This window comes from Sphingopyxis sp. (genome assembly GCF_040216815.1).
In the GTDB taxonomy this organism is placed as follows: Bacteria; Pseudomonadota; Alphaproteobacteria; order Sphingomonadales; family Sphingomonadaceae; genus Sphingopyxis.
Genome location: NZ_JAVJOJ010000001.1, coordinates 166834 through 531946 on the forward strand (window position 1 = coordinate 166834; position 365113 = coordinate 531946).

Consider the following 365113-nt stretch of genomic DNA (forward strand, 5'->3'; position numbering starts at 1 on the left):
GGTCGGCTCCGCCAAAAGCGATCATCGTCGGGCGCTGCACCGGCAGCTCGACCGTCTGGAGCAATTCGCCCGTCGGCGACAGGCGGACCACGCGCCAGCCGTCCCACAGCGCCGACCAATAGCATCCCTCGGCATCGACCGCAGCGCCATCGGGGCGGCCCTTCCCTTCTTCAAAGGCGTGAAACAGGCGTTTGCCGCCCAGCGTTCCCGTTGCGGGGTCGACGTCATAAGCGTCGATACGGTGCGTCGGCGTGTCGGCGTGATAGAAAATCCGCCCGTCGGGGCTGAACGCCGCACCGTTGCTCGTCATCAGCCCGCCAAAGATTTGGGTGAGCGTGCCGTCGGGGCCCAGCCGATACAGCGCCGCGTCGCGGCGGGACTTGTCGCTCGTCAGGCTGCCGACCCACAGCCGCCCCGCGGCATCGACGCGCCCGTCGTTGAAGCGCTGGTGCGGTTTATCGCCAAGCAGCGCGGGCCCGAAAGCGCGCGGCGCGGCGCCCCAGCGGTCGATCAGCGCGCAGCCGTTTTCGAGTGCGGCAACGAGCCCGCCCCCGGCACGCGGCGCGATGCAGCCCACCTGTTCGGCAAGGCCCATCAACTCGTCGCCGCCCGTCGCGGGATCGGTGCGGTGAATTTTGCGGCCCTCGATGTCGACCCAATAGAGGCGGGCTTCGGCGGCGTTCCAGACGGGCGATTCGCCGAGCAGCGCGCCGGCGTCGAGGAGCAGTTGAACCATGGCCGGCTCATAGCGCGGGGCGGCCGGGGTGCCCAGCGGCTGCAATGCTATTCTGCGAAAACCGCGAACAGGGGCGCTGCGGTGGGGCGCCGAACGTGCTTTGTGAATCCGTCATCCCGGCGAAGGCCGGGATGACGATAAGCGTAGCGGTTAATCCCGTGCGTGTTCGCTCGACGGCTCTTCGGCCGCCGCCTTCGCCTTTTCCTTCGGCTTTTCCTTCTCGAAAATCTTGATCAGTTCCTTTTTGCGCGCCTCGGACAAATCCTTCGCCGCCGCGGGAAACATCTCATCCTCCTCCTCGTCGATATGGTGGAGGTAACGATCCTTCATCGTGCGAAAGCGCGTCAGCCAACCGCTCGATGAAAAATCCATCTCGTATAATTCGGTCAGGAAATCCTCGATTTCCTTATGTTCAGCAACGCTGTGCTGCGCCTCGTCGCGAAGGTCGGGATCGGCGAGCATCGTCGCATAAAGCGACATTTCCTCCGATGCTGCGTGCGCCGTCACCTCGACGCGAAACGCCTCGAACAGTTTGCGGCGTTCTTCGCTGTCGCCCTGCGTCGCGTCGATACGATCGAGCAACTCGCGGTGGCGGTCGTGATCGGCCTTCAGCCGCGCGAAAATTGTGGTTTCGGTCATTATCGTCTCCGTCCGTTGGTCGGTCGAAGACAGAACGAAGCGCGGCCCGAGGGGTTCCGGCGTCAGGCCGCTTTCCAGTCCTCTGTGGTCGTGAATGTCGGCAGTGCGAGCGCACTCGTCGGCTGCGCTGCGGCTGCGATCAGATAGGGCGATACCCGGTGACGGGTGCATAGCCCGCCATTGCCGTCGCTCACCATCGTCTGTTCGAATTCGATCCCCTGCTGGTGTTTCGTTGATCGGCGCACCGTGGCCGTAACGAGCTGACCTTCGCCGAAATCAATCACGAAGCGGGTGCCGATCGGCACGTCCAGAATGCCTTCGATGAAGGCACCGGTAGCCGACAGGTTGCGAATGACGACGGCATAGCGATGATTGTCATGGATCGCCGTTACCTTGCGGAACATCGAAAAGCGGTCGTTGCGCTGGCGCGCGGGGCCCGAAGGCTTGATCGTCCACGACCCCGCCTCGCCATGGCGAACGACCTCGGCCGAGGGTACGGGCTTGCTGTAGATATAGCCCTGCACATGGCTGACGTTGAGTTTGCGAACGAGGGCGAGTTGGTCGAGCGATTCGATCCCTTCGGCTGTCGTTTCCATATCGAGCGCTTCCGCCAGCGCCACGATCGCCGCGATGATCGCACCGTTGCGCGACCCCGCTTCGGTCGCGCCGCGCACGAAGCTCTGGTCGATCTTGATCTTGTCGAACGGTGCCGACTGCAGATAGCCGAGCGACGAATAGCCGGTACCGAAATCGTCGAGCGCGAGCCGCACGCCAAGGTCCTTCAGCGCCTTGAACATCCGATTGGTTTCGGCCGTATCGCCAAGGAACACGCTTTCGGTAATCTCGAGCTCCAGCCGGTCCGGCGACAGCCCGCTCGCCGCGAGCGCCCTGGCGACGACTTTCGGCAACTCGGGATTCGCGAACTGGATCGGCGATACATTGACGGCGACGCGCATCTCGCCCGGCCAGCTTGCCGCATCCTCGCATGCCTTGAGCAACACCCATTCACCCAGCGGCCAGATGAGGTTCGTTTCCTCGGCGATCGGAACGAATAGCGCCGGCGAGATATGGCCCCTGTCGCGGTGGGTCCAGCGAATGAGCGCCTCGACCCCCGTTACGACATTCGATCCCGCGTTGACGACGGGTTGATAACCGATCGAAATCTCCCCGCGCGTCAGCGCATCGCGCAAATCTTCTTCGAGGACCCGGCGATCCTCGGCCGCCTGGTGCAGATCGCTCGAATAAAAAGCGAAGCGGCCGCGCCCGTTCCCCTTGGCTGCATAGAGCGCGAGGTCGGCATTGCGCACCAGATCGTCGCTGCTCTGTCCGTCGAAGGGCGCGATCGCCACGCCGACCGACGCGCCGATGATGCAGCGGCTGCCTTCGACCGAATAGGGTTGCGTCAGGCTGGCGATGATGTCCGCCGCCATTTCGCCCAATTCCCCGCGATCCTCGATATCGGGAAGGATGATCTGGAACTCGTCGCCGCCGAGGCGGCTGACCATTTCCTTGTCGCCCACAATCTTCAGCAACCGTTCGGCAACCTGTTTGAGCAGCGCATCACCGGCGGGATGGCCCAGCGTGTCGTTGACCTGCTTGAAACGGTCGAGGTCGAGCAGCATGATCGCGCACGGCCGCTGCTGCTGGGAAAAGGCCGCGAGCGTCGAGTCGAGCTTTTTGGAGATGTTGAAACGGTTGGCAAGACCGGTGAGCGAATCATAAAGGGCAAGGCGCGATGCATCCTCCGCCGACCGGCGCTGCGCTGTGATGTCGATCCCGCTGCCGCGATAGCCCGCAAAGCGGCCATTGGCATCGAGCTGCGGCCGCCCCGACACCGCCCACCAACGATCGTCCCCTTCAAAGGCGCCGCGCAATGGCAGGTCGTCGAACTTCGACTGGCGCGTCATCAGAAAGGGCAGGGTGCGTTGGCGTTCGTCATGGCTGTCTGCGGGCAGGAACAGTTCGACAAAGGGCGTACCGATCAGCGACGCCGCCGGACGCCCCATCATTTGCGCCACCGCATCGGTGATATAGGTGATCCGCCCCTCGGTGTCGGTCGACCAGAACCAGCCGCGGCCGCTTTCTTCATAATTTCGAAGGAGGAGCAACGCCTCGCGCGTTTGCATTTCCGCTGCGGCATCGGTCCCGGGCTTGCGTCTGCGCGTGCCGATCAAGCCGAAAAAGCCGCGCTGGCTCTCGTCGGCGCCATGCTCGGTTGGTTCGACGCATTCGATCCGCGATGGCATGTCCATCAAATTCAACTCTTTACCCTGTTCCCCACTGCGGCCGCTATGCCCGCAATCCCTTGCCAGAGAGTAAATATCTAAGTGTTTGTCCCGAAATGCGACGAACGAATAGGTCAAGTTTTGAACGGGTCGACTGTGCCGCCGGCGACAAGGCTCGCGGGGTTGCCGGCTCGGATCGCCGTACCGCATTAACCTTGTCCTAGAACAGAATGTTAAGGCTGTGGTCGCGATGGGAGCGCGCATGGCGATGACCGTTTATCTCAACGACACTCCGCGCGCCGCCGGCAAGGGTCGCGCATCGCGGCGCCAGCTGCGGCTGCCGCTCCACGGGTCAAAGGCGACCGGCACCGAAATCGAAGCGCTGGTCCACAATCTGTCTGCGACAGGGATGCTGGTCGAAAGCGAGGCGGCTTTCGACATCGGCGAGGTGATCGAAGTCAATCTGCCGCATAGCGGGAAAACCGCCGCAAAAATCATCTGGACGAGCGCGCGGCTTGCCGGATGCCAGTTCGAAATGCCGATCTCGCCTGCAACGCTGAGCGCGGCGCAGCTGCGCAGCGTCGTCGTCGAACCGGAGGGCCAGCCGATCGAAGCGGGCACTCCGGCTTCGATCGAGACCTTTGGCGGCCGACTTCAGCGGCTGCGCGTGGCGCGGGAATTAACGCAAGGTCAACTGGCAACCCAGCTCGGCGTCAGCGAGCCGTCGATCTCCGCCTGGGAGCTCGACAAAGCGCGGCCCAAGGCGGGCCGCATGGAAGCGCTGTCGGAAGCACTGGGCGTCGAGGTTTCCGAACTGCTAGGTTTCGACGGTTCCGAAACGCTCGGCACGCTTGTCGCCCGCGCCAAGCAGCAAATCGCGCGCGCCGCCGGCATCGGCGTCGATGGGGTACGGATCACAATCGAAATTTAAGGATCGAAAAGGGCTCGACCCCGACGCCGTGCGCTCCCCGACAGAGCGATGCGATCTACGCCGAACGGTCGCTGTGACGCGGCAAAAGCAGGCTGGCGTCGCCATAGCTGTAAAAACGATATTCGGCGGCTATCGCGTGCGCATAGGCTGCCTGCATCGTCTCCAATCCCATCAACGCGCTGACGAGCATGAAGAGCGTCGAGCGTGGCAGATGGAAATTCGTCATCAGCCCGTCGATCGCCCTGAAGCGATAGCCGGGGGTGATGAAGATCGACGTGTCGCCTGCAAAGGGTACGATGGCACCGTCTTCGCGGGCGGCGCTTTCGAGCAGGCGCAGGCTGGTCGTGCCGACCGCGATCACGCGGCCCCCTTCGGCGCGCACGGCGTTCAGCCGCGCCGCCGTCTCGGCTTCGATGCGCCCCCATTCGGCGTGCATGACATGATCGTCGGTATCGTCGGCCTTGACCGGAAGGAAAGTGCCCGCGCCGACATGAAGCGTCAGCGTCTCGGTCTTCACGCCGGCCGCGATGAGCGCTTCGATCAGGCCGGGGGTGAAGTGGAGCGCCGCCGTCGGCGCGGCCACCGCGCCGTCACGCTGTGCGAACATCGTCTGATAGTCGTCGCGATCGGCTTCGTCCGTCCCGCGCCTGCCCGCGATATAGGGCGGGAGCGGCATCGTGCCCGCGCGTTCGAGGAGCAGTTCGACGGGCTCGTCGCCTGCGAACGCGAGAATGAAGCTGCCGTCCGCGAGCCGCTCTTCGGCCAGCGCTTCGACCCCCGCACCGAAATCGATCGTTTCGCCGACCCGCAGCCGCTTGGCGTTACGCACGAACGCCTGCCAGCGGCGCAGGTCGACGCGCTTGTGCAAGGTCGCGCCGATTTTGGCGCCCTGCGCGCCCTCCTCGCCCCGGCCGCCTCGATGTCCTTCGAGCTGCGCCGGGATCACACGCGTGTCGTTGAAAACCAGGCAGTCGCCGGGACGCAGCCATTGCGGCAGGTCGCGTACACCGGCGTCGCTGATCTCGCGGCCTTCGACCACCAGCATCCGCGCCGCGTCGCGCGGGCGCGCGGGGCGGAGTGCGATGCGTTCGCTGGGAAGATCAAAGTCGAAGGCGTCTACGCGCATAAAGGTTCGCGCGCCTTCCCGCGGATTATTGCGCGATGGGCGCGTTGAGCTCGTCGACGCCGATCTCGGCGACGGGCGCGGCGGGCTGCGCTTCGGTCAGCATCGCAGCGGGCGGCATCGGCTTGTTGTCGGCCGCGACCGACACCTGCACCATGCGCGACATCACGGCCGGCGGCTCGCCTTTCTGGATTGCGTCGACATATTGCATCCCCGACACCACGCGGCCGAACGCCGTGTAACGGCGGTCGAGCGAAAAACGCGGCTGGAACATGATGAAGAACTGGCTGTTCGCGCTGTCCTCGCTCTGCGCGCGAGCCATCGACACGGTACCGCGCAGGTGCGGTACCGCGTTGAATTCGGCCTTGAGATCGGGCAGCTCCGACCCGCCCTGCCCAGTCGCGGTCGGGTCGCCGGTCTGCGCCATGAAGCCGTCGATCACGCGGTGGAACTTGACCCCGTCGTAAAAGCCCGCCCGCGCCAGCTGTTTCACGCGCGCGACATGGTTCGGGGCGACATTCGGATAGAGCTGGATCACCACCCGGCCGCCCGTCGAAAGGTCGAGATTGAGCATATATTCGGGCTGGTTCAGATATTGGTCGGGCGACATCGCCGGAGCGGCCGGCGTTTCGGCGGCAGTCGGTGTTTCGCTTGCCGTCGCCGCGGGAGCCGGCGGCGTTTCGACGGGTGCGGGCGCCGGGGTTTCGACCGGCGGTGTCGGCTCGCTCGCATCGGGGTTGGGCGATGGCGCGGGTGGCACTTCCTGCGCCACAGCCGCCGTCGCGAGACCGAACGCCATCGCCGTCAAAACCAAGGGGCGGAAGGAAGATTTCATGCTGGATCGGCCTCTGTATAACATTCCGGAATTGCGCCCCGTCGGGCGCCACTAGCGGGAAAAAGCTGAACGCTCAATGGATGGCGTCACGCCTCGCCTTGACGAAGCCCGCGCTCGGCGATGCGCGCGACGACCGCCTCGCGCACCGCCGGCGTCACAAATTTGTGGATCGCCCCGCCAAAGATGGCGATTTCCTTGACCAGCCGCGACGCGATCGGTTGCAAGCCCACGTCGGCCATCAGGAACACCGTTTCGATGCGGTCGTTCAATTGCTGATTCATCCCCGCCATCTGATATTCATATTCGAAGTCGGCGACGGCGCGCAGCCCGCGAACGATGACCGTGGCGCCTTCGCGTTCCGCAAAATCCATCAGCAGCGAGTTGAACCCGACGACCTGAATATCGCCCTCGATAGCCTCGACCTCGCGCTTCACCATCGCGATGCGTTCGTCATCGTCGAACATCGGCGATTTGGTGATGTTCGTCGTCACCCCGATGACCAGACGATCGACCAGCTTCGCCCCACGCCGGATGATGTCCATATGGCCGAGCGTGATCGGATCGAACGTCCCCGGATAAACCCCCACCCGCATTATCGGTCCCTTTCCACGACATAGCGCGCGATCGCGCGCAGCAGCGCGGCCTCGTCGCCAAAGCTGCCCAGATGGGCGATCGCCTGTTCGACGAGCAGCGTCGCCTGTTCGCGCGCGCGTTCGATCCCCATAAGGGTCACGAACGTCGCCTTGCCCGCGGCGTCGTCCTTGTGCAGCGCCTTGCCCGCCAGCGCCTCGTCCCCTTCGACATCCATGATGTCGTCGGCGATCTGAAAGGCGAGCCCGATGTCGCGCGCATATCCGCGCAGCGGCCGCCGTCCCTCGGCGGGGATGCGCGCCAGTATCGCGCCTGCCTCGACCGAAAAGGCGATCAGCGCGCCGGTCTTGAGCTGCTGGAGCCGCGTGACCGTGAGCAGGTCAAAATCGGCGGTTTCGGCGGCAAGGTCCATCATCTGCCCGCCCGCCATGCCCGCGGGACCGGCGGCGCGTGCGAGTTCGCAGCACAGTTCGGCCCGGACGAAAGGGTCGGCACTCGTCGCCGGATCGCACAGCCATTCAAAGGCGAGCGCGTGGAGCGAATCGCCCGCCAGCACGGCGGTCGCCTCGCCGAACGCCTTGTGCGTCGTCGGCTTGCCGCGGCGCATCTCGTCATCGTCCATGCACGGCAAATCGTCGTGGATCAGCGAATAGACATGCATCGCCTCGACCGCCGCGCCGACACGCAGCGTCAGCGACCGGTCGACATGGAACAGGTCGCCCGCGGCGCGAACCAGCAGCGGGCGCAGCCGTTTGCCCCCTGCGATCGCGGCATAGCGCATCGCTTCATAAAGCGGCCCGCGCGGATCGGCCGGGACGGCTAGCCATTTGCCGAACAAGGCATCGATCCCGTCGGCGACTTCGGCCTGCGTGGCGCGGAGCAAATCCGCACCGCGCGCCATATCGCCTCCGACCAACGCCACGCCCGTCAGCCCTCGCCAAAGCTTGTGGTTCCCGCCGGCCGGCCGTCGGCAGCCAGGCTGACCTGCTCGATCCGCGCCTGCGCGGCGGCGAGCCGTGCCTCGCAATGGCTGCGCAGCGCGTGACCGCGCTCATAAAGATTGACCGATTCTTCAAGGCTGACGTCCCCGCTTTCGAGCCGTCGGACGATCGTTTCCAGCTCGCCCATCGCGGCTTCGAACGACAGCGATGCGATGTCCGCCGGGGCGGCGGTGTCGGGGGTGTCCGTCATGCGCCTGCTTTGGCCCCTTCGCCCCCCCGTGGTCAAGTGCGGTCGGTCTGGATCTCGCCCGCCAACATCCCGAATGCGGCGCTTTTCTTTCGCTCCCCTCGGCGGGTCACTTCTTATCGCTTCCCGTCCGCGCAAATGCGGTTCCGCTTTTTGCAATTGCGCCGCGCGGGTGCGCGAGCCATGTTGCATTGCACAAGAAGAGAGGGGCTCGAAGGCAAGTTTTGTTACAGAAACAAGGACTTGCACCATGAAAAAGATCATTCTTCCCGCGCTCGGCCTGCTCGCGCTGGCACCTGCCACAGCCGTTGCCAAGGACGCCGAGGTCAAGCGTTTCCAGCACGACGGCGCAACCTACAGCTACACCGTCACCCAGGTCGGCGACACGCGCGTGATCACCGGCGTCGAGGAGCGCACCGGCAAGCCGTTCACGCTGCGTGTCGGCGAGCACCGCGTCCGCGGCACCGTGGGATCGCAGCAGGTGAGCTTTCCGCTCCGCGCTGTCGAGCCGCTGAAGGCCGACAAGACGACGCTCGCCTCGCGCTGAACCCCACTCCGACGGCAGACTCCTATCGCCCGAAAAGGCGATATGGGGTCTGTTCGTTTCGCGCCGGTGCGGCTAAAGGCGCGCCATGACTCAGCCAGCGCCCGCCATCACCCCCGAAATCGTCGCCGAACACGGCCTGTCTTCCGAAGAATATGACCGCGTTCTTGCCGCGCTCGGGCGCGAGCCGAACCTTGTCGAACTCGGCATTTTCTCGGTCATGTGGTCCGAGCATTGCAGCTATAAGAGCTCGCGCATCCATTTGAAGAAACTGCCGACCGAGGCGCCGTGGGTGATTTGCGGCCCCGGCGAGAATGCGGGCGTCATCGACATCGGCGAAGGGCCGGACGGCAAGAAGCTCGCCGCCATCTTCAAGATGGAGAGCCACAACCACCCGAGCTACATCGAACCCTATCAGGGGGCGGCAACCGGGGTCGGCGGCATTTTGCGCGACGTCTTCACCATGGGCGCGCGCCCCGTCGCGAATTTGAACGCGCTGCGCTTCGGCCGGCCCGACCATCCGAAGATGCGCCATCTGATTGCGGGCGTGGTCCACGGCATCGGCGGCTATGGCAATTGCGTCGGCGTGCCGACCGTCGGCGGCGAGGTCAATTTCCACAAGGCCTATGACGGCAATATCCTCGTCAATGCGATGACGGTCGGCGTGGCCGAGCAGGACAAGATTTTCTATTCGGCGGCGAGCGGCGTCGGCAATCCGATCGTCTATGTGGGTTCCAAGACCGGCCGCGACGGCATCCACGGCGCGACGATGGCGTCGGCCGACTTCGGCGAGGATGCCGAGGAAAAGCGCCCGACCGTCCAGGTCGGCGACCCCTTCACCGAAAAGCTGCTGATCGAGGCGTGCCTCGAGCTGATGGCGTCCGACGCGATCGTCGCGATCCAGGACATGGGCGCCGCGGGCCTGACCAGCTCGTCGGTCGAAATGGCGTCGAAGGGCGGCGTCGGCATCCACCTCAAGATGGACGATGTGCCGCAGCGCGAAACCGGCATGACCGCCTATGAGATGATGCTGTCCGAAAGCCAGGAACGCATGCTGATGGTGCTGAAGCCCGGCAAGGAAGAGTTTGCGAAAGCGATCTTCGAGAAATGGGAGCTCGACTTCGCGGTCATCGGCACGGTCACCGACACGGGACGCATGGTGCTGGAACATAAGGGCGAGATCGTCTGCGACATCCCGCTCGCTCCGCTCGCCGACGACGCGCCGCTCTATGACCGGCCGCATGTTCCGACGCCAAAGCAGGCCGACCTCGGCGACGTTCCCGAAACGGCCGACGTCGCCGCAGACCTCAAGACCTTGATGGGCACCCCCGACATCGCCAGCCGCCGCTGGATCTGGGAGCAATATGACAGCCAGGTCGGCGGCGACACGGTGCAGACGGGGGGCGACGCCGCGCTCGTCCGCATCCACGGCACGAACCGCGCGCTCGCGATGAGCACCGACTGCACCCCGCGCTATTGCTACGCCGATCCGTTCGAGGGCGGCAAGCAGGCGGTCGCCGAAACGTGGCGCAACATCAGCGCGGTCGGCGCGACCCCGCTCGCCATCACCAACTGCCTCAACTTCGCCAACCCGCAGCGTCCCGAGATCATGGGGCAGATCGTCGGCTGTCTCGACGGCATGGCCGAGGCGTGCCGCGCGCTCGACTATCCGATCGTTTCCGGCAACGTCAGCCTCTATAATGAATCGAAGGCGACCGGCGGCGGCAGCGCGATCCTGCCCACCCCTGCGATCGGCGGCGTCGGCGTGATCGACGATCTGTCCAAAGCGATCGGCATCGGTTTCAAGCGCACCGGCGACATCGTGCTCGCGGTCGGCGAGCGCATGGGCCACCTCGGCCAGTCGGCGTGGCTGCGCGAAATCCACGGGCGCGAGGAAGGCCCGCCCCCGCCGGTCGACCTCAAGGCCGAAAAGCGCACCGGCGACTTCATTCGGGCCAGCATCAATGCCGGCTGGATTACCGCCTGCCACGACGTCTCCGACGGCGGCGTCGCGGTCGCGCTCGCCGAAATGGCGCTGAAGTCGGACATCGGCGTCCTCGTCAGCGAAGAACAACCCTTCGGCATCGCCGAAAGCTTCTTCGGTGAGGATCAGGGCCTTTATCTCGTCACCGTCTGCGACACCTGCCTTGCCGACTTCCTCGACGCCGCGAACCGCGCGGACGTGCCGGTCGACCCGCTCGGCCGCACAATCAAGGACCGCATCGTCTTCGAACTGCCCGAGAGCGATCATCAGGTGACGCTGGCTGCGTTGCGCGACGCACATGAGACCTTCTTTCCCAAGCTGATGGGGGCCGACGCGGCGCTGGCGTAACAATCCCACCTTGTCATTCCGGCCCTTCGACTGCCTTGCAGGCGCTCAGGATAAACTTCCGCCCTTGGCAGGAGGCCGGAATCTCGCCGGTGTGGCATAACGCGACGATGAGATCCCGGCCTTCGCCGGGATGACGATATTGGTGGAGGTTACAAACTCATGAGCATCCATATCGGCGTCGGCGGCTGGACCTACGAACCGTGGCGCGGGACCTTTTACCCGCCGAAGCACCCGCAAAAGCGCGAACTTGAATATGCCGGCCAGCATCTGACCGGCATCGAGATCAACGGCACCTATTATGGCAGCCAGAAGCCCGAAAGCTTCGTGAACTGGGCCGCATCGGTGCCCGACGGCTTCAAGTTCAGCGTCAAGGCGTCGCGTTTCACGACCAATCGCAAGATATTGAAAGAAGGGAACGCGTCGATCGAAAAATTCCTGGGCCAAGGCCTGACCCGTCTCGGCGACCGGCTCGGGCCGATCCACTGGCAGTTCATGGCGACCAAAAAATTCGATCGCGACGATTTTGCGGGCTTCCTCGACCTGTTGCCCGACGCGCAGGACGGCCTCCCGCTACGCCACGCGATCGAGGTCCGCCACGAAAGTTTCCGCGATCAGGCGTTCATCGACCTGCTTCGCGAGCGGAACATGGCGGTGGTGTTCGCCGACAGCGACGAATTTCCCTGCATCGACGAACAGACCGCCGACTTCACCTATGCACGGCTCCAGCGGTCGCAGGAAGACATCGAAACCGGTTATGACGCCAAGGCGCTCGACGGCTGGGCAAAGCAGGCGCTCGACTGGGCCAGGGGCGACCGCGACGTCTTCCTCTTCTTCATATCGGGCGCGAAAGTTCGCAACCCCGCCGCCGCGCAGGCGCTGATCGCCAGGGTTCAGAACGAAGGCTGACGGATCAGGCCGCCTGCGCGAGCGGGATTTGCGTGCCCGCTGCCTCGGCCGCCTTATTGCCGAGCAGATCATAGGGGTCGATACCGTCGGCGCGCATCATCGTATGCACCCGTTTATAGGTCGCGGGCTCGGCGATTCCCAACCGCGCGCGCGCGGCGCCCAGCGGTTCGGCGAGCAGCGCCGCGATGTCCTGATGCGCGATCTGCTGCGCCGCGCGGCCGATACGCTGACCTTCGCGAACCGCGGCATAAATCGGATAGCGATTACCGAAGCCCTTGCGGATTTCGCGCGCGCCCGCCCAGGCGATGAACAGCGTCCCCCAGCTGGGCGTCTGGCTGTAGGAGAAAGCGAGCACGCATTGTTCGCCGAGCGCGTCGCGGCCATAGCCGGTGAGAATGTGGAACAGGTCGTGCGTATCGCGCAGCCGGTTGCCATAAAGTTCCATCATATCGTCATAGCGCGGCTGGCCGCGCCGGAATTTGTCGAATTCGTCGACCAGCCCCTGCGCGGTCAGCCCCTCGCGCTCCATGAAATCGACATAGGTGCGCCCGACGCTGCCCTCGGGCAGCTTGCGCAAGCTTTCATGGTCGTCGAGCATCGCGGGCAGATAGGGGCGCTCGGCGAGTTGCTTCCGTCCTTCGGGCGTCGCGAAAAAGGCCTCCGCCGCCTTCCCGAAACGCTTGTCGCGCAGCGCCTCGATGATGTGGAACACCTGCTCGGTGTCCTCCTTGTCGGCGATCAGCTTGCGGAAATGACGCCAGGCCTTGAGCGGGCGAAAGCCGCCATCGGTGCGATCGGGATGGGAGAGCGGGAAGCTGGTCATAGGAACCTCTTTGGCGAATCCTTCTAGGGTTCAGATAGCATTACTGACATAAATGTCAATAGTTGATGATAGCTGTGGCGTGGGGGACGTTTCGCCGATAGACCGTTGCGAATGAAACCGCACGCAACGACGCGCTATACGGCGCTTCCGTCCATGACCGACGCCGCGCGGATTGCTGCGGCCGAGGCGTTTCGCGATCATATAGCCGCGCGGCGTACGTGCCGGATGTTCAGCGATTCGCCGGTGCCGCGTGGGGTGATCGAAGCCGCCATCGCCGCCGCCGGAACCGCGCCGAGCGGGGCCAATCACCAGCCCTGGCATTTCGCCGCGGTTTCCTCCCCCGACATCAAGCACCGCATCCGTCTTGCCGCCGAAGCCGAAGAACGCGAATTTTACGCAAGCCGCGCCGGGCAGGAATGGCTGGAGGCGCTCGCGCCGCTCGGCACCGACGAGGACAAAGCGTTTCTCGACATCGCTCCGTGGCTGATCGTCGTATTCGGGCAGCGCCGCGGCGGCATCGAGCCCGGCGACACGCGGCAGAATTATTATGTCACCGAAAGCGTCGGCATCGCCTGCGGCCTGCTGCTCACCGCGCTGCATGGCGCGGGGCTCGCGACGCTGACCCATACGCCGTCACCGATGGGTTTCCTGCGCGAGATTTGCGGTCGCCCGGCCGATGAAAAGCCGGTGATGCTGATCGTCGCGGGACACCCCGCTCCCGATGCGACCGTGCCGCTATATGCGATGCGCAAAAAGCCGCTGGAACAAATCAGCAGCTGGCTTTGACATCGAGGGGGGTGAAGCGATGACAACAGCCGTACCGGCGCGCTATGAAGGCCTCGATGCGCTCCGCGGGATCGCGGTGATGGGCATATTGGCGATGAATATCCTCGCCTTCGGACTGCCTTTCCAAGCCTATGCCAACCCCGCCGCCGCCGCGCCGCCGGGCAGCGCCGATCTGGTGGGCTGGTTCATCAGCTTTGTCTTCATCGATGCCAAGATGCGCGGGGTATTTTCGATCCTCTTCGGCGCAAGCACGCTGCTCGTGATCGAGAGCGCGGCTGCGGCCGGCCGCAGCGCGGCTGGCGCGCATTATTCGCGCATGGTCTGGCTGGCGGTCTTCGGCCTCGCCCATTTCTATCTGATCTGGTTCGGCGACATCCTGTTCCTCTACGCGATATGCGGACTGCTGCTCTTCTTCTTCCGCAATCTTTCGGTGAAGGCGCTGATCCTCTGGGCCATTGCCTTCCTCGCCGTCGGCTTTCTGCTTTTCACATCGGGCTGGGCGACGATGGCGCTCGCCGAGGCGGGCCGGCTGCCGCCCGAAACGACCGCGGCGATGCGCGAAGGCATCGACCAGATGAACCGCGATATGGGCGCGGCATCCCCCGCCTATGCCGAGGAGGTTGCACATTATCTTGGCAGCTATGCCTCGATCGTCGCCGACCGCACGGGCGAGATGCTGGCATTTCCGTTCGTTTCGATCGGGCTCTTTATCTGGGAAACGATGGGGCTGATGCTGATCGGCATGGCGCTGTTCAAGACACATATGCTCACCGGCGCGTGGGAAAGCGCACGGTATCGTCGCTGGGCGGTCATCTGCTTCGCGATTGCCGTCCCGCCGCTCCTTCTCCTCGCCGCCTATCAATATAGCGCGGGCTTCAGCGGCGTCGCGGTGTTCGGGTCGGTGATCGCGCTGTCGGTGCCGTTCGACGTCGTCATGGCGATCGGCTGGGCGGCGCTGATGATGTGGCTGATCCGCACCCGGTTTTCGCCCGCGATCCGCGCGCGTCTCGCCGCGACGGGACGCATGGCCTTCACCAACTATCTGATGACCTCCATCGTGATGACGACGATCTTTTACGGCTATGGTCTTGCCCTGTTCGGCAGCGTGCCGCGGGTCGCGCTTTATCTGTTTTGCATCGGCATGTGGGCGGCGATGCTGCTTTGGTCAAAGCCGTGGCTCGAACGCTTCCAATATGGCCCGTTCGAATGGCTGTGGCGCAGCCTGTCGCGCTGGCAGATCCAGTCGATGAAAAGGGAGGGTCCGGGCTGAAACGCCCGGCCGGTCAATAACCGACGGCGCGGCCGAACCGCACGGGCCGCCTTTGAACAAGCGGATTGGCCTCGCGTTCGAGCGCAGCGAGCGTTTCTTCGAACAGTGGGCGGAGCGCAACGACGCGCGGCAGATATTCCTCGGGACTCGTCTGGCTTTCGACGCAGTGGCGCGCGAACATCTCGATGTCCTCGGCAAGTGCGCCCAGCCGTTCGCCGCCGAATTGGCGCGCCTCGCTTTTCAGCGTGTGCGCGGGCATCACGAGTCCGCGCGGATCGCGCGCGCGCATCGCCTCCTCGATCGCGGCGACCGACTTGATGCCGTCTTCGCGAAAATAGCCGAGAATGCGCACAAAAGCGGCGCCCAATTGGGTCCGCGTCGCGCGAAACTCATCCCAATCGACCAGGATCTCTTCCAATGCTTTAGTCCCTTGGTGTTCAAATCGGTCGTGGTCCCGCCCGTTCCATGCCGTAAAGTCGGTAAAAAAGACGTTACGAAAACGGCTTGGGCCGGGCCAAGCCGTCCCGTTTCGGGTCAGTGCCGGACGCGCCAGCGTCCTTCGCGCGCGTCCTTCCCCTCGTCCGTCACCGTCCAGCCATGCTCGGCCGCGAGCGCGGCGACCTCGCTGGCGGCGTTGGGATCGTCGGCGATCAACAGGACCTCGGCCGCATCGCGCATCGCGCGCGCGAGCCTGAGCGCCGGCCAGGGACAGCGCATCCCGCGCGCATCGACCAGCCGCGCCGCAGCCTCATTCGTCATAGGGGTTGCGCGAATTGCGGAAATTGAGCCGCACGGGAACCCCCTGAAACCCCAGTTCCTTGCGCATTCCGTTGACCAGATAACGCTCATAGCTTCCCGGCAGTGCGTCGGTGCGCGAACCAAAGACCACAAAGGTCGGCGGCCGGGTGCGCGCTTGCGTGATATAGCGCAGCTTGATCCGCTTCCCCCCCGGCGCGGGTGGCGGGTTCGACGTCACCGCGCCTTCGAACCAGCGGTTGAGCCTGGCGGTCGAGACGCGGTTCGTCCAGATCGCGCGCTGCTCGAAGGCGACGCGCACCAGCGTGTCGATCCCCTTGCCCGTCGCCCCCGAAATGCTGAGCACCGGCACGCCCTTGACCTGGCTGAGCCCGTCGTCGAGCGCGGCGCGGACGCCGTTGAACAGCGACGAGGGATCTTCGGCAATATCCCATTTGTTGAGCGCGACGATCAGCGCGCGGCCTTCCTGCAGCACCCGGTCGGCGATGCGCAGATCCTGCGCCTCCAGCCCCTTGGTCGCGTCGAGCAGCAGCACGACGACCTCGGCGAAATCGACGGCGTGCAAGGCGTCGGCGACCGATAGCTTCTCCAGCTTGTCCTGCACCTTGGCGCGCTTGCGCATCCCCGCGGTGTCGAACAGCTGGATCTCGTGGACCTCGCCGTCCTTTTCCCATTGCCAGTCGACGCGGATCGAATCGCGCGTGATCCCCGCCTCGGGGCCCGTGATCAGCCGATCCTCGCCGATCATGCGGTTGATCAGCGTCGACTTGCCGGCATTCGGACGGCCGACGATCGCAAGTTTCATCGGGCCGAGCGGCGCCTCATCCTCTTCATCGCCCTCGGCGGGCGGCGGCGGAACTTCGGCTTCCGCGGCGTCGAACCCCTCGACGATCGGGCGCAGCGCGTCGAACAGGTCGACGACGCCTTCGCCATGTTCGGCGCTGAGGGCGATCGGATTGTCGAACCCCAGCGAATAGGATTCCATCAGTCCGTTTTCGCCCTGCTTCCCCTCGGCCTTGTTGACGAGAAGGATGATCGGCGTGTCCTCGCTGCGCAGCCAGCGCGCGATTTCCTCGTCGAGCGGAGTGACCCCCGCCCGGCCGTCGATCATGAACAGCGCGGCGTCGGCCTCGCGCACCGCCTTTTCGGTCTGCACGCGCATCCGGCCGGGCAGGGTCGCCGCGTCATGATCCTCGAACCCCGCCGTGTCGACGATGCGAAATTCAAGGCCGAGAAGCTTTCCGTCGCCTTCGCGCCGGTCGCGCGTAACACCCGGCTGGTCGTCGACGAGCGCGAGGCGCTTGCCCACCAGCCGGTTGAACAGCGTCGATTTGCCCACATTGGGGCGCCCGACAATGGCGATCGTCGCGTGTCGCGACATCCGTTTTCTCCGCAAACAGGGGCATAGTCCCTATTTATTCGTCTTAGCGCCAGGCGGTGATCGTCCCATCGTCCGCGAGGATATAGAGGATGTTGTTCGCGACGATCGGCGGCTGCGACAGCGACGTCTTGAACTCGGTCGATGCCAGCAGCGACCCGTCGGTCGGCGAAAATTCGGCCAGCGTCCCTTCGCTGTTCACCGCGAGCAACCGTCCGCCGGCCAGAATCGGGCCCGTCCAGCGGATCGGGTCCTTCTTTTTCTTCTCGGTCTCGACGCGGAAACGCGCGAGCTGCTGAATCCAGCGAACCTTGCCGCTCGACCGCGCGACGCACAGCAATTTGCCGTCGTCGGTCATCGCATACACCCACTCGCCGACGACATAGGGGGTCGAAATACCGGCGATCGAGATTTCCCAGCTCCGCTGCCCGGTGACGAGTTCATAGCTCGCCATGCGCCCGCCCTGGCCCAGCGCAAAAACGCGGCCGCGGTCGATCACCGGATCGGCATCCACGTCGGTCAGCGTCGACACCGACAACGCCATCGAGGTCCGCGCAAGCGCATCTTCCCAAAGGTCGCGGCCATTTTCGTAACGATAGGCCTGAACCTCGCCCGACGAAAAGCCGGCGACGATCGTGCCCTGTCCCGCCGCGGGCGATGCCGCGCCGAACACGCTGCCCGCCTCCAGCGAGGCCGTCGCCTGCCACTGCACCGCGCCGTCGGCGGCGTTGAGCGCGAAAATCTGGTTGTCCTGACTGATCACATAGACGCCGCCGAACGCCACCGTCGGCGCGCCGCGCAGCGGCCCCGCGGGCCGCACCTTCCACAGCACCGAGCCGTCGGCGGCATTGATCGCAGCGACATCGCCGACGCCGCTGGTCGCATAGACGACGTTGCCATCGACGCTCGCGCCGCCGCCGAACAGCGAATCCCTGAAGTCCTTGCCCGTGCTGCCGATCGCGGCGCTCCACAGCTTCGCGCCGGTGTCGGCGGCGAAAGCGGAGACGACAGCGTCGGTATCGACGACGAACAGCCGGTTGTCGGCAACCACAGGCGACGAGGCAAGGCGCTGTTTGTTAGTGCTGCCCGCGATCCTCGCTTCCCAGAGCCTGGCCCGCGTCGCTCCGAGCGCCGGATGCCCCATCGATTTCGACGCATTGCCGCCTGATTGCGCCCAGGCGGCGTTCACCACCGGATCGGGCAGCACGACCGCGATCGCCGCGGTCGCGGGATCGACCTGGATGCTGTTGTCGTTCGACAGGATCGAGACGCGATTGCCCACCGTCGGTGTCTTGGGTCCGCCGTCGCCCTTGAGCACACCGCAACCCGCCAGCGGCAACGCCAGCAGCGCTGCATAAAGTCCGAAACGCGCGTTCCGCATATTAATTGGCTTCCTCAGTCTTTTGGGCGGCAGGCGCCGCCCCTTTCTGCTCGGCCGCCACGCTTTCGGCGGCGCGGTCGGCGACGGCATCGACGCCCAGCATCCCCGCCATCTGCACCGTTCGCGACTGCAATGATTGGGGGAGGTCGGGCAATTTGGCGATCCGTCCATAAAGCGCGCCCGCCCGGTCGAGCTGGCCAAGCCGGTAATGCGCCCCCGCCGACAATTCCGCGGCGCTGGCGAACCAGCTCGACGCGGGATCCTTCGCATCAACAAAGGGCTTCATCCGCGCGATCACCGCTTCGGGCTTCAGCGTGTCATATTCGAACGCCGTCTGACGGATCAGCGCAAGATCGCGCAGCGACTGATCGACCTCTGCATCGGCCACAATCTTTGCCATCAGCGCCGCCGCGGCTTTGAGATCGCCTGCCCCGGCCTTGATATTCGCTTGCTGCATCAGCGCCGCCGCGCGATAGGCCGGGCTGCCTTCGGCCGCGATCGCCTGCAATTCGCTCGCCGCGGCACGCGGCTGGTTGGCGCCGAGCTTGTCGAGCGCCGCGATCAGCTTTTCGCCCTCTTCGCCGCGCGCGGTATCCTGGTGATGGTCCCAGTAGAGATAGCCGCCAAAGGCGAGCAACAGCCCCAGCACGCCGCCGATGATCCAGCGGCCATAGCGCTGCATGACCGTGTCGAGCCGGTCCTTGCGGACGGCCTCGTCGACCTCCTGCAACAGCGCGGCGTCATTCGTCGGGCTCAGGGCCAATCAAACCTCCGTAAACTCAATAGCGGCGCGAGGCCGGCCCGCTTCCTTAACGATGGCACGGGGAAAGGCCAAGCGTTTCACTTGCCGGACACGCGGGGGCAATCAACCGGCGTAAATCTGATCCTCGGTCGGGAATGAACGGGACCTGACTTCGCCCGCATAATCCTGCACCGCGCCGCTGACCACGCTTGCCATGTCCTGATAACGCTTCACGAATTTGGGGACGCGTTCGAACATCCCCAGCATATCGTCGGTGACAAGCACCTGGCCGTCGCACTGCGCCGACGCGCCGATACCGATCGTCGGGCAGGCGACCTTGTTCGTGATCTCGATCGCAATCGATTCGAGCACGCCCTCGATGACGATCGAAAAGGCGCCGGCCTGCGCGACGGCGACCGCATCTTCGACGATCGAGCGCGCCTCCTCCTCGCTCTTGCCGCGGACGCCATAGCCGCCAAGGATGTTCACCGCCTGCGGCGTCAGGCCGACATGGCCCATCACCGGAATGCCGCGCTGGGTCAGAAACTCGATCGTCGGCGCAAGCACCTTGCCGCCCTCGACCTTCACCGCGGCGGCGCCGGTTTCCTTGAGCAGCCGCGCGGCATTGTCGAATGCCTGTTCGGGACTGCCCTCATAGCTGCCAAAGGGCATGTCGACGATCACCGCGGCATGATAGCTGCCGCGCACCACCGCCGCGCCGTGGAGCGCCATCATGTCCATCGTCACGCCGACCGTGTGCGGCAGACCGTAAATCACCTGCGCCAGCGAATCGCCGACGAGCAGCATGTCGCAATGCGGGTCGAGCAGCTGCGCCATGCGCACCGTATAGGCGGTCAGCATCACCAGCGGTTCGCCGCCCTTGCGCTGGCGGATGCGCGGCACGGTCAGCCGCTTCATCGGCTGCGGCGTCGGGTTCGCGCGGCTCGTGGAGGTGTCGAGGGTGAGCGTTTTGGGGAGCGTAGACATGGCGCCGGGGTTTAGCCGCTAAAATGGCCCGGCGAAAGCGCGAAAGCCCGTTTTTGCTGCACGCAGCCGGGAGCGCGGTCACGCGAAGCCGCCCATTCAACGCGCCGAACCCGCCCGTCGCGTCCGACCGGGCCTCAAAGCATGATCGCACACGGCGCGACCCGGTCAGCGCCCCGTCCGGGCCGCCACCGCCTCGCGCACATTGTCGCTGAACAGGCCGTCGATGCCGGTCGCCAGATAGGCGCCGATCTCCGCCGCCAGATCGCCATGTCCCGCGGGATTGACCCCGCCGCGATCGCCCAGCGGCAGGAAATAATTTTCGCGGCGGAACGTCCACGGATGAACCTTCAGCCCCGCTTCATGCGCATCGCGCACGAGGCTGGTCGGCGTGACGAGGCGGCCGAGGGTGCCGCGCGGGATCACCATCGCCTTGTTGGGCCCTATGCCGTCGGCGTAAGCAGCGATCATCTTCAGCCCCGATGGCGACGCCATGGCGGCATAGCCGGTGCCGGGCCGGTCGGCCGGACCGCCCTCGACGTCCATCAACTGGATCAGCGGCAGGTCGCTCCTGGCGCGCAGGTCGATCAGATTGCCGACCTCGAAGCTCTGGATGAACACCGGCGCGCTGCGGCCGCGATAGCCGAAGCGGTCCAGCATCGCGAGCAAAGGCGATTCGTGCGGCAGGCCGATCGACGCGAAATAACTCGGATGCTTGGTTTCGGGATAGACGCCGACCGGCTTTGCCCGCCCCCGGTTCGCCTCGGCAAGCAGCGTCAAAATCTCCTCGAAGGTCGGAATCTCGAACCGGCCGTCATAATCGGTGCCGCGCAGCCGCGGCAGCCGTTCGCGCGCGCGCAGCGTTTTCAGTTCGGCGAGCGTGAAATCCTCGGTGAACCAGCCTTCGACCTTTTTTCCATCGATCGTCTTCACCGCCTTGCGATCCGCAAACTCGCGGTGTTCCGCGACGTCGGTGGTCTCCGAAATCTCATTCTCGTGCCGCGCGACAAGGACGCCGTCCTTGGTCAGCACCAGGTCGGGCTCGATAAAATCGGCGCCCTGCTCGATCGCGAGCCGGTACGCGGCGATAGTATGTTCGGGGCGCTCGCCCGACGCGCCGCGGTGCGCGATGACGATAGGCGGCCGCCCGTCAAGCGTTGGCTGCGCCGTCACCGGATCAGCCGAACAGCCCGCGGGCAGCATGAAGGCGCCCAGCGCCGCGAGCCAGCGCTTCATCGCGCAAAGCGCGCGCGCCATTCGTCGGCGGAAAAGCCGACGCTGACCCTGTCGTCCTGCTCGACGACCGGGCGGCGGATCATGGCCGGCTGATCGAGCATCAGCGCCTTGGCCGAGGCGGCGTCGAGACCGGCCTTCGCGTCGTCGGGCAGCTTGCGAAAGGTGGTGCCCGCCTTGTTGAGCAATTTTTCCCAGCCGAGCACGTCGATCCAGCGCTGCAAAAGGCCGGGGTCGAGCCCGTCTTTCCGGAAATCATGGAAGCGATAGGCAATATCCTGGTCGTCGAGCCAGCGGCGCGCCTTTTTCACGGTATCGCAATTGGGGATGCCATAGAGAATCATCGTCATGGACGAACGATTAGCAGCCGCGCGTTGCAGATTCGAGGCTCAAGCGCCCGGAATCTATGCCGTCGGCGTGCGGTCCGCGATTCGCGTGTTGGCGCTCGCCAACTTGCCGCGCAGCGCGCGCGCAAAGCCTTCGTGCAGTTCGGCCGCGATATCGGGATTGGCGGCCAGATAGGCGCGAAGCGCCACTGCGGGCACGAACCACAGCCGGGCGTTGCTGCCGAGCACGACCGTGCCGGTCGCGTTCGATCCGTCGAGCACTGTCGCTTCACCGATCAACTCGCCCTCGGCCGATCGTCCGACCTCAACCCCGTCGCGCAAAATCGTCGCGCGGCCGTCGGCCAGATAGAAAAGGCTGGGCGCGGCCTGGTTCTCGCGGATCAGTACCTCGCCGCGCCTCGCCGAAATCCAGTGCCCCTGATCGATAAGACGGCGCGCGGCAACCGCGCTCAGCCGACGAAAATGGCGGCGGCGCAATTCCTCATCCTCGGGCGAGAAGCGCACCTTGGCGCCGCGCAGCCAGAGCCGCGCGAGAATGCCGATATTGACCGCGAGGATCGCGAGAACGAGTAGGCTGTAGCCGGGGTCCGAGGCGCGAAAGAGGGTAAGCGGCAGCGCGACGAGCGCAGCCGCGGCAAGGCCGATGCGTGCATAGTCGATGCGCACGACGAAACTTGTCGCCAGAAGGAGCAGCAATGCCCCGTAGAGGAACCACGCAGAGTCGAAACTCGCCATAGCCAATCGCTCGCATCCCGGCCCCGATAGAGACCCCTGGGTGTATGACGTTGCCGATAGCTCCGTGCCTTGCGCGCTCCGCCACCGCCCAAAGCCGCAATAAACTATCAGTTCCTGGTCCCGAAGAAAAGCATAGGTGCGCAAATGTCACGATAATGCTAATTATCCGCCTCGTCCGTGCTGCGAGCGTTGCACCGGGCGGGCATTCGCGCCATGGGGCGCATGATTCGACGATGAAATGACAGGCAAATGACGAAAAACTGGCAACCGCATAGCTGGCGCACGCACGAGGCCCGCCAGCTTCCCACCTATCGCGACGCCGATGCCCTCGCGGCCGCCGAGCGCGAGCTTGCGGACTATCCGCCGCTCGTCTTTGCAGGCGAAGCGCGCGCGCTGACGAGCGAGCTCGCCCGCGTTGCCGAGGGCAAGGCGTTCCTGCTCCAGGGCGGCGACTGCGCGGAGAGCTTTGCCGAATTTCATCCGAACAATATCCGCGACACCTTTCGCGTGCTGCTTCAGATGGCGGTCGTGCTCACCTTCGCCTCGAAGATGCCCGTGGTGAAGCTCGGCCGCATGGCGGGCCAGTTCGCCAAGCCGCGTTCGGCGGACATGGAGGAAGTGGACGGCGTTTCGCTGCCCAGCTACCGCGGCGATATCATCAACGACATCGCCTTCGAGGAGGCAGGGCGCGAACCCGACCCCGCGCGCATGGTCAAGGCGTATAACCAGTCGGCGGCGACGCTCAATCTGCTGCGTGCCTTTGCCGGCGGCGGCTATGCCAATCTGCACCAGGTCAACGCCTGGACGCACGACTTCATGGACCGCAGCCCCTGGGCCAAGAAATATCAGGAAACCGCGGCGCGGATTTCTGAAGCGCTCGCCTTTATGGAAGCGTGCGGTGTGACCCCCGAAACGGTACCGCAGATCAAGGGCACAAGCTTCTACACCAGCCACGAGGCGCTGCTGCTCCCCTATGAGCAGGCGCTCACCCGGCAGGACAGCCTGACCGGCGGCTGGTACGACACGTCGGGTCATTTCCTGTGGGTCGGCGACCGCACCCGCTTCGAAGGGTCGGCGCATATCGAATATCTGCGCGGCATCGGCAATCCCGTCGGGATGAAATGCGGCCCGAGCCTGGAGCCCGACGTGTTGCTGCGCCTGCTCGACACGCTCAACCCCAATCATGTCGCGGGCCGGATGACGCTGATCACCCGCTATGGCCACGACAAGATCGAGGCGCATCTGCCAAAGCTCGTGCGCGCGGTGAAAGAATCGGGGCATCCGGTCGTCTGGTCGTGCGACCCGATGCACGGCAACGTCATCAAGACCTCGACCGGCTACAAGACGCGGCCGTTCGAGCGTATCCTTGCCGAAGTGCGCGGCTTTTTCGCCGTCCACCGCGCCGAAGGGACGCATGGCGGCGGCATCCATATCGAAATGACCGGCCAGAATGTCACCGAATGCACCGGCGGCGCGATGGACGTGACCCAGATGGACCTCGCCGACCGCTATCACACGCACTGCGACCCGCGTTTGAACGCGGGGCAGTCGTTGGAGCTGGCCTTCCTGCTTGCCGAAATGCTCAATCAGGAAATGGCGGACCGGGCGAAACAGGCGGCTTAAAATAGGGACAGTCCCTATTTTAAGCCGCCCCCGCGAAGGCGGGGGCCTATCTCCGATCGTTTAATTCCGAAACACCCGGTGATGGGTCCCCGCCTTCGCGGGGACACACTGGCTTCTTTCTCGGCGCTACTTCTCGGTCCCGCGCCACCGCTTCGTATCGGCGAACGCCCGCCCCAGCGCGACGTGCAGGTCGGCGTCCTCCGCCGCGCCGCCGAGCGGGATCTTGTCGGAGAAATTGTCGGCCGCGCTGTGATAGTGGCTCGACAGAAACGCCTCGAGCAGCTTCATGTCCGAAAAGCTGCCGCCGACCATCAGCGACGTCACGCCCTTTGCGCCGAGCGCCCAGCCGTCCTGCCGCTGGATGAACGCATCGGCCTCGCCATCCTCGTCGAGCGTTCGGCCAAGCTTGGTCGCCACCTCGCGCACCACCGCGTCATAGGCGGGCTTGCCGCGCCCGATCGTCGCGACGGGCGTACCGCGCGGCGAGATCGCGATCGTATCGACGTTGAGCGCGACGGTGATGGCGCCGAGGGGCACGACCGGATGATCGGCGAACCAGCGCGCGCCGAGCAGCCCCTTTTCCTCGGCGGTTGTCGCGAGGAAATAGATGTCGCGATCGGGCCGCGCGCCCTTGCCCAGCCGCTTCGCGACCTCGATCAGCACCGCGATGCCGCTCGCATTGTCGACCGCGCCGTTGCAGATGCGGTCGGCTTCGCCCTCGGGTACGCAAAGGCCCAGATGGTCCCAGTGACCGAGAAAGAGCACCGCCTTGCCGTCGGGCCGGGCGCCGGGCAATTTGGCAACGACATTGTGGCTGGCAAAGGCGCGCACCGCCGACTGTGCGGTGAAATCCGCGGTCGCAGGCAGCGCCGCGCCCTTGTAACCCGGCGATTTCGCCGCCGCGCGCAGCGCAGCGCCATCCTGCCCCGCGGCTTTGAACAGCGCGTCGGCGGCGGCGCCCGACAGGAAACCGCTCACCGGCGCGCCGGCCTTGGCACCGGCGAGCCGCATCGCCTTGCTGCCGACGCTTTCGCGCAGCGCGTCCCACGGCACCGCGTCGGTGGCGATCACCAGCACAGCAGCAGCGCCCGCATCGGCGAGTAGCTGGCGCCGCTCGCGATAACGCGGCAATTTGTCGCCAAAGGGCGCGTTATCGAACAACATGATCGCCAGCTTGCCTCTGACGTCGGCATTGACGTGCCCCGCCCCGTCGACGCCATAGCCGACAAAGACCGCGGGCACCCCCGCCAGCGACACCGACGCATCGCGTCCGTTCAGCAGGATCCCGTCATCGGCCAGCGCGAAATCGCGCCCCCGCACCTTGAACTTCGCGGTGCCGTTCAGCGCCTCGGTCTCGACGAACGGCACCGGCTGGAGCCATGGCGTCGCGCTGCCCGGAACGGCTTCGAGCCCTGCCTTCGCCCATTCGCCGACGATATAGGCGATGGTGCGATCCTCGCCATCGCTGCCTGGTGCGCGTCCTTCAAACGCATCACCGGCAAGAATCCTCATATGCGCGGCGAGATCGGCCTCGGTGATGGGTGCATCGGCGGAGGCGGAAGCGGCGTGTGCAGACGCGGATGTTGTGACGAGCGCGGCGGCCGCGACGGCAGCGCGAAAGAAGATGGCTTTCATGGGCGCGCGGCATGACATTTCCGCCGCGGGCAGGCAAGGCGGTTCGTCGAACGACCAACGGCGGCCTGCCCCGCCCTATAGCGTCATCCCGACAAGCGCCACGATGACGGGTCAGCGCCAGGGGCCTTGGTGCGACCGGCGCCCATATGCCCATATCGCCCGCCTGTCGAAGCGTGCATTGCCAAGGACCGGGCGCGTCCCTAGATTTGCCGGATGACCGACAATATTGCGCCCACGCCCAACGATCCCGCAGGCCCATGGGCCATCCCCGTCCGCCGGCCGTTGCCGGGCGAGGATCGGCCGCGGCGTACCTCCAGCTTTCCCCGCAAGGTCTGGGGCCTGCTCGTCGGGATCAAGGATGCCTTGGCGCTGATATTCCTGCTGCTATTTTTCGTTGCCCTGTTCGGGCTGCTCGCGGGGCGGCCCAATGCGGGGCTGCCGGTGAGCAAGGGCGCGCTGCTCATCGAACTCGACGGCATCGTCAGCGAACAGCCCGCCGAGGTCGATCCCTTTGCGGCGCTGTCGGGCAGCGCCCAGATCAAGGAAACACGCACGCGCGATGTTGTGCGCGCCCTCGAAACCGCGGCTGAGGACCAGCGCGTCACCTCGGTCGTGCTCGATCTTGATCGTTTCCTTGGCGGCGGACAGGTCTCGCTCGCCGAAATTGGCGCCGCGATCGACAAGGTACGCGCGAAGAAAAAGCCGGTCCTCGCCTTTGCCACCGCTTACACGACCGACAGTTATCAGCTTGCCGCCCATGCAAGCGAGATCTGGGCCGACAATGTCGGCGGCGTCGCGATTGCCGGACCGGGCGGATCGCGCCTTTATTACAAGGGGTTGATGGATCGCCTGGGGGTCACGGCGCACATCTATCGTGTCGGAACCTTCAAGAGCGCCGTCGAACCTTTCCTGCGCAGCGACCAGTCGCCCGAAGCCAGAGCGGCCAACCTCGCCTATGCCGGCGTCCTGTGGGACAATTGGCTTGCCGATGTAAGGAAAGCGCGCCCGGCAGCCAAGCTCGACGCGTTCATCGCCGACACGCCCGGCGCCGTGCGCACGGCGGGCAATGATCTGTCGAAGGCTTCGCTCGATGCGGGGCTGGTCGACAAGCTAGGCAGCCGCATGGCGTTCAACCGCCGCGTTGCCGACATCAGCGGCGCCGCCGACGAAAGCAAGCCATGGGAATATAACGCCATCCCGCTCGAAAACTGGGTGGCATCCAATCCGCCCGAGCAAAAGGGCAGCGCGATTGCCGTCGTGCCGGTGGTGGGCGAGATCGTCGATGGCGAGGCGTCGACAGGCGTTGCCGGCGGCACGACGGTCGCCGAACATATCCTCGATGCCGCCACCGACAGCGGCGTGAAGGCGATCGTGCTGCGCGTCGATTCGCCCGGCGGGTCGGTGCTGGCATCGGAGGAAATCCGCCAGGCGCTACTCGCGGCCAAGGCGAAGAAGCTGCCGATCGTCGTTTCGATGGCGAATGTCGCGGCGTCGGGCGGCTATTGGATCGCCACCCCCGCCGACCGCATCTTTGCCGAGCCCGAAACGATCACCGGTTCGATCGGCGTGTTCGGCATCCTGCCGAGCTTCGACAAGGCGCTCGCCAAGATCGGCGTCAATGCCGACGGCATCGCGACGACCCCCTTATCGGGCCAACCCGATATTTTCGGCGGGGTGAACGACGAATTCAACGCGCTGGCGCAGGCGAGCGTCGAGGACGTCTATACGCGCTTTACCGGACTGGTCGCGAAAAGCCGCAAGCAGCCGATCGAAAAAATCCTGCCGATCGCCGAAGGGCGCGTGTGGGCGGGCGGCACCGCGCATCAGCTTGGCCTTGTCGACCAGTTCGGCGGCCTGCCCGACGCCCTCGCCGCGGCGGCGAAGCTCGCCAAGGTCGAGGGCGACTTCCACGCCAAATATTTCGAGGACGAACCCAGCGAATTTTCAAAAATGCTCGCGAGCTGGTCGGGCAGCGAAGAGGAAACCGCGGCGCTCCCGCGCGGCTGGTTCGGCATCGCGGCGATGAACCGCCAGCTTGCCGAGCGGCGGCTGGCACAGGATCTGACGCTGCTCGCGCAGGCCGGATCGATCCAGGCGGCCTGTCTCGACTGCCGCGCCTATCTGCCCGCCGCGCCGCGGCCGGGTCAGGCGGAGACAAGGGGTGTGCTTGGCACACTGGCGCTGCTGCTGAAGTAGACGCGGAACCAAAAAAAAGACCTTGTGTCCCCGCGAAGGCGGGGACCCATCTCCTGACGGTTCGAAATAGCACCGACGGGTGATGGGCCCCCGCCTTCGCGGGGGCACAGATAACGCCATGAAACTGCTATGCTGCGACGGCGACCTTACCGGCATGCTCCGCAATCGCATCGGCGAGCGTGTCGACGAGCGCGAGCGGCAGATCATGTCCCATGCCCGGAATGGTGAGCAGCCGCGCGCCCGCGATATGCGCGGCCGTATCGCGCCCGCCCGCCAGCGGAACGAGCGGATCGTCCTCGCCATGGATCACCAGCGTCGGCGCCTTGATGTCCTTCAGCATCGGCCGCCGGTCGCCGTCGGCGACGATCGCCGCCATCTGCCGCGCCAGGCCCGGCGGATACCAGCCGCGTTCGAAATCGCCGCGAACGCGGCGTTGCAGCCGTTCCTCGTCGGGTGGATAGCCGGGGCTGCCGATGACCCGCGCGGCGTTCACCGAATAGGCGATCAGCGCTTCCTTGTCGCCGCGCGCCGGCCGGTTGGCGAGTACGCGCATCGCTTCCTTCTGCGCGCGCGGCAGGCGCCGGTTGCCCGTCGTCGACATCACCGATGTCAGCGACAGCACGCGGTCGGGGTAACGCGCCGCAATATGCTGCGAAATCATCCCGCCCATCGACACGCCGACGACGTGGGCCCGGCCGATGCCCAGTTGGTCGAGCAGACCGACGCCGTCGGCCGCCATGTCGGCAAGGCTGTAGGCGGATCGCACCGGCAGGCCGATCGCCGCCTTGACGAGCAACCATTTGACGTTCGGCACCCCCGCCGCGTCGAAGCGCGTCGACAGGCCGACATCGCGGTTGTCGTACCGGATCGTGCGGAAGCCGCGATCGTTCAACGCGGCAACAAATTCGTCGGGCCACAGCGTCAATTGTCCGCCCAGCCCCATCACCAGCAAGATGGCAGGCGCATCCTTCGGCCCGCGGTCCTCATAGCTGATGTCGATGCCGTTCACGGCCGCCCGTTCTGTCTGCATGTCTATCCTTGGCTGACGCCCCGACCGGCGATCGGTGCTGACATGATTGTTCACAAGGCCAATCTGCCGCCAGGCGATCAATTAGGCAAGCCCAGGACTGGGGCTCTAGTCGCCCTCTCGCGATCCCCGATAGGCCGGAAGCGCAAGCGACCAGTGGATCGCCGCGCCGCGCAGCGCAAAGCCGGCGAGCGCGCCCGCCACCGCCGCCACGGGCGTACCCGCGCCGAGCCAGATCAACAGCAGGAACAGCCCCGACGCCAGCGCGGCCGCGGTCACATAGACTTCGGGGCGGACGATGATCGACGGTACACCCGCCAATATGTCGCGGATCGTCCCGCCGACGCAGCCGGTAATCACGCCCATCAACAGCGCGGGAACGGGCGGAACGCCCCATGCGAGCGCCTTTGCGGTGCCGAACACAGCATAGGCGGCGAGTCCCACCGCATCGGCCCATTCGAGCAATTGTCCCTGCCACCAGCGTTCGGGCGTCACCCATACGATCAGCGCGATCGCGATGCACACCGCCGCGATCGCGCCATCCTGCACCCAAAAGACCGGCGCGCCGATCAGCAGGTCGCGCACGCTGCCGCCGCCGACCCCGGTAACGAGCGCGAAAAAGGCCGCGGTCACGAGCGTCTGACGCAGGCGCACCGCCATCAGCGCGCCCGACAGGGCAAAGACGCCGATGCCGATCAGGTCGAGAAGCCGGACGATCAGCGCATTGTCGATCTCGACCAAGGGGGCGCCTATTTCGTCTGGGGGCGGACGCCGCCGATGATCGACAGCACGATCGCCGTCACCGCGCCGCGGATCGCGGGCTCGGCCTTGGGTGCGAAGAAGGGCGAATGGTTGGTCGGCGCCGGCTCGCCCTTCGACTTGAGCTCGGCAAGCACGGCGGGATCATAGCCGCCGACCCCGAAAAAGAGCGCGGGCATACCCGCTTCGACGAACTCCGAAAAATCCTCGCTCCCCGACATCGGCGCGCCGGTGGTCGGCGTGAACACCAACCCCTTGCCAAATACCGGCGCCAGCGTACGCGCCGCGGCCTCGGCCATCGTCTCGTCATTCGTCAGCACGCCGGTGCCGCTGAGATAGCGGATCGTCGGTTCGGGCGCGCGGCCCATCGCGGCCGCGGATCGGGCGACGCGCGCAACGCCGTCGCGGAGCAGCCCGCGCACGTCGGCCGAATGCGATCGAAGGTTGACCTTCACCTCGGCCTGGTCGGGAATGATATTGGGCGCACTGCCCGCATTGATCGCGCCGATGGTCAACACGCCGAACGCCGCCGGATCCTTTTCGCGGCTGATCACCACCTGCGTATCGGTGACGAAGCGCGCGGCGATGGGGATCGGGTCGATCGTCGCCGCGGGCATCGACCCGTGACCGCCACGGCCGTGAAAGGTGATCGAATAGCTGTCCGATGCCGACGATGACGCACCCGCCTTGATCGCGACCACGCCCGCCGGAAGATTGGTGACGTGCGCCGCAAAGCCGAAATCGGGCTTGGGAAAGCGGGTAAACAGTCCGTCGTCGAGCATCGCGCGCGCGCCGGTGAGCGTTTCCTCCGCGGGCTGGCCGATCAGCACGACCGTCCCCGCCCAGCTGTCGCGCATCGCGCTCAGCGCCTGCGCGACTCCGACCAGATAGGCGACATGCGTATCGTGACCGCACGCGTGCATCACGGGCACGTCCTTGCCCTCATAGGTCGCGCGCGCCTTGCTCGCCCAGGCGAGCCCCGTCTTTTCCTCCATCGGCAGCGCGTCCATGTCGGCGCGCACAAGGATCGTCGGACCTTCGCCGTTTTTCAGAATGCCGACGACACCGGTACCGCCGACCTTTTCGGTCACGGTGAATCCGGCATCGCGCAGATGTCGCGCCAACAGGCCCGCGGTCCGCACTTCCTGCATCCCGAGCTCGGGGTGCTGGTGCAGGTCCTTATAAAGCGCCTCAAGTGCCGGATAATTCTTCTCCAGCAGCGCGTCCAGCCGCGCCTGCGCCGCCCCCATGTCGGGCGCCGCCTGCGCGGTGGTCGCCGCTAGGGAGAGCGAAAGCGAAGCCGCCGCCCAGAGCCCGTGCTTCGCCATCCTATTCTCCCCCATTTTGTCTGTCAGATGTGGATCGGTTTGCCCGTCACCGCCATCGCGGCTTCCTTGATCGCTTCGCTGTGCGTCGGATGCGCGTGGCAGGTATAGGCGATGTCTTCGGAAGTCGCACCAAATTCCATCGCCTGCGCGGCCTGCGCGATCATCGTGCCCGCAACGCTCGCGATACACCAGACGCCGAGCACGCGGTCGGTCGTGGCGTCGGCGATCACCTTCACAAAACCGTCGGGCTCGTGGTTCGTCTTTGCGCGGCTGTTCGCCAGCATCGGGAATTTGCCGACCTTGACCTCGCCGCGTTCCTTCGCCTGTTCCTCGGTCAGCCCGACACCGGCGATTTCGGGCCAGGTATAGACGACCGACGGGATGACGTCGTGATTCACGATCCCCGTCTGCCCGGCGATATTTTCGGCGCAGGCGATGCCCTCATCCTCGGCCTTGTGCGCGAGCATCGGCCCCGGAACGACGTCGCCGATCGCCCAGATGCCGTCGACCGCGGTGCGGAAGTCGTGATCGATCTCGATCTGGCCGCGCTGGTTAACCTCCAGCCCCGCCTTGTCGAGCGCGAGGCCGTCGGTGTTGGGCTTGCGTCCGATCGACACGAGCACGACGTCGGACTCCAGCGTTTCCGCCTCGCCTCCCCCCGCGGGTTCGAGCGTCAGCACCGCCTTCTTGCCCTTCACCTCGGCCTTGGTAACTTTGGTTTTGAGCTTGAACTCGACCCCCTGCTTCTTGAAGATTTTGTTCGCCTCCTTGCGCACGTCGGCGTCCATGCCGGGCAGGATCTGGTCCAGAAACTCCACGCAGGTCACTTTGGCGCCCAGGCGGCGCCACACGCTGCCAAGCTCCAGCCCGATGACACCGCCGCCGATGACGACCATATGGCCCGGCACCTTCGCGAGTTCGAGCGCACCGGTCGAATCGACGATGATCTGCTTGTCGTTATCGACCTCCACTCCGGGGAGCGGCGTCACCGACGACCCCGTCGCGATGATGATGTTCCTGGCGCGATAGCTCTTGCCCGCGACCTCCACGCTGTCCTTCGAGGTGAACTGCGCATAGCCCTTCAACCAGTCGACATTGTTCTTCTTGAACAGGAACTCGATGCCGCCGGTCAGGCCCTTGACCGCATCCTTGCGCTGGCCGTGCATGGCGGGAAGGTCGAGCTCGGGCTTTACCTTGATACCCATCGCGGCCATCGCGCCGCCCGCCGCGGCCTCGAAATATTCGGACGCATGGAGCATCGCCTTCGACGGGATGCACCCGACGTTGAGGCAGGTGCCGCCCAGCGTCTCGCGCCCTTCGGCGCACGCGGTCTTGAGCCCCAGCTGCGCGGCGCGGATCGCCGCGACATAACCGCCGGGACCGGCACCGATGACAAGAACGTCGTAGTCGTAATCAGCCATGGTTCACTCCATTTGTGTTCCTGCGAACGCAGGAACCCAGGGCGTCAAAGCGATAGCCTGTCGAACCAATCCAGCCATTGCGGATTGTCACGTTCGATCAGTTCAACCTTCCACGCCCGCTTCCATTTCTTCATTTGCAGTTCGCGCTGACGCGCTTGCTGAATATCGTCAAACGCCTCGTACCAGACCAGTCGTGTGCAGCCATATTTCTTGCTAAAGCTGTCCGTCACTTCGTTGCGGTGCTGCCAAACCCGCTTCAGAAGATCGCTGGTCACGCCCAAATATGTCGTCCCGTTGCGGCCGCTGGCCATCAAGTAGACATATCCTGGTCTGATCATTCCATTCTCCGATATGGGGACCGAATGGCAGCCTGCCCCACCCTGGGCTCCTGCGTTCGCAGGAGCACATGGCCTTACAAATCAATCAGCAACCGCGTCGGATCCTCGATCGCTTCCTTGATCGTCTTCAAAAAGGTCACCGCCTCGCGGCCGTCGATCAGGCGGTGGTCATAGCTCAGCGCCAGATACATCATCGGACGCACGACGACCTCGCCATTCACGACGACGGGGCGATCCTCGATGCGGTGGAGACCAAGCACCGCCGACTGCGGCGGGTTGATGATCGGCGTCGACATCAGCGAACCGAAAACGCCGCCGTTCGAAATGGTGAAGGTGCCGCCGGTCATGTCGTCCATCGTCAGCGTGCCGTCCTTGGCGCGCTTGCCGAAATCGCCGATCGTCTTTTCGATGTCGGCAAAGCTCAGCGTCTCGGCATTGCGGATGACGGGCACGACGAGGCCGCTGGGCCCGCTGACCGCGACCGAGATGTCCATATAATTGTTATAGACGATCTCGTCGCCGTCGATGCGGCCGTTGACCGCCGGAATGTCCTTGAGCGCCAGACAGGCGGCCTTGGTGAAGAAGCCCATGAAGCCGAGGCGAACGCCGTGCTTCTTTTCAAAGAGATCCTTGTACCGCGCACGCGCCTCGATCACCGCGGACATGTCGACGTCGTTGAAGGTCGTCAGCATCGCCGCGGTGTCCTGCGCCGATTTCAGCCGCTTGGCGATCGTCTGGCGCAGGCGGGTCATCTTGACGCGCTCTTCCTGACGGCCCGGCGCGCCACTCGCGGCGGGGGCTGCCGCCGCCGCAGGTGCCGGAGCAGGCGACGTATCGGGCGCCGCATTCGCCGCGGCGAGCACATCTTCCTTGGTCAGTCGGCCGTCCTTGCCCGTGCCCTTGATCTTCGTCGGGTCCAGCCCGTGTTCGAGCACCAGGCGGCGTACCGCGGGCGACATGGTCGCAACGGTATCAACGCCTTCGCGCACCGCAGGTGCGGCCGCGGCGGGGACAGGCGCGGCCGTCTCGGCCTTCGCGGGAGCCGGCGTGGCCGCCGCGCCGCCCGCCTCGACCGTCGCGATCACTGCGCCGACATTGACCGTGTCACCGACCGCAGCGAGCTGCTGCCCCAGCACGCCGGCGACAGGCGACGGGACTTCGACGGCAACCTTGTCGGTTTCAAGGCTCGCGATCGGTTCGTCGAGCGCGACGGCTTCGCCGGGCTTTTTCAGCCATTCGCCGATCGTCGCTTCGGTAACGCTTTCACCCAGCGTTGGGACTTTGACTTCGGTGCTCATAGATGCGGTTCCTTAGGGAGATCAGGCTTTTTTCTTGGTGCGGCGGATTTCGGCGCGGACCGACAGGCCGAGCGCGTCGGCGACGAGCGCCGACTGTTCGGTCTGGTGGCGGCTCATCAGGCCGGTCGCGGGCGAGGCGGCGGCGGCGCGGCCGGCGTAGCGCGGACGCATATCCTTATGGCCCGCTGCGATCAGCGATTCCTCGATCAGCTCGCCCACAAAGAACCAAGCGCCGTTGTTGCGCGGTTCTTCCTGCGCCCAGACCACCTCCTCGAGCTTCGGCATCCGCTTCAGCCGAACCGCGAGCGCCTCGCCGGGGAAAGGATAGAGCTGCTCGATGCGGATCACCGTCGTGTCGGTCAGCCCCGCGGCATCGCGCGCTTCCATCAGGTCGTAACCGACCTTGCCCGAACACAGCACGACGCGCTTGATGTCCGTGTCGGCGGGCGGGGTGCGGTCCGACATGATGCGGCGGAAATGCGCCTCGCCGATAAAATCCGACCGCTGCGACACCGCCAGCTTGTGCCGCAGCAGCGACTTGGGCGTCATGATGATCAGCGGCTTGCGGAACGAGCGCAGCATCTGGCGACGCAGGACGTGAAAATAGTTCGACGGGGTCGAAATATTGCACACCTGGATATTGTCGCCCGCGCAGAGTTGCAGGAAGCGTTCGAGGCGCGCCGAGCTATGCTCGGGCCCCTGCCCTTCGTAACCGTGCGGCAGCAGCATCACGAGCCCGTTGGCGCGCAGCCACTTCGCTTCGCCCGCCGCGATGAACTGGTCGATCATGATCTGCGCGCCGTTGGCGAAATCGCCGAACTGCGCTTCCCAGAGCACCAGGCTCTTCGGATCGGCCATCGCATAGCCATATTCGAAACCGAGCACGCCATATTCGGACAGCGGGCTGTCGAGCACCTCGAACCGGCCGTGCGGCACGGTGGTCAGCGGGACATATTTTTCCTCGCTCTTCTGGTCGACCCAGACGGCGTGGCGTTGGCTGAACGTGCCGCGGCCCGAATCCTGGCCCGACAGGCGCACCTGATAACCTTCGCTGAGCAAGGTGCCAAAGGCCAGACTCTCCGCGGTCGCCCAGTCGAACACTTCGCCGTCATTCTTATCGGCGAACATTGCGGCGCGTCCGTCGATGACGCGGCGCAGTGTCTTGTGGACCTCGACATCGGCGGGAATCGTCGTGAGCGTGCGGCCGATCGAATCGAAAAGCTTTTCGGTCACGCCCGTCGCGATGTTGCGCCGCGCATTTTCGGGGTCGGTCGGGGCATATAGTCCCGACCAGCGCCCGGCGAACCAGTCCGCCTTGTTGGGCTTGTAGCTTTTCGCCGCCTCGAAATCGCTTTCGAGCCGCGCAACAAACTCGGCGCGGTGGGTGTCGGCCCAGCCGGCGTCGATCACGCCTTCGGCTTCCAGCTTCGCGGCGCACAGCTGCGACACTGGCGGATGCTTGCGAATGCGCTCGTACATCAGCGGCTGGGTGAACGACGGCTCGTCGCCTTCATTGTGGCCGAAGCGGCGATAGCACCACATGTCGATCACAACGTCGCGCTTGAACTGCTGGCGGAAGTCGATCGCCAGCTTGCACGCGAACGTCACCGCTTCGGGATCGTCGCCGTTGACGTGCAGGATCGGCGCCTGCACGCCCTTGGCGACATCCGACGGATAGGGTGACGATCTGGCAAATTGCGGGCTCGTCGTAAAACCGATCTGGTTATTGACGATGAAGTGGATGCAGCCGCCCGTATTGTACCCACGAATACCCGAGAAGCCGAGACATTCCCAGACGATCCCCTGCCCCGCGAACGCCGCGTCGCCGTGGATCAGCACGGGCAGCACCTGCCCATGTTCGACCAGATCGTCGCGCACGACCTGCTGCGCGCGTACCTTGCCGAGCACCACCGGATCGACCGCCTCGAGGTGCGAAGGGTTGGGCACCAGCGACATATGCACCGAAATGCCGTCGAATTCGCGGTCGGTCGACGTGCCGAGGTGATATTTGACGTCGCCCGATCCGCCGATGTCGTCGGGGTTGGCCGATCCGCCTGCGAACTCGTGGAAGATCACCTGATAGGGTTTCGCCATCACGTTCGCGAGCATGTTGAGCCGCCCGCGGTGCGCCATGCCGTACACGATTTCCTTGACGCCATATTGGCCGCCATATTTGATGATCGCTTCCATGGCGGGGATCATCGCTTCGCCGCCGTCGAGCCCGAAGCGCTTGGTGCCGACATATTTGCGCGCGAGGAACTTCTCCCACTCCTCGGCCTCGATCACCTTTTTGAGAATGGCCTGCTTGCCTTCCCTTGTGAATTCGACGCTCTTGTCGGCGCCCTCCATCCGTTCCTGCAGGAAACGCCGTTCCTCGACGTCGGAGATGTGCATATATTCAAGGCCGACATGGCCGCAATAATTGGCCTGCAGAATCGCGACGATCTCGCGCACCGTGCCCTTTTCCAGTCCCAGCGCGCCGCCGAGCCAGATCGGCCGATCGAGGTCGGCACCGACAAACCCGTGATATTCCGGCGTCAGGTCGGCGGGCAACTCGCGCTGGCTGAGCCCCAGCGGATCGAGCGTCGCGGCAAGGTGCCCGCGGACGCGATAGGTGCGGATCAGCATCATCGCGCGGATCGAATCATTCGCCGCGCGCTCGACCTCGGCATTCGAGAGCGGCGCGCCCGCCTTCGCCGACGCAGCCTTTACCGCAACCTGCATCTGCTGCGGGTCGAGCGCGGCGGTCATGTCGTCGCTGTCGATCAGCGGCCAATTCTTCGGCGCCCAGCTGGGACCAGCCTGCGGCTCGTCGATGTCGAAGCTTTGTCTCTCGAGGTTCATTTGTTTTTCCGCGGGGAGGAAGGAGTGGATTTTATATGGGGAGCGGGGACCCGCCGACAAAGAGCGCCGGCGGGCCGCCAGCTCAAACGCGCTCTTTCAGCACTTCGGCCAACGTCGTGCCGAGTTCCGACGGGCTTGCCGACACCTTGATGCCCGCAGCTTCCATCGCCGCGATCTTGCTTTCGGCGTCGCCCTTGCCGCCCGACACGATCGCGCCGGCGTGGCCCATCCGGCGGCCCGGAGGCGCGGTGCGGCCGGCGATGAAGCCCGCCATCGGCTTCTTGCGGCCGCGCTTCGCTTCGTCGATCAGGAACTGCGCCGCCTGTTCCTCGGCGTCGCCGCCGATTTCGCCGATCATGATGATCGACTTGGTTTCGTCGTCGGCGAGGAAGAGTTCGAGCACGTCGATGAAGTTGGTGCCGTTGACCGGGTCGCCGCCAATGCCGACCGCGGTGGTCTGGCCGAGCCCGACGTTCGAGGTCTGGAACACGGCTTCATAGGTCAGCGTGCCCGAGCGCGAGACGACGCCGACGCTGCCCTTCTTGAAGATGTTTCCGGGCATGATGCCGATCTTGCATTCGTCGGGGGTCAGCACGCCGGGGCAGTTCGGGCCGATCAGCCGCGACTTCGAACCGCTGAGGGCACGTTTCACCTTGACCATGTCGAGCACCGGAATGCCCTCGGTGATCGCAACGATCAGCTCGATCTCGGCATCGATCGCCTCGAGGATCGAATCGGCGGCGAACGGCGGCGGCACATAGATGACCGACGCGGTCGCGCCGGTCGCATGCTTCGCTTCCTCGACGGTGTTGAACATCGGCAGGCCGATGTGCGTCGTGCCGCCCTTGCCCGGCGTCACGCCGCCGACCATCTGCGTGCCATAGGCGAGCGCCTGTTCGGTGTGGAAGGTGCCGGTAGCGCCGGTCATCCCCTGCGTGATGACCTTGGTATTCTTGTCGATGAGGATGCTCATGGATTTCGTTCCGTTTCTCGTGCCCCTGCGAAGGCGGGGGCCCATCTCCAGATTTATCGGCCACCCGCCGCCTGACATTTCAAGGGCAGGTGATGGGCCCCTGCCTTCGCAGGGGCACAGATATTATGCGAGGCTGGGATCCAGATTCTTGCACGCGTCGAGCAGTTCCTTGACCGCATCGACCGAAACCTGCAGGCCCGCCTTGTCTTCGGCATCGAGTTCGATCTCGACGATCTTCTCAACGCCGTTCGCGCCGATCATCACCGGCACGCCGACATAGAGGCCATCGACGCCGTACTGGCCATCGACATAGGCCGCACAGGGCAGGATGCGCTTCTGGTCCCCCAGATAGGCTTCGGCCATCGCGATGCCCGAGGCCGCGGGGGCGTAGAAGGCAGAGCCGGTGCCGAGCAGCGCGACGATCTCGCCGCCGCCGCCGCGCGTGCGCTTGACGATGGCGTCGATCTTGTCCTGCGACGACAGGCCCATCTTGACCAGATCAGGAACGGGGATGCCGTTGACGGTCGAGTAGCGGACGACGGGGACCATCGTGTCACCATGGCCGCCGAGCACGAAGGTATTCACATCCTTCACCGACACGTCGAATTCGTCGGCGATGAAGTGGCTGAAGCGCGCCGAGTCGAGCACGCCGGCCATGCCGACGACCTTGTTGTGCGGGAGCCCCGAGAATTCGCGCAGCGCCCAGACCATCGCGTCGAGCGGGTTGGTGATGCAGATGACGAAGGCGTCGGGGGCATTCGCCTTGATGCCTTCGCCGACGGCCTTCATGACCTTCAGGTTGATACCGAGCAGGTCGTCGCGGCTCATGCCCGGCTTGCGCGCGACACCGGCGGTGACGATGATAACGTCGGCGCCCGCGATGTCCTTGTAATCGTTCGATCCGGTGATCTTCGCGTCAAAGCCCGCGATCGGGCCGACCTGCGACAGGTCGAGCGCCTTGCCCTGCGGCACACCTTCGACGACGTCGAACAGGACGACATCGCCCAGTTCCTTCTGCGCGGCGAGCAAAGCCAGCGTTCCGCCGATATTCCCGGCTCCGATCAAAGCGATCTTCTTGCGTCCCATGGCGCGCGGCACTCCCTTCCTGGCAAGCCCGGCAATTGGTTCACAGACCGGCGGGGGCACGGGCCAAAGCTCCGCGCCGGTCCCAAGACTGGCGCCGCCCTACGCCGATTCCGGAAGCGAAACAACCGCGAAAAACGCGATTTTCAGCCTTTTTTTGCTAATAGTTCGCAATATCTTTTATCCAGAGCAGCCCATGCCTGATTTGAATAGTCCCTCGCTATCGCCACTGGCGCATCATACTGCGACGGATTAACTTTCGCTTATAACCGCAATGTTAAGGACCGGGCGTGACGCGCGCGATCATCAGCTTCGACACCGAATTGTCGGCGGGCCTTTATCAGCAGGGCCTCGACGCGCGCGCCAATTTCGAAAGCTCGATTCTCGGCCGCTGCCGCGATGGCGATTTCGGCATCATCTTCCAGATGGACATGCTCGACCAATATGGGCTCAAGGGCGTGTTCTTCGTCGATCCTATGCCCGCGCTTGTTTACGGGCCGTCGGTCGTCCGCGACATCGTCGCTCCGATCGTCGCGCGCGGACACGAGGTCCAGCTTCACATCCACACCGAATGGCTTGCCTTTGCGCGTTTCAACCCGGTCGGGCGCCTTACCGGACGCAACATCGGCGATTTCCCGCTCGGCGCGCAGAAAAAGCTGATCGGGCTCGCTGCGGACATGCTGGTGCGCGCCGGCGCGCCCGATCCGGTCGCCTTTCGCGCGGGCAATTTCGGCGCCAACGACGATACGCTGCGCGCGCTCGCCGCGCTGGGTTTCGCTTATGACAGCAGTTTCAACGGGGCCCATATCGGCCACGGCTGCGACATCGTACTCGACCGCGACAATATCGGGATGCGGATGCACCACGGCGTGTGCGAGGTGCCGGTCAGCGGACTGATGGACCGCGCCGACAGCTTTCGCCCCGCACAGCTTTGCGCCATGTCCGAAGAGGAGATGCGCGATGCGCTGGATCATGCGGCCGACAGCGGCGCGATCCAATTCTCCGCCTTCAGCCACAGTTTCGAACTTTTGAGCCGCGACCGCGCGGTGGCCAACCGGCTGGCAATCGCACGCATGGAGGCATTGTGCCGGGCCGTCGCCGACGATCGCCGCGTGACAAGCGGGGGCTTCGTCGACCTGCCCGAGCCGCCGGCCCGGCCGGGAGCGATCGGATTGCCGGAACCGCGGCCGCTCCGCACGCTGCGCCGCACTGCCGAGCAGGCGGCGGGCCATCTCGCGCACGAGGTGCGCTATGTCCGCAGCCTCGCCTATGTCACCGCGAACACGTCACGCTGGGGGAAGATCGCCGGGGGCATCCTGCTGGCCATGGCCTAACGCCAGATAGTCGTCGGACTGCATTTCGGCGAGGCGGCTCGCCGTGCGCTCGAATTCGAACGCGCCGTCGCCCGCGACATAGAGCGCATCGGGCATCGCCGCGGCGCTGGCGAGCAGCTTGACCTTATATTCATAGAGCGCGTCGATCAGCGTCACGAAGCGCGCCGCCTCATTACGGTTTTCGGGCCCCATGCGCGGAATGCCGACGATGATCACCGTATGGAAATGCCGCGCGACCGCCAGATAGTCGGCGGCCCCCCGCGCCGCGCCGCATAGCCGCTTGAACGAAAAGACCGCGACGCCCTTCAGCGCCTTTGGCACATGCAGCACCCGCCCGCCGCCGACGTCGAGGTCGAGCGAGGGAACGTGCGCGCGATCCTCGGGCGGATAGTCGGTGAGGCGGAAAAAGGCGGCCGACAGCGCCGCGCTCGCCGCTTCGTCGGCGGGAACGAACCAGCGCGCGCCATCGCCCAGCCGATCGCGGCGGTAATCGGTCGGGCCGTTCAGCCCCATCACGTCGAGCCGCGCCTCGACGAGCGCGATGAAGGGCAGGAAATGCTCGCGGTTGAGCCCGTCCTTGTACAGATCCTTCGGCGGCCGGTTCGACGTCGCGATCATCGTCAGCCCGCGGTCGATCAGCGCGGTGAACAGGCGCGACAGGATCATCGCGTCGGCGCTGTTGTTGACGACCATCTCGTCGAAGGCGAGGCAGCGGACATTCTCCGCCAGCGCATCGGCGACAAGCGGAATCGGATCGCCGGTCTCGCTCTTGCGGACCTCGCGCATCCGCGCATGGACGTCGAGCATGAAGGCATGGAAATGGACGCGCTGCTTCCGCTCGATCGCGAGCTGGTCGTAGAACAGGTCCATCAGCATCGACTTGCCGCGCCCGACCGCGCCCCACAGATAGACGCCGCGCAGCGCCTCGGGCTTGCGACCCGCGAGGCGCCAGAGCAGGCTGCCACGCTTCGGCACGGCCTCGAGCTCCGCCTGCAAGCGGTCGAGCCGAACGGCGGCGGCGCGCTGTTCAGCGTCGGGACGCAACTCGCCCGCGGCGACGAGCGCGTCATAGGCCGCGAGCACGGTTGTCACCGCGCGCTGGCCTTGCGGATCGTCCCTGCGAAACTCAGCACGATATGGCTGTCGTCCTCGCCCTGCACGACCAGCCCGCGCAGGAAAATGAGCCGCCCCGTTTCGCGCACCAGCTCGACCACGGCATCGAGCGGTTCGCCGACCCGGCCCCCGCCCACGAACTGCGTCGACAGGTCGAGCGTCACCGAATGACCCGCATCGAGCGCTCCGAACTGATGCGACGCCGCGAACAGCGCGATGTCGACGAGCGCGAGCGTGACCGCGCCATGGACATTGTCGCCCAGATTGCTGTGCTTGCGTTCGGGGACCATGCGCACCCGCGCGCGCGGGCGGCCATCGGCGGTCGGCGATTCGACGCGCACCGTCAGCGGTTCGATAAAGGCGTTGAAGCGCGTCGGGTCTTTCAGATCCCAGCTGATCCAGCCGCCGTCGAGTTCCTCCGCGGTAAAATTCTCGCGGCGCTTCGGTTCCTCGATGCCGTCGTTCACATTTTGCCTTTCGCAACGGCAAAACGGCGCGGGCCGTCGCCGTCCGCAACCATCACACCTGCCGCTCGGCTTCCATCTTCTTGATCTCGGCGATCGCGCGAGCGGGGCTCAGCCCCTTGGGGCAGGCGTTGGCACAGTTCATGATCGTGTGGCAGCGATAGAGCCGGAAGGGATCTTCCAGCTCATCGAGCCGTTCGCCCGTCATCTCGTCGCGGCTGTCGGCGAGCCAGCGATACGCCTGGAGCAGGATCGCCGGGCCGAGGAACTTGTCGCTGTTCCACCAATAGCTCGGGCAGCTCGTCGAGCAGCAGGCGCAGAGGATGCACTCATAAAGGCCGTCGAGCTTTTCGCGCTCGGCGGGCGACTGCAGGCGCTCCTTGCCGCTCGGCGTCGTCGTCTTGGTCTTGAGCCAGGGTTCGATCGACGCATATTGCGCATAAAAATGGGTGAAGTCGGGGACCAGATCCTTGATCACGTCCATCGCCGGCAGCGGGGTGATCGTGATGTCGCCCTTCAGATCCTCGATCGCGGTGGTACAGGCGAGGCCGTTCTTGCCGTTCATGTTCATCGAACAGCTGCCGCAAATGCCTTCGCGGCACGACCGGCGGAAGGTCAGCGTCGAATCCTGCTCGCTCTTCATCTTGATGAGCGCGTCGAGCACCATCGGACCGCAAGTGTCGGTGTCGATCTCGAACGTGTCGAAATGCGGGTTCTGCCCCTTGTCGGGGTCATAGCGATAGACTTTGAATTTTTTGACGTGCGCGGCGCCTTCGGCCTTGTGGACCTTGCCGCCCTTTTGCGGGCGGCTGTTCTTGGGCAGGCGGAATTCGGCCATGTCGGGCTCCCATGATGCAGTCGCGGGTCCGACTAGACCCGATTGACGGCGCCGACAAGGGGGTGATGTACCGTCGGTGCGCGAAAGCCGCTGGCGGCACGCGGGCCGAGCCGCTAGGTGCCGCAAGGATGAGCGACAACGCCGACCATTCTGCCGTCACCAGCCGCAGCGTCGCGCGCGGGCTCGGCACGACGATGCTCGCGCGCTTGGGCGCGATCGTGGAAGTCGTTGCACAGCCGCTCTATGTCCTGATGTTCGGGCTCGCGGGCTATGGCCTTTATGCCGTGCTGTGGGCAGCGGTGAACCTCATCGAGAATATCTTCGACCTGGGCATGACCAGCGCGATGCAGCGCACCGTCCCGCAATCGGCGAGTGATGCCGAAGCGGCGGCGGCCCTCCGTACCGCGATGATCTTCGGCGTCGGGCCCTGCATCCTCGCCGCGGCGCTGATTTCGATGTTCGCGGCCGAGCTTGGCCCGCTCCTCAATGTCGCGGCCCGCGATCGCGAGCTGGTCGTTCCGGCGATCAGGATTTTTGTCTGGGCGCTGCCGCTCTGGGCCTTTGTCGAAATCGCGACTTCGGCGCTCCGCGCGCGGATGGTATTCGGCGCCGAAATCCGCTTGCGGATTGTCTGGGAACAATTGCTCCGCCTCTTGTTCGCCCTGCTGTTCTTTGCTGGCGGCCTCGGGCTGAAGGGGCTGTTTATCGCCCATCTTTGCTCGCTTGCCATCACCGCCGCCCTTTCGGTGCGCCTGCTTGCGCGCCAATATAGTTTCGCCGATCTGTGGCGCGGACCCTGGGCCGGCCCGGTCTCGCGCGATACATTCTGGGCGGGGCTGTCCATCCTGCCGTCGAACGTCATCACACGGCTGTTCGGCGACGCACCTGCCCTGATTCTCAACATGCTGCTCCCCGGCGCCGCGGGGGCTGCGGCGGCGGGCCTGTTCACGATCGCGCGCAAGCTGTCGAGCATCGTCCAGCTGGTGCGTATCGCCTTTACCTATGTGATGGCACCGCTCGCCGCGAGCGCCGAACGCCGCGACCGGCGGCAGGTTGCCGACATCTACGCTTATGCCACCCGGCTGATCGCGGCGATCGCGCTGCCGCTCGCGGCAGTGCTTGCGGCGGGAAGCGCGTCGCTGCTCAGCCTTTTCGGCGATCAGGCACAAACGGCGCAGGCAGCGCTGGTCATCCTGCTCTTCGCGCGCGCGGCCGAAGCGGTGCTCGGCATCGCGGCGCCGGTGCTTCAGGTGGTCGCCGCCTTCCGCCACCAGCTCACGGCCAGCGTTGTCGGCGTGGGCGTCGCCATCGCTGCCGGGTGGCTGCTGGTCGGTCCTGTCGATCCGCTGACGGGCGTGACGCTGGCGACGGCGATCGGGCTGGTCGTCATGGCGGCGATTCCCATGATTCAGCTTGCCGCCGTCGAGGGGCTCCATCCGTTCGATGCGCAATTTCCCGCGGTCGCGATGCGCGGCATGGGCCTGACGGTCGCCGTGGGCGGGGCGGCGCTGCTTGCCGATCTTCTCCCCGATCCCGTCGCGCTGCCCTTGCTCCTGATCATCGCCGTCGCGGCGATCTGGCTGGCGCTACGCTTTGCACTGCCGCTCGCCGATCGCGCTTCGCTTGGCAAGGCAGCGCGCCGCCTCCACCTGATCGGACCGGCCGACCGATGACCGACACCCCGCCCCGCGTCGCAATCTATGACCTCGACCGCACCGTGCTGCGCACCCCGACCTTCACCTTGTTCCTGCTGTGGGCGGCGTGGCGCGACGCGCCATGGCGCCTGCTTCTGCTTCCCCTTCTCGCGGTGCTGATGATCGGCCATGCGCTCCACCTTTATGGCCGCGACCGGTTCAAGCCCGCCGCGATCCGGCTGATGCTGGGCGCCGGCCTGTCAGCGGCCCGCGCCGAACGGCTCGCCGCGCGGTTCGCCGCCTGGCGCGTGCCGCGCGACGTACCGCCGGGCGCTGCCGCGCACATCGCGCGCGACCGAAGCGAAGGGTTCCTGCTTCTGATGGCGACGGCGGCGCCCGAATTTTATGCTCGCGCGATCGCTGACGCGCTTGGTTTCGACGCTATCGTCGCCTCGCGCCATCGCCGCGACGCCGCGGGCAACTGGTTGCCCGCGCTCGACGGACCCAATTGCTACGGCGACGAAAAGGCACGCCGCGTCGCCGAATGGCTCGCCGCCCACCAGTGCGACGGCGCGCATATCCGCGCCTATTCGGACCACGCCAGCGACGCACCGACCTTTGCATTGGCGCGCGAGGCGTGGCTTGTCGGGCGCGGCGACAAGGTCGTACGGCTTGCCGCAAAGCACGGCTGGCATGTCGCGGATTTCGAGGATGCCGCCGCAGGGGCGCCGACGAAGGTTCGGTGATGCGCATCCTCTTTCTGTTCATCGGCGAGCCGCATCATCTGTTCCACGCGCTGCCCATCGCCGCGGAAATGGCCGCGAAGGGTCAGGCGGTCGAAATTGCGGTGGCAAGCGCCGACCATCTGCCCGTCGCGCAGCAAGTCATGCTCGCCTATCCGGGCTTTGCGCCCAAGATCACTTTGCTGGGGCAGAAAGGGATCGCACGCTGGCTGCGCGCGCGCGGCCTGTTCCGCAATCCGCGCCTGCCGATCCTGCTCGACGCGCTGCCCTTTCTCCGCCGGTTCGACGCGATCGTCGTTCCAGAGCGGACGACGACAACGATCCGCCATTTCCTGCCGCGGCGGACGCAGCTCATCTTCACGCCACACGGCGCGGGCGATCGCGCGATCATGCTCGACCCGCGCGATCGGCATTTTCAGTTCGTGCTGGTCGCGGGTGAAAAGAGCAAGCAGCGCCTGCTGGATGCCGGAACGATCCGTCCAGGGCATTACGCCGTCAACGGCTATGTAAAGCTCGACCTGATGCGGCGGCTGCAGAATACGCGCGCGCCGCTTTTCGAGGATGATCGGCCGATCGTCCTTTACGCCCCGCATTTCCGGCGCGACCTGTCGTCGTGGGACCGGTTCGGGCGCAAGATTATCGACTGGTTCGCGGCGCAGGATCGCTACAACCTTGTCGTCGCACCGCATGTCCGCCTGTTCGCCGAAGCCAGCGAAGCCGAGCGCGCCGACGTCGAACAACTCGCGATTCCGGGCAGAATCCATATCGACCTCGGCTCCGAACGCCTCTTCGACATGAGCTATACCAGCGGCGCCGACCTCTATCTCGGCGACGTCAGCAGCCAAGTATATGAGTTTCTGGCGACGCCGCGACCGTGCATTTTTCTCAATGCACACAAGGTCGATTGGACGGGCGATCCCGATTATCTGTTCTGGACGCTGGGCGATGTCGTCGACGACCTCGTCGACCTGCCCGCCGCGATCGCGGCAGCCCCCGGCCGCCATGCCTGCTATGCCGAGGCGCAACGGGCGCGGCTTGCCGAATCGATCGGCGGCGACCCCGCGGGCGCGGCGGCGCGCGGCGCCGAAGCGATCCTGCGCTTTCTTGCAAAGGACGCGGAGCAGGATAAGAGCGGCGGATGACCGACGCCGTTTCCCTTCCCGCGCTGATCCCGATCGGCGACAATCCCACCCCGATCTGGGGCATGTCCAATGCCGAGCGTCTGCGCCGGCTGGCGCGCGCCGAAGGGCTGCCCGAAACGGCGGACGCGGGCGGCGCGCGGCTTTACGTCAATCTGGCCTATGTGTTCGATCCGGTATGGCTGCGGCATATCGTGACGCTGCCCGCTACGGTAGTGATGGACGGCGACGCGCTGGTGATGGCGCACCTTGTGGGCGGGATGACACCGGACGACATCGCGGCCCGGCGCGACGCACTGACCATCATCGATTATCGCGACAATCCGCAAATCTATAACCGCCAGCTGCGCAAGCTCGACTGCCCCTTCATTCAGCCGCTGACGCCACCAACGCGGCGCGCGATCGAACGGAAAAGCTATTTCGGTGCCTATAAGGGCGTGACCGATGCGCTCACCAAATATCTGTGGCCCGAAATCGCCTTATGGTTGACCCGCGGCGCGGCAAGCATCGGTATGACGCCGAATATGGTCACGGCGATCGGCGCGGCGCTTTGCCTCTATGCGACCTACCTCTTCGCCTATGGCCATTATTGGACGGGAATGCTCGCCGCCTTCATCTTCATGGTGCTCGACACCGTCGACGGAAAGCTTGCGCGCTGCACGATCACCTCGTCGAAATGGGGCAACATCGCCGATCACGGCGTCGACCTCATTCACCCGCCCTTCTGGTGGTATTTCTGGGGTGTCGGTCTCGGCGCCTGGGGCCTTGCCTTATCCGACCAGACCTTCCTGATCGTGATGATCGCCATCGTCGCGGGCTATGTGCTCCAACGCGTGATCGAGGGGATGTTCATCAAGGACTTCGGCATGGACGTCCATGTCTGGCGCCGGTTCGACAGCCAGTTTCGCCTGATCACGGCGCGGCGCAATCCCAATTTCGCGATCCTGTTTTTCGCGACCCTCGCCGGGCGCCCCGACATCGGACTGATCGCGGTAGCCTGGTGGACCGTCATCTCGCTGCTTGTCCATGCCGTGCAGCTGGTGCAGGCCTATGCCGCGCGCCGCGCGGGTAAACCCATCGTCAGCTGGATGGAAGACGCATGAACGCCACGATCGAAAAATTCGGCCATCCGGCGACGCTGGTTGCCGAATATCAGCATTGGGTCGTGCTCCTGCGTCCCGCGCAGCCGGTGCTTGGCGCGCTGGTGCTCGCCGCGAAATCGGATGCCACGGCGTTCGGCGCCCTGCCCGCCGAAGCGCACGCCGAGCTCAAGACCGTGACTGCGGCGATCGAGACCGCGCTCGGCAAGGCGGTCGGCTATGCAAAGATCAATTATCTGATGCTGATGATGGTCGACCCGCACGTCCATTTCCATGTCCTGCCGCGTTATGACGGCGAACGCAGCGGCGCGGGCGTGAGCATTGCCGATGCCGGCTGGCCGGGACCGCCCGACCTGGGGCAGGCGGTGAAGCTCGACGACGATCAAATCGCCGCGCTTGCGGACTGGCTAAGGCCCTATTTCGCGTAGCGGCCTTCTTCGGCCCATTTGGCGGTGAGCGCCTCGGCGGCTTCGACATCCTGCGGGAAGTCGACTTCCTGCCATTCCAGCCCTTCGATCGACACGGTGCCCACGCGGTTGCCCTTGGCGATGATGTCGATCGCGCGCAGGTACCAGCGTTCGACCCCGTCGGGCGTGCGCATCATCTGGTCGACCTGATTGCGAAAGATCGATGGGCCGTCGCCGGTAAAGGCGAGCATCCCGATCGATTCGGAATTGGTATCGGGAGGCAGGAGCCGCTTGCCGATCGCGTGCAGGCGCCCGTCGGCGTCGCGGTTCACCTTCATATCGTCGTCGTCATAATGTGATTTGACGTCGACGGTGACGGTGATCGGCTCCCTGGCCCCTTCGATCAGCCGCGCGACAATCTCGTCCGATACGATGGTGTCGCCGTTGAGGATGATGAAATCGCGGTCCATCTCCTCGCGCGCGATCCAGCAGGTACCCAGATTGTCGGCGACCTGGAAAAAGGGATTGAACAGCGTGCGGATGCGCGCACCCGTGTCGCGATAAAGCTGGAGCGCATGGTCCTCGACACGCTCGGTGCGAAATCCGGTGACGACGACGATGTCCTTGATCCCGTTCGCGACCAGCGCCGCGACCTGCCAGCTGATAAGGCTGCGGCCGCCCAGTTCGATCAGGCATTTGGGAATGTCGCGGGTCAGCGGCAACAGGCGCGAACCCTGCCCGGCCGACAGAATGATGGCTTTGGTAATGCTCATGGCCGCCGCCCTATAGCCGCTTCGTCCCGCGCGGCAAATATCCGCTCGATCAGATCGATGTCCGCGGGCTTGTCGGCGTCGATGCACGCCTCGGGCGCCGACATCGGCACCACCTTCGCGGCAAGGCCAAAGCGCCGCCCGGCGCGCGCGATCCCCTGATGGATGGTAAAGAGCCGCAGCAACGCCCCGATGAGCAGCCACGGCCCGAACGCGGCGATAATTTTCAGCCCCTTTTTGCGGTCGCGCTCGATCCGCCCCCAGAAGTCGAGCAGGGGCAGCACACGGCGCCCGCGCAGGCGAAACATATTCGCCCCCGACCACCAGCCGCTGCGGAATTTGAGCCAGGTGCGCCGCGATTCGGGATAGCGCGCCAGCAATATCGCGCGCTCGACCATGGCGACCGCGACGTCGCTGTCCTCGGCGCCGTGCAGAAACTCTTCGATCATCGCCGGGGTGAGCAGCACATTGTCCGCGGTGGTGACGAGCAGCGGATCGTCGCCGGGCGGCAGCGCCGCGACCAGCGAACTGCTGATCCCTTGTCCCGAATCCGAAAAATACAGATCGTCAAGGCCCGCCAGCCCCGCCTCGGCGGCCAGTTCGGCACTGTTCTGCGCCAGGATCGTGATCGACCCGACCAGCGGCGAGGCGCGGAGCGCGCGGACGACGTGCAGAAGCATCGCCTGCCCGGCGACCGGCAGCAAGGCCTTGGTCGATACGCCGCGCCCCGAAAGCAGCGGGTCGGGTCCGGGGCGGCTGCCCGCGAGGACGATCGCCGGAATCGCACCGCTCATGGCACCACTTTCGCTGCGGGAGCGATGCGCCGCGCCGTCGCGCCGCGCAGGAAGTCGGTCGCATCGTCGAGGACCGGCTGGCGGTTTTGAAAGGGCGCTGCCAGCGCCATCACTATGCCGCTATGGCCGATGTCGGGATAGATGCGGACCGTCGCCGATCCCCCCGCGCGCACGACAGCGGCGGCGAGATTCTGGCTGTTGCGCGGGCGCACCACATCATCCTCCTCGCCGCTCGCAAGCCACAATGGCGGTGCATCGCCGCGCGCGAAGCGGATCGGCTGCGTCCGCTCGATCGGCCGGACCTTGCCCATCGCCTTGTCGGCGCGGCCGCCTTTTTCCAGCGGCAGGAAATCATAGGGCCCGGCCAGTCCCGCAACGCCGCGGATGACGGCAGGATCGCTCTTCGCGGCGCGCAGCCATTGCGGGTCGAGCGCCAGCATGACGGCATTATAGGCGCCCGCCGAATGGCCCATCAGCGCGATGCGGTCGGGATCGCCGCCAAGCTTTGCGATATGCTCGTGCGTCCACGCGACCGCCGCGGCGCTGTCCTCCAGAAAGTCGGGCCAATGCGCTTTCGGCACCAGTCGGTAATCGGGGACGACGACGACAAATCCCTGCCGCGCGAGCGCGCGCCCCGCAAACCCATAATCCCCCCGCTCGCCGCTGTTCCAGCCGCCGCCATAGAAAAAAACGACGACCGGCAGCCGGTCGCCCTCGCGCAAACTTTCGGGCACCCATATGTCGAGCGACTGGCGCGGCCCACGGCCATAGGGCTGGTCGGCGATCAGCAGCCGCGCGCCGTCACCCTGCCCCAGCAGCCGGTCGGCCATGTTGAGCGACTTCGCGCCGCCCGCGACGATCATCTTGGCCCCGCCGCCGAACAGCAGCACGAGCAGCAGCACCACGAAGAGGATCTTGATCAATCGCCGTCCCTCGAAAAGCCGCACCGCCATCCCGCCGCGCCCTACAGGGCCGCGGGGCGCGTCACAAGCACGTAACAATCGGGCGGCGTGCGACCTTTTGCCCGCTCGCGCGTAGGAAAGGCCGATGTCGGCACGCTTTTCCCGCCCCGCGCTTGTCTGCAACAGCCAGAGCGGCAGCTACGATCCCGCGATCCGCAGCGCGATCGAGGCGGCGTGCCGCGCGCAAGGCGCACCGCTCGCGGCGACTTTTGCCCTGCCCGACGACGCCATCCCCAATGCCGCCGAGCTCGCGCGGCGCACCATCGACCTTTTGATCGTGTGGACCGGCGACGGCACAATCAACGCAGCGGCAAGTCGCGCAGCAGGCTGGGACGGCGCCATCCTGCCCCTGCCCGGCGGCACGCTCAACCTCTTGTCAAAGGCGCTGCACGGCGACCGCGACGCGCCCGATATATTGGTCGACGCGCTCGGCGGCAAAGCCCGCCGCGCGCGCATCCCGACGATCCGGACGACGGAGGGGGAGGCTTTCATCACGATCGTCGTCGGCCCTGCGACCCGCTGGGCCGGGGTTCGCGAAACGATGCGCCAGGACGGGCTGATCGAGGCAAGCCGCGCGGCGCCCGACGCCCTGGACGCGATGATGAACGCGCCCGGCGTGCGCGTCGCGGGCGACGGGCGGGACTGGCCCGCGATCATCCTGACGCCCACCGCACACGGCATCCGCGCCGACGGCATCGTGGCCGATCGTTCGGCCGACGTGCTGCGCCACGGCCTCGCCTGGCTCGGCGGCGACTTTCGCGATGGACCGACCGAAGAGCTATCAACCAGCGAAACGATCACCCTCGAAGGCGAAACACCGATCAGCCTCGAATATGACGGCGAGCTTCAGGAAACGGGATCGCCCGTGTGCTTTACCCTCGGCACAAGCGCGGTCGATTTCGTCGCGACCGCATGACCCGGCTTTTTCATGCCAGCGACCTGCACTTCGGACTCGAAGATCCCGCCGCGCTCGCCTGGTTCGGTGACTGCGTTCGCACCGAGCGGCCCGACGCGGTCCTGATCACCGGCGACCTGACCATGCGCGCGCGCACGCGCGAATTCGCCGCGGCGTGCGACTGGATCGAAACGCTGGACGTGCCCGTGACGGTGGAGGTCGGCAATCACGACCTGCCCTATTTCAATCCCATCGCGCGCTTCTTCTATCCCTATCGCCGGATCCGCCGTATCGCGCGGCTCGTCCGACGCGAGATCGACCTGCCGGGCCTCGCCATCGTGCCGCTGAAAACCACCGCGCGCGCGCAGTGGCGGCTCGACTGGTCGAAAGGCTGGGTGACGGGCAAGGCGCTCGCCCATACACTCGCCGCGATCGACGCGCTGCCGCGGGACGCAATGGTGCTCGTGACGGCGCATCATCCGCTTGTCGAGGCCGGGACGCGCGGGCGTGCGCTGACTCGCGGCGGCGAGCGTGCCCTCGCGGCGCTGGCGGGGCGCGGTGTCGCAGCGGTGCTCAGCGGCCATGTCCACGATGCCTTCGACCTTTCTAAAAACACCGTCCAGGGGCCGATCCGCATGATCGGCGCCGGAACGCTGTCGCAGCGCATCCGGTCGACCCCGCCCAGCTTCAACGAATTGCGCATCGCGGACGGCGAACTGTCGGTGCGCGTGCGCAACCTTGCAGCGGTGCCGACCGCCGACATGCAGATCGCCGACATCCCGCCCGACGCGATGCCGCCGCGCCAGCCCGGCGAACCCGTGGCGCGCGTCCACGCCGTACCGCCGGTCGATCCGCCGGCGCATTGACGCGCGCGCTCGCCCCGTTAGGTTGCAACAAAAAACGGGATGAGGGACGATGCTGACCAAGGGCGACGATTTTCCACTGCACCAGAGCGCCGAGCCGATCGCCTTTGCAGGCACCGACCGCAATTTTTACGACCGATATTTCTTCAACGGCTACGCTCCCGACGGATCGGTCTTTTTCGCGGCCGCCATGGGCTTTTATCCGCAACTGGGAATCGTCGATGCCGCCTTTTCGGTCATCGTCGACGGCGTCCAGCATATCCTGCGCACCAGCCGCCGGTCGGATGGCGAGCGGCTTGATCTGTCGGTCGGCCCGATTGAAATCGCGATCGACGCGCCGCTCGACATATTGACGCTGCGGATAGCGGCGAACGACGGGCTGCTTGCCGGCGAGCTGCGCTTTTCCGGCCGCCATTTTCCCATCCTCGAGCCGCGGTTCACGCGCCGCAACGGCACGCGCCTGTTCATGGATTATACGCGGATGACCCAGAACGGTCGCTGGTCGGGCTGGCTGTCGGTGGGTGGGCGGCGGATCGACATCGGCGATGGCTGGACGGGCACGCGCGACCGCAGCTGGGGCATCCGCCCCGTCGGCGCAAGCGAGCCACAGCCGCCACCGCAAGGCAATTTCGCGCAGTTCTTCTGGCTGTGGACGCCGTGCAACTTCGCCGACCGTTCGCTTTTCTTTCACAGCAACGACGATGCCGCGGGACAGCCGTGGAACCGCCGCGCGGTCATCGTGACCGATGCGGGCACCGAAACCCATTTTGACGCCGCGCGCTTTGCCGTCCGCTGGCAGACCGGAACGCGGCGGATCGCCAGCCTGTCGGCCGAGCTTGGGGGCCATCGGCGGCTGACCCTGACCCCCGAGGGGCCGGTCTTTGCCATGAGCGGGCTTGGCTATACGCATCCCGTGTTCGGCCACGGGTTCGATCACGGGCCAGAGGTCGTCGTCGCGCACGACGCACTCACCGCCGATGAACGCGGCTGGTCCAACCCGCTCGCGATGCACGTCCAGGCGCTTGTGGCGGCCGAGCTGGCCGATGGCGGGACGGTTCACCGCGGCATCGGCGTGCTCGAGCAACTGTTTGTCGGCGCGCACGCGCCGACGGGCCTTGCGGGATTGATGGACCCCGCCCGATGAGCTTTCCGACCGCGCCCGCCGCGATGACGCCCGATTGGCTGGGCGCCGTGCTCGGCCACCCCCGCGGCCTCAGGGCCTTTACCGCGACCAGCGTGGGCACGGGGCAGATGTGCGACAGCTTCCGCCTGACGCTCGACTGGACGGATGAGAGCAGCCGCCCTGCAAGCGTGATCGCCAAATGCCCGAGCCATGACCAGGCGAGCCGCGACGTCGCACGGCTCACCGGCACCTATGTCAAGGAAGTGAGCTGGTATCGCGAACTGGCGGCGGACAGCGGGGTCGCGGCACCGCACTGCTATCACGCCGAAATCGCGGCGGACGACGTCGATTTCATCCTGCTCCTCGCCGACCTTGCACCGGCGCGGCAGGGCGACCAGCTCGTCGGCATCGACGCCGCGCGGCTCGCTCCGTGCATCGACGCCGCGGCGGCGCTCCACGCGCTGCTCTGGAACGATCCGCGGCTCGACCAACTATCGTGGCTAGCGCGCGACAATGGCGATGTCGTGCGGGCCCTCTTTCCCCGGCTTTATGCGGGGTTTCGCGAACGCTATGCGGACCGGCTCGCGCCCGAGGTGCTCGACCTCGGCGCCGGGATCGTCCAGCGGCTCGACCGCTATCTGGCGCGCAACCCCGCGGCGCGCACGATCGTTCATGGCGACCTTCGCATCGACAACATCCTGTTCGCGCCCGATGGCGGCACATGCTGGCTTGTCGACTGGCAGACGCTCGGCCGCGGGAGCGGCGCGACCGATCTTGCCTATCTGGTCGGCACCGGCATCGCCGATCCCGCCGCGCGCGCGGCGGCCGACCGACCGGCCTTCGACCGATGGATCGCGGCGCTGCGCCGCCATGGCATCGACCCCGACACCGACGCGCTCTGGATCGATTATCGCGTCGGCGCGCTCAGCGGCTATTTCATGGCGGTCTTTGCCTCGATGAGCGTCGAGCGCACCCGCCGCGGCGACGAGATGTTCGCGTTGATGGCCGAACGCCCCGCACATCAGGCGCTCGCGCTCGGCAGCCTCGACCTGCTTTAACGGCTGATCGTTTCGATCGAGACGTCATCCCGGCGAAGGCCGGGACGACGATGCGAATGATCGAAAGCACAAAGAAAAAGGGGCGCTGCGGCGGCAGCGCCCCTTGTCGATCCTTTCCGGGCGAAACCCGCTTATTTGATGCGGATCGCGACGAATTGCGACGACGGCAGGCCGCGGCGCAGAACCTCCAGCATCACGGCATCGCGTCCGGCCTTCTTGGCATCGGCGACGACCTTGGCCAGCGCTTCGCTGCTTGTCACCGGCGTGCGATTCGCGCTCAGGATCGCATCGCCGCGGCGAAGACCCTTGCGGCCCGCATCGCTGCTGCCCGAAATCGCCCCGATCACAAGGCCTTTGGTCGACTGGTCGATGCCGACGGCGCGTGCGATCGCGGGCGTCAACGGCTGAACCGCCATACCAAGGCTGTTCTGGATCGTCTCGTCGGCGGCGCCCGACGGATCGTCGGGCATCGTCTGTTCTTCTTCGGGATCGAAATTGTCGCCCGCAAGCTGTTCTTCGGGCGGACGCGTGCCGACGACGGCATTGAGCGTCATCGTCCTGCCGTCGCGCACGATCTCGAGCGGGATGCGCGCGCCGGGCTTGGTGTTGGCGACGATGTAGGACAGGGTCTGCTGCGGCGTGACATCCTTGCCATTGACCTTCAGCACCACGTCGCCGCGCTTCAGCCCGGCCTTCTCGCCCGCCTCGCCCGATTCGACGCGCTGGACGAACTCGCCGCGGTCCTTGGGCAGGCCGAGCGCCGCTGCTATATCCTCTGTCACCGGAACGATGCTGATGCCCAGATAGCCGCGCTGCGGCCGTTCGCCCGCGCGCAGCGCGTCGATCACGGGGATCGCCGCTTCGGCCGGAATTGCGAAGTTGACGCCGATGTTCGCGCCGACCGGCGAAATCAGCATATTGTTGATGCCGACGACATTGCCCTGAAGGTCGAACAGGGGGCCGCCCGAATTGCCGCGGTTGATCGCGGTATCGGTCTGGATATAGCGGTCATAGGCGCCGCCCTGGCCGATGTTGCGCTGAACCGCCGAAATGATGCCGGCCGTCACCGTCGAACCAAGCCCCAGCGGGTTGCCGATCGCGACCACCCAGTCGCCGACGCGCGCCGGGCTGCCATCGGCGAATTTGACGAAGGGCAGGCCCGTTGCGTCGATCTTGAGCAGCGCAAGGTCCGACGCGGCGTCGCGGCCGACGATCTTTGCCTTATATTCGCGCTGGTTGGTCAGCGTGACGGTGACTTCATTAACCGCTTCACCGCGCGGGCCGCCCGAAATCACATGATTGTTGGTGACGATGTAACCGTCGGCGGAGATCAGAAAGCCCGAACCGCCGCCCTGCTGTTCCTGCGTGATCGGTTCGCGCGTGCCGGCAAAGGGATTGAGCCGTACGCCGAGCGTCACTTCCTGCTTGGTCGAGATATTGACGACCGCGGGCTGCAATTGTTCGACCAGATCGGCAAAGCTGTCGGGCGCACCTGACCGCGGGACAACGCGCGCCATTTCGCTGCGTTCATTCTGCGCCACCTGCGCGCCGACGGGCGATTGGGTGACGAGCGCCAGCGCCGTTCCGCCCATCAACAGCGCCGAAGTGATGCCATATACATAACGCACGATCGCAAATCCTCTTCTCATACGACTTTCAGGAAACGCATTAACCCCGGCGCCGCCTCTCTGGCGCCCCATGGCTTAACGCCGTTTGAACATGAACGATGCTTGACGGTCGGTTCATCGGTTACTGCCCCTTGCGGCGAACCGCAAGCGACAGCGTTTCGCGGTATCGGCACCTGCCCTTATTCGCCCAGCGGCATTCGGCCGGAAAAGTCCTGCTTTTCAAGGTTTAGGGGGAGGGCCTCCGTCATGGGCACGGAAGGTCGATCGCGGGCGAGGCCTCGCGCCCCGGCCTTCCGTCCGCAGACGGACTTCCCCCATCCACCGACGGAAAAGGAATGAAGAATGAGATATGCCCTATCGATCGCCGTTGCCCTTGCGGCATTTGCAACGCCCGCCCATGCGCAGGACCTGTCAGGCTTCCGCATCGAGGCGCGTGGCGGTTGGGACCAGCTGGGCGGCAAGGCGAGCATCCCCAATCCCGACTTTGACGAAGACGACGAAGACAGCGGCCCCGAATTTCTGAAGGCATCCGACAAGGATGGCGCGATCGGCTATGGCGTCGAACTCGGCTATGATGTGCAGATGGACGGCGGCCTTGTGATCGGCGCTTATGCGGGCGCCGAATTTTCCGACAGCCGCATCTGCGTCGAACTGATCGAGGACGACCTCGGCTGCGCCAGGCTGAAGCGCAATTTCACGCTCGGCGCACGCGCCGGCCTGCCGCTCGGCGAAACGTCGCTGCTCTATGTCAAGGGCGGCTATTCGCACGGCAAGCTTCGCACCGTCTACGATCCCGATGTCACCGACAATGACGATGACGAGCCCGGCGACATCTTTGAATTTTCAAAGAACCGCAGCGGCTTTCATGCGGGCGGCGGCGTCCAGCTCGGCCTGACCGAGAATGTCTATGCCAAGCTGGAATATGTTTACACCAAATATGGCAGCGGGTCGTATCGCATCGGCGACGATGATGAGGATCCGGCGCTCAAGGTACGGTCCGACCGGCACCAGCTTTTCGCGGGTATTGGTTTCCGCTTCTGACCCTGAAGCCGCGGGAGGGTGCCGGCCGGCCCCCTCCCGCATCGGCAGCGATCAGCCGCCGCTGAAGCGCTTCAGATATTCGTTGTCGGGCGACAGGATGATCGACGTTCCGCCCTGGTTGTTCTCGCCCAGGAAGGTCTGCCGATAGCTCTGCATCGCGCGGTAGAAATCGTAAAACTCCGGGTCCTTGCCAAAGCTTGCGGCATAGATGCGCGCCGCTTCGCCATCGGCGCTGCCGCGGATGATCTGCGCTTCCTTTTCGCCTTCGGCGCGGATCGAGATCGCCTCCTGCTGCCGCGCGGTGCGCATCCGGTTGTACGCCGCTTCGAGCGTTGCGCCTTCGGGCAGGTCGGCGCGCTTGATCCTGACGTCGATCACCTCGGCGCCATATTTCTGCGCCTCGCGGTTCAATGCGACCTGGATATTGTCCATCACCGCCCCGCGTTCGGGTGAAAGCAATGTCGCAAAGGTACGCTTGCCGAGTTCGTTGCGCAGCGACGAACCCAGAATTGTCGCAAGCTGTTGCTGCAACCGCTCCTCGGTACGGATCGCGGTGTACATGCGCACCGGGTTGGTGATGCGGAACCGCGCAAAGGCGTCGACCTGAAGCCGCTGCTGATCGGTCGAGAGCACCTGCTGGCGCTCCATGTTGATCCCCAGGATGCGCTTGTCGATCAGTTGCACCGTATCGGCAAAAGGCATGGTGAAGAGCAGCCCGGCGCCCGACCGGCCGAACTGTTCGCCCTCCTTATAGGCGTTTTTGGTGCCATAGACTTCACCGACGCGCAGCACGACCGCCTGCCGGTCCTCGGGCACGATCGACACCGTCATCGACAAAAGCACCAGCAGCGCGACAATGCCGACGAGCAGGCGAACGGGATTGCGGAAAAGCGAGGAGAACATCATTCGCCTCCCTTCGCCGCAGCTTCGGGCGCGCGCAGCCGTTTCTGCACTTCATTGAGCGGCAGATAGGGGGTCACCCCGCGTGCTTCGACGATCGTTTTGTCGACGTTCGACAACACGGCCTCCATCGTTTCATAATAAAGCCGCTGGCGGGTTACGCCCGGTGCCAGCCGATATTGTTCGTAAATCTGGTCGAACGCCGCGGTATCGCCGCGCGCACGTTCCAGCACCTGCTGCTCATAGGCACGGGCGCGGTTGATCGCCGATTCGCGTTCCTGCCGCGCCGCGGTGACTTCCTTGAACGCTTCGTCGACCTGGCTCGGCGGATCGGCCTGCCGGATCGCGATGCCCTGTATCGTCACGCCGGCGCGATATTCGTTGAGCAGCGCCTGCATCCGCTGTTGCACCTGCGCCTCGATCTCGACACGGCCGGGGCCGATCGCCTGGACGAGATCGAAATTGGCGACCGTCGCGCGCATCGCGCTTTCGGCGACTTCGCGGATCGTATCTTCGGGATTGGCGAGCTGGAAGAAAAACAGTTCGGGGCTGCGCACCGACCAGCGCACTTCATAGGCCAAATCGACGATGCTCTGGTCGCGCGTCAGCACGAAATTTTCATCGGTAGCGTTGGGCGACCCGACCGCCATCGTGCGGATCGCGCGGACGTCCTCCATGCGGATGCGCTCGATCGGCGCGGGCCAGGTGAATTTGACGCCGGGTCCGACCGTGCGCGCATAGCTGCCAAGCTGGGTGACGACGCCTTCCTTTTCGGGCGGCACGATGTGAAAGGAGGAAAAGAAGAGCCAGACCGCCAGAACGGCGATGATCGCCCATTTCCAGATCCGCCCCGAATCGGCGAGGTCGAAGCCGCCGCCGCCACCCGATCCGCCGCCGCCAAAACCGCCGCGTCCCTTGCGGAGCAGCTCGTCGAGTGCCGAGGGGCCGCGCGGCTTGCGCCCGCGATTGATGTCGATGGGATCGGGCGTGACCCAGGGGTTGCGTGGCCCCGGACGCTTGCCGTCGCCGCCACCCTTGCCACCGTCATCGCCGCCCTTGGGGCCATTGCCCCACGGGCTGTTGGCCATCAGGCTGATCGAGCCGAAAAATTGCCGCAATCCCCCAAGGGTGCGGCGTCCCATACTGCCTTCGCTCTTCTCGTTCATATCGCTTTTATAGGGGCGACGGACGCGATTAACAGGGGGTCCGCGCGAAAATGACTGGCAAAGCGCGTCGGCGTCCCTATTTCGCCGGGGATGACCGACACCGCTCCGTTCGCCAGCCTTGCCACCGACCTCAGCGGCGGGCGCACCTCCGGCCTCCGCTTTCTCGACGATCAGGGCACGCTTGCCATCGTGCTCGACGTCACCGGTATCGCCGCCGATGACCGCAAACCGCTCGAGGACAAGCTGCGCGCGGGCCTGCTCGAACAGCCGGGCGTGACCGCGGTGCGTATCGCCATGACCGCCGAGAAAAAGGCGATGACGATCATCGCCGTCGGCAGTGGCAAGGGCGGCGTCGGCAAATCGACCCTCGCCGCGAACCTTGCGGTCGCCATGCACCGGCTGGGCATCAAGGTCGGGCTGGTCGATGCCGACATCTATGGGCCTTCGCAACCAAGGCTGATGGACAGCGAGCATGTGAAGCCCGAGGCGCGCGGATCGAGGCTCGCCCCCGTCCAGAGCGCCTATGGCGTGCCGATGCTGTCGACCGGACAAATCGCCCAGCCGGGGCAGGCGATCGCTTGGCGCGGCCCGATGGCGGGGCGTGCGCTCGAACAACTCGTCGATGCGAGCTGGGGTGACATCGACACGCTGGTCGTCGACCTGCCCCCCGGCACCGGCGACGTCCAGCTGACGATGATCCAGAAGCACAAACCGGCGGGCGCGGTCATCGTCTCGACCCCGCAGGACCTGGCGCTGATGGACGCGGCGCGCGCGATCAGCCTGTTCGAGCAGGCGGGTGTGCCGATCATCGGGCTGGTCGAGAATATGGCGGGTTACGCCTGCCCGCATTGCGGCGAGGTCAGCGATCCGTTCGGCAGCGGCGGTGCCGAGGCGGCAGCAAAGGCGATGGAGCTCGATTTCCTCGGCCGCGTGCCCCTGTCGATGGGCATCCGCCTTGCCAGCGATGGCGGCGTTCCGCCCGCGGCGGGAACCGACCCCGCCGGCGAACCATTTCATGCAATAGCGGCCAAGGTCGCCGATTGGCTGAGCACAGGAAAGGGCAGATAATGGCGATCAACGACGAAGGCGAAATCCGCGAACTGCTTGGGCAACCGCGCCGCATTGCGGTGGTCGGCGCCTCGCCCAACCCTGCGCGTCCGTCGAACGGCGTCCTCGCCTTTCTGATGAGCCAGGGGCATGACGTGATCGCGGTCAATCCCGGCCACGCGGGCACGACGATCCACGGTGCGCCCGTCGTCGCGACGCTCGCCGATGTCGAACCGCCCGCCGAAATCGTCGATATTTTCCGCAACAGCGCCGACGCTGCCGCCGCGGTGGACGAAGCCATTGTTCATGGCGCAAAGGCGGTGTGGATGCAGATCGGCGTCGTCAACGAAGCCGCGGCAGAGCGAGCCGAAGCCGCGGGACTGATGGTGGTGATGGACCGCTGCCCCAAGGTCGAAGCGCCGCGGCTGGGGCTTTTGAAATGAAAGCGGCCTTCGCGGTCCTCGCGGTGGCGCTGCTCGCCGGATGCGCGACGACGGCGGCCGCGAACGATCCCCAAGACGCCTTTTTCGCCGCGCTCGCGGCGCGGTGCGGGCAGGCCTATGCGGGCCGCCTCGCGAGCGATCAGGAAGCCGATGCCGCGATGCGCGGCAAGGCGATGGTAATGCACGTCCGCCGCTGCACCCCCGACCGGATAGAAATCCCCTTTCATATCGAGGGGCTCGGCCCCGACGGCGGCTGGGACCGCTCGCGCACCTGGATCGTCACGCGCACGCCCGCCGGCCTCCGCCTGAAGCACGACCATCGCCATGCCGACGGCAGCGCGGACGAACTGACGATGTATGGCGGGGAAACCGCCGCCCCCGGCACCGCGAGCCGCCAGACCTTTCCCGTCGACGCCGAATCGATCGCGCTGTTCACCCGCACCGGGCGCAGCGTGTCGAACGGCAATATCTGGTCGATCGAAACGACCGGCGATGATTTCACCTATGGGTTGAACCGCGAAGGCCGCGATTTTCGCGTGACCTTCGATTACAGTCAGCCAGTCACCCCGCCACCGGCACCCTGGGGCTGGTAACGCCTCGTCGCCCCCACGAAGGCGGGGCCGCTGGAGACGTGGCGCAACACCGATAACTGCCCCCGCCTTCGCGGGGGCGACGATTGAGGCAAAAGCCTTTGCTCTCCGGACTCGCCCCGCTTATCACCGTCGGCGATGGCGGGCATTCGCGACACGGTTGGAAAACGCAAATCGCGGCTGCCGCAAGTCAGCCGCCGCGAGATGCTCGTCGGCGCGACCGCCGCCGGGGGCCTTGCGATCGCATGGGGTTTGTGGCCGCGCGACTACCAGCCCAACCTGACCGCCGCGCCGGGCGAACATATTTTCAACGCCTTTTTGAAGATCGGCGACGACGGGCATGTGAGCGCGATCGTGCCGCAGTGCGAAATGGGCCAGGGCGTGACCACCTTGCTGCCGCAGATCATGGCCGACGAACTGGGCGCCGACTGGCGCACGATCGCGGTCGAAAGCGCACCGATCAGCCCGCTCTACGCCAATACGCTGCTCGTCGACGAGGATAGCGCAGTGTTCACGCCGCGCACGGGCGTGCCCGATTTTGTCGCCGACGTGCGCGGATGGGTCCGCCGCGAATGGGCGGTGCGGAACGCGGTGATGCTGACCGCCAATTCCTCGTCGGTGCGTATGTTCGAGGAGCCGTGCCGCGCCGCCGCGGCGCAGGCGCGCGCGCTCTTGATGATGGCCGCGGCCGATCGCTGGGACGCCGACTGGCAGGAATGCGACACGCAGGACGGTTTCGTGCTCCACGGCAGCAAGCGGCTCCGCTTTGCCGAGGTTGCCGCCGCCGCCGCGACGCTCGAGCCGCCCGCCGAGCCCGTCTATCGCGCCTCGACCGCCGACCCGCTTTACGGCAAGGAACTGACGCGCCTCGACCTTCCCGCCAAGATCGACGGGTCGGCCAATTATGCCGCCGACATCCGCCTGCCCGACATGGTCTTTGCCGCGATCCGCCAGGGGCCGCTCGGCGCGACGCGGCTGAAAAGCATCGACCGCAAGGCGGGGCTTGCTTCACCGGGCCTGCTGCATGTCGTCACGCACGACCGCTGGGTCGCCACGGTTGCGCGCAACTGGTGGGCGGCGAACCGGGCGCTCGACCGCTTTGCTCCCGTCTTCGAGACCGAAGGTGTGCCGATTTCGACCGATCGTATCGACCAGGCGCTGAAAGCCGCGCTCAAGGCCGACGGCTATCGCATCCACCGCGAAGGCGACGTCGCCGAAGCGATGGAGGGACGAACGCGCATCGTCGCCGAATATGCCGTTGCCCCGGCGCTCCACGCCCCCATCGAAACGCGCAGCGCAACCGCCGCCCCCGACGGCAACGGGCTGCGGATCTGGGTCGCGACGCAGGCTCCGACGCAGTGCCGCGATGCGGTCGCGCGCGCGACCGGCCTCTCCCCCCATGCCGTCACACTGTTCCCGATGATGGCGGGCGGCTCGTTCGACGCCTGCCTCGATCACAGCGTCGCCGTGCAGGCCGCGATCATCGCACGTCAGGTAAAACGTCCGGTTCAGCTCGCCTGGTCGCGCGCCGAAGAGATCATGCGCCTGCCACCGCGCGCACCCGCGCGCGCCAGGCTCTCCGCGACGCTCAACGCTGCGGGCGGGATCGACGCGCTGGTGACGCGAATCGCCGTCCCTTCGACCAACCATGAAGTCCGCGCGCGGCTGTTCGACAATGTTTCCGCCGACACAGCGCAGCGCGCCGCCGCGGGGCGCGCCGATGCCGCGGCGGTCGAAGGCGCCGCGACGCGTTATTCCATCCCCCACCGCGCGGTCGATCATTGCCCCGCCGACATCGGCCTGCCGACGGGCCGCTGGCGCGGCAACGCCGACAGCTATACCGCCTTTTTCACCGAGTGCTTCGTCGACGAAATGGCGGCGCGCGCGGGATCGGACCCGCTATCCTATCGCATGGCGATGCTCGGCGACGCGCCGCTACTCGCGCGATGTCTGCTGACCGCGACCAGCCTCGGCGGCTGGGAGGGGGGCCTGCCGGGAAGCGCGCAGGGCCTTGCCTGCCATTCGATGCGCGGCAGCCATATCGCGCTGATGGCAACCGCCCGGCAAAGCGACAAGGGGCTGCAGGTCGAACAATTGGTTGCGGTCGTCGACGCGGGGCGCCTCGTCAATCCGGCGATCGCGCGCCAGCAGATCGAGGGCGGGCTGATCTTCGGCCTCGCCGCCGCCGTGGGCGCGACGACCGACTATGAAGACGGGCTCGCGACGGCGCGCAAACTCGGCCAGCTCGGCCTGCCGCGCCTGTCGCAGACCCCCCAGATTTTGATCGAACTGGTCGACAGCGACCGCGAACCCGGCGGCCTCGGCGAGATTGCGGCCCCCGTCGTTGCGCCCGCGATCGCCAATGCGATGTACGCCGCGACCGGGCGCCGCATCCGCCGCATCCCGTTGTCGGCGCACCCGCTATGACCCTTCCCAGCGATCATCCCGCCATCGCGGCGCCGCGCGTCGGCGTACTGCTCGTCAACCTTGGCACCCCCGACGCGCCCGAACCGCCCGCGGTGCGCCGCTATCTGGCTGAGTTTCTGTCGGACCGCCGCGTCGTCGAAATCCCGCCGATCCTGTGGCAGCCGATCCTGCGCGGCATCATTCTGAACACCCGGCCCAAGAAATCGGCGCACGCCTACGCGCAGATATGGACCGACCAAGGATCCCCGCTCGCCGCAATCACCCGCGCGCAAGCCGCCGCCTTGCAAATCGCGCTGGGCGACGCGGCGGAGGTCGCCCATGCGATGCGTTATGGCGAACCTGCAATCGGCCCCGCAATCGACGCGCTGGCCGCCGCGGGGTGCCGCCGCATCCTGATCGCGCCGCTCTATCCGCAATATTGCGCCGCGACGACCGCCACCGTCGTCGATGCCGCTACCGATCATCTGAAGACGCTGCGCTGGCAGCCCGCGCTGCGCTTCCTGCCACCCTATGCCGACGATCCCGCCTATCTGGACGCGCTCACGGCATCGGTCGAGGCAGGGCTCGCCGCGCTCGATTTCGTGCCCGACATATTGCTAGCCAGCTTTCACGGAATGCCCGAACGAACGCTGCACCTCGGCGATCCCTATCATTGTCAGTGCCAAAAGACGGCGCGGCTGCTGGGGGAGGCGCTGGGCCGCCCGGTCGAGGTCGCTTTCCAGTCGCGTTTCGGCCGCGCCAAATGGCTGGAGCCCGCAACCGATGCCCAGCTCGAAAAATTTGCCCAGGCAGGAAAAAGCGTCGCCGTGCTTGCCCCCGGCTTCGCCGCCGACTGCCTCGAAACCCTGGAAGAGCTGGCGATCCGCGGCAAGGAACAGTTCATGGCCGCGGGCGGCAGGAAATTTGCCTACCTCCCCTGCCTCAACGCCGATGCACCGGGCGTGGCGATGCTGGAGGCGCTCGTTCGCCGCGAACTCGCGGGCTGGATCTGATCGCGTCACTTACCAACTGTTTAGGACCATGGGGTAAATTGCTCCATCGTGGCGCCGATCCGGTGCGGCCGCGATCGCTTATGGAGTGACGCGATGACCGAAGTAGAGCTGGCCGCCGTGATGCTGACGGGGGCGCTGTTGCTGGGCATCCTGATCGCCTTTGCAATCTGGCGCGCGCGTCGGCCCGCCAAGCCGTCGCCGAGCGCGGCCCGCGTCGGCCGCCTGCCCAAACGCGCGCGCAAGGACCCCGAAATCGCCGAGGTCGAAATCGCGCCGGCACGGCTCGCGCGGATCAGCGGAAAGGCGCCGCTTGAACCCCCGCGCGACGGCTTGTTCGACGCCAAGTTCGAAGCCGATATTTCCGCGGCGCCAGCGGCCACTCCCGCAGTGGACGAGGTCGCGCTGGAAAGATGCGTGTCCGAAGCTGAAACCGCGGCGCAGGAAGCGGTAGCCGACGACGGCGCCGAAGCCGTCACGCTTTTCCTGGTCCCACAAATTCCGCTGCGCGACGCCGTTTCGACACGCAGCTGGCTCGGCGGCCGTCCGCGGCTGGCGAGCGGAGCAACATGGCCGCAGATCGACGGCCAGGCCGCCGATTTCCTTGCCCAGATCGACTGTTCCGGCCTGCCGCGCCAGATGTGGGACGGGCTGGGTCCGCGGCACGGCGCGCTGGCCTTTTTCATTCACCGCCACCGGCCGGATGTGCACGTTCTGCATGTCGGCGAACCCGCAGCGACGATCGCGCCCCCCTATGCGCTCAACGATGCCGAGGGATGGTTCGGCCCCTATGGCGGGATCGGCGAAGGCGATCTCGCGTCCTTTGCGGTGCGCGCTTTTCCGCAATGGCCCGTCGACCTTGTCGCGGCAGATGCGGTCGATGCCGATGCGCGCGAAGCCGATGGCACCAGTGATCGCCAGGCGACCGGCTACGACATCGCCGACCCGGCCTTCCATCCCTTCGATTGGGGAAGCCTCACGGCCATGGCCGCGATCCTCGAAGCGCGGCTCGATCGGCTCGTCACCGATCCTGCCGCCCCCGACGATGCCGATGCCGCGACCGTCGCGAGGCTCGAACGTTGCGCCGCGATCAACCGCGAAGCGCGTGCGCGCGCCCTGGAGATCGTCGCCATCATCCACGACAGCGCGGTGCTCGAGCCTTTTTCGGTGGGCGACGCGACCGCGGTGATGGCGGCGCTCCACGCGATCCAGTGGGCCGTGCCCATCGACAGCGCGCACCGCGCGGGCGGCGAACCGACCGCCGATCTGGCGACGCTGCCGCTGACCACGCATCGCGCCGACGCCGATCTTTGGGTCCATGACTATCGCACCATGTTATTCGATCGCGCCAAACACGCCTGGTGCGCGGACCCTGCCAACCTGTCGGGGCCGGCACGCGCCTATTTCGAGCCGCTGTGGCGCAATCTTGCCGCGCGCGAAATGGCGACCGTGGGCGGGATGTTCGACCAGGACCCGGTGCTCCTCGCGCTGCCGACCAGTGGGCTGATGAGCCGCCGCTTCGGCGACAGCCAAACGCTCGTCGTGACCATCGCGAGGGCAGCGCTCGCCATCGGCGACTTCACCAGCGCGCGGGCGCAGCTAGTCCGCTGAATAGCTTTGCGATTGACGTTCCGGTCAACTTGCGGCGCGCAGCAGTGCGCCCTAATCATCGATTCAAATCTGTGGGAGAGATGAATCGATGGCACGCATAGCAATCGTCACCGGCGGCAGCCGCGGGATCGGGGAAGCCATTTCGCTGAAGCTTCAGGAACAGGGCGTCACCGTCGTCGCCAACTATGCCGGCAATGACGAAAAGGCGCGCGCTTTTACCGAACGCACCGGCATCAGGGCCTATAAATGGGACGTCGGCGACCATCAGGCGTGCCTCGACGGCTGCGCACAGGTGGCGGCCGATGTCGGTCCGATCGACATCGTCGTCAACAATGCGGGGATCACCCGCGACGGCACGCTCGCGCGGATGAGCTATGCCGATTGGGACGATGTGATGCGCATCAACCTCGGCGGTTGCTTCAACATGGCGAAGGCCTGTTTCCCCGGCATGGTCGAGCGCGGCTGGGGCCGCATCGTCAACATCGGCTCGATCAACGGCCAGGCGGGCCAATATGGCCAGGTCAATTATGCCGCCGCCAAATCGGGCATCCACGGCTTTACCAAGGCGCTGGCGCAGGAAGGCGCGAAGAAGGGCGTAACGGTGAATGCGATCGCGCCGGGCTATATCGACACCGACATGGTTGCCGCCGTGCCGCCCCAGGTGCTCGAAAAAATCGTCGCGAAGATTCCGGTCGGGCGTCTGGGGCAGGCCGACGAAATCGCGCGCGGTGTCGCTTTCCTGTGCAGCGAGGATGCGGGATTCGTCACCGGATCGACGATGTCGATCAACGGCGGGCAGCATATGTACTGACGATGGCAGGCGTGTAACCAAGGCGTTCGCGCGGCGAACGACAAGGTTAGGCGCCGGTGCCGCAAAGCGGCAGCCATCGACACGGCCAGCGGGGCGGCGATCCCAAAAGATCGCCGAACCCGTCTGACGACAGGCGGCGGCTTTGCCGTCGCCAGTGGAGCCACGACCGATGACCCACCCCCTCCACCCCCCCGTCAAACGGTCGGTCACAATCGCCGGGCATCCCACCTCGATCAGCCTCGAACCCGTTTTTTGGGATGCGCTCGAGGCCGAGGCGGCGCGGCAGACGCTTCCCGTCAACGCGCTGGTCGCGCGGATCGACGTCGAACGGATGGAAGCGGACAATCCGCCCAACCTGACCTCGGCCATCCGCCAATGGTTGTGGACGCGCCGCGACGATCAGACGGCGGCGTAGACCGCCCGCGCGAATGCCGCCCCCTTATCGGGCGCATGATGAAGAAAAAGCGACGGCTCGATCAACTCAAGTTCCATCACATGCAGCCGCCCCGCGCCATCGCCGACCATATCGACGCGCGCATAGACGGGCGGAGCGGGCGCCGCCGCGAGCGCCATCGCCGCGAGCGCCCGTGCAGCGTCATTGGCTTCCCACGCGGTCTCGCGCCCGCCGAACTGTTCCTGAACGCGAAAATCGCCCGAGGCGGGGTGCTTGACGATCGCATGGCTATAACGGCCGCCAAAGAAAAAGAGCGAAAATTCGCCGGTAGCCAGCACGCCGGGCATCAGCGGCTGGACGAGCCGGCGCCGACCCAGCGCATCGGCGGGAATCGATCCGCCGGGCGCAATGCGATGCGTACCATCGGCGCCGCCCGAAATGGCGGGCTTTATGACAAGCTCGTCGGTGCCGAACGCCCTGCGCGCGTCGGCCAACGCCGCCGCATCGAGCGCCGCCACGTCGATCGTCGGCACGACCGCGACGCCCTTGTCCGCCAGATCGGCGAGATAGGCCTTGTCGCTGTTCCAACGCAGCACCGGCACCCGATTGACGACCGGCAACGCCTCCGCCTCCAGCCGGTCGAGCAGCGCGTACCAGGCCGAAACATTGCGCTGATAGCCCCAGGCAAAGAGCGGCAGAATCAGGTCGTGCCCCGCGAGATCGCCCGGATCGGTCCAAACGCGCTGATCGACCGACAAACCCGCCGCGGTCAGCGCCGCCGCCTTGCGTGCAAAGGCGGGCTGCCATCGATCCGCAAAACCGGCCGCAGGAACCAGGATCGCGACGCGGGGCTGGAACGGCATCTACCGCGCCAGCAGCCCGCGCGCCTGCCCCGCAATATGCGACAGCATCGCGCCATTGGGGTTGGGGATCATCCGTGCGCGATCGACGGTGGCACGGAACTGTTCCACCCGCGGTGCATGGTCGGCAAGCCATTTGGTCACCGCGGCGTCGAGGTCGCCCTGGGGCAATCCGCCAAGAAAACTGAGGCGCATCTGCTGAAAATCGCGCGCCAGGCTGTTGACGAGCAGGCGTTCCCACGGGTCGGCGGGGCTCATATGCGCCGCCAGCGTCTGCGCCCAGTCGAGCCCCAACGCCTCGCCCAGATGGGTAAAGGCGTGCGTCACCGCAACCTCGTCGTCGCCGCGGCGCTCGGCAAGGTCGACGATGCCGATGGCTCCGTCGGTCTTGAACAAGCGCACAACTGCGGCGGTCAGCGCCTCCGGCGCGCCGGCATCGAGCAACTGCTGCGTCAGCATCTCCCACTGACGTCGGACCGACGGGCTGAGCAGTGTGTCGACGCTTTCGTTGAGTCGATCGACGCCGGGTTCGAGCCGCGCGACCACCGGACCGGGGTGCGACAGCGATTGCGTCACGCGAAGCAGGTCCGCCATTTGCGACGCCATCGCGGCAGCCGCCTGCGAAAAGAGCGACAGCCGGATGCTCTCGTCGATCTTCGCGGTATCGAGCTCGCTCCAGATCGCAGGCATTCCCAGCAGCCGTTCGACCGCGACGAACGCCGCCGCAACGTCGCCCAGCGCACAGCCTTCCTCTTCGACCAGTTCGAACGGGTGGATGATGCCCATCCGGTTGACGATGCGGTTCGCTACCTTGGTCGCGATGATTTCGCGGCGCAACTGGTGGTCGGCGATCGCGCCCGCAAAATCGCGCTGCATCTCGGCAGGGAAGGCGGCGGCAAGGTCGCTGGCCAGCGCAGGGTCATCGGGCAGGTCGCTCGCCTCGATCGCGTCCTGCAAGGCCAGCTTTGCCGTCGACAGCAGCACCGCCAGTTCGGGACGCGTCAGCCCGCGTCCTTCGGCGGCGCGGCGGAGCAACTCGTCGTTCGCGGCAAGCCCTTCGACCTTGCGGTCGAGCCGGCCCGATCCCTCGAACGTCTCCATGACCCGCACCAGCGACGGCACGCCCGCCGACCCGCTCTTTTCGGCGATCGACAGCGCCAGCGCCTGTAGCCGGTTGTCTTCGAGCACCAGCGCGGCGACATCGTCGGTCATCCGCGCCAGCAGCGCGTCGCGATCCGCCTGGCTCAGACGCCCTTCGGCCATTTCGCGGTTCAGCGCGATCTTGATATTGACCTCGTTATCCGAACAATCGACGCCCGCGCTGTTGTCGATGAAGTCGGTGTTGATCCGCCCGCCCTTTGCCGAAAAAGCGATGCGCGCCGCCTGCGTGACGCCTAGGTTGGCGCCCTCGCCGACCGCGCGCACGCGCAGGTCCTCGGCATCGACGCGCAGCGCATCGTTCGCGGGATCGCCCACCTCGGCATTGTTCTGGCTCGCCGCCTTCACATAGGTGCCGATGCCCCCGAACCAGAGCAGGTCGACCGGCGCCTTCAGGATCGCCGAGATCAGCGAGCCGGGATCGATTTCGCTGACCGACAGGCCGAGCAGCGCCTGCACTTCGGGCGAAAGCGGAATGCTCTTCTGGCTGCGCGGAAAGACGCCGCCGCCCTTCGAGATCAGCTTCTTGTCATAATCGTCCCAGCTCGACCGCGGGAGCGCAAACATCCGCGCACGTTCCTTCCAGCTCTTCGCCGGATCGGGATCGGGGTCGAGGAAGATATGGCGGTGGTCGAACGCGGCGCACAATTTGATCGCCTTCGACAAAAGCATGCCGTTGCCGAACACGTCGCCCGACATGTCGCCGCAACCGACGACGCGGATCGTGTCGCTCTGCACGTCGATGCCCATTTCGGCGAAATGGCGCTGCACCGAAATCCACGCGCCCTTGGCCGTGATCCCCATCGCCTTGTGGTCATACCCCTTCGACCCGCCGCTCGCGAACGCGTCGCCCAGCCAGAAGCCGCGTTCCATCGCCAGGGCATTGGCGACGTCGGAGAAGGTGGCCGTGCCCTTGTCGGCGGCGACGACGAAATAGGGATCGTCGCCGTCGCGGATCACGACCCGGTCGGGATGTACGACCTTGCCCCCGACGAGATTGTCGGTGATCGACAAAAGCGAGCGGATGAAAATGCGATAGCATTCGGTCCCTTCGGCGAACCATGCGTCGCGGTCGATCGTCGGATCGGGCAGCGCCTTGGGATAGAAACCACCCTTTGCGCCGGTCGGCACGATGACCGCATTCTTGACGCGCTGCGCTTTCATCAGCCCCAGAATCTCGGTGCGGAAATCGTCGCGCCGATCGGACCAGCGCAGCCCGCCGCGCGCGACCGGGCCGGCGCGCAAATGCGTGCCTTCGACCCGCGGCGAATAAACCCAGACCTCGCGCCAGGGCAGCGGCTTGGGCAGGCCGGGGATTTGCGCGCTGTCGATCTTGAACGCCAGCGCCTCGGCGGCGGCAGGGGCAAAGGCGTTGGTCCGCAGCGTAGCGCCGATCACCGCATGGAACAGCCGCAGGATGCGATCCTCGTCGATCGATTTGATGGCAGCAAAGCCCGCCATGATCTCGGCCTCCAGCGCCTCGGCGCGGGCGGCGTCGCGGGCCTTGGGGTCGTGGAGCGCGCAGAAGCGGTCGATCAGCGCGGCGGTGAGCTTGGGCGCGTGGCGCAGCGCGCTCACCACCGTATCCATGCCATAGGCCGACCCGCCCTGGCGCAGATAGCGGAACCAGGCGCGCAGCCACACGATCGCGCCGGGGTCGGTCTGGTTGGTGAGCACCAGCTGGTTGAAGGCGTCATTCTCGGCGCGCCCTTCGAGCACCGCGGCAATCGCATTCTCGATCGTCTCGGCAAAAGGCATCAACGCCATCTCGTCGACATTGGCGGGCAGGCCCAGCGTGAAATCGTGGATGACGATCGGCGCGTCGTCGTCGCTGTCGCCGCCGGGGCCGCGCGTCGGGCCGAGCGCGGTCGGGATTTCCTCGAGCACCTGGAAACCGAAATGTTCGAGCGCGGGGACGACGTCGGAGAGCGCGAGCGGGCCCGCGGCGCTATAGACCTTCAGCCGCAGCCGATCATCGCCGTCGAGGCTCTTCTTCGCCAGGCGGACGCTGCGCAGGTTCTGGGCGTCCAGATCGCGCAGCCGCAAAATGTCGCGCGCCGCCTCTTCGGGGTTGTAAAGGTTGCGGTAATTGGGCGGAAAGGCGGCGGCGAACCGGCCCGCCAGCGCCGCCGCGCGGCCGGGGTCGCCGCGCCTGGCCAGCGCCGCCTCGACTTCGGGCTGCCAGCCGCGGACCATTTGTTCGAGCTGCGCGTTAAGCGCGTCGGTGTCGGGCACCACGCCCCCGCTGCGAAGGTCGAGCGTGTAGCGCAGCAGCGCCGCGCCGCCGTCCTCGAGCACCATCGTCCAGCCGATGACCCCCGCCTTCGCCTCGCGCACCAGCATCGCCTCGACCGCGATGCGCCGTCCGGTCGAAACCTCGTCGCGCGGCAACCAGACGAACGCGAACAAATGGCGGCCCAGCGCGCTGCGCACCGTGACCAGCTTGGGCCGCGGGCGGTCGGTGATCGACATCGACGTGAGCACCAATTCCTCGAGCGAAGCCGCATCGAACGCGATGAGCAGGTCGTGCGGCAGCGCGGTCAATGCGTGCGCGAGCGCCTTGCCCGCATGGCCCGCCGGATCGAATCCGAATTTGGCCATGAGCCCGTCGAGCTGGGCGCGCAGCACGGGCACCTTGGCGGGCGGGGTCGAGAGCGCCTGGCTGGTCCATAGTCCGGCGTGGATCGACAGCCGCTCGACCTTCTTCCCCTTCATTTCGGGAACGATGATGAGATCGAGCAACACGCGGCGGTGCACCGCCGACAAGCGGTTCGACTTGATCAGCAGCGGGGCCTGCCCGCCCCGGTCGAACCAGGCGAAAGCCGCGTCGAGCGCGGCGGGGGATAAAAGCTGGCTTTCGCCGCTCTCGCTGATCCCCAGCGGTTCGTGAATCCGGCCGTCGCGCGTGCGCCATTCGTGGCCCAGCTGGGTCATCGACCCGCCCTCGAACCAGCGCAGCAGCTCGGCGCCCTCGCCCTCGACGCGCATCGCCGCATCGGCAAGCATCGCCGCGCGCATGGCACGCCAGTCGCGGACCGCCGCACGCACGTCGCGCAGCGCCGCCTCGATCGCATCGAGCAGACGGCGGCGCGCACGCGCATCGCCCCTCTCAAGCTCGATATAAATCACCGATTCGCGCGTGTCGCCCGCGCCGGCTTCCTGCAAATGCCCCTTGGCATCGCGCTTCACCGCGACCACCGGATGCAGGATACGGTGAACGACCAGCCCCTGCGCCGTCACCACCTGCGACGTCGAATCGACAAGGAAGGGCATGTCGTCGTTGATGATCGCGAGCCGCATCCGGCGACCGGGACCATCGGCGGCAATGGGTTCGAGCAACAGCGATGGCGTTTCGGGTGCGCGTTCGAGCGCGGCGCGCGCGGCGAAACGGCTCGCTTCGGCGAGCGCGGCCTTGTCCATGTCGTCGCCCTCGCCGGGGAGCGCGCTGCCCTGCAGCGCGGTCAGATAGGCGGCGGCGATCTTTGCGGGGATTTTGACGGGGTCGGTGGGCGGCGTGTCCGTTTCCGGCGTGTCGGACATAGTCTTGGGCATAAGGTACAGCATCCCGAACCAAAATGGGGGATCCCAGCCGACGATCGGCGGGGGTCCGTTCGCTGCTGCCCCTATGCGCCTCGGCGACGCGCGGCTCAAGGCCTCGTTCGCGCTTTGCGCAAAATTATTTCAACTTTGGGGTCGTCTGTTACGCGGTCCAGGGAGGACCGAGACTTACGACGTGATCGCGACTGCCCGCTTCGCGAGTTTCGCGATCAGCGCCGAGTCTTCGGCCGCCTTGGCAACGATTCCGACATGTCCGCCCGGCATCGCCCGCGCGATCAGTACGACGAATTCGGCGTCGCCCGCGTCATGCTCCAGAATCACGGCCGGCTGCGCAGCGCGCAGCGCGTCGAGCCCGGCATCGGGCGCTTTGCCGGCCTTCTCGGACCTGCGCCGCGCGCGGACATCCCGGACCAGCCCTTTAAGACCGCCAGGATAAGTATCGAGATAGGCCGCGAGCGATCCGCGCGCGATTCCCTCTTCCTTTGCATGGCCCAGCGCACAGGCATATTCGGCGATCCGTGTCTTGTCATAGGCTGCGCCGAAAACCAGCTTCACCACGGGCGTCATCGGCGCGCGGTCCTGCTTCGCCAGCCCGGCATCGTCGAGCAGCGCGGCAAAGGCTTCGGGCTGCTCGTCGGCGGCGAGCGCAAAATCCCACGCCTTCCCCACTGCCTGATACAATGCGCTGCGGCTGCGGCTGTCGGCGGCGACCGCCTGCTCGGCGGTCGCGCGCGCCAGCGCCAGCCAGTCGGCGAGTTCGGCATCGGGGCCCGGATCCCCGGGCACGTCCGCCGCGCCAGCCGCTTCGTCGCCGAAAGCGGTAAAGCCCGGCGCGACATCGCCCCCGAAATCATGGTCAATGTGCAGCGAGTCGGGACCGTCGGCCCACACGGGAACCGGCGCGGTCAGCGGCGCAGCGCTGCGCAGTGCCTGTTCGACCGACAGCTGCAATTCCTCTTCCTGCTCGGCCGGCGCCGCTTCCTTCCAGTTGATCACCCCCATGATGAAATCGATCGTGTCGTCGTCGGACGAAAAGGGCAGCAGGATGCCGCGATACATGATCGTCACGCCGCGATCGCTCTCGAACTCGGCCTCGAAGCCGATCGGCGCGCGGTTGGCGATGATCTGAAGATAATGGTCGGTCAGCCGTGACAGCAGCGAACGTCCGGGAATCTGGCTGATATAATGGACATTCTCGTCGATCTGCGATTCTTCGCGCAAGCGGTCGCCCAGAAAGGCGATGCCCGGATTGTCGATGCCCTGTGTAAAATCCAGCAGCACCGAATGGGCCCCGAAATCGGCGCTGTCGAGATCGAGATCCTCGACCGAGGGATAGGCGCGGTCGGCGAGCAGCGAGGCCCAATAATTATAGGCGCGCACCTGCATCCGACGTTCATCGACGCCGACGGCCGCGGGCGCGTCGATCGCCCCGTCGTCCTGGCCGTGGCTGCCCGAAAGCAGGCCGCGCATGCTGTCCATCATTTATCCCCAGCCACAAATATCGGTAAATCTTATGCACCGGGACTGGTAAAAGGCGCGTAAACGATGGCGGTGGCGGCGGTGGAGCGGAGCGCCAGCTTCTCTCTACCTCGCCATCCCTCTCCCTGCCCCGTCATCCCGGCCTTCGCCGGGATGACGGTTCTTAGGGTCAGCTCTAACCCGACCAGCCGCCGGCCAGCGCGCGGAACAAGGCGATCTGGCGGCGCGAAATCTGCGCGTCCTGCGCCGCGAGCACCGCTTCGGTTTCGGCGAACGTCCGCTCGGCGTCGAGCCATTCGAGCGAATCCGACGCCCCCTCGACCCGCTTCGCGCGGACGATCCGTGCGGCGCGTTCGGCCTGGTCGCGCGCCGCGCGCAGCGCCTGTCGTTGTTCGAGCGACCGCGCGTAGGACGACAGCGCGGTTTCGGTCTCCTCGAGCGCGCGCAGCACTGCGCCGTCGAATGCGGCCAGCGACGCCTGGGCATCGGCCTCGGCCGCTGCGATTCGCGCACGCGCAGGTTCCTGGTTGGGGAAGGCCCAGTCGATGAGCGGCCCGAGCAGCCAGCGCAGCGGCCCGCCGCCGAATATGTCGCCAAAGCCGGAGCCGGTGGACCCCGCCGATCCGCCGAGCGTGATGCGCGGATACAGGTCCGCGGTCGCGACGCCGATGCGCGCGGTGTCGGCCGCCAGGCGGCGCTCGGCCGCGCGAATGTCGGGACGGCGCTTCAAAAGCGCCGCCCCATCACCGACCGGGATGGGATCGGCGATTTCGAGGCTGATGTTGCGGTCCGCTGCGACCGGGGGGAGCGCAGCGGGAGCGCGACCGGTCAGGGTCGCGAGGCGGAACAATGCCGCCTGCCGCTCGGCCTCGATAGAGGGAATGTCCGCCGCGCGCTGGTCGCGCAGCGTGGTGATGCGCGCCAGGTCAAGTCCGGTCGCCATGCCGACCTCCTTGCGCCGCTGGGTAAGCTTCACCTGCTGGTCGAGCAGTTCGACGATGCGCCGCGCGACGCCCAGCCGCGCCGCGCCCGATGCGGCGTCTGCGTACGCCTGGGTCGTGTCGGCGACGACGATCACGCGCACCGCATCGGCATTGGCTTCGGCCGCCCCGGCATCGCCGCGCGCCGCCTCGACCGAGCGGCTGACGCGGCCGAACAGGTCGACTTCGTAAGAAATGTCGAACCCGACGTCGACTGCCCAATCCTCGCGATCGGCGCCGGGCAGACGCTGGCCTTCGGGACTGCGGCCGTAATTGGCCCCAGCGCCGATCCCCGTCTGCGGCAGACGATCCGACCTTGCACCGCGCAGCGCCGCGCGCGCCCTGGCGATGTTCGCCACCGCGACGCGTACGTCGCTGTTGTTCGCGAGCGCATCGGCGACGAGCCCATCGAGCACCGGGTCGTCATAGAGGCGCCACCAGTCGGCGACGACCGGCGCGAGCGACACCGCAGGGCTGTTCGCCGAAACGAATGCGCCGGTCGCGGCGGGCGCCGACGCCGATTGCGGCGCCTTGTAATCGGGGCCCGCCGCGCAGGCAGCAAGCGCGAGCGCCGAAGCGGCAGCAACAAGATTGCGGAGCATCATGTTTCTTCTCCTGAAATTCGGTCGTCCAAAAGAGCCGCGTGCTCCCGCGAAGGCGGGAGCCCATCTCCGGCCGGTGAAAGTTTGAACCTCCCGGAGATGGGTCCCCGCCTTCGCGGGGACACACTGAAAGATACGAATGCGCCTTTCATCATTCCGCCGGCACGGGCAGCGCCGCGCCATGACCGCCCGGCCCGCGCTTGCGCGCAGCGAACCAGTCGCCGAGCGCGCGGCAGACGACATAGAAGGTCGGGGTGAAGACGAGCCCGAACGCCGTCACCCCGAGCATTCCGAAGAACACGGCGGTGCCCAGCGCCTGGCGCAGTTCCGCCCCCGCCCCGCTTGCGATGAGCAAGGGGACCGCGCCCAGGATGAAGGCAAAGCTCGTCATCAGGATCGGGCGCAGGCGGTCGCGCGCGGCGCGCACCGCGGCATCGACCGGCGACAACCCATCCTGTTCCTCCGCCTGCTTGGCGAATTCGACGATCAGGATCGCGTTTTTCGCCGCGAGCGCGATGAGCACGACGAGACCGATCTGCGTCAGCACATTATTGTCCATGCCGCGCAAATTCACGCCGATCATCGCCGCGAGCAGGCACATCGGCACGATCAGGATGATCGCGAGCGGCAGCACCAGGCTTTCATATTGCGCCGCGAGCACGAGGAAGACGAACAGCACCGCCAGCGCGAAGACGATCCCCGCCGTGTTCGCCGCCGCCTTCTGCTGGAAGGCGATGCCCGTCCATTCGGTGCCATAACCCGCGGGCAGCGTGTCCGCGGCGAGCTTTTCCATCGTCGTCAGCGATGCGCCCGACGAGGAACCCGGCGCGGTGTCGCCGTCGATCTCGACCGCCGGGAAAAGATTGTAGCGCGTGACGCGGTACGGCCCTGTGCGGTCCTCGAAGTTCGCGACCGACCCGATCGGTACCATCGCGCCCGAATCGGACCGCGTACGCAGGTTCGCGATGTCCGAAACGCGCTGGCGAAAGGGTGCATCGGCCTGCGCCGTGACGCGGTAGGTGCGGCCCAAAAGGTTGAAGTCGTTGACGAAGGCGGAGCCAAGATAGACTTGCAGCGCCTCGAACACCCGCTCGGGCGGAACGCCGAGCGCATTCGCCTTGGCGCGATCGATGTCGGCAAAGACGCGCGGGTTGGTCGGGTCGAAAAAGGTGAAGACATTGGCGAGCCCGGGGGTCTCGTTCGCCTTGCCGATCAGATTGTTCACCTCTGTCGCGAGCGCCGCATAGCCGTGGCCGCCGCGGTCCTGCACGACCATCCGGTAGCCGCCGGCGGAACCGATGCCCTGGATCAGCGGCGGCGGGATGACGACGATCTGTGCCTCGGTGATGTCGGCGGTCCGCTTCTGCGCCTCGGCCATGATGTCCTCGAACTTGACGCCGAGCTTCTTGCGCTCCTCGAAGGATTTCAGCGGGAAATAGGCGGCGGCGGAATTGGGGGCGAGCGTCTGCGACGGGCCGTCGAAACCCGCAAGCATCACCGATCCCAGCACGCCCTCGACGGGCAGCACGCGCGCCGCGACCTTTTGCAGCACTTCGTCGGTGCGCTCGACCGAAGCGCCCGAGGGCAGCTTGGCGACGACGAGGAAATAGCCCTGGTCCTGCGCGGGGATAAAGCCCGTCGGGGTGGCCCAGAACAGCCCCGCGGTCGCGGCGATAAGGCCCGCGTAAGTGATCATCATCTTCTTGGGCGCGCGGACCAGCCGTGCGGTCAGCCGCGCATAGCCATCGCTCATCCGTTCGAACGCGCGGTTGAACGCGTCGCCCGCGCGGCGCACCATCCGCATCCCCCTTCCCTCGTTCACCGGCGCCGAATGGCCGCGGAGCAGGATCGCCGCGAGCGCGGGCGACAGGGTGAGCGAGAGGATGAGCGAGATGATCGTCGCGGTCGAGATTGTCACCGCGAACTGCTGGTAAAAGGCGCCCGACAGCCCGGTGAGGAACAAGGTCGGCACGAACACCGCGCACAGCACGAGCACGATCGCGACGAGCGCGGCGGACACTTCGTCCATCGAGGTGCGCGCGGCCTCCAGCGCGCTCATGCCCTTTTCGAGATTGCGCTCGACATTTTCGACGACGACGATCGCATCGTCGACGACGATGCCGATGGCGAGCACCAGCCCGAAAAGCGACAGATTGTTGAGGCTGTAGCCGACCGCCGCAAGCACCGCGAAGGTGCCGATCAGCGACACCGGGATCGCGAGCACCGGAATGATCGCGGCGCGCCATTTCTGCAGGAAGACGAGGATCACGATCACCACCAGCACGACGGCTTCGAGCAGCGTATCCATCACCGCGTCGATCGACTGGGCGATAAATTCGGTGGGGTTATAGATGACCCGATATTCGAGGCCCTTGGGGAAATTCTTTGCCGAAGCCGCCATCTCGGCCTCGACCGCTTCGGCGGCCGCGAGCGCGTTCGACCCGGGGCGCTGGAACACCGCCATGATCACGGTCGGGTCGCCCGAGAGATAGGTATTGCTGTTGTAATCCGACGCGCCCAGCTCGACGCGCGCGACGTCCGACACGCGGACCTGCCGTCCGTCGGCATCGCTGCGGATGACGATATTGGCGAAATCCTTGGGGTCGGAAAGGCGGCCCTGCGTCTCGACATTGAGCTGGAAGTCGCTGCCGCCCGCATAGGGTGGCTGGCCGAGCGTGCCCGCGGCGACCTGCACATTCTCCCGCCGCAGCGCCGCGACAATCTCGCCCGCGGTGAGGTCGAGCGCGGCGGCCCGGCCGGGGTCGATCCACACGCGCATCGCATAGTCGCGGCTGCCGAACAGGCGCACGTCGCCGACGCCGTCGATGCGGGAGAGGCGGTCACGCAGCTGGGTCAGCGCATAGTTGGAGATATAGGCGCGATCGAGCGACTTGTCGGGCGAGACGAGGTTCACGACCATCAGAAAGTCGGGCGAGGTCTTGCGCGTCACGACGCCCAGACGCTGCACCGTTTCGGGCAGGCGCGGCGTCGCGATCGCGACGCGGTTCTGTACCAGCACCTGCGCGGCATCGAGGTCGGTGCCGATCTTGAACGTCACGGTGATCGTGACGACGCCGTCGCCGGTCGACTGGCTGCTCATATAGAGCATATTGTCGACGCCGTTGATTTCCTGTTCGATCGGTGCCGCCACCGTGTCGGCGACGGTTTCGGCCGACGCGCCTGGATAGGTGGCCGTCACCGTCACCGTCGGCGGGACGATGTCGGGATATTGCGACACGGGAAGGCCGATATAGGCGACCGCACCGACGATGGTGATGATGACGGCGATGACCGCGGCGAAAATCGGCCGGTCGATGAAAAAGCGGGATAGGCGCATGGGAGAGCCCCTGTCTGGAGATTTGGCCTTCGGTAGCGCGAGCACCTCCGTCATCCCGGCGAAGGCCGGGATCTCGACGTTAAAGATGGACGCACCGTGGAGATCCCGGCCTTCGCCGGGATGACGAGCGTAATTACCGTGCGAAGGTCGCCTGCGCCGACACCGGTTCGGTCGTCGCATCTGCCGCCGATTTCGGCGCGTCGGCGACGATCCTGCCCGCCTTGGTCTCGGCCTTGGTGCCCGGACGGGCGAACTGGTATCCGGTGATCACGACACGGTCGGTCGCTGTCAGACCCGATCGAATGACGCGAAGACCGTCGATTTCGGGGCCGATCTCCACCGGCCTTGCCGCAACCATGCCGTCCTTGCCCACGACATAGACGATCTTGCGCGCCTGGTCGGTCTGCACCGCGGCGGCGGGGACGAGCAGCGCGCGCGCCGTCCGGCCCGTCGACAGCCGCATGTTGCCGAACATGCCGGGGGTCAGGAACATGTCGGGATTGGCGAAGCGGCCGCGCGCGCGGATCGTGCCCGACCGCGGGTCGAGCCCGTTGTCGGTGAAGTCGAGCCGGCCCTTCCAGCGATAGTCATTCTCGTCCTGCAACCGGACTTCGACGTCGGCGCCTTTGTCGCCGCCTTCGCGCTTGGTTTTGAGGAACAGCGCCTCCGAACCCTGGAAGGTGAAATAAATGGGATCGAGCGCGTTGATTGTCGTCAGCAATGTGCCGCCGGCATCGCCGGCCGAGACGAGATTGCCGGCGTCGATCTGCCGGTCCGAGATGCGTCCGGAGAGCGGCGCGCGGACGGTGGTGAACTCGACGTCGAGCGCGCGCTGGGCGATACGCGCCTCCGCACCGGCGAGCGCCGCCGTCGCGGCACTGACGCGCGCGCGGAGCCGGTCGATCTCGCTCTGCGACACCGCCTCGACATCGACGAGTCGGCTCGCGCGTTCGAGTTCGAGCCTCGCCAGAGCCAGGTCGCTGCGCGCACTCGCCGCCGCCGCGCGCGCCTCGGCAAGCGCGGCGCGATAGGGGCGCGGATCGATGGTGAAGAGCGGCTGGCCCGCGCGGACGATCTGGCCGTCGGCAAAATGGATCGCGGTGATCGCGCCCGATACGCGCGGCCGCACCTCGACCGCCTTCGACGCTTCGAAGCGGCCGATATATTCGTCCCATAATGTCACATCGCGCGCGAGCGGTGCCGCGACGGTCAGCACCGGAGCGGGGGCGGCGGCCGCCTGCGGCGCGCCATCGCGGAGCAGCCACCAGGCACCCGCGACCAGCACCAGCAGCGCGCCGATCCACGCGGCGCGGCGGCTGCGTGCGGGGCGGAGCAAAGTCTTGAGTTCGCGGCGGACCCGCGCGTCGGCGGGGTCGAGCTTTTCGATCGGGGTGTGAACGGTCATCGCTATGCCCTCTTCTCTTCGTTCGGATCGGTCGCCGCGCGCAGGCACGCAGCAACCCGTCGCCGGAAGCGTCGCTTCCGCCGCGTCGTGATGTCGGTCCTCCTGTGCAGACGACCCTCTCGAAAGAGGATGGCCGCCCCATCCGGCGCCGCGCATCCACATGCACGCGCCGGGCCCTGTTTTCTTGCGGCCGAGCGCCATCGGCGCCCGGCCGGGTCGAGCCCGCTCCCGGGTCAAATTCATGCTGTCGTTGGATCCGGCCGCCGCATGATCCCGTCACGCGGCGACCGCTCCGGGGGAGAGTCCTATCTTTGTATACTGAGTGGTATATAAATCGCAGCGCGATGCGTCAAGCGCATTCTGTACCGGTCAGTAAAAATAATTCTTTCAGCGCCTTTAGCGAAGCAGCGCCGCCGGTTTTCGGGCGGATGGCCGGCGGGTCAGCGCCCCGGCCACAATTTGAGGCTGGTTTCGACCAGCCGTTCGAGTTCGGCGCGCGTCGCGCCCGCGCCCGCCTGCACCGACATGCCCTGATTCACCGCCATCAGAAAGGCCGCGAGGCCTTCAGGATCCGCATCCTCCGGAAAATCGCCTTCCTGCTTGGCGCGCTTCAGCCGTTCCAGCATCGCGCGCTTCGCCGCAGCGCCGCGTTCGAGCACGGCCTCGCGGATACATTCGGCCTCGGCACCGCAGGCGACCGAACTGATCACCCCCAGGCATCCGTTCGGATTCTCGGGGCAGCAATACATATCGAGCGCGCCGTACATCAGCCGTTCGGCGACGCCGCGCGCAGTCGGCGCGGCGAGCGCGGCCTGCATATAGTCGAGTTTTTCGCGCTCGTAGAGATCGAGCGCCTTGTTGAAAAGCGCCTCCTTGTTGCCGAAGGCGGCATAGAGGCTGGGCTTGGTTATCCCCATGGCTTCGGTCAGGTCCGCCATCGACGCACCTTCATAGCCTTTCGACCAGAAGACGCGCAGCGCCGCCGCGAGCGCCGCATCGACGCAAAATTCGCGCGGGCGCCCCTTGTGGGACCCGGAGTGCGAACCAGCGCTGGAGGCAGTTTCAACTTCCATAACGACTGGTATATAATTTAGCGCAGGAAAAATGTCCAGCAGTGTCGGATGACGCCCCAACCGGGCGCGCCGCCTAGCTTGATTCGGGAAAAGAAGTTGGAGGCCCGAGCCGGAATCGAACCGGCGTATACGGATTTGCAGTCCGCTGCGTCACCACTCCGCCATCGGGCCTCAGGCGCTTGAAATGCGTGGAGTGAGCGCCCCTAGCGGTTTCGTCCGGCACTGGCAATCCGATTGTTTCGCAATTGCTGGCACCAACGCGGGGGTTGGCGCTTCCGGCCCGCCGGGCTATGCGCGCGGCAGCGGGCGCTCAGGCTGTATTACTATTGCAATACAGCATGGCTTCGGGTAGAGCGGCCTGCAAAGGATCAAAGGCTCAGGGAATCGGAACAGGCTGATGGCGACCAAGTTTAGCGAAATCACCGCGGCGGAGATGCGCTCCGCCATGATCGACAGCCAATTGCGGACGAACGACGTCACCGATCCCGCGGTCGTCGCCGCCATGGCCGCGGTCGCGCGCGAGGCGCATGTGCCCGCCGCGCTCGCCAGCGTCGCCTATATGGACCGCGCGATCGCGCTGGGCGGGGGGCGGATGCTCAACCCCCCGCTCGTCACCGGCCGGATGCTCGTCGCCGCCGCCGTGCGGCCCGGAATGCGCGTGCTGCTGGTCGGGGGTGCGACGGGCTATACCGCTGCGCTGCTCGCGCAACTGGGCGCCGAAGTCCACGCGGTCGAAGAGGCCGAGGCGCTGATCGCCGCGGGCCAGGCCGCGACGAGTGGCGCGAACATCCGCTGGGTGCAGGCGCCGCTCGCCGCGGGCGCGCCCGACGCCGCGCCTTTCGACCGGATCATCATCGACGGCGCGATCGAAATCCTGCCCGACGCGCTCGCGGCGCAGCTCGCCGAGGGCGGCCGGTTGATCGCCGCCCGCCGCGAAGGTGCGGTGACGCGGCTCGTTCAGGGGGTGAAGACGGGCGGCGCGATCGCGCTGCGCAGCTTTGCCGACATGGACGTCGCGCCGCTGCCCGGCTTTGCCGCGCCCGCGGGCTTCCGCTTCTGAGCCGCCTTTCCCCTCCTTGTTGCAGGCTGACACGACGATGACCGATAGCGATAAAAGACAGTCCCCTCGTCGTGCCCGCTGGCTTGCCGGGCTGGCCGCAGGCGCGCTGATGCTGCCGATGGGGGCTGAGGCCGAAACGCTGCAGGGCGCGCTCGCCAAGGCGTATGAAAACAACCCGACGCTGACGGCGGCGCGCGCGGGCCAGCGCGCGAACGACGAAAATGTCCCGATCGAAAAAAGCTTCGGCCTGCCCGAAATCGGCACGCAGGCAAGCTATGAAGAAAATCTGATCATCCCCGGCAATAATTTCAGCTCGCCCGCGCGCTCGATTACGATGGGCGGACGGCTGAGCGTCCCGATCTATCAAGGCGGCGCGGTGCGCAATGCCGTGCGTGCGGCACAGCATCGCGTCGAGGCGGGACAGGCCAATCTTCGCGCGACCGAGGCGAGCGTCTTTTCGCAAGTCGTCGGCGCCTATATGGACGTGATCCGCGATCAGGCGATCGTCCAGCTCAATCAAAAGAATGTCGCGGTGTTGCGCACCAATTTGCAGGCGACGAGCGACCGGTTCGAGATCGGCGATCTTACCCGCACCGACGTCGCGCAGTCCGAAGCACGGCTCGCGCTGGCCGAGGGCGACCTGCGCACCGCCGAAGCCAATCTGATCGCCAGCCGCGAAGCCTATATCCGCCTCGTCGGCGAGGCGCCGGTCGACCTCGAAGCGCCGCCGGCGCTCCCCAATCTGCCCGCCACCGCCGAAGAGGCGGTTGCGATCGCGCTCGACAGCAACCCCGACATCGAGGCCGCGAACGAACAGGTCAACGCGTCGCGCGCCGACATCGGCACCGCCAAGTCGACGCGAGCGCCCAAAGTGTCGGCGATCCTGAGCGGCGGTTACAATAATTTCCTCGGTTCGCTGAACAGCGGCGTGCCAGGGGTCAGCGTGACGCAGGAAACGTCGAGCGCGGCCGCGGGGGTGGAGGTTTCGCTGCCGATCTTTACTGGCGGCCGCCGTTCGGCGCAGGTGCGGCAGGCGCAATCGCGCAACAGCCAGGCGATCGAACAATATGTAGAGGTCGAACGCGGCGTGATCGCGCAGACGCGCGGCGCCTATGCCGCGTGGCAGGCGAACGAACGGATCATCGCCGCGACGCGGCAGGCGGTCAGCGCAAATGCGCTTTCGCTGGAAGGCGTGCGCGCCGAAAACAGCGTCGGAACACGCTCGATTCTGGACATTCTGAACGCCGAACAAGAATATCTGAACACGCAGGTCCAGCTCGTTTCGGCGCAGCGCAACTCCTATGTCGCCGCCTTCTCGCTGCTCGCCGCGATGGGCAAGGCAGAGGCGCGCGACCTGGGCATCGAGGGCGGCGCGCTCTATGACCCCGAGGTCAATTACCGCCGCGTCAAGGGCCAGCTGTGGGACTGGGCCGACGATCCGAAGCCGCAACAGGTTGCGACCGGCACGCGCGCAGTCCCCGCCGCCGACGCCGCGGTTCCCGAAGGCCCGCCCGCGCCCGCGCCACAATAAGGCTTGGCAAAGACCGCGCCGGACCGGTAAGGAAAGCGTTAACCATCCGGTAATCGCGATGGTTTAGGGGGCTGGTATGGGCGATATGTCGCGGGAACCGTCGATGGAAGATATATTGTCGTCGATTCGGCGCGTGATCGCTCGCGACGAAACGCCGGGCGCAGTGCGCGAAATTCGCGTCCCCGAAGCCGACGATATTCTCGACCTGCAGGATGAGGAGGATCGGGTGGCCGCCGAGGAAGCACCCGAAGCCGCGGAAGAGCTTGTTTCGCAGGCGAGCGCCGACGCCGCGCGCCAATCGCTCGAGGCGCTGACCGCCGCGATCACGCCCGCAGTCGCCGCCGCGACGACCGCGGCCCCTGCCGCGACGGGCCGCACGATGGAAGACGTCGTGCTCGACGCGCTCCGTCCGATGCTGAAAGAATGGCTCGACGCCCATTTGCCCGCGCTGGTCGAGGCGATGGTGGCAAAGGAAATCAGCCGGATTACTGGCAAGCGGGGCTAGCCGCGTTCGGTCCAGCGGGTCGTTAGGCCGGTTGCAGCCGGAACACGACGTTCCGCCTTCCCTCACTTCGTCATTCCCGCGCAAGCGGGAACCCAGTGTGGGATCAGCCTACATACGCTCTGGGTCCCCGCTTTCGCGGGGATGACGAAGTTGGGTGTGTTCCCTCCCCACCCCCGTAATCCCTGCTACCCCGCCCAATCCTCCAGCAAATATCGTGCGATCGCCAGCGGAGGCGGCGCCATGAACGGCGCGCCCATGTCGCCCGCCAGCGCGGCGCGTACCTCGGCGCGGTCGACCCACATCGCCGCCTCGATCTCGGTCGTGTCGAGCGTCAGCGTGGGATCGGCCGCGACCGCGCGGCAACCGATCATCAGCGACGAGGGGAACGGCCACGGCTGGCTCGCCACATAGGTGACGTCCGACACGTGGATGCCCGCCTCCTCGAACAATTCGCGCGCAACCGCTTCCTCCAGCGATTCGCCGGGTTCGACAAAACCCGCGAGAGCGGAGAAAAAGCCCGGCGGAAAACCGCCCTGGCGGCCCACGAGCACGCGGCCGTCATGTTCGGCGAGCATGATCACCACCGGATCGACGCGCGGGAAATGTTCGGCGTTGCACGCTCCGCAGCGCCGCCCCCAGCCGCCGCGGAACAGCGCGGTCGGCGCGCCGCACACCGCGCAGAAATGGTGCCGCGCATGCCAGTCGACCAGGCTGCGCGCGCCCCCGTACAGCGCCGCTTCCTCTCCCGACAAGAGCGGCAGCAGCCGCATCACGGTGCGCGACCGCGCGTCGACGCGCGCGCCGGGTGCGGCCTCGCGCACAAAGCGCGGCGCGCCCGCATCGTCGATGCCGAGCAATATCGGCGCGCGCGCGTCGGCGGGGTCGAGCGGTTCCCACAGCAATCCGCCACCCTCGCCCGGCACGGGGTCGATGCCGTCCATGGCAAGGCAGGTCGCGCGCGGATCGTTGAGTGCCGCGGCGAAGGCCGCTGCATTGGTGCGAAGCTGGTCGGCGCGGTCGAGGCGCGCGCCGGTGAAACCAAGCGGCAGCGGCATCAGCGCGCAACATCCTTGAAGAAGGTCTCGCCAAACTTCGACTGGAAGGACACCGCGTCGGGCGGCATGATCTGCGTATAGCCCGCCGCGCGATAGCCGAGACCCCGGTGAACGAAACCGATCGTCCCCGCGGCGCCCGCCCAGCCGAAAATCCCCTCACCGCCCGGCGAGGTCGGCAACGACACGCGCCCGCCGGCGCCAAAACCTTCGCCGTCGATGAAGGTGCCCTTGCGATCGACACTGTCGTCGATCAGGTTCGACATCGCGAGCCGCGCGGTTTCGGGCTTCATCACACGCACGCCGCCCGTTTTGCCTTCGCCGAGCAGCATCGCAAGGAAGCGGTCGTAATCGCGCGCGCTCGACACCAGCCCGCCGCCACCGAACGGATAGGGCGGCGGGTCGAGATAGATCGAACTTCGCGCAGGATCGAAGGGGATGAGCGCGCCGCTGAACGGCGCATAATTGCTCGTGAAGCGCGGCACATCCTTCGCGGCGACCATGAATCCGGTGCTCGTCATGCCCAACGGATCGAACAGCCGCGCCTTCAGAAAGGCGTCGAACGCCTGGCCCGACACGACCTCGATCACGCGTCCCAGCAGGTCGAGGCTGATCGAATAGCTCCACTTCGTCCCCGGTTCGTAAACGAGCGGCAGTTCGGCCAGCCGGTCGGCCATGGCCGCGAGACTGGGTGCGGGGGTGACGGGAGCAAAGCCCGGAATCGGCAGGCGGCTTGCCTGTCCGCCGACAATGCCATTGTCGTCATAGGCCTTTTTGATCGGCCCCTTCTGGATGATATTATAGCCAAGGCCCGCGGTGTGGGTGAGCAATTGGCGCACCGTGATCGCCCCTTTTGCGGGGCGCACGTCGGTCAGCGAACCGTCGGGCGTGTTCTGGACCTTCATATCGGCAAAGGCGGGCAGGAAATCGGCGATCGGCTGGTCGAGCCGCATCCTTCCCTCCTCGACCAGCAGCATCGCGGCGATGCCCGTCACCGGCTTGGTCATCGAATAGAGACGCCAGATCGTGTCGGGGCCGACCGGCGTTGGCGCCCCGTTCGACTGGACCCCCGCACCGATGAACACCGGCGCCTCCTGCCCCTTTCCGATCGCGGCGAGCGTTCCCGTAAGCTCGCGGCGATCGACGAATCCTTTGATGAACGCGCTTGTCGCGGGATAGAGCGTACCCCCGTCGGCGCGCCAGGCCCACGCCGCGCGCGGCAACAGCGCCGCGCCGCCACCCAGCGCCATGCCGCCCATCAGCGCTCGGCGCGTCACCATCATGTTCATCCGCGTCTCTCCAGCATCTTGCCCACTAGTTTGCGATAGAGCGTCGGCAGACCCGCGGCGTCAAGCTCGGCAATCGGCCACCATTCGCCTTCCGCTGCGGCATCGGCGGTTTCGCATGGGGCATCGCGGCATATGAGGGCGAGCGTCAGGTCGAAATGCGTGAAGCCATGGTCGACGCTGACCAGCCCCGATTCGGCGGGAGGCAGATCGGTCCAGTCGCCGCCGGGCAGCGCGCGCATCCCGCCGAGCATCCCCCTGCCCGGCCGCCGCACCAACCAGATGGCACCATCGCGTTCGATCCAGTGTGCGATTCCGTGGCGGCGCGGTTTTGCCTTTTTGGGCGGCTTGACCGGCACTCGTTCGACGTCGGGCCGACCGCGCGCGCGGCAGTCGCTCGTGACGGGGCAGATGCCGCAGGCGGGCGAGCGCGGCGTGCAGATGGTCGCGCCAAGGTCCATCAGCGCCTGCGCAAAATCGCCCGGCCGGTCGGCGGGGACCAGCGGTTCGAGCGCGGCGCGAATCGCGCGCTTCGCCGCCGGGAGCGGCGTTTCGATCCACCGGTGACGCGCGATCACACGCTCGATATTGGCGTCGACGACCACCGCCGGACGGCCAAAGGCGATCGCCGCGACGGCCGCCGCGGTATAATCGCCGACCCCCGGCAGCACACGCAGCGCCGCCTCGCTATCGGGAAAACGCCCGCCATGATCGGCGACCACAGCCCGCGCGCAGGCGAGCAGGTTGCGCGCCCGCGCATAATAACCAAGCCCCGCCCACGCCGCCATCACCTCGGCGTCCTCGGCCGCCGCCAGATCGGCAACGGTCGGCCAGCGATCGGTAAAACGCGCGAAATAGCCCGCGACGGCGGCCACCGTCGTCTGCTGGAGCATCACCTCGGCCAGCCACACGCGATAGGGGTCGGGAACCTCCGCGCTCCCCGGCGCGATCCGCCACGGCAGCACACGCGCCGACCGGTCGTACCATGCGAGGATTCGGGTGGGAAAGCTCATATCGGGAGGCACTATAAGCCCCTCCCCTTCAGGAGTGTCAGGTCGGTCATGCCCCCGGCATGACCTAAACCGTCCGGGGGACGGTTTACCTGACACTGGGTTGGGGTGGGGTCCATCGGCCTTGCGCGAGGCCGATAGACCCCACCCGCTGCGACTGGGCAGCAAGCTGCCAAGTCTCGCTGCCCTCCCTTGAAGGCGAGGGGTGTTTCCGCGTTGGAAGTCTGGACGCTCACCCCCCGCCTATGGCATGGCACCCGGCATGACGAAAGCCACGGGAGACGGCACGCCCGCCAAAAAGGCGAAGGCGAAACGCGGGGCCAAGCCCGCCAAGCCCGCCCCGCGCGCCTATGAACGCCCGCGCGGCGGCGAGGCGCGCGCGATCTCCGACCTCGTCCCCGAAATCGGCCGCACCGCCTTTCGCAAATTCGGCTTCATCCAAAGCTCGGTGGTCAGCCGCTGGCGCGAGATCGTCGGCGACCGTCTGGCCGACGTCACCCAGCCCGCGATGATCCGCTTTCCCGCGGGACAAAAGGCGGGCGGCACGCTGCACCTCACGATCAGCGGCGCGCACGCGCCGATGCTTCAGCATGTCGCGCCCGACATCATCGCCGCGGTCAACCGCTTCTTCGGCTATGCCGCGATCGCCACCGTCCGCATGACGCACGGCCAGGTTATCCCGGCCGCACCCGTTCAGCCGCCAGCCATGCTGAAACCCGTACCCGCCGAACTGGGCGACAGCCTGCGCGACATCGGCGACCCCGAACTCAGGACCGTGCTCGAACGCATGGCCGCCGGGCTCGCGGCGCCGCCGCGGCTGCCCAAGATCAGCTAGGGTTCCTGCCATGACCGTCCTTCACGATAATCTGCTCGACCGCCGCTGCGCGATCGCTGCGCTGTCGGGCGCCGCACTGACGCTGATCGCCGCCGCGCCCGCCAGGCCCGCGGCCTGGTCGCGGACGGTGACGACCAGCCCGATCGGCGCCTATGTCGTTGGCAATCCCGCCGCGAAACTGCGCCTCGTCGAATATTTCAGCTACACCTGTCACGTCTGCGCCGACTTCGCGCGCGAGGCGTCAGCCCCGCTCAAGACGCAATATATCGACCGCGGGCTTGTCCTCTTCGAGTATCGCAACCTTGTCCGCGATCCGGTCGACATGACCGCGGCACTGCTCGCGCGCGCCGGTGGCCCCGGCGCCTTTGCCGGCAACCATCAGGCGATCTTCGCGGCCTTCCCCGCCTTCATCGCCAAGGTTCAAAAGGCGACCGACGCACAAAAGACAAGCTGGTTCGAAGGCAGCACGGCCCAGCGTGCGCGGCGCATTGCCGCCGATACCGGCCTTGCCGCGCTGATGCGCGCGCGCGGCTATTCCGAAGCGCAGCTCGACGCCGCGCTGGGCAGCGAGGTTGCGCAGGCCGAACTCACCGGCATGACGAATATCGGGCGCGGCGCCGATCGCGTCACTGGCACCCCCAGCTTTTTCCTCAACGGCCAGCGCGCCGATGCAATCGCGTGGCCCGCGCTCAAATCGAAACTCGACGCCGCGCTCAAGGCTGCGTAGAAACCCCGCATTCCCGACCTCGTGGAGATGAATATATGACCGCAACGCTTCGTATCGCCCTCCTGTCCTCGCTCGGCGCGCTCGCGCTTGCCGGCTGTGGCGGCGGCACCGCCGACCCGGCCAAGGAACAGGATGTCGTCGCCAAGGTCGCCCCGCCCGCGGGCAAAAGCTGGTCGCAGGTCGTCAGTGTCGATGGCGACGGCGTCGTCATGGGCAACCCCGATGCGCCGATCAAACTCGAAGAGTTCGGCGCCTTCACTTGCGGCCACTGCGCGCAGTTTGCCAAGGATTCGCACGAGGAGCTGAAGCGCGATTTCGTCGACACCGGCCGCGTGTCGTACAAGCTGACCCCCTTCATGCTCCACCCGGTCGACGCGATTGCGGGCGCGATCGTCAAATGCACCGGCACCGACCGCTTCTTCCCGCTCGCCGACGCGACCTTCCTCGAACATGAAGCCTTCATCGCCGGCGCGTCGAAACCGCAGCCGGGGATCGAGGCCGCGATGCAGCTCCCGCCGCAGCAGCGCTTCAACGCGCTCGCAAAGGGATGGGGCATCGATCAATTCTACCAGCAGCGCGGCGTCCCCGCCGCGACGATCGAACAATGCCTCGCCAAGGTCGAAAATGTCGAGGCGATCGAAAAGGGCACCAACGCGGGGGTCGAGAAATATCAGATCACCGGCACGCCTACCTTTGTCATCAACGGCCGGGTCGCCGAAGGCATCGCCTCCTGGGGTCCGCTACGCGACCGCCTGCGCACGATGGGCGCGCGTTAATCCCGCCCACCCCATCTCTTTCCTTTTCCGTCATCCCGGCCGACGCCGCGATGACGGAAAAGGCGTCGCGCCAAGCTGCTTTAGCCTTGTAACACGCCGCAGGCTCCCCACATCGCCCCCTATGGCGAAGCGGAGCCTTTACCAGCGATTGCGGTCGAATGCGCAGGTGCGCACAGCGCTGTTTGCGCTCGGTATATTGATGATGGTGGTCGGCGTCGTGATCGGGCCGTTGCCGGGCCCCGGTTTCCTGATCGTCTTTCCGCTGGGGCTGATGCTCTGCCTGCAGAACAGCGCGTGGGCGAAGCGCGCCTATGTACGCTTCAAATGGCGGCACCCGCGTTATGGCGCGTGGACCGACCGCGTGATGCGCCGGGTCAGCGCCGCGCGGCGGCGCGCGCGCGAAGCGCTGGACCGGGTAGATGGCGATTGACTTTGCGCCGACTCTTGCTTATCCGCGCCTCCAACGGTGGCCGCCCACGCTTGGCGGCCCTTTTCTGTTGCAGCATTTGACGAGATCTAGGGAAAACCGCGATGAAGCGCACCTATCAACCGAGCCGCCTCGTGCGCAAGCGCCGTCACGGCTTCCGCGCCCGCAAGGCCACCGTCGGCGGCCGCAAGGTCCTGGCCGCCCGCCGCGCCCGCGGCCGCAAGAAGCTGTCGGCCTAAGGACCGGCAGCGCGCTGGCGTGGCCGGTGCGAACGCTTAACAAACGCAGCGAATTTCTGGCCGCGAATCGCGGCCTTCGCTTTCCCATGCCCGGCTTTGTCCTGCTCGTCCGCCCGCGCGGCGACGGCGATGCGACGCCGGGTGTCGGCTATACGGTCAGCAAGAAGGTCGGCAACGCGGTCACGCGCAACCGTATGAAGCGGCGCTTTCGCGAACTCGCGCGCGCCGCGCTGCCCGAATCGGGGATCACGGGCGCCGACCATGTTCTGATCGGCCGCCCCGGCGCCAACGACATCGCTTTTGCCGAGCTGGGCGAACAGCTCGCGTCGGCGTTGCAGCGCGCAGCGAAGAAGCTGGCGTGATGAGAGCCGTGATGCCCTCTCATCGTCACCCCGGACTTGATCCGGGGTCCATTCCTCCATCGGTGTCATGGACCCCGGATCAAGCCTGTCCTCAGCGTCGTCGAAGGGTGCGGGATGACGAGGTAGGGAAAATCGCGAATAAAGTTCGGCCGTCTTCCGGGCCTGCCGCATGATCGCCCGCCTGCTCATCCTGATCGCGCGCGGCTGGCAGCTTGGGCCCTCGCGTATTCTGCCGCCGACGTGCCGCTATGCGCCATCGTGCAGCGAATATGCGATCGTCGCGCTTCGCCGCCATGGTGCGATCAAGGGTGGCTGGCTCGCGACAAAGCGGCTATTGCGCTGCCATCCTTGGGGCGGTCATGGCTACGACCCGGTGCCTTGATACCGCATTCCCCGACAATTTGAGACGAAGAGAGACGGAAAAAGCGTGGACGACAAGCGTAACCTGATCGCGGCAATCCTGTTGTCGGTGGCCATCCTGATCGGCTGGAATTTCGTCGCCGAACGGTTTTTCCCGACCCCCGACCAGCCCGACGTGACCAGGACGGTCGCCGGCGCCAATGGCGCGCCGTCCACCGCCCCGGCCGCGCAGGGCCAGCCGAGCGCGCTGCCCGCGCCCACGGCTGCCGCTCCCGCCGCCGCGCCCGCGCCCCAGGCGATTCGCCCGGTCGACGTCGTGCTCGCCGAAGGACAGCGCATTCCGATCGAGACCCCCGCGATCAGGGGGTCGATCAACCTTGTCGGCGCGCGGATCGACGACGTCACGCTCACCAAATATCGCCAGACGATCAAAAAGGATTCGCCCGCAGTGCGCCTGTTCGCGCCGGGCGGCACCCCCGCGGCCTATTTCGCGAGCCTCGGCTGGGCGGCACAGGGCGTCCAGGTTCCGGGCGCGAACAGCGTGTGGACCGCGACCGGCGCGAAGCTGACCCCGACCACCCCGGTGACGCTGAGCTGGGCGAACGGCACGGGCCAGAGTTTTCGCATCGAATATAGCATCGACGCCAATTATCTGATCACCGCCAAGCAGACGGTCGTGAACAGCGGCACCGCGCCGGTGTCGCTGAACAGCTTTGCGCTGATCGACCGCCTCGGCAAGCCGACCGACCCGCACGAGGTCGATAGCTGGACGATCCACGTCGGCCCGACGGGTTATCTCGACGGCAAGTCGGTGTTCGATGTCGATTATGACGATGTCGAGGAAGCGGCCAACCGCACCGTCCGCTACAATGCGGCGGGCTGGCTGGGCTTCACCGACAAATATTGGCTCGCGGCGATCGTTCCGGCGAAGGGCGAGCGGGTCACGGCGGCGATCAGTTCGCCGGCGGCGAACAATTACCAGACCCTGTTCGCGCGCGACTTTACGGCCGTGGCGCCGGGGCAGCAGCTGACAACCACGAGCCGCATCTTTGCCGGCGCCAAGGAAGTCGAAATCCTCGAAACCTATCAGAACGATCAGGGCATCACGCGCCTGTCGAACGCGATCGACTGGGGCTGGTTCGAATTTTTCGAAGTACCGATCTTCAAGCTTTTGCACTGGCTGTTCGAAAAGGTGGGCAATTTCGGCCTTGCGATCATGGCGCTGACGCTGATCATCCGTTTGCTCATGTTCCCGATCGCGAACAAGCAGTTCGCATCGATGGCGCAGATGCGCGTCGTGCAGCCGAAGATGAAGGCGCTGCAGGACCGTTACAAGGACGACAAGCCCAAGATGCAGCAGGAGCTGATGAAGCTCTACAAGGATGAAAAGATCAATCCGCTCGCGGGTTGTCTGCCGATCCTGATCCAGATCCCGATCTTCTATGCGCTGTACAAGGTGCTGATGCTGGCGATCGAAATGCGCCACCAGCCCTTTTACCTGTGGATCAAGGATCTGTCGGCGCCCGATCCGCTGCACATTCTGAACCTGTTCGGGCTTTTGCCCTTTACCCCGCCGTCGATCCTCGCGATCGGACTGCTCGCGGTGATCCTGGGCGTGACGATGTGGCTCCAGTTCCGCCTGAACCCCGCCCCCGCCGATCCGGTGCAGGCACAGGTGTTCAAGATCATGCCGTGGCTGTTCATGTTCATCATGGCGCCTTTCGCGGCGGGGCTGCTGCTGTACTGGATCACCAACAATATCCTGTCGATCGGGCAGCAGCAGTGGATGTACCGCAAGTTCCCGGCGCTGAAGGCGGCACCGGCGAAGTGATGGCGCCAACCTATCTTCGTCATTCCCGCGAAAGCGGGAACCCAGATAGCGACAACGAGGATTTCAGCGGCGGCACGCTGGGTCCCCGCTTTCGCGGGGATGACGAAAATGAATAATGATGGCGCGATCGACCCCTTGTCCGAAGAACGCCCCGAACGCGCGCGCAAGCTGTTTGCGGGTCCGATCGCCTTCCTCAAATCGGCGCCCGCGCTCCAGCATCTGCCGCCGCCGAGCGTACCCGAGATCGCCTTTGCGGGGCGTTCGAACGTCGGCAAATCGTCCTTGCTCAACGCGCTCACCAACCGGAACGGCCTCGCGCGCACCTCGGTCACGCCGGGGCGGACGCAGGAGCTCAACTATTTCGACGTCGGCGCGCCGCTGGTGTTCCGGCTCGTCGACATGCCCGGCTATGGCTTTGCCAAGGCGCCGAAGGATGTCGTCAAAAAATGGCGCTTCCTGGTGAATGATTATCTGCGCGGGCGACAGGTGCTGAAACGCACCCTGGTGCTGATCGACAGCCGCCACGGCATCAAGGACGTCGACCGCGAGGTGCTGGAAATGCTCGACACCGCGGCGGTGAGTTACCGGATCGTGCTCACCAAGGCCGACAAGGTAAAGGCGAGCGCCCTCGCCGAGGTGCACGCCGCGACCGAGGCCGAGGCGCGCAAACATCCCGCCGCGCACCCCGAAGTCATCGCGACGAGCAGCGAAAAGGGCATGGGGATCGCCGAACTGCGCACCGCGGTGCTGGAAGCGGTGGAGAGTTGATTTGCACTCCTCTCCCCTTGAGGGAGAGGATAGTGAAGGTTGGTCCGACGAAGTCGGGCCTACCGCAACTTGGTGAGGGCAAGGGCCTCGCATCGCCACCTCACCCGGCTTCGACTAGGCAGCAAGCTGCCAAGTCTCCACATCCCTCTCCCTCCGGGGGAGAGGGAAATCGGGAGTCCCCATGAAACTCTTCATCGGCAACAAGGCCTATTCCAGCTGGAGCCTGCGCGGCTGGCTCGCCGTCAAGCACAGCGGCTTGCCGTTCGAGGAAGTCACCGTCCCGCTCTATGATGAGGAGTGGAACCAGCGGCGCGAGGGCGACGAATTTGCGCCGTCGGGCGGCAAGGTGCCGATCTTGTGGGACGGCGCCGACATCGTCGTGTGGGACAGCCTGGCGATCGTCGACTATCTCAACGAAAAGACCGGCGGCGCGCGCGGTTACTGGCCCGAGGATATGGCGGCGCGCGCGATGGCGCGGTCGATGGCGGCCGAAATGCATTCGAGCTTTGCGGCGCTCCGCCGCGAGCACAGCATGAACATCCGCCGCATCTATCCTGCCGCGGAGCTTCTCCCCGAAGTGCAGGCCGACGTGATCCGCATCCTGCAAATCTGGGCCGAGGCGCGCGCGCGGTTCGGCGGTGCGGGCGATTTCCTCTTCGGCGAATGGTCGGCCGCCGACATGATGTTCGCGCCGGTGGTGACGCGTTTCATCACCTATTCGATCCCGCTGCCGCGCTTCGCCCTGCCCTATGCCCAGGCGGTGATCAGCCATCCGCACATGCAGGAATGGATCGGCGGCGCGCAGGCCGAGGATTGGGTGATCGAAAAGTTCGAGGGGCCGGTCGAGGGGTAGCCACGACGGCTAAGGGGCGGAAGACGACCTTCATTTCATCCTCATCCCGGCGAAGGCCGGGATGACGGACAAGGGAAAGGCAAGAATCCCTCCGAAAACCAACTCACGCCCCAAAGACACTGGACCGCCCCGCCCCCGCACGGCATTGTAGCATCATGGACACCGCCCCCACCTGGTTCACCGGCCAGCTGCTGCTCGCGCTGCCGGGTATCGGCGATCCCCGCTTCGAACATTCGGTGATCGCGATGATCAGCCATGACGAGGAGGGCGCGATGGGAATCGGCATCGCCGATCCGATCGACGGCATGACCGTCGGGGCAGTGCTCGACCAGCTCGAAATCGGGCATGACGCGCCGCTCGACCAGCCGGTCTTCCTCGGCGGCCCGGTCGAACCCTCGCGCGGTTTCGTGCTCCACAGCCGCGACTGGGCGGGTCAGGAAGCGGTGCAGGTCGGCGATCGCTGGATGGTATCGAGTTCGCACGACATTCTGCGCGCGATCGGCGAAGGGCGCGGCCCGTCACGCTGGCTGATGGCGCTCGGCTATGCGGGCTGGTCGCCGGGACAGCTTGAGGGCGAGATGGTGCGCCACGGCTGGCACGTCACGCCGGGCAGCGACGGGCTGCTGTTTGAAACGCCGCCCGCCGAGCGGTGGCAGGCGGCTTTCGCCGAAGCGGGAGTGGACGCCCGCTTGCTGACGACCGAGGGCGGCGAGGCCTGAGGCCCTGCCGTCGCCCCCGCGCAGGCGGGGGCCGCTATGGCAGTAGCGCCAGGCCTGTCGCGGCCCCCGCCTGCGCGGGGGCGACGATGTTTGGTGATGTTTGTTAACGCGCGAGCGCGAGGACCGGCCGGCCCTGTTCCAGATTGGCGAGCGCGGTGCGCGCGGCCCAGCGCGAATCCATATAGCGGCCGCTGGCCAGTTCGACGTCATAGCGAATGGGGCTGTCGATCGCCGCGCCATAGGCGGCGGCCGCGTCGGCGGTGCGACCCAGCCGGGCATAGGCGGTGCCGAGATTGATGAGGCGCGACGGATCGCGCGCGTCGAGCGTCGTCTCGCCGGTCAGCTTGTCGACCGCAGCCTGGTTCGCTCCCGCCTTGAGCTCGGCATAAGCGACCGGCAGCACCTGCGAATCAGCCTGTGGTGCGGTCACGACCACGATCGATTGCGCGGCGGCGGGACTCGCAAACGCCAGTGCGATCAGCGGCAACAGGATTTTTTTCATCTTCTCTATCTCCCCGAAAACTTTCGTCGATTTTCCCGCGCGCAGCCCAAAAAGTCAATGTTTTCGGGGATTTGTAACACTCTTGTCACAATAGCGAATTATGCTCGTCGCAAGGCGCATTATAAGCCAGGATTTTCAGAATCTTGGGCTTTGCGACTCCGTGTCACAAAAGTGCGGCCCGGACTGTCACAATTGGCGCCGCCAAAAATTTTTTCGCGCGCAGCATCGTGTCGGCGCGCCGATTCGCATGTCCGGCGATCGTCGCCCGGCCGAGCCAGCCTTGCGATATAAAGAAAAGTTTATATTTGATCGGCGGCGCGCTTTCGGTTAGAGCGCGCAAGAAAATTGCTCAGCTTTTCGTGGCCGCTCGCCTGCGGTCGTTCATGCCAATATGGAGAATCCCCCGTGGCCACTCTCGCCGCCGATACCCGTGACCATGTCGTCGCCGACCTCAGCCTCGCCGATTTCGGGCGCAAGGAAATCAACATCGCCGAAACCGAAATGCCGGGCCTTATGGCGCTGCGCGCCGAATATGGCGCATCGCAGCCACTGAAAGGCGCCCGCATCACCGGGTCGCTCCACATGACGATCCAGACCGCGGTGCTCATCGAGACGCTGACCGCACTCGGCGCCGAAGTCCGCTGGGCGACGTGCAACATTTTTTCGACGCAGGACCATGCCGCCGCCGCGATCGCTGCGTCGGGCGTTCCCGTGTTCGCGGTGAAGGGCGAAAGCCTCGCCGATTATTGGGATTATGTCGGCCGCATCTTCGACTGGGAAAAGGATGGTGACGGCCAGACCTGCAACCTGATTCTCGACGATGGCGGCGACGCGACGATGTTCGCGCTGTGGGGCGCCAAGCTCGAGGCGGGCGAAACCATGCCCGCGCCCGAAAATGAGGAAGAGGTCGAGATGCAGCGCGCGCTGAAGGCGTTCATCGCGGCAAAGCCCGGCTATCTCACCAAGACGGTCAAGGCGATCAAGGGCGTGTCGGAAGAAACGACCACCGGCGTCCACCGCCTCTATCACATCGCGAAGAAGGGCGAGCTGCCCTTCCCCGCGATCAACGTCAACGACAGCGTGACCAAGTCGAAGTTCGACAATCTTTATGGCTGTAAAGAATCGCTCGTCGACGCGATCCGCCGCGGCACCGACGTGATGCTGGCGGGCAAGGTCGCGACCGTGGCGGGCTTCGGCGACGTCGGCAAGGGCTCGGCGCAATCGCTCCGCAACGGCGGCGCGCGCGTGCTCGTGACCGAAATCGACCCGATCTGCGCGCTCCAGGCGGCGATGGAAGGGTTCGAGGTCGTGTCGATGGACGAAGCCGTCAAGCGTTCGGACATCTTTGTCACCGCGACGGGCAATGCCGACGTCATCACCGCCGAACATATGGCGGCGATGAAGAATATGGCGATCGTCTGCAACATCGGCCACTTCGACAGCGAGATCCAGATCGCGGCGCTCGCCAATTACAAGTGGACCGAGGTGAAGCCGCAGGTCGACCTCGTTGAATTCCCCGACGGCAAGCAGATCATCATCCTGTCGAAAGGCCGCCTCGTGAACCTCGGCAATGCGACGGGGCATCCCTCGTTCGTGATGTCGGCGAGCTTCACCAACCAGACGCTCGCGCAGATTGAGCTTTGGACGCGCAGCGAGCAGTACAAGAACGATGTCTATGTCCTGCCGAAGCATCTCGACGAAAAGGTCGCGGCGCTGCACCTCGAAAAGCTGGGCGTGCATCTGTCGAAGCTGACGCAGAAGCAGGCCGATTATATCGGCGTGCCGGTCGAAGGGCCGTTCAAGCCCGATCATTATCGCTATTGAGCCATCCGTCATCCCGGCGAAGGCCGGGATGACAATCTGAAAGAAGTGGCTCTGCTACTTCCGACGAAAACCTCCGACGGCGCGCCCATCGGACGATGCCGCGCGCCGATCCGCATGACATGCGATTGAAACATGACTCCATCGCCTCTAGGGCAGGCGATCATGCGCGCGGGACGGCCGGACAGACGAGGATTTGAGGCGGGATGAGCGATACGCTTTCCCCGGCGCTGCTCTTTGCTTTCGGCCTGTTCGCGGCGCTGTGGCTGCTCGCCGGATTGTGGGCGACGCTGCGCGGGATTGCGATGCAGCGGCGCGCAGCGTTCGTCGGCGGGCAGGCCGAGCGGCTGGCAAGCCTGGTCGAAGCCTCGCCGCAGCTTCCGGTGATCGTCCGCGCCGACTGGCGGATCGAGGCGAGCGAGCGGCTGGGCCGCTGGCTGGGGCTCGAACACGGCCCGCGCAATTTCGATGAGCTGCGCGGGCTCGACAGCGGCCTTGGCGCCGAAAGCCACGATCTGTTGCGGCAGGCGATCCTGGGCGCGCAGCGCGGCGCCAAGCCCTTTGTCCTCAGCCTGAAGCCCGAAGGCAGCCACCGCACGATCATCGTGCACGGCGCGGCCGCCCCGCCCGGGGTCGGCGGAGCGGGCTGTGTGCTGCTCTGGCTCAGCGATGCCACCGACGGGCAACAGGCCCTCGCACGGGCGCGGCAGGAACGCGACGAGGCCATGGCGGCGTTCGAGGCATTGTCGGGGCTGATCGAGGCGGCGCCCTTCCCCATGTGGTTCCGCGATACCGACCTGCGGCTCGCGCTCGTCAACGCCGCCTATGTCCGGGCGGTCGAGGCAAAGGATGCCGCCGCGGTGATCGACGGCGGGGTCGAGCTGTGCGAAATCGTGGCGGGGGTCAGCGCAGCCGACGCCGCCGATGCCGCGCGCGCGGCGGGGTCGGCCCAATTGCGCACCATCCCGGTCACGATCGAGGGCGAACGCCGGATCATGCGCGTCGTCGACGTGCCGCTGGCGCCCGAAGGCGGCCGCCCGATCGGCATCGCGGGCTATGCGATCGACATTCAGGAGCTGGAGAGCGAGCGCGGCGCCCACCGCCGTTTCGTCGATACCCAGCGCGAGCTGCTCGACCGGCTGTCGGCGGCGGTCGCGCAGTTCGGCCCCGACCAGGGCCTCGCCTTTGCCAACCTGCCCTTCCGCCGCCTGTTCGGACTGGAAACGGACGATGTCGCAGAAGCGCGGCCGTTCGCGCGGCTGCTCGACGCATGGCGCGAGCGCGGTCGAACGCCCGAAGTGCGCGACTATCCCGAATGGCGCCAGGCGCATGTCGACTGGTTCGCGCTGCCCCATGCCAGCGAAGAGGATTGGCGCCTTCGCGATGGCACGCATCTGCACGTCGTGGCGCAGCCGACCCCCGACGGCGGGCTGCTGCTCATTGCCGAGGACAGGACCGAACAGGTTCAGCTCGCGGGCGCGCGCGACACGCTGCTGCGCGTGCGGACGGCGACCTTCGACAATCTGTTCGAAGCGGTTGCGGTGTTTGCTCCCGACGGGCGCCTGCATCTTTGGAACCAGCGCTTCCGCCGCCTGTGGGGGATCGACGAGCCGACGCTCGCGGCGCATCCGCGCGTCGACGTTCTGATGGGCGGACTCGCCGACCGGCTGGTGAAGCCGAACCAGATCAGCATCGTGCAGGAAGTCATCCGCGCCGCGACCCTGGAGCGACAGCAGCGCGGTGGCGAAATCGGTTTCGCCGACGGGCGCTGGTTCGATTTCGCGTCGATCCCGCTGCCCGACGGCAATGCGCTGCTCATCATGCTCGACATCACCGCCAGCCGAAAGGTGGAGGGCGCGCTGCGCGAACGCAACGAAGCGCTGGAGGCGGCCGACACCGCAAAGACCGCCTTCCTGTCGCGGATGAGCTATGAACTGCGCACGCCGCTCACCTCGATCGGCGGTTTCGGCGAGATGTTGCAGGCGGGTTATGCCGGAAAGCTCGGCGATCAGCAGCGCGCCTATGTCGATGCGATCATGGACTCGGTCGCGGTACTCGGCCGCCAGATCGACAATGTGCTCGACCTCGCGCAGGGCGAAGCCGGAACGCTGGCGATCGAGCGCGCGCCGGTCGATGTGGGGGCCCTGCTCGCCAAGGCGCTCGCCGACGCACGGCCGCTTGCGGACGGCGAGAAGGTCGAGCTGGTCGGCAATATCGCCGCCGACCTCGGCCATATCGAGGGCGACGCACCGCGGCTGTCGCGGCTTGTCGCGGGGCTGCTCGACAACGCCATCCGCTTCACGGCGCCGTCGCGCAAGTCGGCGGCTCGCGTGCTGCTCCACGCCGACGGCGACGCGCGCGGGGTTGACATCATCGTGTCCGACAACGGCCCCGGAATGCCGGAGGCCGCCGCGGCGGTCGCCAAGGGGCAGCAGGCGGGAACCGCGACCGGCGGCATCGGCCTCGCCCTCGCGCGCCAGCTCGTCGCGGCGCACGGCGGCACGATGGAAGTGGTAAGCGAGGCGGGACAGGGAACGCTGGTGCGGGTCAGCCTGCCGCGGGGATTTGATGGCTAGCGCAACAATCATTGTCGGCGTGTCCCCGCGAAGGCGGGGACCCATCTCCTGCGGGTTCAAACTGGCACCGACCGGAGATGGGCTCCCGCCTTCGCGGGAGCGCATGGTTTTTTTTTCACGGCTGCGCTGAACCTTGATGCAATCTCGTCATCCCTACTCTCTCGACGAAGCCGACGCCATCGGCGCGGCAATCGGCGCGGTGCTGGCGCCCGGCGATGTCGTGCTGCTGTCGGGCGACCTCGGCGCGGGCAAGACGACGCTGGCGCGCGCGATGCTGAAGGCGCGCGGGCTCGCAACCGAAGCGCCGAGTCCGACCTTTGCAATCGTCCAGCCCTATGCGCCGCCCGAGGTCGACCTGCCGATCGCGCATGTCGATCTTTATCGCATCGAACAGCCCGGCGAGCTCATCGAACTCGGGCTCGACGATTATCTTTACGACGGCGCGCTCGTCATCGAATGGCCCGAACGGCTGGGCGGCGACGGCTGGCCCGGCGCGCTCGCGCTCGCCATATCGGGCGAGGGCGACGCGCGCGTCTTGACAGCAACCGTGCCGCCCGCTTGGGAGGCGCGATGGCCGCTTCGATGATTCCGCCCCCCCATGCGCCTGCCTTTCTCGCCGCGCATGGGTGGAGCGATGCCCGAATATTGCCGCTTGCCGGCGACGCTTCTTTTCGCCGCTATTTCCGGGTCGTCGACGGCGACCGGCGCGCGGTGCTGATGGACGCGCCGCCGCCGCACGAAGATCCGCGGCCCTTCATCGCGGTCGCCGAATATCTGTGCGAAGCGGGGCTCAACGCGCCGACGATCCTCGCGCGCGACCTCGACCGCGGGCTGCTGCTCATCGAGGATTTCGGCGACGTGCGGCTGCGCGAAACGGTCGATGCCGCGCCGGATCGCGAAACGGCCTATTACAGCGGCCTGACCGATCTTCTCGTCCATCTCCACGCGCGGCCGCCGATGCCGGTACTGCGCGTGCACGGGCTGGACCAATGGCTGGACGAGGTGATGCTGTTCACCGACTGGTATTGCCCCGCGCTGGACATTGCCGTCGACCGCGGCGCATTCCGCGCCGCATGGCACGCGGCGCTCGCGCCGGTCGCCAGCGACGGGCTGCCGCGCGTCACCGTGCTGCGCGATTTCCACGCCGAAAACATCATGCTCGTCGCGGGGCAGGAGGGCCTTGCGCATTACGGCCTGCTCGATTTTCAGGATGCTCTCATCGGCCATCCCGCCTATGATCTTGCCTCGGTGCTGGAGGATGCGCGGCGCGATGTCAGCCCGGCGGTCGAGGCGGCGATGCTCGCGCGCTACCAGCAAGCGACCGCGCGCGACATTAGGGACGCCTATTGGGCGCTCGCGGCGCAGCGCAACACGCGCATACTCGGCGTCTTCGTGCGGCTGTGGAAACGCGACAACAAGGCGCATTACCGCCAGTTCCAGCCGCGCATGTGGGGCCTCCTCGAACGCGACCTCGCCCACCCGGCGCTTGTCCCCGTCCGGCAATGGTTCGACGCCAATATCCCGGTTTCAAAACGAGCGGAGGCCTGGTCGTGAGCGCAAAAATCGAAAGCGCGATGGTGATGGCGGCGGGAATCGGCAAAAGGATGCGTCCGCTGACCGCGACACGGCCCAAGCCGCTGGTCCGCGTCGCGGGCAAGGCGCTGATCGACCACAGCCTCGACCGGATCGAAGCCGCGGGAATCGGCCATGTCGTCGTCAACGTCCACTATCTCGCCGACGCGCTGGAGGCGCATCTGGCCAAGCAGAAGCGCGGCTTTTCCATCACCGTGTCGGACGAACGCGCGCAGCTGCTCGAAACCGGCGGCGGGATGGTCCGGGCGCTGCCGCTGCTTCGCGGCGATCCGATCCTGATCGTCAACAGCGACAATATCTGGACCGACGGGCCGGTGGACAGCATCCGCCATCTGGCGCGGCATTGGGACGGTGCGCGGATGGACGCGCTGCTGCTCGTCATCCGCCAGGCGAGCGCGACGGGACATCGCGGCAGGGGCGATTTTCACATGGACGGCGACGGCAGGCTCAGCCGCCGCAAGCCGGGCCGCATCGCGCCCTTCGTCTATACCGGCATCCAGCTGATTTCGCCGCGGCTGCTGGACGGCGCGCCCGAAGGCCCTTTTTCGACGAACATCCTGTGGGACCGCGCGATTGCGGCGGGCCGGCTCTATGGTCTGTCGCACATGGGACAATGGTTCGACGTCGGCACCCCGGCGAGTATCGCGCCGACCGAAGCGGCGCTGAGTGAGGTTTGACACCGATCGTCATCCCGGCGCAGGCCGGGATCTCGCCGGTGCGTGGAAACGGTACGGAGAGATCCCGGCCTGCGCCGGGATGACGAAGAAAGTGTGACGATGGCGACCGGCCGCCCCACCCTCTTCTCCATCCCCGTTCAGCGGGCCTTTGCCGATGCGCTCGCGGCGGGGCTGATGGACCGCCATGCCGACGGCGCGCTGGGACTTGCCGAAGGGTTGATCCTGCTGCCGAGCAACCGCGCGCGGACCGCGGTGCAGGCGGCGTTCGTGCGCGCGGGCGGCGCGGGGTTGCTGATGCCGCGGCTCGCGGTGATCGGCGACGCCGACCTCGACGAATCGGTGGCGCTCGCGCTCGATCCGATCGACGAAAGCGCCCATATCCCGCCCGCGATCGACGCGCTGCGCCGCCGCCTGATGCTCGCCCGGCTGATCGAGGCGCACACCCCGCCGGGCGAAGATCCGGTCACGGGCGCTGCGGCATTCCAGCTTGCCGAGGGGCTGGGGCGCGTGATCGACCAGCTCCATTATGAAGAGGTCGCGCCCGCGCGGCTCGCCGACATCGAAGCCGCGCTCGGCGACCTTGCCGGGCATTGGCAGGCGTCGTGGCGGCGGCTGTCGCTTCTCGTCGACGAATGGCCGGGGCGGCTTGCCGCGACGGGGCATATCGACCGCGCCGACCGCCGCAACCGCCTGCTCGATCGTATCCGCGGGAGTTGGCAGATCACGCCGCCCGCGCGCTTTGTCGTCGCGGCGGGCGTCACCACCGCGGCACCCGCGATCGCGCGGCTGCTGCGCACCGTCGCCGATCTTCCGGGCGGCATGGTCGTGCTACCGGGGCTCGACCTTGGCATGGCGCCCGAGGAATGGGACGCCCTCGGCCCGGTGAAACATGATCCCGACAATCCCGCCCGCCCGCTCGAAACGCATCCGCAATATCATTTAAAGCTGCTGCTCGGCCGCATGGGCGTAGCGCGGGGCGAGGTGCGCGAATGGGACGCCGCCTCGTCCTTCGATGGCCCCGACGCGCGCGCCGCCTTTACCTCGCTGTTGTTCGCACCCGCCGCCTATACCGCGCGCTGGCAGCAAGCGGGCGACATGACGCCGGGGCTTGCGGGCGTGCGCGCCGCGACCTTCGCCGACGACGGGCAGGAGGCACAGGGTATCGCGCTCTTGATGCGCCACGCGCTCGAAACGCCGGGCCGGACCGCCGCGCTTGTCACCCCCGACCGCGCGCTGGCAACCCGCGTCGCCGCGGCGCTCGCGCGCTGGGACATCGTCGTCGACGATAGCGCGGGGCAGCCGCTCGGCCAGACGCCCCCAGGCGCGCTGCTGCTTCAGCTCGCCGATCTGGCGGCGGCCTTCGATCCCGTGCGGCTGATCGCGCTGCTCGGCCACCCGCTCGTCCGTGCGGGCGAAGCGCGGCGCGAATGGCTCGATCAGGTGCGGCGACTCGACCTCGTGCTCCGTGGTCCCGGACTCGCGCCCGGCTGGGACGGTATCGCCGCACGCATTGCCGAGCGCGCCGCCGACCCGAGGGCACGCGGCCATAAGGAAGCGCAGGCGATCGGCGAATGGTGGGACCAGCTGGCCGCGGGCCTCGGCGCCGCGCTCGCCCCGCTGGCGCGCGGGACGCCCCTTCCGCCGGCCCCCCTGCTCGCCGCGCTGCACGACGCGCTCGTCTGGCTGACCGGCGATGGCGCGTGGACGGGCCATGCGGGCCGAGCGCTTGCCGAGCTGTTCGACCGCTGGGCGCTCGCCGCCGATGCCGGCCCCGCGCGCCTTGTCCCGGCCGACGTCCCCGCGATGCTCGCCGACCTCTTGGCGGGCGAGACGGTGCGGCCGCCCTATGGCGGGCATCCGCGCCTCTTTATCTGGGGCCTGCTCGAAGCGCGGCTGCAACGCGCCGACCTGATGATCCTCGGCGGGCTCGACGAGGGACGCTGGCCGCCGCAGCAAAGCCCCGATCCGTGGCTCGCGCCCGGCATCCGCCGGATGCTGGGGATCGCCGCACCCGAACGCCAGCAGGGGATGGCGGCGCATGATTTCGCCGGCGCCTTTGCCGCGCGCGAGGTCGTCGTGACGCGCGCAGAGCGCAGCGGCGGCGATCCCGCGGTGGCTTCGCGCTTCTGGCTGCGGCTCGCCGCGCTCGCCGGGGACTTGCCCGACGCTCGGCTGGACGGCGCAAGCCTCACCGCGCTCGCCGCCGCGCTCGACGTACCGCCGGGGCCGGTCGAACCCGCACCGAAACCCCGCCCCTGCCCGCCCGCCGACGCGCGCCCGGCGCAGATCGGCGTCACCGACGTCGACCGGCTCGCGAAAGACCCCTACGCCTTTTACGCGGGGCGCATCCTCCGCCTGTCGGTGCTCGACCCGCTCCGCGCCGGGCCCGACCCGCGCTGGCTAGGTACGCGCGTCCACAAATTCATGGAGGATTGGCAGCGCGCCGGCGCGACACCCGATGCACTCGCGGCCGAGCTTCGCCGCCTGTACGACGACCCCGCGCTCGATGCGCTCGCGCGCGCTTTCTGGTTTCCGCGTATCGAACCTGCGCTGCGCTGGGCGGCGGCGCGCGTCGCCGAAGCGCGCGCCGCGGGGCGCGAACCCGTCGCGAGCGAGGCCAGCGGCGTGCACGAACTCGATGGCATCCGCCTGACGGGCAAGGCCGACCGCATCGACCGCCTTGCGGACGGCAGCCTTGCCGTTGTCGATTACAAGACCGGCGCCGCGCCGAGCGGCACCGCCGCGGCCGAAGGCCTCGACAACCAGCTGGGCCTGCTCGGCCTGCTCGCCGAAATGGGAAAGATCGAAGGCGTCGCTGCAGGCCCGATCCACGCGCTCGAATATTGGAGCCTCAAGCCCGACCGCGCCAAAGGCATCGACGGCAGCGTCGCGCCGACGCACGGCGGCCGACGCAAGCTCAAGACCGCCGAAGACGCCGTCGCGCGCGCCTATGACGCCTTCGCCGACCTTACCGCCGCCTATCTGCTCGGCGGTGCCGCGTTCGTACCGGGCGACGCCGCCAAACGCTTCACCGATTACGACCAGCTGATGCGCCGCGACGAATGGTTCGGGCGCGATGCCGGGGACGCGGCATGACGCGGCTCCACGATCTCGACCCCGCGCAGCAGGCCGCCGCCCAGCCCGACGAGCATGTCTGGCTCGGTGCGTCGGCGGGTACCGGCAAGACGCAGGTGCTGTCGGCGCGCGTGCTGCGGCTGATGCTTTCGGGCGTCGCGCCCGACGCCATCCTCTGCATCACCTTTACCAAGGCGGGCGCCGCCGAAATGGCGCACCGCATCCACGAACGGCTCGCGCTGTGGGTGCGCATGGACGACGGCGACCTCCGGCTCGATCTCAACGCGCTCGGCGCCGACTGGCGCCAACCCGGCATTCTCGACCGCGCGCGGTCGCTGTTCGCGACCGTTATCGACAGCGCGGCGGGCGCGATCCGCGTGCAGACGATCCACAGCTTCTGCCAGACGCTGCTCGCCAGCTTTCCGCTCGAAGCGAAAATCCTGCCCGGCTTCCGCGCGATGGAAGACGGCGAGGCCGCCGAATTGCAGCGGCAGGTGCTGGGCGCGCTGCTCGCCGAGCCGGCCAGCGACGGCGAAACGATGCGCGAACAGGCGGCGATGCTGTCGCGGCGCATGGGGCAGGATGCCGCCATGGCCTTTCTGACCCGCTGCGCGCACGCCTTTGTCGCGCCGTTCCAGACGCGAATCCTGCCGCCCCGCGGCGGCGATCTGCGCACCGCGCTTGACCTGCCGGACGGCGGTGCCGACGCGTGGCTGGCGGCCGAATTGGCCGCGGGCGCGATCGCCGATGCGCATGTCGCCGCGGTCGCGGCGAGCGGGACCGGCTGGGGGACGAAAACCGGGCTCGCCTGCGCCGATGTCATGGCGCGCTGGCTGGCCGCCGATCCGCCCGCGCGCGGTGCGATGCTCGGCGACCTGCTCGGCTGCTTCCTCACCAACAAGGGCGAGCTGCGCGCCGACTTCGCGGGCGACAAGGGCCGGATGACCGATTGCGTCGACAGCGCCGCGGCGATCGTCGACGCGGCGCAGGCGCTCAATGCCACCGCGCGCGCGATGGCGGTCGCCGACGATCTGGCGGCGGCGTGGGATCTCGGCAGCCGCTTTGCCGAATCCTATGCGCTGGCGAAACGCGACGGCGCGCTCGCCGATTTCGACGACCTGATCTCGATCGCGGCGGCGCTGCTCCGGCTCGGCCAGTTCGGCGAGTGGGTGCGCTTCAAGCTCGACCAGCGCACCGATCATATATTGGTCGACGAGGCGCAGGATACCAACACCCGCCAGTGGGCGATTGTCGCCGCGCTCGCGTCCGAATTTTTCGCCGGCGCGGGCGCCAAGGAGGAGCGTGTCCGCACGCTGTTCACCGTCGGCGACCGCAAACAGGCGATCTTCGGTTTTCAGGGCACCGAGCCCGCGGCGTTCGAGGCCGCCCGCATCCGCTTCGGCGAATGGGCGCTCGACGGTGGCCAGCCCTTTGCCGCGGTCGATCTGGTGACAAATTATCGCTCCAGCCCCGCGGTCCTCGACGTCGTCGACCGATGGATTGCGGGCGGCGGCACCGAATTGATGGGGCTCGCAAGCGACGAACCGCCGCACCTGCCTTTCCGCAGCGCGCACCCCGGCCGCGTCGAGCTGTGGCAGCCGCTGCCGGTCGGCAAAGCGCTCGCGGCCGCGGAGGAGAGCGACGAGGCGGCCGACGACGACGCTGGCGAAGGCACCGATCCGCTCGCCCCCGCGAACGACCCCGCCAGCCTGCGCCTGTCGCGCGCGATCGCGGGCGAAGTTCACGACTGGATCACCCATGGCAAGGACGGGCGCAGCGTGGCGCCGGGCGACATATTGATCCTCGTCCGCCGCCGCCGCGACCTCGCGGCGCGGATCGTCGCGCGTTTGCAGTCGCTCGGCGTCCCCGTCGCGGGGGTCGACCGCTTCGCGCTGACGCAGCCGCTCGGCGTCCAGGATCTGCTCGCCGCGATGCGCTTTGCGATCCAGCCGCTCGACGACCTCAATCTCGCGGCGCTTCTCGTCTCGCCGCTGATCGGCTGGTCGCAGGACGATGTGTTCGCCTTTGCGCACGGGCGCGGCAAGCGCGCTCTGTGGGAACAGTTGCGCGAGCGCGAGGCCGAGGTTCCGGCAGCAACGATGGAGGCGCTTCGCCACCTGCTCGGCATGGCCGATTTCACGACGCCCTACCGCTTCCTCGACCGTATCCTGTCGGGGCCGATGCAGGGGCGGCGGCGGCTTTACGCGCGGCTGGGGCGCGAGGCGCGCGACCCGATCGACGAACTGCTGAATCAGGCACTTTCTTTCGAGCGCCAGCATACGCCGTCGCTTCTCGGCTTTCTGAGCGAGGTCGAGGGAAGCCGCGCCGACATCAAACGCCAGACCGAGGCACGCAGCGACGTCGTGCGCGTGATGACCGTTCACGGGTCGAAGGGATTGCAGGCGCCGTTCGTCATCCTCGCCGATGCGACCGACGATCCCGACCAGCGGCTGCGCGGTTTCGACCTGTCGCTTGGCGGCTGGGACAGGCTGCCCGTCTTCGCGCTGCCCAAGGACGAGCGCCACGGGCCGGTTGCCGAGGCGCACGACGCCAAGGCGCGCGCCGAGATCGAGGAACATTGGCGGCTGCTCTACGTCGCGATGACGCGCGCCGAGGAGTTGCTGGTCGTCGCGGGCGTCACCAAGGCCGAGGATCGCTCGGTCCCCGAACAATGCTGGCACCGCGCGGTCGACCAGGTGATGGAGGACATGGGGGTCGAATGGCAGGACGCCGGCCCGCGCTGGGGGCAAAAGCGCGTCCACAGCGTCCATGCAAAGGCCTGGGCGCGGCGCCGCGAGGCGCAGGTTGCCGCGGCGGGGGCGGCGCCCATTCCCGCCTGGGCGACACGCCCGGCACCGGAGGAAGCGCGACCGCCGCGCCCGCTTGCGCCCTCGGCCCTCGGCGACGACGACGTCGCCGCACCGCCCCAGGGGGGCGAGCGCGCCGCCGCGGTCGCGCGCGGGTTGCTGCTCCATTCGCTGTTCGAACGATTGCCGCCGGTCGCGGCCGATCGTCGCCGCGGCGCCGCGCTGCACTGGCTGTCGGTACAGGCGCCCGCGCTCGACGCGGCGGCGCGCGCGGCGATGGTCGATGAGGTTCTGGCGGTGCTGGGCGATCCCGCCCATGCGCCGCTGTTCGGGCCGGACAGCCTGGCTGAAGTGCCGCTGTCGGCGGTGGTCGACGGCGTCGTCGTCGCGGGCATCGTCGACCGCCTGCGCGTCACCGGCGACGCCGTCACGGTGATCGATTTCAAGACGGGGCGCCACGTCCCGGCAAGCGCCGCAGAGGTCCAGCCGGCCTATCTGCGCCAGATGGCCGCCTATCGCGACGCGCTGCGCGTCATCTTTCCCGGCCGGGCGGTGACGGCGGCGCTGCTCTATACCGCCGCACCGCGGCTGATCGCGCTGGGCGACGCGCTGCTCGACACGCACAAGCCGGGCTTGGCGGCCAGCAAGGCGAATTTGCCGGGTTCGGCCCTTGAGCCCGGCGCGCCGACGCCCTAGCTTGGGATCAAGCGAATTTCAGGAGTTCAAGCCATGGGTACCAAAGCCATCACCGACGCCAGCTTTCAGTCGGACGTCCTCGACAGCGACACTCCCGTGCTCGTCGATTTCTGGGCCGAATGGTGCGGCCCGTGCAAGATGATCGGCCCCGCGCTCGAGGAAATTTCGGACGAACTGGCCGGCAAAGTCGTGATCGCCAAGCTCAATATCGACGACCATCCCGACGCGCCCAGCAAATATGGCGTGCGCGGCATCCCGACGATGATCCTGTTCAAAAATGGCGAGATCGCCGACACCAAGGTCGGCGCCGCGCCGAAAAGCGCGCTCAAGGGCTGGCTCGAAGGGGCGCTTTGACGCCAGCCGTCGCCCCCGCAAAGGCGGGGGCCGCTATCGGCATCGCGCAAGGTTGCGGGCGGCCCCCGCCTTCGCGGGGGCGACGTTGACAACTCAACTCCGGTAATCGGCGTTGATGCTGATATAGCCGTGCGTCAGATCGCACGTCCAAACCGTCGCGCGGCCTTCGCCAAGACCCAGATCCGCACCGACACGGATGTCCTGGCCTTTGAGATGCGCCGCGACCGGCGCCTCGTCATAACCATCCACCGGCAACCCGTCCTTCGCCACCCAAAAATCACCGAAGCGGATCGCAAGCCGGTCGCGGTCGGCGGGTTCGCCCGCCTTGCCCACCGCCATCACGACGCGGCCCCAATTGGCGTCTTCGCCCGCGATCGCGGTCTTGACCAGCGGCGAATTGGCGATCGCGAGCGCGACGCGCCGGGCGCTCTCGTCGCTGACCGCGCCGGTGACCTGAACCTCGATGAACTTCGACGCCCCCTCGCCGTCGCGCACGACTTGTTGCGCAAGGGCCAGCGCGACGTCGCGGATCGCCGCATATAGCGCGTCGGCGCCCGGATCGTCGCGGGTCGTGAGCAGGGGATTGCCCGCCTGCCCGGTTGCAAACAGCAGCACCGTGTCGTTGGTCGAGGTATCGCTGTCGACGGTGATGCTGTTGAAACTGCCGCCGGTGGCTTCGCGCAGCATGTCCTGCAACAGCGCGGGCGCGACCGCGGCGTCGGTGAAGATATAGCCGAGCATCGTCGCCATGTCGGGCGCGATCATGCCCGATCCCTTGACGATGCCCGCGACATGGACCGTGCGGCCATCGACGATCGCGCTCGCCGCCGCGCCCTTGGCAAAGGTGTCGGTCGTGCCGATCGTCTCGGCGGCGGCTTCCCACGAACAGGGCGCGGCGGTGAGCGCCGCCTCGACCCCGGCGCGCGCCTTGTCCTTGGGCAGCGGCACGCCGATCACGCCGGTCGAGCTGACGAAGACTTCGTTCGCATCGCAGCCGAGATGGCCCGCGACCTGGTCCATGATCGCCTCGACCGCTTCGCGCCCGCGATAGCCGGTGAAGGCATTGCTGTTGCCGGCATTGACGATCAGCGCGCGCGCCGCGCCGTCCTTCACCTGTTCGCGGCCCATCTCGACCTCGGACGAGCAGCACACATTGCGCGTAAAAACGCCCGCGACCGTCGTGCCCGGCGCCAGCTCGACATAGGTAAGGTCGCACCGGTCCCAATCCTTGTACCGCGCGCGCGCGACGCGGCGCGTCACCCCGGCGATTTCGGGAAGATCGGGAAAGGACGCAGGGGCGAGCGGGGAGCGGGTGATCATGGCGGGCGCATAATCGCTAATGCTGCAAAGCAAAACCCCTCCCGTTTACGGGAGGGGTTCGATGATCCTCACGTCGCCCCCGCGAAGGCGGGGGCCGCTGGAGGTTTACGCAACGACGCCGCACAAGGACGCCCGCGGCCCCCGCCTTCGCGGGGGCGACGACCGTTACGCCGGAATGCCGCTGATCGCTTTGACTTCCATGAAGTCCTTGAGCCCGAACAATCCGCCCTCGCGGCCGTTGCCCGACGCCTTGTAACCACCGAACGGCGCGCCGGGGCCAGGGCCCCAGGCGTTCACGGCGACCATCCCGGCGCGCAGCTTGGGCGCGATGTCGGCCGCCTTGGCAGGGTCGCCCGACACCACCGCCGACAGGCCATATTCGGTGTCGTTGGCGATCTCGACCGCCTCGTCGAGCGTGTCATAGGCCATGACCGTCGCGACGGGTCCGAAAATCTCTTCCTTGGCGATGCGCATGTTCGGGGTGACGCCCGAAAACACCGTCGGCTTCACATAATAGCCGCGGTTGACGTTGCTCGGCAGGCCGGTGCCGCCGGTCTCCAGCGTCGCGCCTTCGTCGATCGCCGACTGGATAAGGCCCTGGATTTTCTCGAACTGGGCCTTGTTGACGACGGGGCCGATATGGCAGCCTTCGCTCATCGGATCGCCGACCTGCGTGCCGTCGAACATCGCCTTGATGACGCCGACCGCCTCGGCTTCGCGCTCTTTCTGGACGAGGATGCGCGTCGGCGCGATACAGCTTTGGCCCGTGTTGACGAGCACGCCCTGCACCGTCGGGGGCAGCACGGTTTCCAGGTCGGCGTCGGGAAGCACGATGTTCGGCGACTTGCCGCCGAGTTCCTGATGCACGCGCTTGACCGTATCGGCCGCGGCCTTCGCGACGAGGATGCCCGCGCGGGTCGATCCGGTAAAGCTCACCATCTCGATCCCCGGATGCGCGCTGATCGCATTGCCCACGGTCGGGCCATCGCCCTGTACCAGATTGAACACGCCCGGCGGGACGCCCGCGGCGTCGAGGATCTCGGCAAAGATCACCGCATTTCCGGGGCACTCTTCCGACGGCTTGAGCACCATCGTATTCCCCGCGGCGAGCGCCGGAGCGACCTTCAGCGCGATCTGGTTGAGCGGCCAGTTCCACGGCGTGATCATGCCGACGACACCGATCGGTTCGTACACGACCTTGTTCGCGCCATGCTGTTCGCTGAAGCTGAAATCCTTGAGCGCCGCGATCGTGCCCAGAAAGCCGCCGATGCCCGCGCCGACCTGCGCGGTGCCGGCAAAGCTCACCGGCGCACCCATTTCGGCCGCCATCGATTTGGCAAGATCGCCTGCGCGCTTCTTATATTCCTCGACGATGCGGTTCAAAAGCTCCAGCCGCTCTTCGCGCGTCGTCTGCGAAAAGCTCTTGAACGCTTCTTTCGCGGCGGCAACGGCCGCATCGACGTCGGCTGCGGTGCCGAGAACGACGGTCGACGCCGCTTCTTCGGTCGCAGGGTTGATGACCTCGTGCAGCTTGCCGCCCTGGCTGTCGACCCACTGACCGCCGATATAATGTTGCTTCAGGTGCGTTTCGGTGCTCATCATCTTTCTCCCATCGGCGGTGGATTCCGTCTTGGATTGCTACCTAATCACTGTGGCGCATGAATCAAGCGCGGCCAACTGCGAAAACTGGCGGGTCAGCGCTTTTCGGCCGCAAGGCGCGACATCAGGATCGCCGCGCGCGTCGCCTGCCGCGTGATGCTGGGCAGATCGACCGTTTCGTCGGGGCCGTGATCGCCCGTCGAATGGGCGCCGAGTCCCGCCAGGCTGTCGACATGGGGCGCGACAAAACTGACGTCGGCGGCGCCGCGCTTCAACGGATCGAGCGCTGCCATCTCGGCGAGGCCGAGGTCGCGGTTGACGGCGTTCAGCCGTGCCAGCAGCGCGCGATTGCCCTCGGTCGGCGCCATCGCGGGATAACCGCCGGGGTCGAAGGCCAGCGTCGCCCCGGTTCCCGGCGCATGATCGGCGACGATCGCCGCCATTTTGGCCTTCACGCGCGCCGCCTGCTCCGCCGACAGCGTGCGCAGGTCGCCGCGCGCGATGGCGGTGGCGGCGATGATATTGGTCTTGCCGTTGGCGCTCGCGCGGATCTTGCCGTCGTCGAGCGCGACCTGCTCGCCGCCCGCGATCAGCCCGACGTTGAAGGTCAAATGGGGTTCGGGCAATTCGGTGCGGAACCGGTGGATGATCCGCGCCAGCTCGTAAATCGCGCCGTCGCCCGCATGGGCGCTGAAAATGCCCGAACTGTGGCCCGTCCTGCCGGTCGCCGTGACCTGCCAGCTTTCCGAACTGCGCCGCGCGATCGAGCTCATGTCGGCGCCGCCATCGCGGACCAGCCCCTCGAACTCCAGCGCGACGTCGCTGCGCTTGCCCGCCGCGATCAGGTCGGCGCGCGCCTTGTCGATCGGATCGCCGGTATCTTCCTCGTCGCCCGTCATGTGAAATTCGATATTCGCGCCCTGCAGCGTTCCCGCCCGGTGCATCGCGCGCAGCGCCGCGACGACGACGACCATCCCGCCCTTATTGTCGCCGACCCCCGGCCCCTTGGCCTTGTCGCCCATCCGGGTGAAGGTCTGAAAGGGCGAATCGGGCTCGAACACCGTGTCGAGATGGCCGATCAGCAACAGCCGCTTGCCGTCTCTCCGGCCTTCGTGCGTCGCGATCAGATGCCCCGCGCGGCCGGTGTCGCGCATCGGTTTCCACGTCACCTCGAAACCCAGCGGTTCAAGCTCGGCGCGCATCATCGCCGCGACCTTTTCCACCCCATCGAGATTGAGCGAACCGCTGTTCTGGTTGACCAGCTTTTCGAGCAACGCGACATGCCGCTCCTGCTCGGCGGCCACCGTCTTCGTCATCGTGCGTTCGGCTTGGCTGAGCTTGGCCTGGGCAACGGGCACGAGAGCGGACTGGAGCGCGAGCGCAACGGCAAAGGACAGCGATTTCATGGCGATTCTCCGATCATAGATCATCGCCGACCGCTGTGCCGCGCCCGCGGCGCGAGGGCAAGGCCCGCGCAAGGCGCCCCCGCCTCATGGGAGGATATTTTGGGTCCGCCCGCGCGCGCCCGCGCTCCCCGGATCTGCCATGACGGCGCCGGCGAAACGCGTCAGGCGGGTTCCTTCGCCGCGTCGAACGCGTCGAGTCGGCGCAGCGCCTGGCGCGCGACGCGGTGCAGCGCCGACCGGTTGACGGCAAGGCCGTCCGATCCGTCGCCCGTGAGGTCGTCGACCGCAAAGGTCACCCGCGTCCGGTCGGGCGCCAGTTCGTCAAAGGTGAATCTGAGCCCCGTGAGAAGCGCGCCGTCGTCGACGCTGTAAATCAGGTGCGCCTCGCGGGGAATTTCCATGGCGACGGCGAATTTGATCTTATAGGCGTCGGGTCGCTGCTTCGGCACCAGTTTCTCGAAACCCGGCTCGCCCTTTTGCGCGACGAGTTCGTACAGGCGCGTCGATCCGCCGTTGGTCACGAGCGGCAGGCCGGTGAACATGCTGCCGTCGCCGAACATCTTGGCGAAAACCTCCTCGCGCGGCGCCGCCACGATTCTGGTCTGGTTGGTCAGCTCGGCAATCTTGCCGCAGCCGGCGGTGAACAGCATCGCTGCGATCAATATCAGACGATAAATCATGGCCCGGCCCCCTCGAAAGCGACCAGAGGCTAAGCCGCACTGTTTAACAAAGGCGTAAGCGCCGGGGGCGCCAGCTGCGACTGGACCGTACCGCCATGGTGGGCGACGATGACGTTCGGCCGCGCCACGGCGCGGGCCCGCGCGACATGCTCTCGCTGGCTAAGCCGGTACCCCGGGGCTAATCGGCCACGTCGTCGCTCGCCCCCGGCACCGGCGTCACCTGGGCATAGACGAGCTGCCACCTGCCGCCGCGCCACAACCAATGGTCGGCGAAACGGTGGCGGTCGACGAAGGGCGCGCCGTCGGCGCGGCCGCGCAGCGTGTTGGTCGCGGCGAGCAGCGCGCTGTCGCCGCTGGTGATCCAGCGCGGCGCGGCAGGCTGAAAGGGTTCGATGCGGATCGACGGGGCGGCCAGCGCGGCGATGAACGCCGCCTTGTCGCCCGTCGCGCCGCTGCCGCGCACCCACAGGAAATCGTCGGCGATCAGGCGCTGCAACGTCGGCTTGTCCTTCGCCGCGATCGCGGCGTCGAATGCCGCCGCTGCCTCGCGATACCCTTCGGGGGTCGCGGCGCCCGGAGCGCGATCGGCGGGGGCGCCGCACGCCGAAACCAGACACAACAGCGCCAAAGCCGCCCATCCTCGCATCGCGCCTGTCCTTCCCCCATCGCCTCGACAGGCACGGGATGACGGGAACGGCCGATCCCGCGCAATTACCTCGCACGTCAATATTCGCGGCGCATGGAAAAAGGCGCCCGGTTCCCCCGAACCGGACGCCCCCTTCGCATCACTGATCCGTGCGGATCAGGCGCTGTAGTACATGTCGAACTCGACCGGGCTCGGCGTCTGTTCGACGCGATAGACTTCGTCCCACTTCAGTTCGACATAGGCTTCGATCTGGTCCTTGGTGAACACATCGCCCTTCAGCAGGAAGTCGTGGTCGGCCATCAGCGCGTCGAGCGCTTCGCGCAAGCTGCCGCAAACGGTCGGCACTTCGCTCAGCTCTTCGGGCGGCAGGTCATAGAGATTCTTGTCCATCGCGTCGCCCGGATGGATCTTGTTCTGGATGCCGTCGAGGCCCGCCATCAGCAGCGCCGAATAGCAGAGATAGGGGTTCGCCATTGCGTCGGGGAAGCGGAATTCGACGCGCTTCGCCTTGGCGCCTGCACCATAGGGGATACGGCACGACGCCGAACGGTTGCGGCTCGAATAAGCGAGCAGCACGGGCGCCTCGAAGCCCGGGACGAGGCGCTTGTAGCTGTTCGTCGTCGGGTTGGTGAAGGCGTTCAGCGCCTTGGCGTGCTTGATGACGCCGCCGATGAAATAGAGGCACATGTCCGAAAGGCCGGCATAGCCGTTGCCCGCGAACAGCGGCTTGCCCTTTTCCCAGATCGAAATGTGCGTGTGCATCCCGCTGCCGTTGTCGTCCTTGATCGGCTTGGGCATGAAGGTCGCGGTCTTGCCATAGGCGTGGGCGACCTGGTGCACGACATATTTGTATATCTGCATCCGGTCGGCGGTCTGCGTCAGCGTGCCGAAGGTCAGGCCGAGTTCGTGCTGCGCCGCCGCGACCTCGTGGTGATGCTTGTCGCACGGCAGGCCCATTTCGAGCATGGTCGAAACCATCTCGGCGCGGATGTCGACCGCGCTGTCGACCGGCGCGACGGGGAAATAGCCGCCCTTGGCGCGCGGACGGTGCGCCAGGTTGCCGCCTTCATAGCTGCGGCCCGAATTGGTCGGCAGCTCGATGTCGTCGATCTCGAAACCCGACTTGTTATAGCCGCTTTCGAAGCGCACATCGTCGAACATGAAAAATTCGGCTTCGGGGCCGACATAAACGGTGTCGCCGATGCCGGTCGACGCGACATAGGCTTCGGCGCGCTTGGCCGTGGTGCGCGGGTCGCGCGAATAGCCTTCGCCGGTCGACGGCTCGACGATGTCGCAGAACATGACGAGCATCGGCGTTGCCGAGAAGGGATCTTCATAAACGGCATCGAGGTCGGGCTTCAGGATCATGTCGCTTTCGTTGATCGCCTTCCAGCCTTCGATCGACGAACCGTCGAACATCAGCCCGTCTTCGAGCGCGTCCTCGTCGATCACGCCGGCGCACATGGTCAGATGCTGCCATTTGCCCTTGGGGTCGGTGAAGCGCAGGTCGACCCACTCGATGTCGTTCTCCTTGATCCGCGCGATGATGTCCTTGGGCTTGGTGGCCATTGTCTTGCACTTCCTTCTTGCGATGACGACCGGCGATGCCGGGGTCGATTGAACCTTCTAACCTATCGCGTGTCCCCGCGAAGGCGGGGACCCATCATCGACCCGTGCCGGATGGAACCGGCCGGAGATGGACCCCCGCCTTCGCGGGGGAACAGGTTATTTTTCGAATGTCTTTGGCGGCGGCCATGTTTTAGAGCGCATCCTCGTTGCGTTCGCCGGTGCGGATGCGCAGCGCGGTCTCGACCGGGATGACAAAGATTTTGCCGTCGCCGATGCGGCCGGTCTGCGCGGCCGCCGCGATCGCCTCGACGACGCGTTCGGCCATCGCATCCTCGACGATGACTTCCAATTTCACTTTGGGCAGAAAGTCGACGACATATTCGGCACCGCGATAAAGTTCGGTGTGGCCCTTTTGCCGGCCGAACCCCTTGGCTTCGGTCACGGTGATCCCGCTGACGCCGACTTCGTGCAGCGCCTCCTTCACTTCGTCGAGTTTGAACGGCTTGATGATCGCCTCAATCTTCTTCACGCTATTCGTCCCCCTTTGGGCTGGCCGCCGCCCTTCGCACGTCCAGCCGGATCAGGGCTGCCTGTCCGGTCTGCCGTCGAGTCGGTGCGGTGTCCCGCCATCTTGCACCAATCAAAAGCCGTGCCAATTGGCGAATCGCAGGGATTTGGTAAGAATTTTGAAACGAAATGACGCCGCTGCCCAAGCGCTGGGCAAAGAAGGAACCCGCCTGCCTAAAAAAGTGGCAAACTTCTCGCCGTCATTGCGAGGAGCAAAGCGACGAAGCAATCCAGTGCGGTGCAAGGCGCCACTGGATTGGTTGGCCTACGGCCGCCTTCGGCCCCGCCTCGCTCGCAATGACGGTCTCGATTACCGCCCCATCGGCGCCGAGGCGTCAGGCAGGTTCGCTTTCGTCCAGATCGACCGGTCGATGACATAGGCGCGCAGCGCCTCGGCATCCTGCGCGGTGAGCACCTTGGCAAAGCTCACCATGCCGCGGTCTTTCAGCGCCCCGTCGAGGACCACCGATTTCCATGCGTCGGCATTGGTCAGCGTGCCCGACACGCGGAGGTCGGGGGTGAAGCCGTTGCCGATCGCGCTGTCGCCGTGGCACACGATGCAATAGCGCCCGAAATGCGCCTTGCCCGCGGCGACCTGCGCCGGCGTGCCGAACTGCGGCGGCGGGGTCCACGCCAGCGCCGCCGAGGCGGGCGGTGCGGGGAGCTGCACCGTGCCGCCGATCTTCATCACGACCAGGCGCGGGATGTTGGGCACCTTGCGCGTCACCCCGCCCGCAACCCCGGCGACGAGCGGAAAGGCGCCGCCCTTGCTCGTCTGGAAGGCGATGTACTGAACGCCGTTCACGCGAAAGGTCGAAGGCGCGCTGACGATCCCCGACTGCATGTCGAGGTCGAGCAATTGCTTGCCGGTATCGGCGGCATAGGCGCGGAAGCGGCCCGTGCTCGTCCCCTGAAAAACAAGATTGCCCGCGGTCGTCATCGTGCCGCCGTTCCACGCCGCGGGATGGTCGACACCCCACGCCACCTTGCCCGTGCGCGGATCGAAGGCGACAAGGCGCCCGGTCGTCGCCGCGACCGCGGCGCGATACGCCGCCTTGTCATCGGGCAGCATCGTCTTGTTGAGCGATGTGCCGACATTGAAGCCGAGCACCTTCCTTTTGTCGAGCTCGTCCATGTCGGCAAGATAGCCCTGCGGGATCTGCTGCGCCGGGATGTAGACGAGGCCGGTGACGGGATTGAAGCTCATCGGATGCCAGTTATGCGCGCCGAGCGCGCCGGGCACCGCGATGAACGGCTTGCCGGTCCTGTAGAAGCGCGCCTCGGGATTTTCGATCGGGCGCCCGGTCGCCATGTCGTAACCCGTCGCCCAGTTGATCCCGTCGACAAAGGGCTTGGCGCTGAGCAGCTTGCCGGTCGTGCGGTCGATCGTGAAGAAAAAGCCGTTCTTCGGCGCATGGTACAGCACCTTGGTCGGCTTGCCGTTCACCGCCTGCTCGGCAAGGATGATCGGCTGGGTCGCGGTATAGTCCCACGTCTCGGCCGGGGTTTCCTGATAATGCCATTTATATTTGCCGGTCGACGCATCGAGCGCGACGACCGACGAGAGGAACCAGTTGTCGCCCTCGCCGTTCGAGCGCGTGCCATGGTTCCACGGATTGCCATTGCCGACGCCAAGGTAGATCTGGTCGAGATCCTTGTCGTATACGATCGCGTCCCACACCGTCCCGCCGCCGCCCGAGGTCTGCCACTCGCCCGTATCCGACCAGGTGGCGTTCGCCTTGCTCGCGAAGATATCGTCCGACGCGGCGCCATCCTTGGCCTTGGTCGGGTTCGGGGCGGTGTAGAAACGCCAGCGCTCCTTGCCCGTGTCGGCGTCGTATGCGGTGACATAGCCGCGCACCCCGAACTCGGCGCCGCCGTTGCCGATCAGCACCATATCCTTGACGACGCGCGGCGCGCCGGTGATCGTGTATGGCTTTTCGGCGTCGAAGGTCTGCGTCGACCAGATCTCCTTGCCCGTCTTTTTGTCGAGCGCGATCAGCCGCCCGTCGAGCGCGCCGACAAAAAGCTTGTCGCCCCACACCGCGACGCCGCGGTTGACGACGTCGCAGCAGGCGTGGACGGCGCGCTCCCCCGGAACCTCGGGGTCATATTTCCACAGGGATTTGCCCGTCGCCGCATCCCACGCGCTGACCTTCGACCAGGCGTGCGTCACATACATCACCCCGTCGACGACCACGGGCGTCGCTTCCTGCCCGCGCGCATCGTCAAGGTCGGCGAACCAGGCGATGCCGAGTTCGCCGACATTCGTATCGTCGATGTCGGTCAGCGGGCTGAACCGCTGCTCGTCATAGCTGTAGCCGATCGCGCCCCAGTCATCGCCGCTGCCGCCGGTCTTGAGCAGGGTCTCGCTGGCCTTCTCGGCATCGTCGAGCACACCGGCCGAGACGCTTTCATCCCTGGGCGCATTGCACGCCGTCAGTGCCAGTGCCGCGCCGCCCAGCAGCGCGGCCGAAAAGACCCGTTTCGCCATCCCATATTCTCCCGTTCGCCGTCTATCCTTGACGTTAACGTCAAGTCTGCGCGCGAAGGCGCGCGGGTGCAAGGAGGAATTTGGGGGTTGATAGAGCCCCTCCCCTGAAGGGGAGGGCGCAACCTCACGCCCAGGGCGGCGCGTTCAACCCCTTCGGGCTCGCGGTGAAAATCTCGCAGCCGGTTTCGGTGATCCCGATGCTGTGCTCGAACTGCGCCGAGAGCGAACGGTCGCGCGTCACCGCAGTCCAGCCGTCGGCGAGCATCTTTACCGCATATTTGCCGGTGTTGATCATCGGCTCGATCGTGAAGAACATGCCGGGGCGGAGTTCGGGCCCCGTGCCCGGGCGTCCGGCGTGGACGACTTCGGGTGCGTCGTGGAACATCTGGCCGAGCCCATGCCCGCAGAAATCGCGCACGACCGAATAGCGGTGGCGCTCGGCATGTTGCTGAATCGCGTGCGCGACGTCGCCCATATGGTTGCCCGGCTTCGCCTGCTCGATGCCGAGCATCAGGCATTCGTACGTCACCTCGACCAGCCGCTTCGCCTTGATGGGTACGTCGCCGACCAGATACATGCGGCTGGTGTCGCCGTGCCAGCCGTCGACGATGCTGGTGACGTCGATGTTGACGATGTCGCCCTCGCGCAGCGGCTTGTCGTCGGGGATCCCGTGGCACACGACATGGTTGATGCTGGTGCAGCAGCTGTGCGTGAAACCGCGATAGCCCAATGTCGCGGGAATGCCGCCGCCCTCCAGCATCATCGTGCGAACAAGATCGTCGATCGCCGCCGTCGTCACGCCGGGCTGGACAAAGGGAACAAGCGCGTCGAGGATTTCGGCCGACAGCCGCCCCGCCTTGCGCATACCTGCAAAGCCCGCTTCGTCGTGCAGCTTGATCGTGCCGTCGCGCACGCGCGCCGGGGCCGCCGCATCGGCGGCGCTGATGGAGACATAGTCGTACATGGGGCCGATATAGGCGATGTCGCGCCCGATTGCGAGCGCGACGGTCAGCCGGCCAGCGGACGCGCGCGCGCGAAGCCCTGCCAGCTTCCCGCCGCGGCAAGCGCAAGCAGCAGCAACCATCCCGCCGCCGCCGAAGGGATCAGCGTCCAGGCGAAGGCCGCGGGCGTGATGACCGCCATCACGGTCGGGATCGCGGCAAGAATCGCGAGCGTGCCGAACAGCGCCCACCACCGGCCGAACTGCGTCGCCGCGGCGCCGATCGCGACATTGGTGAGCGCGAGCAGCACGAACTTCGCCGCGACCGGATAGGGCAGGCTCGCCATCGCGGGCGAATAGTCGCCCGCGGTAAAGGCGGCCTGGATGTCGAACAGCAGCCAGTTTTCATACGCATCGGCGAGCGCCGCGGCGAACGGAAGCAGCGTCGCGGCGAGCAGCGCGCGCCGCCGAAGCTCGCGCCACAGCGCAAAACAGCCGCAGCCGAGGAAGCCCGCATAAAGCAGCATGTAAAGATAGTCGCGCTCGTTGCCCGTCCGCATCGCGGCGAGCCGCGCGACCTGCTGCGGATCGCTTTCGACCCCGAAGATCGCTTCGAGATCGCCCTGCCCGCCCGCAAATTCAAAGGCGAGCACCGGGGGGCCATAGCCGGGCGCGATGGCATGCCCTTCTTGCGGGAAAAGCTGCGTCAGCCACAGGCCGAACAGCAGCACCGCAAGGCCCAGCCCCAGCGTCCAGAGCCAGGCGCGCGTCGGCGCGGGCGGCCGCGCCCGCTCGGCCTCGATCCATTGCTGAAGCCCCCCGATCGGCATTCAGCCGTCCGGTGACCCGCCGCGCGTCACCCTATTGGCACTCGGTGCATTTGCCGCGCACCTCGATCACCGGGCGCTCGGCGGCAAAGCCCGTCTTTTCGGCGGCGGCGCGTACACCGGTCGACAGCGTGTCGTCGTCGACATGCACCGCGGTGCCGCAGCTGTCGCAAATCAGGAAAATACAGTCGTGCAGGCAGCCGGGGTGGCTGTTCGCGACAAAGGCGTTGGCGCTTTCGACGCGGCGGACGAGGTTGTTCGCGACGAACAGGTCGAGGATGCGATAGACGCTGTTGGGCGCGACGCGCTTGCCGCGCTTCTGCGACACGATGTCGGCGATCTCATAAGCGCTCGCGGGCTTGCCGATCGCCGCGACGGCGTCGAAAATCTCCGCGCGCATCTCGGTCCAGGCCTCGCCCCCGCTCTCGAGCGCCTTCTGCGCCGCCTTGGCGAGCGAGGCGCCGCTCGATTCGATGTGCGGATGGTCATGTTTGCCCATGGCGTTTCCTCGCGCGCAGAAGAAGTCCGCGCCAGTCACCCTATAATGTAGGCGGTTTGCCGGTCGCCCGCAAGTTGCGGGCCCCTCCGATACGGTGCAATCAGTGCCGCGCGCGCCGGTTGAGGTCGTGGCCGAGCGCGACCACCGCGACGCCGATCATCGTCGCGAGGACTTCGCTGCCGTCGTGCGGCCGCGCCAGCGCGCCTGCCATCATGCCAAGGCCGAAGCTACCGACCGCGAAGGGCATCATAAAGCCGTGGCTCAGCACCCCGGCGACGAGCGTGATGAGCGCAAAGCCGATCGCGATGATCAACCCGATCTCGTGGAACAGATGATTGTCGAGGAACACGCCGCCGACCGATGCGATCGAGGCGAAAAAGATCGTCGTCGCAAGGCAGTGGACAAGGCACAGCCCCGACAGCCCTATCGCCAGCTGGTCGCCCGACAGCGACGTCAGCGGCCGCGCACCGCGCGCAGCCCGGACCAGCGCGCCGAGGCGCGCGGAAACAGGGCTAAGGCTGGCGACTTGCGGCACCCGATTCTCCGTTACGGCGATTATTCGATGGATATGGCATAACATGACCTAGGTTACAACATCACATTGCGCATATTTTCGGGGGGTCGCCGCCGCGCCAAATGGCTTTTCACCCCGCGCAGCCGGGTCTAGGGGGAACGCGAATCCCGAAAAATGGGCGAAAGGCTGCACATGAACACCGTGATCATCCGCGAAGACGACCTTATCGAAACGATCGCCGACGCGCTCCAGTACATCAGCTATTTCCATCCGATGGACTATATCCGCGCATTGGGCGCCGCGTATGAACGCGAAGTATCGCCCGCCGCCAAGGACGCGATGGCGCAGATCCTCTCGAACAGCCGCATGTGCGCCGAGGGGCATCGCCCGATCTGCCAGGATACCGGCATCGTCACCGTCTTCATCAAATGGGGCATGGACTGCCGCCTCGACTCATCCCGCAGCCTTCAGCAAGTGGTCGATGAAGGCGTGCGCCGCGCCTATCTCCACCCCGACAACAAGCTCCGCGCCTCGATCCTCGCCGACCCGGCGTTCAGCCGCGTCAATACCAGGGACAATACGCCGTCGGTGCTCAACGTCGAAATGGTGCCGGGCGCGAAGGTGCATATCGACGTCGCGGCGAAGGGGGGCGGCAGCGAGAACAAGTCGAAGTTCAAGATGATGAACCCGTCGGACTCGATCGTCGACTGGGTGCTCGAAATGGTCCCGCAAATGGGCGCGGGCTGGTGCCCGCCGGGGATGCTCGGCATCGGCATCGGCGGCACCGCGGAAAAGGCGATGCTGCTCGCCAAACAGTCGCTGATGGACCCGATCGACATGACCGAATTGCTCGCGCGCGGACCCGCGAATCCGACCGAGGAACTGCGCATCGAGCTGTATGAAAAGGTCAATGCGCTCGGCATCGGCGCACAGGGGCTGGGCGGGCTTTCGACCGTGCTCGACGTCAAGATCGCCGACTGGCCGACCCATGCCGCGTCGAAACCCGTCGCGATGATCCCCAATTGCGCCGCAACAAGACATGCCCATGTGACGCTCGACGGGTCGGGTCCTGCCTATCTCGAGCCGCCCGTGCTCGCCGATTATCCGCAGATCAATTGGGCGCCCGACAGCGCGGCAAAACGTGTCGACCTCGACACGCTGACCCCCGAAGTGGTCGCGAGCTGGAAACAGGGCGACCGCCTGCTCCTCAACGGCAAGATGCTCACCGGCCGCGACGCCGCGCACAAGCGCATCGCCGACATGCTCGCGAAGGGCGAGGCGCTGCCCGTCGAGTTCAAGGGCCGCGTCATCTATTATGTCGGCCCCGTCGATCCGGTCGGCGAGGAAATTGTCGGCCCCGCAGGCCCCACGACCGCGACGCGCATGGACAAGTTCATGGGACTAATGCTGGGCCAGGGCCTGCTCGCCTGCGTGGGCAAGGCCGAACGCGGCCCCGCCGCGACCCAGGCGATCGCCAAGCACAAGAGCGCCTATCTGATGGCGGTCGGCGGCGCGGCCTATCTCGTCGCGCGTGCGATCAAGGGGTCAAAGGTCGTCGGCTTCGCCGATCTCGGCATGGAGGCGATCTACGAGTTCGAGGTTCAGGACTTCCCCGTGACGGTGGCGGTCGACAGCGAAGGCCAGAATGTCCACGTGAATGCGCCGAAGCTCTGGCAGCAGCGCATCAGGGACGAGGAGTTGCTGGAGGGGGCGTAAGCTCTCTCGCCCCCGTCATCCCGGCGAAGGCCGGGATCTCGCCGGTGACGCCTTGCCTTCCCCTTCAATTTGAAGAACACTCCCCGCCACAACGACATAGCAGGGGAACAGCGATGGATTTCCGTAACGTCGACAAGCCGAACCGCCGCGAGCTGATTCGCGGTGCCGCGATGCTCTCGGCCGGGGCGATCGCGATGCGCCCCTTCCCCGCGCTCGCCGCCGACGGCCCGATGGCGGCGATCCGCAAGGCCGCCGAAGCCGGCAAGGCCGCCTCGATCCAGCGCATCCGCGACTGGATCGCGCTGCCCTCGATTGCCGCCGAAAACCGCAACATGGCCGAGGGCGCGGCCTATATGGCCGAACTCGCGCGCGACGCAGGCTTCACCAATGTCGAGATTGTGCCGACCGACGGCCATCCCGGCGTCTTCGGCACGATCGACGTCGGCGCGCCGCGCACGCTCGGCATCTATTTCATGTACGACGTCAAACAGTTCGACGCGTCCGAATGGTCGTCGCCGCCGCTCGAAGGCCGGATGGTCGAGCGCCCCGGTTTCGGGCAGGCGATCATGGGCCGCGGCGCGGTGAACCAGAAGGGGCCGGAGGCGGCCTTCCTCGCCGCGCTGCACGCGATCCGCGCGGCCAAGGCCAGGCTTCCCGTCAACATCGTCCTCGTCTGCGAGGGCGAGGAAGAGATCGGCTCGCCGCATTTCCGCCAGATCGCGACGAGGCCCAACATCCTCGCCGCGCTGAAGAAGTGCGAGGGCATCTTCATCCCCTTCGCCTCGCAGGGCAAGACCGGCAATGTCACGGTCAACCTGGGGTCAAAGGGTATCATCGAGCTCGAACTCGTCGCAAGCGGCGAGACATGGGGCCGCGGGCCGAAGGGCGATGTGCATTCCAGCCTCAAGGCCATGGTCGATTCGCCCGCGTGGCGGCTGGTGCAGGCGCTGCAAACGCTCGTCACCCCCGATGGCAACACCCCCGCGATCGAGGGCTGGTTCGAAAATGTCCGCCCCCTGACCGAGCGCGAAAAGGCGCTGATCCGCGAAGCCGCCAAAGCAGGCGACGAGGCACAGCAAAAGGCGGCGCTCGGCGTCACCCACTGGATCGACAATCTTTCCTACGACGACGCGCTGATCCGTCTCGCACAGGAACCGACGGTGAATATCGAGGGGCTGGTTGCGGGCTATACCGGACCCGGCGGCAAGACGATCCTGCCCGGCCGCGCGGTCGCCAAGCTCGACCTTCGCCTCGTTCCCGACCAGACGCGCGCCGAGGCCGAGAAAAAGCTGCGCGCCCATCTCGACAAACATGGCTTTGCCGATGTCGAGATGAAGGTGTCGGGGGGCTATGACCCCACCGAAGTCGCCGAGGGCAGCCGCCTCGTCCGCTCCGAACTCGCGACCTACAAGACGCTCGGCGTCGCGACGAGCCTCAACCCGCGCATGGCGGGCAGCTGGCCCGGCGCGACCTTCACCGCGCCGCCGGTGTCGATCCCCGCGGCGCATTTCGGCATCGGCCACGGATCGGGCGCGCACGCCCCCGACGAATATTTCCTCGTCGATTCGACCAATCCCAAGGTTGCGGGGCTGGTCGATGCGACGATGGGATTTGCCGAATTTCTCTACACGCTCGCGGCGATCAAATGAGCGGAGAGATCAACGGCGTCGCGCACGTCATTCTGACGGCGGGCGATTTTGCGCGGTCGACGGCTTTCTGGCGCGACATGATCGGCTATCTGGGGCTCAAGATCGTGCTCGACAGCGACGCGATGCTCTACGGAGTCGGCGGGCGCACCGCGATCGGCATCCGCACGCCGAGCGCGGACAATGCCGGAAAGCGCTTCGATCAGGGCGCGCCGGGGCTGCACCACGTCTGTTTCCGGATGCGCGACCGGGCCGCGGTCGACCGTCTGCACGCCTTTCTGAAGGCCCGCGGCGACATCCGCATCGTCCACGCGCCGCAGGAGGAACCCTGGGCGCCCGGCTATTATTCGGTGCTGTTCGAGGACCCCGACGGCATCCGGATCGAATTCAACCATGTCCCCGGCGCGGGGCTGCTCGGCGAGGGGCAGGAAATCGGCGGCGCCGAAGTTTTCGACTGACCGCGCTACGGTAACAGCCCCGCTAAAAGCGTCATCCCGGCCCTTCGACTGCCTTGGCAGGCGCTCAGGATAAACTTCAGCCTTTGGCTGAAGGCCGGGATCTCGCCGTGCGCCAAATCGGCAACGCCTCAATTCCGTTCGTGTCGAACGGGAGAATTGGCTCAGATTAAACCCACATCGCTCTAAAACCCGTAGACCAGCGTGAAGCGCGTCATCGTGTCGAGCTTTTCGACCCCCGCCGGCGGATCGGTGTCGATTTCGGCCGAGTAGGAAAAGCGTGCCGACAGCGCGCCCGTCAGCTTGGCGTTGAGCGCGGTCAGCGCGCTGGTCGAGATGTTGCGCCCGCCCACAATCGTCGACGTCACCTGCGTCAGCCGCAGCGTCGGCGACATCTGCCACGCGAAGTCGAGCCCCGCGAGCCCGGTGAGCTCGCTGTCGTCGATCCCGCGGCCGGGAATATAGTCGGTATCGCGCCACGCCGGCCCCGCTTTCACGCTGAGCGACATCGTCTTGTCGGCCACCAGCTTGTAGCCGAGTCCCGCCGACGCGTTCCAGCGCGCACCGAACCCCAGCACGCGGTCGCGTTCCCAGCGGCCGAGCCCATAGGCGAAGGCGCGCTCGCTCACCTGGATCTGCGGTTCATATTCGACCAGATAGCGTTCGACCGAGGTTCGCCCGTTCGTCCGCTGGTAATCGGCCTGCGCGCGGAACCGCTGGTTCCAGTCGACCCCCTTGCGCGCGAGCGCGACGCCAAGGCTGAGCCCCGACGATTTGGTGTTGCCGGTGGCATAGGATGCGCCGATCTGCCCCTCGCCCTTCCAGTTCTGCCAGAATTTCGCCTGCGCCAGCTTGGCGCGCGCCGCGGCGGCGGCGGCGGCCTTTTCCTTCGCGCGCTCGGCGCGATATTCGGCGAGCAGCGCGTCGATCGCCGCCGCCTGGTCGGGCAGCGTCGTCTTGGCAAGCTTGCCCACCGCCTCGACGTCGCCATCCTTCTTGCTCGCCATCGCGGCGGCAAGCATCTGGCGCACGGGGTCGGGCTGTTCGCCCGCGTCGCGCAGGGCCTCCGCCGCCGCGAGCATCGCGTCGATGTCGCCGATCGAGCGCGGATTGGTCGCCTTCGCCAGCGACACCACCGTATCGACATCGCGCGTCTCGCCGCTGTCGATCGCCGCCGCGATCATCGCGCGCACCGGGTCGGGCAGCGGCAACGGGGTGGTTTCGGGCAGCAGCGCGGGGGCAACGGCGGGGACGATCAACGGCGAAATCGCCGGCGCGGCGGGGCTGGCACAGGCAGGCGCGACGCCCCCGACGATCAACAGGACGGATGCGGCATAGCGCGGAAAACAGGTCATCGAACGGGCCCTTCGCCGGGGGAGAGAGGAGGCATTTCGAACGGCGCGCGGCGCCGCGCACCTTGGCCGCGCCGGTCATAGGCCGAAACGGGCTGGCATTTCCACCCCCAACGCCCCATCTGCAATCCTATGCTCATTGCCATGATTGCCATTTTCTGCGCCGGGGTCAGCAATTTCGCGATGCACCGCGCCTTCATGGAAAGCGACGACCCGCTGGTGCAGCAGATGGTCCGCCCGCTCGCCGACAAGGTCGGGCCGCACGCGACCTATATCTTTGAATTCCTGCTTCTCGTCGGCGCGATGGCGATTGCGACGCGCAGCGCGCTGGCGGGCGCGCTCCTCTACGGAGCCTACACATTCTTCAACGCCATGGCGTTCAGCTGGATCATGCAGCGCGGCGACTGATGCGCGCGCCGCTTTGGCCGCAAGAAACGGGGCGCGCGCGGGCGGCAACGGCGCCATGAGGCGCGCATGACGACTGCTATCGACACCGACGTCGCAACCCGCCTCGCGGCGTTCGACTGGGACGCCGCCGCCGCCGCGCTCGACCGCGCGGGGTGGTCGGTGCTGCCCGGCCTGCTCGACGAAGCCGAATGCGACGCGCTTGCCGCCAGCTACGACACGCCATCGCTGTTCCGCAGCCATGTCCAGATGGCGCGCCACGGTTTCGGGCGCGGCGAATATCGCTATTTTGCCTATCCGCTGCCGCCGCTCGTCGCGGCGCTGCGCGCGCTCCTCTATCCGCGCCTCGTGCCGGTCGCGAACCGCTGGCACGAACGGATGGGGATGCCGACGCGCTTCCCCGGCAACCACGCCGATTTCCTCGCGCGGTGCCACGCCGCCGGGCAGCGGCGCCCGACCCCGCTGCTGCTGCGCTATGGTCCGGGCGATTACAATTGCCTGCATCGGGATTTGTACGGCGACCATGTGTTTCCCGTGCAGGCCGCGGTGCTGCTTTCGGCGCCGGGCACGGCGTTCACCGGCGGCGAGTTCGTGCTGACCGAACAGCGGCCGCGGATGCAGTCGCGCGCCGCGGTGGTCCCGCTGGCCAGGGGCGATGCCGTGATCTTTGCGGTGAACGCCCGCCCCGTGCGCGGGTCGCGCGGCGACTATCGCGTCGCGATGCGCCACGGGGTCAGTGAAATCCGCCGCGGACGGCGGCACACGCTGGGGCTGATCTTCCACGACGCCGCCTGAACGGCGCGCGCGGCGGTCATGCGATGCCGTGATACCACCAGACGCCGCCACGATCCTCGCGCTGCACGCGTCCTTCGACCTCGAGCCGTTTGAGGTGCGCAAGCGCCTCGCCCGTCGCAAGGCCGCGATTATGTTCGCCGATCGGGCGGTTGAAGAGCAAGGGAAAGGCGTCGACCGCGCGCATCGGCGCCTTCGCCGCCGCTTCGGCGAGGTTGTAAAGCCGCATCCGGTGCTCGTCGCGCAGCGCCATCAGGCGGACGTGCAGCCCCTTGAACGGTTCGCCGTGCGCGGGGCAGACGATGACGTCGGCGGGAATGACGCGCAGCAGCTTGTCGATCGACGCCAGCCATTCGCCCAGCGGATCGGCATCGGGTTCGGTGATGTTGACCGACACGTTCGAACTGATCCGCGGCAACACCTGGTCGCCCGAAATGAGCACGCCCTCTTTCTCGTTCCACAGGCACGCATGTTCGGGGCTGTGCCCCGACCCGGTGACGACGCGCCACCGGTGCGCGCCCATGTCGAGCACGTCGCCGTCGGCGATCCGTACATAGGATCGCGGCAGCGTAAAGATCATGCGCTGGAACATGTTCCAGCCGCGCGTCCGCTGCGCCTCGATCGCCTCCTCGTCCCATCCCGCGGCGCGCGATTGCACCAGCACCTCGTCGGGCGCGCTGTCCGATGAATCGGCGACGATCGCGCGCGCGGTCAGCATCTCGCCGCGCGTCATCCACAGCTTGACTTGCCTCTTCTTCGCGATCCAGCCGGCAAGGCCGATATGGTCGGGGTGAAGGTGCGTTCCGATCACGCGCGTGATGCGCTTGTCCCTGAGCGCGCCCGCATAGAGCGCCTTCCACGCGTCCGAACACATGGTCAGGCAGATGCCCGTGTCGACCACCGCGACGCCATCATGGTCGTCGAGCAACCAGCTGTTGATGTGGCCAAGCGAGCCCGGCATCGGAATGCGCGCCCAGCCGATGCCGTTCGCGATGCCGATCGTCTCGCCCGCCTCCGGAGCCGCGTCGCCCCACGGATAGGTCAGGCCCGCGTGGCTCGTCGCGGTAAAGCTGTCGTCCTGGGTCAGCGAGGCGTCCGGCGATCCGCTGACCGCGGGGATATTATCCTCGTCCGTCCCCGCCACGGCTCAATCTTCGCCGTCGACGTCGGTGGCGGCCTCTTCGGCGGCGCGCGCTTCGGCGGCGGCGGTGCGTTCGGCGCGCAGTTCCTCGAGCAACGCTTCGCGGTCGCCTTCGAGGCGGCTATCCTCGGGCGCCTTGATCCCGGCCTTCTTCGCGGCCTTGGCGACGAGCGCGTCGAGTTCGCGCTGCGAACAAAGGCCCAGCGTCACCGGGTCCTTGGGGACGATGTTCGCGCTGTTCCAATGGCTGCGATCGCGGATCGCGCCGATCGTGTTGCGCGTCGTGCCGATGAGCTTGCTGATCGCGCCGTCCGACACTTCGGGATGGTTTTTCAGAATCCACGCGATGCCGTCGGGCTTGTCCTGGCGCTTGCTGACCGGCGTATAGCGCGGGCCGCGCGTGCGGCGGATCACGTCCTGCGCCTGGACGCTCATCTTCAGCTTGTAATTGGGGTCCTTCTGACCCTTTTCGATCTCTTCCATCGACAGCTCGTGCGCGCGCACGGGATCGCGGCCGGTATATTTGGTCGCGGCGGTCTCGTCGGCGATCGCCTGCACTTCCAGGATGTGGATGCCGCAAAATTCGGCGATCTGGCCAAAGGTCAGGCCGGTGTTGTCGACCAGCCAGGCGGCGGTCGCGTGCGGCATCAGCGGGGTCGGATTGGCATTGGCCATGACGGAAACTCCAAAAGCGCAAATAATAAGGGCCGCCCCTCGCGGGGCGGCCGTTCGGCGGTTGATGTAGCCCCATATTGCGCCCCGCGCAAGCACGGGCGGCGCCGACGTCGGGTGGCTCAGCCGGCGCAGCGGCGCAAATGGATCAGCGGATAGGGGCGTCCCTGTCCGTCGCGCGCCGACCGCCCGGTGGGCACAAAGCCCAGATGCCTATAGAAACCAACGGCTTGCGCATTCTGTTCGTTCACATCGGTCGTGATCGCGGGATGGAGCGTCAGCGCATGATCGACCAGGCACCGGCCAATCCCCGTCCCGCGCTGGCCGGGGTCGATGAACAGCGCCTCCATATGCGCGCCGTCGAGCAGCATGAAACCCTGCGCGCAGTCGTCGCCATCGACCGCCAGCCACAGCGGCGCGGCGGGCAGAAAGGCCGCAACCTCGCGCCCGATCGCCGCGCGGTCGGCGGGGTCCAGAAAATCATGCGTCGCATCGACCGCCGCGGCCCAGATCGCGACGGCGCGCGCGCCATCCTGGGGGCGTGCGCGGCGGATGCGCGCCGCTCTCATTCGCCCGGCACTGCGGCCCGCGCGGGCATCTGGATCAGGTTGGTAAAGGACATGGCGACCTCGCCATCCTGATTGGTCGCGGTCATCCGCATCGTGACGACACCGCGATCGGGCTTGCTGTGCGACCGCCGGATGCCGACCACCTCGCGCCGGATCGTCAACCGGTCGCCCGGCCGCACCGGACGGCGCCATTCGAGGTCGTCGATTTTCAGCCCCAGCATCGGCGTGTCGCCGAACGGCGCGGTGTCGACAAACTCGCGCATCGCGCGCGATGCAACGTGCCAGCCGCTCGCGATCAATCCGCCGAACCGTCCCGCCGCCGCCGCTTCGGCATCGACGTGCATCGGCTGCGGATCAAACTCGCGGGCAAAGCGCACAATCTCGTCTTCGGTAAAGACGACCGGGCTGCCCGTCCATGTCTGCCCCACTTCCAGATCGTCGAGAAACAACGAACGCACCGCCACAATTCACCTCCGGACGCGGACGGGGTTGCCCGCCGCGCCCGGTTATGCGGCCCGCCCGCTTTGTCAACCGGCGCGGCGCTATCCGACCGTCAGCACGATCTTTCCGACATGCGCGCCCGCCTGCATCCGCGCGTGCGCGGCGGCGGCTTCGGCGAGCGGAAAGGCCTGGTCCATCGCCGGCTTCCACGCGCCTTCGGACAGGCGCGGCCACAGCGTGCGGTGAATCTCGTCGGCGAGCAGCGCCTTGAACTCGGCGCTCCGCGCGCGCAACGTCGATCCGGTCAGCGTCAGGCGGCGGCGCATCACCTGAGATATGTCGATCTCGACCTTCGCCCCGCGCTGAAAGGCGATGGTGACGTGCCGCCCGTCGTCGGCGAGGCATTCGAGGTTGCGCGGCACATAATCGCCGCCGACCATGTCGAGCACGACGTGGACCCCCGCGCCCCCGGTAAATTCCTTGACCGCCGCGACATAATCCGCGCTCGCATAATCGATCGCCAGGTCCGCGCCGAGCGCGCGCGCCGCATCGCATTTTTCGGCGCTGCCGCAGGTGACGATCACCGTGATGCCGAACAGCTTGCACAGGCCGATCGCGGTCGTGCCGATGCCGCTGGTGCCGCCGTGGATCAGCACCGTCTCCCCGTCGCGCACATAACCGCGCTCGAACAGATTGTGCCACACGGTAAAGACGGTTTCGGGCAGCGCCGCCGCCTCGGCCATCGTAAAGCCCTTGGGCACAGGCAGGCAACTGCCCGCGGGCGCCGTGCAATATTCGGCATAGCCCCCGCCCGCGACGAGCGCGCAGACCGCCTGGCCCAGCAGTTCGGGATCGCCCCCCGGCCCGACCGCGACGACGGTGCCCGCAATCTCCAGCCCCGGCAGGTCGGACGCGCCCGGCGGCGGCGGGTAAAATCCCATGCGTTGCAGCACGTCGGGGCGGTTCACCCCCGCGGCGGCGACGCGGATCAGCACCTCGCCCTTCGCGGGCTGCGGCACCGGCCGCGTCACGGGCTGCAACATCTCGGGTCCCCCCGGCGCGCTGATCGCAACGGCGGTCATCTCTTCTGGCAGGCTGGTCACGCTCTGAAATCCCCCACTGGTCCGGTTCCCTTCCCCCTGCCGCGCCTTATTGACAGTGCGGCGGCACGGGTCAACAGTCGCGCTTCATTTGAGGAGGATGGCCATGGACGATGACGAGCTTCCGCGCCGCCGCGACGATGCGCTGTCCGCGCTCGTCCGCCAGCCGCTCGACCCGTTGTCGGTCGACGAACTCGACGACCGCATCGCCGTGCTCGAAGCCGAGATCGAGCGCATCCGCGCCCACCGCCGCGCCGCGACCAGCCAGAAAGCCGCGGCCGAGGCGCTGTTTCGCAAGGGTTAAGGCAAAGGGGGCGGTCAACCCCACCATCGTCATCCCGGCCCGTCGACTGCCTTGGCAGGCGCTCAGGATAAACTTCAGCCTTTGGCTGAAGGCCGGGATCTCGCCTGGGCGTCAGGAAGCAAGGGCGAGATTCCGGCCTGCGCCGGAATGACGGTTACATATCAACGCACTGAATATCCGCGCGGGGGACGGGGCCTTAGGCCGCACGCCGGGCGCGTCCGCGCGGGACACCGCGCGAACCGAACAGATCCTCGATGTCGACCGCCTCGGCGAATTGCACCCCGGTGCGGTTGTCCGCCGACCAGCGCGCTTCGGCGTCGATACGCTGGCCGGGACCGAATTCGAGCGACAGCGGCGTCCCCGGTAGCACGTTCCACAGCCCCTCGACCAGCGCGCCGCGCGGCGCGATGTTGCGCACGATCGCTTCGTACCGATGACCGCCGCTTTCGACATGGATCGTGCGAAAGACGGTCAGCCGCGGCGCGCGCGCACTTTTATATCCTTTGGCCTCGACGCGTCCGCCCGCCGCGCGAAGCAGCGCCAGCACCTCGGCCAGCTCCATCGGTTGCCCATAGATATAGCCCTGAACATGGCTGCACCCCAGGCCGCGGATCAGCGCCAGATCGTCGTGCGTCTCCACCCCTTCGGCGGTCGTTTCCATGCCGAGCGCGCCCGCCAGCCCGACGATCGAGGCGATGATCGCCGCATTCATGCTGCTCTTGTCGGCGGCGCCGAGGACAAAGCTCTGGTCGATCTTGATCTTGTCGAACGGCGCCTTTTTCAAATAGCCGAGCGCCGAATAGCCCGTGCCGAAATCGTCGAGCGCCAGGCGCACACCGGTGCGCTTCAATTTCTGGAACATCGCCAGATTTTCGGCACTTTCGTCGAGGAACACGCCCTCGGTAATCTCCAATTCCAGCTGTTCGGGCCGGATACCCGCCGCCGACACGGCGTTCACGATCGTCGCGGGCAGCTTTTCGTTGGCGAACTGGCGCGGCGAGACGTTGACCGCAACGCGGTATCCAGCGCCCAGCTCGGCAATCGCGGCGCAGGCGGTCCGGATGATCCATTCGCCGATCGGGACGATCAGGTTCGATTCCTCGGCGATCGGAATGAATTTCGACGGGCTGATCGTTCCCGCGGTCGCATGGTGCCAGCGGATCAGCGCCTCGAACCCCGAAATCCGCTCGCTCGCGACGTCGACGATCGGCTGATACAGCAGCTGCAATTCATCCTTCGCCAGCGCGTCGCGCAGCGCATCCTCGATCGCCCGGCGCTCGCTCGCCTGATTGTGCATCGCATCGGCATAGAAGCGATAGATGCCGCGCCCCGCATCCTTCGCGGCATAGAGCGCAAGGTCGGCGTTGCGGACCAGCGCCGATGCCCCGACCTCGTCGCCGTCGGACACGGCGATACCGATCGACGATCCGATCCGCACCTGTTCGCCTTCGATCGCGAAGGGCTTGGCCAGGCTCAGGATGATCGCATTGGCGATAGCGGCGATCTTTTCCCGCTGGTTCAGCTGGGGCAGCACGATCTGGAACTCGTCGCCGCCAAGGCGTCCGACCTGTCCCTTGTCGCCGACGATCTGCGTCAACCGCGCCGCGACCTGCTGGAGCAACTGGTCGCCGACCGGGTGGCCCAGCGTATCGTTCACCGCCTTGAAACGGTCGAGATCCATCAGCAGCAGCGCGCAGGGCTGCGGCTGGCCGATATGCGTTTTCAGCGCGCGTTCGAGCAGGTCGGTGATGTGCCGCCGGTTGGCGAGCCCGGTGAGCGTGTCGTATCGCGCGAGCTGGTTGATCTTGTGCTCGGACCGTTTCTGGTCGGTCAGGTCGGTGCCGCTGCCGCGAAACCCCTGAAAATGGCCAAGCGCGTTGCTGATCGGATGCCCCGAGATCGACCACCAGCGCTCCTCGCCGGGTGCCGCCGCCTGCACCGTCAGCTCCTTGAACGGGGTGCGCGACGACAGGCTGAACCCCAGGGTGCGTTCCTCGCTTTCATCGTTGCTGAGCCGTTTGCGGATGATGTCGGTAAAGGGCCGGCCGAGCAGGTCGGCGAGCGGACGCCCGATCCGGGCCGCGACGGTGGGCGAAATATAGACGAGCTGGCCGTCGCGGTCGGTTTCCCAGAACCAGCCGCGCCCCGCGCGCTCGAAATCGCGCATCAGGTTGAGCGCGCGCTGCTGGTCGCTGATCGCGCGCCGCGCCGCCTGGGTCGCGCGCCGCTGGTGCCGGATATCCTCGCGCATCATCACGATGAGCAGCGCCAGAAAGACGGTACCGGCGAGCGCGAAGGGCCACGACGCGACCCCGATCGCGCCGCCGAACGCCACCGCGCCGGCAAAGCTGAAAAACAGCGGCCGGACGATCGACACCGCCGAGGCCGCGACCAGAAGCGACCCGATCAGGATGGCGGTAAAGGCATCGAAATAGCGGCTGCCGTCGGGAACCGCGATCGCCGCGAACATCGCCGCGGCGTTGAGCAAGGTGCCAAGCGCGACCAGCGCGACGCACGCCGCCGCCACCTGCCGCACGCGCGCCGCGCGCGCCGGCCCCGGCCTGCGCATCGCCTGGCCCACCACCGTCAGCGCCGTATCGCACGCCAGCCCCGCGGCCATCGCCAGCCACAGCGCCGGACGATCGAGGAACCCCGCAAGCCCCGGCAGAAAGGCAAAGGTCGCAAAGGCCAGGAGGCGGCCGATCAGCACATAAGGCCACAGCTTTGCGGCGCGCAGCACGCGCGCGACGAACTCGGGCGAATCGAACGGCGATTCGCGCGCGGTCACGTCGCCGCCGACTGGCCGTATGATGCTACGCCGAACCCCCAATGCCTTGATCTTCCCCGCTCGTCTGGTCGCACCGAACCAGTGAGCGGAAGGGGTTTCCAAAAGCTTACCAGCGCAACGTCATTGAAGCCATTGCTGTGCCAAAACGGAAGGGGTTTGGTTTCGCTTCGCAACTTGTTATGCTGGCGCCATGCCCGCCGTCCGCCTCTTTCCTCCCGACCGCTTTTTCGACCGTGCCGAATGGTCCACGCTCACGCGTCCTTCGGCGTGGCGCGGCCTGTGGCTGGTGGCCCATGCATGGATCGTCAGCGTCGCGCTCGTCGGCCTTGCCGCCTGGTCACAGCACCCCGCCGCATGGCTCGTCGCGATCCTTTTTGTCGGGGGACGCCAGCTCGGCCTCGCGATCCTCATGCACGACGCGGCGCATGGCGCGCTGCATCCCAATCGCAAGATCAACAATTTCCTCGGCCAGTGGCTGACCGGCGCGGCGGTCGGATCGGACCTCATCGCCTATCGCACCTATCACCTCCAGCATCATAAATTCACCCAGCAGGCCGAAGACCCCGACCTCGCCCTGTCCAAACCCTTCCCCACCACGCGCGCGAGCCTGTGGCGCAAGGTCGCCCGCGATCTCAGCGGTCAGACATTTTTCAAACAGCGCATGGCGCAATTCGGCTTCGCACTTGCCGGCCTCAAAGCGATGCTGCGCGGCGAGTCCGCGGCGAAGGCGGGCGCAAGCACCAGGGCGGGGACGCCGTTCAACAAGCAATCGGACGATGGCGTGACGTCGCCGACGATCGACGTCGCGGGCGCGATGGCGGTGACGCGCGCGGTCGGCCGTTTCCTTGTCGTCCAGGCGGTCCTGCTCGGCGCGTCGCTGGCGCTCTATGGCTGGACACCCTATCTGCTCTGGCTCGCCGGACTGGCGACGACCTTCCAGCTGTATCTGCGCATCCGCAACATCGCCGAACATGCCTGTACGACCACCGGAAGCGAGGACCCCTTCACCCATGCCCGGACGACCTATGCCGGCTGGCTCGCGCGCGCGACGGTCGCTCCATATTGGGTGAATTATCACGCCGAACATCATCTGTTCATGGGCGTGCCCTGCTATCGCTTGCCAGCGGTCCACGCCGCACTCGGCCGCGCGGGCAAGCATGGCGCGATGACGATCGCGCCGACCTACGCCGCGGTGCTGCGCCAGGTCACGACGCAAGCCTGACCATCATTTGAAAAGCTCTGTGCTCCCGCGAAGGCGGGAGCCCATCACCTGCCGGTGCCATTTCGCACCAATCGGAGCTGGGTCCCCGCCTTCGCGGGGACACGGATTCCACTCTACTCGCTGACGAACCGCGACCCCGCGCGGTCCTTCACGGTCTTTTCGGGGTCAAAGATCATCCCGTTCATCGCGACATAGACGCCGGGGGGCAGCGTCTGCACCGCCGCCAGCGCAAAGCCGACGTTGAACTCGGCATCGCTCGCGCGCACCGACGCGGGCTGCATCGCGCCCGTCAGCACGATCGTCTTGCCTTCGATGGCGGCCAGGACGCGCCCGGTGACGACCATCGTGTCGGTGCCGTGCGTCACCAATATGCGCGGCGCATCGCTCGCCGCGACCGCCGCGCGGATCGTCTCGCGGTCGGCATCGTCCAATTCGAGGCTGTCCTTGCGCATCAGCTGCGTGACGCGGTGCGGCACATGGACATTATTTTCGCGCAGCATGTCGGGGATCGCCGCGGGGCCGATCTGGAATTCGCTGAGTGCGTCGAAATAGACCTTGTCGATCGTCCCGCCGGTGGTGAAAATGTCGATCACGCGCATTCATCCTGCACCGGCACCGCGGGCGTGCCGTCGGGCGCCGCAAAGGGCCGCTTGAAGGTAAAGGCCGCCGCGGTCGGCCCCTCCGCCTCCAGCATCGCCAGCCGCGCCATGCCCTCGGCGACGGTCGGGCGGTGCCCCGCGGGCACCCACCAGAGCACCTGATACACGCCGACATGCTCGAACCATTCCTTGCGCCGCCGCATGATCGCAAGATGGTCGGGGTCGCGATAGACAAAGGCCGCAAGCGCATCGAGGTCGCGCCACACCGACATGTTCGCGATCAGCTGCGGATCGTCGGTGACGGGCACGTCGGTCGCGTCATTGCCGTCGCCCGTCAGCCGCCAGACGAACCCGTCGCTTGCCTCGGCGATCGCATTCACCCCGTCGAGCGCCTCCATGAAATCGCGGTTCGCGACATGCTCGGCGGGCAGGCGAAAGCGCGCCACGTTGATCTGCGCCAGTTCATATCCGGCCATGCTGTCCTCCTGAAAACCCGTTCGCATCGAGCGAAGTCGAGATGCCCATCGGTCGTGTACGCCTTTGCGTGTCTCGACTTCGCTCAACACGAACGGAGTTTGACATCGATTCTTCTACGCCAAAGCCTCGGCGATCAGGCGCCGCGTATTGTCGATCCCGAACAAGGCAATAAAGCTGCCCATGCGCGGCCCCGCGCTCGATCCGAGCAGCGTCTCGTACAGCGCCCTGAACCAGTCGCGCAGATTGGCAAAGCCGTGCGCCTCGTCCTTGCCGATCTCGTACACGATATTCTGGATGTCGTCGGCCGCGGCATCGGCGGGCAGCGCGGCGAGCCGTGCATCGAGCGCCTTCAGTGCCGCGACCTCGCCGCCCACGGGCTTGCGCCGCTGCAGCGTCGGCGCGACGAAATCGCGGTTATACGCCATCGCATTGTCGATCAGCCGGTCGAGCTCGGGATAGGTCGCCGCGTCGGCGCCCGCGACATATTGGCCAAGGTAGCGCCAGATCTGCGCCTTCGACGCATCGGCGCCCATCACCCCGACAAGGTTGAGCAGCAGACCATAGGTGACGGGTAGCACCGCCCCCGGAACATCCTGCCCGCGCGCGACATGGACATGATGCACGGGGTTGCCCAGCTTCTTGTCCGGCTCCTGCTCCGGATACGCCCCACGCATCTGGAGATATTCGTCGACCGCCTTCGGCACCACGCCGATATGGAGCTGTTTCGCCGCCTTGGGCTCGCGATAGGCGAAAAAGGCCAGGCTTTCCTCGCTGCCATAGGCAAGCCATTCCTCCATCGACAGGCCATTGCCCTTCGACTTCGAAATCTTCTCGCCCTTTTCGTCGAGGAACATTTCATAGATCAGCCCTTCGGGCTTGCGCCCGCCCAGCGCCTTGGCGATCTTGCCCGACTGGACGCCGCTGTCGGTCAGGTCCTTGCCGTACATCTCGTAATCGACGCCGAGCGCGACCCAGCGCATCGCCCAGTCGACCTTCCATTGCAGCTTCGCGCCGCCGCCCAGGATGCTGTGCGTGATCGTTTCGCCCGCATCCTCGAACGACACGAGGCCCGCGTCGGCATCGACCACCGTGACCGGCACCTGCAAAACGATTCCCGACTTGGGGCTGACCGGCAGCACCGGCGAATAGGTCGCCGCGCGCTCGGCGCGCAGCGTCGGCAGCATGATGTCGAGAATATCCTGATTGTGGCGCAGCACGTTTTTGAGCGCGTCGTCGAACGCCCCCGAGCGATAGCGTTCGGTCGAGCTCACAAATTCATAATCGAAACCGAACCGGTCGAGGAACGCGCGCAGCATCGCATTATTGTGATGCGCGAAACTTTCATATTTGCCGAAGGGATCGGGGATCGCGGTCAGCGGCTTGCCCAGATGCTCGCGCAGCATATCGCCGTTCGGCACATTGTCGGGAACCTTGCGCAGGCCGTCCATATCGTCGCTGAACGCCACCAGCCGCGTCGACACGCCACCGGTCAGCGTCTCATACGCACGCCGCACCATCGTCGTGCGCAGCACTTCATTGAAGGTCCCGATATGCGGCAGCCCCGACGGGCCATAGCCCGTCTCGAACAGCACGGGCTCGCCGCCGGGCTTGCCACCCGGATAGCGTTTGACCAGCTTGCGCGCCTCCTCGAACGGCCAGGCCTTGGACGTTTGCGCGGGTTCGCGCAGCGACGGATGAAGATGCAAGTCGGTCATGCCGCGCCCATAGCGGCAAGCGCGGGGGAATCGAAAGGCAAAATTGCCCCGCCCCCTCCTGCTCCGTCGCGCCCGATCATCGTTACCGGATTATTTACCATGATGGGTTTAGATGGCCGCATGACGAACCCCCGCCTCCCCACGCCGCGCCGTCATCAGCGCACCGCCGTCGCCATCGACGTCACCGTCAACGGGGTGCTGAGTTTCGTCGAGGGCCGCATCGCCGACCTGTCCGAAGGGGGTGCGCGGATCGACGGCGTGTCGCTGCCCGCGCGTTCGCGCTGCGAAATCCATTATGGCGGGCAGCTGGTCTATGCCGTCGTGATGTGGTCCGAAGTCGACCGCATGGGCGTGCGCTTTCCCTATGAACTCACCCACGGCCCGCTCTACAACGCGCTCGACCGCGCGCGCACCGCGGCCATGGTCGACCCCGCCCGGATTTTCCACAGCCAGCGGCCGGTGACGTTCGGCCGACGCGGGCTGGACTGAACGGCTGGGGGCCGGCAAACTCAGGGGTGGTAAAAGCGCCACCTCTGTGCCCCTGCGAAGGCAGGGGCCCATCTCCTGCCGCCGGACTTCCGAGCCACCGGCTGGATGGAGTTGCAAGGCTGGTAAGATGGGCCCCTGCCTTCGCAGGGGCACGGGCTCGGTGAAACGTCAGAACGTCTTCATTCCGCCTCGGTGCTGATCCCCAGCTCCGGAATCCCGATCGACCGCCGCCCCCCGAAATCGGAGCGCACCACGATCACCCCCTGCTTTTCCATATAGTCGATCAACCGCCGGATGCGCCCCGGCGAGCGGCTGCCATAAGCGCGGCCGAGCGCCTCGTCGTCGGGGCACGGCGCCCCGTCCATCGCCGCGCGCGCGATCTGCAAAAAGGGCGCGACCATATCGTCGGGCAGTCGGTCGGCGACGGCAAGCGCTTCGCGCCAATGCGGTTCGGCGGGGTCAAAGACACCCCCCTTGGCGAGCGCGAAGCGGCGGCGAAAGGCGGCGAGGTCGAGCGGTACCTTCTTCAGCTTCGCCATGCGGCAGCGCACCGAAAAATCCTGGAACAGCATCGCCTCGCCCTGAAAGGCCCCGTCGGGATCGGCGAGCATCGCCTCCAGCGTCGCGATCACCACCGCGTCGGCGGCTTCGGCCTCGGCTGCCGCGTCGACGATGTCGAGCACGGGCGGCGCATCGGGATCGGTGTGCAGCGGTTCGCTCGCGGCGATCCGCTCGATCACCGCGCTCGCCGCGACGGGTTCGGGCTCCGTCGCCACCGGACGCGGCGGCGCGGGCGTTTCGGGTTCGGCAAAAAGCATCGAGCGCATGTCGGCGCCATCGGCATCGGGCAGCGGCATCAGGCTGTGCGTCCCCATCCGCGTCGCGGTGCGCGTCGCGCCGATGCGGATGCTGAGCGGGCGGCGCGAGATTGCGGGGCCCAGCCCCAGGAAATGCCCGCGCTCCAGGTCGCGGATCGCCTCCGCCTGCCGCCGCTCCATGCCGAGCAGGTCGGCGGCGCGCGCCATGTCGATGTCGAGGAAGGTGCGCCCCATCAGGAAATTGCTCGCCTCGGCGGCAACATTCTTGGCGAGCTTGGCCAGCCGCTGCGTCGCGATCGCACCCGCCAAACCGCGCTTGCGCCCGCGGCACATCAAATTGGTCATCGCCGACAGGCTGGCGCGGCGCGCATTGTCGGATACGTCGCCCGACGCCGCCGGCGCGAACATCTGCGCCTCGTCGACCACCACCAACGCGGGAAACCAATGTTCGCGCGGGGCATCGAACAGCGCGTTGAGGAACGCGGCGGCGCAGGTCATCTGCGCCTCGATATCGAGCGTTTCGAGGCTGAGCACCACCGACGCGCGATGTTCGCGGATGCGCGCGCCCATCGCCGCAATCTCGCGCTCGTCATAATCGCCGCCGTTGATCACGACATGGGTAAAGGCATCGGCGAGCGTCACGAAATCGCCCTCGGGGTCGATCACCACCTGCTGCACCAGCGCGGCGCTTTCCTCAAGGATGCGGCGCAGAAGGTGCGACTTGCCCGACCCCGAATTGCCCTGGACGAGCAGGCGCGTCGCGAGCAGTTCCTGCACGTCGACGCGCACGTCCTGCCCCGCCGCGTCGGTCCCGATCTCGATACTCGTCTTCACAGCCGCCGCCCTATCGGCGCCCCCGGCCGATGACAACCGGGTGGCGGGCGGGCGACCCGATTTTTACCGCCCGCCTTGCCAAAGCGCGCAAAGCCTCCGAAAGCAGGCGCATGGATTTCGACGACCAGCTCCGCCGCTATTTCGGCACCGCCGACCTTGGCGCGATTGCGCCCGCGGCGCGCGCCGCGGGCACCGAACGGATGCGCGTCGATTTCGGGCTGGAAACCAATCCCGGCCGCCGCTTCGCGCTCTGGGCGCTGATGTACATGCTCGGCGACGCCCCCGACCTCGACATCGCGTTCAAGGACGAAGGCGAACGCAATGCCGCGCGCGATTTCATGGACCTGGCGGGCCGCGCGGGCGGCGATTAGGACTCAGCTATTAGGGTCCCGACCCAAGGAACGGTCATCCCGGCGAAGGCCGGGATCTCGCCGGTGCGTAGTGACGAGAGGGGGAGATCGGGTTTCAGAGTCACGTGCCTCTGAACACCCTTCGCCGGGATGACGCCCCATAACCCCGCCGCTCACTTCGCCGGGCGGCAATCCTTCAGCCACACCAGCGAAAGGCCATAGTCGAGCCGGTCGAACGTCCCCGTCAGCTCGGCGTGCTTGCCGGGCTTCAATTGCAGCGCATAGGGCGCCTGCCCCTTTGCGAGCACGCAATTCACATTCATCCCCGCCGACGACCGGCCGGGCACGATGTCGGTCAGCACGTTCGACACCAGCTTCCACTCGACGCGATAGCTGTCGCCGACCGGCCCGACAAAGCCGACGGGGCCATAGAGGGTGAAGGATTTGTTATTGTAGCGCAGCGGCACCGCGGCGCTGTTCTTCTCGGCCTCGCCGGTGATGTCCTGCGAAAAGCGCAGCACGCTCATGCGGATCGGCGCGCCGGGCGCGGTGGTCGCCTTCATGCCCTTTGCCGCCAGCGCCTCGCCCGCCTTGCCGCCCTTGAGCTGGTTCAATATGCCGCACATCTCCGCCTTCGCGGCGGCTTCGGGAACATTCATCGCGGCGCGCAGCTTCGCCTCCATCCGCACATTGCCCGCACCGTCGGCGGCAATCTCGATCGGGAAGGGGCGCGACTTGCCGGTCTGCGGCTGTTCGATCAGCATCGTGCCGCTTTCCTGCTCGGCAGCCAATATGTCATAGCCCTTTGCCGCGACGATGCCGTTCAATTGCCCGACAGCGCTCGCGGCGCTCATCCCCGGCACATTGGTCGTCGCGATAAAGCGCAGCCCCGTCACCGGATTGCCTTTCTTCACGAAACCCTGTTCGCAGGTCGCGGCGTTGGCCGCGGCGGGAAGTCCCGCAGCAAGGGCGATGGTCAGGACAAGACGCTTCATGGATCCTCCTTCGTCACGAATCCGGCGCCGCAAGACGGGCCTCCGGTTCCCGGCATGTTGCCGGAAATTGTCGCAAAACCATATCGTTGCAAGCGTTTTCAAGTAACGAACGAAGAAAAGGTGGCTACTCGCCCTATTTATACATGCCCTCGCGCAAGTTGATGCCATATTCCACCCACGCCTTCATCGCGCACAGCATCTGCGCCCAGCCCTGGCAATTGCCATAGGATGCGCCCAGCGCGCCCTGATTTTCGCGCCAGCCTTCTTCGGAAATCTCGACCAGCGTGCGCCCGTCGTCCAGGCTTTTGAAACGCATCGTCACGCGCGTGCGATAGTCGGCGTCCTTGGGTTCGCTGCCTTCGATATTGTGCGCCTCGCCCTCGCTTGCCTGCCATTCGAGGACGATGCGCTCGCGCTCGACCACCTCGATCACATGGACCGGAAAGGCGCCCGGAAAATCGGCAAAATCCCATTCCACCGTCGCACCCGTCTCCAGCCGCCCCTTGGCGCCGCCGGTGGTGAAATAGGCCGACAGCTTGGCGGGGTCGGCGACCGCCTCGAACACCTCGGCCACCGGCTTCGCGATCCGCGCCGCGACCTTGAATTTCAGTTCCATGTCCATTCTCCGCTTGAGTCGCACGCCATTGTGTTATAATTCTATAACATGTCAATTCACGACGAATATGATGCGGTTTTCAAGGCGCTGGCCTCGCCCGTGCGGCGGCAGATATTGGACGATCTTCGCGACCAGCCGCTGACCACGGGCGCGCTCTGCACGCATTTTGCCGACATCGACCGCTGTACGGTGATGCAGCATCTGAAAGTGCTGGAAGCGGCGGGGCTGGTGATCGCCGAGCGCCGCGGCCGCGAACGCTGGAACCACCTCAACGCGATGCCGATTCAGGACATCCACGATCGCTGGATCGGCCCGCACGCCGCCGCGGCATCGGCGCGGCTCGCGCGCTTCAAACAGGCGGTGGAGGCGAGGAAGGCGTGATCGGAATCGGCTGAAAGCGGCCGGTTGCTGCCGTAAAGCCCCTCCCCTTCAGGGGAGGGGTTGGGGTGGGGGCTTGCGGCGCAGCGCAAGGCTTCCAACCCCCACCCGCTGCGACTAACGAACAAGTTCGTAAGTCTCGCTGCCCTCCCCTGAAGGGGAGGGCCTGATGGTATCCCAACGTCCGCTCACTACCCCGAAACCGCCATCCCTCTTCACAAAAAAGGCCGGGGAACCCCCTCCCCGGCCCGTCCTTCATCACCCGCGGCGCCTCACCACCCCTGCGGCTTGCCCTTGTTCTGCTCGTCGAGCCATTTTTTGAGCGGGGCAAAATAATCGGCCATCGCCTTGCCCGACATTTCGCGCTTGCCGGTGAAGGCCTGGAGCGCGTCGGGCCACGGCTTCGACGCCCCCATTTCCAGCATCGCGTTCAGCTTCGCACCGACCGCCTTGTTGCCATAGAAGGAACAGCGGTGGAGCGGCCCTTTCCACCCCGCCTGCTTGCACGCCGCCTCATAAAACTGGAACTGCAGGATGCGCGCGAGGAAATAGCGCGTGTAGGGCGTGTTGCCCGGAATATGATATTTCGCCCCCGCGTCGAACGCGTCGGCGGGGCGTTCGCCCGGCGGGACGATGCCCTGATATTGGGTGCGCATCTGGGTCCACGCCTTGTTGTAATCGGCGGGCGCGATCGAACCGTCGAACACGCCCCAGCGCCAGCGGTCGATGAGCAGGCCGAACGGCAGGAAAGCCACCTTGTCCATCGCCTGCCGCAAGAGCAGGCCGATGTCCTTGTCGGCGCTCGGCACCTGCGCCTTGTCGAGCAGGCCGATGTCGACCAGATATTGCGGCGTGATCGACAGCGCGACGAAATCGCCGATCGCTTCGTGGAACCCGTCGTTGGCGCCGTTCAGGTAAAGGAACGGCTGGTCCTTATAGGCGCGCTGGTAATAATTATGGCCGAGTTCATGGTGGATGGTGACGAAATCGTCGGCATTCACCTTGATGCACATCTTGATGCGAATATCGTCCTTGTTGTCGATGTCCCAGGCGGAGGCGTGGCAGACGACTTCGCGGTCGGCGGGCTTGGTGAACATGCTCCGCTTCCAGAAGGTGTCGGGCAGCGGCGCCATGCCGAGCGACGAATAGAAATTCTCGCCGATCCTGACCATGTCGAGCGGCGTCTTGCCCTGCGCCGCCAAAAGCTCGCCGATGTCATAGCCAAGATCGCCCGTTCCCGGCGGCGCGACGAGCGGATAGATATTGCCCCATTCCTGCGCCCACATATTGCCCAGCAGGTCGGCGCGGATCGGGCCGGTCTTGGGCTGCACCGCATCGCCATATTTCTCGTTGAGCTTCCAGCGGACATAGGTGTGGAGCGCGACATAGAGCGGCTTCATGTCCTGCCAGATTTTCTCGGTCAGCTTGGCGAACTCTTCGGGCGGCATGTCATATCCCGATCGCCACATCGCGCCGGTGTCGGCAAAGCCCAGCTCCTTCGCACCCGCGTTCGCGATTCCGACCATGCGGACATAATCATCCTTCATCGGGGCGCCGACATTGTCGTGCCAGCTGGTCCACATTTCGGCGAGCTCGGCGGGGGTGCGTTCGATATTGCCCATCTCGGCCTCGATGTCCGAACCCGAAATTTCCTTGCCGTTCAGCGTGCCGCGACCCTTGCCATATTGCGATTGCAGGTCGGTCGCGATCTGGTTGAGCTCGGTCGCGGCGCCGGGCGTCGTCGGCGCGGGCAGCACAAGGCCCGTGCGCAGAATGTCGAGCTTGCGCTTCGTTTCGGCGCCGAGCCCCGGAACCTCGCTATATTTGGCCGCCTCAAGCGCATATTTCACCGCCTTTTCGGTACCGACCGCGTTGATCCGCGCCGCCATCGCGTCGGTATCTTCGGTCAAATAGGTCGAATTGACCCAGTTCACCTGGCTCGCCTCGACGGTGTAGTCGAACAGATCCTTTTCGGCGGCGGCGATAAAGGCTTCGGCGTCGGCGACCGTGGGCGCGGCCGTGGGGGCAGCAGCAGGGGCGGCCTGCGCAAAGGCGGGGGTCGCCACCGCGAGCGACAGGGCAAGCGACAGCGTCGAAATCATGGCTTTCATGGGGTGCGTCCTCTGGATTATCCGGTGCGCTCTCTGGCGCGATGACGCCAGCTTGACGCCCCCCGCGCGCCGGGTCAAGCGGTCAGGAACGCCGCGATCGCCTCGCCCAGCCCCGCCTCGGTCACGCTCGACATATGCGTCCCCGGAATCGTCGCAAGCTCGGCGTCCGCCAACGCCGCGACCAGCTCCTCGGCCGATCCATTGTCCTGGTCCTGCTCTCCGCACACGACGAGCGTGGGCATGGTGATCGCCGCGAGCGCGTCGGGCGGCGTGTCGGTAAAGCTCTCCAGCAAATGCCCCGCGGCGATGCGGTCGACCTTCATCGTCTTCATGAACTGGATCGACATCCACGTATCGTCGCCGCGCTTCGCGCTTTCATATTCGGCGATCGCGCGCTGAAAAAAGGCGCCGCGCCGCTGCCAGCCCGCGAGTCCTGCCAGTCCCATGCCGCCCAGGATCAACCGGCGCGGCGTCATCCCCGCGACGACCGCGCGCACGCTGGTGCGCGCGCCAAGCGAAAAACCGCCGAGGTCGAAATCGGTCAGGCCCAGATGCGCGACCAGATCCTCCAGGTCGCGCACCAGCACGTCGGGCGGATAGAACTCCGCCTCGTGCGGCGCCTCGCTCGACCCGTGGACGCGCAGGTCGGGCATGATGACGCGATAGCCCTCGGCCGCGATGCGCGCCGCGGTGCCGAACTTGATCCAATTGACCTCGCCGCTCGAAAACAGGCCGTGGAGCAGCACCACCGGCCGGCCTTCACCCATCTCGCGCCACGCCAGCCGCACGCCGTCGCGCGCCTCGAAAAATTGGGGATCGATGCTCATGCCGCCGCCTTACGCGCTCGCCGCGCCCTCACGCAACCGTACAAGGGGGCGGGAGAGCCAGTCAAAGCGCCGCCCGGCGCCGGCGGGAAACCACGATGGCCGCTGACGGCCGAAAGCCGCCCTCAACTCTATCGTCATCCCGGCGAAGGCCGGGATCTCGCCGGTGCGGCAAACCGTTAGGATGAGATCGTGTTTCAGAGTCACGTGCCTCTGAACACCCTTCGCCGGGATGACGGAATTGAAGAAGTCCGCTGCCCACCTCAGAACCGACGCCCCGCAAACAGCAACCCCGTCCTACCGCGGCTTCAGCCCCTTCTGCTCCATCCGCCACTTCGCCATCTCGATCCGGTCCTGCCCGAAAAAGGGTTCGCCCTCGAACACCAAAGTCGGCACGCCCCAATGGCCCGCGATTTCCAGCGCGACCTGGTTGCCCGCAATCTCGTTGTCGAGCGCCGCGGCATCGTCGACCGCCTCGACATCGAGTTCGGCAAGGTCCAGCCCCGCGCGGCGCGCCGCGCCCGCCAGATGGTCGCCGAGGTGCCAGTCGACCGCGCCGCCCCAGATCAGCTGGCCGACCTCATGCGCAAAGCCCAGCCCCTTGCCGCGCCGCGCCGCCGCCTGCCCCAGCCGGGTGAGGCGATAGATATAGGGCTGCTCGGCGGCGATCGCGCGCGTGGCGACATTCTGGACGATCGGGTCGGGGCGCGGCGGGCCGAACGGTATGCCGTGGAACTGCGCAACGCGGATCATGTCGCGCATCGTATAGCTCAGCCAATTGGGGTGGTTGCGCTCGAAAAAATCGGGCTGGCGAATCGCGAGCGGATAAACGGGGCGCAGCCTGATCGTCACATCGTGACTCGCGGCGAGCGCGCGATAGCGCCCCACCGCCAGATAGCTGTAAGGCGAGCGAAAGGACCAGAAAAGGTCGGCGGTCAAAGTCATCCCCACATCCTGCCCAAAAAATGGCACCGCGCAAGCAGTGTAAAGAAAATTTACACCATATTCGAGGTGGTTGCCAATCCCGCCCTTGGTTGAATTTACTAGCAACTGCTATTATATGCTATGCCATGACGGAAACGATCGGCTTCATCCTCAATGACACCGCGCGCCTCTATCGCCGCGCCTTCAACGCCCGCGTCAAGGACAGCGGCATCACCGCGCTCCAGTGGCGACTCATCACCTATCTCAAACGCCATGAGGGGATAAGGCAGGGGCCGCTCGCCGACTTGATCGAGGTCGAACCCATCACCCTGTCGCGCATGGTCGACCGGCTGACCGAGGCCGAACTGGTCGAACGCCGCGCCGACCCCGCCGATCGCCGCGCGTGGCGGCTGTACCTGACCCCGCGCGCGGGCACATTGCTCGTCGGCATCCGGCTGGAGATCGCGGCGCTCAATGACGAGGCGCTCGAAGGGTTGAGCGCGGCCGAACGCGACCAGCTCGGCCATCTCGTCGAGCGCGTGCGCGCCAACCTCTCGCGCCGCGTCGGCCATAAAGAGCCGGAGGCCGCCTGATGGACCAGCTCGCCCCCTCGCGCCCCGAGGCCGAAGCCGCACCGCCGCCGACGCGCGCGCCCAGGGCCGACCCGCTGCCGCCCGCCACCCCCGACGCCGCGCCGACAACCGGCTGGCGCACACGCCTCATCATGTTCGGCCTGCCCGCTTTGCTCGTCGCGGGCGGCGCGGGCTGGTGGCTTTTGAGCGGCGCCTCGGTGTCGACCGACAATGCCTATGTCCAGATGGACAAGGTGTCGATCGCGGCCGAGGTCGGCGGGCGGATCACCGAAGTCGCCGTCCGCGACGGACAAGAGGTTGCCAAGGGGCAATTGCTCTTCCGCATCGACAGCGAACCCTATGCGCTGAGCGTCGCCCAGGCGAGCGCGGCGATCGACGCGGCACGCGTCGAGGTCGGCAATCTCGCCGCCAGTGCGAACACGTCCAGCGTCGACATCGCCGCGGCGCGCGAGGAGGTGAAGTTCGCCGGGGTCACTTTCGACCGTCAGGCGGCGCTGATGGAAAAGGGCTTCACGACGCGCGCCGCCTATGACGCCGCGCGCCACGCGCTCGCGCAGGCGCGCGAACGCGTGCGGCAGGCCGAAGCCGCGGCGGCGGAAGCGCGCACCAGGCTCGCCGCCGGCCCCGCGAGCGGCATCAACCCGCAGGTCGAGGCGGCGCGCGTCCAGCGCGCGCAGGCGGAGGTCAACCTCGCGCGCACCAGCGTCCGCGCGCCGAGCGCGGGGCGCGTCGCGCAGGCCGACCGGCTGCAGGTCGGGCAGGCGATGGTCGCGGGGCTGCCCGCGCTCACGCTCGTCGACACCGCGCACCCGTGGGTCGAGGCCAATTTCAAGGAAACCGACCTTGCCGACATGCGCGTCGGCCAGCGCGCCGAGATACGCTTCGACGCCTATCCGGGGCTGAAAGTCCGCGGCCATGTGCTGACGATCGGCGCGGGGACGGGCAGCGAATTTTCGGTCCTCCCGGCGCAGAACGCCACCGGCAACTGGGTCAAGGTGACGCAGCGCGTGCCCGTGCGCATCGCCTTCGACGAAAAGCCGTCGCGCGACATGATCGCCGGGCTGTCGGCCGAAGTGACGGTGTTTACGAAGTAGCGGGTTGCGTGTGCTCAATCCCGTCATTGCGAGCGAAGCGAAGCAATCGAGGGCGGTTTACGCCGCGCTGGATTGCTTCGCTTCGCTCGCAATGACGAAGATTATTGCCTGACCCGATGGCCTCCCGCTCCCTCCCCCGCCGTCCCGCCGCCGCCGCGCTCCCCGCCGACGATAATATCCCGCTGCACGAACGCGTCCGCTATCGCGGCCTCCTGACCGTCGCGGTCATGGGCGCGTCGATCATGCAGATCCTCGACACGACGATCGCCAATGTCGCGATTCCGCACATGCAGTCGGCGCTCGGCGCGACGAGCGAGACGGTGACCTGGGTGCTGACCAGCTATATCCTCGCGAGCGCCATCGCGATGCCGATCACCGGCTGGCTGGCCGACCGCATCGGGCGGCGCGAACTGTTCCTCGCCGCGATCGCGGGCTTCATCGTCGCGTCGATGGCGTGCGGCGCCGCGCAGTCGCTCGAACAGATGGTGGTCTTTCGCTTTCTGCAGGGGATCAGCGCCGCCTTCATCGGGCCGCTGTCGCAATCGGTGATGCTCGACATCAACCCGCCCGAACGCCACGCGCGCGCGATGTCGATCTGGGGCATGGGGATCATGGTCGGCCCGATCCTCGGCCCCGCGCTCGGCGGCTGGCTGACCGAAAGCGTCAACTGGCGCTGGGTTTTCTACGTCAACCTGCCCGTCGGACTCGTCACGCTCGCGCTGATGTGGGCGCTGCTCCCCGCGGCGCGCCGAACCGGCCGCCGCTTCGACCTCTTCGGCTTCTCGATGCTCGCGCTGGGGCTCGCGGCGCTGCAACTGATGCTCGACCGCGGCGCGCATCTCGACTGGTTCGACAGCACCGAAATCTGGATCGAATGCGCCGTCGCCATCGCCTGTCTCTGGATGTTCATCGTCCACCTCTTCACCGCGCGCGCGCCCTTGTTCAGCCGCGCGATGCTCGCCGACCGCAACCTCGTCACCGCCATGGGGTTCATGGTGGTCATCGGCGTCGTGATGTTCGCATCGATGGCGCTCTTGCCGCCGATGCTGCAAAATCTGTTCGGCTGGCCGGTGATCGACACCGGGCTGGTGCTCGCGGTGCGCGGCGTCGGCATTCTTGCGAGCATGTGGGTCGCGGGGCAGTTGCTGGGCAGGGTCGACGCCCGCTGGCTCGTCGGCACCGGGCTCGCCATCGCCGCCTATTCGCTCTGGCTGATGAGCCACTGGTCGCTCGGCATGGGGATGCAGCCGGTGATCCTCAGCGGGCTGGTGCAGGGGCTGGGCCTCGGCCTCGTCTTCATTCCGCTGAACACGATGGCCTTCGCGACGATCGCGCCGCAGCAGCGCACCGACGGGTCGAGCCTTTTGAACCTGCTGCGCAGCCTCGGCGCGTCGATCGGCATTTCAGTCGTCACGACGCTGCTCGGCACCAATATCCAGACCAGCCACCAGGATCTCGCCGCGCATGTCACCAACAGTTCGGTCACGCTGCTCGATCCCTCGACCGCCGACCGCTTCGGCATCGTCGGCGACACCGCGCTCGCGATGATCGATGCCGAAATAAACCGGCAGGCGGCGATGGTCGCCTATATCGACGATTTCTGGGCGATGATGTGGGTGACGTTGCTCGCGGTACCGCTCGTGCTGCTGCTCCGCCCGCCGCGCCCCGGCGCGCCCAAGGCATCGGCCGCCGACATGGGGCATTAGGCGCCGTCCCCGCGAAGGCAGGCCCCGAAACGGGGAGAGAGAACCGCTCCGGACGGCCCGCCTTCGCAGGAAAGGGTGCTCAGGCCGCGGCGGCGGCCAGTTCGGGTCGCGACGACTGCGCCGGCATCACCGCGTCGGCATAATCGCTTTCATATTTGCCGATCAGCGCGCGGTCGTCGTGGTTCCACGGGTGGAACCCCGGCATGAAATAGGAAAGCCAGGGGAGAAAGCTCTTGCGCAGCACGCCAGGCGAGCCGAGCAGATACCACCAGATGCGCAAGCTGACGCGCCAGCCGGTCAGCCCGTCCTGTTTCAAGAGCGCCTTCATGCCCTTCACCCGCCTCGGCCAGAAGCGCGACGTGACGAGCAGCATCATCAGCGACTTGGCGCGCCAGCGGCGAAAGCGGCTCCAGTCCTTCGTCGCGTGCAGCCAGGTATCATAGGCGACGCCCTTATGCTCGATCTCCTCGATCGCGTGCCATTTCCACAGGGCCGCCCATTCGGGCTCGGCGCCCGCATACATGCTGTCCTCGCGCAGCATCACCGCCGCCATCATCGCGGTATAATGTTCGAGCGCGATCGTCGCGACCAGGTTGACGATCGGCGGCCGCGCCTTGATGATTTCCATCACCTCGTCGACATCGGCTTCGAGTTCGCTGAGGTCGTATCCCGCCTCGGCCGCCTTTTTGTTGAACACGACATGCTCGCGGCTGTGGATCACTCCCTGCTGGGTAAAGGCGCGGATTTCGCGCGCCAGCTTTTCGGGAACGCCGTCGCGGTGCGCCTTCACCGCCTCGATGAACATCGCCTCGCCCTTCGGAAATGTGACCGACAGCGCGGTGTGAAAGGCCGATGCAATCGGATCGCCGTTGAGCCACCAGCGGCCCTGTTTGTCGTCGCGGCCAAAGCGCATGTCGCGCGGCGTGATCGACAGGTCGGCGGGGGTCGGGGACCGGGAAAGGCTGGACATATGGCGCATACCGTCGAAAAGAGTGGATGGGGTCAGTCAATGGGGTTAACTTACATAAATGTCAATAGTGAAAAAGCGTCTCAGTCCTGAAGAAAGCCGTTCGGCCGCGCTGGAGGCGGCGCGCCAGATCCTCATTGAAATGGGGCCCGCCGCGGTGACGCTGAAGGCGGTCGCGGCGCGCATCGACCGCACCCACGCCAATCTGCTGCATCATTTCGGCAGCGCGGCGGGGCTGCAAAAGGCGCTCGCCGCCTATCAGGCCGAAACCGTGTGCGAAACGATCGGGCGCAAAATGGCCGAATCGCCGCCGGGCGAACGCAATGTGCGCGAGATCGTCGACCTTGCCTTCGACGCCTTCAACAGCGGCGGCGCCGGCGCGCTCGCGACGTGGATGGCGGCGACGGGCAATGACGACGCGCTCGACCCGATCGTCGAGGCGATCCACCGCCTGATCGACGGCATGGCGCCCGATGCCGATGAAAAACGGCTGATGCACGAAGACACGCTCGCGCTCGTCCTGATGGCCTTGGGCGACGCGCAGCTCGGCGGCCCGATGGCCGAAGCGCTCGGCCTCCCCCGCGACACTGCCCGCGTCCTCGCCACCGAACTCATCACCGGCCGCATCGCGAAATTCTGGGCCGACCATGGGGGCAAGCCGGCGGGCTGAGGGGCGGCGGCGAACCGAAGCCGCATAACGCCGCCGTTATCCCAACCATCCGCGTGCCCCTGCGAAGGCAGGGGCCCATCACCCGCCGTAGCCTGCAACACCGCCGGTCGTTCCGGCCCGCCATGTCCAAAGATGGGCCCCTGCCTCCGCAGGGGCACGGCATAGGGGAAGGCCCATATGGCCCTAACCCTCAATCCCCTCCGCCATCGCCGCTCCGTCCCTCAACCCACTCCCCGTCATCCCGGCGAAGGCCGGGATCTCGCCCTGTCACGACAACGCACCGGCGAGATCCCGGCCATCAGCCAAAGGCTGAAGTTTATCCTGAGCGCCTGCCAAGGCAGTAGAAGGGCCGAGATGACAAGGGTAAATGCTCGCAGCCCTACCCGCCCATCACCTTCGCCATCATCCGTTCTTCCTTCGCAATCCACGGCGCCATGCTCGGCCGCGACAGTATCGCTTCGCTCCACGCGGCGATCTTCGGATGCTTCGCGGCGTCGATGCACGCGCCGCAATGGCGAAAATTCATCAGCGGCGACGCGACCGCGAGGTCGGCGAGCGTCAGCCGGTCGCCGACAAGGAATCCCGACGCCGGGATCGCGCCCTCCAGATAGTCGAGCAGCTTCGGCAGTTCCTCCGCCTCGGCGGCCGCGGCGGCGGCCAGGTCGCCTTCGCGGCCGAGGAATTTCGGCGCGACGATGCGGTTGAAGAAGATCTTGCCGCTGCACGCCGCGAACACCGTGTCGCCGAACTCCTCCCACCAGATCGCCTGCCCGCGCTCCCTGGGATCGGCGGGGATCAGCGCGGGTTCGGGATGCTTGGCCTCCAGATAATGAATGATCGCGCTCGAATCGGCGAGGCGGAAGCCGTCATCGTCCATCGCGGGCATCTTGCCGAGCGGCGAGGCCGCCTGAAACCCCGGATCGGGATCGCCGAGCCCGACGCCCTTCAGTTCGAAGTCGATCCCCTTTTCGCCCAGATAGGCCAGCAATTTGCGCACGAAGGGCGACACCAGCGAACCATAGATAATCATCGCATATCCTTTCCCGAAACGCCGCAACCATAGGGCAAAGGTTGCAAGTCGCAACCCGTCAATCGCCGCCGCGCTGGCACGAAATAAACTTGCCATCGCCGGCATGGCATGGAACAGCTTGGGACAGAGGGGGACGCTGCTGCGGCAGCCATCGGTCAGGACAGATATATGCGCCCTTCTTCATGGGCAGACCGGCTGTTGGCGCTTTCGGCCCGCTTCGTCGGCTTTGTCATCCTCGCCGCGACGCTTGCCGCCGCCGTGGGCAGCTTCCTTTATAACCGTGCCGAGGAACGCGACCGCGCCGAGCGCGTCGCGATGCTGATCGACACGCGGCTGCGCGACCATGTTGCGCTGCTCGAAGGGGTGCGCGCGCTCTATCAATCGGACAGCCGGTCGAGCGGGCCCGGCATCCGCGCCTATCTGACCGCGCTGCGGCCGCAGGTGCATGTCCCCGGGCTGGAGGGCGTCGGCATCGCCGTCGCGATGCGTCAGCAAACCCCCGCTGCGGCAGAGGCGATGCTGCGCGACAATTATGGCCGCGACATTGCAGTCTGGCCGCGCAGCGGCGAACCGGTCGGCTTCCCGATCGTCCTTCTCGAACCGCCTACGCCGCGCCGCGACAAGGCGCTGGGTTATGACATGTACAGCGAACCGGTGCGGCGCGAAGCGATGCGCCGCGCCTGGCAGACCGGCCGCCCCGCCGCGAGCGGCATCGTCCAGCTCGTGCAGGAAGACGCCGCGAAACGGCGCCAACCCGGCTTCCTGATCTATATCCCCGTTTACGCCGATCCGTCCGAATCGGGCGACGCCGCGGGCGCGGCACCATCGGCGACAGCGGCGGCGGCGCGGCCGATCGAGGCCTTTGTCTATGCCCCCTTTCGCATCGACGATCTGTTCACCACGATCCTGGGGCCGCAGCTCCGGGCGATCGACGGGCTGGAAATCCATGCCGGCAAGGGGCCATCGGCGCCGCTCGTTTTTCGCCACGGGTCGATGGGCTGGGATCCGCACGAACAGACGCTGCACATCGCCGACCGGCAATGGACGCTGCGCGTTTCGTACAGCCGCCTGTTCGAACGGCTGGGGCGGCCGCTGGCCATTTTCCTGTTCGGCTTTGCGATCATGCTGCTCGCGATGCAGCTCATGCGTCTTCAGCACCGCCGCGTCGATGCCTTTCGCGCGCTCGCCGACGAACAGGCGCTGCGCGCCGCCGACCGCGAGCTGATGATCGGCGAAATGGCGCATCGCATGAAAAATGCCTTTGCGCGCATCGGCGCGCTGGCGCGCATCACCTTGCGCGAATCGGCCAGTCTCGAAGAATTTGAAACAAAGTTCGACGGCCGGATGCGCGCGCTGTCCGATGCGAAGCAGATGCTCGTCAGCGGCGCGGTCGACACCGTCGATCTCGAACGCATCGTCCACCGCGAGCTCGCGCTCGCCGGCGTCGCGCCCGACCGTCTCGCCGCAGTTTCGGGTCCCGAGGTGCGGCTGGACGACGAAGGCGCGCAGGCGATCTCGCTCGCGATCCACGAATTTGTCACCAACAGCATCAAATATGGCGCGCTGTCGGGTCAGGGCGACCTGCGTATCGGCTGGCACCGCGACGGCGACGCGGTCGAGCTCGACTGGACCGAAAGCCATCTTCCCGAAACGCCGCAGATCGCGAAGGAAAGCTTCGGGACCCAGTTCATCCGATCGATGATCGAGCGCCAGCTGAAGGGCTGCTGGACGCGCACCGCCGCCGACAATCGGCTCAATATCGTGATCCGCTGGCCTGATCGGCAGCCGCGCGGCGATTGACAAGCCCTCGCCCCCCGGCAAGAGACGGGCGGGAGGGGAGAATGCCGCCGCCATGACCGCCAGGATGCTGCGCCCGACATCGTTCGACGTCGCCGAGCGCGCGGGCGTGTCGCAATCGACCGTCTCGCGCGCGCTCCGGGGTTCGCCCGGCGTCAACGCCGAAACGCGCGCGCGCGTCGCCGCCGCGGCGCGCGAACTCGGCTATGTCGTCGACCGCCACGCTTCGTCGCTGCGCCTCAAAAGCAGCGAAACGATCGCGCTCGTCACCATCTGCCGCCCCGGCGAGGACCGGAGCGCGATCAACCCCTTCTACTTCGCCCTGCTCGGCAGCATCGCCGCCGCGACCTCGGCGCGCGGGTTCAACCTGCTCGTCAGCTTTCAGGAAAGCCCCGACAATTTCCGCGCCGATTTCGTGGCATCGGGGCTCGCCGACGCGATGATCGTCATCGGCACCACCAGCAACCGCGCGGCGTGGCAGTTTTTCGCCGAAGCGCAGGCGTCGGGGCTCGACTTCGTCTGCTGGGGCAGCCCCGGCAGCCCCTTTCACTGGATGCGCAGCGAAAATGACGAGGGCGGGCAGATGGCGGCCGAGCATCTGGTAAAGCTCGGCCGCCGCCGCATCGCCTTCATCGGCCCGCAGCAATCGCCGCAACGCCAGTTCGACGAGCGCCGCGACGGCTTCACCGCCGCGCTGGCCCAGCACGGCCTCGTCCCTATCCAGATCGAACCGCCCGCCGCCGCCGACCGCCATGCGCAGGGGGTCGCCGCGGTGCAGGCGCTGCTCGCCGCGCATCCGCAGGTCGATGCGATCTTCGCGGCGTCGGACATGCTCGCGCTCGGCGTGCTGCAAGGCCTCAAGGACGCGGGCCGCCGCGTGCCGCACGACGTCGCGCTGATCGGCTTCGACGGCATCCGCGCCGGCACGCTCGCCGACCCCGCGCTCACCACGCTCGAACCCGATCTCGACGCCGCGGGCGAGGCGCTCGTCGCGATGGCATTGGAGGATGACGAACGCACGCGCAGCGGCACGCGCGTCCCCGTCCGCCTCGCCGTCCGCGGCTCCGCCTGAACCATCCCGCCCAAGGCCCGGCGCGCGTCTCGAATCGGGCCGCGACCGCGCGCGATGTCGCGCGGCGACGATGTCCGTGACCGGCTGCTGAAGCCGGTGACGTTTGCGGGGCGGATCGGCGATGATCCCGTTGCGACAAGCGAATACTGTTCGCCGGCGAAAGCCGGGGAGCAGCTACTTGTTCCAACGGCATAAATGCCGGGCGGATCGCACCCTCTTGAGCAAGGGCTGGCAAAGCCTCGCGGTCATCCCGCCACATTTTTCTTCACATGACCCTGCGACAGAGTTGCAATTCGCTCGCATTAGCTTTAGCGGCGCCTGCGACAATCCGATAACCCAACAGGGGGGCCTGTGAAGAAACTGCTTTTGCTTACCGCCGTCGCCGCGGTCGTTCCCGCCACTGCGCGCGCCAATGATGCGGCGCACGAGGATGACCGCACCATTTTGGTGATCGGCCACTCGGACGGCTATGTCGCCACCAACTCGGTCACGGCGACCAAGACGGACACACCGCTGATCGATGTGCCGCAGACGATTTCGGTGGTCACGCGCGAACGGCTCGACGACCAGGCATCGCGTTCGATCGCCGATGTCCTGCGTTATGTCCCCGGCACCACGATCGGCCAGGGCGAAGGCAACCGCGACCAGATCACCCTGCGCGGCCAGAACACGACCGCCGACTTCTTTCTCGACGGCGTGCGCGACGACGTCCAATATTTCCGCAGCCTCTATAACATCGAACGGGTCGAGATATTGAAGGGCCCCTTCGCGATGATCTTCGGCCGCGGCGGCAGCGGCGGCGTCATCAACCGGGTTCAGAAAACGCCGTCATCCGAAGCATTGGCGGTCGGCGGCACGCTCAGCGCCAACAGTTTTGGCGCGTGGGATATTTCGGCGGACGTCAATGCGCCGATCGGCGGCGGTGCGGCCTTCCGGCTCAACGCCAATTACGAAAGCCTCGACAATCATCGCGATTTCTTCGGCGGCGAACGCTATGCGATCAACCCCTATGCCGCGGTCGATCTCGGCCGGTGGAAGCTCGGCCTGTCGTACGAATATGTGAACGACGATCGCGTCACCGATCGCGGCGTACCCTCGATCGCCACCGCTCCCGGACAGCCGAACCGGCCGCTAACGGGGCATCGCGACACATTTTTCGGCGTACCGGGTGTCAATCGCACCGGGCTCGAGGCGCATATCGTCAAGGCCCGGCTGGATGGCGCGCTGACCGATGCGCTGACCTGGTCGACCACGCTCCTTTATGGCGACTATGACAAATATTACACCAACGTCTATGCCAATGGCGCCGCGACCGGCCCGGCCGGCACGGTTTCCCTGTCGAGCTACACCGACGCGACCGAGCGGCAGAATTTCATCGCGCAGAGCAACCTGCTGTGGGATGTCGACCTGGGTGCGATCGGCAACCGGATCCTCCTCGGCCTCGAATATGGCGACCAGGATTCGACGAACCAGCGCCGCAACGGCACGCTGTCGAACAGCACGCTGAACCTTGCCAACATCGTCTATCCGACCGTCACGTTCGGCGCGCCCACGCGCAACACCGAATCGCGCGTCCGCTTCTTCTCCGCCTATGCGCAGGACCAGATCGCCTTCGGGCCGCATGTCGACCTGGTGCTCGGCCTGCGTTACGACCGGTTCGAGATCGAGGGCACCGACCTCGCCGGCACCCCGCGCGCCTTTGCCCGCACCGACGACAAAGTGTCGCCGCGCCTCGGCCTGATCCTGAAACCGCGGGAAAATATGTCGATCTACGGCAGTTACAGCCGGTCGTTCCTGCCGCGTTCGGGCGATCAGTTCCTGACCCTGTCGCCCGCGCAGGAAGATCTGACCCCCGAAAGGATGGTCAATTACGAAGTCGGCGCCAAATGGGATATCCGGCCCGATCTCAACGTCACGCTGGCGTTGTTCCAGCTCGACCGCAACAACACCGCGGTTCCGGTCGCCGGCGTGCCGGGGTCGCAGTTTCTGACCGACACGCGCACCAGGGGCGTCGAACTGGCGCTCGTCGGCCGGATCACGCCGAACTGGCAGGTGAGCGGCGGCTACACCTATCAGGACGCGCATCGCAAGAATGACGACAGCATCCGGCTGGGGCAGGTGCCAAAGCACCAGATCGCGCTCTGGAATCGCTATGATGTCAACGCCAATGTCGGGGTGGGCCTCGGCGTCGTCCATCAGTCGAGCCAGTTCGCCGCCATTCGCACAGCGCCGACGGTGACGCGCCTGCCCGCCTTCACGCGCGTCGATGCCGCGCTGTTCTTCAAAGCGAACGAGCGCGTCGAATTTCAGGTCAATGTCGAAAATCTGCTCGACGAAAGCTATTTCTCCGACGCGCACAACGTCAACAACATCACGCCGGGGGCGCCGATCAACGCCCGCTTCACCGCGCGCGTCAGATATTGACCGGATTGCGGGAGGGCGGTCGCCCGCCTTCCCGCACCCCTGGCGAAATCCCCGCCCGGCGCCGAGTGCGCCCTGCGCCGTTCCGCCCGAGCGTCCGCACGCCGGGGCTTGCCCTCAAAACCCCGCGCCGGCCTCGGCGTCCATCTCCGCGTCGGCGTCGCGCGCCGCGGCGAGCCGCGCGGCCGCCGCGCCGCGCGCCGGCTGGCCGCAGCGCATGCAGCAACCGTTTTCGGCTTCCTCCTCGACCGCCGCCGCGCGCATCCGATACAGCTTCTCGGCCAGCCGTTCGCGCGCGCTGCCCGGATGGAAATATTTGATGCCCGCGCCGTCGAAGCGCCACCCCTCCATATGCTCCCCGGCGCTGATCGTCGCATCGCCGTCATAGCGCGCGTAAAGCGTCCGCGCCGCGCCGCCCTCGCCCAGCTCGCCGCGTTTCAACAGCAGCCCCAGCATCGCGTCCGACGGCATGATCCGCCGCTCGACCTCCTGCCCGCCGCGCAGGATCACCGTCTCGCGCCCGACCACCGCGCGTTCATAGGCGACCGCCTGCAATCCGCGCAGCGCGCGCGCCAGCGCGGTCGAACAGGCGCGGTCGAACGGCTCGAAGCGCCGCCGCGCGTCGTTCACCGCCTTGCGGCTGATCCCCGCGACGCGCGCCGCATCGGTGACGCACCCCGACTGCGCCAGCACCGCCAGAAACGTCCGCGTCCGCGCCGCGGTCCACCCATCCTCGCGAATGCGCAGGCCGGGCATCAGGGGATTGGCGTCCCTCGCTCCAACGCCGCCCCCGGTCTTGCTCCCCTCCCGTCCCTCCTTAATCCCCTCCCGCTTGCGGGAGGGGCAGCGAGCCCCGGACTTGATCCGGGGCGCAGCGGGGAGGGCCCGACCACCCACGCCATCCTTGGAAGCCCCCGATTTCCCCCGCAAATCCCGCACCACCTTACGCGCCATAACGCCACCTCCCGAATCACTTGGAATGAATCGAAGAGATTTTGAACCTATTTGGATAATGTAGGAAAGAGGTTATTTTCGAAGCTTCATCAGTCGACACGCCAGGCTCCCGCCAGTCCAGCGGGTGGCGAAAGCTTCCGACACCACGAACCATCCGGCCCCCGGACCGCCAGCGCCGTGATTGGCACCCATGCATTTGCACTCACACTCGTGCCCTTCAGCATTCATGCAGGCAGGCGCACAAACCTCTTGCTCCTTATAGGGCTGGATCACGTACAACTGTCCGTATCGCCTCAGTGCTGCGTTAACGAGATCATTGAACCACGCCTTGGGAACCTCCCAACCAGAGTATTTCGAAAACCATTTGGGCATATGACCGTTTGGTCTTAGCGACCGAAGCCACGTCAAAGAGCGAAAAAAAGCCTCCTCATGCCCCCGCGGTGCTGGCAATTTGACGTAAAGTGGAAATCCTAAACCGCGACGAACGACCACTGGAATCTGCCGTTGACGCCAAACTCGTCTAAGATCGTCCGGAAGCCGTCCCTCCATTATCTCCTCCCGGCGGTTCCGAAAGCATAGGTTAGGTTCGCGCCGAGCTTTTATGCCGCCTCGTCGCCCTCACGACCGATGCGCTGAGCAGCTTCCATTTCCGCTACGTCCTCGCTGAAATCCAGAACGATTTGAATCGGCTGGGCCGTTGAATGCTCATCGTTATAGTGATCAACGTCTTGCTTCACCTGAAAGCAATCGTCGACAATAGCTTTACGACGCTGCCCGAACGACTTCTCCATGAAACTGCGGGGCGCACGGTCAATATCTGCCCAAAGGCTGAGCTGAGTACCGCCTACGCTGGTACGGACGGAGTGCTTAGCTCGGTAGCGTCGCCCTTTATCATCGACCCGCTTTTCCTGACGAAGGCTTTCGGCCAGTGCTTCGCGACAGATTTTCACGACGTCACGCGGCGCAGGGCGAAACAGTCCTTGTTGAACCGCCCATTCAGCTACCACATCGAGCGCCACGGGGCCGTCGTCCACTTCCGCCGTGTAGCGATCGAAGATTCTCTGCATCTGCTCGCTGAAATTAGCCATTCTTGAAAATCGCTTCCTTGTCTAAAGATCTGCCGGGGCAACGGTGCCCCACCCGTCTGCCAACGCAGTTTCCGTCAGATACTGACGAACCGGAACTTGGTATTTTCGAAGATAATCGTAGCGCTTCATTCGACGTTGAAGCTGACCCACAACGATACCCGGATGGACGCCCAATACTGATGCAAATCCGATAACGTCCTTTTCGTAAAAATATGGACTCTTACGTGCAAAGAACGAATTAAACTTATCTGCCGGAACACAAAAATCTGCAGCAGCCTCGTTCGCGAGTCGCTCTTCTTCTGGCTGGTACTTTGGCTCGTCGTTCATATCTGTGGTGAGAGACAGATCGACCATTCCCAAATCGCCTTTCCCATGCCCTAGGAGGACATGTTCAATCTCGTGGCGCAAAACAAACCAGAAGTTGTCGATTCTGTCATAGAGAGTTGAAAGGCCAATAACTGGACAGCCGTCATCCAGCCACGTACAAACTCCATCTATCTTGGCGTTCGGTAGCGCCTCCACGACAATAAGGCGAACCCCACATTCAGCAAGAATGCCGGGCACCTCTTTGATTGCGTCAGGATCAATCATGAAGCTTTTCAGCTTCGGCAATGCTTCTATCAATTTCTCGGGAGAATAAGATTCAACGTGAAGCTTTTTCGCCAGCTGCCTTACGCGATGCACCCACGCCAACTGGTGAGGGGGAGTGTCATCGTAATGGGTCCGCTTGGCGGCAAATGCTATGCTGGATTTACTATCGTTATCATTGGCTTCTTCAAGAAAACGGGACATTTGAAGGCGAAGCAGAGACGCCTCGCCGTCTTTAATCCAACCCCGCCGCACCATTTCTCGAATGGGAAATGCGGACTGAAGTTGCGCTCGCGCCTTAACCGCCGGGTCTGGTTCTTTCGCGTTTGCTAAATCAAAGTGCGATTGAAGATTCAAAAAGAACTCGGGCGACGTATCGAAAGCGTCCGCGAGCAGTCGCGCCATATCAGGTGTGATGGCCCGCTTTCCGGACAGCAAGGGCGTCAATTGTTGCTCGACCTGACCCAAAACGAACGCGAGGTCACGCTGCGACCAACCGCGAGCCTCAAGCTCTAACTTGATGAAGAAGCCAGGCGGCTCAATCCCAACATGTTTTTCGACCGCCATCAGACCACCCCTTCAAACTGCTCTTGTATCGCTGTAACAACAACGCTCATCACACTCTCATTTTCCGTTATTTTCAGAAGCATCCGCCAAGGCGGAGCTATAAGAACTTCGAAGTGCATTGGCTCGCCGCCCTCGATCGGCTGAAGGCGCAAACTTTGCCAGTTGCGCATTGTTTTCAGATCAGGCGCTGCTCGGATGATTGCCAAGCGTTGCCGAGCGGTTTCAATGACGGCGACCGGGAGCTTCGTTTCGGCGGCTCGCGCCGTTTCGATCAATTCATGGGTCGGGTCGGCGTAGTCCAATCGCATGGCTTGCCAATAGCGGAGCGCAGCCCGCCTGTCAATTGCTACTAAACGCATAGCGTTTAGCTCGATCTTATGAAGTCATCGCTACCCCCACCCCCTTTGCAATTCCTCGCCCCGACGTAAGGCGTCGCAAACACAAACCGCGCGCGCTTGCCGGTTCACCCGCTAACCCTTCTCTTCTCGTCACCCCGGACCCGATCCGGGATCCAACTTTTCACCGGCGCCGCATGGACCCCGGATCAAGTCCGGGGTGACGAAGCGGGACGCACCACCCCCTTCGTGCCTTCGTGTCTTCGTGCGAAACAAATCCATCCCGCCCCCACCGCCCCGCACAGCCGCCCGCGTCCGCACCCGCCGCATAGCAATCCATCCCCCACCCCCTTGCATTTCCCCGCCCCCGGCGTAAGGCGTCGCCAACACAAACCGCGCGCGCGACTCCGCTTGCCCCGCTCTCCTGAAACGGGCCGGCGTCCGTCATTCCCCGCCGCGCCCGAACAGGGAAACTGCACATGACCACGACCGGCAACGACACGCTTGGCACCCGCTCGACACTCGACGTCGGCGGCAAGACCTATGCCTATTACTCGCTCGACAAGGCGGCGGCGAAGCTGGGCGATGTGTCGCGGCTGCCGTTCAGCATGAAGGTGCTGCTCGAAAACCTGCTGCGTTTCGAGGATGGCGGCTTCACCGTGTCGACCGACGATGTGCAGGCGATCGTCGACTGGCAAAAGGACCCCAAGTCGAACCGCGAGATTCAATATCGCCCCGCGCGCGTGCTGCTCCAGGATTTCACCGGCGTTCCCTGCGTCGTCGACCTCGCCGCGATGCGCGATGCGATTGCCAAGCTCGGCGGCGACACGTCGAAGATCAACCCGCTCGTCCCCGTCCACCTTGTCATCGACCACAGCGTCATGGTCGACGAATTCGGCCATCCCAAGGCGTTCGAACAGAATGTCGAGATCGAATATTATCGCAACGGCGAGCGCTATGACTTCCTGAAATGGGGGTCGAAAAGCCTCGACAATTTCAAGGCGGTCCCCCCGGGCACCGGTATCTGCCACCAGGTCAACCTTGAGCATATCGCGCAGGCGGTGTGGTCGAGCGAGGATGGCTCGGGCGAAACCGTCGCCTATCCCGACACCTGCGTCGGCACCGACAGCCACACGACGATGATCAACGGCCTCGGCGTGCTCGGCTGGGGCGTCGGCGGGATCGAGGCCGAAGCCGCGATGCTCGGCCAGCCCGTGTCCATGCTCATCCCCGAAGTTGTCGGCTTCAAGCTGACGGGGCAATTGAAGGAAGGCGTCACCGCGACCGACCTCGTGCTCACCGCGACGCAGATGTTGCGCGCCAAGGGCGTCGTCGGGCGTTTCGTCGAATATTTCGGGCCGGGCCTTGCGACGCTCAGCCTCGCCGACCGCGCGACGCTCGCCAATATGGCGCCCGAATATGGCGCGACCTGCGGTTTCTTCGGCATCGACGACAAGACGCTCGATTATATGCGCCTGACGGGCCGTTCGAACGAGAATATCGCGCTGGTCGAGGCCTATGCCAAGGCGCAGGGCCTGTGGCTGTCGGCCGACATGCCCGATCCGGTGTTCACCGACACGCTCGAGCTCGACATGGGCAGCGTCGTCCCCAGCCTCGCGGGGCCGAAGCGGCCGCAGGACAAGGTCGTGCTCACCGAAGTCGACGATGTGTTCAACGCCGACCTCAAGAAGCTTTACGGCAAGGATGCGCCCGCGCGCGTCGCGGTCGACGGCAAGGATCATGACATCGGCGACGGCGACGTCGTCATCGCCGCGATCACCAGCTGCACCAACACGTCGAACCCCGGCGTGATGGTCGCCGCGGGGCTCGTCGCGAAAAAGGCGAACGAGCGGGGGCTGAAGCCCAAGCCGTGGGTCAAGACGTCGCTCGCGCCGGGGTCGCAGGTCGTCACCGACTATCTGGTCAAATCGGGGCTCCAGCCGCATCTCGACGCCGTCGGCTACAACCTCGTCGGCTATGGCTGCACGACCTGCATCGGCAATTCGGGGCCGCTGGCTGAGCCGATTTCGGCCGCGATCAACGGCAATGACATCGTCGCCGCATCGGTGCTGTCGGGCAACCGCAACTTCGAAGGCCGCGTGTCGCCCGACGTGCGCGCGAACTTCCTCGCCTCGCCGCCGCTCGTCGTCGCCTATGCGCTCAAGGGCACGGTGGTCGAGGATTTCACCTCGACCCCGATCGGGCAGGACAAGGACGGCAAGGACGTGTTCCTCGCCGACATCTGGCCGACCAATCAAGAGGTCGCCGACACCATCGCAGGCGCGGTCGACCGCGACATGTTTGAGGCACGCTATGCCCATGTCTACAAGGGCGACGAGCATTGGCAGAAGATCGAGGTCGAGGGCAGCGACACCTATCAGTGGCGCGCGGGCAGCACCTATGTCGCGAACCCGCCTTACTTCGAGGGGATGGAAATGACCCCCGCGCCGGTTTCGGACATTGTGAACGCGAAGCCGCTCGCGATCCTCGGCGACAGCATCACGACCGACCACATCAGCCCCGCTGGCAGCATCAAGGCGGACAGCCCGGCCGGAAAATGGCTTATGGAACATCAGGTTAGCAAGGCCGACTTCAACAGCTACGGCGCCCGCCGCGGCCACCACGACGTGATGATGCGCGGCACCTTCGCCAATATCCGCATCAAGAATGAAATGGTCCCCGGAATCGAAGGCGGCATGTCGCGCTACGGCGACGAAGTCATGCCGATCTACGACGTCGCGATGCGCCACAAGGCCGACGGCACCCCGCTCGTCGTCGTCGCGGGCAAGGAATATGGCACCGGCTCGTCGCGCGACTGGGCGGCTAAGGGCACCAACCTCCTCGGCGTCCGCGCGGTGATCGTCGAAAGCTTCGAGCGCATCCACCGCTCGAACCTCGTCGGCATGGGCGTGCTGCCACTCCAGTTCACGAGTGGCGACACACGCGAAACGCTGGGACTGACGGGCGATGACCAGTTCACCATCACCGGCATCGCCGATCTCAAGCCGCGCCAGACCGTGACGGTTGAGGTGACGCGCGCCGACGGCTCGACCTTCAGCTTCGACACGCTCTGCCGCATCGATACGGCGAACGAGGTCGAATATTATATGAACGGCGGCATTCTACACTACGTGCTCCGCAAGCTCGCCGCATAAGAGGAACGAGGACGATGGGGCCGCTGATCCTCTTCGTCCTCGGCTTGGCTGATGGGGTCGCGCTGACGCTTTACCTTCAACGAAGGGGAGGCGAGCGGCGCGACCTCACCGCACCGCCACCGACGGGACTCCCGCCGCGCCTGACGATGCCCTCGTCCCCGTGTCGCCGAGCGACATCGATGAGGCGGAAATCATCGTCTTGCTGCGCCTGGAACGAAAAATAGAGGCGATCAAACGCTTGCGCGAACAAACCGGAATGGAGCTTACCGCAGCGAAAGATGCGGTCGAGGCGATCGAACGCGATCAGCAGCGATAGCGACAGTGACGACGATGGTGGGCGCTGACGGGCTCGAACCGCCGACCCTCTCGGTGTAAACGAGATGCTCTACCAACTGAGCTAAGCGCCCCAAGGGGAAGCGCGCCCCTGCCACAACGCGCCGTGGCTGGCAAGCCGGTGCGCGCGGTTCCTGTGCAGGCGCCCCATGCTATTCGTCGAGCGCCTCGAAATAACGTACAAGCGCATCATATGCGCCCTCGGCCAGTGCGATGAAGATGCGGCGCCCGTCGTGCGGATCCTGCTCGCGCAGGAAAAGCCCGGCGTCGGTCATTGTCTTGATCCAGCGCAGCGCCGTGGTCGCGGGAACCGCGGCGGCGATGCAGAGGCTCGATACTGAAACCGGCTGGCGCTCCAGCCGCGCCGCATACAGGTCGAGCAGCATGTCCCACGCCGGATCGGCGAACAGGTCTGCGGGGAAATAATGTTCGCGCATCCGCCGCTGGCGCAGCATCCGTCGCACCTGCTTGGCGCGCTGGCGGTCGAGCGTCCGTTCCTCCGGTACGAAACTGCGGGGCATGGCCGCGAAGTCCCGCGGCGGCGAACGAAGCTGCCCGGTGAAATCGTCGGTATCGCGTCGGCCCGGCTCGAAACCAACCGGCGCTCCCGGCAATCCGCCCTGCTGGCCGGCGAGTTCGCCGAGCATCCGCGAAATCCGCGCCACTTCTTCCTGCAAGCGATCGATGCGTTCCATCGCTTCATTGCGCGCGACGTCGCCGAAGGCAGCATGACGTGTGCGCCGCGCCGCCGCGAGCGCCACGAGCTTTTCCGACCCGTCGGCGTCGACCAGCATTTGGACATTGATCGAATCGGGGATGACCGCGGCCACGCGGTCGAGCGCCGCCAATGTCGTTTCGCAAACGAACGCGCAGCCGCTCCGTTCGATCGCGTCGCATATCCCGGCAAATGCCTCGGCTTCAACCGTTTCAGCGGCCGCCAACCAGACAATGTCGAGCGTGACAAGCCGACGGATCAAATCCGGCGCCTGCTCCGGCGCACACGTCGCCGCAAGGCTTACATCGGTCAGCGCCACCCCCGTCGGCTCCGCGCCCCGCCGCCCCACGAACAACAGCGGCGAGGCAATGCTCCGCGGGGTCGCCCCGCCCGGATAAGCCGCGGAATAACTCCCTTCCCCGACGGCTTCCCCGTCCGGCATGTTCAACCAAGGCTGTATCCCATGATCCATCATGACGTCATCCCCAACTCACCGCTCCACCCTGGTGTGATCCTGCCGTCATTTCGGCGGCATTCGCATTTTGTTCGTTCCCATCTGCCGCCAATCCGGAGCAAAATGCGGATGCGGCCGAACGGAGCGGTGATCACCCCGCGTGTTTCATCCATTTTGGACTTGTTTTGTTCTCATCGTCAACCCCTTATTGACTCTTGCCAAGCCGCCGCGTCGCGCGCAGGCCGGGTGGGCGATGCTCCGGCGCCCCTCACTCCTCACCCGCGCAATATGGCGGCGTCGGCTACGTGTCGCAGCGGCCACCCTATTGCTTGCAGGACTGACGCTGGCCGCATGGTTCTGGCGGCCCGTCCCGATGGCCTCGGTTCCGCTCGTCCAAGTAATCGATGGCGACAGCTTGGCCGTTCGCAGCGATGATGCGCGCCTGACGATCCGCCTATCCGGCGTCGATGCGGTCGAATATCGCCAGCTTTGCACCCGCGCCGGAAAAGACTGGCCCTGCGGCTGGCATGCGCGGAGCGCACTCGAACGGCTTGCCGAAGGGGGGCCGTTGCTCTGCGCCCTGTCGGCCAAGGACCGCTATGGCCGCACGCTGGCGACCTGTCGCACCGCGCCGGTTCCGAATGGCCTCGACCTGGGCGGCGAAATGGTGCGACTGGGGTGGGCCGTCGCGATCGGCGACAGCTATATCGCCGAAGAATGGGAAGCGCGGGTGGCGCGGCGAGGCATCTGGCAAGGCGGCTTTGCGACCCCCGCCGACTGGCGCGCCGCGCAAGGCCGGCCCGCCGCGGCCCTCGCTTCGCCCGACATGTGATCCCCAGCCCATGGCAATGCCACCTTTGCCTCGCCATGGTTTCGGGCTAGGGCGAACGGCATGAACAGCCTGCTTCCCGTCATGATCGGCGGCGCGATCGGCGCCGGCGCCCGCCACCTGGTCGGGCAGGCGATGCTCGTGCGCCTCGGCCCCGGCTTTCCCTGGTGGACGCTTTCGATCAATATCGTCGGCAGCCTCGCGATGGGGCTCCTCATCGGCCTGCTGGCACGCGGCGGCGCGGGCAGCGAGACGACCCGGCTGTTCGTCGGCGTCGGCATATTGGGCGGATTTACGACATTTTCGTCGTTCAGCCTGGAATTCTGGCTGCTTTTCGAACGCGGACAGGCGGGTCAAGCTGCAGCCTATGTGTTGGCGTCGGTCGCCGGTGCTCTGCTCGCCTGCGGCGCGGGCATGATCGCCGTCCGGCAGCTCCCGGCATGAGCACGCCCAAGGCACCACTCGACGGCGCCGTCATAGCCGAAGAGGATGACGGCATCCGCCTCGACCGTTGGTTCAAGCGTCACCGTCCCGGAACACCCCACGCCTTGCTCGCGCGCTGGGCGCGATCGGGACAGCTCACGCTCGACGGCCGGAAAGCCGACGTATCCGACCGCATCGAAGCGGGCCAGACGCTCGCAATGCCGATCCCTCCGGTCGAAGCGAAAGCGCGGCCGGCACGCAAAGGACGCCCGCTGACCCAGGCCGACATCGAGCTTGCCGAGTCGATGCTGGTCCACCGCGATGGAAGCGCGATCGTACTTAACAAGCTACCGGGTCTGGCGACACAGGGCGGCACCAAGACCGAGAGTCATGTCGACGGGTTGCTCGACGCGCTCAAATATGACGCGCCGGTGCGACCTAAGCTCGTTCACCGGCTCGACAAGGATACGTCGGGCGCGCTGCTGATCGCGCGCACGCCCCGCGCCGCGGCCTATTTTGCCAAGAGTTTTTCAAACCGCAGCGCCAAAAAAACCTATTGGGCGATCGTCGTCGGGGTTCCCGACATCGCACAGGGCGAAATCGACCTGCCGCTCGCCAAGCAGCCGGGGTCGGGTGGGGAGAAGATGCACGTCCACGACAGTGGCCTGCCGTCGAAAACCCGGTACCGGATCATCGACCGCGCGGGCAACCGCGCCGCATGGGTCGAGTTACAGCCGCTGACCGGGCGCACCCACCAACTCCGCGTCCATATGGCGGCGATCGGCCATCCGATTGTCGGCGACGGCAAATATGGAGGCAAGGGTGCGTTCCTGACGGGCGCGGTCAGTCGCAAGCTGCACCTGCACAGCCGCCGCCTGCGCATTGACCATCCCGACGGCGGCGCGATCGACGTGCAGGCCGAAGTGCCCGAACATTTCGCCGCCAGCCTCGACGCGCTCGGCTTCGATCCTGTGCTCGGTGACGTCGGTATCGACGATGTCGCCAAGGGGCCGCCACCCAAGGCGGCGGCAAAAGCCGCGGCGAAGGCCCACGCGAAGCAGATCCGCAAGGCACGACGCGGCGAGCGGCGTGGGCGCACGGCGACGAGCAAGCCGACCGATCATGTCGGCAAACCGAAACCCAAGGAAAAGGCGAAACCGGGCAGCTCCCGCGCGCGGAAACCGGGCACGAAAAAGCCCTCCGCACGCCCCGCGCGGCCACGCTGATGCATCCCAATGGTGCCTTTCGTCCGAAACAGGATGCGCTTGCGGCATGGCTGGTGCGCGAGATTGGTTTTGCTGCGATCTTCGCCGCGACGCCCGACGGGCCGCGCGTCGCGCACGCGCCGGTCGTGCTGAGCGACGATGCCGCGACGCTGCGCTTCCACCTCGCGCGCGGCAATGCGCTGACACGGCATCTGGACGGCGCGAATGCGCTCGTGGTGGTGCAGGGCCCCGACGCCTATGTCAGTGCAAGCTGGTACGCCGACGCCGATCAGGTCCCGACCTGGAATTATGTCGCGGTCGAGATGGAAGGTGTCGCGACAAAACTGGACGAAGCCGGGCTGGTGACGCAGCTCGATGCGCTGTCGGCGATCCACGAAGCGCGCGTCGGCGCCGATCCGCCATGGACGCGCGGCAAAATGAACCCCGCGCTGTTCGGCAGGATGACCGGAGCGATCACCGGCTTTGAGATGCGGATCAGCGCGTGGCGCCCGACGATCAAGCTGTCGCAGAACAAGTCCGCCGACGAACGCGGCCGGGTCATTGCGGGCGTCGAAGCGAACGGCCACGGCGCGCTTGCCCAGTTGATGCGCCACCTCGGGGGCGATAGGGACAGCGCATGACCCGGCCCGACGATGCTCTCGCCAAAAAGCGCTTCCTTGCGATAACGATCCTGCGTCTGATGGGCGTCGCGTTCATCGCGGCCGGCTTCATCCTGATCCGCGGCGGCTTTACGCTAGCGGGCCAGCCGACCGACCGCTGGATCGGGGTCGCGATCGTGCTGGTCGGTGCGTTCGATTTTGCGGTGATGCCGTTGCTTCTTGCGCGCCGCTGGCGGTCGCCGAAAAGTTCGTGAAGCGTTTTTGGGCGGAGGTGGCCGTCGTCCCCGATGACGCGGGCTGGGGCATCGCGCTCGACGGGCGGCCGGTTCGCACGCCGCAGCGCGCGCCGCTGGCGGTCGCGAGTGCGGCATTGGCCGATGCAATCGCCGACGAGTGGCGCGACGTCGCGGACAGGATCGACCCTGCGGCGATGCCGATGACGGGGCTTGCCAACGCCGCGATCGATCTGGCTGCACCCGACATCGCCGCCTTTGCCGCGCCGGTCGCAGCCTATGCCCAGAGCGATCTTTTCTGTTACCGCGATGCGCGCGACGCCGCGCTGCAGGCCGAACAGGCGGCGGCGTGGAACCCCCTGCTTGCCTGGGCCGAAACCCGTTATGGCATCGAGTTTGCGCTGACACAGGGCGTGCTGCCGGTCGACCAGCCCGCGGCGACGGTCGCGGCGTTACAGGATGCGGTGCGAACGCTCGATATGTGGCGGATCACCGCGCTGACGCCGTTGGTGACAATCGGAGGCTCGCTCGTCGCGGGACTCGCGCTCCTCGACCGCGCATTCGACACCGAGACGCTGTGGCAGGCGGTCAGTCTCGACGATCTATACCAGGAACGCCGCTGGGGTGCCGACAGCGAGGCGCAGAAGGTGCGCGCGGACAACAAGCGCGCGTGGGACAATGCGGCGCGCTTTTTGAGCTTGCTCTAAAAACCCTCCCTCAATCCGCAAAGTTCGGCTTGCGCTTTTGCATATGGGCCATCACCGCCTCGATCTGGTTAGGCTTGCGGATCACAAGCAGCTGTTCGTCGCTTTCGGCCTGCAATATCTCGGCATCGCTCGCGTGCCCCAGCATGTTGCAGAGCCGCTTGGCACCGCGGATCGCGTGGGGGTTCTTGTTCGCGATTTCCGCGGCAAGTTCCATCGCCTTGGCGTGCGGATCGTCGGCAACATGCGTGGCGAAGCCCAGCATTTTTGCTTCCAAACCGTTGAATTCGCGGTTGGTGTAGATCAGCTCGCGCAGCACGTCGTCGGCGACCTGCGTGCGCCACAGCGCCATGCCGGCGACGTCGGGAACGAGGCCCCAGCGCATCTCCATGATCGCGATACGCGTATCGGGGTGGACGATGCGAATGTCCGCCGCGGCCATGATCTGGCTGCCTGCGCCGAAAGCGACGCCATGCACCGCGGCGATCACCGGCACCGGCAGCTCGCGCCATCCCCACGCGGCATATTGTGCATTGTTCGCGATGCCCTTCGTCCGGTCGGCCAGGCTGCCGCCCGCGCTGCTTGCACCCGGATCGCGATCGTTCGAGAGGCTGGAGAGATCGAGCCCGGCGCAGAAAGCGCGTCCCTCGCCCGACAGTATGACGACGCGCAACCCCGCGGTGGCCTTCAACTGGTCGACCGCGTCGGCGAGTGCCGCCCACATCGCACTGTCGAGCGCATTCATCTTGTCGGTGCGGATCAGCCGGACGTCGGCGATACCGTCATCGAGCATGGTAATCGAAATGCGGTCCTTCACGGGAGAGTCCTTTTCAGTGCAGCTTCTATGAGCGGAAGCTGGTCGTTGCCGAAATACATATCGCCGCCATCGACAAAGATCGTCGGTGAGCCATAGCCGCCGCGCGCGATGACCTCGTCGGTGTTCGCACGCAGCCGTGCCTTTACCGCATCGCTGCCCGCGGCCGCGATCAGCGCGGCGCCATCGAGCCCCTCGGCGTCGGCAACCGCCGCGAGCACGGCGGGGTCGTCGAGATTTTCCTGCCGGTCGAAATAGCTTGCAAACGCCGCACGCGCGAACCGCACGAGGGCCGCCTGCTCCTCCTCAAGCGCGCAGCAGAAACGCATCGCCGCGATGCCTTTCGCGGGGTGCCACCGGGACGGAAAATTCATCGGCACTCCAGCGAGCCGCGCCCAGTCCTTGAGCACTTTCCAGCTATGCTGGAGCCGCCGGTTGTCCGCCTGCTCGCGCGCGGCATAGACGGCGGGATTCACCGCGTTGAACACCCCCCCGACGAGAATCGGCCGATAGACGGCGCTCGCCTTCGTGCGTTCGAGCACGCCGGGCAGGTTGTGGAAAGCAAGGCAGGTCCACGGCGAGGAGAGGTCGAAGAAAAATTCGACGCGCGCAGCGACCATCGGATCAGGCCTCCGCCTTCGCCTTCTCCCAATATTGATCGCGAAGCAGACGTTTATAGAGCTTGCCCGTGTCGTGACGCGGCAAGGCGTCCATGAAATCGATGCGGCGCGGGATTTTCACCCCCGACAATTTTTCGCGCGCATAGGCGATCAGCTCGTCGCGGAGCGCGTCGTCGGCATCCGCCATGTCGGCGGGCTGGACGACCGCGATCACCTCTTCGCCCATCTCCTCGTGCGGGCCACCGACAACCGCGACGTCGGCGACCTTCGGATGGGTGACGAGGTGATTTTCGATTTCCTGGGGATAGATGTTCACGCCGCCCGATATGATCATGAAGCTCTTGCGGTCGGTCAGGTAAAGAAACCCTTCGTCGTCGAGCTTGCCGACATCGCCCAGCGTCGACCAGCCTTTCGAGTTGCGGCTCGACGCGGTTTTTGCGTCGTCGCCATGATATTCAAAGACATTTTCGCTTTCAAAAAAAACGGTGCCTTCCTCGCCCGCGCCAAGCTCGGTCTCATTATCCTCGCCCATGATGTGCACTGTGCCCAGGATCGGGCGCCCGACGCTTCCCTTGTGCGTCAACCAGTCGGCGCTCGAGATAAAGGTCATGCCATTGCCTTCGGACCCCGCATAATATTCGAAAAGCACTGGGCCCCACCAGTCGATCATCGCCTGCTTGACCGGAACCGGGCACGGCGCCGCAGCGTGGATCGCGACCTTGAGCGAAGAGGTATCATAGCGCGCGCGCACCGCGTCGGGCAATTTCAGCATCCGCACGAAATGCGTGGGCACCCATTGGCTACTGTTCACGCGATAGGTTTCGATGTGCGAGAGCGCGGCTTCCGGGTCGAATTTCTTCATCAGCACGACCGTGCCGCCGAGGCGGTGGATCGTCATTGACCAGCGCAGCGGCGCGGCGTGATAGAGCGGCGCGGGAGAAAGATAAATGCTGTCTGAATTGATCTGGAACACTGCCGAGGCGAGCATGACCAGGCTGTTCGACGCGTCGATCGCCGGATCCTCGGGCAGCGGGACGCGCACCCCTTTGGGCCGCCCGGTGGTGCCCGACGAATAAAGCATGTCGACCCCGGCGCGTTCGTCGGCAACCGGCTCCGCGGGCATGACGGCCACGGCATCTTCCCAGCTTTCATAGCCTGCAATGTCGCCGCCCATCGCAAAACGCTTGATCGGCGTCGTCAGTTGCTGCGCTGCCGCCGCGAGGCTGGCTGAGACCACGAGTATCCGGGCGCCCGAATTTTCGAGAATATAGTCGGTCTCGTCCTGCGTCAGCCGCGACGAGATGCAAACATAACGCAGCCCCGCACGCTGCGCCCCCCAGGTCAGCCCGTAATAATGCGGCGTGTTGTCGAGCATGAAGGCAACGACATCCTCATGCCCCAATCCGTTGGCCCGAAACAGCTGCGCCGCGCGGTTCGAGGCGGCGTCGAGTTCGCCATAGCTGATCGCCTCCCCCGTCTCTGCGACGAGGATCGCGGCCTTGTCGGGGTTGCTGCGCGCATGGACTGAGGGGTGCATTGGGCATCATCTCCGGGAATCGTTCGTTTCATTATGTCGGAGATGAGTAGCAAGCTGAAACTTTTGGTCAAGCAAGCTGGCAGGAACAACAGGGTCGACACGGGCCGGCCGCGAGCGCAGCGCATAGCCCACCCCCTTCACCGTGTGGAGCATGGGCCAGCCGAAACCCCGATCGATCTTGGCACGCAGGCGCGACATATGCACCTCGACACGGTTGGTGCCCGGATCGAAATCGATACGCCACACGGCCTTCAGCAGCGCGTCGCGCGACAGGGGCCGGTCGGGAACGCGGGCCAGATTGGCGAGCAGGTCGAATTCGCGCAGCGGCAGGCGGATCACTCGTCCCGCGCGTTCGACGCGCCGGTCGATCAGGTCGATCCTGAGTTCACCCGCACCAAGCTGTCCCGCCGCGATACGGCTGCGACGCAGCAGCCCGGCGATCCGCGCGAGCACTTCGGGCAGATTATCGGTCCAGCCGATCGCATCGTCGGCGCCCGCGTCGAGCGCGATCATCCGGTCGTCGAAGCTATCGTGGTCCGACAGGACGAGCAATGGCCGCCGCCCGGATACCGACCGGGCGAAACGGACAAATGCGAATGGTTCCTGCCAATCGAGAAACGGGTTGATGAGCAGCAGGTCGAAACAGCCGTCGACCCAGGGCCGAAGCCCCCGCACATGCGCGGGGAGCATCAGCACCGCCATTCCCGCACCTTCGACGGCGGCGGCAAGCGTATCGGCGCGTTCGGCGAGCGGATGATAGATGGCAACGAGCAACTTCCGGTCGTGGACTTGCATAGTTCCCGATGAGGCCATCCGTATCCCCGCCGCTGACGCAACATTCTGTCGCTTCGCCGCACCACCGGCATTGCACCGCCTTTCGGCTGTGCTAACCGGTAGCGATGACCAGTATCGAAATGCTTGACGGCGACTTCGCCACCCTGCCCGACCTTGTCCGTGCCCATGCCGCGGAGCGTCGCGATGCCGTAGCGGCTGCCGACGCCGAACGGCGGCTGAGCTGGTCCGAACTGGATCAATTGACCGACCGAATCGCCGCGCGACTGCAACAGGATGGTTTCGTCAAAGGCGATCGCACCGCGATCGCCGGGCTGAACAGCGTCGAACAGATGGCGGTCATTCTCGGCACGCTGCGGGCGGGCGGGGTCGCGGGGCTCATCACCAACAGCGCCACCGGCGAACAAATGGCGGCGATGATCGCCGACACCGGCGCGCGTCATCTGTTCCTCGACGATGCCGCGAGGGCCAGCCTCGACGGGCAGCATATCGCCGCGAGCGACCTGATCGCGATGGATGGCAGCGATGCCGGGGTCGCGCTCGCCCAATGGATCGCGCCAACCGGCACTGCGCCCCGTCCCGTTGCGATCGATCCCGACGACGGGTTCAACATCATCTATTCCTCGGGCACCACCGGTACGCCCAAGGGCATCATCCACAGCCACGCGATGCGCTGGCAGCATATCATTCGCGGCGCCCCGGCCTATGGCGCGCAAGCGGTGACGATCCTGTCGACCCCGCTCTATTCGAACACGACGATGGCGAGCTTCATGCCCACCATCGGCTCGGGCGGGCAGGTCGTGTTGATGAAGAAGTTTGACGCGCGCGGTTTTCTGGAACTCGCGGAACGCGAACGCGCGACGAACTGTATGCTGGTGCCCGTGCAATATCGCCGCATCATGGCGCTCGATGATTTCGACCGCTTCGACCTTAGCAGCTTCGTGATGAAATATTGCACCTCGGCCCCATTTCCCGCGGCACTCAAGGCCGATGTGCTGAAACGCTGGCCGGGCGGCCTGGTCGAAATCTATGGCATGACCGAAGGCGGTGCGGCGTTCATTCTTGAAGCGCACCAATTCCCCGACAAGCTGCACACCGTCGGAAAACCCGCGCCGGGTCATGTCGCGAAGGTGATCGACGACGATGGCAACGAGCTGCCGCAGGGGTCAGTGGGCGAAATCGTCGGCCGATCACCGGCGATGATGACCGGATACAACAATCGCCCCGACGCAACGAAGGCGATGCACTGGCACGATGCCGAAGGCAATCTTTTCTATCGTCACGGCGATATCGGCCGCATCGACGAGGACGGTTTTCTGACGCTCATGGATCGCGCGAAGGACATGATCATATCGGGCGGTTTCAATATTTTTCCGAGCGATCTCGAAGCCATTCTGCTTGCCGACGACCGCGTCGTCGAGGCGGCGGTCGTCGGGATGCCGAGCGAGGAATGGGGTGAAACCCCCGTTGCTTTCGTCGTGCTGAAGGCGGGCGCCGACCCCGAAAGCGTGCGCGCCGACTGCAACGCCAAGGTCGGCAAGACACAGCGGCTGAGTGAAATCCGCATGGTCGACGAACTCCCGCGGAGCCCGATCGGCAAAGTACTCAAACGCGAATTACGTGACGCGCATCGCGGGTAGCCGCTGACGGAGGCTCGTTGGCTGTGCGTCCGGTCGCGGCCGAAACCAGACCTTTATTCTATCGTCATCCCGGCCTTCGCCGCGACGACGGATACGGGACGGCCGACTCAGCGTTCAAAGTGCCAGGGGCCTTGCCGCAGCGGCCGCCACCATCGGCGCCCGCCTCAACCTCGCGGTCCGTCGGTTTTGGGCGGGCGGCCCCGGCGCGGCGGCGTGGGCGGCTTCACCGGCACGCCGCGCCGCGCGAGCGCTTCGCGCAACAACACTTCGATCTGGGCATTGGCGCTGCGCAGGTCGACCGCCGCCATCCGCTCGACCGCGGCATAGAGCGCGGGATCGAGACGGAGGGCAAAATTTTTCTTGGCAGAACCGGGCATCGTTTCTGTCCGGCGCGCCTCAGTAGAGCGAACCGGCGTTGACGACCGGTTGCGTCTCGCGCTCGCCACACAGCACGACCATCAGGTTCGACACCATCGCGGCCTTGCGCTCGTCGTCGAGGTCGACGACATTTTTCTCCGATAAATGCGTCAGCGCCATTTCGACCATTGTTACCGCTCCCTCGACCAGCTTTTTGCGCGCGGCGATCACCGCTTCAGCCTGCTGGCGGCGGAGCATCGCCCCGGCAATCTCGGGCGCATAGGCGAGGTGCGTGAGGCCGCATTCGTCGACGGTGATGCCCGCGACCGTCAACCGCTCAATGAGCGCCTTTCTGAGTTCTCCGCCGACCTCTTCGTGATTGCCGCGCAGCGTGATTTCCTGATGCTCGATGTCGTCATAGGGATAGCGCGAGCCGATCGAACGCACCGCCGCCTCGATCTGCGCCATCACAAACTCCTTGTAATCGTCGACGTCGAACAGTGCCTGCGCCGTGTCGGTGACGCGCCAGACGACCTGCGCGGCCATCTCGATCGGGTTGCCGCGCAGGTCGTTGACCTTGATCTTGTCGGAAATGACATTGTTCGCGCGCACGGCGATCTTTTTGCGCGTGAGCCACGGCAAAACCCAGCGCAGCCCCTCTTGCCGATCGGTCCCCTTATACGCACCGAACAGCTGGATCGCGGCCGCCTCGTTGGGATTGATCATATAAAATCCGCAGAGGATAAGCGTTCCGACCACTCCCGTGACCGCGACAAGGATCCATTTCCACGCGGTCATCACCTCGACATTGGCATTCGTGATCGCGGCCCACGCCGCGACACCCAGCAAAACCAGCCAGATGAACAGCATCAGATAGCCGCTTTGCGTATTGGCACGCGTTTCGCGGCTGCGATTCAGCGCCGGCGCCCCACTCTCGACCATATAACCCTCCGAATCGATATAAATATGATATCATCATTATATCGGAATCAGTGCTGGTCAACCTGAATCGGCGACAGCCGATGGTCGGGCCGCGACAGCGCATGAAAATTGGGTCTTGCCGCCCGCGGACGAAGCCGCTTAGCTGACCGTCATGCGCAACCTGTCCCTGCCCTTCATCCTCGCTGCCGCGCTTTCCGCCGCCGCACCTATCCACGCCAAGCCTGCCGATCCCGCGGCCGCGAAGCAGATATTGAAGGACAGCATCGCGATCCCGACGGTCAAGGGCCGCGGCAAGGTTCCCGAACTGGCGGCCTATTATGCGGGCGCGCTGAAGGCGGCGGGCTATGCCGATTCCGATATAGAGATCACCCCGATGGGTGAGACGGCAACGCTGGCGGTCACGCTGCGAGGAACGATGGACAAGAAGCCGATCCTGCTGCTCGGCCATATGGATGTTGTCGAAGCCGATCCCAAGGATTGGACACGCGATCCCTTTGTGCCGGTCGAAGAGGAGGGCTATATTTTCGGGCGCGGGTCCGAAGACAATAAATTCGACATCGCCATGATGGTCGCGACGATGGCACAACTGAAGCGCGAAGGATTCCGGCCGAAGCGGTCGATCATCCTGCTGCTGACGGGCGATGAAGAAACCGAAATGGCAACGACGCGTGCGCTCGCCGCCAAATATAGAAACGCCGAATTTGCGCTCAACGGCGACGGCGGTGGCGGGCTGATCGGCGAGGATGGTCAACCCAAATATTATGCGCTGCAGGCAGGCGAGAAAACCTATGCCGATTTCACGCTGGAGGTGACAAATGCGGGTGGCCACAGCTCGCGCCCGTCGGACGTCAACGCGATCGTCCAGCTCGCCGATGCGCTTGCAAAGGTCGGCACCCATCGCTTCGAGCCGCAGATCAACGAGCTGACGAGCACCGGCCTGCCGATCGTCGCCGATCAGGTCGGCGGCGCGATCGGGGCGGCGCTGAAGGCCTTTGCCACCGACCCGACCGATGCCCAGGCGATCGCCGCGATCCGGGCCGAGCCCGAATATGTCGGGCAAATCGGCACCACCTGTGTGCCGACGCTGGTAAAGGGCGGGCACGCCGAAAATGCGCTGCCCCAGCGCGCGACCGCGAACATCAACTGCCGTATCTTTCCGGGCGTCGCGGTCGAAACCGTGCGCGCCGAGCTGGAGCGCGTGATCGGCGACCCCGGCGTTGCGGTAAAGACCGACCCCGACGCCAGCGCGAGCGACGCCTCGCCGCTCCGTCCCGACGTGATGGCGGCGATACAGAAGGCGGTCGATGCCCGCACCCCCGGCCTGCCCATCATCCCGTCGATGAGCGCAGGGGCCACCGACAGCTATCATTTCCGCATGAACGGCGTGCCGAGCTACGGCGTCGCGGGGCTGTTCTCCAAAGCGAGCGATAGCTTTGCCCACGGGCTCAACGAGCGCGTGCCCGTCGCCGCGATCGCCCCGGCGCTCGCGCACTGGGACAGCCTGCTGCGCGATTTGTCGAACTGACCGATCAACCGGCGGCGATACGGCGCGCGGTGTCCTGAACCAGCGCGATCATGTTTGGCACGCCCTGCGTACGGTTCGACGAAAGCTGGCGCGTGAGGTCGAAGGGCGCGAGCGCGGCGGCAACGTCCATCGCGGCGACCTCGGCGGCGGGCTTGTCCTGCACCGCTGCGAGAACAAGCGCGACGATGCCCTTGGTGATCGCGGCATTGCTGTCGGCGAGAAAGTGGAGACGGCCATCGTCCTGCGGTACCGGATAGACCCAGACGCTCGCCGAACAGCCGCGCACCAATGTCGCGTCGGTCTTGAGCGCTTCCGGCATCGGCTCCAGCTCGCGGCCGAGTTCGATCAGCAGGCGGTAGCGATCGTCGCCATCGAGAAAATCATACTCGTCGAAAACGTCGGAAAGACTGCGCATGGGCGCGGCAGTGGCAGAAACGGCGCTTGAGGGAAAGGGGCTGCGGCGTTTCCTCTTGTCGTCATTGCGAGCTTGCGGGACGCACGGCGGTCAAAGATCGACGCCCGCCGCGATCGCTTCCAATTTGCGCAGCCGTTCCTTGAGGTCGGCGATCTCGATCCGCGATCCGGCGTGCGGGACCGCGGGGTCCTGCGCCAGCGGCGCGTGGCCCGCGGCGAGTTCCTCGCGCTTCAGCTGGATCCAGTCGCGCCAGCCGCGCAAGGCGACGAGGCTGACGATGGTGAGCCCGGAAAGCGCGATCGCCGCGGTGGTAAGGTCGGGAGTGATGAAAGCCATGAGCGTTGCTCCTTTACCGGCGTTCAGATCTTGCTGCTGTCGCGCAGCTTCTCGATCTCCTGATCGAGCGTGACGGCGCGATTATTGTCGGTGGCGATGCGTTCGAGCACCTGGATGCGATCCTTGAGCGCCCGGATTTCGGCCTGCAGCGCCTTGGTCTCGGCGTCGTTCCCCGCGACATAATCATTGCCGTGACGGTCGCGCCGAATGCCGTGCTTGGCGCGGATGATGCTGCCGATCGTCACAATGAGGACGATGCCGACGACCATTTCAAACGGGCCCATGAGGAGGTTCCTTTCCTATTATCTTATCGTTGTTTCAGTTCAGCGGTGCGTCGCGCAGCTTTTCGATCTCGTCGGCGACGTCAATTCCCTTGTCGGTAACGATACGTTCGAGCACGCGGACGCGCGCCTCCAGCCGTTCGGTCTGCGCCGCATATTGCGCCGCCTTTTCGGCGGTTTCGCTGCTCATTGCCTGAAAGGCGCGTTCCTTGAACTTGAGGTGGCGTTCGTATGCGGCGTAACCAATACCGAGCGTGACCGGCAGACCAACGACGATAAAAAGGATGACGATCGTTTCCATGTCCGCCTCCTCAGTTCGCGGGGCGCCGCAGCGCTTCGATTTCGGCCGCGACGCGGTGGCTTTCGTCGGTGACGATGCGTTCGACGACCGCCAGCCGATCCTTCACCGACCCTAGTTCGGCGCGCAGCTGGGCATTTTCCTGGCTGATGAGTTTGACGCGCTCCATCGCTTCGTCGTTGGTGCGTGGATAGACCGCCTTGCCCCAGCTGTTTTCAAGCGGATAGCCGTTCTTGACGCGCAGCCAGGTGGTGTAGACCCAGCCGGCAACCCCGGCGAGGCCGACGATCGCGGCAACGGGTGCGATGGTGTTCAGGACGTCGAGATTCATGGTCTTTCCCCTCAGCGCAGGCTGTCGATCTGGTCGGCGAGCTGCGCCGCCTGTCCGTTGTTTTCCGTCGCGATACGTTCGAGCACGGCGATCCGCTCTTCGAGCCGCGCGATCTGACCCGCGAGCTTGGCGTTATCGTCGGTAAGCAGGGCGATTTTTCGATCAGCGTCGGCGTCGGTTCGATGAACCGTGCCGCCCCATTCATTTTCGACCGGATAGCCATGTTTGGCACGGATCCAGGTGGTGAACATCCAGCCGCCGATCGACAAAGCGATGATGGCAAGGACGAAACCGGTACCGCCGAAATTCATATGATGTCTCCCTGTTGCCTGTCGGTCGCTCAGCGCAGCGCGTCGATCTCGTCGGCGAGGCGGCGATTATGGCTGGTGTAATAAAGCTCGATGTCGGCGAGGCGGCGGTCGATGTCGCGAAAGCGCGACTTGATGTCGCGGGTCGACGCCGCGGGGTTGCTGCGCACCCCCTGCCAGAATTTGGCTTCCTCCTGCGAGCCATAGAGCGCAAACGGCTTGGGCGTTCCCATCCAGGCGACCATCCAATAGGCGATCAGCGTCCAGGGGAAGCCGCCCATCAGCGTAAGCAGCACCGCGCCGACGCGAACCCAGAGCACGTCGATCCCGCTATAGTCCGCGATCCCCGCGCAAACGCCGCTCCACTTGGCGTTCTGCTTGTCGAGATAAAATTTGGTGCGGCTGGCAGACATCTCAGTTCCTCCGGTTTATATTTTCGAGCTGCGCCAATTCCTCATCGCTGCGTACCGCGGGGCGGAAGTCGGGATGATCGGCGCTGATGATCCGTTCGACGGTATGAAGACGATTCTCGAGCCGTCGGGCCGTATCGTAAAGTTCGTCGAGCAGCTGTTCGTCTTCTCCGGTCAGCGTCTTGGCCTGTTTCCACTTGGTGATGTAGTGGAGGATCAGCCAGGGCAGACCGAGGAAGAGGGTTCCGATGACGATCGGGACGATGATGATCTCTTCCATCGGCCGGGCTCCTTATTTCTTGGCCTGCGCGGCTTTCAGCGCGGCGAGCTCGTCGGCGACCTTGTCGGCGGCCTGCAGTTCGGCGATCTCCTCGTCGAGCGACTTCTTGTATCCGAGGCCGAGCGCATCGGCGCGGCCTTCGGCTTCGTCGACGCGGCGTTCGAGGATTTCGAAGCGCGAGAAAGCGTCTTCCACGCGGTCGCCGTTGGTCATCTCGCGCAGACGATAGCGATTCTCGGCGCTTTCGAGGCGATTGACGACACTCGACTGGCGCGCACGGGCTTCGGAGAGCTTTTTCTGCAGCTTGGCGATGTCGGCTTCATAGCCGGTCAGCGCGTCGTCGAGCACGGCGATCTCGGCCTTGAGGCGCTCTGCCATGTCGCCCGCCTTCTGCTTTTCGACGAGCGCGGCGGTGGCGAGGTCTTCGCGATCCTTCGACAACGCGAGCTCGGCCTTTTCCTTCCAGCTGTCCTGCAGGCTTTCAAGCTTGGCGATATGGCGGCGCATCTCCTTCTGATCCGCGATGGTGCGGGCGGCGGAGGCGCGGACTTCGACAAGCGTTTCATTCATCTCGAAGATGATCTGGCGGATCATCTTTTCGGGATCTTCCGCTCGGTCGAGCAGGTCGGTGACGTTGGCGGCGATGATGTCGCGGGTTCGTGAGAAAATACCCATTTGAAACTCCTGTCGAAAACTTGAGACCTTGGTGTCTGTTCTTGAAAAAGGCTGGTGCCGGGGCGGGGCAAGGGGGGAGAGTGCCCCGGCACCAGTGCCGGTCAGGCCATCGGGCTGACCGCCGGGGTCGAAGCAGCGCCCACCAGGCCGACCACGGGGAGGCCGGCAGCGGTGGCAGGATAGTCGATCGCGCCGACGAGGATGGCCAGCGCACCCACCGCGCTGAACGCGAAAGTAGTGGCCTGGGCAATCTTCGTTTTCATCGTTTCAACCTTCCTGTTTGCTGCACCGGAGCGCTGTGCGCCGGTTCGCCGAGATCTTTGCAGGAGGCGTGCCAATTGCCCAGGGTGGCGGAAAACTGCGAAACTTTGCGCGGAAATTTTTCCGGCCATCGATTTGTCTTGCCAATCATCGGGGAAATTTGCCAATCATTGGGAATGGAGCGCGAAACGCAGTTCATCGGCCAGTCGGCGGCTTTTCAGGACGCGGTCGACCGCGCGAGCCAGGCGGCAATGCTCGATCGCCCGGTGCTGGTCATCGGCGAGCGCGGGACGGGCAAGGAACTGATCGCCGAGCGCCTGCACCGCCTGTCGACGCGATGGGACAAACCTTATGTCATTATGAACTGCGCCGCGATGCCCGAGACGCTGATCGAGAGCGAGCTGTTCGGGCACGAGGCGGGCGCCTTTACCGGCGCGACGCGCAGCCGCGCGGGGCGGTTCGAGGAGGCCGACGGCGGCACCCTGTTCCTCGACGAACTGGCGACGATGTCGATGGGCGCGCAAGAGCGGCTGCTCCGCGCGGTCGAATATGGCGAGGTCACGCGCGTCGGCGCGTCGCGCCCGATTCGCGTCGACGTACGCATCGTCGCGGCGACCAACGAGCATCTTCCCGCGCTGGTCGAGGACAATCGGTTCAGGGCCGACCTGCTCGATCGTCTGTCGTTCGAGGTCATCACCCTGCCCCCGCTGCGCGCCCGCGAAGGCGATATTGAAGTGCTCGCGACCTATTTCGGACAGCGTATGGCCGCGGTCGTCGGCTGGGACGAATGGCCGGGCTTCGGTCCGCGCGCGCTCGCCGCGATGGAGGGGCACGACTGGCCGGGCAATGTCCGCGAACTGCGGAATGTGATCGAGCGCGCCGTCTATCGCTGGGGCGATCCGGCAAGGCCCATCGACGCGCTGAGCTTTGATCCGTTCGCGAGTCCGTGGCAACCCGCAGCGCGGGCGGCGAAGGTCGAAACACCCAAGGCCGATACGCCGGGCGCTGCCACGACCGTCGGGGCTGTGCCGACGCCGGGGTCGGGGCCGGTGAGCGACCTGCGCGGCGCAGTCGACAGCTATGAAAAGGCGATCCTTGCCGACACGATGGCACGCTGCCGCTATAATCAGAAGGTGGCGGCCGAAGCGCTGGGGCTCAGTTATGACCAGATTCGCCACGCGCTGAAAAAGCATGGGCTGAATCAGTAATATCGAACGGCCCTCCCTGTGGCGAAGCCATGGGGAGGATCTGGGTTTATTCCCCCGGCAGCCCCGCACTCAGCGCCGCGATCACCACATCCTGCGCCGACACAAGGTCCGCCAGCCGTTCGCGCAGCGCATAAATGTCGGGCAGGCCGTCGATTTCGGCATCGACGCTGCGCTCGAGATACAGCCGATCGATGTCGGCGAGCGCCGCGGTGAGCGGCGCGCGCGCGGCAACAAGGCGCGAGAGCGCCTGCTGCGCAACGATCCAGCGTTCGCTGGCGACGGATGCCCCGGCAGCGGCGGCGACGAGCGTTGCCGCGGCGCTGCGCTCTGCGGCGAAGCCCCGTTGTCCGGCGGCCGCATCGGCCTCCCACCGCGCCATTCGCCCTGCGAGATCGGCGGGCAGCGGCCCCGGTTCCGACAGCGGAGCGGGCGGCGCCGCGACGTCGAACCGCCCTTCGACCGGACGCTTGGCAAGCGAGGGCGCGTCGCCGCTCGCGCTCGCGGCGCAGGCGGCCAGCGGCAGGGACAGCAGGGCGGACAGAAAAGCATATCTCATCGCTGTTCCTGATATGGAGGCACAGCCGGTGCAGCAAGGGGCGAATCGGCAGACGTGGCGATTAGGCACACGCCGCCGCGCTTTCGGACAAAAAGCGCGGAAATATGCGGTTGACAGCCGCGCGCCATCCCGCTAGTGGCGCTGACTTTCCCGCATGCCGGAAAAATCGCCCGCTCCGGCGGGTGACTGGCAGCGCGGGTGTTCTAGTTTCTGATTGGATGGAAGACCATGTTCGCAATCGTGCGCACGGGCGGAAAGCAGTATCGCGTTGCCGCCGGAGACAAGATCGCCGTCGAGAAGATCGACGGTGAAGCCGGCGACACCGTGTCGCTGGGCGACGTCCTGCTGGCCGGCGACGGCGGCGAGGTGAAGGATGTGAAGGGTCTGACCGTTTCGGCCGAGATCATCGCGCAGACGCGCGGCGAAAAGGTCATCGTTTTCAAAAAGCGCCGCCGGCACAATTATCGCCGCCGCAACGGCCACCGCCAGTCGCTGACGCTGTTGCGCATCCTAGCCGTCGGCGATGCCAAGAAGGCGGCGCCGAAGAAGGAAGCCGCACCGAAGGCAGAGGCAGCTCCGGCCGCCGAAGCCAAGGCTGCGCCCGCAAAGGAAGCCGCGCCCAAGAAAGCTGCTCCCAAGAAGGAAGCCGCCCCCAAGGCCGAAGCCGAAAAGAAGCCCGCTGCCAAGAAGGCAGCCCCCAAGAAGGACGCCTGAGCGCGACAACGCAGCTCGGCCCCGGATCGAAATAAGGAGCATCAGTCATGGCACATAAGAAAGCAGGCGGTTCTTCGCGCAACGGTCGCGACTCAGCCGGCCGTCGCCTTGGCGTCAAGAAGTTCGGCGGTCAGGAAGTGATCGGCGGCAACATCATCGTGCGCCAGCGCGGGACCAAAGTGTACCCGGGCGTCAACGTCGGCATGGGCAAGGACCACACGCTGTTCGCCACCGCCGACGGCCGCGTCCGATTCCACGACGGCAAGCTTGGCCGCAAATATGTATCGGTCGACATGATGGCCGACGCCGCCGAATAAGGGACGACTGCTTCAGGTCGTCCACCAGGGACGACCCGGAGCCGCCCTTTCCGCTTCCAAGCGGAAACCAGGTTCGAAAAGAGGGAGACGGGTCGCCCCGGACTCCCTTTTTTCTTGCCCGTAATCCAGCCACTTGGGTGGCGGGCGCGAAAATGGGGCCATCCATCTCCCTCGCGCATCGATTGTCGTCAAAGCGTCACCATCTGGCGCCAGGGGGCAGGCATTGGGAGTTAGAAAAGATGTTCGCGCGTACCGAAAGACTGTTGCTGCGGCCCGGCTGGCTGGAAGATGCCCCGGCGCTCGCCCAAGCGATCGGCGAGGAAGCCGTGGTCCGCAATCTCGCGACCGCGCCTTGGCCCTATGGCATCGAAGAGGCGCAGAAATTCCTGGCTATGCCGCTCTACCCCGACCAGCCGCGCTTCCTGATCTTTGCGCGCACCGGCGGCGCGCCGCGTCTTGTCGGCGGCTGCGGCATAAAGCCCGACGAGGACGGCCGCCCCGAATTGGGTTACTGGATCGCGCGGCCCTATTGGGGCCTCGGCTTTGCGACCGAAGCCGGACGCCAGCTCATGCACATCGCGCGTGCAATGAACCTTCCGAAGCTGTCGGCGGGCCACTTCCTCGACAACCCCGCGTCGGGTGCGGTGCTCCGCAAGCTGGGGTTCAGGCCGACCGGCAAGATCGCGCAGCGCTACAGCCTCGCGCGCGGCGGCGAAGCAGCCTGTGCGCTGTTCGAGGAAGGCGACGCCGATGTCGATGCTATCGCCACCCCGATGCGAAGCCGCATCGGGGTGGACGAGGATTTCCGCGAGGAATTCCGCCTGATGGCGGCGTGAAAGTTAGCGTTGCCCCCGCGAAGGCGGGGGCCGCAGGCAACCTTGCACTACGTCGATAGCGCCCCCCCGCCTTCGCGGGGGCGACGGGATTGCTATCCGCGCATCTTGTTCACCATGCCCATGATGTCGTCGAGCGGATTGCCGTCGCCGTCGAGGTCGAGCATCTTGCCGAGCCCGCCCAAACCGCCGGACCTCCCGCCCGCGGACGGCGCTGCGCCGCCGCCGCCCAACGCGCCGCCGAGAACATTGCCGAGCATCCCGCCCAGCCCGCCTGAAAGCCCGTCGCTTGCACCGCCCTGGCCGCCCTGCTTCGCCATATAGCCCGCGACCATCATCGCGAGCATCGGCAGCATCTGCTTGAGCAGACCCGAATCGATCCCGGTCTGCGCCGAAGCCTGCCCCGCCACCGTCCGGCTGACCTCCTTCGACCCGAAAATCTGTCCGAGCACGTCATTGCCCTGGCTCACCGGAGTCGGCTGCGGCCCGATCACCGCATCGAGCAGGCCGCCGCCGCCAAGTTGCCCCAGCAGCCCGCCCAGTCCTTCGACGCCGCCGCCCGCCTGCGCCTGTTTCTTGAAACCGCCGAGGATCGCCGGGAGCAGCGCGTCGGCGCCCTGCTTCGCCGTCGCGGCCGGAATGCCGAGTTCTTTCGCCATCGATTCGATACCGCCGGCCTGCGTCAGAATGTCGGTCAGATTCATCGCAAAGTCTCCTGCTTTGGCGCCAATCGGTCCGCGCCCGCGGACTCACTATAGCAGCCCGGCCGCGCGCGGCGAGACGTTCATTCGGCTGTCATTTTCAAGGGCATAGTCCTAGCCTGCGGTTCCCCGACTCGGCCGTTCCGGCCGGACCGCGACAGTGGGAGTGAAAATATGGGCATTTTCAGCAGCATCAAGGACGCTATTTTCGGCAAGAAGGCCGAGGCCGCCGAGCCCGCGGCGCCCGCAGCGCCCAGCCCCGTCGGCTCCGCGCTCGATGCCGCGACGCAGGCGATGGCCGCCGCGGCCGCGGCGCCGGTCGATGTCGAGGCCATCCTGGCCGCGGAAGCGGCGAAGACCGAGCAGGAGCTCAACTGGCGCACATCGATCGTCGACCTGATGAAGCTCGTCGGCATCGATTCGAGCCTCGCCAACCGCAAGGAACTGGCCCAGGAACTCGGCTACACCGGCGCGCTCGACGGCAGCGCCGAAATGAACATCTGGCTGCACAAGGCAGTGATGCGCGAACTCGCCGCGAACGGCGGCAAGGTACCGGCCGATTTGACGGATTGATCCATTGCTCCTCCCTGTGGCGTAGCCATGGGGAGGTGTCAGCGGCGAAGCCGCTGACGGAGGGGCCATGGCGCATCGTCGCGGCCCCTCCACCGCCTTCGGCGGTCCCCCTCCCCACCGCTTCGCGGCAGGGAGGATTGGCAACGCCATTGACCGCGGCGCGGCGCCCCCTAGACAGGTTTCAACCGAAACAAAGTCGCAGGGAGCCACCAATGCGTCATCCGCTTTCCATCCCCGTCAGCCGCCGCCACACACTGACCGCGCTCGGCGCGGGCGGTGCGGGCATTGCCTTCGCCGGCCCCGCCGCAGCGCTACAGGACCCGTCCAAGAGCGACGCACAGATACTGCTCGACTCGGTCGCCGATAATCTGCTCGTCCATTCGCCCGAAGGAGCGACCTCGCTGGGCATCGACACCGGCGACCGCGCCGCGATGCGCGGACGGCTTGGCGATCGATCGGCCGACGGGGTTACGGCGCTCGCCGACACGCTGAAGGCCGACATCGCGCGCGTCCGCGCGTTAGACAAGAGCGGGCTCGACCACGCCACGCGCACCAGCCTCGCGGTGGTCGAAAGCGCCTATGACGTCGCGCTGGCGGGCTTTGCCCTGCCCTATGGCGACGTCGCGGTCGGCGGGTGGCGCAACACGCCCTATGTCGTGATCCAGAATGTCGGCGCCTATCTGGACATCCCCAAATTCCTCGACAGCGACCATCCGGTGAAGACGTCGGCCGACGCCGAGGCCTATTTGGCGCGCCTCAATGCCTTTCCGGGCGTACTCGACGGCGAAACCGACCGGCTGAAGGCTGCGGGCGGACAGGGGCTGATCGCGCCGGCCTTTCTGATCGACAAGGCGATCACGCAGATGGAAGCGAGCCTGGCCGATGCAAGATCGGGCGGATCGATGACCCAAAGTCTGACGCGCCGCGCAGAGGCAGCCAAGCTTGGCGGCGATTGGGGCGCGCGGGCTGCAAAGATCGTGCAGGGCCCGGTCGCCGCCGCGCTCGAACGCCAGCTTGCCGAACTGAAGGCGCAGCGGCCGAGGGCGACGATGGACGCGGGCCTGTGGGCGCGGCCGGGCGGCGACGAATGGTATGCGTGGGGGCTGCGCGCATCGACCACGACGCGCATGACCCCCGACGAGATCCACGAAATGGGGCGTCAGGAACTCGCCGAGCTTCACGGCCGGATGGACCCGATCCTGAAGAAGCTCGGCTATACCAAGGGGAGCGTCGGCGACCGGATGAACGCGCTCGCCCAGGATCCGCGCTACAAATTTCCCGACAATGATGCGGGCCGCGCCGAGATCGTCGCCTATATCCAGAGCTGGCTCGGCAAGATCCGTGCCGAGCTGCCGCGTGCGTTCCGTACCTTGGTGAAGGGCAATGTCGAGGTGAAGCGCCTGCCGCTCGCCGAGGAACCCGGCGCGCCCGCGGCCTATGGCGGCGCGGGGTCGATCGACGGCAGCATTCCGGGGCGTTTCTGGATCAATTTGCGCACGACCGAGCTGCACAGCAAATATTCGCTGCCCGACCTCACCATGCACGAGGCGATTCCGGGCCACGCCTGGCAGGGCGAATATGCGCATTCGATGCCGCTCATTCGCACGATGCTGGCGTTCAACGCCTATTCGGAAGGTTGGGCGCTCTATGCCGAACAGCTTGCCGACGAGCTGGGGCTTTACGACGATTTCGAGGTCGGGCGGCTCGGCTATCTGCAATCGCTCGCCTTTCGCGCGTGCCGCCTTGTCGTCGACACCGGGCTCCATGCGAAATGCTGGACGCGCGAGCAGGGCGTCCGCTTCTTTGTCGAAGAAAATGGCTCGAACCCGCTCGAGGTCGCGAGCGAGGTCGACCGTTATTGCAGCTGGGCCGGGCAGGCATGTGGTTACAAGGTCGGGCATAGCGAAATCGTCCGCCAGCGCGGGCTGGCGCAGCAGGCGCTGGGCGCGAAATATGACCTTCGCGACTTCAACAATGTCGTGGTCGAGGGGGGCAATGTGCCGCTCGACGTGCTGGCGCAGAATGTCGCGGAATATGTGGCGGGAGCAAAAGCATGAAGCGCCGCGCGGCCGCAGCCGTCCCCCTCGCGGCGGCCCTGATCGCCGCGACGCCGACCCACGCCTCCCATAACCCCGCCGCGACGTCGCGGGTGGTGATCGACACCTCTGACGTCGGACGCTTCTTCGCGCTCTATGACGATCCCGCCTTTGCATCGGATCCCGATGCGCTTGCCGCGCGCTATCTCGCGACCCCGTCGCCGGGGCTGGTCGAATTCATGGCGATGCGCCGGATCACCCCCGAACGGATCGCGGCGGCGCTGCGCGAAAAACCGCAGGTGTTTGCCGATGCACGCGGCTGCGCCGCAAAGCTGGGCAACATCCGCAGTCGGCTGGTGGCCGCGACCGATCGGCTGGCCGCACTGTATCCGTCGGCCAAATTTCCGCCGATCACTATCGCCATCGGGCGCGCGACCACCGCCGGAACCGCCAACGCGAAAGGGCTGTATATCGGGCTAGAAGCCTTGTGCGCCGCCAAATTTATCGAGCTGAATGACGAGGATCGCTTCGTGAACGTCATCGCGCACGAATATATCCACGCCCAGCAACCGCTGGCGCAGTCCGAAAGCCGCGACATGACGGTGCTTTATGCCGCGCTGGTCGAAGGTGCTGCGGAGTTCGTCGCCGAGCAGATTTCAGGCTCGGTGGGTTTTCCGTTGCTCCACAAATGGGCGAAGGGCCGCGAAGCCGAGCTGGAAACCGCCTTCCTCGCCGAAAAGGACGAAGTCGCGATCGGGTCGCGCTGGCTTTATAACCAGCAGGGCAGCGACGGCTGGCCGGGCGACCTAGGCTATTGGATCGGCTATCGCGTCGCCAAGGCCCATTATGCGCGGTCGCCCGACAAGGCGGCGGCACTGCGGGAGATCATCGAAATGCAGGATCCCGCCGCCTTTCTGGCCGAAAGCGGGTGGACGCCGGGGATGGCGCTTTAGCGCATGATCGTCCCCGATTGACCAAGCCATGTGCTCCCGCGAAAGTAGGAGCGCATCACCGGCCGGTGCCATGTTGAACCGGCCGGAGACGGGCCCCCGCCTTCGCGGAGACACAGCGTTCATTCAAGGCTGATCGCACGTTGGCCCGGCAAGGGCGCCAGATCCGGCTCGACAAACCCCCGCCGCGCCGCGACCGAGAAGAGGCGTTCGCGGCTGTAGAAACGCAGCGGCCAGTCGCGGCGCCCGGCATCCGACAAAAGCAGCGCGTTGACGCGCGCGGCAAGGCCCTCCCCCGGCGTCGTTGACAGAAACAGCCGCACCCCGGCGACATAGGCGCGGGTGATGCTGTCGTGATAGCCTTCATGATCGTTGTTCACGCCGCCGACGCTTTCGTTGAAACGGCGGATGATGCCCGCGATTTCGGCATCGACATCGATGTCGGGGCGCTCGCTGAGCAGCCACAGGCAGGCGGCAAGATGCGCCTCGTGCGTCCACGCTTCACGCGGAAGGGCACAGGCGAGCAGCCCCTCACCCAGCGCACGGATTTCGGCATCGCGCGCGAACAGGCGCGGGGAAAATTCGGTTGTCATCGTTCCGGTCCTTCCGGGTGATCGGCCACCCGGAAGAAATCCGGGCGGATTAAGCTGCTACGGCCGCGGTCGGTGCGGCCTGACGGACGCCTTCATCGACATGCTCCGCAAATTGCGCGAAATTGTCGATGAATCGCCGCACCAGCGTTTGCGCGGTGCGGTCGTATGCCGCCTTGTCGGCCCAGGCTTCGCGCGGGTCGAGCAGGCTCGCGTCGACGCCCGGCACCGCGACGGGAACCATGAAGCCGAAGTTCGGGTCCTTGCGAAATTCGGCGTCATTGAGGCTGCCGTCGAGCGCGGCGCCCAGCAGCGCGCGCGTTGCCTTGATCGGCATCCGCTTGATCCCCTCCATCGTCGCCATCCCGCCGGTCCAGCCGGTGTTGACGAGCCAGCACTGGACCCCGCCCTTGGCGATGCGCTCTTTCAAGAGATTGCCGTACACCGACGGGTGGCGCGGCATGAAGGGGGCGCCGAAACAGGTCGAGAAGGTCGCCTCGGGCTCGGTCACGCCGATCTCTGTCCCCGCAACGCGGGCGGTGTAACCCGACAGGAAGTGATACATGGCCTGGTCGGGGGTCAGCTTCGCGATCGGCGGCAGCACGCCATAGGCATCGGCGGTGAGCATGATGATATTCTGCGGCACCGGCCCCATATTATGGTCCGACGTGTTCGGAATGAAGTCGATCGGATAGGAACCGCGGCTGTTTTCGGCGAGGCTCGCGTCGTCGAAATCAAGCTCGCGCGTTTCGGCGTCCATCACGACATTTTCGAGCACGGTGCCGAAACGCTTGGTCGTCGCGAAAATCTCTGGCTCCGCCTCGGGCGAGAGGCGGATCATCTTTGCGTAGCAACCGCCCTCGAAATTGAAGACCGCGGTGTCCGACCAGCCATGTTCGTCGTCGCCGATCAAGGTGCGCGAGGCGTCGGCCGACAAGGTCGTCTTGCCGGTCCCGCTGAGGCCGAAGAACACCGCGGTGTCGCCGTTCGGGCCGATATTCGCCGAGCAGTGCATCGGCATCACGCCCTTTACGGGGAGCAGATAGTTGAGGATGCCGAACACCGATTTCTTCATCTCGCCCGCATATTGCGTGCCGCCGATCAGAATCAGCTTTTCGGTGAAGTTCACCGCGATGACCGTTTCGGTGCGCGAGCCATGCTTTGCCGGGTCGGCGCGAAAGCTCGGCAGGTCGATAATCGTATATTCGGCGGTAAAGTCCGCCAGTTCCTCGGCCGTCGGGCGGCAGAGAAGCGTACGGATGAACTGGCTATGCCACGCGAATTCGGTGAGGACCTGCACCCCGACGCGATGCTCGGCCTGCGAGCCGCCGAACAGCTGCTGGCGATAGAGGCGCGGACGCGCGGCGAGATGCGCGAGGAAATCGGCCTTCAGCGCGGCGAAATGCTCGGGGGTCATCGGCACGTTGGTCTTGCCCCACCAGATCGTATCGCGCGTCTCGTCGTCCTGGACGATGAACTTGTCCTTTGCGCTGCGCCCGGTGTGCTTGCCGGTCGCGACGACGAGCGGGCCGTCCTTGGCAAGCCGGCCTTCGCCCTGCCGCACCGCTTCCTCGATCAGCTGCGCGGTGCCCCAGTTTTCGGCCACCTCTGCCACTGTTTCGACGGTATCGCTGCCGATCACAACCTGTGTCATTTCCCTCGCCCTTCCTTGGCTCGCGGCGCCTTTGCATAGGTATGCAATATATGCCGCGCGAAAGCGATGGGCCCGCACGAACATGGGGTGCCGACGAAACGCCGATTCCGAAATCCCGGCCGCGTTAGCGAGGATGCGCGCCGAGGTCAAAAGATTAAAGGGTGAATCGGTGCCGAACCGTGCGCGGTTGTCGCTGGGCGACGGATGGGCTAACCCCGGCGAAGCCCGCCCAATGGAAAGAGCATGACGGCAACCATCGCGCTGGTCGACGACGACCGCAACATCCTGCAATCGCTGTCGATCGCGCTCCAGGCCGAGGGGTTCGTCACGCGCGTCTATTCGGATGGCGAGGCGGCGCTGAAGCCGCTGATCGACAACCCGCCCGACCTTGCCGTCTTCGACATCAAGATGCCGCGGATGGACGGGCTCGAACTGCTTCGCCGCCTGCGCGAAAAAAGCCAGCTTCCCGTCATTTTCCTGACCAGCAAGGACGACGAGATCGACGAGGCGCTGGGGCTCGCCATGGGCGCAGACGATTATATCGCCAAACCCTTCTCGCAGCGGCTGGTCATCGCGCGCATCCGTGCGATCCTGCGCCGGGTCGAGCTCAACCGTGCGGTACCGAACGCGGATGACGAACCCGTCGCCGAACCGATCACCCGCGGGCGGCTCTCGATGGACCCCGCGCGCCACAAGGTCAGTTGGGACGGCAAGGACGTCACGCTGACCGTCACCGAATTTCTGATCCTGGAAACCCTCGCCAGCCGTCCCGGCGTGGTGCGCAGCCGCAACCAGCTGATGGACGCGGCCTATCAGGACGATGTCTATATCGACGATCGCACGATCGACAGCCACATCAAGCGGCTGCGCCGCAAATTCCGCGAGGTCGATCCGGCGTTCGACGCGATCGCAACCCTCTATGGTGCGGGATACCGCTTTGCCGACGAAAGCTGATCCGCTGCCTCTTGACGCCAGCGCGGCGGAGCAGGAGGAATCGCCGCTCGTCTGGTCGGCGCGCTGGTCGCTGACGACGCGCATATTGGCGGTCAACATCCTCGCCGTCGCGCTGCTGGCGGGGGGCTTTTTTTACCTCGACACCTATCGCACCCGGCTGGTCGATACGCGCATCGCCGTGATGGAGGATCAGCTCGCGATGCTCGACACGGCGCTCGAGGCGGCACGGCCGGCCGAGCGCGATCGGTTGATCAGCGAATTTGCCGAAGCGACGGAGTCGCGGCTGCGTTTCTATGCCGCCGACGGCCGCCTGATCTCGGACAGCTTCCGCGTTGGCGCCCCGACCTATACGCTGCGCGATCCCGACCTGCAGGCATGGCAGCGCGACGCCGCGCGCGCGATGGATCGCGGCATCGACTGGATCGTCGGGGCCCCCACCTATCCCGATTTCCACGAGCCAAGGGTCGATACAGCGGCCGCCTGGCCCGAAGTGATCGAAGCGCAGGCAAGCGGGCAAGCGGCGAGCCGCTTTCGCTATGCGCCCGAACGCACCCCGCTGCTCAGCGCCGCGCGGATCGTCGACCTCGACACGCCGCAGACGGTGCTGATGACGCTCAACGCGCGCGACATCACGCGCACGGTGCGCGCCGAGCGCTTCCGCCTCGCAGTGGTCATCCTTGTCGTGCTGATGGCGTCGGTGCTGCTCTCGCTGTTCCTGGCCCGCACGATCGTGCGCCCGCTCAGGCGGCTCGCCCGCGCGGCGGTGCGCGTGCGGCTCGGCCGCGCGCGCGAGGTGGTCGTTCCGCGCCTGCCCAGCCGCCGCGACGAGATCGGCACGCTCGCCCGCGCGCTTTCGGACATGACGCAGGCGCTGCGCGAACGCATCGACGCGGGCGAACATTTCGCGGCCGATGTGACGCACGAGCTCAAGAATCCGATCGCCTCGGTGCGCTCGGCGATCGAGGGGCTGGGGCGCGTCCAGACCGACGAACAGCGCGCCCAGCTGCTCGCGATCGCCGACGAGGATGTGCGCCGGCTCGACCGTCTTGTGAACGACATCAGCGAGGCGAGCCGTGTCGACGCGCAATTGTCGCGCACCCTGTTCGAGCCGATCGACGTCGGGATGATGATCGAATCGATGCTGGCATCGCGCGCCGCGCGCCTCGAACCGGGCGTGCCGCATCCGCGCGTCGCCTTTGCCCGGCCGCGCAAGGGAACCACCATTGTCATGGGCGACGGCCACCGGCTCGAACGCGCGATCGATAATATCATCGACAATGCGATCAGCTTCTCGCCCGATAGCGGTCTTGTCTGCATCACCGCGACGCGGCTCGGCGACGAGGTGCATGTCCGCGTCGACGACGATGGCCCCGGCATCGATCCCGCACAGCGCGAAGCCATTTTCCGGCGCTTTCACAGCGACCGCCCGGCGGGCGAAAGCTTTGGCCGGCACAGCGGGCTGGGCCTTGCGATCGCGCGGACGATCGTAGAGGGGCACAGCGGCACGATCAGCGCCAAGGATCGCGACGACGGCAAGGCGGGCGCAAGCCTGCTCATCACCCTGCCCGCGCGCGAAAGCGGGGTACAGGCTGGCTGACGCGCACGCGCTATCGCCTTGCAGCCCCGCTTCGCCGCCGGTAAGCCTGCTCGCCATGCTGCCCAGCCGGACCAGACCCGAAATCGTCAACATCCATGCAAGCTGCGTCGCTGCGGGCAACGGCGGCGTGCTGATCCTCGGCAATTCGGGGCAAGGCAAGTCCGACCTTGCGCTGCGCCTGATCGATCGCGGAGCGCGGCTTGTCGCCGACGATCGCTGCGACATCTGGTCCGATCGCGGACGGCTGTGGTGTCGGCCACCCGAAACTCTCGCGGGCAAGCTGGAGGTGCGCGGGATCGGCATCGTCGAGCGCCCCTGGGTCGCGCCGGTGCCGCTGGCGCTCGCCGTGCGGCTGACCGATCGATACGACCGGATGCCCGCGGTCGGACAGGTCGAAACCGTCGCGGGCCATCCCCTGCCGGCGCTGTTGCTTTCGGCGTTCGAGGTTTCGGCGCCGATCAAGATCATGCTCGCGCTCGAACGACTGGCACCCGGCGCATGACGGAGGATTCGCGCCCCGCCGCCGAGTCGCGCCTCTTTCTTGTCACCGGGCTGTCGGGCGCGGGCAAGTCGACCGTGCTCAAGGTGCTCGAGGATCTGGGGTGGGAGGTCGTCGACAATCTGCCGCTGGCCTTGCTCGAGGCGCTGATCGACGCGCCGGTCAAGCGCGACGAGGCGAACCGCCCGGTCGCGGTCGGCATCGACAGCCGCAGCCGGGGCTTTCGCCCCGCGCTGCTCGTCAAAAGGATCAAGGAGCTGCGCGCGCATGGCGCGCACGATGTCGAGACACTGTTCCTCGACTGCGCCGGAGCGGAGCTCGAGCGACGCTTCTCCGAAACGCGCCGCCGCCATCCGATCGCCGAGGACCGCCCCGCCGCCGACGGCATAGCGCGCGAGCGCGAGATGATGGAACCGCTGCGCCGCTGGGCCGAGCATGTCGTCGACACGACCAATTACAGCAGCAACGACCTGCAACAGGAAATCCGCCAGCGCTTCGGCGACGCCGGCGAGGGAGAGCCCGTGCTCAACATCCTGAGCTTTGGCTTCGCGCGCGGGTTGCCGCGCAACGCCGACCTTGTGTTCGACATGCGCTATCTGCGCAATCCGCACTGGGATCCGAAACTCAAGCCAGGAACCGGGCTCGATCCTGATGTCGCGGCCTATGTGATCGCCGACCCGGCTTATGAAGACAGCGTTGCGCAGATCGAACGGCTGATCCTGACCTTGCTCCCGCGCTATCGCGCCGAGGGCAAAAGCTATGTCACCATCGCGTTTGGCTGCACCGGCGGGCGCCATCGGTCGGTGCATGTCGCCGACCGCGTCGCGCGGACGCTCCGCGCCGCCGGGCATAAACCCGCCGTAACCCACCGCAACCTTGACTCCAGCCCGCAAGATGGGCTTGAGGGCAAGCCCCCGCCCGCTTCTCCCGCGTCCGGCGGAAAAACATAAGGGTCGACGACTGCATGGGTAACGACAAGGCTCTGCCGCTCTTGGGAATGGTGCTCGTCACGCACGGGCGTCTCGCCGAAGAAATGGTGCGCGCGATGGAGCATGTCGTCGGCCCGCAGCGCGCCGTGGCGACGGTCTGCATCGGTCCCAACGACAATATGGAGATGCGGCGCAAGGAAATCGCCGACGCGATCCGCGGCGTCGACGAGGGCCGCGGGGTCGTGATGCTGACCGACCTGTTCGGCGGCACTCCGTCGAACCTCGCGATCAGCCTGCTCGAAGCCGGACGGACCGAGGTGATAGCGGGCGTCAACCTGCCAATGCTGATCCGCCTCGAAAGCGCGCGCAAGTCGATGGATCTTCGCGCCGCAGTGATCGCGGCGAAGGAAGCGGGACAGAAATATATCTCCGTCGCGTCCGAAATGCTGGGGGTGGGGCCGTGAACGAAGTTTCCGAAACCGTCGAAATCACCAACCAGCGCGGCCTGCACGCGCGCGCCAGCGCCAAGTTCGTCACCTTTGTGAGCCGCCTTCCCGAAACCGTTTCGGTCGAGGTCGAAAAGGGCGGGTCGCGCGTCAACGGCACCTCGATCATGGGATTGATGATGCTGGGCGCGGCAAAGGGCGACAGCATCACCATTCATACCAAGGGCGACGGCGCCGACGCCGCGCTGCTGAAGCTCGTCGGGTTGGTCAAGGACAGCTTCGGCGAGGATTGACCGCATGACCGGTCGCCGCAGCACCATCGAAAGCCTGTCGAACCCGCTGATCAAGCGGATGCGATTGCTGCGCGAAAAGCGCCATCGCCGCGCCGAGCGCCTGTTCCTGGCCGAAGGGCTGCGTATCGCGACCGAAGCGCGCGAAGCGGGTGTGCTGCCGCGGTGGCTGTTTCTCGGCCCCGAGGGCGCAGCGCATCCGCTGGCCAAGGCACTGGCCGACGCCACCATGGCGGCGGGCGGCGAGGTGATCGACACCACGCCCGCGATCCTGTCGAAACTGTCGGGCAAGGACAATCCGCAGACGATTGTGGGCATCTATGCCGAACCGCAGACCAGGCTCGCCGACCTCGACCGCGATGCCGCGCCGATCTGGCTGGTCGCCGAGCGGCTGCGCGATCCCGGCAATCTCGGCACGATGCTGCGCACCGGCGATGCGGTCGGGGCGGGCGGGCTGATCCTGCTCGACGAAAGCACCGATCCCTATGCGGTCGAGGCGGTACGCGCGAGCATGGGGGCCATTTTCACGCAGAAACTGGTGGTCGCGCGCTGGGACGAATTTCTTCCGTGGCTGCGGCAAGGCCCCGGCCAGCTCGTCGCGACCTGGCTCGGCGATGATACCGAGGATTATCAGGCAGTGCGCTATACCGCGCCGACCTTCATCCTGACCGGCAATGAATCGCAGGGGATGCCCGCCGATTATGCGGCGGCAGCCGATGTGCGCGTGAAGATGCCGATGATGGGCAAGGCGGACAGTTTGAACGCCGCGGTCGCGACCGCGGTGATGGCCTATGAAGTGCTGAACCAGCGGCGGAACCGATAGGCACCGGCCCTCGTTCATCGGGCGATCAGTCCCGCCGCGATAGGAGACGCCGCATGATCCGGATCATCCCCACCACCCTTCTGTCTGCGCTCGCGCTCGCCGCCTGTGCGCCTGCCGCTGACCGGCCGCAGCCGGCTGCCGCCTATATGGCATTGGGCACCGAGCCCGGCTGGACGCTGGAGATCACGCGCGAGCGGCTGAATTATGCGGGCGATTATGGCGAAACGCGGATCGTGGTGCCCAATCCCGGCGCGCGCGCGATGGTCGGCGGCGAAACCTATGTCACCGACCGGCTCTCGGTCGAGGTCGTGCGCGACGAATGCAGCGACGGGATGAGCGACCGGCGCTACGCCGACACGGTTACGGTCATCGCCGACGGCAAGACGGTGAAGGGATGCGGTGGCGCGATCCTGCCGCCGGGCGACCTGGCGGGGACAAGCTGGACCTTCGTGTCGATCACGGGGATGGCGGTCGCGTCCGATCGCCCGACCTCGCTGATGTTCGACGCCGATCGCCTCAGCGGCAGCGCGGGCTGCAACCGCTTTTCGGGTAGCTATTCGATCGCCGACCGCACCCTGACCGCGGGTCCGTTGATGGCAACCGAAATGGCCTGCCCCGGTGCGGGGATGGCGCAGGAGAACGCCTTTTTCGACCTGATGCGCGGCCCGGTCCGGCTGAGCTTTCCGAGCGACGGAACGCTGAAAATCTCCGGCGCGAATGGCAAAACGGCGGTGCTGAAACGCGCGATCTGATCTTTTGGGACCAGCGAAACCCGCCGTCATCCGGGGAACCGGGATGACGGCGGGCCTCCTGCGACCACCACCGGGCGATCAGAATTTGGCGCGGACGCCGAAATAGAACTGACGGCCGTTGTCGAAAATGTTGCGCGGCAGCGCACGGGTTCCCGAATATTGCTCGATCGGCTCGTTGGTCAGGTTCACCGCATCGGCGGTCAACGCGATATTATCGGTCACATTGACGCTGACCGACGCATCGAGCGACGACAGCGCCGCCTGGTTGAGCGGGGCCGCGCGGTCGATGTCGATAAAGAATTTCGACCGGTAGTTGTAGGACAGTCGCGCGCTGACAAGGTCATTTTCATAATAGCCTGTCAGGTTGAGCGAATGTTTGGAGTTGCCCGGAATGGGGTCGCCATTGTTCGCCTTGGCATCTGAATAGGTGTAGTTGACCACCGCGCCGAAGCCGCCCCAGATCGGGCGCGATACCTGAAATTCAAACCCCTGGTTCCGCCCCCCCGCGCCGTTGCTGCGGCGGTTGATCTGATAGGGACAATTGAACAAATTGGGGTTGCCGCCGCCCGCCGCAACGCAGCCGGCGGGTTCCGACCCCGGCACGAACACGCCGGGCAGGATTTCGGTCGAGGTCGTGTTGACGATGTACGATTGGATGTCCTTGTAAAAGGCCGCCAGCGCGACGATCGTTTCGCGGTCGGGATACCATTCGATCGACAGATCATATTGGTTGGCGCGATAGGGATCGAGATTGGGATCGCCGCCGCGCCCGGTGAGGAGCGTCCCGTTCAGATCGACACCGGGGGTGATGTCGACAAAGTCGGGGCGCGTCACCGTCTTGCCCGCGCCAAAGCGCAGCACCACCTTTTCCGACAGGTCGACGGACAGGTTGGCGCTCGGCAAAATGTCGGTGTACGACCGTTTCGCTCTGCTCGGCGTGAAGCCGCCAAAGGGGTTGGTGAACTGCGGGTTGGCGCCGCCGATGATGAAGCCTTCGGAGGTCTGGTCGGTGCGGATCACCCGCACGCCGACATTGCCGCGCCAGCCCTCACCGCCGAATTTGGCGAGACCATAGCCGCCATAGGCCTTTTCATTGATCGAATAGCTGTTGCCCGGAACAAGGAAACGATCGGTGCCGGGCGCGGTCTGCGCGGCATAGATGGCGCGCAGCTTGGCAGGATCGACGCGCCAATAATCGGTGAGCGTACCGGGTGACGCGATATTGTCGAGGAAGTCGCCGGGCATACCGCCGCCGGTGGCAAAATCGGCCGAGGTACACGGCGCCCCGTTGCAGCGCAGCCCCGGAGTGAACACCCCGCCATTGGTCGCGAAACGCTCGGCGACGCGGTCGTGGTCGGTATATTTCACGCCGAATTTGAGCGCGGTCAGCGGACCCCACTCAACCTCTTTTTCCAGGTCGAGATAGACATATTTTTCTTCATCGTCGTTCGTGACCGACTGGATACGCGCAAAATCGGGACGGATGCCCGCCGGATTGAGCGGGTCGGGGCTGCCAAAGCTGACTTCGGGGCGGCCGCTGCGCAGATCGTAGGTGAACCGGCCCGGTCCGGCGAATTCGATGAAATTTTCGTTGCTCGTGTCGCCGTTCGCCTTGGTCCAGCCCGCTTTGAAATGGACGCTCAACGTGTCACTGGGGCGATAGGTCAGGTCGAAATCGGCCGACACGGTCTTGGCGACCGCCTGGCGGTCGATCGCGTCATAGACGACCCCGAAACCCTCGGTGCCATTGTTGCGCGACGCGATCGTGCCCGCCACCGCGATGCCATCCTGGATGACGGCGTTGGTCAACGTACCGCCCCCGCCGAGCGCCTGATCGCCCCAGGCGAGATAGTTCTGGTTGAAATTGTCGGCATTGAAGCGCGAATAAAGGCCGGTCAGGTTGATCTCGAGCTCATCCGACGGGCGGAACTGGATGCCGATATTGGCACCATAGCGTTCGCGCTCCTGCTCGAACATCGACGAGCCCATCAGCGTCGGAATCAACGCCGTCTGGCCGCCGCCCGCGGGGCGATAGCCAAAGATCTCCAGCCCGTCGCGGCGCGTGCGGCGCTTTTGATAGATGGCGCCGACGAGCACGCCGAACGTCTCGTCGGCATTTTTCCAGCTGACGAGCCCGGATGCCTGCGGATCGACCTTGCCCGACAGGTCCGAATAGACGCCCTGCAGCGACGCCGAAACGGTGAAGGGGTCGAGGTCGAGCGGATTGCGGGTGATGACGTTGATCGTCCCGCCGACGCCGCCTTCTTCGATATCGGCTTGCGGGCTTTTATACACTTCGAGCCGGCCGACGATTTCGGCAGGCAGCGTCAGATAGTTGAAGCTGCGCGTCGAGGCGACCTGGTCGAGGATGAACCAGTCGGCGGTCGCAACGCTGTGGCCGTTGAGCAAGGTCTTGGTGAGGTTCGGCGCGGTGCCGCGCAGTGACACGCGCTCGCCTTCGCCGAACTCGCGGTTGACGACGATGCCGGGGACGCGCTGCAGCGCTTCGGCGACATTCTTGTCGGGGAATTTGCCGATGTCTTCGGCGCTGACGACGTCGGCGATCACCGACAGCTCGCGCTTGGCATCGATCGCCTGGCTCAACGATCCACGATAGCCGGTGACGACGATTTCATCGCTGCCGGCAGTGGCCCCGTCGGCGTCCTGCGCAAGTGCGGGCGAAACCCAGGCGATTCCGGCGATTGCGCTGACCGTCGCAAGAAGCTGTTTGGAACGAACCACAGTCATGTCTCCCTCGTTGATCTTTTAATTGGTCTCTATTGGTAGCATATTGGAGATACCAATTCCACTCCAACAATACGCAGCCCTTGGCCGATTCATTCCATTCATCGCAATTTAGTCACGCTTCGTCGGCGTATGCGCAAGTTTTGGTATCTAATAGGTATTTTAGGATGCCGAAAATTGTCGGAATCCAAGGGTAATGAACGGCCGCCTGTGAGCCATGCTTCTAGGCAGGAAGGATGTGGCAGATATCCGGCCGGGGCCGTGCGATGCCGCGCGTCGCGGCAACGAGCGCGGGTTCGTCGAGCTGGGCCGCGTCCGCAAGTTCGACCCGGAAGCGGCCATGGAGGGCATCGACCCGCCGGAGATTCGCTTCGCCGCCGAGCGCCGCGAGCACCGCGGCCGGCAACGCGGCATTTTCGGGCGCAGCAGGGGGCGGGGGTGCGGGCGGCGCGATCGCTGCGCCGCCTTCGCCCGCGAGCGCCCCGCGGATTTCTTCCGCCACCAGATCGGCGACCGGGCCCAGCACGACCTGCGCGGCGTTCGCCGACGGGCGGATGATCCCGCGCGCGCCGAGCGTTGACAGCGCCGCATCGTCGATCGCCTGCTGGTCGGCGACGATCAGCCGCAACCGCGTTGTGCAGGCGTCGACGCTGACAAGGTTCGCCGCGCCGCCCAGCGCGGTCACGAACGCCGCGCCGCGCGCGCCGCCGACCGACACCGCGCCGGCCTCCGCCAGATCTCCCTTCTCGCGCCCCGGCGTGGCGAGGTCGAAACGGCGGATGAAAAAGCGGAACAGGCCGTAATAGAGCAGCCCATAAGCGGCGCCGACCGGCAGCAAGAGCCACGGCCGCGTAGCGAGGCCGAAATTGAGCATATAGTCGAACAGCCCCGCCGAAAATCCGAAGCCCAGCCGGATGCCGAGCGCGTCCATCATCGCCATCGACACGCCCGTCAGCACCGCGTGAATGGCATAGAGCAACGGCGCGACGAACATGAAACTGAACTCAATGGGTTCGGTCACGCCGGTGAGAAAGCTGGTCAGCGCCAGCGATAGCAGCATCCCGCCGACCGCCTTGCGCCGTTCGGGCTGCGCCTCGTGATACATGGCGAGGCAAGCAGCGGGCAGGCCGAACATCATCACCGGGAAAAAGCCCGACATGAACGCGCCAGCGTTCGGGTCGCCCGCGAAGAAACGGCGCAAATCGCCCGTCGCGCCCGCGAAGTCGCCGACGACGAACCATGCCGCGTTGTTGATGATGTGGTGAAGGCCGGTGACGATCAACAGCCGGTTGAGCGTACCATAGATAAACAATCCCGCGCCGCCGCTTTCGACGATGGTGCGGCTCGCGGCGTCGATCGCGCCGCTGATATGTGCATAGCCGTAACCCACGAGTGCCGCGAGCAGCAGCCCCGCAACGCCGCTGGCGATCGGGACGAAGCGCCGCCCGCCGAAAAAGGCGAGATATTCGGGCAACGCGATGGTCGCGAAGCGATTGTAGAAATGACCGCCGATGAGGCCCGACAAGATGCCGATCGGCACCTCCAGCTTGTCGACCTGCGCCAGCGCCCAATTTTTGCCCGCCAGTGCAGCTGCTGCCTCGGGCCACCCGGCGCCGACGTCGCGCGGGGCGGTCAGAAAGGTCTGCGCACCGTTGGTGGTGACGAGATAGCAGACAACGCCCGCGAGCGCCGCGGCGCCGTTGCCGTCGCGCGCGAAGCCCACCGCGACGCCGATCGCGAACAAAATGCCCAGATTGTCGAAAATCGCCGCGCCCGCGGCGGAAATGAAGGCGATGTCGAGCAAATCGGGCTGGCCGATGCGGAGCAGCAGGCCTGCGATCGGCAGCACCGCGATCGGTAGCATCAGCGCGCGGCCGAGCGGCTGGAGCGTTTCGAGCATCTTTCGCATCACCGTGTCTCCTCGAACGCGCGGGCGAGCGCGCGAACCTCCGCCGCCGATTTGCACCGGAGCGCCAGCGCGGCATGGGCCTCCGCTTCGGGCAGGGTCAGGCCGCGCACGATCGCTTTCGCCTCGGCGACGAAGCCCGGCACCGCCGACAATTCGGTGACGCCCAGCCCGATCAGGATCGGCAGCGCGGCGGGGTCGGACGCGAGGCCGCCGCACACGCCAACCCAGCGGCCGTGGAGCGCGGCAAGACGGCACGTCTCGCCGATCAGGCGCAGCACCGCTGGGTGCATCGCATCGACCCCCGCGGCGACCGCCGGATTGCCGCGGTCCATCGCGAGCACATATTGGGTAAGGTCGTTGGTGCCGATCGACAGAAAATCGGCTTCGGCGGCGAGCAGGTCGGCGGTCATCGCCGCGGCGGGGGTTTCGACCATCACGCCGACCTCGATCGGCGTTTCGAGGCCCATGTCCTGTCGCAACCGGTCGACGGTGCTGCGCACCTGCCGAAGCTCGCCGACACTCGCGACCATCGGGACCATGATCCGACACTGGCCGACGGGCCGCGTGCGCAGGATCGCGCGAAGCTGCGTTTCGAGAAGGCCGGGATGCGCCAGAGCGACGCGGATGCCGCGCAGGCCCAGCGCCGGATTTTCCTCGGCATCTATGGGGATATAGGGCGCGGGTTTGTCGCCGCCGATGTCGAGCAGGCGAACGATCACCGGCTTTTCGGCCAGCGCGTCGGCGATCACCTGATAGGCCGCGTGCTGTTCGTCCTCCGACGGTGCGGCATCGCGGCCAAGGAACAGAAATTCGCTGCGCACCAGCCCCGCCCCCTCGGCGCCCTCCGCCGCGGCGAGCGCGGCGTCGTCGACGGTGCCGATATTCGCGAACAGCTCGATGCGCGTGCCATCGCGGGTGTGGCACGCCTGTGTCGCGGCGGCGCGCGCGGCGGCGCGGCGGGCAGCACGCTTGTCGAGCCGCGCGACAAAAGCCGCCTGCGCGGCGTCGCCGGGATCAACGGTGATATGCCCTGTCTCGGCGTCGAGCAGCAGCGCTGTCCCGTCGGCGACGGCGTCGAGCGCGTCGCCGATCGCGACAAGCGCGGGCACGCCCAGCCCTGCACACAGAATCGCGACGTGCGAGGTCGGGCCCCCGCGCGCAAGCGCCACCCCCGCGAGACCACCGCCCGCGAGCGTCACGAGCTGCGACGGCAACAGATCGTCGGCGACGAGGATCGCCCCGGCGGGAATCCTGTCGGCCTCGACGGGCAGCCCTGTCAGCGCGGCGAGCATCTGCCGTTCGATGTCGATGAGGTCGTCGACGCGTTCGATCAGATGCGCATTGCCCGTCGCCCGCAACGCGTCGATCTGGTCGTGCACCGCGCCGCGCCAGGCAAAGCCCGCGCTGGCCCCCTCGGCGATACGGCGTTCGGCCGCGGCGAGCAGCTCGGGATCGTCGAGCAACGCCAGGTGCGCGCGCATCACCGCCGCGACGCCGCCGCTCGCCGTATCACCACGCGCCGCGATGCGGCTGTGGACTTCGGCGCGCGCAGCGAGCAGCGCGTCGCGCTCCCCGGCGGCGCCCGTGCCTTCGCGCGCGACCGCAATCTCGGCGCGATCCAGCCGCGCAGCCGGGCCGATCGCAAGCCCCGGCGCCGCGATCACGCCGCCGATCTGTCCCGCCGCGAGCGGTCGCGCGGGGGCTTGAGGAACGGCGTGCGCGGGCGCGCCGTCGCCCTCGCCCATATCGCTTCCCAGCAGCGCAACGATCGCCGCGAGAGCGTCTTCGGCATCATCGCCGCGCGCCTGCACGACGACCTCGCTGCCGAAGCCGGTGCCCAGCGCCAGCAGCGCGACGGTGCTGCGCGCATCGCCGCGCTTGCCGTCGTGGATCAGGTGGACGTCGGCCTCGAAACCCCGCGCGCATTCGCCGATACGCGCCGCGGGGCGCGCATGAATCCCGTGCGGCAGCGACAAGGTAACGGCCTGCTCGATCAGCACGCCATCGTCGGACCGGCGGCGCGCGGAGGGCTTTGCAGGCTCGATCGTCATCAGCGCCTCGCACGCGCCGACCGCAACCTCGCGCGTCCGTTTGACGACCGTGAAAGCCTCGGCATTGGTGACGATCACCGGGGTCATCAGGCTCGTCGCGCCAAGCGCCACAGCGTCGAGGTCGAAACGGATCAGCGGGTCGCCGCGCGCGACGCGCGCGCCGACCGCCACCAACGGGGTGAAGCCCGCGCCCTTCAGCATCACGGTGTCGAGCCCGATGTGAATCAATATCTCGGCGCCCTCGGCACTGCGCAGCGCGACCGCATGTCCTGCCTCGTGAAGCGTCGTCACCTCGCCGTCGCAGGGCGCGACGACGGTATCGCCAAGCGGATGGATCGCGACGCCGTCGCCCATCATTCGCTGGGCGAACACCGGGTCGGGAACGTCCTCCAGCGCCGAAACCCAGCCCCGCAGGGGGGAGGTGACAATCAGGCTCATCCGCTTTTCCCCAATATGATCTTGTCTGTTTATTATCCGCGTATCGCCCGTACGCGCGGCGGGTCATTCCCTTGTCGAAACCAGCGCGCCCCCAATCCATGTTTCGCGCGGCCGGAGCGTCGCATCGAGCCAGGCAAGGTCGGCGCGGTACCCGGACGCGATCGCGCCATGGCTTGCGCCGAGCGACAGGAAGGCGGCAGGAGTCGCGCTCGCCATCGCGGCTGCCTCGGGCACCGACAGACCGGTGGTCTCGACCGTTTTGCGCAGCGCCGACGCCATGTCGAGATGCGTGCCCGCCAGCGTTCCATCCTCAAAGATGCACACGCCGTCCTTCACGGCGATGCGCTTGCCCTGAAGGGTAAATTCGCCGACGTCGGTGCCGACGCTCGGCATCGCATCGGTGACGAGCATGATCCTGTCGAGACCCTTTGCCTTGACCGCGAGCCGCACCACCGCCGGATGCAGGTGGACATCGTCGACGATCAGCCCGCAATAACAGTCCGAATCGAACGCCGCGCCGACGGCGCCGGGCTCGCGGTGGCGCAGCGGCGACATTGCATTGAACAAATGGGTGAATCCCGAAAGCCCGGCCGCGATCGCGCGCTTGGCCTCGGCATAGGTCGCATCGCTGTGCCCCGCGCTGACGATCACGCCATGCGCGACCAGCGTGCGAATATCGTCCGCGTCGCACAATTCGGGCGCGAGCGTCAGCATCACCCGGCCGCGCCGCGGCGCGGTCAGCAGCGCGAGCGTTTCGGTGTCGAGCCGGCGGATGCGATGCGCTTCGTGGATGCCGCGCCGGACCTCGTTGATGAACGGCCCCTCGATGTGAATGCCGGCAACCCCGGGAACACCGGCCTCGATCGCGGCATCGACCGCGGCGAGCGCGGCGGCGATCTGCGCCGGCGTGTCGCTGATCAGCGTCGGCAGGAAGGCGGTGGTGCCGAAGAGCGCGTGCGCGGCGCCGATCACCGCGATCGATTCGACGTCGACCCGGTCGTTGAACAACATCCCGCCGCCGCCGTTGACTTGTGTATCGATAAAGCCGGGAAGCAGCCAGCCACCGTCGAGGTCGACGATCGTGTCGGCAGGACCGCCGCTCGTCGGCGCGACGGCAGCGATGACGCCGTCGGCGAGCGCGATGTCCGCCCCGTCGACGACGCCACCCGGCAGTGCGACCCGGCCGTTGTGAAAGCGAAGGATCATAACGTCTCGGTAATCTTGTTGAGATGCGGGGGCGAGTCCGGGTTGCGGCCGCGCGCGAGCGCAAGGTCGCTGGCCATCCGGTAAAAGCTCTGGATCATCAGCATGGGCTCAATCGCCGGATGCGCCGCGAGCGCGGGCAGGTCGCCGCCCGCCGGATCGGCGAGCAGCACCGTCGCACCGCGGCCGCGAAACTCGGCCGCCGCCTCGCGCACGCTCTCGGCGGCGCGGTCGCTGCCGCCAAGGGCGAGCACGCGAAAGCCGTCGCCGACGATCGCCATCGGCCCGTGCCGCACCTCGGCCGCGCTAAAGCTTTCGGCGTGGAGCGACGCGGTTTCCTTGAACTTGAGCGCCGCTTCCTGCGCCACGCCATAGCCATAGCCGCGCGCCAGAACGAACAGGTTGGTCGCACCGACGAGCGCGGGGATCGCCGCCGACCAGTCGAGCGCAAAGGCCTGGGGCAGCGCGTCCGGCAGGCCATCCAGCGCCTCGCCCAGCGCCGCATCCTCGGCCCAGGCCGCGACGAGCGCCGCGATGGCGGCGAGCGAAGCGATATAGGATTTGGTCGCCGCAACCGACTTTTCGGGGCTGGCCTTGAGCGCCACGACCACATCGGCCAGCGCGGCGAGCGGCGCATCCTCGGCATTGACCAGCGCGACGACAAAGGCGCCGGCGCGCTTCTGCTGCTCGACCGCGGCGATCAGGTCGGGGCTTTGGCCCGATTGCGAGATCGCAAGGCACAGCCGCTCGCCCGCAAGCGTGGGCGCGTCATAAAGCGAAGCGACCGACAGCGCCGCCGACGCGGTTGGCGTCCCCGTCATCGTTTCGATCAGATATTTGGCATAGGTCGCAGCATGGTCCGACGACCCGCGCGCACAGGTCACGACCGCGGCGGGCGGCGCGGCGCGCAACCGTTCGCCGATCGCCGCGAAAGCCGCGCGATTCGCGGCCAGCATCGCCGCGACCGCGGCCGCCGCCTCTCCGGCTTCCCTCTCCATCAGCGTTTTCGGGCCCTCGATGGCGCGTTGCAGCGTCATGGTCGCATTCGTCTCCCGGTCGGGCGGACCTCGCGCCGCCCCTCTTCTTATTGGTCTTATATAGGTTATATATATCTCATCAAGAGGTATCTTCTGCCGAGCCGATTTTGATCGGGAGCCCCGGTGGCCCGCGATGCTCACCGCGCTGCAAAAGGATGTCGATGCTGGGGACGCGTGACCATGTGCCGCCCCATGATCCGGTATTTGAGCCTGGCTTCAGCCGTGCCGGGGCGCCTCAGCGCTAGCCGTTGAGTTCGGCCACGACGTCATACGCATCGCCGCGATAATAGCTTTGCGTAAATTCGGCGGTGCGTCCGTCGGCCAGGAAAGCGCGGCGTTCGATGAACAGCCCCGGCGCGCCGGGCTCGATCCCCAGCACCTCGGCCTGTTCGGGCGAAAAGGCGATCGCGCGCAGCCGCTGCAGCGCGCGCACCGGCAAATGACCCGCCGCGTCGAGCGCTTCGTAGAGCGACGCCCCCACCGCCTCGATCGACGGCAGGCAATAAGCGGGTACCGTCGCATATTCGAGCGCCATCGACGTATCGTCGGCATAGCGGATGCGGTGGAAACGATAGACCGTCGAACCCGGCGACAAGCCCAGCGACAAGGCCTCTTCGGGGGTCACGGCACCCGCGGTCCGGCTGATCCACGCACTCGTCGGACGCCGCCCGCGCGACACCATATCTTCCGAAAAGGAGGTCAGTTTGGAAAAGCTTTTTTCGACGCGCGGCCGGGTGACGAAGGTGCCCGCCCCGCGCCGCCGCGCGACGATACCGTCGCTGACCAGCCCGTCGATCGCCTTGCGCACCGTGATGCGCGACACGTCGAACTCTTCGGCAAGGTCGCGTTCGGTCGGGATGGCTTCCTCGGCCTTCACGATTTGGCTTTCGATCGCGTCGCGCAGGATTTTCTGCAATTGCAGGTAAAGCGGCGTCGGATCCTCTTTATGCAGCGGGCCGACATGTTCGATCAGCGACAAGGACGATGCTCCACCCGGTTGCCGGGGTCCGTTCCCCAGGGCGCCGGCCGACGGGTCCGGCGCCACAACCCCATGTGTTGCATTGGTATCGTCGCGTCAATCTTTGTTGCGGCCAGTTCACGCAAAAGGCGCGCCGGTCGGCACCACCCCGCCCGGTGCTCACGACATTCGTGCGGCCGTTTTCGCGTCGCCCCAAAAGCAGCATGGCCGCACGGTATCGGTTCCCGCTACAACAATACTAATGTGTAACCAATAATGCCTCATCAAAATCCCCATGGATCGAGAAACTTCATAATGCCCTATTTTAGTAAGAATATCGGTCGATTGGAAAGGCGTTGACCGCCACGGCTCGACATGACAAATTAAATACAAATCTAAATCGGGAGACGGGATATGCGCGTTGCGGGTTGGACGGCGGCGATGGCGGCCTTGCTGGCGGCGCCCGCCGCAAGCGCAACGGAAACGCGGGGGCAGGCATCGCTCGACCGGCTCGCCGATTCGCTCGGCTACAGCTATCGCGTCGTCGACAACCGCCCAGCCTGCCCGCCCGGAATCGAAAGCTGTTTCCTTGCCACGATCACGCTGACGCTGCCCGAAGCCTGGACCGCGGCTGCGACGCCGGAGGGCTTCGCACTCTATTTCAGCTTCGTCAAACCGCTGGTGCGGGTCGAAAGCGACATTTTCCAACACCGTCACATCAACGGCGACGTCCAGAAACTGACGCTCAAGCCTGGCGCCGCGCTGCGCCCCGGCGCAACGCATGAAATCCGGCTATGGGGCGAAGGAGCGAGCTTTTCGCGGGCTTTTGCCATGCCCAATGCCTATCTGGTCGCCGACGGGCTGCACCCCCGGACGATTGCGGCGACGCGCGCCGCGATCGACCCCGACACCGGCATGGAAATCCTCCCCTTCGCCGCCCCGATGGCCGACGAGGCGCGGCTGGCGCGCCAGAGCGACTCCGACCAGACGCGCTGGCTGACCGCCGAGCGCGCCTTCGACCGCCAGGCCAAACGCCCGGTGCGCGCCGCCAGCGACGTCGCGATCCTGCCCCTGCCCCGAAAGCTCTACCTCGACGCCGACGCCGATTGGGTTCCTTTGAACGAGGGCGTCGCGCTTGCACTCGACGGCATCGACCGCGCCGCCATCGGACCCGCGCTGGCAGCGCTCGCCGCGGCGGGCGCGGCCGAGGGCGGCCCGCGCCCGCTGACAATCCGCGTCGGCGACATGTCGCTCGCGCCCGAGGGCTATCGGCTCGACGTCGGGGCGGATCGTATCGCGATCATCGCGCGCGACGCCGCGGGGGCCAGCTACGCGCTGCGCTCGCTGGCGCAGCAAGCGGCGTTCGGCGGCGGCAAGCTCAAGCCGATGCGCATCGAGGATGCCCCCGAATATGGCTTCCGCGGCCTTCACCTCGACCTCGGCCGCAACTTCCACGGGCGCGACCAGATATTGAAGCTGGTCGAGGCGATGGCGGCGTACAAGCTCAACAAGCTGCACCTTCACCTCGCCGACGACGAGGGCTGGCGCATCGAAATCCCCGCGCTGCCCGAACTCGCCGCGGTGGGGTCGAGGCGCTGCCACGATCCGGCCGAGCGCCAATGCCTGTTGCCGCAGCTCGGCGCGGGCCCCGAGGGAACGAGCGGCGTCAACGGCTATCTCACCGTCGCCGATTATACCGCGATCCTGCGCGCCGCCGCGGCGCGGCAGATCGAGGTGATCCCGTCGATCGACATGCCCGGCCACAGCCGCGCCGCGATTGTCGCGATGGAAGCGCGCCACGCGCGGCTGATCGCCGAGGGTAAGACGGAAGAGGCCGAACGCTATCGCCTTGTCGAACCCGCCGACGCGACCGAATATCGCAGCGTCCAGCACTATAACGACAACACGCTCAACGTCTGCCTGCCCGCGACCTATCGCTTTGTCGATACGGTGGTCGATGCGCTGGCCGACATGCACCGGCAGGCGGGCGTGCCGCTCAGGACCTTTCACCTCGGCGCCGACGAGACCGCGGGGGCGTGGGTGAAATCGCCCGCCTGCGCCGCGATGATCGCCGAAAACGGCGGCGACGCGGCCAGGCTTGGCCCGCGTTTCATCGAGCGCGTGGCGCAGAGGCTCGCGCAAAGGGGCATGCGCACCGCGGGCTGGAGCGACGGCATGGGGCACACCGATACCGCGAACATGCCCCATGCAGTTCAGACGAACATCTGGGGCGTGCTCCACGCGGGCGCGATCCGCGAGGCGCACGACCAGATGAACCGCGGCTGGGACACGGTGCTGTCGATCCCCGACCTTGGCTATTTCGACATGCCCTATGCGCCGCACCCCGACGAGGGCGGCTATCATTGGGCAACGCGCGGCATCGACACCTATCAGGTCTTCGGCTTCATGCCGGACAATCTGCCCGCGAATGCCGCGACGATCCGCAACATTCGCGCCGCGGCGCAGCCGGTTGCGGACACGCCCGCCCTCGAACCCGGGCGCCGCATCGCGGGCCTTCAGGCTCAGCTGTGGAGCGAGACGATCCGCACCGACGCGCAGATGGACTATATGCTCTTTCCGCGCCTGCTCGCGATCGCCGAACGCGGATGGCGCGCCGCCGACTGGGCCCCCGCCTATCGGCCGGGCGAGGCCTATCAATGGCACGATGCGCGCGTCGATCATGCGAAGCTGGCCGCGGGCTGGGCCGATTTTGCCGGGCGCGTCGCGGCGCAATTCCCGCTGCTCGAACGCATGGGTATTGCTTATCGCGTCGCGCCGCCGGGGGCGCGGATCATCGGCGGCACGCTCGAAGCAAACAGCGCCTTCCCCGGCACGGCGATCGAGTATCGGGCCGAAGGCGGCGACTGGACGCGCTATGCGGGGCCGGTCGCCGTGGCGGGCGCGGTCGAACTGCGCAGCCGCTCGGCCGACGGCAGGCGGACCAGCCGGACGGTTCGCGTCGAACCGGAGCGCATCGAGCGGCAATAAGGTCCGCGCATTCGCTGACCGACAGCCACAAATTAGGAGCCCCCGTCGCCAGCGGGCCTCGCCGCTTTCCTATTTCGCGGGTAGCCCTATATCCTGCCCAGTCCATGACCCGCGCCCGCGTCCTCCTTTTGACTGCCGCCCTCGGCCCGCTCGACTATCGCGTGCCGCACGGGGCGCACGCGCCGCTCGGCAGCGTCGTCGTCGCGCCCCTGGGGCCGCGGCGGATGGGCGGCGTGGTGTGGGAGGATGAGAGTTTCGGTGCGCCCGAGGCGGTGGGCGACAATCGCCTGCGCAACCTGTACGAAATCGTCGCCGTGCCTCCGATCGCCGCGCCGCTCCGCCGCCTGGTCGAATGGACGAGCGACTATTATCTGAGCCCGCCGGGGGCGGTGCTGCGCATGGTGCTGCCTGGCGTCGCCTTTGCCGATGCGCGTCGCCCGATCGTCGAATATCGCGCGACCGGCGAAATTCCCAAACGCATGACGCCGCAGCGCACGGTCGCGCTCGAAAAGATCGGCGGCCGACAGGGGACGGTTCGCGAACTCGCCGCGCTCGCCGACGTCAGCGAGGCGGTGATCCGCGGGCTCGTCGGCGCTGGCGCGCTCGAAGCCGTCAGCGTCTCGGCCGACCAGCCCTATGCCGAACCCGATAGCGGCTTTGCACCACCCGCCCTCTCGGCCGAACAGGCCGCCGCCGCAGCCGAGCTCAAGGGTGCGGTCGCGGCCGCGAAATTCGAAACGCTGCTGCTCGACGGCGTCACCGGATCGGGCAAAACCGAAGTTTATATGGAGGCCATTGCCGCCGCGATCGACGCGGGCCGTCAGGCGCTTGTCCTGCTTCCCGAAATCGCGCTCACCGAACCGATGCTGACGCGCTTTGCCGCACGCTTCGGCTGCGAGCCGGTGGCGTGGCACAGCGGGCTTCGGCAGGCCGAACGCCGCCGCGCCTGGCACAGCATCGCCGCCGGCGAGGCGAAGATCGTCGTCGGCGCGCGCTCGGCGCTGTTCCTTCCCTATGTCAAGCTCGGCGTCATCGTCGTCGACGAGGCGCATGAAACGAGCTTCAAGCAGGAGGATGGCGTCCATTATCACGCGCGCGACGTCGCGGTGATGCGCGGGCATTTCGAAGGTCTGCCGGTGGTGCTCGCAAGCGCGACCCCCGCGCTCGAAAGCCTCGCGATGGTCGAGGCGGGGCGATACCGCCATATCCGGCTCCCCGCGCGCTTCGGCGGCGCGACGCTGCCCGACCTCGCCGCGATCGACATGCGGCAGGATCCGCCCGATCGTGGCCGCTGGCTCGCCCCGCCGCTGGTCGACGCGCTGGGCGACCGCTTGCAAAAGGGCGAGCAGAGCCTGCTGTTCCTCAACCGCCGCGGCTTCGCACCGCTGACGCTCTGCCGCACCTGCGGACATCGCATCCAATGTCCCAATTGCACCGCGTGGATGGTCGAGCACCGCCTCGTCCATCGCCTCGCCTGCCACCATTGCGGCCATGTCATGCCGCCGCCGCGGCTCTGCCCCGAATGCGAGGATGAAGACAGCCTCGTCGCCTGCGGCCCCGGCGTCGAGCGCGTCGCCGACGAAGTCGCGCTGCGCTTTCCCGAAGCACGGACCGCCATCGTCACGTCGGATACGCTATGGTCCCCCGCAAAGGCCGCCGAATTTGTGGCCAATGTCGAGGAGGGGCTGGTCGACATCATCGTTGGCACCCAGCTCGTCACCAAAGGGTATCATTTCCCCAACCTCACCCTCGTCGGCGTCGTCGATGCCGACCTGGGGCTCGACGGCGGCGACCTGCGCGCGTCCGAGCGCACCTTTCAGCAGATCGCGCAGGTCGCGGGCCGCGCGGGGCGCGGGGTCAAGCCCGGCGAGGTGCTGATCCAGACGCGCGTTCCCGACGCGCCGGTGATGGCGGCGCTCGTCGCGGGCGACCGCGACGGCTTCTATGCCGCCGAGGCCGCGGCGCGGCGCCAGGCGGGCGCCCCGCCCTATGGCCGCTTCGCCGCGCTCGTCATTTCGTCCGAGGACGTCGAGGTCGCTCGCGGGGTCGCCAAACGGCTGGGCGACAAGGCACCCGTCGCCGACGGCCTCGCCATCTATGGCCCCGCCCCGGCACCGCTCGCGATGCTGCGCGGCCGCCACCGCTTCCGCCTGCTCCTCCACGCGCCGCGCAGCTTCGACCTGCAAGGCACGATCCGCACCTGGGTGAATAGTATCGACTGGCCCGCCAAGGCGCGCCTCGCGATCGACGTCGATCCCTATAGTTTCGTTTGATCATGGTTATTTACATCGAAGCGATGGCGCGGCAGAAAGCTTGCCAAGGGGAAACAAGCCGGGGGGAACGGATATGCGGAAAGCGACGATCGCAGCGGCGCTGATCGCGGCCACGATGGCTACGAGCGCAGAGGCGAAGTGGCTGCGCGCCGACACCGACAATTTCGTCATCTATAGCGAAGGCAGCGAACGATCACTGCACAGCTTTGCCGAAAATCTCCAGCGTTTCGACGCGACCTTGCGCCTCCGCCTCCGGGTGCCGGACGGGAAAGAACCCAATCGGCTGACCATCTATCTGGTCCCGCGCGCTGCCGACGCGGGGCGACTGGCGACAGGCAAGGCCGGATCGTCGATTGCGGGATTTTACAGCGCCGACCTCGACGGCAGCTATGCCGTTTCAAATCGCGAGGTGGTCAAGTTCAAAGGCACGTCCGCCTCTCAGCAAACGCTGTTCCACGAATATACGCATCACTTCATGAAACGCTATTTCGGCGCCGCCTTTCCCGCCTGGTTCATCGAGGGGTTTGCCGAATTCTACTCGACCACCGATTTCACGAGCAAGGGCCACTACCAGGTCGGCCGCCCGGCCTATTTCCGGGCCCATGGCCTGATCAACATGCCGCGCATCCCGGTGGAGGATCTGCTGCTGAAGCAACCACGCGAAATGCGCACTTCGGGCCAAATGGACGTCTATTATGGCCGTTCGTGGCTGCTCACCCATATGCTCTATTACGATCCCGGCCGCGCCGGGCAGCTCACCGCCTATATCGATGCCATCAATCGCGGCGAGGACAGTAAAAAAGCCGCGAACGGGGCTTTCGGCGACCTCGCCGCGCTCGACCGCGATCTCCAGCGCTACATCGGACGCCCGCTCACCTTCATGACATCGGCCGCCCCGGTCCCGATCCCCGGAACGATCACGATAAGGGCGCTGTCCCATGCCGAGGACGCATTGCTTTCGTGGCAGCTTGAGCGGCGGAGCGCCCGCGATGGCGAACGGTTGGCCGAGGTGCGCGACGAATTGGGGAAGCTCTCCGCCGAATATGGCAGCAGCGCAAGCGTCTGGTACGAGCTGGCGCGCGCCGAGTGGGACCTGGGTGACGAAAAGCGCGACGCCGCGGCGGCGCGTGCGGCGGTCGACAAAGCGCTGGCTATCGAACCGAAGCATGTCCGCGCCAATATATTGTTGGGTGAAATGATGATCCACAACCTTGGTCGCCGCGACGAGGTGTCAAACGCGGACTGGGTGGCGGCCCGCCAGCCGATCATCCTCGCCAACAACACCGATCCCGACGACCCGGTCCCGCTCTACGCTTATTACGACAGCTTTCTGCAGCAAGGAATCACACCGCCGAAAATTGCGGTCACCGGGCTCGAACGCGCCTTTGCGCTAAGCCCCGAAAGTGCGAGCGCGCGCATCGCCTATGCCTTTGCTCTCGCCCGCAGCGGCGATTTCGAACGAGCGACCCGCCTGGCAAAGGTGGTCGCGTTCGATCCGCATGACGGGGGACAGGGCGAACAGATTCTGGCGCAGATCGAAACGATGCGTGAAAGGACCGGCAACGCGGGAAAAGCCGCCACTGCCCCGTCCACCGCTGCCGACGCCGATCAATAATCGGGTTCGCCGCCGCCCAGAACCTGCGCCGCCTGCCCTGTCAGCCAGGCCATCGCCGCGGCCCAGGGTTGGTGCCCGTGGCTGATCCGCGCAACGCCCAACGCGGCGAGTTCCGCGTGCGTCGGCCCGCCTTTGCCGCGCAATATATTCACCGGCAACGGCGAGGCATCGCAGATCGCGCCGATACATCCGGGATCGAGCAGAAAGGGAACGAACAGCGACCCCGCCCCCGCGTCGGCATAGGCGCGCGCGCGTTCAAGCGTCGCGGCGACCAAGGCGTCGCCATCGCGCGCCACGTCGGCGCCGCGGAATGTATCGCAGCGGGCGTTGACGAAGATGCCGGTATCCGCCGCCGCGCGATAGCGCGCCACCGCCTCGGCAATCGGAAGGAGGCTGGTCGCGCCCGGCAGCCGGTCCTCCATATTGATCCCCGCCGCGCCCGCGTCCTTCGCGCGCGCGACCGATGCGCCAACCGCCGCCGGGTCGGCACCATAGCCCGATTCCATGTCGATCGTGACAGGAAGATCGGTAACGCCCAGGATGCGTTCCAGATTGGCGAACACATCCTCGAGCGGAAAATCCTCGCCGTCGGCGCGTCCCTGCGCCCCCGCAACCCCAAAGCTGCCCGTGGCGATCGCCTTCGCGCCTGCGGCTGCGACCGCTTTGGCGCTGCCCGCATCCCAGATATTGACGAGGATCAACGGGTCGCCGGGAACGTGGAGCGCGCGGAAACGGTCAATATGGTCGGTCATGCAAAAACTCCTTCGCGGTCAGGGTCGAGGAATGGATGTATCAGACGATCCTGGTCGCCGGCGCCGCGCCGAAAACCTGATCATGGCCGCTTCGCGTGTCCATATATTCGCGAATACGCCGGACGCGCGTGCCCTGCATTTCAAAAATGAAGATATAGTCCAGCGCATATTCGCGCCCGCCCGCGAGCGTCGCGATCTGACGCTGTTCAAAGATGACGCGGTTGCCCTCGGCCGTCAGCGAAATCGGTTCGATCCGCATCCCGTTGCAAAAAAGCCGCGGGTAATCGTCGAGAATGAAGCGCATGATCGCCTCGGCGCCGATCATATGGTGCGTCACCCCCAACGCCACCGCGGTAGCATTGCCCGGCGGCGCGCACCATTCGGCGTCGTCGGTCAGCACCGCGCGAATGCGGTCGGCGTCGCGCGTCGCAAAGGCCTGCCACACGGCAAGCGCGGCCTGTTTGCTATCCATGGGAAACGTCCTTCAGAATTCGTCGAGGGCGGCTTGCCCCGGCACGCCTTCGCGGCGGAGCAGTTCGTCCTTGATCGGCAGGCCATAGGCATAGCCGCCGAGCGAGCCGTCGCTGCGCACAACGCGGTGACAGGGGATGAGCACCGCAACATTGTTCGCGCCATTGGCGCTCCCGGCCGCGCGCACCGCCTTGGGCTTGCCCACCGCGGCGGCGATGTCGGCATAGCTGCGCGTCTCCCCCGCCGGGATTTTGCGCAGTTCGCGCCACACCGCCTCCTGAAACGCCGTCCCTTTCACATCGATCGGGATATGGTCGAAGCCTTGGGTGGGCGCCTCGACCGCGGCAACTACCTGCGAAAGAAGCGCCGCAAATTCCTCGCCCCCCTCCACCAGCGTCGCGGCGGGAAAGCGTTCCTCGAGCGCCTCGCGCCCTTCGGCAAAGCTGAGGCGGCACACGCCCTTGCCGGTCGCGGCGACGAGCATGTCGCCGAGGCTGGTGGGCACGACGGCCCAGTGGATTTCGACGCCCTTGCCGCCGTTCACCCATGCTGACGGGGTCATCCCCATACGTCCCTCCATATTCTCGTAAAAGCGCGACGGACCCGAAAAGCCCGCATCGTATATCGCATCGGTCACGCGCTCCCCGTCGCTCATCGCGGCGCGCGCGCGCTCGTCGCGCAGCGCGCGGGCATAGGCGGCGGGCGACAGGCCGGTGTGCCGCGTGAACACGCGCTGGAAATGCGTCGGCGAATAGCCGGTGCGCGCGGCCAGGTCGGCGAGCGCGAGCGGCTCCTCGCTCGTCTTGATCGCCGCAATCGCCTTGATCACCGCGCTTTCGTCGCGCGCGACATCGTCGGGCAGACAGCGCTTGCAAGGGCGCAGCCCCGCCCGGCGCGCCGCGGCACCATCGGCGAAGAAGCGCACATTCTCGCGCAGCGGATGCCGCGCGGCGCAGCTCGGTCGGCAATAGATGCCGGTGGTCAGCACGCCGGTCACGAAACGCCCGTCGAACGCCTTGTCGCGGCGCTGAACTGCGACCCAGCGCTCGTCGTCGGTCATGGACTGGCTCGTCATCATCCGGTCCTCGTCACGCGCGCGGCGAAACAGCCATGCGCAGCATTATGGGCGTCGATATAGACAATGTCCTCGTCGGCGAACAGGTCGCGGATCGCGGTATCGGCCTCGCCGGGCAGCGCCAGTCTGGCACCACGCAACATGCCGTCCGCGTCAAAGGCGCGCATCGCAATCGGCCGTCCCGCGAACACCGGCGGCAGCGCATCCTCATATGATGCGGCACCGACGCCGGCGCGGACATAGATCGCATAGGCACTGCGATAGGGTGTCGCGACGTCGTGGCTCACATGGTGAAGCAGAAGCAGTTCCTCGCCCGGCGTCGCATCTTCCAGGCTGACGCGGCAAGGGAATCCCGCTGCGCCCGCCGTGACCCGCAATGCGCGCCGCTCGGCCAGCTCGGCATCGCTCATGGCGAACAGCGGCGCAAAAGGGGCGGGGTCGAGTCCGGTAATCTTGTAAGTCATCGCATCGTCCTTTCTCTGATCCGCGATCATCATGCCGCCGCGCCGCCCGCGCCGCGTCCCGATGCTTGCGTTCAAAGTTGGCGCGACTAGTCTGCGCCGCCATGACCCGCTTTCTGACGCTGCTGCTCGCCCTCTTCACCCTGACCCTTCCTGCGCGCGCCGCGGACGACATCAGCGCGGTTTCGCGCAGCGTCGTGCGCGTCGTCACCGTTGCGATGGTCGAGGGCGAGGTCGTCGGATTCGGGCATGGCAGCGGCATCGCCATTTCGCCGACGCGGATCGTCACCAACGCGCATGTTGTCGAATCGGCGGCGCGCTATCCGGGCAATGTCGCGCTCGGCGTCGTCCCGTCGGAAGGGCAGAAAAGCTTTGCGGGCAAGCTGATCGCGATCGACACGGCGCGCGACCTCGCGCTCGTCGAAATCACCGAAGGGCGCCTGCCCGCCGCCGCGATCTACACCGGCCCGCTCGATTCGGGCGCCGATGTCGTTGCATTGGGCTATCCGGGCAACGTCGACCTTGCGACCGCGCGCAGTGCGAACGACTATATCACCCCGCGCACGCCGACGCGCAGCGAGGGCAATTTTTCGAACATGCAGGCGGTCGACCGCGTCGCGATGCTGATCCACACCGCCAAAATCTCGCGCGGCAATTCGGGCGGGCCGCTCGTCGACCAGTGCGGGCGCATCGTCGGGATCAACACCGCAATCACGCGCGCCGACGACGGCGATTCGCCCTTCGCCTTTGCCATCGCGGGGCGTGAGCTCATGCGTTTCCTTGCCGATGCGGGGCAGCAATATACGGGGGTCGGTACCGCCTGCCTGTCGATGGCCGAGGCCGACGCGCGCGAACGCGCGGCGATCGAGGCCGAGACGCGCGCCGACGCCGAGGCCAATGCCGCAAAAAACGCCGCCGCCAGGCTCGACCGCGAGCTCAGGGCGGCGCGCGCCGAAGAGGAGGCGCTCGCCGCGCGCGAGAATCGCATCGCGCTCGCCGGCGTGCTGTTCGTCATCGGGGCGCTCGCGGCGGGCGCGGCACTGATGTTCTATGGCCAGAAGAATATGCGGAACGCGAAGATTGCGGGCGGTGTCGGCGCGGCGCTGGTCGCCGCGGCGGCGATCCTGTTCGCGACGCGCCCCGACGCACGCGCCGAGATTGCCGAGGATGCGGGCAAACCGTCCGCGGCGGCGGCGCCGAAACTGGCCGAGGGCAGCCTGCTCTGCACGATCCGTCCCGACCGCAGCCGCATCACCGTGTCATCCGCCACCGACGTGCCGATCACGATCCGCGCCGGCGGCTGCGTCAACGGCCGCACCCAATATACGCGCGGTGCCGACGATCGCTGGCAGCGCATCCTGGTCCCCAATGAAGAAGCCACCGTCACGGTCGCGTCGATCGACGCCACGGGGCGCGACTATCGCGTCGAACGCTATCTGCTCGATGCCGAGACGATGGCGCGCGCGCGCGAAATCCGCGCGGGCAGCACACTTCAGGGCTGCACCGTCGATCCCGAACAGCTCGCCGGGCTGGCGGCGCAGCAGGACGCGATCCGCAGCGCGCTGCCCCCCGCGCCCAACGAGCGCCTTGTCTATCGCTGCCAGCGCGCGTCGGGTGCGGCGATCAAGGATGCCGAGTCGGGCAACTGAGCAGTCAGCGCAGGCGCTCCACCCAATCGGTCAGGATAAGCTGCGCGGCGCTGCTATACGCCAGTTCATGCCCCGCACCCTTCACCAGCGCCACCGTCGCATCGCCGCGCGCGGCGCGCAGCCGTGCCAGATTGGCGGGGGTCACCAGCGTATCGCCATCACCGTGCATCAGGAAAACCGGCGCGCGCACGCGCGCGAGCTTCGCCGCATTGTCAAACCGGTCGCGCACCAGCGCGCGCGGCACAAAGGGCATCGCCTCCCCCACGACATCGGGGAGGCTGGAAAAGCCCGATACCAGCATCAGCGCCGCGACGTCGTGGCGCAGCGCGATTTCACTCGCCGGCCCCGACCCGATCGAATTGCCGACGACGACAACCTGCCGCGAATCCACGCCCGCATGGGCCAGCCAGCGCATCGCCGCTTCGCCGTCGCTGTAAAACCCGGCCTCACCCGGCGACCCCGGATTGCCGCCATAGCCGCGATATTCGGCGAGCATCAGCCCGTACCCCGCCGCCGCCGGCCCGCGCGTCGCCTGCACCGCGCCGAGCAGATTGTCGCCATTGCCGTGAAAGAAAAGAATCGTCTTTTTCGCGCGCGCCGCGGGCCGGTAAAAGGCGCCGAGGCGCAGCCCGTCATCGGTCTGCGTGTGGACGAACCGGAAGCCCGGCGGCGCGGCGGCCGGATAGTCGGCGGGTGCCGGAAAGATCATCCGGCGCTGCTGCGTATAAAGAAGCGCCACCGCAACGAGCAGCAACACCGCCGCGAAAACCAACAGGTTGATCGCGAGTTTCATCGCGCGCGACAAGTCGCAGCCATCGCCACCCTCATCCCCCGCACGCCTTGAACAGCATCAACGTGCGCTCGCGTGCCAAATCGGCGCTCGGCTCGTGATAATCCTTGCGGCGGTCGCTGTTGAACCCGTGCCCGGCCTCATAGACAAAGATTTGCGCGGTGGGATGCTCCTTCGCGATCAGCGCCTCGACGCCTTCCATCGGAATGCCGCCGTCGAAGCGGCCGAAATGGGCGATGGTCGCGCAGCGCGGCGGCTCGTCCTTGAACTGGGTCGGGACGAGGCTGCCGTAATAGGCCGACGCCGCGGCAAGGTCGGGGCTGATCTGCGCCATGCGCCACGCGACCGAGCCGCCGTAGCAATAGCCCGTGATGAACACGGCGCCGCGCCCCTTGAGCGCGTCGATGCAGGTCTGAGCGTCCTTCAGGCTCTGCTCGAACGGATGGAGCTTGCGCGCGAGTTCAATCGCGCGCTCGAATTGAGGCCCCGAATAGTCGCTTTCGAACCCCGGATGCTCGCGGTCGAAGAGCGCGGGCGCGAGCACTTCATAACCGTCGGCGGCATATTCATCGCAGAGCTCGCGGATATGATCGGTGACGCCGAAGATTTCCTGGATGAGGACGAGCCCGCCGCGGCGGTCCCCCGTCGCCTCAGCATGATAGACGGCGATCTCGGCGCCATCGTCCATCATCATCCGGATCATCTCGCCCATAAACCGCCCTCTCAATCCGTTCGTGCTGAGCCTGTCCAAGCTCCGCTCTTCTTCCCTCCCCCCTTTGTAGAAAGAACCGCCCTTCGACAAGCTCAGAGCCTGTTCCCGCGGAGGCGGCTGGCGAACGGCAGAGGGATAGCAATGGACTCCTCACCCCCGCCTTGCATTGCGGCACAATCGTTGCTACGCGCGCCCCGACTTTGCAGCGGGGGCATTTCCGGATGCCGTAAAAATCCGCGCAGCCATCCCCCTCGGGATCGAAGAAAAGGACTTTCGCGCGTGGAGAATTCCGGCGGCATTCAGGGCAACATCACGGCGGGCCTCGCGGGCCGTTATGCCAGCGCGCTGTTCGATCTGGCGCGCGAATCGAACGCCATCGACGCCGTTCAGAAAAGCCTCACCACGCTGAAAGCCAGCCTCGCCGATTCGGCCGACCTTGCGAACCTGATCGCCAGCCCCGTCGTCAGCCGCAGCGACGCCGCGAGCGCGATCGCGGCGGTCGCCAAATCGCTGAAGCTCGATTCGCTGACCGCCAAATTCCTTGGCGTGCTTGCCGAGAACCGTCGCCTTGCCGACCTGCCCGGCATGATCGCCGCCTTTGACACGATCGTCGCGGATCATCGCGGCGAAGTCACCGCGAAGGTCACGAGCGCGCACCCGCTTACCACCGAACAGGTGAAGGCGCTGACGGCAAACCTCAAATCCCGTGTCGGGCGCGACGTCACCGTCGCGGCGACCGTCGATCCCGCCATCCTCGGCGGCCTCGTCGTTCAGCTGGGCAGCCAGCTGATCGACGGCAGCATCCGTACCCGTCTCAACAGTTTCGCCCAGGCGATGAAGGGCTGAAAAGCCCGACGCCCAATTGCCCCGATGAAAGGCTGAATAATGGAAATCCGCGCCGCTGAAATCAGCAAGGTCATCAAGGACCAGATCGCCAATTTCGGGACCGACGCCACGGTCAGCGAGATCGGTTCGGTGCTCTCGGTCGGCGACGGCATCGCCCGCGTCCACGGCCTCGACAATGTCCAGGCCGGTGAAATGGTCGAATTTGCCAATGGCGTGAAGGGCATGGCCCTGAACCTCGAAGCCGACAATGTCGGCATCGTGATCTTTGGCTCGGACAGCGAGATCAAGGAAGGCGACACCGTCAAGCGCACCGGCACGATCGTCGACGTCCCCGTCGGCAAGGGCCTGCTCGGCCGCGTCGTCGATGGCCTCGGCAACCCGATCGACGGCAAGGGCCCGATCAAGGCCGACAAGCGCATGCGCGTCGAGGTGAAGGCGCCGGGCATCATCCCGCGCACCTCGGTTCACGAACCCGTTCAGACCGGCCTCAAGGCATTGGACGCGCTCGTTCCCGTCGGCCGCGGCCAGCGCGAGCTGATCATCGGCGACCGTCAGACCGGCAAAACCGCCGTCGCGATCGACACCTTCATCAACCAGAAGCAGGCGAACGCCGGCAACGACGAGTCGAAGAAGCTTTATTGCATCTATGTCGCCGTCGGTCAGAAGCGTTCGACCGTCGCGCAGATCGTCCGCCAGCTCGAAGAAAATGGCGCGATGGAATATTCGATCGTCGTCGCCGCGACCGCGTCGGAACCCGCGCCGCTGCAGTTCCTCGCGCCCTACACCGGCTGCACCATGGGCGAATATTTCCGCGACAACGGCATGCACGCCGTCATCGTTTATGACGATCTCTCGAAGCAGGCGGTCGCCTATCGCCAGATGTCGCTGCTGCTCCGCCGCCCGCCGGGCCGCGAAGCCTATCCCGGCGACGTTTTCTATCTGCACAGCCGCCTGCTTGAGCGCGCCGCGAAGATGAACAGCGACAATGGCGCCGGTTCCTTGACCGCGCTGCCGATCATCGAAACGCAGGCGGGCGACGTGTCGGCGTACATCCCGACCAACGTGATTTCGATCACCGACGGCCAGATCTTCCTCGAAACCAACCTGTTCAACGCGGGTATCCGTCCCGCGATCAACGTCGGTCTGTCGGTGAGCCGCGTCGGCTCGGCGGCGCAGACCAAGGCGATGAAGAAGGTGTCGGGCTCGATCAAGCTCGAACTCGCGCAATATCGCGAAATGGAAGCTTTTGCGCAGTTCGGCTCGGACCTCGATGCCTCGACGCAGAAACTCCTCAACCGCGGCGCGCGTCTGACGCAGCTTTTGAAGCAGCCGCAGTTCCAGCCGATGCCGTTCGAGGAGCAGACCGCGTCGATCTTCGCCGGCACCAACGGCTATCTCGACAATGTCGCGACGACCGACGTGTCGCGCTACGAAGCGGCGATGCTCGCCTATCTGCGCAGCGATCACGCCGATGTGCTGAAGACGATCCGCGACACCAAGGATCTTGGCGACGATGCCAAGAAGGGCCTGGTCGCCGCGCTCGACGCCTTCGCCAAGATTTTCGCGTAACCCACCCACCTCGTCATCCCGGCGAAGGCCGGGATCTCGACGGTTGAGACCCCGGCCTTCGCCGGGGTGACGAAACAAAGGTAAAAGACGGGACTTATGGCCAGTCTGAAGGAACTCAAAGGGCGGATCGTCTCGGTCAAATCGACCCAGAAGATCACCAAGGCCAAGAAGATGGTCGCCGCCGCGAAGCTGCGTAAAGCACAAGCGGCCGCCGAAGCCGCACGTCCTTACGCGGAGCGGCTCGAAGGCGTTGTCGCAAGCCTGGCGTCAAAGGTCGGTGCGTCCGATTCGGCGCCGAAGCTGCTCGCGGGCACCGGCAAGAGCGACACGCACCTGCTCGTCGTGCTCAACAGCGACCGCGGCCTTGCGGGCGCGTTCAACTCGAACATCGTCAAGGCCGCACGCGACAAGGCGCTCGAACTGCAAGCCCAGGGCAAGAAGGTTCTTTTCTACCTCGTCGGCCGCAAGGGCCGCCCGGTGATCGCGCGCCTGTTCCCCGGCCAGATCATCGAGCAATATGAAACCACCGGCATCCGCGACATCGGCTTCGAACAGGCGAGCGAGATTTCGGCGAAGCTGATGGAGCTTTACGAATCCGGCGCCTTCGACGTCGCGCACCTCTTCTATTCGAAGTTCCGCTCGGCGCTGCTTCAGATCGCGACGGGTCAGCAGATGATCCCCGTTCCGCCGCCCGCCGAGGCGCCGGTGTCGAGCGGCGCCGCGGTCGAATATGAACCCGGCGAAGAGGAAATTCTCGCCGACCTGCTCCCGCGCAACGTCACCATCCAGATCTTCAAGGGCCTGCTTGAAAACGCCGCGTCCGAACAGGGCGCGTCGATGACCGCGATGGACAATGCGACGCGCAACGCGGGCGAGCTGATCAACAAGCTGACCATCGTTTACAACCGCACGCGCCAGGCGGCGATCACCACCGAACTCATCGAAATCATTGCAGGCGCGGAAGCGCTGTAAGCTATCCCAGCAAGGAAGAAGACAATGGCAACCGCACCCGCCCCTGAAAAGAAGGCCCCCGCCAAAAAGGCCGCCGCGCCGAACTAGGCCCCTGCCCCCAACAAGGCCGCGCCCGCCGGCACCGCGACCGGCCGCGTCGCACAGGTCATCGGCGCCGTCGTCGACGTCCAGTTCACGGGTGAGCTGCCCGCGATCCTGAACGCGCTCGAAACCGACAACAACGGCAACCGCCTCGTCCTCGAAGTCGCGCAGCACCTCGGCGAAAACACCGTCCGCACGATCGCGATGGACGCGACCGACGGTCTGACCCGCGGCCAGCCGGTGACCGACACCGGCGCGCAGATTTCGGTTCCCGTCGGCCCGCAGACATTGGGCCGCATCCTCAACGTCATCGGCGACCCGATCGACGAACGCGGCCCGGTGAACAGCGACATGACCGCGCCGATCCATGCCAAGGCGCCCGAATTCGTCGACCAGTCGACCGAAGCCGCGATCCTCGTCACCGGCATCAAGGTCATCGACCTCATCGCCCCCTATGCCAAGGGCGGCAAGATCGGCCTGTTCGGCGGCGCCGGCGTCGGAAAGACCGTTCTCATCCAGGAACTGATCAACAACATCGCCAAGGGCCATGGCGGCGTGTCGGTGTTCGCGGGCGTCGGTGAACGCACCCGCGAAGGCAACGACCTCTATCACGAGTTCCTCGACGCCGGCGTTATCGCCAAGGACGCCGACGGCAACCCGACCCCCGACGGGTCGAAGGTGGCGCTGGTGTTCGGCCAGATGAACGAACCCCCGGGCGCGCGTGCCCGCGTGGCGCTGTCGGGCCTGACCATGGCCGAATATTTCCGCGACCAGGAAGGGCAGGACGTTCTGTTCTTCGTCGACAATATCTTCCGCTTCACCCAGGCGGGTTCGGAAGTGTCGGCGCTGCTCGGCCGTATTCCTTCGGCGGTGGGCTACCAACCGACGCTGTCGACCGACATGGGCGCGCTGCAGGAACGCATCACCTCCACCACCAAGGGTTCGATCACCTCGGTGCAGGCCATTTACGTTCCCGCGGACGACTTGACCGACCCGGCTCCCGCGACCTCGTTCGCTCACTTGGACGCGACGACGACGCTCAGCCGCGCAATTTCCGAGCTTGGCATCTATCCCGCGGTCGACCCGCTCGATTCGACCAGCCGCGTTCTGACCGCCGCGACCGTTGGCCAGGAGCATTATGAGACCGCCCGCCGCGTTCAGGAAACGCTGCAGAAGTACAAGTCGCTGCAGGACATCATCGCGATCCTCGGCATGGACGAGCTGTCGGAAGAAGATAAGCTGGTCGTCGCCCGCGCACGCAAGATCCAGCGCTTCCTCAGCCAGCCGTTCCACGTCGCCGAAGTCTTCACCGGCATCCCCGGCAAGTTCGTGCCGATCGAGGAAACGGTGAAATCGTTCAAGGCGGTCGTCGACGGCGAATATGACCATCTGCCCGAAGCGGCCTTCTACATGGTCGGCGGCATCGACGAAGCGGTCGCCAAGGCCGCGAAGCTCGCCGAAGAGGCGTAATCGAGTTCTCCTCCCGCTTGCGGGAGGGGCTAGGGGAGGGTCTGTCGGGGGACCGGCTCTTCGCTTGCAACGAAACAATCGCTCCCCCGACCCCTCCCGCAAGCGGGAGGGGGGAGATTAGAAGATGGCCCTGAAGTTCGAACTCGTCACTCCCGCCCGCCTCGAGCGGTCCGCCGACGTCCATATGGTCACCGTGCCGGGGACCGAAGGCGATTTCTCCGTGCTCGAAGGCCATGCGCCCTTTATGGCGACGCTGCGCAACGGCCCGCTCACCATCCATGCCTCGCAGGGTGCCGAGCCCGAGGTCATCGAAGTCGAGGGCGGCTTCGCCGAAGTCAACGAAGCTGGCCTCACGGTTCTGGCCGAGCATATCGCAGGCTGAGTTTCCCGCCGTCCACAGGTAGGGTCAAAAGCCCGCATCCATCTGGATGCGGGCTTTTTTCTTGTTCGGCGGCGGCATTGTCCGTCGCATTAGGACAATGTCAAAGTTTCCGATTTATTCACCCTGTCCCATGGGCGTGCGTCCGCAGCGGCGGGCTGTGCCCGGAAGATTTGGAAAGCAGGATAAAACGGATGAGTGCATTCGGACGCCGCCCCGGAACCGCTGGCCGCCCCGCCTTTGGCGTGGCGAAACCGATGCAGACAGGCGCCGGCGTGCCCGGCGGAACGCAATTTCCGGCAATCGACACCCCCGCCGAGGCCCCGCCGCCGTCGGTGCTTTCCTCCGAAGACGACGCGATGGAGCGGCTCAATCAGCGCTCGACCGCCGAAATGGCCGAACCCGAAAAAGCGCAGGGGTTCGAAGCCAGCGTCCACAAGATCAAGGAACAGGTGCTTCCCCGCCTGCTCGAACGCGTCGATCCCGAAGCCGCGGCGACGCTGTCGAAGGACGAGCTGACCGAGGAATTTCGCCCGATCATCCTCGAAGTGCTCGCCGAACTGCGCATCACGCTCAATCGCCGCGAACAATTTGCGCTCGAAAAGGTACTCGTCGACGAACTCCTGGGCTTTGGTCCGCTCGAAGAGTTGCTCGCCGACCCCGACGTGTCGGACATCATGGTCAACGGCCCGTATCAAACCTATGTCGAGCGCAAGGGCCAGCTCATGCTCGCCCCGATCCAGTTTCGCGACGAACAGCATCTGTTCCAGATTGCGCAGCGCATCTGCAACCTCGTCGGCCGCCGCGTCGACCAGACGACGCCGCTCGCCGACGCGCGTTTGAAGGACGGCAGCCGCGTCAACGTCATCGTGCCGCCGCTCTCGCTTCGCGGTACCGCCATCTCGATCCGCAAATTCTCGGCGAAACCCATCACGCTCGACATGCTGTGCCAGTGGGGCGCGATGAGCCAGAAGATGTGCACCGCCCTGAAGATTGCGGGCGCCAGCCGTTTCAACATCGTGATCTCGGGCGGCACGGGTTCGGGCAAGACGACGATGCTCAACGCGCTTTCCAAGATGATCGACCCCGGCGAGCGCGTGCTGACGATCGAAGACGCCGCCGAGCTTCGGCTGCAACAGCCGCACTGGCTGCCGCTCGAAACGCGCCCCGCGAACCTTGAGGGCAATGGCGCGATCCACATGGGCGACCTCGTCAAGAACGCGCTGCGCATGCGCCCCGACCGCATCATCATGGGCGAGGTTCGCGGCGCCGAATGTTTCGACCTGCTCGCCGCGATGAACACGGGCCACGACGGGTCGATGTGTACGCTCCACTCGAACAGCCCGCGCGAATGCCTCGGCCGTATGGAAAATATGGTGCTAATGGGCGACATCAAGATTCCGAAGGAGGCGATTTCGAAGCAGATCGCCGATTCGGTCGACCTGATCGTCCAGATCAAGCGCCTGCGCGACGGTTCGCGCCGCGTCACCAACGTCACCGAGGTGATCGGCATGGAAGGCGATGTCATCGTCACGCAGGAACTCTTCAAGTTCGAATATCTGGACGAGGACAAGGACGGCAAAATCGTCGGCGAATATCGGTCGATGGGCCTCAGGCCCTATACGCTGGAAAAAGCACGCCAATACGGATTTGATCAGCCCTATCTGGAGGCGTGTCTGTAAAGGCAGATGCTTTCCCCAAAGCGTAGGTCAGCATTGGGGTAGTTTCCCGACCTTCCTTTATCCGTCATCCCGGCGAAGGCCGGGATCTCGCCGATGCAGCAAACCGTTACGGCGAGATCCCGGCATTCGCCGGGATGACGATAGAGTTGAAGGCAGCTCCCAGTCGGAGGCTGCCATCACGCGCCCTGTCAGGGCCGCCATGACTCACGGCTTCAACGCAAACGCGGCCGCGAACAGCGCCACCGCCGCCGATGCCAGCGCGATCCCGCGCCACGGCATGAAGCCGACGTCATCAACGTTGCGCCGGTTGTTGCGGCGCCAGTTGGCGACCTCCGCAATGCCGAACAGCACCGCGGCTGCAATCGCCACCGACAGCATCGACCCTTGCATTGACGCACGCACCTTCGCAAACAGGGGCTGTCCCCCCAGGAGAGAGGTGCCGATATGCGTAAAGTCCGTTCCGTTGCAATAGCCGCCCTGTTCGCTGCCGCAGCGTGCAGCGCGCCCGCCGAAGATGCCACGGCGACCGAGGCGAGCGCCAAACCCGACAGCGCCATCCAGGCTGCCGTTGCCGCCGCCACCCGGACGCCCGCCAATGTTGCGCGCGACGCGCATCGTCATCCCGCCGAAACGCTTGCCTTTTTCGGGGTGAAACCCGGCGATACGGTGGTCGAGCTGTGGCCCGGCGGCGGCTGGTATACCGAAATCCTCGCGCCGCTCGTCCGATCGGGAGGTGGCACCCTCTATGCGGCGGCCCCTTGGGAACGCGGGCTCAACCGCGTGAAGGAAAAGCAGGCGGCCGATGCGGCGACCTATGGCACGATGAAGCTCGCAGAGTTTCCCGCCACCGGGGCGGGGCCGAAGGTTGCCGACGGCAGCGCCGATGTCGTGCTGACGTTTCGCAACGTCCACAACTGGCGCTTCGGCGGTGCCGACAAAACCGCCGACGCTTTCAAGCAGATTTTCGCGATGCTCAAACCCGGCGGCACGCTGGGCGTCGTCGAGCACCGGCTCGACGAGGATGACGACGCCGCAAAGGAGGAAAAATCGGGCTATATGAAAGAAAGCTCGATCATCGCCTTTGCCGAAGCGGCGGGGTTCAAGCTGGCCAAAAAGAGCGAGATCAACGCCAACCCCAAGGACACGAAGGATTATGAAAAGGGTGTCTGGACGCTGCCGCCCTCGCTCACCGAGGGCGAGACCGACCGCGCCAAATATGTCGCGATCGGCGAATCGGACCGCATGACGCTCAAATTCGTGAAGCCCGCGTCCTGAAGCCTATCGACTCCATCGACCCGGCGCTGCTGCTCAGTGCCTATGCGCAGGGGATTTTCCCGATGGCCGACGGGGCGGACGACCCGTCGGTCCATTGGGTCGAACCGCGGCTGCGCGCCATCCTGCCGCTCGATGGCTTTCACCTTTCGCGCAGCCTCAAGAAAATCCTTCTGTCCGACCGTTTCCGCGTCACCACCGACAGCGCCTTTGCCGATATGGTCGCGCTTTGCGCCGAACCCGCGGGCGACCGGCCGACAACATGGATCAATCCCGTGATCAAGGCGAGCTACGACCGGCTGTTCCGGCTCGGTCACGCGCACAGCGTCGAATGCTGGTACGATGGCCTGTTGGTGGGCGGACTCTATGGCGTGACCCTCGGCCGCGCCTTTTTCGGCGAATCGATGGTCAGCCGGGTGCGCGATGCGTCTAAGGTCGCGCTGGCGCATCTTGTCGCGCGGCTGATCGCGGGCGGCTGGAAATTGCTCGACTGCCAGTTCCTGACCCCGCACCTTGCCAGCCTGGGCGCGATCGAGATTCGTCAGGCCGACTATCTGGCGCGGCTTTACTCGGTGTTGGCAGGGGGCGACGGCGCGGGGGTCGGCGCGGGCGCAGGTGCCGCGGGCGTTTCGGTGCCCTCGCCGCCATTCGCCGCCGGCGATTGGGGTGCGCTCGACGCCTTGGGCGCGGACACCTTGGGCGCCGATCGTTGGACGGGTTCGCCCCCCGGATATGTCATCGCGCAGCTTTTGACGAAGACGTCGTAAATCGGGTGCTCGATCACATTGCGATCGGGCCGCTCGCGAAACAGCCAGCCCGAAAAGACGCGGCGCCATTTGTCGTCGCGCTGGTCCTGCACCGTCAACTGGACGAAGGCGCCGGTTTCGGGGGGGTCTTCCCATGGCGCCGTTTGTTCGCAAGCGCGCAGCCGCACGATCGCGCGCCCTTCGCGCACCGCTTCGCCGGGCTTCATCTCGAGTTCGCGGACCAGGCCGTTGCGCTTGTTGAGCAGCCCGAGCACCGCCACACGATCTGCCATCGGGGTTGCGCCCTCGACCCCTCCGGCTTCGGCGGGCACCCGCTCCGCCTTCACGGCCGTCGGCACCGTCTTGCTGCCGTTCGAGGAGGGCCGGTCGCATCCGGCCAGCGCCGTCGCGGCGGCAAGGACGATCCAGACCGCGCGGCCCATTAATCTGCGCCGGGCCGCCAGGCCTCGTAATCGCCCGTCGCGGCGGCGCGGCGGCCGCCGCGTTCGAGAGCGCCCGCGGGGCGATAGGCGTCCGCGCTGCCGGTCAGGTTCGCGCTCGGTTCCCTCTCCCACGCGCGCGGCGCCGGAAGCACGTCCACAGGAAGTTCGTCGAAGGTGCCGTGCAGCCAGCCGTGCCATTCGGGCGGCACACGGCTCGCGTCGTTCGACCCCTTATAGATGACCCAGCGGCGATCGCCCTTTTTGGCGCGGTAATAACGGTTTCCAAGGCCGTCCTCGCCGACCTTTTCGCCGCGTGCCCAGCTGTTCAGCAGCGTGCCGACGGTCGCGCCGTCCCACCAGGTGAAAATCTTGCCCAAGATGCTCATGGCTGCGGCGTTTACAGCCAAGCACGGGCGGTTCGCAAGCCGCAAACCACGCGCCGCGACGCTATTTGCTGTCTTTCCACGTCACCCTGGCGCTCTCGTCGATACCGAGCTTCGCTGCGGTGCCCCCCGCGATTTCGAGCACCGCGGACACCTCCCCCCCGCTCGCGACGGGTTCGAGCGATCCGGGGATGGTGTTTTCGGCGATACGGTCGATGCTGCCGTCGGCGCGGATGAAGAGCATGTCGAGCGGGATCAGCGTGTCCTGCATCCAGAAGCTCGCGATTCGCGGCCTCTCGAAAGGAAAGAGCATCCCGCCGTTCGGCGGCAAGCTTGTGCGGAACTTGAGGCCCTTTTTCTGCTCTTCGTCGGTGCGCGCGACCTCGACGTCGAAACGGTGCGCGGTGCCGGCCATTTCGATCGTCACCGACGTTGCCGCCGCGCTTTCGGCCTCGCTGGCATCGCGGCTGCACGCGGTGATCGGCAGGGCGAAGGACAGGGCAAGAGTCGCCAGCAAGATACGTATCAAATTTCGACCCCGTATTCGTCATCCCGGCGAAGGCCGGGATCTCATCGTCAGATCCTTCCGCATCGACGAGATCGTGTCCAGAGTCACGCGCCTCTGGACACCCTTCGCCGGGATGACGTTCGGTGGAAAGATTATCGGCTAATCGAGCGCCGCCTCCGCGTCCAGCGCCGCCAGCGCATCCTCGTCCCCCGGCGCGAGCGCCAAGATACGCCGCGCCAGCGCCGGGCTATGCCCCGCGCGCACAAAGGCCGCGACCTGCCGCTCGCGCTGTTTCGGATCGTCTGCCCTGTTCGTCGCAAAGGGACCGAAGCGCCGTCGCCGCGCAAACCCGACGGCCGCGGCGACCGCTTCAGCTTCGGCCGCATCGATCGCGTCGCCGCTGTCCTCGGCGGCGATTCCATCGACGTAAAGCTGCGCCTTCACCCGCCGTACCCCCAGCCCGCGCCGCGTCATCGCGCCCGCGCGCATCGCCGCATATTGGCGGTCGTCGAGGTAGCGCAAGCGCTCCATCCGGTCGGCCACCGCGTCGCACGCCGCCATGGCGTCATTTTCGTCTATCCATTCGGATTCGCGGACTTTTCGGGCCAGATAGCGCAGCAGCTTGGCGCGGCTCGTCGCGAATCGCGCAACATATGCGAGCGCCAGTTCGTCGAGCCGGGCTGCGCCGAGCGGCTTTTTTGGACGGTCGAACGGAGCACCGCGATTGGCCATATGCCATGTTTGTGCCACAGTCGGGCCCGATTGAGAACGATCAACACCGCCATATCGGGCACCAAAGCCCGGGAATGGGCGATTTGTTCAAACAACACAGGGTCGCGCACGTCAGAACATGGCACAAAAAGATGACATGCTTGTTGCGCTGCGCCCCGTATCGAGGGACGTCGCACCCCCTATGACCGATACCCAGCTTGCTTCGGCCGACGCGCTCGTGCCGACCCCGACCGAATGCGCGCAACCGCGCCGTTTTTCCGATTTCGCCACCGTCGGCGAAGCGCTCGACTATGCCGCGAGCGGTACGCGCGGGCTGAATTTCCACGATCCCCGCGGCAAGTTGATCCGCCCTTATCCGTATAGCGAGCTCAAGGCCGACGCACTTGCGGCCGCCTATCGCCTGATCGCAGCGGGCGTAAAGCCGCAGGATCGCATCGCGTTGATCGCCGAAACCGGCCCCGAATTTGCCGCGCTGTTTTTCGGCACCATCTATGCGGGCGCCTGGCCGGTACCGCTGCCGCTGCCAACAAGCTTTGGCGGGCGCGACAGCTATGTCGGCCAGCTTGTCGTCCAGCTCACCAGCTCAGACCCCAAAATGCTGTTTTTCCCGCCCGAAATCGCCGCGATGGCGGTCGAGGCCGCCGAGCAGCGCGGGGTCGAACCGCTCGACTGGACCGCTTTTGCGGAGCGCGCCGCGCCGATCGCGGCGCTTCCCGAACAAAAGACCAACGAAACCTGCTATCTTCAATACAGCAGCGGTTCGACGCGCTTCCCGCACGGCGTCGCGGTGACGCACGGCGCGCTGCTCAACAATCTGTCGGCGCATTCGCACGGCATGGAATTGCAGGACAGCGACCGCTGCGTGTCGTGGCTGCCCTGGTATCACGACATGGGGCTCGTCGGTTGCCTGCTCTCGCCCGTGGCGAACCAGGTGTCGGTCGATTACCTCAAGACCGAGGATTTCGCGCGCCGCCCGCTCGCGTGGCTCGATCTGATCAGTCGCAACCAGGGCACGACCCTCAGCTATTCGCCGACCTTCGGTTATGACATCTGCGCGCGCCGCATTTCCAGCCAGAGCCATGTCGCCGACCGGTTCGACCTGTCGCGCTGGCGCGTCGCGGGCAATGGCGCCGACATGATCCGTCCGGACGTGATGCAAAGCTTTGTCGATGCCTTTGCCGACGCCGGGTTCAAGGCGAGCGCCTTTCTGCCGAGCTATGGCCTTGCCGAAGCGACGCTGGCGGTCAGCATCATGCCGCCGGGCGAAGGCATTGTCGTCGAACTGGTCGAGGAAACCGAATTGTCGGGCGCCGCGAACGATGCGGGCCGTCCGACACGGTATCGCGCGATCGTCAACTGCGGCAAGGCGGTCAAGGACATGACCATCGAGGTCCGGGACGAGGCAGGCAATCCGCTGCCCGACCAGACCGTCGGCAAGGTTTGGTGCACCGGCCCGTCGCTGATGACCGGCTATTTCCGCGACCCCGAATCGACCGCCGCCTGCATGGTGGACGGCTGGCTCGATACAGGCGATATGGGTTATATGTCAGACGGTTACATCTATATCGTCGGCCGCGCCAAGGACATGATCATCATCAACGGCAAGAATCACTGGCCGCAGGACATCGAATGGGCGGTCGAACAGCTGCCCGGCTTCAAATCGGGCGACATCGCCGCCTTTGCGATCACGACTCCGGGCGGCGAGGAAACCCCGGCGGTGCTCGTCCAGTGCCGCACCAGCGACGATGCCGAACGCGCCGCGCTGCGCGAGACGATCCGCGAGCGCGTCCGCGCGATCACCGGCATGAATTGCCTGATCGAGCTGATCCCACCGCGCACGCTGCCACGCACCAGCTCGGGCAAATTGAGCCGATCGAAGGCGCGCGCGCAATATCTGGCTGGAGAGATTCAACCCTTCGCCATCGCGGCTTGAGGGCGTAGCGGCCGGAAGCAGCGGGGGCCGACTTCGATTTCATCGTCATCCCCGCTTTCGCGGGAATGACGGGGGTTGGTCATGTCCGCCCCCACCCCCAAAAACCGCCACGCCTCCACTCTGTCCCCGTCCGACACATAAATTCGCGTCCGAACGGCGCGATGGTTACCTTCGAGTAACCCGCGCGCGCTAGACGGGACGCGTGAGAAGCTTGCCGACCGACCCGATTGCCGCCGACACCATTCCCGCGCGAACCCTGTTGGGGCTGGGGCCGCGGGGTCAGGACACCGGCAACCTCCGCCAGCTCCAGCTCGCTCCGCTCCGCGGCCGCGGCGCGCTGCGCCTTGCCATGGGGGTCGGCATGGCGCTCGTCGCCTTTCTGACGATGCTCCACAATGTTGCGCTGCCGGTCGCTGGCGGCTGGCTCGGGATCGCGATTCTCTTCGGCTTCTGGTCGTATCGCCGTATCCGCAGCCTGCCCCTCGGCGATCCCAAACTGCCCGGACATGCAGAATATGCGATGTGCAACCGCCACGCGCTCTATTCAGCACTGCTCTGGGGCGCACCCTTCTGGCTTCAGGGCTTGGCGCCGACTGTCGATCATGTGCTGTCGATGTGGACGATTGCGGTGCTGATGATGCTCACGCTCGCGATCGTCGCGCACAGCGTTCCGCTCGCCTGCGCATTGTTCATCGTACCGGTATCCTTGTCGGCGGCAGGGGCGCTCGCGCTCGCGGGTGCGCCGCAGCTCGCCGCGATCGCAGTCGTCGCGGGCGCCCTGCTGTCGGCCTTCTGCGTCCGCTTTGCGCAAATCCATATCCGCTCGCGCCGCGCCGAAGAGACGTTGCACGAAAAAAGCGAGACGGTCAGCCTGCTGCTCCGCGAGTTCGAGGAAACCTCGGCCGACTGGTTGTGGCAGACCGACAACAACCGGCGCCTCGTCCATGTGTCGCCGCGCCTCGCCTATGCGCTTGGCAGCACCGCCGAGGGGCTGGAAGGCATCCCGCTGCTTCAGGCGCTGTCGGGCGACGCGTGGGAAACCGGGCTGTTCCCCAAGAGCCTGCACGACATGGCCGAACGGATGAAGCGACGCGAAAGCTTTTCGAATCTGATCGTCCCGGTGTCGATCGACGGACGTGCGCGCTGGTGGGAGCTGTCGGCCTCTCCCCGCCTCGACGAAACGGGCAAGTTTCTGGGTTTTCGCGGAGTGGGCTCCGACGTCACCGAACAGCGCGCGACCGCCGAACAGATCGCCAAAATGGCGCGCTTCGACAATCTGACGGGCCTGCCGAACCGGCTCAGCCTCAACGAAGATCTGGCGCGCGCGCTGACCCATGCGGTCGAGGCCAAGACGCGCTGCGCGCTACTGATGATCGACCTCGACCGGTTCAAGGCGGTCAACGATACGCTGGGGCATCCGGTCGGCGACAAATTGCTGGCTCAGGTCGCGGCGCGGCTGAAAGGGTTGATGGAGCGCGGGATGACGTGCGGCCGCCTCGGCGGCGATGAATTTGCCGTTGTACTCCACAATGTCCCCTCCGCCGACGTCGCCGAGACGCTGGCGCAGCGGATCATCGCGACGATCAGCCGGCCCTATGTGGTCGACAATCACCAGCTTTTCGTCGGCGCCAGCGTCGGCTTTGCGATCGGCCCGACCGACGGCGCGACGGTCGAGACGCTGACGCGCAACGCCGACCTTGCGCTCTACAAATCGAAGGACAAGGGCGGCAACATCGTCGCCGCCTATGTCGCGTCGCTGCACGCACAAGCCGAAGAACGGCGCGTGATGGAACAGGAATTGCGCGGCGCGCTGGAACGCGGCGAGTTCGAGCTTTATTACCAGCCCGTCGTGACCGCCGCCGACGGCACGCTCAACGGTTTCGAGGCGCTGATCCGCTGGCACAACCAGAAGCTCGGAAACGTATCCCCCGGCCGCTTCATCCCGCTCGCCGAGGATGCACGGCTCATTTCGCCGATCGGCGAATGGGTGCTGCGCACCGCGTGCCGCGAGGCGATGAAATGGCCGTCCAACCTCAAGGTCGCGATCAACGTCTCGGCCGACCAGCTCACCGATCCCAGTTTCGCCTCGGTTGTCGTGTCGGCGCTCGCGCAGAGCGGGCTTTCGCCGCAACGGCTGGAGATCGAAGTCACCGAAAGCGTCTTCCTGCGCGACGGCGGCGGCGCAGCACAACTGCTCGATCAGCTGATCGCGCTTGGCATTCGCCTGTCGCTCGACGATTTCGGCACCGGCTATTCGTCGCTCGGCTATTTGCGCAAGACGCAGTTCTCGACGATCAAGGTCGACCGCAGCTTCGTTGTCGGCGCGGCCAAGGGCAGCATCGAATCGATTGCGATCATTCGCGCTGTCGTCGCGCTCGCCGACAGCCTTGGCATGTCGACGACCGCCGAAGGCGCCGAAACCGAGCTGGAGGTCGAAACGCTGCGCAGCTTCGGCTGTTCGAACATCCAGGGCTATTATTACGGGCGCCCGATGCCCGCCGCCGACGTGCTGACCCTGTTCCGCCGTCCGGGCGATGTCGCGACCGTGGCGGCCTGATCGCGACCAGCCGAGCGGCTGAAGCGTTGAAGCGAAGGCGTAAACAAAAGGTTCCCCCGCCTACCGCATCCACGGCGCGGCTCGTCGCTAGGTGGATGGTGGACGCCGCAGGACGTGGCAAAGACGCTCCAACGCTTGAAGACAAGCCGGGGGTCGCAATCCATGTTCCATCGCCGCTTTCTGACCGCCGCCGTTGCGTCGGCAATGACCGTCGCAGGGCTGCTCGCCAGCGTCCCCGCCGCGGCGAAATCCTATCTGCAATGCGTTCCCTTCGCCCGCGCCGAATCGGGCGTCGAAATTCGCGGCAATGCGAAGACTTGGTGGGCGCAGGCCGCGGGCAGCTATGAACGCGGCAACGAACCGCGGCAGGGCGCCGTCATGGCGTTCGCCGGAACGCGCGGCATGCCGATGGGTCATGTCGCGGTGGTCAAGAAAATCGTCAGCGACCGCGAAATCCTGATCGACCATGCCAACTGGTCGCCGATCGGCGGCCGCCGCGGCCAGATCGAGCGCGGCGTCCGCGTCGTCGACGTCAGCGATGCAGGCGACTGGAGCCTGGTCCGCGTCTGGTACGCGCCCATCGGCGACCTCGGCCTGCGCGCCAATCCGGTTCAGGGCTTCATCTATGCCGATGGCGAGCCCGCGGGCGCGGCGAGCCCGAAATCGAATTTCAAAGCCCCGGTCTGGGCACAACAGGACTGGAAACCCGGCAACGGCCTCGAAACCGTTGTCGCCTCGCTCGGTCACTGAGCCTTCCCCCCCACACCCACGGGCTCGACGAGCGACGAAACCATCCGGGGCGGCCCGCCGCTCCGGGTGGTTTCTGTGTTGGGGGCTTGGGCGGATAACCGATCTTTGCCGGGATGACGATCCAGGGCGGGAATGCTCGCCCTAATCGGCGGCGGGCGCGGTGCCTTCGCCGGCAATATCCTCGAACCACGCCTCGACTTCGCCCGACAGCTTGATGGTCATCGGCTGGCCGAACCGGTCCTTCGACTTGCCCGCGGCGACGCGGATCCAGCCTTCGGAGATCGAATATTCCTCGACGTCAGTGCGTTCCTTGCCCTTGAAGCGGATGCCGATACCGCGCTGCAGCACATCCAGATCGAAATGCGGCGAACGGGGGTTGGTCGACATGCGGTCGGGCGGCGTATCGGTCATGGTGTATCTTCCATAAAAAACTGGCGCGGCCCTAGCGGGCCGATGGCGCCTTCGTCAATGCAAAGGCCTAAAAACCGCTGCCCTTTCGGAAAGGCGATGCCCTTGTCTTGCCCGATGTTGCGGCCCGCTCATCGGTGCGTGTTCCAGTCTGCCTTGCGTCAGCACGCCGCGAAGCGCCGGGCAATTACCGCATCGCCAGTGTCGGCTCCACAGGGCTTGCCGGGCCCATCGGCAATCTGCCCGGCCTCGTCACGGACGGCCTGAAGCCCGAGAGTGGCAACCGAAGCCGACCGCGAGGCGTGGAGCGCGGGTTCGGGCGACACCAGCACGGTCAGGCCGCGCGGCGCCAGTTCGACGGCGGAACGCCGAAGCGCCGCGCAAAGGCGGTGGCGAAATGGCTCGGCGTCGCAAAACCCGTCGCGAGCGCGATCTCGGTAATCGAATCGCTTCCCTGCCGCAGCATTCGCGCCGCCGCATCGAGCCGTGCGCGCAGCACATATTGCCAGGGCGTGACGCCGAACGCCTCACGGAACGCCCCGGTGAAGCGGCGTACATCCATCCCGACGAGGCGGGCGAGCGTATCGAGACTATGCCGCGCATCAAGCTCGTCCCTGATCGCCGCGGCCAGCCGCGCGCGCTGCGACGCCGACAGGATGCGGCGCGCACCCTGGCGGCTCCACTGCCCATATCGCGCGCGCAGATGCAGGTGCAGCGCATCGCCGATCGCATGCGCCGCCATATTGGCAAGATCGCTTTCCGGTCCGCGGAGCAACTCGGCGAGGCGGGTCGCCGATCCGAAGAGGAAATCGTCGCGGTGCCGCACACGCGCCGCCATCGGCGCATCGCCGACAAGCGCGGTCGGTACGCGCAGTTCAACGAACGCGGCGCATCCACCCTCGGCCAGCGCGGCATAGCGGCACGCGGCTGGAATGACCCAGATGTCGCCGCGCGACGGCAGCGCCGACCCCGACGGCCCGACCGAAAATTCGCAGTCCATCCGGCGCAGCCGTCCGCCCAGATGCACGACGATCGTGTGATGCGCTTCCTCGAACGTCCAGTCGGCCGGGCGGTCCAGCCTTTCGGTCGCCGCGACGATGCCGATCGGGCCGATCGCGGTTTCGCGGCGCGCAACCAGCGCCCGCGGCCGCAGCGGCCGGATACCGTCCCACACGCCCAGCGCCTGTCCGCTCAATCGCCCTTCCCCACGGTCTCGTCCGACTCATCGGCCGGAATGGGCAAGCTGCGCCGGAATTGGAAAGCGGGCAAGCGGCAAAGCACCTATCGTGAGCCGACAACGCCGCAGCGACCGCCGCGGCGCCCCTCCCCTGTCAACCAAGGAGACCAGCCATGGCAGATCACAACATCAAGGGCAAAGTCGCACTCATCGCGGGTGGCGGCAAAAATCTGGGCGGGCTGATCGCACGCGACCTCGCCGCGCACGGCGCCCGGGCGGTCGCCATCCATTACAACAGCCCCGCCTCGGCCGCCGAGACCGATGAAACGCTCGCCGCGGTCCGCGCCGCAGGGGCCGAGGCGGTGGCCTTTCAGGCCGACCTTACCTCCGCCGCGGCGATGGAAAAGCTGTTCGCCGACGTCATCGCCGCGGTCGGCCGTCCCGATATCGCGATCAACACGGTCGGCAAGGTGCTGAAAAAGCCCTTCACCGAGATCAGCGAGGCCGAATATGACGAAATGACCGCGGTGAACAGCAAGACCGCCTTCTTCTTTCTGAAGGAAGCCGGCAAGCATGTGAACGACAATGGCAAGATCTGCACGCTCGTCACCTCGCTGCTCGGCGCCTACACGCCCTTTTACGCCGCCTATGCCGGGACCAAGGCACCCGTCGAACATTTCACCCGCGCGGCGTCGAAGGAATTTGGGGAGCGCGGCATTTCGGTCACGGCGATCGGTCCCGGCCCGATGGACACGCCCTTTTTCTACCCCGCCGAGGGCGACGACGCGGTCGCCTATCACAAATCGGCGGCAGCGCTGTCGCCCTTCTCGAAAACGGGGCTCACCGATATCGAGGACATCGTGCCGTGGATCCGTATGCTGGTTTCGGACGGCTGGTGGATGACGGGCCAGACGATCCTCGTGAACGGCGGCTACACGACCAAGTGACCCCTCCCGGCGGGCGGCTGTCAGGCCGTCCGCCATTCCCCGAGCGCCAGATCCCCGATCTCCCACCCCCCGATCCGCCAGCGCACCAAACGCAGCGTCGGATGGCCCACCGCTGCCGTCATCCGCCGTACCTGGCGGTTGCGGCCTTCGGTGATGGTGAGTTCGATCCATGCGTCGGCGACGCTCTTGCGGTAGCGCACCGGCGGATCGCGGTCCCAAAGCTTGGGCGCCTCGATGCGGCGGACCGTTGCCGGGCGCGTGGGGCCGTCGTTCAGCGTAACGCCGCGGCTGAGCGCCTCCAGCGCCGCCTCATCGGGCTCGCCCTCAACCTGCGCGAGATAGGTTTTGGGCGTCTTGTGCCTGGGCGAGGAGATGCGCGCCTGCAACGCGCCGTCGTCGGTCAGGATCAGCAGACCTTCGCTGTCGCGGTCCAGCCGCCCGGCGGGATAGACGCCCGGTACGTCGATATAGTCGGACAGCGTCGCGCGCGCGGTGGCGCTGCCACGGTCGGTGAATTGCGACAGCACGCCATAGGGTTTGTTGAACAGGATGAGGCGGGCCAACGCGCACACTCCTTAGGGGATGAACGGGACGCCCCCCGATGCGGAGGACAGACGCACATCGGCGCGGAGCGGCGGACGACTCCCCGCCATCGGCGCACCCCTCTGATGCACCGGGTGTTGGCGCACTTCAAGCCGGGGCTTGCATCGGCCACGTCTTGATTCTGGCACCGAAGCGCGGCAGCGTCGCGCCATGGAGGAAGGTACGCCCGCTAAAACCGGACCGGAATCGAGCTTCGATGAACGCCTTGCGCGGATCGAGGCCCAACTGGACGCGTCTGCTGCAAAGACCGGCAAGTCACCGGTCGAGCGCGCGCTGAAATTCCTGCCGCTGCTGGCCGCAAGCAATTTTCTCGTCGCGGTGCCGGCATTCGTCATCTCGGTCGCGGTCGCCTATTTCACATTCATCCAGGCCGAGGCCACGGAGAAGATGCAGATCGCGGCGGTGTGGCCGCACGTCGCCTATGAAAGCACGAATCGCGGCGATGCGGGGGAGCCGCTGATCCGCCTGTCGCTGACCAACAAGGGGGTCGGGCCCGCCCACATACGCGGCATGGAAATCCGCTATCGCGACAAATCCTATACGCAGTTTCAGGACATTCTGGGCGCGTGCTGCTCCGATCGGCCGCAGGACCTGGCGCTCGGTTACGGCAGCGTGATCGGCGAGGTGATCAGGCCCGGCGAGAATGTGATGTTCGCGCAAATCGACCCTGCAAAGGTGCCTGCAGACGCGTGGCAGCGCTTCGACGCCGAACGTACGAAGATCGGCGTCCGGCTCTGCTATTGTTCGGTATTCGACGATTGCTGGATCGCAGGCGAGACGGGCGATAAGCCCCGGCCGGTCGAGGTGTGTCCTGCAAACTGGGCGCAATTCACCGGATCGCCCCGGCTGGTCGCGCCGACCGGGGACTGATCCGGGAAAGGTTACGCCGCTTCCTTCTTGCGGCTCGCCTTCTTGCGCTCGTGCGGGTCGAGGATCGCCTTCCTTATGCGGATGTTCTTGGGCGTTACCTCGACCATCTCGTCGTCGTCGATATAGGCGATCGCCTGCTCCAGCGTCATGCGCTTGGGCGGAGTCAGGCGGATCGCGTCGTCCTTGCCTGTCGAACGGAAGTTGGTGAGCTGCTTCGACTTCATCGGGTTGACTTCGAGGTCTTCGGGCTTGGCATTCTCGCCGATGATCATGCCCTCGTACAGCGCCTCGCCCGGCGAGACAAAGAGGATGCCGCGCTCTTCGAGCGGGCCGAGCGCGTAGGCAACGGCCTCGCCATTGCCGTTCGAGATGAGGACGCCGTTCTTGCGGCCCTCGATCACGCCCTTGTACGGCCCGTATTTTTCGAACAGGCGGTTCATGATGCCGGTGCCGCGCGTATCCGACAGAAATTCGCCATGATAGCCGATCAGGCCGCGCGACGGGCCCGAGAAGGTGATGCGCGTCTTGCCGCCGCCCGACGGGCGCATGTCGGTGAGGTCGGCCTTGCGCATCTGCATCTTCTCGACGACCGTGCCGCTATGCTCGTCGTCGACGTCGATGACGACGGTTTCATAGGGTTCGGTGCGCTGGCCGCTCTCGTCGGTCTGATAAAGGACGCGCGGGCGGCTGATGCCGAGTTCGAAACCCTCGCGACGCATCGTTTCGATGAGCACGCCGAGCTGAAGCTCGCCGCGGCCCGCGACGTCGAAACTGTCCTTGTCGGCGCTTTCGGTGATGCGGATCGCGACATTGGTTTCGGCTTCGCGGAAAAGGCGGTCGCGGATCATGCGACTCGTCACCTTGCTGCCCTCGCGGCCCGCCATCGGCGAATCGTTGACGGCGAAACGCATCGACAGCGTCGGCGGATCGATCGGCTGCGCGGCGATCGGTTCGCTGACGCTCGTGTCGGCGATGGTGTTCGCGACGGTCGCATTGGTGAGTCCCGCGATCGCGACAATGTCGCCCGCCTTGGCTTCGTCGACGGGCACGCGGTCGAGCCCCCGGAAGGCGAGCAGCTTCGATGCGCGGCCGGTTTCGATCACCTTGCCGTCCATGTCGAGTGCATGGATCGGCTGGTTGACCTTGACCGAACCCGACTGAACGCGACCGGTCAGGATGCGGCCGATGAAATTGTCGCGGTCGAGCAGCGTCGCAAGGAAGGTGAAGGGCGCGTTTTCGTCGAGGCCGGGGGCGGGCACATGGTTCACGATCGTCTGGAACAGCGGCTCCAGCGTGCCTTCGCGCGCTTCGGGGTCGGGCGAGGCATAGCCGCCGCGGCCCGAGGCATAGAGGATCGGAAAGTCGAGTTGCTCGTCATTGGCCTCGAGCGTCAGGAACAGTTCGAACACTTCGTCGAGCACCTCGGCGGCGCGCGCATCGCTGCGGTCGATCTTGTTGACGACGACGATGGGTTTGAGGCCGAGCGCGAGCGCCTTGCCGGTGACGAACTTGGTCTGCGGCATCGGGCCTTCGGCCGCATCGACGAGCAGGATGACGCCGTCGACCATCGACAGAATGCGCTCGACCTCGCCGCCGAAATCGGCGTGGCCCGGCGTGTCGACGATGTTGATCCGCGTCGCATTGTCGCCCTCGCCCCATTCGACGCTGGTGCATTTCGCGAGGATGGTGATCCCGCGTTCTTTTTCGAGGTCGTTCGAATCCATCGCGCGTTCCTCGACGCGCTGATTGTCGCGAAAGGTGCCCGATTGGCGGAAGAGCTGGTCGACAAGGGTGGTCTTGCCATGATCGACGTGTGCGATGATCGCAATATTGCGCAGAGACATGCGGGGTTCGGCCTTTTGGGAGCGGGCGGCGCAACACGCGCCGCAATCGGCCGCGCCCCTAACAGAAGCACCGCTGCGCTGCAACAAAATTGCCGAAGCCGCCCGGCCGGAAAAGAAAGAGCGCGGCCGCCCCAAAGGACCGCCGCGCTCCGGCTTTGATAAGGAGGAGCCGAAACGCCTATTCGGCCGGCGGCGGCGCAGTGCGGCGGGCCGACGGCGGGTCGGCGGGCTTTCCGCGCATATCGTCGAGCACCCGGGCCGCGGCATCGCGGCCACCCAGCCCGAAGGCCAGCGCCGCCGCCGCCGCCGCGCCGATGACGAGCGCACCGAATGCCATTTCGATGATGCTGTCGGCGATCCCCATATATTTGAGCCCCATCGCCGAGAACAGCAGGATCGTCGCATAGCGGATCATGCGCGTGCCCAGGGTGTCGCCTCCCGCACCGCCGATCAGCGACGCGAGGAAATTGGCGACCAGGAAACCGACCGCGATGATCACCCCGCCGAAAAGCACAGCCCCGCCGAGGCGCAGCACTTCGTCGACCACGGCGGTCAGTTCCGGAAAGTCGAGCAGGCGGGTCGCGGCGATCGCGGTCACCAGCAGGACCGTCACCATGACGATCTTGTTCGCCACCGCCGAAACCTTGATAGTCGCGGGTAGCAGACCGATGGCGGCAACCGACTGGTCGGCGCCCAGCCCGGCGACGAGTTCCTGGACCAGCGAGGCGATCCAGCGCGCGATCACGAAGCCGAGGCCGAGGACGATCGAGGCGCCGATGATGTTCGGAACCGCGTCGAGGATGCGCGTCAGCATTGCGACCAGCGGCCCGCTGATCGCCTCGATCTGGAGCGCTTGAAGCGCCCCGATCACGACGGGGATGATGATCAGCACATAGACGATGGTGCCGATCGTGCGGCTGATGCTGCTGTTGCCCGTGACCTGATCGACTCCGCCGCGATTGGCCCAACGGTCGAAATCCACTGTCGACAGCACCGTTTCCACCAGTTCCTTGGCGATCCGGGCAAGCATATGACCGATGAACAGGATCAGCCCCGCGCCGACGATATTGGGAATGAACCCCATCGCCTTGGCAAGCATCGCCTCCATCGGCCCCGTGACCGACCCGAGGTTGAGGACGTTCAGAATGGCAATCAGGCCGAGCAGCCAGATCAGGAGCGACACGATGCGCCCGAGCGACAGGCCGAAGCTTTCCCCCGTCGATGTTTCGCGCCGCAACAGCGGAACAGTTTCGACCAGCTTCGCAAAGCCCCATTTGGCGGCCTTGGCAAGCACCCAGGTCGCGAGCAGGATCAGCAAGGCAATGAATGCCATGCGACCATAAGCGACGAGTCGATCACCCTCGATGATAAAATTGCCGATATGAAGATCGTTCATATGGATGTCCCCACCTTTGTTCGCGATCGGTCCCTGGTGCCTCGTTCCGGATCGTCCTGCGGTTCCGGAAAGTCGCGATGATGGCCGTTTGCTATCACATTTCCCGAAAAAATGCCAATTTGGCGCCAACTTCGCCCCTGTGGCGGGACCGCCGGGCCTTGATCCTAATCGCCCCGAACGACGGGCAGCATGGCGACCAGCCGCTCCACCTCGCGCGCGGCGGCGTGTGCTGCGCGGGCGAGGTTCGCCTGGAAATCACCGCCGCTTTCGCCATTGGCCTCGTCAGTGACGGCTTTCACCGCCGCCCAGGGCTTGCCGAGCCGCGTCGCCGCCTGCGCCACCGCCCCAACCTCCATGTCGACGAGCATGGCGCCAAGCGATTTCAGATCGGCGGCGGCATCGGGACAGGCGACGAAACTGTCGCCGCTGGCGATCCGCACATGGGGCAGGCCAAGTCCCGGATCGGCCATAGCGGAAAAATGCGCCTCGCTCGCCTCGCCCAGCGGCCAGTCGCCTGCGCGGTAGCGGCGAAAAAGGCCGGGCCGGTTTGCGCCATAATCATGCTGAAGCGCCTCGGCGATCCAATAGGCGCCCGGCGCCGCGCCGAGCGATCCGCATGTGCCGCTCATCGCTATGAGGTCGGCGGCGCCCCCGATCATCCCTACACAGAGCGCGGCGTTGACCTTGCCGAGCCCGCAGATGGCGATGGTCAGATCATGGCCATGCGCCGCGATGCGGCGGAGAGAAAAGAGACCGTCCGCCTTTTGCCCCGCTTCGGGAAACAAGGCGTCGCCCTCTTCGGGAAGCGCGGCGAGCATCAATATATGGGCCATCGCGCCTCTCTATCGCCTCCTGCGGGCTTGCCAAGCACGCACGCCGCGGCCATCCCGCTTTCGATGCTGTCCCGCCTCTTCCCCGACCGTTTCGTCCCCATCCTGTTCGCGACGATCCTGCTCGCCAGCCTGCTGCCGGTGCGCGGCGCCGCGGTGCCGGTTGCCGAGGCCGTGTCGACCGCGGCGATCGTCCTGCTGTTTTTCCTCAACGGCGTGCGCCTGCCCCGCGACGAGGTGCTGCACGGCATCCGCAACTGGACGTTGCAGGGCGCGGCATTGCTTTTCTGCTTCGGCGCCATGGCGCTGCTCGGCCTCGGCGTGCAACGCGTCGTCGCGCCATGGCTCCCCACCACGCTGGCGCTCGGTTTTCTCTATCTCGGCATCCTGCCATCGACCGTGCAATCGGCGACCGCCGCCAGTTCGATGGCGGGCGGCAATGTCGCCGCCAGCGTCGTCGCCGCCGCGCTGCTCAATTTAAGCGGTGTCGCGCTGTCGCCGCTGCTCTTCGCGCTGCTCGCGGGCAGCGCGGGCGAGATTCACGGGGCGGCGGTGCTGCGCATCGTGTCGATCCTGCTGATCCCCTTCATTCTGGGGCAGTCCTTGCAGCGCTGGCTGCGCCCGTGGGTACTTGCGCACCGCGGCCTTGCGACGTTCATGGACCGTACGGCGATCGCCATCGCGGTTTATGTCGCCTTTTCGGCGGCGGTGGTGGCGGGCATCTGGACGATGCTCGATACGCGCGAGATCGCGATCGTCCTGGCCGTCACGGCGGCGATGCTCGCACTATCCTTTGGCGGGGCCTGGGCGCTGGGCGGGCTGCTCCGCCTCGCGCGGGCCGACCGCATCACGCTGCTTTTCGCGGGCGCGCAGAAAAGCATCGCGGTCGGTGCGCCGCTGGCGGCGACGCTTTTCCCGCCCGCCATCGCCGGCATGGTGCTCGTTCCGATCCTCGTCTATCATATGGCGCAGCTGATCCTGTCCGCGTGGATCGCTCCGGCGCTCCGCCCGCAAGGGGTGTAGTGCTTGAATAACACAGGTCCGCATGCCATATAGGAAGCGGCCCGCAAATCTCTCTTGGGGCCTGGAAGGAAGACGAATGAGCGAAGCGACCGCGACGGCGACCGGAACCGACGAGCTGAAGCTGACCGCGCCCGATCCGGTGCCGTCGGTGTCCCCCGAAAAAGCCGCTGGCCTGGTGCCGCTGTCGACCGAGCAGAAATCGAAGCTCGGCGAGCGGGTCGACGGCTTTATCGAAGAGCTGGTCGCACAGGACGTCAATTCGCCCGCCTTCGGGCAAAAGGTCGACCAGATCACCAATATGGGCCGCAAGGAAATGCTGGAGGCGGCGAGCCATTCGAACCGCTTTCTCGACCGCCCGATCCGCGCGATGGACCGCGACACCGACATCGGACAGAATTTGATCGAGCTTCGCAACACCGTCGAACGGCTCGACCCGTCAGCGAACGGCAAGCTGCTGTCGAAGCGCGGGTTCCTCGACAAGATATTCGGCGGCAAGGTGAGCAATTATTTCGCCCAGTACCGGAGCGCACAGACGCATATCGGTGGCATCCTGACCGCGCTTGCCAACGGCAAGGACGAGCTCTTGATGGACAATGCGGCGATCGACGTCGAGCGCCGGAAAATGTGGGAATCGATGGGCAAGCTGGAACAGATGATCCACATCGCCCAGACGCTCGACGAAAAACTTGAAGCCAAGGCGAACGAACTCGACGGCATCGACCCCGCCAAGGCGAAGGTGCTGCGCGAAAATGCGCTCTTCTATGCCCGCCAGCGGTCGCAGGACCTGCTGACGCAGATGGCGGTGACGGTGCAGGGCTATCTCGCGCTCGACCTCGTCAAAAAGAATAATGTCGAGCTGGTAAAGGGCGTCGACCGCGCGAGCACGACAACGGTGGGCGCGCTCAAGACCGCGATCACCGTCGCGCAGGCGATGACCAACCAGAAGCTGGTGCTCGAACAGATCACCGCGCTCAACACGACGACCGCCAACATCATCGACGGCACGTCGAAAATGCTGAAGGACAACACCGCGCGCATCCACGAACAGGCGGCGTCGAGCACGATCCCGATGGAAACGCTCCAGCGCGCCTTTCAGAATATCTATGACACGATGGACGCGATCGATACCTTCAAGCTGAAGGCGCTCGACAGCATGAAGACCACGGTGACGACGCTGGAGGGCGAGGTCGCCAAGTCGAAGGGCTATATCGCGCGCGCCGAGGGTGCCGCGCAGGCGCAGGCGAGCGTCGGCGGCGCCGACAGCCCGCTCGCCGCGATCGAGGGCTGAGCCGCGCGATGAGCATGAGCGAAGTCGACAAGATCCGCCTGTCCGCCGAATCGGCGATCGAACGATCGCGCGAGCGGCGGCGGCCGATCGGCACGAAGAGCGTCGCGCTGCGCCGCCAGCATCTTTACAAGAAGCTGGGCCGGATGCTGATCGCGGGCGGCGTGCTGCTGCTTGGCGCGGCGGTCTTCGGCGCACTGATCCAGCCGCTCGGCTTCACGGGGTTGCTTGCGCTGTTTGTCCTGCTGATCGGCGTTGCGGTGCTTTTCGGCAAATGGCCGCCCTTCCCCGAGCCGCGCCAGGCCGATCTGCCCAGGACCGACCTCAAACAGCTCGCGGGACGCACCGAAATCTGGCTGGAAGCGCAGCGCCCCGCGCTTCCCGCCCCCGCGCGCCAGCTGGTCGACGGCATCGGCGTCCAGCTCGACCTGCTCGCGCCGCAGCTCCAGACGCTCGATCCCGCAACGCCGGCCGCCGCCAATATCCGCAAACTGGTGGGTGAGGATCTGCCCGAACTCGTCGCGGGCTATCAGCGCATCCCCGCGGGCCTCCGCAGCGAAGCGCACGCCGGGCGCACGCCCGACGACACGCTGGTCGGCGGGCTCAAGATGCTCGAAAGCGAAATCGGCAATGCCGCCCGCAGCCTTGCCGCGGGCGAACTCGACAAACTCGCGACGCGCGAACGCTATCTCCAGCTGAAATATCAGGGGCTGGAGGACGAGCCCGCATCCGGCGACCGGCCCTGACGGCGGCGCTCGCGAAGGGTCGCCGTACGGCGAAGCCGCGACGCCCGGCGCCGGTCAAAGGGGGCACCCGATGAAGCGCGCAGACATTTTGGTGATCGGCGGCGGCATCGCCGGTGTGTCGGCGGCCGCGCGCTTCGCGCCCCGCGCCCAGACGCTGTTGCTGGAACGCGAAGCGGCGCTTGGCTACCACGCGTCGGGTCGCAGCGCGACTTTCTATCACTTCGGGATCGGCGACACCATTGTCCGCGGTCTCACCGCGGCCAGCCGCTCCTTTTTCACCGACCCGCCGGATGACCCCGACGCGCCGCCCCTGTCGCAGCCCAAATCGGCGATGTTTTTCGCGACCACCGAAACGATGGATCAGCTGAGGGCGCTGGAAACCGAAATGCGGCGCTTTTCCGACGATATATCGGCGATCGGCCCCGCCGACATGCTGGCGATCGTGCCGCCCCTGAAGGTCGGAGAGGAAGGCGCGGTGGAGGGGCTGCTCGATACCGGCGGCCGCAAGCTTGACGCCGACCTTCTCCTCCAGACCAATGCCCGCCTGCTGCGCGCCGCGGGAGGAGAGATATGTTTCAATGCCGGCGTGACGGGCATTGCGCACGACGGGTCGGGCTGGATCGTCGACACTGCAGGCGAAAGCTATGCCGCCCCGGTCGTGGTCAACGCGGCGGGCGCCTGGGCAGACGAACTGGCGGCGATGGCGGGCGTTCGCCCGCTGGGGTTGACCGCGCTCCGCCGGACGATCATCGGCTTCGATCCGCCGCCGGGGCTCGCCATCACCGATTGGCCATTCCTCAAGACCGTCGCCGACGACGGCTTCTATATGCTGCCCGATGCCGGCCGGCTGCTGGCATCGCCGATGGATGTCACGCCGTCGCCCGCGTGCGATGCGCAGCCCGACGATTATGACATGGCACTCGCCGCCTGGCGGGTCGAGCAGGCGACGACGCTGACCGTCGACCGCATTGCGCTCAAATGGGCGGGCCTGCGCAGCTTTGTCGCCGACAAGGTGCCGACCGCGGGCTTTGCGCCCGACGCACCGGGGTTCTTCTGGCTCGCGGGGCAGGGCGGCTACGGTCTTCAGACATCGCCCGCGATGGCGCTGGCAGCGGAAGCGCTGCTGTTCGACCTTCACTGGCCCGACCGGCTCGCCGAACAGGGCGTTCGGCCGCACCACCTGCGCCCCGAACGCCTGTTCGGATGATGCGCCGGGAACACCGGAACCGTTCCGAGGGCTGACGAGGCGCGGAACGGCATCGGCGGCCGCGTCCGGCGATCGGTCATCCGGGGCGGTTGTACATCTCCGTCGGGCCCGGATATTCGCGCCCGTCGTCGAGACCCGCGCCGATTTCGCGGTCCGACAGCGCGTTCACCATCGCATTCAGGCGCATCACGGTCTTGCGATGCCTGGGGTCGTTCGCCAGATTGACGAGTTCGTCGGGATCGGCATGTGTGTCATACAGTTCAAGGTCGTTGCGCGCGTCGAGCGTTTTCCAGTCGCGCGGGGTGTGATGATGCGCCGGCGCAAAATAGCGCGCAAATTTCCAGCGCCCGTCGTGAACGCCGCGATGCAGGCGTCGTTTCGATAGGTCGTAGATCTTGCTGTAGTCGGGGATCGCCTCGCCCGGCGGACGCGGACCGCGCGTTTTGGCCGAAAGGGGTTCCCACATATGCGCGACGGCATAGTTGAAGAAATGACCGCGACGATCGCGCTCGGTCGGCGCCGCGGGCGCGGCGAGAAGCGAAGAAACGTCGACACCGGGCAGCCCCGGAAAATGCGACGCGGCGTCGGCCGCGGACAGGCCCGCAAGGCTCATCAGCGTCGGGGCAATATCGACCGCGCCCATCAACCCCTTTGTCGTCCGGCCCCCGGCGACGTCGGGATGCGCGATGATCATCGGGATATTGGTTTCCTCGCGATACATTGTGCCCGCTTTTTGGCGCATTCCGTGCGCGCCGGCACGTTCGCCATGGTCGCTCGTGTACATGATGATCGTATTGTCGATCTGGCCGCTCTCCTTGAGCGCCCAGAGCAATTGTCCGAGCCGCCGGTCGACGTCGCGCAAGCAGTTATAATAATAATTGTTGAAGCGGTGCCAGCTTTCGAGATCCTCGTGCGGCATCGGGCCGTAGAAAAGATCGTTCAGTCGAACGATCGCCCGATGCGCCTCGGGCTTGGTGCTGAGGTCGTCCTTGAAGAAGCTCTGCGGCAGATCGAACTTGTTGTCGACCTCGTAGATCGGGTCGCCGGGCTCGCGGCGCAGCGGGGCGAGAATATCGGGGTGAATCCGGTGCTTCGCCTGCTCGCCGGTGGCATCATAGAACATGATGTCGTGCGGATTGATGAGGCCGACGACCATGAACCAGGGCTTACCCCCCGCCTTGTCGCGGCGGACGAAGTCGAAAATGCTGCGCGCGGCGTCGCCCGCGACATACATGTCGGCGCGGTAGCCGTCCCAGGTCAGGCCCAGTTCCTCGCCGTCGAAGCCATAGTCGTGGAAGCCGTATTTTTCCATCGCGCGTTCGGTGCTGGGATAGATGCCGCCGGGGACGCGGTTCCAATTGCGCTCCAGGTTCATCCGGCTGAGGTGCCACTTGCCCTTGTAGCTCGTGTAATAGCCCGCCGCCTGCATCATGTGGCCGAGCGTCGGCATATCCTCTGCCGCGACCGGGTGAGGGGCATTGTCGCTGTTGAGGAACAACCCCGTCCGCTGCGTGTGATGCCCCTGAAAGATCGTCGAGCGCGACGGCGTGCACGGCGTCGTATGCACATGATAGTTTTCGACGAGCATACCGCGTTCCATCAACTCGCGGTGATGAGGCAGTTTTTCGAGGAGGCCCTTCGGATAGCTGGCGACGCTCTGTTCCTGATCGGTCACGATCATCAGAATGTTGAGTTTTTTGCCGTTCTTCGCATAGGTCGGCAGCGCAAGGCCCGCCGCTGCAAGTGCGCCCATGCCGCCGACGAAGATGCGTCGATTCACGTCCCAGCCCATGTCTCTCTCCCGGATTCCATCTTTGAAACGGATCCGCGGCACGGCAAGGCGCGCCGCGGACCGGTCATTCAGAATTTTATCGCAAAGTCGACGCCGAACTCGCGCGGCGGCTGGTAGAATTGCGAAATGGGGGTCGCGCCCGCGTTGGTCGCGCCCGAAATCACCTCCTGGTCGGTCAGGTTGCTGCCATAGAGCGTGACCTTCCAGCGTTCGTCGTGACCCGCCACCGCGATGCTCGCGTTGAGCAGGACGACCTCGTCGCGGTAATAGCCGGGCAGATTGCTGCGGCCCCAGGTGTTGAAGCGAGCCGAATAGCGTGCGTCGCTGTGCAGCTTTACCTCTCCGAAACCCGTCGGGATCGCATAGTCGAGCGACAGGCTGCCGCTCCATTTCGGCGCATTGGCAAGGTCGAGCCCGGTCGAATCGGTCGGTACCGCGAAGGTGCCGTTCGGCACGCCGTTGATCAGGATCGGTACCGCCGGGCCGCACTGGCCGACTTCGGGCGCCCCATTGGTAAAGACGCCGTTGGTGTCGGCGCAGAAGTCGGTGTAGCGCGCGTGGAGATAGGCGATATTGGCGCCGATCGTGAAATTGTCCATCGGCCGCAACAGGCTTTCGACCTCGAAGCCATAGATTTTCGCCGCGGCGACGTTGGTTGTGATATTCTCGGCGCGCACCGCGCCCATCTTCGTCACCGAGCTTTGCAGGTCGCGGTAGTTGTTGACGAAACCCGCCACGTTGAAACGCAGCAACCGGTCGAACAGATCGGTCTTTGCGCCCACCTCGAACGCATTGACGCGCTCGGGATTGTAGGGGCCGATATTTTCCGGGATCGTGCCGCGCGAGTTGAAACCGCCCGCCTTATAACCCTGCGAATAGTTGGCGTAGACCATCACGTCGGGGGTGACTTCGTAATTGACCGTCAGACGCGGTGTGAATTCGGCCCACGAGGCCTTCAGGCTGCTCGCAAAGGACGAGATCTGATTGCCGTTCACAAAGACCTGGTTCGCGATGTCATATTTCTTGCGGTCATGGCTGTAGCGGCCGCCGAGCGACAGCGTCAGGCCGTCGGCGGGATGCGCGTTGACGAGCGCAAAAATCGCATAGCTTTCGGTGTCCTGATGAAGCTGCGCACGCGTCGTCGTGGTCGGCGTCGCGAACACCGTGTTGAACTGACGCCATTTGTCGGCCTGGTAATAAAGGCCGACGACGAAATCGACCGGTTCGCCCGCCGGCGAAACATAGCGCAGTTCGCCGCTTTTCGATTCACCCGAAAAGTCGCGGGTCACGTCGAGTTGCGGCGCGGGGGTGATCAGCCCGTCGAAATCGCCGCGCGTCAGATAGTCCAGATTGCGATAGCCGAGCACCGAGGTGATCGTGCCCCAGCCTACATCGAGGTTCGACGTCAGCGAGCCGCCATAGGTTTCGGTGTTGGCAATCGGGTCGAAAAGCACCGCCGACTTGCGGATGTCGGTCTTTACGATGTCGGGGAGGCGATCCCAATTGGGATCGCCGTTGTCGAGGACGTGCGGGGCCGGGCCGGTCGTCTTCTGCTTCAGCCAGTCGACGACAAGCGCCGTGTCGAAGGCGCCGCCCGGATCAAAATCCAGCGCGCCGCGCACCGACTTGACGTTGCTGCCGTTGAGGCGGTTGCCGGTGACGACGTTGCGGCTGTAGCCATCGTAGTCGCGGAAATTCACCGCGACCTTCGCGGCGAGCATGTCATTGGCGAAACGGCCGCTGTTGACCTTGCCCCGGAACTGCTTGAGCCCGAACGAACCGAGCGTCAGCCGCGCTTCCGCCCCGAAATCGGCGGTCGGCCGCGCGGTGATGACGTTGAGCGTACCGGCGAGATTATTCTTGCCGAACAACACGCCCTGCGGACCTTTCAGCACCTCCACGCGCTCGATATCGAACAGGTCGAGCATCGTGCTCGATACGAAGGGGATATAGACGCCGTCGATGATCGTGCTGACCTTGGGGTCGGCGTTCGGATCGGGGTCGGCCGTGCTCATGCCGCGGATCGAGATCATCGGGACGTTGGCGACAAGACCCTGGGTCTGCAGGACCACGTTCGGCGCCAGGCCATTCAGGCTGGTGATGTTGGTGCTGCCGCTGCTTTCGACCATTTCGCTGTTGAACGCCGAAATGGCGATCGGGACGTCCTGCACACTCTCGGACCGGCGCTGCGCCGTGACGAGAATTTCGCCATAAACCTCTTCGGCGCTGGCGGCCGTGGAGGCGTCATTGGCCGGATCGGCGGTCTGCGCTTGCGCAGGCATCGCCGCCAGGGCGATGGTGGCCGTCGAAATCAGAAGCAAAGCGGTCTTCATTTGGTCCTCCCGTACAGGGGCCGCGCCAAGGCGCGTTCCGCACGCGCCATCGCGTCGGAAATGCGGTGCTCGCATCCGGCCCATCATGTTTCCGGAACAGAAGTTGCTGCTGGCTTCGGCCGGTTTTCCCATCGGCCCGGGATCGTGTCGATCCTCAGCGCATGCCGTCGGCGTCAATCCTCCAGTCCCGCGGCCGGAATTAGCAGCAAAAAATAATACTTCAAGTACTAAGTATATTCGCTCTGCCGCAGGACCGGGCTCTGCAGTCGCGCGGGCGATCGACTGGCAGGCGTCGATCGCGGGGATCGCCTTGGCCGATGGGTTGAAAAGCCGAAGCTTGGCCTCGGAAAACCGCCGCGCGGCGAAGCTCGGGGCGCTCCGGCATCGACGTCAGGATTTGGCGAGCAGCAGATGGGGCGGCGTTTCGCCGCCGCTGTGAACCGTTATGTGCGTGCCGGTGATGAACCGCGCGGCCTCCGACGCCAGCCATGCGACCACCGGCCCCAGATCGCTTCCCCGCACCATCCGTCCCATCGGAAGCGCCGCACCGATTCGCGCGACGCCCTCGGGGCCGCCATAATGATCGACCTGCTCGACATCTTCGACCAGTCCGACGACGATCGTATTGATCCGGACCGTCGAACCCCATTCCATCGCCAGACTCTCCGTCGCGTTGATCAGCCCGGCCTTGGCCGCGCCGTACGCCGCGGTGCCCGGCGAGGGCCGCTTGCCCGAAATGCTGGCGATGTTGACCACGCTTCCTCCGCTTTCGCGCAAGGCCCGGAAGGCGGCACGACAGAGGTAGAGCGGCGCAAGGAGATTGAGTGTCACGACGCGTTCGAGCAATCTTGGCGAGGAATCGGCAAGCGGCTGAAAGGGGGTCCCACCGGCATTGTTGACGAGAAGGTCGAGCCGGCCGAATCGCGCCAAGACATCGGCGACGAGCGTTTCGGCCATCGCCGGATCTCGGACATCGGCGGCGCTGAACCAGGCTTCACCGTCCGCCGCCACGATGGGCCCGTCGGGTTCGCGCCGTCCACAAACGGCAACATCCCATCCTTCGCCCAGCAGATGCTCCGCCGTGGCACGGCCAAGCCCGCGGGTGCCACCGGTGACGAGCGCTACCCGTTTGTCGCCATGCTTCGCCATGCCTCTCCCCTTGCTCGACCATAGCGCGCCGGAGGCCGCCGCCAAGCCGGATATGGCGTCTGCGCGCGGTGCGATGCTCCCATTTGGCGCTTTTCGTCAGGAAACTCTCTGGTCGGGCAGAGCCACCTCAGCTCGAAGAGACCGATGCTGCTGATCGGCCTTCGTTCAACAGATCGAGCGCGACATCGACGATCATATCCTCCTGGCCTCCGACCATCTTGCGCCGCCCGAGTTCGACCAGAATGGCCCGCGTGTCGAGCCCATAGGTTTCGGCCGCCTTTTCGGCATGGCGAAGAAAGCTCGAATAGACCCCGGCATAGCCGAGCGCGAGCGTTTCGCGGTCGACGCGCACCGGCCGGTCCTGAAGCGGGCGGACCAGATCCTCCGCCGCATCCATCAGAGCATTGACATCGCAGCCATGATGCCAGCCCTTGCGGTCGACCGCCGCGACAAATACTTCCAGCGGCGCATTGCCGGCTCCCGCGCCCATGCCGGTCAGCGAGGCGTCGATGCGCACCGCCCCTTCCTGCGCCGCGACAATCGAATTGGCGACACCGAGCGACAGGTTGTGGTGCGCGTGAATGCCGCGCTGCGTTTCGGGTTTCAACAGCCGGTCATAGGCGCGCAGCCGGTCGCGAACGCCGTCCATGTCGAGCGCGCCGCCGCTGTCGGTGACATAGACGCATTGCGCACCATAGCTTTCCATCAATTGCGCCTGGCTCGCCAGCGCGTCGGGGTCGATCATATGGCTCATCATCAGAAAGCCCGACACGTCCATCCCCAGGTCGCGCGCGATGCCAATATGCTGTTTCGACACATCGGCCTCGGTACAATGCGTCGCGACGCGGACCGAACGCACGCCGAGGTCGTATGCGCGCCGCAGTTCCTCGACCGTGCCCACGCCGGGCAGGATCAGCGTCGTCAGCACCGATTTCGTCAGCACTGAGGCAACCGCCTCCAGCCATTCCCAATCGGTATGGGCGCCGAAGCCATAGTTGAAACTCGCGCCACTGAGGCCATCGCCGTGCGCGACCTCGATTGCGTCGACCCCCGCGTCGTCGAGCGCTCTCGCGATCGCCTGCACATGGTCGATGCCGTACATGTGCCGGATCGCGTGCATCCCGTCGCGCAGCGTGACGTCTTGGATATAGAGCTTGTCGCCCGCCTCGACGTTGAAGCGATTGGCGTTCGAGGCGGTCATGCCGTCACTTTCTTTCCCTCGCGGATGCGCTCGGCCAGCAGCTCCCCGGTTGCTTTCGCTGCCGCGGTCATGATGTCGAGATTGCCCGAATAGGGCGGCAGATAATCCCCCGCCCCCTCGACCTCTAAAAATATCATCGTCTTGATGCCGGTGAACCGGCCAAGTCCGGGGATCGTGATCGGATTATTGTCGCCGAAGCGCTCGAACTGCACCTCCTGCTTCAGCCGATAGCCGGGCACATAGGCCTGCACCTTTTTCACCATCGCCTCGACCGAAGCGCGGATGGTCTCTTCGTCGGCGCCTTCGGACAGGGTGAACACCGTATCGCGCATGATCATCGGCGGCTCGGCGGGGTTCAGAATGATGATCGCCTTGCCTTTTGCGGCGCCGCCGACCGCCTCGATCGCGCGCGCCGTGGTCCGGGTAAATTCGTCGATATTGGCGCGTGTGCCGGGACCCGCCGAGCGCGACGACACCGACGCGACGATTTCCGCATAATGCACCGTCGCGACCTGGCTGACCGCGGCGACCATCGGGATCGTCGCCTGCCCGCCGCATGTCACCATGTTGACGTTGGGTTGATCCAGATGCGCCTCCATATTGACGGGAGGAACGGTGAACGGGCCGATCGCTGCGGGTGTCAGGTCGACCACCTGGATTCCGTCGGCGCGCAGCGTCGCATCATGCGCCTTGTGGGCATAAGCCGACGTCGCATCGAACACGATACCGATCGCGGAATAGCAGGGCAGGCGCTTCAATCCCTCGATCCCGTCATGTGTGGTGGCGATGCCGTTGGCACGCGCCATCGCAAGACCTTCTGACGCAGGATCGATACCGACCATCGCCGCCAGTTCCATATTTTGAGGATATTTGATCATCTTCATCATCAGGTCGGTGCCGATATTGCCCGATCCGATGATCGCCGCCTTCACTGGTGCCATGATCGGAAACCATCCTTTGTCCTGCCCCCGACATAAGGTCGGAGCCCGCGCCACTCCCTCCTGGATGAGATGGATCGTCGAGTCAAGTTTGCGGACTATAGTTAACACAATTTTACGCAATCATGTACCATTTGGCGCATGATTGGCGATAATGATGTAACTTATGACAGAAATTGAGCCATATTGCGAAGTGCTGGCAATCGCGCCATGCTGTCCCCGTTTTTGGGAAGGCGGCGGGGACGAGTGAGGCGCGTGAAGGATATAGAACTTCCCGAAGCATTGCTTCTGAGCCTCTACGGCGGCCCGCTTGAGGACATGCCGTGGCGCGGCTTTTTGAAGGCGCTGATCGACCATGTCGGTTGCAACAATGCGGCGATCACGCTGCAACTGAGCCGCCGGGGGCTGGCGCCGATGGTGATCTGGGGCAACCCGCCGCCGATCACGGCCGCGCAGGCGCGCGACATCGACGACCGCCATGCCGCGCTGGGGCATCTAGACCCGCTGCGCAACGCGCTTCGCCGATCGGGCGACATCATGCTGCTCGAAGAAGTCGCCTCGTCGGACGATCTGGTCGACAATGAATTTTATCGCACCGTCTTTCACCCCTATGGCATCGAACGCGCCGTCGGCATGTTCGTGACGGAACCGGGCGGCATGGAATGCAACATCGGCCTGACCGGACCGATCGACGGCGTCCGTTTCGGGGCCGCACACAAGCGTTTCCTGGCAAGGCTGCGTCCCCATTTCGAACAATCGCTGTCGCTTTTTTCGCGCATATACCGCGACGAAAGCGAGATTGAGGTTCTCACCGACACGCTCGACCGCCTGACGATCGGGACATTCATCATCGACGGAAAGGGCACGCTCATCCGCGCGAACGGCGCAGCGCGGCGGATGATCCAGCAGGCCGACATATTCACGTTGCACGGCAACCAGCTGTCGCTTCGCGGCCGCAGCGATTCGACCCGCTTTGCCGAGGCGATCCGCGAAGCGCTTGCGGCGCGAATGGAGGAAGCGGCGGCCGAATATGTCCGCGCGTTCCGCTGTGCCGACAGCGGCGCGGGCATATTGGTGCGCGCGGTCAAGCGCGACCGGTCGCGACCCACCGACCCCAGCCCGGCCGTCGTCGTCTATGCGACCGAAGTGAACGGCGGAAACGCTCTTGAACGGCTGATCGCCGCGCTGTTCGACCTGTCCCCTTCGGAAGCGAATCTGGCGGCGCTGCTGACCCAAGGCCTGACGTTGGCCGAGGCGGCGCGGGAATCCGGGCTGACCGAAAGCACCGTGCGCAGCTATTCGAAGCGTATATTCGCCAAGGTCGGCGTGAACCGGCAGGCCGAACTGATCCGCCTTATCCTGCGCAGCGTCGCGATGCTGGGGTAGGCATCAACCCTCGACCGCGCGGCGATAGTGCGGTAAGGCGACGAGCAGCAATGCCACGATGAGCGGCAGAACCACCGCGCCGGCAATGGCGATCGAATAGCCGAGCGCAGCCTGATCGCCGAAGCCGAAATCGGTGATCGCAGCGATGACGCTGGCGCCAAGACCGGTGCCGATCAAATTGACGCAGAGCAGCGAGATTGCGGTGACCTGCCCGCGCAGCTGGTTCGGCGTCACGTCCTGGATCGCGGTCAGCATCACACCCTGCGACGCCTGGCCGATCAACGTGCCGACAGCCATCATGGTCAGCGAAAGAAAGGCGGTCGGCATGAGCGGCGCGGCGATCAACGGCAATCCCTTCAAAACCGTAGCGATCAGCACGACGCGCATGTTGGCGTCGGCGCGCCCGCTTTGCATCAGCCGTCCCGCCAACCAGCCGCCCGACAGCGTGCCGACCGTCCCGCACACGAGCATCACCATGCCATAGGAAAGGCCGACCTCGGCCGGTGTCATGCCATAGCTGCGAATGAGAAAGGTCGGGAACCAGAGCGCCGTACCGATCGCAAGGAGGGCAATCAGGCTGAGCGAACCGATCAGCGACCCGAAAAGCGTCCAGCGTTGCGAAATATAGTCAAACCCCTCGCGAATGCTGCTTTTGGCGGAGAGATCGGCCGCGACCTCCTGGCGGACGGGTTCGCGGATCAGAAGCATGAGCGCCGCGATGATCAGCCCCGGCGCCCCGGCGCACAGAAACACCGCCTGCCACGGCGCGAAACTACCGAGGAGCGGCAACGTCCAGCCCCCCGCGTCGGTGAAATAGCCCAGCAACCAGCCGCCGAAGAGCAGCGCAAGCCCGCCGCCGATCGGGTAGCCGATCGCATAAAAACTGATCGCCAGCGCGCGCCGCCGCCGTTCGAAATAGTCGCTGATCAGCGAATAGGCCGTCGGGCTGAGCGTTGCTTCGCCCACCCCCACGCCGACCCGCGCGAGGAACAGTCCGATGAAACTGCTGGTGAAACCGCACGCCGCTGTCATCAGCGACCAGAAGAGCACGCCCCACACGATCAGCGTCGCGCGACGCTTCGTGCGGTCGACGAAACGCCCGATCGGCAGCGCGGCGACACTGTAGAGGAGCGAAAAGGCGAAACCTTGCAGCAGGCTGATCTCGAAATCGCTGAGCCCCAGATCCTTCTGAATCGGCTCGACCATCAAGGTCAGCACGCGCGCATCGATCGCGCTGAAACAATAGCCGACGAAGAGGATCGCGACGACCAGCCAGCGATAGACGCCGCGAGAGGGCGCGGCACCCGCCGTTCGCGCGTCGGCCGCCGCGGCGCTCACCATGCCGGGGGCGGGTCCCGCCGCGCCAATATCTGTTCGGTGCGCGCAGCGATCAGCACGTCATTCTCCTCGCTTTCCGGCAACAGCCAGAACCGCCCCGCGCGCACCCCGTCAAGCGCGAAAGCCGACACCTCCTCGGGCTCGGTCAATTCGAGCTTCAGCCCGGTGGTACGCACCAGATCCTCCATCGTCCGATAGGCAACCTTGGTCTGCGTTTCATTTTCGACATAATCGGCCGGGCGCACCTCGCCCGATGCCATGATGCCGGTATTGACCGTGTGCGGGCCCGGAAAGAGAATGGCGGCGCGAAGCTTGCCGCCTTCACGCAGAAGCTGTTGATGCAGCACTTCGGAAATGCTCGTGACCGCCGCCTTGGTCGCGGCATAGATCGGCGTGTTGGGCAGCGAGCGCAGCCCGCCATTGGTCGAGCTGGTGTTGATCACCACCCCCTCCTCGCCCGCCTCGAGCATATACGGCACGAAGGCGGCGATCCCGTGGACGACACCGAGGACATTGACATCGACGCCCCAGCGCCAGTCGCTGAGCGGCAATGTCCATATCTTGCGCTGCGCCTCGCCCAGTCCGACGCCCGCATTGTTGAAGAGCAGATGCACCGTGCCGAAGCGTTCAAAGACACGCTCGGCGAGCGCGCGAACCGATGCCTCTTTTGTCACATCGCAGGCAATCGCAAGAACCGCGCCCTCGCCGAGCGTGTCGATCTCCGCGCGCACTGTTTCGAGCCGCCCCGGATCGATGTCGGCGATCACGACATGCGCCCCGGCACGGGCGAGGTCGGCGCACAGACACTTGCCGACGCCGCTTGCTCCGCCGGTCACAACAGCTACCCGGCCCGCGAAATCGTCCATCAGGCGGCCTTCCGTGCGCCGAGCTCGAGGCCGATATTGCGCGGGTCGTCGTGGCGCCCGACCCAGTGCGGCGCGATCCATTCGCCCGGCACCTTGCGGAGCAGCGTACCCCCGGTCGCCGTACCCCCTTCAACATATTCCATGTCGACGAGACGGCGGACCGGGATGTCGGCGAGCGGATCATAAGGCGATTCGCGGAGCGTGATCGTCCCCGTCATCGCGCGGCGGCCGCTGTAGTTGCGCTGCCAGTTGAGACGGGTCAGGAAAACGTCACCGTCGAACTGCCCCGGCGTGTCGATCGACGGCATGCCCTTGTAGCAAAAAAGATGCTCCTCGAACGCCAGCGGTGCGTCGATCGCCTCGCCGATGGTGCCCTCGATCTCGAAATAGGCAATGCCGTGGCGCGAGCAGGTGGCGCGGAGGTGATCGCCCTTTCGCTCGAAATGCGTCTCGGCGATCTTCTTAGGCTCGCCGAAACGCTCACGCCCCGAGGTTACGACGGTTTCGCCCTCCATCGCCATGTGAAAGCAATAAGCGCCCGGCGCGCCTTCGTGGGTGCAATTGACCCCGACGGTGAGCGCGCCGATCTCGACGGTGTCGGTTTCGGTCACGTGCATCGCTACATGAACCATCTGCAACCAGATTTCGGGACGTTCGATCGCCACCAAGGGCTGCGGAAGCAGCGCCGCGATCACCTCTGGATCGGTTTCGTATGTGGCGCGGATGCCGTATACGGTATTTTTGAGCATCCCCGGCGCACGCGTTTCGACCGGACCCTGGACATAGCGCAATCTGGACATCGAACTTCTCCCAATGGCGCCCGCGGGCGCAGTCAGCGGATGGTTCCGCACGGTATGAATGAGGCTTACTCGGCCGCTTCAGCCAGACGGCTTCCGTCGGGGCCTTCGGCATAAAACTGCTCGAAATAGCGGCGGAAGCGCAGAATCGGGCCATCGCCGTCGCAAAGGAACGGCCGGGCTCGATGAATCTTGTTGTGCCAGATCGGAATGTCGCCCTCGACGCCCTTTTGACCGCAGGTATTCTCGATCGCCGCTTCGATCGCTTTTTCCTGCGGCGATCCCGGCTCGACCTTCGGATGCGTGAAGCAGAAGCGAAGTTCGACATCGTCGGCCTCGACCGGCGTTGCGATGACAAGAAGCGAAAGCTCGACGAGTCCGCTCAGCCGCGTAAACTTCTGCCCCGCCCCGTTTTGCACCGTCTCGACCGAATAGGGGAGCTGCTTGCGCTCGCCCGTCGGCAGGTCGATCGTGCGGTGGCCCCGCGCGACGCTGCGCCGGCGCACGCCGTCATAATCGGTCTCGCCCTCGGGGACCGCATCCATCGCGTGCACATAGGCAAAGTGCGCCACGTCGACGCCGTTTTCGGCAATTTCCTGCGGGTTGCTGGCAAAACGCCATTCGCGCTTCACCGGCTCGGCAAAGGCGGGGTCGGTGAATTCGGGATAATCAATAACGTCGAACATCGGGGCCAGGTCATCGGGGTGATACCAGGCCCAGATAACGCCGCTCTTTTCCACCACGGGATAGGATTTCGCGAGCGGCTCGCGCTTGGCGCGCGGCGGAAAGGCTTTGGCATAGGGGATCGCGCTGCAAAAACCGTCGGGACGGAAGGCCCAATGGTGAAAAGGACAGCGCAGGCTGTCGCCGTCGACCTGCCCGCCATACCCCATATGCGCGCCCAGATGCGGGCAATAGGCATCGAGCAAGCCCGCTTCGCCGCCCTCGCCGCGAAAAAGGACGAGATCGCGTCCGAAATAGTGAACCGGCCGGACATCGCCCACCTTCAACTCGGCGCCATAACCGACCCCGAACCAGCCATAGGGAATGGGCATTGGAAAGCGTTCAACCTTTGGCAACGTCAGTCTCCCGGATGGCCGCCCTTTTTCCGGGCCGCTCTTGTTGGCCAAGTGTATCGATTGCGTCGTCAGACGTAAGACTGAAATGGCGCACAGTTTGTGCGCAGGGACGAACAATGATGGGTGGGGTGGGTCAGTAACGCGCCGCGAGCGACGCCGCCATCGACGGGCGCACCTTCACACGCGAGAATTGGCGGACCAGATAGTCGATGAAGGCGCGCGTCGCGACCGACATGATCCCCGGCGAATAGACCACCCAGCATTTCCGGTCGTAAAAGGACCAGTCGGCGTCGAGCGCGAGCATCCCGCCACTCGCCAGGTCCTGACGCACGATGCTGACCGGCAGGCTTGCGATGCCGAGCCCCTTGCGCGCCGCGCTGCGCAGCGCGATGCCGCTGTTGCTCATCCAGCGTGGATTGACCTTTATGTGGACGTCGTCGTTAAAGCTGACCGTCGCGCTGAGATCGGTCAGGCAGTCGTGTTCGACCAGATCCTGCGGCGTTTCTGGCCAACCGCGCGCGGCGACATAAGCGGGCGCGGCGCACAGGCAATAGGACAGATAGCCGAACGTGCGCGCGCGCAGATTTGAATTGGGCAGCGCGCCGTAACGGATGACGACGTCGAAACGCTCCTGCACAATCTCATTCTCGTTGAGATAGGCTATCGGTTCGATCAGGATGCCTGGATGTTCGGCGCTGAATTCGGCGAGCAGCGCCGACATGAAATCCGACCCGAAAATGTCGCTCAGCCCCACGCGCAGGCGCCCGACGGGTTCGGTGCTATATCGGCCGACCTGCTTTTCGACCTCGCCGAGGCGGATCTGCAGATCGGCGCATTCGCGGTGAAAGCTTTCGCCCGCGCCGGTCAATGACAGGCGGCGGGTGGTGCGGACAAGCAGCTGGACGCCCAGCCGCTCTTCCAGTTCGTGCACCGTCTTGCTGATATAGGATTTGGAAACCCCCAGATGATCGCCGGCGGCAGTGAAACTGCCCTGTTCGACAACCGCCAGAAATTCCTCGATTCCGCGCCAGCTCGACATCGTTCACCCCCAAAGGCCGGGATGCTATCAAGCAGGCGCCCGAATGCAATTGGCTATCGGGCCGCCCCCGGCGAATGGGCCATATGCGCCTATTCGGCCGCCTGCTTGACGAAGAGCTCGCGGCGCGGGCCGATCTCGCCCGCCACCTTCCACAGCGCGTCGGCATCGATGTCGTAAACGTCGAGCGCGTTGATCCCGAGCATCGCCTGAATATCGTCGTCGGGCAGACCGCCAAGGCTGACCGTCATCTTTTCGAGCGTGCTGGGCCAGGTTCCCTCGGGATGCGGATAGTCGGTGCCCCAAAGAATCCGATCGACGCCGATGTCGTAATAGGCCTGCGTCGTTTCCTCGTCGGGCAGCGCCGAACAGCCGACCCAGACGTTGCGCGCGAAATATTCGCTCGGTTTCATGCTCATATTGGCATAATAGTCCCCGAGCTTCCCGCTGGTGTGCTTGGCCGAGGCGCGTATGTCCATGAGCTGCATGACCCACGGGAACCAGAATTCGCCGCCCGCTTCGGTAAAGCAGACCTTGAGCTGGGGATATTCCTCGAACACCCCGCCGAATGTCATCGACCACAAAGGCCGCGTCATCCAGAACGCGAATTCGCAAAGATACGTGCCGATCCAGCCGGGCTGTGTCGTGTCATAGGCCGGCGCGCCCCCCGAATGGAAATGCAACGGCATATTCATGTCCTGAAGCATCGCCCAGATGCGGTGATATTTGGTGTGATTGTAAAGATCATATCCCTCGGTCAGCGCCGGGAAGAACACACCTTTGAGGCCGTTCTTGCGCGCCCATTCTATCTCCTTCGCGGTTTCGTCGAGATCGTAAAGGGCGGGGATGACGGCAAGGCCGATGCGGCGGTGCGGATCATCCTGGCAGAATTCGGCGAGCCAGCGATTGTGCGCACGCGCACCCGCCCATTGCAGTTCGGCCCGCGCGGCATTCGGTTTCAGCCCGATGTCGGCGCCGAAGGGCGGTGCGTTGCGTTCGGTGATACCGTCGGGGAACAGCACTTCGGCCGTGACCCCATCCTGATCGAGCACGCGGTTGCGGATCGTGCCGTCCCACGCGCCTTCCAGCCCGTCGCCGACGCGCGCGCGCCATTTGGTGTTGAAATCGTCGATCAGGAAGCGCTTTTCATGCTCTTCGCGCGCCTTGATCTCGAGCTGGACCGTGTCGTCGAACTGCTGATGATATTTCGATTCGAGATAGTCGCGATAACGCTCGGGCGGGAGGCCGACATGGCCGTCCGACGAGATGACAAGATAACGGTCCATGAAAATCTCTCCGCTTCAATCTTTTCCGTGCATGCCCGGCGGACAGCCGCGGCGGGCCGCACCCGGTGTATGACGATGGTTCGACACTATGCGCTTCGCGCGCCGGAAAAAGGGGCCGGACGGCAACGCACTATTGCTCTTCATGGACAATAGGCCGGACCAGATGGTCGAGCAGCAGTACCGCGCAGATCGCGGCCGCAATGGCGAAAGGCGCCGGCCGCCAGCCCTGATAGGCGATCGACGCCACGATCGGCGGCAGGGTGATCGACGCCCCCGCGATCAGCGTGATCGCCGACGCGATGCCCACCTGCTCCCTCGCGGACCCCGCGAGCGACGCCGCGGCGCTGAACCCCGGCCGCGACAGCCCATAGCCGAAACTGGCGAGGACGAACCCCAGCACGGCCGCGCCGACGGCGCCTTCCGCCACCGCCAGAATATTGCCAGCGAACGCCAGTGCCGCGCCGGCCCGCATCATCGCCAGCGGCGAAAGCGACAGCAGGCGGACAAGCCCCCACTGAGCGAGCAACGCGGCGATCGCGCCGGCGGTCATGGCGATGCCGATCATCTGTTGTGCCGTCAGCGATCCGGGCGTCGTTCGGTCGAGGATCGCGAAGCCGATCGTATACAGGTTGATCGCCTGCGCCGAGCAGAGCAACAGCCCGAAATTGAGATGGCGGCCGATCGCCGGGCGTCGCCACACCGCGGTCAGCGACGGTCCGTGCGCGCCTCCGGGGACCGCACCCTGCCCCACCGGCCGGGCGGGCAGGTACAGATAGGTTCCGGCGAGCGCCAGCAGACCGAACAGGGCGAAGCCAAGCATCGGACCCAATGGCCCCAGCGGATCGACCATCATCGCAGGGGCGATCGCCGGGCCGACGATCGTTCCCAGACTGAGCGCACCGGCCAGGCCGGCGATCGCCCGCGTGCGTTGCGGGCCGTCGGTGCGGGCGGCAACGAGGGCCTGCGTCGCGGTCGCCGCCGCCGACCCCAGCAGACCATAGACCGAGCGCAGCACCGCGAAGCAACCAAAGGTCGCGAGCGGCGGCAAAATGGCAAGCAGGCCAAGCTCCACCGCCAGGGCGCAGCCCGCCATCGACAGCACGAAGCCGACGAGTCCGCCGCGAATATAAAATACGGGACCGCCGCGACCGATTCGCGTCACCCAGAAGGGCGAACTGACCGCCCAGGTCAGCGCAGAGAGCGAGAAGATGCCGGCGACCAGATAGTCTGGAATATGCAGCATCCGGCCGATCGCCGGCATCACCGATACCAGGCCGATGTTGCCGATCGCAGTCAGGAAGGTGACTGCCCCCAGAAAGGGCAGCACCCACCGCGACCCCGCAGGCGGGGGAAAGGACGTCACTGGCACCGCGCGCCGCCAATCAGAAGCGGATGCGCAATTCTCCGCCAAAGCTGCGCGGATCGCCAAATTGGCTGAGCGTCAGGATGCTGAGGTTGATTGCGCTGACCTTATATTCCTTGTCGGTCAGGTTCTTGCCCCACAAGGCAAACTCCGCCCTCGTCCCGCCGCCAAGGCCGATTTCGGTGAGCGCGAGGCGCCCGTCGAGCAGCCCGTAAGACGGCATCTTGGCCAGCGGGTCGGGCGTGATCGACGAGAACTGACTGCTGCGCCAGCTGTAGTTGAGGCTCGCCTCGATCCGACCCACGCCGATGTCGTGCCGGTAAAGGGCACCGATCTGATAATTCCATTTGGGCACGCGCGACAGCACATAGGTGTCGGTGACGTCGGTGCCGTCGGGAAGGGTGAAATCGGTGTAGCGCGCGTCGACGTAACCGCCGCCGAAATTGATCGTGAAGCCGTCGACCGGGCGCAGCGTCCCTTCGACCTCGAATCCCGTAAATTTTGCCTCGCCCGCGTTGATGATGTTCGTCGTTACCAGCGATGGGACGAACACGCCGGCCTGAAAATCCTTGTAGATCGAATGATAGACCGCGGCGTTCAGGTTGAGCGCATTGCCCAGCCCCGCATATTTCATCCCCATTTCGAACGAGGTCAGTTTTTCCGGATTATAGGGCGTCATGAACGCGGCATTGGTCGCCGCGGTATCATTGATGCCGCCGCTCTTGAAGCCCGTCGCGACGCGCGCATAGACCGAAAAATCGGGTTGGAATTTGTAGAGGATATTCAATTCGGGATTAAATCTTTTCCAGACGCCCGAGTTTTCGAGCGGGCTGAGATCGGTATAGCCAATCCCGCCCGCGCCCGGCCGCGCTCCGGCGGCAGGCTGGCCGCTGCGCGTCACCGGATTGCCGTTCGCGTCGCGTACGAACACGCCCGATCCGGGCGCCGCGGGATTGACGCGATAGGCCGAATTGGACAGCAGCAGTTCACGGGCGCGTTTGGATTCGCGCGTGTAGCGCAAGCCGACCGATGCGGTCAGCCGTTCGTCGAGCGCCTGCGGCGTCCACGCAATCTGGCCATAGCCCGCATAGGATTTCGAGCGCCCGCCGCGCTCGCTGATGTCGAAGGCGTTGCCGCCGAACTGAAAGTTCCAGCGCGGATTATACACGTCATACTCATCGTCGAGATAGAAGGCGCCGAGTGTATATTTGAAGTCGCCAGCGGTTCCGATCGCCTGGAACTCCTGTGTGAACTGCTTGTAATTATTGTCGAGAATGATGCGGAGCAGATCGAGCGGGCTGCCGTCGAAATCGCTCGCGGACCGCGTTATGGCCGTGCGCCGTGCGGTGATCGACTTCAGCGTCAGGTCGCCGATTCCGGGCTCCCATTCGATCGTGAGCGCATGGCCGTTGGTGCGGTAGTTGCTGTGGATCGCACTTTGCGCCCCGATCTCGCGCGTCCGGCCGGAAACGACATAGGGCCGCAGCATTGCATTGAGAAAAGCGGTCGCGCCCGATCCGGTGACGGCGGTGGCCGCAAGCTGGTTCGGCGTCCCCTTGCTGTCCGAAATATCATAGCTGTAGAGCGCGCTGAAGCTGTCCGACGGACGCCACAAAAGGTCGGCCCGCGCGGCCCACAATTCTTCCTCGCCAAAATTCTTCTTGCGCACCGCGTTGCGGTAATAGCCGCCATCGAGCTTGGTGATCACCCCGACCTTGGCACTGAAACCCGCCACTTCGGGCAGGTCGACCGACAACCGCTGGTTGAACTGCCCCCAGCTGCCCGCGCCGGCAAGAAATTGCCCGCCAAATTCGCCGCTCGGCTTGCGCGTGATCAGATTGACCGCGCCGCCAATGGTATTCTTGCCATAAAGCGTGCCTTGCGGCCCGCGCAGCACTTCGACGCGCTCGAGATCGACGGTGTCGAAGGCCGCCCCCGTCGACTTCCCGATCGGCACGCCGTCAATATAGAGGCCCACCGGCTGATCGCGGGCAAGGCTGGTATCGGCCGATGGTGACAGGCCGCGAATCGTGATCAGCGGGCCGAAGCTGTTGCCGATCGTTTCGTTGATCTGCATGTTGGGAACGACCGTCGCAATGTCCGACACGTTGCGGACCTGCGCGCGGTCGATCGCGGCGCTGCTGACCGCGGAGACGGAGATGGGAACATCGACGAGCCGCTCCTCGCGCCGTTGCGCGGTGACGACGATATCGCCCTCGGGGGCGGCGGCGCCGTACCCGGCGTCGTCCGACGGCGCGTCCTGCGCCATCGCCATCGACGCGCTCGAGGCCGTGGCGGCCATGACCGCCCAAAGGGCAGTTTTCCGATATGCCATAAATTCTCCCTCGTCCCACGGGCGGCTTTTTCAGCCGCCGACTCCCGGGCTTCTTTCTCTTTTCGGCCCGATTGCTGAACGGACGATAACCGAGCTTCGATGGCCGTAAAGCGCGCCTTTGTCACAACACTGTTCACCCCTGTGGCGAATGTCGGGGCGCGAACGGACGGCGCGGCGCTGCGGCCGATCGGCCTCGCGGTCGCAGTGCGGGCATTGCGCGGCGGCGGCGCGGATCGCACGGCACGCGGGCCGTCGCTTCATCGTTCGTCGTCGGATCAAGCGCGTCGGGCGCGAACCCTGTTCGGGGTGCGGCCGAGGGCTTTGTCAGGACAGGCGCCGGAGCTCGTCCTTGACCACCTTGCCCGAGGCATTGAGCGGCAGCGCACCGACCGTTTCGACAAAGCGAGGCGCCTTGTAGTTGGCCATATTTTGCCGCGCCCATTGAAGGATCTGATCGGCGTCGGCGTCGGCGTTCGGTCGCAGGACGACAAAGGCACGCCCGACCTCCCCCAACCGTTCGTCGCCCACGCCGATCACCGCGGCCTGGGCAACGGCGGGATGCGAACAGAGCATATTTTCGACTTCGGCCGGATAGACGTTGAAACCGCCCGAAATATACATGTCCTTCTTGCGGTCGGTGATGCGCAGATAACCGGCATCGTCGAGCATGCCGACATCGCCGGTGCGAAGCCACCCGTCCTCGTCGATTACCTCGCCGGTGGCGGCGGGATCGTCGAGATAGCCCAGCATCACACCCGCGCCGCGCACGCATATCTCGCCGGTTTCGCCGGCGCCAAGCGCCCGGCCCGCATCGTCGACGATCCGAAGCTCGACCCCCGGCATCGCCCGGCCGCAACTGTCGGCGACGAGTTCGACCGGATCGCCGCGCCGGCACGCGGTGATGAAGACGCACTCGGTCATGCCATAGGCCGTGACCGCATCGACGAGCCCCAGCTCGCTGCGCATACGCCGGACAAGATCGGCGGGCACCGACGCGGCCCCCGTCACGCCGCCGCGCAGCGAGGCTGTGCTGAAATCATTCTCGGCCTTCGCGGCGAGGAGCGACTGATAGATGGTCGGAGGGCCGGGCAGGAAGCTGATCCGTTCGCGCTCGATCAAGCGCGCGACCCGGCGGACATCGAAGCTGGAGACCGGATAGATCGCGGCGCCGCGCAGCAAGGCCGCAACCCAGCCCGCCTTATAGCCGAAGCTGTGGAAGAAGGGATTGATGATCAGATAATGATCGCCCTCTTCCAGCCCGACGAGTTCGGCCCATTCCCACACCATCGGCACCACGTTGCGATGCGACGACAGCACCCCCTTGGCGCGCCCCGTCGTCCCGCTGGTGAACAATATGTCGGAAACATGATCGGGCGTCAGGCGCTGCATCGCAGCGTCGACTCGCGGATCGCCCGCGTCGCCCGCGCGGCGAAAACCGTCCCAGTCGCTCTGCAGGCAAATGACGTGCGAAAGCGACGGCAATTTTTGGTCCGAGAGCAAGGCCCGATAATCGGTGCCCAAAAATTCGCCGACAAGGAACAGCAGCTTCGCGCCGGTGCGGCGCAGAATGTCGGCCGCCTCGCCCCCTTTGAGCCGCGTATTCAGCGGCACGATCGCCGCGCCGCAGATCATCGCGCCCACGGCCGCAGCGATCCACCGGCGCGAATTGGGCGCCCAGATCGCCACGCGGTCGCCATCGCCCAGACCGTGCGCGAGCATCGCCGATGCGGCGATCCGGGCTTCGCGCCAGACGTCGTCGTAACTCCAGCGGACATCCTCTTCGATCAGCGCGGCGGCGGCGCCCCGATGGCGGGCGGCGGCCTCGACAAGATGCGGAATGGTGGCGGGAAGCGGACGGGTCATCGCTGCTCCGGATAATAGCGGCTGATCGTATCGACGACACAGGCCGGCCTGTCACCCTCTTCGATCTCGATCGTGACGCGGATCACCGACTGGACGGCACCCTTGATTTCGCTCGCCGAAAGCATCTCGCCCCGTCCGCGAATCCGCCGTCCGACCGGTACCGGGGCCAGAAAGCGCAGCCGGTCGGCGCCGACATTCACGGCATGGGCGAACCCGCGCACCTCGATAAGTTGCGGCAGGAAAAAATTCACAAGGCTCATCGTCAGATAGCCGTGGGCGATCGTGCCGCCGAACGGGCTGGCGGCCGCGCGTTTGGGATCGACGTGAATCCACTGACGATCGCCGGTGACGTCGGCAAAACCATCGACGCGTGCCTGGTCGATCAGCAGCCAGTCGGTCGGCGCGAATATTTCGCCTTCGCAGCCGAGCATCGCGGCGGGCGTGTCGAAGATGCGCGCGGTCACGACCGTCAGGCCCGCTGGCTCGAAACCGACACCACCTCTCCGGTCATGTAGCCGGCGAGGTCGGACGCAAGGAAGATCATCACATTGGCGACTTCCCAAACCTCGGCCGGCCGGCCGAAGGCTTCGCGGGCGGAGAGGTCGGCGAGCAGGTCGTCGCTCGTCACCTTGGCCAGAAAGGCGTGCATCGCGATCGACGGCGCCACCGCGTTGATCCGGACGCCATGCTCGGCAGCCTCGACCGCCGAACAGCGGGTGAAGGCCATGACGCCTGCCTTCGCCGCGGCATAGTGGGCCTGCCCCTTCTGCGCGCGCCAGCCGAGCACCGAGGCATTGTTGACGATCGCCCCCTCGCCACGCCCGTACATATGGGGCAGGAATGCCCGGCTCATGCGGAACACGCTGGTAAGCGTCACGTCCAGAACGCGGTGCCATTGATCGTCGGTCATTTCGGTGACGGGTGCCTCGCCGCCCAGACCCGCATTGTTGACAAGCACGTCGACATGGCCAAGTTCGCCCAGCGCGACATCGCGCAGCGCGTCGACCTGCGCCTGATCGGTCACGTCGCAAAGACGCGTCGCGGGACGTGCACCGACCGCTTCGGCGATACGGTCGGCGGCTTCGGCAAGCCGCTTTTCATGGATGTCGCTGATCAGCAGACGTGCCCCTTCCTCGGCGGCCCGCCGGGCGACCGCAAAGCCGATGCCCGTGCCCGCCGCGGCGGTGACGACGACCGTTTTCCCCTTCAACAGATCGCGCGGGGCCGGATAGGCTGGAATCGTCATAAATCTCCCCTCGGTTCACGCGGCAGCCCAAGGCCGCGCTCGGCGATCAGATTGCGCTGGATCTGGTTGGTCCCGCCATAGATGGTGTCGGCCCGCGAATAGAGGAACAGGTTGGAAAGCAGCGGCCATTCGTAACCGGCAGCGTCCGTCACTTCGCCCGCCTGCCCGAGAACGTCCATCGCGAGTTCGCCAAGCGAGCGGCGCCAGCTCGCCCACTGGATCTTGTAGGTGAGCGCTGCGCCATCGATCGTGGCATGATCGGTGCGCGACAACATGCGCAGCGCCCCGTAACGCATCAGTCGCAGGCCGATTTCGGCAGCCGCGATACGCTGGCGGATCAACGGGTCGCGCGCCGCGCCATTGGCGCGCGCGGCGGCGATGATCGCGTCGAGTTCGTTCCGGAACCCCATCTGCTGCCCCAGCGTCGAAACCCCGCGTTCAAAGGCGAGCAGCCCCATGGCGACCTTCCACCCGTCGCCTTCGGCGCCGATCAGGCTGTCGCTGGCGCAGCGTGCCCCGGTGAAAAAGGTTTCGTTGAACTCCGCTTCGCCGTTGATCTGGCGGATACCGCGGACCTCGATCCCCGGCTGGTCGATTTCCATCATCAGAAAGCTTAACCCGCGCGGCCCCCGCGAACCTTCCTCGGTCCGCGCGATGACGAATATCCAGTCCGAATAATGCGCAAGGCTGGTCCATATCTTCTGGCCGTCGACGACCCATTCGCCGCCGTCCAGCCGCGCGCGCGTCCGCACGCTCGCCAGGTCGGACCCCGCTCCGGGTTCAGAAAACCCCTGACAGAAAATCGTCCGCCCGGCGGCAATATCGGGCAGGAAGCGCTGCTGCTGCTGTGCGGTGCCGAACGCGAGCAACGTCGGCCCAGCCAGTTCGATCCCGATATGGTTGATCCGCCCCGGCACCCCGGCCCGCGCATATTCCTCGGCAAAGATGACCTGTCGCGCCAAACTCGCGCCGCGCCCGCCCCATCTTTCGGGCCAACCGATGCACGACCAGCGATGAGCCGCAAGCTGCTGTTCCCATTCCTTGCGGCGTTCGATCGCGCCGGTCAACGTCGTGATGCCCTTGATGTCACGGAACTCGCCCGCCATCTGGCCGGACAACCAGTCGGCGCATTCCTGCCGGAATAGCTCGTCCTCGCGGGAAAAACCAAGCTTCATGCGGCGTCCCCGAACAGCATCGCCGCGATCGCTTCGCGGTGCCACGCGCCGCTGCCAAGCATCGTCTGAAGCGCGCGTGCGCGCTTGAAGAACAGATGCGCGTCATGTTCCCAGGTGAAGCCGATACCGCCGTGCAGCTGAATCATGTCGCCCGCGCAGCGGAAATAGGTATCGGCCGCAAAGCTTTTGGCGGCGTGGACCGCGAGCGACGCGTCGCTCGCACGTTCATCGACCGCGCACGCTGCCCAATAGACCGCCGATCGCGCCTGTTCGATGGCGATCATCATGTCCGCCAAGCGATGCTTATAGGCCTGAAACGACCCGATCGGCCGGCCGAACTGGACGCGCTCCTTTGCATAGGCAACGGTGCGGTCGAGACATTCCTGCGCCCCGCCCAGTGCCTCGGCAGCGATAACCACATATCCCGCGTTGCGCGCCGCTTGCAGCGCGGCGACGGGATCGGCAAGACGCGCGCCGCGCGCCCCGTCCAGCTCAACCCGCGCATAGGGACGCGTCTGATCCATCGTGGTCAGCCGGCGCACCCGCACGCGCGGATCATCGCCCACCACCAGCCAGGCCCCTTCGCCGTCGGTGACAAGCAGAAGTTCTGCCGACGCCCCGTGCGCCGCGAAATCACATGCTCCGGTCAGGCGGTCGCCGACGGCCCGAATAGCGCCATCATCGACAAAAGCGGCAATGACATCGCCCGACAAAAGCCGGGGAAGCCATTCGGCCTGCTGCGTCGCGCTGCCGCCGTGCGCGATCGCCTGCGCCGACAGCGCCAGGCTGCCGAGCATCGGCAAGGCCGCGACAGCGGCGCCCGCGGCTTCGGCGACGATCGCGAGTTCAACGAGCCCGAGCCCGAGGCCGCCAAGCTCCTCTGCAATGCCGATGCCCGACAGGCCAAGTTCACCGCAATAGGTTTTCCAAAGATCGCGATCGATGCCATCGGCCGCCATCGCGCGCCGCACCCGATCACTCGTTGCCTGCCCCCCGAACAGGCCGCGTGCGGTTTCGGCGATCATCCTTTGTTCGTCGGTGAAGGCGAAGTCCATGTCAGCCGGCGCCCCAAACCTTGCGCGGCGGCACGCGCTCGGCGAGCAGGCGGTCGACGGCATCACCGATCTCGGCAGGCGTCCAGCGCCGTGCGGCATCGACCATCGGACCTTCGCGCCAGCCGTCCTCGATCACGATCTTGCCGCCTTCCAGTTCAAAGACACAGCCCGTCACATGCGCCGACCGCTCGCTGCCCAGCCAAACCACCGTGGGGGCAATATTCGCGGGGTCCATCGTGTCGAACGCCTGCCCGGCGGTCGCCATCTTCTCGGCGAACGCCTGTTCGGTCATCCGTGTGCGCGCCGACGGCGCGAGTGCGTTGGCGGTGATGCCATAGCGCCCCAGCTCGGCCGCCTGAACCAGCGTCAACGCCGCGATCCCGCCCTTCGCGGTCGCATAGGCTGCCTGCGCTATCGACCCTTGCAGTCCCGCCCCCGACGAGGTGTTGATGATACGCGCAGCGGGATCCGCGCCCGCTTTCTGCTTGGCGCGCCAGTAATCGACCGCGTGCCGCGACAGACAGAAATGACCGCGCAGATGGACATGCATCGTCGCGTCCCATTCGTCGGGCGTCGCCGACACGAACATCCGGTCGCGAACGATCCCGGCATTGTTCACGACAACATGGAGGTCCCCGAAACGATCGATCGCCGTATCGACGATCCGCTTGGCCGCATCCCAGTCGGTGACGTCTTCGTGGTTCGCGATCGCGCTGCCGCCCGCAGCGACAATTTCCTCCACCACGCCATCGGCGGCGCTTGTGTCGCGCCCCTCGCCGCCCAGCGAGGTACCGATATCGTTCACGACGACATTGGCGCCCTCGGCAGCAAAGGCGAGCGCATAGGCCCGGCCAAGGCCGCGCGCCGCGCCGGTGATAATCACGGTCCGCCCGGTGCAAATCGGCATCGTCAAAGCCTTTCGATGATCGTCACGTTGGCCTGTCCGCCGCCCTCGCACATCGTCTGCAATCCGAACCGGCCGCCGGTCCGTTCGAGCGCGCCGAGCAAGGTGGTCATCAGCCGCGCGCCCGTGGCGCCGAGCGGGTGGCCGAGCGCGATCGCCCCGCCTTGGACATTGACCTTGTCGTGCGGAATATTGAGCTCACGCATCCACGCCATCGGGATGCTGGCAAAGGCTTCGTTGCATTCAAACAGGTCGATGTCGCCGACCGTCATGCCCGCCTTTTTCAGCGCATGACGGGTCGCGGCGATCGGCGCGGTGAGCATCCAGACGGGATCATCACCGCGCACCGACAGATGATGAATGCGCGCGCGCGGCCTCAATCCATGGTCCTTCACCGCCCGATCCGATGCGATGAGAAGCGCCGCGGCGCCGTCGCAATTCTGGCTCGCGACGCCGGCTGTCACCCTGCCCCCCTCCTGCACCGGGCGCAGTTCGGCGAGCCCTTCGATCGTCGTCTGCGGGCGGATCGTCTCGTCGCGCGTCAGTCCGGCGAGCGGCGCAACCTCGGCATCGAACCAACCCTGCTGCCATGCCGCCTCGGCACGCCGATGGCTCTCGAACGCAAATTCCTCCATCGCGGCGCGGTCGATCGCCCATTTTTCGGCGATCCTTTCAGCCGAGCTGATCTGGTTGAGCAGACCGTCGCCATAACGATCCACCCAGCCCGGCGACCCGGTGAAGGGGTCGCCGAACCCATGCGCCTGGCCCGCGATCATCGCGGCCGAAATCGGGATCGCGTTCATCGCCTGGCTTCCGCCGGCAACGACCAGATCCTGCGTCCCGCTCATCACCCCCTGCGCCGCGAAATGCACCGCCTGCTGCGACGATCCGCACTGCCGGTCGATCGTCGTGCCGGGGACATGTTCGGGCAACCCGGCGACGAGCCAGGCGGTGCGGCCGATGTCGCCCGCCTGCGGACCGATTGTGTCGCAACATCCCCAGACAACGTCGTCGACAGCGGCCGGATCGATGCCCGCCCGCTCGATCAGCGCCCGAATGGGGTGTGCGCCAAGGTCGGCGGGGTGCAGCGCCGCCAGGCTTCCCTTCTTGCGCCCGATCGGGGTTCGAACGGCATCGATGATATAGGCTTCGCTCACGGGCTTTATCCTTATGCGAATGTGTGGCGGGGGCCGATCCGCTGCGCGCCCCCGATGACGGCGTGGTCGACACGCGATTGATGAAAGGCGCGGCTCCCCCATGCGCCGCCCAGCGCCCAGGCGCGCTTCATCCAGAAATGCAGATCGACTTCATAGGTGTAGCCCATCGCGCCATGGACCTGGATCGCGGTTTCGGCCGCAAGATAGGCTGCATCGGTCGCAGCGACCTTCGCATGGCTGATGTGGAGCGAAGCGCTCGAAAGCCCGTCGTCCATCGCCGTCGCGGCGCGCCAGAGTACGGGTCGCACAAATTCGAGCGCCACCGCAACATCGGCAAGCCTGTGCTTGATCGCTTGAAAGGCGCCGATCGGCTGGCCGAACTGCTCGCGAATCTTGGCATAATCGACCGCCTGATCGAGCATCGCTTCGGCAAGGCCGACAAGCTGCGCCGCCGCCATCAACGCGCCGAGGTCGAGCAGCAGCGGGTCGGCATCGTCGGTCGCGGGCAGGGCCGCGAGATTGCGGAGCGGATCGACGCTGGCGATCGCCTCGCCAGTGCCATCCGCGACCCAGCCGTTGATCCTGTGAGCCAGAGGAAAGCGCCGCTCGCCGCCCGCGATCGCAGCCACTTCGTCGGTCTGGTTTCGTGCAAGCAACCAGGGAACGGCAACCAGAGCCGTGTCGACGAGCGGCTCGGCAAGGCACGCCCGGCCGCATTCGCGCGCGATCAGCGCGGCGTCTAGCAGGCTCCGCCCCAGCCCACCCTCGGCCTCCGGCACCAGCAGCCCGGTGAGCCCCATCTCCGCGAGTCCGCACCAGATCGCGGGATCGCGGTTGCCTTCGGCATCGAGTCGGCGCAGCACGTCCGTTCCATGGGTTCCGGCCAGATACTGCCGCACCGCATCGGCAAGTTCGAGGCTGTCGGGTGCGATACGAAAGTCCATCAGCCCGCTCCCACACGCGGCAATCCGAGCAGGCGTTCGGCGGTGATGTTGCGCTGAATCTCGTTCGATCCTGCATAGATCGGGCCCGACAGCGAGAAGATGTAACCATCGAGCCAGTCGTTGATCCGGCCATCGGCAAAGTGGCGCAGCTCGGCCGCGGCACCCAGCAATTGCATCGCCGTACGATGCATCGCGCGGTCGAGCTCCGACCAGAAAATCTTGTTCAGGCTCGCTTCGGCGCCAATCGATCCGCCAGCCATGATCTTCGCGGCGACCGCATAGGTGTTATAGGCATAGGCCTGCGTATCCATCCACGCCTTGCTGACCGCCTCGCGCGCGGCCGGAGAGGCTTTGTCGCTGTGCGCGCGGAACAGGTCGACGAGCCGGCTTGCAGTAGCCTGGAAGCGGCCGGGCGAACGCAACATCAAGCCGCGTTCGAACCCCGCGGTCGCCATCGCAACCGACCAGCCGCTTCCCTCGGCGGCAAGGCGATTTTCGACCGGCACGCGAACTTCGTCGAAAAAAAGTTCGGCAAAGCCAGGATTTCCGTGCAACTGGCGGATCGGACGCCGCGTGATGCCGGGCGTGTCGAGGTTGAAAAGCAGGAAGGAAAGCCCCTTGTGCCGCCTGCTCCCCGCCTCGGTACGGAACAGGCCGAAACCCCAGTCGGCGAAACTGGCGCGGCTCGACCAGGTCTTTTGCCCGTTGAGGATGTATACATCGCCCTCGCGCCGGGCCGTCGCCTTGATCGCCGCCATGTCGCTGCCCGCCCCCGGCTCCGACCAAGCCTGCGCCCAGATCGTCTCTCCGCGCGCCATTGCGGGCAGAAAGCGCGCTTTCTGCTCACTCGTGCCGAACTCCATGATGGTCGGGCCCAGCAGGAAAATGCCGTTCTGATTGGCGCGAAGCGGCGCCCCCGCCGCCCAATATTCTTCCTCGAAGATCAACCATTCGATCAGGTCGAGCCCGCGTCCGCCATATTCGGCGGGCCATGTCACCATTCCCCAATTTCCCTTGGCGAGCTGGCGTTCCCACTCGACATGCTGGTCGTATCCTGAGCGGCATTCGAGCGTGACGAGCGGCTCCGGCGGCACATGCGCCGCCAGCCAGTCGCGCACTTCGGCGCGGAAAGCGTCCTGTCGGGGTGTATAGGAAAGCTGCATCAGAATTCGGCCGCTTTCCCCGTTTCGACGAACGCATCGCGCGACTTCTGCGAATCCTCGTGCATGTACATTTCGAGCGTGAAGCCCTGTTCCCAGCGATAACCGCGGTCGACGTCGCGGGCCTCGAGGCCGTTCAATGCCTCCTTGGCGATGACGAGCGCCTTGCGGCTTTTCGACGCGACGGTCGCGGCAAAGGCGCGCGCCTCGCTCTCAAGATCGGCGCGCGGCACGACGCGTTCGACGGCGCCCAGCCGCCATGCCTCGTCTGCGCCGATGTTGCCCCCGGTAAAGAAGGCGGCGCGCACCTTGTGGAGCGGCAGCATACGCGACAAATGGCTGGCGCCGCCCATCGCGCCACGATCGACCTCGGGAAGCGAAAAATAGGCGTCGTCGGCGGCGATGATCGTATCCGACGCGCCGCAGATGCCGATCCCGCCCCCGATCACGAATTTGTGAACCGCGCTGATCACCGGAATTTCGGCGTCGCGGATCGCCTTGAAGGTCAGATAGTTGCCGCGATTGAGCAACGTGATCCGTTCGGGATGCGCCTGCATCTCCTTGATGTCGACGCCGCCGCAGAAACCTCGACCCTCTGCGCGGATCAGGATGCAGTGCACGGCCGGATCGCGCGCGGCCCCGGCGACGATATCGGGAATCGACAGCCAGGTCGCGCTGTCGAACGCATTGACCGGCGGGACATCGAAAATGATTTCCGCGATGCGGTCGCTGATCGTGCATGTGATACCCATCGGCTCGCTCCCTCAACCCGTCAGCGCGGCGATGCGTCCGCGCGCATCCTTTTCGATCCGGCCGACCAGCTCGGCACAGCTCGGAAGGTCGCGCAGCCGCCCCGCGACAAGCCCCGTCGCCATCAACCCATTGCGCGTATCGCCCGCGACCACGGCGCGCTGGATCAGCATCGGCGCCGCAGCGGCCATCATCGCCTGCGCAAGCGAAAGATCGCCGTGGCTCGTCATCGCGCGGGCCGCCGCCAGCACCTCGCGCCACGTCATGCCGGTCTGGCGCTTCATCGCGAGGCCCGCCTCCACCGCACGCATCCCCATGCCGATCCGCCCCGACGCCTCGATACGGCGGAGGAGGGGGTTCACGATCATGCGTTGGGGAAGGCCATCGATCTTGGTCGACACCGCGATTTCGCCGGTGCCCGCCGCGGTATAGGCCGCCTTGGCCGCCGCCGGAACGGGACTGTCGGAAGTCATCAGAAAGCGTGTCCCCATCGCGATCCCGGCTGCGCCATAGGCAAGCGCCGCCACAAGGCCGCGCCCGTCGGCAAAGCCGCCCGCGGCAACGACCGGCACATCGACCGCGTCGAGCACCTGGGGCAGCAACACCGTCGTCGCGACAGCGCCCGTGTGTCCCCCGCCCTCGCCGCCCTGCACGGTGATCATTTCACACCCGAGCGCCGCCATTTTTTCGGCGTGCTTGACCGCTCCGACCGTGGGGATGCACAGGATGCCCGCATCGCGAAAGCGCGCGATCATGGCGGCATCGGGGCCGCGCCCGAAACTGACCGCACGCACCCGGTCGCGATGGGCCAGGATGATCTCGACGATCTCGGCCGCGCCGGGCTGAAAGCTATGGAAATTGACCCCGAAACCATGCGGGGTCAGATCCCTGAGCAGCGCGATCGCTTCGCCGAGTTCGGCGGGCCGCATCACGGCGCCCGCAAGAAAGCCGAACGCGCCCGCATTACTCGAAGCGGCGACGAGCGCCGGCGTCGCGATCCAGCCCATCGCGGTCTGGATCACGGGCAACCGGCAGCCGAGCCTTTGCGTCAGCGGCGTGGCGAGCACATCGGCCAAGGGCTCAGTCCCCGCTCGCCTGGCGCTTGTTCTGCTCGGCCATCTTCTTGCCGTCGAAACCCGCTATATAGTCGCCCTTGACCAGCGTGTTGTTGGCGTGCGCGAAATGATGATAACCGAAGGCGGCGTCGATTCCGGCGTTCTTGCCCGCCAGCGTCTCCATGTGATTGCACGCCTGCTTGGCGAGTTGCAGCGCCAGCCGCGGCTGCTGCGCGATGCGCGCGGCGACGCGCTCGACTTCGGAGGCCAGCTCGGCGCGCGGAACGACGCGGTTCACCATCCCCGCCTGCAAGGCGCGAGCGGCGCTCATGCGTTCGCCAAGAAAGAGAAATTCCTTCGCGAGCCGGACATTGAGTTCGTGGCAATGCGCAAAATATTCGAGCCCCGGAAAACCCATTTGCAGCACCGGGTCCTGGAAAAAGGCGTCGTCCGAAGCGATGATCAGATCGCACACCCAGGCGAGCATCAGGCCGCCCGCGATGCACCCGCCATGGACCTGCGCAATCGTCGGTTTGGGGATGTCGCGCCATCTTTTGCACATCCCGAGATATTGTTCCTGCTCGCGCGCATAGGCCTTCTCTGCACCGGCCTTGTTGGCGTGGTCGTACCACATCAACCGGCGCTCGACGCTCGAATGAAAGTCGCGGCCGGGCGTGCCGATATCGTGTCCGGCGCTGAAATGCTTGGCGTCGGACTTCAGCACGACGACCTTGACCGCATCGTCATCGACCGCGCGCACGAACGCATCGTCGAGCGCATAGGTCATCTGGCTGTTCTGGACATTGTGGAACTGCGGGCGGTTGAGCGTCACCCAGGCAATCCCGTCCGCCGCCGTATAAAGGACGGGTTCGGCGGTTTCATATACGGGGGGTTCGTCGACCGGCGCGATCAGATCGTCGTTCATGCGGCTGCTCTCCTGGCCGGGGGATTGTCCTTGAACACGCCTGCCCTGATATTGTGGGGGTCGAGCCGGTCGATGATCGCGAGGGCGTCGGTGTCCGGAAGCGGCGTTTCGGCAAGCGCGCCCTTTTCGACCCGAAAGCCGGTCGCCGCCTGCACCATGTCGAAGCTCACGCCGGGGTGAAGCGAAACGACGCGAACGGCATGATCGGTGCCGCCAAAGTCCATCACGCACAGATCGGTAACGATCAGGCGCAGATCGATGCCCGAATAATTGCCCCCGTCGATCCGCTTGGCGGGATTATATCCCGCGCTCGACACCATATCGACTTCGCCTTCGACGAACACGCGCGGCGAATGCGCGGGAATGAACATTGAATTCGGATGATAGATCGAATTGCCCGGAAATCCGCGAACGCCGAGCATCTGCACCTTAGGCTGTGCATGGGTGCCGCCGAGCGCCGAGAGATTCGTCTGGCCAAAGCGATCGACCTGCGTTGGCGTAACCATCGCGTGCCGCCGGCCCGACCAGACCGCGGCGTCGAAGAAACGCGAGAAAGGAAGATACCCCGACGCCTTCACCGCATGGTCGCCGCGCGGCCCGATGGGCACGGGCTGCTCGACAAGGAACGCCTCGCCGTCGGTCATCATCAGCCCCGGCGAATGCGTGAGCTTGGCAAGCCCGGCGGCGATGCGCGGGATCGGCCCGATTCCGGTAGCAACAATTTCGCGCGGCGTCCGAAAGGCTTCCGAACAGGCGAATATGCAAAGATCCGCAAGCGTGATGTCGCGCATCAGAATATCGGCAGCGGGAGCTCCGCCACCGCCTCCTTTCCGCCAAAGCCCCGAAGATATCGATCCTCGTCGCCGCCGACGAAGCGATCGGCGACCGCGGCCCATTCGCCCGGTTCGCGCGCCGCTTCGACATATTGCTTGAGAGCGCCCATATCCCAGCCATAATGCGGCGGCATCGACGTCGGATGGGCGCCGGCCTGCCGTTCGACCACCCCGGTGACGAAGCAGCGTTCGAAGAGGTTGGCCCGCGCATCGTCGGGATAGGATTCCTCCATCCGGTCGACGAGTTCTTCGCAGGACACAAAGCAGCGTTCGGCGGCGCGCGCGAACCATTCGTCATAATAGGTATCGGGGCCAAACAGCTGGACGTTGCCGCGCCGGTCGGAGCGGTTCACGTGCAACAGCGCGGCGTCGAGCTTCAACGCGGGCATGGCGATCAACAGCTCGCCATCATCATAAGGCGAGCGGACGTGGCGGAGGCCGCCGAGATCGGCCAGGTCGGTCCCGAGGCCGGCGCGCGTCGGCAGGAAGGGCAGGCCGAAAGCCGCCGCCTTCAGTCCCCATTGGAACATTCCTTCGTCGAGTTCGAGCACCTCGATCGCCCCCGCCTCGCGCGCCTTGCGAAACCAGGGTTCGAGCGGGATGACGTCGAGCGACACAAAGGCGAAGACCAGCTTTCGCACACGGCCCGCAGCACACAGCATTCCGACGTCCGGCCCGCCGTATGAAACAAGGGTCAGATCCTTGAGGTTCGAGCGCAGGATCTCGCGCACCAGCGCCATCGGCTTGCGCCGCGGCCCCCAGCCGCCGATACCGAGCGTCATCCCGTCGCGCAGTTCGGCGACGATGTCCGCCGCGGACATGGTCTTGTCGATCGATTTCACGTCACTCTTCCCAACATCGTGCCCCCGTCGATGCCCGCCGCACCGTCAGCGCAAAATCACCATTTGTGGGTATCGTCGGCAGCGGACTCAAAGCAGATTGAGGTCGATGATCACGCCGCGCCCGCCGACGGAAGACGAACGGAAGACCGCGCATGTCGCCCGCTCGGGGGGCTTTGTGCGCCATGGCGATACTGTGGCGGACTTTGCGGGCGCACGTGCCGTGCTTCGCGACGAGCAAGCCCGACAAGCGGGCTTTCTGGCGAACCTCGTCGACCGCTTCGGAAGCATCCGGCCGCCAATTCTCTTTTTGTCGGGCGAGGCGCACCGCCGCCAACGCAAGGCCACCGCCCGCTTTTTCGCGCCCGCGGCCGTGTCCGGTCGCTATCGTGCGCTGATAGCCGCCGAAACCGAACGGCTTCTCGGCACGCTGCAGCGTGAGGGGAGCGCCAACCTCGACGCGCTGGCGCTCGAGCTGGCCGTGGCCGTGGCGGCCGCCATCGTCGGCCTCACCGACAGCGACCGGCGCGCGATGGCGCAGCGAATCGAAGCCTTCACCGCAGGCGGCGGCACGGCGCGGTCAGGGATTCTCGCCTTCGCGCGCATGATCCTGAGCCAATGGCATGTGTTTCGCTTTTTCCGGCGCGACGTGCTCCCCGCCATCGCGTCGCGCCGCGCCGAACCGCAGGACGATGTCATTTCGCACCTGATCGCCGAAGGCTATGCTGATCGGGACATATTGACCGAATGCGTCACCTATGGTGCGGCCGGCATGGTCACGACGCGCGAGTTCATCACCATGGCGGCCTGGTGGATGTTCGAGCGCCCCGAACTCCGCGCGCATTTCATCGCCGCCGACGAGGCGGGCAAGATCGCACTGCTCGAAGAAATATTGCGAGTCGAACCCGTGGTCGGGACGCTTTATCGCCGGTTGCCCGGCGTCGCGCGCGCCGTCGCAATCGACATCCGCGCGGCGAACGGCGATGAAGCGGTCGTCGGCTCCTGTCCGCATCGCGTCGATCCCGATCGGCCGATCGCCGCGAAAGTCGGCCGGTCCGTGATGTCCTTTGGCGACGGCGCACATCGGTGCCCTGGTGCATTGGTGGCGCTGCACGAAGCGTCGATCTTTCTGGACGCCCTGCTGCGCCTTCCCGGCATCCGGCTTGAGAAGGCCCCCGGCATCGCCTGGAATCCGATGATAACGGGTTACGAGTTGCGCGGGGCGCGGATCGTGTGCGACGTTCAAGCCCCGCGCCCGATCACCGAATAACATCCTTCTTCGCGCGCGGCGGCGACGCGGCTTTTCATCAGGCAGCGGCGCTTCGCCGGCCCACTTCGTCATCGCGGTCCACGGTGACGACGCGGCGCGGCAGGCGCGCGTGAACGTCGGCAGCCTCGGCAAGCGGTCGGTAGAATTGCGAATACCAAAGGCGATTTTTGTCGGTCGGCCCGTCGCCGCGCACCATCAGCGGGTGGAGACACGGCCGCTTGTGCACCCAAATCTCAAAATCCTGGCGCAGCGCGTCGGCGCTCGCCTGAGCATAGGCGTGCGCGGCGCGGATGTCCGCATCGACCGCGGGCCGCCCCATATCGACCATCAGCGCGTGCCACACCTGGACGAGACCGTCTTCGACCGGCGTGTGTGCGATCAGCATATGCGTCGGAAAACTTCCGCGCATTCGCGACTGCAATATGGCCGGTCCGGTATACCAGGTGTCGAGTTCGAGCAGATCTTCGGCCGTGTCGACCAGCGTTCGGTGCCCGGCGCCGAACATCTGCCATTGGCGCGGACCGTCGAACTCATTGTAGAAATAGCGAATGTTGCGTGATCCGTGGATAGGCGAAAAATGCGCAAAATCGGTCATATTATCAACGATCTCGACCGGATGCTGCGGCAAGGTGCCAAGGTCGTCGATCATCCAGCGAACCCAGTGCGGATGGTCCCATGCCTCGAATCCGGGAAGCAGGTCGGGCTGGGGCGGATGTCCTTCCGCATCGTGCCATGCCCAGATCACGCCCGCACGCTCGACCACATCCCAGTGATAAATGCGCGCGGCTTTCGGGGGCTTCTGGTCGCTGTAGGGGATTTGGTTGCAGACCCCGTCGGAACCGAAGCGCCAGCCGTGAAAGGGGCATCGGATATTTTCGCCCTCGATCCGCTCGCCGTCCATCACGATGTAGCTGGTGCTGTTCCGTCCCAGATGCGCACCCATGTGGGGACAATAAGCGTCGACCATATAGGCCCGGCCGCTCTCGCCGCGATACAGGACCAGGTCCCGCGCAAAGAAACGGCACGACAAGGGGACGGACGCAAGATCGGCGCTCGGCGCCACCATGAACCAGCCGCGGGGAAAGATGTGTGGGCCCAGGCGATAATCGGCAGTCGTGGCCACCCTGCACTCCTTGCGAATATTTTATTTACGGCTTAGACGCATAACACATATGATATGGCATTTCATTCCAAATTTTGCGTAATGAGTTGGCAGGAAAGTGCCATAATCCGAAAATGGGCCAGCCGCTGGCAGTCAACCCCCGCCCTTCTTTTCGGCTGCCGCGGCAGCCGGCCTCAATCGGCGATGCGATAGACCTTTCGCGCATTGCCCGACAAAAATTTGCGCCAGACTTCGTCGCGAAAAGGCACTTCGGGCAATTCGCGGAAGATGCGATCCAGGCTCAATCCCATCGGAAAATATCCCGCGTAAAGAATCTTGTCGCCGCCTCGCGTATTGGCAAAGTCGACGATCGATTTCGGATAATGTTTGGGCGCGAAGGCGCTCGTCGCATAATAGAGATTGGGATATTTCAGCATCAGCTTCACCGCGAGATCCTCCCACGGCTCCCCCCCGTGTCGCATCACGACCGTCAGTTCGGGAAAAAACCAGCAAATCTCGTCGAGATGTTCGACCTTCTGCGTTTCGAACGGAATGCGCGGTCCGGGCACCCCGACGGTGAGGTTGATCGGCAAGCCCAGCTCGGCGGCGACCGTATAGAGGGGGAACATATATTTGTGGTTGATAGCGACCTGCGGATAGGTGCCCGCGGGAAAGACGCTGATCGAACTCAGGCCGACCTCCGCATGAACGCGCCGGATGCGGCGGACCTCATCCAGCCCGGCGTTCGGATTGCACGGCAAGTCGAACAGGAACCGGTCGCGGCAGCGTTCGAGCACGCGGTGGCAGGTTTCGCTTCCGCGCCATGCGACCAGCGCCTTCGCAATCCCATGCCGGTCCATTTGCGCCAGCGTCCAAGTCAGGAAATCGTCGACCGCCTCCAGCTCAGGTATATCCTTGAACATATATTGCGCTGGCATGGCGAATTCTTCGAGGCTCTGCCGGTCGCGAATCAGCGGCCGAAAGGCGGCGTACCAGTCCGATCGATTTTCCCGCTCGGGGATTCCCATCATGCAATCGATGATTTCCACACCGGCCGGAATAGTCATTCTGTCCGCTCCTGTTGCATTCTTTCCCAGCAATCGCGCAGCGAAGCCTTGTCGATCTTGCCCACGGCATTGCGCGGCAGCGGATTGCGGGTGAAGACGATGCGTGTCGGCGCCTTGTACGCAGCGAGATTGGCAGCAACGAGTGCGCGCATCTCCTCCTCTGACGGATCGGGCCGCGCTTCGCCGATCGCGACGACGGCAACCAGCCGTTCGCCGAGCCGCGGGTCGGGAATCCCGAACGCCGCACATTCGACGACCCGGCCGTCTTCGCAAAGAACGCGCTCGACCTCGGCACAGTAGATATTTTCGCCGCCCGAAATCACCATGTCCTTCTTGCGGTCGACGATGAACAAAAAACCTTCGTCGTCGATGCGGCCGACGTCGCCGGTCTTCAGCCAGCCCTCGGCGTCGAGCACATCGGCGGTCTCGGCCGGCTGCCCCCAGTATCGCTGCATCACCGTCGCGCCGCGGACGTGAATTTCGCCGGCCGCGCCCGTGGGCAATATCGCCCCATCCTCGCCCACTATCCGCACATCGACGATCGGCATCACCCGTCCCGACGATGCGCGCTTGCGCAAAAATTCACGCCCCATCGCCATCGCAACCGTTCCAGTGGTTTCGGTCATGCCATAGCCGCTACCGATCACCGCATGGGGGCAGGCGCGCGCAATCGCGTCCACCAGATTGACCGGCAGCGCCTGCCCCCCCGTTCCGATATTGGCGAGCGAGGAGAGGTCGCACTGGCCAAGGTCGGCCCGGTTCAAAAGGTCCCATATCATCGTCGGCACCCCCGCAAGCGCCGTGATCCGTTCGCGTTCGACCAGCATCGCCGCCGCCTGCGCCTCCCAGCGCGACATGACGACCACCTTGCCGCCCGCCAGCATCGTGCTGAGCAGCCCGGCCGCGAGCCCCGAAATGTGGAACAGCGGAAAGACCAGCAAGGTCGCCGCCTGCCCTCGCTTCGCCAGCAACACGTCGGGCGGGATACCATGGTCGCGGGCAAGGTTGTGCAACACCATCAGGCCGGCGAGCTGGACGCTCATCAACCCGGTCACGAGATTGCGGTGGGTCAGCACCGCACCTTTGCTGAATCCCGTCGTTCCCGAGGTAAAGAGGATCGCGGCGGGAGCATCGGCGTCGCGATCGGCGGATGCCTGGAACCGTCCCGTCTCGCGAAAATCGCGCGCCCGAAGGATCGGGATGCGGCATCCCGCCGCGCCGAGCATCTCTGAACGCCGGTCGTCGGCCAGGATCAGGCGAAGCGCTGTCGCCTCGGCCGTCGAACGCAGCGCCGGCGGTGCCAGCCGGCTGTTCACCAGAACTGCGACCGCCCCCGTCGCAACGAGCGCAAGAAACGCAATCGCCCAATCGATGCCGTTGCGCATGGCGATCCCGACATGGTCGCCCGCACCGATGCCGAACTCCCCGGCAAGCTGAGCCGCCAGAGCATCGGCCCGCTCGAAGCTTTGCGCATAGGAGAGCCGTCGATCAGCCTCTACCAGACATGTAGCATCGCCATGGCGGCGGCATTCCGAAAACAGATCCCGAAGATTGCGGGGCGCGCGCGCGAATTGGACTCGCCCGACCGCATCGCGGGCCAGCTCGAACGGCTCCCCCGCCCCGGTCAGCGTTTCCAGGACCGGGTCCGTCATCGCCGCACCGCTCTGCACAATGGCAATGTTTTCGCTTTACGGACCAAGGATTGCGTCGCATTATCGTACGCAGAATACGAATTGGCCGAAAAATCGGCACGGCCATGGAATGGGAAGGGATGATGCGCGCGCAAAAACGGCAGGGAGAGATCATCAGCGCGAACGCGCGGGTCTGGTCGACGGTTTATCATGTCGACCGTGCCGCGCGGCACATTCGCCGTCCGACCCGCGACATTCTGGCTCTCTGCACCGAATTGGTGCGCGATTCGAGCGGCTATTTCACGAGCGATGAAGGCACAAGCAAGCTGCTCGCGCTCGGCAGCCTCATCTTCATCCCGGCGGGAACCGAGATCGCGGCCTTTGGGCCCGGCGGGTCGAAGCGCATCGTCTTCTGCTCGCTTGGGCAGGGCTTTCTGCTCGACGGGTTCGACCGCAACGACGCGCGACTGCTCGCGCTCTGCAGCGACGTTCGCGATCCCAATATCTGGAACGTCATGCAGCGGCTGGGAGAGGAAGTCATGCGGCCCGGCCCCGACTCCGAAACGCTCGTCGAGCATCTCGCGATGGTGCTGCGGACCGATTTCCGGCGCTATCTCGCGCGGGGCCGCCTGCTTGCCACATCGACGGGCGCGCTCGCCCCTTGGCAACTCAGCCTGATCGAAAATTTCGTGTACGAAAGCGAGTGGCAGCGCATCCGGCTGGACGAGATTGCGAGTCGTCTCGGGATCAGCACCGGCCATTTGTCGCGCGGCTTCAAATCTGCGACCGGCCAGACCGTGCATCAATGGATCGCCAAGGTCCGGCTCGAAAAAGCGCGCATCCTGCTGCGCGACCGGGGGATTCCGCTGAAACAGATCGCGTCGATGCTGGGCTTCCGAAGCTGCGCCAGCTTTTCGCACAGCTTTCGCCAAAGCACGGGATCGACCCCCAGCGCCTTTCGCACCCAATCGGCGCGGGCTCCGCGGCCGGGCCATCATCACGTTACGGCCTCCGGCTCGCAGGCCGCGTCGGCGGGGTAAAATTGCGCATAGAAGCGGCGCCAGCGGTCGATCGCTCCATCCCCCTGGCACAAGATCGGGGACGCGACATAGGCCTTGTTGTCCCAAATGCGCTTGTCCTGTTCGAGCTGACGGACGACCTCGCGGATGATCGCGGCCGCGACCGCGGCAGTAGGGCCTTCGGCCTGCGCCTTCGGCTGCAGAAAACAAAAGCGGACGTGGACATGGTCGACCGCGACCGGCGTGACGCCCGAAATCAGCAGCGTTTCCGAAATGCCCGTGAAACGCGTCCACGACTGGCCCGGTCCGACGTTGACAACATGGATCCCGCCCGGAACCTGGCCGCGCGGCGTATCCATCGGCGCATTGATGTCGGTGCGCATGATATGGCCGTCAAAGGCGGTCTTCTGCTCGGGATAAGCGGCCGTGCCATGCGTATATTGGAAATGCGCCGTGTCCGATCCGTTTTCGGCCATGTCCTGAAGATGGACGTTGATGTGCCATTCAAAGCGCTCGCACGCGGTCCATTCGGGATCCGTCGCCTCGGGAACGTCGGCGACCTCCCACTGCGGCGCCACGCCCGCGGGGTGATACCATGCCCAGATCAATCGATTCTTCTCAACCACCGGCCAGCTCCGCACGCAGGGACGCTTGACCCGGGGCGGGATCGACCGCGAATAGGGAATGTCGACGACGGTTCCGCGATCGTCATAGGCCCAGGCATGGAACGGACAGACGATGCTGTTGCCCGAGACCCGGCCGCCGTGGCCCAGATGCGCGCCCAGATGCCGGCAATAGGCATCGAGCATGCGCGTCCGCCCGTCTTCGCCGCGCCAGAGTACGAGTTCGCGGTCAAAATAGCGTAGAGGCCGGACGCCCCCCACGGGAAGCTCGTCCGAATAGCCGACCACATACCAGCCGAACGGAATCGGCAACCGGATATCGCGGTCGGCGGCGCTCAATTTCCGGTCAAACTCCACCTGTTCACCCTCCATGGCTGGCGACCTTCCCGATCGCCGACACCTATGCCCGACCCACGTAAGGTGCAATTCCATGCGCGCCATGAAACGCAATTCATGCAGGAAAAGCGATAATTGCATCAGAATTGCGATGTAATTTTCTCCCCACGATCCGCGAATGAAAATTAGGAAGGGACCGGCACGGAGCAGGGAGAAACACGGTCCGTCATGTCCGATTTTATCATTCCGACACGCGCCCAATCCGATGCGCGGCTTCGGCGCGGCTATTCGCGCCTCGCCGGTTTTGCGCGCGACAAACGCTATACCGTCGCCGACCGGTTCGAGGAGCGCGCGAACGATTCGGCGGCTATTCCGTTCATCCTCTTCGAAGACCACGCCATCAGCTATGCCGAGGCTGACCTGTTCGCCAACCGCGTGGCGAACGCCGCGATGCAGGCGGGGCTGGGGCCCGGCGACGTCGTCGCGCTGATGATGCTCAACCGGCCCGAATTTCTGCTGATCTGGATCGGGCTGGCGAAAATCGGTGTCGTCGCGGCGCTGATCAACACATCGACGACCGGGGCGGCGCTTGCCCATGCGCTCCGCGAGGTCGAAGCGACCGCGCTGATCGTCGATACGCCGCTGGTTCCGGCGGTCGCTGCGCTTGACGCGGCGGCGCTGCCGCGCCTGATCTTCGAGGACAGCGAAGCCGGCATCGCGAAACAAGGGCATCCGGGCTGGATCGACTTCAACCAGCGTCTTGAGGCCGCGTCGGACCGGCGCCCCGGCCGGGAGCATCGCGCGCATCTCGTCATGGGCGACCCGCTCTATTATATCTTCACGTCGGGCACCACCGGACTGCCAAAGGCGGCGCGGATGAGTCATCTGCGCTTCTTCAACGCGGGCGAGATGATGGCGGGTCTGCTGGATTTCGGAGCCGACGGGGTCATCTACGATTTCCTGCCCTTGTTCCATGGCGCGGGCGGCATGGTGGTTCCGTCGGTCGCAATGGCAGAGGGGCGCCCCCTCCTGCTTCGCCGAAAGTTCAGCCGGACCGAATTCTGGAACGACATCCGGCGCCACCATGTAACCGCGACCTATTATATCGGCGAGATCGTTCGCTACCTCCTCGCTGCCCCGCCGCGCCCCGACGACCGCGACCATACGCTGCGCGCCATGTGCGGCGCCGGGCTGCGCGCCGACCACTGGCGCGCTTTCGTCGATCGTTTCGGCGTCGCCGACATTATCGAGGGGCTGGGCGCGACCGAAGGGAATTACAGCCTCAGCAACGCCGACAACCGGATCGGCTCGGTTGGCCGCCTGCCCTATCCCGACGCGACCAATATCCGCGTTCTGAAATGGGATATGGAAGCGGGCGACCACGCGCGCGACGCGGCCGGAAAGCCCCTATTGGCGCGCCCAGGCGAGGTCGGCGAGCTGATCGCCGAAGTGCTCGACGGCACCGGAATCGCGGGATATTTCGAAGGCTATACGAACCGCGCGGCGAGCGAAGCGAAATTGCTGCGCGATCTTTTTCGTCCCGGCGACGCGTGGTTCCGGTCGGGCGATCTCGTGCGGTTCGACGCCGACGACTATTTTTTTTTCGTCGACCGTCTGGGCGACACGTTCCGCTGGAAGAGCGAGAATGTCTCGACGCAGGAGGTCGAGGCCGCGCTCGGCCGTTTTGCCGGCCCCGAGATGGTGAATGTCTATGGCGTCCACGTTCCGGGAGCCGAAGGCCGGGCGGGCATGGCGGCACTGACCTATGCCGATCCCGCGCATTTCGATCCCGCCGCCTTCTATCGGCATTGCGAGGGGGAACTCGCCCCCTATGCCGTGCCGGTCTTTGTCCGCATCGGCGTGACCGCAGACCTGACCGCGACCTTCAAGCTCCGCAAGGTCGATCTGCAACGCCAGGGCTATGATCCCGCCGCAGTCGGGACCGACCGCCTCTATATCGCCGACCCTGCGGGCCAGACCTATGTGCCGCTGACCCCCGACACGCTCGCACGGCTCGCGTTTCCGCCCTTCGAAAGAGACGCCGCATGATTCACGTTGGTCCGACGGACGCACAAAGGGCCCTCCGCGCCGAATTCCGCGCCTATCTTGCCGCGCTGATGACCCCGGAGCTTCGGGCTGCGACCCGCGGCGCAGAGAGCGGCCCCGAATATCGCGCCGCGATCCGCCAGATGGGGCGCGACGGATGGCTGACACCCGGCTGGCCGATCGAATATGGCGGCCGCGGGCTCGATCCGCTTGCGCAGAAAATCCTGCTCGAAGAGCTGGTTCTCGCCGAAGCGCCCTTTCCCTTCGTCACCGTCAACACGGTCGGCCCGGCCCTGATGCGGATCGCGAGCGATGAGCAGAAAAGGATGATCCTGCCGCGCATCGCCCTGGGCGAGCTGATCTTCGCCATCGGCTATTCGGAGCCCGGTGCGGGAACCGACCTCGCCAGCCTCAAAACGCGCGCGGTACGCGATGGCGGTGATTTCGTCATCAACGGCCAAAAGGTCTTCACCAGTGGCGCAGAAGGCGCCGACTATATCTTCCTCGCCGCGCGTACCGATACCGACGTGCCGCCGCACCGCGGCATTTCCATCTTCATGGTCGACACGCGCCTGCCGGGTTTCAGCCTGTCGCCGATCCGAACCGTGGGTGACGTCCGCACCAACGTGACCTATTATGACGATGTGCGCGTCCCTGCGGATATGGTGGTCGGCGAGATCGGCGGCGGCTGGCGCCTGATCGCCGAACAGCTCAACCACGAACGCATCGGTCTCGCCGCGCTCAGCTACGCCGCGCGCGGCTGCTTCGACGCGGTCGTCGCCTGGGCGCGCGAAGCATCGGAAGCGAGCGGCACGCGGCCGGTCGATACGCCCTGGGTCCAGATGGCCCTCGCCGAATGCTATGCGCTGCTCAGTGCGGTCGGCGTGACCGCCGATCGCGTCGCCGCGGACTTCGGGGCCGGCGCAGGACAAGCCGCGCGCGCCAGCGCGCTCAAGGTCTTCGGCACCGAAAGCGTGATCCGGGTGATGCGGCTGCTGCTCGACATATTCGGTTCGTCCGGGCTGCTGCGCGCCGGTTCGGCGGGAGCGATACTCCACGGCCGGATCGAGGCCGAATATCGCAAATGCCAGATCAACACATTCGGCGGCGGCACCGCCGAAGTGCTGCGCGATATGGTGGCACAGGCAGGGCTCGGTATGCCGCGCGGGGAAAGATGATGGGGCACGACACGCTGCTTGCGGAGGCGCGAAGCTGGATCGGCCGCACGGCGATGCCCGACCAGGTCGCGCGCGATCCCGTCAACCTGCCGATGATCCGCCGCTGGTGCGACGCGATGGGCGAGGCCAATCCGATCTATACCGACGCGTCGGCAGCGCGGGCGGCGGGGCTGCCGGGCATCGTCGCGCCGCCCGCAATGCTCGATGTATGGACGATGGCGCCCTATCGTCCGGGCGGACGGACGGACGCGGAAAGCATCGCGGTGCTGCGGCTGTTCGACGCCGCCGGTTATAGCGGAGTGGTCGCAACCAACGTCGCGCAGCGATACGACCGGTACCTCGTCCCGGGCGACCTGATAAGCGCGCGCGCGACCGTCGCCGATGTATCGGAAGAAAAGCGAACCGCGCTGGGGATCGGCCATTTCGTGACGCTCGCCTATGAATTCGCCGACGCCGCCGGCGCACGGGTTGGCGCGATGGAGTTCCGGCTCTTCAAATTCAAGCCGACCCGCGCCCGGCCGGCCGAACCCTTAACCGAAACGCCGCCGGCGCCCCGTCACCCGCGACCCGCGATTACCCACGACAATGCCTTTTACTGGGAGGGGATCGCCCGGCGGAAATTGCTGTTCCAGTCATTCGGCGGAAGGCTGCGCCACCCCCCCGGACCGATGGATCCCGAAACGGGCGCGCTCGATTTCGACATTGTCGAAGCGAGCGGACACGGCACGATCCACAGCTTCGCGATCGTCCACCAGCCACAGCTTCCCGGCTTTACCTATCCGCTGCCCGTCGTGCTTGTCGAGCTGGAAGAGGGGGTGCGCATGACCGCCAACCTGCTCGACGCCGACATCGCCGAGATCGCGATCGGACGCGCCGTCCTCGTCGACTTTTTCGAGGTCGAGCCGGGCTATCTGCTGCCCGGCTTCCGGCTCGTGTGAGGAACATCAATGGACTTTACCTATTCCGATGATCAAGTCGCGCTACGCGACCTTGCCGCGCGCATATTGGGCGAGCGGGGCGCCGACGACGATCCGCGCGACGGCGCATATGATGCGGCGGCATGGCGCGCGCTTGCAGAGACCGGCCTGCTGGGACTCGCCATCGGCACCCGCTGGGGCGGGCTTGGGCTTGGAATGATCGATTTCGGCCTGCTGCTCGAGGAACAGGGGCGAACGCTTGCCAGGGTTCCGCTGATCCCTTCGATCGTGATGGGCGCAATGACGATCGATCGCTTCGGTTCGGATGCCCAGCGCAGACATTATCTGCCCGGCGCGCTGGCGGGCGAAATGCTCTTGACCGCGGCGATAGAGGAAGAAGGCAATGCCGACCCCGCCCGCCCCGCAACCCGCGCGTGGCGGACGGGGGACAGGTGGGTCCTCAGCGGAACAAAAACCGCCGTGCCCTATGCCGCAAAAGCCGGCGCGATGCTGGTGTCGGCGCAGGGCGAAACCGATGCGATGCTGTTTCTGGTCGACGCAGCGATCGCACCGGCGCCGGAGCCGCAATGGGCGACGAATGGCGAACCGCAGGGGCGTTTCCATTTCGCCGAGACCGCGTTGCCCGCCGCCGCGTTGTTGGGTGAAGGCAGCCCCGATGCGCTGCCCGACCTGATTGCGCGCGCGCGCATCGCGCTGGCGCAGCGGCAAGTGGGGGTGGCGGCGGAGGCGCTGCGCCGCACCGCGGAGTATAGCTCGTCGCGTATCCAGTTCGGGCGGCCCACGGGGTCGATGCAGGCGGTCCAGCAACGCGCCGCCGACGGCTTCATCGATGTAGAGGCGATGCGGTCGGCCGCGCTGCTCGCTGCATGGCGATACGATCAGGGAATGTGCGGCGCGGCCGAAGCGGCGAGCGCCAAATATTGGGCGGCGACGGGAGGGCATCGCGTCGCGCACACGGCTCAGCATCTCCACGGCGGAATCGGCGCCGATATCAGCTATCCGATTCACCGCTATTTCTTGGAGGCGATGGCGGTCGGGCACGCGCTGGGCGGCGGGATGCCGATGCTCGCAGAGATCGGCCGCGCGATTGCCGAAGGCCGGACGGAAGCCCTCGCATGAGCGCGGCGACGGACCGAAATATCGCGCCGGGACAGTCGCTTCCCGGCCTCGTCATTCCGCTCACCGCATCGGCGATCGTCGCCGCCGCGATCGCGACGAATGATTTCGAGAAAGTCCACCATGACCAGGCGGCGGCAAAGGCGGCGGGGGTACCCGACATCTTTATGAATATCCTCTCAACCAACGGCATGGTGCAACGCTATGTCGCCGAGTGGGCGGGTTCTGCCGCGCGGATCGTGGGAATCGACGTCAAACTCGGCACGCCCAATTTCGCTGGCGACGAGATGAAGCTGAACGGTGTCGTCGGTGCGGTCGACGGTCCGCGATTTTCGGTCGAGGTCATCGGGCGGAACCGGATCGGAACCCATGTCGAGGCGGTCGTCCATCTGGTCATGGATCAACGGATCAAGGGGGAAAGGGCATGACCTCGAACCTGTCGGGCAAGGCCGCAATCGTCGGGATCGGCGCCACAGAATTTTCAAAGAACAGCGGCCGTTCCGAACTGCGTCTCGCGGTTGAGGCGGTCCGCGCCGCGCTGCGCGATGCGGGGATCGATCCCGCCGAGGTCGACGGGCTCGCGACCTTCACGCTCGACAACAATCCCGAAATCGAGGTCTTTCGCAATATTGGCGGCCGCAACCTCAAATTTTTCTCGCGCACCCATTATGGCGGCGGTGCGGCGTGTGCGCCCGTAATACATGCGGCGATGGCGGTTGCAACCGGGGTCGCCGAGGTCGTCGTCTGCTACCGCGCGATGAACGAGCGCTCGCAATATCGGTTCGGCGGCGCTTACACGCCCGCCGCGGTGCCGACCGCAGAGATGGCGCATTACGGCTATTATGTTCCCTCGGGCCTTGCCTCGCCCGCGTCATGGATCGCGATGGCCGCGCGCCGTTACATGCACGAGCATGGCGCGACATCGGAAGATTTCGGACGCGTCGCGGTGGCGTGCCGCCGGCACGCGGCGAACAATCCGGCGGCATGGTTCCACGGCCAGCCGATCACGCTCGACGACCACCAGGCCTCGCGCTGGATCGTCGAGCCATTGCGGCTGCTCGACTGCTGCCAGGAATCGGACGGCGCGGTCGCCCTTGTGATCACCAGCGCCCGCCGCGCCGCGCGCCTGACGCAGCCGGCCGCGGTGATATTGGGGGCGGCGCAGGGCGCCACCGACGACCAGCAGATGATGACCAGCTATTATCGCGCGGACATCAGCGCGCTTCCGGAAATGAAACTCGTCGCGGACCAGCTCTACGCCCAAGCAGGGATCGGCGCGCGCGATATTCGGACCGCTACGCTCTACGACCATTTCACGCCCTTTGTGCTGCCCCAACTCGAAGCCTTCGGATTCGCACCCAGGGGCGATGCGAAAAGCTTTATCCGCGAGGGCAATCTCGAAATCGGCGGACGCCTTCCCGTCAACACCAATGGCGGCCAGCTCGGCGAAGCCTATATCCACGGCGTCAACGGCATCGCCGAAGCGGTGCGCCAGGTGCGCGGGACGTCGATCAATCAGGTACCGGGCGACGGCCCGGTACTGGTGACGGCCGGATCGGGCGTCCCGACCAGCGGGTTGATATTGGGTCTGCAATAAATCAGAATAGCGATATGCACAGGATTTATGAGAAAAATCGACATATATAGCGATAATGTTTGCTGTAAACGCTATTTTATGTATGTTGTTGCACATATTATAACGCATTTCTCATTTCGCGGGCAGCGCTGACTCTCGATGCGGAGCAAATGGGTGAAGGGGATGGGCAGATGGCTCCGGGCCGCGATCTACTCTTTGCGATGACAAGCGAGGGCCATCGTTTCCCGATCCTCGACCTGACCCACGACGCGTTCAAGGTCAGCCGCGACCCACAGTTCCTTGAGCGGCTTCTCCGCGAATATGTCGCGGCCGACCGGCGACAGCGGCGCGTGCCGGCAGTCGTGCAGAAATGGCTGATGCGCACGATGGCGCGGCGTTCGCCGCTGATGAAAGCGCTGATCCATCCCGACTCGGATCACTTCGACGGCCTCAGCACCTATGTGATCAAGCTGGGTGACAAGAATCTGCCGTCGCCTTTCGATGGCCGGCTGGAAAAACGGATCGCAGGATCGCCGCACGCCCTGCTGACACGCGTTCGGATGCAGCAGATCGCGGGCATGATGGCGACGGCGGTGCGCAGCGATCCCCATCTCTGGGGGCCTCGTACATTGCATCTTTTGAACATCGCCGGTGGCCCCGCGTTCGACAGCATCAACGCGTTGCTGATGCTGGCCGAAGACGAACCCGCACTGCTCGACCGGCGGATCGAGATAGAGGTGCTCGACCTTGCCGGTCCAGGCGCCGCGTTCGGCCAGGCTGCGATCGAGCAGCTGACGCGCCCCGGTGCGCCGCTTGCCGGGGTCGATGTCGTTTTCCGTCACATTCCCTACGACTGGAACGATACGCGTCCGCTGCGCGACCGGCTCGAGGCGATCCGAGCCGAAGGTGGGATCGCCTTGCTGTCGAGCGAAGGCGGATTGTTCGAATATGCGAACGACGCCGCCGTTTCGGCGAACCTCGAACTGCTCGGACAGTTCGGCGACATCGTTCGCAATGTTTTCGGATCGGTGACGGTCGACGAGGAAACGGTCGCCACCGACTATTTCACCCTTCAGCGGCGCGGGCTGTCCGGCTTTCAGCCGATTGCCGCCGCCGCGGGATGGGAGCTCGCATCGTGGAACGGGTCGGGCCTCAGCCATCAGGTATGCCTGCGCCGCTCCTCCGCTCCCGATGCGCATTGAAAAGGACTGCGGCATGCCGACCCATGGCGAAATGACCGCCACGATCGAGAAATATGTGGCGGCGCTGTCGAACGGCGATCTCGACGCCATGCTGCAACTCTATGCACCCGACGTCCGGATCGAGGACCCGGTCGGAACGCCCGAACGCCAGGGTCATGCCGCGGTCGACGCGCTGATGCGACAGGCGGTCGATGCGGGCATGAAGCTGGTGCTGACGGCGCCCGTATGCACGGCCGGCCGTTCTGCCGCTTTCGCCTTTTCAGCGACGCTGGGGGGCGGCGCGATGGAAGTCGATTCGATCAATGTCGTCGAATTCGGTGCGGACGGGAAAATCGTCCGTTCGCGCGCCTATTGGGGGCCGGACAATATACGGCCCGGCGCCGGATAGCCCCCTCCCTGGGTCGCGGATCGCCCTTCCCTCACGCTCCGCGGCCCGCTTTTTCCTTGGTGATTATATACCTTGCAAACACGGTGACGATATGGCATAGAATCCTTCAAGGAGTTCAATGCCATGTCTGCCCTGTCCCGCCCCGAGTTCCACAGCGAAGAAGCTGCCTTTGCTCACCTCGAAAGCATCGTGTGGGCGGACGGTTCGGTTTGCCCGCACTGTGGCGGGCTGGACCGCATCACGAAGGTCAAGGCGAACCCGGCGAAGCGCATCCGCGAAGGTCTGTGGCGCTGCGGTGATTGCAAAAAGCAGTTCACCGTGAAGATTGGCACCGTGTTCGAGCACATGCGCCTTCCGCTCCACAAGGCGATGCAGGCCGTCTATCTGATGACCAGCAGCAAGAAGGGTATCAGCGCCCACCAGCTCCACCGTATCCTTGAGATCACCTACAAGAGCGCGTGGTTTCTGGCGCACCGTATCCGCGAAGCCATGACCAGCGGCGAACTTACCCCGTTCGGCGGCAACGGCGGCGTGGTCGAGGTCGATGAAACCTTCATCGGTCATCTCAAGGGCGTCGAAAAGAAGCGCGCCTTCCACCACAAGATGAAGGTGCTCGCCCTCGTTGACCGCGACACCGGCAAGGCTCGCACCATGGTCGTCGAGAACGTGAAGGCCGAAACTCTGATGCCGATCGTTCTCGCCAACGTCGCTCGCGAAGCTCGCGTGATGACCGACGAGCACAGCGGCTATCGCGACATGGGTAAGTTCTTTTCCGCCCATGGCACGACCAGCCATGGCAAGGGCGAGTACGTGAACCTCACCGACCGCAGCATCCACAGCAACACCGTTGAGGGCTATTTTAGCATCTTCAAGCGGGGGATGAAGGGGATTTACCAGCACTGCGGCGAGCAGCATCTTCATCGCTATCTGGCGGAATATGAGTTCCGCTATAACAACCGGGCCGCGCTTGGGTGCAATGATACCGACCGCTCGGTTGCTGCGATGCAGGGTATCGTCGGCAAGCGCCTCACCTATAAGTCAACTGGTGAGCGGGCAAACGGGTGATTCGAAACCCATAGGCCGAACCAGAAGCCGCTGGCGCACGAAGCCGCACAGAAAGAGATAGCTTTACCTCGATTCCGGGATGATCTAGAATCCGCCTATGGCGGATTTTGATCATCCCGATCAGGTGAGCGTAACGATCCGTCCAACCGGCGGTGACGATCATTCCATTGCCGCCGCTGACTTCATCAAGCAAATTGACGCGCTGCGTCAGCTGCTGACGTTGTCCGATAGGCGGACGAGCGTAGACGCTCGGATCGTCAAAATGCACATGAACAGCCCTGCCACCGTGGTTATGGAGCCTGTTCGTGATGATGGAATGTTGGGCGCGAGCCTAAGGTTCTTCACGGATATTGAGGCAGTCGTTTTAGGGGGGCAAGCGCCCCCCAGTTTTGACCGCCCCGTCTTTGATGCGCTGCGAGAGTTCGCAGCCGTCGTCGGCAAGAGCGTGCGTAGCGCGACCATCGAAGTCGCAGGCAAATCGATACTCATCGATGTTGCTGCCCGAAAGCGCATCGAAGGCGTTTTCGGTCCCGACACCAGTTCCGAGGGCACTGTCGATGGAATGTTGGAAGCGGTAAATGTCCACGGGAAGAAGAATACTTTCGGCCTCTACCCTATTGTGGGAGCCAACCGCATCTCCTGCAAATTTGAAGAGCGCCTCTTACCGTGCGTTCGTCCAGCGCTCGGTAAGTATGTGCAAATCCAGGGCGAGCTGAAATATCGATGGCGGGAAAAATTTCCATACGAAGCCATGGCAAATAAGATTGAAGTTCTGGACGACTGGGAAGATCAGCCTAGCTTTACTGAGATACTCGGCATAGCTCCTGACGCCACTGGCGGGGTAGCATGCGAAGAGTTTGTTCGAAAAGTGAGGCATGGCTGGGACTAAGCCCATCATCTATGTGGACACGTGTGTCTTTATCGCGATGCTCACTGGGGAGCAGCGAAAGGATGACGAGTCCTTGCATGTGGCAGGATTCGCCGCGGAGCTAGAGCGCCGTGAGGTTATTGCTGTCACCTCCGCGCTCACCAAAACCGAAATTCTGGAGTGCACCCTTACCGACCAGCAGAGAACCACAATGGAGCGCCTAATCAGGCCCCCCAAAGTTCAGCGTAAGGATGTTTCTTCTTCCATTCTCGATCTGGCAACTGAAATTCGGAACTTTTATCAAGAGGAAAGAAGATCGGGCCGGTCGAATCTTCCAACGGTTGAAACGCCAGATGCTATTCATCTTGCAACTGCTATTTATTACGACTGCCCGAGGATGTTCACGTTCGATGAAAATGATCGTGACGAGACGACCAAGCGACCAAAGCGCGGTCTCATCCCCCTGAGCGGTATTATTGCGGGGCGTTACTCGCTTGTCATTCAAAAGCCGTTTTCGACTTCGATGGGATTTGCATTCTGATGGCCGACAAAAATCCGTCCCAACTCGACAAGTTCAAACAAGCCGCCCGCGAGCTAGAAGCCGACGAGGATGAAGCCCGCTGGGACGAGCGGCTAAAGAAGGTCGTGAAGGCGAAACCCAAGCCGGAAAAGCCCGCTAAGCCTTAGGCGGCCAAACCAATTCTAATTCGCCTTTTGACAGTCGAATGTCGGAAGCCCCGACATTCCTGTTATTGGAGAACGCATAGTTGGTTGCCGACGTGACCGTAGCTCGGAACCAAAACCCGCGCATAATTTGAAACCAAGCCTCGTCGCTCGGGTGAGCCTTGCCCCACGCCGTGATTTTACCCGCGCTCAAGGCGTCGATCAACTCTTTCTCGCTTTCCCCAGACATGCCGTAAGAGGCTCTCCATCTGGTTTTGTTACGCAGATAGTCGGCGCCCTCAGCGAACGATATATCCGGTTGCCACTTACTTTTACTTTCCGTGCTATCCGCGAACGCCGGGAGCGGGTCGTAGGGTGCCGCCTCGATTGGGGGGGGCGTGGCAGCGCTCTGCGACTTCCCCCCGATCATTAGCGCAACCACGCCGACAATTCCGACCATCGCGAGCGCATTACTTTCTACAAGAGCTACCGCGAATGGCGAAATGGCTGCCATAATCGGGTTGGCGGCTGGCGCAGCTATCCACACCACGCACGAAAACCCGAATACGGCGGTCAACGTCCAAAGGACTTTTGTGCGCCACCCCGGCGTGGCGGTGATCGCGCCAATCATTGTCGCCAGCGCCGCGCCAGCGAGCCACAGAATAACGGTGAGCGAATCCCCCTGAAACACCACCGTTTCATATCAACGGCGCCCGTGTTTGCAAGATATACAATCGCCTTTTCCTTAGGGTCAGGACCCTATGAACTCCGCGGGCGGCGCTCGCCGCCTATACGCGCGCGAAACCGCATCGCGGGGCCCGGCGTGGGCGTCAGCCGCGTTTCGAGCCGATAGTCGGGCGCGGTCAAGGACAGGTCGTAGCGGTGAAAGATGCGGGCGAGGGTGATCGTCATCAAACCTTCCGCCATCCCTTGCCCGATGCAGCTGTGCGGCCCGCGCCCGAAAGGCGAATAGGCACCCTTTTGCAGATGTTCGCTACGCGGCCGCCGGTAACGGTCGATGTCGAATCGCGCGGCGTCGGGAAAATATTCGTCCAGAAAATGGGGAACGGTGGTCGCAAGCATCACCTTCCGATTGGCCGGGATGCGAAAGCCGCCGAAATCGAACTCGGCCGCAGTGTAGCGCATTTGCGCAATCGCGTTCGGCCAGAGTCGCATCGCCTCCATCATCGTCCCGTCGGAGGCCTTCAAAGTGGCGACCGCTTCGTCATCGACCGGGCCGGCGGCGAACATCGCGTCGGCCTCGGCCTGGATGCGTCGCAGCACATCGGGGTGGCGAAGCGCCCCATAAATGGCGCTGGCAAGCGTGTTCGCCATTGAATCGAGACCCGCGATGAAGGGGCCGAGGAGCGTGATCGTCACATTCTCGTCGGGCATCAGATCGGGGGCATCGCGGTTCGCACGCAGCACCGCCATCGTCGCGCTATCAGGCCCGCCGCATGCCTCGCGCCTTGCGAACTCGCGTCGGCACGCCGCGACGAAACGCTCGATCCCGGCGCGCGCGCGCCGGTAGCGGGGCAGCGCGAGCATCCATTGCGGCCACACCCCGCCGACATGCACATTGATGATCGATTTTACGGCGTGCAGAATGTCGGGTGCATGGTCGGTCGCGGCCCGGCCGATCATCAGATACCCGATCTGTTCGGCCGCTATCCGCTGCGACAGCGCGACCACCGATACGCTTTCGGTGCCGGCGCACAGCCTGTCCAGCGCATTGTCGCACCCACGAACCAGCGCCACATATTCGCCGTGCAGCGCGCGGCGCGAAAAGCCTTCGCGCACGATCGCCCGCAGCCTTGCATGGCGTTCGCCGTCGGCACCGTTCACCACCTCGGTACCGCCGAGCTCGCGTACCATTCCCTGCCAAACTTCGCGCGATCGAAAAGCGTCGCGCCCCTCGCGCGTCGACATGAAGGTGGCGATTTCGGGACCGGCAAGCACCAGCCCGCCCCGCCCCATCGCGCGCGTCCGGAAGACCGGCCCATATTTTCGGTAAGATTCGACGAGAAAGGACGCGGGGTCGCGCATGAGGTCGAGCGTATTCCCCAGCAGGGGGAGCCCATGCGCCACCGGGACGGCCTCGGCAGGCAGAGCCGGGCCCGCGATTATGCTAGCCATGAAATGATCCGTTACCGTGCGTAGCGTGGAGCGACCCGACCGCCGAATATGTCGGCGGCGAAACGCGTGCGCAGCGTCTCCATATCGGCCCAGATCGATTCGTCGACGAGCGTGGGCATCGTTATCTCCTCGCCCGCATCAAAGCCGGCCAAGGCCGCGTCGACGAGCGCTTCGGCCGAAATAAAGGCACTGTCGGGCACGAACGACGCATCCATCCCCTGCGACCGGAAGAGTTCGGTATCGATCGGGCCGGGCAGCACCGCCTGGATGCGAATGTTGCTCGCCATATATTCCATCTGGAGCGCGCGGGTGAAGTTCAACACAAATGCTTTCGAGCCGGCATAGGAGGCACTGCCTCCGGTCGGGAGGAATGCGACCACCGACGCCATGTTGACCAGCGCGCCGCGGCCCAAACGCGAAAAACCCGACAGTGCGGCGATCGACAGCCGGACGAGCGCGACGATATTGAGGTCGATCAGCCGTTGCTGGACGTCGGCGCCTCTCGCGGCGACAGGGCCGAACTCCCCCGCGCCGGCATTGTTGACCAGCATCGCGGGCGGAGCCTGCTCGAGCCGCGCCGCGAGCGCCTGCAACGCGGCGGGGTCGCACAGATCGGCGGCGAGCGCCTCGACGGCAACGCCGAACTCGCCCTTTAGCCGGGCTGCCAGCGCGTCGAGCCGATCCGCCCGCCGCGCGACGAGCAGCAGGTCGCGGCCGCGCGCGGCAAGGCGCGCGGCATAAGCAGCCCCGATTCCCGCCGACGCTCCCGTGACGACGCAAAGATTATCGCTCACGACGTCTCTCCACCCCACGATCATCGCGCCCCGCCATCAGCGCCCGCCCCTTGCGGCGCGAAGCCAGCGCGCGCGCGGATCCACCGGCGGCTCGGCGCCCGCGCGCCGGAAATCGAGATCATAACCCTCGATCATTTCCAGATATTCTTTCGAGAAGAATTGGTGCTTCCACCACTCGGCAAAGCTTTTGGTCAGCACGTCGAAGTTGGTGTAGCGCGGTCGTCCCAGCCGTATCTTGCCGGAAGTGTAGAAGGGCAGGTCGTCATATTTGCCGACCTTCACATTCGCCCACAGATGGTAATACATGCCGAGGCGGTTCAAAATCCGCTGGACCGTCCTGTTTCGATGCCGACGGATAGTACGGACGCCGCAGTTGGCGAAGACCTCATAGCTGAAGGCGTCGATGGGCGTGATGTACAGCAGCGAGAGCAGGTGGAGACCCCAGTTTTCTTCCCACCAGTCGCTCTTGAGCACGCCGGGGCCGACCCCCCAGGATTTGGTCCTGATCTTGGCCACCGGCATTTCGCCCGGCGGCGCAATCTGCTTTTTCCAACCACGAAGCCGGAAAAAGCGGAACCAGCCGCCGGGTCCGCCCATGACCGGTTTAAGGTCGGCCTCTTCATGCCTGCGATCGCGATGCTCAAAGACCCATGCACAGATCATGCCGTCGTCCGACACCTCGAACTTCTGCTCGCTTTCGGAATAGGGAAAGCCATGCACGGTGCGGAAATGTTCGACGTCGGCATTGGCGATATAGGGGACCAGTGAATCGCCTTCGAACTGACCGAAGGTTTCGGTTCCAAAACAATATTCGGACTCGTCCTCCACCTCGAACGACAAGTCGGGCCGCGGAATGTCGGGGCCGTCGGGATCGCGTTTGCGCAGCGCGAACACAAACCCCTTCTCCTCGAAGGTTTCGAACACGCGCAGCTTCGGACGCCCGCCCGCGCGCGCGATATCGGCTTCCTTGCCCGGATTGAATTCAAGGTGGTGATAGGGACAGGTGATGACGCCGTCCTTGACGCAGCCACCCTTTTTATACGCGTCGAAATGCCCCCCCATATGCGGACAATAGGCCTGGGTCACGACCACCTTCCCGGTCGTCGCATCGCGAAAGAGCACGACGTCCTCGCCGACCCATTTTTTCGAAATGAGCTTTTCGTCCCGAACCTTGTCGGAAAATTCGATCACGAACCAGCCTTCGGGCAGCGGGTCGACGTGCGGATTCTGCCGGATCAGATCCTCAAGCTTGATGATCCCCTTGCTGTCGCTCTTTCGTTGCATCCGGGTAATCGAAACGGGTGCGTTCATGGCGGTCTTCCTTCGCTATTGCGGACAATCGGCCCGGCCGGGCGATGCCGCTCGGTTCAAACCATTTCGGCAAGCGCCCTGATCGTAAAGGGATCGGGGCTTTGGCGCTGCTCGATCTTTCCCACCCACGCGGCATCGGCGAGCAGCGAACGCCCGAGCGCGATCATGTCAAATTCGCCCGTTTCGACGCCGCGCGCCGCACGGGCGATATTGTCTTCGAAGGCCACGGGTTCGGACAGCGACCGGCGAAGCTCGCGGTCGAGCCCGATGCTGCCGACGGCGATCGTCGTCCGTCCGCTGAGCTTTTTCACCCAGCCGGCGAGCGAGAGGCCGCCATCGCCGAACGCCGGATCGTCGAAGCGGCGGGCACTGACGTCGAACACATCGACCCCGGCATCCACCAGCGGCGCGAGCAGCGCTTCGAGCGCGGCAGGCGTATCCGCAAGCCGCGCTTCATAATCCTGCAACTTCCATTGCGAGATGCGGAAAAAGAGGGGCAGTCGAGGCGCAGCGCGGCGCACCGCGCGAACCACCTCGGCACCGAAAAGCGCCCGGCCGCGCGCATCGCCGCCCCAGCGGTCCCGGCGGCGGTTGGTCGCAGACCAAAGGAAACTGTCGATCAGATAGCCGTGACCGCCGTGCAGCGCGATGCCATCGAAGCCCACCGCCGCGGCGTTGGCGGCGGATCGGGCAAAGCCATCGATGACCGCCGCTATATCGGCGTCGGACATCGCTTCGCCCTCGGGTCGCACCTGATCCAGATAGAAGGGGATCGCATTATTGACCCCGCCCGCGGGGCCCCAGATTCCCGACGGCCGACTGCTCGGCGCATCGGGGTGCCGGCCGGTTCCGGGCATTCGCACCGGCCCCTGGTGCCAAAGCTGCGGAACGATGGGCGTCCCCTCGGCGTGGACGGCCTCGACAATCGCGCGCCATCGTGCAAGCGCCTCGCCACCATGCAGCTCGGGCATATTCTGCTCGCCCATCGACCCGACGCCGAGCGCCGCCGGATGGTCGACCCCAACGCCCTCGGTAAAGATGAGACCCACGCCGCCGCGCGCGCGGCGCGTGTAATAGGCTTCGCTGTCCTCGCCAGCGAGCCCCCCCGGCGACCGGCAGCGTGTCATCGGCGACATGGCGACGCGATTGCGCAGAGACAGGCCCGCGCAATCGAACGGTGCGAACAGGCCGCCCAGATCGGCTGCCGCCGGCGCCTCGCGCGCGGTAATCGATGCCGTCATCGCATTCCCATTCGGAAAAGCCCATCGCTGCGTCAGTCAGAGAACGAAGTGCATGTCTATCGCGGTTTACGCATATTGCAACGATATTCCATGAAAATCGCGCTTTCTTAGATTATTTTCGTTGATATGAGCGAAAATGATTACGCATATTTGTTCACGCCGCCATCGTGTCGACACCCAGCGCATCGCCGACCGCCAGCAAACCGAATGTCATCGCGGGCGCAATCGTCGACCCTGCACCGGGATAGGCCGGCCCCATCACCGACGCGGCACTGTTGCCGATGGCGTAAAGCCCGCCGATGGGTTGCCCGGCGGCGTCAAGCACGCGCGCCTTTTCATCGGTCGCAAGCCCGCCCTTGGTTCCGATGTCGCCAGGATAGATGCGCACCGCGTAAAAGGGCGCCCGGGCGAGCGGGGCCAGATTGGGATTTGGCACGACATTGGGATCGCCATAATAGCGGTCATAGGCCGCGGAACCGCGCTGGAAGTCCTCGTCGACGCCGTTCGCCGCAAAGCGGTTGAAGCGCGTTACAGTTTCTTCGAGCGCCCCGGGCGGCACCTTCATCTTGGCGGCCAGGCCGCGCACATTATCGGCTTTGACAAACATGTCGCGGACCGCGCGCCGATGCGCCCAGTCGGGAAGCAGGGGCTTGAGCGGCCCCATGGGATAGCGACTGCGAAAGCGGGCATCGAACACGATCCAGGATGGAATCGTCCGCGCATCGGGACGATCGCAGTCAATCATCACCTTGCCCGCAACGTCGTAGCTGCGCGCCTCGTTCATATAGCGAAGGCCCTGTTGATTGACGATCAAGCTGCCCGGCAGCGCGCGGTCGAAGAACAGCGGCCGGCCGTGGGGTTCGCCTGGCACGCGGACCGTCGGCGCCCACCACGCTTCGTCCATCAGGTCGAGCGCGGCGCCGATCGCCACGCCGGCCTCGATCGCATCGCCCTCGTTCGGCGGCTGCGCTGCCGACCATTCGGGCCGCGTCTCGCCCGGAAGGTAGCGGTTGCGCATGAGGGCATTGCGCTCGAAACCACCCGCCGCGACTACAACGCCCTTGCGCGCGCCGATCCGCATATCGCGGCCACCCCGGACGACAACCGCCCCCACGACACGCTCGCCATCACGGATCAGGCTTTTCAGTCCGGTATCGAGCCAGAGGTCGCCGCCCTTGCGCCGAAGGGCGTTCCGCAAATGGCCGACCACGGCGTTACCGAAGGTCAGGAGCCGGCTGCGCCGCGAGCGGAGGCGCTGCGGAATGTCGATGTAATAACGAAAGAGCACTTTGAACAAAGCCAGCTGCCACCCCTTCGCGCGCGTCACCATCGGCGCGGCCTCGGTGGCTGTCCAGGGGATGACGTCGAACAGGGCCGCCGACGGATGCGTGGGGCGCAGCGTTTCGAAATCGCGGCGGTCCATGTCCCGCGCGTGCAGCGTATTGGGCTGATGGCTGCGATAGCCCATCTTGCCGCCCGGATTTTCGGCGTGATAATCGGTATAGGGGATCGCGGTGTAGCGCAGGTCGCTCATCGACTCGATGCGATCGAGCATTTTGGCGGCATTTTCGGTAAAGGCGCGTATCTTGCTCTCGGCGACACGATTGCCGGTCAGGCCCTTGATATATTGAAAGGCCTCCTCCGGACTGTCGGCCTGCCCCTGTTCCAACGCCGAGCGGCTCGCCGGGATCCACGCGACACCGCCCGACGTCGCCGAACTGCCCCCATAAAGCGAGCTCTTTTCGATCACGAGCGCATCGGCGCCATGATGCACGGCGGACAGCGCCGTCGCCATCGCGCCGGCGCCCGATCCGACGATCAACAGATCGACCTCCTTGTCCCAGCCCCCGCCGCCCGTCATGTCCGCTCCTTGTCCAGTCGATGCTATGCCGCGGGGGGAGCCGGACCCGCTGACCGGAATCCCCCCGCAGGTGCCGCTTCCCTACCCCATTAATGCAAAGAGCGGAGAGAGAGCGGTTAGAAGCGCAGCCCCAACGTCGCGCCGAAAGTCCGCGGTTCGGGGTAATAGGCCACGGTCAGCCCGCCGAAGGACGGGCCGAAATCGATGAAATTCTGGGGCGCATCTTCCTTGAACAGATTGCGCGCCCACAAGGTCAGCTCCCCGCGCATCGACCCGATCGGCACTTCGGCCAATATGCCGCGCAGATTGACGATTGCCCGGCCCGGCGACTTGGTCAGCCTGGCGAGCTGCGGCGAGGTCGGACCCGGAACCGCGGGGCCGCGGAGCTGGTAGGGCGAGGTGTAGAAGGACGACGTGAACGAAAGGTCGCCGATCACGCTGAACTGGCCCCAATTCCCCTCGACAACGCGCCAGTCGAAGCCCGTCTGAATCGTGTAGCTCGGCGCCGAAGGAAAGGCCCGGTTGTCGGCGACCTCTACCCCGCCATCGATAAACGACTTATATTTGGCGTCGAGCAATCCGACGCTGGCGTTAAGCGTGAACCAGTCGGCGGGGCGCGCCAACGCTTCGATCTCGATCCCGCGCGTCCGCGTCGCGGCGGCATTGCGGATCACCGATGCCGCGCTCTGATTTCCCAGGAAGACGCTGAGCTGCAAATCCTTATGCTCGTCCCAGAAGCCCGTCAGATTGAGCTGGAGGCGTCGGTCGAGCAGCGACGTCTTGATGCCGACTTCATAGCTGTCGACAACCTCGGGCCGATAGGGCGCACACAATTCGGGCACGCCCGACGGGCAGGCCGGCGTCGGCGCCGCAGTGACCGCGGTTTCGGCGTTGAACCCGCCCGATTTATACCCCTGCGCATAGCGCGCATAGGCCGTCACCTGATCGCTGAATTCATAGCGGACCGATGCCGCGGGGCTCAGCCGCTCGAAATCGGCATCGGGAACCCCGCCATAGGGCACGTCGATCTGCGTCGCGAAGGGACCGCCCGCGGATGTCGCGAGAAAGCGCTTTATGTCCTTCTTTTCGTGCGTGTAGCGCAGACCACCGGACAGCGTCAGCCGGGGCGTGACCGATACATCGATCTGACCATAGGCCGCATAAGATTGGGTGTGCTGGCCATATCGCGAGTCGAACCGGCTGGCGCCCGCAAAATAGGACTGCGGGTTGTTGGTTTCGGCGTGATCTTTGAAATAATAGGCGCCAAAGACATATTTGACGACATCGTTGAACGCTTCGCCGGTCAACTGCACTTCTTGGCTGAAGGCATGATAATCGGTGATGCGCTGCGTTGAGGCGACCGGGATCGGCGTTCCATCGAGGTCCAGCGCGTCGCGGTAATCGATCTTGCGGTACGAGGTGAGCGACTTCAGCGTCGCCGCGCCAATATCGAGCGAAGCGATGAACGAATGGCCGCGAACCTTGACATGCTCGCGCACATCGACGTCGATGCTCGCGGTTTTTTGCCGCTCGGTGCGCGTATAGAGGCTGAGCGGGAAATTCGCGCCGAAGAAGGGATAGCTTGGCGAGGCCGGATCGAAGATGTCGCCGGGCCGCCCCAGATTGACGCGATAGAGTTGCGCAAAATAGGGCGTCTGACGCGTCCGCGAATGATCATACATATAGTCGACCGTCAGATTGTCCGACGGCGCGAAACGCAATTGCCCCGCAAAGGTCAACTGGTCGATGTCGTCGGTGTCCTTCGCCGGGTTGGGCCGCGCCAGAACAGCCTGCGGATAGGGATTGGGCACAAGGTCTATCAGACCGTCGCGCTTGCGGAGCTGGCCCGACACCTTGGCCGAGAAGGGACCGACCGCAGGAAGGTCGATCACGGCCTTCAGCTTGCGTTCGTCATAGCTTCCATAGGTCGCCTCGACGCGGCCGCCAAACTCGCCGCTCGGTTTTTTGGGCACGAGGTTGATCGCCCCGGCGAGCGTGTTGCGGCCATACAGTGTCCCCTGCGGGCCGCGCAGCACCTCGACGCGCTCCAGATCGACGATGTCGAAGATGCTCCCGGCCGCCTTCGCAATATAAATCCCGTCGAGATAAAGGCCGACGGTGGGCTCGGTGGTGATGGCCGGGTTGCTGGACGCCGATCCGCGAATCGAAATCTGCGACGTCGTCTTGCTCGACGGAGCCGCCTGAATCTTCACATTGGGCGCGGCCGAACCGATGTTGTCGATCGAATCGATCCCCCGTTTTTGCAGATAGTCGGAACCGATTGCAGTGACAGCAACCGGCACATCGCGCAGATTCTCGGCGCGGCGCTGCGCCGTCACGACAATCTCGTCCGGATCGATCGCCTCGCCTTCGGCGACGGAAGCGGCATCATCGCCCGTGCTGACGGCCGCTTGGCCGGGGGCTGCCATCAACCCCGCCGCTAGCGCCGCAGCACTGACCCATGCTTCCAACTTTGCCGACATACGACGTCCCTCCCTTTGCTCGCGCGGAGCCCATTTATCAATTTCGCAGCCTGAAAGATCATATTATTGTGCATATCGCAAGCAGATTTTTCATTCATGGATGATTTGCGGTTTTCAATGGCTATCAATTACCGCATTCCTTCCATTCACCAAGCAGGGACGGCAAAAGACTGCTCAAACCCCTGAGATAGAGATATATGCGTAATATGATAATAATGATTCGACGCATATGAAGACAGTCACTGGATAAATATGTTGATATGCGTTACCAGTTTCGCAACTGAAACGAATTTCCGGAGCCAAGACGGATGACGCCAGATGAGCCAATCCCGGCATCGACCCCGCCGATGGAACGGGATAGCATCGCCGCCGGCGCAATGCCCGAGCCCGCATCGGTGCCGTCATTCGCGCGGGCAACGGGGCTGCGGCTCGACGCTCCCGCGCGTATCGATGCGCCCGACACCGCGCACTGGGACGCGGCGGCCGATCTGGTGATCGTGGGCCTCGGCGGCGCAGGCGTCGCCGCCGCGCTAGAAGGCGTGGAGCGCGGCCTGTCGGTCATTGCGGTCGATCGCTTTTCGCACGGCGGTTCGACCGCCGCGAACGGCGGCGTCTTTTACGCCGGCGCAGGGACGGTTGTTCAACGCGAAGCGGGAATCGATGATTCGCCGGCTGCGATGACGGCCTATCTCGACATGGAAGCCGGCGAAGTCGTATCGCGCAAGACGATCGAAGAGTTCGTTGCCGAGAGCCCGGCGACGATCGACTGGTTGATCGCGCAAGGCGTCCATTTCAGCGCGACCTATTGGCCGCAAAAATCGAGTTACCCGCCGCTCGATAAATTCCTGTATCATTCGGACAATACGCTGGTCGCACGTTATTCGCAGCGCGCGCGCCCGGCGCCGCGGGGACATCGCGTCTTCGCCCGCAATGGCAAGAAGGCATGGGGACTGGGCGGCGCGCTGACTGGCAAGCTCGAGGCGGCAGCACTTGCGAAAGGGCTCGATTCGATCCCCCATGCACAGGTCACGCGGCTGCTGACTGATGCGAACGGGCGCGTGATTGGAGTCGAGGGGCGCCGGATCCCGCCCGATTCCGTGGTCTCACGGCGCTATGCGAAAGCGGTCGCGCGGGCCGGGAAATGGCTTTCCGCGCTGCCGCCATCCTTTCCACTCGCCGGATTCACGCAGGCGCTCGGCATGCGCGCTTTCAAAAGAGCCGAAGCGTTGATGACACGCCACGCGACGCCTTTTCGTATCCGCGCCCATGCCGGGGTCCTGATCAGCACCGGCGGCTTCATTATGAACCGTAAGATGCTGGCGCATTTTGCGCCGGGCTTTCTAAGCTGCCTGCCGAACGCCGCGATCGGCGAGGATGGCGCCGGCATCCTGCTGGGCGCTTCGGTCGGCGGCGATACCGCGCTGATGGACCGGATCAGCGCCTGGCGCTTCATCAATCCGCCCAAGGCCTGGTCCGCTTCAATGCTGGTGAACAGCGCCGGTCGCCGCTTCACCGACGAGACGCTCTATGGCGCCACGCTGGGCGATGCGGTCGCCGCTCAGCCAGGGGGCAAGGCGTGGGTCATCTATGACGCGGATGCACGGCGCGATGCGTTTCGCCAGGCACGCGACAAGACGATCGTTCCTTTCCAGCGCGACCTCACGTTGCTGAACCTGTGGTTCAACAAGGTGAAGGCTTCGACCATCGAGGAACTGGCTCAAAAGCTCGCCATGCCGCCGGCTGCGCTCGTCCGAACGGTCGGGGATTATAACGCAGCATGCGCGGCGGGGAGTGACGACCCCTTCGGCAAGCAGCGCAAGGACATGCGCCCCGTATCGCGCGGGCCCTTTTATGCCATGGATGCCTCGATCGACAGCAAGATGCTCGTGCTCGCGACGATGACCGTCGGCGGCTTGCGCGTCGATGAAGCGACAGGACGCGTCCTCGACCGCGACAGCTGCCCGATCGAGGGGCTTTACGCCGCGGGGCGGAGCGCCATCGGCATTTGTTCGCAAACCTATGTCAGCGGGCTGAGTTTTGCCGATTGCATATTTTCGGGCCGTCGCGCCGCCCGCGACGCCGCAGCCCAAAGGCTGCGGCGACCACAGCGGCCGCCTGTCGAGGCCGTGCGCGCATGAGCGCCCCCGCTGTCCCGACCGTCGATCCTGTCGCGTTGCGGCGCGCGCTCGGCACCTTTACCACCGGCGTCACCGTCGTCACCGCCCGCGACCCCGATGGGCGCGAGGCCGGCGTCACCGCCAACAGTTTCAGCTCGGTTTCGCTCGATCCCCCGCTCGTCCTGTGGAGTCTCAACCGCCGGTCGGCGAGCCTCCCGGTGTTCGCGGCGAGCTCGCACTTTGCGGTGCATATCCTCGCTTATGATCAGGAGGCGCTGTCCAATCGTTTCGCCCGGCCCGCGACCGACAAATTCGCATCGCTCGATGTCAAAAGGGGCGCGGGAGGCGCGCCGCTGCTCGACAAGGTGTCGGCGCTGTTCCAATGTCGGCTCGCCTATCAATATGACGGCGGCGACCATGTCATTCTGGTCGGTGAGATCGAGGATTTCCTGGCGACCGGCCGTCCGCCGCTGGTGTTCCACGGCGGCGCCTATGCCCTGGCGGCGCGCAAGGACGCCGTGCCGCCGCCGCACGACATCCCGCTCGCGCCCGATTTTCTTGGCTACCTCATCGGCCGCTGCCATTATCAATTTTACGGACGCCTTCAGCCGCGGCTCGCCGCAATGGGGCTATCGATGGAAGACCATTTCATCGTCAGCGCGCTGGGCGTCGCCGGCCCGCTCGCGCCCGCCGACCTCGCCGCGGCGATTTCCTATACCGGGATCGACCTGTCCCCGGACCGCCTGTCTGCCATGGCCGAAAGTAAAGTCCTCGATCGCGACTGCAACGGCCGGATCGGGCTGAGCCCGCGCGGCCGGCAAATGTTCATCGCCGCGATGGCCGCCGCCAAGGACGTCGAACAGGATGTGCTGGCCGATTTCGCCCCCGACGAGGCACATCTGTTGACCCAAATGCTCTCGCGGCTCGTCGCGCGAACCGACCCCGGCCTGCCCGACCTCTGGACACAGGGGTAGGTGCATGGTCATGGCATGATAGAGCGCCGTTGATCGCAATAAAATCCCATAGCGATTGACTGTTTGCGTAGATCAATACATATTATAGCTACGTGTTTTGTAAATTCGACGGAATCGAAGGGTAGAAGAGCTAATGGCAGAAATGGCGTCGAGGATGGAAACCGCCGAAGTCACAGGCGAAGACGTGATTGCGCGGGCGCGCGCCATGATCCCCGCGCTCAAAGAGCGTTCGGCGCGCTGCGTGACCGATCGCGATGTGCCTGCCGAAACCGTCGCCGACATGCGCGCCGCAGGCTTTTTCCGCATTCTGCAACCGCGGCGCTGGGGCGGTTACGAAATGCATCCCAACGTGTTTTTCGAGGTCCAGAAGGCGCTCGCCGAAGGCTGCATGTCGACCGGCTGGATGTACGGCGTGGTGGGTTGCCATCCCTATGAGCTGTCGCTCTTTCCCGATCGCGCGCAGCAGGAGGTTTGGGGAAGCGACGCCGATACCCTCGCCTCATCGTCCTATCAGCCCGTCGGCCGCGTCACGCGGGTCGACGGCGGGTTTCGGTTATCGGGGCACTGGGGCTTCTCGACGGGCTCCGCGCATTGCGACTGGGTTTTGCTCGGCGCGCTTGTCCCCCCTGCCGAACCAGGCGGAGCTCCCGACCAGCGTACGTTCCTGTTGCCCCGTACCGACTATCGGATCGATCGGGACGCCTGGCATGTTTTTGGGCTGCAAGGCACCGGAAGCCATGACATCATTGTCGAGGATGCCTTTGTCCCCGAATATCGCACCCATCGCGGCGCCGATGGTTATGCCTGCACCAATCCCGGCCAGGCCGAAAACGACGGTCCGCTTTATGCGCTGCCCTGGGCGCAGATTTTCGTGCGGTCGGTATCGACCGCAGCATTCGGCGGTGCGCGGGCCGCGGTGAAAGCCGCGCTCGACATCGCGCAATCGCGGATTTCGACCAACACCGGCAAGGCATCGAAGGACGACCCCCTTTTGATGAACGCCATTGCAAGGGCCGAGGCGCAGATCGGCGAGATGGAACAGGCGCTGCGGCTGTCGTTCGATGCGCTCATGTCCCATGCCGAACGCGGCGAACCCGTGCCGATGCGGGTGCGGACGATCAACGCCTATCAATCTGCCAGCGTGGTGCGCCGACTTGCCGACCTTGTCGACGATATGGTCCAGTTGCTTGGCGGACGCGCGATCTATACGCATAGTTCGATCATCCAGCCGTGGCTGGACCTCCACGCCGGGCGCGCGCATGTCGCGAACGATCCGTCGCTGCGCAGCGGCGATGTCGTCGGCTCGCTTCTCGATCAGGAACCGAAGTTCAAGTTCCTCTAACCACCCCTCACCCGGACGCGATGCAGGCACGCAGACCACCTGCGGTCTGCGCATCGGGTCCGCGCGATGGGGCCGCCCCACCCCCCGACGCGAGAGCTATTCGGCCATCGCCTTCTGCCACGCCCATACATGGCCCCAGACGCTGATCTGCTCATGCGCTGTCGGCACCCATGTCGCGGGATCGATGACAAGGCCGTCGCACCCGATCTCGAGGTCAAAGCCCGACGGGGTCTGCATATAGAAACTCGTCATCTCGTCATTCATATGCCGACCGAGCGTCGCGCTTTCGGGAATTTTGGCCTTGCGCATACGATCGTGGCACCGGCCGACGTCGATGAGCGTCGTCATTTCGAGCATCAGATGGATGCAGCCCGACGGCGGCGGCGGGCATTCGGCCAGCGCGACGGCATGGTGCCGGCCGCCGCCGCCGTGCATGAAGGCAAAACCCATGCCCGGATCGCCCTCGCCACCTTGCAGATAAAAGCGCGGCAAGTCGGTGTCGCCAAAACCGATCACGTCGCGATAAAAGGCATGGCACCTCTCGAAATCGGGAGCGGGAAGGACCGCATGGCCCATCCCCATGCCGCCCGTGACGAAGCCCGCAACGCCGACGGGAGAGACAAAGGCTTCGCTGTCGCCTTCTTCCCACCGGCTGAAAAATTCGAGCCCATTTCCTGCCGGATCGCTCGTTGCGAACATCGCCTCGACGCCGCGCGCGCGCGCTTCTACAGCGCTTGCGTGACGCACGGGGCGCCCCGCGGCGGCGACGGCGGCCGCCAACCGAGCGAGCGCGGCCGCATCCGCCACTTCAAAGGCCGAAGCGACCAGTCGCTCACTTTCGCCGGGTTCGATCCAGAATCGGAACGGGCGGTCGTCGATGCGATACAGGGCCGCGTCGCCGCGCGGGCGCCCCGGCATCGCGCCGACAATATCGGTGAGAAAATGGTGCCAGGCCTCCATATTTTCCGTCTTGATGACGACATATTCCAACGATTTGACAGTCATGGCGTTCAACTTCCCATCCATCGCGTCGGCCCGTGCCCACGCAAGGGCAGACCCTGTGCGGGCGCACCCAATCAGCCTGAGCGCATCTTTGCGTATGATTTCTACTGAATATCTACGAATATCACTTGTTTCAACGCAAATTGTCTAAATTATCACGAATCACGCCGGTGAGCGTTACGAATGGCTTGCCTTCTGGAAGGGAAAGGGGGCAACACGGCTGGCGGCGCATCCTCGCCCGAAAGGTCGAAAGCTGTTGACGCGACCACGGCACAGCGCCGAAGGGAGACATGTGGAGTGAAACGAATTTCGGGGTTGGAGCGGCGCATGTCTTCGGGAGGCGATTTCAGTTTCGACGATACCGACCTGGCCATCGTCGACCTCTTGCGGCGCAACGGGCGCGCGACGAACCAACAGATCGCCGAGGATCTGGGGCTGACCGCCACGACGGTGTCCGCGCGCATCCGGCGGATGGAGGATGCCAATCAATTGCGCGTCGTCGCCGTGTCCGATTTCGCGGCGCACGGGTTCGACGTCCTGATTCAAATCAAGATCGAAGTCGACAACCGGCCCGTGTCCGAAGTCGCGACCGAGCTTGCCGCCTTTTCAGAGGTTTTCGCCGCGCATGTCGTGACCGGCAGCTATGATATCGACCTGCTCGTCACGCTGAAGGAGCTTGGCGACCTGCACGATTTCATGTTCGAACGATTGGCGAAGGTCCACGGAATCCGCACGATCACCCCTTCGATCGCTGTCGACATTCTGAAATACCGCTTCGACAAGTCGATCATTCAGGCGGGATAGAAATATGGCAAAGGCCGATCTCGACGACCTCGATCGCAAGCTGATAGAATTGCTGGCGCAGGATGCGCGCGTCTCCAATCGCAAGATCGCGACGCGCCTGGGTGTCACCGAAGGCACGGTACGCGGCCGAATCAAGCGGCTCCAGCAGGAACGGCTGATTCGCTTCACCGCGATTACCGGCATGGAAATGGGTCCGCGCGTCCGAATGGCGCTGATCTGGATTCAAACCGACGTCAATCAGGTTCAAAAGGTGGGGAATCGGTTACGGGACGATCCGGAAATCAGCGCGGTTCTGGTCCTCGCGGGCCGCTTCAACCTGCTTGCGATCTGCCTTTTTCGCGAGCTCGACGAGCTTGTCGATCTTGCCGCCGATCGGATATTGGCGTTGCCCGGCGTGCGTCACGTCGAAACGGCGATCGCCGTTCGGACCGCGAAATATAATGCGCGGATCGCGCGGATCGTCGACGGCGGAACGCCGATCGACGATTGACGCCCTTCGGCGCGGGCGCCGCTCAGATCCCGTAGCCCCCCGCCACCGCGAGCTGCTGCCCCGTCGTATAGGCGGCTCGCTGCGATGCCAGGAAAACGACGGCGTGTCCGATTTCCTCGGCGGTGCCCCATCGCCGGAGCGGAAGCGAAGCCCGGACCTGTTCGACCCACGCGTCGTCGAAATCGCCTCGCGCGAGCAGTTCGTGGAACATCCCGGCGTCGATCACGCCGACCAGGACCGAATTGGCACGAATGCCATAGGGACCTTCCTCCTTCGCAATCCCGCGAACCAGCGATTCGTTCGCCGCCTTGGGCGCGACCGACAGCCCGTCGCGCGGCGGCCAGAGAAGGTCGCCCGCCGATCCCAGATGAACGAACGAACCGCCCCCCTTCTCGCGCATGTGCGGGAGTATCGCTTGCGTTGCGGCAAAGAAGCCCATGACTTCGATGTCGATCGAGCGCTTCCATTTGGCGAGCGGCGTTTCGCCAAGATGGAGTTGATCGACCACGGGGCCGGCGGCCCAGACCATCGTGTGGAGGCGCCCGTGCGCCGCGACGGCGGCATCGCGAACCGCCGCCACCGCCTCGCTGTCGGTGACGTCGAGCTGATGCACGCTGGCGCGCCGCCCGGCCGCCTCGATTTCGTGCGCCAACGCGCGCGCAGCATCATGCTTGCTGCTGTAGCAAAGGGCGATGTCCGAACCCGCAGCAGCCAACGCGCGCACGGCAGCGCCGCCGAGCCCGCCGGTGGCACCAAAGACGATCGCCGCACCATCGGGAAAATCCGCCATCATCACGTTCCTTTCCTGGGTCTTCGACCCGCCTATCGGACGATCGCCCTGCTGCGTTCCGGTGGGGCGCCTAGCATCGCGCGGTGCGAGGGGGGCTGCCGCCCTTCCGCGTCGGTCATTCCCCATTCGCGCGCGAGCTCGGCGCCAATCAGCGCGCGCCCCGAAAGCGCCATTCGCGACGTGCTGTCGTAAAGGGCCGCAATCAGCCGCCCGGTGAATTCGGGGGTTTCCGCGGTTTCAAAAAAAGGGTCATATTCGGGGCCGCGAAGCGGGTTCGGACGCAGCGTGCGCTCGGTCAGCAGCGGCCCCATCCAGATCGACACCGCCGCGACGCCATGATCGGCGAAATCGACCGCCATGTCGGCCGCGAGCTTGTCGACCCCCGCCTTCTGCGCGCCATAGGCCGGGCCGTGCATATAACAATTGGCACCGAAGGAGGAGGTGAAGGCGACAAGCCCCGAGCGCCCTCGCGTCAGCAGCGGCGCCGCGAAATAGCTCGCGACATAGGCCGAGCGCAGCCCGACGTCGATAATATCGACCTGCGACAGCGGCTTTTCCCAGAAAGGACGTTTCAGCAGCAGATCGTCCGTCACCGCCGCGGCGTTGTTGACCAATATGTCGAGCCGTTCATGCCGGGCGGCGATGTCGGCGAACAGCGCCGCGACCGCCGCATCGTCGCGGTGGTCGAGCGCCACCGCCACTCCCTGTCCGCCCCGCTCGGTCACGGCGGCGGCGGTTGCGCCGATCGTTCCAGGCAGGTCGGCGGTCCCTTCCGCGACCGTGCGCCCGGTCACATAGACGATATAGCCCGCATCGCCGAGCGCGCGCGCGATCCCCGCACCGGCGCCGCGGCTCGCGCCGGTGACGACCGCCACCCGTCGCTCCGTTGCAGCCGCCACCCGCCTAGTCCCGCGCCAGGAACTCGCCGACCACCGCCTCGAACGCGGCCTTTTGCTCGATCATTGTCCAATGGCCGCATTTGGGAAAGACGTGGAGCTCGCAATTCGGGATGATGCGCATCGGGACAAGCGAGCCGTCAAGCGGGTTCACCCGGTCGTCGCGCCCCCAGCACAGCAATGTGGGCGCCTCGATCCGGGAAAGATGCCCCACCGCTGCCAGCGCCTCCGGTCCGCGCAGGGTTTCGGCAATCGCATCGAGCGCGGGCCGCGAATAAATCGCCCGGCTCGCCGCCAACACCTCGGGGCGCGTCGCGACGGCGAAACGGCTCTCGATAAGCTCGTCGGTGACGATGCCCCGATCATACACCATCGAATATAGCCATGCGACCAGCTTGTCGCGCGTCGGATCCTCGACGAAGTCGACCAGTCGGCACAATCCCTCGGCGGGAAAGCTCGACAATGTATAGAGCGCGACGCCGCCGACGGCGACGAAACGCCGCACCCGGCCGGGCTGGTGCGCGGCGATTTGCGAACCGATCATCGCACCGAAGCTGTTCCCGATGATGTCGGCGCGTTCCAGTCCGAGCCGGTCCATCAGCTCGATCGCGACCGCCACCGTTTCGGGCGGCGTTGCTCCCAGCGTCGCGGGGGTGCGTCCATATCCCGGCAGATCGGGTAGGATGACTCGCCTGTCCCGCGCAAAGAAAGGAAGATTGCCGGAAAAATTGGCCCATCCGCTCACGCCGGGCCCCGATCCGTGAAGCAGGAGCAAGGGCGGTCCGTCGCCGCACTCGTGGAAATGCAGGTCGCCACCCTTCAAGGCCACGCTCCGGCTCGTCGTCTCGTAATCCATTCCGCTCTCCACCCTTGCTCCGCTGCGAATTTGCGGGCGCTCCGACATCGGGAGTTTGACACTGCAATCGCAGGATGGCAAACAAAATGCGTAGTCTTATTGATAGTATGATACGCGATTGCGGTCCATGGAGGTAAAATTGGGGCATGATGGCAAGGTCATATCCGGTTTATCCGACGAATTATTCTCCGCCTTGCGCAACGGGCACAGCGTTCGCCCGCTACGCCACCGCCATCCCGAACTGACGATCGAGGATGCCTATGCGATTTCGCTGGCTATCCTCGCTGCGCGGCGACGCGAGGGCGAGCGCGTCGTGGGCAAGAAGATCGGCGTCACCTCGCGCGCCGTTCAGGAAATGCTGAACGTCGACCAGCCCGATTTCGGTTTCCTCACAAACCGTATGCATATGACCGATGGCATCGTCGATCTGGCCGCCGAACGGTTGATCGCGCCCCGCGCCGAAGCGGAAATCGCCTTCGTGCTGCGCGAGCGCCTCGCCGGACCGGGCATCGACGCCGCCGCCGTCATCGCCGCAACCGACTATATTGCCCCCTGCTTCGAAATCGTCGACAGCCGCATCAGTGATTGGGATATCGGCATTGTCGACACCATCGCGGACAATGCGTCCTGTGGCGTGTTCGTGCTCGGGGACGAACGGCTGGACCCGCGCCAATTCGATCTGCCTGCTCTGCGTGTGACCGTGTCGAGAAACGGCGCTCCGCTTTCGCAAGGCTTCGGCCACGCCGTTCAGGGCAGCCCCGCGCAGGCCGTGGCTTGGCTGGCCAATACGCTGGGCGGGTTCGGCGTCACGCTGGACGCCGGCGACATCATCCTTTCGGGATCGCTGGTGCCCCTGGCTCCCGCATTCAGGGGCGACCGTTTCGCGATGACATTGGAAGCCGAGGGGGAGACGATCGGGCGCTGCGACGTCGAATTTCGATAGGGTCGAGCCCACAGCGCGGGATTGCAACAAAGGCCTGGGCGATGGCGGGCGGAGCTGAGACAGCTGAAGGGACCCCGTCAAGTTGGCGCCGCCATGATTGGACGCCCCACGGCATCGGCCCGTATCGGGAAGCCCGGTACGCGCCGCCCAATATTGCGGCCGCGGCACGATTGCCTTACCGTCGCTCGGCAGGCCCGGCACCATTTGTTCCAATCGGTGCAACGGGACACCAAGCTTCAGGCCAACGGGCAGCGCGGCACGCGGTCTGGTCTGCAATACGGGACCAGTCATGCGCCACAGCCGACTTTCGGCGACTCGAACCGGTCGCTGGTCCTATGCGTCGCTGTCCATCGTGATCCTGTTCTGGTCGGGCAATTTCATTGTCGGGCGCGCGGTGAACGGTGTCATTCCACCCTTCACTCTGGCGCTGGTCCGGTGGAGCGGAGCGCTTGCGATCCTTCTGCCTTTTGCGTGGTCGCATCTGCGCAGCGATCGGCAGCAGCTCCTGTCGCATTGGAAGACGGTCCTGCTGCTTGGTCTGACGGGCGTGGCGGCGTTCAATGCCTTCATCTACTCCGGTCTGCAATTCACCACCGCCAGCAACGGGCTCTTGCTTCAGGCGGCGATTCCGGCGCTTGTCCTCTTGTTCAGCCGCCTGGCGTTCGGCGAGCGCGCGTCGGCCTTGCAAATCGGCGGCGTCACGCTTTCGATGCTGGGCGTGGCGGTCATCGTCCTGCGCGGCGACCTTGCGGCCCTGGTACGATTGACTCTCAATTTCGGCGACTTTCTTGTGCTGTGCGGGGTCGTCAGCTGGGCGTCTTATACCTCGCTGCTGCGCCTTCGCCCCGATTGTCATCCGACCAGTTTCCTTGCAGCGACATTTGTTATCGGCGCAGCGGCGATGGCGCCGCTCGCCGCGATGGAAATCATGGGCGGCGCCCGCATTCCCCTGCGGGCCGATGTTCTGGGCGCCTTCATCTACGTCGCGCTGTTCCCGTCGCTCGTCGCCTATGTGCTCTACAATGCAGCGGTGAAAAATATCGGCGCAGCACCCGCGGGGCAGATGATCACGCTGATGCCTCTGTTCGGCGCAGGGCTCGCAGCGCTGCTGCTGGGCGAGGCGCTTTTCCGATTCCACTTCGTCGGAATGCTGCTCATACTGGGCGGGATCGTGCTGGGCGCGGTCGGCGTGCGGCTTCAACGGCGGGAACCGGACGATTTCGGAGCGACAGGATAACGAGACCAAACGCCTCCCAACCTGCGCGCTTCCAGGCAGATCAGGGCAGCGGTTCCAGAAACTCCAGAATGGCCTGCCTCGCGCCCTCTTCGGACAAGAGCGGCGCATGTCCCACGCCCTGGACCTCGGTATAGGCCATATGCGGCGCCGCACGGCGCATCCTATCCGCGATCGGCCGCGATAAGAGGTCCGAAAGCTCGCCCCGGATCAACAGCGTGGGTCGCCACCGCGCCAGCTTGAGGAACAGGAGCCATGTGAGCAAAGAGCCGCGCGGCGGCGGCTTCGCCCTGATCGGAACCGCGATCGACGGATCATAATCGAACTGCGGCCGCCCCTCGGTGTCGGCAATGCAGCCCCGCTCGGCAAGCGTTCGCCAGCCCGCTTCGGAGAGGTCGGGAAAGGCGACGGCGCTGGTGCGCTTGAAATAGGCGACGGCGTCGTCCCAACTATCGAGCGCGACCGTACGGCCGGCATAGGCGGCAATGCGCGCGATGCCGGCCGGGTCGATCGCGGGGCCGACGTCGTTGAGGATCGCGCTGGCAAGCGCACGCCCCTGGCGCGCGGCCAGCAGCATCATGATCAAGCCGCCCATCGACGTGCCGATGAAATGCGCGCGCGCAACTGCGAGCGTGTCGAGCAATGCGAGCGTATCGCGCACATAGGTGGGTAATTGATAGCGCATCGGGTCGGCGCTCCACCCCGAACGCCCGCGTCCGCGCACATCGACCGTCAGCACGCGCCGCCCGGTTGCGGCGAGCAGCGGGGCGAGCTCCTCGAAATCGCGCGAATTGCGGGTGAGCCCGTGAATGCAGATTACCGGCAAGCGCGCTTCACCGCCGGCGGCGGCATAGTCGCGGGCAAAAAGCCGAACGCCGTCGGGCGCCTGCCAGTATCGCTCCTCGAACTCCCCCACGGTCAGAACCGGTATTCGGCCGAGAAGCGCGCGGTGCGCGGGGGTCCGTAAAAGCCGATCACCGACTGTCCGAACTGGTTCGACGGGAAATTATAGCCGCCGGTGCGATAGCGTATGTCGAACAGATTGCGGCCGTGTACGCCGAGCCGCCAGCGCTCGTCGGGCGACGTCCATGTCACGCTGAGGTCGACGAGCGCATAACCGTCCTGGTCGATCGACGGGATGGGTATCTCGAAAAGATGCGTGTCGCTGCGGAACGAGATCGACGGCAGGATGGCCATCCGTCCGCCCATGAAATCGGCCTGCCAGTTGACCGAGGCGCTGCCCGTGAACTTCGGCGTATTCTGGAAACGCCGAAGATCGGCGACGTCGACATTCTGGCCCGTGGCAAGGTCGAAAACGATGAACTCGTTGAACTTCGCATTGATGTAGCCAAAGCTGAAGCTTGCGCTGAAATTGCGGCTGAGCACCGCCTGCGCCTCAATTTCCGCGCCCCAGATGCGGGAGCTGCCGACATTGTCGACAAAGCTGACCACCCCTGGCGGCGGCGTGACCTTGGGCACCTGCGTCGTCACCTGCTGCCCCGAATAGTCGGTGTAGAAGAGCGCGGCGTTCATCCGGAATTGCCCATCGAGGAAATCGCCCTTGAGCCCGAGTTCGTAGGAATCGACGATTTCGGCGTCATAGCCGTCCTTCGTCGCGGGCGTCGCGGTCGCGTCGCCGCGCATGTCGAACCCGCCCGATTTGAAACCGCGGCCATAGGCGGCATAGATGTTCACATCGTCGCTCGCGGCATAGGTCAGGCTGACGCGCGGCGTGAATTCCTCGAACGTGCGGCTGTTGGTATAGTCGGTCAAAATCTGCGGCACGTTGAAGGGGGGCGGCAGAATCGGGACATAGGGCTTGAGCAGCGGGCTGCCGAGGGTGCCGAAATAATTGGCCTTGAAGACCGTGCCGACCTTCTTGTCGCGCGTCCATCGCGCGCCGAGCGACAGCTTGAGCCGTTCGGTCAGGTCGTAATTCATGTCGCCAAAGATCGCGAAACTTTCGGTGTCGACCGACCCGCTGGTGAGCTGGGTCAGCGCGGTCCCCGCGCTCGGCCGTGGGACAAGCAACGCTTCGGGAACGAGCCCGCGGCCAAGGATCGTGTCGAAAGCGCCCGACGCCTTGGCATCGAGATAATAGACGCCCACCACGCCCTGCAGCGCCTCGGCGTCGATCTGCGCCTGAAATTCCTGGCTGAACTGGCGGTCCTCATAGACCTTCCCCTTCGACGCGATGTCGAGGAAGGGCTGCGGCGTTCCATCGAAATCGATCCCCACGCCGCGTGAATAGCCGTCGCGATAGGCGGTAATCGACTTGAGCGTGATCGCGTCGGACAGATTCCACTCGCCCGTCAACGACACGCCTTGCGTCACCACCTTGTTCTTGTCGCCGATTCCCGCGAGCGTGTCATATTTCCCCGGAAGGACCGCCGTGTTGCTGTTGGGCTCGCGCCGTTCGCGGTGGCCGTGATTGGCGTTGGAGCGGTCTTCGGTGCGGTCCGCTGCAAGCCGGATGAAAAGCGTGTCGGACGGCGCGATCTCGACCGACACGCGCCCCGCGATCACATCCTTGTTGCCCGTTTCCGCGCCGGTGAAATAATTTTTGCCATAGCCATCGCGATTGTACCAGGCGAAGGCCGCCCCGACCGAGACGGCGTCGGAAACCGGCAGTGCGACCGATCCGGTCAGATTATATTCGTTATAGCTGCCGACTTCGCCCCGGATCTTGCCGCTGACATCATGGCCGAGCCGTTTGGTGACATATTTGACCGCGCCGCCGATCGTGTTGCGACCATAGAGCGTGCCCTGCGGCCCGCGCAGTACCTCGATCCGTTCGATGTCGAAGATGTCGAGGACCGCCCCCTGCGGCCGCGCGATATAGATGTCGTCGACGTAAAGCCCGACGCCGGGTTCGAAACCCCACAACGGGTCCTGCTGACCGATACCGCGGATGAAAGCCGTCAGCGTCGAGTTGGTGCCGCGCGAAACCTGAAGCGTCAGATTGGGTGTCGAGCGCTGGAGCGCCGTGATGTCGGGCGCGCCCTTCTGATCGAGTGCGTCGGCGGTGAAGGCCGTGACCGCGATCGGAACGTCCTGCAAACTCTCTTCGCGGCGCCGCGCGGTAACGACGATCTCTTCCACCTGCGCCGCGCTCGCCCCGTCGGACGGCGCCTCCTGCGCGGCGGCTTTCGTGCCCGTCATCGCGGCCAGCGTCGATCCGGCAAGCAACATGCAATTCAGCGCCCGGCGATATTCCGTCATCTACTCGTCCCTCCCATGCGAATCATTTCATTCGATTGCGTATGAGATATACTTAGATATGATCATCATTAAACGTCAATATGACTTGGTATTATGACTTGAATAGATTCTGCTACGGATCGGAAAATACGCGGGCATTGACCTTGCGGACGGTGCGCCCTAGGCCTTGCCCCATGTCGTTGCCGCCGCTTCCGCTTCAGCCGACCGTGCCGGGCGCGACCGGTGCCCCGGTCAAACGCGGCCCCAAGCCCAGGATCACCGCCGAACGCTGGTTCATTGCCGCGCTCGAGCAACTCGCGCTGGGCGGCATCGATTCGGTGCGCGTCGAATTGCTCGCGGAGGCACTCGGCGTCACCAAGGGCATGTTCTACGCCCGCTTCGACACGCGCGAGAGCTTTCTCGAAGCGATGATCGATTACTGGCGCCAGCGCACGACGACCGGGCTCGTCGCCGAACTGACCGCGATGGATTCGGCCCCCGAAGACCGGCTGACGCGGCTGTTCGCCATATCGCGCATGGATCGCGCACGGACGGGCGCGTGGATCGAGGTCGCGATGCGCACCTGGGCGCTGACCGACGAACGCGCGCGACGCGCACTCGAAGAGATCGACCGGCATCGGCTGGTCTATTTCGAATCGGTGCTCACGGCGAACGGTGTGCCGAAGGAGCAGGCGCCTGCCCGCGCCTTTCTGATCTACAGCTATGTGATCGGCGACACATTGCTGTCAGGCGACCGGACCGCAATCCGCTACCTGTGCCAAGCGATGCTGGCCGCGCCCTGAAAAAAACTGGATGCCCCGCGAGGATTCGAACCTCGATAGACGGAATCAGAATCCGTAGTCTTACCATTAGACGACGGGGCAAAGAGGGGCGCGCAATATGACCCGGCGCGCGCGCTGTCAAGGCCGCGGCGCCCAGCCGCAACAGTGCGCTTGCCCTGCCGCATTTCGCCGCTAGCATCATCCTATAACAATGGGGCCGCGCCCCCGGCGCAGGTTCCGCATTCGGAGTGGACTGATGCGTCATGTCGCGATCGTCGGGTCGGGCCCGGCGGGTTACTATACCGCCGAAACCTTGCAGAAGGCGGAGGGTGTCGCGGTCGACGTCATCGACCGCCTGCCCGTCCCCTATGGCCTGATCCGTACCGGCGTTGCCCCCGATCACCAGTCGATCAAGGCGGTGTCGCGCCGCTATGAAGGCGTCGCGCTGACCGACAATGTCCGTTTCGTCGGCCATGTGGCGGTCGGCAGCGACGTGACCATCGACGAACTCCTCACCCTCTATGACGCGGTGGTTCTGGCGACGGGCGCGCCGAACGACCGCCCGCTGGACATTCCGGGGTCCGACCTGCCGGGGGTCATCGGCAGCGCGGCCTTCGTCGGCTGGTACAACGGCCATCCCGACTTCGCCGATCTCGATCCGCCGCTGGGAGCCGCGGGGGTTGCGGTGATCGGCAACGGCAATGTCGCGCTCGACGTTGCGCGCATCCTGGCCAAGACACCGCAGGAATTTGCGGGCAGCGACATCGTGGCCCATGCGCGGCAGGCGCTGGCCGAAAGCAATGTGCGGCACGTCCACATCCTCGGCCGCCGCGGCCCGCACCAGATTGCGATGACACCCAAGGAATTGGGCGAGCTCGGCCATCTCGATCGCGCGAGCCCGCGCGTCGACCCCACCGACCTTCCGGACGAAGGCGACGACGCGCTGCTCGAACCGGGGATGCGCAAGTCGGTGACGCATTTGCGCAGCTTTGCCGCGAACCCCGTCGCCAAGCCGGTGACGATCGATTTCGATTTTTTCGCCATGCCCGTCGCGATCGAAGGCACCGGGGGACCCGACCGCCGGGTCCAGCGCGTGATCGTCGAAAAGACCGCGCTCGACGCCGACCTGCGCAGCCGGGGTACGGGCGAAACCTACGCCATCGACGCGGGGCTCGTCATCAGCTGCATCGGCTATCAGACGCCGCCGATCCCCGGCGTTCCCTATGAGCACGGCCGCGGCCGGTTCGCGAATGACGACGGACGGATCCTGCCCGGCCTCTATTGTGTGGGCTGGGCCCGCCGCGGCCCGTCGGGGACGATCGGCACCAACAAGCCCGATGGCGCGCGCGTCGCCGAAATGGTGCTCGAAGACATCGGCCCCGGCGCGGGCAAGGCCGGGCGCCCCGGTCTCGACGCGCTGCTCGCCAGCCGTAACATTGCCCCCGTCACCTTCCGCGACTGGCGCCGCATCGAGGAAGCCGAGGTCGCCGCCGCGCTGGACGGCAATCCGCGCGAAAAATTCACGAGCGTCGAGGCGATGCTCGCCGCGATCGGGCGGTGAAGGCGCACGTCCGTACCACGCTGCGCTGGCTGCTCGCAGTGGCCTATGGCTACGCAGGCTGGCGCCATCTCGCGACCCCCGAGCCCTTTCTGGCGATCACCCCGCCGTGGGTGCCCGAACCCCGCCTGATCGTCGCCGCCACCGGGATCGCCGAAATCGCGGGCGCGGTCGGCCTGATGATCCCTCGGCTCCGCAAGGCCGCGGGCTGGGGGCTCGCGCTCTATGCGCTTTGCGTCTGGCCCGCCAACCTCCACCATGCGCTCGCCAATGTGGCGATCGGCGGCGCGACGCTCGGCTGGGGGTATCACGCCCCGCGGCTCGCCGCGCAGCCGCTGATCATCTGGTGGGCGCTCTGGGCGAGCGGCGCGATCGACTGGCCGTTTGCGCGGCGGAGCTAGGGTCAGGACCCATTAATTCCACGATCGAGGTTTGAAGCGTTTTTGTTCAGTGCGAGGCGGAAAGGCGAAGGGATATGTCGATATTTCAAGACTTTCCAACGAAGCAATGGACAAAATCGATCAAATCCCGAAGGGACGCCGAAATGGCTTCGATCTCGAACCTTCGCGGCCTTGCGAGTAGCAATGCTACCCGCGGCACCCGCAAAGGCCCGATATCTTCGCCATTTCGACGCCTCGATCGTGGAATTAATGGGTCCTGACCCTAGAACGCCGCCCTAATTCGCGACCGGCGTTTCGATCGGCAGCTGCCCCTTCTGCCCCGCGGCATAGGCTTCGACCGCCTTCAGAACGCGGATCATATTGCGGCTGGCGATCTTTTCCAGCTCGGCCTGCGTATAACCACGCCGCGCCAGCTCGGCGAAGAGCGTCGGATAACCCGACACATCCTCCATGCCGACGGGCGCCGATCCCATGCCGTCATAGTCGCCGCCGAGCCCGATATGATCGATGCCGATCGTGCGTTTCAGATGGTCGATATGGTCGGCGACCTTCGCGGTCTGGACCGCCGGGGCCGGATTGGCGGCATCCCACGCGGTCAGCGCCTGTGCCGCGGCCGCGGGATCGCCGACATATTGCGCATCGAGCCGCGCCTTCTGCGCCGCCCGCGCGAGGCCATGCTCGTAAACCGCCGTATCGAGGAAAGCGGGCAGGAAAACGATCATCACGATACCCCCATTGGCCCTGACCGCCGGCAACACGCTGTCGGGTACGTTGCGCGGATGATCGTTGACCGCGCGAACGCCCGAATGGCTGAACATCACCGGCGCGCGCGCCACCTCCAGCGCGTCCTTCATCGTCGCTTCGCTGACATGGCTGAGATCGACGATCATGCCGATCCGGTTCATCTCGCGGACCACCTGGCGCCCGAAATCGGTCAGGCCGTCATGTTCGGGGGCGTCGGTCGCGCTGTCGGCCCACGGCACATTCTTGCCATGCGTCAGCGTCATATAGCGCACACCCATGCCATACATCTCGCGCAGCACCGCGAGCGACGATCCGATCGAATGCCCACCCTCGATCCCCAGCATTCCGGCGATCTTTCCGGCCTTCATCTGCTTTTCAAGCTCCGCCGCACTCGAGGCCAGCGCTAGGTCGGCGGGATAGCGCGCCGCGAGCCGCTTCATCACGTCGATCTGTTCGATCGTCTGCTGCACGGCTTCCGCCTCGTCGTCGTTCGACGGGACATAGACCGACCAGAATTGCGCCCCGACCCGCCCCTTGCGCAGCCGGACGAGGTCGGTGTGCATCGCGATGCTGTCCTTGGTCGCGGTGTCGCCGGTGTCGTGAAAATCGAAATCGTTGATGACATTGCCCGCCCGCTTACGCAGCGCCCATGGCACGTCATTATGCCCGTCGAAGACCGGGGCGCGCTTCAGCGCGGCCTCGGCCACCGCTTCGGGTGAGGTCTGGGCGATGGCGGGGGTGGAGACGAAAGCGAGAGCGGCGAGGCCGGCGAGCAGGGTGGGCTTGTTCATGGTGCGCGACCTTAAGTGCCTGGACGGAAGGCGCAACCCCGCGGCGCATTAAGCGACCGACAGATTGCCTCATATTTTTTGCACAAAGACACAAAGGGGCAAAGCTGGCCCTATTCGCGTACCCGTCGGTGCCTCTGCGTCCTTGTGTGAGATGTTGCAAAGCGCGCCCCGCGCGTCCGAACTTGACGTTCACGTCAACCAAGCGCAGCATCGCGCCATGACAGCCTTCGACGACTGGCGCGCACGATCGCCCTACTATGACGAAACCCACGAAGCCCTGGCGATGAGCGTCCGCCGCTTCGTCGAACGCGAGATCGCGCCCAATATCGACCGCTGGGAGGCCGAGGGCGAATTGCCGCGCGACCTGCACAAAAAGGCGGCCGAGGCGGGCATTCTCGGGCTGCGCTATCCCGAAGAATATGGCGGGCACAGCACGGGCTTCGACAATTTCCACAGCCTCGTCGTCACCGAAGAGCTGGCGGCGGTCGGCGCCGGCGGCCTCGGCGCGTCGCTGATGACGCACGGCATCGGCCTGCCCCCGGTTCTCGCGCTGGGGTCCGACGAACTGAAGCAACGCGTCGCGCCGCCCGTTCTCGCGGGCGAGAAGATCATCGCGCTCGGCATCACAGAGGCGGGCGGCGGCAGCGACGTCGCCAACGTCAGGACGACGGCGGTGCGCGACGGCGACGATTATATCGTGAGCGGCGGCAAGATGTTCATCACCAGCGGCATGCGCGCCGACTGGCTGACCTGCGCGGTGCGCACCGGCGGACCCGGAGCGCGCGGCATTTCGCTGCTGCTGATCGAGATGGACGCGCCGGGGGTGACACGCACGCGGCTCGACAAAATGGGCTGGCGCTGCAGCGATACCGCCGCGATCCATTTCGATGGCGTCCGCGTCCCCGCCGCGAACCTCATCGGGGCCGAAAACGGCGGCTTCATCGGCATCATGCGCAATTTCAACAGCGAACGGCTCGGCATGGCGATGGGCTGCTGTGCCTACGCCCGCGTCGCGCTCGCCGAGGCGGCCGAATGGGCGCAGCAACGCGAGACATTCGGCAAGCCACTCGTCGGCCACCAGTCGATCCGCATCAAGCTCGCCGACATGGAACGCCAGATCGAAGCGACGCAGGCGTGGGTCGACCTTTGCGCGTGGCAGGTCAAGACCGGCAAGGACCGCCCCGCCGACTTCGCGATGCTGAAGGTGCAGGCGACGCGCATGCTCGAAGCCGTCGCACGCGAGGCCGCACAGGTGCTCGGCGGCGCAAGCTATATCACCGGCAGCAAGGTCGAACGCATCTACCGCGAAGTCCGCGTCAATGCCATTGGAGGAGGCAGCGAGGAAATCATGCTCGACCTCGCGGGTCGGCAGCTGTTTGGCGGAGGAAAAAAGTGAGCGAAATCATGACGAGCTGGCCCACCGAGGCCGAAACCCTGCTCGACGACCTCGTCGACCTTCGCCGCGCGATTCACCGCGAGCCCGAGTTGGGCTTGCAGAACCCCAAGACGCTGGCGAAGATCAAGGCCGCGCTCGCCGGGCTGCCACTCGAATTTCGCGAGGGACCGTCGACGACGGGGCTCGTCGCCATATTGCGCGGGCCTGCGAACGGCCGCACGGTGTTGCTGCGCGGCGACATGGATGCGCTGCCCTTGCTCGAGGATACCGGGCTCGACTTCGCGTCCGAAACCACGGGCGCGATGCACGCTTGCGGGCACGACACGCATGTCGCGATGCTCGTCGGCGCGGCGAAGCTGCTCTGCGCGGCGCGCGATCGCCTGCCGGGCACCGTCATGTTCATGTTCCAGCCGGGCGAAGAGGGGCATCATGGCGCGCGCTTCATGCTCGATGACGGGCTGATCGACCCGCTGCCCGATGCGGCGTTCGCGCTCCACATCATGCCCAACGCGCCGCACGGCATTTTTGCGGGGCGCGCGGGGCCGCTGCTTGCCTCGTCCGATGTGCTGTCGATCAGCGTCAAGGGCGCCGGCGGCCATGCGTCGATGCCGCACGATGCGGTCGATCCGATCCCCGTCGCCTGTGCGATCGTTACCGCGATCCAGACGATGGTGACGCGCAAGATTTCGGTGTTCGACCCGGCAGTCGTCACCATCGCCAAGATCGCGGCGGGGACGACGAACAATATCATCCCCGAAAGTGCCGAAATGCTCGGCACCATCCGCACCCTGTCGCCCGAACGCCGCGCACATGTCGCGCGCGAATTGAAACGCCTCGCCCCCGCGATCGCCGAAGCGCATGGCTGCACGGCGGAGGTCCATATCGAGGAAGGCTTCCCCGTCACCATCTGCGACAGCCGCGCCGCCGCCTTCGGCCAGCGCGTCGTCGAGGATGTGTTCGGCGAGGCGGCGTGGCTGACGATGGACAATCCGGTGATGGGGGCGGAGGATTTCGCCTATGTCCTCGAAAAAGTGCCCGGCGCGATGTTCTGGCTCGGCGCCAGCGCCGAAGGCAGCGACTGGCGAAGCTGCTGCGGCCTCCACTCGAACCGCATGGTGCTCGACGAAAAGGTCATGGCGCGCGGCGCGGCCTTGCACGCCGCGCTGGCCGAGCGCTTTCTGAACGAAGGATTCAACGCATGATCAATATCGTCGGCGCCATTCTCTCCGGCCTTATCATCGGGGCGCTTGCCCGCTTCTTTTATCCCGGCGCGGTCGAGATGGGGTGGATCGCCACAATCCTGCTCGGCATCGGCGGCTCGCTGCTCGCGGGGCTGGTGACGACGCGCGGCGTGCGCGGCGAATTCCACCGCGCAGGCTGCTTCGCCTCGGTCATCGGGGCGATCGTGCTGATCTTTGTCGGACGGATGCTGGGAGTTGGCGGGTAGGGAGAAAAGAAACTATCTCACACAAAGACACAAAGAGGGCGCTTGCTTATCGGGCCAAATCGCCATTTGCGATGCGGCGCACACCCTCTTTTAAGGTGGCACCGCCAAAGTTTACCAGAATGCCGAGTGGCAGGTCGAGCAACCGCAAATAGGTCAGCACCTGTTTGCTATGGAGCGGCGAAAGCCGCTCAACCGATTTCAATTCGACAAGCAATTTGCCATTCAGCAACAAATCCGCGCGAAAGCCTTCGCCGAGTTCGATGCCATCGTACCGGATTGGGATAGGCTTCTGTCGTTCAACGACGATCCCTCGTCTTGCCAGTTGATCCGCCATAATGGCCTCATAGGCCGATTCAAGCAGGCCCGGTCCCAACTTCTGATGTAGTCGGAACCCGCAGTCGACAACAAGCCTAGCCAAATCTTCGACGCTTGCTGTCATCGCCGTGCCTCTTTGTGTCTTTGTGTGAGAAATTTTTCCTAAATCGGCCTCACGGCACCAGCACCGTGTCGATCGCCTCCGCCGCCATGTCGGGATAGTCGAGCGTGTAGTGCAGCCCGCGGCTTTCCTTGCGGTGGAGCGCGCTCCTGACGATCAGCTCGGCGCATTGGAGGAGGTTTCTGAGCTCGATGAGGTCGGTGGTCACACGGAAGTGGCCGTAATAATCCTCGACCTCGCCCGTCATCATCTGGATGCGGTGCTGCGCGCGTTCGAGCCGCTTGGTGGTGCGGACAATGCCGACATAATTCCACATGAAGCGGCGGATTTCAGTCCAGTTCTGCTTGATCACCACTTCCTCGTCGGAATCGGTGACGCGGCTTTCGTCCCACGGCCGGATCGGCGGCGGGGGTTCGAGCTGGTCCCAGCGCGCAACAATGTCCTTCGCCGCCGCTTCGCCGAACACGAAACATTCGAGCAGGCTGTTCGAGGCAAGCCGGTTCGCGCCGTGCAGTCCGCTTTCGGTCACTTCGCCTGCGGCATAAAGGCCGGGAAGGTCGGTGCGCCCATCGAGGTCGATGAGCACCCCGCCGCACGTATAATGCTGCGCGGGCACCACCGGGATCGGCTGCTTCGTCATGTCGATGCCCAGCGTCAGCAGCTTGTCATAGATGTTGGGGAAATGCCCCGCGACGAAATCGGGGTCTTTGTCGCTGATGTCGAGATGAACATAATCGAGCCCGAAGCGCTTGATCTGGTCGTCGTTGGCGCGCGCGACGATGTCGCGCGGCGCGAGTTCGGCGCGCGGGTCATAATCGGGCATATAGCGATGCCCCGTCTCGGGATGCCGCAATATCCCGCCTTCGCCGCGCACCGCCTCGGTAATCAGGAAATTCTTGACCTCGAGGTTGTAAAGGCACGTCGGGTGGAACTGCATCATCTCCATGTTGGAGACGCGCGCGCCCGCGCGCCACGCCATCGCGATGCCGTCGCCCGTCGCGCCCCTGGGGGCCGTGGAAAATTGATAGACGCGCCCCGCGCCGCCGCTCGCAAGGATCGTCGCGCGCCCGACATGGGCGTGGACCTGCCCGGTCGCCTCGTCGAGCGCATAGACGCCCCACACGCGCCCCGACCCCGAATAGCGTAACTCGTGCCGCCCGGTGATCAGGTCGATGCACGCCTGTCCGGGCAGCAGCGTGATGTTCGGATGCGCCTCTGCGGTCTTCAATAGCGCCGCCTGCACCGCCCAGCCGGTCGCGTCGTCGACATGCACGATGCGGCGGTGCGAATGGCCGCCCTCGCGCGTCAGATGCAGCGCGCCTTCGTCCATGTTGAACGGCACACCCATCCGGGCGAGCCGCGCGATCGCCTGCGGGGCGTTTTCGACGACGAACTCGACCGTCGCGCGCCGGTTGAGCCCCGCGCCCGCGACCATCGTATCCTCGATATGATTCTCGAATGTATCCCCCGCGTCGAGCACCGCGGCGATCCCGCCCTGCGCCCACGCCGTCGATCCGCCGGTCAGATTGCCCTTTGCGAGTACGAGGACGCGGCAGTGGGCAGCCAGCGCGATCGCCGCGGTGAGCCCCGCGGCCCCCGAGCCGATGATGATGACGTCGTGGCTAATCTCGGTGGTCATCCAGCACCGTCTATTCCCGTTCGTGTCGAGCGAAGTCGAGACACCCATCGGGGCGGCTCAAGGTAGCAGGGCATCTCGACTTCGCTCGATGCGAACGGCAAAGGAGGGTCACCCATTCGCCGACCGCGTCAGATTGAGGAAGACATCCTCCAGATCCGCCTCGCGCGTCGACACATCGACGATGCCGTGCCCCATCGCATTGACCGCGGCGAGCACTTCGCCCGCGTTGGTGCGATCCTTGTTGTAATGGATCGCAAGACCGCGCTCGCCCTCGCGCTCGACCTTGTCGAACGCCGGGTGCGACGGCAGCGAGGTGAGCTCGGCGTCGAGCGTCACGACGACGATCTTCTCGCGCGCCATGTCGACCAGCTCGCGCGTCGGCTTGTTGGCGATCAGCTTGCCGTGGTTGATGATCGCGATCCGGTCGCACAGCTCTTCGGCCTCCTCCAGATAATGCGTCGTCAGCACCACCGTCACGCCGCGGTCGTTCAGTGACTGCACATAGTCCCAAAGCTGCTGGCGCAGTTCGATGTCGACCCCCGCTGTCGGCTCGTCGAGCACGATGATCGGCGGCGAATGCACCATCGCCTTGGCAACGAGCAGGCGGCGCTTCATGCCCCCCGAAAGCGTGCGCGCATAGGCGTCGCGCTTGTCGCTGAGGTGCACGGCCGCGAGCAGCTCGTCCGATATGCGCCGTGCCTTGGGCACGCCGTACAGCCCCGCTTGATTCTCAAGCGTCTCATACGGCGTGAAAAAGGGATCGAAAACGATTTCCTGCGGGACGATGCCGATCGAGTATTTGGCGTTGCGCGGGTCGGCGTCGATGTCGAAGCCCCAGATGCTCGCCTGACCGCTCGTCTTGTTGACCAACCCGGCAAGGATATTGATCAGCGTCGACTTGCCCGCACCATTGGGGCCGAGCAACCCGAAGATCTGCCCGCGCGGAACGTCGAAGCTGACCTTGTCAAGCGCCTGCTTGCCCCCGGCATAGATTTTGGAGACGGTGTCGATGCGGATGGCGGCTTCACTCATGGCCGCCTCCATAGCCGCGCCCTCGCCGCCGTGAAAGGCCCCTCGCGGGACATTACCATGATCACCGCGCCGTTAACGATAAATTGGCAGGTCCGGGCTAGATCGAACGCGGTGAGGACCAGCCACATCTTTTGCCCGCTGCCGGCGCAGCGCGGCCCGACCGCCCTTGCGATTTTGATCGCGTCCGCCGCCGCTTCGCCGGCGCTGGCGCAATCGAACGCGCAGAGCGAGGCCGAAGCGATCGTGCTTCGCCCGCTTTCCTTCTTCAAGGTGAACGACCTCGACTTCGGCGACATCATTCCGTCGGCGAGCGCGGGCACCGTGCGCCTACATCCCGACGGATCGCGCAGCCGGACCGGCGGCGTCACGCTGGCCGGTGACGGCGGACAGCCCGCACGCTTTGCCGGCCTCGGCAGCTTCAATCGCCAGGTCACTATCTCGCTGGGGTCGAACAACATCTGGATCACCGGGCCGGGTACGCGGATGCGCGTCCGCAATTTCGAGATTGGCAGCACGCCGACCGCGATCCTTTCGACCTCGCCCACGCGTTTTCGCATCACCTCGCCGCTCGGCAATTATAATTTTCCGGTCGGCGCGACGCTGGAGGTCGGCGCGAACCAGGCGCCCGGCGAATATAGCGGCACCTTCTCGATCACCCTGAACTATCTTTAGGGTCAGGACCCATTAATTCCGCGATCGAGGTTTGAAGCGATTTTGCTCAGGGCGAGGCGGAAAGGCGAAGGAATATGTCGATATATCGAGCCTTTTCGACGAAGCCATGGGCAAAATCGATCAAATCCCCCCTCTCGCTTACTTGGGGGGACGCCGAAATGGCTTCGATCTTGAACCTTCGCGGCCTTGCGGGCGGCGATGCTACCCGCTGCATCCGCAAAGGCCCGATATCTTCGCCATTTCGGCGCCTCGATCGTGGAATTAATGGGGCCTGACCCTAAACTTTTCGACCTTCCTGTGGGGGAAGACGGCACCGGGGGACCACTGGCACCCGGACGGGGGCTTGCACCGGTGCCGTCGCAACCCAGCTCCACCCGCGCAGACCCGATTGCCGAGCCTTCTTGTGCTTGCTATGGGCGCGCTCGATGACCCAGCCTGCACCCGCCCCCGAAACCCTCCGCACGCCCAAGACGCGCATCGCCTGCGACGGCACCGGAGACGGCCTCGCCAATGCGGCGCTCGGCCATCCGCGCGTCTGGCTCGAGATCGATCCCGACGAGGGGTTCGTCGATTGCGGCTATTGCGACCGCCGTTTCATCCTGATCGGCGGCGTCGCCGACCAGGCCTGAACGGTCCCAATCGGTAAACACCCCCTTTACCAATCCCGTGCATCGCCGATGAACGCGCTGCTGGCATATTTGTGTCAGACAGGAGCAGAATCGTGGGGATTCAAGGGACCAGAATTTTCGGGCGCGCCGTTACAGCGGGAGCCGCGACGGCGCTGCTGCCCGTTGCGGCGTTCGCGGCCGACACCAATGCGACGGCCAATGCCGCCGTCGTGCAGCCCAACACGCTGATCAAGACCGACGATCTGGACTTCGGAACGCTGGTCGGCGGGTCGACGGGCGGCACGGTGACGGTGAACCCCGCCACCAATGCACGCACGACCGGCGGCGGAACCGTGCCGGTCGGCGGCGGTGCGCATCGCGCCGAGTTCCGGGGCACCGGCGGCCGCCTGCTCATCGTCGTGTCGGGCAGCACCTCGGTCACGCTGGCGCGCGCGGGCGGCGGCGCGGCGCCGATGACTGCCAGCCTGGTTCGCGCCGCGAGCACCAGCGGCGGCGGCATTGCGCTGATCGGCACGACGCTGCTGCCCAGCGGAGTCCAGACCTATTATATCGGCGGGTCGCTCACCGTGCCGGCGAACCAGCCGCCGGGTGACTACAGCGGGACGTTCACGCTGACAGTGAATTATCTTTAAGTCATCGGCCGCTTACGGCCGGCAGCAGCCCTCAACTCTATCGTCATCCCGGCGAAGGCCGGGATCTCGCCGGTGCGGTCAACCGTCAGGGTGAGATCCCGGCCTTCGCCGGGATGACGGATAAAGGAAGGTCGGGAAACCACCCCAATCCGGACATCTGCCAAAAAACTTTCCTGACCTTTGGACGGATTGCGCCGTGGCTGCATGGACCGCTCACCGCCTCAAATCCGCCCCAACACGCCCCCGCCCTGTCGCCCCTTGCGGAACGAGCCTTTGCCTTGCCGGTTCGCCCCCCTATATCACCCCTATGACAAGCCCGACCGACCCCCGCCGCTTCCTTTACCGTGCCGATGCCCTCGACCCCGATCTGGCGCAGGCGCTCGCGCGCGAAGCGCTCGCCAAGGCCGATGATGGGGAGCTTTATCTGCAATATCGCGCGACCGAGAGCTTCGGTTTCGACGACGGGCGATTGAAGACCGCCGATTATTCGACCGACGCGGGGTTTGGCCTGCGCGCCGTATCGGGTGAGATGACGGGTTTTGCGCACGCCAGCGACATCAGCGCCGGGGCGATTCGCCGTGCCGCCGAGACGCTGGCGCTGCTCGATCCGGCGAAGCAGGCGCCCGCCGGCCCGCCGCCGCGCACCAACCGCCATCTTTATGACGAGGCAAACCCGCTCGACCTCATTCCCTTCGCGAAGAAGGTCGAGCTGTGCCAGCAGGTCGATGCCGCCGCGCGCGCGCGCGACCCGCGCGTCGTGCAGGTGTCGGTCGCGCTCGCGGGAAGCTGGTCGGTGGTCGAGATCGTCCGCGCCGACGGCTTTCTTGCGACCGACATTCGCCCGCTCGTCCGCCTCAACGTCTCGATCGTGGTCGAGGAGAATGGACGGCGCGAAAGCGGCTATTTCGGCCTCGGCGGCCGCTATATGTACGACCATCTGTTCGAAGAAGCGCAGTGGAACCGCGCGATCGACGAGGCGCTGAACCAGGCGCTCGTCAACCTCCGCGCGGTTGACGCCCCCGCGGGCGAGTTCACCGTGCTGCTCGGTCCCGGCTGGCCCGGCGTGCTGCTCCACGAAGCCGTCGGCCACGGGCTCGAGGGCGATTTCAACCGCAAGGGCACCAGCGCCTTTTCGGGCCGGATCGGCGAACGCGTCGCCGCACCGGGCGTCACCGTCGTCGACGACGGGGCGATGGAAAGTCCGGTCGGCGGCGGCCGCCGCGGTTCGCTCAGCATCGACGACGAGGGCACGCCCACGGGCGAGACGGTGCTGATCGAGGACGGGATTTTGAAGGGCTATATGCAGGACCGGCTCAACGCGCGGCTGATGGGGGTCGAACCGACGGGCAACGGCCGCCGCGAAAGCTTCGCGCACGCGCCGATGCCGCGGATGACCAACACTTTCATGCGCGGCGGGGGCGACGATCCCGCGGAGCTTCTCTCGCGCGTCAAGAATGGCATTTTCGCCAAAAGCTTCGGCGGCGGACAGGTCGACATCGTGTCGGGCAAGTTCGTGTTCAGCTGCACCGAGGCGTACAGGATCGAGAATGGCAAGCTCGGCACACCGATCAAGGGCGCAACCCTGATCGGCGACGGACCAAGCGTGCTCACGAAAGTGACCGGCATCGGCAACGACATGGCGATCGACGAAGGCATCGGCGTGTGCGGCAAGGCGGGGCAAAGCGTCCCTGCGGGCGTCGGTCAGCCGACCTTGCTGGTCAGCGGGCTCACCGTCGGCGGGACGGCGTAACGACCCCGCCCCTCTTCGTCATTCGCGAACGGGACAAAGGGCCGCTTCGGCCTGATCCGGAATCGATGGTGCTACCCGACCGCGCATCACCCGCGCGCGCCGAACAGCGCGGTGCCGACGCGCACATGCGTCGCGCCCAGCATCACGGCGGTTTCATAATCGCCGCTCATCCCCATCGAACGCAGCGGCAGGGCGTGCCGCTCGGCGAGCTCGTCGAGCAACGCGAAAAAGGGCGCGGGTTCTAGTGCCGCGGGCGGGATCGCCATCAGCCCGGCGATTTCAAGCCCCATATCCTTCGCCTCGCCGAGCAGCGCGGGGAGGTCGCGGGTCGCGCAGCCACCCTTCTGCTCCTCGTCGCCGATATTGACCTGCACGAACAGTTGCGGCTGTTTTCCAGTCTTTTCGCACGCCTTGGCGAGTGCCTTCACGAGCGAGGAGCGGTCGACCGAATGGATCGCGTCGAACAGTGCCACGGCTTCGTCGGCCTTGTTCGATTGCAGCTGGCCGATGAGGTGGAGCACCACGTCCGGCGTTTCGGCGCGCAGCGCGGGCCATTTCGCCGCAGCTTCCTGTACGCGGTTTTCGCCGAAATGGCGCTGCCCCGCGGCGATCAGCGGGCGGATCGCGTCGGGCGCGTGCGTCTTCGACACTGCGATCAGGCGGACGTCGGCGGGGTCGCGCTGCGCGCGCCGCGCCGCCGCCCCGATATTCGCCTGTACCTCATCCAGCCGCTCTGCCGCTTCGCTCATTGTCCATTCCCGTTCCGCGCGTTGCTTGCGCTCGCGACGCGCCTATAGAAAGGGCGATGACCGCGCGCCACCCCCTGCCGATGCAATGGCTGTTCAGTGACGAGCGGTCGGCGATGGCGGTGAGCAGGCTCGCCGCCTCGCTGCCGCCGGGCAGCGGCATCGTGCTGCGCCACGACGGCCTGCCGCCCGGCGCGCGCTGGCGGCTGCTGCGACGATTGATGCGCCTCAGCCGGACGCGCGGCCTGACCGTGCTGCTCGCTGGGGATCCTGCGACTGCCCGGCGCTGGGGCGCCGACGGCGTGCACCTGCGCCAGCGCGACGCGCATCGGGCGCACCAGGCGCACGCGCTGGGGCTGATCCTGACCCTGCCCGTCCATGATGGACGCGAAGCGCGCCGCGCGCGGCGCGCGCGCGCGCGCGGCGTCTTTGTGTCGCCGCTCCACCCGACGCGCTCGCACCCCGGTGTCCCCACATTGGGGCGAGCGGCATGGCTGCGCATCGCCCGGCTGGCGGGCGGCCAGCCCGTCGCGCTCGGCGGCATGACCGCGGCGCGCGCGCGCCAGCTCAGCCGCGCAAACAGCATCACAACCGGATGGGCGGCGATCGATGCATGGGAGGAAAAGGCGGCGAAGCGCCGGGCGCGGGCAGCGTCCGATTCAGATCAGGGCGAATCGAAAATGGCGGCGCTCCGTGATCCGGCGCGCAGCACACTCGATGCGCGTGGACGCCAGAAGCATGGACGGTGGTGATTAGCAGGCCGCCATGGCCCGAATAGCGATGCGCCCTAGAAGCGGAAGGCGGTTCCGACATAGACCGCCTGGCTGTCGCGCCGCGAATCGGTCAGCGGCTCGAAGCGGTCGTCGGCCTTGTACCGCACCCCCGCGGTGACATCGATGTTCTTCGTCAGGCGATAGCTGGTGACGACATCGACGGCGGACGCTTCGCCGGGAGCGGTGACGCGATCGGTCGCACCGCTCGGGTCGCTGGGGCGGTTGACCATGCGCGTGGCGAAGCGCGACTTTTTCTCGGCCTGTTCGGGCGCCTTGGCGACCGGCAGGTTGCGAAGATCGGTACCGCGCGGCAGCGACGGCGTGACGAATTTTTCAAATCCGACCGACGCGCCGAGATCATATTTCACCGGAGCGATCGCGACCGGCGCCGTGCGTCCCGCCGCCAGCCCCGCCGTGCGCGCCGCGCTCGACGTCTCGTCGCGCGCGCGGATCACGACGGTGATCGCGCGGTTCTTGCGCCCCTCGTCGGTCAGCGCGGGCGTGAAGCTGAAATTGCGGCGCTGTTCGGCCGACATCTTGTTATAGCGCGCGATCAGCCGTTCGTCGCCCGACGCCGGGGTAAACTGGCCGAGCAGCGTTTCCGACAGAGCGGTGTCACGCAGCCGGTCGCTGCTCGACATCGCGGCAAGCGCGGGCGGAAGCGCAAGCGAACCCACCGCCAAAGCGGTGAGCCCTGCTTTCCAAAAATGTCGCGGTGCGCGCGCCATTGTTCTGCGACTCCAACCCCAATCGACTCGTCAGATAGGCCTGTTGACGCAACATTTCCAGTGATTCGGGTCATATTATCGTGGCGCGAGGGCATTTCGCCAAAAATTGTTGCGCATTCGTCACACCATAGGCGTCGGCTGACCCCAGGCTGAACGGCGGCGAGGCGCAAATTGCCGTGCTTGCCGGACGGCGGCAAGGGCGATAGAGACGCTGACAATTCCCTAATGCACGGGCGGTCCTCCGGACCTTCCCCGTGCCCAAGCGACAAGGTGTATTCGGCATGTTCCAGCTTTCCGTCCCCGCCAGCCCCGGCCGCCGCGCGGCTTCGCTTGCGCTGATCGGGCTTGCGGCGCTCGGCCTTGCGGCCTGTGCGAACAAGGACCGGCCGCGCGCCGACCTTGCCGCCAGTCAGGTGACGACCATCGGCGTGAACAGCTATTTGTGGCGCGCCTCGCTCGATGCGCTGTCCTTCATGCCCTTGCTCCAGGCCGATTCGTCGGGCGGCGTCGTGATCACCGACTGGTATGCAAACCCGTCGAACCCCGGCGAGCGAATGAAGGTCACGGTGTCGATTCTCGACCAGGACCTGCGCGCCGATGCGCTGCGCGTCGCGGCGTCGCGCCAGGTTGCGCAGGGCGGCACCTGGGTCGATGCGCCGGTGCAGGCGGCGACGGTGCAGAAGCTCGAGGAAATCATTCTCACGCGCGCGCGCGACCTGCGCCGCTCGGCCATCCGGGATTAATTCGCGGCGCGCCACGCGCGCTCGCCCAGACAGACTAACGGGGTAATCGACTCATGACCCGCGAAACGCGCTTCGGCGCCCTCGCCGCCGACGCTCGCTGGCAAAAGGCGTGGGAGGCGGCGAACAGCTTTGCCACGACCGACAGCATCGACAAGCCGAAGGCCTATATCCTCGAGATGTTCCCCTATCCGTCGGGGCGCATCCATATGGGACACGTTCGCAACTATGCGATGGGCGACGTGCTCGCACGCTTCAAGCGGATGACCGGGCACGACGTGCTGCATCCGATGGGCTGGGACGCATTCGGTATGCCGGCCGAAAACGCCGCGATGGAAAAGGGTGTCCACCCGGGCGGCTGGACGCACGCCAACATCGACGCCATGCGAGCGCAGTTGAAGCGCCTCGGCCTCGCGATCGACTGGAGCCGCGAACTCGCAACCTGCGACGCCGATTATTATGGGCAGGAACAGGCGCTGTTCCTCGACCTTCATGCCGCGGGCCTCGTCTATCGCAAGGAAAGCTACGTCAACTGGGACCCCGTCGACATGACCGTGCTTGCCAACGAGCAGGTGATCGACGGGCGCGGCTGGCGATCGGGCGCGCTGGTCGAAAAGAAGAAGCTGTCACAGTGGTTCCTCAAGATCACCGACTTTGCGGACGAACTGCTCGACGGGTTGGGCGGTCTCGACAAATGGCCCGACAAGGTGCGGCTGATGCAGGAAAACTGGATCGGCAAGTCGCAGGGGCTGGAATTTTCGTTCAAGCTCGCGGGCGGCGCTCCGGGTTTCGACGTCTTTACGACGCGCCCCGACACGCTCTACGGCGCGAGCTTTGCGGCGATTTCGCCTGATCATCCGCTGGCCGAGAAGCTGGCCAAGGATGCACCGCGCCTCGCCGCCTTCATCGAGGAATGCCGGCGACAGGGCACCGCCGCCGAACAGCTCGACACCGCCGAGAAGATGGGTTTCGACACCGGCCTGTCGGTCGAGCATCCGCTCGACCCCGACTGGCACCTGCCCGTGTGGGTCGTGAATTATGTGCTGATGGATTATGGCACCGGCGCGATTTTCGGCTGCCCCGCGCACGATCAGCGCGATCTCGATTTCGCGCATAAATATGAACTGCCGGTCCACCGCGTCATCGCCGACGGCGACGAGACAGCGCAGCATTTTGTGGGCGACGAGGCTTACACCGGCCCAGGCCGCCTCGTGAACAGCCATTTCCTGAACGGCATGAGCATCGACGACGCGAAAGCCGCGGTCATTGCGCGCGCCGAGCATGAAGGCTGGGGCAAGGGAACGACCGTCTGGCGGCTGCGCGACTGGGGCGTGTCGCGCCAGCGCTATTGGGGCACGCCGATCCCCTTCATCCACTGCGACGCGTGCGGCATGGTGCCGGTTCCCAAGGACCAGCTTCCCGTCGTGCTGCCCGAAGATGTCGATTTTTCGGTCCCCGGCAATCCGCTCGACCGCCATCCGACGTGGAAGCATGTCCAATGCCCGTCGTGCGGCGGCGCGGCGCGGCGCGAAACCGACACGCTCGACACCTTCGTCGATTCAAGCTGGTATTTCCTGCGCTTTGCCAGCGCACCCGCGGACAAACCCTTCGATCCCGAGGTCATCCGCCGCTGGCTGCCCGTCGACCAATATATCGGCGGCATCGAACATGCGATCCTTCACCTGCTCTACGCGCGCTTCTGGACGCGCGCGCTGAACAAGCTCGGCATGATCGACATCGAGGAGCCGTTCGCGAGCCTGTTCACACAGGGCATGGTGACGCACGAAACCTACAGCCGCGCGCAGGGCGCGGGTCTGCCGCCGATCTTCTTCACCCCCGACGAAATCACGCGGACTGCCGATGGCGCGACGCTGGAGGCCGATGGCGCACCGGTCGACATAGGCCGCGTGATCAAAATGTCGAAGTCGAAGAAGAATGTCGTCGATCCCGACGCCATCCTCGACCAATATGGCGCCGACGCAGCGCGCTGGTTCATGCTCTCCGACAGCCCGCCCGAGCGCGACCTGCCGTGGAGCGAGGCGGGGATCGAGGGTGCATGGCGTTTCGTCCAGCGCCTGTGGCGCATCTTTGGCGATACCGGGAATGCGGGTGACGGCGGCGAGGACAAGGCGTTGGCGCGGAAGCTGCACCAGGCGATCGCCGGGGTCGCCGCCGACATCGAGGCGCTCGGCTTCAACAAGGCGGTTGCCAAGATCCACGCGCTCGCGAACGAGATCGAAAAGGCGAAACCGTCGGCCACCCGCGCCGAGGCATGCCGCACGCTCATTCTGCTCGTCGCGCCGATGATGCCGCACCTTGCCGAAGAGGCGTGGGCGGCGCTGCCGGAGGGTCAGCGGACGACCGCAATGATAGCCGACGCCGCGTGGCCCACCGCTGACCCGGCGCTGCTCGTCGATGACGAGGTGACAATCGCGATTCAGATGGCGGGCAAGCTGCGCGATACGATGACGATCGCCAAGGGGCTCGACAGGCAAGCGACCGAAGCCGCAGCGCTCGCACGCCCGCGCATCGTCGAGCTGCTGGCGGGTGCGACGCCGAAGAAGGTGATTGTGGTGCCCGACCGTTTGGTGAATATCGTTCCCTGATGACGGCCGGGAGCGGAACCTTTCATTTCCGTTCGCGTCGAGCGAAGTCGAGACGTCCATCATTCGTGCTTGCCGTCGGGGTGTCTCGACTTCGCTCGACACGAACGGGGATAAGGGTCCATGTTGTTTATGATGCGTAACCTTCTCATCTCCTCGCTCGTCGCCGCTTCGCTGACCCTCGGCGGCTGCGGCCTGCGTCCGCTTTACGCTAGCGGCAGCAAGGGCGCGGTGGCTGAGGTTCTGGCCGACGTCGATGTCGCGCCGATCGAGGGGCATTCGGGCTGGCTCGTCCGCAACGCCCTGCGCGACCGGTTGCAGGCGACGCAGGGCGGCGCAGGTGCGGGCCAGCGGCTGCGGCTCGACGTCCGGCTCGAGGATTCGATCACAGGGTTCGGAGTCCGCGCCGACGATGCCGTGACGCGCGAACGCCGGACGCTCCGGGCACGTTACCAGCTCGTCGATGCCGCGACGGGCGAAGTGCTGCTCGACGCGACGGCCGCGCAGGACGCGGGTATCGACGTGGTTGGCAGCGAATATGCGACGATTGCGGCCGAAACGACCGCGCTCGAACGGCTTGCCTCGGGCGTCGCCGACCAGATCGTCGCGCGGCTCGCCGTCTATGCGAACCGCGGCGGCGGCCGCGCCGGTGACAGCGCCGCGCCCGGCGGGCCATGAAGAGCGTCAAGCCCGCCGACCTCGAACGCCAGACGCGACTCGACCCTGCGGTGCGTCTTGTCCTGCTGACCGGCCCCGACGAAGCGACGATGGGCGCGGTCGCGAATCACCTTGCCGGCCTTGCGGGCAAGGATGCCGAACGGCTCGACCTGACGGGCCCGCAGCTTTCGCAAGACCCCTCGCTGCTTGCCGCCGAGGCGGCGTCGATGTCGCTGTTCGCACCGACCCGGCTGATCCGCCTCGACCTTTCGGGCAGCGGCGACGACGGCCTTGCCGCGGTCGAGGCGCTGCTCGCCGCCGATACCGCGATCAACCCGGTGATCGCGACCGGCGCGTCGGTCACCGCGAAGTCGAAACTCGTCAAGCTGGTCGAGGGGTCGGACCATGCGGTCGCCGCCATTTGTTACCAGCCCGACCGCCGCGCGCTGGTCGGCATCGCCATGGCGGCGGCGCAGGAACAGGGGCTTCGCCTCGCCAACGCCGAGGCGCAATTGCTCGTCGACCTGGTATCGGGCGACCAGGCGCTGATGCGGCGCGAGATCGAAAAGATCGCGCTCTACCTCGACGCGGGCGCCGACCGCCAGCGGCAGGTGACGCCCGCCGACATCGCCGCTCTCGGCGCTGCGACGCACGAAGAGGATGTCAGCGCGTGCATCAACATCGCGTTGGGCGGCAAGGTACGCGACCTGCCCGATATGCTGGCGACTGCCGCTGCGGTCGGTGTTGCCGAAATCCGCATCATCCGCGCGCTGGCAATCCGCGCGATGCAGCTCGCACGGCTGCGCGCCGAGGTCGACGGCGGCGCGCACCCCGCCACGGTCGTGTCGGCGCGCAGCAGCGGCGTTTTCTGGAAGGAGCGCGACGCGGTGACGGCACAGCTCCACATCTGGGATTCGCTGCGCATCGCCCGGCTGATGAGCCGCCTGCTCGATTGCGAGCGCGCGCTGAAGGCGTCGGGAACCGCGGGCGGCGTATTGTTCCGCAAGCTGATGACCGACATCGCGCACCAGGCTGCGCGCGCGCGATAATTCTTCCCCCTATTTCGAGAGAAGTTGGGATTGGAGCAATCAGAAAATCCCCGCCGCCAGCCCCTCGGCGAGCGCGGCGCCAAGGTCACGCGCTTCGTCGAGGCGCTCCGGCGGAATCGTCTTGGGCGCGAGGATCGCCTCCGGCGTCTGCGCGTCGGTGTTGACGATGATGGGTTCGGCGACGCGTTTCAGCCGCCAGCCGGTCGCGATGCGGTCGAGCTGGCGCTGTGCGTTCTCGCCATCGGACCCCGCACAGATGATCGTCGCATATGGCCGCCCCTCCAGCTTTCCGAGGCAAGGGTAATAGGCGCGGTCGAACATCTCCTTCATCGCGCCCGACAGCGCGGCAAGATTTTCGGGACCGACGAACAAATAGCCCGCCGCGGCGAGCAGCATGTCGGGCGTCACATCGGCCGCGGCGACCCGTTGCGCCGCGTCGCCCGCCCCGTCGGCGGCAGCTTGGGCGAGCGCTTCGCTGCCCCCGGTGCGGCTGTGCCACGCGATCAGCAGGGGCCGTGCATCGTCCATTGCGCCTGCTTGCCAAGCACCGGCCCCAGGCGCAAGCCGACTTCAGCAAAAGCCGATGCCCGGACGCACGAGGACATCGCCGCGACATCAAATGACAAGCCCTTTGCAAACTGAAGCCGCGATATCGGTTAGACTGTCGCGAGTGCGCGCGGTGTCTGGCCCGTCGGCCGAGATCGCAAGACACGGGCCAGGGAGAGAAGATGCGATGAAACGGGCGTGGATGATGGCAGCGATCCTGCTGGGGGCGCACACAGCCGCAGCGCAGGACGAAGCGAGCGATGCGACGCGCGCGATGCAGACCGAACTGGCCAGGCGGCTGTCGCTCGACGACGAGAAGGATTTCGAAAACGCCGCGCGCGGCAAGATCGCCGAGATCAAGGACGGTCGAATCGTGACCCAAGACGGCAAAATCGTCTGGGACCGCGCCGCCTATGCCTTCATCGACGATGCGTCCGCGCCAGCGACGGTCAATCCGTCGCTATGGCGTCAGGCACGGCTCAACGCCGTCCACGGGCTGTTCGAGGTCGTCCCCGGCAAGGTCTGGCAGGTGCGCGGCTACGACATTTCGGTCATGACGATCATCCGCGGGCAATCGGGCTGGATCATCGTCGACCCGCTGTTGTCCGAAGAAACCGCCGCCGCGGCGTGGAAACTCTTTGCCGATACGGTCGCGGCGAAGGAACGCGTACGCCCGATCAAGGCCATCATCTTCAGCCACAGCCATAGCGACCATTTCGGCGGCGTCGGCGGCATCGTGACGCCCGAACAGGTGGCGCGCGAAAAAATCCGCATCATCGCACCGCACGGCTTTTCGGAAGAGGCGACGGCGGAAAATGTCCTTGCCGGCGCGGCGATGGGGCGGCGCGCGCTATATATGTTCGGCGCGATTTTGCCGCCGGGGCCGAAGGGACAGGTCGATACCGGGCTGGGGCCGAAACTGTCGTCGGGCACGATCGGCTATATGGAGCCCACCGAAACGGTCGGCGCGCGCGGCGGCACGCTCACCATCGACGGGCTGGCGTTCGACTTCCTCGACGCGGGCGGAACCGAAGCGCCATCGGAGTTTGTTTTCTACATTCCCGCCTTCAAGGCGCTGCACACCACCGAAGTCGTAACGCGCAACCTGCACAATATCCTGACTCTTCGCGGTGCGCAGGTCCGCGACGCGCTGCGCTGGTCGAAAGTGATCGATGCGATGCTGCTGAAATGGGGCGGTACGGCCGAGGTCGCGCTGGCATCGCACCATTGGCCGACATGGGGTGCGGACGAGGTGCGCGCGTTGCTCACGAACCAGCGCGACGCCTATCGCTATGTCCACGACCGCACGCTGTTCCTCGCGAACCGCGGCGCCACACTTCACGAGCTTGCTGACGCGACCGCCGAGGCGCCGGTGCAGGGCCGCGATTTTTCGACGCGCGGCTATTACGGCACGCTCAACCACGACATGAAGGCGGTCTATCAGCGCTATTTCGGCTGGTGGGACGGTAATCCCGCCAATTTCAATCCGCTGCCGCCCGAACAATCGGCGCCCAAATATGTCGCGCTCGCCGGCGGTGCGGACAAGCTCCTCGCGGCGGGGCGCGCGGCGATCGCATCGGGGGACTATCGCTGGGCGGCCGAACTGCTCAACAAGCTTGTCTTTGCCGAACCCGATAATCGGGCGGCGCGCGGCGCGCTGGCATCGGCTTATGACCAGCTCGGCTATCAGGCCGAATCGGGCGCGTGGCGCAATTATTACCTCGCCGCCGCGGCCAGCCTGCGCGGCAACGCCGTTCAGGCGGCAACGAGCAATGGGCAGAGCCGATCCTTCGTGAGCGCCATTCCGACCGCGGTTTTCTTCGACGCGCTTGCAACGCGCTTTGATGCCGCAAAAGGCGCAGCACTCAACGGCACGTTCCAGTTCCTACTTCCGGACAGCGAGGAAAGCGTAGCCGTCGTCGTCGGCGGCGGGGTCGAGTTTCCCCGCTATGGCGTAATCGACACTGCACCGACCGCGACGATCACCATCGACCGCAGGGCGCTCGACGATGTCATGCTGGGGCGGGCCCAGTTTCCCGCGCTGATGCAATCGGGGGCGATCCGTATCGACGGCGACCGAGCGGCCTTTCTGGCGTGGTTCGCGCTCCATCCGCCAGCCGACCCGCGCTTCAATATTGTTGTGCCTTAGCCGCAAGACCAGCTAACGAAGGCGCATGACCGACGCCCATGCCGCGCACCCGACCGATCCCTTCGATGCCGAAGCGCTCAACGCGGCCGAGGGGCTCGATCCGGTCGATCCGGCCTACGCAAAGGTGCTGCGCATCGCGACCGCGCTCAACCTGATCCCGCTGGCGATCGGCGCGAGCGTCTTTGACTATATGCTGATCCGGCATGTCGAGGGGCCTTATGGCCTGCTCACCGCGCTCGCCTGGCTCGGCGCGGTGGTCGCGATCGCCGCCTTCCCCTCGCGGCGCGTCGCGCGCTGGGGCTACCGGATCGGCGAAGGGCAGCTCCGCGTCGCGCGCGGCTGGCTGTTCCGCACCGACACCATCGTCCCCTTTGTCCGCGTCCAGCATATCGACGTCGGACAGGGGCCGATCGAACGCTGGTTCGGCCTGTCGCACCTGATCGTCCACACATCGGGAACGCACAACAGCACGGTCACGCTCCCCGGCCTGCACAGTGATCTCGCCGCGGCGATGCGCGAGACGATCCGCCGCCACATCCAGACCGATTTCGCATGATCGAGGCGACGACCGCGATTTCCGAGCCGCCCGAACAGGCGGACTGGCAGCGGCTGCACCCCGCGACGCTCGCGCTCGCCATCGCCGGGCTGGGGCCCAAATCGCTCAACCTCCTGCCCGCCGTCGCCGCACTGGGGTTTACCGGCAACTGGATGTGGATCGTTCCTGCGGTGCTGGCCTTTCTGCTTCTGTCACTCGTCGCCGCCTGGTTCCAATGGCTGCGCTTCCGCTTTCTGGTCGGCGAGGACGCGGTGGTGATCGAAAGCGGTGTCTTCGCACGCCAGCACCGCACCATTCCCTTCGACCGCATCCAGGACGTCAGCATCGAGCAGGGCCTCCTGGCGCGCGCGCTCGGCATCGCCAAGGTCGGGTTCGAAACGGGCGCGGGGGGCAAGGAGAATGACGCCGACCTCGACGCGATCGGCCTCGACGTCGCACAGGCGCTGCGTACGACGATCCGCGCGCATCGCAGCGATACGGTCGCAGCGCCCGCCGCCGGCGCGACGGAGGGCGCGGCTGCCGATGAGGACCGACTGCTTTTCGCGATGGGGCCGCGGCGCCTGCTCGTCGCCGGACTGTTCAATTTTTCGCTCGCCGCGCTCGCCGTCGTCGGCGCCGCGATGCAGTTTTTCGACGGGCTATTGCCGTTCGATTTCAACATCTTCAACCCCATGGACTGGGCCGATATTGCCGAGGATTATGGGCTCGACCAGTGGTTGCTGGCGCATCGCTGGATCGCCGGAATCGGTGCCGCAGTCTCGCTGCTGTTCATAGGCTTTGCGAGCGGGATTGTGACGATGCTGTTCGCCAATTGGAACTTCCGCCTGACGCGCGAGCCGCGCGCGCTCCGCCGCACGCGCGGCTTGACGACGCGCACCGACGTCGCGGTGCCGGTGCGGCGTGTGCAGGCCGCGATCCTGATCACCGGCTGGTTTCGCCGCCGCTTCGGTTGGCACGAGCTGAGACTTCAGAGCCTTGCGAGCGACGGCGAAAAGGAACGCGACCATCAGGTCGTCCCCTTCGGCCGCTTCGCCGAAATCGATCCCGTGCTGTCCGAAGTCGCGATCGCACGCGCCCAGGCGGACGCCGCCTGGCAGCGGAGCCACGGCATTGTCGCGCTCGGCGGACTTGTCGGCGCGGCCCTTGCCGCGACCGGCGGGCTGGTGGCCATCGCGCTGGGCCAGCCGCTCGGCGGGATCGGGGTCGCCGCGGGCGCGCTCCTCGCCGCCGCATCGCTGTTTGGCGCGCGCTTCCACCGCTGGGTCGATATGGGCGAACAGCTGGCGATCCGCCGCGGCTGGTGGACGCCGAAAACCACCCTGCTTCCGCACGCGTCGGTGCAGAGCGTCGACATCAAGACCGACTTCATCCAGCGCCCGCTCGGCCTCGCAACGCTGGTGTTCGGCGTGCCGGGGGGCAGCGCGCTCGCGGCGCACGAGATTCCGGCGATTCCGATGGCGACGGCACGCGAATTGCGCGCGCGCATCCTGGCCGCACGGAACCGGCGATGAGCGAGGTGGCATTGGGCATCACGCGTTCGATCGCCGGCCAGCCATGGCGCTGGCGCCGCGCGAGCGCCGACATGGCGGGCGACACTCTGGCGCCCGACGACCTCGTCACCCAATTGCTGCTCGCGCGTGGGGTGGAGCGCGCCGACCTCGACCGTCACCGCGCGCCGACCCTGCGCAGCTTCATGCCCGATCCGTCGATCTTTCGCGATATGGACGCCGCCGCCGCCCGCCTCGCCGATGCCGTCGAGCGCGGCGAGGCCGTGACGATCTTCGGCGATTACGATGTCGACGGCGCGACATCGGCGGCGCTGCTTGTTCGCCTGCTCCGCGCGCTCGGCCTGCCGGCGGGCGCCTATATCCCCGACCGTTTGATGGAAGGTTATGGCCCCTCGGGCGCCGCGCTGGTGAAGATCGGAGAGGCGGGATCGCGGCTGGTCGTCACCGTCGATTGCGGCGCGCAGGCGTTCGACGCCATTGCCGAGGCGAATGCCGCCGGGGTCGAGGTGATCGTCGTCGACCATCACCAATGCGCAACCACGCTGCCCGCCGCGCTCGCACTGGTGAACCCCAACCGGCTCGACGAAGCGCCCAATGCCGCGACCCACGGCAATCTCGCAGCGGTCGGCGTCGCCTTCCTGCTTGGCGCCGCGCTGCTCCGTACCTTGCGCACGCGGGGCTTCTTTGCGACGCGAAACGAACCGGCCCTGATCGAGCTGCTCGACCTCGTCGCGCTCGGCACCGTCGCCGACGTCGCGCGGCTGACCGGCTTCAACCGCGCGCTGGTGACACAGGGGCTGAAGGTGATGGCGCGCCGCGGCAATATCGGCCTGGCGGCGCTGATGGACGCCGCGCGGCTGACCAAGCCGCCAAGCGCCAGCGACATGGGCTTTGCGCTGGGGCCGCGGATCAACGCGGGCGGGCGCGTCGGCAAGTCGGACCTTGGCGTCCGCTTGCTCACCACCTGCGATCCGCAGGAGGCCGCCGACATTTCGCAAGAGCTCAATCGCCTGAACGAAGAGCGCCGCGCGATCGAGGCGGCGGTACTCGACGAGGCGCTCGAAGCCAGCGCGCGGTGCGGCAATGCGCCCGTCGCCATTGTCGCGGGTGCGGGCTGGCATCCCGGGGTGATCGGCATCGTCGCCGGGCGGCTCAAGGAACGCCTCCATCGCCCCGCGATCGTCATCGCGCTGGACGAGGACGGCATCGGCAAGGGGTCGGGACGGTCGATCAATGGCGTCGACCTGGGCGCCGCGATCCTCGCCGCAAAGGAAACGGGCCTGCTCGTCGCGGGCGGCGGCCACGCGATGGCGGCAGGGCTGACGGTCGACAAGGACAAGGTGGACGCGCTCGGCGCCTTTCTGAACGACCGCCTGGCCGCCGATGTCGAGCGGGCGAGCGGCGAACGCGCGCTGCTGATCGACGCGGTGCTCGCGCCGCGCGGCATTTCCCCCCTGTGGTGCGACGCGATCGAGAGCGCGGGTCCCTATGGCGCCGGGTGGCCCGCGCCGCGCGTCGCGACGGGGCCCGTGCGAATCGTCGAATCGGGGATCGTCGGCGCCGATCATGTCCGCCTTATCGTCGCGGGCGACGATGGCGCGCGATTCAAGGCAGTCGCGTTTCGGACCGCCGAGACCGAACTGGGGCAAACCCTCCTTGCCGCGCGCGGGCGCAAACTGTGGCTCGCCGGCCGTGCAAAGCGCGACGATTGGGGCAGCCGCCCCGCAGCCGAACTGCACCTGGAGGACGCCGCCTGGGCCGACTAGCGACAGACCGCGCAATTATTTTGCGCGGGCGGACGGCCCCACGCTTGACCGCGGGGGAAGGCGCGTCTAAGGCGCCGCATCACCGATCAGACGGCCCCTTCGTCTAGCGGTCTAGGACGTCGCCCTTTCACGGCGAAAACACGGGTTCGAGTCCCGTAGGGGTCACCAACATCCTCTCTCAGAGGGTGTCAAACAGCGTCATAAATGGCTGTTTTACCAGAATTTTTGCGATGTGGCGGTCTCATGGCGAGCCGCCGTATACCATTGCATACCAACAATCTGGTGGTCGATTTGATGGCGTGTCGCCGCTCCCGATTCGGGAGATGCCATCTGACAGCAGAAAGACGGCTCGATCTGACACGTCCGCGCCTCGCCTAATAACTGGAGATCGGGCATCGGCAGCACCGTCTCGACGCCGCCATTGAATCGATCGATCAGCCTCCGCGCAAGCAATAAAAGGACCCGACCCTAGTGCGACGCACTGCGTTCATAATGGATGTTGGGTGTCAGAGAATCAAACAGAATGGTCGGTCGTGGCGTACGTCGGGCTCCCCCGCATGATCTTGGAGCCGCCCCGAATTTCGCCTGCCCGATGTAAAGAGCTCCGCCTTTGGCCTTAGCCTTGTACATGAGAGCATCAGCTTGCCGAATCATATCGTCCAACGAGATGTCGCCGGGAGGGACCAGTAGCGCGCCGACGCTGCATCGAATACCGCCCCCAATTGAGCAGGGCACAGTATTCATCACGGCGTGCAGTCGAGTCGCGACGAAGGATGCTGATGCTTCATCCTTGACTGCCTTAAGAAGCACAAACTCGTCGCCGCCCATTCGGGCAAATATGTCATCCCGACCGATCGAGAGGCGGACTGCCCGCGCAAATCTCCGCAGGCATTCGTCGCCCGCCGCATGGCCACTGCTGTCATTGATTGCCTTGAAACCATCAAGATCGGCGAAAAGCAGAACGCGCCAGTCGCGTGCGCAATAGCTGACATCGCCAAATTCAAAAAAGGCCTGGCGGTTTAGCGCACCCGTCATTGGCTCAATTCGTGCGAGCCACCATTCGCGAATATAGGCGCCGCGCGCCGCCGCAATGGCAGACAAAACAATGGACATGGCAGCGAAACGCAGAGCGAAATCGAAGGAAAGCACAGAAGTGCCGTAGGGATAGAGCGTAGCACCGTTGATTATGAAGGTTAGCAACATGCAAAATATTCCGGCGCCATGACCGATTAACCAACCCAAGAGCCAAGTCGCTATACATAATATGAAAAGGTAAACTGGGCCAAACCAGATAGCAGAGCCGGTGAGAAGATCCGCAAGGGCTGCGATCGAAACCAGCGAAAAAAGGAGAGACCATGCAGCAAGGCGAGTGATGCGTAGCGTCGTATACGCCAGGCGCGATACGCTCGCGGAAATCGGGGACGGGGTCGGCCACATCATGACGCAAACTGCGCTGAGAAGGTTAAAACCCTATTATAGCGGAGGTGCTTTATCGACAGGCAACACTGTGCTTTGACCGTGTTGACGAAAGGCCTCAGCCGTAGCCGCATAGCGGCGAGATTGAGGAAGCTCTCGGTCGAAACAAGTGCCTTGTCGTATAGGACGGCGATGCGTCGTTGCCGTTTGAGCGCGCCGAACAAGCGCTCGATGCGATTTCGGTCCTTGCCGCGGCGATTGTCGGGATGCAACGGCACCTTACGCTTCGATTGCTGTATTGAAAACGCAACCGTAGGGGTCAGACGACCCGACGAATGGCAGGATCGCTCCCCCCATTTTGCGTCTAGGCAAACGCGCCGACGCTCTCGATGAACTTGATGACCGAAATCGGTTTTGAGACATAGGCTTCGGCCCCCGCGGCGCGGATCTGTTCCTCGTCGCCCTTGCCGGCATAGGCGGTCACGGCCATGATCGGCACCGTGCGCAGGGTCGGGTCGGCCTTCACCTGGCCGATCAGGTCGAGCCCCGACACATGCGGCAACTGGATGTCCATGATGATGAGGTCGGGCGACACCTCGCGCGCCTTTGCCAGCGCGTCGCGCCCGTCGCGTACCGGATGCGCGCTGTAGCCATGGGCGTTCAAAAGGTCGCAGAACAGACGCAGATTGAGTTCATTGTCCTCGACGACCAGGATGGTCTTGCCCATGCGCGTTCCGTTCCCCACCTTGCGTGCGCGGCCCGTTTAGGCGAATCGGGCCCGCGACACAATTGCATCGCGACGAAGGGATCGGGCGTGCTGGAAGACGACGCAGCGCTGGCGCTTCATGCGCTTGGCTGGATTTTGAGCGACGAACCGCGCGCCGAACGCCTGCTCGCGCTTACGGGCCTTTCGCCCGACGAATTGCGCGCCTCGCTGGGCGAACCGCCGACGCTTGCGGCGATCCTGTCCTTTCTCGCGCATCACGAAAACGACCTTGTCGCCTGCGCCGAAGCGTTGCAGGTGCCGCCTGCGAGCATCGCTGCCGCCGCCCAACGACTGGAAGGACCCCCTGCATGACCCGCCCGCTCGTCATCACCGATTGCGACGAGGTGCTGATGCACATGGTCGTGCCCTTTGCCGAATGGGTCGATGCCGAACATGGCGTGATCTTCCGCATCGAGGACGCAAGCTTTGCCAATGCGCTGAAGCGCAAGGAGTGCGGGACGCCGCTGGAGGCGGCAGAGGTGTGGCCGCTGCTCGACGGATTTTTCCGCAGCGAAATGACGCGGCAATATCCGATTCGCGGCGCCCTGGCGGCGATGGCGGCGATCGGCGCACAGGCCGACATCGTCGTGCTCACCAATGTCGGCCCCGAACACCAGCAGGCGCGCGTCGACCAGCTTGCCCTCCACGATTTTCACGCACCGGTGATCGGCAGCCGCGGCGGAAAGGGAGCGCCCGTGCGCCGCCTGATCGACGAATATCGTCCCTCGGTCGCGGTCTTCATCGACGATCTCGCCGGACATCACCAATCGGTTGCCGAGGAAGCGCCCGGCGTATGGCGGCTTCATCTGGTCGGCGAGCCCGCGATCGCGGACAAGATTGCACCCGCGAAATTCGCCCACGCACGGATCGACGATTGGAACGAGGCGCAGGGCTGGATATTGGCACGCCTCGCCGAGAACATCCCCGCTCCAGCGCCCGCGCTGACTTAACCCTTAACCAAGGAACGTCCCAATGGATATTGCCGCCAAAATCGCCGAGCTCGGCCTCACCCTCCCCAAAGCCGCCGCGCCGGTCGCGGCCTATGTGCCCGTCGTCGAGCATGGCGGGATGCTGTATGTCAGCGGGCAGCTGCCCTTTCGCGACGGCCAGGTCGTAACCGGCCGGCTGGGCGACGACATGGACGTACCGGCGGGGCAGGATGCCGCGCAGCGCGTGGCGTTGATGCTGGTCGCGCAGATCGGACAGGCGCTGGGCGGCGACTGGTCGCGGATCGAGCGCGTCGTCAAGCTCGGCGTGTTCGTCAACAGCGCACCCGGCTTCACCGATCAGGCAAAGGTCGCCAATGGCGCATCCGAATTGTTCGAAACATTGTTCGGCGAGGCCGGGCGTCACGCACGCGCCGCGGTGGGCGTCGCGGTGCTGCCGCTGGGCGCCGCGGTCGAGGCCGATGCGATCGTTGCGGTGAAGCCGGCGTAAAAGATGGCCGAGGCCGATCCAGCGGCGCGCACGATTTCGCTTGGAACGGGCGTCGCCGCGATCGACGCGGCGGCATGGGACAGGCTGCACGATGGAAGCAACCCCTTTGTCGGCCATGCCTTTCTGTCGCTGCTCGAGCAATCGGGCAGCGTCGGGCCCGGCACCGGATGGCAGGCCGCGCCGCTGATCGTCGAGGATGCGGCCGGGTCGCTTGTCGCCGCCGCGCCCGCCTATCTCAAATCGCATAGCCAGGGCGAATATGTTTTCGATCATGGCTGGGCCGATGCCTGGACGCGCGCGGGCGGCGACTATTATCCGAAGCTCCAGATCGCCGTGCCCTTTACCCCGGTGCCGGGACCGCGCCTGCTGGCGAAGAATGACGGCGACGCCACGCTGCTGCTGCGCGCGGCCGAGGCTGTCGTGCGCCAGAATCAGCTGTCGTCAGCGCACGCGACCTTTGTGGCGCCGGAGCAGATGCCGCTGTTCGAGGACGCGGGCTGGCTCGTGCGCCGCGATATCCAGTTTCATTTCGCGAACCGCGGCTATGCCAGTTTCGACGATTTCCTGGCGACGCTCAATTCGCAGAAGCGCAAACAATTGCGCAAGGAACGGCTGCGCGCCGTCGAGGGTCTGCGGGTCGAGGAGCTGACGGGCGGCGCCATCCGTCCCGAACATTGGGACGCGATGTGGCTTTTCTATCAGGACACCGGCGCGCGCAAATGGGGGCATCCCTATCTGACGCGCGAAGCGTTCGACCGGATGGGCGCGGCGATGGCGGACCAGATCGTCCTGCTCATCGCCTATGACGCGGGCGAACGTCCGGTGGCGGGCGCGCTCCACTTCCTGGGCGCCGACACCCTCTATGGCCGCTATTGGGGATGCCTGGCCGAAATCCCCTATCTGCATTTCGAGCTATGCTATTACCGGGCGATCGACATCGCGATCGAGCGCGGCCTGGCCCGCGTCGAGGCGGGCGCGCAGGGCGGGCACAAGCTGGCGCGCGGGTACGGCCCCGTCGCGACCTGGTCGGCGCATTTTATCGCCGACCCGGGCTTTCGCCGCGCAGTCGCGGATTTTCTGGCGCGCGAGCGTGCTGCCGAGGAAAGTGAAATGGAATGGCTGGAAGGGCATATGCCCTTCAAGCGGCAAGATTAGGCGGCGAAGCGCCGCGCGGCCGGGCGGCGGGCCGTTTCGTCGAGCCACGCGCGCGCCTGGCGCTGCGCCTCGGCGATTTCGCCCTGCGACATTTCGCTCGATACGTCGGCGCGGCATTGCTGGCTTTCGACATTGCCGCCAAGCGCCGCGAGATTGAACCATTTATGCGCCTGGACCAGGTCGACATCGACCCCGCCGGTGCCCGTCGAAAAGGCGATTCCAAGATCGAAATAGGCGCTGGCATCGCCGCGCGCCGCATCGAGCAGACGGCTTTCGATCAGATATTGGGCAGACTTCAGACTGTTCGCCATGATAACCCCCTTTGCCTCCACCCCACATGAAGGCTTCGGGGTCAAATCTTGCGGCTTATGGTCAACAAAATGTTAACGACGCCCGCGGTTTTTTGTGGATAAGACGTGACCGCCGCAGAAATCGGTGGCTTTTCGGGGTCGATCAACCCACCGGAAGATTGTCGATCAGGCGGGTCTTGCCCATCCGCGCCGCAGCGAGCAGTCGCGCCGGCGCGCGAAGGCTGGTGAGCCGTTCGAGGCTTTCGGCATCGGCAAGCGCGACATAGTCGACACTGTCGAAGCCGCCCTCGATGATCGCCCTCCCCGCCTTGGCGAGCGTCTCCCCAACGTCCGCGCCGCCAGCAATTGCTTTCGCCGCGGCGGTCAGCGCCGCCGGAAAGGCCGTCGCCGCCGCGCGCTGTTCGGCCGACAGATAGGCGTTGCGCGACGACAGCGCGAGGCCGTCGCTATCGCGCGCAATGGGAGCGCCCAATATGTCGATCGCGAAATCGAGGTCGCGCGCCATGCGGCGGATGATCGCGAGTTGCTGCCAGTCCTTTTCCCCGAAAATGGCGATGTCGGGACGGACCTGGTTGAACAGCTTGGCAACGACCGTCGCAACGCCATCGAAATGGCCGGGGCGCGCCGCGCCGCAATAATCGGCACCGAGTTCGGCGACCTCGATATGCGTGCTGTGCCCGCCCGGATACATTGTCGCGACGTCGGGCGCCCAGAGCAGGCTGGTGCCCTCTTCGACCAGCAGGGCCGCATCGCGCGCCTCGTCGCGGGGATAGGCGGCATAATCCTCGTTCGGTCCGAATTGCGTGGGATTGACGAAAATCGAGACGACAGCGTGGTCGGCGACGCGTTTCGCCAAGCGGACGAGCGAGAGATGGCCGTCGTGGAGCGACCCCATCGTGGGCACCAGCGCGACGCTCTTCCCACCCAGTTTCAGTGCCGTAACGGCACGGTGCAGCATCGCAATGTCACGGATGATTTGCACGGCTGGTCGCCCTCCGATATTGGCGCGACTATATCATTTCGCGCGTCGGCCGCCCATGCCGCGCCAACAGGAAAATCGCAACGCCCCATGACGAACTCTGCGACGACACCCGCACCGCACCGCATCATCTTTGCCAATGAAAAGGGCGGCACAGGCAAATCGACCTGCGCCGTGCATTTTGCGGTCGCGCTGGCGAGCCAGGGCTGGCGCGTCGCGGGGATCGACCTCGACCCGCGCCAGCGCACCTTTCATCGCTATCTGGAGAATCGCACCAACACCGCGCGGCGGCGCGAAATCGACCTGCCCACGCCGCTGTTCGAAGTGTTCGAGGGGTCGACGATCGAAGAACTTGATGCGCAAGTCGCGCGATTGTCGGAAGGGGCGGATTATTTCATCGCCGACACGCCGGGGCGCGACGATGTCTTTGCCCGCCACCTTGCGACGATCGCCGATACGCTTGTCACGCCGATCAACGACAGCTTCATCGATTTCGACCTGATCGGGCAGGTCGATCCCGAGACCTTTCAGGTGACGCGGCCGAGCTTTTATTCCGAACTGATCTGGGACACGCGCAAGGCGCGCGCCAAGAGCGACGGGCGGACGATCGACTGGATCATCCTGCGCAACCGCCTCCAGCATGTCGACGCGCACAATATGCGCCGCGTCGGCGAAGCGCTCAATCAACTGTCGCGACGCGTCGGCTTTCGCGTCATTCCGGGGCTCGGCGAACGCGTCATCTACCGCGAACTTTTCCCGGCAGGTCTCACTCTGCTCGACAAGGCGCATCTGGGCGGCATGGGGATCGGGCATGTCGTCGCACGGCAGGAACTGCGCGAAGCGATGGGCGGCCTCAACCTGCCTGCGCGCGAACGGCTCCACCCCGACGGCGACCTCTTCGCCGCCGCCTGACCCCTTCCCCATTCCTGAAAAGATCGAGATCCTGCATGACGCATATCTTCCATCCGACCCTGCTGCGCGAATATGACATCCGCGGCATTGTCGGCGACACGCTTTCGGACAGGGACGCCTATGCCATCGGGCGCAGCTTTGCGACGCTGATCCGGCGCGGCGGCGGCCGGCGCATCGCGGTCGGCTTTGACGGCCGGCTGTCGTCGCCGATGCTGGCCGAGGCACTGATGGCGGGGATCAATGCCGCGGGCATCGATGCGCTGAACGTCGGGCTGGGGCCGACGCCGATGCTGTATTACGCCGCGTCAACCCAGCAAGTGGACGGCGGCATACAGATAACCGGCAGCCACAATCCCCCCGACTATAATGGTTTCAAGATGGTGTTTCAGGGGCGTCCCTTCTTTGGCGCCGACATCCGGCGTATCGGCGAAATGGCTGCCGCGGGCGACTGGGAGGCGGGCGAAGGCACGATGGACAGCATCGACATCGTCGACGCCTATGTCGACCGGCTGGTCGAGGGCTTCGGCGGCGGCGCCTTCCGCATCGGCTGGGACGCGGGCAACGGCGCTGCCGGAACCGTCATCGAAAAGCTCACCGCGCGCCTTCCGGGCGAGCATCACCTGCTGTTTACCGACATTGACGGGCATTTTCCGAACCACCATCCCGATCCGACCGAGGAAAAGAACCTCGCCGACTTGAGGAAGCTCGTCGCCGAAAAGAGCCTCGATTTCGGCGTCGCTTTCGATGGAGACGGCGATCGCATCGGCGCGATCGACGGCGAGGGGCGGGTGATCTGGGGCGACCAGCTTTTGCAAATCTATGCCGCCGCGGTGCTGAAAGACCTGCCCGGCGCGACCGTCATCGCCGATGTGAAGGCGAGCCAGGCACTCTTCGACCGCGTCGCCGCGCTGGGCGGGGAACCACTCATGTGGAAGACCGGGCACAGCCTGATCAAGGCAAAGATGAAGGAAAGCGGCAGCCCGCTGGCGGGCGAGATGAGCGGCCACATCTTTTTCGCCGACCGCTATTACGGTTTTGACGATGCCCCTTATGCCGCGGTGCGGTTGATCGAGGCGGCGACGAAGCTCGGGCAGAGCGTCACCGCACTGCGCGGTGGCATGGCGCCGATGGTCAACACGCCCGAAATGCGCTTTCAGGTCGATGAGGTCCGGAAATTCGCCATTGTGGACGAAGTTCTGGACCGACTTTCCGCGTCGGGTGCGCGGGTCGACCGCACCGACGGCGCGCGCGTGATGACCGACGACGGCTGGTGGCTGCTGCGCGCCTCGAACACGCAAGACGTGCTCGTCGCGCGCGCCGAGGCAAAGGATGATGCGGCGTTGGCGCGGCTGCTCGCGGCGATCGACGACCAACTTGCCCAATCGGGCGTCGTTCGCGGACCGCAGGCGGGGCATTAGCCGCAGCGGGGCCACGCTGCGCCCGCTCCATATCCTTGCAATAAGCTTGCCAGATTGACCTTGGCGGCGTCGCTGGAGTATCGCGGCGGCCAAGCCAGACGGGAACCGATCGCTTTATGACCGACGAGGAATCGACAATCGCGCGGGCAGCCGACGATGATCATGGCGTCGCCGAGCATCGGGCGCACGCGCGCGAGGATGCCGCGACGGGCAACGGCCTGGCGGTGATCTCGATCGCCAAAAGCTATGACAAGCGCGTCGTGCTGTCCGACGTGTCGCTGTCGGTCGGCAAGGGCGAGGTGGTCGGGCTGTTGGGCCCCAATGGGGCCGGCAAGACGACCTGCTTCTATTCGATCATGGGGCTGGTGAAGCCCGATGCCGGGCGCATCATGCTCGACGGCGCCGACATCACCGCGCTGCCCATGTATCGCCGCTCGATCCTGGGTCTCGGTTATCTGCCGCAGGAAACCTCGATCTTTCGCGGCATGACGGTGGCACAGAATATCGAGGCGGTGCTCGAACTCGCCGAACCCGACAAGGTTGCGCGCGAGCGGCGGCTGGAGGAGCTGCTCGACGAATTCGGCCTCACGCGGCTGCGCGATGCCGCGGCGATGGCGCTGTCGGGCGGCGAACGCCGCCGTGCCGAGATCGCCCGCGCGCTCGCCGCCAACCCGTCGATCATCCTGCTCGATGAACCGTTCGCGGGCATCGACCCTCTGTCGATCAGCGACATTCGCGACCTCGTCGCCGATTTGAAGACGCGCGGCATCGGCGTGCTCATCACCGATCATAATGTCCGCGAGACGCTCGACCTCGTCGACCGCGCCTGCATCATCTATGATGGCAAGGTGCTGCTGGCCGGATCGCCCGCCGAACTCGTCGCCGATCCCGAAGTGCGCCGCCTGTATCTGGGCGAGGGCTTCTCGCTGTGAGGGGCGGGTGCTGTTCCGATGCCCATTGAACCGCTTTCCGTTTCCGTTCGTGTCGAGCGAAGTCGAGACACCCCGATTTTTCACAAGGCTTAGCGTGTCTCGACATAGCTCGACACCAACGGGG

Annotated in this window: 341 protein-coding genes, 4 tRNA genes and 2 pseudogenes (1 of these 347 cut by a window edge); 161 read left to right on the plus strand and 186 right to left on the minus strand. The window is 65.6% G+C overall.

All coding sequences use genetic code 11. The annotated features are described in order from the left end of the window. The 3 genes from RIA72_RS00860 to RIA72_RS00870 form a co-directional block, all read right to left on the minus strand. On the minus strand, positions 1 to 736 hold the 5' portion of the coding sequence (locus tag RIA72_RS00860) for an SMP-30/gluconolactonase/LRE family protein (protein ID WP_350030465.1). It extends 134 nt beyond the left edge of the window; 736 of the gene's 870 nt are visible here — the first part of the coding sequence; the start codon lies at positions 734 to 736; the stop codon falls past the left edge of the window. Between the two features lie 150 nt (positions 737 to 886). Beyond that, entirely contained in the window at positions 887 to 1375 is a 489-nt protein-coding gene (locus RIA72_RS00865; protein WP_350030466.1) for a hemerythrin domain-containing protein, read from the minus strand. 62 nt (positions 1376 to 1437) lie between these two features. Next, positions 1438 to 3627 carry an EAL domain-containing protein gene (locus tag RIA72_RS00870; RefSeq protein ID WP_350030467.1) on the minus strand — a complete coding sequence of 730 codons (2190 nt, stop codon included), beginning with the start codon at positions 3625 to 3627 and terminating at the stop codon, positions 1438 to 1440. Between the two features lie 235 nt (positions 3628 to 3862). On the opposite strand from RIA72_RS00870, the gene RIA72_RS00875 reads away from it, so the two are divergent. After that, a complete protein-coding gene (locus RIA72_RS00875) occupies positions 3863 to 4531 on the plus strand; it encodes a helix-turn-helix domain-containing protein (protein ID WP_350030468.1) in 669 nt (222 codons plus the stop codon). A gap of 55 nt (positions 4532 to 4586) precedes the next feature. On the opposite strand, the gene queA is transcribed toward RIA72_RS00875, so the two are convergent. The 5 genes from queA to RIA72_RS00900 all read right to left on the minus strand — a co-directional run bounded on the left by queA (position 4587) and on the right by RIA72_RS00900 (position 8271). Beyond that, positions 4587 to 5657, minus strand: coding sequence for a tRNA preQ1(34) S-adenosylmethionine ribosyltransferase-isomerase QueA (gene queA / locus RIA72_RS00880; protein ID WP_350030469.1), 1071 nt, complete (start codon positions 5655 to 5657; stop codon positions 4587 to 4589). A gap of 25 nt (positions 5658 to 5682) precedes the next feature. Beyond that, positions 5683 to 6489: a peptidylprolyl isomerase gene (locus RIA72_RS00885; RefSeq protein ID WP_350030470.1), complete on the minus strand. Its 807-nt coding sequence runs from the start codon at positions 6487 to 6489 to the stop codon at positions 5683 to 5685. Between the two features lie 86 nt (positions 6490 to 6575). Then, positions 6576 to 7082 carry a pantetheine-phosphate adenylyltransferase gene (coaD, locus tag RIA72_RS00890; protein ID WP_350030471.1) on the minus strand — a complete coding sequence of 169 codons (507 nt, stop codon included), beginning with the start codon at positions 7080 to 7082 and terminating at the stop codon, positions 6576 to 6578. After that, positions 7082 to 7981, minus strand: coding sequence for a polyprenyl synthetase family protein (locus tag RIA72_RS00895; protein ID WP_350030803.1), 900 nt, complete (start codon positions 7979 to 7981; stop codon positions 7082 to 7084). The genes coaD and RIA72_RS00895 overlap by 1 nt, the downstream gene beginning before the upstream one ends. Positions 7982 to 8007: 26 nt before the next feature. Then, positions 8008 to 8271 (minus strand): exodeoxyribonuclease VII small subunit, encoded by a 264-nt coding sequence (locus tag RIA72_RS00900; RefSeq protein WP_350030472.1) that lies wholly within the window; start codon positions 8269 to 8271, stop codon positions 8008 to 8010. A 247-nt stretch (positions 8272 to 8518) separates the two neighbouring features. On the opposite strand from RIA72_RS00900, the gene RIA72_RS00905 reads away from it, so the two are divergent. The 3 genes from RIA72_RS00905 (at position 8519) to RIA72_RS00915 (ending at position 12050) form a co-directional block, all read left to right on the plus strand. After that, positions 8519 to 8815 (plus strand): hypothetical protein, encoded by a 297-nt coding sequence (locus tag RIA72_RS00905; protein ID WP_350030473.1) that lies wholly within the window; start codon positions 8519 to 8521, stop codon positions 8813 to 8815. Between the two features lie 85 nt (positions 8816 to 8900). Then, positions 8901 to 11144: a phosphoribosylformylglycinamidine synthase subunit PurL gene (gene purL, locus RIA72_RS00910; RefSeq protein WP_350030474.1), complete on the plus strand. Its 2244-nt coding sequence runs from the start codon at positions 8901 to 8903 to the stop codon at positions 11142 to 11144. 159 nt (positions 11145 to 11303) lie between these two features. Beyond that, complete coding sequence (locus tag RIA72_RS00915) at positions 11304 to 12050, plus strand: DUF72 domain-containing protein (protein ID WP_350030475.1); 747 nt, start codon at positions 11304 to 11306, stop codon at positions 12048 to 12050. A 4-nt stretch (positions 12051 to 12054) separates the two neighbouring features. Here RIA72_RS00915 and RIA72_RS00920 read toward each other — a convergent pair whose 3' ends face one another. Beyond that, complete coding sequence (locus RIA72_RS00920; protein ID WP_350030476.1) at positions 12055 to 12873, minus strand: Coq4 family protein; 819 nt, start codon at positions 12871 to 12873, stop codon at positions 12055 to 12057. Positions 12874 to 12984: 111 nt separating this feature from the next. Here RIA72_RS00920 and RIA72_RS00925 point away from each other — a divergent pair, with 111 nt between their 5' ends. Further along, positions 12985 to 13659, plus strand: a complete 675-nt coding sequence (locus tag RIA72_RS00925) for a nitroreductase family protein (RefSeq protein WP_350030477.1) — start codon at positions 12985 to 12987, stop codon at positions 13657 to 13659. A gap of 19 nt (positions 13660 to 13678) precedes the next feature. Further along, positions 13679 to 14929 (plus strand): DUF418 domain-containing protein, encoded by a 1251-nt coding sequence (locus RIA72_RS00930; protein WP_350030478.1) that lies wholly within the window; start codon positions 13679 to 13681, stop codon positions 14927 to 14929. A 13-nt stretch (positions 14930 to 14942) separates the two neighbouring features. Here RIA72_RS00930 and RIA72_RS00935 read toward each other — a convergent pair whose 3' ends face one another. The 9 genes from RIA72_RS00935 to RIA72_RS00975 all read right to left on the minus strand — a co-directional run bounded on the left by RIA72_RS00935 (position 14943) and on the right by RIA72_RS00975 (position 22485). Continuing rightward, complete coding sequence (locus RIA72_RS00935; RefSeq protein ID WP_350030479.1) at positions 14943 to 15347, minus strand: Hpt domain-containing protein; 405 nt, start codon at positions 15345 to 15347, stop codon at positions 14943 to 14945. A 116-nt stretch (positions 15348 to 15463) separates the two neighbouring features. Beyond that, positions 15464 to 15688, minus strand: a complete 225-nt coding sequence (locus RIA72_RS00940) for a sulfurtransferase TusA family protein (RefSeq protein ID WP_350030480.1) — start codon at positions 15686 to 15688, stop codon at positions 15464 to 15466. Next, entirely contained in the window at positions 15678 to 17066 is a 1389-nt protein-coding gene (gene der / locus RIA72_RS00945; protein WP_350030481.1) for a ribosome biogenesis GTPase Der, read from the minus strand. The genes RIA72_RS00940 and der overlap by 11 nt, the downstream gene beginning before the upstream one ends. A 43-nt stretch (positions 17067 to 17109) precedes the next feature. Next, positions 17110 to 18444: an outer membrane protein assembly factor BamB family protein gene (locus RIA72_RS00950; protein ID WP_350030482.1), complete on the minus strand. Its 1335-nt coding sequence runs from the start codon at positions 18442 to 18444 to the stop codon at positions 17110 to 17112. 1 nt (position 18445) lies between these two features. Continuing rightward, positions 18446 to 19207 (minus strand): tetratricopeptide repeat protein, encoded by a 762-nt coding sequence (locus tag RIA72_RS00955; RefSeq protein ID WP_350030483.1) that lies wholly within the window; start codon positions 19205 to 19207, stop codon positions 18446 to 18448. 102 nt (positions 19208 to 19309) lie between these two features. Further along, positions 19310 to 20173: a 3-methyl-2-oxobutanoate hydroxymethyltransferase gene (panB, locus tag RIA72_RS00960; RefSeq protein WP_350030484.1), complete on the minus strand. Its 864-nt coding sequence runs from the start codon at positions 20171 to 20173 to the stop codon at positions 19310 to 19312. Positions 20174 to 20338: 165 nt separating this feature from the next. Beyond that, on the minus strand, positions 20339 to 21406 hold the full coding sequence (locus RIA72_RS00965) for a glycerophosphodiester phosphodiesterase (RefSeq protein ID WP_350030485.1): 1068 nt from the start codon (positions 21404 to 21406) through the stop codon (positions 20339 to 20341). Further along, entirely contained in the window at positions 21403 to 21753 is a 351-nt protein-coding gene (locus RIA72_RS00970) for an ArsC family reductase (protein WP_350030486.1), read from the minus strand. The genes RIA72_RS00965 and RIA72_RS00970 overlap by 4 nt, the downstream gene beginning before the upstream one ends. 54 nt (positions 21754 to 21807) lie before the next feature. Next, positions 21808 to 22485 carry a Crp/Fnr family transcriptional regulator gene (locus RIA72_RS00975; protein ID WP_350030487.1) on the minus strand — a complete coding sequence of 226 codons (678 nt, stop codon included), beginning with the start codon at positions 22483 to 22485 and terminating at the stop codon, positions 21808 to 21810. Between the two features lie 249 nt (positions 22486 to 22734). Here RIA72_RS00975 and RIA72_RS00980 point away from each other — a divergent pair, with 249 nt between their 5' ends. Beyond that, positions 22735 to 24108 (plus strand): class II 3-deoxy-7-phosphoheptulonate synthase, encoded by a 1374-nt coding sequence (locus RIA72_RS00980; protein ID WP_350030488.1) that lies wholly within the window; start codon positions 22735 to 22737, stop codon positions 24106 to 24108. Between the two features lie 126 nt (positions 24109 to 24234). Here RIA72_RS00980 and RIA72_RS00985 read toward each other — a convergent pair whose 3' ends face one another. Beyond that, a complete protein-coding gene (locus RIA72_RS00985) occupies positions 24235 to 25743 on the minus strand; it encodes a M28 family peptidase (protein WP_350030489.1) in 1509 nt (502 codons plus the stop codon). A 213-nt stretch (positions 25744 to 25956) separates the two neighbouring features. Here RIA72_RS00985 and sppA point away from each other — a divergent pair, with 213 nt between their 5' ends. Then, positions 25957 to 27939 (plus strand): signal peptide peptidase SppA, encoded by a 1983-nt coding sequence (gene sppA, locus RIA72_RS00990; protein ID WP_350030490.1) that lies wholly within the window; start codon positions 25957 to 25959, stop codon positions 27937 to 27939. 127 nt (positions 27940 to 28066) lie between these two features. Here the strand turns inward: sppA and RIA72_RS00995 are convergent, their stop codons facing one another. The 9 genes from RIA72_RS00995 to mdh all read right to left on the minus strand — a co-directional run bounded on the left by RIA72_RS00995 (position 28067) and on the right by mdh (position 39013). Beyond that, a complete protein-coding gene (locus tag RIA72_RS00995; RefSeq protein ID WP_350030491.1) occupies positions 28067 to 28969 on the minus strand; it encodes an alpha/beta fold hydrolase in 903 nt (300 codons plus the stop codon). A gap of 105 nt (positions 28970 to 29074) precedes the next feature. Further along, positions 29075 to 29707, minus strand: a complete 633-nt coding sequence (locus RIA72_RS01000; RefSeq protein WP_502957921.1) for a trimeric intracellular cation channel family protein — start codon at positions 29705 to 29707, stop codon at positions 29075 to 29077. 8 nt (positions 29708 to 29715) lie between these two features. Further along, the gene (locus RIA72_RS01005; RefSeq protein ID WP_350030492.1) at positions 29716 to 31053 is read right to left on the minus strand and encodes an amidohydrolase; all 1338 of its coding nucleotides are present in this window, start codon (positions 31051 to 31053) and stop codon (positions 29716 to 29718) included. 23 nt (positions 31054 to 31076) lie between these two features. Then, positions 31077 to 32474 carry a dihydrolipoyl dehydrogenase gene (gene lpdA, locus RIA72_RS01010; protein WP_350030493.1) on the minus strand — a complete coding sequence of 466 codons (1398 nt, stop codon included), beginning with the start codon at positions 32472 to 32474 and terminating at the stop codon, positions 31077 to 31079. A 44-nt stretch (positions 32475 to 32518) separates the two neighbouring features. After that, positions 32519 to 32812, minus strand: a complete 294-nt coding sequence (locus RIA72_RS01015) for a GIY-YIG nuclease family protein (RefSeq protein ID WP_350030494.1) — start codon at positions 32810 to 32812, stop codon at positions 32519 to 32521. 74 nt (positions 32813 to 32886) lie between these two features. Continuing rightward, entirely contained in the window at positions 32887 to 34110 is a 1224-nt protein-coding gene (odhB, locus tag RIA72_RS01020; protein WP_350030495.1) for a 2-oxoglutarate dehydrogenase complex dihydrolipoyllysine-residue succinyltransferase, read from the minus strand. 21 nt (positions 34111 to 34131) lie between these two features. Then, positions 34132 to 36954, minus strand: a complete 2823-nt coding sequence (locus RIA72_RS01025) for a 2-oxoglutarate dehydrogenase E1 component (protein WP_350030496.1) — start codon at positions 36952 to 36954, stop codon at positions 34132 to 34134. Between the two features lie 82 nt (positions 36955 to 37036). After that, complete coding sequence (sucD, locus tag RIA72_RS01030) at positions 37037 to 37927, minus strand: succinate--CoA ligase subunit alpha (protein ID WP_350030497.1); 891 nt, start codon at positions 37925 to 37927, stop codon at positions 37037 to 37039. A gap of 123 nt (positions 37928 to 38050) precedes the next feature. Continuing rightward, on the minus strand, positions 38051 to 39013 hold the full coding sequence (gene mdh / locus RIA72_RS01035) for a malate dehydrogenase (protein WP_350030498.1): 963 nt from the start codon (positions 39011 to 39013) through the stop codon (positions 38051 to 38053). Positions 39014 to 39300: 287 nt separating this feature from the next. On the opposite strand from mdh, the gene RIA72_RS01040 reads away from it, so the two are divergent. Then, a complete protein-coding gene (locus RIA72_RS01040; protein ID WP_350030499.1) occupies positions 39301 to 40344 on the plus strand; it encodes a polysaccharide deacetylase family protein in 1044 nt (347 codons plus the stop codon). Here the strand turns inward: RIA72_RS01040 and zapE are convergent. The 3 genes from zapE to RIA72_RS01055 are packed head-to-tail and all read right to left on the minus strand — an operon-like array spanning position 40297 to position 42759. After that, entirely contained in the window at positions 40297 to 41436 is a 1140-nt protein-coding gene (gene zapE, locus RIA72_RS01045; RefSeq protein ID WP_350030500.1) for a cell division protein ZapE, read from the minus strand. The two genes, RIA72_RS01040 and zapE, sit on opposite strands and share 48 nt — an antisense overlap. Next, a complete protein-coding gene (locus RIA72_RS01050) occupies positions 41433 to 41924 on the minus strand; it encodes a PaaI family thioesterase (protein WP_350030501.1) in 492 nt (163 codons plus the stop codon). Before RIA72_RS01050 ends, zapE begins: the two co-directional genes overlap by 4 nt. A 52-nt stretch (positions 41925 to 41976) precedes the next feature. Next, complete coding sequence (locus RIA72_RS01055) at positions 41977 to 42759, minus strand: succinate dehydrogenase iron-sulfur subunit (RefSeq protein ID WP_350030502.1); 783 nt, start codon at positions 42757 to 42759, stop codon at positions 41977 to 41979. Between the two features lie 128 nt (positions 42760 to 42887). On the opposite strand from RIA72_RS01055, the gene RIA72_RS01060 reads away from it, so the two are divergent. From RIA72_RS01060 to RIA72_RS01080, 5 genes are read left to right on the plus strand one after another with little or no spacing between them, the layout of a single operon-like run. Continuing rightward, complete coding sequence (locus tag RIA72_RS01060; protein WP_350030503.1) at positions 42888 to 44432, plus strand: lipopolysaccharide biosynthesis protein; 1545 nt, start codon at positions 42888 to 42890, stop codon at positions 44430 to 44432. Then, a complete protein-coding gene (locus RIA72_RS01065) occupies positions 44429 to 45139 on the plus strand; it encodes an HAD family hydrolase (protein WP_350030504.1) in 711 nt (236 codons plus the stop codon). The genes RIA72_RS01060 and RIA72_RS01065 overlap by 4 nt, the downstream gene beginning before the upstream one ends. Further along, on the plus strand, positions 45139 to 46278 hold the full coding sequence (locus RIA72_RS01070; RefSeq protein WP_350030505.1) for a CDP-glycerol glycerophosphotransferase family protein: 1140 nt from the start codon (positions 45139 to 45141) through the stop codon (positions 46276 to 46278). The genes RIA72_RS01065 and RIA72_RS01070 overlap by 1 nt, the downstream gene beginning before the upstream one ends. Beyond that, on the plus strand, positions 46275 to 47378 hold the full coding sequence (locus RIA72_RS01075; RefSeq protein ID WP_350030506.1) for a CDP-alcohol phosphatidyltransferase family protein: 1104 nt from the start codon (positions 46275 to 46277) through the stop codon (positions 47376 to 47378). Before RIA72_RS01070 ends, RIA72_RS01075 begins: the two co-directional genes overlap by 4 nt. Continuing rightward, positions 47375 to 47803: an HIT family protein gene (locus tag RIA72_RS01080; protein ID WP_350030507.1), complete on the plus strand. Its 429-nt coding sequence runs from the start codon at positions 47375 to 47377 to the stop codon at positions 47801 to 47803. The genes RIA72_RS01075 and RIA72_RS01080 overlap by 4 nt, the downstream gene beginning before the upstream one ends. Here RIA72_RS01080 and RIA72_RS01085 read toward each other — a convergent pair. From RIA72_RS01085 to RIA72_RS01095, 3 genes are read right to left on the minus strand one after another with little or no spacing between them, the layout of a single operon-like run. Then, a complete protein-coding gene (locus RIA72_RS01085) occupies positions 47791 to 48555 on the minus strand; it encodes a phosphocholine cytidylyltransferase family protein (protein WP_350030508.1) in 765 nt (254 codons plus the stop codon). The genes RIA72_RS01080 and RIA72_RS01085 overlap by 13 nt on opposite strands. Beyond that, positions 48552 to 49346 (minus strand): nucleotidyltransferase family protein, encoded by a 795-nt coding sequence (locus tag RIA72_RS01090; RefSeq protein ID WP_350030509.1) that lies wholly within the window; start codon positions 49344 to 49346, stop codon positions 48552 to 48554. The genes RIA72_RS01085 and RIA72_RS01090 overlap by 4 nt, the downstream gene beginning before the upstream one ends. Further along, positions 49343 to 50299 (minus strand): alpha/beta hydrolase, encoded by a 957-nt coding sequence (locus RIA72_RS01095; RefSeq protein WP_350030510.1) that lies wholly within the window; start codon positions 50297 to 50299, stop codon positions 49343 to 49345. Before RIA72_RS01095 ends, RIA72_RS01090 begins: the two co-directional genes overlap by 4 nt. Positions 50300 to 50393: 94 nt before the next feature. On the opposite strand from RIA72_RS01095, the gene RIA72_RS01100 reads away from it, so the two are divergent. Genes RIA72_RS01100 through RIA72_RS01115 form a run of 4 tightly spaced genes read left to right on the plus strand, consistent with a single transcriptional unit; the run spans position 50394 to position 54247 of the window. Beyond that, positions 50394 to 51224, plus strand: coding sequence for a diacylglycerol/lipid kinase family protein (locus RIA72_RS01100; RefSeq protein ID WP_350030511.1), 831 nt, complete (start codon positions 50394 to 50396; stop codon positions 51222 to 51224). Further along, positions 51221 to 52069, plus strand: coding sequence for a metallophosphoesterase family protein (locus tag RIA72_RS01105; RefSeq protein ID WP_350030512.1), 849 nt, complete (start codon positions 51221 to 51223; stop codon positions 52067 to 52069). The genes RIA72_RS01100 and RIA72_RS01105 overlap by 4 nt, the downstream gene beginning before the upstream one ends. A gap of 49 nt (positions 52070 to 52118) precedes the next feature. Further along, on the plus strand, positions 52119 to 53210 hold the full coding sequence (locus RIA72_RS01110; RefSeq protein WP_350030513.1) for an Rv3169 family protein: 1092 nt from the start codon (positions 52119 to 52121) through the stop codon (positions 53208 to 53210). Next, complete coding sequence (locus tag RIA72_RS01115) at positions 53207 to 54247, plus strand: phosphotransferase family protein (RefSeq protein ID WP_350030514.1); 1041 nt, start codon at positions 53207 to 53209, stop codon at positions 54245 to 54247. Before RIA72_RS01110 ends, RIA72_RS01115 begins: the two co-directional genes overlap by 4 nt. Positions 54248 to 54378: 131 nt before the next feature. Here RIA72_RS01115 and RIA72_RS01120 read toward each other — a convergent pair whose 3' ends face one another. Beyond that, positions 54379 to 55875 (minus strand): trypsin-like peptidase domain-containing protein, encoded by a 1497-nt coding sequence (locus RIA72_RS01120; protein ID WP_350030515.1) that lies wholly within the window; start codon positions 55873 to 55875, stop codon positions 54379 to 54381. 342 nt (positions 55876 to 56217) lie between these two features. On the opposite strand from RIA72_RS01120, the gene RIA72_RS01125 reads away from it, so the two are divergent. Next, positions 56218 to 56916: an outer membrane protein gene (locus RIA72_RS01125; RefSeq protein WP_350030516.1), complete on the plus strand. Its 699-nt coding sequence runs from the start codon at positions 56218 to 56220 to the stop codon at positions 56914 to 56916. 51 nt (positions 56917 to 56967) lie between these two features. On the opposite strand, the gene hflC is transcribed toward RIA72_RS01125, so the two are convergent. After that, positions 56968 to 57819 carry a protease modulator HflC gene (gene hflC / locus RIA72_RS01130; RefSeq protein WP_350030517.1) on the minus strand — a complete coding sequence of 284 codons (852 nt, stop codon included), beginning with the start codon at positions 57817 to 57819 and terminating at the stop codon, positions 56968 to 56970. Further along, positions 57819 to 58982 carry a protease modulator HflK gene (gene hflK, locus RIA72_RS01135; protein ID WP_350030518.1) on the minus strand — a complete coding sequence of 388 codons (1164 nt, stop codon included), beginning with the start codon at positions 58980 to 58982 and terminating at the stop codon, positions 57819 to 57821. The genes hflC and hflK overlap by 1 nt, the downstream gene beginning before the upstream one ends. 90 nt (positions 58983 to 59072) lie before the next feature. Here hflK and RIA72_RS01140 point away from each other — a divergent pair, with 90 nt between their 5' ends. The 8 genes from RIA72_RS01140 (at position 59073) to RIA72_RS01175 (ending at position 67315) form a co-directional block, all read left to right on the plus strand. Further along, positions 59073 to 60050 carry an Mrp/NBP35 family ATP-binding protein gene (locus RIA72_RS01140; protein ID WP_350030519.1) on the plus strand — a complete coding sequence of 326 codons (978 nt, stop codon included), beginning with the start codon at positions 59073 to 59075 and terminating at the stop codon, positions 60048 to 60050. Further along, a complete protein-coding gene (locus tag RIA72_RS01145) occupies positions 60050 to 60472 on the plus strand; it encodes a CoA-binding protein (RefSeq protein WP_350030520.1) in 423 nt (140 codons plus the stop codon). The genes RIA72_RS01140 and RIA72_RS01145 overlap by 1 nt, the downstream gene beginning before the upstream one ends. Then, complete coding sequence (locus RIA72_RS01150) at positions 60469 to 61065, plus strand: hypothetical protein (protein WP_350030521.1); 597 nt, start codon at positions 60469 to 60471, stop codon at positions 61063 to 61065. The genes RIA72_RS01145 and RIA72_RS01150 overlap by 4 nt, the downstream gene beginning before the upstream one ends. A 135-nt stretch (positions 61066 to 61200) precedes the next feature. Next, the gene (locus RIA72_RS01155) at positions 61201 to 63489 is read left to right on the plus strand and encodes a xanthine dehydrogenase family protein molybdopterin-binding subunit (protein WP_350030523.1); all 2289 of its coding nucleotides are present in this window, start codon (positions 61201 to 61203) and stop codon (positions 63487 to 63489) included. Further along, on the plus strand, positions 63486 to 64481 hold the full coding sequence (hemH, locus tag RIA72_RS01160; protein WP_350030524.1) for a ferrochelatase: 996 nt from the start codon (positions 63486 to 63488) through the stop codon (positions 64479 to 64481). The genes RIA72_RS01155 and hemH overlap by 4 nt, the downstream gene beginning before the upstream one ends. A gap of 93 nt (positions 64482 to 64574) precedes the next feature. After that, positions 64575 to 66089 (plus strand): DUF1963 domain-containing protein, encoded by a 1515-nt coding sequence (locus RIA72_RS01165; RefSeq protein ID WP_350030525.1) that lies wholly within the window; start codon positions 64575 to 64577, stop codon positions 66087 to 66089. Between the two features lie 88 nt (positions 66090 to 66177). Beyond that, complete coding sequence (gene phbB / locus RIA72_RS01170) at positions 66178 to 66900, plus strand: acetoacetyl-CoA reductase (protein ID WP_350030526.1); 723 nt, start codon at positions 66178 to 66180, stop codon at positions 66898 to 66900. A gap of 169 nt (positions 66901 to 67069) precedes the next feature. Beyond that, the gene (locus RIA72_RS01175) at positions 67070 to 67315 is read left to right on the plus strand and encodes a ribbon-helix-helix domain-containing protein (protein ID WP_350030527.1); all 246 of its coding nucleotides are present in this window, start codon (positions 67070 to 67072) and stop codon (positions 67313 to 67315) included. Here RIA72_RS01175 and RIA72_RS01180 read toward each other — a convergent pair. The 8 genes from RIA72_RS01180 to RIA72_RS01215 all read right to left on the minus strand — a co-directional run bounded on the left by RIA72_RS01180 (position 67300) and on the right by RIA72_RS01215 (position 81917). Further along, positions 67300 to 68157, minus strand: coding sequence for an ATP-grasp domain-containing protein (locus tag RIA72_RS01180; protein WP_350030528.1), 858 nt, complete (start codon positions 68155 to 68157; stop codon positions 67300 to 67302). The genes RIA72_RS01175 and RIA72_RS01180 overlap by 16 nt on opposite strands. After that, entirely contained in the window at positions 68158 to 72852 is a 4695-nt protein-coding gene (locus RIA72_RS01185) for an NAD-glutamate dehydrogenase (protein ID WP_350030529.1), read from the minus strand. It abuts the gene before it with no gap. Positions 72853 to 73038: 186 nt separating this feature from the next. Continuing rightward, positions 73039 to 74349 (minus strand): PAS domain-containing protein, encoded by a 1311-nt coding sequence (locus RIA72_RS01190; RefSeq protein ID WP_350030530.1) that lies wholly within the window; start codon positions 74347 to 74349, stop codon positions 73039 to 73041. Positions 74350 to 74524: 175 nt separating this feature from the next. Further along, positions 74525 to 75931 (minus strand): efflux transporter outer membrane subunit, encoded by a 1407-nt coding sequence (locus RIA72_RS01195; RefSeq protein ID WP_350030805.1) that lies wholly within the window; start codon positions 75929 to 75931, stop codon positions 74525 to 74527. A 151-nt stretch (positions 75932 to 76082) separates the two neighbouring features. Continuing rightward, entirely contained in the window at positions 76083 to 79268 is a 3186-nt protein-coding gene (locus RIA72_RS01200; protein WP_350030531.1) for an efflux RND transporter permease subunit, read from the minus strand. A gap of 133 nt (positions 79269 to 79401) precedes the next feature. Beyond that, positions 79402 to 80673 carry an efflux RND transporter periplasmic adaptor subunit gene (locus RIA72_RS01205; protein WP_350030532.1) on the minus strand — a complete coding sequence of 424 codons (1272 nt, stop codon included), beginning with the start codon at positions 80671 to 80673 and terminating at the stop codon, positions 79402 to 79404. Positions 80674 to 81113: 440 nt separating this feature from the next. Then, positions 81114 to 81746: a TetR/AcrR family transcriptional regulator gene (locus RIA72_RS01210; RefSeq protein ID WP_350030533.1), complete on the minus strand. Its 633-nt coding sequence runs from the start codon at positions 81744 to 81746 to the stop codon at positions 81114 to 81116. A 97-nt stretch (positions 81747 to 81843) separates the two neighbouring features. Continuing rightward, positions 81844 to 81917: transfer RNA gene (locus RIA72_RS01215), tRNA-Cys, on the minus strand. 226 nt (positions 81918 to 82143) lie between these two features. On the opposite strand from RIA72_RS01215, the gene RIA72_RS01220 reads away from it, so the two are divergent. From RIA72_RS01220 to RIA72_RS01230, 3 genes are all read left to right on the plus strand, one after another. Continuing rightward, complete coding sequence (locus RIA72_RS01220; RefSeq protein ID WP_350030534.1) at positions 82144 to 82806, plus strand: protein-L-isoaspartate O-methyltransferase family protein; 663 nt, start codon at positions 82144 to 82146, stop codon at positions 82804 to 82806. Positions 82807 to 82843: 37 nt separating this feature from the next. Beyond that, positions 82844 to 84337 carry a TolC family outer membrane protein gene (locus RIA72_RS01225; protein WP_350030535.1) on the plus strand — a complete coding sequence of 498 codons (1494 nt, stop codon included), beginning with the start codon at positions 82844 to 82846 and terminating at the stop codon, positions 84335 to 84337. 76 nt (positions 84338 to 84413) lie between these two features. Continuing rightward, positions 84414 to 84842, plus strand: coding sequence for a DUF2497 domain-containing protein (locus RIA72_RS01230; protein WP_350030536.1), 429 nt, complete (start codon positions 84414 to 84416; stop codon positions 84840 to 84842). A gap of 185 nt (positions 84843 to 85027) precedes the next feature. Here RIA72_RS01230 and nudC read toward each other — a convergent pair whose 3' ends face one another. The 3 genes from nudC to RIA72_RS01245 are packed head-to-tail and all read right to left on the minus strand — an operon-like array spanning position 85028 to position 88193. Continuing rightward, the gene (gene nudC / locus RIA72_RS01235; RefSeq protein WP_350030537.1) at positions 85028 to 85897 is read right to left on the minus strand and encodes an NAD(+) diphosphatase; all 870 of its coding nucleotides are present in this window, start codon (positions 85895 to 85897) and stop codon (positions 85028 to 85030) included. Beyond that, positions 85897 to 87183: a serine hydrolase domain-containing protein gene (locus RIA72_RS01240; protein ID WP_350030538.1), complete on the minus strand. Its 1287-nt coding sequence runs from the start codon at positions 87181 to 87183 to the stop codon at positions 85897 to 85899. Before RIA72_RS01240 ends, nudC begins: the two co-directional genes overlap by 1 nt. Further along, positions 87180 to 88193 carry an A/G-specific adenine glycosylase gene (locus RIA72_RS01245; RefSeq protein ID WP_350030539.1) on the minus strand — a complete coding sequence of 338 codons (1014 nt, stop codon included), beginning with the start codon at positions 88191 to 88193 and terminating at the stop codon, positions 87180 to 87182. The genes RIA72_RS01240 and RIA72_RS01245 overlap by 4 nt, the downstream gene beginning before the upstream one ends. A 259-nt stretch (positions 88194 to 88452) precedes the next feature. Here RIA72_RS01245 and RIA72_RS01250 point away from each other — a divergent pair, with 259 nt between their 5' ends. From RIA72_RS01250 to RIA72_RS01300, 11 genes are all read left to right on the plus strand, one after another. Then, positions 88453 to 89025 carry a DUF721 domain-containing protein gene (locus tag RIA72_RS01250; protein ID WP_350030540.1) on the plus strand — a complete coding sequence of 191 codons (573 nt, stop codon included), beginning with the start codon at positions 88453 to 88455 and terminating at the stop codon, positions 89023 to 89025. A 10-nt stretch (positions 89026 to 89035) separates the two neighbouring features. Then, the gene (locus RIA72_RS01255) at positions 89036 to 89752 is read left to right on the plus strand and encodes a DsbA family protein (protein ID WP_350030541.1); all 717 of its coding nucleotides are present in this window, start codon (positions 89036 to 89038) and stop codon (positions 89750 to 89752) included. Positions 89753 to 89787: 35 nt separating this feature from the next. Continuing rightward, positions 89788 to 90528, plus strand: coding sequence for a DsbA family protein (locus RIA72_RS01260; RefSeq protein WP_350030542.1), 741 nt, complete (start codon positions 89788 to 89790; stop codon positions 90526 to 90528). Between the two features lie 121 nt (positions 90529 to 90649). Continuing rightward, complete coding sequence (locus tag RIA72_RS01265) at positions 90650 to 90958, plus strand: PGPGW domain-containing protein (RefSeq protein ID WP_350030543.1); 309 nt, start codon at positions 90650 to 90652, stop codon at positions 90956 to 90958. Positions 90959 to 91059: 101 nt separating this feature from the next. Continuing rightward, positions 91060 to 91194, plus strand: a complete 135-nt coding sequence (gene rpmH / locus RIA72_RS01270; RefSeq protein ID WP_003046693.1) for a 50S ribosomal protein L34 — start codon at positions 91060 to 91062, stop codon at positions 91192 to 91194. A 26-nt stretch (positions 91195 to 91220) separates the two neighbouring features. Next, positions 91221 to 91556, plus strand: a complete 336-nt coding sequence (gene rnpA, locus RIA72_RS01275) for a ribonuclease P protein component (RefSeq protein WP_350030544.1) — start codon at positions 91221 to 91223, stop codon at positions 91554 to 91556. 169 nt (positions 91557 to 91725) lie between these two features. After that, a complete protein-coding gene (gene yidD / locus RIA72_RS01280; protein ID WP_237839059.1) occupies positions 91726 to 91938 on the plus strand; it encodes a membrane protein insertion efficiency factor YidD in 213 nt (70 codons plus the stop codon). 45 nt (positions 91939 to 91983) lie between these two features. Next, positions 91984 to 93747: a membrane protein insertase YidC gene (gene yidC, locus RIA72_RS01285; RefSeq protein ID WP_350030545.1), complete on the plus strand. Its 1764-nt coding sequence runs from the start codon at positions 91984 to 91986 to the stop codon at positions 93745 to 93747. Positions 93748 to 93855: 108 nt separating this feature from the next. Continuing rightward, a complete protein-coding gene (gene yihA, locus RIA72_RS01290) occupies positions 93856 to 94515 on the plus strand; it encodes a ribosome biogenesis GTP-binding protein YihA/YsxC (protein ID WP_350030546.1) in 660 nt (219 codons plus the stop codon). A gap of 181 nt (positions 94516 to 94696) precedes the next feature. Continuing rightward, positions 94697 to 95368 carry a glutathione S-transferase family protein gene (locus tag RIA72_RS01295; RefSeq protein WP_350030547.1) on the plus strand — a complete coding sequence of 224 codons (672 nt, stop codon included), beginning with the start codon at positions 94697 to 94699 and terminating at the stop codon, positions 95366 to 95368. A 155-nt stretch (positions 95369 to 95523) separates the two neighbouring features. Continuing rightward, positions 95524 to 96087, plus strand: a complete 564-nt coding sequence (locus RIA72_RS01300) for a YqgE/AlgH family protein (protein WP_350030548.1) — start codon at positions 95524 to 95526, stop codon at positions 96085 to 96087. Between the two features lie 103 nt (positions 96088 to 96190). Here RIA72_RS01300 and RIA72_RS01305 read toward each other — a convergent pair whose 3' ends face one another. Then, entirely contained in the window at positions 96191 to 96589 is a 399-nt protein-coding gene (locus RIA72_RS01305) for a hypothetical protein (RefSeq protein WP_350030549.1), read from the minus strand. Between the two features lie 405 nt (positions 96590 to 96994). Between RIA72_RS01305 and ahcY the strand changes: the two genes are divergently transcribed. From ahcY to trxA, 8 genes are all read left to right on the plus strand, one after another. Continuing rightward, a complete protein-coding gene (ahcY, locus tag RIA72_RS01310; RefSeq protein ID WP_350030550.1) occupies positions 96995 to 98413 on the plus strand; it encodes an adenosylhomocysteinase in 1419 nt (472 codons plus the stop codon). A 203-nt stretch (positions 98414 to 98616) separates the two neighbouring features. After that, positions 98617 to 100986: a PAS domain-containing sensor histidine kinase gene (locus RIA72_RS01315; protein WP_350030551.1), complete on the plus strand. Its 2370-nt coding sequence runs from the start codon at positions 98617 to 98619 to the stop codon at positions 100984 to 100986. Positions 100987 to 101122: 136 nt separating this feature from the next. Further along, positions 101123 to 101572 carry a tRNA (adenosine(37)-N6)-threonylcarbamoyltransferase complex ATPase subunit type 1 TsaE gene (gene tsaE / locus RIA72_RS01320; protein ID WP_350030552.1) on the plus strand — a complete coding sequence of 150 codons (450 nt, stop codon included), beginning with the start codon at positions 101123 to 101125 and terminating at the stop codon, positions 101570 to 101572. After that, positions 101557 to 102540 (plus strand): aminoglycoside phosphotransferase family protein, encoded by a 984-nt coding sequence (locus RIA72_RS01325; RefSeq protein WP_350030553.1) that lies wholly within the window; start codon positions 101557 to 101559, stop codon positions 102538 to 102540. Before tsaE ends, RIA72_RS01325 begins: the two co-directional genes overlap by 16 nt. After that, positions 102537 to 103256 carry a nucleotidyltransferase family protein gene (locus RIA72_RS01330; RefSeq protein WP_350030554.1) on the plus strand — a complete coding sequence of 240 codons (720 nt, stop codon included), beginning with the start codon at positions 102537 to 102539 and terminating at the stop codon, positions 103254 to 103256. The genes RIA72_RS01325 and RIA72_RS01330 overlap by 4 nt, the downstream gene beginning before the upstream one ends. A 99-nt stretch (positions 103257 to 103355) precedes the next feature. Next, the gene (addB, locus tag RIA72_RS01335) at positions 103356 to 106352 is read left to right on the plus strand and encodes a double-strand break repair protein AddB (protein ID WP_350030555.1); all 2997 of its coding nucleotides are present in this window, start codon (positions 103356 to 103358) and stop codon (positions 106350 to 106352) included. After that, positions 106349 to 109834 (plus strand): double-strand break repair helicase AddA, encoded by a 3486-nt coding sequence (gene addA / locus RIA72_RS01340; protein ID WP_350030556.1) that lies wholly within the window; start codon positions 106349 to 106351, stop codon positions 109832 to 109834. Before addB ends, addA begins: the two co-directional genes overlap by 4 nt. A 33-nt stretch (positions 109835 to 109867) precedes the next feature. After that, a complete protein-coding gene (gene trxA, locus RIA72_RS01345) occupies positions 109868 to 110188 on the plus strand; it encodes a thioredoxin TrxA (RefSeq protein WP_037555014.1) in 321 nt (106 codons plus the stop codon). A 93-nt stretch (positions 110189 to 110281) separates the two neighbouring features. On the opposite strand, the gene argJ is transcribed toward trxA, so the two are convergent. The 12 genes from argJ to RIA72_RS01405 form a co-directional block, all read right to left on the minus strand. Beyond that, positions 110282 to 111508, minus strand: coding sequence for a bifunctional glutamate N-acetyltransferase/amino-acid acetyltransferase ArgJ (gene argJ, locus RIA72_RS01350; protein ID WP_350030557.1), 1227 nt, complete (start codon positions 111506 to 111508; stop codon positions 110282 to 110284). Between the two features lie 165 nt (positions 111509 to 111673). Then, positions 111674 to 113107 (minus strand): aldehyde dehydrogenase family protein, encoded by a 1434-nt coding sequence (locus RIA72_RS01355; RefSeq protein WP_350030558.1) that lies wholly within the window; start codon positions 113105 to 113107, stop codon positions 111674 to 111676. A gap of 95 nt (positions 113108 to 113202) precedes the next feature. Further along, positions 113203 to 114513, minus strand: coding sequence for a M20/M25/M40 family metallo-hydrolase (locus RIA72_RS01360; protein ID WP_350030559.1), 1311 nt, complete (start codon positions 114511 to 114513; stop codon positions 113203 to 113205). A gap of 161 nt (positions 114514 to 114674) precedes the next feature. Next, positions 114675 to 115193, minus strand: coding sequence for a hypothetical protein (locus tag RIA72_RS01365; protein WP_350030560.1), 519 nt, complete (start codon positions 115191 to 115193; stop codon positions 114675 to 114677). A gap of 178 nt (positions 115194 to 115371) precedes the next feature. After that, positions 115372 to 115821 (minus strand): nuclear transport factor 2 family protein, encoded by a 450-nt coding sequence (locus RIA72_RS01370; RefSeq protein ID WP_350030561.1) that lies wholly within the window; start codon positions 115819 to 115821, stop codon positions 115372 to 115374. A gap of 174 nt (positions 115822 to 115995) precedes the next feature. Continuing rightward, entirely contained in the window at positions 115996 to 117408 is a 1413-nt protein-coding gene (gene glnA, locus RIA72_RS01375) for a type I glutamate--ammonia ligase (RefSeq protein ID WP_350030562.1), read from the minus strand. A 190-nt stretch (positions 117409 to 117598) separates the two neighbouring features. Further along, positions 117599 to 117937: a P-II family nitrogen regulator gene (locus tag RIA72_RS01380; protein ID WP_350030563.1), complete on the minus strand. Its 339-nt coding sequence runs from the start codon at positions 117935 to 117937 to the stop codon at positions 117599 to 117601. Positions 117938 to 118285: 348 nt separating this feature from the next. Beyond that, positions 118286 to 120469: a PQQ-dependent dehydrogenase, methanol/ethanol family gene (locus tag RIA72_RS01385; RefSeq protein WP_350030564.1), complete on the minus strand. Its 2184-nt coding sequence runs from the start codon at positions 120467 to 120469 to the stop codon at positions 118286 to 118288. A gap of 124 nt (positions 120470 to 120593) precedes the next feature. After that, positions 120594 to 121433 carry a type I methionyl aminopeptidase gene (gene map / locus RIA72_RS01390; RefSeq protein ID WP_350030806.1) on the minus strand — a complete coding sequence of 280 codons (840 nt, stop codon included), beginning with the start codon at positions 121431 to 121433 and terminating at the stop codon, positions 120594 to 120596. Between the two features lie 44 nt (positions 121434 to 121477). Then, entirely contained in the window at positions 121478 to 122239 is a 762-nt protein-coding gene (locus RIA72_RS01395; protein ID WP_350030565.1) for a hypothetical protein, read from the minus strand. Between the two features lie 31 nt (positions 122240 to 122270). Continuing rightward, the gene (locus RIA72_RS01400; RefSeq protein WP_350030566.1) at positions 122271 to 122735 is read right to left on the minus strand and encodes a Fur family transcriptional regulator; all 465 of its coding nucleotides are present in this window, start codon (positions 122733 to 122735) and stop codon (positions 122271 to 122273) included. 100 nt (positions 122736 to 122835) lie between these two features. Further along, positions 122836 to 123270: a MerC domain-containing protein gene (locus RIA72_RS01405; protein WP_350030567.1), complete on the minus strand. Its 435-nt coding sequence runs from the start codon at positions 123268 to 123270 to the stop codon at positions 122836 to 122838. A gap of 171 nt (positions 123271 to 123441) precedes the next feature. On the opposite strand from RIA72_RS01405, the gene RIA72_RS01410 reads away from it, so the two are divergent. The 3 genes from RIA72_RS01410 to RIA72_RS01420 all read left to right on the plus strand — a co-directional run bounded on the left by RIA72_RS01410 (position 123442) and on the right by RIA72_RS01420 (position 127069). Further along, positions 123442 to 124965, plus strand: a complete 1524-nt coding sequence (locus RIA72_RS01410; protein WP_350030568.1) for a fumarate hydratase — start codon at positions 123442 to 123444, stop codon at positions 124963 to 124965. A gap of 113 nt (positions 124966 to 125078) precedes the next feature. Next, positions 125079 to 126614 carry a M20/M25/M40 family metallo-hydrolase gene (locus RIA72_RS01415; RefSeq protein ID WP_350030569.1) on the plus strand — a complete coding sequence of 512 codons (1536 nt, stop codon included), beginning with the start codon at positions 125079 to 125081 and terminating at the stop codon, positions 126612 to 126614. Next, positions 126611 to 127069, plus strand: coding sequence for a VOC family protein (locus RIA72_RS01420; protein WP_350030570.1), 459 nt, complete (start codon positions 126611 to 126613; stop codon positions 127067 to 127069). Before RIA72_RS01415 ends, RIA72_RS01420 begins: the two co-directional genes overlap by 4 nt. A gap of 182 nt (positions 127070 to 127251) precedes the next feature. On the opposite strand, the gene RIA72_RS01425 is transcribed toward RIA72_RS01420, so the two are convergent. Further along, the gene (locus RIA72_RS01425) at positions 127252 to 128421 is read right to left on the minus strand and encodes a DUF481 domain-containing protein (protein WP_350030571.1); all 1170 of its coding nucleotides are present in this window, start codon (positions 128419 to 128421) and stop codon (positions 127252 to 127254) included. A gap of 141 nt (positions 128422 to 128562) precedes the next feature. Here RIA72_RS01425 and RIA72_RS01430 point away from each other — a divergent pair, with 141 nt between their 5' ends. Both RIA72_RS01430 and RIA72_RS01435 read left to right on the plus strand, forming a co-directional pair. Next, entirely contained in the window at positions 128563 to 128826 is a 264-nt protein-coding gene (locus RIA72_RS01430) for a hypothetical protein (RefSeq protein WP_350030572.1), read from the plus strand. A 66-nt stretch (positions 128827 to 128892) separates the two neighbouring features. Then, entirely contained in the window at positions 128893 to 129618 is a 726-nt protein-coding gene (locus tag RIA72_RS01435; RefSeq protein ID WP_350030573.1) for a 2OG-Fe(II) oxygenase, read from the plus strand. A 16-nt stretch (positions 129619 to 129634) separates the two neighbouring features. Here RIA72_RS01435 and RIA72_RS01440 read toward each other — a convergent pair whose 3' ends face one another. The 5 genes from RIA72_RS01440 to RIA72_RS01460 form a co-directional block, all read right to left on the minus strand. Then, positions 129635 to 130759: an MBL fold metallo-hydrolase gene (locus RIA72_RS01440; protein ID WP_350030574.1), complete on the minus strand. Its 1125-nt coding sequence runs from the start codon at positions 130757 to 130759 to the stop codon at positions 129635 to 129637. A gap of 3 nt (positions 130760 to 130762) precedes the next feature. Next, the gene (locus RIA72_RS01445; RefSeq protein WP_350030807.1) at positions 130763 to 131404 is read right to left on the minus strand and encodes a cell cycle transcriptional regulator TrcR; all 642 of its coding nucleotides are present in this window, start codon (positions 131402 to 131404) and stop codon (positions 130763 to 130765) included. Between the two features lie 146 nt (positions 131405 to 131550). Then, positions 131551 to 131997, minus strand: a complete 447-nt coding sequence (locus RIA72_RS01450; RefSeq protein ID WP_350030575.1) for an acetyltransferase — start codon at positions 131995 to 131997, stop codon at positions 131551 to 131553. Next, positions 131994 to 132461, minus strand: coding sequence for a MaoC family dehydratase (locus RIA72_RS01455; protein WP_350030576.1), 468 nt, complete (start codon positions 132459 to 132461; stop codon positions 131994 to 131996). The genes RIA72_RS01450 and RIA72_RS01455 overlap by 4 nt, the downstream gene beginning before the upstream one ends. Before the next feature lie 78 nt (positions 132462 to 132539). Beyond that, complete coding sequence (locus tag RIA72_RS01460; RefSeq protein ID WP_350030577.1) at positions 132540 to 133541, minus strand: NAD(P)H-quinone oxidoreductase; 1002 nt, start codon at positions 133539 to 133541, stop codon at positions 132540 to 132542. Positions 133542 to 133644: 103 nt separating this feature from the next. On the opposite strand from RIA72_RS01460, the gene RIA72_RS01465 reads away from it, so the two are divergent. Further along, positions 133645 to 133842, plus strand: a complete 198-nt coding sequence (locus tag RIA72_RS01465; RefSeq protein ID WP_350030578.1) for a DUF1192 domain-containing protein — start codon at positions 133645 to 133647, stop codon at positions 133840 to 133842. 196 nt (positions 133843 to 134038) lie between these two features. Here RIA72_RS01465 and RIA72_RS01470 read toward each other — a convergent pair whose 3' ends face one another. After that, on the minus strand, positions 134039 to 136630 hold the full coding sequence (locus RIA72_RS01470) for a putative bifunctional diguanylate cyclase/phosphodiesterase (protein ID WP_350030579.1): 2592 nt from the start codon (positions 136628 to 136630) through the stop codon (positions 134039 to 134041). 190 nt (positions 136631 to 136820) lie between these two features. Between RIA72_RS01470 and RIA72_RS01475 the strand changes: the two genes are divergently transcribed. Continuing rightward, entirely contained in the window at positions 136821 to 137852 is a 1032-nt protein-coding gene (locus RIA72_RS01475) for a fatty acid desaturase family protein (protein WP_350030580.1), read from the plus strand. Positions 137853 to 137965: 113 nt separating this feature from the next. Here the strand turns inward: RIA72_RS01475 and RIA72_RS01480 are convergent, their stop codons facing one another. The 3 genes from RIA72_RS01480 to RIA72_RS01490 all read right to left on the minus strand — a co-directional run bounded on the left by RIA72_RS01480 (position 137966) and on the right by RIA72_RS01490 (position 140643). Then, a complete protein-coding gene (locus tag RIA72_RS01480; protein ID WP_350030581.1) occupies positions 137966 to 138445 on the minus strand; it encodes an asparaginase domain-containing protein in 480 nt (159 codons plus the stop codon). Then, a complete protein-coding gene (locus tag RIA72_RS01485; RefSeq protein WP_350030582.1) occupies positions 138442 to 138927 on the minus strand; it encodes a DUF3291 domain-containing protein in 486 nt (161 codons plus the stop codon). The genes RIA72_RS01480 and RIA72_RS01485 overlap by 4 nt, the downstream gene beginning before the upstream one ends. A gap of 114 nt (positions 138928 to 139041) precedes the next feature. Next, entirely contained in the window at positions 139042 to 140643 is a 1602-nt protein-coding gene (locus tag RIA72_RS01490; protein ID WP_350030583.1) for a lysine--tRNA ligase, read from the minus strand. Between the two features lie 120 nt (positions 140644 to 140763). Between RIA72_RS01490 and RIA72_RS01495 the strand changes: the two genes are divergently transcribed. Beyond that, a complete protein-coding gene (locus RIA72_RS01495; protein WP_350030584.1) occupies positions 140764 to 141132 on the plus strand; it encodes a PilZ domain-containing protein in 369 nt (122 codons plus the stop codon). A 179-nt stretch (positions 141133 to 141311) separates the two neighbouring features. Here the strand turns inward: RIA72_RS01495 and RIA72_RS01500 are convergent, their stop codons facing one another. Next, the gene (locus tag RIA72_RS01500) at positions 141312 to 142784 is read right to left on the minus strand and encodes a helicase HerA domain-containing protein (RefSeq protein ID WP_350030585.1); all 1473 of its coding nucleotides are present in this window, start codon (positions 142782 to 142784) and stop codon (positions 141312 to 141314) included. Between the two features lie 110 nt (positions 142785 to 142894). Between RIA72_RS01500 and RIA72_RS01505 the strand changes: the two genes are divergently transcribed. After that, positions 142895 to 143155 (plus strand): hypothetical protein, encoded by a 261-nt coding sequence (locus tag RIA72_RS01505; RefSeq protein ID WP_350030586.1) that lies wholly within the window; start codon positions 142895 to 142897, stop codon positions 143153 to 143155. A 152-nt stretch (positions 143156 to 143307) separates the two neighbouring features. Here the strand turns inward: RIA72_RS01505 and RIA72_RS01510 are convergent, their stop codons facing one another. Next, the gene (locus RIA72_RS01510; RefSeq protein ID WP_350030587.1) at positions 143308 to 144129 is read right to left on the minus strand and encodes a hypothetical protein; all 822 of its coding nucleotides are present in this window, start codon (positions 144127 to 144129) and stop codon (positions 143308 to 143310) included. A 133-nt stretch (positions 144130 to 144262) separates the two neighbouring features. Continuing rightward, positions 144263 to 144745: an SRPBCC family protein gene (locus RIA72_RS01515; RefSeq protein ID WP_350030588.1), complete on the minus strand. Its 483-nt coding sequence runs from the start codon at positions 144743 to 144745 to the stop codon at positions 144263 to 144265. A gap of 48 nt (positions 144746 to 144793) precedes the next feature. Here RIA72_RS01515 and RIA72_RS01520 point away from each other — a divergent pair, with 48 nt between their 5' ends. Beyond that, on the plus strand, positions 144794 to 145126 hold the full coding sequence (locus tag RIA72_RS01520; RefSeq protein WP_350030589.1) for an ArsR/SmtB family transcription factor: 333 nt from the start codon (positions 144794 to 144796) through the stop codon (positions 145124 to 145126). 269 nt (positions 145127 to 145395) lie between these two features. Here RIA72_RS01520 and RIA72_RS01525 read toward each other — a convergent pair whose 3' ends face one another. The 3 genes from RIA72_RS01525 to RIA72_RS01535 all read right to left on the minus strand — a co-directional run bounded on the left by RIA72_RS01525 (position 145396) and on the right by RIA72_RS01535 (position 149003). After that, the gene (locus tag RIA72_RS01525) at positions 145396 to 147234 is read right to left on the minus strand and encodes a M2 family metallopeptidase (protein WP_350030590.1); all 1839 of its coding nucleotides are present in this window, start codon (positions 147232 to 147234) and stop codon (positions 145396 to 145398) included. A 74-nt stretch (positions 147235 to 147308) separates the two neighbouring features. Continuing rightward, positions 147309 to 148061, minus strand: a complete 753-nt coding sequence (locus RIA72_RS01530; RefSeq protein ID WP_350030591.1) for an alpha/beta fold hydrolase — start codon at positions 148059 to 148061, stop codon at positions 147309 to 147311. Positions 148062 to 148355: 294 nt separating this feature from the next. Then, a complete protein-coding gene (locus RIA72_RS01535; protein ID WP_350030592.1) occupies positions 148356 to 149003 on the minus strand; it encodes a 2-hydroxychromene-2-carboxylate isomerase in 648 nt (215 codons plus the stop codon). 125 nt (positions 149004 to 149128) lie between these two features. On the opposite strand from RIA72_RS01535, the gene RIA72_RS01540 reads away from it, so the two are divergent. From RIA72_RS01540 to RIA72_RS01550, 3 genes are all read left to right on the plus strand, one after another. Continuing rightward, a complete protein-coding gene (locus RIA72_RS01540; protein ID WP_350030593.1) occupies positions 149129 to 149575 on the plus strand; it encodes a MarR family winged helix-turn-helix transcriptional regulator in 447 nt (148 codons plus the stop codon). Then, positions 149575 to 150669, plus strand: a complete 1095-nt coding sequence (locus RIA72_RS01545) for an HlyD family secretion protein (protein WP_350030594.1) — start codon at positions 149575 to 149577, stop codon at positions 150667 to 150669. Before RIA72_RS01540 ends, RIA72_RS01545 begins: the two co-directional genes overlap by 1 nt. 116 nt (positions 150670 to 150785) lie before the next feature. Next, positions 150786 to 152375, plus strand: coding sequence for an MDR family MFS transporter (locus RIA72_RS01550; protein WP_350030595.1), 1590 nt, complete (start codon positions 150786 to 150788; stop codon positions 152373 to 152375). A gap of 79 nt (positions 152376 to 152454) precedes the next feature. Here RIA72_RS01550 and RIA72_RS01555 read toward each other — a convergent pair whose 3' ends face one another. After that, on the minus strand, positions 152455 to 153345 hold the full coding sequence (locus RIA72_RS01555) for a metal-dependent hydrolase (protein ID WP_350030596.1): 891 nt from the start codon (positions 153343 to 153345) through the stop codon (positions 152455 to 152457). A gap of 58 nt (positions 153346 to 153403) precedes the next feature. Here RIA72_RS01555 and RIA72_RS01560 point away from each other — a divergent pair, with 58 nt between their 5' ends. After that, positions 153404 to 154012, plus strand: coding sequence for a TetR/AcrR family transcriptional regulator (locus RIA72_RS01560; RefSeq protein WP_350030597.1), 609 nt, complete (start codon positions 153404 to 153406; stop codon positions 154010 to 154012). A 379-nt stretch (positions 154013 to 154391) separates the two neighbouring features. Here RIA72_RS01560 and RIA72_RS01565 read toward each other — a convergent pair whose 3' ends face one another. Next, positions 154392 to 155042 carry a glutathione S-transferase family protein gene (locus RIA72_RS01565; RefSeq protein WP_350030598.1) on the minus strand — a complete coding sequence of 217 codons (651 nt, stop codon included), beginning with the start codon at positions 155040 to 155042 and terminating at the stop codon, positions 154392 to 154394. A gap of 168 nt (positions 155043 to 155210) precedes the next feature. Here RIA72_RS01565 and RIA72_RS01570 point away from each other — a divergent pair, with 168 nt between their 5' ends. From RIA72_RS01570 to RIA72_RS01580, 3 genes are all read left to right on the plus strand, one after another. Next, entirely contained in the window at positions 155211 to 156842 is a 1632-nt protein-coding gene (locus RIA72_RS01570; protein WP_350030599.1) for a CHASE domain-containing protein, read from the plus strand. 52 nt (positions 156843 to 156894) lie between these two features. After that, entirely contained in the window at positions 156895 to 157911 is a 1017-nt protein-coding gene (locus RIA72_RS01575; protein WP_350030600.1) for a LacI family DNA-binding transcriptional regulator, read from the plus strand. 351 nt (positions 157912 to 158262) lie between these two features. After that, entirely contained in the window at positions 158263 to 160335 is a 2073-nt protein-coding gene (locus tag RIA72_RS01580; protein ID WP_350030601.1) for a TonB-dependent receptor, read from the plus strand. Positions 160336 to 160449: 114 nt separating this feature from the next. On the opposite strand, the gene RIA72_RS01585 is transcribed toward RIA72_RS01580, so the two are convergent. The 4 genes from RIA72_RS01585 to RIA72_RS01600 all read right to left on the minus strand — a co-directional run bounded on the left by RIA72_RS01585 (position 160450) and on the right by RIA72_RS01600 (position 163831). Further along, the gene (locus tag RIA72_RS01585; RefSeq protein ID WP_350030602.1) at positions 160450 to 161088 is read right to left on the minus strand and encodes a hypothetical protein; all 639 of its coding nucleotides are present in this window, start codon (positions 161086 to 161088) and stop codon (positions 160450 to 160452) included. A gap of 797 nt (positions 161089 to 161885) precedes the next feature. Further along, positions 161886 to 162374 (minus strand): hypothetical protein, encoded by a 489-nt coding sequence (locus RIA72_RS01590; protein ID WP_350030603.1) that lies wholly within the window; start codon positions 162372 to 162374, stop codon positions 161886 to 161888. Between the two features lie 21 nt (positions 162375 to 162395). Continuing rightward, positions 162396 to 163529 (minus strand): helix-turn-helix domain-containing protein, encoded by a 1134-nt coding sequence (locus RIA72_RS01595; protein ID WP_350030604.1) that lies wholly within the window; start codon positions 163527 to 163529, stop codon positions 162396 to 162398. Continuing rightward, positions 163529 to 163831 carry a type II toxin-antitoxin system RelE/ParE family toxin gene (locus RIA72_RS01600; RefSeq protein WP_350030605.1) on the minus strand — a complete coding sequence of 101 codons (303 nt, stop codon included), beginning with the start codon at positions 163829 to 163831 and terminating at the stop codon, positions 163529 to 163531. The genes RIA72_RS01595 and RIA72_RS01600 overlap by 1 nt, the downstream gene beginning before the upstream one ends. Positions 163832 to 164343: 512 nt before the next feature. Here RIA72_RS01600 and acnA point away from each other — a divergent pair. Beyond that, entirely contained in the window at positions 164344 to 167019 is a 2676-nt protein-coding gene (acnA, locus tag RIA72_RS01605) for an aconitate hydratase AcnA (RefSeq protein WP_350030606.1), read from the plus strand. A 160-nt stretch (positions 167020 to 167179) separates the two neighbouring features. Then, positions 167180 to 167335 carry a hypothetical protein gene (locus tag RIA72_RS01610; RefSeq protein WP_350030607.1) on the plus strand — a complete coding sequence of 52 codons (156 nt, stop codon included), beginning with the start codon at positions 167180 to 167182 and terminating at the stop codon, positions 167333 to 167335. A gap of 15 nt (positions 167336 to 167350) precedes the next feature. Here the strand turns inward: RIA72_RS01610 and RIA72_RS01615 are convergent. Both RIA72_RS01615 and RIA72_RS01620 read right to left on the minus strand, forming a co-directional pair. Further along, positions 167351 to 167426 (minus strand) — tRNA-Val (locus tag RIA72_RS01615). 78 nt (positions 167427 to 167504) lie between these two features. Further along, positions 167505 to 168329: a winged helix DNA-binding protein gene (locus RIA72_RS01620; protein ID WP_350030608.1), complete on the minus strand. Its 825-nt coding sequence runs from the start codon at positions 168327 to 168329 to the stop codon at positions 167505 to 167507. Positions 168330 to 168936: 607 nt separating this feature from the next. Here RIA72_RS01620 and RIA72_RS01625 point away from each other — a divergent pair. From RIA72_RS01625 to RIA72_RS01650, 6 genes are read left to right on the plus strand one after another with little or no spacing between them, the layout of a single operon-like run. Further along, positions 168937 to 169353 carry a thermonuclease family protein gene (locus tag RIA72_RS01625; protein WP_350030609.1) on the plus strand — a complete coding sequence of 139 codons (417 nt, stop codon included), beginning with the start codon at positions 168937 to 168939 and terminating at the stop codon, positions 169351 to 169353. Positions 169354 to 169413: 60 nt separating this feature from the next. After that, positions 169414 to 169794, plus strand: coding sequence for a fluoride efflux transporter CrcB (gene crcB / locus RIA72_RS01630; protein WP_350030610.1), 381 nt, complete (start codon positions 169414 to 169416; stop codon positions 169792 to 169794). Further along, positions 169791 to 170999, plus strand: coding sequence for an RluA family pseudouridine synthase (locus RIA72_RS01635; RefSeq protein ID WP_350030611.1), 1209 nt, complete (start codon positions 169791 to 169793; stop codon positions 170997 to 170999). Before crcB ends, RIA72_RS01635 begins: the two co-directional genes overlap by 4 nt. Then, positions 170999 to 171619 carry an FMN-binding negative transcriptional regulator gene (locus tag RIA72_RS01640; RefSeq protein ID WP_350030613.1) on the plus strand — a complete coding sequence of 207 codons (621 nt, stop codon included), beginning with the start codon at positions 170999 to 171001 and terminating at the stop codon, positions 171617 to 171619. Before RIA72_RS01635 ends, RIA72_RS01640 begins: the two co-directional genes overlap by 1 nt. Further along, on the plus strand, positions 171616 to 171852 hold the full coding sequence (locus RIA72_RS01645; RefSeq protein ID WP_350030614.1) for a hypothetical protein: 237 nt from the start codon (positions 171616 to 171618) through the stop codon (positions 171850 to 171852). Before RIA72_RS01640 ends, RIA72_RS01645 begins: the two co-directional genes overlap by 4 nt. Continuing rightward, complete coding sequence (locus RIA72_RS01650) at positions 171849 to 172538, plus strand: ATP12 family protein (RefSeq protein ID WP_350030615.1); 690 nt, start codon at positions 171849 to 171851, stop codon at positions 172536 to 172538. The genes RIA72_RS01645 and RIA72_RS01650 overlap by 4 nt, the downstream gene beginning before the upstream one ends. Positions 172539 to 172548: 10 nt before the next feature. Here the strand turns inward: RIA72_RS01650 and RIA72_RS01655 are convergent, their stop codons facing one another. Genes RIA72_RS01655 through RIA72_RS01670 form a run of 4 tightly spaced genes read right to left on the minus strand, consistent with a single transcriptional unit; the run spans position 172549 to position 176301 of the window. Further along, positions 172549 to 173352: a crotonase/enoyl-CoA hydratase family protein gene (locus RIA72_RS01655; protein ID WP_350030616.1), complete on the minus strand. Its 804-nt coding sequence runs from the start codon at positions 173350 to 173352 to the stop codon at positions 172549 to 172551. Further along, on the minus strand, positions 173349 to 173969 hold the full coding sequence (locus tag RIA72_RS01660) for a 2-hydroxychromene-2-carboxylate isomerase (RefSeq protein WP_350030617.1): 621 nt from the start codon (positions 173967 to 173969) through the stop codon (positions 173349 to 173351). The genes RIA72_RS01655 and RIA72_RS01660 overlap by 4 nt, the downstream gene beginning before the upstream one ends. A gap of 4 nt (positions 173970 to 173973) precedes the next feature. Next, complete coding sequence (locus RIA72_RS01665) at positions 173974 to 175506, minus strand: acyl-CoA synthetase (protein WP_350030618.1); 1533 nt, start codon at positions 175504 to 175506, stop codon at positions 173974 to 173976. Between the two features lie 6 nt (positions 175507 to 175512). Next, positions 175513 to 176301 carry a response regulator transcription factor gene (locus RIA72_RS01670; RefSeq protein WP_350030619.1) on the minus strand — a complete coding sequence of 263 codons (789 nt, stop codon included), beginning with the start codon at positions 176299 to 176301 and terminating at the stop codon, positions 175513 to 175515. 104 nt (positions 176302 to 176405) lie between these two features. Between RIA72_RS01670 and RIA72_RS01675 the strand changes: the two genes are divergently transcribed. Then, entirely contained in the window at positions 176406 to 177938 is a 1533-nt protein-coding gene (locus RIA72_RS01675; RefSeq protein WP_350030620.1) for a class I adenylate-forming enzyme family protein, read from the plus strand. A 164-nt stretch (positions 177939 to 178102) separates the two neighbouring features. Here RIA72_RS01675 and RIA72_RS01680 read toward each other — a convergent pair whose 3' ends face one another. Beyond that, positions 178103 to 178315 (minus strand): type II toxin-antitoxin system antitoxin, encoded by a 213-nt coding sequence (locus tag RIA72_RS01680; RefSeq protein WP_350030621.1) that lies wholly within the window; start codon positions 178313 to 178315, stop codon positions 178103 to 178105. A gap of 19 nt (positions 178316 to 178334) precedes the next feature. Then, positions 178335 to 179237 carry an SPFH domain-containing protein gene (locus RIA72_RS01685; RefSeq protein ID WP_350030622.1) on the minus strand — a complete coding sequence of 301 codons (903 nt, stop codon included), beginning with the start codon at positions 179235 to 179237 and terminating at the stop codon, positions 178335 to 178337. A gap of 151 nt (positions 179238 to 179388) precedes the next feature. On the opposite strand from RIA72_RS01685, the gene RIA72_RS01690 reads away from it, so the two are divergent. Continuing rightward, positions 179389 to 180762, plus strand: coding sequence for a M20/M25/M40 family metallo-hydrolase (locus tag RIA72_RS01690; protein WP_350030623.1), 1374 nt, complete (start codon positions 179389 to 179391; stop codon positions 180760 to 180762). Positions 180763 to 180766: 4 nt separating this feature from the next. Here RIA72_RS01690 and RIA72_RS01695 read toward each other — a convergent pair whose 3' ends face one another. From RIA72_RS01695 to RIA72_RS01740, 10 genes are all read right to left on the minus strand, one after another. Continuing rightward, positions 180767 to 181177 carry a SufE family protein gene (locus RIA72_RS01695; RefSeq protein ID WP_350030624.1) on the minus strand — a complete coding sequence of 137 codons (411 nt, stop codon included), beginning with the start codon at positions 181175 to 181177 and terminating at the stop codon, positions 180767 to 180769. Between the two features lie 90 nt (positions 181178 to 181267). After that, the gene (locus tag RIA72_RS01700; protein WP_350030625.1) at positions 181268 to 181513 is read right to left on the minus strand and encodes a hypothetical protein; all 246 of its coding nucleotides are present in this window, start codon (positions 181511 to 181513) and stop codon (positions 181268 to 181270) included. 23 nt (positions 181514 to 181536) lie between these two features. Next, a complete protein-coding gene (locus RIA72_RS01705; RefSeq protein ID WP_350030626.1) occupies positions 181537 to 181797 on the minus strand; it encodes a PilN family protein in 261 nt (86 codons plus the stop codon). 34 nt (positions 181798 to 181831) lie between these two features. Next, on the minus strand, positions 181832 to 182095 hold the full coding sequence (locus tag RIA72_RS01710; protein WP_350030627.1) for a hypothetical protein: 264 nt from the start codon (positions 182093 to 182095) through the stop codon (positions 181832 to 181834). Between the two features lie 10 nt (positions 182096 to 182105). Next, a complete protein-coding gene (locus tag RIA72_RS01715) occupies positions 182106 to 182423 on the minus strand; it encodes a hypothetical protein (protein WP_350030628.1) in 318 nt (105 codons plus the stop codon). Between the two features lie 11 nt (positions 182424 to 182434). Next, positions 182435 to 182734 (minus strand): hypothetical protein, encoded by a 300-nt coding sequence (locus RIA72_RS01720; RefSeq protein WP_350030629.1) that lies wholly within the window; start codon positions 182732 to 182734, stop codon positions 182435 to 182437. A 29-nt stretch (positions 182735 to 182763) separates the two neighbouring features. Then, positions 182764 to 183144, minus strand: a complete 381-nt coding sequence (pspC, locus tag RIA72_RS01725) for an envelope stress response membrane protein PspC (protein WP_188237619.1) — start codon at positions 183142 to 183144, stop codon at positions 182764 to 182766. 1 nt (position 183145) lies between these two features. Then, entirely contained in the window at positions 183146 to 183421 is a 276-nt protein-coding gene (gene pspB, locus RIA72_RS01730; protein WP_350030630.1) for an envelope stress response membrane protein PspB, read from the minus strand. Between the two features lie 12 nt (positions 183422 to 183433). Next, positions 183434 to 184096 carry a phage shock protein PspA gene (gene pspA / locus RIA72_RS01735; RefSeq protein WP_350030631.1) on the minus strand — a complete coding sequence of 221 codons (663 nt, stop codon included), beginning with the start codon at positions 184094 to 184096 and terminating at the stop codon, positions 183434 to 183436. Positions 184097 to 184197: 101 nt separating this feature from the next. After that, complete coding sequence (locus RIA72_RS01740) at positions 184198 to 184359, minus strand: hypothetical protein (RefSeq protein WP_350030632.1); 162 nt, start codon at positions 184357 to 184359, stop codon at positions 184198 to 184200. 174 nt (positions 184360 to 184533) lie between these two features. On the opposite strand from RIA72_RS01740, the gene pspF reads away from it, so the two are divergent. Next, complete coding sequence (gene pspF, locus RIA72_RS01745) at positions 184534 to 185565, plus strand: phage shock protein operon transcriptional activator (RefSeq protein WP_350030633.1); 1032 nt, start codon at positions 184534 to 184536, stop codon at positions 185563 to 185565. 46 nt (positions 185566 to 185611) lie between these two features. On the opposite strand, the gene RIA72_RS01750 is transcribed toward pspF, so the two are convergent. Beyond that, complete coding sequence (locus RIA72_RS01750) at positions 185612 to 186121, minus strand: hypothetical protein (RefSeq protein WP_350030634.1); 510 nt, start codon at positions 186119 to 186121, stop codon at positions 185612 to 185614. A 228-nt stretch (positions 186122 to 186349) separates the two neighbouring features. Between RIA72_RS01750 and rplU the strand changes: the two genes are divergently transcribed. From rplU to RIA72_RS01765, 3 genes are all read left to right on the plus strand, one after another. Next, positions 186350 to 186835, plus strand: a complete 486-nt coding sequence (rplU, locus tag RIA72_RS01755; RefSeq protein ID WP_350030635.1) for a 50S ribosomal protein L21 — start codon at positions 186350 to 186352, stop codon at positions 186833 to 186835. Positions 186836 to 186882: 47 nt separating this feature from the next. Continuing rightward, on the plus strand, positions 186883 to 187152 hold the full coding sequence (gene rpmA / locus RIA72_RS01760) for a 50S ribosomal protein L27 (RefSeq protein WP_120221346.1): 270 nt from the start codon (positions 186883 to 186885) through the stop codon (positions 187150 to 187152). 239 nt (positions 187153 to 187391) lie between these two features. Then, positions 187392 to 187988 (plus strand): GNAT family N-acetyltransferase, encoded by a 597-nt coding sequence (locus RIA72_RS01765; RefSeq protein ID WP_350030636.1) that lies wholly within the window; start codon positions 187392 to 187394, stop codon positions 187986 to 187988. Positions 187989 to 188080: 92 nt separating this feature from the next. Here the strand turns inward: RIA72_RS01765 and RIA72_RS01770 are convergent, their stop codons facing one another. After that, entirely contained in the window at positions 188081 to 188689 is a 609-nt protein-coding gene (locus RIA72_RS01770; protein ID WP_350030637.1) for a DUF937 domain-containing protein, read from the minus strand. A gap of 171 nt (positions 188690 to 188860) precedes the next feature. Between RIA72_RS01770 and RIA72_RS01775 the strand changes: the two genes are divergently transcribed. The 3 genes from RIA72_RS01775 to RIA72_RS01785 all read left to right on the plus strand — a co-directional run bounded on the left by RIA72_RS01775 (position 188861) and on the right by RIA72_RS01785 (position 192248). Next, the gene (locus RIA72_RS01775) at positions 188861 to 189259 is read left to right on the plus strand and encodes a DUF3597 domain-containing protein (protein ID WP_350030638.1); all 399 of its coding nucleotides are present in this window, start codon (positions 188861 to 188863) and stop codon (positions 189257 to 189259) included. A 212-nt stretch (positions 189260 to 189471) separates the two neighbouring features. Continuing rightward, positions 189472 to 191316 (plus strand): DUF885 domain-containing protein, encoded by a 1845-nt coding sequence (locus tag RIA72_RS01780; RefSeq protein WP_350030639.1) that lies wholly within the window; start codon positions 189472 to 189474, stop codon positions 191314 to 191316. Beyond that, entirely contained in the window at positions 191313 to 192248 is a 936-nt protein-coding gene (locus RIA72_RS01785) for a DUF2268 domain-containing putative Zn-dependent protease (protein ID WP_350030640.1), read from the plus strand. The genes RIA72_RS01780 and RIA72_RS01785 overlap by 4 nt, the downstream gene beginning before the upstream one ends. Positions 192249 to 192367: 119 nt before the next feature. Here RIA72_RS01785 and RIA72_RS01790 read toward each other — a convergent pair whose 3' ends face one another. Both RIA72_RS01790 and RIA72_RS01795 read right to left on the minus strand, forming a co-directional pair. Next, positions 192368 to 192838, minus strand: coding sequence for a hypothetical protein (locus tag RIA72_RS01790; protein ID WP_350030641.1), 471 nt, complete (start codon positions 192836 to 192838; stop codon positions 192368 to 192370). Between the two features lie 49 nt (positions 192839 to 192887). Next, positions 192888 to 194489 (minus strand): phosphoenolpyruvate carboxykinase, encoded by a 1602-nt coding sequence (locus tag RIA72_RS01795; RefSeq protein WP_350030642.1) that lies wholly within the window; start codon positions 194487 to 194489, stop codon positions 192888 to 192890. A gap of 243 nt (positions 194490 to 194732) precedes the next feature. On the opposite strand from RIA72_RS01795, the gene RIA72_RS01800 reads away from it, so the two are divergent. Genes RIA72_RS01800 through RIA72_RS01835 form a run of 8 tightly spaced genes read left to right on the plus strand, consistent with a single transcriptional unit; the run spans position 194733 to position 200779 of the window. Then, the gene (locus RIA72_RS01800) at positions 194733 to 195443 is read left to right on the plus strand and encodes a response regulator (RefSeq protein ID WP_350030643.1); all 711 of its coding nucleotides are present in this window, start codon (positions 194733 to 194735) and stop codon (positions 195441 to 195443) included. Beyond that, on the plus strand, positions 195409 to 197040 hold the full coding sequence (locus tag RIA72_RS01805; protein ID WP_350030644.1) for a sensor histidine kinase: 1632 nt from the start codon (positions 195409 to 195411) through the stop codon (positions 197038 to 197040). Before RIA72_RS01800 ends, RIA72_RS01805 begins: the two co-directional genes overlap by 35 nt. 55 nt (positions 197041 to 197095) lie before the next feature. Then, complete coding sequence (locus RIA72_RS01810; protein ID WP_350030645.1) at positions 197096 to 197542, plus strand: HPr kinase/phosphorylase; 447 nt, start codon at positions 197096 to 197098, stop codon at positions 197540 to 197542. Next, the gene (gene rapZ / locus RIA72_RS01815; RefSeq protein WP_350030646.1) at positions 197539 to 198489 is read left to right on the plus strand and encodes an RNase adapter RapZ; all 951 of its coding nucleotides are present in this window, start codon (positions 197539 to 197541) and stop codon (positions 198487 to 198489) included. Before RIA72_RS01810 ends, rapZ begins: the two co-directional genes overlap by 4 nt. 14 nt (positions 198490 to 198503) lie before the next feature. Next, positions 198504 to 198932, plus strand: coding sequence for a PTS sugar transporter subunit IIA (locus tag RIA72_RS01820; protein ID WP_350030647.1), 429 nt, complete (start codon positions 198504 to 198506; stop codon positions 198930 to 198932). Next, the gene (locus RIA72_RS01825) at positions 198929 to 199207 is read left to right on the plus strand and encodes an HPr family phosphocarrier protein (protein ID WP_350030648.1); all 279 of its coding nucleotides are present in this window, start codon (positions 198929 to 198931) and stop codon (positions 199205 to 199207) included. The genes RIA72_RS01820 and RIA72_RS01825 overlap by 4 nt, the downstream gene beginning before the upstream one ends. 4 nt (positions 199208 to 199211) lie before the next feature. Next, positions 199212 to 200027 carry a TrmH family RNA methyltransferase gene (locus RIA72_RS01830; RefSeq protein ID WP_350030649.1) on the plus strand — a complete coding sequence of 272 codons (816 nt, stop codon included), beginning with the start codon at positions 199212 to 199214 and terminating at the stop codon, positions 200025 to 200027. A 53-nt stretch (positions 200028 to 200080) separates the two neighbouring features. After that, entirely contained in the window at positions 200081 to 200779 is a 699-nt protein-coding gene (locus RIA72_RS01835) for an META domain-containing protein (protein ID WP_350030650.1), read from the plus strand. A 78-nt stretch (positions 200780 to 200857) separates the two neighbouring features. Here RIA72_RS01835 and RIA72_RS01840 read toward each other — a convergent pair whose 3' ends face one another. From RIA72_RS01840 to RIA72_RS01865, 6 genes are all read right to left on the minus strand, one after another. Next, the gene (locus RIA72_RS01840) at positions 200858 to 203527 is read right to left on the minus strand and encodes a TonB-dependent receptor (protein ID WP_350030651.1); all 2670 of its coding nucleotides are present in this window, start codon (positions 203525 to 203527) and stop codon (positions 200858 to 200860) included. A 220-nt stretch (positions 203528 to 203747) separates the two neighbouring features. Then, on the minus strand, positions 203748 to 205433 hold the full coding sequence (gene nagE / locus RIA72_RS01845) for an N-acetylglucosamine-specific PTS transporter subunit IIBC (RefSeq protein ID WP_350030652.1): 1686 nt from the start codon (positions 205431 to 205433) through the stop codon (positions 203748 to 203750). Next, positions 205433 to 207922: a phosphoenolpyruvate--protein phosphotransferase gene (gene ptsP / locus RIA72_RS01850; protein WP_350030653.1), complete on the minus strand. Its 2490-nt coding sequence runs from the start codon at positions 207920 to 207922 to the stop codon at positions 205433 to 205435. Before ptsP ends, nagE begins: the two co-directional genes overlap by 1 nt. 63 nt (positions 207923 to 207985) lie before the next feature. Next, the gene (gene nagA / locus RIA72_RS01855; protein ID WP_350030654.1) at positions 207986 to 209128 is read right to left on the minus strand and encodes an N-acetylglucosamine-6-phosphate deacetylase; all 1143 of its coding nucleotides are present in this window, start codon (positions 209126 to 209128) and stop codon (positions 207986 to 207988) included. Beyond that, positions 209125 to 210162 (minus strand): SIS domain-containing protein, encoded by a 1038-nt coding sequence (locus tag RIA72_RS01860; protein ID WP_350030655.1) that lies wholly within the window; start codon positions 210160 to 210162, stop codon positions 209125 to 209127. Before RIA72_RS01860 ends, nagA begins: the two co-directional genes overlap by 4 nt. Positions 210163 to 210403: 241 nt before the next feature. Beyond that, positions 210404 to 211141 (minus strand): GntR family transcriptional regulator, encoded by a 738-nt coding sequence (locus RIA72_RS01865; RefSeq protein ID WP_350030656.1) that lies wholly within the window; start codon positions 211139 to 211141, stop codon positions 210404 to 210406. A gap of 393 nt (positions 211142 to 211534) precedes the next feature. Here RIA72_RS01865 and RIA72_RS01870 point away from each other — a divergent pair, with 393 nt between their 5' ends. From RIA72_RS01870 to RIA72_RS01880, 3 genes are all read left to right on the plus strand, one after another. After that, the gene (locus RIA72_RS01870) at positions 211535 to 214108 is read left to right on the plus strand and encodes a beta-N-acetylhexosaminidase (RefSeq protein ID WP_350030657.1); all 2574 of its coding nucleotides are present in this window, start codon (positions 211535 to 211537) and stop codon (positions 214106 to 214108) included. A gap of 104 nt (positions 214109 to 214212) precedes the next feature. After that, positions 214213 to 216381 (plus strand): primosomal protein N', encoded by a 2169-nt coding sequence (locus RIA72_RS01875; protein WP_350030658.1) that lies wholly within the window; start codon positions 214213 to 214215, stop codon positions 216379 to 216381. 73 nt (positions 216382 to 216454) lie between these two features. Continuing rightward, positions 216455 to 217996, plus strand: coding sequence for a tetratricopeptide repeat protein (locus RIA72_RS01880; RefSeq protein ID WP_350030659.1), 1542 nt, complete (start codon positions 216455 to 216457; stop codon positions 217994 to 217996). On the opposite strand, the gene RIA72_RS01885 is transcribed toward RIA72_RS01880, so the two are convergent. From RIA72_RS01885 to RIA72_RS01900, 4 genes are read right to left on the minus strand one after another with little or no spacing between them, the layout of a single operon-like run. Further along, a complete protein-coding gene (locus RIA72_RS01885) occupies positions 217990 to 218748 on the minus strand; it encodes an isocitrate lyase/PEP mutase family protein (RefSeq protein WP_350030660.1) in 759 nt (252 codons plus the stop codon). The genes RIA72_RS01880 and RIA72_RS01885 overlap by 7 nt on opposite strands. A 40-nt stretch (positions 218749 to 218788) precedes the next feature. Then, on the minus strand, positions 218789 to 219220 hold the full coding sequence (locus RIA72_RS01890; RefSeq protein WP_350030661.1) for a nuclear transport factor 2 family protein: 432 nt from the start codon (positions 219218 to 219220) through the stop codon (positions 218789 to 218791). A gap of 12 nt (positions 219221 to 219232) precedes the next feature. Further along, the gene (gene ada / locus RIA72_RS01895; RefSeq protein WP_502957922.1) at positions 219233 to 220294 is read right to left on the minus strand and encodes a bifunctional DNA-binding transcriptional regulator/O6-methylguanine-DNA methyltransferase Ada; all 1062 of its coding nucleotides are present in this window, start codon (positions 220292 to 220294) and stop codon (positions 219233 to 219235) included. Further along, complete coding sequence (locus RIA72_RS01900; protein ID WP_350030663.1) at positions 220294 to 220758, minus strand: DUF1203 domain-containing protein; 465 nt, start codon at positions 220756 to 220758, stop codon at positions 220294 to 220296. Before RIA72_RS01900 ends, ada begins: the two co-directional genes overlap by 1 nt. 101 nt (positions 220759 to 220859) lie before the next feature. Between RIA72_RS01900 and RIA72_RS01905 the strand changes: the two genes are divergently transcribed. Continuing rightward, positions 220860 to 222404: a S1C family serine protease gene (locus RIA72_RS01905; RefSeq protein WP_350030664.1), complete on the plus strand. Its 1545-nt coding sequence runs from the start codon at positions 220860 to 220862 to the stop codon at positions 222402 to 222404. Between the two features lie 4 nt (positions 222405 to 222408). Here RIA72_RS01905 and RIA72_RS01910 read toward each other — a convergent pair whose 3' ends face one another. Next, on the minus strand, positions 222409 to 223197 hold the full coding sequence (locus tag RIA72_RS01910) for an alpha/beta hydrolase (protein ID WP_350030665.1): 789 nt from the start codon (positions 223195 to 223197) through the stop codon (positions 222409 to 222411). 31 nt (positions 223198 to 223228) lie between these two features. After that, positions 223229 to 223906 (minus strand): dienelactone hydrolase family protein, encoded by a 678-nt coding sequence (locus RIA72_RS01915; protein ID WP_350030666.1) that lies wholly within the window; start codon positions 223904 to 223906, stop codon positions 223229 to 223231. Between the two features lie 279 nt (positions 223907 to 224185). On the opposite strand from RIA72_RS01915, the gene RIA72_RS01920 reads away from it, so the two are divergent. From RIA72_RS01920 to RIA72_RS01945, 6 genes and pseudogenes are all read left to right on the plus strand, one after another. Next, a complete protein-coding gene (locus RIA72_RS01920; RefSeq protein ID WP_350030667.1) occupies positions 224186 to 224752 on the plus strand; it encodes a F0F1 ATP synthase subunit delta in 567 nt (188 codons plus the stop codon). Positions 224753 to 224791: 39 nt separating this feature from the next. Beyond that, positions 224792 to 226321: a F0F1 ATP synthase subunit alpha gene (gene atpA / locus RIA72_RS01925; RefSeq protein WP_350030668.1), complete on the plus strand. Its 1530-nt coding sequence runs from the start codon at positions 224792 to 224794 to the stop codon at positions 226319 to 226321. 96 nt (positions 226322 to 226417) lie between these two features. Next, the gene (locus RIA72_RS01930; protein WP_350030669.1) at positions 226418 to 227293 is read left to right on the plus strand and encodes a F0F1 ATP synthase subunit gamma; all 876 of its coding nucleotides are present in this window, start codon (positions 226418 to 226420) and stop codon (positions 227291 to 227293) included. Positions 227294 to 227419: 126 nt separating this feature from the next. Further along, a pseudogene (atpD, locus tag RIA72_RS01935) lies at positions 227420 to 228844 on the plus strand (F0F1 ATP synthase subunit beta); the annotation flags it as partial. 124 nt (positions 228845 to 228968) lie between these two features. Continuing rightward, positions 228969 to 229226 carry an ATP synthase F1 subunit epsilon gene (locus RIA72_RS01940; protein WP_350030670.1) on the plus strand — a complete coding sequence of 86 codons (258 nt, stop codon included), beginning with the start codon at positions 228969 to 228971 and terminating at the stop codon, positions 229224 to 229226. 191 nt (positions 229227 to 229417) lie between these two features. Further along, positions 229418 to 230905, plus strand: a complete 1488-nt coding sequence (locus tag RIA72_RS01945; protein ID WP_350030671.1) for a TadA family conjugal transfer-associated ATPase — start codon at positions 229418 to 229420, stop codon at positions 230903 to 230905. A 204-nt stretch (positions 230906 to 231109) separates the two neighbouring features. Here RIA72_RS01945 and RIA72_RS01950 read toward each other — a convergent pair whose 3' ends face one another. After that, positions 231110 to 231283: a hypothetical protein gene (locus RIA72_RS01950; protein ID WP_350030672.1), complete on the minus strand. Its 174-nt coding sequence runs from the start codon at positions 231281 to 231283 to the stop codon at positions 231110 to 231112. Positions 231284 to 231349: 66 nt separating this feature from the next. On the opposite strand from RIA72_RS01950, the gene RIA72_RS01955 reads away from it, so the two are divergent. After that, a complete protein-coding gene (locus RIA72_RS01955) occupies positions 231350 to 232180 on the plus strand; it encodes a class I SAM-dependent methyltransferase (RefSeq protein WP_350030673.1) in 831 nt (276 codons plus the stop codon). Positions 232181 to 232185: 5 nt separating this feature from the next. Continuing rightward, positions 232186 to 232944: a leucyl/phenylalanyl-tRNA--protein transferase gene (gene aat, locus RIA72_RS01960; RefSeq protein ID WP_350030808.1), complete on the plus strand. Its 759-nt coding sequence runs from the start codon at positions 232186 to 232188 to the stop codon at positions 232942 to 232944. A gap of 35 nt (positions 232945 to 232979) precedes the next feature. Here the strand turns inward: aat and RIA72_RS01965 are convergent. From RIA72_RS01965 to RIA72_RS01980, 4 genes and pseudogenes are all read right to left on the minus strand, one after another. Continuing rightward, positions 232980 to 233366: pseudogene (locus RIA72_RS01965) on the minus strand (DUF2155 domain-containing protein); the annotation flags it as partial. Continuing rightward, positions 233366 to 233752 (minus strand): NADH:ubiquinone oxidoreductase subunit NDUFA12, encoded by a 387-nt coding sequence (locus tag RIA72_RS01970; protein ID WP_350030674.1) that lies wholly within the window; start codon positions 233750 to 233752, stop codon positions 233366 to 233368. The gene RIA72_RS01970 and the pseudogene RIA72_RS01965, both read right to left, overlap by 1 nt. A 61-nt stretch (positions 233753 to 233813) precedes the next feature. Beyond that, entirely contained in the window at positions 233814 to 234278 is a 465-nt protein-coding gene (locus tag RIA72_RS01975) for a DUF192 domain-containing protein (RefSeq protein WP_502957923.1), read from the minus strand. 138 nt (positions 234279 to 234416) lie between these two features. Beyond that, positions 234417 to 234989 (minus strand): regulatory protein RecX, encoded by a 573-nt coding sequence (locus RIA72_RS01980; protein ID WP_350030675.1) that lies wholly within the window; start codon positions 234987 to 234989, stop codon positions 234417 to 234419. A gap of 181 nt (positions 234990 to 235170) precedes the next feature. On the opposite strand from RIA72_RS01980, the gene RIA72_RS01985 reads away from it, so the two are divergent. From RIA72_RS01985 to RIA72_RS01995, 3 genes are all read left to right on the plus strand, one after another. Continuing rightward, a complete protein-coding gene (locus RIA72_RS01985; RefSeq protein WP_350030676.1) occupies positions 235171 to 236922 on the plus strand; it encodes a fatty acyl-AMP ligase in 1752 nt (583 codons plus the stop codon). A 202-nt stretch (positions 236923 to 237124) separates the two neighbouring features. Further along, the gene (locus tag RIA72_RS01990; RefSeq protein ID WP_350030677.1) at positions 237125 to 239479 is read left to right on the plus strand and encodes a putative bifunctional diguanylate cyclase/phosphodiesterase; all 2355 of its coding nucleotides are present in this window, start codon (positions 237125 to 237127) and stop codon (positions 239477 to 239479) included. Positions 239480 to 239641: 162 nt separating this feature from the next. Next, a complete protein-coding gene (locus RIA72_RS01995) occupies positions 239642 to 240229 on the plus strand; it encodes a CHAP domain-containing protein (RefSeq protein ID WP_350030678.1) in 588 nt (195 codons plus the stop codon). A gap of 141 nt (positions 240230 to 240370) precedes the next feature. On the opposite strand, the gene RIA72_RS02000 is transcribed toward RIA72_RS01995, so the two are convergent. Both RIA72_RS02000 and RIA72_RS02005 read right to left on the minus strand, forming a co-directional pair. Continuing rightward, the gene (locus tag RIA72_RS02000) at positions 240371 to 240640 is read right to left on the minus strand and encodes a DUF3297 family protein (protein WP_350030679.1); all 270 of its coding nucleotides are present in this window, start codon (positions 240638 to 240640) and stop codon (positions 240371 to 240373) included. 331 nt (positions 240641 to 240971) lie between these two features. Continuing rightward, positions 240972 to 241832 (minus strand): helix-turn-helix domain-containing protein, encoded by an 861-nt coding sequence (locus tag RIA72_RS02005; protein ID WP_350030680.1) that lies wholly within the window; start codon positions 241830 to 241832, stop codon positions 240972 to 240974. A gap of 155 nt (positions 241833 to 241987) precedes the next feature. Between RIA72_RS02005 and RIA72_RS02010 the strand changes: the two genes are divergently transcribed. After that, positions 241988 to 242761: an SDR family oxidoreductase gene (locus RIA72_RS02010; RefSeq protein ID WP_350030681.1), complete on the plus strand. Its 774-nt coding sequence runs from the start codon at positions 241988 to 241990 to the stop codon at positions 242759 to 242761. 20 nt (positions 242762 to 242781) lie between these two features. On the opposite strand, the gene RIA72_RS02015 is transcribed toward RIA72_RS02010, so the two are convergent. Further along, positions 242782 to 243324, minus strand: coding sequence for a pseudouridine synthase (locus RIA72_RS02015; RefSeq protein WP_350030682.1), 543 nt, complete (start codon positions 243322 to 243324; stop codon positions 242782 to 242784). Positions 243325 to 243514: 190 nt separating this feature from the next. Between RIA72_RS02015 and RIA72_RS02020 the strand changes: the two genes are divergently transcribed. Then, on the plus strand, positions 243515 to 244234 hold the full coding sequence (locus tag RIA72_RS02020; protein WP_350030683.1) for a hypothetical protein: 720 nt from the start codon (positions 243515 to 243517) through the stop codon (positions 244232 to 244234). Positions 244235 to 244245: 11 nt separating this feature from the next. Here RIA72_RS02020 and typA read toward each other — a convergent pair whose 3' ends face one another. From typA to RIA72_RS02035, 3 genes are all read right to left on the minus strand, one after another. Beyond that, positions 244246 to 246078 (minus strand): translational GTPase TypA, encoded by a 1833-nt coding sequence (typA, locus tag RIA72_RS02025; RefSeq protein WP_350030684.1) that lies wholly within the window; start codon positions 246076 to 246078, stop codon positions 244246 to 244248. 178 nt (positions 246079 to 246256) lie between these two features. Continuing rightward, positions 246257 to 247474, minus strand: a complete 1218-nt coding sequence (locus RIA72_RS02030) for a mechanosensitive ion channel (RefSeq protein WP_350030685.1) — start codon at positions 247472 to 247474, stop codon at positions 246257 to 246259. Positions 247475 to 247638: 164 nt separating this feature from the next. Continuing rightward, positions 247639 to 248307: a 5'-methylthioadenosine/S-adenosylhomocysteine nucleosidase family protein gene (locus RIA72_RS02035; RefSeq protein ID WP_350030686.1), complete on the minus strand. Its 669-nt coding sequence runs from the start codon at positions 248305 to 248307 to the stop codon at positions 247639 to 247641. Between the two features lie 63 nt (positions 248308 to 248370). On the opposite strand from RIA72_RS02035, the gene RIA72_RS02040 reads away from it, so the two are divergent. From RIA72_RS02040 to RIA72_RS02055, 4 genes are all read left to right on the plus strand, one after another. After that, positions 248371 to 249327 carry a bile acid:sodium symporter family protein gene (locus RIA72_RS02040; RefSeq protein ID WP_350030687.1) on the plus strand — a complete coding sequence of 319 codons (957 nt, stop codon included), beginning with the start codon at positions 248371 to 248373 and terminating at the stop codon, positions 249325 to 249327. A 76-nt stretch (positions 249328 to 249403) separates the two neighbouring features. Then, positions 249404 to 250615: a toxic anion resistance protein gene (locus tag RIA72_RS02045; protein WP_350030688.1), complete on the plus strand. Its 1212-nt coding sequence runs from the start codon at positions 249404 to 249406 to the stop codon at positions 250613 to 250615. An 8-nt stretch (positions 250616 to 250623) separates the two neighbouring features. Further along, entirely contained in the window at positions 250624 to 251358 is a 735-nt protein-coding gene (locus RIA72_RS02050) for a hypothetical protein (protein WP_350030689.1), read from the plus strand. Positions 251359 to 251428: 70 nt separating this feature from the next. Beyond that, entirely contained in the window at positions 251429 to 252565 is a 1137-nt protein-coding gene (locus tag RIA72_RS02055) for an NAD(P)/FAD-dependent oxidoreductase (protein ID WP_350030690.1), read from the plus strand. A 76-nt stretch (positions 252566 to 252641) separates the two neighbouring features. Here RIA72_RS02055 and RIA72_RS02060 read toward each other — a convergent pair whose 3' ends face one another. The 5 genes from RIA72_RS02060 to RIA72_RS02080 all read right to left on the minus strand — a co-directional run bounded on the left by RIA72_RS02060 (position 252642) and on the right by RIA72_RS02080 (position 259981). After that, a complete protein-coding gene (locus RIA72_RS02060; protein ID WP_350030691.1) occupies positions 252642 to 254357 on the minus strand; it encodes a sulfatase family protein in 1716 nt (571 codons plus the stop codon). Between the two features lie 68 nt (positions 254358 to 254425). Next, positions 254426 to 256690 carry a TonB-dependent receptor gene (locus RIA72_RS02065; protein ID WP_350030692.1) on the minus strand — a complete coding sequence of 755 codons (2265 nt, stop codon included), beginning with the start codon at positions 256688 to 256690 and terminating at the stop codon, positions 254426 to 254428. Positions 256691 to 257080: 390 nt separating this feature from the next. Then, the gene (locus tag RIA72_RS02070) at positions 257081 to 257839 is read right to left on the minus strand and encodes an SDR family oxidoreductase (RefSeq protein WP_350030693.1); all 759 of its coding nucleotides are present in this window, start codon (positions 257837 to 257839) and stop codon (positions 257081 to 257083) included. Between the two features lie 127 nt (positions 257840 to 257966). Next, positions 257967 to 259040, minus strand: a complete 1074-nt coding sequence (gene dmpG, locus RIA72_RS02075) for a 4-hydroxy-2-oxovalerate aldolase (RefSeq protein ID WP_350030694.1) — start codon at positions 259038 to 259040, stop codon at positions 257967 to 257969. Next, on the minus strand, positions 259037 to 259981 hold the full coding sequence (locus RIA72_RS02080; RefSeq protein WP_350030695.1) for an acetaldehyde dehydrogenase (acetylating): 945 nt from the start codon (positions 259979 to 259981) through the stop codon (positions 259037 to 259039). Before RIA72_RS02080 ends, dmpG begins: the two co-directional genes overlap by 4 nt. A gap of 252 nt (positions 259982 to 260233) precedes the next feature. Between RIA72_RS02080 and RIA72_RS02085 the strand changes: the two genes are divergently transcribed. Continuing rightward, complete coding sequence (locus RIA72_RS02085) at positions 260234 to 261364, plus strand: helix-turn-helix transcriptional regulator (protein WP_350030696.1); 1131 nt, start codon at positions 260234 to 260236, stop codon at positions 261362 to 261364. A 3-nt stretch (positions 261365 to 261367) separates the two neighbouring features. On the opposite strand, the gene RIA72_RS02090 is transcribed toward RIA72_RS02085, so the two are convergent. The 22 genes from RIA72_RS02090 to RIA72_RS02195 form a co-directional block, all read right to left on the minus strand. Then, positions 261368 to 262705, minus strand: coding sequence for an MFS transporter (locus RIA72_RS02090; RefSeq protein WP_350030697.1), 1338 nt, complete (start codon positions 262703 to 262705; stop codon positions 261368 to 261370). Next, positions 262699 to 263568, minus strand: a complete 870-nt coding sequence (locus RIA72_RS02095; RefSeq protein ID WP_350030698.1) for an SDR family NAD(P)-dependent oxidoreductase — start codon at positions 263566 to 263568, stop codon at positions 262699 to 262701. Before RIA72_RS02095 ends, RIA72_RS02090 begins: the two co-directional genes overlap by 7 nt. Further along, positions 263568 to 264368, minus strand: coding sequence for an acetoacetate decarboxylase family protein (locus RIA72_RS02100; RefSeq protein ID WP_350030699.1), 801 nt, complete (start codon positions 264366 to 264368; stop codon positions 263568 to 263570). Before RIA72_RS02100 ends, RIA72_RS02095 begins: the two co-directional genes overlap by 1 nt. A 65-nt stretch (positions 264369 to 264433) precedes the next feature. After that, complete coding sequence (locus RIA72_RS02105) at positions 264434 to 265420, minus strand: Rieske 2Fe-2S domain-containing protein (protein WP_350030700.1); 987 nt, start codon at positions 265418 to 265420, stop codon at positions 264434 to 264436. A 157-nt stretch (positions 265421 to 265577) separates the two neighbouring features. Continuing rightward, positions 265578 to 266483: a LysR family transcriptional regulator gene (locus RIA72_RS02110; protein ID WP_350030701.1), complete on the minus strand. Its 906-nt coding sequence runs from the start codon at positions 266481 to 266483 to the stop codon at positions 265578 to 265580. Between the two features lie 89 nt (positions 266484 to 266572). After that, positions 266573 to 267766: an amidohydrolase family protein gene (locus tag RIA72_RS02115; RefSeq protein ID WP_350030702.1), complete on the minus strand. Its 1194-nt coding sequence runs from the start codon at positions 267764 to 267766 to the stop codon at positions 266573 to 266575. A 130-nt stretch (positions 267767 to 267896) separates the two neighbouring features. After that, positions 267897 to 269129 (minus strand): MFS transporter, encoded by a 1233-nt coding sequence (locus RIA72_RS02120; RefSeq protein ID WP_350030703.1) that lies wholly within the window; start codon positions 269127 to 269129, stop codon positions 267897 to 267899. A gap of 19 nt (positions 269130 to 269148) precedes the next feature. After that, a complete protein-coding gene (locus RIA72_RS02125) occupies positions 269149 to 271464 on the minus strand; it encodes a TonB-dependent receptor (protein ID WP_350030704.1) in 2316 nt (771 codons plus the stop codon). A gap of 324 nt (positions 271465 to 271788) precedes the next feature. Then, complete coding sequence (locus RIA72_RS02130) at positions 271789 to 273327, minus strand: FadD3 family acyl-CoA ligase (protein ID WP_350030705.1); 1539 nt, start codon at positions 273325 to 273327, stop codon at positions 271789 to 271791. After that, on the minus strand, positions 273324 to 273791 hold the full coding sequence (locus RIA72_RS02135) for a MaoC family dehydratase (RefSeq protein ID WP_350030706.1): 468 nt from the start codon (positions 273789 to 273791) through the stop codon (positions 273324 to 273326). Before RIA72_RS02135 ends, RIA72_RS02130 begins: the two co-directional genes overlap by 4 nt. Positions 273792 to 273796: 5 nt before the next feature. Next, positions 273797 to 274573, minus strand: coding sequence for an SDR family oxidoreductase (locus RIA72_RS02140; RefSeq protein WP_350030707.1), 777 nt, complete (start codon positions 274571 to 274573; stop codon positions 273797 to 273799). Next, entirely contained in the window at positions 274570 to 275748 is a 1179-nt protein-coding gene (locus RIA72_RS02145; RefSeq protein WP_350030708.1) for an acyl-CoA dehydrogenase family protein, read from the minus strand. The genes RIA72_RS02140 and RIA72_RS02145 overlap by 4 nt, the downstream gene beginning before the upstream one ends. Beyond that, positions 275745 to 276803 (minus strand): acyl-CoA dehydrogenase family protein, encoded by a 1059-nt coding sequence (locus RIA72_RS02150; protein ID WP_350030709.1) that lies wholly within the window; start codon positions 276801 to 276803, stop codon positions 275745 to 275747. Before RIA72_RS02150 ends, RIA72_RS02145 begins: the two co-directional genes overlap by 4 nt. Before the next feature lies 1 nt (position 276804). After that, a complete protein-coding gene (locus RIA72_RS02155) occupies positions 276805 to 277710 on the minus strand; it encodes an SDR family oxidoreductase (RefSeq protein ID WP_350030710.1) in 906 nt (301 codons plus the stop codon). Positions 277711 to 277712: 2 nt separating this feature from the next. After that, complete coding sequence (locus tag RIA72_RS02160) at positions 277713 to 278864, minus strand: acetyl-CoA C-acetyltransferase (RefSeq protein ID WP_350030711.1); 1152 nt, start codon at positions 278862 to 278864, stop codon at positions 277713 to 277715. An 11-nt stretch (positions 278865 to 278875) separates the two neighbouring features. Continuing rightward, positions 278876 to 279808, minus strand: a complete 933-nt coding sequence (locus RIA72_RS02165) for an acyl-CoA dehydrogenase family protein (protein ID WP_350030712.1) — start codon at positions 279806 to 279808, stop codon at positions 278876 to 278878. Beyond that, positions 279808 to 280971 carry an acyl-CoA dehydrogenase family protein gene (locus tag RIA72_RS02170; RefSeq protein WP_350030713.1) on the minus strand — a complete coding sequence of 388 codons (1164 nt, stop codon included), beginning with the start codon at positions 280969 to 280971 and terminating at the stop codon, positions 279808 to 279810. Before RIA72_RS02170 ends, RIA72_RS02165 begins: the two co-directional genes overlap by 1 nt. After that, the gene (locus RIA72_RS02175) at positions 280971 to 281720 is read right to left on the minus strand and encodes an enoyl-CoA hydratase family protein (RefSeq protein ID WP_350030714.1); all 750 of its coding nucleotides are present in this window, start codon (positions 281718 to 281720) and stop codon (positions 280971 to 280973) included. Before RIA72_RS02175 ends, RIA72_RS02170 begins: the two co-directional genes overlap by 1 nt. A 12-nt stretch (positions 281721 to 281732) precedes the next feature. Next, the gene (locus RIA72_RS02180; RefSeq protein WP_350030810.1) at positions 281733 to 282785 is read right to left on the minus strand and encodes an NAD(P)H-dependent flavin oxidoreductase; all 1053 of its coding nucleotides are present in this window, start codon (positions 282783 to 282785) and stop codon (positions 281733 to 281735) included. A gap of 13 nt (positions 282786 to 282798) precedes the next feature. After that, positions 282799 to 283698 carry an enoyl-CoA hydratase gene (locus tag RIA72_RS02185; protein WP_350030715.1) on the minus strand — a complete coding sequence of 300 codons (900 nt, stop codon included), beginning with the start codon at positions 283696 to 283698 and terminating at the stop codon, positions 282799 to 282801. After that, entirely contained in the window at positions 283695 to 284489 is a 795-nt protein-coding gene (locus RIA72_RS02190) for a CoA-transferase subunit beta (RefSeq protein ID WP_350030716.1), read from the minus strand. Before RIA72_RS02190 ends, RIA72_RS02185 begins: the two co-directional genes overlap by 4 nt. Next, complete coding sequence (locus tag RIA72_RS02195; protein ID WP_350030717.1) at positions 284489 to 285373, minus strand: CoA transferase subunit A; 885 nt, start codon at positions 285371 to 285373, stop codon at positions 284489 to 284491. Before RIA72_RS02195 ends, RIA72_RS02190 begins: the two co-directional genes overlap by 1 nt. Before the next feature lie 106 nt (positions 285374 to 285479). Here RIA72_RS02195 and RIA72_RS02200 point away from each other — a divergent pair, with 106 nt between their 5' ends. Beyond that, positions 285480 to 286640 carry a cytochrome P450 gene (locus RIA72_RS02200; protein WP_350030718.1) on the plus strand — a complete coding sequence of 387 codons (1161 nt, stop codon included), beginning with the start codon at positions 285480 to 285482 and terminating at the stop codon, positions 286638 to 286640. A gap of 37 nt (positions 286641 to 286677) precedes the next feature. Here the strand turns inward: RIA72_RS02200 and RIA72_RS02205 are convergent, their stop codons facing one another. The 3 genes from RIA72_RS02205 to RIA72_RS02215 all read right to left on the minus strand — a co-directional run bounded on the left by RIA72_RS02205 (position 286678) and on the right by RIA72_RS02215 (position 290461). After that, entirely contained in the window at positions 286678 to 287763 is a 1086-nt protein-coding gene (locus tag RIA72_RS02205) for a Rieske 2Fe-2S domain-containing protein (protein WP_350030719.1), read from the minus strand. A gap of 173 nt (positions 287764 to 287936) precedes the next feature. Then, the gene (locus RIA72_RS02210) at positions 287937 to 288809 is read right to left on the minus strand and encodes an amidohydrolase family protein (RefSeq protein ID WP_350030720.1); all 873 of its coding nucleotides are present in this window, start codon (positions 288807 to 288809) and stop codon (positions 287937 to 287939) included. Next, positions 288806 to 290461: a class I adenylate-forming enzyme family protein gene (locus tag RIA72_RS02215; protein ID WP_350030721.1), complete on the minus strand. Its 1656-nt coding sequence runs from the start codon at positions 290459 to 290461 to the stop codon at positions 288806 to 288808. Before RIA72_RS02215 ends, RIA72_RS02210 begins: the two co-directional genes overlap by 4 nt. Before the next feature lie 119 nt (positions 290462 to 290580). Between RIA72_RS02215 and RIA72_RS02220 the strand changes: the two genes are divergently transcribed. Beyond that, positions 290581 to 291480 (plus strand): helix-turn-helix transcriptional regulator, encoded by a 900-nt coding sequence (locus tag RIA72_RS02220; RefSeq protein ID WP_350030722.1) that lies wholly within the window; start codon positions 290581 to 290583, stop codon positions 291478 to 291480. Here RIA72_RS02220 and RIA72_RS02225 read toward each other — a convergent pair. Beyond that, a complete protein-coding gene (locus RIA72_RS02225) occupies positions 291438 to 292439 on the minus strand; it encodes a Rieske 2Fe-2S domain-containing protein (protein ID WP_350030723.1) in 1002 nt (333 codons plus the stop codon). The two genes, RIA72_RS02220 and RIA72_RS02225, sit on opposite strands and share 43 nt — an antisense overlap. Positions 292440 to 292646: 207 nt before the next feature. Here RIA72_RS02225 and RIA72_RS02230 point away from each other — a divergent pair, with 207 nt between their 5' ends. From RIA72_RS02230 to RIA72_RS02285, 12 genes are all read left to right on the plus strand, one after another. Continuing rightward, the gene (locus RIA72_RS02230; RefSeq protein WP_350030724.1) at positions 292647 to 294467 is read left to right on the plus strand and encodes a long-chain-acyl-CoA synthetase; all 1821 of its coding nucleotides are present in this window, start codon (positions 292647 to 292649) and stop codon (positions 294465 to 294467) included. Continuing rightward, complete coding sequence (locus RIA72_RS02235) at positions 294464 to 295642, plus strand: acyl-CoA dehydrogenase family protein (protein ID WP_350030725.1); 1179 nt, start codon at positions 294464 to 294466, stop codon at positions 295640 to 295642. The genes RIA72_RS02230 and RIA72_RS02235 overlap by 4 nt, the downstream gene beginning before the upstream one ends. Continuing rightward, positions 295639 to 296580 carry a bifunctional MaoC family dehydratase N-terminal/OB-fold nucleic acid binding domain-containing protein gene (locus RIA72_RS02240; protein WP_350030726.1) on the plus strand — a complete coding sequence of 314 codons (942 nt, stop codon included), beginning with the start codon at positions 295639 to 295641 and terminating at the stop codon, positions 296578 to 296580. The genes RIA72_RS02235 and RIA72_RS02240 overlap by 4 nt, the downstream gene beginning before the upstream one ends. Before the next feature lie 9 nt (positions 296581 to 296589). Beyond that, the gene (locus RIA72_RS02245) at positions 296590 to 297699 is read left to right on the plus strand and encodes an acyl-CoA dehydrogenase family protein (RefSeq protein ID WP_350030727.1); all 1110 of its coding nucleotides are present in this window, start codon (positions 296590 to 296592) and stop codon (positions 297697 to 297699) included. Next, positions 297696 to 298124 carry a MaoC/PaaZ C-terminal domain-containing protein gene (locus RIA72_RS02250; RefSeq protein WP_350030728.1) on the plus strand — a complete coding sequence of 143 codons (429 nt, stop codon included), beginning with the start codon at positions 297696 to 297698 and terminating at the stop codon, positions 298122 to 298124. The genes RIA72_RS02245 and RIA72_RS02250 overlap by 4 nt, the downstream gene beginning before the upstream one ends. Then, entirely contained in the window at positions 298121 to 299293 is a 1173-nt protein-coding gene (locus RIA72_RS02255; RefSeq protein ID WP_350030729.1) for a lipid-transfer protein, read from the plus strand. The genes RIA72_RS02250 and RIA72_RS02255 overlap by 4 nt, the downstream gene beginning before the upstream one ends. 170 nt (positions 299294 to 299463) lie before the next feature. Next, positions 299464 to 300474: a hypothetical protein gene (locus tag RIA72_RS02260; RefSeq protein ID WP_350030730.1), complete on the plus strand. Its 1011-nt coding sequence runs from the start codon at positions 299464 to 299466 to the stop codon at positions 300472 to 300474. 13 nt (positions 300475 to 300487) lie between these two features. After that, entirely contained in the window at positions 300488 to 300862 is a 375-nt protein-coding gene (locus RIA72_RS02265) for a nuclear transport factor 2 family protein (protein ID WP_350030731.1), read from the plus strand. Positions 300863 to 300985: 123 nt separating this feature from the next. Next, the gene (locus tag RIA72_RS02270; protein ID WP_350030732.1) at positions 300986 to 301927 is read left to right on the plus strand and encodes an IS1595 family transposase; all 942 of its coding nucleotides are present in this window, start codon (positions 300986 to 300988) and stop codon (positions 301925 to 301927) included. Between the two features lie 97 nt (positions 301928 to 302024). Then, the gene (locus RIA72_RS02275) at positions 302025 to 302816 is read left to right on the plus strand and encodes a hypothetical protein (protein ID WP_350030733.1); all 792 of its coding nucleotides are present in this window, start codon (positions 302025 to 302027) and stop codon (positions 302814 to 302816) included. Beyond that, positions 302803 to 303336, plus strand: coding sequence for a type II toxin-antitoxin system VapC family toxin (locus tag RIA72_RS02280; RefSeq protein ID WP_350030734.1), 534 nt, complete (start codon positions 302803 to 302805; stop codon positions 303334 to 303336). Before RIA72_RS02275 ends, RIA72_RS02280 begins: the two co-directional genes overlap by 14 nt. After that, positions 303336 to 303482: a hypothetical protein gene (locus RIA72_RS02285; RefSeq protein ID WP_350030735.1), complete on the plus strand. Its 147-nt coding sequence runs from the start codon at positions 303336 to 303338 to the stop codon at positions 303480 to 303482. The genes RIA72_RS02280 and RIA72_RS02285 overlap by 1 nt, the downstream gene beginning before the upstream one ends. Here the strand turns inward: RIA72_RS02285 and RIA72_RS02290 are convergent. The 7 genes from RIA72_RS02290 to RIA72_RS02320 form a co-directional block, all read right to left on the minus strand. Beyond that, positions 303472 to 304149 (minus strand): hypothetical protein, encoded by a 678-nt coding sequence (locus RIA72_RS02290; RefSeq protein ID WP_350030736.1) that lies wholly within the window; start codon positions 304147 to 304149, stop codon positions 303472 to 303474. The genes RIA72_RS02285 and RIA72_RS02290 overlap by 11 nt on opposite strands. A gap of 68 nt (positions 304150 to 304217) precedes the next feature. Next, entirely contained in the window at positions 304218 to 305594 is a 1377-nt protein-coding gene (locus tag RIA72_RS02295) for a cytochrome P450 (protein WP_350030737.1), read from the minus strand. 11 nt (positions 305595 to 305605) lie between these two features. After that, on the minus strand, positions 305606 to 306388 hold the full coding sequence (locus RIA72_RS02300) for an SDR family NAD(P)-dependent oxidoreductase (protein ID WP_350030738.1): 783 nt from the start codon (positions 306386 to 306388) through the stop codon (positions 305606 to 305608). 36 nt (positions 306389 to 306424) lie between these two features. Then, positions 306425 to 307699, minus strand: coding sequence for a Rieske 2Fe-2S domain-containing protein (locus RIA72_RS02305; protein ID WP_350030739.1), 1275 nt, complete (start codon positions 307697 to 307699; stop codon positions 306425 to 306427). Between the two features lie 56 nt (positions 307700 to 307755). Beyond that, positions 307756 to 308940 carry an oxidoreductase gene (locus tag RIA72_RS02310; protein WP_350030740.1) on the minus strand — a complete coding sequence of 395 codons (1185 nt, stop codon included), beginning with the start codon at positions 308938 to 308940 and terminating at the stop codon, positions 307756 to 307758. 154 nt (positions 308941 to 309094) lie between these two features. Further along, positions 309095 to 310801, minus strand: coding sequence for an FAD-binding protein (locus RIA72_RS02315; protein ID WP_350030741.1), 1707 nt, complete (start codon positions 310799 to 310801; stop codon positions 309095 to 309097). 116 nt (positions 310802 to 310917) lie between these two features. Next, positions 310918 to 313284: a TonB-dependent receptor gene (locus tag RIA72_RS02320; RefSeq protein ID WP_350030742.1), complete on the minus strand. Its 2367-nt coding sequence runs from the start codon at positions 313282 to 313284 to the stop codon at positions 310918 to 310920. Positions 313285 to 313631: 347 nt separating this feature from the next. Between RIA72_RS02320 and RIA72_RS02325 the strand changes: the two genes are divergently transcribed. The 3 genes from RIA72_RS02325 to RIA72_RS02335 all read left to right on the plus strand — a co-directional run bounded on the left by RIA72_RS02325 (position 313632) and on the right by RIA72_RS02335 (position 317717). Next, positions 313632 to 315422: an FAD-binding protein gene (locus RIA72_RS02325; RefSeq protein WP_350030743.1), complete on the plus strand. Its 1791-nt coding sequence runs from the start codon at positions 313632 to 313634 to the stop codon at positions 315420 to 315422. After that, positions 315419 to 316375 carry a flavin reductase gene (locus tag RIA72_RS02330; protein ID WP_350030744.1) on the plus strand — a complete coding sequence of 319 codons (957 nt, stop codon included), beginning with the start codon at positions 315419 to 315421 and terminating at the stop codon, positions 316373 to 316375. The genes RIA72_RS02325 and RIA72_RS02330 overlap by 4 nt, the downstream gene beginning before the upstream one ends. 154 nt (positions 316376 to 316529) lie before the next feature. Further along, entirely contained in the window at positions 316530 to 317717 is a 1188-nt protein-coding gene (locus RIA72_RS02335; protein ID WP_350030745.1) for an acyl-CoA dehydrogenase family protein, read from the plus strand. A gap of 96 nt (positions 317718 to 317813) precedes the next feature. Here RIA72_RS02335 and RIA72_RS02340 read toward each other — a convergent pair whose 3' ends face one another. Next, a complete protein-coding gene (locus RIA72_RS02340; RefSeq protein ID WP_350030746.1) occupies positions 317814 to 318722 on the minus strand; it encodes a VOC family protein in 909 nt (302 codons plus the stop codon). A 324-nt stretch (positions 318723 to 319046) separates the two neighbouring features. On the opposite strand from RIA72_RS02340, the gene RIA72_RS02345 reads away from it, so the two are divergent. After that, entirely contained in the window at positions 319047 to 319523 is a 477-nt protein-coding gene (locus RIA72_RS02345; RefSeq protein ID WP_350030747.1) for an Lrp/AsnC family transcriptional regulator, read from the plus strand. Positions 319524 to 319527: 4 nt separating this feature from the next. After that, positions 319528 to 320013 carry an Lrp/AsnC family transcriptional regulator gene (locus RIA72_RS02350; RefSeq protein WP_350030748.1) on the plus strand — a complete coding sequence of 162 codons (486 nt, stop codon included), beginning with the start codon at positions 319528 to 319530 and terminating at the stop codon, positions 320011 to 320013. Positions 320014 to 320035: 22 nt separating this feature from the next. On the opposite strand, the gene RIA72_RS02355 is transcribed toward RIA72_RS02350, so the two are convergent. The 4 genes from RIA72_RS02355 to RIA72_RS02370 all read right to left on the minus strand — a co-directional run bounded on the left by RIA72_RS02355 (position 320036) and on the right by RIA72_RS02370 (position 322961). Further along, on the minus strand, positions 320036 to 320806 hold the full coding sequence (locus RIA72_RS02355) for an SDR family NAD(P)-dependent oxidoreductase (protein ID WP_502957924.1): 771 nt from the start codon (positions 320804 to 320806) through the stop codon (positions 320036 to 320038). Between the two features lie 29 nt (positions 320807 to 320835). Further along, on the minus strand, positions 320836 to 321702 hold the full coding sequence (locus RIA72_RS02360; protein ID WP_350030750.1) for an SDR family NAD(P)-dependent oxidoreductase: 867 nt from the start codon (positions 321700 to 321702) through the stop codon (positions 320836 to 320838). A 4-nt stretch (positions 321703 to 321706) separates the two neighbouring features. Next, positions 321707 to 322555: an alpha/beta fold hydrolase gene (locus RIA72_RS02365; protein ID WP_350030751.1), complete on the minus strand. Its 849-nt coding sequence runs from the start codon at positions 322553 to 322555 to the stop codon at positions 321707 to 321709. A 220-nt stretch (positions 322556 to 322775) separates the two neighbouring features. Then, a complete protein-coding gene (locus RIA72_RS02370; protein WP_350030752.1) occupies positions 322776 to 322961 on the minus strand; it encodes a hypothetical protein in 186 nt (61 codons plus the stop codon). Here RIA72_RS02370 and RIA72_RS02375 point away from each other — a divergent pair, their 5' ends adjacent. Both RIA72_RS02375 and RIA72_RS02380 read left to right on the plus strand, forming a co-directional pair. Beyond that, complete coding sequence (locus RIA72_RS02375; RefSeq protein ID WP_350030753.1) at positions 322962 to 323498, plus strand: fumarylacetoacetate hydrolase family protein; 537 nt, start codon at positions 322962 to 322964, stop codon at positions 323496 to 323498. Positions 323499 to 323787: 289 nt separating this feature from the next. Next, complete coding sequence (locus RIA72_RS02380; RefSeq protein ID WP_350030754.1) at positions 323788 to 324735, plus strand: DMT family transporter; 948 nt, start codon at positions 323788 to 323790, stop codon at positions 324733 to 324735. 40 nt (positions 324736 to 324775) lie between these two features. Here RIA72_RS02380 and RIA72_RS02385 read toward each other — a convergent pair whose 3' ends face one another. Further along, entirely contained in the window at positions 324776 to 325648 is an 873-nt protein-coding gene (locus RIA72_RS02385; protein WP_350030755.1) for an alpha/beta fold hydrolase, read from the minus strand. A 2-nt stretch (positions 325649 to 325650) separates the two neighbouring features. Further along, positions 325651 to 327954 (minus strand): TonB-dependent receptor, encoded by a 2304-nt coding sequence (locus RIA72_RS02390; protein ID WP_350030756.1) that lies wholly within the window; start codon positions 327952 to 327954, stop codon positions 325651 to 325653. 173 nt (positions 327955 to 328127) lie between these two features. Here RIA72_RS02390 and RIA72_RS02395 point away from each other — a divergent pair, with 173 nt between their 5' ends. Beyond that, positions 328128 to 328736 (plus strand): TetR/AcrR family transcriptional regulator, encoded by a 609-nt coding sequence (locus tag RIA72_RS02395; RefSeq protein ID WP_350030757.1) that lies wholly within the window; start codon positions 328128 to 328130, stop codon positions 328734 to 328736. 7 nt (positions 328737 to 328743) lie between these two features. Here RIA72_RS02395 and RIA72_RS02400 read toward each other — a convergent pair. Then, positions 328744 to 328817, minus strand: a tRNA-Gln gene (locus tag RIA72_RS02400). Between the two features lie 154 nt (positions 328818 to 328971). Here RIA72_RS02400 and RIA72_RS02405 point away from each other — a divergent pair. Together RIA72_RS02405 and RIA72_RS02410 are read left to right on the plus strand one after the other, a co-directional pair. Next, positions 328972 to 330276, plus strand: a complete 1305-nt coding sequence (locus tag RIA72_RS02405; protein WP_350030758.1) for an FAD-dependent oxidoreductase — start codon at positions 328972 to 328974, stop codon at positions 330274 to 330276. After that, positions 330273 to 330674 (plus strand): DoxX family protein, encoded by a 402-nt coding sequence (locus RIA72_RS02410; protein ID WP_350030759.1) that lies wholly within the window; start codon positions 330273 to 330275, stop codon positions 330672 to 330674. Before RIA72_RS02405 ends, RIA72_RS02410 begins: the two co-directional genes overlap by 4 nt. Positions 330675 to 330949: 275 nt before the next feature. On the opposite strand, the gene RIA72_RS02415 is transcribed toward RIA72_RS02410, so the two are convergent. Next, complete coding sequence (locus RIA72_RS02415; RefSeq protein WP_350030760.1) at positions 330950 to 332209, minus strand: dipeptidase; 1260 nt, start codon at positions 332207 to 332209, stop codon at positions 330950 to 330952. A gap of 217 nt (positions 332210 to 332426) precedes the next feature. Between RIA72_RS02415 and RIA72_RS02420 the strand changes: the two genes are divergently transcribed. The 3 genes from RIA72_RS02420 to RIA72_RS02430 are packed head-to-tail and all read left to right on the plus strand — an operon-like array spanning position 332427 to position 335052. After that, the gene (locus RIA72_RS02420; RefSeq protein ID WP_350030761.1) at positions 332427 to 333605 is read left to right on the plus strand and encodes an acyl-CoA dehydrogenase family protein; all 1179 of its coding nucleotides are present in this window, start codon (positions 332427 to 332429) and stop codon (positions 333603 to 333605) included. A gap of 8 nt (positions 333606 to 333613) precedes the next feature. Further along, on the plus strand, positions 333614 to 334807 hold the full coding sequence (locus RIA72_RS02425) for a M20 metallopeptidase family protein (RefSeq protein WP_350030762.1): 1194 nt from the start codon (positions 333614 to 333616) through the stop codon (positions 334805 to 334807). Beyond that, complete coding sequence (locus RIA72_RS02430; protein ID WP_350030763.1) at positions 334804 to 335052, plus strand: GlsB/YeaQ/YmgE family stress response membrane protein; 249 nt, start codon at positions 334804 to 334806, stop codon at positions 335050 to 335052. The genes RIA72_RS02425 and RIA72_RS02430 overlap by 4 nt, the downstream gene beginning before the upstream one ends. Positions 335053 to 335098: 46 nt before the next feature. Here RIA72_RS02430 and RIA72_RS02435 read toward each other — a convergent pair whose 3' ends face one another. From RIA72_RS02435 to RIA72_RS02445, 3 genes are all read right to left on the minus strand, one after another. After that, positions 335099 to 335491 carry a GxxExxY protein gene (locus tag RIA72_RS02435; RefSeq protein ID WP_350030764.1) on the minus strand — a complete coding sequence of 131 codons (393 nt, stop codon included), beginning with the start codon at positions 335489 to 335491 and terminating at the stop codon, positions 335099 to 335101. 49 nt (positions 335492 to 335540) lie between these two features. Continuing rightward, positions 335541 to 337127: an L-aspartate oxidase gene (nadB, locus tag RIA72_RS02440; protein WP_350030765.1), complete on the minus strand. Its 1587-nt coding sequence runs from the start codon at positions 337125 to 337127 to the stop codon at positions 335541 to 335543. Positions 337128 to 337235: 108 nt separating this feature from the next. Continuing rightward, on the minus strand, positions 337236 to 338159 hold the full coding sequence (locus RIA72_RS02445; RefSeq protein ID WP_350030766.1) for an ABC transporter ATP-binding protein: 924 nt from the start codon (positions 338157 to 338159) through the stop codon (positions 337236 to 337238). Positions 338160 to 338270: 111 nt separating this feature from the next. Between RIA72_RS02445 and RIA72_RS02450 the strand changes: the two genes are divergently transcribed. The 3 genes from RIA72_RS02450 to RIA72_RS02460 all read left to right on the plus strand — a co-directional run bounded on the left by RIA72_RS02450 (position 338271) and on the right by RIA72_RS02460 (position 340092). Further along, positions 338271 to 338831 (plus strand): DUF4402 domain-containing protein, encoded by a 561-nt coding sequence (locus RIA72_RS02450; RefSeq protein WP_350030767.1) that lies wholly within the window; start codon positions 338271 to 338273, stop codon positions 338829 to 338831. A 425-nt stretch (positions 338832 to 339256) separates the two neighbouring features. Further along, entirely contained in the window at positions 339257 to 339460 is a 204-nt protein-coding gene (locus RIA72_RS02455) for a zinc-finger domain-containing protein (protein ID WP_350030768.1), read from the plus strand. A 92-nt stretch (positions 339461 to 339552) separates the two neighbouring features. Further along, entirely contained in the window at positions 339553 to 340092 is a 540-nt protein-coding gene (locus RIA72_RS02460; RefSeq protein ID WP_350030769.1) for a DUF4402 domain-containing protein, read from the plus strand. On the opposite strand, the gene RIA72_RS02465 is transcribed toward RIA72_RS02460, so the two are convergent. Next, positions 340089 to 340298, minus strand: a complete 210-nt coding sequence (locus tag RIA72_RS02465; RefSeq protein ID WP_350030770.1) for a hypothetical protein — start codon at positions 340296 to 340298, stop codon at positions 340089 to 340091. The two genes, RIA72_RS02460 and RIA72_RS02465, sit on opposite strands and share 4 nt — an antisense overlap. A gap of 101 nt (positions 340299 to 340399) precedes the next feature. Here RIA72_RS02465 and tldD point away from each other — a divergent pair, with 101 nt between their 5' ends. Next, on the plus strand, positions 340400 to 341842 hold the full coding sequence (gene tldD / locus RIA72_RS02470; protein ID WP_350030771.1) for a metalloprotease TldD: 1443 nt from the start codon (positions 340400 to 340402) through the stop codon (positions 341840 to 341842). 86 nt (positions 341843 to 341928) lie between these two features. On the opposite strand, the gene RIA72_RS02475 is transcribed toward tldD, so the two are convergent. Further along, on the minus strand, positions 341929 to 342591 hold the full coding sequence (locus RIA72_RS02475) for a YggS family pyridoxal phosphate-dependent enzyme (protein ID WP_350030772.1): 663 nt from the start codon (positions 342589 to 342591) through the stop codon (positions 341929 to 341931). 56 nt (positions 342592 to 342647) lie between these two features. Between RIA72_RS02475 and RIA72_RS02480 the strand changes: the two genes are divergently transcribed. Beyond that, complete coding sequence (locus RIA72_RS02480; protein WP_350030773.1) at positions 342648 to 343340, plus strand: thiamine phosphate synthase; 693 nt, start codon at positions 342648 to 342650, stop codon at positions 343338 to 343340. A 35-nt stretch (positions 343341 to 343375) separates the two neighbouring features. Here the strand turns inward: RIA72_RS02480 and RIA72_RS02485 are convergent, their stop codons facing one another. Next, complete coding sequence (locus RIA72_RS02485) at positions 343376 to 344089, minus strand: hypothetical protein (protein WP_350030774.1); 714 nt, start codon at positions 344087 to 344089, stop codon at positions 343376 to 343378. A gap of 281 nt (positions 344090 to 344370) precedes the next feature. Here RIA72_RS02485 and RIA72_RS02490 point away from each other — a divergent pair, with 281 nt between their 5' ends. From RIA72_RS02490 to holA, 4 genes are all read left to right on the plus strand, one after another. Next, positions 344371 to 344832: a DUF3576 domain-containing protein gene (locus RIA72_RS02490; RefSeq protein ID WP_350030775.1), complete on the plus strand. Its 462-nt coding sequence runs from the start codon at positions 344371 to 344373 to the stop codon at positions 344830 to 344832. Positions 344833 to 344885: 53 nt separating this feature from the next. After that, a complete protein-coding gene (gene leuS, locus RIA72_RS02495) occupies positions 344886 to 347435 on the plus strand; it encodes a leucine--tRNA ligase (protein ID WP_350030776.1) in 2550 nt (849 codons plus the stop codon). Between the two features lie 132 nt (positions 347436 to 347567). Beyond that, positions 347568 to 348110 carry an LPS assembly lipoprotein LptE gene (gene lptE / locus RIA72_RS02500; protein ID WP_350030811.1) on the plus strand — a complete coding sequence of 181 codons (543 nt, stop codon included), beginning with the start codon at positions 347568 to 347570 and terminating at the stop codon, positions 348108 to 348110. After that, positions 348107 to 349138: a DNA polymerase III subunit delta gene (gene holA / locus RIA72_RS02505; RefSeq protein ID WP_350030777.1), complete on the plus strand. Its 1032-nt coding sequence runs from the start codon at positions 348107 to 348109 to the stop codon at positions 349136 to 349138. Before lptE ends, holA begins: the two co-directional genes overlap by 4 nt. A 39-nt stretch (positions 349139 to 349177) precedes the next feature. Here holA and RIA72_RS02510 read toward each other — a convergent pair whose 3' ends face one another. Further along, a complete protein-coding gene (locus RIA72_RS02510) occupies positions 349178 to 349666 on the minus strand; it encodes a flavodoxin family protein (protein ID WP_350030778.1) in 489 nt (162 codons plus the stop codon). 205 nt (positions 349667 to 349871) lie between these two features. Between RIA72_RS02510 and RIA72_RS02515 the strand changes: the two genes are divergently transcribed. The 5 genes from RIA72_RS02515 to RIA72_RS02535 all read left to right on the plus strand — a co-directional run bounded on the left by RIA72_RS02515 (position 349872) and on the right by RIA72_RS02535 (position 355831). Beyond that, on the plus strand, positions 349872 to 351833 hold the full coding sequence (locus RIA72_RS02515) for an alkyl/aryl-sulfatase (RefSeq protein ID WP_350030779.1): 1962 nt from the start codon (positions 349872 to 349874) through the stop codon (positions 351831 to 351833). Positions 351834 to 351858: 25 nt separating this feature from the next. Continuing rightward, the gene (locus RIA72_RS02520) at positions 351859 to 352389 is read left to right on the plus strand and encodes a PH domain-containing protein (RefSeq protein WP_350030780.1); all 531 of its coding nucleotides are present in this window, start codon (positions 351859 to 351861) and stop codon (positions 352387 to 352389) included. Next, positions 352386 to 353900 (plus strand): PH domain-containing protein, encoded by a 1515-nt coding sequence (locus RIA72_RS02525; RefSeq protein WP_350030781.1) that lies wholly within the window; start codon positions 352386 to 352388, stop codon positions 353898 to 353900. Before RIA72_RS02520 ends, RIA72_RS02525 begins: the two co-directional genes overlap by 4 nt. Then, positions 353897 to 355663, plus strand: a complete 1767-nt coding sequence (gene recJ / locus RIA72_RS02530) for a single-stranded-DNA-specific exonuclease RecJ (protein ID WP_350030782.1) — start codon at positions 353897 to 353899, stop codon at positions 355661 to 355663. The genes RIA72_RS02525 and recJ overlap by 4 nt, the downstream gene beginning before the upstream one ends. Positions 355664 to 355755: 92 nt before the next feature. Continuing rightward, positions 355756 to 355831, plus strand: a tRNA-Glu gene (locus RIA72_RS02535). Positions 355832 to 356131: 300 nt separating this feature from the next. Here RIA72_RS02535 and RIA72_RS02540 read toward each other — a convergent pair. Both RIA72_RS02540 and RIA72_RS02545 read right to left on the minus strand, forming a co-directional pair. Then, positions 356132 to 356866 carry a GGDEF domain-containing protein gene (locus RIA72_RS02540; protein WP_350030783.1) on the minus strand — a complete coding sequence of 245 codons (735 nt, stop codon included), beginning with the start codon at positions 356864 to 356866 and terminating at the stop codon, positions 356132 to 356134. Between the two features lie 577 nt (positions 356867 to 357443). Next, a complete protein-coding gene (locus RIA72_RS02545; protein WP_350030784.1) occupies positions 357444 to 357806 on the minus strand; it encodes a response regulator in 363 nt (120 codons plus the stop codon). A gap of 87 nt (positions 357807 to 357893) precedes the next feature. Between RIA72_RS02545 and RIA72_RS02550 the strand changes: the two genes are divergently transcribed. From RIA72_RS02550 to RIA72_RS02565, 4 genes are read left to right on the plus strand one after another with little or no spacing between them, the layout of a single operon-like run. Beyond that, a complete protein-coding gene (locus tag RIA72_RS02550) occupies positions 357894 to 358157 on the plus strand; it encodes a DUF3572 domain-containing protein (protein WP_350030785.1) in 264 nt (87 codons plus the stop codon). Then, on the plus strand, positions 358154 to 358795 hold the full coding sequence (locus RIA72_RS02555; RefSeq protein WP_350030786.1) for an HAD family hydrolase: 642 nt from the start codon (positions 358154 to 358156) through the stop codon (positions 358793 to 358795). Before RIA72_RS02550 ends, RIA72_RS02555 begins: the two co-directional genes overlap by 4 nt. Positions 358796 to 358817: 22 nt before the next feature. Next, a complete protein-coding gene (locus RIA72_RS02560; RefSeq protein WP_350030787.1) occupies positions 358818 to 359282 on the plus strand; it encodes a RidA family protein in 465 nt (154 codons plus the stop codon). A 3-nt stretch (positions 359283 to 359285) separates the two neighbouring features. Beyond that, positions 359286 to 360437 (plus strand): GNAT family N-acetyltransferase, encoded by a 1152-nt coding sequence (locus RIA72_RS02565; RefSeq protein ID WP_350030788.1) that lies wholly within the window; start codon positions 359286 to 359288, stop codon positions 360435 to 360437. Here RIA72_RS02565 and RIA72_RS02570 read toward each other — a convergent pair. Continuing rightward, positions 360434 to 360748, minus strand: coding sequence for a hypothetical protein (locus RIA72_RS02570; RefSeq protein WP_350030789.1), 315 nt, complete (start codon positions 360746 to 360748; stop codon positions 360434 to 360436). The genes RIA72_RS02565 and RIA72_RS02570 overlap by 4 nt on opposite strands. Positions 360749 to 360890: 142 nt before the next feature. After that, the gene (panC, locus tag RIA72_RS02575) at positions 360891 to 361730 is read right to left on the minus strand and encodes a pantoate--beta-alanine ligase (RefSeq protein WP_350030790.1); all 840 of its coding nucleotides are present in this window, start codon (positions 361728 to 361730) and stop codon (positions 360891 to 360893) included. A gap of 87 nt (positions 361731 to 361817) precedes the next feature. Here panC and RIA72_RS02580 point away from each other — a divergent pair, with 87 nt between their 5' ends. The 3 genes from RIA72_RS02580 (at position 361818) to lptB (ending at position 364989) form a co-directional block, all read left to right on the plus strand. Then, the gene (locus RIA72_RS02580) at positions 361818 to 362639 is read left to right on the plus strand and encodes a division plane positioning ATPase MipZ (RefSeq protein ID WP_350030791.1); all 822 of its coding nucleotides are present in this window, start codon (positions 361818 to 361820) and stop codon (positions 362637 to 362639) included. A 35-nt stretch (positions 362640 to 362674) separates the two neighbouring features. Further along, the gene (pgmG, locus tag RIA72_RS02585) at positions 362675 to 364057 is read left to right on the plus strand and encodes a phosphoglucomutase/phosphomannomutase PgmG (protein WP_350030792.1); all 1383 of its coding nucleotides are present in this window, start codon (positions 362675 to 362677) and stop codon (positions 364055 to 364057) included. A 116-nt stretch (positions 364058 to 364173) separates the two neighbouring features. Then, positions 364174 to 364989, plus strand: coding sequence for an LPS export ABC transporter ATP-binding protein (lptB, locus tag RIA72_RS02590; RefSeq protein ID WP_350030793.1), 816 nt, complete (start codon positions 364174 to 364176; stop codon positions 364987 to 364989). Positions 364990 to 365113 lie beyond the last annotated feature (124 nt).

What these genes read in the sequence shown, in the direction of transcription:
- RIA72_RS02210 (WP_350030720.1), bottom strand. Translation starts at nt 288,809, where the DNA reads ATGACTATTCCGGCCGGTGTGGAAATCATCGATTGCATGATGGGAATC.
- RIA72_RS01015 (WP_350030494.1), bottom strand. Translation starts at nt 32,812, where the DNA reads ATGATCAGACCAGGATATGTCTACTTGATGGCCAGCGGCCGCAACGGG.
- RIA72_RS01195 (WP_350030805.1), bottom strand. Translation starts at nt 75,931, where the DNA reads ATGCTCCGCAATCTTGTTGCTGCCGCTTCGGCGCTCGCGCTTGCTGCC.
- RIA72_RS01070 (WP_350030505.1), top strand. Translation starts at nt 45,139, where the DNA reads ATGCGCATCCTCTTTCTGTTCATCGGCGAGCCGCATCATCTGTTCCAC.
- RIA72_RS01665 (WP_350030618.1), bottom strand. Translation starts at nt 175,506, where the DNA reads ATGCACCCCTCAGTCCATGCGCGCAGCAACCCCGACAAGGCCGCGATC.
- RIA72_RS01265 (WP_350030543.1), top strand. Translation starts at nt 90,650, where the DNA reads ATGGCGAAGCGGAGCCTTTACCAGCGATTGCGGTCGAATGCGCAGGTG.
- RIA72_RS01055 (WP_350030502.1), bottom strand. Translation starts at nt 42,759, where the DNA reads ATGGCCGAATTCCGCCTGCCCAAGAACAGCCGCCCGCAAAAGGGCGGC.
- RIA72_RS01260 (WP_350030542.1), top strand. Translation starts at nt 89,788, where the DNA reads ATGACCGCAACGCTTCGTATCGCCCTCCTGTCCTCGCTCGGCGCGCTC.
- RIA72_RS01115 (WP_350030514.1), top strand. Translation starts at nt 53,207, where the DNA reads ATGAGCTTTCCGACCGCGCCCGCCGCGATGACGCCCGATTGGCTGGGC.
- RIA72_RS01885 (WP_350030660.1), bottom strand. Translation starts at nt 218,748, where the DNA reads ATGACCGACCATATTGACCGTTTCCGCGCGCTCCACGTTCCCGGCGAC.
- RIA72_RS00895 (WP_350030803.1), bottom strand. Translation starts at nt 7,981, where the DNA reads ATGGCGCGCGGTGCGGATTTGCTCCGCGCCACGCAGGCCGAAGTCGCC.
- RIA72_RS01140 (WP_350030519.1), top strand. Translation starts at nt 59,073, where the DNA reads ATGACCGACACCGCTCCGTTCGCCAGCCTTGCCACCGACCTCAGCGGC.
- RIA72_RS01065 (WP_350030504.1), top strand. Translation starts at nt 44,429, where the DNA reads ATGACCGACACCCCGCCCCGCGTCGCAATCTATGACCTCGACCGCACC.
- RIA72_RS01230 (WP_350030536.1), top strand. Translation starts at nt 84,414, where the DNA reads ATGGGCGATATGTCGCGGGAACCGTCGATGGAAGATATATTGTCGTCG.
- RIA72_RS01505 (WP_350030586.1), top strand. Translation starts at nt 142,895, where the DNA reads ATGGATTTCGACGACCAGCTCCGCCGCTATTTCGGCACCGCCGACCTT.
- RIA72_RS01635 (WP_350030611.1), top strand. Translation starts at nt 169,791, where the DNA reads ATGAGCACGCCCAAGGCACCACTCGACGGCGCCGTCATAGCCGAAGAG.
- RIA72_RS02465 (WP_350030770.1), bottom strand. Translation starts at nt 340,298, where the DNA reads ATGCAGCCACGGCGCAATCCGTCCAAAGGTCAGGAAAGTTTTTTGGCA.
- RIA72_RS01555 (WP_350030596.1), bottom strand. Translation starts at nt 153,345, where the DNA reads ATGTCCAGCCTTTCCCGGTCCCCGACCCCCGCCGACCTGTCGATCACG.
- RIA72_RS02200 (WP_350030718.1), top strand. Translation starts at nt 285,480, where the DNA reads ATGATCACGCCGCGCCCGCCGACGGAAGACGAACGGAAGACCGCGCAT.
- nagE (WP_350030652.1), bottom strand. Translation starts at nt 205,433, where the DNA reads ATGCGAAAGATGCTCGAAACGCTCCAGCCGCTCGGCCGCGCGCTGATG.
- RIA72_RS02320 (WP_350030742.1), bottom strand. Translation starts at nt 313,284, where the DNA reads ATGTCGGCAAAGTTGGAAGCATGGGTCAGTGCTGCGGCGCTAGCGGCG.
- RIA72_RS01305 (WP_350030549.1), bottom strand. Translation starts at nt 96,589, where the DNA reads ATGAAAAAAATCCTGTTGCCGCTGATCGCACTGGCGTTTGCGAGTCCC.
- hflC (WP_350030517.1), bottom strand. Translation starts at nt 57,819, where the DNA reads ATGTTCTCCTCGCTTTTCCGCAATCCCGTTCGCCTGCTCGTCGGCATT.
- rpmA (WP_120221346.1), top strand. Translation starts at nt 186,883, where the DNA reads ATGGCACATAAGAAAGCAGGCGGTTCTTCGCGCAACGGTCGCGACTCA.
- RIA72_RS01875 (WP_350030658.1), top strand. Translation starts at nt 214,213, where the DNA reads ATGACCCGCGCCCGCGTCCTCCTTTTGACTGCCGCCCTCGGCCCGCTC.
- RIA72_RS02215 (WP_350030721.1), bottom strand. Translation starts at nt 290,461, where the DNA reads ATGACGGACCCGGTCCTGGAAACGCTGACCGGGGCGGGGGAGCCGTTC.
- RIA72_RS01395 (WP_350030565.1), bottom strand. Translation starts at nt 122,239, where the DNA reads ATGCCGATCGGGGGGCTTCAGCAATGGATCGAGGCCGAGCGGGCGCGG.
- RIA72_RS00870 (WP_350030467.1), bottom strand. Translation starts at nt 3,627, where the DNA reads ATGGACATGCCATCGCGGATCGAATGCGTCGAACCAACCGAGCATGGC.
- RIA72_RS02040 (WP_350030687.1), top strand. Translation starts at nt 248,371, where the DNA reads ATGCTGTCCCGCCTCTTCCCCGACCGTTTCGTCCCCATCCTGTTCGCG.
- RIA72_RS01095 (WP_350030510.1), bottom strand. Translation starts at nt 50,299, where the DNA reads ATGGCGGTGCGGCTTTTCGAGGGACGGCGATTGATCAAGATCCTCTTC.
- RIA72_RS02515 (WP_350030779.1), top strand. Translation starts at nt 349,872, where the DNA reads ATGAAACGGGCGTGGATGATGGCAGCGATCCTGCTGGGGGCGCACACA.
- RIA72_RS01025 (WP_350030496.1), bottom strand. Translation starts at nt 36,954, where the DNA reads ATGAACCTCGAGAGACAAAGCTTCGACATCGACGAGCCGCAGGCTGGT.
- RIA72_RS01565 (WP_350030598.1), bottom strand. Translation starts at nt 155,042, where the DNA reads ATGATTATCTATGGTTCGCTGGTGTCGCCCTTCGTGCGCAAATTGCTG.
- RIA72_RS00970 (WP_350030486.1), bottom strand. Translation starts at nt 21,753, where the DNA reads ATGACGATGATTCTCTATGGCATCCCCAATTGCGATACCGTGAAAAAG.
- RIA72_RS01560 (WP_350030597.1), top strand. Translation starts at nt 153,404, where the DNA reads ATGTCAATAGTGAAAAAGCGTCTCAGTCCTGAAGAAAGCCGTTCGGCC.
- RIA72_RS02055 (WP_350030690.1), top strand. Translation starts at nt 251,429, where the DNA reads ATGAAGCGCGCAGACATTTTGGTGATCGGCGGCGGCATCGCCGGTGTG.
- RIA72_RS01245 (WP_350030539.1), bottom strand. Translation starts at nt 88,193, where the DNA reads ATGAGCTTTCCCACCCGAATCCTCGCATGGTACGACCGGTCGGCGCGT.
- RIA72_RS02170 (WP_350030713.1), bottom strand. Translation starts at nt 280,971, where the DNA reads ATGCAGCTTTCCTATACACCCCGACAGGACGCTTTCCGCGCCGAAGTG.
- RIA72_RS02150 (WP_350030709.1), bottom strand. Translation starts at nt 276,803, where the DNA reads ATGGACTTCGCCTTCACCGACGAACAAAGGATGATCGCCGAAACCGCA.
- RIA72_RS02445 (WP_350030766.1), bottom strand. Translation starts at nt 338,159, where the DNA reads ATGAGTGAAGCCGCCATCCGCATCGACACCGTCTCCAAAATCTATGCC.
- RIA72_RS01490 (WP_350030583.1), bottom strand. Translation starts at nt 140,643, where the DNA reads ATGACCGACTTGCATCTTCATCCGTCGCTGCGCGAACCCGCGCAAACG.
- pgmG (WP_350030792.1), top strand. Translation starts at nt 362,675, where the DNA reads ATGACGCATATCTTCCATCCGACCCTGCTGCGCGAATATGACATCCGC.
- pspA (WP_350030631.1), bottom strand. Translation starts at nt 184,096, where the DNA reads ATGGGTATTTTCTCACGAACCCGCGACATCATCGCCGCCAACGTCACC.
- ptsP (WP_350030653.1), bottom strand. Translation starts at nt 207,922, where the DNA reads ATGAGCCTGATTGTCACCTCCCCCCTGCGGGGCTGGGTTTCGGCGCTG.
- RIA72_RS01740 (WP_350030632.1), bottom strand. Translation starts at nt 184,359, where the DNA reads ATGAAAACGAAGATTGCCCAGGCCACTACTTTCGCGTTCAGCGCGGTG.
- RIA72_RS02105 (WP_350030700.1), bottom strand. Translation starts at nt 265,420, where the DNA reads ATGCCCATTCCCTATGGCTGGTTCGGGGTCGGTTATGGCGCCGAGTTG.
- RIA72_RS00940 (WP_350030480.1), bottom strand. Translation starts at nt 15,688, where the DNA reads ATGACGAATGAGGCTGCGGCGCGGCTGGTCGATGCGCGCGGGATGCGC.
- RIA72_RS02280 (WP_350030734.1), top strand. Translation starts at nt 302,803, where the DNA reads ATGGCTGGGACTAAGCCCATCATCTATGTGGACACGTGTGTCTTTATC.
- RIA72_RS01660 (WP_350030617.1), bottom strand. Translation starts at nt 173,969, where the DNA reads ATGGTCGCTGCGCGCGTCGAATTTTTCTTCGACCTCTCCTCGCCGTGG.
- RIA72_RS02140 (WP_350030707.1), bottom strand. Translation starts at nt 274,573, where the DNA reads ATGACGATTCCAGCCTATCCGGCCCCGCGCGATCTGTTGAAGGGGAAA.
- RIA72_RS01110 (WP_350030513.1), top strand. Translation starts at nt 52,119, where the DNA reads ATGCTGACCAAGGGCGACGATTTTCCACTGCACCAGAGCGCCGAGCCG.
- RIA72_RS01415 (WP_350030569.1), top strand. Translation starts at nt 125,079, where the DNA reads ATGGATTTCCGTAACGTCGACAAGCCGAACCGCCGCGAGCTGATTCGC.
- rapZ (WP_350030646.1), top strand. Translation starts at nt 197,539, where the DNA reads ATGACGGAGGATTCGCGCCCCGCCGCCGAGTCGCGCCTCTTTCTTGTC.
- RIA72_RS02490 (WP_350030775.1), top strand. Translation starts at nt 344,371, where the DNA reads ATGTTCCAGCTTTCCGTCCCCGCCAGCCCCGGCCGCCGCGCGGCTTCG.
- RIA72_RS01495 (WP_350030584.1), top strand. Translation starts at nt 140,764, where the DNA reads ATGACGAACCCCCGCCTCCCCACGCCGCGCCGTCATCAGCGCACCGCC.
- map (WP_350030806.1), bottom strand. Translation starts at nt 121,433, where the DNA reads ATGTACGACTATGTCTCCATCAGCGCCGCCGATGCGGCGGCCCCGGCG.
- RIA72_RS02235 (WP_350030725.1), top strand. Translation starts at nt 294,464, where the DNA reads ATGATTCACGTTGGTCCGACGGACGCACAAAGGGCCCTCCGCGCCGAA.
- RIA72_RS01360 (WP_350030559.1), bottom strand. Translation starts at nt 114,513, where the DNA reads ATGAAATCGCTGTCCTTTGCCGTTGCGCTCGCGCTCCAGTCCGCTCTC.
- RIA72_RS02100 (WP_350030699.1), bottom strand. Translation starts at nt 264,368, where the DNA reads ATGTCCAGATTGCGCTATGTCCAGGGTCCGGTCGAAACGCGTGCGCCG.
- RIA72_RS01550 (WP_350030595.1), top strand. Translation starts at nt 150,786, where the DNA reads ATGGCCTCCCGCTCCCTCCCCCGCCGTCCCGCCGCCGCCGCGCTCCCC.
- addB (WP_350030555.1), top strand. Translation starts at nt 103,356, where the DNA reads ATGGCGACCGGCCGCCCCACCCTCTTCTCCATCCCCGTTCAGCGGGCC.
- RIA72_RS02095 (WP_350030698.1), bottom strand. Translation starts at nt 263,568, where the DNA reads ATGGACGATTTCGCGGGCCGGGTAGCTGTTGTGACCGGCGGAGCAAGC.
- RIA72_RS02240 (WP_350030726.1), top strand. Translation starts at nt 295,639, where the DNA reads ATGATGGGGCACGACACGCTGCTTGCGGAGGCGCGAAGCTGGATCGGC.
- RIA72_RS01880 (WP_350030659.1), top strand. Translation starts at nt 216,455, where the DNA reads ATGCGGAAAGCGACGATCGCAGCGGCGCTGATCGCGGCCACGATGGCT.
- RIA72_RS01355 (WP_350030558.1), bottom strand. Translation starts at nt 113,107, where the DNA reads ATGAGCACCGAAACGCACCTGAAGCAACATTATATCGGCGGTCAGTGG.
- RIA72_RS01890 (WP_350030661.1), bottom strand. Translation starts at nt 219,220, where the DNA reads ATGGATAGCAAACAGGCCGCGCTTGCCGTGTGGCAGGCCTTTGCGACG.
- RIA72_RS01800 (WP_350030643.1), top strand. Translation starts at nt 194,733, where the DNA reads ATGACGGCAACCATCGCGCTGGTCGACGACGACCGCAACATCCTGCAA.
- RIA72_RS02425 (WP_350030762.1), top strand. Translation starts at nt 333,614, where the DNA reads ATGACGAGCTGGCCCACCGAGGCCGAAACCCTGCTCGACGACCTCGTC.
- RIA72_RS00920 (WP_350030476.1), bottom strand. Translation starts at nt 12,873, where the DNA reads ATGACCAGCTTCCCGCTCTCCCATCCCGATCGCACCGATGGCGGCTTT.
- RIA72_RS01220 (WP_350030534.1), top strand. Translation starts at nt 82,144, where the DNA reads ATGGCGACCAAGTTTAGCGAAATCACCGCGGCGGAGATGCGCTCCGCC.
- RIA72_RS02035 (WP_350030686.1), bottom strand. Translation starts at nt 248,307, where the DNA reads ATGGCCCATATATTGATGCTCGCCGCGCTTCCCGAAGAGGGCGACGCC.
- RIA72_RS02380 (WP_350030754.1), top strand. Translation starts at nt 323,788, where the DNA reads ATGCGCCACAGCCGACTTTCGGCGACTCGAACCGGTCGCTGGTCCTAT.
- RIA72_RS01180 (WP_350030528.1), bottom strand. Translation starts at nt 68,157, where the DNA reads ATGCCGTTCCAGCCCCGCGTCGCGATCCTGGTTCCTGCGGCCGGTTTT.
- RIA72_RS01770 (WP_350030637.1), bottom strand. Translation starts at nt 188,689, where the DNA reads ATGAATCTGACCGACATTCTGACGCAGGCCGGCGGTATCGAATCGATG.
- RIA72_RS01475 (WP_350030580.1), top strand. Translation starts at nt 136,821, where the DNA reads ATGCCCGCCGTCCGCCTCTTTCCTCCCGACCGCTTTTTCGACCGTGCC.
- RIA72_RS01540 (WP_350030593.1), top strand. Translation starts at nt 149,129, where the DNA reads ATGACGGAAACGATCGGCTTCATCCTCAATGACACCGCGCGCCTCTAT.
- tldD (WP_350030771.1), top strand. Translation starts at nt 340,400, where the DNA reads ATGACAAGCCCGACCGACCCCCGCCGCTTCCTTTACCGTGCCGATGCC.
- RIA72_RS01785 (WP_350030640.1), top strand. Translation starts at nt 191,313, where the DNA reads ATGAAGCGCCGCGCGGCCGCAGCCGTCCCCCTCGCGGCGGCCCTGATC.
- pspB (WP_350030630.1), bottom strand. Translation starts at nt 183,421, where the DNA reads ATGGAAGAGATCATCATCGTCCCGATCGTCATCGGAACCCTCTTCCTC.
- RIA72_RS01385 (WP_350030564.1), bottom strand. Translation starts at nt 120,469, where the DNA reads ATGGCGAAACGGGTCTTTTCGGCCGCGCTGCTGGGCGGCGCGGCACTG.
- RIA72_RS01510 (WP_350030587.1), bottom strand. Translation starts at nt 144,129, where the DNA reads ATGAAGCGTCTTGTCCTGACCATCGCCCTTGCTGCGGGACTTCCCGCC.
- RIA72_RS02065 (WP_350030692.1), bottom strand. Translation starts at nt 256,690, where the DNA reads ATGAAGACCGCTTTGCTTCTGATTTCGACGGCCACCATCGCCCTGGCG.
- RIA72_RS01900 (WP_350030663.1), bottom strand. Translation starts at nt 220,758, where the DNA reads ATGACTTACAAGATTACCGGACTCGACCCCGCCCCTTTTGCGCCGCTG.
- RIA72_RS01970 (WP_350030674.1), bottom strand. Translation starts at nt 233,752, where the DNA reads ATGAGCATCTTGGGCAAGATTTTCACCTGGTGGGACGGCGCGACCGTC.
- RIA72_RS01435 (WP_350030573.1), top strand. Translation starts at nt 128,893, where the DNA reads ATGACGACTGCTATCGACACCGACGTCGCAACCCGCCTCGCGGCGTTC.
- RIA72_RS00915 (WP_350030475.1), top strand. Translation starts at nt 11,304, where the DNA reads ATGAGCATCCATATCGGCGTCGGCGGCTGGACCTACGAACCGTGGCGC.
- RIA72_RS02130 (WP_350030705.1), bottom strand. Translation starts at nt 273,327, where the DNA reads ATGACCCGTCCGCTTCCCGCCACCATTCCGCATCTTGTCGAGGCCGCC.
- panB (WP_350030484.1), bottom strand. Translation starts at nt 20,173, where the DNA reads ATGTCTACGCTCCCCAAAACGCTCACCCTCGACACCTCCACGAGCCGC.
- RIA72_RS01425 (WP_350030571.1), bottom strand. Translation starts at nt 128,421, where the DNA reads ATGACCTGTTTTCCGCGCTATGCCGCATCCGTCCTGTTGATCGTCGGG.
- RIA72_RS02165 (WP_350030712.1), bottom strand. Translation starts at nt 279,808, where the DNA reads ATGGACTTTCGTATCGCACCCGACAGCCTCGAACTTGCCGATGCGGTG.
- RIA72_RS01980 (WP_350030675.1), bottom strand. Translation starts at nt 234,989, where the DNA reads ATGGCCAATCGCGGTGCTCCGTTCGACCGTCCAAAAAAGCCGCTCGGC.
- hemH (WP_350030524.1), top strand. Translation starts at nt 63,486, where the DNA reads ATGACCCTTCCCAGCGATCATCCCGCCATCGCGGCGCCGCGCGTCGGC.
- RIA72_RS02560 (WP_350030787.1), top strand. Translation starts at nt 358,818, where the DNA reads ATGGATATTGCCGCCAAAATCGCCGAGCTCGGCCTCACCCTCCCCAAA.
- RIA72_RS01075 (WP_350030506.1), top strand. Translation starts at nt 46,275, where the DNA reads ATGACCGACGCCGTTTCCCTTCCCGCGCTGATCCCGATCGGCGACAAT.
- RIA72_RS02430 (WP_350030763.1), top strand. Translation starts at nt 334,804, where the DNA reads ATGATCAATATCGTCGGCGCCATTCTCTCCGGCCTTATCATCGGGGCG.
- RIA72_RS02480 (WP_350030773.1), top strand. Translation starts at nt 342,648, where the DNA reads ATGACCGCGCGCCACCCCCTGCCGATGCAATGGCTGTTCAGTGACGAG.
- hflK (WP_350030518.1), bottom strand. Translation starts at nt 58,982, where the DNA reads ATGAACGAGAAGAGCGAAGGCAGTATGGGACGCCGCACCCTTGGGGGA.
- argJ (WP_350030557.1), bottom strand. Translation starts at nt 111,508, where the DNA reads ATGATCACCCGCTCCCCGCTCGCCCCTGCGTCCTTTCCCGATCTTCCC.
- crcB (WP_350030610.1), top strand. Translation starts at nt 169,414, where the DNA reads ATGAACAGCCTGCTTCCCGTCATGATCGGCGGCGCGATCGGCGCCGGC.
- RIA72_RS01805 (WP_350030644.1), top strand. Translation starts at nt 195,409, where the DNA reads ATGGTGCGGGATACCGCTTTGCCGACGAAAGCTGATCCGCTGCCTCTT.
- RIA72_RS01080 (WP_350030507.1), top strand. Translation starts at nt 47,375, where the DNA reads ATGAACGCCACGATCGAAAAATTCGGCCATCCGGCGACGCTGGTTGCC.
- RIA72_RS02060 (WP_350030691.1), bottom strand. Translation starts at nt 254,357, where the DNA reads ATGGGCTGGGACGTGAATCGACGCATCTTCGTCGGCGGCATGGGCGCA.
- RIA72_RS01100 (WP_350030511.1), top strand. Translation starts at nt 50,394, where the DNA reads ATGTCGGCACGCTTTTCCCGCCCCGCGCTTGTCTGCAACAGCCAGAGC.
- lptB (WP_350030793.1), top strand. Translation starts at nt 364,174, where the DNA reads ATGACCGACGAGGAATCGACAATCGCGCGGGCAGCCGACGATGATCAT.
- RIA72_RS01325 (WP_350030553.1), top strand. Translation starts at nt 101,557, where the DNA reads ATGGCCGCTTCGATGATTCCGCCCCCCCATGCGCCTGCCTTTCTCGCC.
- glnA (WP_350030562.1), bottom strand. Translation starts at nt 117,408, where the DNA reads ATGGCCACCAAGCCCAAGGACATCATCGCGCGGATCAAGGAGAACGAC.
- rplU (WP_350030635.1), top strand. Translation starts at nt 186,350, where the DNA reads ATGTTCGCAATCGTGCGCACGGGCGGAAAGCAGTATCGCGTTGCCGCC.
- RIA72_RS02325 (WP_350030743.1), top strand. Translation starts at nt 313,632, where the DNA reads ATGGAACGGGATAGCATCGCCGCCGGCGCAATGCCCGAGCCCGCATCG.
- RIA72_RS02370 (WP_350030752.1), bottom strand. Translation starts at nt 322,961, where the DNA reads ATGCATACGGTTTGTGAGGAAACCGAAATCGGGCTGGTCGACGTTCAG.
- RIA72_RS01105 (WP_350030512.1), top strand. Translation starts at nt 51,221, where the DNA reads ATGACCCGGCTTTTTCATGCCAGCGACCTGCACTTCGGACTCGAAGAT.
- RIA72_RS01410 (WP_350030568.1), top strand. Translation starts at nt 123,442, where the DNA reads ATGAACACCGTGATCATCCGCGAAGACGACCTTATCGAAACGATCGCC.
- RIA72_RS02230 (WP_350030724.1), top strand. Translation starts at nt 292,647, where the DNA reads ATGTCCGATTTTATCATTCCGACACGCGCCCAATCCGATGCGCGGCTT.
- RIA72_RS01575 (WP_350030600.1), top strand. Translation starts at nt 156,895, where the DNA reads ATGACCGCCAGGATGCTGCGCCCGACATCGTTCGACGTCGCCGAGCGC.
- RIA72_RS02390 (WP_350030756.1), bottom strand. Translation starts at nt 327,954, where the DNA reads ATGACGGAATATCGCCGGGCGCTGAATTGCATGTTGCTTGCCGGATCG.
- RIA72_RS01710 (WP_350030627.1), bottom strand. Translation starts at nt 182,095, where the DNA reads ATGGAAACGATCGTCATCCTTTTTATCGTCGTTGGTCTGCCGGTCACG.
- trxA (WP_037555014.1), top strand. Translation starts at nt 109,868, where the DNA reads ATGGGTACCAAAGCCATCACCGACGCCAGCTTTCAGTCGGACGTCCTC.
- RIA72_RS02395 (WP_350030757.1), top strand. Translation starts at nt 328,128, where the DNA reads ATGTCGTTGCCGCCGCTTCCGCTTCAGCCGACCGTGCCGGGCGCGACC.
- RIA72_RS01810 (WP_350030645.1), top strand. Translation starts at nt 197,096, where the DNA reads ATGCTGCCCAGCCGGACCAGACCCGAAATCGTCAACATCCATGCAAGC.
- RIA72_RS00965 (WP_350030485.1), bottom strand. Translation starts at nt 21,406, where the DNA reads ATGAAGCGCTGGCTCGCGGCGCTGGGCGCCTTCATGCTGCCCGCGGGC.
- RIA72_RS01430 (WP_350030572.1), top strand. Translation starts at nt 128,563, where the DNA reads ATGATTGCCATTTTCTGCGCCGGGGTCAGCAATTTCGCGATGCACCGC.
- RIA72_RS02525 (WP_350030781.1), top strand. Translation starts at nt 352,386, where the DNA reads ATGATCGAGGCGACGACCGCGATTTCCGAGCCGCCCGAACAGGCGGAC.
- RIA72_RS02305 (WP_350030739.1), bottom strand. Translation starts at nt 307,699, where the DNA reads ATGAACGCACCCGTTTCGATTACCCGGATGCAACGAAAGAGCGACAGC.
- RIA72_RS01950 (WP_350030672.1), bottom strand. Translation starts at nt 231,283, where the DNA reads ATGCTGTCGGTGGCGATTGCAGCCGCGGTGCTGTTCGGCATTGCGGAG.
- RIA72_RS01205 (WP_350030532.1), bottom strand. Translation starts at nt 80,673, where the DNA reads ATGACCGTTCACACCCCGATCGAAAAGCTCGACCCCGCCGACGCGCGG.
- RIA72_RS01175 (WP_350030527.1), top strand. Translation starts at nt 67,070, where the DNA reads ATGACCCACCCCCTCCACCCCCCCGTCAAACGGTCGGTCACAATCGCC.
- RIA72_RS02475 (WP_350030772.1), bottom strand. Translation starts at nt 342,591, where the DNA reads ATGAGCGAAGCGGCAGAGCGGCTGGATGAGGTACAGGCGAATATCGGG.
- RIA72_RS01145 (WP_350030520.1), top strand. Translation starts at nt 60,050, where the DNA reads ATGGCGATCAACGACGAAGGCGAAATCCGCGAACTGCTTGGGCAACCG.
- RIA72_RS01365 (WP_350030560.1), bottom strand. Translation starts at nt 115,193, where the DNA reads ATGATTTATCGTCTGATATTGATCGCAGCGATGCTGTTCACCGCCGGC.
- typA (WP_350030684.1), bottom strand. Translation starts at nt 246,078, where the DNA reads ATGTCTCTGCGCAATATTGCGATCATCGCACACGTCGATCATGGCAAG.
- RIA72_RS01085 (WP_350030508.1), bottom strand. Translation starts at nt 48,555, where the DNA reads ATGAGCATTACCAAAGCCATCATTCTGTCGGCCGGGCAGGGTTCGCGC.
- RIA72_RS01420 (WP_350030570.1), top strand. Translation starts at nt 126,611, where the DNA reads ATGAGCGGAGAGATCAACGGCGTCGCGCACGTCATTCTGACGGCGGGC.
- RIA72_RS02190 (WP_350030716.1), bottom strand. Translation starts at nt 284,489, where the DNA reads ATGCGCGACATCACGCTTGCGGATCTTTGCATATTCGCCTGTTCGGAA.
- RIA72_RS01485 (WP_350030582.1), bottom strand. Translation starts at nt 138,927, where the DNA reads ATGGCCGGATATGAACTGGCGCAGATCAACGTGGCGCGCTTTCGCCTG.
- RIA72_RS01905 (WP_350030664.1), top strand. Translation starts at nt 220,860, where the DNA reads ATGACCCGCTTTCTGACGCTGCTGCTCGCCCTCTTCACCCTGACCCTT.
- RIA72_RS02455 (WP_350030768.1), top strand. Translation starts at nt 339,257, where the DNA reads ATGACCCAGCCTGCACCCGCCCCCGAAACCCTCCGCACGCCCAAGACG.
- lptE (WP_350030811.1), top strand. Translation starts at nt 347,568, where the DNA reads ATGCGTAACCTTCTCATCTCCTCGCTCGTCGCCGCTTCGCTGACCCTC.
- RIA72_RS02255 (WP_350030729.1), top strand. Translation starts at nt 298,121, where the DNA reads ATGACCTCGAACCTGTCGGGCAAGGCCGCAATCGTCGGGATCGGCGCC.
- RIA72_RS02555 (WP_350030786.1), top strand. Translation starts at nt 358,154, where the DNA reads ATGACCCGCCCGCTCGTCATCACCGATTGCGACGAGGTGCTGATGCAC.
- RIA72_RS01670 (WP_350030619.1), bottom strand. Translation starts at nt 176,301, where the DNA reads ATGCAAGTCCACGACCGGAAGTTGCTCGTTGCCATCTATCATCCGCTC.
- acnA (WP_350030606.1), top strand. Translation starts at nt 164,344, where the DNA reads ATGACCACGACCGGCAACGACACGCTTGGCACCCGCTCGACACTCGAC.
- phbB (WP_350030526.1), top strand. Translation starts at nt 66,178, where the DNA reads ATGGCACGCATAGCAATCGTCACCGGCGGCAGCCGCGGGATCGGGGAA.
- RIA72_RS02175 (WP_350030714.1), bottom strand. Translation starts at nt 281,720, where the DNA reads ATGGGTATCACATGCACGATCAGCGACCGCATCGCGGAAATCATTTTC.
- RIA72_RS00905 (WP_350030473.1), top strand. Translation starts at nt 8,519, where the DNA reads ATGAAAAAGATCATTCTTCCCGCGCTCGGCCTGCTCGCGCTGGCACCT.
- yidD (WP_237839059.1), top strand. Translation starts at nt 91,726, where the DNA reads ATGATCGCCCGCCTGCTCATCCTGATCGCGCGCGGCTGGCAGCTTGGG.
- dmpG (WP_350030694.1), bottom strand. Translation starts at nt 259,040, where the DNA reads ATGACCGCCTCGAACGCCAATCGCTTCAACGTCGAGGCGGGCGACAAG.
- RIA72_RS02250 (WP_350030728.1), top strand. Translation starts at nt 297,696, where the DNA reads ATGAGCGCGGCGACGGACCGAAATATCGCGCCGGGACAGTCGCTTCCC.
- recJ (WP_350030782.1), top strand. Translation starts at nt 353,897, where the DNA reads ATGAGCGAGGTGGCATTGGGCATCACGCGTTCGATCGCCGGCCAGCCA.
- leuS (WP_350030776.1), top strand. Translation starts at nt 344,886, where the DNA reads ATGACCCGCGAAACGCGCTTCGGCGCCCTCGCCGCCGACGCTCGCTGG.
- RIA72_RS02070 (WP_350030693.1), bottom strand. Translation starts at nt 257,839, where the DNA reads ATGGCGAAGCATGGCGACAAACGGGTAGCGCTCGTCACCGGTGGCACC.
- ada (WP_502957922.1), bottom strand. Translation starts at nt 220,294, where the DNA reads ATGACGAGCCAGTCCATGACCGACGACGAGCGCTGGGTCGCAGTTCAG.
- lpdA (WP_350030493.1), bottom strand. Translation starts at nt 32,474, where the DNA reads ATGGCTGATTACGACTACGACGTTCTTGTCATCGGTGCCGGTCCCGGC.
- RIA72_RS00985 (WP_350030489.1), bottom strand. Translation starts at nt 25,743, where the DNA reads ATGAAAGCCATCTTCTTTCGCGCTGCCGTCGCGGCCGCCGCGCTCGTC.
- RIA72_RS02295 (WP_350030737.1), bottom strand. Translation starts at nt 305,594, where the DNA reads ATGGCTAGCATAATCGCGGGCCCGGCTCTGCCTGCCGAGGCCGTCCCG.
- RIA72_RS01190 (WP_350030530.1), bottom strand. Translation starts at nt 74,349, where the DNA reads ATGGACAGCATGCGCGGCCTGCTTTCGGGCAGCCACGGCCAGGACGAC.
- RIA72_RS01945 (WP_350030671.1), top strand. Translation starts at nt 229,418, where the DNA reads ATGAGTGCATTCGGACGCCGCCCCGGAACCGCTGGCCGCCCCGCCTTT.
- RIA72_RS01835 (WP_350030650.1), top strand. Translation starts at nt 200,081, where the DNA reads ATGATCCGGATCATCCCCACCACCCTTCTGTCTGCGCTCGCGCTCGCC.
- RIA72_RS01400 (WP_350030566.1), bottom strand. Translation starts at nt 122,735, where the DNA reads ATGGGCAAACATGACCATCCGCACATCGAATCGAGCGGCGCCTCGCTC.
- coaD (WP_350030471.1), bottom strand. Translation starts at nt 7,082, where the DNA reads ATGCGGGTGGGGGTTTATCCGGGGACGTTCGATCCGATCACGCTCGGC.
- RIA72_RS00885 (WP_350030470.1), bottom strand. Translation starts at nt 6,489, where the DNA reads ATGAAATCTTCCTTCCGCCCCTTGGTTTTGACGGCGATGGCGTTCGGT.
- RIA72_RS01300 (WP_350030548.1), top strand. Translation starts at nt 95,524, where the DNA reads ATGGACACCGCCCCCACCTGGTTCACCGGCCAGCTGCTGCTCGCGCTG.
- yihA (WP_350030546.1), top strand. Translation starts at nt 93,856, where the DNA reads ATGAATAATGATGGCGCGATCGACCCCTTGTCCGAAGAACGCCCCGAA.
- RIA72_RS02335 (WP_350030745.1), top strand. Translation starts at nt 316,530, where the DNA reads ATGGAAACCGCCGAAGTCACAGGCGAAGACGTGATTGCGCGGGCGCGC.
- RIA72_RS02185 (WP_350030715.1), bottom strand. Translation starts at nt 283,698, where the DNA reads ATGAACGACGATCTGATCGCGCCGGTCGACGAACCCCCCGTATATGAA.
- RIA72_RS02220 (WP_350030722.1), top strand. Translation starts at nt 290,581, where the DNA reads ATGATGCGCGCGCAAAAACGGCAGGGAGAGATCATCAGCGCGAACGCG.
- RIA72_RS02020 (WP_350030683.1), top strand. Translation starts at nt 243,515, where the DNA reads ATGGAGGAAGGTACGCCCGCTAAAACCGGACCGGAATCGAGCTTCGAT.
- RIA72_RS01860 (WP_350030655.1), bottom strand. Translation starts at nt 210,162, where the DNA reads ATGACGCTGCAACGCGCCATCGAGGGCCCGAAAACGCTGATGGAGAGG.
- RIA72_RS01820 (WP_350030647.1), top strand. Translation starts at nt 198,504, where the DNA reads ATGGGTAACGACAAGGCTCTGCCGCTCTTGGGAATGGTGCTCGTCACG.
- RIA72_RS02540 (WP_350030783.1), bottom strand. Translation starts at nt 356,866, where the DNA reads ATGTTGCTAACCTTCATAATCAACGGTGCTACGCTCTATCCCTACGGC.
- RIA72_RS01840 (WP_350030651.1), bottom strand. Translation starts at nt 203,527, where the DNA reads ATGACTGTGGTTCGTTCCAAACAGCTTCTTGCGACGGTCAGCGCAATC.
- RIA72_RS02510 (WP_350030778.1), bottom strand. Translation starts at nt 349,666, where the DNA reads ATGGACGATGCACGGCCCCTGCTGATCGCGTGGCACAGCCGCACCGGG.
- RIA72_RS02010 (WP_350030681.1), top strand. Translation starts at nt 241,988, where the DNA reads ATGGCAGATCACAACATCAAGGGCAAAGTCGCACTCATCGCGGGTGGC.
- RIA72_RS01830 (WP_350030649.1), top strand. Translation starts at nt 199,212, where the DNA reads ATGACCGGTCGCCGCAGCACCATCGAAAGCCTGTCGAACCCGCTGATC.
- RIA72_RS02340 (WP_350030746.1), bottom strand. Translation starts at nt 318,722, where the DNA reads ATGACTGTCAAATCGTTGGAATATGTCGTCATCAAGACGGAAAATATG.
- RIA72_RS02000 (WP_350030679.1), bottom strand. Translation starts at nt 240,640, where the DNA reads ATGACCGATACGCCGCCCGACCGCATGTCGACCAACCCCCGTTCGCCG.
- RIA72_RS00980 (WP_350030488.1), top strand. Translation starts at nt 22,735, where the DNA reads ATGACGAAAAACTGGCAACCGCATAGCTGGCGCACGCACGAGGCCCGC.
- RIA72_RS01680 (WP_350030621.1), bottom strand. Translation starts at nt 178,315, where the DNA reads ATGCCCGGTTCTGCCAAGAAAAATTTTGCCCTCCGTCTCGATCCCGCG.
- RIA72_RS01640 (WP_350030613.1), top strand. Translation starts at nt 170,999, where the DNA reads ATGCATCCCAATGGTGCCTTTCGTCCGAAACAGGATGCGCTTGCGGCA.
- RIA72_RS01315 (WP_350030551.1), top strand. Translation starts at nt 98,617, where the DNA reads ATGAGCGATACGCTTTCCCCGGCGCTGCTCTTTGCTTTCGGCCTGTTC.
- RIA72_RS01185 (WP_350030529.1), bottom strand. Translation starts at nt 72,852, where the DNA reads ATGTCCGACACGCCGGAAACGGACACGCCGCCCACCGACCCCGTCAAA.
- RIA72_RS02155 (WP_350030710.1), bottom strand. Translation starts at nt 277,710, where the DNA reads ATGCCGATTTGCACCGGGCGGACCGTGATTATCACCGGCGCGGCGCGC.
- RIA72_RS01910 (WP_350030665.1), bottom strand. Translation starts at nt 223,197, where the DNA reads ATGAAACTCGCGATCAACCTGTTGGTTTTCGCGGCGGTGTTGCTGCTC.
- RIA72_RS02285 (WP_350030735.1), top strand. Translation starts at nt 303,336, where the DNA reads ATGGCCGACAAAAATCCGTCCCAACTCGACAAGTTCAAACAAGCCGCC.
- RIA72_RS01210 (WP_350030533.1), bottom strand. Translation starts at nt 81,746, where the DNA reads ATGGAAGTTGAAACTGCCTCCAGCGCTGGTTCGCACTCCGGGTCCCAC.
- RIA72_RS01530 (WP_350030591.1), bottom strand. Translation starts at nt 148,061, where the DNA reads ATGAGCATCGATCCCCAATTTTTCGAGGCGCGCGACGGCGTGCGGCTG.
- RIA72_RS00925 (WP_350030477.1), top strand. Translation starts at nt 12,985, where the DNA reads ATGAAACCGCACGCAACGACGCGCTATACGGCGCTTCCGTCCATGACC.
- RIA72_RS01595 (WP_350030604.1), bottom strand. Translation starts at nt 163,529, where the DNA reads ATGGCGGTCGAAAAACATGTTGGGATTGAGCCGCCTGGCTTCTTCATC.
- queA (WP_350030469.1), bottom strand. Translation starts at nt 5,657, where the DNA reads ATGCGCGTAGACGCCTTCGACTTTGATCTTCCCAGCGAACGCATCGCA.
- holA (WP_350030777.1), top strand. Translation starts at nt 348,107, where the DNA reads ATGAAGAGCGTCAAGCCCGCCGACCTCGAACGCCAGACGCGACTCGAC.
- RIA72_RS02115 (WP_350030702.1), bottom strand. Translation starts at nt 267,766, where the DNA reads ATGGACCGTTATCTTGTCATCTCGTCGGACGGCCATGTCGGCCTCCCG.
- RIA72_RS02435 (WP_350030764.1), bottom strand. Translation starts at nt 335,491, where the DNA reads ATGACAGCAAGCGTCGAAGATTTGGCTAGGCTTGTTGTCGACTGCGGG.
- RIA72_RS00995 (WP_350030491.1), bottom strand. Translation starts at nt 28,969, where the DNA reads ATGCAGACAGAACGGGCGGCCGTGAACGGCATCGACATCAGCTATGAG.
- RIA72_RS02570 (WP_350030789.1), bottom strand. Translation starts at nt 360,748, where the DNA reads ATGGCGAACAGTCTGAAGTCTGCCCAATATCTGATCGAAAGCCGTCTG.
- RIA72_RS02045 (WP_350030688.1), top strand. Translation starts at nt 249,404, where the DNA reads ATGAGCGAAGCGACCGCGACGGCGACCGGAACCGACGAGCTGAAGCTG.
- sppA (WP_350030490.1), top strand. Translation starts at nt 25,957, where the DNA reads ATGACCGACAATATTGCGCCCACGCCCAACGATCCCGCAGGCCCATGG.
- RIA72_RS01720 (WP_350030629.1), bottom strand. Translation starts at nt 182,734, where the DNA reads ATGAATTTCGGCGGTACCGGTTTCGTCCTTGCCATCATCGCTTTGTCG.
- RIA72_RS01995 (WP_350030678.1), top strand. Translation starts at nt 239,642, where the DNA reads ATGTTCCATCGCCGCTTTCTGACCGCCGCCGTTGCGTCGGCAATGACC.
- RIA72_RS00950 (WP_350030482.1), bottom strand. Translation starts at nt 18,444, where the DNA reads ATGCGGAACGCGCGTTTCGGACTTTATGCAGCGCTGCTGGCGTTGCCG.
- RIA72_RS02415 (WP_350030760.1), bottom strand. Translation starts at nt 332,209, where the DNA reads ATGAACAAGCCCACCCTGCTCGCCGGCCTCGCCGCTCTCGCTTTCGTC.
- RIA72_RS01985 (WP_350030676.1), top strand. Translation starts at nt 235,171, where the DNA reads ATGACCGATACCCAGCTTGCTTCGGCCGACGCGCTCGTGCCGACCCCG.
- RIA72_RS02420 (WP_350030761.1), top strand. Translation starts at nt 332,427, where the DNA reads ATGACAGCCTTCGACGACTGGCGCGCACGATCGCCCTACTATGACGAA.
- RIA72_RS02125 (WP_350030704.1), bottom strand. Translation starts at nt 271,464, where the DNA reads ATGGCATATCGGAAAACTGCCCTTTGGGCGGTCATGGCCGCCACGGCC.
- RIA72_RS01520 (WP_350030589.1), top strand. Translation starts at nt 144,794, where the DNA reads ATGTCAATTCACGACGAATATGATGCGGTTTTCAAGGCGCTGGCCTCG.
- RIA72_RS02270 (WP_350030732.1), top strand. Translation starts at nt 300,986, where the DNA reads ATGTCTGCCCTGTCCCGCCCCGAGTTCCACAGCGAAGAAGCTGCCTTT.
- RIA72_RS02345 (WP_350030747.1), top strand. Translation starts at nt 319,047, where the DNA reads ATGTCTTCGGGAGGCGATTTCAGTTTCGACGATACCGACCTGGCCATC.
- RIA72_RS01940 (WP_350030670.1), top strand. Translation starts at nt 228,969, where the DNA reads ATGGCCCTGAAGTTCGAACTCGTCACTCCCGCCCGCCTCGAGCGGTCC.
- RIA72_RS01465 (WP_350030578.1), top strand. Translation starts at nt 133,645, where the DNA reads ATGGACGATGACGAGCTTCCGCGCCGCCGCGACGATGCGCTGTCCGCG.
- RIA72_RS01515 (WP_350030588.1), bottom strand. Translation starts at nt 144,745, where the DNA reads ATGGAACTGAAATTCAAGGTCGCGGCGCGGATCGCGAAGCCGGTGGCC.
- RIA72_RS01060 (WP_350030503.1), top strand. Translation starts at nt 42,888, where the DNA reads ATGAGCGACAACGCCGACCATTCTGCCGTCACCAGCCGCAGCGTCGCG.
- RIA72_RS02275 (WP_350030733.1), top strand. Translation starts at nt 302,025, where the DNA reads ATGGCGGATTTTGATCATCCCGATCAGGTGAGCGTAACGATCCGTCCA.
- nudC (WP_350030537.1), bottom strand. Translation starts at nt 85,897, where the DNA reads ATGCCGCTGCCGCTTGGTTTCACCGGCGCGCGCCTCGACCGCGCCGAC.
- RIA72_RS02355 (WP_502957924.1), bottom strand. Translation starts at nt 320,806, where the DNA reads ATGATGGCGGATTTTCCCGATGGTGCGGCGATCGTCTTTGGTGCCACC.
- RIA72_RS02030 (WP_350030685.1), bottom strand. Translation starts at nt 247,474, where the DNA reads ATGAACGATCTTCATATCGGCAATTTTATCATCGAGGGTGATCGACTC.
- RIA72_RS02090 (WP_350030697.1), bottom strand. Translation starts at nt 262,705, where the DNA reads ATGGTGAGCGCCGCGGCGGCCGACGCGCGAACGGCGGGTGCCGCGCCC.
- RIA72_RS01775 (WP_350030638.1), top strand. Translation starts at nt 188,861, where the DNA reads ATGGGCATTTTCAGCAGCATCAAGGACGCTATTTTCGGCAAGAAGGCC.
- RIA72_RS01795 (WP_350030642.1), bottom strand. Translation starts at nt 194,489, where the DNA reads ATGACACAGGTTGTGATCGGCAGCGATACCGTCGAAACAGTGGCAGAG.
- RIA72_RS01870 (WP_350030657.1), top strand. Translation starts at nt 211,535, where the DNA reads ATGCGCGTTGCGGGTTGGACGGCGGCGATGGCGGCCTTGCTGGCGGCG.
- RIA72_RS02080 (WP_350030695.1), bottom strand. Translation starts at nt 259,981, where the DNA reads ATGGCACCAGTGAAGGCGGCGATCATCGGATCGGGCAATATCGGCACC.
- RIA72_RS00930 (WP_350030478.1), top strand. Translation starts at nt 13,679, where the DNA reads ATGACAACAGCCGTACCGGCGCGCTATGAAGGCCTCGATGCGCTCCGC.
- RIA72_RS01765 (WP_350030636.1), top strand. Translation starts at nt 187,392, where the DNA reads ATGTTCGCGCGTACCGAAAGACTGTTGCTGCGGCCCGGCTGGCTGGAA.
- RIA72_RS01645 (WP_350030614.1), top strand. Translation starts at nt 171,616, where the DNA reads ATGACCCGGCCCGACGATGCTCTCGCCAAAAAGCGCTTCCTTGCGATA.
- nadB (WP_350030765.1), bottom strand. Translation starts at nt 337,127, where the DNA reads ATGACCACCGAGATTAGCCACGACGTCATCATCATCGGCTCGGGGGCC.
- RIA72_RS01700 (WP_350030625.1), bottom strand. Translation starts at nt 181,513, where the DNA reads ATGGCTTTCATCACTCCCGACCTTACCACCGCGGCGATCGCGCTTTCC.
- RIA72_RS01240 (WP_350030538.1), bottom strand. Translation starts at nt 87,183, where the DNA reads ATGAACATGATGGTGACGCGCCGAGCGCTGATGGGCGGCATGGCGCTG.
- RIA72_RS01695 (WP_350030624.1), bottom strand. Translation starts at nt 181,177, where the DNA reads ATGCGCAGTCTTTCCGACGTTTTCGACGAGTATGATTTTCTCGATGGC.
- RIA72_RS01450 (WP_350030575.1), bottom strand. Translation starts at nt 131,997, where the DNA reads ATGAGAGCGGCGCGCATCCGCCGCGCACGCCCCCAGGATGGCGCGCGC.
- RIA72_RS01155 (WP_350030523.1), top strand. Translation starts at nt 61,201, where the DNA reads ATGGCGGGCATTCGCGACACGGTTGGAAAACGCAAATCGCGGCTGCCG.
- odhB (WP_350030495.1), bottom strand. Translation starts at nt 34,110, where the DNA reads ATGAGCACCGAAGTCAAAGTCCCAACGCTGGGTGAAAGCGTTACCGAA.
- RIA72_RS02365 (WP_350030751.1), bottom strand. Translation starts at nt 322,555, where the DNA reads ATGGATTACGAGACGACGAGCCGGAGCGTGGCCTTGAAGGGTGGCGAC.
- RIA72_RS02350 (WP_350030748.1), top strand. Translation starts at nt 319,528, where the DNA reads ATGGCAAAGGCCGATCTCGACGACCTCGATCGCAAGCTGATAGAATTG.
- RIA72_RS02110 (WP_350030701.1), bottom strand. Translation starts at nt 266,483, where the DNA reads ATGTCGAGCTGGCGCGGAATCGAGGAATTTCTGGCGGTTGTCGAACAG.
- RIA72_RS02580 (WP_350030791.1), top strand. Translation starts at nt 361,818, where the DNA reads ATGACGAACTCTGCGACGACACCCGCACCGCACCGCATCATCTTTGCC.
- RIA72_RS01165 (WP_350030525.1), top strand. Translation starts at nt 64,575, where the DNA reads ATGACCGAAGTAGAGCTGGCCGCCGTGATGCTGACGGGGGCGCTGTTG.
- RIA72_RS02260 (WP_350030730.1), top strand. Translation starts at nt 299,464, where the DNA reads ATGGCTCCGGGCCGCGATCTACTCTTTGCGATGACAAGCGAGGGCCAT.
- RIA72_RS01590 (WP_350030603.1), bottom strand. Translation starts at nt 162,374, where the DNA reads ATGGCTAATTTCAGCGAGCAGATGCAGAGAATCTTCGATCGCTACACG.
- RIA72_RS02405 (WP_350030758.1), top strand. Translation starts at nt 328,972, where the DNA reads ATGCGTCATGTCGCGATCGTCGGGTCGGGCCCGGCGGGTTACTATACC.
- RIA72_RS01790 (WP_350030641.1), bottom strand. Translation starts at nt 192,838, where the DNA reads ATGACAACCGAATTTTCCCCGCGCCTGTTCGCGCGCGATGCCGAAATC.
- RIA72_RS02310 (WP_350030740.1), bottom strand. Translation starts at nt 308,940, where the DNA reads ATGACGGCATCGATTACCGCGCGCGAGGCGCCGGCGGCAGCCGATCTG.
- rpmH (WP_003046693.1), top strand. Translation starts at nt 91,060, where the DNA reads ATGAAGCGCACCTATCAACCGAGCCGCCTCGTGCGCAAGCGCCGTCAC.
- RIA72_RS01675 (WP_350030620.1), top strand. Translation starts at nt 176,406, where the DNA reads ATGACCAGTATCGAAATGCTTGACGGCGACTTCGCCACCCTGCCCGAC.
- RIA72_RS01705 (WP_350030626.1), bottom strand. Translation starts at nt 181,797, where the DNA reads ATGGGCCCGTTTGAAATGGTCGTCGGCATCGTCCTCATTGTGACGATC.
- RIA72_RS01955 (WP_350030673.1), top strand. Translation starts at nt 231,350, where the DNA reads ATGCGTAAAGTCCGTTCCGTTGCAATAGCCGCCCTGTTCGCTGCCGCA.
- RIA72_RS01915 (WP_350030666.1), bottom strand. Translation starts at nt 223,906, where the DNA reads ATGGGCGAGATGATCCGGATGATGATGGACGATGGCGCCGAGATCGCC.
- RIA72_RS01545 (WP_350030594.1), top strand. Translation starts at nt 149,575, where the DNA reads ATGGACCAGCTCGCCCCCTCGCGCCCCGAGGCCGAAGCCGCACCGCCG.
- RIA72_RS02145 (WP_350030708.1), bottom strand. Translation starts at nt 275,748, where the DNA reads ATGAAGCTTGGTTTTTCCCGCGAGGACGAGCTATTCCGGCAGGAATGC.
- RIA72_RS01750 (WP_350030634.1), bottom strand. Translation starts at nt 186,121, where the DNA reads ATGAGATATGCTTTTCTGTCCGCCCTGCTGTCCCTGCCGCTGGCCGCC.
- RIA72_RS01780 (WP_350030639.1), top strand. Translation starts at nt 189,472, where the DNA reads ATGCGTCATCCGCTTTCCATCCCCGTCAGCCGCCGCCACACACTGACC.
- RIA72_RS01250 (WP_350030540.1), top strand. Translation starts at nt 88,453, where the DNA reads ATGACGAAAGCCACGGGAGACGGCACGCCCGCCAAAAAGGCGAAGGCG.
- RIA72_RS01125 (WP_350030516.1), top strand. Translation starts at nt 56,218, where the DNA reads ATGAGATATGCCCTATCGATCGCCGTTGCCCTTGCGGCATTTGCAACG.
- RIA72_RS00900 (WP_350030472.1), bottom strand. Translation starts at nt 8,271, where the DNA reads ATGACGGACACCCCCGACACCGCCGCCCCGGCGGACATCGCATCGCTG.
- sucD (WP_350030497.1), bottom strand. Translation starts at nt 37,927, where the DNA reads ATGAGCATCCTCATCGACAAGAATACCAAGGTCATCACGCAGGGGATG.
- pspC (WP_188237619.1), bottom strand. Translation starts at nt 183,144, where the DNA reads ATGTCTGCCAGCCGCACCAAATTTTATCTCGACAAGCAGAACGCCAAG.
- RIA72_RS02375 (WP_350030753.1), top strand. Translation starts at nt 322,962, where the DNA reads ATGACCGATGGCATCGTCGATCTGGCCGCCGAACGGTTGATCGCGCCC.
- RIA72_RS02330 (WP_350030744.1), top strand. Translation starts at nt 315,419, where the DNA reads ATGAGCGCCCCCGCTGTCCCGACCGTCGATCCTGTCGCGTTGCGGCGC.
- RIA72_RS01200 (WP_350030531.1), bottom strand. Translation starts at nt 79,268, where the DNA reads ATGCGCCTATCCCGCTTTTTCATCGACCGGCCGATTTTCGCCGCGGTC.
- RIA72_RS02520 (WP_350030780.1), top strand. Translation starts at nt 351,859, where the DNA reads ATGACCGACGCCCATGCCGCGCACCCGACCGATCCCTTCGATGCCGAA.
- RIA72_RS01585 (WP_350030602.1), bottom strand. Translation starts at nt 161,088, where the DNA reads ATGCCCGGCCTGCGCATTCGCGAGGATGGGTGGACCGCGGCGCGGACG.
- RIA72_RS01535 (WP_350030592.1), bottom strand. Translation starts at nt 149,003, where the DNA reads ATGACTTTGACCGCCGACCTTTTCTGGTCCTTTCGCTCGCCTTACAGC.
- RIA72_RS01445 (WP_350030807.1), bottom strand. Translation starts at nt 131,404, where the DNA reads ATGCCGCACGCGACCGCCGCCTGGCTGGTCGACAACACCGGCCTGACC.
- RIA72_RS01295 (WP_350030547.1), top strand. Translation starts at nt 94,697, where the DNA reads ATGAAACTCTTCATCGGCAACAAGGCCTATTCCAGCTGGAGCCTGCGC.
- RIA72_RS02485 (WP_350030774.1), bottom strand. Translation starts at nt 344,089, where the DNA reads ATGGCGCGCGCACCGCGACATTTTTGGAAAGCAGGGCTCACCGCTTTG.
- RIA72_RS02565 (WP_350030788.1), top strand. Translation starts at nt 359,286, where the DNA reads ATGGCCGAGGCCGATCCAGCGGCGCGCACGATTTCGCTTGGAACGGGC.
- RIA72_RS01715 (WP_350030628.1), bottom strand. Translation starts at nt 182,423, where the DNA reads ATGAATCTCGACGTCCTGAACACCATCGCACCCGTTGCCGCGATCGTC.
- RIA72_RS01525 (WP_350030590.1), bottom strand. Translation starts at nt 147,234, where the DNA reads ATGAAAGCCATGATTTCGACGCTGTCGCTTGCCCTGTCGCTCGCGGTG.
- RIA72_RS01255 (WP_350030541.1), top strand. Translation starts at nt 89,036, where the DNA reads ATGACCGTCCTTCACGATAATCTGCTCGACCGCCGCTGCGCGATCGCT.
- RIA72_RS01225 (WP_350030535.1), top strand. Translation starts at nt 82,844, where the DNA reads ATGACCGATAGCGATAAAAGACAGTCCCCTCGTCGTGCCCGCTGGCTT.
- RIA72_RS01930 (WP_350030669.1), top strand. Translation starts at nt 226,418, where the DNA reads ATGGCCAGTCTGAAGGAACTCAAAGGGCGGATCGTCTCGGTCAAATCG.
- RIA72_RS01005 (WP_350030492.1), bottom strand. Translation starts at nt 31,053, where the DNA reads ATGGCGAAGCACGGGCTCTGGGCGGCGGCTTCGCTTTCGCTCTCCCTA.
- RIA72_RS02265 (WP_350030731.1), top strand. Translation starts at nt 300,488, where the DNA reads ATGCCGACCCATGGCGAAATGACCGCCACGATCGAGAAATATGTGGCG.
- RIA72_RS00875 (WP_350030468.1), top strand. Translation starts at nt 3,863, where the DNA reads ATGGCGATGACCGTTTATCTCAACGACACTCCGCGCGCCGCCGGCAAG.
- addA (WP_350030556.1), top strand. Translation starts at nt 106,349, where the DNA reads ATGACGCGGCTCCACGATCTCGACCCCGCGCAGCAGGCCGCCGCCCAG.
- RIA72_RS01685 (WP_350030622.1), bottom strand. Translation starts at nt 179,237, where the DNA reads ATGGTCGAGAGTGGGGCGCCGGCGCTGAATCGCAGCCGCGAAACGCGT.
- RIA72_RS00865 (WP_350030466.1), bottom strand. Translation starts at nt 1,375, where the DNA reads ATGACCGAAACCACAATTTTCGCGCGGCTGAAGGCCGATCACGACCGC.
- der (WP_350030481.1), bottom strand. Translation starts at nt 17,066, where the DNA reads ATGTCGCGACACGCGACGATCGCCATTGTCGGGCGCCCCAATGTGGGC.
- RIA72_RS01150 (WP_350030521.1), top strand. Translation starts at nt 60,469, where the DNA reads ATGAAAGCGGCCTTCGCGGTCCTCGCGGTGGCGCTGCTCGCCGGATGC.
- RIA72_RS01090 (WP_350030509.1), bottom strand. Translation starts at nt 49,346, where the DNA reads ATGAGCGGTGCGATTCCGGCGATCGTCCTCGCGGGCAGCCGCCCCGGA.
- tsaE (WP_350030552.1), top strand. Translation starts at nt 101,123, where the DNA reads ATGCAATCTCGTCATCCCTACTCTCTCGACGAAGCCGACGCCATCGGC.
- RIA72_RS01690 (WP_350030623.1), top strand. Translation starts at nt 179,389, where the DNA reads ATGCGCAACCTGTCCCTGCCCTTCATCCTCGCTGCCGCGCTTTCCGCC.
- nagA (WP_350030654.1), bottom strand. Translation starts at nt 209,128, where the DNA reads ATGATCCTTCGCTTTCACAACGGCCGGGTCGCACTGCCGGGTGGCGTC.
- purL (WP_350030474.1), top strand. Translation starts at nt 8,901, where the DNA reads ATGACTCAGCCAGCGCCCGCCATCACCCCCGAAATCGTCGCCGAACAC.
- RIA72_RS02315 (WP_350030741.1), bottom strand. Translation starts at nt 310,801, where the DNA reads ATGACGGGCGGCGGGGGCTGGGACAAGGAGGTCGATCTGTTGATCGTC.
- mdh (WP_350030498.1), bottom strand. Translation starts at nt 39,013, where the DNA reads ATGGGACGCAAGAAGATCGCTTTGATCGGAGCCGGGAATATCGGCGGA.
- pspF (WP_350030633.1), top strand. Translation starts at nt 184,534, where the DNA reads ATGGAGCGCGAAACGCAGTTCATCGGCCAGTCGGCGGCTTTTCAGGAC.
- RIA72_RS01570 (WP_350030599.1), top strand. Translation starts at nt 155,211, where the DNA reads ATGCGCCCTTCTTCATGGGCAGACCGGCTGTTGGCGCTTTCGGCCCGC.
- RIA72_RS02245 (WP_350030727.1), top strand. Translation starts at nt 296,590, where the DNA reads ATGGACTTTACCTATTCCGATGATCAAGTCGCGCTACGCGACCTTGCC.
- RIA72_RS02050 (WP_350030689.1), top strand. Translation starts at nt 250,624, where the DNA reads ATGAGCATGAGCGAAGTCGACAAGATCCGCCTGTCCGCCGAATCGGCG.
- RIA72_RS00975 (WP_350030487.1), bottom strand. Translation starts at nt 22,485, where the DNA reads ATGGCGAGTTTCGACTCTGCGTGGTTCCTCTACGGGGCATTGCTGCTC.
- RIA72_RS02545 (WP_350030784.1), bottom strand. Translation starts at nt 357,806, where the DNA reads ATGGGCAAGACCATCCTGGTCGTCGAGGACAATGAACTCAATCTGCGT.
- atpA (WP_350030668.1), top strand. Translation starts at nt 224,792, where the DNA reads ATGGAAATCCGCGCCGCTGAAATCAGCAAGGTCATCAAGGACCAGATC.